Origin of the sequence: Virgibacillus sp. Bac332, from assembly GCF_003667785.1 — a bacterium.
Lineage (GTDB): Bacteria > Bacillota > Bacilli > Bacillales > Amphibacillaceae > Virgibacillus > Virgibacillus salarius.
On record NZ_CP033046.1, the window covers coordinates 3,632,229 to 4,093,601 of the forward strand.

528 protein-coding genes, 2 tRNA genes, 3 rRNA genes, 1 other RNA gene, 13 pseudogenes, 1 riboswitch and 7 other annotated features (1 of these 555 cut by a window edge) are annotated in these 461,373 nt (G+C 36.5%); of the genes and pseudogenes, 92 read left to right on the plus strand and 455 right to left on the minus strand.

What is annotated here, in order from left to right; all coding sequences use genetic code 11:
- The 6 genes from hemW to gpr all read right to left on the minus strand — a co-directional run.
- Positions 1-196, minus strand: partial view of a radical SAM family heme chaperone HemW gene (hemW, locus tag D9782_RS17455; RefSeq protein WP_026681197.1) — the beginning only. 959 nt of this gene lie to the left of the window's left edge; only the first 196 of its 1,155 coding nucleotides appear in the window; it begins with the start codon at positions 194-196; its stop codon lies off the left edge, out of view.
- Between the two features lie 588 nt (positions 197-784).
- Complete coding sequence (locus tag D9782_RS17465) at positions 785-1,051, minus strand: hypothetical protein (RefSeq protein ID WP_162986429.1); 267 nt, start codon at positions 1,049-1,051, stop codon at positions 785-787.
- Positions 1,052-1,734: 683 nt separating this feature from the next.
- The gene (lepA, locus tag D9782_RS17470; RefSeq protein ID WP_121605282.1) at positions 1,735-3,543 is read right to left on the minus strand and encodes a translation elongation factor 4; all 1,809 of its coding nucleotides are present in this window, start codon (positions 3,541-3,543) and stop codon (positions 1,735-1,737) included.
- Between the two features lie 378 nt (positions 3,544-3,921).
- Positions 3,922-4,239 (minus strand): hypothetical protein, encoded by a 318-nt coding sequence (locus tag D9782_RS17475; protein WP_026681200.1) that lies wholly within the window; start codon positions 4,237-4,239, stop codon positions 3,922-3,924.
- 11 nt (positions 4,240-4,250) lie between these two features.
- A complete protein-coding gene (gene spoIIP / locus D9782_RS17480; protein ID WP_121605283.1) occupies positions 4,251-5,414 on the minus strand; it encodes a stage II sporulation protein P in 1,164 nt (387 codons plus the stop codon).
- Positions 5,415-5,512: 98 nt separating this feature from the next.
- A complete protein-coding gene (gene gpr / locus D9782_RS17485) occupies positions 5,513-6,622 on the minus strand; it encodes a GPR endopeptidase (RefSeq protein WP_121605284.1) in 1,110 nt (369 codons plus the stop codon).
- Positions 6,623-6,836: 214 nt separating this feature from the next.
- Here gpr and rpsT point away from each other — a divergent pair, with 214 nt between their 5' ends.
- Positions 6,837-7,103, plus strand: coding sequence for a 30S ribosomal protein S20 (rpsT, locus tag D9782_RS17490; RefSeq protein ID WP_026681203.1), 267 nt, complete (start codon positions 6,837-6,839; stop codon positions 7,101-7,103).
- A gap of 205 nt (positions 7,104-7,308) precedes the next feature.
- On the opposite strand, the gene holA is transcribed toward rpsT, so the two are convergent.
- Positions 7,309-8,346, minus strand: a complete 1,038-nt coding sequence (gene holA, locus D9782_RS17495; protein WP_026681204.1) for a DNA polymerase III subunit delta — start codon at positions 8,344-8,346, stop codon at positions 7,309-7,311.
- A 313-nt stretch (positions 8,347-8,659) separates the two neighbouring features.
- Between holA and D9782_RS17500 the strand changes: the two genes are divergently transcribed.
- Complete coding sequence (locus D9782_RS17500; protein ID WP_026681205.1) at positions 8,660-8,794, plus strand: YqzM family protein; 135 nt, start codon at positions 8,660-8,662, stop codon at positions 8,792-8,794.
- A 93-nt stretch (positions 8,795-8,887) separates the two neighbouring features.
- Here D9782_RS17500 and D9782_RS17505 read toward each other — a convergent pair whose 3' ends face one another.
- The 11 genes from D9782_RS17505 to D9782_RS17555 form a co-directional block, all read right to left on the minus strand.
- A complete protein-coding gene (locus tag D9782_RS17505) occupies positions 8,888-11,161 on the minus strand; it encodes a DNA internalization-related competence protein ComEC/Rec2 (RefSeq protein WP_121605285.1) in 2,274 nt (757 codons plus the stop codon).
- 11 nt (positions 11,162-11,172) lie between these two features.
- On the minus strand, positions 11,173-11,739 hold the full coding sequence (locus tag D9782_RS17510; RefSeq protein ID WP_026681207.1) for a ComE operon protein 2: 567 nt from the start codon (positions 11,737-11,739) through the stop codon (positions 11,173-11,175).
- A gap of 43 nt (positions 11,740-11,782) precedes the next feature.
- Positions 11,783-12,388, minus strand: coding sequence for a helix-hairpin-helix domain-containing protein (locus D9782_RS17515; RefSeq protein WP_026681208.1), 606 nt, complete (start codon positions 12,386-12,388; stop codon positions 11,783-11,785).
- A gap of 110 nt (positions 12,389-12,498) precedes the next feature.
- Entirely contained in the window at positions 12,499-13,254 is a 756-nt protein-coding gene (locus tag D9782_RS17520; protein WP_034678976.1) for a class I SAM-dependent DNA methyltransferase, read from the minus strand.
- Positions 13,255-13,256: 2 nt separating this feature from the next.
- A complete protein-coding gene (gene rsfS / locus D9782_RS17525; protein WP_026681210.1) occupies positions 13,257-13,613 on the minus strand; it encodes a ribosome silencing factor in 357 nt (118 codons plus the stop codon).
- On the minus strand, positions 13,613-14,188 hold the full coding sequence (gene yqeK / locus D9782_RS17530) for a bis(5'-nucleosyl)-tetraphosphatase (symmetrical) YqeK (RefSeq protein WP_121605286.1): 576 nt from the start codon (positions 14,186-14,188) through the stop codon (positions 13,613-13,615). Before yqeK ends, rsfS begins: the two co-directional genes overlap by 1 nt.
- Entirely contained in the window at positions 14,178-14,744 is a 567-nt protein-coding gene (locus D9782_RS17535) for a nicotinate-nucleotide adenylyltransferase (protein ID WP_026681212.1), read from the minus strand. The genes yqeK and D9782_RS17535 overlap by 11 nt, the downstream gene beginning before the upstream one ends.
- A gap of 13 nt (positions 14,745-14,757) precedes the next feature.
- The gene (gene yhbY / locus D9782_RS17540) at positions 14,758-15,048 is read right to left on the minus strand and encodes a ribosome assembly RNA-binding protein YhbY (RefSeq protein ID WP_026681213.1); all 291 of its coding nucleotides are present in this window, start codon (positions 15,046-15,048) and stop codon (positions 14,758-14,760) included.
- A gap of 1 nt (position 15,049) precedes the next feature.
- Positions 15,050-15,889 carry a shikimate dehydrogenase gene (gene aroE, locus D9782_RS17545; protein ID WP_026681214.1) on the minus strand — a complete coding sequence of 280 codons (840 nt, stop codon included), beginning with the start codon at positions 15,887-15,889 and terminating at the stop codon, positions 15,050-15,052.
- Positions 15,890-15,905: 16 nt separating this feature from the next.
- On the minus strand, positions 15,906-17,006 hold the full coding sequence (gene yqeH / locus D9782_RS17550) for a ribosome biogenesis GTPase YqeH (RefSeq protein ID WP_121605287.1): 1,101 nt from the start codon (positions 17,004-17,006) through the stop codon (positions 15,906-15,908).
- Positions 17,007-17,008: 2 nt separating this feature from the next.
- The gene (locus D9782_RS17555; protein ID WP_026681216.1) at positions 17,009-17,524 is read right to left on the minus strand and encodes a YqeG family HAD IIIA-type phosphatase; all 516 of its coding nucleotides are present in this window, start codon (positions 17,522-17,524) and stop codon (positions 17,009-17,011) included.
- Between the two features lie 560 nt (positions 17,525-18,084).
- On the opposite strand from D9782_RS17555, the gene D9782_RS17560 reads away from it, so the two are divergent.
- The 9 genes and pseudogenes from D9782_RS17560 to D9782_RS17600 all read left to right on the plus strand — a co-directional run.
- Positions 18,085-18,231, plus strand: a complete 147-nt coding sequence (locus tag D9782_RS17560; protein WP_026681217.1) for a sporulation histidine kinase inhibitor Sda — start codon at positions 18,085-18,087, stop codon at positions 18,229-18,231.
- A gap of 331 nt (positions 18,232-18,562) precedes the next feature.
- Positions 18,563-20,884 (plus strand): Na+/H+ antiporter subunit A, encoded by a 2,322-nt coding sequence (locus D9782_RS17565; protein ID WP_121605288.1) that lies wholly within the window; start codon positions 18,563-18,565, stop codon positions 20,882-20,884.
- Positions 20,885-20,886: 2 nt separating this feature from the next.
- The gene (locus D9782_RS17570; protein WP_026681219.1) at positions 20,887-21,225 is read left to right on the plus strand and encodes a Na(+)/H(+) antiporter subunit C; all 339 of its coding nucleotides are present in this window, start codon (positions 20,887-20,889) and stop codon (positions 21,223-21,225) included.
- Positions 21,218-22,699 carry a Na+/H+ antiporter subunit D gene (locus tag D9782_RS17575; RefSeq protein ID WP_026681220.1) on the plus strand — a complete coding sequence of 494 codons (1,482 nt, stop codon included), beginning with the start codon at positions 21,218-21,220 and terminating at the stop codon, positions 22,697-22,699. The genes D9782_RS17570 and D9782_RS17575 overlap by 8 nt, the downstream gene beginning before the upstream one ends.
- A gap of 6 nt (positions 22,700-22,705) precedes the next feature.
- A complete protein-coding gene (locus tag D9782_RS17580; protein ID WP_026681221.1) occupies positions 22,706-23,182 on the plus strand; it encodes a Na+/H+ antiporter subunit E in 477 nt (158 codons plus the stop codon).
- On the plus strand, positions 23,179-23,490 hold the full coding sequence (locus D9782_RS17585) for a Na(+)/H(+) antiporter subunit F1 (protein ID WP_026681222.1): 312 nt from the start codon (positions 23,179-23,181) through the stop codon (positions 23,488-23,490). The genes D9782_RS17580 and D9782_RS17585 overlap by 4 nt, the downstream gene beginning before the upstream one ends.
- Positions 23,471-23,851, plus strand: coding sequence for a monovalent cation/H(+) antiporter subunit G (gene mnhG, locus D9782_RS17590; RefSeq protein WP_034678979.1), 381 nt, complete (start codon positions 23,471-23,473; stop codon positions 23,849-23,851). Before D9782_RS17585 ends, mnhG begins: the two co-directional genes overlap by 20 nt.
- 104 nt (positions 23,852-23,955) lie before the next feature.
- The gene (locus D9782_RS17595) at positions 23,956-25,431 is read left to right on the plus strand and encodes a UDP-N-acetylmuramoyl-L-alanyl-D-glutamate--2,6-diaminopimelate ligase (protein ID WP_121605289.1); all 1,476 of its coding nucleotides are present in this window, start codon (positions 23,956-23,958) and stop codon (positions 25,429-25,431) included.
- A 134-nt stretch (positions 25,432-25,565) separates the two neighbouring features.
- Positions 25,566-25,913, plus strand: a pseudogene (locus tag D9782_RS17600) (sigma-70 family RNA polymerase sigma factor); the annotation flags it as partial.
- A gap of 8 nt (positions 25,914-25,921) precedes the next feature.
- On the opposite strand, the gene D9782_RS17605 reads toward D9782_RS17600, so the two are convergent.
- The 3 genes from D9782_RS17605 to D9782_RS17615 form a co-directional block, all read right to left on the minus strand.
- Entirely contained in the window at positions 25,922-27,421 is a 1,500-nt protein-coding gene (locus D9782_RS17605) for a recombinase family protein (RefSeq protein ID WP_121605291.1), read from the minus strand.
- A 144-nt stretch (positions 27,422-27,565) separates the two neighbouring features.
- The gene (locus D9782_RS17610; RefSeq protein ID WP_162986430.1) at positions 27,566-28,009 is read right to left on the minus strand and encodes a hypothetical protein; all 444 of its coding nucleotides are present in this window, start codon (positions 28,007-28,009) and stop codon (positions 27,566-27,568) included.
- A 28-nt stretch (positions 28,010-28,037) separates the two neighbouring features.
- Positions 28,038-28,835 carry a helicase HerA domain-containing protein gene (locus tag D9782_RS17615; RefSeq protein WP_121605293.1) on the minus strand — a complete coding sequence of 266 codons (798 nt, stop codon included), beginning with the start codon at positions 28,833-28,835 and terminating at the stop codon, positions 28,038-28,040.
- A 270-nt stretch (positions 28,836-29,105) separates the two neighbouring features.
- Here D9782_RS17615 and D9782_RS17620 point away from each other — a divergent pair, with 270 nt between their 5' ends.
- Together D9782_RS17620 and D9782_RS23055 are read left to right on the plus strand one after the other, a co-directional pair.
- Positions 29,106-29,303 carry a helix-turn-helix transcriptional regulator gene (locus tag D9782_RS17620; protein WP_121605294.1) on the plus strand — a complete coding sequence of 66 codons (198 nt, stop codon included), beginning with the start codon at positions 29,106-29,108 and terminating at the stop codon, positions 29,301-29,303.
- Positions 29,304-29,332: 29 nt separating this feature from the next.
- Positions 29,333-29,485 (plus strand): hypothetical protein, encoded by a 153-nt coding sequence (locus D9782_RS23055; RefSeq protein WP_162986432.1) that lies wholly within the window; start codon positions 29,333-29,335, stop codon positions 29,483-29,485.
- 40 nt (positions 29,486-29,525) lie between these two features.
- Here D9782_RS23055 and D9782_RS17625 read toward each other — a convergent pair whose 3' ends face one another.
- From D9782_RS17625 to D9782_RS17860, 55 genes are all read right to left on the minus strand, one after another.
- Positions 29,526-30,473, minus strand: a complete 948-nt coding sequence (locus D9782_RS17625) for an N-acetylmuramoyl-L-alanine amidase (RefSeq protein WP_240455867.1) — start codon at positions 30,471-30,473, stop codon at positions 29,526-29,528.
- Positions 30,470-30,736 carry a phage holin gene (locus D9782_RS17630; RefSeq protein ID WP_121605295.1) on the minus strand — a complete coding sequence of 89 codons (267 nt, stop codon included), beginning with the start codon at positions 30,734-30,736 and terminating at the stop codon, positions 30,470-30,472. The genes D9782_RS17625 and D9782_RS17630 overlap by 4 nt, the downstream gene beginning before the upstream one ends.
- Positions 30,737-30,738: 2 nt before the next feature.
- Positions 30,739-30,951 carry a hemolysin XhlA family protein gene (locus tag D9782_RS17635; protein ID WP_121605296.1) on the minus strand — a complete coding sequence of 71 codons (213 nt, stop codon included), beginning with the start codon at positions 30,949-30,951 and terminating at the stop codon, positions 30,739-30,741.
- 56 nt (positions 30,952-31,007) lie between these two features.
- Entirely contained in the window at positions 31,008-31,154 is a 147-nt protein-coding gene (locus tag D9782_RS23060) for a hypothetical protein (protein WP_162986434.1), read from the minus strand.
- Between the two features lie 52 nt (positions 31,155-31,206).
- On the minus strand, positions 31,207-31,386 hold the full coding sequence (locus D9782_RS17640) for a hypothetical protein (RefSeq protein ID WP_121605297.1): 180 nt from the start codon (positions 31,384-31,386) through the stop codon (positions 31,207-31,209).
- Complete coding sequence (locus D9782_RS17645) at positions 31,386-33,296, minus strand: phage tail spike protein (RefSeq protein WP_121605298.1); 1,911 nt, start codon at positions 33,294-33,296, stop codon at positions 31,386-31,388. The genes D9782_RS17640 and D9782_RS17645 overlap by 1 nt, the downstream gene beginning before the upstream one ends.
- 89 nt (positions 33,297-33,385) lie before the next feature.
- Complete coding sequence (locus tag D9782_RS17650; protein WP_121605299.1) at positions 33,386-34,297, minus strand: DUF6270 domain-containing protein; 912 nt, start codon at positions 34,295-34,297, stop codon at positions 33,386-33,388.
- A 56-nt stretch (positions 34,298-34,353) separates the two neighbouring features.
- Complete coding sequence (locus D9782_RS17655) at positions 34,354-36,285, minus strand: hypothetical protein (protein WP_121605300.1); 1,932 nt, start codon at positions 36,283-36,285, stop codon at positions 34,354-34,356.
- Positions 36,286-36,304: 19 nt separating this feature from the next.
- Positions 36,305-37,111, minus strand: a complete 807-nt coding sequence (locus D9782_RS17660; protein ID WP_121605301.1) for a distal tail protein Dit — start codon at positions 37,109-37,111, stop codon at positions 36,305-36,307.
- Entirely contained in the window at positions 37,111-39,546 is a 2,436-nt protein-coding gene (locus tag D9782_RS17665) for a hypothetical protein (protein ID WP_121605302.1), read from the minus strand. The genes D9782_RS17660 and D9782_RS17665 overlap by 1 nt, the downstream gene beginning before the upstream one ends.
- Positions 39,547-39,879, minus strand: a complete 333-nt coding sequence (locus D9782_RS17670; protein ID WP_121605303.1) for a hypothetical protein — start codon at positions 39,877-39,879, stop codon at positions 39,547-39,549.
- Between the two features lie 11 nt (positions 39,880-39,890).
- On the minus strand, positions 39,891-40,340 hold the full coding sequence (locus D9782_RS17675) for a tail assembly chaperone (RefSeq protein ID WP_121605304.1): 450 nt from the start codon (positions 40,338-40,340) through the stop codon (positions 39,891-39,893).
- A gap of 45 nt (positions 40,341-40,385) precedes the next feature.
- Positions 40,386-40,874, minus strand: coding sequence for a phage major tail protein, TP901-1 family (locus D9782_RS17680; RefSeq protein ID WP_121605305.1), 489 nt, complete (start codon positions 40,872-40,874; stop codon positions 40,386-40,388).
- 11 nt (positions 40,875-40,885) lie between these two features.
- Positions 40,886-41,209, minus strand: coding sequence for a hypothetical protein (locus D9782_RS17685; RefSeq protein WP_121605306.1), 324 nt, complete (start codon positions 41,207-41,209; stop codon positions 40,886-40,888).
- 10 nt (positions 41,210-41,219) lie between these two features.
- Entirely contained in the window at positions 41,220-41,624 is a 405-nt protein-coding gene (locus D9782_RS17690; RefSeq protein ID WP_121605307.1) for a DUF3168 domain-containing protein, read from the minus strand.
- A gap of 5 nt (positions 41,625-41,629) precedes the next feature.
- Positions 41,630-42,061: an HK97-gp10 family putative phage morphogenesis protein gene (locus tag D9782_RS17695; RefSeq protein WP_121605308.1), complete on the minus strand. Its 432-nt coding sequence runs from the start codon at positions 42,059-42,061 to the stop codon at positions 41,630-41,632.
- Positions 42,058-42,369: a phage head closure protein gene (locus tag D9782_RS17700; RefSeq protein ID WP_121605309.1), complete on the minus strand. Its 312-nt coding sequence runs from the start codon at positions 42,367-42,369 to the stop codon at positions 42,058-42,060. The genes D9782_RS17695 and D9782_RS17700 overlap by 4 nt, the downstream gene beginning before the upstream one ends.
- Positions 42,369-42,665: a phage head-tail connector protein gene (locus D9782_RS17705; RefSeq protein ID WP_121605310.1), complete on the minus strand. Its 297-nt coding sequence runs from the start codon at positions 42,663-42,665 to the stop codon at positions 42,369-42,371. The genes D9782_RS17700 and D9782_RS17705 overlap by 1 nt, the downstream gene beginning before the upstream one ends.
- Complete coding sequence (locus D9782_RS17710; protein WP_121605311.1) at positions 42,666-42,971, minus strand: hypothetical protein; 306 nt, start codon at positions 42,969-42,971, stop codon at positions 42,666-42,668.
- Positions 42,971-43,150, minus strand: coding sequence for a hypothetical protein (locus D9782_RS17715; RefSeq protein WP_121605312.1), 180 nt, complete (start codon positions 43,148-43,150; stop codon positions 42,971-42,973). Before D9782_RS17715 ends, D9782_RS17710 begins: the two co-directional genes overlap by 1 nt.
- 44 nt (positions 43,151-43,194) lie before the next feature.
- On the minus strand, positions 43,195-44,145 hold the full coding sequence (locus D9782_RS17720) for an SU10 major capsid protein (protein WP_121605313.1): 951 nt from the start codon (positions 44,143-44,145) through the stop codon (positions 43,195-43,197).
- A 6-nt stretch (positions 44,146-44,151) separates the two neighbouring features.
- Entirely contained in the window at positions 44,152-44,775 is a 624-nt protein-coding gene (locus tag D9782_RS17725; RefSeq protein WP_121605314.1) for a DUF4355 domain-containing protein, read from the minus strand.
- Positions 44,776-44,872: 97 nt separating this feature from the next.
- Positions 44,873-45,256 (minus strand): hypothetical protein, encoded by a 384-nt coding sequence (locus D9782_RS17730; protein WP_121605315.1) that lies wholly within the window; start codon positions 45,254-45,256, stop codon positions 44,873-44,875.
- A 40-nt stretch (positions 45,257-45,296) separates the two neighbouring features.
- Positions 45,297-45,473 (minus strand): hypothetical protein, encoded by a 177-nt coding sequence (locus D9782_RS23065; RefSeq protein ID WP_162986435.1) that lies wholly within the window; start codon positions 45,471-45,473, stop codon positions 45,297-45,299.
- A 13-nt stretch (positions 45,474-45,486) separates the two neighbouring features.
- On the minus strand, positions 45,487-46,398 hold the full coding sequence (locus tag D9782_RS17735) for a phage minor head protein (RefSeq protein ID WP_121605316.1): 912 nt from the start codon (positions 46,396-46,398) through the stop codon (positions 45,487-45,489).
- Positions 46,379-47,821, minus strand: a complete 1,443-nt coding sequence (locus D9782_RS17740) for a phage portal protein (RefSeq protein ID WP_121605317.1) — start codon at positions 47,819-47,821, stop codon at positions 46,379-46,381. The genes D9782_RS17735 and D9782_RS17740 overlap by 20 nt, the downstream gene beginning before the upstream one ends.
- A gap of 13 nt (positions 47,822-47,834) precedes the next feature.
- Positions 47,835-49,079 (minus strand): PBSX family phage terminase large subunit, encoded by a 1,245-nt coding sequence (locus D9782_RS17745; RefSeq protein WP_121605318.1) that lies wholly within the window; start codon positions 49,077-49,079, stop codon positions 47,835-47,837.
- Positions 49,072-49,524, minus strand: coding sequence for a hypothetical protein (locus D9782_RS17750; RefSeq protein ID WP_121605319.1), 453 nt, complete (start codon positions 49,522-49,524; stop codon positions 49,072-49,074). The genes D9782_RS17745 and D9782_RS17750 overlap by 8 nt, the downstream gene beginning before the upstream one ends.
- Positions 49,525-49,590: 66 nt before the next feature.
- Positions 49,591-49,764 (minus strand): hypothetical protein, encoded by a 174-nt coding sequence (locus D9782_RS23070; RefSeq protein WP_162986436.1) that lies wholly within the window; start codon positions 49,762-49,764, stop codon positions 49,591-49,593.
- Positions 49,748-49,888: a hypothetical protein gene (locus D9782_RS23075; protein WP_162986437.1), complete on the minus strand. Its 141-nt coding sequence runs from the start codon at positions 49,886-49,888 to the stop codon at positions 49,748-49,750. The genes D9782_RS23070 and D9782_RS23075 overlap by 17 nt, the downstream gene beginning before the upstream one ends.
- A 69-nt stretch (positions 49,889-49,957) precedes the next feature.
- Entirely contained in the window at positions 49,958-50,221 is a 264-nt protein-coding gene (locus D9782_RS17755) for a hypothetical protein (protein WP_121605320.1), read from the minus strand.
- 11 nt (positions 50,222-50,232) lie between these two features.
- Entirely contained in the window at positions 50,233-50,541 is a 309-nt protein-coding gene (locus D9782_RS17760; RefSeq protein ID WP_121605321.1) for a hypothetical protein, read from the minus strand.
- Positions 50,534-51,772, minus strand: a complete 1,239-nt coding sequence (locus tag D9782_RS17765) for a hypothetical protein (RefSeq protein ID WP_121605322.1) — start codon at positions 51,770-51,772, stop codon at positions 50,534-50,536. Before D9782_RS17765 ends, D9782_RS17760 begins: the two co-directional genes overlap by 8 nt.
- A 545-nt stretch (positions 51,773-52,317) precedes the next feature.
- Complete coding sequence (locus D9782_RS17770) at positions 52,318-52,818, minus strand: sigma-70 family RNA polymerase sigma factor (RefSeq protein ID WP_121605323.1); 501 nt, start codon at positions 52,816-52,818, stop codon at positions 52,318-52,320.
- An 11-nt stretch (positions 52,819-52,829) separates the two neighbouring features.
- Entirely contained in the window at positions 52,830-53,069 is a 240-nt protein-coding gene (locus D9782_RS17775) for a hypothetical protein (RefSeq protein ID WP_121605324.1), read from the minus strand.
- Positions 53,062-53,211, minus strand: coding sequence for a hypothetical protein (locus D9782_RS23080; protein WP_158295229.1), 150 nt, complete (start codon positions 53,209-53,211; stop codon positions 53,062-53,064). Before D9782_RS23080 ends, D9782_RS17775 begins: the two co-directional genes overlap by 8 nt.
- Positions 53,212-53,221: 10 nt before the next feature.
- Entirely contained in the window at positions 53,222-53,611 is a 390-nt protein-coding gene (locus D9782_RS17780) for a hypothetical protein (protein ID WP_121605325.1), read from the minus strand.
- A 15-nt stretch (positions 53,612-53,626) separates the two neighbouring features.
- Positions 53,627-53,854: a hypothetical protein gene (locus D9782_RS17785; RefSeq protein ID WP_121605326.1), complete on the minus strand. Its 228-nt coding sequence runs from the start codon at positions 53,852-53,854 to the stop codon at positions 53,627-53,629.
- Positions 53,855-54,316 (minus strand): crossover junction endodeoxyribonuclease RuvC, encoded by a 462-nt coding sequence (locus D9782_RS17790; protein WP_121605327.1) that lies wholly within the window; start codon positions 54,314-54,316, stop codon positions 53,855-53,857.
- Positions 54,313-54,492: a hypothetical protein gene (locus D9782_RS17795; protein WP_121605328.1), complete on the minus strand. Its 180-nt coding sequence runs from the start codon at positions 54,490-54,492 to the stop codon at positions 54,313-54,315. The genes D9782_RS17790 and D9782_RS17795 overlap by 4 nt, the downstream gene beginning before the upstream one ends.
- Positions 54,465-54,611, minus strand: coding sequence for a hypothetical protein (locus tag D9782_RS23085; RefSeq protein ID WP_162986438.1), 147 nt, complete (start codon positions 54,609-54,611; stop codon positions 54,465-54,467). Before D9782_RS23085 ends, D9782_RS17795 begins: the two co-directional genes overlap by 28 nt.
- Positions 54,601-55,200: a dUTP diphosphatase gene (locus tag D9782_RS17800; RefSeq protein WP_121605329.1), complete on the minus strand. Its 600-nt coding sequence runs from the start codon at positions 55,198-55,200 to the stop codon at positions 54,601-54,603. Before D9782_RS17800 ends, D9782_RS23085 begins: the two co-directional genes overlap by 11 nt.
- The gene (locus D9782_RS17805; RefSeq protein WP_121605330.1) at positions 55,187-55,531 is read right to left on the minus strand and encodes a hypothetical protein; all 345 of its coding nucleotides are present in this window, start codon (positions 55,529-55,531) and stop codon (positions 55,187-55,189) included. The genes D9782_RS17800 and D9782_RS17805 overlap by 14 nt, the downstream gene beginning before the upstream one ends.
- A 12-nt stretch (positions 55,532-55,543) precedes the next feature.
- Complete coding sequence (locus D9782_RS17810) at positions 55,544-56,281, minus strand: hypothetical protein (protein WP_121605331.1); 738 nt, start codon at positions 56,279-56,281, stop codon at positions 55,544-55,546.
- 11 nt (positions 56,282-56,292) lie between these two features.
- Positions 56,293-56,670: a single-stranded DNA-binding protein gene (locus D9782_RS17815; protein WP_121605332.1), complete on the minus strand. Its 378-nt coding sequence runs from the start codon at positions 56,668-56,670 to the stop codon at positions 56,293-56,295.
- A gap of 128 nt (positions 56,671-56,798) precedes the next feature.
- Complete coding sequence (locus D9782_RS23090) at positions 56,799-56,960, minus strand: hypothetical protein (protein ID WP_162986439.1); 162 nt, start codon at positions 56,958-56,960, stop codon at positions 56,799-56,801.
- Entirely contained in the window at positions 56,953-57,300 is a 348-nt protein-coding gene (locus D9782_RS17820) for an HNH endonuclease (protein ID WP_121605333.1), read from the minus strand. Before D9782_RS17820 ends, D9782_RS23090 begins: the two co-directional genes overlap by 8 nt.
- Positions 57,293-57,700 carry a hypothetical protein gene (locus D9782_RS17825; protein WP_121605334.1) on the minus strand — a complete coding sequence of 136 codons (408 nt, stop codon included), beginning with the start codon at positions 57,698-57,700 and terminating at the stop codon, positions 57,293-57,295. The genes D9782_RS17820 and D9782_RS17825 overlap by 8 nt, the downstream gene beginning before the upstream one ends.
- Complete coding sequence (locus D9782_RS17830; protein WP_121605335.1) at positions 57,693-57,887, minus strand: hypothetical protein; 195 nt, start codon at positions 57,885-57,887, stop codon at positions 57,693-57,695. The genes D9782_RS17825 and D9782_RS17830 overlap by 8 nt, the downstream gene beginning before the upstream one ends.
- Positions 57,880-58,347: a hypothetical protein gene (locus tag D9782_RS17835; protein WP_121605336.1), complete on the minus strand. Its 468-nt coding sequence runs from the start codon at positions 58,345-58,347 to the stop codon at positions 57,880-57,882. The genes D9782_RS17830 and D9782_RS17835 overlap by 8 nt, the downstream gene beginning before the upstream one ends.
- Positions 58,344-58,739, minus strand: coding sequence for a hypothetical protein (locus D9782_RS17840; protein WP_121605337.1), 396 nt, complete (start codon positions 58,737-58,739; stop codon positions 58,344-58,346). Before D9782_RS17840 ends, D9782_RS17835 begins: the two co-directional genes overlap by 4 nt.
- On the minus strand, positions 58,740-59,189 hold the full coding sequence (locus D9782_RS23355; protein WP_205601739.1) for a hypothetical protein: 450 nt from the start codon (positions 59,187-59,189) through the stop codon (positions 58,740-58,742).
- A complete protein-coding gene (locus D9782_RS17850; RefSeq protein WP_121605338.1) occupies positions 59,186-60,430 on the minus strand; it encodes a replicative DNA helicase in 1,245 nt (414 codons plus the stop codon). The genes D9782_RS23355 and D9782_RS17850 overlap by 4 nt, the downstream gene beginning before the upstream one ends.
- Positions 60,430-61,221 (minus strand): conserved phage C-terminal domain-containing protein, encoded by a 792-nt coding sequence (locus tag D9782_RS17855; protein WP_121605339.1) that lies wholly within the window; start codon positions 61,219-61,221, stop codon positions 60,430-60,432. The genes D9782_RS17850 and D9782_RS17855 overlap by 1 nt, the downstream gene beginning before the upstream one ends.
- Before the next feature lie 40 nt (positions 61,222-61,261).
- The gene (locus D9782_RS17860; RefSeq protein ID WP_121605340.1) at positions 61,262-61,465 is read right to left on the minus strand and encodes a helix-turn-helix domain-containing protein; all 204 of its coding nucleotides are present in this window, start codon (positions 61,463-61,465) and stop codon (positions 61,262-61,264) included.
- A gap of 170 nt (positions 61,466-61,635) precedes the next feature.
- Here D9782_RS17860 and D9782_RS17865 point away from each other — a divergent pair, with 170 nt between their 5' ends.
- Positions 61,636-61,863: a helix-turn-helix domain-containing protein gene (locus tag D9782_RS17865; RefSeq protein ID WP_121605341.1), complete on the plus strand. Its 228-nt coding sequence runs from the start codon at positions 61,636-61,638 to the stop codon at positions 61,861-61,863.
- A gap of 46 nt (positions 61,864-61,909) precedes the next feature.
- Positions 61,910-62,107 carry a hypothetical protein gene (locus D9782_RS17870; protein ID WP_121605342.1) on the plus strand — a complete coding sequence of 66 codons (198 nt, stop codon included), beginning with the start codon at positions 61,910-61,912 and terminating at the stop codon, positions 62,105-62,107.
- A 96-nt stretch (positions 62,108-62,203) separates the two neighbouring features.
- Here the strand turns inward: D9782_RS17870 and D9782_RS17875 are convergent, their stop codons facing one another.
- The 20 genes from D9782_RS17875 to D9782_RS17960 all read right to left on the minus strand — a co-directional run bounded on the left by D9782_RS17875 (position 62,204) and on the right by D9782_RS17960 (position 69,947).
- A complete protein-coding gene (locus tag D9782_RS17875; protein ID WP_162986440.1) occupies positions 62,204-62,695 on the minus strand; it encodes a YopX family protein in 492 nt (163 codons plus the stop codon).
- A 39-nt stretch (positions 62,696-62,734) separates the two neighbouring features.
- Positions 62,735-63,517, minus strand: a complete 783-nt coding sequence (locus tag D9782_RS17880; RefSeq protein WP_121605344.1) for a hypothetical protein — start codon at positions 63,515-63,517, stop codon at positions 62,735-62,737.
- Positions 63,514-63,744 carry a hypothetical protein gene (locus tag D9782_RS17885; protein ID WP_121605345.1) on the minus strand — a complete coding sequence of 77 codons (231 nt, stop codon included), beginning with the start codon at positions 63,742-63,744 and terminating at the stop codon, positions 63,514-63,516. Before D9782_RS17885 ends, D9782_RS17880 begins: the two co-directional genes overlap by 4 nt.
- Complete coding sequence (locus D9782_RS23095; RefSeq protein WP_162986441.1) at positions 63,741-63,917, minus strand: hypothetical protein; 177 nt, start codon at positions 63,915-63,917, stop codon at positions 63,741-63,743. Before D9782_RS23095 ends, D9782_RS17885 begins: the two co-directional genes overlap by 4 nt.
- Positions 63,914-64,162 carry a hypothetical protein gene (locus D9782_RS17890; protein ID WP_240455750.1) on the minus strand — a complete coding sequence of 83 codons (249 nt, stop codon included), beginning with the start codon at positions 64,160-64,162 and terminating at the stop codon, positions 63,914-63,916. The genes D9782_RS23095 and D9782_RS17890 overlap by 4 nt, the downstream gene beginning before the upstream one ends.
- A complete protein-coding gene (locus D9782_RS17895) occupies positions 64,159-64,464 on the minus strand; it encodes a hypothetical protein (RefSeq protein WP_121605346.1) in 306 nt (101 codons plus the stop codon). Before D9782_RS17895 ends, D9782_RS17890 begins: the two co-directional genes overlap by 4 nt.
- Complete coding sequence (locus D9782_RS17900; protein ID WP_121605347.1) at positions 64,457-65,020, minus strand: hypothetical protein; 564 nt, start codon at positions 65,018-65,020, stop codon at positions 64,457-64,459. Before D9782_RS17900 ends, D9782_RS17895 begins: the two co-directional genes overlap by 8 nt.
- 11 nt (positions 65,021-65,031) lie before the next feature.
- Positions 65,032-65,217 (minus strand): hypothetical protein, encoded by a 186-nt coding sequence (locus D9782_RS17905; protein ID WP_121605348.1) that lies wholly within the window; start codon positions 65,215-65,217, stop codon positions 65,032-65,034.
- Positions 65,218-65,219: 2 nt separating this feature from the next.
- Positions 65,220-65,441, minus strand: a complete 222-nt coding sequence (locus tag D9782_RS17910) for a hypothetical protein (protein WP_121605349.1) — start codon at positions 65,439-65,441, stop codon at positions 65,220-65,222.
- Positions 65,442-65,443: 2 nt separating this feature from the next.
- Positions 65,444-65,662 (minus strand): hypothetical protein, encoded by a 219-nt coding sequence (locus D9782_RS17915; protein WP_121605350.1) that lies wholly within the window; start codon positions 65,660-65,662, stop codon positions 65,444-65,446.
- Between the two features lie 11 nt (positions 65,663-65,673).
- Positions 65,674-65,949 (minus strand): hypothetical protein, encoded by a 276-nt coding sequence (locus D9782_RS17920; RefSeq protein WP_121605351.1) that lies wholly within the window; start codon positions 65,947-65,949, stop codon positions 65,674-65,676.
- 3 nt (positions 65,950-65,952) lie between these two features.
- Complete coding sequence (locus tag D9782_RS17925) at positions 65,953-66,174, minus strand: hypothetical protein (protein ID WP_121605352.1); 222 nt, start codon at positions 66,172-66,174, stop codon at positions 65,953-65,955.
- 112 nt (positions 66,175-66,286) lie between these two features.
- Complete coding sequence (locus tag D9782_RS23100; protein ID WP_162986442.1) at positions 66,287-66,436, minus strand: hypothetical protein; 150 nt, start codon at positions 66,434-66,436, stop codon at positions 66,287-66,289.
- 182 nt (positions 66,437-66,618) lie between these two features.
- Complete coding sequence (locus D9782_RS17930) at positions 66,619-66,777, minus strand: hypothetical protein (RefSeq protein ID WP_162986443.1); 159 nt, start codon at positions 66,775-66,777, stop codon at positions 66,619-66,621.
- Between the two features lie 82 nt (positions 66,778-66,859).
- Positions 66,860-67,162, minus strand: a complete 303-nt coding sequence (locus D9782_RS17935) for a hypothetical protein (protein WP_121605354.1) — start codon at positions 67,160-67,162, stop codon at positions 66,860-66,862.
- A gap of 103 nt (positions 67,163-67,265) precedes the next feature.
- A complete protein-coding gene (locus D9782_RS17940) occupies positions 67,266-67,904 on the minus strand; it encodes an ERF family protein (protein WP_121605355.1) in 639 nt (212 codons plus the stop codon).
- A complete protein-coding gene (locus tag D9782_RS17945; RefSeq protein ID WP_121605356.1) occupies positions 67,901-68,380 on the minus strand; it encodes a siphovirus Gp157 family protein in 480 nt (159 codons plus the stop codon). Before D9782_RS17945 ends, D9782_RS17940 begins: the two co-directional genes overlap by 4 nt.
- A gap of 12 nt (positions 68,381-68,392) precedes the next feature.
- Positions 68,393-68,755: a hypothetical protein gene (locus D9782_RS17950; RefSeq protein WP_121605357.1), complete on the minus strand. Its 363-nt coding sequence runs from the start codon at positions 68,753-68,755 to the stop codon at positions 68,393-68,395.
- Complete coding sequence (locus D9782_RS17955) at positions 68,727-69,524, minus strand: phage antirepressor (protein ID WP_121605358.1); 798 nt, start codon at positions 69,522-69,524, stop codon at positions 68,727-68,729. The genes D9782_RS17950 and D9782_RS17955 overlap by 29 nt, the downstream gene beginning before the upstream one ends.
- Positions 69,525-69,761: 237 nt before the next feature.
- Positions 69,762-69,947 (minus strand): helix-turn-helix domain-containing protein, encoded by a 186-nt coding sequence (locus D9782_RS17960; protein WP_121605359.1) that lies wholly within the window; start codon positions 69,945-69,947, stop codon positions 69,762-69,764.
- Between the two features lie 177 nt (positions 69,948-70,124).
- On the opposite strand from D9782_RS17960, the gene D9782_RS17965 reads away from it, so the two are divergent.
- From D9782_RS17965 to D9782_RS17975, 3 genes and pseudogenes are all read left to right on the plus strand, one after another.
- A complete protein-coding gene (locus D9782_RS17965; protein ID WP_121605360.1) occupies positions 70,125-70,460 on the plus strand; it encodes a helix-turn-helix domain-containing protein in 336 nt (111 codons plus the stop codon).
- A 13-nt stretch (positions 70,461-70,473) separates the two neighbouring features.
- Positions 70,474-70,809, plus strand: a complete 336-nt coding sequence (locus D9782_RS17970; RefSeq protein ID WP_121605361.1) for a helix-turn-helix domain-containing protein — start codon at positions 70,474-70,476, stop codon at positions 70,807-70,809.
- A 259-nt stretch (positions 70,810-71,068) separates the two neighbouring features.
- Positions 71,069-71,461, plus strand: a pseudogene (locus D9782_RS17975) (sigma-70 family RNA polymerase sigma factor); the annotation flags it as partial.
- Between the two features lie 42 nt (positions 71,462-71,503).
- On the opposite strand, the gene D9782_RS17980 reads toward D9782_RS17975, so the two are convergent.
- From D9782_RS17980 to D9782_RS18045, 13 genes are all read right to left on the minus strand, one after another.
- Complete coding sequence (locus D9782_RS17980; protein WP_034678980.1) at positions 71,504-71,740, minus strand: YrhC family protein; 237 nt, start codon at positions 71,738-71,740, stop codon at positions 71,504-71,506.
- Positions 71,741-71,822: 82 nt separating this feature from the next.
- Positions 71,823-72,512 (minus strand): 5'-methylthioadenosine/S-adenosylhomocysteine nucleosidase, encoded by a 690-nt coding sequence (mtnN, locus tag D9782_RS17985; protein ID WP_026681225.1) that lies wholly within the window; start codon positions 72,510-72,512, stop codon positions 71,823-71,825.
- 27 nt (positions 72,513-72,539) lie between these two features.
- On the minus strand, positions 72,540-73,223 hold the full coding sequence (locus D9782_RS17990) for a YrrS family protein (RefSeq protein ID WP_026681226.1): 684 nt from the start codon (positions 73,221-73,223) through the stop codon (positions 72,540-72,542).
- Between the two features lie 281 nt (positions 73,224-73,504).
- Positions 73,505-73,981, minus strand: coding sequence for a transcription elongation factor GreA (greA, locus tag D9782_RS17995; protein WP_026681227.1), 477 nt, complete (start codon positions 73,979-73,981; stop codon positions 73,505-73,507).
- Between the two features lie 193 nt (positions 73,982-74,174).
- Complete coding sequence (gene udk / locus D9782_RS18000) at positions 74,175-74,816, minus strand: uridine kinase (RefSeq protein ID WP_026681228.1); 642 nt, start codon at positions 74,814-74,816, stop codon at positions 74,175-74,177.
- Between the two features lie 17 nt (positions 74,817-74,833).
- Complete coding sequence (locus tag D9782_RS18005; protein ID WP_026681229.1) at positions 74,834-75,472, minus strand: O-methyltransferase; 639 nt, start codon at positions 75,470-75,472, stop codon at positions 74,834-74,836.
- A 125-nt stretch (positions 75,473-75,597) separates the two neighbouring features.
- Complete coding sequence (mltG, locus tag D9782_RS18010; RefSeq protein WP_026681230.1) at positions 75,598-76,716, minus strand: endolytic transglycosylase MltG; 1,119 nt, start codon at positions 76,714-76,716, stop codon at positions 75,598-75,600.
- Between the two features lie 123 nt (positions 76,717-76,839).
- Positions 76,840-77,127, minus strand: coding sequence for a DUF1292 domain-containing protein (locus D9782_RS18015; RefSeq protein WP_026681231.1), 288 nt, complete (start codon positions 77,125-77,127; stop codon positions 76,840-76,842).
- 12 nt (positions 77,128-77,139) lie between these two features.
- Positions 77,140-77,553, minus strand: coding sequence for a Holliday junction resolvase RuvX (gene ruvX / locus D9782_RS18020; protein WP_026681232.1), 414 nt, complete (start codon positions 77,551-77,553; stop codon positions 77,140-77,142).
- Positions 77,550-77,822 carry an IreB family regulatory phosphoprotein gene (locus D9782_RS18025; RefSeq protein ID WP_026681233.1) on the minus strand — a complete coding sequence of 91 codons (273 nt, stop codon included), beginning with the start codon at positions 77,820-77,822 and terminating at the stop codon, positions 77,550-77,552. Before D9782_RS18025 ends, ruvX begins: the two co-directional genes overlap by 4 nt.
- A 122-nt stretch (positions 77,823-77,944) precedes the next feature.
- A complete protein-coding gene (alaS, locus tag D9782_RS18030; protein ID WP_121605363.1) occupies positions 77,945-80,590 on the minus strand; it encodes an alanine--tRNA ligase in 2,646 nt (881 codons plus the stop codon).
- Between the two features lie 334 nt (positions 80,591-80,924).
- Positions 80,925-81,127, minus strand: a binding site (T-box leader).
- Between the two features lie 318 nt (positions 81,128-81,445).
- The gene (locus D9782_RS18040) at positions 81,446-82,096 is read right to left on the minus strand and encodes a hypothetical protein (RefSeq protein WP_162986444.1); all 651 of its coding nucleotides are present in this window, start codon (positions 82,094-82,096) and stop codon (positions 81,446-81,448) included.
- 314 nt (positions 82,097-82,410) lie between these two features.
- Positions 82,411-82,974: a Tad domain-containing protein gene (locus D9782_RS18045; protein WP_026681238.1), complete on the minus strand. Its 564-nt coding sequence runs from the start codon at positions 82,972-82,974 to the stop codon at positions 82,411-82,413.
- A 372-nt stretch (positions 82,975-83,346) separates the two neighbouring features.
- On the opposite strand from D9782_RS18045, the gene D9782_RS18050 reads away from it, so the two are divergent.
- Positions 83,347-83,535 carry a hypothetical protein gene (locus D9782_RS18050; protein ID WP_026681239.1) on the plus strand — a complete coding sequence of 63 codons (189 nt, stop codon included), beginning with the start codon at positions 83,347-83,349 and terminating at the stop codon, positions 83,533-83,535.
- A gap of 664 nt (positions 83,536-84,199) precedes the next feature.
- Here D9782_RS18050 and D9782_RS18055 read toward each other — a convergent pair.
- The 7 genes from D9782_RS18055 to cymR all read right to left on the minus strand — a co-directional run bounded on the left by D9782_RS18055 (position 84,200) and on the right by cymR (position 91,311).
- A complete protein-coding gene (locus D9782_RS18055; protein WP_026681240.1) occupies positions 84,200-85,285 on the minus strand; it encodes an AI-2E family transporter in 1,086 nt (361 codons plus the stop codon).
- A 38-nt stretch (positions 85,286-85,323) separates the two neighbouring features.
- On the minus strand, positions 85,324-85,518 hold the full coding sequence (locus tag D9782_RS18060; RefSeq protein WP_034678985.1) for a hypothetical protein: 195 nt from the start codon (positions 85,516-85,518) through the stop codon (positions 85,324-85,326).
- 72 nt (positions 85,519-85,590) lie between these two features.
- Positions 85,591-87,900: an SF1B family DNA helicase RecD2 gene (locus tag D9782_RS18065; RefSeq protein WP_026681242.1), complete on the minus strand. Its 2,310-nt coding sequence runs from the start codon at positions 87,898-87,900 to the stop codon at positions 85,591-85,593.
- A gap of 21 nt (positions 87,901-87,921) precedes the next feature.
- Positions 87,922-88,581: a tetratricopeptide repeat protein gene (locus D9782_RS18070; protein ID WP_026681243.1), complete on the minus strand. Its 660-nt coding sequence runs from the start codon at positions 88,579-88,581 to the stop codon at positions 87,922-87,924.
- Between the two features lie 14 nt (positions 88,582-88,595).
- On the minus strand, positions 88,596-89,708 hold the full coding sequence (gene mnmA, locus D9782_RS18075; RefSeq protein WP_026681244.1) for a tRNA 2-thiouridine(34) synthase MnmA: 1,113 nt from the start codon (positions 89,706-89,708) through the stop codon (positions 88,596-88,598).
- Positions 89,709-89,724: 16 nt separating this feature from the next.
- A complete protein-coding gene (locus tag D9782_RS18080; RefSeq protein WP_026681245.1) occupies positions 89,725-90,867 on the minus strand; it encodes a cysteine desulfurase family protein in 1,143 nt (380 codons plus the stop codon).
- A 24-nt stretch (positions 90,868-90,891) separates the two neighbouring features.
- Complete coding sequence (cymR, locus tag D9782_RS18085) at positions 90,892-91,311, minus strand: cysteine metabolism transcriptional regulator CymR (RefSeq protein ID WP_026681246.1); 420 nt, start codon at positions 91,309-91,311, stop codon at positions 90,892-90,894.
- A 219-nt stretch (positions 91,312-91,530) separates the two neighbouring features.
- On the opposite strand from cymR, the gene D9782_RS18090 reads away from it, so the two are divergent.
- The gene (locus tag D9782_RS18090; protein WP_121605365.1) at positions 91,531-92,808 is read left to right on the plus strand and encodes a replication-associated recombination protein A; all 1,278 of its coding nucleotides are present in this window, start codon (positions 91,531-91,533) and stop codon (positions 92,806-92,808) included.
- 89 nt (positions 92,809-92,897) lie between these two features.
- Positions 92,898-93,563: an RsfA family transcriptional regulator gene (locus D9782_RS18095; RefSeq protein WP_026681248.1), complete on the plus strand. Its 666-nt coding sequence runs from the start codon at positions 92,898-92,900 to the stop codon at positions 93,561-93,563.
- Between the two features lie 78 nt (positions 93,564-93,641).
- Here D9782_RS18095 and ssrS read toward each other — a convergent pair.
- The 4 genes from ssrS to D9782_RS23105 all read right to left on the minus strand — a co-directional run bounded on the left by ssrS (position 93,642) and on the right by D9782_RS23105 (position 97,525).
- Positions 93,642-93,825, minus strand: a non-coding RNA gene (ssrS, locus tag D9782_RS18100) — 6S RNA.
- A gap of 92 nt (positions 93,826-93,917) precedes the next feature.
- Positions 93,918-95,693, minus strand: a complete 1,776-nt coding sequence (gene aspS, locus D9782_RS18105; protein ID WP_121605366.1) for an aspartate--tRNA ligase — start codon at positions 95,691-95,693, stop codon at positions 93,918-93,920.
- Positions 95,694-95,706: 13 nt separating this feature from the next.
- Positions 95,707-96,975: a histidine--tRNA ligase gene (hisS, locus tag D9782_RS18110; RefSeq protein ID WP_121605367.1), complete on the minus strand. Its 1,269-nt coding sequence runs from the start codon at positions 96,973-96,975 to the stop codon at positions 95,707-95,709.
- Between the two features lie 93 nt (positions 96,976-97,068).
- Positions 97,069-97,287 (minus strand) — a binding site (T-box leader).
- A 61-nt stretch (positions 97,288-97,348) separates the two neighbouring features.
- The gene (locus D9782_RS23105; protein WP_162986289.1) at positions 97,349-97,525 is read right to left on the minus strand and encodes a hypothetical protein; all 177 of its coding nucleotides are present in this window, start codon (positions 97,523-97,525) and stop codon (positions 97,349-97,351) included.
- 86 nt (positions 97,526-97,611) lie between these two features.
- Here D9782_RS23105 and D9782_RS18115 point away from each other — a divergent pair, with 86 nt between their 5' ends.
- On the plus strand, positions 97,612-98,655 hold the full coding sequence (locus D9782_RS18115) for an N-acetylmuramoyl-L-alanine amidase family protein (RefSeq protein ID WP_026681251.1): 1,044 nt from the start codon (positions 97,612-97,614) through the stop codon (positions 98,653-98,655).
- Positions 98,656-99,311: 656 nt separating this feature from the next.
- On the opposite strand, the gene dtd is transcribed toward D9782_RS18115, so the two are convergent.
- From dtd to D9782_RS18150, 7 genes are all read right to left on the minus strand, one after another.
- The gene (gene dtd / locus D9782_RS18120) at positions 99,312-99,758 is read right to left on the minus strand and encodes a D-aminoacyl-tRNA deacylase (protein ID WP_026681252.1); all 447 of its coding nucleotides are present in this window, start codon (positions 99,756-99,758) and stop codon (positions 99,312-99,314) included.
- Between the two features lie 44 nt (positions 99,759-99,802).
- Positions 99,803-102,004 carry a RelA/SpoT family protein gene (locus D9782_RS18125; RefSeq protein WP_121605368.1) on the minus strand — a complete coding sequence of 734 codons (2,202 nt, stop codon included), beginning with the start codon at positions 102,002-102,004 and terminating at the stop codon, positions 99,803-99,805.
- A gap of 207 nt (positions 102,005-102,211) precedes the next feature.
- Complete coding sequence (locus D9782_RS18130; RefSeq protein ID WP_026681254.1) at positions 102,212-102,724, minus strand: adenine phosphoribosyltransferase; 513 nt, start codon at positions 102,722-102,724, stop codon at positions 102,212-102,214.
- Complete coding sequence (gene recJ, locus D9782_RS18135) at positions 102,714-105,044, minus strand: single-stranded-DNA-specific exonuclease RecJ (protein ID WP_121605369.1); 2,331 nt, start codon at positions 105,042-105,044, stop codon at positions 102,714-102,716. The genes D9782_RS18130 and recJ overlap by 11 nt, the downstream gene beginning before the upstream one ends.
- 70 nt (positions 105,045-105,114) lie before the next feature.
- The gene (locus D9782_RS18140) at positions 105,115-105,447 is read right to left on the minus strand and encodes a LapA family protein (protein WP_026681256.1); all 333 of its coding nucleotides are present in this window, start codon (positions 105,445-105,447) and stop codon (positions 105,115-105,117) included.
- 282 nt (positions 105,448-105,729) lie between these two features.
- The gene (secDF, locus tag D9782_RS18145) at positions 105,730-108,000 is read right to left on the minus strand and encodes a protein translocase subunit SecDF (RefSeq protein WP_121605370.1); all 2,271 of its coding nucleotides are present in this window, start codon (positions 107,998-108,000) and stop codon (positions 105,730-105,732) included.
- 251 nt (positions 108,001-108,251) lie between these two features.
- Positions 108,252-108,545 (minus strand): post-transcriptional regulator, encoded by a 294-nt coding sequence (locus D9782_RS18150; RefSeq protein ID WP_034678989.1) that lies wholly within the window; start codon positions 108,543-108,545, stop codon positions 108,252-108,254.
- Between the two features lie 118 nt (positions 108,546-108,663).
- On the opposite strand from D9782_RS18150, the gene spoVB reads away from it, so the two are divergent.
- Positions 108,664-110,214 (plus strand): stage V sporulation protein B, encoded by a 1,551-nt coding sequence (gene spoVB / locus D9782_RS18155; protein ID WP_026681258.1) that lies wholly within the window; start codon positions 108,664-108,666, stop codon positions 110,212-110,214.
- Positions 110,215-110,335: 121 nt separating this feature from the next.
- Here the strand turns inward: spoVB and D9782_RS18160 are convergent, their stop codons facing one another.
- From D9782_RS18160 to D9782_RS18170, 3 genes are all read right to left on the minus strand, one after another.
- Positions 110,336-110,551 (minus strand): hypothetical protein, encoded by a 216-nt coding sequence (locus tag D9782_RS18160; RefSeq protein ID WP_121604743.1) that lies wholly within the window; start codon positions 110,549-110,551, stop codon positions 110,336-110,338.
- 572 nt (positions 110,552-111,123) lie between these two features.
- Positions 111,124-111,450, minus strand: a complete 327-nt coding sequence (locus tag D9782_RS18165) for a hypothetical protein (RefSeq protein WP_121605371.1) — start codon at positions 111,448-111,450, stop codon at positions 111,124-111,126.
- 107 nt (positions 111,451-111,557) lie between these two features.
- On the minus strand, positions 111,558-112,856 hold the full coding sequence (locus D9782_RS18170) for an ArsB/NhaD family transporter (protein WP_121605372.1): 1,299 nt from the start codon (positions 112,854-112,856) through the stop codon (positions 111,558-111,560).
- 140 nt (positions 112,857-112,996) lie between these two features.
- Here D9782_RS18170 and D9782_RS18175 point away from each other — a divergent pair, with 140 nt between their 5' ends.
- A complete protein-coding gene (locus D9782_RS18175) occupies positions 112,997-113,383 on the plus strand; it encodes a TIGR04086 family membrane protein (protein WP_026681261.1) in 387 nt (128 codons plus the stop codon).
- Between the two features lie 302 nt (positions 113,384-113,685).
- Here D9782_RS18175 and yajC read toward each other — a convergent pair whose 3' ends face one another.
- The 21 genes from yajC to D9782_RS18280 all read right to left on the minus strand — a co-directional run bounded on the left by yajC (position 113,686) and on the right by D9782_RS18280 (position 129,822).
- The gene (yajC, locus tag D9782_RS18180) at positions 113,686-113,943 is read right to left on the minus strand and encodes a preprotein translocase subunit YajC (RefSeq protein WP_026681262.1); all 258 of its coding nucleotides are present in this window, start codon (positions 113,941-113,943) and stop codon (positions 113,686-113,688) included.
- 24 nt (positions 113,944-113,967) lie between these two features.
- Positions 113,968-115,107: a tRNA guanosine(34) transglycosylase Tgt gene (gene tgt / locus D9782_RS18185; protein WP_026681263.1), complete on the minus strand. Its 1,140-nt coding sequence runs from the start codon at positions 115,105-115,107 to the stop codon at positions 113,968-113,970.
- Between the two features lie 20 nt (positions 115,108-115,127).
- Positions 115,128-116,162, minus strand: a complete 1,035-nt coding sequence (gene queA, locus D9782_RS18190; protein WP_026681264.1) for a tRNA preQ1(34) S-adenosylmethionine ribosyltransferase-isomerase QueA — start codon at positions 116,160-116,162, stop codon at positions 115,128-115,130.
- Positions 116,163-116,183: 21 nt separating this feature from the next.
- On the minus strand, positions 116,184-116,381 hold the full coding sequence (locus tag D9782_RS18195; protein ID WP_026681265.1) for a DUF2905 domain-containing protein: 198 nt from the start codon (positions 116,379-116,381) through the stop codon (positions 116,184-116,186).
- The gene (gene ruvB / locus D9782_RS18200) at positions 116,368-117,381 is read right to left on the minus strand and encodes a Holliday junction branch migration DNA helicase RuvB (RefSeq protein WP_026681266.1); all 1,014 of its coding nucleotides are present in this window, start codon (positions 117,379-117,381) and stop codon (positions 116,368-116,370) included. The genes D9782_RS18195 and ruvB overlap by 14 nt, the downstream gene beginning before the upstream one ends.
- A gap of 18 nt (positions 117,382-117,399) precedes the next feature.
- Complete coding sequence (gene ruvA, locus D9782_RS18205; protein WP_026681267.1) at positions 117,400-117,999, minus strand: Holliday junction branch migration protein RuvA; 600 nt, start codon at positions 117,997-117,999, stop codon at positions 117,400-117,402.
- A 92-nt stretch (positions 118,000-118,091) separates the two neighbouring features.
- Positions 118,092-118,823, minus strand: a complete 732-nt coding sequence (locus tag D9782_RS18210) for a YebC/PmpR family DNA-binding transcriptional regulator (protein ID WP_026681268.1) — start codon at positions 118,821-118,823, stop codon at positions 118,092-118,094.
- A gap of 591 nt (positions 118,824-119,414) precedes the next feature.
- Positions 119,415-119,987, minus strand: coding sequence for a YhcN/YlaJ family sporulation lipoprotein (locus tag D9782_RS18215; RefSeq protein WP_051388313.1), 573 nt, complete (start codon positions 119,985-119,987; stop codon positions 119,415-119,417).
- 70 nt (positions 119,988-120,057) lie between these two features.
- Entirely contained in the window at positions 120,058-120,798 is a 741-nt protein-coding gene (nadE, locus tag D9782_RS18220) for an NAD(+) synthase (protein WP_026681269.1), read from the minus strand.
- Between the two features lie 34 nt (positions 120,799-120,832).
- Positions 120,833-121,807, minus strand: a complete 975-nt coding sequence (locus D9782_RS18225) for a phosphotransferase (RefSeq protein ID WP_121605373.1) — start codon at positions 121,805-121,807, stop codon at positions 120,833-120,835.
- Complete coding sequence (gene safA, locus D9782_RS18230) at positions 121,785-122,639, minus strand: SafA/ExsA family spore coat assembly protein (protein WP_051388314.1); 855 nt, start codon at positions 122,637-122,639, stop codon at positions 121,785-121,787. The genes D9782_RS18225 and safA overlap by 23 nt, the downstream gene beginning before the upstream one ends.
- Positions 122,640-122,895: 256 nt before the next feature.
- The gene (gene pheA, locus D9782_RS18235; protein WP_026681271.1) at positions 122,896-123,750 is read right to left on the minus strand and encodes a prephenate dehydratase; all 855 of its coding nucleotides are present in this window, start codon (positions 123,748-123,750) and stop codon (positions 122,896-122,898) included.
- A 74-nt stretch (positions 123,751-123,824) separates the two neighbouring features.
- Positions 123,825-125,111, minus strand: coding sequence for a GTPase ObgE (gene obgE, locus D9782_RS18240; RefSeq protein ID WP_026681272.1), 1,287 nt, complete (start codon positions 125,109-125,111; stop codon positions 123,825-123,827).
- 13 nt (positions 125,112-125,124) lie between these two features.
- Positions 125,125-125,658: a Spo0B domain-containing protein gene (locus D9782_RS18245; protein ID WP_026681273.1), complete on the minus strand. Its 534-nt coding sequence runs from the start codon at positions 125,656-125,658 to the stop codon at positions 125,125-125,127.
- A gap of 129 nt (positions 125,659-125,787) precedes the next feature.
- Positions 125,788-126,078 (minus strand): 50S ribosomal protein L27, encoded by a 291-nt coding sequence (gene rpmA, locus D9782_RS18250; RefSeq protein ID WP_026681274.1) that lies wholly within the window; start codon positions 126,076-126,078, stop codon positions 125,788-125,790.
- A 14-nt stretch (positions 126,079-126,092) separates the two neighbouring features.
- The gene (locus D9782_RS18255; protein ID WP_026681275.1) at positions 126,093-126,422 is read right to left on the minus strand and encodes a ribosomal-processing cysteine protease Prp; all 330 of its coding nucleotides are present in this window, start codon (positions 126,420-126,422) and stop codon (positions 126,093-126,095) included.
- Positions 126,423-126,433: 11 nt separating this feature from the next.
- Positions 126,434-126,742 carry a 50S ribosomal protein L21 gene (rplU, locus tag D9782_RS18260; protein ID WP_026681276.1) on the minus strand — a complete coding sequence of 103 codons (309 nt, stop codon included), beginning with the start codon at positions 126,740-126,742 and terminating at the stop codon, positions 126,434-126,436.
- Between the two features lie 16 nt (positions 126,743-126,758).
- Positions 126,759-126,831: a sequence feature (ribosomal protein L21 leader region), on the minus strand.
- A 106-nt stretch (positions 126,832-126,937) separates the two neighbouring features.
- On the minus strand, positions 126,938-127,183 hold the full coding sequence (locus D9782_RS18265) for a hypothetical protein (protein ID WP_152525421.1): 246 nt from the start codon (positions 127,181-127,183) through the stop codon (positions 126,938-126,940).
- Positions 127,184-127,221: 38 nt separating this feature from the next.
- Positions 127,222-127,584, minus strand: a complete 363-nt coding sequence (locus D9782_RS18270) for a cupin domain-containing protein (RefSeq protein WP_026681278.1) — start codon at positions 127,582-127,584, stop codon at positions 127,222-127,224.
- A 361-nt stretch (positions 127,585-127,945) separates the two neighbouring features.
- On the minus strand, positions 127,946-128,854 hold the full coding sequence (locus D9782_RS18275) for a Gfo/Idh/MocA family protein (protein ID WP_121605374.1): 909 nt from the start codon (positions 128,852-128,854) through the stop codon (positions 127,946-127,948).
- A 200-nt stretch (positions 128,855-129,054) separates the two neighbouring features.
- Positions 129,055-129,822 carry a reverse transcriptase-like protein gene (locus D9782_RS18280; protein WP_371413967.1) on the minus strand — a complete coding sequence of 256 codons (768 nt, stop codon included), beginning with the start codon at positions 129,820-129,822 and terminating at the stop codon, positions 129,055-129,057.
- Positions 129,823-130,008: 186 nt separating this feature from the next.
- Here D9782_RS18280 and D9782_RS18285 point away from each other — a divergent pair, with 186 nt between their 5' ends.
- Entirely contained in the window at positions 130,009-130,437 is a 429-nt protein-coding gene (locus D9782_RS18285; protein WP_026681281.1) for a S1 domain-containing RNA-binding protein, read from the plus strand.
- Positions 130,438-130,938: 501 nt separating this feature from the next.
- Here D9782_RS18285 and D9782_RS18290 read toward each other — a convergent pair.
- From D9782_RS18290 to D9782_RS18605, 69 genes and pseudogenes are all read right to left on the minus strand, one after another.
- A complete protein-coding gene (locus tag D9782_RS18290) occupies positions 130,939-131,802 on the minus strand; it encodes a site-2 protease family protein (protein ID WP_034678992.1) in 864 nt (287 codons plus the stop codon).
- Complete coding sequence (locus D9782_RS18295; protein WP_121605375.1) at positions 131,792-132,553, minus strand: M23 family metallopeptidase; 762 nt, start codon at positions 132,551-132,553, stop codon at positions 131,792-131,794. The genes D9782_RS18290 and D9782_RS18295 overlap by 11 nt, the downstream gene beginning before the upstream one ends.
- Positions 132,554-133,058: 505 nt before the next feature.
- Positions 133,059-133,859, minus strand: a complete 801-nt coding sequence (gene minD / locus D9782_RS18300) for a septum site-determining protein MinD (RefSeq protein WP_026681284.1) — start codon at positions 133,857-133,859, stop codon at positions 133,059-133,061.
- Entirely contained in the window at positions 133,852-134,511 is a 660-nt protein-coding gene (gene minC / locus D9782_RS18305) for a septum site-determining protein MinC (protein WP_034679021.1), read from the minus strand. The genes minD and minC overlap by 8 nt, the downstream gene beginning before the upstream one ends.
- Before the next feature lie 76 nt (positions 134,512-134,587).
- Positions 134,588-135,127 carry a rod shape-determining protein MreD gene (mreD, locus tag D9782_RS18310; protein WP_026681286.1) on the minus strand — a complete coding sequence of 180 codons (540 nt, stop codon included), beginning with the start codon at positions 135,125-135,127 and terminating at the stop codon, positions 134,588-134,590.
- The gene (mreC, locus tag D9782_RS18315; RefSeq protein ID WP_121605376.1) at positions 135,127-136,029 is read right to left on the minus strand and encodes a rod shape-determining protein MreC; all 903 of its coding nucleotides are present in this window, start codon (positions 136,027-136,029) and stop codon (positions 135,127-135,129) included. The genes mreD and mreC overlap by 1 nt, the downstream gene beginning before the upstream one ends.
- 12 nt (positions 136,030-136,041) lie before the next feature.
- Positions 136,042-137,082, minus strand: a complete 1,041-nt coding sequence (locus D9782_RS18320) for a rod shape-determining protein (RefSeq protein WP_026681288.1) — start codon at positions 137,080-137,082, stop codon at positions 136,042-136,044.
- Between the two features lie 685 nt (positions 137,083-137,767).
- Entirely contained in the window at positions 137,768-138,295 is a 528-nt protein-coding gene (locus tag D9782_RS18325; protein WP_026681289.1) for a hypothetical protein, read from the minus strand.
- Between the two features lie 288 nt (positions 138,296-138,583).
- Positions 138,584-138,817 (minus strand): annotated as a pseudogene (locus D9782_RS18330) (JAB domain-containing protein); the annotation flags it as partial.
- Between the two features lie 181 nt (positions 138,818-138,998).
- Entirely contained in the window at positions 138,999-139,712 is a 714-nt protein-coding gene (locus tag D9782_RS18335; protein ID WP_121605377.1) for a hypothetical protein, read from the minus strand.
- 91 nt (positions 139,713-139,803) lie between these two features.
- On the minus strand, positions 139,804-140,079 hold the full coding sequence (locus tag D9782_RS18340; RefSeq protein ID WP_121605378.1) for a YolD-like family protein: 276 nt from the start codon (positions 140,077-140,079) through the stop codon (positions 139,804-139,806).
- A gap of 197 nt (positions 140,080-140,276) precedes the next feature.
- Positions 140,277-140,489, minus strand: coding sequence for a hypothetical protein (locus D9782_RS18345; RefSeq protein WP_121605379.1), 213 nt, complete (start codon positions 140,487-140,489; stop codon positions 140,277-140,279).
- Between the two features lie 100 nt (positions 140,490-140,589).
- Entirely contained in the window at positions 140,590-141,099 is a 510-nt protein-coding gene (locus D9782_RS18350) for a hypothetical protein (protein WP_026681325.1), read from the minus strand.
- Complete coding sequence (locus D9782_RS23360) at positions 141,099-141,356, minus strand: hypothetical protein (protein ID WP_205601740.1); 258 nt, start codon at positions 141,354-141,356, stop codon at positions 141,099-141,101. Before D9782_RS23360 ends, D9782_RS18350 begins: the two co-directional genes overlap by 1 nt.
- 352 nt (positions 141,357-141,708) lie before the next feature.
- Positions 141,709-142,053: a hypothetical protein gene (locus D9782_RS18360; protein ID WP_121605381.1), complete on the minus strand. Its 345-nt coding sequence runs from the start codon at positions 142,051-142,053 to the stop codon at positions 141,709-141,711.
- Positions 142,054-142,248: 195 nt separating this feature from the next.
- Entirely contained in the window at positions 142,249-143,166 is a 918-nt protein-coding gene (locus D9782_RS23885; RefSeq protein ID WP_121605382.1) for an N-acetylmuramoyl-L-alanine amidase, read from the minus strand.
- Complete coding sequence (locus tag D9782_RS18370) at positions 143,166-143,393, minus strand: phage holin (RefSeq protein ID WP_121605383.1); 228 nt, start codon at positions 143,391-143,393, stop codon at positions 143,166-143,168. Before D9782_RS18370 ends, D9782_RS23885 begins: the two co-directional genes overlap by 1 nt.
- 45 nt (positions 143,394-143,438) lie before the next feature.
- The gene (locus D9782_RS18375; RefSeq protein WP_121605384.1) at positions 143,439-143,741 is read right to left on the minus strand and encodes a hypothetical protein; all 303 of its coding nucleotides are present in this window, start codon (positions 143,739-143,741) and stop codon (positions 143,439-143,441) included.
- Between the two features lie 39 nt (positions 143,742-143,780).
- Positions 143,781-143,912, minus strand: coding sequence for a hypothetical protein (locus D9782_RS23835; protein ID WP_255637429.1), 132 nt, complete (start codon positions 143,910-143,912; stop codon positions 143,781-143,783).
- Positions 143,913-144,209, minus strand: coding sequence for a hypothetical protein (locus D9782_RS18380; RefSeq protein WP_121605385.1), 297 nt, complete (start codon positions 144,207-144,209; stop codon positions 143,913-143,915).
- On the minus strand, positions 144,203-146,809 hold the full coding sequence (locus D9782_RS18385) for a phage tail spike protein (protein WP_121605386.1): 2,607 nt from the start codon (positions 146,807-146,809) through the stop codon (positions 144,203-144,205). Before D9782_RS18385 ends, D9782_RS18380 begins: the two co-directional genes overlap by 7 nt.
- Positions 146,810-146,820: 11 nt before the next feature.
- Positions 146,821-148,266 (minus strand): phage tail domain-containing protein, encoded by a 1,446-nt coding sequence (locus tag D9782_RS18390; RefSeq protein WP_121605387.1) that lies wholly within the window; start codon positions 148,264-148,266, stop codon positions 146,821-146,823.
- Position 148,267: 1 nt separating this feature from the next.
- Positions 148,268-151,711, minus strand: a complete 3,444-nt coding sequence (locus tag D9782_RS18395; RefSeq protein ID WP_121605388.1) for a phage tail tape measure protein — start codon at positions 151,709-151,711, stop codon at positions 148,268-148,270.
- Between the two features lie 201 nt (positions 151,712-151,912).
- Positions 151,913-152,365, minus strand: coding sequence for a hypothetical protein (locus tag D9782_RS18400; protein ID WP_121605389.1), 453 nt, complete (start codon positions 152,363-152,365; stop codon positions 151,913-151,915).
- A gap of 50 nt (positions 152,366-152,415) precedes the next feature.
- Complete coding sequence (locus D9782_RS18405; RefSeq protein ID WP_121605390.1) at positions 152,416-152,919, minus strand: head fiber protein; 504 nt, start codon at positions 152,917-152,919, stop codon at positions 152,416-152,418.
- Positions 152,919-153,524, minus strand: coding sequence for a phage tail protein (locus tag D9782_RS18410; protein WP_121605391.1), 606 nt, complete (start codon positions 153,522-153,524; stop codon positions 152,919-152,921). Before D9782_RS18410 ends, D9782_RS18405 begins: the two co-directional genes overlap by 1 nt.
- Positions 153,524-153,925 (minus strand): hypothetical protein, encoded by a 402-nt coding sequence (locus tag D9782_RS18415; RefSeq protein ID WP_121605392.1) that lies wholly within the window; start codon positions 153,923-153,925, stop codon positions 153,524-153,526. The genes D9782_RS18410 and D9782_RS18415 overlap by 1 nt, the downstream gene beginning before the upstream one ends.
- Positions 153,909-154,301, minus strand: a complete 393-nt coding sequence (locus D9782_RS18420; RefSeq protein ID WP_121605393.1) for a hypothetical protein — start codon at positions 154,299-154,301, stop codon at positions 153,909-153,911. The genes D9782_RS18415 and D9782_RS18420 overlap by 17 nt, the downstream gene beginning before the upstream one ends.
- On the minus strand, positions 154,294-154,659 hold the full coding sequence (locus tag D9782_RS18425) for a phage head closure protein (RefSeq protein WP_121605394.1): 366 nt from the start codon (positions 154,657-154,659) through the stop codon (positions 154,294-154,296). Before D9782_RS18425 ends, D9782_RS18420 begins: the two co-directional genes overlap by 8 nt.
- Complete coding sequence (locus D9782_RS18430; RefSeq protein WP_121605395.1) at positions 154,628-154,930, minus strand: hypothetical protein; 303 nt, start codon at positions 154,928-154,930, stop codon at positions 154,628-154,630. The genes D9782_RS18425 and D9782_RS18430 overlap by 32 nt, the downstream gene beginning before the upstream one ends.
- A gap of 14 nt (positions 154,931-154,944) precedes the next feature.
- Complete coding sequence (locus D9782_RS18435; RefSeq protein WP_371413968.1) at positions 154,945-156,117, minus strand: phage major capsid protein; 1,173 nt, start codon at positions 156,115-156,117, stop codon at positions 154,945-154,947.
- Positions 156,118-156,157: 40 nt separating this feature from the next.
- Positions 156,158-156,931, minus strand: a complete 774-nt coding sequence (locus D9782_RS18440) for a head maturation protease, ClpP-related (protein ID WP_121605396.1) — start codon at positions 156,929-156,931, stop codon at positions 156,158-156,160.
- Positions 156,928-158,073: a phage portal protein gene (locus D9782_RS18445; RefSeq protein WP_121605397.1), complete on the minus strand. Its 1,146-nt coding sequence runs from the start codon at positions 158,071-158,073 to the stop codon at positions 156,928-156,930. The genes D9782_RS18440 and D9782_RS18445 overlap by 4 nt, the downstream gene beginning before the upstream one ends.
- Before the next feature lie 12 nt (positions 158,074-158,085).
- Positions 158,086-159,753 carry a terminase TerL endonuclease subunit gene (locus D9782_RS18450; protein WP_371413969.1) on the minus strand — a complete coding sequence of 556 codons (1,668 nt, stop codon included), beginning with the start codon at positions 159,751-159,753 and terminating at the stop codon, positions 158,086-158,088.
- Positions 159,719-160,072: a hypothetical protein gene (locus D9782_RS18455; protein ID WP_121605398.1), complete on the minus strand. Its 354-nt coding sequence runs from the start codon at positions 160,070-160,072 to the stop codon at positions 159,719-159,721. The genes D9782_RS18450 and D9782_RS18455 overlap by 35 nt, the downstream gene beginning before the upstream one ends.
- A 420-nt stretch (positions 160,073-160,492) precedes the next feature.
- The gene (locus tag D9782_RS18460) at positions 160,493-160,810 is read right to left on the minus strand and encodes an HNH endonuclease (RefSeq protein ID WP_121605399.1); all 318 of its coding nucleotides are present in this window, start codon (positions 160,808-160,810) and stop codon (positions 160,493-160,495) included.
- A 52-nt stretch (positions 160,811-160,862) separates the two neighbouring features.
- Complete coding sequence (locus D9782_RS23110; RefSeq protein ID WP_162986445.1) at positions 160,863-161,213, minus strand: hypothetical protein; 351 nt, start codon at positions 161,211-161,213, stop codon at positions 160,863-160,865.
- 141 nt (positions 161,214-161,354) lie between these two features.
- Positions 161,355-161,813, minus strand: coding sequence for an RNA polymerase sigma factor (locus D9782_RS18470; RefSeq protein ID WP_121605401.1), 459 nt, complete (start codon positions 161,811-161,813; stop codon positions 161,355-161,357).
- Between the two features lie 111 nt (positions 161,814-161,924).
- Positions 161,925-162,080 carry a hypothetical protein gene (locus D9782_RS23115; RefSeq protein WP_162986446.1) on the minus strand — a complete coding sequence of 52 codons (156 nt, stop codon included), beginning with the start codon at positions 162,078-162,080 and terminating at the stop codon, positions 161,925-161,927.
- Positions 162,081-162,203: 123 nt separating this feature from the next.
- Entirely contained in the window at positions 162,204-162,428 is a 225-nt protein-coding gene (locus D9782_RS18475) for a hypothetical protein (RefSeq protein WP_121605402.1), read from the minus strand.
- A gap of 13 nt (positions 162,429-162,441) precedes the next feature.
- On the minus strand, positions 162,442-162,606 hold the full coding sequence (locus tag D9782_RS18480) for a DUF3954 domain-containing protein (protein WP_121605403.1): 165 nt from the start codon (positions 162,604-162,606) through the stop codon (positions 162,442-162,444).
- A gap of 107 nt (positions 162,607-162,713) precedes the next feature.
- The gene (locus tag D9782_RS18485; RefSeq protein WP_121605404.1) at positions 162,714-163,067 is read right to left on the minus strand and encodes a RusA family crossover junction endodeoxyribonuclease; all 354 of its coding nucleotides are present in this window, start codon (positions 163,065-163,067) and stop codon (positions 162,714-162,716) included.
- Complete coding sequence (locus D9782_RS18490; protein ID WP_121605405.1) at positions 163,060-163,431, minus strand: hypothetical protein; 372 nt, start codon at positions 163,429-163,431, stop codon at positions 163,060-163,062. Before D9782_RS18490 ends, D9782_RS18485 begins: the two co-directional genes overlap by 8 nt.
- A 12-nt stretch (positions 163,432-163,443) precedes the next feature.
- Entirely contained in the window at positions 163,444-163,752 is a 309-nt protein-coding gene (locus tag D9782_RS18495) for a MazG nucleotide pyrophosphohydrolase domain-containing protein (protein WP_121605406.1), read from the minus strand.
- On the minus strand, positions 163,749-164,666 hold the full coding sequence (locus tag D9782_RS18500; protein ID WP_121605407.1) for a DNA cytosine methyltransferase: 918 nt from the start codon (positions 164,664-164,666) through the stop codon (positions 163,749-163,751). The genes D9782_RS18495 and D9782_RS18500 overlap by 4 nt, the downstream gene beginning before the upstream one ends.
- A gap of 2 nt (positions 164,667-164,668) precedes the next feature.
- Entirely contained in the window at positions 164,669-164,842 is a 174-nt protein-coding gene (locus D9782_RS23120) for a hypothetical protein (RefSeq protein WP_162986447.1), read from the minus strand.
- Positions 164,839-165,255, minus strand: coding sequence for a hypothetical protein (locus tag D9782_RS18505; RefSeq protein ID WP_121605408.1), 417 nt, complete (start codon positions 165,253-165,255; stop codon positions 164,839-164,841). Before D9782_RS18505 ends, D9782_RS23120 begins: the two co-directional genes overlap by 4 nt.
- 40 nt (positions 165,256-165,295) lie before the next feature.
- Positions 165,296-166,102: a DNA adenine methylase gene (locus D9782_RS18510; protein WP_121605409.1), complete on the minus strand. Its 807-nt coding sequence runs from the start codon at positions 166,100-166,102 to the stop codon at positions 165,296-165,298.
- Positions 166,099-166,383 (minus strand): hypothetical protein, encoded by a 285-nt coding sequence (locus D9782_RS18515; protein WP_026681354.1) that lies wholly within the window; start codon positions 166,381-166,383, stop codon positions 166,099-166,101. Before D9782_RS18515 ends, D9782_RS18510 begins: the two co-directional genes overlap by 4 nt.
- Positions 166,376-166,774, minus strand: coding sequence for a hypothetical protein (locus D9782_RS18520; RefSeq protein WP_121605410.1), 399 nt, complete (start codon positions 166,772-166,774; stop codon positions 166,376-166,378). Before D9782_RS18520 ends, D9782_RS18515 begins: the two co-directional genes overlap by 8 nt.
- Positions 166,775-166,776: 2 nt before the next feature.
- Entirely contained in the window at positions 166,777-166,998 is a 222-nt protein-coding gene (locus D9782_RS18525) for a hypothetical protein (protein WP_121605411.1), read from the minus strand.
- An 11-nt stretch (positions 166,999-167,009) separates the two neighbouring features.
- Positions 167,010-167,285 carry a hypothetical protein gene (locus D9782_RS18530; protein WP_121605412.1) on the minus strand — a complete coding sequence of 92 codons (276 nt, stop codon included), beginning with the start codon at positions 167,283-167,285 and terminating at the stop codon, positions 167,010-167,012.
- Between the two features lie 3 nt (positions 167,286-167,288).
- Entirely contained in the window at positions 167,289-167,510 is a 222-nt protein-coding gene (locus D9782_RS18535; protein ID WP_121605413.1) for a hypothetical protein, read from the minus strand.
- Positions 167,510-167,773, minus strand: a complete 264-nt coding sequence (locus tag D9782_RS18540) for a hypothetical protein (protein ID WP_162986448.1) — start codon at positions 167,771-167,773, stop codon at positions 167,510-167,512. Before D9782_RS18540 ends, D9782_RS18535 begins: the two co-directional genes overlap by 1 nt.
- On the minus strand, positions 167,751-168,023 hold the full coding sequence (locus D9782_RS18545; RefSeq protein ID WP_162986449.1) for a hypothetical protein: 273 nt from the start codon (positions 168,021-168,023) through the stop codon (positions 167,751-167,753). The genes D9782_RS18540 and D9782_RS18545 overlap by 23 nt, the downstream gene beginning before the upstream one ends.
- Before the next feature lie 198 nt (positions 168,024-168,221).
- Complete coding sequence (locus tag D9782_RS23125) at positions 168,222-168,392, minus strand: DUF6011 domain-containing protein (protein ID WP_162986450.1); 171 nt, start codon at positions 168,390-168,392, stop codon at positions 168,222-168,224.
- A 1-nt stretch (position 168,393) separates the two neighbouring features.
- Positions 168,394-169,266 carry an ATP-binding protein gene (locus D9782_RS18550; protein WP_240455752.1) on the minus strand — a complete coding sequence of 291 codons (873 nt, stop codon included), beginning with the start codon at positions 169,264-169,266 and terminating at the stop codon, positions 168,394-168,396.
- Positions 169,208-170,002, minus strand: a complete 795-nt coding sequence (locus D9782_RS18555) for a DnaD domain-containing protein (RefSeq protein WP_162986451.1) — start codon at positions 170,000-170,002, stop codon at positions 169,208-169,210. The genes D9782_RS18550 and D9782_RS18555 overlap by 59 nt, the downstream gene beginning before the upstream one ends.
- A gap of 207 nt (positions 170,003-170,209) precedes the next feature.
- Positions 170,210-171,022 (minus strand): PD-(D/E)XK nuclease-like domain-containing protein, encoded by an 813-nt coding sequence (locus tag D9782_RS18560; RefSeq protein ID WP_240455753.1) that lies wholly within the window; start codon positions 171,020-171,022, stop codon positions 170,210-170,212.
- On the minus strand, positions 170,982-171,893 hold the full coding sequence (locus D9782_RS18565) for a hypothetical protein (protein WP_121605418.1): 912 nt from the start codon (positions 171,891-171,893) through the stop codon (positions 170,982-170,984). Before D9782_RS18565 ends, D9782_RS18560 begins: the two co-directional genes overlap by 41 nt.
- Positions 171,859-172,089 (minus strand): hypothetical protein, encoded by a 231-nt coding sequence (locus tag D9782_RS18570; RefSeq protein ID WP_121605419.1) that lies wholly within the window; start codon positions 172,087-172,089, stop codon positions 171,859-171,861. Before D9782_RS18570 ends, D9782_RS18565 begins: the two co-directional genes overlap by 35 nt.
- Positions 172,090-172,195: 106 nt before the next feature.
- Positions 172,196-172,411 (minus strand): hypothetical protein, encoded by a 216-nt coding sequence (locus D9782_RS18575; RefSeq protein ID WP_121605420.1) that lies wholly within the window; start codon positions 172,409-172,411, stop codon positions 172,196-172,198.
- A complete protein-coding gene (locus tag D9782_RS18580) occupies positions 172,408-172,608 on the minus strand; it encodes a hypothetical protein (protein WP_121605421.1) in 201 nt (66 codons plus the stop codon). Before D9782_RS18580 ends, D9782_RS18575 begins: the two co-directional genes overlap by 4 nt.
- Positions 172,609-172,779 (minus strand): hypothetical protein, encoded by a 171-nt coding sequence (locus D9782_RS23130; RefSeq protein WP_162986452.1) that lies wholly within the window; start codon positions 172,777-172,779, stop codon positions 172,609-172,611.
- Positions 172,780-172,792: 13 nt separating this feature from the next.
- The gene (locus D9782_RS18585) at positions 172,793-173,380 is read right to left on the minus strand and encodes a hypothetical protein (RefSeq protein ID WP_121605422.1); all 588 of its coding nucleotides are present in this window, start codon (positions 173,378-173,380) and stop codon (positions 172,793-172,795) included.
- 91 nt (positions 173,381-173,471) lie between these two features.
- On the minus strand, positions 173,472-173,684 hold the full coding sequence (locus D9782_RS18590) for a hypothetical protein (RefSeq protein WP_121605423.1): 213 nt from the start codon (positions 173,682-173,684) through the stop codon (positions 173,472-173,474).
- Positions 173,685-173,723: 39 nt separating this feature from the next.
- The gene (locus D9782_RS18595) at positions 173,724-173,903 is read right to left on the minus strand and encodes a hypothetical protein (protein WP_121605424.1); all 180 of its coding nucleotides are present in this window, start codon (positions 173,901-173,903) and stop codon (positions 173,724-173,726) included.
- The gene (locus D9782_RS18600; RefSeq protein ID WP_121605425.1) at positions 173,900-174,685 is read right to left on the minus strand and encodes an ORF6N domain-containing protein; all 786 of its coding nucleotides are present in this window, start codon (positions 174,683-174,685) and stop codon (positions 173,900-173,902) included. Before D9782_RS18600 ends, D9782_RS18595 begins: the two co-directional genes overlap by 4 nt.
- On the minus strand, positions 174,678-174,953 hold the full coding sequence (locus D9782_RS18605; RefSeq protein WP_121605426.1) for a hypothetical protein: 276 nt from the start codon (positions 174,951-174,953) through the stop codon (positions 174,678-174,680). The genes D9782_RS18600 and D9782_RS18605 overlap by 8 nt, the downstream gene beginning before the upstream one ends.
- A gap of 58 nt (positions 174,954-175,011) precedes the next feature.
- On the opposite strand from D9782_RS18605, the gene D9782_RS18610 reads away from it, so the two are divergent.
- The gene (locus tag D9782_RS18610) at positions 175,012-175,323 is read left to right on the plus strand and encodes a hypothetical protein (RefSeq protein WP_121605427.1); all 312 of its coding nucleotides are present in this window, start codon (positions 175,012-175,014) and stop codon (positions 175,321-175,323) included.
- Here D9782_RS18610 and D9782_RS18615 read toward each other — a convergent pair.
- Positions 175,306-175,611, minus strand: a complete 306-nt coding sequence (locus D9782_RS18615) for a hypothetical protein (RefSeq protein ID WP_121605428.1) — start codon at positions 175,609-175,611, stop codon at positions 175,306-175,308. The two genes, D9782_RS18610 and D9782_RS18615, sit on opposite strands and share 18 nt — an antisense overlap.
- A 38-nt stretch (positions 175,612-175,649) precedes the next feature.
- Positions 175,650-175,862 (minus strand): helix-turn-helix domain-containing protein, encoded by a 213-nt coding sequence (locus D9782_RS18620; RefSeq protein ID WP_121605429.1) that lies wholly within the window; start codon positions 175,860-175,862, stop codon positions 175,650-175,652.
- A gap of 177 nt (positions 175,863-176,039) precedes the next feature.
- Between D9782_RS18620 and D9782_RS18625 the strand changes: the two genes are divergently transcribed.
- Together D9782_RS18625 and D9782_RS18630 are read left to right on the plus strand one after the other, a co-directional pair.
- Complete coding sequence (locus D9782_RS18625; protein WP_121605430.1) at positions 176,040-176,681, plus strand: LexA family protein; 642 nt, start codon at positions 176,040-176,042, stop codon at positions 176,679-176,681.
- Positions 176,682-176,724: 43 nt separating this feature from the next.
- A complete protein-coding gene (locus D9782_RS18630) occupies positions 176,725-177,867 on the plus strand; it encodes a tyrosine-type recombinase/integrase (RefSeq protein ID WP_121605431.1) in 1,143 nt (380 codons plus the stop codon).
- A 75-nt stretch (positions 177,868-177,942) separates the two neighbouring features.
- On the opposite strand, the pseudogene radC reads toward D9782_RS18630, so the two are convergent.
- The 3 genes and pseudogenes from radC to D9782_RS18645 all read right to left on the minus strand — a co-directional run.
- Positions 177,943-178,398: pseudogene (gene radC, locus D9782_RS18635) on the minus strand (DNA repair protein RadC); the annotation flags it as partial.
- A gap of 185 nt (positions 178,399-178,583) precedes the next feature.
- Positions 178,584-179,489 carry a hypothetical protein gene (locus D9782_RS18640; RefSeq protein WP_121605432.1) on the minus strand — a complete coding sequence of 302 codons (906 nt, stop codon included), beginning with the start codon at positions 179,487-179,489 and terminating at the stop codon, positions 178,584-178,586.
- A gap of 127 nt (positions 179,490-179,616) precedes the next feature.
- Positions 179,617-180,891: a bifunctional folylpolyglutamate synthase/dihydrofolate synthase gene (locus tag D9782_RS18645; protein WP_121605433.1), complete on the minus strand. Its 1,275-nt coding sequence runs from the start codon at positions 180,889-180,891 to the stop codon at positions 179,617-179,619.
- Between the two features lie 62 nt (positions 180,892-180,953).
- On the opposite strand from D9782_RS18645, the gene D9782_RS18650 reads away from it, so the two are divergent.
- Positions 180,954-181,859, plus strand: a complete 906-nt coding sequence (locus D9782_RS18650; RefSeq protein WP_121605434.1) for an ATP-grasp domain-containing protein — start codon at positions 180,954-180,956, stop codon at positions 181,857-181,859.
- Positions 181,860-182,726: an ATP-grasp domain-containing protein gene (locus tag D9782_RS18655; RefSeq protein WP_121605435.1), complete on the plus strand. Its 867-nt coding sequence runs from the start codon at positions 181,860-181,862 to the stop codon at positions 182,724-182,726.
- 478 nt (positions 182,727-183,204) lie between these two features.
- Here D9782_RS18655 and D9782_RS18660 read toward each other — a convergent pair whose 3' ends face one another.
- Complete coding sequence (locus tag D9782_RS18660) at positions 183,205-185,853, minus strand: valine--tRNA ligase (protein WP_121605436.1); 2,649 nt, start codon at positions 185,851-185,853, stop codon at positions 183,205-183,207.
- Positions 185,854-185,905: 52 nt separating this feature from the next.
- Positions 185,906-186,161, minus strand: a binding site (T-box leader).
- Between the two features lie 150 nt (positions 186,162-186,311).
- Here D9782_RS18660 and D9782_RS18665 point away from each other — a divergent pair.
- Entirely contained in the window at positions 186,312-186,500 is a 189-nt protein-coding gene (locus tag D9782_RS18665) for a hypothetical protein (RefSeq protein WP_026681296.1), read from the plus strand.
- Here the strand turns inward: D9782_RS18665 and D9782_RS18670 are convergent.
- From D9782_RS18670 to hemA, 9 genes are all read right to left on the minus strand, one after another.
- Complete coding sequence (locus D9782_RS18670; RefSeq protein ID WP_026681297.1) at positions 186,497-187,507, minus strand: protein kinase family protein; 1,011 nt, start codon at positions 187,505-187,507, stop codon at positions 186,497-186,499. The two genes, D9782_RS18665 and D9782_RS18670, sit on opposite strands and share 4 nt — an antisense overlap.
- Before the next feature lie 58 nt (positions 187,508-187,565).
- Complete coding sequence (spoVID, locus tag D9782_RS18675; RefSeq protein ID WP_162986453.1) at positions 187,566-188,720, minus strand: stage VI sporulation protein D; 1,155 nt, start codon at positions 188,718-188,720, stop codon at positions 187,566-187,568.
- Between the two features lie 241 nt (positions 188,721-188,961).
- A complete protein-coding gene (locus D9782_RS18680) occupies positions 188,962-189,159 on the minus strand; it encodes a hypothetical protein (RefSeq protein ID WP_121605439.1) in 198 nt (65 codons plus the stop codon).
- Between the two features lie 531 nt (positions 189,160-189,690).
- Positions 189,691-190,926: a glutamate-1-semialdehyde 2,1-aminomutase gene (gene hemL, locus D9782_RS18685; RefSeq protein ID WP_246484774.1), complete on the minus strand. Its 1,236-nt coding sequence runs from the start codon at positions 190,924-190,926 to the stop codon at positions 189,691-189,693.
- A gap of 85 nt (positions 190,927-191,011) precedes the next feature.
- Positions 191,012-191,992: a porphobilinogen synthase gene (gene hemB / locus D9782_RS18690; RefSeq protein WP_121605440.1), complete on the minus strand. Its 981-nt coding sequence runs from the start codon at positions 191,990-191,992 to the stop codon at positions 191,012-191,014.
- A 6-nt stretch (positions 191,993-191,998) separates the two neighbouring features.
- Entirely contained in the window at positions 191,999-192,760 is a 762-nt protein-coding gene (locus D9782_RS18695) for a uroporphyrinogen-III synthase (RefSeq protein ID WP_121605441.1), read from the minus strand.
- Positions 192,760-193,689, minus strand: coding sequence for a hydroxymethylbilane synthase (gene hemC / locus D9782_RS18700; protein ID WP_121605442.1), 930 nt, complete (start codon positions 193,687-193,689; stop codon positions 192,760-192,762). Before hemC ends, D9782_RS18695 begins: the two co-directional genes overlap by 1 nt.
- Before the next feature lie 20 nt (positions 193,690-193,709).
- On the minus strand, positions 193,710-194,528 hold the full coding sequence (locus D9782_RS18705; RefSeq protein ID WP_026681303.1) for a cytochrome c biogenesis protein: 819 nt from the start codon (positions 194,526-194,528) through the stop codon (positions 193,710-193,712).
- A 16-nt stretch (positions 194,529-194,544) separates the two neighbouring features.
- Positions 194,545-195,915, minus strand: coding sequence for a glutamyl-tRNA reductase (gene hemA, locus D9782_RS18710; RefSeq protein WP_026681304.1), 1,371 nt, complete (start codon positions 195,913-195,915; stop codon positions 194,545-194,547).
- 251 nt (positions 195,916-196,166) lie between these two features.
- On the opposite strand from hemA, the gene D9782_RS18715 reads away from it, so the two are divergent.
- Positions 196,167-196,649: a LiaI-LiaF-like domain-containing protein gene (locus tag D9782_RS18715; RefSeq protein ID WP_026681305.1), complete on the plus strand. Its 483-nt coding sequence runs from the start codon at positions 196,167-196,169 to the stop codon at positions 196,647-196,649.
- Between the two features lie 63 nt (positions 196,650-196,712).
- Here the strand turns inward: D9782_RS18715 and D9782_RS18720 are convergent, their stop codons facing one another.
- From D9782_RS18720 to D9782_RS18755, 8 genes are all read right to left on the minus strand, one after another.
- The gene (locus tag D9782_RS18720) at positions 196,713-197,435 is read right to left on the minus strand and encodes an amino acid ABC transporter ATP-binding protein (protein ID WP_162986496.1); all 723 of its coding nucleotides are present in this window, start codon (positions 197,433-197,435) and stop codon (positions 196,713-196,715) included.
- 40 nt (positions 197,436-197,475) lie between these two features.
- Positions 197,476-198,138, minus strand: coding sequence for an amino acid ABC transporter permease (locus tag D9782_RS18725; RefSeq protein ID WP_026681307.1), 663 nt, complete (start codon positions 198,136-198,138; stop codon positions 197,476-197,478).
- Positions 198,139-198,231: 93 nt separating this feature from the next.
- Positions 198,232-199,044 carry a transporter substrate-binding domain-containing protein gene (locus D9782_RS18730; RefSeq protein WP_205388682.1) on the minus strand — a complete coding sequence of 271 codons (813 nt, stop codon included), beginning with the start codon at positions 199,042-199,044 and terminating at the stop codon, positions 198,232-198,234.
- Positions 199,045-199,540: 496 nt separating this feature from the next.
- Entirely contained in the window at positions 199,541-200,128 is a 588-nt protein-coding gene (gene yihA, locus D9782_RS18735) for a ribosome biogenesis GTP-binding protein YihA/YsxC (RefSeq protein ID WP_026681309.1), read from the minus strand.
- Positions 200,109-202,445, minus strand: a complete 2,337-nt coding sequence (gene lon / locus D9782_RS18740) for an endopeptidase La (RefSeq protein ID WP_026681310.1) — start codon at positions 202,443-202,445, stop codon at positions 200,109-200,111. Before lon ends, yihA begins: the two co-directional genes overlap by 20 nt.
- A gap of 246 nt (positions 202,446-202,691) precedes the next feature.
- Entirely contained in the window at positions 202,692-203,972 is a 1,281-nt protein-coding gene (gene clpX / locus D9782_RS18745) for an ATP-dependent protease ATP-binding subunit ClpX (RefSeq protein WP_026681311.1), read from the minus strand.
- Between the two features lie 402 nt (positions 203,973-204,374).
- Complete coding sequence (tig, locus tag D9782_RS18750) at positions 204,375-205,661, minus strand: trigger factor (RefSeq protein ID WP_121605443.1); 1,287 nt, start codon at positions 205,659-205,661, stop codon at positions 204,375-204,377.
- Positions 205,662-205,785: 124 nt separating this feature from the next.
- Positions 205,786-206,766, minus strand: a complete 981-nt coding sequence (locus tag D9782_RS18755) for a tetratricopeptide repeat protein (protein ID WP_026681313.1) — start codon at positions 206,764-206,766, stop codon at positions 205,786-205,788.
- Positions 206,767-207,347: 581 nt separating this feature from the next.
- On the opposite strand from D9782_RS18755, the gene D9782_RS18760 reads away from it, so the two are divergent.
- Positions 207,348-207,692 carry a hypothetical protein gene (locus tag D9782_RS18760; protein WP_121605444.1) on the plus strand — a complete coding sequence of 115 codons (345 nt, stop codon included), beginning with the start codon at positions 207,348-207,350 and terminating at the stop codon, positions 207,690-207,692.
- A gap of 154 nt (positions 207,693-207,846) precedes the next feature.
- On the opposite strand, the gene D9782_RS18765 is transcribed toward D9782_RS18760, so the two are convergent.
- Positions 207,847-208,323 (minus strand): DinB family protein, encoded by a 477-nt coding sequence (locus D9782_RS18765; RefSeq protein WP_121605445.1) that lies wholly within the window; start codon positions 208,321-208,323, stop codon positions 207,847-207,849.
- Between the two features lie 110 nt (positions 208,324-208,433).
- On the minus strand, positions 208,434-208,709 hold the full coding sequence (locus D9782_RS18770; protein ID WP_121605446.1) for a hypothetical protein: 276 nt from the start codon (positions 208,707-208,709) through the stop codon (positions 208,434-208,436).
- Positions 208,710-209,439: 730 nt separating this feature from the next.
- Here D9782_RS18770 and D9782_RS23655 point away from each other — a divergent pair.
- Positions 209,440-209,864 (plus strand): annotated as a pseudogene (locus D9782_RS23655) (IS3 family transposase); the annotation flags it as partial.
- An 86-nt stretch (positions 209,865-209,950) separates the two neighbouring features.
- On the opposite strand, the gene D9782_RS18785 reads toward D9782_RS23655, so the two are convergent.
- The 11 genes from D9782_RS18785 to D9782_RS18835 all read right to left on the minus strand — a co-directional run bounded on the left by D9782_RS18785 (position 209,951) and on the right by D9782_RS18835 (position 220,095).
- Positions 209,951-210,325, minus strand: coding sequence for a helix-turn-helix domain-containing protein (locus D9782_RS18785; RefSeq protein ID WP_240455754.1), 375 nt, complete (start codon positions 210,323-210,325; stop codon positions 209,951-209,953).
- Positions 210,326-212,082: 1,757 nt separating this feature from the next.
- Positions 212,083-212,898 carry a helix-turn-helix domain-containing protein gene (locus tag D9782_RS18790; RefSeq protein WP_121605448.1) on the minus strand — a complete coding sequence of 272 codons (816 nt, stop codon included), beginning with the start codon at positions 212,896-212,898 and terminating at the stop codon, positions 212,083-212,085.
- 206 nt (positions 212,899-213,104) lie between these two features.
- Positions 213,105-213,178, minus strand: a tRNA-Arg gene (locus D9782_RS18795).
- A gap of 13 nt (positions 213,179-213,191) precedes the next feature.
- Positions 213,192-213,265: transfer RNA gene (locus D9782_RS18800), tRNA-Gly, on the minus strand.
- A 164-nt stretch (positions 213,266-213,429) separates the two neighbouring features.
- A complete protein-coding gene (locus tag D9782_RS18805; protein ID WP_026681372.1) occupies positions 213,430-213,939 on the minus strand; it encodes a metallophosphoesterase in 510 nt (169 codons plus the stop codon).
- 10 nt (positions 213,940-213,949) lie between these two features.
- Positions 213,950-214,558, minus strand: a complete 609-nt coding sequence (locus D9782_RS18810; protein WP_026681373.1) for an XTP/dITP diphosphatase — start codon at positions 214,556-214,558, stop codon at positions 213,950-213,952.
- Positions 214,555-215,322, minus strand: a complete 768-nt coding sequence (rph, locus tag D9782_RS18815; protein ID WP_121605449.1) for a ribonuclease PH — start codon at positions 215,320-215,322, stop codon at positions 214,555-214,557. The genes D9782_RS18810 and rph overlap by 4 nt, the downstream gene beginning before the upstream one ends.
- 480 nt (positions 215,323-215,802) lie before the next feature.
- A complete protein-coding gene (locus D9782_RS18820) occupies positions 215,803-217,470 on the minus strand; it encodes an IS1182 family transposase (protein ID WP_121605450.1) in 1,668 nt (555 codons plus the stop codon).
- 154 nt (positions 217,471-217,624) lie between these two features.
- On the minus strand, positions 217,625-218,701 hold the full coding sequence (locus tag D9782_RS18825; RefSeq protein ID WP_121605451.1) for a GerMN domain-containing protein: 1,077 nt from the start codon (positions 218,699-218,701) through the stop codon (positions 217,625-217,627).
- 92 nt (positions 218,702-218,793) lie between these two features.
- Positions 218,794-219,618 carry a glutamate racemase gene (gene racE / locus D9782_RS18830; RefSeq protein ID WP_026681376.1) on the minus strand — a complete coding sequence of 275 codons (825 nt, stop codon included), beginning with the start codon at positions 219,616-219,618 and terminating at the stop codon, positions 218,794-218,796.
- Positions 219,619-219,642: 24 nt separating this feature from the next.
- Positions 219,643-220,095: a MarR family winged helix-turn-helix transcriptional regulator gene (locus D9782_RS18835; protein WP_026681377.1), complete on the minus strand. Its 453-nt coding sequence runs from the start codon at positions 220,093-220,095 to the stop codon at positions 219,643-219,645.
- Between the two features lie 306 nt (positions 220,096-220,401).
- On the opposite strand from D9782_RS18835, the gene D9782_RS18840 reads away from it, so the two are divergent.
- A complete protein-coding gene (locus D9782_RS18840; protein WP_010651078.1) occupies positions 220,402-220,626 on the plus strand; it encodes a helix-turn-helix domain-containing protein in 225 nt (74 codons plus the stop codon).
- Between the two features lie 45 nt (positions 220,627-220,671).
- Here D9782_RS18840 and D9782_RS18845 read toward each other — a convergent pair whose 3' ends face one another.
- The 4 genes from D9782_RS18845 to D9782_RS18860 form a co-directional block, all read right to left on the minus strand.
- On the minus strand, positions 220,672-221,106 hold the full coding sequence (locus D9782_RS18845; protein WP_026681378.1) for an acyl-CoA thioesterase: 435 nt from the start codon (positions 221,104-221,106) through the stop codon (positions 220,672-220,674).
- 84 nt (positions 221,107-221,190) lie between these two features.
- On the minus strand, positions 221,191-221,955 hold the full coding sequence (sdhB, locus tag D9782_RS18850; RefSeq protein ID WP_026681379.1) for a succinate dehydrogenase iron-sulfur subunit: 765 nt from the start codon (positions 221,953-221,955) through the stop codon (positions 221,191-221,193).
- A 2-nt stretch (positions 221,956-221,957) separates the two neighbouring features.
- On the minus strand, positions 221,958-223,721 hold the full coding sequence (gene sdhA / locus D9782_RS18855) for a succinate dehydrogenase flavoprotein subunit (protein ID WP_121605452.1): 1,764 nt from the start codon (positions 223,719-223,721) through the stop codon (positions 221,958-221,960).
- Between the two features lie 28 nt (positions 223,722-223,749).
- A complete protein-coding gene (locus D9782_RS18860) occupies positions 223,750-224,364 on the minus strand; it encodes a succinate dehydrogenase cytochrome b558 subunit (RefSeq protein WP_026681381.1) in 615 nt (204 codons plus the stop codon).
- A 399-nt stretch (positions 224,365-224,763) separates the two neighbouring features.
- Here D9782_RS18860 and D9782_RS18865 point away from each other — a divergent pair, with 399 nt between their 5' ends.
- The gene (locus D9782_RS18865; RefSeq protein WP_026681382.1) at positions 224,764-225,204 is read left to right on the plus strand and encodes a YslB family protein; all 441 of its coding nucleotides are present in this window, start codon (positions 224,764-224,766) and stop codon (positions 225,202-225,204) included.
- Between the two features lie 186 nt (positions 225,205-225,390).
- Here the strand turns inward: D9782_RS18865 and uvrC are convergent, their stop codons facing one another.
- From uvrC to zapA, 12 genes are all read right to left on the minus strand, one after another.
- Complete coding sequence (uvrC, locus tag D9782_RS18870; RefSeq protein WP_026681383.1) at positions 225,391-227,205, minus strand: excinuclease ABC subunit UvrC; 1,815 nt, start codon at positions 227,203-227,205, stop codon at positions 225,391-225,393.
- 91 nt (positions 227,206-227,296) lie between these two features.
- A complete protein-coding gene (gene trxA, locus D9782_RS18875; RefSeq protein WP_026681384.1) occupies positions 227,297-227,611 on the minus strand; it encodes a thioredoxin in 315 nt (104 codons plus the stop codon).
- Between the two features lie 484 nt (positions 227,612-228,095).
- Positions 228,096-229,085: an electron transfer flavoprotein subunit alpha/FixB family protein gene (locus D9782_RS18880; protein WP_026681385.1), complete on the minus strand. Its 990-nt coding sequence runs from the start codon at positions 229,083-229,085 to the stop codon at positions 228,096-228,098.
- A 28-nt stretch (positions 229,086-229,113) separates the two neighbouring features.
- Positions 229,114-229,887: an electron transfer flavoprotein subunit beta/FixA family protein gene (locus D9782_RS18885; RefSeq protein WP_026681386.1), complete on the minus strand. Its 774-nt coding sequence runs from the start codon at positions 229,885-229,887 to the stop codon at positions 229,114-229,116.
- Between the two features lie 19 nt (positions 229,888-229,906).
- Positions 229,907-230,680: an enoyl-CoA hydratase gene (locus D9782_RS18890; protein ID WP_121605453.1), complete on the minus strand. Its 774-nt coding sequence runs from the start codon at positions 230,678-230,680 to the stop codon at positions 229,907-229,909.
- Between the two features lie 44 nt (positions 230,681-230,724).
- Complete coding sequence (locus tag D9782_RS18895; protein ID WP_026681388.1) at positions 230,725-231,309, minus strand: fatty acid metabolism transcriptional regulator FadR; 585 nt, start codon at positions 231,307-231,309, stop codon at positions 230,725-230,727.
- A gap of 118 nt (positions 231,310-231,427) precedes the next feature.
- Positions 231,428-233,125 (minus strand): long-chain-fatty-acid--CoA ligase, encoded by a 1,698-nt coding sequence (locus D9782_RS18900; protein ID WP_026681389.1) that lies wholly within the window; start codon positions 233,123-233,125, stop codon positions 231,428-231,430.
- 268 nt (positions 233,126-233,393) lie between these two features.
- A complete protein-coding gene (locus tag D9782_RS18905) occupies positions 233,394-233,801 on the minus strand; it encodes a DUF350 domain-containing protein (protein WP_026681390.1) in 408 nt (135 codons plus the stop codon).
- 30 nt (positions 233,802-233,831) lie between these two features.
- Positions 233,832-236,171, minus strand: coding sequence for an endonuclease MutS2 (locus D9782_RS18910; protein ID WP_121605454.1), 2,340 nt, complete (start codon positions 236,169-236,171; stop codon positions 233,832-233,834).
- Positions 236,172-236,213: 42 nt separating this feature from the next.
- The gene (polX, locus tag D9782_RS18915; protein ID WP_121605455.1) at positions 236,214-237,932 is read right to left on the minus strand and encodes a DNA polymerase/3'-5' exonuclease PolX; all 1,719 of its coding nucleotides are present in this window, start codon (positions 237,930-237,932) and stop codon (positions 236,214-236,216) included.
- Positions 237,933-238,044: 112 nt separating this feature from the next.
- Positions 238,045-238,599 carry a CvpA family protein gene (locus D9782_RS18920; RefSeq protein ID WP_026681393.1) on the minus strand — a complete coding sequence of 185 codons (555 nt, stop codon included), beginning with the start codon at positions 238,597-238,599 and terminating at the stop codon, positions 238,045-238,047.
- Positions 238,600-238,602: 3 nt separating this feature from the next.
- The gene (gene zapA, locus D9782_RS18925; protein WP_121605456.1) at positions 238,603-238,866 is read right to left on the minus strand and encodes a cell division protein ZapA; all 264 of its coding nucleotides are present in this window, start codon (positions 238,864-238,866) and stop codon (positions 238,603-238,605) included.
- Positions 238,867-239,091: 225 nt separating this feature from the next.
- Here zapA and rnhC point away from each other — a divergent pair, with 225 nt between their 5' ends.
- Positions 239,092-239,982 (plus strand): ribonuclease HIII, encoded by an 891-nt coding sequence (gene rnhC / locus D9782_RS18930; protein ID WP_371413970.1) that lies wholly within the window; start codon positions 239,092-239,094, stop codon positions 239,980-239,982.
- Positions 239,983-240,180: 198 nt separating this feature from the next.
- Here the strand turns inward: rnhC and pheT are convergent, their stop codons facing one another.
- From pheT to D9782_RS18945, 3 genes are all read right to left on the minus strand, one after another.
- Entirely contained in the window at positions 240,181-242,607 is a 2,427-nt protein-coding gene (gene pheT / locus D9782_RS18935; protein ID WP_121605457.1) for a phenylalanine--tRNA ligase subunit beta, read from the minus strand.
- Between the two features lie 15 nt (positions 242,608-242,622).
- Positions 242,623-243,657 (minus strand): phenylalanine--tRNA ligase subunit alpha, encoded by a 1,035-nt coding sequence (gene pheS / locus D9782_RS18940; protein ID WP_026681397.1) that lies wholly within the window; start codon positions 243,655-243,657, stop codon positions 242,623-242,625.
- Positions 243,658-244,030: 373 nt separating this feature from the next.
- On the minus strand, positions 244,031-244,777 hold the full coding sequence (locus D9782_RS18945; RefSeq protein ID WP_371413971.1) for a TrmH family RNA methyltransferase: 747 nt from the start codon (positions 244,775-244,777) through the stop codon (positions 244,031-244,033).
- A gap of 119 nt (positions 244,778-244,896) precedes the next feature.
- Between D9782_RS18945 and sspI the strand changes: the two genes are divergently transcribed.
- The 6 genes from sspI (at position 244,897) to D9782_RS18975 (ending at position 250,910) form a co-directional block, all read left to right on the plus strand.
- Positions 244,897-245,118 carry a small acid-soluble spore protein SspI gene (gene sspI / locus D9782_RS18950; protein WP_026681399.1) on the plus strand — a complete coding sequence of 74 codons (222 nt, stop codon included), beginning with the start codon at positions 244,897-244,899 and terminating at the stop codon, positions 245,116-245,118.
- 489 nt (positions 245,119-245,607) lie between these two features.
- Complete coding sequence (locus D9782_RS18955; protein ID WP_026681400.1) at positions 245,608-247,173, plus strand: DUF6583 family protein; 1,566 nt, start codon at positions 245,608-245,610, stop codon at positions 247,171-247,173.
- 37 nt (positions 247,174-247,210) lie between these two features.
- The gene (locus tag D9782_RS18960; protein ID WP_026681401.1) at positions 247,211-248,434 is read left to right on the plus strand and encodes an ABC transporter permease; all 1,224 of its coding nucleotides are present in this window, start codon (positions 247,211-247,213) and stop codon (positions 248,432-248,434) included.
- Entirely contained in the window at positions 248,431-249,573 is a 1,143-nt protein-coding gene (locus D9782_RS18965) for an ABC transporter permease (protein ID WP_026681402.1), read from the plus strand. Before D9782_RS18960 ends, D9782_RS18965 begins: the two co-directional genes overlap by 4 nt.
- Entirely contained in the window at positions 249,557-250,228 is a 672-nt protein-coding gene (locus D9782_RS18970; protein ID WP_121605458.1) for an ABC transporter ATP-binding protein, read from the plus strand. The genes D9782_RS18965 and D9782_RS18970 overlap by 17 nt, the downstream gene beginning before the upstream one ends.
- Before the next feature lie 64 nt (positions 250,229-250,292).
- The gene (locus tag D9782_RS18975; protein WP_121605459.1) at positions 250,293-250,910 is read left to right on the plus strand and encodes a lytic transglycosylase domain-containing protein; all 618 of its coding nucleotides are present in this window, start codon (positions 250,293-250,295) and stop codon (positions 250,908-250,910) included.
- A gap of 235 nt (positions 250,911-251,145) precedes the next feature.
- Here D9782_RS18975 and D9782_RS18980 read toward each other — a convergent pair whose 3' ends face one another.
- The 5 genes and pseudogenes from D9782_RS18980 to D9782_RS19000 form a co-directional block, all read right to left on the minus strand.
- Positions 251,146-252,492: an IS4 family transposase gene (locus D9782_RS18980; RefSeq protein ID WP_121605460.1), complete on the minus strand. Its 1,347-nt coding sequence runs from the start codon at positions 252,490-252,492 to the stop codon at positions 251,146-251,148.
- Between the two features lie 260 nt (positions 252,493-252,752).
- A pseudogene (locus D9782_RS18985) lies at positions 252,753-253,625 on the minus strand (IS3 family transposase); the annotation flags it as partial.
- 140 nt (positions 253,626-253,765) lie between these two features.
- Positions 253,766-254,146, minus strand: coding sequence for a helix-turn-helix domain-containing protein (locus tag D9782_RS18990; protein ID WP_121605461.1), 381 nt, complete (start codon positions 254,144-254,146; stop codon positions 253,766-253,768).
- Between the two features lie 219 nt (positions 254,147-254,365).
- Entirely contained in the window at positions 254,366-255,451 is a 1,086-nt protein-coding gene (locus D9782_RS18995) for a M42 family metallopeptidase (protein WP_026683076.1), read from the minus strand.
- 81 nt (positions 255,452-255,532) lie between these two features.
- Positions 255,533-256,018: a dUTP diphosphatase gene (locus tag D9782_RS19000; protein ID WP_121605462.1), complete on the minus strand. Its 486-nt coding sequence runs from the start codon at positions 256,016-256,018 to the stop codon at positions 255,533-255,535.
- Positions 256,019-256,131: 113 nt separating this feature from the next.
- Between D9782_RS19000 and D9782_RS19005 the strand changes: the two genes are divergently transcribed.
- The gene (locus D9782_RS19005; RefSeq protein ID WP_026683078.1) at positions 256,132-256,518 is read left to right on the plus strand and encodes a hypothetical protein; all 387 of its coding nucleotides are present in this window, start codon (positions 256,132-256,134) and stop codon (positions 256,516-256,518) included.
- Between the two features lie 44 nt (positions 256,519-256,562).
- On the opposite strand, the gene D9782_RS19010 is transcribed toward D9782_RS19005, so the two are convergent.
- The 35 genes from D9782_RS19010 to citZ form a co-directional block, all read right to left on the minus strand.
- On the minus strand, positions 256,563-257,147 hold the full coding sequence (locus D9782_RS19010; protein ID WP_026683079.1) for a TVP38/TMEM64 family protein: 585 nt from the start codon (positions 257,145-257,147) through the stop codon (positions 256,563-256,565).
- 88 nt (positions 257,148-257,235) lie between these two features.
- Positions 257,236-257,526: a DUF1294 domain-containing protein gene (locus tag D9782_RS19015; protein ID WP_200862598.1), complete on the minus strand. Its 291-nt coding sequence runs from the start codon at positions 257,524-257,526 to the stop codon at positions 257,236-257,238.
- Between the two features lie 94 nt (positions 257,527-257,620).
- A complete protein-coding gene (rplT, locus tag D9782_RS19020) occupies positions 257,621-257,977 on the minus strand; it encodes a 50S ribosomal protein L20 (RefSeq protein WP_026683081.1) in 357 nt (118 codons plus the stop codon).
- A gap of 63 nt (positions 257,978-258,040) precedes the next feature.
- Positions 258,041-258,238: a 50S ribosomal protein L35 gene (gene rpmI, locus D9782_RS19025; protein ID WP_026683082.1), complete on the minus strand. Its 198-nt coding sequence runs from the start codon at positions 258,236-258,238 to the stop codon at positions 258,041-258,043.
- Between the two features lie 61 nt (positions 258,239-258,299).
- Positions 258,300-258,803, minus strand: a complete 504-nt coding sequence (gene infC, locus D9782_RS19030) for a translation initiation factor IF-3 (protein ID WP_026683083.1) — start codon at positions 258,801-258,803, stop codon at positions 258,300-258,302.
- 68 nt (positions 258,804-258,871) lie between these two features.
- Positions 258,872-258,994, minus strand: a sequence feature (ribosomal protein L20 leader region).
- 87 nt (positions 258,995-259,081) lie between these two features.
- The gene (locus D9782_RS19035) at positions 259,082-259,372 is read right to left on the minus strand and encodes an MGMT family protein (RefSeq protein WP_026683084.1); all 291 of its coding nucleotides are present in this window, start codon (positions 259,370-259,372) and stop codon (positions 259,082-259,084) included.
- 163 nt (positions 259,373-259,535) lie between these two features.
- On the minus strand, positions 259,536-260,282 hold the full coding sequence (locus D9782_RS19040; protein ID WP_121605463.1) for a phosphotransferase family protein: 747 nt from the start codon (positions 260,280-260,282) through the stop codon (positions 259,536-259,538).
- A gap of 420 nt (positions 260,283-260,702) precedes the next feature.
- Complete coding sequence (thrS, locus tag D9782_RS19045; RefSeq protein WP_121605464.1) at positions 260,703-262,643, minus strand: threonine--tRNA ligase; 1,941 nt, start codon at positions 262,641-262,643, stop codon at positions 260,703-260,705.
- 342 nt (positions 262,644-262,985) lie between these two features.
- Positions 262,986-263,840, minus strand: a complete 855-nt coding sequence (gene ytxC / locus D9782_RS19050; RefSeq protein ID WP_226983661.1) for a sporulation protein YtxC — start codon at positions 263,838-263,840, stop codon at positions 262,986-262,988.
- Positions 263,841-263,966: 126 nt separating this feature from the next.
- Complete coding sequence (locus D9782_RS19055; RefSeq protein ID WP_034679931.1) at positions 263,967-264,998, minus strand: bifunctional 3-deoxy-7-phosphoheptulonate synthase/chorismate mutase; 1,032 nt, start codon at positions 264,996-264,998, stop codon at positions 263,967-263,969.
- A 32-nt stretch (positions 264,999-265,030) separates the two neighbouring features.
- A complete protein-coding gene (locus D9782_RS19060) occupies positions 265,031-265,723 on the minus strand; it encodes a 4'-phosphopantetheinyl transferase family protein (protein WP_051388471.1) in 693 nt (230 codons plus the stop codon).
- 241 nt (positions 265,724-265,964) lie between these two features.
- Positions 265,965-266,150, minus strand: a complete 186-nt coding sequence (locus tag D9782_RS19065) for an MbtH family protein (RefSeq protein ID WP_026683088.1) — start codon at positions 266,148-266,150, stop codon at positions 265,965-265,967.
- Between the two features lie 17 nt (positions 266,151-266,167).
- On the minus strand, positions 266,168-273,316 hold the full coding sequence (locus tag D9782_RS19070; protein ID WP_121605466.1) for an amino acid adenylation domain-containing protein: 7,149 nt from the start codon (positions 273,314-273,316) through the stop codon (positions 266,168-266,170).
- 33 nt (positions 273,317-273,349) lie between these two features.
- The gene (locus tag D9782_RS19075) at positions 273,350-274,243 is read right to left on the minus strand and encodes an isochorismatase (protein ID WP_121605467.1); all 894 of its coding nucleotides are present in this window, start codon (positions 274,241-274,243) and stop codon (positions 273,350-273,352) included.
- Between the two features lie 26 nt (positions 274,244-274,269).
- Positions 274,270-275,883 (minus strand): (2,3-dihydroxybenzoyl)adenylate synthase, encoded by a 1,614-nt coding sequence (locus D9782_RS19080; RefSeq protein ID WP_121605468.1) that lies wholly within the window; start codon positions 275,881-275,883, stop codon positions 274,270-274,272.
- 28 nt (positions 275,884-275,911) lie between these two features.
- A complete protein-coding gene (gene dhbC, locus D9782_RS19085) occupies positions 275,912-277,093 on the minus strand; it encodes an isochorismate synthase DhbC (RefSeq protein ID WP_026683092.1) in 1,182 nt (393 codons plus the stop codon).
- 24 nt (positions 277,094-277,117) lie between these two features.
- On the minus strand, positions 277,118-277,903 hold the full coding sequence (locus D9782_RS19090; protein WP_121605469.1) for a 2,3-dihydro-2,3-dihydroxybenzoate dehydrogenase: 786 nt from the start codon (positions 277,901-277,903) through the stop codon (positions 277,118-277,120).
- Positions 277,904-278,462: 559 nt separating this feature from the next.
- Positions 278,463-278,639, minus strand: coding sequence for a hypothetical protein (locus tag D9782_RS23365; protein ID WP_205388397.1), 177 nt, complete (start codon positions 278,637-278,639; stop codon positions 278,463-278,465).
- The gene (locus tag D9782_RS19095; RefSeq protein WP_121605470.1) at positions 278,629-279,930 is read right to left on the minus strand and encodes an IS91 family transposase; all 1,302 of its coding nucleotides are present in this window, start codon (positions 279,928-279,930) and stop codon (positions 278,629-278,631) included. Before D9782_RS19095 ends, D9782_RS23365 begins: the two co-directional genes overlap by 11 nt.
- A gap of 136 nt (positions 279,931-280,066) precedes the next feature.
- Positions 280,067-280,282 (minus strand): hypothetical protein, encoded by a 216-nt coding sequence (locus D9782_RS19100; protein ID WP_121604416.1) that lies wholly within the window; start codon positions 280,280-280,282, stop codon positions 280,067-280,069.
- A 322-nt stretch (positions 280,283-280,604) separates the two neighbouring features.
- On the minus strand, positions 280,605-281,531 hold the full coding sequence (gene dnaI, locus D9782_RS19105; protein ID WP_121605471.1) for a primosomal protein DnaI: 927 nt from the start codon (positions 281,529-281,531) through the stop codon (positions 280,605-280,607).
- Between the two features lie 21 nt (positions 281,532-281,552).
- Entirely contained in the window at positions 281,553-282,896 is a 1,344-nt protein-coding gene (locus D9782_RS19110; RefSeq protein WP_240455755.1) for a replication initiation and membrane attachment family protein, read from the minus strand.
- Positions 282,897-282,928: 32 nt separating this feature from the next.
- Positions 282,929-283,390: a transcriptional regulator NrdR gene (gene nrdR, locus D9782_RS19115; RefSeq protein WP_026681407.1), complete on the minus strand. Its 462-nt coding sequence runs from the start codon at positions 283,388-283,390 to the stop codon at positions 282,929-282,931.
- 24 nt (positions 283,391-283,414) lie between these two features.
- The gene (locus D9782_RS19120) at positions 283,415-283,813 is read right to left on the minus strand and encodes a hypothetical protein (RefSeq protein WP_026681408.1); all 399 of its coding nucleotides are present in this window, start codon (positions 283,811-283,813) and stop codon (positions 283,415-283,417) included.
- 376 nt (positions 283,814-284,189) lie between these two features.
- Complete coding sequence (gene speD, locus D9782_RS19125; RefSeq protein WP_026681409.1) at positions 284,190-284,570, minus strand: adenosylmethionine decarboxylase; 381 nt, start codon at positions 284,568-284,570, stop codon at positions 284,190-284,192.
- Positions 284,571-284,773: 203 nt separating this feature from the next.
- On the minus strand, positions 284,774-285,805 hold the full coding sequence (locus D9782_RS19130) for a glyceraldehyde-3-phosphate dehydrogenase (protein ID WP_121605472.1): 1,032 nt from the start codon (positions 285,803-285,805) through the stop codon (positions 284,774-284,776).
- Between the two features lie 593 nt (positions 285,806-286,398).
- Positions 286,399-286,998 (minus strand): dephospho-CoA kinase, encoded by a 600-nt coding sequence (gene coaE, locus D9782_RS19135; RefSeq protein WP_026681411.1) that lies wholly within the window; start codon positions 286,996-286,998, stop codon positions 286,399-286,401.
- Positions 286,999-287,002: 4 nt separating this feature from the next.
- A complete protein-coding gene (gene mutM / locus D9782_RS19140) occupies positions 287,003-287,836 on the minus strand; it encodes a DNA-formamidopyrimidine glycosylase (RefSeq protein ID WP_121605473.1) in 834 nt (277 codons plus the stop codon).
- A 12-nt stretch (positions 287,837-287,848) separates the two neighbouring features.
- Positions 287,849-290,488, minus strand: a complete 2,640-nt coding sequence (polA, locus tag D9782_RS19145; RefSeq protein ID WP_121605919.1) for a DNA polymerase I — start codon at positions 290,486-290,488, stop codon at positions 287,849-287,851.
- Positions 290,489-291,204: 716 nt separating this feature from the next.
- On the minus strand, positions 291,205-292,584 hold the full coding sequence (pnpS, locus tag D9782_RS19150; protein ID WP_121605474.1) for a two-component system histidine kinase PnpS: 1,380 nt from the start codon (positions 292,582-292,584) through the stop codon (positions 291,205-291,207).
- Positions 292,584-293,276 carry a response regulator transcription factor gene (locus D9782_RS19155; RefSeq protein ID WP_026681415.1) on the minus strand — a complete coding sequence of 231 codons (693 nt, stop codon included), beginning with the start codon at positions 293,274-293,276 and terminating at the stop codon, positions 292,584-292,586. Before D9782_RS19155 ends, pnpS begins: the two co-directional genes overlap by 1 nt.
- 165 nt (positions 293,277-293,441) lie before the next feature.
- Positions 293,442-293,918, minus strand: a complete 477-nt coding sequence (locus tag D9782_RS19160) for a MaoC/PaaZ C-terminal domain-containing protein (RefSeq protein ID WP_121605475.1) — start codon at positions 293,916-293,918, stop codon at positions 293,442-293,444.
- Between the two features lie 439 nt (positions 293,919-294,357).
- On the minus strand, positions 294,358-295,296 hold the full coding sequence (gene mdh, locus D9782_RS19165) for a malate dehydrogenase (RefSeq protein WP_121605476.1): 939 nt from the start codon (positions 295,294-295,296) through the stop codon (positions 294,358-294,360).
- A gap of 21 nt (positions 295,297-295,317) precedes the next feature.
- The gene (gene icd, locus D9782_RS19170) at positions 295,318-296,589 is read right to left on the minus strand and encodes an NADP-dependent isocitrate dehydrogenase (protein WP_121605477.1); all 1,272 of its coding nucleotides are present in this window, start codon (positions 296,587-296,589) and stop codon (positions 295,318-295,320) included.
- A gap of 147 nt (positions 296,590-296,736) precedes the next feature.
- Entirely contained in the window at positions 296,737-297,855 is a 1,119-nt protein-coding gene (citZ, locus tag D9782_RS19175; RefSeq protein WP_026681419.1) for a citrate synthase, read from the minus strand.
- A 502-nt stretch (positions 297,856-298,357) separates the two neighbouring features.
- Here citZ and ytvI point away from each other — a divergent pair.
- A complete protein-coding gene (gene ytvI, locus D9782_RS19180; protein ID WP_026681420.1) occupies positions 298,358-299,464 on the plus strand; it encodes a sporulation integral membrane protein YtvI in 1,107 nt (368 codons plus the stop codon).
- A 2-nt stretch (positions 299,465-299,466) separates the two neighbouring features.
- On the opposite strand, the gene D9782_RS19185 is transcribed toward ytvI, so the two are convergent.
- From D9782_RS19185 to dnaE, 8 genes are all read right to left on the minus strand, one after another.
- A complete protein-coding gene (locus D9782_RS19185; protein WP_371413972.1) occupies positions 299,467-299,841 on the minus strand; it encodes an FxsA family protein in 375 nt (124 codons plus the stop codon).
- Between the two features lie 116 nt (positions 299,842-299,957).
- The gene (pyk, locus tag D9782_RS19190; RefSeq protein ID WP_121605478.1) at positions 299,958-301,718 is read right to left on the minus strand and encodes a pyruvate kinase; all 1,761 of its coding nucleotides are present in this window, start codon (positions 301,716-301,718) and stop codon (positions 299,958-299,960) included.
- A gap of 167 nt (positions 301,719-301,885) precedes the next feature.
- The gene (gene pfkA / locus D9782_RS19195) at positions 301,886-302,845 is read right to left on the minus strand and encodes a 6-phosphofructokinase (RefSeq protein WP_026681423.1); all 960 of its coding nucleotides are present in this window, start codon (positions 302,843-302,845) and stop codon (positions 301,886-301,888) included.
- A gap of 240 nt (positions 302,846-303,085) precedes the next feature.
- A complete protein-coding gene (gene accA / locus D9782_RS19200; RefSeq protein ID WP_026681424.1) occupies positions 303,086-304,042 on the minus strand; it encodes an acetyl-CoA carboxylase carboxyl transferase subunit alpha in 957 nt (318 codons plus the stop codon).
- A complete protein-coding gene (accD, locus tag D9782_RS19205) occupies positions 304,039-304,899 on the minus strand; it encodes an acetyl-CoA carboxylase, carboxyltransferase subunit beta (protein WP_026681425.1) in 861 nt (286 codons plus the stop codon). The genes accA and accD overlap by 4 nt, the downstream gene beginning before the upstream one ends.
- A gap of 144 nt (positions 304,900-305,043) precedes the next feature.
- Positions 305,044-305,667, minus strand: a complete 624-nt coding sequence (locus D9782_RS19210; protein ID WP_240455756.1) for a FadR/GntR family transcriptional regulator — start codon at positions 305,665-305,667, stop codon at positions 305,044-305,046.
- Positions 305,668-305,687: 20 nt separating this feature from the next.
- Entirely contained in the window at positions 305,688-306,926 is a 1,239-nt protein-coding gene (locus D9782_RS19215) for an NADP-dependent malic enzyme (RefSeq protein ID WP_121605479.1), read from the minus strand.
- Positions 306,927-307,042: 116 nt separating this feature from the next.
- Positions 307,043-310,408, minus strand: a complete 3,366-nt coding sequence (gene dnaE / locus D9782_RS19220) for a DNA polymerase III subunit alpha (RefSeq protein WP_121605480.1) — start codon at positions 310,406-310,408, stop codon at positions 307,043-307,045.
- 141 nt (positions 310,409-310,549) lie between these two features.
- On the opposite strand from dnaE, the gene D9782_RS19225 reads away from it, so the two are divergent.
- The 3 genes from D9782_RS19225 (at position 310,550) to D9782_RS19235 (ending at position 311,711) form a co-directional block, all read left to right on the plus strand.
- Positions 310,550-310,882, plus strand: a complete 333-nt coding sequence (locus D9782_RS19225; RefSeq protein ID WP_026681429.1) for a sporulation membrane protein YtrH — start codon at positions 310,550-310,552, stop codon at positions 310,880-310,882.
- A complete protein-coding gene (gene ytrI, locus D9782_RS19230; RefSeq protein WP_026681430.1) occupies positions 310,882-311,385 on the plus strand; it encodes a sporulation membrane protein YtrI in 504 nt (167 codons plus the stop codon). The genes D9782_RS19225 and ytrI overlap by 1 nt, the downstream gene beginning before the upstream one ends.
- A 128-nt stretch (positions 311,386-311,513) precedes the next feature.
- Positions 311,514-311,711 (plus strand): YtzJ family protein, encoded by a 198-nt coding sequence (locus D9782_RS19235; RefSeq protein ID WP_026681431.1) that lies wholly within the window; start codon positions 311,514-311,516, stop codon positions 311,709-311,711.
- A gap of 43 nt (positions 311,712-311,754) precedes the next feature.
- On the opposite strand, the gene D9782_RS19240 is transcribed toward D9782_RS19235, so the two are convergent.
- Entirely contained in the window at positions 311,755-312,702 is a 948-nt protein-coding gene (locus D9782_RS19240) for a DHH family phosphoesterase (protein ID WP_026681432.1), read from the minus strand.
- 105 nt (positions 312,703-312,807) lie between these two features.
- Between D9782_RS19240 and D9782_RS19245 the strand changes: the two genes are divergently transcribed.
- Positions 312,808-313,101: a YtpI family protein gene (locus D9782_RS19245; protein ID WP_026681433.1), complete on the plus strand. Its 294-nt coding sequence runs from the start codon at positions 312,808-312,810 to the stop codon at positions 313,099-313,101.
- Positions 313,102-313,417: 316 nt separating this feature from the next.
- Here D9782_RS19245 and D9782_RS19250 read toward each other — a convergent pair whose 3' ends face one another.
- The 4 genes from D9782_RS19250 to D9782_RS19265 form a co-directional block, all read right to left on the minus strand.
- Positions 313,418-314,725 (minus strand): DRTGG domain-containing protein, encoded by a 1,308-nt coding sequence (locus D9782_RS19250; RefSeq protein ID WP_026681434.1) that lies wholly within the window; start codon positions 314,723-314,725, stop codon positions 313,418-313,420.
- 73 nt (positions 314,726-314,798) lie between these two features.
- Positions 314,799-315,029, minus strand: a complete 231-nt coding sequence (locus D9782_RS19255) for a hypothetical protein (RefSeq protein ID WP_226983527.1) — start codon at positions 315,027-315,029, stop codon at positions 314,799-314,801.
- Between the two features lie 223 nt (positions 315,030-315,252).
- The gene (locus D9782_RS19260; RefSeq protein ID WP_121605481.1) at positions 315,253-316,005 is read right to left on the minus strand and encodes a prepilin peptidase; all 753 of its coding nucleotides are present in this window, start codon (positions 316,003-316,005) and stop codon (positions 315,253-315,255) included.
- Between the two features lie 518 nt (positions 316,006-316,523).
- Positions 316,524-317,204 carry a metal-dependent hydrolase gene (locus D9782_RS19265; RefSeq protein WP_121605482.1) on the minus strand — a complete coding sequence of 227 codons (681 nt, stop codon included), beginning with the start codon at positions 317,202-317,204 and terminating at the stop codon, positions 316,524-316,526.
- Positions 317,205-317,662: 458 nt separating this feature from the next.
- On the opposite strand from D9782_RS19265, the gene D9782_RS19270 reads away from it, so the two are divergent.
- Positions 317,663-318,760 (plus strand): M24 family metallopeptidase, encoded by a 1,098-nt coding sequence (locus tag D9782_RS19270; RefSeq protein WP_121605483.1) that lies wholly within the window; start codon positions 317,663-317,665, stop codon positions 318,758-318,760.
- A gap of 136 nt (positions 318,761-318,896) precedes the next feature.
- Here D9782_RS19270 and ald read toward each other — a convergent pair whose 3' ends face one another.
- Together ald and D9782_RS23140 are read right to left on the minus strand one after the other, a co-directional pair.
- Positions 318,897-320,015: an alanine dehydrogenase gene (gene ald / locus D9782_RS19275; RefSeq protein ID WP_121605484.1), complete on the minus strand. Its 1,119-nt coding sequence runs from the start codon at positions 320,013-320,015 to the stop codon at positions 318,897-318,899.
- A gap of 410 nt (positions 320,016-320,425) precedes the next feature.
- Positions 320,426-320,587: a hypothetical protein gene (locus D9782_RS23140; protein ID WP_162986290.1), complete on the minus strand. Its 162-nt coding sequence runs from the start codon at positions 320,585-320,587 to the stop codon at positions 320,426-320,428.
- A 131-nt stretch (positions 320,588-320,718) separates the two neighbouring features.
- Between D9782_RS23140 and D9782_RS19280 the strand changes: the two genes are divergently transcribed.
- Positions 320,719-321,147 (plus strand): universal stress protein, encoded by a 429-nt coding sequence (locus tag D9782_RS19280; RefSeq protein ID WP_026681440.1) that lies wholly within the window; start codon positions 320,719-320,721, stop codon positions 321,145-321,147.
- Positions 321,148-321,239: 92 nt separating this feature from the next.
- Here the strand turns inward: D9782_RS19280 and D9782_RS19285 are convergent, their stop codons facing one another.
- From D9782_RS19285 to D9782_RS19310, 6 genes are all read right to left on the minus strand, one after another.
- On the minus strand, positions 321,240-321,755 hold the full coding sequence (locus D9782_RS19285; RefSeq protein WP_026681441.1) for a MogA/MoaB family molybdenum cofactor biosynthesis protein: 516 nt from the start codon (positions 321,753-321,755) through the stop codon (positions 321,240-321,242).
- A 74-nt stretch (positions 321,756-321,829) separates the two neighbouring features.
- Complete coding sequence (locus D9782_RS19290; protein ID WP_121605485.1) at positions 321,830-323,020, minus strand: acetate kinase; 1,191 nt, start codon at positions 323,018-323,020, stop codon at positions 321,830-321,832.
- Positions 323,013-324,014 (minus strand): class I SAM-dependent methyltransferase, encoded by a 1,002-nt coding sequence (locus D9782_RS19295; protein WP_026681443.1) that lies wholly within the window; start codon positions 324,012-324,014, stop codon positions 323,013-323,015. The genes D9782_RS19290 and D9782_RS19295 overlap by 8 nt, the downstream gene beginning before the upstream one ends.
- Positions 324,015-324,151: 137 nt before the next feature.
- Complete coding sequence (tpx, locus tag D9782_RS19300; RefSeq protein WP_026681444.1) at positions 324,152-324,652, minus strand: thiol peroxidase; 501 nt, start codon at positions 324,650-324,652, stop codon at positions 324,152-324,154.
- 159 nt (positions 324,653-324,811) lie between these two features.
- Positions 324,812-325,285, minus strand: a complete 474-nt coding sequence (gene ytfJ / locus D9782_RS19305) for a GerW family sporulation protein (RefSeq protein WP_034679108.1) — start codon at positions 325,283-325,285, stop codon at positions 324,812-324,814.
- A 5-nt stretch (positions 325,286-325,290) separates the two neighbouring features.
- Complete coding sequence (locus tag D9782_RS19310; protein ID WP_161629273.1) at positions 325,291-325,869, minus strand: DUF2953 domain-containing protein; 579 nt, start codon at positions 325,867-325,869, stop codon at positions 325,291-325,293.
- Positions 325,870-326,082: 213 nt separating this feature from the next.
- On the opposite strand from D9782_RS19310, the gene D9782_RS19315 reads away from it, so the two are divergent.
- A complete protein-coding gene (locus D9782_RS19315) occupies positions 326,083-326,883 on the plus strand; it encodes an NAD kinase (protein WP_026681447.1) in 801 nt (266 codons plus the stop codon).
- Between the two features lie 51 nt (positions 326,884-326,934).
- Here the strand turns inward: D9782_RS19315 and D9782_RS19320 are convergent.
- The 6 genes and pseudogenes from D9782_RS19320 to refZ all read right to left on the minus strand — a co-directional run bounded on the left by D9782_RS19320 (position 326,935) and on the right by refZ (position 334,286).
- Positions 326,935-328,544 (minus strand): annotated as a pseudogene (locus D9782_RS19320) (amidohydrolase).
- A 353-nt stretch (positions 328,545-328,897) separates the two neighbouring features.
- Positions 328,898-329,098, minus strand: coding sequence for an alpha/beta-type small acid-soluble spore protein (locus tag D9782_RS19325; RefSeq protein WP_026681449.1), 201 nt, complete (start codon positions 329,096-329,098; stop codon positions 328,898-328,900).
- 128 nt (positions 329,099-329,226) lie between these two features.
- The gene (gene thiI / locus D9782_RS19330) at positions 329,227-330,426 is read right to left on the minus strand and encodes a tRNA uracil 4-sulfurtransferase ThiI (RefSeq protein WP_026681450.1); all 1,200 of its coding nucleotides are present in this window, start codon (positions 330,424-330,426) and stop codon (positions 329,227-329,229) included.
- Positions 330,427-330,431: 5 nt separating this feature from the next.
- A complete protein-coding gene (locus tag D9782_RS19335; RefSeq protein WP_121605486.1) occupies positions 330,432-331,571 on the minus strand; it encodes a cysteine desulfurase family protein in 1,140 nt (379 codons plus the stop codon).
- Between the two features lie 115 nt (positions 331,572-331,686).
- Positions 331,687-333,378, minus strand: a complete 1,692-nt coding sequence (gene ezrA / locus D9782_RS19340) for a septation ring formation regulator EzrA (protein ID WP_121605487.1) — start codon at positions 333,376-333,378, stop codon at positions 331,687-331,689.
- A 266-nt stretch (positions 333,379-333,644) separates the two neighbouring features.
- On the minus strand, positions 333,645-334,286 hold the full coding sequence (gene refZ / locus D9782_RS19345) for a forespore capture DNA-binding protein RefZ (protein WP_121605488.1): 642 nt from the start codon (positions 334,284-334,286) through the stop codon (positions 333,645-333,647).
- Between the two features lie 112 nt (positions 334,287-334,398).
- Between refZ and D9782_RS19350 the strand changes: the two genes are divergently transcribed.
- Complete coding sequence (locus D9782_RS19350) at positions 334,399-334,881, plus strand: GAF domain-containing protein (RefSeq protein ID WP_026681454.1); 483 nt, start codon at positions 334,399-334,401, stop codon at positions 334,879-334,881.
- Positions 334,882-334,960: 79 nt separating this feature from the next.
- Here the strand turns inward: D9782_RS19350 and D9782_RS19355 are convergent, their stop codons facing one another.
- Entirely contained in the window at positions 334,961-336,772 is a 1,812-nt protein-coding gene (locus tag D9782_RS19355; protein WP_121605489.1) for a diguanylate cyclase, read from the minus strand.
- A 337-nt stretch (positions 336,773-337,109) separates the two neighbouring features.
- On the opposite strand from D9782_RS19355, the gene rpsD reads away from it, so the two are divergent.
- The 6 genes and pseudogenes from rpsD (at position 337,110) to D9782_RS19385 (ending at position 344,350) form a co-directional block, all read left to right on the plus strand.
- The gene (gene rpsD, locus D9782_RS19360; RefSeq protein WP_026681455.1) at positions 337,110-337,712 is read left to right on the plus strand and encodes a 30S ribosomal protein S4; all 603 of its coding nucleotides are present in this window, start codon (positions 337,110-337,112) and stop codon (positions 337,710-337,712) included.
- 973 nt (positions 337,713-338,685) lie between these two features.
- The gene (locus D9782_RS19365) at positions 338,686-340,218 is read left to right on the plus strand and encodes an NADH dehydrogenase subunit 5 (RefSeq protein ID WP_121605490.1); all 1,533 of its coding nucleotides are present in this window, start codon (positions 338,686-338,688) and stop codon (positions 340,216-340,218) included.
- Positions 340,218-342,842, plus strand: a complete 2,625-nt coding sequence (locus D9782_RS19370; protein WP_121605491.1) for a DUF2309 domain-containing protein — start codon at positions 340,218-340,220, stop codon at positions 342,840-342,842. The genes D9782_RS19365 and D9782_RS19370 overlap by 1 nt, the downstream gene beginning before the upstream one ends.
- 61 nt (positions 342,843-342,903) lie before the next feature.
- Positions 342,904-343,444 (plus strand): annotated as a pseudogene (locus tag D9782_RS19375) (carbonic anhydrase).
- 71 nt (positions 343,445-343,515) lie between these two features.
- A pseudogene (locus D9782_RS23660) lies at positions 343,516-343,806 on the plus strand (DUF6407 family protein).
- 169 nt (positions 343,807-343,975) lie between these two features.
- Complete coding sequence (locus D9782_RS19385; RefSeq protein ID WP_026681458.1) at positions 343,976-344,350, plus strand: Na-translocating system protein MpsC family protein; 375 nt, start codon at positions 343,976-343,978, stop codon at positions 344,348-344,350.
- A gap of 514 nt (positions 344,351-344,864) precedes the next feature.
- Here D9782_RS19385 and D9782_RS23665 read toward each other — a convergent pair.
- Together D9782_RS23665 and D9782_RS19395 are read right to left on the minus strand one after the other, a co-directional pair.
- Positions 344,865-345,045: pseudogene (locus D9782_RS23665) on the minus strand (IS5/IS1182 family transposase); the annotation flags it as partial.
- Between the two features lie 301 nt (positions 345,046-345,346).
- Positions 345,347-345,745: a hypothetical protein gene (locus tag D9782_RS19395; protein WP_026681459.1), complete on the minus strand. Its 399-nt coding sequence runs from the start codon at positions 345,743-345,745 to the stop codon at positions 345,347-345,349.
- Positions 345,746-346,044: 299 nt separating this feature from the next.
- Here D9782_RS19395 and D9782_RS19400 point away from each other — a divergent pair, with 299 nt between their 5' ends.
- Positions 346,045-347,346 carry a hypothetical protein gene (locus D9782_RS19400; RefSeq protein ID WP_162986454.1) on the plus strand — a complete coding sequence of 434 codons (1,302 nt, stop codon included), beginning with the start codon at positions 346,045-346,047 and terminating at the stop codon, positions 347,344-347,346.
- 113 nt (positions 347,347-347,459) lie between these two features.
- Here the strand turns inward: D9782_RS19400 and D9782_RS19405 are convergent, their stop codons facing one another.
- Both D9782_RS19405 and tyrS read right to left on the minus strand, forming a co-directional pair.
- Positions 347,460-347,630: a hypothetical protein gene (locus tag D9782_RS19405; RefSeq protein WP_240455757.1), complete on the minus strand. Its 171-nt coding sequence runs from the start codon at positions 347,628-347,630 to the stop codon at positions 347,460-347,462.
- Positions 347,631-347,897: 267 nt separating this feature from the next.
- Positions 347,898-349,166 (minus strand): tyrosine--tRNA ligase, encoded by a 1,269-nt coding sequence (gene tyrS / locus D9782_RS19410; protein ID WP_121605494.1) that lies wholly within the window; start codon positions 349,164-349,166, stop codon positions 347,898-347,900.
- A 91-nt stretch (positions 349,167-349,257) separates the two neighbouring features.
- Positions 349,258-349,469, minus strand: a binding site (T-box leader).
- Positions 349,470-349,588: 119 nt separating this feature from the next.
- On the opposite strand from tyrS, the gene D9782_RS19415 reads away from it, so the two are divergent.
- Positions 349,589-352,582 carry a transglycosylase domain-containing protein gene (locus D9782_RS19415; protein WP_121605495.1) on the plus strand — a complete coding sequence of 998 codons (2,994 nt, stop codon included), beginning with the start codon at positions 349,589-349,591 and terminating at the stop codon, positions 352,580-352,582.
- A gap of 502 nt (positions 352,583-353,084) precedes the next feature.
- Here D9782_RS19415 and D9782_RS19420 read toward each other — a convergent pair.
- A complete protein-coding gene (locus D9782_RS19420) occupies positions 353,085-353,300 on the minus strand; it encodes a hypothetical protein (protein WP_121603973.1) in 216 nt (71 codons plus the stop codon).
- Positions 353,301-353,828: 528 nt separating this feature from the next.
- Here D9782_RS19420 and D9782_RS19425 point away from each other — a divergent pair.
- From D9782_RS19425 to D9782_RS19440, 4 genes are all read left to right on the plus strand, one after another.
- Positions 353,829-354,482, plus strand: a complete 654-nt coding sequence (locus tag D9782_RS19425; protein WP_026681463.1) for a GNAT family N-acetyltransferase — start codon at positions 353,829-353,831, stop codon at positions 354,480-354,482.
- Between the two features lies 1 nt (position 354,483).
- Complete coding sequence (locus D9782_RS19430) at positions 354,484-355,137, plus strand: acetoin utilization AcuB family protein (RefSeq protein ID WP_026681464.1); 654 nt, start codon at positions 354,484-354,486, stop codon at positions 355,135-355,137.
- Positions 355,134-356,294 (plus strand): acetoin utilization protein AcuC, encoded by a 1,161-nt coding sequence (locus tag D9782_RS19435; protein ID WP_026681465.1) that lies wholly within the window; start codon positions 355,134-355,136, stop codon positions 356,292-356,294. Before D9782_RS19430 ends, D9782_RS19435 begins: the two co-directional genes overlap by 4 nt.
- Positions 356,295-356,660: 366 nt before the next feature.
- Entirely contained in the window at positions 356,661-358,334 is a 1,674-nt protein-coding gene (locus D9782_RS19440; RefSeq protein ID WP_121605496.1) for an IS1182 family transposase, read from the plus strand.
- Here the strand turns inward: D9782_RS19440 and motS are convergent.
- The 4 genes from motS to D9782_RS19460 all read right to left on the minus strand — a co-directional run bounded on the left by motS (position 358,304) and on the right by D9782_RS19460 (position 362,291).
- Positions 358,304-359,104, minus strand: a complete 801-nt coding sequence (gene motS, locus D9782_RS19445) for a flagellar motor protein MotS (protein WP_121605497.1) — start codon at positions 359,102-359,104, stop codon at positions 358,304-358,306. The genes D9782_RS19440 and motS overlap by 31 nt on opposite strands.
- The gene (gene motP, locus D9782_RS19450) at positions 359,094-359,918 is read right to left on the minus strand and encodes a flagellar motor protein MotP (protein ID WP_026681467.1); all 825 of its coding nucleotides are present in this window, start codon (positions 359,916-359,918) and stop codon (positions 359,094-359,096) included. Before motP ends, motS begins: the two co-directional genes overlap by 11 nt.
- A gap of 159 nt (positions 359,919-360,077) precedes the next feature.
- Positions 360,078-361,073, minus strand: coding sequence for a catabolite control protein A (ccpA, locus tag D9782_RS19455; protein ID WP_026681468.1), 996 nt, complete (start codon positions 361,071-361,073; stop codon positions 360,078-360,080).
- A 147-nt stretch (positions 361,074-361,220) separates the two neighbouring features.
- Positions 361,221-362,291 (minus strand): bifunctional 3-deoxy-7-phosphoheptulonate synthase/chorismate mutase, encoded by a 1,071-nt coding sequence (locus D9782_RS19460; RefSeq protein ID WP_026681469.1) that lies wholly within the window; start codon positions 362,289-362,291, stop codon positions 361,221-361,223.
- Positions 362,292-362,413: 122 nt separating this feature from the next.
- On the opposite strand from D9782_RS19460, the gene pilM reads away from it, so the two are divergent.
- Positions 362,414-364,543: a pilus assembly protein PilM gene (gene pilM, locus D9782_RS19465; RefSeq protein WP_026681470.1), complete on the plus strand. Its 2,130-nt coding sequence runs from the start codon at positions 362,414-362,416 to the stop codon at positions 364,541-364,543.
- A gap of 305 nt (positions 364,544-364,848) precedes the next feature.
- Here pilM and D9782_RS19470 read toward each other — a convergent pair whose 3' ends face one another.
- The 11 genes from D9782_RS19470 to D9782_RS19520 all read right to left on the minus strand — a co-directional run bounded on the left by D9782_RS19470 (position 364,849) and on the right by D9782_RS19520 (position 374,791).
- Positions 364,849-365,064 carry a hypothetical protein gene (locus D9782_RS19470; RefSeq protein ID WP_034679115.1) on the minus strand — a complete coding sequence of 72 codons (216 nt, stop codon included), beginning with the start codon at positions 365,062-365,064 and terminating at the stop codon, positions 364,849-364,851.
- A 125-nt stretch (positions 365,065-365,189) separates the two neighbouring features.
- A complete protein-coding gene (locus tag D9782_RS19475; RefSeq protein WP_026681471.1) occupies positions 365,190-365,609 on the minus strand; it encodes a YtxH domain-containing protein in 420 nt (139 codons plus the stop codon).
- Between the two features lie 18 nt (positions 365,610-365,627).
- Positions 365,628-366,032 carry a DUF948 domain-containing protein gene (locus tag D9782_RS19480; RefSeq protein ID WP_026681472.1) on the minus strand — a complete coding sequence of 135 codons (405 nt, stop codon included), beginning with the start codon at positions 366,030-366,032 and terminating at the stop codon, positions 365,628-365,630.
- A gap of 439 nt (positions 366,033-366,471) precedes the next feature.
- On the minus strand, positions 366,472-366,669 hold the full coding sequence (locus D9782_RS19485) for a hypothetical protein (RefSeq protein WP_121605499.1): 198 nt from the start codon (positions 366,667-366,669) through the stop codon (positions 366,472-366,474).
- Positions 366,670-367,000: 331 nt separating this feature from the next.
- Complete coding sequence (gene murC / locus D9782_RS19490) at positions 367,001-368,302, minus strand: UDP-N-acetylmuramate--L-alanine ligase (RefSeq protein ID WP_121605500.1); 1,302 nt, start codon at positions 368,300-368,302, stop codon at positions 367,001-367,003.
- 134 nt (positions 368,303-368,436) lie between these two features.
- The gene (locus D9782_RS19495) at positions 368,437-369,558 is read right to left on the minus strand and encodes a nicotinate phosphoribosyltransferase (protein ID WP_026681473.1); all 1,122 of its coding nucleotides are present in this window, start codon (positions 369,556-369,558) and stop codon (positions 368,437-368,439) included.
- Positions 369,559-369,647: 89 nt separating this feature from the next.
- Positions 369,648-372,017: a DNA translocase FtsK gene (locus tag D9782_RS19500; RefSeq protein ID WP_026681474.1), complete on the minus strand. Its 2,370-nt coding sequence runs from the start codon at positions 372,015-372,017 to the stop codon at positions 369,648-369,650.
- A gap of 167 nt (positions 372,018-372,184) precedes the next feature.
- Entirely contained in the window at positions 372,185-372,787 is a 603-nt protein-coding gene (ytpR, locus tag D9782_RS19505) for a YtpR family tRNA-binding protein (RefSeq protein WP_205601741.1), read from the minus strand.
- Between the two features lie 21 nt (positions 372,788-372,808).
- A complete protein-coding gene (locus D9782_RS19510; protein ID WP_026681476.1) occupies positions 372,809-373,615 on the minus strand; it encodes a DUF1444 domain-containing protein in 807 nt (268 codons plus the stop codon).
- A gap of 132 nt (positions 373,616-373,747) precedes the next feature.
- Positions 373,748-374,068: a thioredoxin family protein gene (locus tag D9782_RS19515; protein ID WP_026681477.1), complete on the minus strand. Its 321-nt coding sequence runs from the start codon at positions 374,066-374,068 to the stop codon at positions 373,748-373,750.
- A gap of 210 nt (positions 374,069-374,278) precedes the next feature.
- A complete protein-coding gene (locus tag D9782_RS19520; protein ID WP_026681478.1) occupies positions 374,279-374,791 on the minus strand; it encodes a hypothetical protein in 513 nt (170 codons plus the stop codon).
- 156 nt (positions 374,792-374,947) lie between these two features.
- On the opposite strand from D9782_RS19520, the gene D9782_RS19525 reads away from it, so the two are divergent.
- The gene (locus D9782_RS19525) at positions 374,948-375,388 is read left to right on the plus strand and encodes a YtoQ family protein (RefSeq protein WP_026681479.1); all 441 of its coding nucleotides are present in this window, start codon (positions 374,948-374,950) and stop codon (positions 375,386-375,388) included.
- A 287-nt stretch (positions 375,389-375,675) separates the two neighbouring features.
- On the opposite strand, the gene D9782_RS19530 is transcribed toward D9782_RS19525, so the two are convergent.
- Positions 375,676-376,176 (minus strand): DUF84 family protein, encoded by a 501-nt coding sequence (locus D9782_RS19530; RefSeq protein WP_026681480.1) that lies wholly within the window; start codon positions 376,174-376,176, stop codon positions 375,676-375,678.
- A 27-nt stretch (positions 376,177-376,203) separates the two neighbouring features.
- A complete protein-coding gene (locus D9782_RS19535; RefSeq protein WP_026681481.1) occupies positions 376,204-377,271 on the minus strand; it encodes a M42 family metallopeptidase in 1,068 nt (355 codons plus the stop codon).
- A gap of 177 nt (positions 377,272-377,448) precedes the next feature.
- Here D9782_RS19535 and D9782_RS19540 point away from each other — a divergent pair, with 177 nt between their 5' ends.
- Positions 377,449-377,763, plus strand: a complete 315-nt coding sequence (locus tag D9782_RS19540) for a PepSY domain-containing protein (RefSeq protein WP_026681482.1) — start codon at positions 377,449-377,451, stop codon at positions 377,761-377,763.
- A 91-nt stretch (positions 377,764-377,854) separates the two neighbouring features.
- On the opposite strand, the gene D9782_RS19545 is transcribed toward D9782_RS19540, so the two are convergent.
- Together D9782_RS19545 and trmB are read right to left on the minus strand one after the other, a co-directional pair.
- Complete coding sequence (locus D9782_RS19545) at positions 377,855-378,697, minus strand: YtnP family quorum-quenching lactonase (protein ID WP_026681483.1); 843 nt, start codon at positions 378,695-378,697, stop codon at positions 377,855-377,857.
- Positions 378,698-379,562: 865 nt separating this feature from the next.
- Positions 379,563-380,216 (minus strand): tRNA (guanosine(46)-N7)-methyltransferase TrmB, encoded by a 654-nt coding sequence (gene trmB / locus D9782_RS19550; RefSeq protein WP_026681484.1) that lies wholly within the window; start codon positions 380,214-380,216, stop codon positions 379,563-379,565.
- Positions 380,217-380,291: 75 nt separating this feature from the next.
- On the opposite strand from trmB, the gene D9782_RS19555 reads away from it, so the two are divergent.
- Positions 380,292-380,579: a YtzH-like family protein gene (locus D9782_RS19555; protein WP_026681485.1), complete on the plus strand. Its 288-nt coding sequence runs from the start codon at positions 380,292-380,294 to the stop codon at positions 380,577-380,579.
- Here the strand turns inward: D9782_RS19555 and D9782_RS19560 are convergent.
- From D9782_RS19560 to D9782_RS19580, 5 genes are all read right to left on the minus strand, one after another.
- Entirely contained in the window at positions 380,566-381,384 is an 819-nt protein-coding gene (locus tag D9782_RS19560) for a phosphotransferase family protein (RefSeq protein ID WP_026681486.1), read from the minus strand. The two genes, D9782_RS19555 and D9782_RS19560, sit on opposite strands and share 14 nt — an antisense overlap.
- A 110-nt stretch (positions 381,385-381,494) precedes the next feature.
- Positions 381,495-382,436, minus strand: coding sequence for a hypothetical protein (locus tag D9782_RS19565; protein ID WP_080668686.1), 942 nt, complete (start codon positions 382,434-382,436; stop codon positions 381,495-381,497).
- Positions 382,399-382,986 carry an RNA 2',3'-cyclic phosphodiesterase gene (gene thpR, locus D9782_RS19570; RefSeq protein ID WP_026681488.1) on the minus strand — a complete coding sequence of 196 codons (588 nt, stop codon included), beginning with the start codon at positions 382,984-382,986 and terminating at the stop codon, positions 382,399-382,401. The genes D9782_RS19565 and thpR overlap by 38 nt, the downstream gene beginning before the upstream one ends.
- A gap of 15 nt (positions 382,987-383,001) precedes the next feature.
- The gene (locus tag D9782_RS19575) at positions 383,002-383,718 is read right to left on the minus strand and encodes a pseudouridine synthase (RefSeq protein ID WP_026681489.1); all 717 of its coding nucleotides are present in this window, start codon (positions 383,716-383,718) and stop codon (positions 383,002-383,004) included.
- 11 nt (positions 383,719-383,729) lie between these two features.
- Positions 383,730-385,346: a putative polysaccharide biosynthesis protein gene (locus D9782_RS19580; RefSeq protein ID WP_026681490.1), complete on the minus strand. Its 1,617-nt coding sequence runs from the start codon at positions 385,344-385,346 to the stop codon at positions 383,730-383,732.
- Between the two features lie 294 nt (positions 385,347-385,640).
- Here D9782_RS19580 and D9782_RS19585 point away from each other — a divergent pair.
- A pseudogene (locus D9782_RS19585) lies at positions 385,641-386,156 on the plus strand (aminoacetone oxidase family FAD-binding enzyme); the annotation flags it as partial.
- A gap of 81 nt (positions 386,157-386,237) precedes the next feature.
- A complete protein-coding gene (locus D9782_RS23145; protein ID WP_162986455.1) occupies positions 386,238-386,381 on the plus strand; it encodes a hypothetical protein in 144 nt (47 codons plus the stop codon).
- Positions 386,382-386,408: 27 nt separating this feature from the next.
- Here D9782_RS23145 and D9782_RS19590 read toward each other — a convergent pair whose 3' ends face one another.
- On the minus strand, positions 386,409-386,621 hold the full coding sequence (locus D9782_RS19590) for a hypothetical protein (protein ID WP_121605503.1): 213 nt from the start codon (positions 386,619-386,621) through the stop codon (positions 386,409-386,411).
- 157 nt (positions 386,622-386,778) lie between these two features.
- On the opposite strand from D9782_RS19590, the gene D9782_RS23150 reads away from it, so the two are divergent.
- Positions 386,779-386,916, plus strand: a complete 138-nt coding sequence (locus tag D9782_RS23150) for a hypothetical protein (RefSeq protein WP_162986456.1) — start codon at positions 386,779-386,781, stop codon at positions 386,914-386,916.
- 148 nt (positions 386,917-387,064) lie between these two features.
- A complete protein-coding gene (locus D9782_RS23155) occupies positions 387,065-387,238 on the plus strand; it encodes a hypothetical protein (protein WP_162986457.1) in 174 nt (57 codons plus the stop codon).
- A gap of 66 nt (positions 387,239-387,304) precedes the next feature.
- Here the strand turns inward: D9782_RS23155 and D9782_RS23890 are convergent, their stop codons facing one another.
- The 64 genes from D9782_RS23890 to D9782_RS19870 all read right to left on the minus strand — a co-directional run bounded on the left by D9782_RS23890 (position 387,305) and on the right by D9782_RS19870 (position 421,351).
- A complete protein-coding gene (locus D9782_RS23890; protein WP_121605504.1) occupies positions 387,305-388,336 on the minus strand; it encodes a M15 family metallopeptidase in 1,032 nt (343 codons plus the stop codon).
- Position 388,337: 1 nt separating this feature from the next.
- Positions 388,338-388,565: a phage holin gene (locus D9782_RS19600; RefSeq protein WP_121605505.1), complete on the minus strand. Its 228-nt coding sequence runs from the start codon at positions 388,563-388,565 to the stop codon at positions 388,338-388,340.
- A 1-nt stretch (position 388,566) separates the two neighbouring features.
- Positions 388,567-388,758 (minus strand): hemolysin XhlA family protein, encoded by a 192-nt coding sequence (locus D9782_RS19605; protein WP_121605506.1) that lies wholly within the window; start codon positions 388,756-388,758, stop codon positions 388,567-388,569.
- A 47-nt stretch (positions 388,759-388,805) separates the two neighbouring features.
- On the minus strand, positions 388,806-388,955 hold the full coding sequence (locus D9782_RS23160) for a hypothetical protein (RefSeq protein WP_162986458.1): 150 nt from the start codon (positions 388,953-388,955) through the stop codon (positions 388,806-388,808).
- Positions 388,956-389,247: 292 nt separating this feature from the next.
- Positions 389,248-391,392 carry a phage tail protein gene (locus D9782_RS19615; protein ID WP_121605508.1) on the minus strand — a complete coding sequence of 715 codons (2,145 nt, stop codon included), beginning with the start codon at positions 391,390-391,392 and terminating at the stop codon, positions 389,248-389,250.
- Positions 391,393-391,414: 22 nt separating this feature from the next.
- Positions 391,415-391,555, minus strand: a complete 141-nt coding sequence (locus D9782_RS19620; RefSeq protein WP_121605509.1) for an XkdX family protein — start codon at positions 391,553-391,555, stop codon at positions 391,415-391,417.
- The gene (locus D9782_RS19625) at positions 391,548-392,003 is read right to left on the minus strand and encodes a hypothetical protein (RefSeq protein ID WP_121605510.1); all 456 of its coding nucleotides are present in this window, start codon (positions 392,001-392,003) and stop codon (positions 391,548-391,550) included. The genes D9782_RS19620 and D9782_RS19625 overlap by 8 nt, the downstream gene beginning before the upstream one ends.
- 21 nt (positions 392,004-392,024) lie before the next feature.
- Positions 392,025-393,293, minus strand: a complete 1,269-nt coding sequence (locus tag D9782_RS19630; RefSeq protein ID WP_121605511.1) for a hypothetical protein — start codon at positions 393,291-393,293, stop codon at positions 392,025-392,027.
- Between the two features lie 12 nt (positions 393,294-393,305).
- Positions 393,306-394,115 carry a distal tail protein Dit gene (locus D9782_RS19635; RefSeq protein ID WP_121605512.1) on the minus strand — a complete coding sequence of 270 codons (810 nt, stop codon included), beginning with the start codon at positions 394,113-394,115 and terminating at the stop codon, positions 393,306-393,308.
- Positions 394,115-396,340: a phage tail tape measure protein gene (locus D9782_RS19640; protein ID WP_162986459.1), complete on the minus strand. Its 2,226-nt coding sequence runs from the start codon at positions 396,338-396,340 to the stop codon at positions 394,115-394,117. Before D9782_RS19640 ends, D9782_RS19635 begins: the two co-directional genes overlap by 1 nt.
- Positions 396,340-396,996 (minus strand): Gp15 family bacteriophage protein, encoded by a 657-nt coding sequence (locus D9782_RS19645; protein ID WP_121605514.1) that lies wholly within the window; start codon positions 396,994-396,996, stop codon positions 396,340-396,342. Before D9782_RS19645 ends, D9782_RS19640 begins: the two co-directional genes overlap by 1 nt.
- Positions 396,997-397,002: 6 nt before the next feature.
- Complete coding sequence (locus D9782_RS19650) at positions 397,003-397,395, minus strand: hypothetical protein (protein WP_121605515.1); 393 nt, start codon at positions 397,393-397,395, stop codon at positions 397,003-397,005.
- Between the two features lie 118 nt (positions 397,396-397,513).
- On the minus strand, positions 397,514-397,948 hold the full coding sequence (locus D9782_RS19655; protein ID WP_121605516.1) for a phage tail tube protein: 435 nt from the start codon (positions 397,946-397,948) through the stop codon (positions 397,514-397,516).
- Between the two features lie 13 nt (positions 397,949-397,961).
- Positions 397,962-398,309 (minus strand): phage tail terminator protein, encoded by a 348-nt coding sequence (locus tag D9782_RS19660; RefSeq protein ID WP_162986460.1) that lies wholly within the window; start codon positions 398,307-398,309, stop codon positions 397,962-397,964.
- 51 nt (positions 398,310-398,360) lie between these two features.
- Complete coding sequence (locus tag D9782_RS19665; protein WP_121605518.1) at positions 398,361-398,711, minus strand: minor capsid protein; 351 nt, start codon at positions 398,709-398,711, stop codon at positions 398,361-398,363.
- On the minus strand, positions 398,712-399,053 hold the full coding sequence (locus D9782_RS19670) for a putative minor capsid protein (protein WP_121605519.1): 342 nt from the start codon (positions 399,051-399,053) through the stop codon (positions 398,712-398,714).
- Positions 399,054-399,055: 2 nt separating this feature from the next.
- A complete protein-coding gene (locus D9782_RS19675) occupies positions 399,056-399,463 on the minus strand; it encodes a head-tail connector protein (protein ID WP_121605520.1) in 408 nt (135 codons plus the stop codon).
- A 12-nt stretch (positions 399,464-399,475) separates the two neighbouring features.
- Complete coding sequence (locus D9782_RS19680) at positions 399,476-399,733, minus strand: DUF5320 domain-containing protein (RefSeq protein WP_121605521.1); 258 nt, start codon at positions 399,731-399,733, stop codon at positions 399,476-399,478.
- A 17-nt stretch (positions 399,734-399,750) separates the two neighbouring features.
- Positions 399,751-400,650 (minus strand): hypothetical protein, encoded by a 900-nt coding sequence (locus D9782_RS19685; RefSeq protein ID WP_121605522.1) that lies wholly within the window; start codon positions 400,648-400,650, stop codon positions 399,751-399,753.
- Between the two features lie 11 nt (positions 400,651-400,661).
- Positions 400,662-401,300 (minus strand): hypothetical protein, encoded by a 639-nt coding sequence (locus tag D9782_RS19690; protein ID WP_121605523.1) that lies wholly within the window; start codon positions 401,298-401,300, stop codon positions 400,662-400,664.
- A 101-nt stretch (positions 401,301-401,401) separates the two neighbouring features.
- Positions 401,402-401,665, minus strand: coding sequence for a hypothetical protein (locus tag D9782_RS19695; protein WP_121605524.1), 264 nt, complete (start codon positions 401,663-401,665; stop codon positions 401,402-401,404).
- 29 nt (positions 401,666-401,694) lie between these two features.
- Positions 401,695-401,826, minus strand: coding sequence for a hypothetical protein (locus tag D9782_RS23840; RefSeq protein WP_256365757.1), 132 nt, complete (start codon positions 401,824-401,826; stop codon positions 401,695-401,697).
- Entirely contained in the window at positions 401,813-402,037 is a 225-nt protein-coding gene (locus D9782_RS19700; RefSeq protein WP_121605525.1) for a hypothetical protein, read from the minus strand. Before D9782_RS19700 ends, D9782_RS23840 begins: the two co-directional genes overlap by 14 nt.
- 13 nt (positions 402,038-402,050) lie before the next feature.
- Entirely contained in the window at positions 402,051-403,148 is a 1,098-nt protein-coding gene (locus D9782_RS19705) for a phage minor capsid protein (protein WP_121605526.1), read from the minus strand.
- A complete protein-coding gene (locus tag D9782_RS19710) occupies positions 403,148-404,644 on the minus strand; it encodes a phage portal protein (RefSeq protein ID WP_121605527.1) in 1,497 nt (498 codons plus the stop codon). Before D9782_RS19710 ends, D9782_RS19705 begins: the two co-directional genes overlap by 1 nt.
- Positions 404,645-404,655: 11 nt before the next feature.
- Positions 404,656-405,930: a PBSX family phage terminase large subunit gene (locus D9782_RS19715; protein ID WP_371413973.1), complete on the minus strand. Its 1,275-nt coding sequence runs from the start codon at positions 405,928-405,930 to the stop codon at positions 404,656-404,658.
- Complete coding sequence (locus tag D9782_RS19720) at positions 405,923-406,456, minus strand: terminase small subunit (RefSeq protein ID WP_121605529.1); 534 nt, start codon at positions 406,454-406,456, stop codon at positions 405,923-405,925. Before D9782_RS19720 ends, D9782_RS19715 begins: the two co-directional genes overlap by 8 nt.
- Before the next feature lie 57 nt (positions 406,457-406,513).
- Positions 406,514-406,789: a hypothetical protein gene (locus D9782_RS19725; protein ID WP_121605530.1), complete on the minus strand. Its 276-nt coding sequence runs from the start codon at positions 406,787-406,789 to the stop codon at positions 406,514-406,516.
- 318 nt (positions 406,790-407,107) lie between these two features.
- A complete protein-coding gene (locus D9782_RS19730) occupies positions 407,108-407,590 on the minus strand; it encodes a sigma factor-like helix-turn-helix DNA-binding protein (protein WP_162986461.1) in 483 nt (160 codons plus the stop codon).
- Positions 407,587-407,733 (minus strand): hypothetical protein, encoded by a 147-nt coding sequence (locus D9782_RS23165; protein WP_162986462.1) that lies wholly within the window; start codon positions 407,731-407,733, stop codon positions 407,587-407,589. The genes D9782_RS19730 and D9782_RS23165 overlap by 4 nt, the downstream gene beginning before the upstream one ends.
- A gap of 136 nt (positions 407,734-407,869) precedes the next feature.
- Positions 407,870-408,031, minus strand: a complete 162-nt coding sequence (locus D9782_RS23170; protein WP_162986463.1) for a hypothetical protein — start codon at positions 408,029-408,031, stop codon at positions 407,870-407,872.
- Positions 408,032-408,050: 19 nt separating this feature from the next.
- Positions 408,051-408,242: a DUF3954 domain-containing protein gene (locus D9782_RS19735; protein WP_121605532.1), complete on the minus strand. Its 192-nt coding sequence runs from the start codon at positions 408,240-408,242 to the stop codon at positions 408,051-408,053.
- 107 nt (positions 408,243-408,349) lie between these two features.
- Positions 408,350-408,721, minus strand: coding sequence for a RusA family crossover junction endodeoxyribonuclease (locus tag D9782_RS19740; RefSeq protein WP_121605533.1), 372 nt, complete (start codon positions 408,719-408,721; stop codon positions 408,350-408,352).
- Positions 408,714-409,193 (minus strand): hypothetical protein, encoded by a 480-nt coding sequence (locus D9782_RS19745; RefSeq protein WP_121605534.1) that lies wholly within the window; start codon positions 409,191-409,193, stop codon positions 408,714-408,716. The genes D9782_RS19740 and D9782_RS19745 overlap by 8 nt, the downstream gene beginning before the upstream one ends.
- A gap of 10 nt (positions 409,194-409,203) precedes the next feature.
- Positions 409,204-409,353 carry a hypothetical protein gene (locus tag D9782_RS23175; RefSeq protein ID WP_162986464.1) on the minus strand — a complete coding sequence of 50 codons (150 nt, stop codon included), beginning with the start codon at positions 409,351-409,353 and terminating at the stop codon, positions 409,204-409,206.
- Entirely contained in the window at positions 409,343-409,897 is a 555-nt protein-coding gene (locus D9782_RS19750) for a dUTP diphosphatase (RefSeq protein WP_121605535.1), read from the minus strand. Before D9782_RS19750 ends, D9782_RS23175 begins: the two co-directional genes overlap by 11 nt.
- Positions 409,884-410,228: a hypothetical protein gene (locus tag D9782_RS19755; RefSeq protein ID WP_121605536.1), complete on the minus strand. Its 345-nt coding sequence runs from the start codon at positions 410,226-410,228 to the stop codon at positions 409,884-409,886. The genes D9782_RS19750 and D9782_RS19755 overlap by 14 nt, the downstream gene beginning before the upstream one ends.
- Before the next feature lie 12 nt (positions 410,229-410,240).
- The gene (locus tag D9782_RS19760; RefSeq protein ID WP_121605537.1) at positions 410,241-411,077 is read right to left on the minus strand and encodes a phosphoadenosine phosphosulfate reductase domain-containing protein; all 837 of its coding nucleotides are present in this window, start codon (positions 411,075-411,077) and stop codon (positions 410,241-410,243) included.
- A gap of 11 nt (positions 411,078-411,088) precedes the next feature.
- The gene (locus D9782_RS23180; protein ID WP_162986465.1) at positions 411,089-411,262 is read right to left on the minus strand and encodes a hypothetical protein; all 174 of its coding nucleotides are present in this window, start codon (positions 411,260-411,262) and stop codon (positions 411,089-411,091) included.
- Positions 411,259-411,699: a YopX family protein gene (locus tag D9782_RS19765; protein ID WP_162986466.1), complete on the minus strand. Its 441-nt coding sequence runs from the start codon at positions 411,697-411,699 to the stop codon at positions 411,259-411,261. Before D9782_RS19765 ends, D9782_RS23180 begins: the two co-directional genes overlap by 4 nt.
- 42 nt (positions 411,700-411,741) lie before the next feature.
- A complete protein-coding gene (locus D9782_RS19770) occupies positions 411,742-412,026 on the minus strand; it encodes a hypothetical protein (RefSeq protein WP_121605539.1) in 285 nt (94 codons plus the stop codon).
- Between the two features lie 30 nt (positions 412,027-412,056).
- Positions 412,057-412,299 (minus strand): hypothetical protein, encoded by a 243-nt coding sequence (locus tag D9782_RS19775; RefSeq protein WP_121605540.1) that lies wholly within the window; start codon positions 412,297-412,299, stop codon positions 412,057-412,059.
- Positions 412,296-412,583 (minus strand): hypothetical protein, encoded by a 288-nt coding sequence (locus D9782_RS19780; protein ID WP_205601742.1) that lies wholly within the window; start codon positions 412,581-412,583, stop codon positions 412,296-412,298. The genes D9782_RS19775 and D9782_RS19780 overlap by 4 nt, the downstream gene beginning before the upstream one ends.
- Complete coding sequence (locus tag D9782_RS19785) at positions 412,580-412,885, minus strand: hypothetical protein (protein ID WP_121605541.1); 306 nt, start codon at positions 412,883-412,885, stop codon at positions 412,580-412,582. Before D9782_RS19785 ends, D9782_RS19780 begins: the two co-directional genes overlap by 4 nt.
- On the minus strand, positions 412,878-413,186 hold the full coding sequence (locus D9782_RS19790) for a HalX domain-containing protein (RefSeq protein ID WP_121605542.1): 309 nt from the start codon (positions 413,184-413,186) through the stop codon (positions 412,878-412,880). The genes D9782_RS19785 and D9782_RS19790 overlap by 8 nt, the downstream gene beginning before the upstream one ends.
- Entirely contained in the window at positions 413,179-413,568 is a 390-nt protein-coding gene (locus tag D9782_RS19795; protein WP_121605543.1) for a hypothetical protein, read from the minus strand. The genes D9782_RS19790 and D9782_RS19795 overlap by 8 nt, the downstream gene beginning before the upstream one ends.
- An 11-nt stretch (positions 413,569-413,579) precedes the next feature.
- Positions 413,580-413,915, minus strand: coding sequence for a hypothetical protein (locus tag D9782_RS19800; RefSeq protein WP_121605544.1), 336 nt, complete (start codon positions 413,913-413,915; stop codon positions 413,580-413,582).
- A 2-nt stretch (positions 413,916-413,917) separates the two neighbouring features.
- A complete protein-coding gene (locus D9782_RS19805) occupies positions 413,918-414,139 on the minus strand; it encodes a hypothetical protein (RefSeq protein ID WP_121605545.1) in 222 nt (73 codons plus the stop codon).
- The gene (locus tag D9782_RS19810) at positions 414,129-414,398 is read right to left on the minus strand and encodes a hypothetical protein (RefSeq protein WP_121605546.1); all 270 of its coding nucleotides are present in this window, start codon (positions 414,396-414,398) and stop codon (positions 414,129-414,131) included. Before D9782_RS19810 ends, D9782_RS19805 begins: the two co-directional genes overlap by 11 nt.
- 153 nt (positions 414,399-414,551) lie before the next feature.
- Positions 414,552-414,725 (minus strand): DUF6011 domain-containing protein, encoded by a 174-nt coding sequence (locus tag D9782_RS23185; RefSeq protein WP_162986467.1) that lies wholly within the window; start codon positions 414,723-414,725, stop codon positions 414,552-414,554.
- A 1-nt stretch (position 414,726) separates the two neighbouring features.
- Positions 414,727-415,599 (minus strand): ATP-binding protein, encoded by an 873-nt coding sequence (locus D9782_RS19815; RefSeq protein ID WP_240455752.1) that lies wholly within the window; start codon positions 415,597-415,599, stop codon positions 414,727-414,729.
- The gene (locus D9782_RS23680; RefSeq protein ID WP_240455758.1) at positions 415,541-416,386 is read right to left on the minus strand and encodes a DnaD domain-containing protein; all 846 of its coding nucleotides are present in this window, start codon (positions 416,384-416,386) and stop codon (positions 415,541-415,543) included. Before D9782_RS23680 ends, D9782_RS19815 begins: the two co-directional genes overlap by 59 nt.
- A gap of 173 nt (positions 416,387-416,559) precedes the next feature.
- Complete coding sequence (locus D9782_RS19825; RefSeq protein ID WP_240455759.1) at positions 416,560-417,372, minus strand: PD-(D/E)XK nuclease-like domain-containing protein; 813 nt, start codon at positions 417,370-417,372, stop codon at positions 416,560-416,562.
- Positions 417,332-418,243 carry a hypothetical protein gene (locus tag D9782_RS19830; protein WP_121605547.1) on the minus strand — a complete coding sequence of 304 codons (912 nt, stop codon included), beginning with the start codon at positions 418,241-418,243 and terminating at the stop codon, positions 417,332-417,334. Before D9782_RS19830 ends, D9782_RS19825 begins: the two co-directional genes overlap by 41 nt.
- Positions 418,209-418,439 (minus strand): hypothetical protein, encoded by a 231-nt coding sequence (locus D9782_RS19835; RefSeq protein WP_121605548.1) that lies wholly within the window; start codon positions 418,437-418,439, stop codon positions 418,209-418,211. The genes D9782_RS19830 and D9782_RS19835 overlap by 35 nt, the downstream gene beginning before the upstream one ends.
- A 107-nt stretch (positions 418,440-418,546) precedes the next feature.
- Positions 418,547-418,762 carry a hypothetical protein gene (locus tag D9782_RS19840; protein WP_121605420.1) on the minus strand — a complete coding sequence of 72 codons (216 nt, stop codon included), beginning with the start codon at positions 418,760-418,762 and terminating at the stop codon, positions 418,547-418,549.
- On the minus strand, positions 418,759-418,959 hold the full coding sequence (locus D9782_RS19845) for a hypothetical protein (RefSeq protein WP_121605421.1): 201 nt from the start codon (positions 418,957-418,959) through the stop codon (positions 418,759-418,761). The genes D9782_RS19840 and D9782_RS19845 overlap by 4 nt, the downstream gene beginning before the upstream one ends.
- The gene (locus D9782_RS23190; RefSeq protein WP_162986468.1) at positions 418,960-419,130 is read right to left on the minus strand and encodes a hypothetical protein; all 171 of its coding nucleotides are present in this window, start codon (positions 419,128-419,130) and stop codon (positions 418,960-418,962) included.
- An 86-nt stretch (positions 419,131-419,216) separates the two neighbouring features.
- Complete coding sequence (locus D9782_RS19850) at positions 419,217-419,495, minus strand: hypothetical protein (protein ID WP_121605549.1); 279 nt, start codon at positions 419,493-419,495, stop codon at positions 419,217-419,219.
- An 84-nt stretch (positions 419,496-419,579) separates the two neighbouring features.
- Positions 419,580-419,858: a helix-turn-helix domain-containing protein gene (locus tag D9782_RS19855; RefSeq protein ID WP_162986469.1), complete on the minus strand. Its 279-nt coding sequence runs from the start codon at positions 419,856-419,858 to the stop codon at positions 419,580-419,582.
- Positions 419,859-419,941: 83 nt separating this feature from the next.
- Positions 419,942-420,088 (minus strand): hypothetical protein, encoded by a 147-nt coding sequence (locus D9782_RS23195; protein WP_162986470.1) that lies wholly within the window; start codon positions 420,086-420,088, stop codon positions 419,942-419,944.
- A 49-nt stretch (positions 420,089-420,137) separates the two neighbouring features.
- On the minus strand, positions 420,138-420,392 hold the full coding sequence (locus D9782_RS19860; RefSeq protein WP_121605551.1) for a hypothetical protein: 255 nt from the start codon (positions 420,390-420,392) through the stop codon (positions 420,138-420,140).
- Complete coding sequence (locus D9782_RS19865) at positions 420,393-421,115, minus strand: ORF6C domain-containing protein (RefSeq protein WP_121605552.1); 723 nt, start codon at positions 421,113-421,115, stop codon at positions 420,393-420,395.
- A gap of 11 nt (positions 421,116-421,126) precedes the next feature.
- The gene (locus D9782_RS19870) at positions 421,127-421,351 is read right to left on the minus strand and encodes a helix-turn-helix transcriptional regulator (protein WP_121605553.1); all 225 of its coding nucleotides are present in this window, start codon (positions 421,349-421,351) and stop codon (positions 421,127-421,129) included.
- 124 nt (positions 421,352-421,475) lie between these two features.
- Between D9782_RS19870 and D9782_RS19875 the strand changes: the two genes are divergently transcribed.
- The 8 genes and pseudogenes from D9782_RS19875 to D9782_RS19905 all read left to right on the plus strand — a co-directional run bounded on the left by D9782_RS19875 (position 421,476) and on the right by D9782_RS19905 (position 426,149).
- Positions 421,476-421,841, plus strand: a complete 366-nt coding sequence (locus tag D9782_RS19875) for a helix-turn-helix domain-containing protein (RefSeq protein ID WP_121605554.1) — start codon at positions 421,476-421,478, stop codon at positions 421,839-421,841.
- A gap of 11 nt (positions 421,842-421,852) precedes the next feature.
- Complete coding sequence (locus tag D9782_RS19880; RefSeq protein WP_121605555.1) at positions 421,853-422,359, plus strand: tetratricopeptide repeat protein; 507 nt, start codon at positions 421,853-421,855, stop codon at positions 422,357-422,359.
- A gap of 14 nt (positions 422,360-422,373) precedes the next feature.
- The gene (locus tag D9782_RS19885) at positions 422,374-422,961 is read left to right on the plus strand and encodes a hypothetical protein (protein WP_121605556.1); all 588 of its coding nucleotides are present in this window, start codon (positions 422,374-422,376) and stop codon (positions 422,959-422,961) included.
- An 80-nt stretch (positions 422,962-423,041) separates the two neighbouring features.
- Positions 423,042-423,539 carry an ImmA/IrrE family metallo-endopeptidase gene (locus D9782_RS19890; protein ID WP_121605557.1) on the plus strand — a complete coding sequence of 166 codons (498 nt, stop codon included), beginning with the start codon at positions 423,042-423,044 and terminating at the stop codon, positions 423,537-423,539.
- The gene (locus D9782_RS23200; RefSeq protein WP_162986471.1) at positions 423,508-423,672 is read left to right on the plus strand and encodes a hypothetical protein; all 165 of its coding nucleotides are present in this window, start codon (positions 423,508-423,510) and stop codon (positions 423,670-423,672) included. Before D9782_RS19890 ends, D9782_RS23200 begins: the two co-directional genes overlap by 32 nt.
- Positions 423,673-423,675: 3 nt before the next feature.
- Positions 423,676-425,088, plus strand: coding sequence for a recombinase family protein (locus D9782_RS19895; protein ID WP_121605558.1), 1,413 nt, complete (start codon positions 423,676-423,678; stop codon positions 425,086-425,088).
- 18 nt (positions 425,089-425,106) lie between these two features.
- A pseudogene (locus D9782_RS19900) lies at positions 425,107-425,868 on the plus strand (aminoacetone oxidase family FAD-binding enzyme); the annotation flags it as partial.
- Positions 425,869-425,951: 83 nt separating this feature from the next.
- Complete coding sequence (locus D9782_RS19905) at positions 425,952-426,149, plus strand: hypothetical protein (RefSeq protein WP_026681492.1); 198 nt, start codon at positions 425,952-425,954, stop codon at positions 426,147-426,149.
- Here the strand turns inward: D9782_RS19905 and D9782_RS19910 are convergent.
- Complete coding sequence (locus D9782_RS19910) at positions 426,146-427,816, minus strand: IS1182 family transposase (protein WP_121605559.1); 1,671 nt, start codon at positions 427,814-427,816, stop codon at positions 426,146-426,148. The genes D9782_RS19905 and D9782_RS19910 overlap by 4 nt on opposite strands.
- Before the next feature lie 227 nt (positions 427,817-428,043).
- Between D9782_RS19910 and D9782_RS19915 the strand changes: the two genes are divergently transcribed.
- On the plus strand, positions 428,044-429,219 hold the full coding sequence (locus D9782_RS19915; protein ID WP_121605560.1) for a dicarboxylate/amino acid:cation symporter: 1,176 nt from the start codon (positions 428,044-428,046) through the stop codon (positions 429,217-429,219).
- Positions 429,220-429,312: 93 nt separating this feature from the next.
- Here the strand turns inward: D9782_RS19915 and D9782_RS23205 are convergent, their stop codons facing one another.
- The 5 genes from D9782_RS23205 to D9782_RS19935 form a co-directional block, all read right to left on the minus strand.
- Complete coding sequence (locus D9782_RS23205; protein WP_162986472.1) at positions 429,313-429,450, minus strand: hypothetical protein; 138 nt, start codon at positions 429,448-429,450, stop codon at positions 429,313-429,315.
- A 325-nt stretch (positions 429,451-429,775) separates the two neighbouring features.
- A 5S ribosomal RNA gene (gene rrf / locus D9782_RS19920) occupies positions 429,776-429,891 on the minus strand.
- A gap of 148 nt (positions 429,892-430,039) precedes the next feature.
- A 23S ribosomal RNA gene (locus D9782_RS19925) occupies positions 430,040-432,958 on the minus strand.
- 410 nt (positions 432,959-433,368) lie between these two features.
- Positions 433,369-434,934, minus strand: a 16S ribosomal RNA gene (locus tag D9782_RS19930).
- Together the 16S, 23S and 5S rRNA genes form the textbook arrangement of a ribosomal RNA operon.
- Positions 434,935-435,361: 427 nt before the next feature.
- Positions 435,362-435,670 carry a rhodanese-like domain-containing protein gene (locus D9782_RS19935; protein WP_026681494.1) on the minus strand — a complete coding sequence of 103 codons (309 nt, stop codon included), beginning with the start codon at positions 435,668-435,670 and terminating at the stop codon, positions 435,362-435,364.
- A 107-nt stretch (positions 435,671-435,777) separates the two neighbouring features.
- On the opposite strand from D9782_RS19935, the gene D9782_RS19940 reads away from it, so the two are divergent.
- Entirely contained in the window at positions 435,778-436,524 is a 747-nt protein-coding gene (locus tag D9782_RS19940; RefSeq protein WP_026681495.1) for a hypothetical protein, read from the plus strand.
- 244 nt (positions 436,525-436,768) lie between these two features.
- Here the strand turns inward: D9782_RS19940 and leuS are convergent.
- Positions 436,769-439,179, minus strand: a pseudogene (gene leuS / locus D9782_RS19945) (leucine--tRNA ligase).
- Positions 439,180-439,239: 60 nt separating this feature from the next.
- Positions 439,240-439,452: a binding site (T-box leader), on the minus strand.
- A 106-nt stretch (positions 439,453-439,558) separates the two neighbouring features.
- On the opposite strand from leuS, the gene D9782_RS19950 reads away from it, so the two are divergent.
- Positions 439,559-440,122, plus strand: coding sequence for a tRNA 5-(aminomethyl)-2-thiouridylate-methyltransferase MnmM (locus tag D9782_RS19950; protein WP_121605561.1), 564 nt, complete (start codon positions 439,559-439,561; stop codon positions 440,120-440,122).
- Between the two features lie 193 nt (positions 440,123-440,315).
- On the opposite strand, the gene D9782_RS19955 is transcribed toward D9782_RS19950, so the two are convergent.
- Positions 440,316-441,398, minus strand: a complete 1,083-nt coding sequence (locus D9782_RS19955) for a tetraprenyl-beta-curcumene synthase family protein (RefSeq protein WP_026681498.1) — start codon at positions 441,396-441,398, stop codon at positions 440,316-440,318.
- A gap of 80 nt (positions 441,399-441,478) precedes the next feature.
- Here D9782_RS19955 and D9782_RS19960 point away from each other — a divergent pair, with 80 nt between their 5' ends.
- Complete coding sequence (locus D9782_RS19960; protein ID WP_026681499.1) at positions 441,479-442,000, plus strand: gamma carbonic anhydrase; 522 nt, start codon at positions 441,479-441,481, stop codon at positions 441,998-442,000.
- Positions 442,001-442,270: 270 nt separating this feature from the next.
- Here D9782_RS19960 and metK read toward each other — a convergent pair whose 3' ends face one another.
- Positions 442,271-443,467, minus strand: a complete 1,197-nt coding sequence (metK, locus tag D9782_RS19965; RefSeq protein WP_026681500.1) for a methionine adenosyltransferase — start codon at positions 443,465-443,467, stop codon at positions 442,271-442,273.
- 297 nt (positions 443,468-443,764) lie between these two features.
- Positions 443,765-443,875, minus strand: a riboswitch (SAM riboswitch).
- Between the two features lie 268 nt (positions 443,876-444,143).
- On the opposite strand from metK, the gene pckA reads away from it, so the two are divergent.
- The 5 genes from pckA to D9782_RS19990 all read left to right on the plus strand — a co-directional run bounded on the left by pckA (position 444,144) and on the right by D9782_RS19990 (position 450,548).
- Entirely contained in the window at positions 444,144-445,730 is a 1,587-nt protein-coding gene (pckA, locus tag D9782_RS19970; RefSeq protein WP_026681501.1) for a phosphoenolpyruvate carboxykinase (ATP), read from the plus strand.
- A gap of 239 nt (positions 445,731-445,969) precedes the next feature.
- Positions 445,970-447,661 carry an IS1182 family transposase gene (locus D9782_RS19975; RefSeq protein WP_121605562.1) on the plus strand — a complete coding sequence of 564 codons (1,692 nt, stop codon included), beginning with the start codon at positions 445,970-445,972 and terminating at the stop codon, positions 447,659-447,661.
- Positions 447,662-447,936: 275 nt separating this feature from the next.
- Complete coding sequence (locus D9782_RS19980; RefSeq protein WP_026681502.1) at positions 447,937-448,926, plus strand: ABC transporter substrate-binding protein; 990 nt, start codon at positions 447,937-447,939, stop codon at positions 448,924-448,926.
- A gap of 13 nt (positions 448,927-448,939) precedes the next feature.
- Complete coding sequence (locus D9782_RS19985) at positions 448,940-449,749, plus strand: ABC transporter ATP-binding protein (RefSeq protein ID WP_026681503.1); 810 nt, start codon at positions 448,940-448,942, stop codon at positions 449,747-449,749.
- Positions 449,736-450,548 carry an ABC transporter permease gene (locus D9782_RS19990; RefSeq protein ID WP_026681504.1) on the plus strand — a complete coding sequence of 271 codons (813 nt, stop codon included), beginning with the start codon at positions 449,736-449,738 and terminating at the stop codon, positions 450,546-450,548. The genes D9782_RS19985 and D9782_RS19990 overlap by 14 nt, the downstream gene beginning before the upstream one ends.
- A 35-nt stretch (positions 450,549-450,583) precedes the next feature.
- Here D9782_RS19990 and ytkD read toward each other — a convergent pair whose 3' ends face one another.
- The 9 genes from ytkD to D9782_RS20035 all read right to left on the minus strand — a co-directional run bounded on the left by ytkD (position 450,584) and on the right by D9782_RS20035 (position 459,696).
- A complete protein-coding gene (ytkD, locus tag D9782_RS19995) occupies positions 450,584-451,051 on the minus strand; it encodes an RNA deprotection pyrophosphohydrolase (RefSeq protein WP_026681505.1) in 468 nt (155 codons plus the stop codon).
- Between the two features lie 32 nt (positions 451,052-451,083).
- On the minus strand, positions 451,084-451,623 hold the full coding sequence (locus D9782_RS20000; RefSeq protein ID WP_152525427.1) for a hypothetical protein: 540 nt from the start codon (positions 451,621-451,623) through the stop codon (positions 451,084-451,086).
- Positions 451,624-451,784: 161 nt separating this feature from the next.
- Positions 451,785-452,105: a hypothetical protein gene (locus tag D9782_RS20005; RefSeq protein WP_026681507.1), complete on the minus strand. Its 321-nt coding sequence runs from the start codon at positions 452,103-452,105 to the stop codon at positions 451,785-451,787.
- 104 nt (positions 452,106-452,209) lie between these two features.
- A complete protein-coding gene (locus tag D9782_RS20010) occupies positions 452,210-453,028 on the minus strand; it encodes an ABC transporter ATP-binding protein (protein WP_026681508.1) in 819 nt (272 codons plus the stop codon).
- Between the two features lie 270 nt (positions 453,029-453,298).
- Entirely contained in the window at positions 453,299-454,774 is a 1,476-nt protein-coding gene (locus D9782_RS20015; protein ID WP_121605563.1) for an o-succinylbenzoate--CoA ligase, read from the minus strand.
- A 119-nt stretch (positions 454,775-454,893) separates the two neighbouring features.
- The gene (menB, locus tag D9782_RS20020; protein ID WP_026681510.1) at positions 454,894-455,712 is read right to left on the minus strand and encodes a 1,4-dihydroxy-2-naphthoyl-CoA synthase; all 819 of its coding nucleotides are present in this window, start codon (positions 455,710-455,712) and stop codon (positions 454,894-454,896) included.
- Positions 455,713-455,752: 40 nt separating this feature from the next.
- Positions 455,753-456,571, minus strand: coding sequence for a 2-succinyl-6-hydroxy-2,4-cyclohexadiene-1-carboxylate synthase (gene menH, locus D9782_RS20025; protein ID WP_240455760.1), 819 nt, complete (start codon positions 456,569-456,571; stop codon positions 455,753-455,755).
- Between the two features lie 3 nt (positions 456,572-456,574).
- Positions 456,575-458,311, minus strand: a complete 1,737-nt coding sequence (gene menD, locus D9782_RS20030; protein ID WP_026681512.1) for a 2-succinyl-5-enolpyruvyl-6-hydroxy-3-cyclohexene-1-carboxylic-acid synthase — start codon at positions 458,309-458,311, stop codon at positions 456,575-456,577.
- Positions 458,308-459,696 carry an isochorismate synthase gene (locus D9782_RS20035; RefSeq protein WP_026681513.1) on the minus strand — a complete coding sequence of 463 codons (1,389 nt, stop codon included), beginning with the start codon at positions 459,694-459,696 and terminating at the stop codon, positions 458,308-458,310. Before D9782_RS20035 ends, menD begins: the two co-directional genes overlap by 4 nt.
- Before the next feature lie 159 nt (positions 459,697-459,855).
- On the opposite strand from D9782_RS20035, the gene D9782_RS20040 reads away from it, so the two are divergent.
- Both D9782_RS20040 and D9782_RS20045 read left to right on the plus strand, forming a co-directional pair.
- The gene (locus tag D9782_RS20040; protein WP_121605564.1) at positions 459,856-460,791 is read left to right on the plus strand and encodes a 1,4-dihydroxy-2-naphthoate polyprenyltransferase; all 936 of its coding nucleotides are present in this window, start codon (positions 459,856-459,858) and stop codon (positions 460,789-460,791) included.
- A 17-nt stretch (positions 460,792-460,808) separates the two neighbouring features.
- On the plus strand, positions 460,809-461,198 hold the full coding sequence (locus D9782_RS20045) for a hotdog fold thioesterase (protein ID WP_026681515.1): 390 nt from the start codon (positions 460,809-460,811) through the stop codon (positions 461,196-461,198).
- Positions 461,199-461,373: the final 175 nt, after the last annotated feature.

Below are 461,373 nucleotides of genomic sequence, written 5' to 3' on the forward strand. Positions count from 1 at the left end.
TCGGAGTTCCTCCACCTATAAAAACCGTCTTTACTTTATTACCTGTATCGTCTACATATGTAGAAATCTCATTCTTTAATGCAACAAGATAATCATTAGCTCTCTTTTCATTATAAAAGAACTTTGTAAAGTCACAGTAGTAACAAATTTGCTGACAAAACGGGATATGGATATATACAGATTGAATTGCATTCATATTAGTGCTCCTTACGAAAAGGAAAAAGGAAAAACTGTTTTCCAATTTAACAGCTCTCCCTTTCCGTTTCAGATATTGATGATCCTTTATTCTAAAATTACCATAAAGACTTCTAATTGCTAATTGTATCTTTGTGTATTTTATTATATCTAACATTATTTATCAAGCCAAATAGCTCCTTGGAAGGATAAGCAAACTCCTAATACTGTAATCATTATGGGTATCATTAAACCTCATTTTTCCCTTAATTTAATTGCGCCTACCAGCATTCCACCTTGATAAGAACTTTGAAGAAAACTTAAATCTAGAGAATTTCCTCGTAGAACTTGGTCCACGATGCAAGGTATACCCATGAGTAAAGGATCGAAGAAGAAAAAGAGTTTATTATAATGAGAATGATGAACATGTTATTTTAAGCTATGTAGTTTGTTTCATTTTGATTTCTCGCAAAATTTATGTGAATTTGAATGATCTCCCAAGGGGATGGATATATAGAACAAGTTAATACGAAGGGGAAGAGAAAAACGAAAAACCCCTCACTACATTTAATGAGGGTTTTTCATGATTATTAGCATCTAGAGCCTTCTTTTACTGAATATTATTTGCTGTTTGTTGCTGTGAATTACCAGTTTCACCTTGTATAGCACTGGATAATTGTTGCACATTCTGATTGGTAGTCATATTTTGTAAAGGTTGAGTCAATTGTTGAGCTCCAGAATTATTTAATGCATTAGAAATGGTTTGAGGCAAATTTTTAAATGTTCCATTTTGAACTCCTCTTGTAATACCATAAATAGCTGCTCCTGCCGCTCCAATAGCAAGTATTGACGTCATCATACCTTGTCGGTTATTCATATATTTATCACCCTTTGTGTGTTGTTCTTGTGCTTCCGTTTTAGTTTTACAAAACACACCAAAAGTATACGAATGATTATACCTCATTTTATTCCATTGATTATACTATTTAACAAATTAGTCTTCGTTCTATACAGTATTGAACGAAGGAATTGATGAATTGTAACAAAGTGGTAAACATTATAAATAATCACTGATTAAAAAATAACTACAGAGTGCTTATGAAAAGACTTTCTATATGAATGTTTTCCCCACTGTCACTGGGTCAACTAAAAGGATTTTCCCAGCTGATTTCATCAACGCTATATAAAAGATGCTATTTTTAGGCGTATTCAATACCAAAAAGTAGGGTTTAGAGAAAAGAACTGTATCAGCGAAAGTGATGGATATACATTTAGACTCTCGCAGGAAACCGCCTTTTGCTTCCGAGGAAGTTGAGGTGTTGCCAGGAGAAAGCGAAGTGTATATCCTCCTGGCGTTACAAACGGCTATCCATATATTCAAAAAATAAACTTGCAGTGAGTTTTTTTATCACGCTTTAAGCTCTTTAGAGCCCCCGCATAGCCAGAGGAGAGGTATTCTAAACCATTAATAAATAGTACTGCCACCAACATATTCAATGTGGTGGCAGTAGAGTAGCAAAGCGTCTATTTTTCAATTTGATATATCCTTAAAACGTTGATTTAATCATCCTTCATTTCCAAAACTGCCATAAAGGCTTCTTGCGGTACCTCTACAGAACCTACCATCTTCATACGCTTTTTACCTTCTTTTTGTTTCTCCAATAACTTACGTTTACGAGAAATATCTCCACCATAGCATTTAGAGAGAACGTTTTTCCGCATTGCCTTAATTGTAGATCTAGCCACTATTTTATTTCCAATAGCAGCTTGAACGGGAACTTCAAATTGCTGTCTTGGAATTAGCTCTTTTAATTTATCAACAATGTGCTTGCCACGTTCGTAAGCAAAGTCTCGATGGACAATAAATGAAAGTGCATCAATAGTATCACCATTTAATAAAATGTCCATTTTCACTAAATTGGAAGAGCGATATCCAATTAAATCATAATCAAAGGAAGCATACCCTTTTGTTTGGGATTTAAGTTGATCAAAGAAATCATAAACAATTTCAGATAATGGTATATGATAAATAACATTAACTCGAATGTCATCCAAGTATTCCATATCAATGAATTGACCACGTTTTTTTTGTGCGATTTCCATCACTGCTCCAACATATTCATTTGGAACCATGATTGTAGCTTTTACATACGGTTCTCGAACATCTTTGATCTGCTGAGGATCTGGCATAACGGAAGGATTATCGATAGCAATAACCTCTTCGTTTGTCTGGTCCACTTCGTAAATAACACTAGGTGCTGTAGTAATTAGATCTATTTTAAATTCTCGTTCAATACGTTCTTGAATGATTTCCATATGCAAAAGCCCTAAAAATCCACAACGGAAGCCAAATCCTAATGCTTGAGATGTTTCTGCTTCATATTGTAATGATGAATCATTTAATTCTAAACGCTCTAGCGCTTCTCTCAAATCATTATAATTATTGGCGTCAACTGGATACAGCCCGCAAAATACCATTGGGTTTAATCGCTTATATCCTGGTAACGGTTCAGCAGCAGGTCGGTTAGCTAATGTAATCGTATCCCCAACTCGCGAATCACCCACGTTCTTAATAGAAGCTGTTAAATAACCGACATCTCCTACGGTCAGTTCATCTTTAGTAATTGGCTTGGGACTAAATACCCCTAATTCATTGACTTCAAATTCTTTATCCGTTGCCATCATTTTAATTTTATCGCCTACTTTTATAGAACCTTCCTTAATACAAACGTAGGCGATAACTCCTCGATAGGGATCGTATAAAGAGTCGAAGATTAACGCTTTAAGCGGCTCTTCGGTATCACCCGCAGGCGCAGGGATTGCTTCCGTAATTCTTTCAAGAATTTCATCAATCCCAATATTTGCTTTTGCTGATGCTAAAATGACATCATCGCCATCAATACCAATCACATCTTCTAATTCTTTTTTCACTCTATCTGGATCTGCACTCGGCAAATCGATTTTATTAATAACAGGTATTATTTCTAAATCGTTATCAAGAGCTAAATAAACATTCGCTAACGTTTGGGCTTCAATGCCTTGCGCAGCATCAACAACAAGAATTGCTCCTTCACATGCAGCAAGGCTTCTAGAAACTTCATATGTAAAATCGACATGACCCGGTGTATCAATGAGATGAAAAATATAGTCTTCTCCTGCGTTACTTTGATAATTTAATTGTACAGCATTTAATTTAATGGTGATGCCACGCTCACGCTCGAGATCCATTGCATCGAGTAATTGATCTTTCATTTCTCTTTGTGTTATTGCTTTTGTGCGTTCTAATATTCGATCTGCCAAGGTTGACTTGCCATGATCAATATGTGCGATAATTGAAAAATTACGCACATTTCTTTGAATTTTTGCCATTAGTGATGTTCACTCCTACTTTCTTTTATCTCTACAGATAAAAGGCCTTAAATTATCAGCGACAATGACTAGCATTGATTATAGCAATAGTAACAGTTATGTTCAAGAACAAAAGCGCAAGCGCCCGATTAGAACGTAGCGACTAGAGCAAGTCAACCGAGATAAAGAAATCACGGTGAGCTTGCGAGCCGATGATGACTTAGATTAGGGCGATTCGTGAAGTCACCTCGTTTCTGGGCGCTGAAGCTGGACATGGCTCAACACGTCCATATTGACCCACATGGGCTAATTTTTTAATTTCCTAGACTAGAACAAAAGCGCAGAGCACTATAACTTTAGGATCTGCGCTTCTACAACATAATTGCACCTATATAAAAATTAAAAAAATAATTGGGAAACCTGGTAAAGTATCTCTACCACCACTTCATAAAATCCAGATACACCAGCTTCTAATATCGATGCCGTCTTCTCTGTAACAGGTGAAGGTCCATTCGTGTTAATCTTCTCTTCCGTAATAACTTCAGTGGTATCTGATGTTGTTTTAGTTTGCAATACTTCATCTTTAGCCTCTTTAACATCAACCTTCATTTCTGTTTGCTGAGGTGTTGACTCTTCTGCTTGTTTATCATTCCCGTAGACCACTCCAGTTAAAAAACAAACTGCTAATAATAATAATACAATTAATGAACGAGTCATCTTAACACCTCCTATGAAGCAGTATCTACTTTTTCTGCATCCCAATACATCTCACTAAATACGTCTGCTAGAGCATCAGCCGAACGATATAGCTCGTCCAGTTTGTTTTCTACTCCCCCGAATTCAAACAGCAATGCGTTATTAGATAAATCTTGATTAAATACTCCATTTGTTCCTTTACCTTTTCTCGGAAATACCCCTCTGCTTAAACCAGGATATTTTTCTTCTAACAGATAATGCAGCTTAGCTGCTAAGTCAAGGTTCTTCTTATAAGAGTTATGCTCAGCGCCAACAACTATCATAATGCGGGCATAGGATTTTCCGTTTATTTGCTTCGTCGTTTTTTCCTTTTTGATAGCATCACGATGTAAATCAAAAGCATATTGAATATCCTTATTAGTGGATAGTGTGTCAGCAACTACCTCCCTAGATGCATCATACGACCTGCCAAACCCCCAGCCCTTTTCATGCAATTTTTTGGTTATATCTGTATCATCAACTACAGTTCCGATTCCATTTGCCTGCAATGATTTAGCTAGTCGATTACTCACCTTTGAAATATTCACTTCCTTATGATAAGCCTTATCAGGGTCCTTTACGTCAGGTAAATAAGGAAGAAAGGACTCTCGATTATGTGAATTATAAATATAAACAACCTCTTTATTCCCTGTCGTTGGCGTATTTTTTTCTTTGTTCGTTTCTAATTGTTCTGTTGTGCTTTCCTCATCTTCAATTATTGCTTCTCTCTCTTTTAGAACTTCTTGTAGTGGTGGAGAAGATTCAATTGGTAGGTTTGTATAATTTGTACCTTCACCAGCAATTAATATGTGGTTATCAAAAACCTTAAATCCAGGTAATTCATTGCCTAACAAGCTTCTAATATCATTTGGTTTTAGACTTGTTGCAATGCGAAACAGAGTTGTAGACAAATCAAGGAATTTGTGATCTTCAGGTACAGCTTGCTGAAATGCCCGATTTTCAATTCCTAGCAAGTATAAAAAAGTAGAGCTATTAATATCAGTTGTCCATTCCGTAATTACTTCAGAAGAAAGGCGATAAGCGGGCTTTATCGTTGTTAGAATACCGATGCAAGTAAAAAGTATTAGAGCACCGATAATGTATAAGCTACTTCGCTTATATAAAAGACGAAGCCCGCTATGTTTATGCAGATCCATGGTTCCACCCTTTCTGAATTCACGCTATAGTTAACTCTATGACACAAATCCAGAAGCTAGAACCTAATCTTTTATTTTTTGGAATATTGATAGAAAGGTTAACGAGAATAAGATGCGAAATTATCTACATTGACAGTTTCATGCATAGCAGCATTAACGCCGTTTGCTATTAGGCTAGCCATATCAATCATAAAACCATCTACTTCTTTAGGTGTTACCATTAAATTATGACCAATCGGCGTTAATACTTCTGTTATTAGTTTTCGCTTTTCATCGTCAGATAGATTCCCTACTATACCAAGGAATGTTTGACGTTTTTCTTCATCTGGTAAATCTTCATCCGTTAAACGTTTCTCACCAAATGACATACCAGCAGGTGTTAATGACTTGGAGGGATCATCCTTTTCTTCCCACTCTCTACCAAAATGCTTCAATAAAAAGTCGATGGTATCACTTGTGATGGTAACAGCATCAACAACTGTCGGAACTCCAATAGCCATCACAGGAATGCCTAACGTTTCTTTACTTATTTCTTTTCGTTTATTTCCTACACCAGATCCAGGATGTATACCAGAGTCGGATAACTGAATGGTTTCATTAACTCGTTCAATGGACCTTGAGGCAAGTGCATCAATACAAATAACAAAATCTGGTTGATATTTCTCCACAATTCCGAAAATGATGTCACTTGTTTCAATACCAGTAACCCCCATTACGCCAGGTGTCACAGCAGCTACTGGCCGGTAACCTTTTGAAACCGTTTCATGTTCCATTTGGAATAAATGACTAGTTACTAGCACTTTCTCTACGGTCATCGGACCAAGTGCATCGGGTGTAACATTCCAGTTTCCTAATCCTACAATTAAACCTTTACTATCGACTGGAATATTGTTTTTAGCAATTAATTGTTCCAGTTCTTTAGCTAACACCTTTGCAGCTTGCTCCTGTCTTTTTGTATCTTGTCGTTTTACACCATCAGCATAAATGGTAATATAGGATCCCGGTTTTTTACCTAGAAGCTCAGCACCAGTATCATCGATCTCTACATAAGAAATATTAATTCCTTCATCATTTCTTTCTTTTATAGTGACTCCTTTTATTTTTTTCTGATCAGTTGCCTCTTGATTTTCAACATACATATCCTTTGCTTCAATGGCTAGATCTGTCCTAACTTGATATGGTACAATATCATTCTTTTTGTTTTCCATAGCTCGCTCATCCTTTCTTCATCTGTTAGTAATAGATTTAACAAAATAGCGAAACTCATACATTTGATAACAAAGCTATTGAAAACAAACCGTTCCTCTGGTAAAATGACTTTTGTCCATAGACAAAAAAAGCAAATACAAATCACTTTACATTTGTTGGGATGAAAACAAATACATTCATAATTGTGATGATATTTCAGGAGGTGAAAAACTTATGGCAAATATTAAATCTGCAATTAAACGTGTAGAAACAAATAATAAAAAACGCACAAACAATGTTATGCAAAAATCTGAAATGCGTTCACAAATTAAGCGTGTAGAAAAATTAGTTGAAGCTAACGATAAAGAAAACGCAATCGTTGCTTTAAAAGATGCGAATAAATCAATTGATAAAGCTGTTCAAAAAGGGATTATTCATGCTAACAACGGTAATCGCCAAAAATCACGTCTAGCTAAGAAATTAAATCAATTAGGCGCATAATAAAAAACGATCCCTTAGGATCGTTTTTTTGTTTGTTAGCTCAAGTGGATAAATATGGGCGTGTTGAGCTACGTCCAACTCCAGTTCCCAGAAACGAGGCAACTTCACGAATCACCCCTAATCTAAGTCATTATCGGCTCGCAAGCTCACCGTGCTTCCTTTATTTCCGTTAACTCGCTCCAGTCGCTACGTTTTAATCGGACGCTTACGCTTTTGTTCTAGCAATTTTTCCTTTCGTTAAATGATATAGAAGTATTTCAAATGCTAATTCTTTCTCCATAGATCCTTGCTTCATTGCTGCATCAGCATCTGCTAGTTGATCCATAATATATTCTAAAGTATCTATAGAAAATTGCTTTTCTCGTTGCATAGCTATTTTAATAACATAGGGATGCACCCCAAGTTGTTTTTGCATATGAGATTGACTGTAGCCTTTTTGCTTTAATAACTTCACTCGAAAAATCGTACGAAATTGGAAGGCAAGTAAACCAATCAATGCAATGGGTTCTTCCTTCATTTTTTCTAAATCCTTATATATAGCAATTGCCTTATGTAAATCACGATTCATGACAGCATCCACTAATTTCAATGAAGAATTTGTAGTAGTATGCGATAAGAGCGCTTCAGCAATTTCCCTTGTAATTTCACCATTCTCCCCAACATACATTGCTAATTTTTTCAATTCGCTTTCCAATAAGTGCAAATTCGTGGATAATTCCGATTCTAATAAATCATAAACATCATCACCAATTGTAACATGAAGCTGATCAGCCAATTGCGAAATCCACTTCTTTAGCTCATATTCCTTTATAGCGTTACATGCCACTACAGATGCTTGCTTTTTTAATTGTTTCGTTACTTTTTTCCGTTCGTCAATTTTTTCATATGGCGCAATCAAAACAAGTACGGAAAAATCAACTGGTGCAGACAGATAACGTTGTAGCGACTCAAGATCATGCTCAAACGAAAGTTTATCCGGTTTTGCTTTTAAGAAAACAGCGTTAGTAGCTATGATCAATTTACGCTCACCAAATAAAGGGAATGTTTCCGTATCTGCAATAACATCCTGTATAGATGTTTCTTCTAAATCATAGCTCGATAAATTATCTTTATCATCATCAAGAATGGCTTCCATTAAACGTGTTTTAAGTGATTGTATAAAATAGGGCTCGTTTCCATATAGTAAAAATACTGAGGATATTTGATTTTTTTTTATTTGTTTTACCGCTTCCAAATAGGACATGCAATTCACTCCAACCTTTTTTGCTGTACCTTTATATGGTAAAACGTTAATAGAAGAATGGCAAGGAATAATGAGAGGGAAAAGACTGGCATCTTCTTCCCTCTCCAATCTATATTAACGCTTGCATAACTGCTCTAGAAACAGTCATGTCAAACGATATTTGATCTTATCTATAGATTTTCCCGTCTAAGTAAAAGTATAGATGTTAAGTCTTTCTAAATTTGGGATCCATTCAATTCGATATAAATTTATTGCAAAAGTGGATTTTTTAAAAAATATAATTTATACTAATGGTGATATAGGAGGGGTAATTGTGAACGAATTTGAAAAAGATATTCAATCTAAAAATAATGACGTTGTTGACTCCATCAAAGGTTTTGCATTTTCTTTTATTTTCTTTCTTGTGCTATTTGCAATCGGAGTTATAATTAGTGTAGCAGGAGCCTAAATCCTCATTCGTTTACATAGGTTAGACATGTGAACGTAAGTAAAGAGACTGTGTCACAGTCTCTTTTTTGTTTGGATGAATCATGATATATTACTATGGTAAAAAACGATAAAACGTTCCCCGGTCTTTTATAAATTTAAACTGTATCGCACCATCTCTATCTGTACGCAAAACAATTGCACCACTTTCTCGTAAATTACGGATAACTTCATCTGACGGATGACCATATGAATTGTCCTCACCAACAGAAATTAATGCGTAATGAGGTGCTAATTGTGTTAAAACCTCTTTATCTGTAGATGTTTTACTGCCATGATGTGCTACTTTAAGGACATCAACGTTTATATTTGGGTATGATTTCACTATTTCTTTTTCCTCTTTTTTACTTATATCGCCTGTAAAAAGCCAATTCATTCCCCCAATATTAGTAAATAGAACAAGTGAATTGTCATTTGCTGATTTTCTATCTTCAAATGGTGCCAACACTTTAAAAAGTGTATTTCCTACTACAATTGTATCATTTCTTTTTACAGTAACTACCTCAGAATAGTTCCATACAATCTCCTTGCTATCAAAAAAATCACTTATAAATATATTATTTACTTCTATATCCTCCAGTATATAATCCACACTTCCAATATGATCCAAATCCTCATGCGACAAAAAGATAGCATCTATTTTGTGAATACCTTTTGCAAATAAATACGGCTGAATAACCTGATTATATACACTAGCCGATGGCTGCTGGTTTGTGTTTGTAACCTTTGAACCAGCATCTATAAGTATCACACCTTTACGATAAGGTAATTCAATAATAAAAGCATCACCTTGTCCGATATCGAGCATTGTTACTGTCCCTATGGGAGAAAAAAATGGTCGGCTTATATCGACTAAAATTATCATTACGATGATAACTCCGCAATAAAATGACTTTACTTGCTTTCCCCTCTCCAAGTAACCCATAAAGAAGAAGAGAAAGAGGTAATATAATATAACAGCAACAAATGACATAGAGCCTGCAACCAAAGGATAATGTAGATAGTTATCTATTTTTCCAATACCAAGCAACACCTGTTCATGAACGACAATAAACAACTGATCGATAATTGAGGATATGGTGGATATAGGAGACGTAAATAAAAGCATTAATAAAGTGGGAATAACAAAGAATGTAAAGTATGGAACAATGAAAAGGTTGAGTAAAATGGATAATGGTTGGAGTATGTGGAAGTAATGAAATAGTAGCGGAATTATCATCATTTGCGCAATGAAACTAATAAGTAGCATCTGTTTGATTGAAGATTTTGTTCGGGATAAGCATTTCCTCGAAAGCAATAATCCAAAGGTTACCATAAATGAGAGTTGAAATCCCACATGATATATAATCAGCTTATCAAATAGAATTAGCACAATAAATGTAATACTAAGTACATCTGTAACACTGATTTTCCATTTGGTTTTATGGAGGATGATAAAAAATATAGCCATGATACTGGCTCGCCATACAGAGGGTTCCCCTCCAGCCATCAGCGCATAGACAGGCAGAAATAGCAGCATTCCCCATTGCGCGTACTCTTTTGTGAAAAGGTTTGTCCTAACTAAAAGAAAATAAGTAATGGTTATCATTAATCCAACATGCAGGCCTGAGATTGCCAATAGATGACTTAATCCCCATTGTCGAAACAATTCAATCGTATCTTTAGCTAAAAAAGATTTATCTCCAAATAATAATGCAAGTATCCAGGCAGCAGTTCCATCACTTATATTTCCGTTAACGTAATCAAGCATGGATGCTCTTATTTGATATATATGATGTAAAAATCCCGTACCTTCTAGACAATCTAACTCGTCTAAACTTGTGATAATGGATTGATAAGAAATCCCTTGCTTATTCGCATATCCTTGATAATCAAATTGACCGGGATTCGTCGCTGGCTTAGGGATATCCAGTAACGTAGAAATCCGACAGGTGGATCCATATGCTATGTGCGGATAGTTGCTGGCCACATGCACTGGATTGTCTGGGAAATACAACATAGAAACTTTGCTATCTGTATTTGCAATTTGAAAGATAAATGATATTTTTTCGGGTTCTACTTGAATAGGAGTAATGATTGTACCTGTTAATTCTTTATCTTGAGGAGGCTGTTTATGGTTAATTTCAGTGGTTTCTATTCGAGGGATAAAAAAGGAAAAGAATATAAGGGAGATGAGGGATAGTACAAACGGCATTGCACATATCCTTCTCCTATAAAATAAATAAAATAACCAAACAAGAAATACTGCAGCAATAATCGGGTGATTCATCCATTTCATCAAGCTACTTACAACGACAGCCAATGCAGGAAAATGCCAGAATCCTTTCACATGATTCTCCTTTATCGTAAATTAAATAAATCAAATGCTTTATTTTTCCATTTCTGCAATTCATTACGATCAATTTCTTCATTTTCTAGCTTCTGTATTAAATTTTGAATGTAATGCTGTTTTTCCAGATAATTTGTATCAACTGTCAAATAATCAAGCTCTACCTTCTTGGTAATAACTCCAGCCTCAGCAAACAACTCGATAGCATAATCATTATTATGATAATCCTCTGCATAATAAACAGTATTGATTCCTGCTTGAATTAATTGCTTACAGCATTGCAGGCATGGGAAGTGCGTTACATAGATATCTGCATTCTCGGTAGGAACACCAAATTTAGCGCATTGCAATAATGCATTTGCCTCAGCATGAATCGTACGTACACAATGCCCGTCGACAACATAACAACCTTCATCAATACAATGAACACTTCCCGAGACACTTCCGTTATAGCCTCCAGCAATAATTCGTTTATCTCTTACAATTGTTGCCCCTACCATTAGTCTAGTACATGTACTGCGTAATGAGAGTAAATGACTTTGCGCCATAAAATATTGATTCCATGAAATTCGTTCCATCATTATTCCCCTTTATGTATTTTTTGAAATCATTCATTTTCAGTTATGGAATTTGAATCTCTTCCTGAAATACTTCAATTGTTTTCTCGCCAATTCCAGAAACGTTTAGTAGATCGTCTATTGTGGTAAATGGCCCGTTTTCTTCTCTGTATCTTACAATTGCCTCTGCCTTTGCTGGTCCAATCCCACTCAAACTCTCAATTTCTTCTACCGAGGCTTGGTTTATACGCAATTTCTCGTTCGTCTCCGTACCTGACAATGACGATGAATAATCACTTTCACTATCTGCAACTGAAATAACCATTTCGTCCTGTACTTTTTGCGCAAGGTTTACTTGGGACTCATCTGCATTTTTAGTAAACCCCCCAGCTACTTCTATTGCATCGATCACACGATCTTCCACTTCCAACTCATAGACACCTGGTTTATTTACTTCACCTTTTACATCCACAACGACAGTACTTGTGTCCTCTACCTGATTCGTACGATTACTGTTCACCGTATCTGTCGGATCAATCGGCTCGCTAGTATCAATGATTTTTGCATCTTCATCACCTGTATCTTTATCTCCGATCATAAGAAGTAAAATGATTATGACGACTGGAATACCAATAAAGAAAAGTACTTTTTTTAATATATTAGAGTACAAATGTTCACCTCCTTTTTGAGGAATAGAAGGAATTTATTTCATTTCTCCTACTTAAAATTCGACATGCTTAACTTGTTTTCCTTTTTAAGAAAAAAAACCGGAAATACAGATTATTCCGGTTTCTTCTCAGCTGAAAAGAAAATTCTTGCTGTATTATTATTTAAACTATCTGCTTTTAATGAAAAATCACCATATACTTTAATATTTTCAAAACCTGACTCATTCAATATTTTTTTATAAATTTCTACAGGAAATGTTCGTTGATGATGTTCCTCTTCAAATCGATGGTATAAATTGTCCTTATCCCTTACAAAAAAAGTTAACTGATGGAACATTTCACCAGGCTGTGTTCCTTCTGCACAAAACCAAATATAAGAAGCATCTTCCGTAACATCAGCGAATGTTTCCCCAAAATAATTATCAGTAATATAGCTAAGCGCGTGAACATCAAATAAAAATAGCCCACCTGGATCGAGTGCTTCGTTTATATTTATAAATGTATCTCTTAAGGAAGCTTCTGACGTAATATAATTAATGACATCACAGTAACTGACTATAGCATCAAGCCCCTGAAGGCCTACAAGACTTCGCAAATCTTGACAAATCCACTGGATGGACATATTTTCTGTAGCAGACTTATGTGCTGCATATGTTAACATATCTGCCGCATAATCTACTCCTGTGACCTGATATCCCTTTTTTGCCAATCGGATTGCTATTTCTCCCGTACCACATCCTAAATCAGCGATCGTCCCAACTTCTCGTTGTCTTGATTTAAACTGAGCTTCCGTAAATGCTACCCATTGATCATAAGGGGCATCTTCCATTAACAGGTCATAAACATTCGCCATTTTTTCGTAAGCCATTACTATTTGTTGTCCTCCAATTGCAATGAGACTGGAGCTGCATCTCCCCAAAGACGCTCTAAATTATAGTAGCTTCTTTCATCCTTATGAAATATATGACAAACGACATCACCTATATCCACTAAAATCCATCTAGCCTGTTCAAATCCCTCTAAACGTTTCAAGGAAATATCGTTCTCTTCCATCTTATCCTTAATCCCCCTTGCTATTGCTTGCACTTGTCGTTCATTACTTCCATGGCATATTAAAAAATAGTCCGCCACTAATGATACTTCGTTCATATCAAGTGCAATAATGTCCTCAGCACGTTTATCATCACACGCTTCGGCTGCAAGTTGTATAATTGTCTTATTTTCCATTAATGGTTACCTCCGTTAACTCTTCTTATTAAATCATTGTACGTATGAAAGGTGTCAGGATAAATGGCAGTATTCTTGTTCATTAAGAATCGAATCGTATTTGCTGATGCCATTAAGCACGCATGTACCAAGTCGACCTTTGCCATCTCCCGCACCTTATCTATACCTGGAAATTTTCTACCGGGTTCTATATAATCAGCTAAAAATATTATCATTTCTAGGTTACTCATATGAGCTCTTCCTGTTGTATGGTAATGAATAGCATTTTGGATATCTATATCCTTTACACCGAATTCTTTCTCAATAAGCAATGCTGCTACTGGACCATGCCATAATTCATGATGATAATCTAATAAGTCTTTAGGTAAATAGGACGTTACTATCCATCGCGCAAGCTCATCCCTCGATCGATATTTCGCGTAATCATGGAAGACGGCTGCAAGTTCTGCTTTTTCAACTTTTTCACCATATAACAAAGCAAGCTCTTTTGCTGTTTCCGCCACGCGTAACGAATGCTCATAGCGAGCTGTTGTTAAGTGTTGCTTCACGATGTCCTTTGCTATCTCAATTTTCATATAAGTGATTCTCCTTAATATAGTTATAAACGGAGTCAGGTAGTAAATAGTGAATGGTTTCACTACGTTCTAACCGTTCCCTTAATAACGTAGAGGAAATCTCTATTAATGGGATGTCTACTTCCACTATTGGATAATGTGTTTGTAAAGAATGAGTAGACCGTTTAACACCAACAAATTGGATTAGTTGCATTAACTCATCAATTCGTTCCCATTTTGGTAAATATTCAACCATATCCGCGCCAATAATGAAATAAAATGTTTTATGAGGATGATTTTTCTTTAATTCCTTTATCGTATCAATTGTATAAGACTTTCCAACACGGTTGATTTCGACTGGATTCACCTTAAAATACCTATTATTCTCTATAGCTAAATGTACCATTTCCAGTCGATTGTTCGGGCTTGTTTTAACATCTTCTTTGTGCGGAGGTGTATAAGATGGGATAAACCACACCTCATCCAATTCAAGCGAAATCCGAACCTCTTCAGCAATGATCAAATGACCAATATGCGGTGGGTCAAACGTTCCTCCTAAGATACCAATACGCTTCATCAATAAACACCTTTTACGGAAGACGAATCTGTTTGTTTTCTGTAGATTCTTTATACAATACGATATTATTCCCAATTATTTGCACGATCTCTGCGTCCGTTCCAGTTGCTAATTGCTCAGCAACGGTGTCTTTATCATCCATACAATTTTGTAAGATACTCACTTTTAACAGTTCTCTTTTTTCTAGTGCATCCTCAATTTGATCAATCATATTTTGATTCACACCTATTTTACCAACTTGGAAAATAGGCTTCAGTTGATTTGCTTGTGCTCGTAAAAAACGTTTTTGCTTACCTGTTAACATATTATCTTCCTTCCAGTATAAGTTGTAATTCTTGATCCATGCGTTCCATTGGTGGCTTTATGCCTGTCCATATTTCATAAGCATATTGTGCCTGATATAGCAACATCGTATGTCCAAAATGCAGAGAAAAACCATAACACTTTGCCTGTGTCAGCAAATTTGTTTCGATCGGTTGATAGATAATATCACTAACAATCGTGTCGTTTGGCTTTGTGTTTTTAATTTCAATGATTGATTTATCAGCATACGGTTTCATGCCTACAGAGGTGGTTTGAATAACTACATCATATTGATCAATTTGTTTTTCAACGCTTTCCAATGGCATTACCTGTGACTGCACCTGATATAATCTTATTATATCAAGCGCTTTTTCCTTTGTACGGTTTGCTATGTCTATCGTTGTAAAGCCAGCATCCTGCAATGCAGCATAAATTCCTCTTGCAGCACCACCTGCCCCTAAAATAAGCGCACGTCTATCTGCTTTAGAAAAAAGGCGTGGATATTTACTTTTAAGAGATCGTACATATCCAATACCATCCGTATTATATCCAATCCATTTCCCATTCTTATTACGTACCGTATTTACAGCACCAATTGCCTTTGCCGTATGATCCACTTCGTCAAGAAATGGGATGATTTTTTGTTTGTAAGGAACAGTAATGTTAAATCCATGTAGTTCTTTTTGTCTAAACGCATTTATTTTTTCGCTAAATGACCCTTCAGGATTAATTTCGTAAATCTCATATTCTCCATCTATATGGGTTCGTTTCATAAATTCTTTATGAATCCACGGTGATAATGAATGGGCAATTGGATAACCAATCAATCCAAACCGATACACATTATTTCTCCCCTTCCTAGTTAAACGAATTTCTAATTGATACAGATACACCCTTCGGACTATGGGCTGTTACAGAGGCACCATTTCCTTGAATAGACACCCACCCAAGCCCCGGAAACACAATATCCTTCTTATCTGCTGAAATCCGAAAATCGCTTGGTGTTAAATTAGGAAGTTTTTCTAATGTTTTTTCATTTGGTGGCGATAACAGCTCGCCTAAATGATTTTCATATAAATGCTCGGCATTTTCAAGCTTTGTACGATGAATGGGCAATTGATTGGAAAAGTAGCAAACGAATGACTGCCGCGCTCCTTTGATAAAGTCCAATCTAGCGAGTCCACCAAAAAACAATGTTTGACCGGCATTTAATTGATAAACCCTTGGTTTGATTTCTTTATTAGGAGAAATTGCTTTTAAATCAGGCGGAGATATATAGTGCGCCATCTGTTGTTTATTAACAATTCCCGGAGTATCTATTAATGTAGAATGATCATCTAATGGTATCTTAATGAATCCTAACGTTGTACCTGGAAAATAAGAGGTAGTAATAACCTCACTGTAGCCAGTAGATTGCTTTATTAAGCGATTAATAAATGTTGATTTTCCAACATTTGTTGTTCCAACAATATACACATTCTTATTTTGTCGATAGGCTTCTATTTGATTTGTCAGCTCTTCCATACCATGGCCTTTTGTAGAAGAAATCAAGAATACATCTTTTATGCGAATCCCATTCTCTTTTGCTTGTGAACGTAACCACTGCATTAATTTTCGCTTATTTACCGATTTTGGAAGTAGGTCCATTTTATTTCCAACTAAAATTATAGGGTTATCGCCAACAATACGAGGCAGGCTATTAATCAAGCTGCCATCCACATCAAATATATCAATAACATGTACGATCAGCCCATCTGTTTCTCTTATAGTACTAACCATTGATAGGAAATCATTATCTGTCATCGCGACATCCTGTATTTCATTATAGTGCTTTAAACGGAAGCATCGTTGACATAAAATATCTTCCTTTTCCAAAGAGGATTGTGGTGTATATCCAGGTTGATTCTTATCTGTTGTCTGTATCTCTGCACCACAGCCCTGACAGTATAGTGTTTCCAATCTTATTCCTCCCAGCTAATTTTTCCCTTTTTACGCATATATGAAAGAATCCGTCGTTCAATTCTACGATTAAATCTTGTTATCTTACCGTCTGTTTGCACAATAGGGACAACAAGAATTGTGTAAAACCCAGCAAAATTCCCTCCAAGTACATCAGTCAATATTTGGTCTCCTACCACTACAATCTCTTCTTTCTTTAAACCCATCTTTTTAGCAGTGGTTCTAAATGCTTTACTCAACGGTTTTCTTGCACTAAATACAAATGGTGTATCTAATGGCTCTGAAAACACCTTTACTCGTTCTTGATTATTGTTCGATATAATTGTTACTTTAATCCCATGCTCTTTCATTAGTTTAAACCACTGAACTACTTCAGATGTTGCTTCTTTAACATCCCAAGCTACCAGGGTATTATCTAAATCCGTGATGATCCCCTTAATCCCTTTTTCTTTTAATACGTCGGGATGGATATCAAAAATACTTTTTACATGTTCATTAGGCAGAAATTTTCTTAACACACTTACACCTCTTTATAGTCTATCTACTAGCAGTATTCATACGAATCTCCATTATAACCTTATCCTATAACAACTTTCTACAATAATAAAGCGAAACTTCATTCTAATGTTAAGAACAAAGGCAAAAACGTCACCTCCTGTGACAACGCCTTTGTGACCCACATCCTATAGAGCCGAGCTTATCGGACATTCACTAGCAGTTATCTCCATACCATGTGTGATTTATTATCAAGACGAAACTTTGTCGATGATAAACCCTTATCATGTAGACAAGTACAACTAGAAATCCTTGATCTATGTCATTTCATCAAGAAGTATGTATGTTCACCCGAAAATATGAATAAATCGTTCGACAAATACCTTCATTTTTTGCATTGTGGATAACTTTATTAACAATTTTCGAGTTGATGTAATAATGTTTGTAAGGATTTTTTTGAGTTTGTACACAGGTTATCTACAGTCAAATGTAGATAACTTCTGCCTTGTCCTGCTTGTTAGAACATGGTAAATTTATATTAACTTAAATCCAGAAGATTCCCACTCTTAGGAGGGCTGTATTTATGGAACATTTGTCAGACGAATTATTACTTGAATCATACTTTACAGCAAATGAATTAAATTTAAGCCCCGATTTCCTCTCCCTGATTGAAGAAGAGATTCATAGAAGACGATTATCACATAAAATAAAAAATATAAAATCAGGTTAAAAAAAATAATGTATTATAAATATGAAGAAACACGAAAACCCTTGAAGAATTTGCGAATCCTAAGGGTTTTTTATTTTTATTGATAATTTAATGTGTTAAACTATTTCTTGGATAAATGATTACATATGGTAGTATCAAAGCCATACTTATCAACCAATTTACCTACTTTTTTTAAAAAGTAGATTTAGAAAAACTAGACCCTAGCAAGATGTCATTTCCCCGATGGATATGTACCACTTTCAGTCATTCTCTAATTTCTGTAATGGAATAAGCAATAACGTACAAATTAATAACAACAGCATTGATATTTTTGAAGGAGGAATCCCGTTCGATGATCTTAGCAGTACTAGTTCCGCTTCTTATTGCATGCTTTATTCCTGCATTAAGTAAATTAAAAGCAAAAATACATACAGGAATTTTTGTATACTTTGTTCCGTTCATTATTTTTCTTTATTTTGTTCAATTTGTAGGAAATGATTTCTCACCACAAATAGAGCAGTATAGTTGGATACCATCCTTAGGTATAAATTTAGATTTTTACTTAGATGGCCTAAGTTTATTGTTCGTACTATTAATTAGTGGTATTGGTTCATTGGTCGTACTCTATTCCATCTATTATTTACATAAGTCGGAGCGATTAGGACATTTTTATGTTTACCTTCTTATGTTCATGAGTGCAATGCTTGGTGTCGTTTTATCTGATAATATCTTTGTGCTTTATACATTTTGGGAGCTAACATCTATATCTTCCTTCTTGTTGATTGGTTATTGGCATTTCAAGGAGCGGTCACGGTATGGAGCATTAAAATCCATGCTTATCACTGTATTTGGTGGATTAAGTATGTTGGGCGGTTTCATTTTATTATATGTAGTAACTGGTACAACCAGCATCCAAGAAATGATCAGCCAGGTTGATGTCATTTTAGATAGCAATTACTTACCATTGATTTTAGGATTTATTTTATTAGGAGCATTTACAAAATCGGCTCAATTTCCATTCCATATTTGGCTACCAGATGCAATGGAAGCACCTACACCAGTAAGTGCCTATCTCCACTCGGCGACGATGGTAAAGGCTGGGATATTTTTAATAGCCAGATTTTCTCCCATATTCTCTAGCTATGAATGGTTCTTTTTGATTGTAAGTATAGTCGGGATTATCACTCTTTGTTGGGGATCGTATATGTCTGTCAGACAAACGGATTTAAAAGCTATTCTTGCTTTTTCAACAATTAGTCAGCTCGGAATGATTATGGCAATGCTTGGATTTGGTACAACAATTGCCGTTTTCGCAGCTGTGTTCCATATTTTAAATCATGCTACATTTAAAGGCAGTCTATTTATGATTGCTGGAATTGTGGATCACGAGACAGGTACAAGGGATATCCGCAAGCTCGGTGGTTTAGCTACATTTATGCCAATTACAGCAACACTAGCTATATTTGCAACATTTTCAATGGCTGGAGTTCCTTTACCTTTTCTTAATGGTTTCTACAGTAAAGAACTCTTCTTTGATGCTGGTATTCAGTTAGATAATTCAGGATTCTGGTCACAAGCCATTCCCTATTTAGCAGTTCTTGGTAGTATTTTTACATGTGTATATTCGATGTACTTATTTTTTGGAACCTTTACGGGGAAAAAGCATCTTGAACAACTGCCTAAAAAACCACATGAAGCGCCTTTTGGTATGCTTGTTTCACCTATCATCTTAGTGCTTGGCGTTATTCTGATTGGACTATTGCCTAATATGGCAAACGCTCCATTCTTGCAGCACGCTGCAGAAGCTATTAATGGCGACACAGAGTTTTATAAAGTTAAGTTTTGGCATGGTTGGGATTCTCCTGCGTTTAGAATGTCACTCGTTGTTGTTACATTAGGTATTATTCTGTTTGTAACACGAAAAAGATGGCAAGCTGTTTATCAAGTATTACCTGGAAAGGCAAGCTTTAATAAGGTGTACGATGCAATTGTAGCCAACATGGATAGCGTATCTCGATCTGTAACTAATTTCTACATGACAGGCTCATTAAAAACATATATGTCTCTAATTCTTGGAACAACACTCGTTGTCTCCTTCTTCGTTATGTTCGTAAGTAACGGCTTTACTGTTAGTACAGATCAATTAGCTGATATATCATTTATTGAAATTGCAGTTGTTCTTATTATGATTATTGCTGCTATTGGAACAATATATATGAATCATAATGTAGCGGCGGTACTTGTGCTAGGTGTTGTTGGCTTTGGAGTGGCGATTTTATTTGTCATTTATCGAGCCCCAGACATCGCTTTAACACAATTAGTCATTGAAACAGTGTCTGTAGCATTGTTCTTATTATGCTTCTACCACCTTCCAAAACTAAGGAAATCAACGGATTCAGCTAAAACAAAGACAATGAATGCGATTATTTCCATTGGGTTTGGTGCGTTGATTACGATGGTAGCTATTTCTGCTCATAGCAGCAGGTGGTTTGAATCTATATCTGATTATTTTGTGGAGAATTCCTATAAACTTGGTGGTGGAGATAATATTGTTAATGTAATTCTTGTAGACATGCGTGGGTTGGATACATTATTTGAGATCGCTGTGCTTGGAATTGCAGCACTTGCGATATTTGGCCTCATTAAAAATAAAAAGAATAAGGAGGCAGAATAAATATGGAAATTATCACTTCTATTTTAGCGGGAGTGTTATTTGCAACGGCTATCTATAATATTTTACAGAAGCAATTACTTCGGATAGTAATTGGTACGGCTTTGCTGTCTCACGGAGCACATATACTCATACTTACTATGGGTAGATTAAAAACAGGGCAGCCTCCTATTCTTACTGAAGGAATTTCCGACTATACAGATCCATTGCCACAGGCATTAATCCTAACGTCTATCGTTATTAGCTTTGGTGTCACAAGTCTGCTATTAGTATTGGCCTATCGTACGACGAAAGAAAATAATACAGACAATATGGAACAATTAAGGGGTAACGAAAATGAGTAATTTAGCAGTATTACCAATCATCATTCCATTGATATCAGCAGTGATTCTAATATTCTTTAATCAAAAAGTAAAGGTATCAAGAGCACTTTCAAAACTGTTTTCTTTAATAAGTCTAGGAACTTCTAGTTATATCACTTGGTATGTATTCACTAATGGTACGATTATCTTGGAAACAGGGGATTGGCTAGCTCCATATGGTATTATCCTTGTTATGGACGGATTAGCAGCTATATTAGTGTTAACAACTAACATTATTGCTGTTGCATGTGCATTCTATGCACCTAACGCTGGATTAGAAAAAAGGGAAACGTTTTATTTCTATCCCTTTTTCTTCTTCCTTATAACTGGAGTATCTGGAGCGTTTATTACCGGCGACCTATTTAACCTCTTTGTATTTTTCGAGGTTTTACTTATGGCTTCCTACGGCCTGATCGTTCTTGGTGGTGGAAAAGTACAGCTAAGAGAATCACTTAAATATTTATTGATTAACTTGTTTTCCTCCATGCTTTTCGTTACTGCAGTAGCGTTTCTTTATGCTGTTGTAGGTACTGTAAATATGGCTCAGATTGCTCAAAGAGTTCAAGAGGTTGAACAACAAGGGATCTTAACTACGATTGGAATATTGCTGTTCTTTGTATTTGCTACGAAAGCGGCATTATTCCCACTCTATTACTGGCTTCCTAAATCCTACATCGTACCAAATCCTGTCATTTCAGCTCTATTTGGAGCATTATTGACGAAGGTAGGAATATATTCTATTTTACGTGTATTTACTTTGATCTTTGTTCATAAAACGGATATGACACATGAGATGTTTATTTGGATCGCTGGTCTATCTATGATTTTTGGTGTAATTGGCGCACTTTCAACTTCTAATATTAAATTAATTATTGCTTATAACATCATTCCTGCTATAGGTTTTATTATCTTAGGGATTGGATTATTAAATCAGGATGGAATTAGTGGTTCTATCTATTACCTGATTAACGATATGATCATTAAATCCGTCTTATTTTTACTTGTCGGAGTAATTGCATATGTTGCAGGGACTTCTGACTTGCGAAAAATGGGTGGACTCATTCACTATTATCCATTCTTAGGATGGCTCTTGTTCGTTTCGGCGTTAGTATTAGCAGGTTTACCTCCGTTCAGTGGTTTTATTGGTAAGCTACTATTACTAAAAGGCGCATTCGAGCAAGGAGAAATCGCCATTGTTATTATCGGTCTAATTACTAGCCTGTTGATCCTCTACTCTGTTGTTAAAATATTTATTAACGGGTTTTGGGGAGATAAAGAAACGATGGCGGAACTACCTAAAAAATCTACCAAAGGGCTTCTCGCACCAGTTGTTAGCCTGCTAGCTCTTTCTGTGATATTAGGTGTTGGAGCAGAATTTTTCTATCCGCATATCGAGTCAATTGCCACTTATTTACTTGATCCGGAAATCTACATTGATTCTGTATTAAAGGAGTAATTCATTATGGCCTTTCAGATTGTAATTAACTTAATTATTGCATGCATGTGGATGTTCTTAAGTGAATCTTATTCTGTTCCTAGTTTTATAGCTGGTTATATATTAGGTATACTTCTCCTACTGCTTCTAAGACGTTTCGTACCGGATACATTCTATTTACGACGCGTTATGAAAATCCTACGATTGATTATGCTGTTTATAAAAGAGCTTTTTTCATCCAATATGGATATCGTAAAATTAGTGTATACACCTAAACCAGATATAGAGCCAGGAATCTTTGAGCTACCGACCGAGCTTAAAAGCAATTGGGAGATTACCTTACTTGCAAATTTAATCTCGCTTACACCTGGCACACTTTCCGTTGCAGTTTCACGAGATAATACAAAGCTATTTATTCATGCAATGGATATTGATGATAGTGATGAATCCATTCAGTCCATTAAGAATACCTTTGAAAAAGCAATTATGGAGGTGACAAGATGACAGATCTTTTAACTACGACTGAGCAGATACTTCATGTTGTTGTCATTATATGCTTTATCGGAATTGCAATTTCATTGGCCCTTTTATTATATCGTGTGATTGCAGGTCCCACACAACCAGATCGCGCTGTTGCACTAGACACAATTGGAATAAATCTGATGGGCCTTGCAGGATTAATGGCTATATTTATTGTCACAACAAAATTAAACGATGTTATCTTGCTAATCGGGATCTTAGCATTTCTGGGGACACTTGCCATCGCAAAATATCTAGAAAAGGGTGTTATTATTGATAGAGACTTGGATTAGCATTATCTTGAATATACTTGTTATCTTATTTGTTTTAGTTGGTACGTTCTTTATCTTATCTGCTTCGATTGGAATTGTACGATTTCCCGATGTCTACACAAGACTTCATGCAGCTACAAAAGCTTCCACATTAGGAATTGCTTGTATACTTATTGGTGCTTTTCTTTATCTATACCTAGAGCATTCAATTGTAAGTGGTAAATTACTTCTAGCTATCGTATTCATTCTTTTAACAGCGCCAGTATCTGCACATATGATTGGCAGAGCAGCACACTCATATGGAGTGAAGCCGCATCTTAAAAACCGAAGAGATGCTTATCAAGATGCTATTGATAGTTACTCTAAACAACAAAATAATTAAAATAAGAAGTGACGTCCTTGCAAAGGCAGTCACTTCTTTTTGTTTAATAAATTAGTTTTTCGTTGGGCAATATAAAAGCATTAGCAAATGAGGGAGGCATCATGTTGAAAACAACTGAGTTACTTGAGTGCCTTAAAATCAAACAGGTAATTGGACACCTTCCAAACCAAATTAAGAGTATACACCATGATTCCCGAAACGTACAAAACAAATCACTATTTGTTTGTATTTCTGGATTTACTGTTGATGGGCATGATTATTATCGTGATGCATTAAAAAAAGGAGCTCGGGTTATTGTCGCTAACCGTAGCCTTACAATTGACCTAGAAAAAAACGCGCTTATCATTGTTCCTGATACAATTAAAGCCTTGGCTAAATTAGCTAATACGTTTTATCACTTTCCCTCCAATAAGTTAAATATATTTGGAGTTACTGGCACAAATGGCAAAACAACGGTAACTAGTTTAATACATGATATGCTCCGTAAATTAAATCAAAAAACTGCTGTGGCTGGTACAAATGGTATGCTTATTAATAAGCACTATTTTCAGACAGCAAATACGACTTGTGATGTTTTAACCAACCAACAATTACTTCATCGTGCATATCAGGAAGGTGTAGATCATGTTATTATGGAGGTATCATCCCAAGGCCTATCCCAAGGGAGATTATCAGGAATTAATTTTGATGTGGCTGTCTTCACAAACCTTTCTCAGGACCATCTTGATTATCACCACACCATGGAAAACTATGGTTATGCTAAGGGAATATTGTTTGCACAGTTAGGTAACGATATGACTTCACCAAAATATGCTGTACTAAATTGTGATGATCCTTGGTGGAAGACATACAATTATTTCACATCTGCAGAAGTCATTACTTACAGCATATATACCGATGCTATTTTCAGAGCAACGAATATAAATTATCATACAGATACTACCGAATTTACCCTGCAATCACCAGAAGGAAAGCATTTGATTCAGAGCAATCTGTTAGGAGAGTTTAATGTTTATAATACATTGGCAGCCTTGGCATCCCTTTATGTAAAGGGTTATTCGATAACAACATTAGTTCCTCTATTGCGTGGTATGTCCACCATAAAAGGTAGGATGGAAAGGATAAATGTGGAAGCCCCTGTAACCATCTACATTGATTATGCTCATACGCCTGATGCAATTGAAAAATGCGTTCATGCCGTCAGGTCTTCAAAGAATAGTGAACAACAATTAATTATGGTGGTTGGTACAGGAGGAGAACGTGATAAGGAAAAACGACCACTTATGGGCGAAAAAGCCTCCCAAGCTGACACCGTAATTCTAACCATTAACGATCCACGTAATGAGGATAGCAATAAGATACTTACAGATATGGAAAAAGGGATGTTACACAACAATTATTCGTTAATTCCTGATCGCAAACAGGCTATAAAGCAAGCGATTCAACTTAGTAAACCTGGAGATATCATCGTCATCGCTGGAAAAGGTCGAGAAAACTATCAAATTATTGGAGATAAGAAATATCCACACAGTGATGCTTCATTAGCTATAGAACAAGTTAAAATAACATATCCTGATTAAACATCGAGCAGGATAAAAGTACTATATTTAATTAGAATAAAGAAATTAATGCGGACAGACACTTTCCTTCTCCATGATTCATAAAAATAAGGTATAGGCATTAGCCCAGCCTTGTATGGAGGAGGTTGATATAGTTGTCCGGGATATTAAGTGCCCTTGCGCTTCTTATTAAAGAAGCTATGTTTTTTGTGTCCTACGTTAAAAATCATGCTTTTCCTCAGCCTTTACCACCAGAAGAAGAAATGAAATATATTAAGCAGATGCAGGAGGGGGATGAAACTTCAAGGAACAAACTAATTGAACATAACCTTCGATTGGTGGCACATATTGTTAAGAAATTCGAGAATACAGGTGAAGATGCAGAGGATCTAATTTCCATTGGGACAATTGGTCTTATTAAAGGAGTTGAAAGCTACTCCACTGACAAAGGAACAAAGCTTGCAACGTATGCCGCCCGTTGTATAGAAAATGAAATACTTATTACAATACCCTAGCGTAAATATCTTACTGTTATGTTTTCTTTATCTTCAACTATAACTTGTTCTACAAACATTCTTATGAGAGTTCTTTTAAAATCAAACGTTATATCTTTTTCTATATCAACGTCAGTTAACATCGTATTTATTCGCTCTTTTACTTTCTCTATGTCTACACCAGTTTTATTTTTGTTTATCTGATCTTCTAATTCTTTTAATTGTTCCTCAGCTTTTGTTTGCCTTTCTTGCATTTCCATTATCTGCTTTTTAATTTCTTCTTCATCTAAGTCATCGCTCATCGCAAATAAAGAATATAGTTTTTTTCTTCCTTTTTTCGCTTTTTCTATTTCAGATTTCAATTCTTCTGATTGCTTAATTTCAAAACTCATATCTTTTATGTCATTATATTTAATCAATAATTCGGGATTATGAATGACTTCTTTAACCTCTTTCCATACAGCATTATCTAAATCCTCCATTTTTACATCTAAAACACAACCGGGGTGTTTTGCGCCTGCATGATTTTTTCTGTCAGTATATATAAAAAGAGGCTTTCCCCACCATTTTGTTTTAGTTCCTACCATAGTATTACCGCATTTTTGACAACGGACTAACCCACTTAATAAGTATTGGTTTACAGATGCTTTAGCGTATCTTCTTCTTGATTGCTTTAATAACTCCGCAGCTTCCTCATATTGTTCCCTTTCTATGATCTTAGGTATATTAATTGGGATCCATTCTGATTTATCACGTTTTTTCATGCGTACTTTATTGTCTGGATTATCAGTATATTTATTTTTTATCATGCCTTCTGTGTTCCATTTGTTTTGATAATATTCACCTGTATAACTTTCGTTCATGAGAATTTGACGTACTACTTGTCTATGCCAAACATCTTTACCTGTTTTGGTTTTAATGCCTTTAGAAGTCAACTCTTTTGCTATGCTGTTCATTCCTATTTGTTCTACTGTGAATCTGTGAAAAATAGTTTGTACTACTGAAGCCTCGTGTTCATTGATCGTGTACATAGCTTTTTCTTTGTCATAATTATATCCATACATTTGATGATTCTTAACTATTTTACCTTCTTGCGCTTTTCGTTTACGTCCACTACTCATGCGCTCTGTAATCTTAGCTTTTTCAAATTCGGATATAGCACCACGTAACGAATAGAATAACTTACCTTCTGGGCTATCTGCGTATTCTCCATTTATGTAAACAATGTCTACGCCTTTACTACGAAACTCGTCATCTATTATTAAAGCATTCATCAGTTTACGACTTAGCCTATCTGGATCATAGCAATACACTTTACTTATGCGATTTTCTTTCACATCTTCTCTAAGCTTAGTCAATGCTGGACGTTCTAAAAACTCTCCACTATATCCATCGTCGACATATTCAACAATCTCACTCGTTTTCGCCTTTATTCGACATTCTTCTATCTGGTTTCTCAGACTGTAACCTTTTTTGCTCTGTTCTTCTGTCGATACTCTCGCGTAGGCTGCTATCATTATCTATCACCTCTCGTAAATAATCATAGCATTTGAGTATTCGCTTGTCAGTAGGAATATTTTCACGTTTGACATGCACCTAGCATCACCCCTCATTAAAGGCTATGCTTCAAGGTTTGTCCATTATTAAACTAAAAAAGTGACTCATATTTCATGAATCACACAACCCTTCCACATATTTACCCTTTCTGGTGTACAGACTACTTCCAATCGTAAGCCTAACTCTTTATATCGTTGTATTTTATCTTGATTAGCTTTTCTTTTCTGCTTGCGATCCACTTCATAATACGCCCATTCTTTGGCTGTTTTGGGGTTGGTCACTAAAGGGATGATAAAATCTGGTCGGAATTCCTTGCCATTAATTGTTACTTGCGGCTCGATCTTCGCTTTGTCAAATAATCCTTTCTTAATTAAAAATTTATTTATCATCATTCTGTGTTCCCAATGCCCGAACCCTCTACCAGATACACAGAATATTTTTAGTTCCCTTCGAAAAGAATCAACTAGTCCTTTTTCCTCCATCTCATTTAAGACACGTAAGGCATTCCTACGACCACCTTCACCCAATCCCCCTACATTTAGTCTCATGAGCTCCCAAACGCCCGATACGCCTAACTTATTTAATCTTAAAAGTATCTGCGCTTCCCTTTCTTTGCGGATTTCTGACTTTAGCATCCCATCCATCCCTTTCAACAAATTCAAAGGCTTTCATATTAATTTTGTAGTCTTTTTTGTAAATGCCCAAACCAAAGTCACCAGTAGGCAGTTCCTCTGCTCCCGATTCATCTAAAGCAACCCTTGATGCTATTTCTGTAGGCAATCGAAAACACACACGAGTTTCTGCGTTTTGCTTGATCTGTCCGTTAAGAATATCCTTAGTTGGGTATTGTGTAGCATAGATTAGATGCACATGGAATCCCCTGCCTAGTCTGGCTATCTCACTAATACATGATTGGCAAGCTAAGTAATCGGCGCTTTCTTTTTTGGTTAGATGTGCTGGTGCTAATAGTTCTCCTGCTTCATCTACAATCACATAGATATGTCCTTGCCTTCGCTGCCTCATTTTAGATACAACCTTTTCTAATTCTATTCGTGATTGTTCGATATCCAACGCTGTGACCTTTTTATAATCGAAGCCACCCTTTAGGTCTATGAGAACTATTTCACCGTCTAACTGGCTTATGAGGCACTTAATAAAATTTGTCTTTCCGTAACCGGTTGTTCCAGCCACAATCATATGTGCGAATTTGCGAAAGTTGTGATACACATATCCTTTTTCGTATTTTCCTATAACTACGGATGTATTTGTTCGAGGGAGCAACGGAAGGTTTTCCGCTTTACTCCAATCGGCACTAAATATCTTCATCCCTAATCCATAAAACACTAAGAAAGTAATCCCATAGATAATATACATATTATCCCCCTTTGCTAAAGTTAGTGAGACAAGTTTATGAAACAGAGTATAGAAAGAATCGGAATAGAGAAACGAATAGTCATGCGGTGAATATTGATTGGAATAGTGAAGTGAATATACAACAGAATATGCAAGTGAAGCTTGTTTGTTTCATTTTAATTTTAATTTTTACATTTTAACTTGAAACATTAAAAATTATTTGATATAGTATATTTAAGGTTATAAAATGAAAGTGAGGTGAATATAATTATAGTTTTGGAGGATGCAGTAATGCTAAAGCCAAGAATTAGAATACGATTAGCAGAATTGGACAAGAAACAGTCAGACATATATAAAGACTTAGGGGTTAGCCCACAGCAATTTAGCAACTGGGTTAAAGGAGATTCGTCTCCATACTTAGAAACAGCTTTTAAATTAGCTAGAATGCTTGATTGTAAAGTTGATGACTTATGGGAATATAAAGAATAAAATGATTAGGATAAAAAAGGAGAATGAAAATGGATAAATATTATGTGATTTACGATTCTGGTGTTGTTATCTGGTGTTGGCAGGAAGAAGCTTTCGAAAAAATGACGATGGGATGGACGCTTTACGGTATAGCTAACAGCGAAAAAGAAGCCGATATACTATGTGAAGAAGCTTGCTACTAAATACAGAAAAGGATAAAGCCCCCATTAAGGAGGCTTTTTCTTATTTCATAGCTTTTTCTAATGCTTTCTTGGTTTTAGGACCATACACACCATCTTGTTTTAATCCATGCATGGACTGAAATCTTTTTACAGCATCTGCTGTGTTAGGACCATATATGCCATCTACTCCGTTGTTCTTTGCGCCTTTATTTGGGTAGTAATATACGCTGGATAAAGCCTGCTGTACAGCTTTTACGCCGCTACCTTTAGGGTAAGGTCTTTTTGCTCTGTAAACAGCGTCAGGTAGCTTAAACATAGGTTTATTAGGAACACCGTTTTTTAGCTTGTTCAACAGTTCTATATTTTGGTTTGCTGTACCTTTGTAATTCTTAATACCGTATTTCTTTGCTAGCTTTTTCCGATTCCCAAAAGATGAATCCATACCTTTTTTATTCATATAATCAACAACAGAACCACCGTTATATTTGGTTGCTGTTTCTGATTCTACTTTTTGCTTTGGTGCTTCAACCGTCTTACCCTCAATACCATCTATAAAGGTACTCCACATGTTCAGTAGCAAGTGCGGGCAGTTCTTGCCAGACCAATGCTTATGCGGTACAACACGTTCAATAGGTATGTTGTGTTCTTTCATTAGTTGTTTGATTAATTGCTGTGCATTCTTGACAGCCTTTTGGAAGTCTCCGTCACTATTCTCGCATATCTCAATACCAATTGATTTTCGGTTTCCAGAACCAGAGCCATCGCCAGCATGATAAGCACTTTCGTTTGTGGGAATATGTTGATATACTTCTTTGTCATCTACAGTAAAATGCCAGCCTACAGTTCGACCACCAGCGCCATTGTGCAAGTAACGACTGTGTAGTTCTGCATTTGCTCCCTTGCTTGAATTAGCTGTGTTATGGACAGTGATAAATTGCGGAATCATGAAAAAACCAGGTCTTTGTTTGACCTGGTTACTCGGGATAAAATTTTGTATGATTTTCATTATGCCACATCCTTTTTAGGCTTGTTATATCCTTGAGCTCTGATTGAATCCTTAACCCCACTAGTAGTAGGATCATTTACAATCCCTAAAATAACTAGCAATGCAAAAACTGCATTAATAAATTTTGCTGCTTCTTCGTTAATTAGTTGTGCTGCTAAATTATAATCAAACCATCCTGCAACAATCTGCGCTATTAACATAACCGCTGGTACTAAAGCTAACCAAAATGATTTATTTTTTAGACGTACTTTCCAATTTATTTTCATTTTTATATTCCTCCTTTGAGTATTAAGCCTAATAAAGCCATAACAAAAGCGCCTATGATTAGGCGCAATATCCATGTGGTGTTACTATCGATTTTATCTAGCTTCTTTTCTAGGTGATCTGTTCTTGTTTCGTTTCGTGTCAGTCTGCTTTCTACTCTATCGACCTTGTTGTCTAACTGGTTAAATTCATCTCTTGTGACATATTGACCGTCCATTGTTACCCCCCATTTCTGCAATAAAAAAAGAACCCCTTAGGATTCTTTGGATATTATTATTCACCTTGACTTGTTGGTGGAGGTGGAGGTCCTATGAAATCAGGATCACCCGGTTGTGGTATATCTTGTTCTAAACTACCTGCGAAAGCTGGAGTTAGAGCGTAAAGTAGAATAAATGAAGCAAGTATTTTCTTTTTCACCATCACCGACCCCCTTTATAAGTCAAATTATTTTTTATAATACCATATAATGAAATTATTGGTCAACAATTTTCATAATATTTTTTAAATCTATTCTTGAGTATACGTTACTGCCTATAGCGATTGCTTGAACTTCATTATCATTCATCTTTTGTTCGATCGCCAAAGGATCATAACCTTCTACTTGTATAAGTGTATCTTCTCCGCTATGCGTAGTTACTCTTAATGTTTCCATTACATCGTTACCCCTTTCAAACTTGAAATAAATAAACCCCAAACCATAGTAGCATTTATACGTGCTAATTCGTCAGTTGGTCTTACTTCTATAACTGCATGCCTGCCTCTTTGTATTTTTCCATTTTCGTCTTTTGCCAAGTATGGGTCTAACACAATGTTTTCACCACTTAATCCAGATTGCGGTATTACATTTCCGTCCACTTTTATTTCTAATGAGGAAGGTAATTTATTGTGTTCATAAATACCAAATTGTATTTCGTGAGTGTGGTTTGGCAACTCGATTTCATGCGTATGTTCTGGTATTGTTACATCATGACTATGTGACGGTATGCTAACACTGTGAGTATGATTAGGTACTGTGAACGAATGGCTGTGTGACGGTATGCTAACACTGTGCGAATGTGGTCCGCTACTACCTGCTGTTCGTATAACATCACTAGAAGCATACAATTGAATTAAAGTTCCATCAGCTGCTTCATACATATTCAGATCGGGTGGTCCTTGTAATGATGTTTTTGTTGCAAATACATGCCTGTGATCACCTTTAGAGTCAGATGTTTGAGTACTCCCTCCGCCACTATTTGTACTTTTACTTGTACCGCCGCCACTACTAGATGTAGCTGTTGTAGCACCTCCGCTTGTGGTTGATCTTGTAGTTCCTCCACCGCCTTTAGTGGACTTCACTATCGCTCCCCCGCCTTTTATAGCTTGGTTATACCCTCGGAAGTAGTCTGTTTCATATGTTAATTCCATGAAGTTAACATGCACAACTTCGGGCGGTATCCAAATACGAAACTTAACAGGATGGGTTGGGTCTGCGTTGTCTGTTTCACTTGTGCTTAGGTAGTTAGCACTTCCGTTTGTGTAACCCTTTTCCACCTCGATATCTCTATCCATGTCGGCTTGTGCATCTATAATGTCAGTAATGCGGTTTCCAATCTCGTAGCTTACTTCATGTTCGTTGTCTAAGTTAGTGTCGTCACCTATAATCCTAGCCATATATTCTTGATCTTCAACTATGATTCTAGTTACACCGTTTAACATTTTTTGTTCGTGACTGTACTCTGGCAAGACGGACAAGTCAGTAGATTCACATTCAAATGATATTTTAGGGTATTTCCATTCATTAAGTAATCGTTCGCCGTACGCCTTTAACGATGCAGGAGATTTGAAACGCCTATCCACTTTAATATAAGATCGTTTTCCCCATTTATTTATGGATTCTTGGTCTTTTAGGTGGCGTACACCGTTATTTGCATCAGCAATACTTAATTGATTAACTCCCTCTCCCCAACCTTTCATAACAAGATAATTTGTTATCTGCGTAGGGTCGGAAACCTTGTCAAAACTTATCATATCCTTACCCCAGCGTATTTCCGCTTTAGGTTCGTTAGATGGTTTGATAAGATGCAATACCCAAGGGAATGAAGTCGTATCCAGTTGAAATTCATATGGTTCACCGAATCTTGCAGGAACATCAAATATAGCATTTAATATGCCATTTTCGTTTTCATATGCGTAATCAAAACGCCTACTAAAATCACATTGCCCTAATACGATTCGTTCTGTTTCTTGGAATGATAACAACCCTTCTAATACTGTTCGTGTGGTTTGCCCTTCAAATTGTACATAACCGTTTGTTTCTGGTGGGTCCATAATATCATCCATCAATACTGATAATACATGTTCGCAATTATATGTGATTACGTCCCCGTCCTCGTCTTTCACTGTCTCTGTAGGCATTATCCTATACAATCCGTAATAACGACCTGTATCGCCTGTTATGTCTATATAATTGAAGTGGTTACATAGTTCATTTTTTGGATCGTCTGCCGGCAATGAAAAAGAGGCTTGCCAAACTTCGTTGACTCGCCTCTTAACACTTTTATCAAATGCATTTTCTAACATTCCGATAGGTTCAAGTGATTTATTTTTTACTGTAATTATTTAGATCACTTCCTTTGAAGGGGAAATAAAAACGCCCATCAAAATGAGCGCTAAGTCCGTCCTTTAATATAATTATTTAATTGATTAATTTTCTTTACTTTTAATAAGTTCCTTTTTATGAGATGGGTCACGCTTTCATTTTCATAAAACTTAACTTTCTTTTTAAGCCTTTTATTGCTTTTCTCTAATTCAATAATCTTTTTTGAGTAATCATCTACAGCAATTTTTTGAAGCTTATTAAAAAAGTCACGATAAAAATTCGTAGTATAATGAACATAAAACTTGCCCCAAGGATGATTATCGCTAAGTAAATAATCGTTATCAGTCATGTCTAAGAATCGGAACTTATATTGATTTATTAAAAAAGAATTATACTTTTCCCATAATTCATTAAGTTTCTTAACATTTATTATAGGTATCCCGTTTTCTAGTCTTATTTTTGATAAATTATGACCACTTGATAATTTATCTCCAAATTTATTTTTAACTATAACTATCTTGGTTTTTGGTGTTACAGACATCACGTATTTATAAAAATCATTGAATTTCTTTTTGAATATATCGAAATACTCACCATCTGTTACTCTAATAATTTTACCATTTGATTCATCATATACCGGTATTCCCTTGAACATTGTATTATTAGTTAAATAATTACCATTCCCTAATTCAATTGCACCGCAGTAAATATCACCATATAAATCAATTAAAAGATACTCTGGTTTTTCTATTGACAATTCTTCTAAAAATTCTTTAGTAAGTTCTGACCTGAAGTGTTTTAATCGAAACCCCGTATACTTGTCCAAGTTTTGACCGTGAGTAGGTATGGCATCAGACATTAAGCTTAATATATTAGCCTGATGTTGATGCGCTACACACTCGAAAAACATTTTATAATTAGCGTTAAACTTACTGTTAAAATTATCTCTTGTTAGACAAGAACCTACAATCGCTATCTTCATTACCCCTATTCCCCCGTTTTTATACAATTCTCCCGATTATCAATAGTATACAATAATTAGGTTTGAAAAGTAATACCATTTAGGGAACAATAACTAACTGATGAACTAGTATAAACTAAATTTATTTCGCCAGTGTACTTTATTTCTATTACTCCATAACCGCCAGCAGTTGAAGCCGATAAGGCGATCGGGAAAGTTGAACTAATTGGCGGTCTATAGCTAGCAGGTAATGTAGCTATTTTTATAGGTCTTGTTGAAGGTATGTCATTCAGAGTACCCGACAGTATCACATTTCCTGTTGGTGTCTTTTTGGCATTCGCTTCATAACTAGTATAAAAGTTCGTTATTCCGTTTAGCAGGTTTAAAACAACCTTGCCACTATCATAAAATATTTCACTTTGACTTCTTGAACCACTCTGACCATAAATATGAAAATGCTTAACTGCCGATCCAGAAGAATATTTAACAATGAATACATTGTTATTTGCGTTATAAATTTGAACTAAGTTAGAGTTCGGTATCTGCGTACCATTTATGTCTAAAACTGGTGTACTTGAACTATAAAATGAAAATGACCTCGTGTCAGTTCCCTTCATGAAATCAAGTATCTTGTCCAAAGAATCAAAGATTTGTCCGTTTAATGGATTGTACATGTTTCCGTCTCCGCTTCTAGGATAGACACCTGTCTCTATAACAGACGGATTAAAACCTTTTTTCACCGCACCGCTATTTGATAAATCCATCGCATTTAAATCAGTACTTAATTCTTTTAAAATTACAATTCCTCGACCTGTCGCATCAGCAGAATGGATATCAGTATGAACATTCAAACTGTATACTTCCCCATTAGGTGAATAGTGGACACCTTCGTTTTCGATAATATCGCAGATAACTCCACGAGTTTCCAAGGATTCCATTAGCTTATTGGGATCAACCAAACCATCTAAGATAGCCTCTCCCCGTCCGTTGAGGATTGTTAAACCTTGCGAATGATATGAATTTACTGGATTTCCTTTTTTATAATGCCCACCAGCATAATGATATATCAGACCTTCATCGCCTAATGCTATCCCTTGACGTTTTGGTAAGTAATTTATATAGTCGCCTACCCAAGTCCCACCAATAGATGTCGATATATCAAAAGTATTAACCTTATTGAAATTGTCATCATACACAAAAAAGTTTGTTCTTCTTATGTCGTTACCTAATGCTGCTCCTTGTTGTTCGATGATCCAATTACCTTTGTTATATGCAAACTCGTAAAATAACCCCACATCATACTCTGCTATAGGGTCAATGGTTTCGGTGTTTGTAGGTAAAACATCTAACAAAAATTTACCTAGATTACCACCAGTTGTCTTTACATACAAATAACGACTTCCATCGGTTTCAGTTTTCACAACAATGCCTTCGCCACCGCTATCACTCGCCCCAAAACAACTTTTATATGTTGATGTTTCTAAATCATAAACAATGATCCATCTTTTCGTTACTGAACCGCCAGTAGGACTATATAAAATAAATATTTCATTGCTAGTCCAGTCTATAGTGAAAGATTGAGGGAAAAGGTAACTTGCACCAGTTGTATTTTTTATTGTTTCATAGTCTGGGAATTGTAATGGCAATTGCTTAAATATACTCTTTTTATACAATTTGTTTTTAAGTTCTCTTTCCGATACTTCTTGTTGCGTCGTGTTTAGTGTCGTAGTCACTTCTGTATAATCGCTATCCGCTCTTTCTTTAAGTGTTGTATGTTCAACACCATTCGCATCGGTTCTCGCTTGCAATGTTTCAGCATCCGATGTTCCGCTTTCTATAATTATAGTGTCTAATTGGGTTTGAGTTGCCTCGGAATTACTTAACGCTGTATCAGACTTACTGAGAGCTTCATCAGACTTAGCTTCTGCTCTATTACTAGCATCTATTGACTCGTTTATTTTAATTCTACCATCATTTAAGTCGTCCAGTTCTTCAATGTGTTTTAGCATATCACTTCCTCCCCCTTTGTTACATGTGCTTAAAACGGTATTTAATAGTTAATTCAATATCTATATTGTTCCCATCAATCGAAATCATGTTATCTTCAGGTGTTATTTCCAAAAACTCTCCAATCATATCGCTAAATGCGTTCAAATTACCGTTTTTAACAGTACATTTTTCTCCATCTATCTCATATGTTTTATCGGCGAATGTTTTTAATGTAAACGCCTTACCGTTTGTAGATACCTTTAAATCATTAGCGCTCCCTTTTATAATGAAAGTGGGTCTAACTGTATAACCATAGTTATAAATTTCAATAACCTTGGAGCGAGTGATTTTTTCACCTGTCGAAGTTCCTTTATCACCTAACAAATAATTATCTTGGAAAGTCACCACTTTACTACCCCAAGTAATATCATTTGCGAAGACATTAGAATAAGCATATGGATCATAAGCTTTAAAAGGAATTGGAAATATGCCAGCCTTAGCAATACGATTTATAGAAATAAAACCACTAAACTTGGCTTTATAAAATTTATCTGGTTCATAATCGAATACAAGCTTAACTTCTTTAGGTTTCCCATATTGATCTAACAACAAGGTTGATACCTTACGTACAATCTTCTGTACATCGTTTAATGTCGCTTGTGTAGGAATTAATATATATTCAAAGAACTGTCTAGGTTCTAAATAAGAATCAAAGGAGTAAGCACCATGCCTACCCGGTATTGTCACAGTATTATCACGCACTTGGGGGAGTGCGGTCTCGTCAGAATCTTGTAATAGGTGTAATCCTAGATCATTTTCAATATGAACACCATCTATACTAAGCATTACCTTATCCCCCTTGCGCGTTTACGTTCGTTTAATCGTTGTCCTAATGCTTGTGCTATCTTGTCTATGTCTGCATCTTCTCGTATTGTTATTTTAGCCCCTTCAAAAACACCCTCCATGTTAACCGTGGTGCTTTCTCTTGATTCGTATTTAGTTGGTGCGCCTACATTCATGTCAAAGCCTTCCGCTGCTATAGTAGGTGAGTTTAGCAATCCATCCATAGAGTTTTGTATATTTCGTTTGCTGTCATTTATGGACTTTGTAACTGCCCATGCAAAATCAATTTTGTGTAAGTCACGCAATGGACCTTTTTTTGCTGGCGAAAATGGCCAGTAAGAGCGAATGATGCCAGCGACGTTTTCAACCGCACCGCTTACTTTATCTTTCATATGATTAATACCTTCTATAGCACTACCAATAATTTTCTTACCGCTTTCGTAAAGACTTGTATTCTCGAATTTGTCTTTGATGTCACCAAGTGCTGTTTCAACCCATCCTTTACCTTCGTCCAATCCAACTTTCATTGCTTTAGCTAAGTTTTGGAAGTTTTTATCTGCTTTCTCTTTTGCGTCCTCCGTTTTAATACCCACATTTTCTAGGATGTTTTGGAATCCCTTAGCAACATTGCCTTTTATGGTATTAACGGATTCACCTACATTGGTTTTAGCGTTGTTCCATCCGTTTCTGACATTGGTTTTGATGTTAGTCATAGCGTTTGAAACATTTGTTTTCATGTTGTCCCAACCATCTTTTACATTCTTTTTAATTGTCGGGATAGCTTCTGATGTGTTTTTCTTCATGTTCTCCCAGCCATCTTTAACATTTGTTGAAATGAGATCCCATTTTTCCTCAGTCCATGCTGCGATTTTATCCCAGTTGTCATATATGATGAACCCTAGTTCTATAACACCTGCTGCGACTAATCCCATTGGACCACCAAGACCAAGTAACTTAGAACCAAATCTACCTAATTTAGGAATTACCTTTTTGCCAATTGTTTTCCCCATATCTTTCAGCTTAGGTAATAATTTCGTGCCAATTGATCGACCAAGATCATCTATTTTGGTTGATATTTTTTTACCTAGCTTTTTACCTAACTTCCCTAAACCTCCTGCCGCTCCACCTAATCCTTTTGCTAGTGGTGCTAACAACGGTAATAAAGCGAATAATGGACCTAGTAAGGCTTTTACAATACCTGCGAATACAATCATGTACCCAACGAATTTAGCTAATTTAGGGTTGTTATCAAGGAATTCCGTAAGTTTAGGAATCGTTTTATTAAGAAAATCCAACATATCAGATCCTGCTGGTGCTATTGCTTCAGCTAATTCTACAAATAAATCAACAAGATTACCGAATAGCTCCATAACCTTTGGACCGTTCTCACGGATATAATCAATGAATTTTTGGAAAGATTTATTTTCATCTAATGTGCTTGACCACTCTCTAAACCTTTCCATTAATCCTTGTAATCCTGTCATCATATCGCTTGCTAATGGTCCAAATGCAGCAAATAAGTTTGTTAATCCTGCAATCGCATTACCCACGATACTTTTGATCTTAGGCATGTTTTCCTCTACATACTTTACAAACTTCTGAAACTGCTTATTTTTATCTAGAGTAGCACCCCATGTGGCGAAATCCCTTGACATATTTAAGAATCCTTGGGCTGTCTTTTCCGCTAACGGGCCAAACGCAACCATCATAGACATAAAACCTTGCATGAAGTTCCCTATTGCCTTACCGGTTGTTTCAAACAACGGTCCTGCTTCTTTATTCATGTAGTCAAAGAATTTTTGGATAGGGGGCGAATCAATTGATTTACTAAGCGAATCTAACAGGTTATTAACAGCCTTCGCTGATGCATGGAATAACGGTTCAGCTTTTTCGACTACCTTGTTAGCTATTTGCATGGATTTTGTGAAAGCTTCAAGTATAGGTGTTTCTAACTCTTTCATAATTGACTTCCATGTGCTTTTTAAGGTTTCGAATGATTGCTTGGCTTTCCTCTGTTCTTTGTTTAGCTTTTGCTGTTCGTCAAATAGTTTGGTGATTGTTGGAATAGCCATTGCCCCAAAAGCGACAGCAGCAGTACCGGCAAATCCAAATGCAGTCGCAAGTGCGAACGTAGAACCAGCAACAGTACCTAGCATTGGTCCCAACATTGCAACAGAAGCAACTAAACTAGCTAATATAGGCATGATTGCCGGACTTACTGCGAACATTAAACCACCAGCAAGATTTCTACTCAAATAGTCTATATCTTGCATGAAATTAGCTACTTTCATTAGCCTTTTTCTAGCGTCATCGGTTTCGGCTTTCACACGTATCCAAATATTTTTCGGCGTCCTTCTCGCTATAGCGTTAACCTCAGCCATTTTACGCCTAAACTCACTTATTCTAGCGCCAACTATAGCTGTCATTCTTTCTCTCATTTACCTGCCTCCCTTCTTATCCGGGATGAATTGCGGTTTAAATCCTTTTAACGCTCTGTTCATTCGTGCTGAACGTTTCATTTCTTCTGGGTCGTAAGATTTACCAGTTTCAAGTTTCATTCGTGCTTTTTTAGCATTAAAAATACGCTTCTCTGACGGTTTTTTCGCCCTAGAAGCATATCCGTGTGCCATGGCTTGTTTTGCCATATATTCATATTGATCTATTTGTTTATGTTGAGCGCCTTTGAGTAATATTTTGTATTCGTGAGGCTCCCATGAGTGTATTAATTCAATGTCAGTAACGTTTAAATATCTTGCGGAATCCTCAATCACTTGATCATAGTTTATGCCGTTAGCTCGTTGCGGCGTTGCTTCATTCGATCCAGCATTTCTTTGTTCTGCTTCTGTTCTTCCTTGTTGCCCACTTTCCCCATGGCTTCGAAGTCTTTCCAAAAGGACTTGACTTTTTTCTTGAAAAAACCCGATGTATCCAACTTACTGAACGCCTCTTTGAACAATTTTTCTGTATCCCCGTCTTGTTCAATGCGTTCCATTAGTGCTTCTTCTATCTTGTCTAGCGCTGGTTTATCTTTCTTTAAATGAGATAAAGCGCAATCCCAAAAGGCCAGTAAATAGCCTGTATCGTACTCTAATAAATTCATGTATATGTTCATCAACCCACCCAATGTATTTCCTTTTGCATCGGGTTCGTTGTATTTTTCGTTTGCCACTCGATCAAATTTGAAATCTGTTCTTGCTTCTAATTGTTTACCGTCAATCTCTAAATATGGCATATAATATCCTCCTAAGTATAAGTTAGAGGGGAGTTATCCCCTCGTTTATGCTGATTGTCCAGTTTCGCCCGGTTCTTCAAATGGGTAAGGTGGTTCAGTTAATTGTGCTGGAATGGTAGTCAATACCCCTTTTTGTGATTTACCACGTACTTGCAATGTCGCTGTCACCTCTTGGAATGAATCTGCGTTACTTTTTTCAGCGCTTTCGACCAAACAATAAGCGAATCTAGCATCATATGTGCCTTGTTCGTTAGCTATCGTATCAACTTCCCATACTTTTATTTCTTTCTTTTCTTCGATTGCATCTAAAATAGCTGTTTGCCCCGGATCGTTTCGCTCACCGTAAGCCGACATCTCGAATGATTCACTATTTTGTCCGTATGCTAAAATACGCCCCATTTTTGTAAACTCGTCAATCAATTCATTTTCAATCGACCAACTGTTTTCAGTTAAGTTAGCAATAATCATACCGGGGTCGCCGATTGTGTTATCAACTGGTTGAACCATTAATACTGTTTCTCTACCGTTAATCATGTAATTACCTCCTAATATTTAATAACTGCAACAGATAGGGAAGTGACATCGTCATAAGATATATTTACTTTCATAGCATCATCATTAAATCGTTGTCGGTTGAACTTCCCTATAATGCGCGTTTCTCCTGCTGGCACTGATATAACAAGGTTATGCACCTCACCAAAGTTACAAGGGTTAGATGCGATAGTTACTTGTTTGTCTGCTGCGTCTTGATTGTCTACGTGTAATAGTGAATTACCGTAGTTTGTGAATGTATCGCCTGATGCATCCGCATTCGCAAATGTGGGAGCAATCCCATTAATGTTAGCGCTTTGTACCGTTAATTCAGCCATGCTCTACCCCCTACTTGTTATTAATGTAAAATCTTAATTCCATTACTCCATGTACAACTTCATCCTCAATCGGATCGTATAATGCCCTCATACTTGTTAATTCACGTCTAAGCATTAAAAAAGAACCTTCGATATTTAAGGGCTCTTTAAGTGCTTTTAATATTAAGTTGAAAATCTCATAGGTTTCTTTTTTACCGCCATAACTTGACCATGTATGCAATGGTAATACGATGTTTTCTCCTATTGATGTTTTTGTTCTCAATGGTTCGGATGTCGGCTCACCTATCGTTATATATGGTTTAACCGCCGATGCGGAGACTTTATCGTGAACACCTGTTATGACATTCATAATTTGATTATGTCCTGTCAGCCTTGCATATATAACTTTCTGTAGTTCCCAAAGTGATGTTTGCATTTACATCACCCCAATCTATTCATTTCTCGTTCAAAATGATGCATTGCTTTTTCATATGATGGTCTGAAAAATGGTTGTGCATGCATCCCTCTTGTGAATACCCATCTATTTAGTTTGTTATCGTAATATATCCAAGGTGTTTTTCTTCCGTTGCCATCTTCTGCATAAATGCCAGTCCCGAATTCTACATAAATAGCATATTCAGCACCTACTGTAATAACAGCAGTTAATCCCTTTTTGTGATACTTAACATCAACAGATCGCTTTAAGTTACCGCCATCTATAGCGCTTACAGGTGCTAATGCTTTCATTTGTGCTGCCATCATTTCCGCTGTTTCGGCTACAATACGTTTAACTTCACGTATCACATGTTTTTCGAATCGATTAACAGCCCGTGTGAAATCGGGATATCCTCGTTTGGTTATGCCTACTTTCATTTTAACTCAGCCTTAACCATCATTATTTCACCCATACCACCTTGATCTAGTGGATTTGAACGAAGTTCTAGGGTTTCATTCCTGTTTACCCACACAGCCCTCATATCGCCTCGTATTCCTCCTTTAAAAGGATAGAATATATTGTGATCTATTGGATTAGTTAATTGTTGTGCGATAACTATTTCCTTTGAGTTAACAGGCTGTACATGCGCTTCTGTGGTAAATAAGTCCACCCATTCCTTCGTCTTACCTCCACCACCGTCATCTATTTCAACATATTCTTGAAATGTAACTGCATGTGGGAACATTAATTAAATCCTACCCTTCTATATGGCTTTAAGTAGTCTTTTAAAGTTTTCGGGAAGTCTGTTTCATAGCTATATGATACTTCGCCCATCCTAAAGGATTTCAAGCCTACTTTTTGCATGTTATACTCACATGCTTTAGCCACAAATACTTTAACGCCTCCAGGTAGTTCGTTCGCCTCGTACGACTGATTACAATAGTTATTAGCATAATCAATGAATAACGGTATAGCAGTAGATAAATAGCCTTCATCTATATTTTGGTTGTTTAAAATGTTCTTAACTTCGGTGACTTCCATTTACTCACCTTCTTCTTGTGTTTCCTCATTTCCTTCTGTAGCTTCTTGCAACAATGCAAATAGTGTTTCTTTGTTGTCATTGGATTTATAATCCACTTCTAATTCGTCTAGTTCCTGTTTAATTTGTTCTTTAGTGTATGAATCGATTCCTTCTTCTTCATAATCAATTTCATCGTATTTATACCCTAGTTTGACTAGTTCTTGTTTTACACGTAATTCATTGGTTTCTAACTCTCCGTTAGTAAATCGGCACAATACTGCGTTCTTTTCTTTATCCCACACAAGACCATTACCATAAAATTTCATTAAGCGCCACCACCTTCAAGTGCTGTTAAACGACTTTCAATATCATCTATTTTAGTTTGTAGTCCGTCTACATCTGAAATAGTAATTGTTCCACTATCAATAGCTGCAAGTAATTCAACGAGTAACTCTCTAACTGCTGGTTGTACGCCTTCTTTACTCGTAATCGTTTCTTTATTCATTTTAAGCCTCCTAAAATAAGAATAAGGGGGATATACCCCCTACATTATGAAGTTGCTAGTCCAGTAATTGAACCATGAAGGAAAGCAGGGCCATGAGCCAAACCAATTTGGCCAAATAGCTGTCCTTCTTCTGCTGCGCCTTTCTTAGCTAGTTCCTCATAGAAGAAATTACCTTTTCCTGGTACTGGTTGAAATACTGGATTAATCTCAGACATTTCAAAAACTCCAACTGTGTCAGCAGGCATCATGCGATCTAATGAAATCCCGATGTTTCCAAAGTCAGTTTCAATTTGCTTAATGTTTACCCCACCTACATTGCGATCCTGCGGAGCATAACCATATATTTGAGAAATCTTTTGTTTTTGATATCCATTAGTAAACATAACAACATTTTCAAATTTAGCACCATTGGTGTACATTTCTAGTAACAAAGCATCCACTTTAGCTTTATCTAAAGCTGCTCCTGCTGCTGCAATAGTGTTAATTGATGCAGCCAATTCTAAAATACCACGAGTTTTATTAGCTACATTAGAAGCCGTAGACAATTGGTAAGTTCCATTGATGAATGTATAGTTAACATCACGAGCGATCTTCTCTAACTTACGAGCGATCTGGAAGTCTTTTTCAGATGGTGCGTTGTTTTGTTGTCCTGCTGTATTTAACCCAGACAAGCGAGCGCCATTAGATTGTTTAGCATAAGACAATGAAATAGATTCATGGAAAATTTGTGTGACGTTGGTTGCTTGACCTCGTACAATTTCCTCTGCTTCTGGTGCTGTCAATGACTGTGTTTCTGTAATCGCTGGTTGTTCTGCTGCTGGTAAATCATAATCAGAATACGTTGGAAACTCAAAGTTTTGTGTTTGTAATCCACCACCAGACAAACCACCTATCATAGTTAGAAACGGTGTATTAATCTGTGATGCTGTAAATAATTCTCCTGAATAGTTTGGTAAATTCCATACTGTACCTGTTCCGGTTACGTTTGTTGGCATTTATAATCACTCTCCACTTTCGTTAAATAGTTTATTTTTCAATGAAACAGCTAACGGCATATTACCGCTTTTCATTGCTTCATCGTATTGTTTTTGTATATCTGCTTGATTATTAGTATTTCTGTTTGGATCACTAGGATGCGGACTGCGCCCGCCTAATTTGTTTTGACCTTTCACCCATTCCGAAAGAGTGTTTTCTAAGTTGGTTAAATTCTCTGTTGTGGCCTCTTCATCATCACCGATAAAATGGTCTACTAATGATTTAGGCAATCCTTTTTCGCTAGCTAGATCAGTAGCTTTTTTCAATAAATCCTTGCGCTTATTATCCTTTTCAGCATTATTAAGCTTTTCTTCTAACAAACGAATACGCTTTTGTTCTTCTGTTTCCTCTGGATTCTTTTCTTTGTATTTTTCTTCTACAAGATCATCCAGATTCTTTTCTTTCCATGTCTCCAACCCTTTTGAAAAGTATTTATCCAATTTAGGTTGTAACAGTTGCTTGCCTTCTTTCGTTTCTAAAAAGCCCTCTACGTCATCCTTAGATACCGTTTTGAGTTCATTTAGATACGACTGTACTTCTTCATTATCTTTGTTTTCATTAATAAATTGCTTTACTTCTTCTAAATTCATTTCATTTCCTCCTATGTCCTTATAGTCCGTAGCCTACAAGTACGCATAATAAAAAAGCCTGTTTAATGACTGGTGCTTAAAGTCAAGTGGTTCTGTGCTATTCTTTTAACTTTATCTGACCCGTATCACAATCATTGCAAACAGAAACATGAGGATTTATAAATTTGACTTCATCTATAAAACCATGTTCAATAAACAAACCCTTTCCGCATACATCGCATTCTTTTAATCCTTTTCCGTTTGCGTTATCTTTCTCCTTCAACCTTTTGAATACATCGTATGTTTCTTCTAAAAACCCATGTCCTTCGGGTATCGGTTCTCCATTGCCATTATCTATCAACCTGCTAATAATAAGCTTTGTTTCATCTTCAGCAGAACTAAAAAGATTGATATATCTAATAAGGGAGATTTCCTCGCCATCCACAAAAACCTTACCATCTGTCGGTGATTCTGTATTAAATTCAATTCTTACTCTGGACATTTAACCACTCCTAACTAGATTAAAGTTAAATAAAACATCTTTATATATTGTTAAGTTTGTTTTTCAATTCTTTCATGCCTTTAATAGCATTTTCTGTTTCTAAATCAAGCGAGTTTTCTCCATACATTTTCTTATACTTTGAATAACTTGCCAACGTTAACATTAAAGAAGTCTCCATTAGTGAAATTTCATCATCTGTTAACTGGATATTATTCATTGAAATCCACCGCCTAACTAGCTTTATTTAATCCTTCATACCATTGTTCGAACGGCTGATAAGGAATAACATTCGAACCATCTTTCGTACGCTCTCTCCGTAGTTCTGGTCGTTTACCATTAACAAGATACAACACATCGCATCTGCAATTGATATCCAACCTAGCAACACCGAATAAATGAGGCCCTTTTGCTTTATGTCCTCCGAAATGGAAATAACCATCTTCGTCTGCCTCTTGGTCGTCTAATATTCTGTGTGATGTTCTCACTTCATTATCAAGGGTAGCGCTCCACACTTTCTTTAGACTAGCGTATTTTTGAGCGTGTTTGGCACTCTCCATACGCCCTAACACTTGTGATCTTCCTGCTTCTGTTCTAGCTACTCTACGTGCTTTGTATGAAGCAAAGTTACACGCATCTTCTATACGTTTCGCCATGGCGCTATAATCTTCCCCACCCATTAATGCTTGCGATATCTCGATGTTAATACGTCTTATGATGTAGTTCCTATGCTGTGTCATTAATGGTGATAGAGTTAATTTATCTATTGGATTCTTTATTGCCAGTTTAATAGCTGCTGTTGAAGGTATTTCATAAAACATAGGCTTTTGTGCTTCGTATTCGTATAACTGACCACTACGCAAGTAATTGTTAACATATGAAGCGATCATAAGCTTTTCGATCTCTTTGAATAGATTGGTATAATCTCTGTGTAATTCCTGCTTGATTAGTTCCATTTCCTTTTCAAAGCGATTGTATTTATTCATATCTGGCCAAGTGAGCTCTCCGTTGTTCGAATACTTGCGATATAATTCGGAAATACGCTCATGTAACGCCTTTAAACGAACAGCAAACAACTTATCTATCTCAGCCTCTGCTTTATCGACCATTTTATCTATGAGTTTGTCAATCTTCTCTTGGTTCATTTCCCTCGCCTACTTTCGGCAGGTTCTTGCTATATTCATCCATTTGTTTCTCCATGCGTTCGGTTTCTAACTGTGCATCATCAACTAACGGATGTACTTCACGTAATCGTTCATCAGATACAATACCCTTAGAACTATTTACGTTTGCTATCTGTTCTGTCTCGTTAGTAACCATTGTCTTATTGAATACAAATGAATAGTTTTTATAATCTGGCTTCGGTTTCCCAACCATATCTAGGTATTCACAAATAAACCATATGAACTGCTTTAATGCTTTCTGGAATTTACGCTCTAATACTTGGCATTTCATGTCTAATGCTGTGTATAAGAACTGTAGAGCGACACCGCTAGGACTTTGACCAAACTTATCAGTATTGAAGTTGACGCCTTGTCCTGCTTGGTATATTTGTTCTATAAGCCTCTCTGATTGACTGTTCGTTGCATCGGTAGGGATGTCAGCTTGTAATGCCTCTGCTCCTGCCCCTTGCTCGTCAGACAAAAGAATAGTCTTATACCTTTTAAGATCAGTTATGAATTGTTCTAAATCTGTACCTTCATATCCTCTTAATACTAAGATTAGTGATTGCACATCAAGAATGGTATTCATTGTGTCACTAGCAAGTAATTCCCACGCATCTATAAGTTGTTTGTAGAATGTAAGATCATTTACTGCTTCCTCATTGTTTTTAAACTCAATAAAGGGTACTCTTTCCCATCCGTACTGTTTAAATCCTTTGCCTTCATTGCCGTATTGGAAATGCCCTTGTGGGTTTATATCGTAGTCAGCATCATTAACGACTTCCCCGTCTATTTCCTCATAAAATGTCACTTGTTCGCTATCCCATAATTCTATTTTTGTTACATCATCTTTTAACTCGTAATAACGGATGAAAGCCTCTAGTTCTTTCTTTTTGCTTTGCTCGTATATCGGTATACCTTCCTGCGCTGGTACAATAATATAATCGAATTCACCATCTTCATTAATGTAAGGATGAAGCCATTCTTTCCCTTTGTTCGATGCATGCTTGATCAATTCCGGTAACGTATCTTCGAATTCATCTCCGAGTTGTTCTTCTATATCTTCTTGGTGTGGATCATCTTCTATTTTGCTAGTCAAGGTGGCTGGTTTCCCTGCCAAATAAGACACTTTCTGATCAACAAGTCGCTTATGCCACGATGCAGGTAACTTGTTATTTGTCGCATCTTCATCCGCTACTTTCTGATCATTTACATACGTATATATCTTACGGTTAGTAATATCAGATTCATTGAAGTAATACCTAACGCCTTCACTCATTTTCTGTACTTCTTTAGATTTCTTATGTTCGTCAATTAATTCTTTGATTATCGTTGTTTTTTCTTGCTTGTTTTCCTTTATGATTTCCAGTAGTTCTTCTGTGTGCGTTGGTGTGCTTGGGTACATTTTGTCACCTGCCTTATTTTAGTATCTTCATACCGCCTTTATACACTATCGTATTTACAAAATATCTATCTGCGTCTAAACAGTGATCATTTTGTTTTAACGGCTTATCTTCTCCACGTTCGGTTGCCTTCTCATCCCAGACATAAGAAGAAAACTCCCTAAATGTTTCTATACAACAATCGTTATAAAGTATTTTTTGTTCTTTCAAAGCCGTTGCCATATTCCTTATACCTTTCAATACATCATTTTTAGCTTTCTTCACTGTGAACTTTCCCTTTTTACGTATTGTTGTGATAAAAGATGCTGCCGATGGATCAATAATGACTTTTGCTATCTGGTAACCTTGTGCAAAGTCAACTAAATCATTGTAGTATTCTTCATCAGTCTTTTGTTTGCCTTCTTTCCTGCCATCGTAGTAATATTCTTTAACCTTGTACCATACGCCATTAAAAAGCCCCCACAACCCAAATGTTGTAGGGTTCTGCGTGCCATAGTCGATAGATATATAAAACTTCGTGTATGCTCTGCCTTTCGTTTTAACCTTGTGTATGCTTTCGGAAAACATATCAAATATGATCCCTTCAGCCATTACCCACAAGCCTAGAATGTATCGTTTATAAAAAACGCCACTAAACATGCGCTTAAATCTGTCTTTAACACGTTCAGATAACGAAAGATTATCATCCATTGTAAAATGCAATAAGTAAGCTTTCTTTTCTTCTGCTTTATCTATAAACTCTGTTTTAAACCAATGGTATGGTCCTGCTGGGTTACAGTTGAAGAAATATCGTGATCCTTCCACAGAACAACGACCTATTGCTTGATCAACAAACGACTTAGGCATGAGAGCCACTTCATCAAGATATGCTCCTGCTGCTGTCAACCCTTGTAATACATCTTGTGATGATTCGTTGTTTGCGCCAAAGCAATAATAAGTATTCGTTCCTATTTGAATATAGTGATCTGAACGATGATACTTATAAGGTACGCCTTTAGCTTGTAATATCTCAAACATAGGCTTTAATACGTTACGCTTCAATGCGCCTATAGACTTACCAGCTATAATAAAGGATTCACCTTCATGTGTTGTGCTCGACCACATTAAAAAAGAATCGATCATAGCAATTGTTTTCCCTGCTCTGATTGACCCCTCAGCTATAACCATTTCATGATCCTTATATGGAGAACCATCCATCCACCACATAAGCAATTGTTTTTGTTTCTTAGAAAATGGCTTGAATTGAAATCCTTTATTCATCCTCAAATACTTCTTTCATTTCACCTTTAAGCGCATCTATATAAACTTGTATATTTGGCTTTTCTGGTGCTTTGTCTTTCTTCTCTAATTCCTGTCGTTTTAAATTTAATTCCTCACGCTTTAACTCTAATTCTGTGTTCTTAATCATTTTATCGTGTAATGTACCGATCAATATTGCAGAATCTCTAGCGCCTGTCTTTTGGATAACCTTATCAGTTTGAACATGCTCGATGTACATATTAATTGTTTTCCATGCTTCATTAATCCATTGTTCCTTTTTATGTGCGTGAAGTTCCGCAAAGTCGTCTGATTCATCTCGTATTTTCCTTACAGTTCCTTCCGCTACTTTAAATTTTCTGGCTGTTTGTCTTACGTTACCACATTCTAATAAGTGTGCTTTTATCTGCGAGCGCTTCTTATCACTTATCTTTTTCCCTTGAGCCATTTTACATAGTCACTCCCTCCCCAAATAAAAAAGACACCCTATTGGATGTCTCCTCTTTATATGTTATTAATCCTTTATAGTAAATTTAATGTATATCTCATCGCCGTAAACATAACCCGGACCGCTATCACTCTTAATCATCTGGCGCTCTAGTCCATATCCTAATATCTTATTTTTCTTTTGATATCCAACGAGATCATCAATAAGCTTTTGTATATAATCCTTATCCATAACCGTCATCCTCCAACTCGTCTTTACGCTTTGTTATCCATTTCTCTTTATACTCACCGTTCACATACCAAGATAACCTGTAAAGTATATGTTCATCATCTTCAATTATCTTTTCAAAGTCTCCACCAAACACGATGCACCTCCCTAAGCTATAGTATATGAATAGGGGGTATGTCTAAGTCAAGTTTAATTATACGAATCGTTATACTACTTTTTCATATGTTTGATGGAATATATCTGGCTTACATGGATAAAATTCACCATTCACGCCTTTGATAATGTAGTCACCTTCATTTGCTGTCATCGTTCCTTCTAATGTTTCAATTTTAAGAATAGGCTTCTTCGTTTCGTATCCTATTACTATCTCTGGTTGATCATTCATGAATTCAGTTAAAGCTACCAAAGTTTCGGTTTTATCATCAAATTTAATCGCCTCTATAACAACTGGCTTCTTTCTGTATTTCATTTAATCACTCCTTAATTATACGATTCATTTATATATTCAATTGGTTGCTTAACTTCTCTTTTAATAGACATCCTTTCACGAAGATTCTTAATGCTATTACTTAAACCTTTCCCGAATGCATTCATCGCTTCACTAAATTCTTTTGTTGAAAGTTTCTTGTTTTGTGGTTCACGATCTATAAAATAAGTAATGCGCTTATCTGTGTTTTGCATATTCAATATACCTTGTAACTCTCTAGCTATTTCTATAGACAAACCAGTATGCAATGTTTTGTAATGTACATTACCTTTTGTTCTGGTTGCTTTGATTAGTTTACACATAATAAATACACCTCTTATTCGTTTCGGTATACTCAAATATTTCAAACTCTTTATGTGCCATATTGAAACCATTGTCCTCATGGTATTGATCTGTTTCGTTCCCTGTGCCTAGTTCACGTACAATAACACCTTTTTCATCAATTGTTATTTCTACTGGTTGTTTGGTAGTTCTCTTACGATGTAAATGACCCATGTGTATTTCTCTTGTTTTTGCTATCGCCCACAGTTCTGGAAACTCTACCGAGAAGTTAGACGCTGCATTCTTTCTGTTCTTGTCTCCGTGTGTTGTTCCTATGAAGTTTGAGCCTAGCATATGCGCCTTACGTTCTTTAAATTTAGTATCAAATGTAATTCTAGTATTCTTTCTATATATGCTTTTCAAATTCTTAACGAACGCCCAAGCCATTGATTCATCATGATTTCCTTTTGAATAAATAACAGTTACCTTAAGCGATTTATCTAACGCCTTATCAATTAGTGTTCTGTAGAAAATTTCAGCTTCTTCCCAAGCTTTCTCCATATCGACTTTATCTATCTGTGTCCCGTTTGCGGTTTGTCCTCTGAATGAATCGTTGTGTAGAAGATCTTGTCCTATTATGAACAATACCTCAAGATGTGATTCATCTAGTAATGCGGTTGTCTTTTGTAGTGTTTTCTTGTAATGCTCTAATGTGCTGATTCCAAAATGTAAATCGAATAAAGGGATTTCTAAATATGTATTTTCTTCTGGAAGTTTCCCTTTGAATTCAATTGGTTCTAATGGCTCTTTGTTTTCTATCGCAGTAATAAATCTATTCCAGTCGACACCTTTTTGTTTAGGTGCTACTTTTATCTTACTTGCGTATAACGTTTTAGGCTCTGTTAACTCTTTGTTGTAATGATTCCACATACTAAATTGATGGTTAATGATGTCCCACTTTGAAGGATCATATCCATGTGCTTCTAGTATATAGTCGTCATCTTTATCGTCTATGTTAGATACTTCAATTAACCGCTCTACTTCTTCCTCGCCTGTCTTTTTATCTTTTACCTTTTTGACTCCAAATTTATCTCTTGGATCAATCTCTGGTTTCTTATATTTCAATTCAGTACGCCACCTTCCGCGCACTTGCTCGTTTTTGAATACTTCATTGAATTGCTCTGTCATCTTTTCAGCAATTAGTTTCCACTTTGTTCCGTGGTTGTTTATTAAGCTAGTTAAATATTTATCTTTCTCTTTATCCCATATCATTGTTGTTCTCTGCCCCCTCCTGCAAGAGACTCTCTTTGTCCCTCAAACGCTCCACAGTAAATAATATTTATGACGTAGGTAAGGATTTGCACCTTACATGGTTCACGGGTTTCTACCACCCCAATACGCACACCGTGACTACCTTAGCCTGTTATGGGTGGCTTTGCCTGCCTTTCAGCGAGGTTCAATGGAATCTAGCGTCTACCTATTCCGCCACTACGTCGATTAGACTCACCCTGTTCCGCATTGTTAAGAGGCATTGTGAGTTTATTAGTAATAATAAAAAGCACCCAGACCACATATAGCGTTCCAAGTGCTTTATAAAAATAACGGATTGCTAAACCCTAAACGCAATCCCCGAAAGAGACATGCTCTGACTTGTTTTTAGTAACTTAGATACCTTTGCCGGCAAGGTGTTACTGGGCCATTTAATAATGTCAGTACGTCGCTGCCATCTTTGTTGTTGACCTATGATATAAAACTATGATATATTAAAAAGGTCTATCTATAAATAATACGGATAATGGCTACAAAATGGCTACAAATCAAGAAATTTTAATTATGCCTTTTTTCCCCCCTTTTATATATTTCTCGATTTTGTCCTCTGCCCTTTTGAGATTCGTCCTTACAGCCATTCTGCTAATACCGAGTTCCTCCGCTATTTCTTCTTGAGTCCTTCTATTAGCTTTACTTAGTATGAAACACTCTCTTTCTCTTATGGATAATCTAGCTAATACATCCAATATTATCTTTTTTTGATCATCAGTTAATGGTTTTTCTTCTGGTTCGATTTCCAAGCAAGGGAATAAATCCATATTAACTAATGCGCTCTTTTGATATGCACTCCTTTTGTCTACACCTCTATATAAATCTGGCATTCTACCAACTTCCAACCATTCAATAATAAAACTCATGTCTTTTATCATGCTGTTTAACAATGTTTTATCTTCTTGATCTTTTTCTGTATCCCCTAACCCTTTTAACTGCTTTCTTAGATCCCTACGCCCTTCTTTATACTCTAATAGCATCTTATCCACCCAATGCATGTTATTCCCCCTTACGGTAAATAGGTTACAAACCAGTTGTATGTGTCCTCTATACTAACAATTAAGTAAGAGATTAATAAAACGCCTATTATCGAAGCTGGTGTCATCACAAAGCCGATGAGTATTAATTTCTTTTTTGAAATTTTATATTCAGAACCGTATTTATCGACATCGTATTTGTTTGCTTCGTTGGCAATTAAACAAGATAAACACGATGATAATAAGTAAATTAATATCCAAAAACTAATCATTTGTTTTCCCCCACTTAAAACCAATTCCTAATTTAAAACCATGTTTATTTAATTCTCTTCCGATTGCTTTAAATACAACCAATCCACCTAAACAGTAACCAGCACCCATTGCTATAGCTAACACCATAATTGTTAAAAACATGTTATTCCTCCTACCCTTGACTATTGCCGTCAGCAATATCAATTTTGACTTTATATTTCAATGCTTGGATTTCTTCTCTCGTACTCTCAAAAGCATTTGTCCACCGTTTATAGTTTCCGTATGCCTCAGCTTCTTCTTCTCTTAAGTCGGATACAGCTAGTTCAGCATGTGCCTTTCGTGGCGGTGGTGAGTTTATTTCAGCTTCCGCATACACTCGCTTACGTGTAGCATAAATCCTCTTGTATTGCTCCGAAAATGCACTTGCAAGCCTGCCTATGAATACCAGTTGCTTGGATAGCAATTCAATTCTTATGATGTACATGTCATCGCCTAGTTGGTTTAGCTGCGTTTGATAAAAAAGTATTTCCTTTAGGTGTTCATCTATTTGGGATTTTTTCATTTAATCACCACTTTTCTAATTGAATAATTGCGTGATTAACCACTTAGCATCTTTAACGCTGGATATTTCACCGGGTAGCATTATTACTTGATCGTGCATTTTTGCATCAATTCTTCTACCGATAAATTTATTCATAAGCATAAACGGCTTTTTATAAAATTCAGCAGAGAATCTAACATATGTTATCTTTTCATCCAGCGTCTCAGTAGTAAGAATAGAGGTTACTTTTATTTTCACGTCCATTCATTCCATCCCCTTTTCTAATCCGTATCTAGCCAATGCATAAGCATCACATATGTTATTCGAGTTGTTTTCAAATCCCCATTTTTTGAACACATCACGCATCATGATATCTTTAGAAGCATTCCCTTTACCTGTAACAAACTTCTTTAATGCACTCGGTGCTACATCCGTATATTTGTATATATAATCCATTCCTTGTAATTCGACTAGTTTCATCCGGATTGCCCACCCAATGCCATATTGGGTAGACACTCCCTGTCCTCTTGAACCGTAGGAAAATCCTTCAATCGTTACGCTGTCACCTTGTCCGATATAAGAGATCACTTTATCTGCTAAGTCCATAAATCGCTGTGGTTCTTCCTTGACTTTCGTTTTGACCTCATCAACCGTGATTACTTCTCCGTTTTCGTTCAGTACACATATGCCTGTTAATGTGCTAGGATCAATGCCGACATAATTCATAGAATCACCAACGTAAAGATTAGTAGTATAATAAATGAAGCTAAGTTTACCGTTAAAAAGCTTGCCAGCGTTTTTATAGATTCATCCTTTGTATCTAGCGTTTCTTGTAATTCTCTTATCGTATTATCTCGTTTTACAATTTCATAGTTTAATTTTCCTCTGGTTTGTTTATCCATAATCGTTCCTCCAGTTCCTGCATTAGTTTTTTATCTGACATCTTTTCAAATACCGATCTGTTATATCCTGTTATTAGTGCTAATTGTTCTATGATGGATAGGCGTTCTTTAGTATCCATTTGCTTGCCTTTCGTGGTTCACTTTGTTTTTATCAAGGTAGGCTTGTTCTATTTGTTCTGCGGTGAATCCTAGCATGTCTCCCAAACCAAGAAACCCAGCAAATAATTCCTCATAAGCATTGAATTGCTCATCTGCTGTCCAATCTTCATCAGATGATTTAAACAGGTCCGATGTATAACCGAACAAGTCATTAAATTGTTCAACTACTGTAGCCCTTCTCCACTTAACGTGGTCTTCCATGGTTAATTTTATTTCCAACCCAATGCTTAAAATAAAGTGTAGGCAATCTACATATTCTTCTAGGAGTGGATCAACTCTGCAATACTCACACTTTCTATATGGCCCTAATAAAGGAGATAACTTAGAAATACCACCAATGCATTCATCGCAACCTTTGTTGTATGCGAGTTGTGGCTTTTGTTTATTACTCCAAAACTTAAACCCACGCCATTCATTTGCTAACTCGCCTAATTCAACTTGTAGAGCAAGAATCTTTTTATCTAGCAAGTTCTGTCCTTCCAGACCTTTTTCTCTTTCTATCCTTGTATCTAATTCCTTTTGAATGGGGAATAATTTATCTAAGTTCATTGTTTGACCTCCGATTGAATTTTTTATTGAAACACGTATCACACATTACCTTTCCGTTATTGATTACAATTGGTTGATTTATTAAATTATCGATATCTACATGTGTAGAACAACTATCACACTCAAACCACCATCCGTTTTCTAACATACTCTGTTTTAATTGTTTGGGGTTTCCTTCTAAACCATCAGCGTACTTTGCCCTTTTAACTCTTACGTTTATATAATCAGTCCACCCGTAAGCTTCACTTTGATATATCGCTTTTGCTCTAGTTTCTGCGAACACAATTTCTTGCATTTCTCCGTTAATATCTTGAGTGTGCCAAGCTTTCATTGTTTAACCTCCTTAGAACCAACTTGCATGAGGTGACTTTACAACCACATTCTTAGCACGTTCCGCTTGTAATTTTCTTCTTGCTTCCTCGTAGCTTAATCCGTCTATATCGTTACATCCTAGTTGTCTTAATTGTTCTACCATGTGTGCATTTACTCGTTCCTTTTCTAGTTCAGATGCTTTCATTTCGCTATCTCCTTTATCCCAATATATATAATCTTCTCTGTAATCACCTTCTGCTCCAACAAAAACAAGATGCATGCCGTCATCACTTACTCTCTTTTCATGTTGTTTTGTTGTCCAATACTTAGCTGCGTTATACGTAACTCCTAATCTCTTAGCACCGTTTTTAATAGTGTCAAAGAATAAAAATTTATCTCCTTGGTAAAATGCGTACTCATTTTTTTGTCTTCTGCTGTAATTTGTGTCTATTCCTAAATATTCCGCCCATCCCTTGAAACTTTTGGTTAATGAGATTTCCTTTGCTAAGGATTGTCCACCTTTCAGTTCTTTGAGTTCCGTTCGGGTTGGCATTCTAGTTATCTCTAATTTGTCCATCGCTTCCCAAATGCCTTGTTCAATTCGATCATCACCCCAGTTCATTGTATATTCCTCCATATCTTCTAAACTTGAAGGAGTATACAGCCTGCGCTGCAACTCCTTACAAGCTTTGTATTTTATGTCCGTTCCGCATGGCTCATTAAGTGCTATTTGAATTAATTGTTGTTTGGTTGCTTTGTCGTATCTCATTGGTTACACCCCTAAAATGGCAATGAACTATCGTCTGGCATATCAATTTCCGTTCCTTCGCTCGCCGGAATGCCACCAGATTCCTTCTTGTCATCAAGGAATACAATCTGATTAGCAATTACAACATGCTTACTACGCTTCTGTCCGTCTTTTTCCCAGCGCTCTTGCTGTAATTTACCGTTCACTAATACTTTGCTACCCTTTGACGTAAATTTGTTCGTATTGAGCCCTAAATGCTTAAATGCGGTTACGTCTATGAAATCTGTGTGATCTTTTCTAAATGAATCACTTACAGCTAAAGTTCCGTTCATGATTTCTGTTCCGTTGTTTGCAACTCTGATTTCTGTATCAGCCACCCAGCGGCCAACTAAGGTAATATTGTTATACATGTGAATTCCTCCCGAATATATGTTCCCGTTGCCATATCAACCATTTGACGGTAATATGATAATGGGTATCTGTGTGAAAATAATGTAATCATAATATAAAGGCTTGCTGTGATACGTGATAATTTTTGTTAGCGTATCACTGTATGAATTTGTTGCTCTGGGTAAATTAAAACTACTTCGTGAAAAAAATCCGTTTCTTCATTGAGATACTGCGCATTTCGATAAGCTTCCTCTGGTGTATCGTATTTCGTAGCTATCATTCCATTTGTTCGAATGCCATATTTAATCAAGTGTTCCACCGCCTAAATAATAGTTTTCTAGCTTGTCTTTCATTTCCATTCGCCATTCTCTACCAGCTTTTGTATGATCTGCGAAATGGTGGCATGTTCCTGTCTGTACACTCGGTCCGCATAAAAGGACTATGTTTGAAGGCAAATCCCCTCGTCCACCTTGTGAAGCTTGTACCAAGTGGCTCATTTCCATGCCCCAAGATGAATGCTTTCCGCATCGTTCGCAGCATCCGCCAGACCGTTCTAACACTTCTTTTCTGACATTCTGCGTTATCTTTGTAAGCTGTCCTCGTTTTGGTTTGATTCGCTTTGATTTTAATTGTTGTTCTTTGCTATACATTTTCTATCGTCCATTTGCCTTCGAACATATGAAGTAATCCGTTGTCTTGTATTGATAAACTTGCTACCGCAAATTGTCTTAGTTCCATAGGTTCTATAACGTGTTTGTCGTATTGAGTGTGATATGCAATTGTCTTGCCTTCTTTTCCAGCCTTCATAGCTTCTTCAAAAGATACATAGTTTGGTAGGATGCGCCATTTCATGTTTTTAATATAATCGCTAGTTATAAAAACTCTACCTTCCTTACCGTTATCAAGATCTATTACTTCATGCTCATTAACATAAATAAGTCCACATTCTTTAGTGTATTTAACTCTTAAACCAGCTTGTTCATTAGTTTCCGCAACTTCCCCAACCTTCAACTGATCTATCATTTCACCTGTAGTAAGCCATTTACTCATTTGTTTCACTCCTTTTATCTGGATATCTAGAAATAACTTCAAATCCCTCGCAATGATTTTCTTCCATGTATTCCTTCAGTTCATCAATAGTAGAAATTACGCAATCATCTTCCATTGCCTTTTCTTCAATCCGTTCAACGAATACGATCAAATCTTGATAATCAATTTTCACTCTATGTTCACTCATTTTCATTACCTCCACTGCTTAAAATGCCATATCCTGCTATATCTTGATATGCGTTTTCTTCGCCTTGATTACCGTTCGCTATCCTCATTTGCTTATCAAATATCCTTACAAGTACCAATACGTCCTTATATTGTTCTGGTTTTATTCCGTCTGGGTAGAGTATTTTTAAGAAGTCACCAGATTTACTAAATGCATCACCGTATTGTTTGTTTTTTTCATCAACTAATTTCCCTATTTGTTTTCCTCTGGATTCGAATGTTTTCTGGGATGAATTTAGTTTTTGAATCATTAACCAATCACCTGTACCTAATTTTTCAGAAACCTCTACATCAGTATAAAACCCCCTGAATTTCCCCCTTCTTTTATCATATACAGCAAAACCTTCATCACATTGCATTGCGAAGTATCTTTCTTCTCCGTGCATTTTTTGCGTTAAAAAATCGAAGTATTTAGGAATCATTTCGCTACCTCCAAAAATTTATTTTGTAAATCCTTTCTTACTCTGCATTTATAAGATCGCTGTTTGTGTCTTCTTTTCTCTTTTTTAATAGCTCCTATTGCCTCATTTAGTTCCTTAACATGCGGTTGCATCCTTTTCATAATTCCGTTTAATTGGACAAGCAGATCATTTTCATCTTTCAAATTCCTTCTTGCTGTCCTTACTTCTTTTAACTCTTTCGAAATCGTGTACCCCTCAAAAGCATTGAAGTTCGTTAGTTCTGCTGTATGAAGCAAATCTTGTGTTTCTCTTTCTGCTTTTTTAATCATCGTTTCATTACGTTCGTATCTTTTTGGTATATCTTTTATGGCATTCATTAGAAATACTGCTGTTTGTTCGATATCCTCATACATTCAATAACCTCCTAGAAATGATGGGATTTCACTTGCTCTATCTCTTAACTGCTTTATCGTTAAATTTATCGGTTCATTTTTTTTATTGTATTTGGTCATAAGTTGTTCTGGATCGCATATACTCATATCAATAGGCTTGTACATCTGACTGAAACAATAAGAAGTCGCTTGCTTTTCATTGACAGCCAAAATGTATACAGTCTGATAAGCCTTACTTTGCACTTGCACTTCGAATACACATGGTTTATAATTAATATTAAGTTTATTTTTGTATTCGGTGATAAGTTCATTCATTCGAGGTTTGAACTTATCTTGAAGGTAGAACATGATCTTGTCTTTTGCGTCATCAAAGGACAAGACTTTTTTTTCGTACACAAGGAACATGATTAATACATACAAGTCTGTCATTTCGTTCCTTACAGCAAATTCATAGTAATCTTTTATCGTCAAGCTACAATCACCCCCGTAGATCGGTTGTAGTTTACTTTCACCTCTCCTGTTGCACCTTCTCGATGTTTGGATAAATTTATTTCTAATTCATTTGGGACTTCACTTTCTTTGTTGTAATAACTATCCCTGTAAAGTAATAGAATTAAGTCCGCATCCTGTTCGATACTTCCAGATTCCCTTAAATCACTATTCATAGGTCGTTTGTCTTGCCTCTGTTCAACTCCCCTTGATAATTGGGCTAGTGTAATAACTGGTATGTCATAATCTTTAGCTATAGCCTTTAACTTCTTGCTAGTGTCTGTTACCTTTGCGTGATCAGAAGTAAAGTTACCTGTATTTTCAATGAGGGTTAAGTAATCAATGAAAACCACTATCCGCTTTCCTTTGTATTTCTTTTGAGCCTTTCTTACTTTAGATCGTATATACTGGATTGTCTGAAACGAGTTGTCGTATATTTCAAAGTCCAAGTTACTTAATTCTCCAACAGCATTCATCCATTGTTTTTGCATTGATGGTTGCATATTCTGTGGATTCCTAGCCTCGAATCCGTTTATTTTCCCAATAGCTGTAGTCAATCGTCTTAGTAAGCTTTTAGCTGACATTTCAAGTGAAAATACGATTGGAACATCGCCATTTTGCGCTGCTGATAACATGAACTTTAGCATTAAAGCTGTCTTACCCATCGAAGGTCTTGCCCCAACAATGATGCTCGTCTGTGGTTGCCATCCGCTCGTAAGCATATCCAAACTTTCTAATCCGCTCGGTATACCTGTTATCAAACTTGATTTAGGTTTATTCACTTCGTCATGCATATCTGCTAATATTCCTGTGATATCAACCTCTTTTGTTTCACCTTCATCATTTATTTTTTCAATGTCATCAAGCAACTGTCTGCTATCACGTTTTTCTTTAGAAAGCCAATCTTTAACAATCTGATCCGTTGTGTTTTCCTTGTATTGCTTTATTAAGTCTCGCTCATATGTGTCGTAGTTATCTGGATTGCCTTTTGTTTCTATGTCTAAGATGTATTCGGGACCACCAAGACCAACAATTAATTTTGGTTGTTCAGTCATTAAGGAAACGTGATCGATTGCTTTTTGTTGTTCAGACAGTTTTATCATAGTTTTGAATAACTGTTTATGATGCGATTCTTCAAAATGATTGATTGATAGATTTGTTTCTTGTAGCAAAGAATTATCTTTTAGGAAACATCCTAGGATTTCTTTTTCTAAATAATTCATTAGGTGTTTAACCTCTCTTTCGCTTCCCTGTATAACCTTTCTTGTTCTAACTGCTCTGGCGACTTTTTGCGTTCTGCTGTTTTTGGTTTTTGTTTGCTTGTCCAGTTCAGACGTTCATCGAATTTACCATTAAATAAAGTGGAAGGCTGTAAATAATCATCACCGTTCTGTCCATTACTGAATCTTTGACCACTCCATTTTTCAACACAAACATTTATCACCTGTTTAAAATCATCTAACCTATGCCCTTCTCCCCACCTAGCATGAATGACCTCTTTTGTTTTCTTAGCTGACGGTTTGAATTTCTTTCCCGCTTTTTCATTCAAGTAATTCACGATTTCAGCATAAGGTATTTCTTCTTTTACATTCTTATCATTCTTTACATTCTTGTTTGTGTCTGCTCGTGGTCTGTTATCGGTCTTATCATGGTCTGCTTGCGGTCTGTTATTAGTTTCGTATTCGTGATAAACACTGTAATTGCATATGGTTATGGTGGTTTTTTTGCGGTCTGATTTTTTGATAATCATTTCATCTTTTTCCAGCATTTTTAGGAAACTTCTTAATTTCGCTTTCCCCCATCCCCAACGTTCCATTAGCTTTAATTCGCTTGTCACAAACTGGCCTTTTTCAATTTCAAGTAATTCATTACCTAAAACAAATTTGTTGTCTTTGTGGTTAGCTAACATTAGCATATCGATCCAAGCTTCGAATTTTGAAAACTTCCTTTTTTCTTCATAAATCCAATGATCTTGTATTTGCCTGTATAACTTAATGAAGCCTTCTTTCGCCAATCTTTAATCACCCCCTTTATTCCTTCACTCCGTTTTGTTGTTAATCATCTAAGTAGATAAGATCTTCTATGTTGCAATTGAAGTATTCACAAAGTTTTACAATTAAATCCGGTTTGAACTGCTTGTACTCTTCATTGTAAAACTTCATTACTGCTGCGTAATTGATGTCGATTTCCTTACTAAGTTGTAATGCTGAAATCTTATTACTTTGAAGGAACAATCCTAGGCGGTTACGTACTCTCATTTATTCACCTCCTAACATCTTGATACTATTTTATAACATGTTAGTAAATTTAGCAAGCGATACAAGAAAAAAGTTGCAAAAATTTATAAATATGTTAGTATATTTTTAGATACATTGCATAAAATATAATAACAAGAAAATAAAAATTATTAATATGGAGTGAAGGAACAATGCAAGTTAAAAATCGTTTAGCAATTATTATGGCTGAAAAAGGAATTAAAAGTATTTCTGAATTAGTACGTATATTTGAACAACATGATAAGAAAATCGCTCGCCGTACTTTAGATCGTTTTTATCATAATGAGAATAACCAAATTCACTACGATACTATTGCTGATCTTTGTGAAGTTCTTGACTGTGAAATATCTGAACTATTTGTTTTAACTAAAGAAAACTAATGTATTGCCGTAATACGTTAATATAAAAAATAAAGGAGAATACAATATGGCACACTATAGAAAAGATTCATCTAGACCATCTACTACAATTTCATTAGAAAAAGAATTATTTGAAGCTGTTGACGATTACAAATTCGGTAAAAGAATAGACCATCGCAGCACTGCTATTGAACAATTAATTGTATATGGTCTTAAATACGCTGCGCTTGTTGAAAAGAAGAAAGCTAAACTTGCTAAGGCTTAATCACCCCCTTTACATGTACACGTTTATATTCCTCTAATAAAGCTATGGTTACTGGTTGACCTATGGCTTTTTCGATTTGGCGTAATTGTTCTTTTGTCATGACGTTACGCCTTCTAGTAGTTCTGGATTGTCGTGTGTGTTGCCTAGATAAGTCCAACTACATTCATGTAGTCCGTAGAACATACACACTGGAATTTTTTCTCGTTTAAATCCAACTTCGTCATTCTCGTATCCCATGTATTTTTGAAGATAATCATTATTTATTTTGGTTAAACAAACAGCAGCGACTTCCTCGTCGTAGTCAAGAACACCAATAATTTCGTTCTCCACTTCATTTCCATCAAACAAGAACTGGTGCATACTAACTATGTCACCTGTATATAATTCTTTGGGTTCGTCGAATTGTTCAATGTCTTTTAATCCTGTGTACTCACTAATGGATTCATAATGCACTTGATGATTTTGTATATACGCCAACTTGTCAGCATGATTCATATAAATATCATGGTATTCATCATCACCCGTAATCCACTTACCTCCATGCGCTAATGGTTCAATTACTAAACCTCTTACTTTAATTTCTCTCATTCCATTGCCTCCTTTACCTCCCATTAAGGGAGGGTTGGTTTAACTTACGAAGCATCCGCAACCTCCTATATCAAACAGATCAATTTGTTGCGATCCACTTTCGTATTCTTCTCTTAATTGTTTAAGTGTTAAAGGCTCTTTTTTTCCGTTCCTTTGTCTGGTGAGGATAGATATATCATCACGGTTTAAATAACTTCTCATTTCTTGCTCTTTTTTCTCGTGGTATTTATATCTTTCTGGCATTTGCTTCAACAAATTAACAAAATGTCCTTGTCCGCCTCTTACACAGAAACCTCCACAGTTGTTATGAGAAAAATTCATATTATATAGTCTAGGGATATTAATGCCTCTACCTTCCAACTCTTTGATAATGTCAATCTTATTGATATAAGGTTTTTCACATAATGGGAATTCAACTTGATATGGCGACCAGTTCTCAATTGGCGACTTTTTCCTATGTTGTTCTGTCCAATCAATACCGAGGTAAAGAACACATTCATTTGATGCATAATTTCCTTCTAGCCATTCCGCCGCTTTATCTTGTTTTAATTTGTGAGAACATTGAGCCACTCTTGAATTGCCTATGAATCTGACATCTCGGAATACCTCCCAGACATCCCTTCCATCTGCTATTCTAGTTATATCGACGCCAAAGTCTTTTTCTGTTTCATCAAGGAATCTATATAAATCTTCATCTTCCATGAGCGTATCAGTGAACAGTAATACCACGTTTTCTTTTCCATATTTCTGAATTACTTTATTTGCTGTCATCCAGCTCCCTAAACCACCACTGTAGAAGATGATGTGTTTTACCTTACTCATTCCTCCGCTCCTTCCAACGCTATTTCTAATTGTCTTTTAGCTCTACGAAAGATATAGTCCAGATTCTCGCCATTCTTTATAGTTCCGTCCGATTCCAGATGTTTATTAGGAATCCATACATTTTGATTGGTGTCATTGATTACAAAGCGTTTAGCTTTCATTTTATTGTAGTTACGCTTAATCAACCGTAGAGGAATGTCTTTATAATATTGCTTGTTGTAGTTCATTCCTCTACTCCTTTCTCATACCAAGTGAAGTCATCCATGACTCGCTCCCATGCCCAATCTGCAAATTCTTTGTTTATCTCTTCTTCTGGAGTATCATCTTCAAACTCGAATTCTTGTTCATCAATATCATGTTCACCTACTCCTGTTCTGTGACGGAATACGATTGTTTTCATTCCGATTCTCCTTTCATCCCCCAGTGACCATGTTTCTTCATGATATCAATGACCTCATCTGCATAGAGTTCGTCTGTATTGATCACTAAATACGTGGGATTGTCCCTTCCTTCAATCTCCCTACTCATTTGAATTTGACCTACACAATTAGTGAATAACTGTTTATCGCTTTTATTCAAATACTTCTCGATATCCTCATTTTTCACTACTATATATTTCATCTGTATACCGTTCAGATTACTCATCCCTCTACTCCTTTCAATGCTTTACGTGCTTTTTCTCCCTTATCTTGTACTACTTCTGATTCAATAACTGGTGGAATCACTCGTCTAAAATAGTTATCCTCATCCGCATAAAACTCCAAAATCTGTTTATATTGTTCAATCTCTTCAAGCATTGACTTCATGGCTGGTAAATTATTGTAATGATTCAAGTCGCTCAATCGCTTATTATCTTTCTCTAACTCTTTCACACGTTCTTCTAACTCTCCCACATAATTACACTCGCTACACCTTAAACGCCCATGTGTTTCGCATATTTTATCCATTGGCTTCCCCTTTCAAAGTTTCGATTATTCGGTCAACCAAAAACGAATCTGTAATTTCGCCTACAAAGCCGTTTCGGTAATCGTCACACAGCTTTCTTAAATCTTTTGTTATCTGTTCGTAGCGTTGGTTTTCACTTCTCGAAACAATCTCGTCAACTTTAGCTTTAACTAGGTTTCTTCGGAAAAATTCTTTACATTTCTCCAATTCTTGTACACGTTCTTCAAGGCATTGCTTTTCTTTCTCGGCTTGATTATAATCATGATTCTTTTCGAGGAATTGAATTTGTATTTGATATGTGCTCTCTTCGGATTCATATAATTGTTCTTCCAACTTCTGAAAATAGTCATATAATTCTTTTACCATATCGTGTACACCTTCCGGACAAGCTGCTGCGTATTCAAGAACGCCGGGGCTATAGTCTTCGTCACATATCATTTCTCTGATTTTCACCAGCCATTTTTCGGATTCTTCTAATTCCGGTACTCGTTCTATTTGTTTGATAAGATGTCTATATTCTTCTGATGTCAACACTATCTCTGTACGTTCATCTTCCATACATACACCTCCTAATTTGCTAGATAGTGACGATAAAATTTAAGGAAATGTACTACTCCATGAAGGTCTTCAATATTGAAGCTAAGCAGCGCTTCCCTTGCCCCTACCTCTACCATTCCATTTCTCCTCAGTTCTTCATATAAATACTTTTCCTGTTCTGTATAATTCCCAGTGTCTAACTCTTCAATATAATCCATTTCTAGACCTCCCTAACTTCTGGTAATTTGAATAAGTGGTTTTCTATACTTTTGAATTTATCTTTTGTTAATTCATCTATAAATACCTCGTTATCTGGACTGTGTACTCTTACAGAAAACCCTTTTAATTGGTCTTTTTCTGTTATCAAATTTAGAATTTCCATAAAGTAATCGTTAGGTGCTATTAAGAACTTATCTCCTTTTTTTATGTCACTAAATTCCATCCCTAGACCTCCTTAATTTTCATTCTCCAGCAATCTGCAATAAAACGAGCATCCTCTAATTGCGATTCATCGAATATATAAGCATTTTCTCTGTCATTTGTAAGGGTGTAGAAAAACCCTATTGCTGAATCGACAGCAATGTATTCATAGAATATATCTGGCCATTCTCCCTTTACCTTAGAAGGTTTCATATGAGTTGAGTAGACAATATATTCACTCATTCCTAGACCTCCTATAATTCACTATGAGCAAAAAAATCCGGCTTATCGCAATATTTCTTAATGAGATTATCAAATGTGTCTTTATCGGGCGTTTCTTCATCAGGGTAAAATGTAAATGCTTTATCCATAGGTTCTTCTGTTACAGCTTCATCTCCCCAAAATTCCAACAAATCTTTGTAGCAATCTCCACCACACATTGACACGTAAAAACTAATTGCCTTTTCTTTGCTTTCATGACACACCCAATCGCAACGATCATTTCCAAATCTAAATATTTTTAATTTCATTTCCTAGACCTCCTTGTCCACAAACATACTCGCTTCAAATAATTTCTTTTTAGCGGTAATGATCTCTGTTTCAAAATCTAATGAATGACTACTTTGTTTTGTACCTTCAAATTTTCTTGTGATATTTTTGGCTTCTTCACGATTAACACGATGCTTACTTACTGAAACTTTCAACCCCATATCTAGTAATTCACCTACAGTAAAATTCCTGTAATGCTTTTGCATCATAAAGCCTCCTTAATCTCTGCTAATGTTTTAGGGGTATTTAACTTTGAAGGTGAAAATAGTGGGAAAATCCACTAAAAATCACCTCGTTCTAAAATCTCTGAAAGTGTGGTTAATCTGCTTTCCAATTAACGAACCAACCATATGAACATATTTCGCATTTCAAAGTTGGTCTAAAAACACGACCTCTTTCATCCCAATCAGATGTATAATTTATTTCTAGTTCTATATCACAGTTTGGACATTTCTTAATTTCGTTCATTAGAATTCTCCTTCTTCCAAAATCGAACCTAATTTGATTAAATCCACCCCAAGAGATACAGTTCTAATGTCTCATTTGTTGCCAAACCAATGCTACAACTATTGGTTTTAGAATCATAAACCACTTGAACTCTTCCGTTCGTTACGTTTAAAATTTCCGTCCCTTTCATACTTAACATTAAGTTAAACTTCCTTTCTTTTTTTGATATTTAATAGTGTCAATTCCGTGCAAGTGGATTCTGCCCCACTCTCGAAAACTGCATCTAAACTCTTTTCAATTTCATCAATAGCACAATCATCCATACCATCAAACCAAAAATCTATTTCGATTGCGAGTTTCAATTTAATACTTCCCTCTCCTTGCCCTTGTATTTTCAATTCCTGATTTCACTCTGAAAGTTAAAGAAACTACTTGTCTATTAACTTATAAATTTATCTGTCTACCACTCTGAAAGTTCATTACCCTTTTAGTCGTGCGCTTCACTTCTTTTAAATGCGTTTCTAAACTGCTGACAGCTTTTTTGTCCATTAGTAACTCTTTGTTATGGATTAACTGTAAAGCTTTGAGAATGGAAGCTGTGTAACCTTTAAAGCGCCATCCAGATACTTCTTTCTTTGCTTTTGGATTGTAATATGTTTCGTAGCGTTCTACTGCTAGGTTCATGTCGTCATGTTCTATTACTCTTACATTCTCGATTTTTAGTAGGGTTTTCTTAACCTTGTCCATTTATATCCTCCTAGTAGGGGCGACTAAGCACCCCTCAGTATTTTTCTTACTTCTTCTTTGGTATAGCCTAAATCACGGGCTAGTTTGATTAGTTCGTGCCAAGTCATGCACTTTTTTTGGTTGTTAATATCTTGATTGCTTTTGAAGCATCTTCAAATGCCCATTGCTCCATATCTTTTTCTGTTCCCATGCGCTTTTTAATTCCTTGATATAATTCATCTCTGGATTTATCGCTGTTTTTCTCCATGTCAGTCAACAGTTTATTGACATAGTTTAGTTGGTTGTCGGTTGCTGGTTTCTCCTGCATTTGGTACTCATTGCCACTAGCGCCGTTTGCATCATCGTCTTTTTCTGTCGCAAGTCCTAGCATCGCAGACAAGGAATATCGTTTCATGTAAGTAATCTGCCCTCCCATATCCTGCATACTAGTGCTACATGGCATTTGTAAAGGTTCTGACTTAACCCATTCCCCAGAAGAATGAAGTAACATTGTTTCAACTGAAATCATCAAATTACCGTTTAATTCTTTTGTGCTTGCATTTTGTAATATTGATATGCCGTTTTCCTTGTAAACCTTATTCGCCACTTCAAATATTCCAGCAAGGTCTGTATAATCGAACGTATATGAACCACCGTTCTTTGTTTGTACTTTAACTCTCGAATTATGTTTAGGTGTTTCAAGTTCTCCCCAAGCTTTCGCTAACGCTTGTGCTATTTCGTTATTGCTTTCTGAAAATATCATCGTATATTAACGCTCCTTTCGCTAATTAGTGATACACCTTCTATTTCTTCACCGTTTTTCAATGCCTCTTTTATATCTTTTTTACTTAATTCTTGTTTCGTGATAAAATATTGTTTAGGTATTAGTGATTCATCTAATACATTTACTTTTGGCGGATTATTGCGTAACGATATATTAAAGTTTGCCGACTTAACTCTATCAATACCAAGTCCGTCAAGTTCTTTGGTTAGATACCACTTAAGTTGATCTTGCTTGTTTTGCAAGGTCTTTTTTCTGTTTTGTAGGCGTTTGATTTCATTGCCGATCTTGTCAATGTCGGCTTTCATTTCCTGTAGCACAAACGCTATGTTTTCTGCTTTTTCGTTTATTTCTTCGTCCAAGTATTCCAATGCGTCTAAAAACGCTGCCTCGTCTGCTTCCTCTGCTAATTGCAGTAATTGACTGTACTTCTGACTTAATTCGTATAAAGTAGCCATGGTTATTCCTCCTTAAATAAAATCTTGCATCTTATGACCGGAGTCTTTCATCATCACTTCCTGCTCCGTCAATCCGCTAGTCACGAATTCCTCGTCTGTTGTTTCGAATAGATGCGCATAATCATGTTCGTAGTCGACTTCCCTTAAAATGGTGAAGAACTTTACATTTTCGATATGGAAATGAACTTCGCGTGGGAACATGTTGTTATTACGTGGACACTCTGTCATAACACGATTGTTTGCTAGGTCTAAGAAAGTGTCGCCACTTACCTGTACATGAAATTCCCTGTCTTCAATGTTGTAGTTCATTCCCATAATCCCGTCATTACCGATGTATTCCTCTACTTCACCCAACAATTTTGCTAACTTTTCCATTTTTAGCACCCTCCATTGATAAGAATTTGTTTACAAAGTAAATCTGTCCTTTGCCAGTTACTTTGGCTGTTCTAGTTGTTCTTACTGAACCATCTGGATTCGTAATTACTCGCTTCTTGATTTCAAATAATCCTCTATCCATGCTTGCTTGTGTTGGTAAGTTGTAACTTTCTCCTTTTTTCTTAATAAGAAATCCGTTGTTACGTAACCATTTGAATAATCTGTTTTGACCGATATTGATTCCGTTTTGTTTTAATATCTTCGCCAGTTCTCCTACTAATACAGATGTATCAGATGTTTCCACAGCTTCCGCAAATTGTACTTTTGGTTTTTGTTCTTCAATAGTTTGCTCTGCCTTGGCTCTCTTTTGTTGTTCCTCTTTTAGGTTGGTAGCTAGCTTAATGATTGTATCTGGATTTAATAAAGTTTCTTCTATTTTTTCTGGTGTCATATATGCGCCATGTTTTCTAATTGATGGAATCACTTCTGATGTAATCCATTTTCTGAAACGTTTAGCTTCCTGCTTGCGACTATCAAGAATCACATCATATAAACCATCCTCATTAATGAATGTTGCTTTTTGACTTCTTCCCAATCGATCTTGGATGACCTCATTACTAATGACCCCATCTTCTAGCCTTGTTTTTACTTGGCTGGGATTGCCGATTTCTAAAATATCGCAAACATCTTTCAAGAAAAACTTGGGTTCGCCTTCACTTTCTATAATTGTTAAATTTCTACCGTCAAATATTCTTGTTAATTGGTTCATCATATTCTCCCCTTAACTTATTTTTAATGTGTAATACACAAATGCTATTGTGATTGCAAAGCTTACAACGTAGAACCAATCTGTTTTTGTTTTGGGCATGTTATAACTTCCCTTCACGTATTGCTTTTGCCAATAATTCAATAGCTTTTTGCTGTTTGCTAGTTAAGTCACCTTGGAATACTGATTTAACCTTCATTGCGTACCCTCCTTTATGATTAATATAAGTAATCATTTTGATTAAAAAAAATACTTAATTGAACAGTTAAGCTCTTTTGCTAATCTTTCTAATAAACCTATAGAAGGTTTTCTGCGATTATTCTCTATAGCATCTATATATGCCCGACTACACCCTGTAGCTTCCGCTAATGTTTTTTGGGTGTGCTTTCTTTTAATCCTCAAACTTTGCATTTTCTTTCCATCCAATCAAAGTCACCCCCTTAGTGATTACTTTTTGTAATCATTTTCTTTAACATTGTTGCTAACTATAATTTATCAAAGTGATACATATATGTCAATGATATTTTAAAATTTATTTTTTTATTCTTGGATAATATATTTTAAAAGCTGTATAATATCCCGTGAGAGGTGGTGTTCAAGGCAATGGAACTCGATGAAAAAATAGGAAAGAAATTGAAAGATATTAGGGTGAACAAGATGAATATTTCAGCCAGAGAAGCCGGACGTAGAATTGGAGTAAGCAATTCTTACGTTTCACGAATAGAAAACGGAAGGATACCAAGTCTTTCTATTTTGCAAAAACTATGTGATCTTTATGGCGTTTCCTTACAATCGTTATTTATGGAAACTCCACAAGAATTGAAAGAAGAAAATGTGGAATGGATAGCTTTTGGAAAAGAAATGGAAGACGATGACTTAACACCGGAAGATGTAAAGAGCATACTAAAATTCTTAAAGAAAAGAAGGGATGACAATTAATGGGTGAGATCACATGAACTTAGATGAACAAATAGGAAGAAAACTTAAAAAGATAAGGAAAGAAAAGGAAATGACTACAAGAGAGGTTGGAGAGAAGTCTGGTGTAAGTTATTCTCAAATATCTCGAATCGAAAACGGTCATCCGGCTAGTTTGCAGGCTTTGAAGAAGTTAAGTGATTCATATGATATAACGTTAGCTTCTTTGTTTTGTGAAGATGCAGAAGTTCTTGAAAAATTAAAGGATGGAGGAGTAGGCTGGATTGCTCTTGGAAAAGAAATGGAGAAAAGGGGTATAACCCCAGAATACATTGAACATTTGATAAACGTTATCAGAAACTTACCAAGATAATAATTGGTAATAATTACCGTCCAACATTTGCCAATTTTCGACAAAGTTATCTGTAAATTTGCCCCTTGTTATAGTATAATGGAGACAAAATGAGAACGGATGTTCTTATTTTAATCGAACAAAGGGGGCTAAATTATGGAAGGTGTGGTCAATTATAGCAAAGTAGGTAACAATGTGGTTTATACGGATGAAATAAGAAAGGGTCTCTGGTTTAATGTGAATGGGGTAATGTATATAGGAACAGGGGAATGATATCCCCTGCATAGGTAATGACATTAGGATTGAAATACTTATGCATTTACGTGCCTTGAAAAAAGTGAAAAAGGACGTCTCCCTGCATGATCCGATCGGGCAAGATAAAGAAGGTAATGAAATCAGCTTAATCGATATTTTAGAAGCTGAAAATCAAAACATTATTGAATTTATCCAGTTAAATATGGAAATCGAGAAAATGGAAGATTATTTTTCAATACTTGATAATCGTGAGCGAGAGGTAATTGTTTACCGTTATGGGTTAAATGATCAAAAAGAAATGACACAGCGTGAGATTGCTAAAAAACTAAATATATCAAGAAGTTATGTTTCTCGAATTGAAAAGCGTGCACTAATGAAGGTATTTCATGAATATTATCGAAAAGAAAGAAGAAGGTAGTTTGACACCATCATTCAAAAAGGAGCGAACCCATAGCAGGGTTTAGCGCTCCTTTTCTAGTTCTATTTTAATTTTTCGTTGTTTAGTTGCTAGCAAAATTCCAGATAACACAGTTACAAAAGCAAGCAGCATTAATATCTTCCCATCAGTAGATGGTCTCATGAACGTATTAATAATGGCACCAAGATATAAATAGCTACTTAGTATAAGCAAAGTCCCTATAAAGCGCTGAAAGTCTTTTAATTTAGATTCCAATTCCTTTACCTTTTCATTTACCACCTATATCCCCCCATTTAGTACATATAATAACATAGAATAGATGCACGTTAGAAAGGTAAATATTGGTTGTTTCATAGATTCTTTACAGTTCTTTAACTAAGCTCATAACCATTTCAGCCGCATTGGTTGCAGCTTTTTCTAAGAATTTATCAAAGGATATGGAAGATTCCTTTCCAGCAATATCCGATAACGCACGAATTATGACAAACGGGATATTATACTGATAACAAACCTGCGCAACTGCAGCTGCTTCCATCTCGGCAGCAATCATAGTTGGGAATTTATGACGTACAAAGGCAACTCGGTCTGGATCAGACATGAAGGAATCACCTGTAGCAATTATTCCTTCCTCATAACCTATATCCATTGTATGCATTACTTTTGATGCCTTTGCCACTAAGTTAGTGTCAGCATCATACATCGCCGGCATTCCTGGAACCTGTCCATATGTGTAGTCAAACGCAGTTGCATCTACATCGTGATGAACAACCTGTGTGGAGATGATAACATCGCCCACTTCTAGATTCTTGGAAAACCCACCAGCAGAACCAGTATTTATTACGAACTTTGGTGTAAATCGTTCGTGCATAATAGTCGTAGCCATTGCAGCATTAACTTTACCTATACCAGATTTCAATAGAACAACTTCTCTATCAAATAATTTACCACGGGTAAATATACAATTCGCAACTTTCAATTGTTCTTTGTCAGTCATCTTAGACTGTAATAGAGCAACTTCTTCATCCATTGCTCCAATAATTCCAATTGTCATACCTTTTCCTCCATCATCTTGATTATATTAAATATCGACCTCTTGCAACACTTCAACCTTTGTCGGCTGCCAACCTTTATTATCAACCCAAGATAAATATACACGGTAAATCTCTGTATTGTCAGGGTTTGATACAGTTGCCTCTACCTTTTGATCTCCTCCATTACCAACCCAATGTGTCGTCATATTATTCTCAGCTAATCCCGTAGCCATTGCTACTGCTCTACTAATTTCAATTCTATCTTGTGAGCCATCATCATAATTTGTTGTATGTGGACCTTGTTGCTCTGTTCCAATTGGCTCCCAATTGGCTGTATAAGCCTCTACAACATTGTCACCAGAAGGCTCTAGCTGCTCTATTTGTACATCTTCATTTGCATTTTCCGAGTCTTCCTCGTTTGATGCTTCATTCTCATCATTTTCAGAAGCATTGTTTTGATCCGTATCATTTGTGGAGTCTTCTTCTTCAACTTTAGTGAAGTGATCGCCACTCTCATCATTGCCATCTTTTTCAGTGTCATTTTGCTCTGTCTCGTTACCAGACTTACTCTCTTCTTCTTTAGCAGCCTCATCGTCACCACCGAACATCCAAAAACCAATTAATACAATAAGTAAAACTGCACCAAGCACAAGCAAAAGTGAGATAGACTTTGTATTTTTTCTGCGCTTTTCAAATTTATCTACTCTTGATACTCTATCAAATTCACTCATGTTTTCAGCCCTCCCATATTTACTCTACTATGATATCATATTTATGTTATAGAATTATATGATAGAGACATTACAAAATATTAGTAGTCATAATTTCCTACCAACAGAACGACCGATTACTGATCCCCAGTCGATCATCCATTAACCTCTTATTGAAGGAATTTAAAATGAAAAAACCCCCCCTTTTCAAGTAAGTGTAACACCAACTATTTTACACTACTACATAAGGGGGGAATATTACACCATGATCTTTTTATACAACAACCATATAGATATAAAAATTAATCTACATTTACAATTTTAACTTGAATCTCTCCACCAGGTGTAGCTACAGTTACTTCAGAACCAATTTCTTGTCCAAGTAAACTTTGAGCCATTGGGGAATCATTTGAAATTTTCCCTTCAAACGGATCAGCTTCAGCGCTCCCTACTATCGTGTATGTTTCTTCTTCACCATCTGGAAGCTCTTGAAACGTTACCGATTTCCCTAGTGATACAATATTCGGATTATCATTATCGTTTTCAATGATTACTGCATTACGAATCATTTTTTCCACTTGTGCAATACGTGATTCGACAAATGCCTGATCATCCTTCGCAGCATCATACTCCGAATTCTCGGAAAGATCTCCAAAATCACGAGCAACTTTTATACGTTCAACAACTTCTTGTCGTCTATCCGTTTTTAAATAATGTAGTTCTTCTTCTAACTTTTCTTTCCCCTCTTGTGTCATATAGTAACTTTTCTCTGTAGCCATTCTAAACACTCCTTTTTATTCCTTCAGCATCTAAAGAGAATTTTCACTTTTGGAGTCTCATAATAACCCCCAGTTAATAAAAAACATTGAGCTGAGCTTATATCAATAACGGAGCCAATGTAAACGCTCCATTATACCAAAATTGTACTAATCATTACTATGGCAGACTTTGTACAAATTTTCAATACTTTTCCTAAATTTGTTTATGTTGATTTTTATAAAGTATCGTTTCTATTTTCGTAGCCATAATGTCGATTGCTACGTGATTTTGTCCGCCTTCTGGGATAATAATATCGGCATATCGCTTGGTTGGTTCAATAAATTGTAAGTGCGATGGCCTTACATTGTTAATATATTGATCGATGACAGAGTCTAGAGATCTTCCGCGTTCATTTATATCCCGCATCAATCTGCGAATAATACGTAAATCTGCATCTGTATCAACATATACTTTTATATCCATTAAGTCAACAAGACGAGGATCCTCTAATATCAGGATGCCTTCTAAAATAATAACATCTTTCGGCTTTACCTTTATTACTTCTTTCGATCGTGTATGAACCTTGTAATCATACACTGGCTTTTCGATTTCTTTTCCATTTAATAGATCGTATATATGACTAATTAATAAATCATTATCAAATGCTAAAGGATGATCGTAGTTCGTATTTAATCGCTCCTCAAATGGCAAATGACTTTGATCTTTATAATAATAATCCTGTTCAATAACAAGAATGGTTTGATCTGAAAAACGTTGACATATGGAACGAGTAACAGAAGTTTTACCACTACCACTCCCCCCAGCAACGCCAATAACCACTGGTTTATCTTGCATAGATACGGTACCCCCTTCTAGTGTTTCTTTAAACTAATAGCAACACCGTCTCCGATAGGTACAATAGTGGTTGTAAAATCAGGATGATGCATAAGCCATTCGTTGTAATGATGAATTTTTTTGACCATATTTTTAAATCTTGCTGGAGCTAATTCTGGTTGTGCAACATACCCTCTAAACAAGACATTATCCGTAATAATTAGTCCATCCCTTGCAAGTAAAGGAACCGATTGCTCAAAAAACTTTTGATACTGCCCTTTAGCTGCATCGATAAATATTACATCAAAAAATGAATCATTTTGCAACTCATTTAGTTTATCGATGGCATCTCCTAGGATAACATCTATTGTACTAGACTTCCCTTGCTTTTCTATGTTCATAACAGCTTCCTGGTAACGCTGTTCATTTTTTTCAATTGTTATTATTTCACAATCTGGTGCTACTTCTGCCATTCTTAAAGCAGAATATCCAATTGCTGCTCCAATCTCCAATATTCTCTTCGGTTTCTTTAATTGAAGTATGTGCAGCATAAAATCCATACTTAGAGGCTCCATAATAGGTACATGATTTTGCTTTGCTTCCTTTTCTAATTGCTGAACAAATGAAGTTGTAGCAGGTAAAATGTTCAATAAGTAGTGTATTACTTGTTCGTTCATAAAATGACCTCTTTTTCAGAATGAAATCTCGATACCAAGATTACATATTTTATCATAAATTAAATGAAGGGTAAATATATCGGAAGCATCCCCCTTCTCAGCTTATGAGATAGGGGGATGAGACTTTAATCGATATACTTCTGTTTATTTTCATTATGTTCATCTAATGTTTTTGCATAATAAATATTTCCTTCTCCATCATGGAGGAAATATAAGAAATCTGATTGCTCTGGATTAAGCACTGCCTTTAAGGAGCTTTCGGCATAGCTTCCAATTGGCCCAATCGGTAAGCCCTCCGCATAGTAAGTGTTATAAGGAGACTCTACTTCTAAATCCTCATATAATACACGATCCTTATGTTTTCCTAAAGCGTACAATACGGTTGGATCTGTTTGTAGCTTCATTCCTTCCTCTATACGATTATAAAACACACCGGCAATTTTTTTCCGCTGTTTTGCAGTGCTCGCTTCTTTTTCAACAACCGAGGCAAAGGTAACAGCTTCATGAACCGAATAATCAGTTTCACTAATTTCGTTTAAATAATCGGATAACACAGCATCTGTTTTCTTCAACATTTCATTGATAACTGCTTCTACGCTTGGCTTCTCTTCATAGAAATCATATGTTGATGCAAATAAATACCCTTCTAATGGATGACGAATCTCAGTATTTAGAATTTCCTCTGACAATATAGATGGATATCTTTTGATTAACTGACTAATATAATCTTTGTCGTCTACTTTCTTCAAAAAATCTTCTTTCGAAAAACTCATTTTCTTTGCAAAGATTCCTGCCATTTGCTCAATGGTTTTTCCTTCTGGAATGGTAATTGTATGAACTGCTTCAGCCATAATCTTTCCATTTTTCAGTGATTCAATTATTTCATCTAATTCCATATCTGGCGTGAATGTGTATTTTCCAGCTTGAAAATCTGATTCATTATTAAATTTTATGTAAAAACGAAATATAAGGGCATTTTTAATAACCCCCTTTTCTTCTAATAAAGAAGCAATCTCTGAAGATGATGAACCAATTGGAATTGTTACTTTTATCTCTTCCTTGCTATCTGGATCAACTGGTTTTAGGGCTGACTTGACGTACAAAAAACCAGATAAGCCACCAATAATCAAAATTAAAAGTAATGCGATAATAATAATTGACACAATCTTACGCACTGTCTTGGCTTCTTCGCTTCGAGCAATGAGGTTGTCCCTAAAATTACCATTCTTTTTCTCTTTGGACATAGTTATCCCCCTCTCATCCGGTATATTATACTAAAATTCGATGTTATATTCCATTAATTTTATGCAAAAAACAAAAAGCTGATGCCGTATTTCGACATCAGCTTTTCATTTTTTGAGATAACCCTATGCCTCATTTTCTTGATCTGCTAGTGTATGAAGCATTTCTTCAACCATTTCCCATTCTTTATCAGATTCAATTGGAAACAGCGATAAATCGTCATCATCTTTTTCCTTTTCTTCGTAACGGAATGCATAAACTTCGACTTCCTCATCCTCTGATTGCTCTACAGGAATAACTGCGATATAGGATTGACTTGTCTCATCCACATCAAAGGTAAACAGAACTTCAAATAAATGTTCTTCTCCATTTTCATCAGGTATTATAATTCGTTCCTTTTCCTCAAGTGCCATTCTTTCACTCCTTTATTTCTGGTCTAAATAATTTTGTAGAATCATTACAGCTGCCATCTTATCAATGACTTTCTTACGTTTCTTTCTACTCATATCCGCTTCTAGTAGAACTCTTTCAGCAGCCATCGTAGTTAAACGCTCATCCCATAGCACTGTTTCAATTCCGTGGACTTTTTCTAGATGCTCTGCGTAGAGCTTAGATGCTTCTCCACGCTCTCCGATCGTACCATTCATATTCTTCGGAAGTCCAACAATAGCTTTCCCAACTTGATGTTCTACTATAATGGATTTTAATGCTTCATCGGCAGAGGTAATCTCTTCTTCGTTCCATTTGATTGTTTTTATTCCTTGTGCAGTCCAACCAAAGGCATCACTAACAGCAACACCTATTGTTTTGGATCCTACATCTAATCCCATTACTTTCATTTATTTTCCTTTTGCTGTTGTTCTAAATAGAACTTGACAAGCTCTTCAATTACTTCGTCACGTTCGATTTTACGAATTAAGTTACGTGCGTCATTGTACCTTGGAATATAAGCAGGATCACCAGAAAGCAAGTAACCTACAATCTGATTTATCGGATTATACCCTTTTTCCTTTAAAGCTGCATGCACTGTGAAAAGTATTTCCTTAATATCCTGGTCAAAAGGCTCTTCCGAAAAATTAAATTTCATCGTTTTATCAATTGAACTCATCGTGACACCTCGATCTTAGAATCATTTGGTAAAGCCATCTGCTAAACCGAATGTAAGCTTCTTCTATTATCTTAACATGATTATAGAATTAATTATATCTTTTTCACTAGATGATATTCAAATTAGTTGCTATTCATATGCTCTAAAATATATTCTTTAGCTGCATTTAAGGCTTGATCAATTTTGGATGGATCCTTACCTCCTGCTTGGGCCATGTCTGGACGACCTCCTCCGCCACCGCCACAAGCATGCGCAGCCTGTTTAATTAATTTCCCTGCATGGAATCCTTGTTCCATTAAGTCTTTTGAAACTCCTGCTGCTAATTGAACCTTTCCGTTATTCTCTATTGCTAATAGAATAATTCCAGATTCTAGTTTTTGTTTTAAGTCATCCAGCATATTTCGCAACTGATTCATATCATTTACATCGACTTTTTCACTTAATAAAGAGATACCTTCAATGTTTTGTACATTATCTAAAATTGAAGAAGCTTCTACATTTGCAAGTTTTGCACGAAGTGATTCTTTTTCCTTCTGCAACTCTTTAATATCCTGAAATAAGCCCTCTATTCTTTCTGGAAGTGCTTCCTCTTTCGATTTAACTAATTGAGCAGATTGCTGTAATAGACCTACCTTATTTGCTAAATATTGATAGGCTTCTTTACTAGTAACAGCCTCAATTCTTCTTGTTCCAGCTCCGATTCCACTTTCCGAAACGATCTTGAATAGACCAATTTCAGATGTATTCACAACGTGACAGCCACCACAAAGCTCTAAACTATAATCACCAATTCTAACTACTCGAACTACATCGCCATACTTCTCGCCGAATAAGGCCATTGCTCCCATTTTTTTAGCATCCTCAATATTTTCATTGGTAATGACTAGGGACATTGCCTCCCATATCTTTGTATTAACAATTTCTTCAATTTGTTGTAGCTCAGCTTTGGTTACAGCATTAAAATGAGAGAAATCAAATCGGAGGCGTTCATGCGTAACAAGTGATCCAGCTTGATTAACATGACTACCAAGCACATCCTTTAATGCCTGATGTAATAAATGAGTTGCTGTATGGTTTTTGACAATAAAAGAGCGAGCCGACTTTTCAACTATGGCATGAACCGCTTCTCCTATACGTAAAGAACCTTGTTGAATGCTTACACGATGAATATGCTGCCCAATTGGCGATTTTTGTACGTCTTTTACATATGCAGTAGCTTGCTCGGTAGAAATGAAACCTTTGTCAGCAATTTGCCCGCCACTTTCGGCATAGAATGGTGTTTGCTCTAGGAATACATATATGTCGTCACCTGCTTCTGCTACTTCCACCTGTTCATTACCAGCAATCATTGCCACAATGGAAGTATCTACTTCCATTTGGGTATACCCTACAAACGCACTATCGATATTAATCTCACTGAAAACAGCATCTTGTACTTGCATAGAATCAACTTTTTGTCGAGCGTTACGTGCACGCTCACGTTGTTTTTCCATTTCTCGTTGGAAACCTTCTTCATCAATCGTAAAACCTTGTGCTTCCACATATTCCTCTGTTAATTCTTTAGGGAACCCATAGGTATCATATAAGCGAAATACTTCCACTCCTGGGAATAAGGTGCTTCCTTTCTCCTTTTCGCTGTTCAAGATTGCTGTTAATATTTCTAAGCCATCGTGCAGTGTCTCATGAAACCGCTCTTCTTCCACTTTCACCATATTTTTAATAAATTCTTTTTTCTTCACTACTTCATGGTAGAAATCCTTCATAATGTCTGCTACCGTATCTACTAATTCATACATGAACGGCTTTTCAATACCAATTTCTTTGGCAAATCGAACAGCTCTTCTAATTAATCTTCTTAATACATAACCTCTTCCTTCATTCGAAGGAACAGCACCATCTCCTACCGCAAAGCTAACCGTACGAATATGATCAGCAATCACTTTAAAAGCTGTATCTCCTTCTTGACTAGCTCCATACTTTGTAGAGGCTAACTCTTCTGTCTTTTTAATAATTGGCATAAATAGGTCTGTTTCAAAGTTTGTTGGTGCGTCTTGAATGACACATACCATCCGTTCTAAGCCCATACCAGTATCTATATTCTTTTTAGGTAAAGGCGTGTACGTGTCATCTGGATTATGATTAAACTGGGAGAAGACAAGGTTCCATATTTCCAAGTATCTTTCGTTTTCTCCCCCAGGATAAAGTTCAGGATCACTTGGATCGTTTCCATAGTGTTCGCCACGATCATAAAAGATTTCTGTATTCGGTCCACTTGGGCCTTCACCAATATCCCAAAAATTCTCTTCTAAACGAATAATTCTTTCCTTTGGAATACCTATATTCTTTAACCATATATCATAGGCCTCATCATCCTCTGGATGCACTGTAACGGATAAACGTTCTTGATCAAACCCAATCCATTGATCACTCGTTAGAAATTCCCAAGCCCAATCGATAGCTTCTTTTTTAAAGTAGTCACCTATTGAAAAGTTACCGAGCATTTCAAAGAACGTATGATGTCTTGCGGTAAAACCGACATTTTCTATATCATTCGTACGAATTGATTTTTGGGCATTTACGATTCGAGGATTATCAGGGATTACCCGACCATCAAAATATTTTTTTAATGTTGCAACACCACTGTTGATCCATAGTAGCGTCGGATCATCCTTCGGAACTAGAGAAGCACTTGGCTCAACACGATGGCCTTTTTCTTTAAAGAAATCTAAAAACATTTGCCTAACTTCTGCTGATGATAATTGTTTCATCTTAAACTTCCTCCCAATCTAAAAATAGTTGAATAGAACATCAAGTCATTAATCATTGACATCACTTTTTCGTCAGGAAAGACTAACTGAGCGCAGTAAATGGATTATTTATTTCCTGAAAAGAATAAAAGCGCAAGCGCCCGATTAGAAACGTAGCGAACTGAAGCGAGTCAACGGAGATAAAGGAATCACGGTGTACATGCAAGCCGATGATAACTTAGATTAGGGCAATTCGTGAAGTCGCCTCCGCTGGAACAGCTCAACACGCCCATTTTTATCCACAGGTTCAAATTTTACAATTACCTAGACAATAAAAAAATCCCTTCTCTGCATTTGCAGGGACGAGATTTGATCGCGGTACCACCCTAATTATGAACTATTGTTCATCACTTTATCATTATAACGGTATGACACCGACGGGAATTAACCGTACTCCAGCTTAGCTTTCCATGATTCTACCTTAGGATTTCTTTCAGCCAACGGAAATCCTTCTCTTAAAAGCGATTGTCATGTACTCAAAACTTTCAACGTATTCTACATGTATAGTTGTTAGCGTAATTATAAAAAACATCGAGCGGAATGTCAACGCCGATGCATACCTATGAGACAGAATCTTTCTTTGAAATTTCCTTTAATCCCTCTAGGTGATTTTTCGGATAAAGGCAGCGCTATACCTACTATAATTGCAGTAAAAGGAAAACCTCCTGATTCTGAGAGCCATTCAATAATTGATATAGGTGCATAAATGATATAGATAAATAACATTAAATACAGATAGAACCTTCTCCAGCTTTTTTCTGACATAAAAACTTCTTACACCTTCTCTTGATGTAATACACAGATATATTGCTTATTCTATTTCCCTATAGCGAAATGATGTTGAAAATAATACATCCTATCATCAGTTTGAAAAGAATATTGATTCCATATACTTGATTGTTGATTGGTTTCCTCCGTTTTTACCATTTGTAACTCATTCGCACCGACCTCCATGATCTTCGAGTCAATAACTTTTAATTCTTGTTGATCCTTGTCTAGTGCGCGTATCTTGATTTGTATTTCTTTTGGCTCATCCATATTGTTCTTCACATAAATCACATTGTGAAACTGTTCATTCGAACAATTTCTTTTTGTAAGACAATTACTTTCTGATTTAACTAGTGAAAGTGTAATTTCTTCTGAACCATTAGCATTTTCTGTTGCATTCATTGCTTGCTCTAAAGCCATCACATATGATAGCTTTTGTCCAAAGGGCATAAACCAAATAAACAGGAATCCTAAAAACAGTGCCATCCCACCAATTAATTTCCATATCACTCTCGGATTATGAAATTGCTTAGAAACATTTTTATTCCGTAATGATAATGTTACAAATACATTAATAAGGGCAATGATTCCTAAAAACACAGCTGCTACGATTAGCCAGATCATACTTTCCATCGAGGTTTGCAAGAAAGGAATCGTATAAGTGGAAGATAGATAGACATTTCCAATTATCGATAACAAGATTAATAACAGAAAAAGGAGGATAGGATACTTCCATTTCACCTTTTCCCTTTTATTATTTTTTACGTTTATAAATGACCAAAGCACCCAAATAAACGGGACACTATATAAAATTATAACTAACAATATAAAAATCAATTTGTCACCTCTTTACTTCATTAAAACAGATCCCTACTGGATAATATTTCGTTATAATACGTAACTATACCATTTAGAATGGTTGGTCTAATGATACCTCCGTGCTCCAATCCCACACAACGTTAATAAAATCAATTTTTGGACCAGCTGATTCTTGGTACACATTCTCTTTTAAATTATCCATCATAGGACACTGCCTCTATTTCATTTGCTGCCCTTACAAATAGACGGTCTTCACTGATCTTTAATTTCGCATTTTCTAATACGCCACCGTTATCAATAATAATCTCTTTAACCTTTGCAACCACTTGACTTTCAATATCTACATCTTGGAGTAACTCTATCAGTTTTGGTCTTATCATTTCATGTTGTAAAGCTTCATTCACTACTTGGTCCAACGCTTCTAGATGTATTTCATTTGCTGACCAATCACGATAATAATTTCTACTTGCTAATTGCTCAGTTCGTTCTTGAAGATTTTCATCAAAATCTTCAAAGAAGCTAAGCAGCTCTCCTTCTAACGTCTCATACTCATACGTTTCAATGATTTTCTGTACTTCCTCATAGATTATACTAGATCCTGCCATGCTTGCTTGTTGAACCGTCGTACTAGATTTTTCTTTCGTGGCTAAAACGCCTCCCATATTTACTACTAGCAAAAACAGGATCATAATAATACTTAACATACCTAAAACGAATAAAGCTATGTTCCCTTCTTCTTGTTGGATAAACTGCTTCATTCTATCACCCTACCATGTGCACTTGCTGTATATGGAATGGAAGGTACATGATATCCGAATATTTCCTTAGGTAAAAATACCATCCGGATATTGACTTTAACCTTTGCAGTAAATTCTTTATTTCCAGAACTACTTATCGAATTTTTTTGTAAGTAACTCCCTGTCGTAGCTAATATATCATTCGCGGCATCTCTGGCACTCCCAGCGTTTTTGGTAATAGAATATACTTTTACATATTCGTTTGCAGCCGATTGTGTAATAAGAACCCCATTAATTCGGTTGAAAGCTTTAAGTGATGCTAATTAAAAAGAAGTTACAAATAGCTTCGATATCCACAAAGTTACAAATGAAAGGGATAGAAAAATCACTCGATTGTTTAACAACTTATCCAAAGTCGCTATTGATTTAAAAAATGAAGAAATCATAAATAGTAATCAATTAGACTCATTTAACAAGAAACGAAATGAAATAGATGAAGAGTTAAAGAATATTAGTGTAAAACAAGTTGAAGAATTGAAAAAATCTATTAACGAAAAATACAATAAACAAACGCAGGATTAACTGAGATAAAGTTGTTATTTGTATTAACTTTTGATAACCCAGACTTGCCAGATTCGAAATTTCATTTTAAAGACCAGATACTACTGCTAATACTAGTGCGATAAGAAATAAAATAATTGCTTTACGCTTTGACTCCAGCATTCTTAGACCTATTCTTTATCTGGGACTTTATTCCATCTTTTCATACTTTGTTTGATCATGTCAATTTTGTGTCTATATACAAAACGGTTCTAAAGTTAGCATTTTTGTTACTTATTTCATGAAATCATTAAACATCTTGAATTCTAAATATTTTTCTCGTACTTTTAACCTATTAAATGAAGCAAATAAGTTATCTCATTTTTATACTAGGTATTTATAATCGTTTTTTCCATTTAGCAGTACGAGTTGCATTTCGATAATGTTTTCGATATAATTTCTCTTTTTTACCCACAACAAAACGTACCATTTCTAGCTTGCTAAACTAAAAATGATACGTTTTTTAGGAATCCCTGCTTATAAAGTGAAAATTCAATAAGTAGGGATTTGGTTTTTCTCCCACTGATTGTTAGTCAAACCAATCGGACATTTACTGGCAGTCGATCCCCACTTACCCATATTGGTTTCACTTTGTTTCTTGAAGTGGGGGACTTCAGTTATATGCAGGTTAAAATACTACTCCAAATTACCCCTCTTGCTCCTTGCTACGAAATTGTCTCCAGTGAATGACATGCTTAATAATTACTTTGGCAATCGTCATCGTTGGTACAGCTATAATCATGCCAACAATTCCAAAAAGCTGTCCACCCAGTAATAAAGCAAAGATGATTGCTATTGGGTGTATATTAATACTTTTTCCAACAATGTATGGGGACAATAGGTTACTCTCAATTAATTGAATAATAAATACAGCTACTATTACAAATATAACTAATTTCCCTGAGACTGTAAGGGCAATCGCTACAGCAGGTGCTGCTCCAATAATTGGGCCAAAATATGGGATTAGATTTGTAATCCCCATAAGAATAGCAAGTAGCAAAGCAAAATCCATTCCAAGTAGCTTAAAAATAATAAGTGAGGTTAGGCTTACAAATAGGCAGACGAGTAATTGACCACGAATGTAATCACCTAACGTTTCATCAATAGCATGGACCATTTTACTTGATTGACTACGATATTTCTTTGGTATAAACCGCTTAAAATAAGCCTTAATTTTGTCATAATCCTTTAAAAAGTAAAACACTAATACAGGAATAACCGTAATAAAAATAATAAAATCGAATACTTTTGTAAATCCGTTTACAAGTCTTGCGAGTAATCGATCCAAGCCATTTTCTACCCTCGCGATTAAGTGATCAAATTTATCATGAACGGTTTCTGGTAAAAATGATGTATATTCGTACATTTGGTATATCAGTTTTTCATACATATTAATGAATTGAGGCAGTTGTTCATTAAGCTCTCTAACTTGCGTGACGATCATCGGGTAGACACGATAGATTAAATATGCGGTACCTCCAAAAAATAACAAATAGATGAGTAAAACAGCTATTCCCCTTGGAATATTATAGCTATGGAGTTTATTTACCACTGGATATAATAAATACGCTATAAGACAGGAAATAAGAAATGGAGCTAAGAGATGCCATAGAAATAAAAAAACTGTTTTGTAAAATGGAAACAGTTTTATCAGTAAGAAAATGAAAAGGAATAGAAAAATGCCAATCAATAACCAGTAAAGGAAGTTCAAACGCTTATTGTTTTTAAACATGATGACACTTCATCCTACTGAAGTAATTATCAGCATAGTTAAGGATTTTCATAGATCGTTCTTTCGTCTTCACTGAATAGATCGTTAAGTGAACTTAACGATCCATCTGCCTCAACCTGATGGACAGTTAATTTATCATTGATTACTGACATTTCAATAAAGCAATTCCAGCAATAAAACTGTTGTGTGCCTATCTTTCCAATATCCTTACCACGGCAATTTGGGCATCGCATTATCTATAGAGCTCCTTCTGTCTCAAATCTTACTCTCATGCTAACCCAAATTAACCAAAAATATACGTTTTGTCACATGAAATCGTATGGTGAAAGCTGGTCCTCATCCTCCACTTCAGGTTCAATCACTTTGCTGTCTAATTTAGCGATAAGACTCTCCTTTAGGCTGGTATAGCGCTGATTTGTATCAACTGTTGTTACTCCTTTTACAAACGCCTGCTGTTCTCCACAAATAATTAATGATTGTTTGCTTCTCGTAATTGCAGTATAAAGAAGGTTCTTTTTTAGCATCCGATGATAGGTTCTGACTACAGGTAATATGACAATTGGAAATTCACTACCTTGTGATTTATGTATAGAAATACAGTAAGCATGCATGATATTTCGGTAATCCTTCGGCTCATAGACGACTTCTTTATCATCATAAGCAATAACAAGCTGCTCCACATTTTCAGTATTTTCTTCTTCTCGAAAAATCGCAACTACTTCACCTATATCTCCATTATAAACACCGTCTTCAGGTTGATTTACCAGCTGAATAACCTTATCACCCTTACGATACACAGCATCCTGTGTTTTCACTTCTCTTTTTTGCTCTGTCTTCGGATTGATGATTTGCTGTAAAGCTTGATTTATTTTCGTGATACCAGCTTCCGATCGATACATAGGAGCTAACACTTGTACATCTCGAACATCAAACCCCTTATCCATAGCTTTTGTAAATATTTTCGTAATCACATCCACCATTTGCAGCTCATTACAAGGAATAAAGCTAAAGTCTTGATCATTTTGTAATTGAACTGGAGCGTCATTTTTAATCTCATGAGCAATTTGAATAATTCTCGAACCTTCTTTTTGACGATAAACTTCTGTAAGACGTACAAACGGTATGCAATCACTTCCAAGTAAATCTGATAACACCTGACCAGGTCCTACAGATGGTAACTGATCCTCATCTCCAACAATTAATACTTGCATATCATCAGGAATAGCCTTAAATAGATGATTAGCTAACCAACTATCGACCATTGAAAATTCATCAATAATTAAAAATCTACCAGCTAATGGTTCATGTTCATTTTTATCAAAACCACTATTACCATCCCAACCTAGTAATCGATGAATGGTTTGTGCAGGAAGGCCGGCAGATTCTGTTAATCGTTTCGCTGCTCTTCCAGTAGGAGCAGTTAAAATAAACGGGAATTCATGCTCATTATCATAATCTTTCGGGTTTAGGGATAATTGATGAATCGTAGCGTACGCATTTAATATTCCTTTCACTACAGTAGTCTTTCCCGTACCAGGACCACCTGTTAAGATCATGAGTTTTGAATGAATCGACTGATTAATCGCAGTGAATTGCTCTTTTCCGTACGATAGAACTTCGGACTCCTCGATGTCACCGATTATCTTCATTAATTCAGCCATCGGGGTTTGATGTTCAATTGGCTTTGTTAGAATTCTTTTAATATGTGTACTAAATCCATCTTCTGCATAATACAAAGAAGGTAGATAGACATGACCATCCTGAATAATAATCGTTTTATCACGATTCAATTCTGTTAAGCGTTCTGTAATAATAACTTCAGAAAGGTCTATTGTTGCTAGCAGCTCCATTACCAAATTTATACACTTATCCATAGGCAAAAACACATGGCCATCTTGAACAGATCGTTGTAACACATAAATACACCCTGCTCCAATTCGATTCGGATGCGACGTAGAAAGTCCCATTTGGTTTGCTATTTCATCCGCTGTCCGAAACCCAAATCCCTCAATATCAAATACAAACTGATAAGGATCCTCCTCAATCAAATGGATAGCTTCATCCTTATAATTCTGATATATTTTTTGTGCCATTTTCAGACCAATATGATAATTAGCTAAATAGACAGCAACATGTTCAAATCCTTGATTCTCTTGAAGTGCAGTCCGCAAAGATTCTGCTGTTGCTTGCTTTAATCCTGCTACATTAGCTAGAGCCTTAGGATCGTTTATAATCTTTGTAATTGCGTTTTCACCAAGTTGATCAACGATCTTCTCCGCCGTTTTCTTGCCTACACCGTAAAAGAGATCACTCGAAAGATAAGCAACAAGCCCATCCTTCGAATTAGGAATAAACGTCTGATAAGAAGTTACGTTATATTGAGTGCCGAAACGAGGATGCTTTTCAAACGTTCCATAAAAATAGTAGCTAGTTTCCTCTTGCAGATTTGAAAAATATCCTTTTATGACAATATCTTTCTCTTTAAATGCTTCATTCGTTTCCAGTACTTTAATTTTTGCAATCGAAAACTGCTCAGCTTGATTGTGAAAAATAGTATAAACAAGTTCCCCTTTGATATACCCTTGATCCTCCACTGCATATTTGTCTCGTTCCATCTCAAACACTCCACTATTTTCTTACTTCTTCAACAATCCCTCTGTTTTTTCCTTGCCATTTGCAGCTAAGACATGCTCAGGTTGAATGCGTAACGCTTCTTCAAAGAACGCTAATGCCTGCTCTAACCGATCTTCAAATAGGGCAATAACACCTAGGTTGTAATTAGCATCACTGTGATTAGTCTCTATTGTTAATACTTTTCGAAAGATTTCTTCTGCATCTTTTAAATGATCGCTCTGTGCCAACGTTAATCCATATTGAAACAAGCTATCAGCATCTTCTGGGTCTAGCTCTGTAGCTCGTAATAAATACGGAAGAGCTAATTTATAATGCTCCTGGTGTTGAAAAGTCATTCCTAGTAAAAAATAAACGTCTGCTTCCTCTAAGCCCAGCTCTACAGCTTTCTGAAAGTTTTCTTGTGCTTTAGGGTAGAGTGCTTGCTCATAAAATAGATTACCTAATCCATAGTAAGCTGTTGCTGCGTGCTCATCCAACTCGATCGCTTTCTCAAAAAAGCGCTGTGCTCTAGGAAGATCATTGACATGAAATAGCAAGTTCCCAAAGTTGATGTAACCAACTGGGTCGTTTGGATTTTCTTCGATTACTTCTGTAAACAATGCAGCAGCCTCTTCGAATTTATTCTCCTGCATGTGCGCTATTGCTTGTTTGTTCTTATCCATAGTAAAACTCCTTATTAACCAACATAATCTAATCTATGGTCCGCTTTTCTAATCTCATCAATTGTTCCTCCACCAAGGCAAACATCTCCATTGTAAAATACGACAGCTTGACCTGGGGTAATAGCCCGTTGGCTTTCCATAAAGTCAACCCTGACATGGTCATCATCCAAAATGGTTACCTTTACTTCACTATCTTGTTGACGGTAGCGGAATTTAGCTGTACAAGTAAAACTCTCCTCCACTTTATCCGCATGAATCCAATTCACATCTGATGCAATAAGAGCATCTGAATATAGCTTGTCATTTGCATAGCCTTGCTCCACATAAAGGACGTTATCTTCTAGATTTTTACCTACGACAAACCACGGGTCTCCAGCTCCACCGATTCCCAGTCCTTGCCGTTGACCGATTGTGTAATACATAAGACCATCATGTTTTCCTTTCACTTCCCCTTCTAACGTTTGCATTTGTCCTGGCTGTGCAGGTAAATATTCACTTAGAAACGTTTTGAAGTTTCGTTCTCCAATAAAGCAAATTCCTGTGCTATCTTTCTTTTCAGCAGTTGCTAATCCATGCTCTTTAGCTATTTTTCTAACTTCTGATTTTGGTAGATGCCCAAGTGGAAACATCACTTTCCCCAAAATATCTTCGGTTAATTGATTTAAAAAATAGGTTTGATCCTTATTGTCATCCACTCCACGAAGCATTTCGTATCTATCATTTTGAGATCGGACTTGTGCATAATGCCCTGTTGCTAAATAATCTGCACCTAGAGACATGGCATGCTCTAAGAATGCTTTAAATTTAATCTCTTTATTACACATTACGTCTGGATTTGGTGTTCTTCCTGCTTTATATTCATCTAGAAAATACGTAAATACCTTATCCCAATATTGCTTTTCGAAATTAACCGCATAATAAGGAATTTCCAATTGATTACAGACACGTACAACATCATCAAAATCTTCTGTCGCCGTACAAACACCAAATTCATCTGTATCATCCCAGTTTTTCATAAAGATTCCGACTACATCATATCCTTGTTGTTTTAATAATAGAGCAGCAACGGAAGAATCAACGCCTCCACTCATTCCAACTACAACTCTTGTGTCCTTATTACTTTTCATGATTTATCCATCCTTTTTAACGAGCTAATCGCTTCACAATTTTTGCAACACGTAATGCAGCTTGCTCTACATTTTCCTCTGTATTGAAAATTCCAAAGCTAAACCGAATTGAGTTTGTTGTACATTCATGTTCTTTACCAAACATCGCTGTTAATACATGAGAAGGCTCTACAGATCCCGCTGTACAAGCACTACCACTTGAAGCAGCTATGCCTTCTAAATCAAAATTCGTCAAAAGCGCTTCTACTTTTGTACCTGGAAAGCTAATATTAACAATCGATGCAATCGTGGACTTAACATCCCCATTTACTTGAAACTCAACACCATTTTCTTCTAACAGGCGAAGAAACAGATTTTTATAGGAGCTATACAATTCATTACGTTCAACTTTATTTTCCATAGCAAGCTCAACGGCTTTTTGAAATCCAACTATGCCAGCAATATTTTCTGTCCCAGCCCGACGTTTTCTTTCTTGCTCACCGCCAAATTGTAAAGACTGAAGCTGTACATTCTCTTGAACATATAAAAAACCTATCCCTTTAGGTCCATTTATTTTATGTGAAGATACTGTCAGCAGATCAATGCCTAGCAAATTTACGTCAATATCGATTAGTCCATAAGCCTGGACAGCATCCGTATGAAAATAAGCCTGGTGTTCGTGTAGCAATTGTCCAATCTCTTGGATCGGCTGAATAACCCCAGTTTCATTATTTACAAACATTATCGAAACTAAAATAGTTTCATCCGTTAGTGCACGTCGTACATCTTCTGTAGAAACCAAACCATCTTGATCAACAGGTAAATAGGTCACGCTAAAACCCTCTGCTTCTAATTTCTCAATGGTATGCAGGACAGCATGATGCTCTTGTACTGTCGTAATAATATGGTTACCTTTATCTCGATTACCTAAAGCAGCACCTATTAATGCAAGATTATCAGCTTCCGTTCCCCCACTTGTAAAAACAATTTCTCTTTCCTTAGCTTGTATACTTCTAGCCATTACGAGTCTTGCTTCATCAAGCAGGTGCCTTGCTTTCCTACCAAATGAATGAACACTTGATGGATTACCAAACACTTCTTTTTCTACGTTATACATGGTATCCAAGACATCTTGATGAATCGGCGTTGTTGCTGCATGATCTAAATAAATTTGTTCCATGTTTATCTTTCCTTCCTGCTTGCATTAAATATAGAACATATATGCTTCTTGCGGCTGTTCATTATTATGTTCGGATAAATCCTTTAAAGTCGTGGTATCTAAGACATCCTTAACAGCATCACGAATTCGTAGCCAAAGCGCCTGCTTGGCAGGTTCTTCATCCTCTATTCCCTCTACAGGTGTAATAGGGCCTTCTAATACCCGAATAATGTCACCAGCTTTTATATCAATTGGTTCTTTCGCTAATATATAACCACCATAAGCACCACGAATACTTTTTATTAACCCTGCATTACGTAGTGGGCTAGCAAGCTGCTCTAAATAATGTTCCGATAAGTTATTCTCTTTAGCTATTTGTTTTAAAGAAGTCGGTCCTTTTCCATGCTGCTTAGCTAAATGAATCATAATTGTTAATCCATATCTTCCCTTTGTAGAAATCTTCATTTATTACACCTCAATTTAAATTACGTTCCATTAATACTAATACATGATATTATAGCATGGAACGCATTCTTCATGCATGTTATCGAATTGAATTGTATGGTAGTGTATGTAATCATTATATCGTAGCATTACTTCTATTTTAATCATGCTACCTCGCATATCTCTTTATGAACAATCTTCTTGAAACAATGTTTTATTATATTATAAAGGAAGGTATAAATGAAATTAAAACCACTTGCATTTCGTATGAGACCCGGACATATTGACGAGATTATTGGACAAGAGCACTTAGTTGGGGAAGGTAAAATCATTCGACGTATGGTAACTGCTGAGCGATTAGCATCGATGATTTTATTCGGGCCACCGGGAACTGGTAAGACGTCCATGGCATTTGCTCTAGCAAAAAGTTTAGGAAAGACGGTTAAATCACTGAATGCAGTGACAGATAAAAAGAAAGATATGGAGATCGTTGTCGAAGAAGCTAAAATGTTAGGTCAGGTTGTGCTCATACTCGATGAAGTTCATCGTTTAGATAAAGGAAAACAAGATTTTCTGCTGCCTCATTTAGAGAGCAATCTTATCATTCTGATTGGTTGTACCACTAGTAATCCTTATCATTCCATTAATCCCGCTATTCGTAGCCGGTGTCATTTATTCGAATTGCAGCCCTTAACAACAGAGCATGTGAAACAAGCGATCAATCGAGCAATAGCAGATCAAGAAAACGGGCTGGGTAAGCAGCAAGTAAAGCTTTCTGATGATGCACTCGAGCATTTCGCTAGAAGTGCAAACGGTGATATGCGCGCTGCACTGAATGGACTGGAACTAGCAGTTTCATCAACCCCTGAAAACGAACAGCATGAGATTGCTATTGCTTTAGATACCGCTGAAGAGTGTATGCAAAAAAAGAGCTTTTCACATGATAAGGATGGAGACGCTCATTACGATGTACTTTCTGCTTTTCAAAAGTCAATTCGTGGTAGTGACGTTGATGCTGCCCTTCACTATTTAGGTAGATTAATTGAGGCTGGTGATCTAGATAGTATTGCTCGACGAATGATCGTAACAGCGTATGAAGATATTGGGCTTGCAAACCCACAAGCTGGTCCTCGAGCAATTTATGCCGTACAGGCCGCAGAGCGATTAGGCTTTCCTGAGGCAAGAATACCACTTGCAGTAGCTATTGTAGAATTGTGTTTGTCCCCTAAATCCAATACCGCATATAAAGCACTTGATGCAGCTTTGGCAGATATTCGCCAGGGTAAGAGCGGTGATATTCCGTTACATCTAAAAGATTCACATTATCAAGGTGCGAAGTCATTAGGCAGGGGCAATGAATACAAATACCCCCATAATTATGATAATGGGTGGATTGATCAGCAGTACTTACCTAATTCTATAAAAAATAAACAGTATTATCATCCAAAAGCGACAGGTAAATTTGAACAGGCTATGAAACAAGTTTATGAAAAAATACAACAAGATAAAAAGATTTGACGTATAAGATAAACCTCCTGCGGTAACAATGAATGTAAAGCTAAATCTATTATTTATTGAAGCTGTTATTACTAAAGGAGTTGAACATAATGGTAAAGGTAAGACAAGACGCATGGTCACATGAAGATGATTTATTATTGGCTGAAACCGTATTACGCCATATCAGAGAGGGGAGCACCCAATTAAATGCTTTTGAAGAAGTCGGTGATAAATTGAACCGTACATCAGCAGCATGCGGCTTTCGCTGGAATGCTGAGATTCGGATGAAATATGTGAATGCTATTGATCTGGCAAAGCGTCAACGTAAAGAGAAGAAGCGTGCCATGGCTAAAAGCGGCCAAACAATCAGAAAGCCTGTAGTTTCTTTACCTCAGAATCACGTACAAGAGGAAGATACACAGCAAAACGACGTCCCAGCTGTACAAGCTGATTCATCGATGACAATGGATATGGTAATACGCTATTTAAAGGACGTTAAAAAACAAACAATTTCTTCCAACCAATCAAAAGCAAATCTTGAGCAAGTGGAAAACGAGAATAAAAAATTAAGAGAACAAGTAGATACATTGAATAAAGAATTAGAACAAACTAAAACACAGTTGTCTACTATTCAAGAGGACTATCAAGCATTTATTCAAATTATGGAAAGAGCACGTAAAATGACCGTTTTGGATGATCAAGGTTCCATGCCTGCACCGGCATTTCGCATGGATAAAAACGGAAACTTGCAGCAATTAGCACAAGGGTCAAATTAACAGATTCCGTCTATCTTGCTAGCAAAAAACCCTAAATTGCCAAAGGAGGTAATCCTTTTTGCAATTTAGGGTTTTTTACACAATCCCGATCGTGCCGTCCAGTATGAAGCTTTGATCCCGCTCACGGCAGGTGGGTGCTCTGTCCTATATTTATTGTACTTCCTAATTCAAGGCACGTACGCAACATAGGAACTACTTCGAACTCCCAAGTATACAGTTGTTCGGTCAAAACACTTTTCATGGACGCACACATCAGGATTGCGTTAAATACTATTATTCATCGAACCTTGCATAAGCTTTGATATTATTTTAACACGTGTATTCTTCAAAAAGCAATAATGAGATAGCTTTCAATTACTTATCTTTACGGTTTAACTGGATGGATAATTCATCTAACTGTACTTTTTCTACTTCACTTGGTGCATTTGTTAACAAATCGGAAGCAGATGCAGTCTTTGGAAACAAAATCGTATCTCTAAGATTCGTTCTTCCTGCTAATAGCATAACAATTCGGTCTAGCCCTAATGCAACACCGCCATGGGGAGGAGTTCCATATTCAAGTGCTTCAAATAAAAATCCAAATTGTTCTTTTGCTTCTTCTTCAGAAAAACCTAATACATCAAACATTTCCTTCTGTAGGTCTGTTTTATGAATCCTAATCGAACCTCCACCTAATTCAAAGCCGTTGAGAACAAGATCATATGCATTTGCTCGAACACTAGCTGGGTCAGATTTTAATTTATCTATATCAGCCTCTGCTGGAGAAGTAAACGGATGATGTGCTGCAAAATATCTTTCTAACTCCTCATCATATTCTAATAGCGGCCAATCTGTTACCCAAAGAAAATGAAATGCTGATTCATCAATTAATTTTAGTTCCTTCCCTAACTTCAATCGAAGTGCACCTAAGCTGTCATGAACTACATTGCTTTTATCAGCTACAAACAACAGTAAATCGCCGTCTTCTGCACTTGCATTTGCTAATAACTCCGCTTTTTCATCTTCCGAAATAAATTTAGCAATCGGACCTTTGACATCCGCGCCTTCCACTTTTAGCCATGCAAGTCCTTTAGCTCCATACACCTTAACAAAATCTGTTAGTTTATCAATATCTTTTCTTGAATAATTTGCGGCCTGCTCTTTTACATTTAATAAAGCAACGCTACCTCCAGATTCAATGGCACTTTGGAAAACCTTAAAGGTTGAATCTTTAAGCACCTCTGATACATGAATTAATTCCATACCAAATCTTGTGTCTGGCTTATCTGAACCATATCGAGACATTGCTTCATCATACGCCATTCTTGGTAGCGGTAAGGAGATATCTATACCTTTTACTTCCTTCATCACATATTTCATCATTTCCTCAGTCATCTGCATAATTTCATCGCTTGATAGAAACGATGTTTCAATATCAATCTGAGTAAATTCAGGCTGTCGATCAGCTCGTAAATCCTCATCTCGGAAGCAACGAGCAATTTGGTAATACCTCTCAAATCCGCCCATCATAATGAGCTGTTTAAATAACTGAGGTGATTGAGGTAATGCATAAAATTCCCCATCATGAACACGACTTGGTACTAAATAATCCCTAGCACCTTCTGGTGTACTTTTTGTCAGAATAGGTGTTTCCATTTCCAAAAAATCACGTTGGTTAAGGAAGTTACGTACCGCTTGTGTTGTTTGATGACGAAGTTTAAATGTTTCCTGCAGAGGTTTGCGTCTTAAATCAATGTAACGGTATTTTAAGCGCAGATCCTCTGCAACATCAGTCTCATCCTGGATCGTAAAAGGCGGTGTTTTTGCCTTATTTAAAATGGCAATTTCTGCAACAATTATTTCAATGGTACCAGTAGTCATTAATGGATTAATCGTTGAAACGTCCCGTTTTACTACTTTCCCTTTTACCTCTACCACATATTCACTTCGAATTGTTTCGGCAATTTCCATAGCTGTCGCCGAATGATCAGGGTTAAATACAATTTGTACAATACCTGATTTATCACGAAGATCAACAAAGATTAAACCGCCTAAGTCACGACGCTTTTGCACCCATCCCTTTAATAATACCGTTTCACCGACATTTGCTTCTCCAAGCGTTCCTGCCATTATACGTTGATGTTCACTCATTACTATTTCCTCCTCAAAGCTTTTCCTTTATAACTTCTTCCAACTCTGCCAGTGGAACATTCTCTTGATTACCTGTACGCATTTCGCGAACAGCGATATGCTGTTGTTGCAGCTCATCCTCTCCCAAAATTAATACGTACTTTGCTTGATAACGATCTGCAGCTTTAAATTGCCCTTTCATTTTCTTCCCTTGATAATCCTTATCTACTTGAATACCTTGCTTACGAAGATTGTGCATAATACGTACAGCTTCTTTTTCAGGTCTTTCTCCAACTGCAACTAGATAGCAATCCAATGTATCATCTACAGGTATTTCTTTTTCTTCTACCTCAAGAGCCATTAATAGGCGCTCAAGTCCCATTGCAAAACCAATACCAGGTGTCGCAGGTCCACCTAGTTCTTCAACCAGACCATGATATCTGCCGCCACCAGCCAACGTAGTAATAGCGCCAAATCCCTCCGCTTCACTCATAATTTCAAATGTCGTGTGATTATAATAATCAAGACCACGGACCATATTTTTATCCACTTCAAATTCAATACCCATTAGCGTTAAATATTCTTTCACTTGATTAAAATAATCTGTTGATTCATCATTCAAATATTCTAAGATTGATGGAGCTGTTTTCATAGATGGGTGCTCGCGATCTTTCTTACAATCCAATACACGTAATGGATTCTTTTCTAATCGTAATTGACAATCGCCACATAGCTCCTCTTTATGTGGAGTAAAGTGATCAATTAATGCTTGACGATGAGCAGTTCGACTTTCTTTATCACCTAAAGAGTTGATTACTAACTTTAATGATTTCAATCCCATTTCTCTATAACAACTCATAGCCAAATCGATAACTTCTGCATCAATTGCAGGATCAGCACTTCCAAGTACTTCCACTCCGAATTGATGTAATTGGCGCATGCGGCCTTTTTGTGGTCGTTCATAACGAAACATTTGCGCAAAATAATACAATTTTACTGGTTGGTTAGCTGAACCAAACAGCTTATTTTCAACAAATGAACGAACAACAGAGGCAGTTCCTTCAGGACGAAGTGTTATACTTCTACCACCACGGTCTTCGAATGTATACATTTCTTTTTGCACAATATCTGTTGAATCACCAACACCACGTTGAAATACTTCTGTATGTTCAAACAAGGGTGTCCGTATTTCATGAAAGTGGTATCTATTACATACCTCTTTTATTTTTCGTTCGATAAACTGCCATTTACTTGCATCCTGTGGTAGAACATCAGCTGTTCCCCTAGGTGCTTTATAACTCATACCAAAACCCCCTGCTTTTAATTTTTGCTTTGTGATGACTATGTATATACAAGTCCTCTTTAAAATATAAAAACTCCCGACCCTTATAATAAAATAAGGGACGAGAGTTTACCCGCGTTGCCACCCTAGTTGATGTATTACATACATCCGCTTTACACAGTTAACGCCTGCAAAACGTTTATATCTACTATTATTTCGATATAAAACCTCAGGAATGTCTTTCATTGGACCAACTGTAAAAATGCTTTCAGCCTAAGGCATTTTCTCTCTATCCAATTGGGTTTCAATTACTTTTTCCCTCATCGGCATATTTTTTAACTATCGAATTCGTAATCATGAATGTATATTATATTAATCTTTCCAACTACTTCTGTCAAGCACGAGTTATTTTTTTCTTTAACATTTTTACTTCTCCTAAAGAAATGCCTAATTCCTGAGCAATTTCCATGTGATTTGCATGCCCTTCCATCTCCATAAACTTATGGAGATTCACACCGAACACTTCATTTTGGTGATGTGAATGCCATTGTTTATCTGCCGATCGCATCATCTACACTCCTCCTATCCATTACCATTAGCTTTGCCTAGAAAGAGTGTTTTTATTATACTAAAGTAAAACATAACAAGGAGGTTGTTATGTATTTACGTAAAGTTCGTATAACGGTTTGTTCCATCATGATTTGGTTATTTTTAACTCCAATGGTTAGCTATGCTGACACAGCTATCATCAAAGGCGATAATGTTAACATTCGAAATGGTCCGGGAACCAATTATCAAACGATTGGACAAGCCGGAACCAATGATACTTTTTCCATTATACAGCGACAAGGAGAATGGATTCAAGTTCAATTAGAGAATGACACAGGCTGGATTATCGAGACATATTTAAGCATTATAGAGAATAATGAGCAGTCTACAGTTGATACACCCCCAGAATCCATAACGATCCCCAATGACCATACACAAATTCGTAACGGACCTTCAACAGAGTATAAGATTGCATATTTTGCTGAAAAAGGTAGCTCCTTTCAAGTTATTTCTGTAGAAGGACAATGGTATGAAATACAGAACAAGAACATTCATGGATATGTATATAAACCACTTATTGACAAAGTAGAAGTACCCTCTTCAAGTACGTTCAAGAATAAAACGATTGTGATTGATGCTGGACACGGAGGTAGAGATGTTGGGGCTATTGGTTCATCAAATATCTTTGAGAAAGATATTGCTTTTTTAACAGCACAAGAATTAGCACAAGAGCTAACCATACTTGGTTCTGATGTAAGAATAACAAGACCACGTGATGAGTTCGTATCATTAGGTAGTAGAGTCAGCTTTAGCAATATGGTGAAGACAGATGTATTTATAAGCATTCACTATAACAGTGTGCCTGAATTGCCCGAGGTTACCGGAATTGAGTCATATTACTACCAGGAAGCAAATAATCAATTAGCAGCTTCTATCCAATCAGAGTTGATAAAAGCTACAGACTCGAAAGACCGAGGAACAACCCATGGTGACTTCTTAGTGCTTCGGCAGAATTTACAAGCATCTGTTCTAGTAGAGCTTGGGTTTATTTCCAACCCTGAACAAGAATCCTCACTCCGAACAACTATATATCAAAAAGAGTTGGTATCAGGAATAGTTAATGGTCTCGCAAAATATTTTGCAAGTAAATAGCTATCGCAATCAGCTAACAAAGTGAAACTTCAATCCGAGTTTGTTTATCCTTCATGGATTGTTAGTACCACAAGGGTATGACCTAGAGTCCCTTAAGCCAACTAGACTGGCAGTCGATTTCCTACTTACTAAGATTGATTTCACTTTATTGCTTGAAGTGGGGAACTTACTGCCAGTTATATACACGATAAAAACTACAAGTTTTTCCTTGACTGAACCTCTTGTAAGGATAACACAATAGCATGCCATAACGCTCTTTCGCATAGCTTAGACAGGCAAGTATAGGAGATAACCTTCTTTTCGTCCGGACAAGCTACTGACATGGCTGCTTGTTTTCCTGCTCCTTCTTTTATGGATATGATGTATAAACTTTGTAAAACTGTTTTAGGACGCTTTTACATTCTTTGAAGCTTGAACAAAGCTAATATCCCATAGAACAAAAGCGCAAGCGAGTCAACGGAGATAAAGGTGAGCTTGCGAGCCGATAATGATTCATCGTAGGGCAATTCGTGAAGTCGCCTAGTTTCTGGACACTAGACGTGGCTCAACACGCCCGTATTTATCCATATGGGCTAAATCTTTTAATGTCCTAGACTATAAAAATAACTGCCGAGAAAAAGTTTCTCGACAGCCTGAAATAATACAACCATTTCCGATTACTTATCTTTACTGTCTATAATTAATGTAACTGGGCCAGAATTCGTGAATTGCACATCCATCATTTCTCCAAATTTGCCTGTCTCCACTTGAATACCTTCTTGTTGAATTAATTCATTGAATTGATGGTAGAGTTTCGATGCCTCACTCGGTTTTGCTGCATTCATAAAATTTGGTCGTCTACCCTTTCGAGTATCGCCATATAAGGTGAACTGAGAGATCGATAGTATACTTCCACCGACATCTTTTAAAGATACATTCATTTTTTGATGATCATCTTCAAAAATGCGCAAATTTATAATTTTGTTTACTAAGTAAGCCGCATCATCTATCGTATCTCCATGCGTTATACCTAGTAATACGACAAAACCAAAGTCTATTTCTCCAATAATTTCATCGTTTACAGCTACACTTGCTTGCTTTGCGCGTTGGATGACTGCTTTCACTTTTGATACCCCTTTTGCGATTTTATTTCGTGAATGTTCAGCGTCTACTGTAACGTTCGTGTTACTGTATAAACATCAGTAATTTGCTTTATACGTTCAACTATTTTTCGGAGATGCCCCGTATTATGAATAAGGATTGTGATTTGAACAACAGCCATTTTATTGCGATCCGATCTGCCGTTTACATAGGTTATATTTGTTTTTGTTTCGTTTACCGCTTGTAATACTTCATTTACTAGTCCACGTCTATCATAGCCAGAGATTTCAAGATCTACATGGTATTGCTTTTGATCTGTACGATCATTTTCCCATTCAACATGAAGAAACCGCTGCTTCGCTTCCTCTGTTTGCACATTTGGACAATCCGTGCGATGCACAGAAACGCCTCTACCTTTGGTAATATAGCCAATAATATTGTCTCCTGGTACAGGATTACAGCATTTGGATAATCGAACCAAAAGGTTATCTATTCCTTCTACCTTAACACCAGAATCTCTTTTATGAGCTTTAGATTGTTTTACCTCTGATTTTACTTCTTCAATAGTTTGAGCTAGGTCTTGCTCTTTTTCTTTGGATTGCCTTATTTTATCGGTTAATCTTGTAGCAATTAATGCAGCCGTTATCCCTTGATAACCAACAGCCGCATACATATCGTCTTCACTAGAAAAATTAAACTTTTCATAAATACGCTGCAGGTTATCCTGTGTCAAAACATCCTTTGGCTCGATCGATAGGTTACGGATTTCTTTGTCAACCGCTTCTTTTCCTTTTATAATATTTTCTTCTCTACGTTGCTTTTTGAAGAACTGCTTTATTTTATTTTTAGCTTGCGATGTCTGTGTGATCTTTAACCAATCCTGCGACGGACCATAAGAATGCTTCGAAGTCATCACTTCAATAATGTCACCGTTTTTCAGTTTATAATCAAGCGGCTCCATCTTCCCATTTACTTTTGCACCAATAGTTTTATTACCTATTTCTGTGTGAATTTTATAGGCAAAATCTAATGGAATGGATCCTGACGGTAGTTCAATGACATCCCCTTTTGGTGTAAAGACATATACCATATCCGAAAATAAATCAACCTTCAAAGATTCCATAAATTCTTCTGCATCATGTGTATCATTTTGCCAATCTAAAATTTCTCTAAACCACGTTAGCTTCTCTTCAAATGATTTTTTGTCGTTATTAACTCGTTTTCCTTCCTTATAAGCCCAATGTGCAGCTATTCCATATTCAGCAATTTCATGCATTTCTTTCGTACGGATTTGCACTTCAAGAGGGTCGCCTTTCGGACCAATAACGGTTGTATGAAGGGATTGATATAGGTTGGGCTTTGGCATTGCGATATAATCCTTAAATCTTCCAGGCATTGGCTTCCAGCATGTATGAATAATCCCTAACACTGCATAGCAATCTTTAATGCTATTAACAAGAATACGTACTGCAAGTAGGTCATATATTTCATTAAATTGCTTATTCTGCTTTACCATTTTGCGATAAATACTATATAGATGCTTTGGTCTTCCTGACAATTCTGCATCAATATTCATATCCTTAAGTTGATTGGAAACTTCATCCATCACTTCTTCAATATAGGATTCTCGCTGATCCCTTTTTTGCTTCATCAGCTGTACAATTCGATAATATTGCTGTGGATTTAGATAACGTAAGGCAGTATCCTCAAGCTCCCATTTAATAGTTGAAATCCCAAGTCGATGTGCCAATGGTGCAAAGATTTCTAACGTTTCATTGGATATCCTTCGTTGTTTTTCTGGAGGTAAGTGCTTTAATGTTCGCATATTATGCAATCGATCTGCTAATTTTATTAATATGACTCGAATATCTTTCGCCATTGCTACAAACATTTTTCGATGATTCTCTGCTTGTAGAGCTTCCTTTGATTTATATTTAATTTTACCTAATTTAGTTACCCCGTCTACTAGCATAGCGACCTCATGATTAAATGCTTCTTCAATTGCTTCAAGAGTGACATCCGTATCCTCTACTACATCATGAAGAAAGCCTCCGGCAATTGTTTCTGGATCCATTTCAAGTTCCGTTAATATCCCTGCCACTTGAACTGGATGGATAATATAAGGCTCACCAGATTTCCGAAACTGATCGGCATGCGCCTGTTCAGCAAATTCATATGCCCGGCGAATAAAATCAGTATCTCCTGATGTTAAATACTGACCAGCCATTTCCAAAATGTCATCAATTGTCATAATATCGCTTTTTGCCATTCAAATCACCTTTATTCGCTGTCTCAAGTTTCAAATTATACCTTAAATTGATATTATTATTAAATATATCAATTATATGCTTTTCCTTTGTATGTGTCCATCGTTAAAATTTGTAAAGTTTTATATATGTAATTCCGTCTAAAATAAGTATGTATTAATACATAAATAGGCCTAACGATCTATATCATCGTCAGACCTATCTCCTGCTTAATAACTCATAAGTGTCAGGACGTCATAACCTTGCAATTTCTCTAATCCATCTAAATAGCTTAATTCAATGATGAAAGCACAACCTACTACAATTCCACCTAGTTCTTCAACTAGCTTAATGGTCGCTTCAATTGTGCCACCTGTAGCAAGTAAATCATCTGTAATCAACACACGCTGTCCAGGTTTTATAGCATCCTTGTGGATGGTTAAAATATTAGATCCATATTCTAAACCGTAGTTCACCTTCACAACTTCGCGAGGAAGCTTACCTTCCTTTCTAACTGGTGCAAATCCTACCCCGAGTGCATAAGAAACAGGGCAGCCAATAATAAATCCTCTTGCTTCTGGACCAACTACTATATCTATTTCTTTTTCTTTTGCATATTCAACGATCTCATCAACTGCTGAACGAAAAGCATCACCATCTGCCATCAAAGGCGTTATATCTTTGAATTTTATTCCTTCCTTTGGCCAATCTTCTACAATTTTTACATGCTTTTTATAATCCATAACTAAGTTCCTCCTTGGGACGTCCCAAATAATCCATACATTCTTCCGTAAACCACTTTCTCAATTCCTCATAACTAGAATAATAAAGTATCTTCTCAATCTCAGCCTGCTGTAATCGATCTTGATAAATCATTGAAGATTGTAAGTCTTGTTTTAATGGCTTTGCTTGTAGCCTCAGCATACCATTATCAATTAAGGCAAATTCCAATTCATGGAACACATTTAGCATAAACAAAACTTTATCTTTATTCCAACCTCTAGATTGCATGATACCTGAAATTGCTTGTTTTAAATCGATTTCCCTCTGTTTCATGAGAAGTGCATAGAGCCATTTAAATTCTTCTCTTGTTGGAAATGCTCGCAAATACGTACTATCCTCCACATAATAACACACATGAATATTAGTAGGCTTTGTCATTTGAATTAACTGTTTTAACGCAGTAAGTTCATTTGGTAAATCATAAATAAACAACGTCTCTACTTCTTGCAGTTGCTCTAAATTACATTGATAGGTTATTTGTGGAATAGCATCATCGAATGATTGCTGATTACCATTACGTACGATAAGAAAATCATCTTCAAATTCCATAAAATTTAACTTATTGACATTTCTTTTACCTCGATGATCAAACAATTGCCATTCCGCTATGCTTAAATCTTGAATCATCATTTGAGGTTTGCGAATTCCATTCCACTCATTTATACCTAACTCTCCTACTACATTTATTTCAGTATGAGGTGTTAAATAATCATAAAGTTCTCCCATGCCAAAGCCAATACCGTCTAATACTGTATTCTCTTCCTTAAATTGTAGCTTTAGATGATTTTTCATACTACCAATTTGCCTTGCTTGAGTAGGAAGATTTTTAATATGAAAAACAGGTTTTGGATTATCCATACCAAAAGGAGCTAATTGATTAATTTCATGAATCAGCTCTTCTGAAATTTCTGGAATCGTAATGGTCTGACTTACATGAATGACTTGCTTAAAATCTTCTTCCGTTAACTTACTCTGTATTAGTTCATCTAATGCAGATTGTACTGCAGAAAGCTGGTCAAGCTGAATGGTCATTCCGGCAGCCTGTGAATGACCACCAAAACTGGAAAACAACTGCTTTATCGTCATACAATTTTGAAACAAATCAAACGCAGGTATACTTCTTGCAGACCCCTTAGCTACACCACTGTCTGGTTTTATAGCCAGAACAATAGCTGGCCTATCAAATTTCCGAACTAATTTGGATGCAACAATACCTAATACACCCTCATTCCAGCCTTCTTTAGCAACAATGATAACTCCTTGATTATCAGTGTTATCTACCATTTGCTCTGCTTCTTTTACAATACGACTGACAATTTGTTGTCTTTCTTGGTTAATAGCATTTATTTCCTCAGCCATTTCCTGTGCTAGTTGTTTATTTTCTGTCATTAGCAAATGTACAGCCATATCCGCGTCCTGAAGTCGCCCAACAGCATTAATTCTAGGACCTATTAAAAAACCTACATCTTCCTCAGTTACTTCGCCTTCTATTTTGCATACAGCTTTTAATGCTTTCAACCCATAGTTATCCGTAGCTGTTAATGCTTTTAACCCGTAATAAGCAAGAATTCGATTTTCATTCACCAATGGAACTAGATCTGCAATGGTACCAATTGCCGCAAAAGCTAATAAATGGTTTGGAAAATAGCCTAGTAAGCTTTCTGCAAACTTAAACGCGACCCCTACTCCCGCTAACTCTTGAAATTTATAATCAGGTGAACACTTTGGATGTATAATCGCATAGCAATCTGGCAGTTCTTCTTGAATCTCATGATGGTCTGTAATGATCAAGTCGATGCCAAGTTCTTTTGCTATTTTTGCTTCATGAATCGCAGCAATGCCAGTATCAACTGTTATAATTAATCGGTAGCCTTCTTCAAAAGCCTGACGAAATGCTTGTTCATTCGGTCCATAACCCTCTGTGAAACGATTGGGAATATAAAAGTCACATGTAGCTCCTAATTCCTGCAACGCTTTTAATAGGACTGTCGTTGAACTGACACCATCAGCATCATAGTCACCAAAAACTAGAATCTTATCTTGTTGTTCAATTGCTTGATGAACACGACGTGTTGCCTTATCCATAGATAAGAGTCCATCTGGATTATGTAAATCGGATAAATCAGGTGCAAGAAATTTAGAGGCAGCATCTTCGGTTGTTATTCCTCTTTGTAGTAAAAGCTCTTGAATAACAGGGGATAAGTGATGTAAATTGTCCATCCAATGTATGGCATCATCCTCTATATTTGTAAAATTCCATTTTGCTTTACTTTTTAACATTTTTTCACCCCTGACTAATCTATTATACATAAATAAAGTCAGGGGTAGCAACTAGAAATACAATATTTCATTATCCTTTACTATCTTCTTGCTCACCGCTTGATTGCATCGCTTTTGAATCAATATTAGTAGAGACACCAGCGTCTTCAAGTTTGTTTACTAATTCTTTATTTTTGGCTTTGATTTGTTTCATTTCACGTTGCAACCGAAAAATTTTTAATGTACCAGCAGCTGCTGTAATAATAACTCCCATTAAAACAGAAAACAAAATAATTAAAATAAGCGGCGATTCTCCAGTCCAAAATAAATAATTAACTTCAACAGATTCCACATTTGTGACTGCAAAAACCGCAACAATAATAGTAAATAAAATAGCAAAAATCACATATGTTTGACCCTTCATTTAATCCCTCCTATCATTTCCCTTTATACAACCGTTTCCCATTTATTTCAAGGATGAAACAATTCTATGATGGATTATCTACATGGAATGCGTTTAGATTTCCCTTATATAACACCCTTTATGCTAGTTTACATTACGAACAGAAGCTCCCAATTAGAAACATAAAGGAGATTTTTCTGTTACAACTCTACAAGTTGAATTCTCACACAGGCAGAGCCTGTGGTTTAAAAACATCAATTAAAAAACCTCTGTTACGCTGTTCGTAACAGAGGTTATCAATAGTTATACCTGAGGTCCTTCAACACGTTTTTTCTTCGTAAAGTCTACAGGCTTTTTCTTAATCATTTTCCCGCGCCACACTAACCATAATTGGGCAGCTAAGAATAGTGAAGAATACGTTCCAGCTATTAACCCTACTGCAAGCGCAATGGCAAATCCACCAATGGATTGAGCACCAAGGAATAAAAATGCTAATACCGCAATTAATGTCGTTATAGAAGTATTAATACTTCGGACAAATGTTTGCACCAAGCTTCTGTTCACAATCACAGCAAGCTCTTTGAACGACTTGACTTTTTTCTTCTTACGGAGATTTTCCCTAATTCTATCAAAAGTAACAATCGTATCGTTAATGGAATAACCAACAATTGTTAAAATAGCAGCCACTATGGTTACATCAAATTCTATTTGCGTAATACTAAAAATCGCCACGGTAAAGAAGGCATCGTGTAGCAAGGCAATGATTGCTGTGATAGCAAAAAAGAATTCAAAGCGAATCGTGACATAGATGATCATAATTACAGAAGCAATCGCTACTGCATATGCAGCGTTTTTGACTAGCTCCTGACCTACAATCGGTGATACTACACTTACACTTGGTTCAATATTATATTGATCGATATAATAATCCTTTATTTCGGCAATTTTATCCTCTGAAAGAACTTTATCAAATCTCGCTACTGCTATCTCTCCATTTTCACCAGAAGATACGATCGATTTTGCTTCTATTCCTAATTCTTCAAAGCCTGTTTGAACATCTTCTTTAGCAATTGTTTCTTCCGCTAATAATTCGATTCTAGATCCACTTGTAAAATCAATTCCTGGATTTAGTTTAAATAAGAACAATGAAGCAATTCCGATAACCACCATAAAAATGGATATTATAAAGAATTTCTTACGATGCTGCACAACATTAATTTGACGGTTAAACATCTTCGGTTCTTCTGTATTTTTAACAGCAATATCTTTAATATCTTCTCTTTTAACCGCAAACCAACCTGGGCGATTTTTGAAAAGTTTCGTTTTTACCCAAAGACTAAGTAACAATCGTGTCCCAAAGACTGCTGTTAGAAAGCTAACAAGAATGCTAACAATTAACATAGTAGCAAACCCTTTTACAGAGCTTGTCCCAAAGATAAATAATACAGAAGCTGCTAATAACGTCGTAATATTGGCATCCAAAATCGTCGATAATGAATTCTTTGTTCCGGCTTTAAACGAGGCCATAATGGACTTACCAGCACGTAATTCTTCCTTAATCCGCTCGAAAGTAATGACGTTGGCATCTACAGCCATACCCACACCGAGTATGAGCGCAGCTATACCTGGTAAGGTCAATACACCATGCATTAATTCAAAAACTACTAAAATTAAATAAATGTAAATACTTAGGTTAATTACTGCAATGAAACCTGGAAAACGATAAACAGCAATCATAAACAGAAATATTATTCCTACACCAACAAAGCCTGCAAATACAGTTTTATCTAATGCTTGTTCACCAAACTGCGCACCGACTGATGTGGAATATATTTCTGACATATGTACTGGTAGTGAACCAGAATTTATAATATCTGCTAGCTGTTTAGCAGATTCAACGGTAAAATTACCACTTATCATAACATTGGTCGTATTTAATATTTTGCTTACTCGTGGTGCGGAAACAAACTTAGGATCCTCTTTAGAATACTCTGCTGCATATGAATCGCCTTCCTTATAATCCATCCAAATTACAAGAAGGTTATCATCATATGGCGTATCCGGATTTTCCATATCCTTTATTTGACTTGTAACATCACCAAATTTTTTCGCATCCTTAAGCTGTAATGAAACAATCGGTTGATTACTATTAGGATCAAAATCCTGTTTTGCTGATCCTTCTTTAACATCTGTTCCATCTAATAATTCCTTATCGTTTACATCGCGAAACGATAATTGTGCTGTTGTTGATAAAAGATCCCGTGCTTCTGACTGGTCCTCTACGCCAGCTAATTGAACACGTATTCTATCCTCGCCCTCAATATCAATACTAGCCTCACTAATACCTAATCGATTCACACGGTCGTTCAACATCTCTACGGTCGATTCCAATAACCTTCTATCAACCTGTTGATCTTTATCTACCGGTTCAACCTCATATAGAACCTCAAATCCACCTTGTAAATCTAATCCCAATTTAATATCCTTTGTAATTCCTGTAACCGTTGATCCAATCAAACCTGCAAATACAAGCACGATTAGAAAAAAGGCAACAATTCTGCCTCTACTTTTCATTAATAATTGTCCTCCCTTTTATCCCGCATCTTATAAACAGAACTGCTTCCCTTACTTCATTTTCCTCTTGGTAGGAATCATTTATTTCAGTCATCGGCTGAAAACAAATTACGTCTGTTTTTCTATACTGCAACATGCAGGTTACCAAGACGTTCTTCTTAACATAGAATGTCCGCCTTTATCTGATATCGAATCATTAAACTGCGTGTAAAGTGTATTCTTTATTGAGTTACAATTTATGTATTTTCTCATTATTCGCTAGGGTCATTTGTGACGGCTGCTATCGATGCCATTAAATCGTCACTCTGGTAGGCAGAAATTGTCAGATAACTTATATACGTAGCAGTTGTTAAATGAAAAATATCCTGCACTACTTCATATATACGCTTTTCTGGATCTCCCTTCCATACTTTTTGTACAAGACAAGCCCAAACATCCTCTGTCGATGCTCGTTCATATCCCATTAAGTGAAATTCCTTTGCCTTACTCTCTAATGCTGGTATAACCATTGCTTTCCATTCTGATACAGTTTGTACAATTTCCAAAACAATCCCTCCTTATTCGGAGTAGTAAAAATTGAGCAACTTGTCATGCTTGGCCCATTTAGTAGCATATATATCATTGTATATGAAATTTTATTTTTTGAGAAGGCAGGTCGACAGAATGACCAAACAAACATTTTTACAAGGTACGCTCATTTTGATACTAGCTGGCATGATTACTCGTTTTCTAGGCTTTATTAATCGAATTGTTGTAGCACGACTTATGGGAGAAGAAGGCGTTGGTCTCTATATGATGGCTCTCCCAACCTTTTTTCTTGTCATTACACTTACACAGCTTGGATTGCCTGTTGCAATATCAAAAAGAATTGCAGAAGCAGAAGCTCGTGGTGATCACGCCAAAATTAAAAAAATTCTAATTGTATCTCTCGTTGTAACAGGGATTTCAAGCATTATTTTTACCACGGCAATGATTGTAGCAACGCCTTTTATAGCATCCACTTTGTTAACAGATGAACGTACACTTTATCCATTATTAGCGATTAGTCCTATTATACCGATCATTGCCATTTCCTCAGTTCTCAGAGGATATTTCCAAGGAAAACAGAACATGAAGCCACAAAGCTATGCCCAAGTGATTGAACAAATTGTTCGAATTGCTTGTGTTGCCTTATTTGTAAAATTACTTCTCCCTTACGGATTAGAATACGCAGCAGCAGGTGCCATGTTTAGTATTATTCTTGGAGAATTTGTTTCCTTGCTTTATATGGTCAAAATGTTTAATTTAAAAAAGCGTATAAAAATCCGTACTCGATTTTTCACGTATTTAACTTCTAGTAAAAATACATTAAAAGAGTTATTTTCTATTGCACTACCTAGTACTGGTAGTCGACTCATTGCTTCTTTCTCGAATTTTCTTGAACCAATATTAGTAGCGCAAAGCTTAGCGATCGCTGGTATATCAAGTACATTAGCTACTAGACAGTATGGAGAATTAACTGGTTATGTACTTCCATTATTGTTTCTCCCTACCTTCATAACGCATTCCCTGTCAGTTGCGTTAGTACCATCGATTTCCGAGGCAGAGGCAACAAATAATCATACGCTAATCCATTATCGTATCCATCAATCCATCCGTTTATCATTTGCTTCAGGCGCAATTGCAACCATTGTACTATCACTTTTTTCTGTTCCTATTTTAACATATATGTACGGAAGTGGGGATGCAAGCAGATTCGTTCTACTAATGGCGCCATTTTTTATTTTACTTTATATACAAGCTCCTTTACAAGCAGCACTACAAGCTTTAGATTTAGCAAGACCAGCCATGTGGAACAGTTTTATCGGAAATGCTTGTAAATTCATTGCTTTATTCTTTCTGGCTTCCAATCCCAGCTTCGGTATTATGGGTGTAGCTATTGCAATCGCACTAAGTGTCGTGCTTATCACACTTTTACATCTCGGTTCATTATATAAAGCAATAGGTTTTGGCATACCATGGAAGGATATTGTAAAAATGATTGCTCTCTTAGCAATGACGTGGGGAGTAGGGCAAATTATAAAAAGTATTTATGAAAATATAAATCCAGGCATTATCATATTTATTTCATTATTGTTGTTACTAACAGGTATATACGTATTATTTCTGTTTCTATTAAGATTTATAACAAAAGAGGAGCTAAAGCAGATTCCATTCATACAAAAATGGATATAATCTTGAGGATAGGACATCAATTTCTCGTCTGAAAAGAAGATAAATAACAGTAAAAAAACTGAGCAAAATTCGCTCAGTCCTTATCACTAAATGCTCAGATCTACGCTTCCTATAGTAGCTATTATGGAATAATAGCTACTGCTTGCTTGACCACCACTCCGGCTGCCCACTTCCCTTTCCGTGGGGTTTGTCCTTCAGCTAACTTTTTTAGCAAAACCCGCTCAAAAAAGTGGATCTTCAGGTCAAACATTTCCCACAGGAGTTGAAGTAGCCGGCCTTCGCTATTATCAGGCTCTACAACGCTAGCATGAAGTAACACAGCTGCTTTTATACTCACGGATAACGATTTTCACTTTACCCATTGTAAAAAAAGTCAACCTATTACTTATGACAAGAATTGTTGCACCTTCTCATAGCGGAGACGAATTACGTAGACTCCTGCGGGATTAGCGCGAGCCGAAAATCCACTTTGCAACGTGTTCTTCTTTGCAAAGTTAGTTGAGGCCGTGCCCGCGGAAAGCGAAGTAATTAGTCGGAGCATTGCCAATATACATCTAACATTTCAAAATAACTACTTGGCTTAACGCAGTCATTGCACTGATTTTATACTTTCTTAACTTACAAGGAAAAGCTCAAAAGCATCGTTGTATGTAAATATTTGGTGACGTGAGTGCTTGTGCAGCGTTAAGGAAAACGATTCAGAAAGAGTTGGTTCGCCTCTGAGTTTGCCTAGTACTTTTTCTCCTTAGTGGAAGCTCTGTATATTCCCTTCGCTGCATGAAGCTTACCATAACCACAACAAATAGCTTAGAACCCATAAAAGCCAAACTGATTGAAGTTCGGCTTTTACTTTATTGCTCTAAGACAGATTGACTATGGTTGATAAATGAAAAAAATCAGTAAAGTTAGTTAACTTGAGATAAAATAATCCTTATAATAATAGATTGTCACGATAACTGAAATCACCAAATAACCAACTGCGGTATAAAAAACGATAGAGGGGGTAAATTGCTTTTTCTCCTCTTCCATTTTCATTCCTGTCTGCGATTGAACACTCATCCGCACCAGATTTGTAGTATACCCCCCTGATGAAGTAAAGAACCAAATAATCACAACAAATACTAATCCAATCAAAAAGGAAAATTCAATCCATTCAGCATCAAACATAGAAGCAATTCCCCAATTCGCACCGAAGATCACACATAATGTTATAATAATCAAGCCTATATTTTTCACCGTTATCCTCCCATATCATAGCTTTATTTGTTTATACGAATAATTATCTAAAAAGTTTCATAATTAATGTAATTAGTTGTTAGGATCAATTTAATGAATAAATATGCTTATACTTGATCCATATAAGGGATTAGATAACGTAAATAAATATATATGGTTGCAATAATAAGCGAGATAATGACTAACGGGAACCCATATAATAAAAAGCGAATAAATGGTATTTTTTGTTTAGCACCTTCAGCTAATCCTGCAACAACTACATTGGCGGAAGCACCTACAAGTGTTGCATTACCTCCCAGACATGCTCCTAATGCTAGTGACCACCATATTGGATCTAGATAAACCATTCCATAACTCTCAAATTCTTGAACAACCGGTATCATAGCCGCTACAAACGGAATATTGTCAACCACACCAGAAAATAATCCTGATATCCATAGGATTAGTAATGTAGTTTTTACATAATCACCATCCGTTGAAACGACAATTGCTCTTGCTAATTCATCTATAACCCCTACCTCTTCCAGACCACCAACAAGTGTAAACAAACCAATAAAGAAGAAGAGTGTTACCCATTCCACTTTTTCAAAAATTTGCTCTGTAGCTAGCTCCTTCTCTGTAAGAAGCAATAATAATATCGCTCCAGATAAAGCAATTGCTGTTAATTCAACATGAAGAAATGCATGAAATAAAAACCCGGAAATCGTTAGTATAAGAACTGTGATCGATTGATAAAGCATTGGTGTTTTATTCAAATACGATGCCGCATTAATCTTTACTAATTCTTCAATTTCTATTGACTTTCGTTTTAATGTATTTCGAAACAAAAAAGAAACCAATACTAACATAATGACAAACAGTATGATTGCAACTGGAGCGACATGAATGAGAAAAGAAGAGAAGGTTAAGTGCTCAACTGCTTGTCCAATCATAATGTTTGGTGGATCACCTATCAATGTTGCTGCACCACCTATGTTAGAGCTAAATATAATTGTAACAAGATATGGAAACGCAGGAAGTTTCAATAGTTTAGTGATTTTAAGGATAATAGGCACAAAAATTAATACAGTCGTTACATTATCTAACATAGCTGAACCTATTCCAGTTAGTATGCTAGCTCCAATTAGCAATGGAATTGGCGCTCCTTTTACGCGCTGAGCAAATCGAATCGCAATATAAGAGAATAGACCGGTCTTCTCTGTAATTGCAATCAATACCATCATTGAAAATAAAAGAGCAATCGTATTCCAGTCAATATAATCGACAAGCATTTTTTCCGTTGTATATATACCTGTAAGTAATAATAATGTTCCACCAGTCATTGTTACAACAGCACGATTCACCTTTTCAGTCATGATAAATATATAACAAATAATAAATATGATTGTAGCAAGAATAATTTCCATCTTACACCTGCTTTCCTTTCTTCCACTTTTACACGCCTTAATACACTATATGTTAGAAAATAACAAAATATTTTTCGTCTATTATTTTTTGTTTATGAATACGATTAATTAAGTGGACAATCTTGAAAGGAGAGATCAGGGTGCACAAACAACATGTTACAGCATTATTATACGGATGGATTACCGTATTAGGCTTAATACTGGTAGCTAGCTTTATTTTGGCTTTATTACTTCGATTTACCTCATTTAATGAACCTACGTTATCGTGGGTTACTCTCATTATTGGTTTGCTCTCGCTCTTTATTGGTGGGATGGCTGCCGGAATGAAAGGAAAGGAAAAAGGATGGATGATCGGATCTGTCACCGGTGTTGGTTTCACGCTATTCATTTTTCTAGTTCAATACTTAGGCTATCAACAAGGATTTACATTAGAACAGTCGCTACATCATATGGGGTATATTGCAGCAGCTTTGCTCGGTGGGTCGGTTGGTGTTAATATCGTTGGACCACAGCCAACTGAAAACTAATTTCGTTGAGACAAGTACATCCGTTTTGATAATAAGTCCAAGCGGATTTACTTTTGCCATTATCCTGTCGCATGAATGCTGTTGTCTTTAATAACAGGCATTATAAACAATCCATTTTTCAAGAAACGGCTTATATCTAAGCTTAAAAAGAATACTTCCCGATAAGTAAAGGACAGCACACCAAACATTTATCACGGTGTGCTGTCCTTTATATTATGTATCCATTTTACTTTCTACATTTCTCATGGTATAAGCAACAGACACTTTGTCTATTGCTTACCCGACGAGTTTATAGGCTAGTCTTATTGTTTTACTTCACGAATCGCAGAACGGTCATACGTAAGCTTTGAACCGTCACCGCCTTGAATAACTACTGTGTTTTCATCCATAGCGTGAATCTCACCATGAAAGCCACCAATTGTAATTACCGTGTCTCCCTTTTGTAAGTCTGACTGCATTTGTCTCACTTGCTTTTGACGTTTTTGCTGAGGACGTATTAGCAAGAAGTAGAAAATAACAAACATCAGGATAATAGGTAATAAAGAAACAAGCATTTCCATTATTGAATTCCTCCTTTCAAATTATTAGAAATTCCTTGCGTCGGGTTTATTGAAACCGTATTGTTCAAAGAATTCTTCTTTAAATGAGCCAAGTCGATCTTCGCTTATAGCTGTTCGTACTTGCTTCATTAATTTTAACAGAAAATAGAGATTATGATAAGTAGTAAGCCTAAATCCGAATGTTTCATTACACTTAATTAAATGTCGGATATAAGCGCGCGTATAATTTTTACACACATGGCAATCACAATTTTCATCAATTGGATTAAAATCACGTGCATACTTCGCATTTCTTACTACTAATCGTCCATTTGACGTCATGCAGGTCCCATTTCTAGCAATTCTCGTAGGGAGCACACAATCAAACATGTCAATTCCTCGTAACGCACCATCAATTAAAGAGTCTGGAGATCCAACCCCCATTAAATACCTAGGTTTATTAGTTGGCATTAATGGTGTAGTAAACTCAAGCACCCGATTCATTACGTCCTTCGGTTCCCCAACAGATAACCCACCTATAGCATAGCCTGGGAAATCAAGTGAAACAAGATCTTCCGCACTTTGTCTACGCAGACCTTCATACTCTCCACCCTGAATAATACCAAATAATCCTTGATCCTTTTTTCGTTGATGTGCAGCTAGACATCTCTCTGCCCATCGGGAGGTTCGCTCCACAGAATCCTTCATATAACTGTGCTCCGCAGGATATGGTGGACATTCATCAAACGCCATCATTATATCAGAACCAAGGTCATTTTGTATATTTATAGCCTTCTCAGGTGATAAAAAGAGTTTCTCACCACTTAAATGATTGCGAAAATGAACACCCTCTTCTGTGATTTTACGCATATCACTCAAGCTAAAAACTTGAAATCCACCAGAATCGGTTAGGATTGCTCCATCCCAATTCATAAAGCGATGTAGTCCCCCTGCTTCCTTTACAATATCATGACCAGGACGAAGCCATAGATGATACGTATTTGATAAAATGATATTTGCATTCATATCTTTTAATTCTTCTGGGCTCATTGTCTTAACAGTTGCTAATGTTCCAACAGGCATAAAGGCTGGTGTATCAAATGATCCATGTGGTGTATGGACTCGTCCAAGTCTAGCACCTGTTTGTTTACAAGTTTTAATTAATTCATATGTGATAGGTGTCATATAATATTCTTCCTTTTAGTTTATATAATTAACATGGCATCACCAAAGCTAAAAAATCGATATCTTTGATCTACCGCTTCTTGGTATGCTTTTAAGACTTTATTTTTATCGGCAAATGCGCTAATCAGCATAATTAGCGTAGATTTTGGCAAATGAAAGTTTGTAATTAAACCATTTATGGCTTTAAATTCATAAGGTGGATATATAAATATATCTGTCCACCCACTTGTTTCCGTGAATACACCACTGTTATCTCTAGCAATTGTTTCTAATGTTCTTGTAGAGGTAGTACCAACGGAAATAATTCTTCCGTTACTTTCTTTTACATGATTAAGAATATCTGCTGTTTCTTTAGTCATATGATAAAACTCAGCATGCATTTTATGTTCTTCAACATTATCTACGCTAACTGGTCGGAAAGTACCTAACCCTACGTGTAAGGTAATAAAAGTTATAATAACTCCCATTTCTTGCAACTCATCTAACAATTCTTTTGTAAAATGTAATCCTGCCGTTGGTGCAGCAGCTGATCCTTCCTCCTTTGCGTACACAGTCTGATACCTTTCCTTCTCCTGATCTGGCAATTGTTCTTTAATATATGGCGGCAAGGGCATTTCTCCTAAGCCCTCCAGTACTTCATAGAAGATCCCCTCATAGGTAAATTCAACAATTCGGCCACCATGATCCTTTAATCCCGTACACGTAGCTTTCAGTTGTCCGTCACCAAAAATGATCTCCGTTCCTATTTTTACTTTTTTAGCTGGCTTTGCCAGTACTTCCCAAGCATCGTTATCTGTTTGATGTAATAGCAAAATTTCTACACTTGCTCCAGTCTCTTCTTTCATACCATGTAAACGTGCAGGCAGTACTCGTGTATCATTTAATACCAAGCAATCTCCTTTTTTAAAATAGTTTTTGATATCTATAAACTGTTGATGCTCTATATCTCCACTTTGCCTATCTAATACCAGTAGCCTTGAAGCTGATCGATCTTTCAATGGTGTCTGTGCTATCAGTTCTTCTGGTAAATCAAAATCAAACTCATCAATATTCATCCTTAATCTCCTTACCTATGTTTAGCGAAACTTGCCAAAGATGTAAAATAAAAGTGTTAGTATAATACTGACTGCTATAGAAGTTACGATTGGGAAATGAAAAACAAAATTCCCCTTTTTAATCGTAATATCACCTGGTAATTTACCAATAATGGTCCAAATAATTCCAATGACAAGGAAGAGTAAACCAAGCAGAATAAATAGTTTACCGATGTTCATTTTCATCCGCTACCTTCAGACCAAAGTGTTCGTAAGCCTTTGGTGTTGCGACTCTTCCCCGAGGAGTTCGCTGAATGAAACCAATTTGTAATAAGTATGGCTCATATACATCTTCAATCGTTTGTGATTCTTCTCCAATTGTTGCAGCAATTGTATCTAAGCCTACTGGTCCTCCTTGAAAGCTATGAATGATTCCCTTTAAAAGCTTATGATCAATATGATCTAATCCTTCTTTGTCTACTTGTAGCATTTCTAAAGCTTCACCTGTCGTATCAATGCTAATTTCCTCTTCCCCTTTAACTTGGGAAATATCACGGATTCGCTTTAGTAAGCGATTAGCAATCCTCGGCGTTCCTCTAGAACGTCGAGCAACTTCAACAGCTGCGGCTTGCGATATGGATGTGTTAAATATTTCAGCTGTTCGTTCAATAATTGCACACAGATCCTTTGCCTCGTAAAATTCAAGTCTACTTAATACACCAAAACGGTCGCGTAACGGTGCGGATAATAGCCCAGCTCTAGTCGTAGCTCCGACTAACGTAAAAGGAGGTAAATCAATTCTTACAGAACGAGCACTTGGTCCAGTTCCAATAACAATATCGAGAAAAAAATCTTCCATGGCAGGATATAATACTTCCTCGACAGAGCGAGGAAGTCGGTGAATTTCATCGATAAACAATACGTCCCCAGGTTCTAATGATGATAATATAGCAGCAAGATCTCCTGCCCGTTCAATTGCTGGTCCAGATGTGGATCGAAATTGAACACCCATCTCATTTGCGATGATAGCAGCAAGCGTTGTCTTTCCCAACCCTGGTGGTCCATATAGTAGTACATGATCGAGAGGCTCTTCTCGCATCTTTGCAGCTTGAATAAATATACTTAAATTTTCCTTTACTTTCTGCTGACCAATATACTGTGATAACGTAGTTGGACGAAGATTCAGCTCGACAGAGGAATCTTCCTCTTGAAACTCTCCAGTGACTACACGTTCTTCCATTATTATCTCCCTCCTCTACTATTTCATTAGTAATCCCAAAGCTTTTCGGATTAATTCGTCTGTATTCAACGTATTTTCTTTTTGTAATGTTGGTATAACCGTTTTTATTTCTTTTTCTGTATACCCCAGTGCTTTCAAAGCTTCCTGTGCTTCTTGTACAAGCATTTCATTCTTATTTTGCTTGAAGGCCGACTCGGTTGCAGAGCTATAATCGACAGCAACCGTTAACTTTCCTTTTAAGTCCAAAATAATTTGACGCGCCGTTTTCTTACCGATTCCTGGAAAGCTGGTTAAAAATGCATCGTCTTCTCTTTCGATTGCAGCTGCAAATCCAGCCACATCAACCGAAGCTAAAATCGCTAATGCACCTTTTGGTCCAATTCCTGACACCGAGATTAGCTTAGTAAATAGATATTTCTCTTCTTCGTTCTTAAACCCATATAATAATTGTGTATCTTCTCGAACATGATGATATGTATAAACAAATACTTCATTATGTTCAAAAGACTGAAATACAAAAGGATTCGCACATATGATCTCGTAACCAACCCCTTGAACATCAACAATTATTGAATCATCTTGTATATATGTAAGTATTCCTTTAATATAAGCTATCATTTATCCTACTCCTTCTCTTCATTCATTTTATCATAAGTAGCTATAAATGAATAAACTTCTATTCCTTCGTAAAGAAATAGAAGTTTTAATTCTTAGTCTGTAACTTCCAGATTATGATGAATGTCTTGAACATCTTCATTTTCTTCTAACGTTTCAATTAGATTTAACATATTTGATTCATCATTCTCTGCTAAAGAGCTGTATGTCTGCGGAATTAATGTTACTTCGGAATCAGCAATTTGAAAGCCCGATTCCTGCAAATGAGCAACAACAGCTTGGAATTCTTCTGGAGATGTAAATATTTCGTAAGCATCTTCTTCGCTACTTATATCTTCAGCTCCTCCTTCTAATGCTTCCAGTGTTAATTCATCCTCATCAATCGATCCGTCTTCATTCGAGATAACAATATACCCTTTACGATCAAACATAAATGACACACTACCATTTTCTCCTAGGTTACCATTATGCTTTTTAAAAGCATGACGTATATCTGCTGCTGTTCTGTTTTTATTATCTGTTAATACATTGACAATGACCGCTACTCCACCAGGGCCATAGCCTTCATATGTGATCTCTTCAAAACTAGCACCATCTAAAGTACCTGTAGCTTTTTTAATTGCTCGATCTATATTATCATTCGGCATATTATCTGCTTTTGCTTTATCTACTGCTAACCGAAGACTAGCATTCGTTGACAGATCACCGCCACCCTGTTTAGCAGCCGTATAAATATCTTTTGCATGACGCATAAAGATTTTTCCTTTTTTTGCGTCTTGTGCATTTTTACGTCTTTGAATATTTTTCCATTTAGAATGACCAGCCATGAGGACATTCTCCTCTCTAGAATTTTCCTTTATTACTATAACAAAAAAATAGGCTTTCTTAAAGGTTTTGACAAAAGAAAAAGGTGGAGACAAAACACAACTTCATTACTCAAAATATGAATAATCATGTTATTAACAGGAATATCATCGATGTACCATGAAAATATACTTGCTTTCCGCGAGCACGGACTCAGCTAACTTGGTAAAGAAAAACACGTTACCAAGTGAGTCTTCTGACTCGTGCTGTTCCCGCTAGATAAGGAAGGCTTCGTTAGCGATACATCACACACTGAAAAAGCGTTCTTCTTTTCAAGGATATTTCAGTTGCTATATTAATTATTCTAAGAACTAAAGCGCAAGCGCCAATTTAGAAACGTAGGGCGATTCGTGAAGTCACCTCGTTTCTGGCCGCTGGATCTGGACGTGGCTCAACACGCCCATCTATATACTCGGTGACAACCTTCCCTTTAAATTCTTCACTATATTTAGCCACAAAAACACGCCCTGAAATTAGATTTTTTACTCTAACTTCAGGGGGTCGGTACCTTATTGTTCTTTTTTTATTGCTTCTTAATTACGTTTGTCTCAGCCTCAATTATTATTGTTAATAAATTCATTGATATATTGTTCAATTTTATCTCCATTATTTTTGGCCTTCAGCCTTGCATCGAGGTTTTTCATACGATCCCAATGGATATCATCTGTATATACAATAATCTGTTTATCCGTATTTGGCACTAGCTTTTTTACTTCTTTTTTAATTTGCTGGACAGAATCTTTTTGTTTGGCATGCGCTTGTAAAATCACACCAACAATAATGCGATCGTCCGTTGACGCCACCTGCGCTTGTACAATTTCACGTTTATTTTGCAGCGTTTCTGCAATCATTTGCGCTTCTTCATTCGTAAATACATCAGTGTACCCATTTTTATTGTTTGCATCATTTGCTTTATCTTGGTGAGTCTGCGGATATCCACCTTTTTCTCCAATAGTCTGGTCACGGACATGTAAACGTTCTTTTTTCTCTTGATTCGTCTCATAGTGAATAGGCTGTGTATTTTTTCTATCTATTTCTCGCTGCGCATCTTCGTTTGCACCATTGTCATTCGCACAAGCAACCATCGTGAAAAAAGCAGCTATTATAAATGCTTTCTTTGTCCACATAGGAATACCTCCCTTATTAATAGTTTGGATAAGGAAGGTATTTTTACACAGTTAATTTAAGGAAAAATTACTAATTTCTTTTGAATTGTGGTAACGGATCCCTTTTATGAGCTGTTCGTTTATGCATAGCTAAAATAGTTGATTTATCTTGTTCAGGAATAGACTCACCTTTGATAAAAGCATCAATCTTGGCATAGGAAGTACCCATCTCTTTCTCATCTGTTTGACCTTCCCATAAATCTGCACTCGGTTGCTTATCAAGCACTGATTGAGGAATACCTAGATATGCTGCTAATTCCTTCACTTCCCCCTTCGTAAATTCAACGATTGGTAAAATATCGACACCACCATCACCATATTTTGTAAAATAGCCTGTATACCATTCTGCTGCGTTATCCGTTCCAACGACAAGATAATTATGATGTGTTGCGACAGTGTACAATGTACTCATACGTAACCTAGCACTTAAATTGGCTTGAGCAAGCCGGGTATTGTCTTCTTGATATGTCTTATTTTCCTTCAATTCTTTTTTGATATTACAATACATTGCTTCACGAGCTTCCGTTAAATCTACTGTGATAGAGTTTAAATTACAGCTTTCCGTAACTGCTCTAGCATCCTGCATATTCACTTCACTTGTATTAATTGGCATAAGTACTCCTAAGGAATTATTAGGACAAGCACGTTTAATTAAATGCGCAACAACAGCTGAATCAATCCCACCACTAATTCCTACTAATAATCCGTCTACACCTGCAGATTTTACTTGGTCACGTAGCCATTCAACTATTTGATTCACTTCTTTTTCCATTCGTATCGCTCCTTGCTAAATTGATCCTCCATATTTATTTTAGCATTATTTTCATATCATTGAAAAAATATTGTCGCTTCTCCCAAGAATCTTGCATGCGAACAAGTTCGGATATCGGATTATCATTTTTATTTCTCTTTAGAAAATGAAGCCATTCACGCATCATATCTACTGGTATACAAATCGCATTCAACCATGCTTTCTGATCCTGCTGAGCTATCATTTCGTATGCCAACAATTTATTTATATCCCAATTTAGATAGGGTAAAAACCGCTGACCAAGCTGAATATAATCATACAACGGTGCTGTATTTTGTAGTAAATCAAAGTCAATTAATGTTGTATGCTGATTATTATTATTGATAAAATTATGTCCTGCGACGTCACCATGAATCCAGAGACCTTTATGCTTAGCATCCTCTTCGTAAATCTGCCAAGGAAATTGGGTAATGCGCTTTAAGTGAAGCGTTGTTGTCTTCACGATATCCGTATAAAGTTCCCTATAATTGTATGCTTCAAATATGGGCTTCGTTTCTTTAAATAAATGGAACCGGTGGTACCACCGATGTAAATAAGGTGTAGTATTTAAATATCTTGAATTCACATGAATATTACGTGCTGTTTTATGAAATTGTTTCAAACAATAAACCGCTTTTATTCGATCCTGCTCATTTTTGTAATGTAACTTTTCGCCAATAATGTATGCTGCTATGGTCCAAACTCCTTCATCTTCTTCAAGGTATAGCTTGCCATTTGGGAAATGAGAAAACGAATTAATGAACGGACTATTAACTTTTTCAAAAAACCCCCATTGCTTTAAAACATTCCCTTTGTTAGAATGCTTTTTTAAAATTAGCTTCTGATTACTAGTTTTAACAAGGTATACTGTAGATTTTTTTATTTTCTGAATAGCTTTAACTTCTATACCACCTACTTGGGACAAAAAAGAAGAGAGACGATAATAACTTTCGTCTCTTCTAATTTTTCTATTCACCTTGAGAATTTCCATTAGCGGACTGGTTATTTAGATTTGCATAAGGCATATAACCAGGTGGCATTGGATGAGGAGACTGGTACATTTCTTGCCCTAAAGGTGGATAAAGGTTAGGTGATTGACTAGTTGGTTGCTGTGATTGTGGCGGGACTTGATACTCTGGATTCCTATACATTTCGTGAGAACCTGAACCACCACATCCACAATCTTTGTCTTGGCCGTACATTGCACCCTGTACTTGTGGCATTGGGTAACCGTGGTGTGGCGCGCCGTAATATCCCTGTGGAGCTGGCCCCATCATTTGAAATGGTACTGGTGGATAACAAGGATCCATCACATAACAGCATAATGGCACCATAGGTACCTGCGGTTGAGGCATTGGTTTTACATGAGGTTTTTCTTTTTTAGGCTCCTCTTTCTTAGCAGGCTTTGGCTCAGGTTGCTTTGGCATATGCATTTGTGGAAAATTAATAGTCGTGTAATTTTGGAATTCTTGCTCCATAACCGGCATCTGCATCATTGGTTGAGCCGGCATAGGTGGCATTTGATGTACAGGCATTTCTGGCTTCATCATTTTTTGTTTCTCCTTATCATCTTCTTTTATAACAGGTAACGGCTTTGGAGAAACATCTTTATACGGTGTTTTCACTTGTTCTTTTGGCTTATGCTGCATTTGTGTCTGCTTCACAGCTTTGGTGGATCCTGGAATTTTTATCTTCATCCCAGGCATAATCATATCAGGACTAGAAATTTGGCTGTTAAGCTGTTTTAGCTCTTCAAAATCTACTCCATATTGCTGGGAAATTTCCCAAAGTGTATCCCCTTTTTGTACGATGTGTATCTTCAAAATTAATCAAACTCCTTTCATTTCATATCTGGGCTAATTACTCTATACCAACATATGCAACAAAAGTTTAAATGTTGATTAATTTAACTAGCTATTATAACAGTCGTTCACCGAAGAGCTCATATAACTGCAATGAACATAAAAATAGCCACCCAACTATAAAAGCAGGTAGCTATTTTTATAAAAAGCAGATGGTCATAAGAAAACATAGGTCCGATCGTTACAACGTCAAATGATGCGTAACTTTACAGCTACCTTATACATCCATTTGATAAACCGGATAAGTTCCAAGCATAGTTACCTTGCAACCCAATGCTTCTAATTCACCTCGAACGCCTGGAAAAAGAACATCATCATACGGTTGGTTCACGTCAATAATGAAAAAATAATTTCCAAGACCTGTTTTCATTGGTCTAGATTCAATCTTGGAAAGATTCATCTTTCGCCATGAAAATGCAGACAATACCTGATGAAGCGCACCAGCATAATCACTAGGCAGTGTAATTAATAGCGTCGTTTTTTCTGACTGTACGGAATGATTAATATGAACAGACGCTTTATTTTTACTTAATACGGCAAACCTTGTGTGATTGTTTGGAAAATCATGAATATCTTCCTGAATCATACGAAGTCCATACGTTTTTGCAGCTAGTTTATTACCTATAGCCGCGATTGGTTTATTAGTTTCACTAACCATTTGTGCAGCTTTACCAGTTGAAGACGTATAGCACAGCCTGGCTTGACTTAAATGCTTATGAAGATATTGATGACATTGAGCAATTGCATGACTGTGTGAATGTACCTCTTCTACGTCTGTTAAAGCACCTGAAAAATCAGGAGAGACAAGGAGATGCTGTTGAATTGGCACAACGATTTCCGACATAATCGGGATTCTTACTTGGTGTACCAAGTAATCAACAGTCAACTGTACTGTACCTTCAATAGCATTTTCTAAAGGCACAACTCCGACATCAATTTCATCTGCTTCTACTGCATCAATACATTCTGGTATCGTATCAAAACTATGCTTCGTTTCCCCATTAAAAGCTGTATCAACCGCTAATTTTGTAAACGTCCCTTTTGGTCCTAAATAACCTATCTTTGCTGTCAAACCGTTATCCCCCTTAATGCTCCCATTTCACCAGATATTCACTACTTGCCTTTAATTATTTTTATATTTTTGTTTTACTCAATAAATTCGAATTCAAAATCCAATAATCGAATGGTATCTCCATCCTCTGCACCACGTTTTCGTAAAGCATCATCTACACCCATTCCACGCAATTGTCTAGAAAAGCGTTGAACTGCTTCGTCACGTGTAAAGTCTGTCATCTTAAATAACTTCTCAATCTTTGCTCCAGACAATACGTAAGCACCATCATCATCTCTCGTAATCTTAAAAGGCGCATCTTCCTGATGATAACGATATACGACTTTCTCCTCTTCTCGGCTTTCATCCTCTTCCTCAACAATTTTTGGAGTGGTCTCCAATATATCTGCTATTGCAAATAAAATATCTCTTAGCCCTGCTTTCGTAAGCGCAGATATTTCATAAATCGGATATGTTCCATTTAAAGCTTGTTTAAATTTTTCTAAGTTGTCTACTGCACCAGGCATGTCCATTTTATTTGCAGCAATAATTTGCGGGCGCTGCATGAGTTTTTGATCATATTCTTGCAGTTCTTCATTTATCTTTACAAAGTCCTGATATGGGTCTCTCCCCTCAGTTGCTGCCATATCAATCACATGAACAATTACTCGTGTTCGTTCCACATGCCTTAAAAATTGATGCCCTAATCCAATCCCTTCATGAGCACCTTCAATTAATCCTGGTAGGTCAGCCATGACGAAACTTCGCTGATCACTCGTTTCAACGACACCAAGATTTGGTGCAAGTGTCGTAAAATGATAATCAGCTATTTTTGGCTTTGCAGCACTTACAACGGATAGAAAGGTGGATTTACCTACACTTGGGAAACCAACTAACCCTACATCTGCTATCAGCTTTAACTCCACTCGAATTGTACGCTCTTGTCCAGGCTCACCATTTTCAGCCATATCTGGAGCTGGGTTACGAGGGGTTGCAAACCTTGAATTCCCCCTTCCACCTCTACCTCCTTTAACGATTACAGCCTGCTGATTATGAACGGTTAGATCAGCTATCACTTCATCTGTTTCTTCATCCGTTACCGTTGTACCCGGTGGGACAGGAACTATCAACGGTTCTGCATTCCGACCATGCTGATTTTTACTCATACCGTTCTCCCCACGTTTTCCTTTAAAATGACGATTGTAGCGAAAGTCCATCAAGGTATTTAATCCTTCATCAACTTTAAAAATGATATCTGCTCCATTTCCGCCATCTCCTCCAGCTGGTCCACCTTTTGGAACATACTTTTCTCTTCGGTACGCAACTAAACCATTGCCTCCATCCCCAGCCTTAACATAAACACTAACCTGATCGACAAACATCTTTTCACCTCATTCAATGACATGGTACAGAGAAGCTACACTGCAACCACTCATCTTTGTATAAAGTCGTCATAGCATACTTAGCCTCCATGCGCCTTATCTCTTCAATTAACAGTTCTCTTTTTTCCTCTAGATCGCTGATCATGAACCTAATTTCTAATTTATCATTTTGTATTGCTTGTATGTGTAGCTCAATAGTTATTAATTCAAGTCCTTCATTCATAGATTGTATCAACTTAACGATTTTTTTACATTGGCTCGTTAACTGCTTATCTGATTCATGAATATCCTTATTTTCTGTATGTATATGGTACACTAATCGCACGTCTTCATACATATGCTGGAATTGAATTATCCATAAAAAGAATTCATTTCCTTGAAGATGCATTAACTTCCGCTCTTGTTGATAAAGAGAGATTGTATCATTCGTTTTCTTCTTTACTTTTTCTATTTTCCCCATCGAAGCATAGCCATGAATTACTTGTAAATGGTTCATTAAGTCATGTCTATAATGCTGCAGAAGTTCCATAACATCCCTATCTTTCATGTTTCACCCTCCCATTTGTTGAAAAGTATAGCAGAAAAAGATAGAAAGGTCATTATGCTTTTAAATACAAGAAAATTTTAAATTCAAAAAAACTCCAGCCAACGAACTGGCTGGAGTTTTTCTTCTACCTTATGCTTCTTGAGCAACAGGGTATACACTTACTTTTTTACGGTTACGACCATAACGTTCAAATTTTACAACGCCATCAATTTTAGAGAAAAGTGTATCATCCCCACCACGACCAACGTTTTCACCTGGATAAATCTTCGTTCCACGTTGACGGTAAAGAATTGATCCACCAGTTACAAATTGACCATCGGCACGCTTTGAACCTAGGCGTTTTGATTCTGAATCACGACCGTTTTTTGTACTACCTGCACCTTTTTTCTGTGAGAAAAATTGCAAATCCAGACGTAACATAGCTATGCACCTCCTTATTTACTTTCAATCTGTATAAAATCACTATATTCTTGTTCAATCGAAGTTAACGAGATAATCATACCTTCAAATAATAACTGAATCTGTTCCATTTTTTCTTCCGAAATGGAAGCAGGTATGGTTACATGAAGATAACCACCATCTTGACCTTGTTCAATGATAAGGTCTACTTCGCATAAAGCCATAACCGCATTAATCGTTCCAATTGATACAGCTGATACTCCTGCACAAACAAGATCATAGCCATAAGGACCACTATCAGCATGTCCAGAAAGTTCAAACGCTGTAATGCGCTCATTTGTACGAAATACAGTTACTCGAATCATCAGCAAATTCCTTATGCGTTAATTTTGTCAATTACCAATTTCGTATACGGCTGACGATGGCCTTGTTTACGATGGTAATTCTTTTTTGGTTTATATTTGAATACAGTTACTTTCTTTTGACGACCGTGCTTTGCAACTTTTGCAGTGACTGTCGCACCTTCAACATATGGTGCTCCAACTTTCACGTCATCTCCACCTACGAAAAGAACTTTTTCAAACGTAACAGCTTCATCCTGTTCAGCAGCAACTTTTTCAATGTAGATTTCTTGACCTTCTTCTACTTTGATTTGTTTACCACCTGTTTCAATAATAGCGTACATACTTCTTGCACCTCCTTGATTAACTCAGACTCGCCATACAGGTACTCAACGAAGAGTTTACAACCTGTTCTGCGCGGTTGTAGCACTGGTGCTACGATGAATAACGTATTAATGGTATCATGATAGCTTGTTATTTGTCAAGGAGGCAGAGACAATTTTTGTGTCAATGTAATAGAATATAAGCGATTAAATCGATTATTTCCAAAACAAAGCGATTACTACAATAGAAAATATAATACCAATTAATATAATTAGCGCATTACCTATAATACCTATCTTTTTATAAATGCTTCTTTCACCAAAAAAGGCGACAATAAGACCTAGAGTGGACGCTATTATACCAATAAGCAAGAAATTAGCAATCCCAAATAAAAAAGAAAAATAGGCTGCTAATCCAACTACAAACAAGTAAGTTGAAACCCTACTTAAAACCATTTTCATATCTGTTCTCCTTACAACTTTGTTAATGTCTACTTCGGTTATATCCATACATCATTCTCAGCAGTATATGGTGAAACTGTTTCTCCAGTATTTATAACACCCTTGGGCTCAACAATCATTACATGACATTCCTCTGAAGCAAATGGTTTATGTTCGACACCTCTTGGTATAACGTACATTTCTCCCTTACTAAGATGGACTTCTCCATCACGGAAAGCTATTTTCATCTCACCATCTATGACAATAAACACTTCATCTGTTTCTTTGTGATCATGCCATATAAAATCACCTATGATTTTTACTAGCTTAAACTGATAGTCATTCATCTCAGAAATCACTTTTGGGGACCAATAATCGTTAAACTTTGTCAATTTTTCTTTTATGTTTATTGCTTGATCCATATCACACCTCCTTAGGAGCACAATCTTTATAGAAAAGTAGGTCGTTTTAATGTTTAAACTACGATAACAATTGAACTTCTAAAGCAAACTGTTGAATTCTCTTTTGTCACCACTTAACATTCCATTCTACTTAATGATCGATGATTTTTTAAATATAAAGTGAAACTTCCATCCGTAAGGAGGTTTGTTTATCCCCACGATGGTTAGCACCACAAGGGTTTGACCTAAAGGCCTCTGAACCAATCGGACATTAACTAGCAGTTGATCCCTACTTATCAATAATGGTTTCGTTTTATTGCTTGTAGTGGAGTCTTACTGCCAGTTATATGTGGGATAGATCACTTACAGAGCAAGAAAACGCTCATTTTAATAATTGATCAAGTAGGGCCTGTGATTTTAATCCTTCCTCCCCATCAACTACCGGTTGTTCATCTTGGCGGACGCAATCTATAAAATGACTTACTGCATCCTCAAACCCTCTTTGTTTTACGATGGATTCCCAAGATGATGCACTAGTAGTAGTCACGGCATTTTCTTTTTCAACTTCTGTCACATTCATATTCTTAACACGTATAATTGCTCCATCTACTATAAGCTCAATTTTCTCTAAATTTGCACCTGCACTCCTATGCATTGCTGTCGTCATTGGTTGATTACCAGATTTAAATAGGTGTTGCGTATAGAGAAGCTGGTTTTCCCTATTCACCTGAATATCTCCGTATAATACCTCTAATCGATCAGAGCCAAGCCATCGTACTGTGTCGACTACGTGAAGATAATCATCGAGCATAGTAAATTCAACATTTCCAGGACCAATACTGTTCAATCTGTGCTTTTCGACTCGGATCGAAGCTGCATCCGTTGCGAGCTCTTTTATGGCTACATACATTGGTGCAAAACGACGATTAAATCCAACCATTAGCTTTCTATTATACTTCTTACTTAATTCAACTAATTTCTCAGCTTCCGTCATTGATGCTGCTAATGGTTTATCAACATAAACATCTACACCATTAGATAATAACGCAGATACAACCTCATAATGCGAATCTGTAGAGCTATGCACTAACACAGCATCGCATTGATTTGCCAGTTCTGCCATACGATGAAAATCACCAATACGATACTGACCACAGATTTGCTTTCGTTTTTGTTTATTGGGAGAAAATGCACCAACAAATGACCAATCCGTTTCTTTTGCAAGAATTGGTAAATATGCTTTCTGGGCTATAGATCCTAAACCTACCATTCCAATTCGTGGATTATTCAAAAAAACACCTTCATTACAATTTATTTAATACTGCATTAGTTTAACATAATCTCAGCCTTTAGTTTTTCTAAAATGAAGATTTTTCTTATTTAAAGCATAATGAATTTACACGTGAACAGTTGATCAAATCAAAATTGTATTGTACTGGTAATACTCCTTCAAAGAAATTCTCTAATCACTATTATTTTCTGTCTAAATGGCTATACTTCTTTCTTGCTAGAAATTTCAATATTTTCTAATGCTTGTGTAGCCAGTTGATCTGCCTCATTATTATTCTTTCGTGGAATAAGTTCATATTGTGGTTCAATAGATTGATACGTTAATTTTGTTTCAATACGACCAGCCCAGCCAGATAGTGTCTTTTCGTAGCATGACCATTCACCCTTTAACTGATTAATTACAACTTGTGAATCTCCTCTAATGGTTATCTGTAAATGTTGAGCGTCGAGTGACTCCAATTCCTTTAATGCAAAATGAAGTGCGGCATACTCGGTTTCATTGTTTGAATCGAGTTCTCCAACAGTTGCATTTTTTCGAATTCGAAAGGATTTCCCATTCTGTTGATAATAAATCACACATCCCAGACCAGATTTCTTTCTTTGCTGATCAAACCCTCCATCAAAGTAAATGTAAACATCGTGTGGCTCTTCTTCTATCTCTTCAAAATAACGTTTCAATTCCTTTTGTGACCAAGCAATATCTTGGGTATCTATAAATGTTAATTGTTTCACTCGTCCAGTTTTTTCCATGTCGTCTACAAGTAATAAAGCGTCTAATGCTTTCATTTCTTCTGACTGAAAGCTAGTATTAGCTCCCATAGGTGTTTGATAGGTAAATTGTATTCTGACTTTCATAATAATTAATCCCTCTCGTATAGTATATTTGGGCATTAAATGTAATACGTTCACTGAAGAAGTAGCATCTTCCGTACTTAGTAAAGCGATGATGGATCTCTTCTCTTTTAACATACTACCGCAGGTATTATTTTTTTATAACGAGTTCAATCCTAGTATAACCTATTTCATATTTCTTACTGATAGCTTTTGTTTGTGAAAAAACCATGATTTCCATACAATAGACCTATAGCTACATTGTAATTGAATTCGAAATTTGTTATAATTAATTGCTTTTAAAAGGAATAAGGGGGAACTTTTTTGTCGATTGAAATAGGCAGTAAAGTAAAAGGTAAAGTAACGGGTATCACTAATTTCGGAGCATTCGTAGAACTACCAGATGGTAAGACAGGACTTGTTCACATTAGCGAAGTTGCAGATAGCTATGTGAAAGACGTAAATGACCATTTGAAAGTTGACGACGAGGTAGAAGTTAAAATACTTAGTGAAAACGATGGTAAAGTAGCATTATCTATCAAAAAGGCAATTGAACGCCCTGTCAAGCAACGTTCATCACGTCCTAGTAGCGGACGAAATTCTAATGGATTCCGTTCAGGGAATAAATATAGACCTAAAGAAAGTTTTGAAGATAAAATGGCTAAATTCTTAAAGACAAGTGAAGAAAATTTAGCTACCCTGAGACGTAACACGGATACAAAGCGTGGAGGTAGAGGCGGAAGACGAGGATAGATATTTGCTTATCACATAGATAAAGTGAAACTACATTCAGTGGGGGTTATTTATCTCCTACTGATTGTCAATTGAACCAATCGGACACTCACTGGCAGTCGATCCCAATTACCAATATTGGTTTCACTTTATTGCTTGAAGTAGGGGTATTACTGACAGTTATATGTGTGAAAAAGGCTGAGACAAAAGAATGAAGAAACAATAAAAAACGAACGATAATTATTTGAAATTAATTATCATTCGTTTTTTTTGATTAGAATCAATCATTTAGCACCTGAAATAAGCGAGACTCCGGCGGGAACAGCACGAGCCCGAAGATCCACGTGGTAACGTGTTTTTCTTTACCAAGTTAGCTGCCCGCGGAAAAGCGCGTATAGTTTCACGGTGTGGCGAAGATACCCCTATTGATAATATGATTATTCGTATTTTGAGTAAAGAACTTGTGTTTTGTCCCAGCCTCTTTGTTATGGAAATTTAGTAACTCATGCAAATTCGACTTGCTTATATTAAATTTCTAGCAATTTCTCCAACTGTTTTGTCGTAATGCTTTTCATTAAAATAACTGTGCAAACAAGCGACTTCGTCAATAGATTGACGATAGTTATTTGGGTAAATGATATAAATCGGATGCAGCTTCTCACGATGAAATCGTGAAAACACTTCCAATAATGATTGATCTGAGCTTACACGAATTGGCAAAACCTTTCGAGCAAAACGATTTTTCCCTTCGTAACGCTTTAGCAAGAATCGGAAAAATGCATAATACCTTTGTTTCCATTCCGTTTTATTTTCCATAAATAAAAAGATAAATATAAAAAATGAACTTAATGTAAACGGTAGCGTAATGAGTTGGATGAGCAATAATAAGATGCTGGCAATCATTGAGAATATAATCACTGCATAGTACGCCTTTTTATATGGTACTAACGACGATAAGCATAAAAACAATAATTTCCCACCATCTAATGGCCATAGCGGGAGCAAGTTAAATAAAAGGATAATCGAATTATAATATAAAAACAAATCCATCACTGCTTGAGGTAACATTCCTAAATCTCCAAGGAGGAATAAAACTATAAATAAAATGATGTGCTGAAACGGACCAGCACAGGTGACCAATAGCTCTTCTCGAATTGGTTTACTTCCGTGTTCATCCGTATCCATCACTCCACCAAAGACCCAGAGCATTACCTTGCGAATCCGCCATTTAAAGAAAGTAGCCATCATAAAATGACCCATCTCATGAAAGAAAACAATAAATAATAAGATAGCTAATTCCATAAATGTTCCGGTAAAAAAAGATATGATAATAAATACTAATAGTATTGGATGAAAATGAATATGAGGTAGATAGTTATTGGACATCGTCAACTTTTATCACCTGTACTGGGTCAATGTAATTATTGTCCTTTTCTATTGAAAAAAACACCGTGTCACTTTCTTCATTAGGTGTAAATTGTCCAATCTTCTGATTACCTGAAACATGCTGATATAAATGAACATCAATGTTACTTAAATGTCCGTAGGTTGTCTTACTACTATCTGGATGCTGAACAACAATGGTTTTATTAGTTTCACGATCATTTCCAGCGAAGATAACAATTCCTTCCTGTAGTGCCGTAACTTCTGTTTGTCCTTCAGGTGCAATACGTATGCCCGTTCCATTTGTTTGGAAAGATTCTGCTACACTTCCATTTACAGGCATAGCTGCAACTTCTGCCTGTTGTTTACTCTCTTCAGGTACAAATGCTAGAGGACTGCCAAAAGTATCTTGATACCATACATTCACTTTCGCAAAAGGAAACTCTTCTGTTAATACATTGCTTGTCCACTCTTTAGATGATTGTAATCTTGGTGAATCCATCTGCCAAAGTAATGCAACACCCAAAAATAACAATACAGAAAGAATACCTTTCAACATAAACCCCGATACCATTCTATTCTGCCTCTCCCTTGTCATTCCTGAATCAGAAATAACTGGAGCATAGCCATGTTTTTCCTCTTCCTGCAAGATAGGAGGAGTAAACTGTTTTTTCGAACTCCCTGAATAGGGAACTCCTCGAGCCTTCTTACGTTGCTCAATTGATTGGCGCACTTTTTTTATTCCTTTACTCATATTCCTCACAATCCTTCTCATGCATTTGTACAAGTGTATGAGTCAATGAGTCAAGATATGTTAGAAAGTATATAGATGCTAGTAATAAAGTGCAACTCCAATCAGTTGGGGATTTTGTTTATCTCTCACTTACCATTTTTGATTTCACTTTATTGCTTGAAGTGGGTGTTCTACTGCCAGTTATATGTGGGATAAAAAAACTCTGAACTATAATCCAAATATACAAAGTTATATCCAGATAGTAGTTCAGAATCGTTCTTTTTTTGATATGTGATAATTCCTACCGAAAGGAAGTCATACAATGATCCGTTACACCTAGTAGAGGAAATACGCTGGCCTCTTGCAAGTCCAAAAATTAAGCAATTCAGCATAAAGTTAATGTGCAGTGTTAACTAAGGCCGTACACGAGGAAAGCATCCCATATTATAGATATCGATGAAAGAATAACATTACTATTTGTGAATGGAAATTCTCGGTTTAATGATATTCTAACACCAATCAATTATTAAGCGCGCATACCAAAGAACTTCTTCACTTTTTGCATCATACCTTTTTCAGTATCTAGAGACTGTAACGGGACAGTTTCTCCCAATATTCTTCGAGCAATATTTCGATAAGCTATAGAAGCCTTTGTAGTTGGTTGAAAGGCTACTGGTTCTCCTTTATTGGAAGCCTTGATAACTTCATCATCATCAATAACAATTCCAACTAAATCAATAGATAATACCTGCACGACCTCATCTATTTCCAACATATCCCCACTTTTCATCATGTGATTACGAATTCGATTAATTACTAATCGTGGAGGCTCAGCCATCTCCTCTTTCTCTAATAATCCTATTATCCTATCTGCATCTCGTACACTAGATTTCTCAGGTGTTGTGACAACGATCGCTTTATCCGCACCAACAATCGCATTTTGAAAGCCTTGTTCAATTCCAGCAGGACAATCAATTATTATATAATCATACTCTTGTTTTAACTCTGCGATTATTTTCTTCATGCCTTCTGTCGTAACAGCAGACTTATCACTTGTTTGTGCAGCTGGAAGTACAGATAAATAATCAAACCGTTTATCTTTTATTAATGCTTGTTTTAACTTACATCTCTCTTCAATAACATCTACAATATCGTAAATGATTCTATTTTCGAGCCCCATCACTACATCGAGATTTCTTAGACCGATATCTGTATCTATTAAACAAACCTTCTTATCCATAAGTGCTAATGCAGTACCTATATTGGCTGTAGTTGTTGTTTTACCAACTCCACCTTTACCAGATGTAATAACGATCGCTTCACCCATTTTGTATTCTCCTTTCGAATCTGTTTATTTCTTTTCGTCTATGTGAAAGTACTTGTAGTCGATCAATTATAATTTTATCTTTCTCTTCATCTACAAGACCACATTCCATATACACACCATCAGATTCATAGTCTGGAGCACGACTGATATAATCAGCAATTCGCAGCTGACTTGGATTCATAAAAGATGCTGCTATGAATGCTTCTCTATCACCATCAATTCCTGCATGAGCAATTCCTCGTAAATTCCCCATTATGTAAATATTACCTGTCGCGATTACTTTTCCACCGGGGTTCACATCACCCAAAAGCAAGAGATCACCGGTAACATGTAGCACTTGACCTGACCGTACAATACGGTTAATTGCTTTCACCTCACTATTCGTCTGCCACATACGCGCCTCTTCACGTCGGACAACGTCAGATTCAATAGAATGAATAGTGAATCTATTTTTAGCACCAATAACTTGTTTCAACTGTTCTATTTGCTCATCATGTAGATAGCGGGTACCTAATTTAACTCTCACTGCAACAATCGGTTCATCCTGCTTTGGACGGCTTTCCTTCATTTTATGATCGAGTTCGAAAATAGCTTTTTCAAACGAACATGTGTCATCAATAAACAGTGTAAGTCCATCTTTCGTGCCTTTCATTGTAATCAATTGTTTTTTTTCCTGTACCACACGTTCACCTCATTCACATAACAAGAGAATCTAGAGCAACCATTTTTTATATTGTATTACTCTTTGTTAATTGCTCTCTTCCCCAAGTAGTAAGTTTTTTTACAACTATTGGATACAGCATTAGTAAAAATACTAAATTAGATCCAATTGTTGGTAGCATTCGATGCATTAAATAAGCTTTCCAAACCATATCCGTTTTCCCTATAACCGTGTATATCAGATGAATGCTAACGTCTGCCAGGGCAATCCCGCATACACCAAGCAACATAGCAACATAAATATTTCCATGTAACAACTTTTTAAAACCATGTACCGCATATATAATCAATGCATAAGAAAACATATAGACACCTAATACATCTGTATATACGATATCGATTAAGAGACCAAATAGTAAAGCATACAACACGGAAAAATACGTTTGATCTTTATCATAAAAAATAGCAATAAACACTAAAAAAATAAGTACCCAATGTGGAACAATAAGCAAGTCACTTGTAAGCAAATTACCAGGCAATAATTCGAGCGCCACACCTTCTAATACTAAGAGCAGGAATAGGATTAAAGGCAAGTATAAACGTTTCATTACTCGCCCTCCTCTTCCGTCGTCTCTTCATCTGTCTTCAAATCTTCTTGAACAGAACGATCTACCACAATCACTTGATTCATATCATACATATTTGCAGCAGGCTCCACCAGTGCTGTTTTGGTTAAACCATATTGATCCGGTACAACCTCTTTCACTGTACCAATTACTAATCCAGACGGGAATACACCGCCCATCCCAGAGGAGATAACGAGCTCTCCTTCTTTTAAATCTTTTTCAGATTCTTCAATAATACGAAAGACGAGACTTTTACTTTCTTTGTCAAATCCTTCAATCATGCCAAAAATATCTTTATCTTTACCTTTTCCGCCTCTAGATACTTTTCCCGAAATACGATTAAATTGATCAAAACCAGTAAGCAATTGCACTGTTGAGGTATTAGGAGATGCCTTAAGGACTTTTCCGATCATACCTTCAGGAGTTCTTACTGCCATATTTGCTTCTACACCATCATTGGATCCTTTATTAATTGTTACTTGTTCAATCCATCTTTCCGGTGACCTTGACATAACCGTAGCTTGGATTGGGGTATAATCTCGAATGTTGTCATCATCCTTCAGATCCAGCGTATTTCTTAAATCCTCGTTCTCTTCTTTTAATTCTTGAACTTCATAAATAAGTCCTTTGTATTCCGCTAACTTCTCTTTGAGTATGCGATTTTCATTGTACGTATCTTTGAAGTCATCAATATTTCCAATGATATCTGTTATAAAATTTATTGGAGCATGAATAATACCTTGTGCCCACCCAACGGTATCATTTACAAACTCTTCAACATTCGTCAGATTTTCTCTATCACGTAGAGAAAATCCAATTAATGCTACGAAAAAAATAAACCCGATTAATAAAATAAATAAACGTTTTTTACGTAAAAAAGACATATAAACACCAACTTATTCTACACTAGGACGAGATGATACATTCGGATGGGAACGGAAATGCTGAATGTATTCTAATGATTTACCTGTACCAATCGCTACACTTTCTAAAGGGTCTTCTGTAATGAATACAGGCATCTTTGTCTCATCACTAATGACTTTATCTATGTTTTTCAGTAGTGAACCTCCACCTGATAGGACGATTCCACGGTCCATGATATCCGCCGCAAGCTCTGGAGGTGTTTTCTCTAACGTACTCTTTACTGCTTCAACGATAGCATCTACTGTATCCTTTAACGAATCAGCAATTTCTTCCGCAGTAATCGTGATCGTTTTTGGTAATCCCGTTAAAAGATCTCTCCCGCGAATATCCATTTCACCTTTAGGAGAATCACTTCCCGCAGATGCTATTTCAAACTTTATCGATTCCGCTGATCTTTCCCCAATCATCAAGCTGTATTGCTTTCGAATATAGCTAGTGATTGCTTCATCCATATCATCTCCAGCAGTGCGAATGGACTGACTGGTAACGACTCCCCCTAAAGAAATAACTGCTACTTCGGTAGTCCCACCTCCGATGTCAACAATCATACTGCCTGTTGGTTGCCATACTGGTAGCCCTGCACCGATCGCTGCTGCAAAAGGTTCGGAAATCGGATAGGCTTCTTTTGCACCAGCTTGCTTTGTTGCATCGATTACAGCACGTTCTTCTACCATTGTAATACCTGAAGGTACACATACCATTACGTTTGGCTTTTTAGCAAAATAAGAGCGATTTTTCATCGCCTTTTTAATATAATATTTCATCATTGTCGCTGTTGTATCATAGTCAGCAATTACGCCATCTTTCATTGGACGGATGACAGAAATATTCCCAGGCGTTCTCCCAATCATATTTCTAGCAGATCCTCCAACCGCTTCAATATCGCCTGTTGCCGTATTTTTTGCTACAACAGAAGGCTCACTTACGACAACACCTTTTCCTTTCACAAAAACTAATGTATTAGCTGTACCCAAGTCTATCCCTAAGTCCTGAGAAAAATTAAATAATCCCAATAAGATCTTCCTTTCCAAATCACAATCATGTGGTTATATGTAACGAATTACAACAATTCATTATTCGCAAAATAAAATTTATCGATTCCAATTATCTCTTTTCACTATGAAAAAGTAAAATATTTTCATCGAAAAGATCAGCGATACATATCACAACACCATTATTTATAGATTATGTACCGGTTTAAACACAAGGTTGCTTGTACCATGTTTTTCCTACTCATGCTAAGCTCAACAAGCGCCACTTTCCATATCTAAATTGAAAAATGGCGCTGAACAATCATTCGTCTATATAATTATACGAAAAAAATTATAAAATAGATAGTGTTATAAATATCATATGTGAGCTTTTTTTGATTTCATGCATCTTCCCTTCAGAAATAGGCAAACAATAAGTGAACTACTCCCATCACTTACCAACCTTATGGGTTGCTTGAAGTGGGGGGGTCTTGGATAATCGCCACTTGTGGTAGCTGTCAAAATGGACCAAGCTAACCCTCTTGTTCCAAGAGTTTATATTTTCATTAGGCACTTGCTGAATTTCGATCATTCACTGTTGGGTTGTGCTTTGAACAAAAAGGAAAAAAAGCCTTTGGGCTGTCGCCCAACCGAAATTCATCTCCCCCCTTACCGTTGGGCTAAGCCCTTCACACGCTTGAAGATGGAGACTTCTTACGGAAGTACGTTAAATTATTAATTTTGAAATACTCTTTTTAATTGTTCCTATTTGTACAAGCTCATTCGTATACATTTTATGGTTTAACTGCTTTACCAATAAATCAAAGAAGCGCTGTGAATGATAAACGAGAGCTTGTAGTAAAACGTCCTCGCTGACAATTAAAGAATTATTATCTATCGTTAATCTTGTTTTACTACCTCCATATTTTTCTAGTTTTACACCAATTGGTTGACTAGGATAATAAAAAGCAGCAATTCCTTCTTCCAAGTATTCTTCCATCGCATTTAAGTAATAACCATATAAAGAAGGGAGATCATCAAAAATGGGCAACTGGCCAATTTCCTTGTAACTTGAAGTAAATGCGATTCCCCCTTCTATCAATAAAATTCCGCTTTCTATATATTTTTTTCTGTTGGCTTTCATGAATGTTACGAGAGATTCGGTATTAAATCCACCAATATAAGCATTAGGATTTTTAATTAGATCGTCTAAATCATATACTTGCTCTTTAAAATAAAAATCTTTTATGTCCACGATCACTCCACCTCTTTTTGCTTCACATCACATTTTGTTTTGCACACGTTACTAATTCCTAACATCGCTATCCATCTATATTTTGTTTAGCCTAAGCTAGGGCGACTATTCTTACGTTGAAAAAATCCAATGAACATACCCATGCAAAAGAAAAAACTTCAAAAAAGTATAATCATATGGAAACATCAGTAGTCTTATTTAATTTTTGTGTATTTATGGGAAATGGTGAATTCGCATATAACGATTTTTTAACTTTACAATAAGGATACTCATCGTGTAGACATACAATTATATATACCCTTTTTCTTTTAAAGAGACATATTTTCGATCACCAATCACTAAATGATCGATTAATTCAATCCCTATCATTTTACCACATTCAACCAATCTTCTCGTTACATGGATATCTTCTTGGGAAGGAGTGGGGTCCCCTGAAGGGTGGTTATGAACAACAATGATGGAGGCTGCAGAGCGTTTGACAGCTTCACGAAATACTTCCCTAGGATGGACGATAGAGGCATTTTTGTATCTTTGATTTGTCATAAATTAGCTTAGTTCTAAAACGTTGATATAACAGTGTTTTGCGCACAGACTGATATATCTTGATTTTTCTTCCTTCATTAAAAGTGACATAAATATTAGCTGTTCGTCACTTTTTTAGTCACGATAAATATATAAAGAAGGGTTTTAACGCCCTTCTTTTTTATTTCCAAGTATCTTTCCGAATATTAAACTCGTCAATTGTTTCATTCCTTAAATAGCCATCATCTACTTCGAGTTGTATGTCTTTAAACAAATCTACTATATCCCACAATTCTTCATCTATGCGATAATATTTCCCGTCATGCTCAAAGTCAACGCCCTTGTATTTATTAATATAGTTTTCAAGTGGTATGTACTCATTTTCTGTAAAAACTGGGTCTTCGCTATTAATCTCCGAATCAAGAGTATCAAACAACTCATTTGTATCCTTAATAAACTTATCTGGATAACCAGTTATTAACTCATATGTAGGGTGCTTCCCTTTTAAATCTTCTGGTATTTCATCAAGTTTTAAATATTCGTCAATCGCTTTTTTGGTTTCTTCATATGTATCTTCACTCGATAGTTCTTCTTTAAATTCACTGGTTATAGCTTCCCCCCACAAAATTTGTACTTTGTAAATTAAATCCTTTTCTAAGTCATTCATTTTGTATATATCTCCATTTTCTTCTTCGAACTGCCCCATAATATACTTGTCAGAAAAATCGTTATACAGATTTTGTTGCTTTTCGCTTGAACCTTCTTCCGATTCATACACTTCGTCAGCTACTTCTTGGATTTGCTTATAATCATTCCTAATATCTTCATGTACTAGATCATTGCCACAAGCACTTAATATAAACACTATTATCAATATAAGAAATATTTTTTTCATATTAGTTAAAACCAATCCTCCCCTTTTTTCTACATATTACCATAAAATAAGTAAAAAATAACCCCATCCAACCAAGGATGGGGTTAACCATTCATTCTATATCCACAATAATATTTGCGCTGATCTTATGATGTTCAAAATTACCAACATTAAACGTAATCATTTTCGTTTCGGGGTTTGCACTTTCAATAATACCTGTAAATTTTTCGTACTTTCCTTTTCTATATGTAGTAATTGTAACCTCATTCTTAAATTCTAATGCGTCAGCTAATCGTTCAGAAATCTCCAAGAGTTTATCTTCTGTCATTTTCGGGCTGTTACTAGCCGACTTCTTCTTACCTTTAGGTGGTTTCGGCACAGCAGTCATATTATTACCTCCAATAAGAACATTTGTTTCTATTATTATATAAGAACATCCATTCTGTTTTCAAGAGAAAAAATCGCCCAACAAATAACAGGGAATAAAAAGTGTTATGTTGGACATAATTTTAATGTAAGTAGTTCCCATACCTAGAGTTCCCTTTCTGTTTATCCTTCCTCCCCTCTTATGAGGGGCTTTATTTTTTACATAGCTCTCTTCCGAACTGATCCAGCTGAAAGGATATTTTCTAACTTAAATGTTCTCACTTTTTTACGGTAGTAACAATAAGCCAGTATACTCTTTTCATTTACTTCAAGCACACGGATATAACGCTCCGTAACATTGTTATTGATATCTATATAAAAGATAATGATTTTTTGCTTATTCTCCACAGAACGATTAAGTAATCCTTTCATAATAAGACCACCTTCAGAACGTTTGTTCTTATTATATGCGAACTTTTGTTCTGATTCAAGGTAAAAAAAAGAAACCCCCTCTTTAAACAAGAGAAGGTTATTAAGAATGTTTGGCTTTATGTTTCGATATGAATACTTGATTGGTAGCATGACTTACTAACGCATCTCGCATTAATGCAATAATTTTTTTTAATACACCGATAATGCCGATTCTTTCTAAAAGAGTCTTGGTGTTTTTACTTGAATATTTTTTATCATATATTTTAGCCATTTGCACTAAAACTATTAGATTATCTTTTAAAGTGAAAATGTCTTTAAGTCCAATCCAAATAGAACCTATTAAGAATTGAAAACTATTAAGAGTTTCCCCAAACCTTATCAGTTCTTCTTGACTCATGTTCCGTTTTCTACCTAAATTTTGTATAAGTAAATAACGATTCTTATATAAATGAATATGGGCGATAATAATTAGGAAAGGCATAATATAAATTCCAAATGAGTATATGACTGATCTTAAATTAGAGATGTTCTTTTGTTTTAATACTGAAAATATTCCCATTTGTACACCGATCACAGATGCGACTAATATTATTAATATAAAAGTAATCATCAACTTACGCCCCTTTCTCTTTTTGAATGCTTATCATGTTCATAATCATGATCTTTCACACCAACAGACCACTCTAAGCCAGATAGTAAAGCTAATTTTGTTGCAAGTATAATGAAAAATGTATGAACATTTAAAATAGGTTTGTTACCTAGCCTCATGTCTTCAGAAATACTTATATAATATTGATTGTCAATCTCACTAATAGTTATAATGTCTATCCAGCCTATAAAGCAAATAAAACCCACTATTATAACCAATCCCCGAGTAAACTTGAGAAATCCTTCTTTAAGTTTTTCTGAATAATCATTATAACTTAATAAATACATTGCATACAGTACAAGCAAATTACTAAATAAATTTGACGGATCTCCGGTGACCATTGTGGTTTTATATATTATCGCTAAACTAGATAGAGTCAATATTAGTTTCACTGAAACACACCGCCTAAAAATATAACTAGTTCAATAGTATCAAAATCGGTAATTATTTCCAAGCGGTATTTTAATCCCTTACTTATTATATTCTGTATCTACTATAATATTTCCTTCTTTTGATAAAAAATAAACCCACCCCACCAAAAGGCAGGGCATGATGTTTACTTAAACCAAATTAGATGCCATAGTTTACATTTTTTACTTTATACTTGATATTAAGTGTCTCTTCAAAGTATTCCATATCAGCCAACGTTTCAGTTGATCCCCTATGTTCAACTTTATAAGTAGCTTTAACTTTGTGCGTACATTTCCAAGTTCTCTTACCAGTCCAATCAACATGAGTTTTTGTTTCTCTACCTAAATCTTCAAATGTGATATCAGTTACTCTATAGTCTATTCCATGTTCAGCATGAATTTGCTGTAAACATGCATCACATGCATGTTTAAAGGACCAAGTGTGAGATTCAGATGAGGGCTTCTCACAAGACCAGGCGTGTTCATAAGTGTGTTCATTAGACATTTCTATAAGTACCTCCTGCATAATATTAACTCTTAAAATATTTTTATCAACTAACAATATACTTATACATAAATAAATATCTAAAAACACTTAATACAGATTCTTACCTTACGATAAATGTTATACTTACCTTTTTAGTTGAGATAGGTCTTACTTTCATTCACTCAACATATTTACTGCTAACTGTCACTTGGCTTACTTAATCACAGCACTAGTACCAGAACCAACATAAATATTACGCTTACCTCTGCCTGTTTTAATAGTTACTACATCTGGATATGGTTTATCTAATATTTTATATGTTAATCCACCATACCTAGCAGGAGTAAGGCTCCAATCACTATTTTTCTTTACAGGTTTAACATTAAGTTTGTACGTTCTCCAGGTCTTTGCAGATGCAGGCAACTGAACGGTACCTTTGGCTTGACTAGGTTTAGATGGTTTACCCTTACGCATTTTGTTAAGCAATGTAGTGTTTTGTTTAGCTGTACCTTTATAACCTTTAATGCCGTATTCAGCAGCATATTTCTTACGTGCACCAAAGCTAGAGTTTTTGCCAATGCTATTAAGATAATCTACAATAGATCCATTAGTTACTGTTTCGGATCCAACTTGTTGGTTAGGTGCTTCGACGGTTTTACCCTCAATGCCATCTATAAATGTACTCCACATATTCAGCAACAAGCGAGGGCAGTTTTTGCCAGACCAATGCTTATGAGGTACAACACGTTCAATAGGTATGTTGTGTTCTTTCATTAATTTTTTAATAAGCCATTGGGCATTTTTAACCGCTTTGTTAAAGTCTCCATCGCTGTTTTCACATATTTCAATTCCAATTGATTGTCGATTTCCTGTTCCGTTACCATCGCCAGCATGCCAGCCATTTTCATTCGTTGGAATGTGTTGGTATATTTCTTTGTCATCGACAGTGTAGTGCCAAACAACCACTCGGCCACCTGCACCATTATGCAAATACCGACTGTGCATTTCTGCATCTGCACCCTTCTTTTCGTTAGCAGTACCGTGGACTGTTAAATATCTTGGTTTCATAGAATGACCAGGGCGTTGATTCGTTTGAGATTTAGGTATAAAATCTTTTATTATTTTTGGCATTATTTCATCCCCCTTTGCTTCAAAAACTTTTCATTATGCTTACCTTGTTTAGTAACAGGATTATCTTTAAACCACGCCCATACAGCTACGCCAATTGTAGCTGCTGTTGACACACCTTGATAAATTTGATCTTCAGTAAATGGTAGTGGATCCCATCCATAGACAACTAATGTCTGATTTGCTAGTAAAATTGCTAATACGACAAGTCTTACAATTGCTTGTTTCATTTTTATATTCCTCCTCGTAAAATAAAAATAGCCCTATTACTAGGACTAACTTTCCATTGTGTCTATTCGCTTGTGTGCTTGTTTGGTTGATTCTTCAACTCTGGTTACACGTTCATTTAAATGAGCGATGTTCTTCTCATTTGCCTTTAAATCAATTCGTATGTCATCTACCCCCTTTCTGATATAACCTAACTCTGCCCTTACTTCTGCGCTTTGTTCGGCATCATTTTTTGTATTACTCTTAGCTGTGTTACTTTTTTTAAATTGGTAAGTTTGATAACCAATTAATGCTGCAAAGCCTGCAATAATTACTGATACAATTGATATTAATACTCCTAATTCGACCATACTCAACCCCCTGTTTTAAGACATAAAAAATAACGCCTACTAAGCGTTTATTAAATCCTCTCTACCTTCTGCGATTAACAAAACTCTTACATCTTCTTTCCAAAGACTTGGCACTCGTGCATATGTCCAGTTACCTTCAATAATTTGAGTAGTAAACAATATAGCCAACATTTAATTCCCCCCTTTCATTTCTGCTACAGTCTCAGCTAATTCTAGTGTAGCTATTGCATTAACTTTATCAGGAGAAGGTTTATTATCTATTTCCTGTTGTTGTTTAAGTAATTGTTGTTGGTACTCCACATCTTTTACTAGCTCTCCATTTTCATATTTAAATACTTCTGCATTAGTCAATACTTCGTGGTCTTCTGCCACATGTAAGACAATCTCATTTTGATTTCTGGTTGATGTGGACGACCATCCATCCCTTATTCGATTATTCTCATCAATATTAAAATGTATCTTTACCATTCGTACACCGCCCTTAATGCAGCTCGTTCTGAACTACCTGCGTCATTATCAGCATGTCCTTTAATTCGGTTATTGTAAATATACAGATACTTGTGTATGGTTGTTGCTGCTGATTGCGGAACCAAAATAGAATAAGATTCACCAGCATGTAATAAACCCATCTGTTTAGGGATATATGTGTGATGAAATTGTATATCCCTTAAGCCTTCCCCTGGATAGTACCTTGACCACTCTAATACCCAACCATTTACACATTGATCCAATGTTTTTTGAGGATAGATAGTTTGATTATCTAATGGATAAACGTAACCATTCCACAGATAATCCATTTTTTGCACTGGCCGATAATTACCTTTAGCAATTTCCCAAATACTGTCCTCTGGTTGATAAACTGATGAAATAGATCCTTCCACCATTTGAACACCATCGCATTGAACCCATTTGTCATTACCGCCACTAATAATCACCTCTAATGAATCACCAGACACAAAAGATGATGGTACAGAGAATGTAGTCGCATGACGAGAAATAGAATAATCATTATTTACTGAATCAAAAGTTGAATTAACTATCTTAGATACTCGGTTTCCTGCTGCATTGACATGCCAAATTTCTATTCTTGGAATTCCTCCACCAACAACTTGCCATTGGCGTTTAAAAAATGCGCTAACTGTATAAATAGACCCCGCGCCAACTCCCTCGTATACGTACTGCCTAACATAGTTAGCATTACGAACGATTATCGCTTTTTCTCCAAACATCGCTAGTGCTTCTTTGGAATCCGGCGCAAATTGAATAGCTACTTTTGGCGATCCCCTTCTTTCCCAATGTGAATCTTCTAAAGGAAATTTGTTTGGTAATATTTCTAACCAGTTATATTTTAGGCTGTCAGAATTTAATGAATCAGGGTCTTGTCTGATTAATTCAAATGAATGATCTTTAATGAGGTTTCGCTTTGGTGTAGCACTGTATGGCGTACTTGTTACATCATCTTCTAGTGTGAAATCTCCATTTTTGACCGTTACATTTCCGAACGTTCCACTTGCACCACTAACATCACCACTAAAATGACCTGTTTGTGCCTGTATTTCCCCCTCAAAATAGCCATTTTTAAAATAGGAGGTTCCATCCAAACTCATCCTACCAACAACATTTCCTTCCATGTCATACTGGATTAATCCATTTACACCATCCCACGCTATTCTTGCACCAGTCACAGATGTCCGTAATGGTACAGAGTCAACATCAATGATTCCCTCTGTTAGCCTTGAGGCATCTTTAGATATATCATCTACTTCACTTTTGTTATATGCTCCCACTTCATATGATTCTGTAGGTGTCATCTTTTGCCATTCGCCGAAATTGTGTACTTTGGGTACATATGGTTCTAGAGATGTGTCTACCCAAATGACGTTTTCGTTTTGTTCAGGTGGTGTATCTGACATTACTTTCTTTGGTTCTGCGTATTTCATCATCGTTTCTAAACCAATTTTTCGGTTAATTTCATCTTGTAAGGAACGCCATATATCGAGTACCTCTTCTTCGGTATATTCAATAAAATCGCCTAATTTAACTTTCTTTTTTCCACGTCTTTTTATACTTCCAGATACTTCAAAAACTCTCGCTTCGACATAGAGAGGAGGATTAAATTTTGTATCTTTAATCTTTAAGGTATCTCCAAAACGTATTTTTTCGTTTTCCATACCTGGTACGTGCTCTAAGTCAGCCAATCCTACTTCATATTCAATAACCTCTTTAACACGCTTTTCCAACTCATTTTCCGTCAATTCGTGTAATCTACTTTGATTCATATTTTGATCTGTCGACTGCGGTTCATATGTGCCAATTATATGTTGTAAATTTCCTGTTACTGGGTCAGGTCTTCCCCATCGTTGTAAGGCTTCCTTATCTTCAACAAAAACTTCTAATCGAGTACCATCTTCTTTTTCAGGTCCAAGCCCAACTAGAGCAGTGTAAATGTTGTCCGTAGCTTCCCTTCGCCTTATACTTAGTAAGTCCTTTCCGAACTCAATCTCTCTTCCTCTCCACTGTCCAATTTGTTCAACTAAATCAACATATCTACCTGTTATTTTATTTCCACTTATTTCTATGCGAAAATTCAATTCAAGACTATATTCAGTTGCAATCCGTTTCAATAGCGCATAAGGATTTGTATGCTTTTCTATATGAATTGTTCTTGTAGCTTCGCTTTCTACAACGCCGACACGCCACTCTGTATTGTTTAATGCAATTCCTGCAGCCGCACTTGCTTTTTGGCTTTCTAATGTTTTTGGCTTGATTACCTGCGCTGTATTAAGCGTATTATAACTGGCCTTTGTGAACACAAGCATTTCTTTACTTTCTGCATGTAGTTTCTCAGCCTGCCAAATGATCATCTCACGAAATCCACTATCTTCATCCGTAATAATTATTTTATTTCTTCCAGTCAAGTATTCCGAGTACGGTTTGTTGGCAAATGTCGTATATTCAAATGTTTCTACCATTGTTTCTAATGATCGTGTATAATCGTCATCCCAAAACTCATCCGTTGGGATGATTGCAACTATCTCATCTAATTGCGAATCAATAACATGTATCACTTCATCACCTCTTATCTATATCTGTTACGATATTTAATACGTGTATTAAAACTTTCAGACGGGTGCACAACCAATTGATTAGGCCCTTTGTCTAAATCAAAAAAAGAACCTCCAAAATCTTTGAGCTCCTTTACATCTTCACCGTTTATAAGCAATTCCTTGTTATGATGATCAAAGGTTATAGTATCACCCGGATAGGCGATATAGGGTGTTTGATCAACCTTTATTTTTGATATTTTTCTTACTTTCAAATGTTCGATTCTAACCTCATTTGGAGTTCTTGTATCACCGTAATTTGCCATATCAAAGCGTATATACTTCAACCTACCTGCATATTCCTTGTTTACATCCATATACACTTGTTTAACAGATGACACATGTCTACCGCCTTGCGTAACTCTAGCTGCATAAAAAGTGAGTTTATTTCCTTCTTTACGTAATCTTACAATACCGCCCCACACTCGTTGTCCTTGTATATTATAGTTTCGATGAGATATTAAATAATTGATATCATCTCCAACATAAGGTCCAACTCTTGCTTCAACAACTTTTCTAACTTGATTCGTTGTTTTATCCCACAACCTTAGCATACCTAGTTGATTCATATTTTCATCGTAATAGTTGGTGCTGACTCTAAAAGTTTGATCCTCTCTCTCTGTTCTTGTATATACATATAATTCAATCTCGTAGTCATCTAACGGATCTATTTCTTTCATTAAAGCTGGACCATGCCATTCTTCACCAGCCCCCCAATTATCTACAACAATAGCCGTTCCAGTTGAAGCGAAATTCCCTGACCAATTCCCTGATGGCGTGTACCACTCATTGAGAGTTTGACCATATTCATAAATTATTTGAGTTGTTTTATCTACAACTTCAGTATCAACTTCTACAGGAATGCCTATCATTTGATAATCCTCATTATCATTTTGAACCATTGCAAAAGTTACAGGAGCCAAAACGTCTAATTCAAATATTGGTTGAGCTTCGATGGTTCCTTCGTTTTCTATAGTAAATACATCAGAAGTGAATTCGCGTGATTGTTCTTCGCCATATAAATAAGGATCTAACATAATTAATGTGATATTAAATTCGCCATCAGAACAGGTAATACTATCAATATCATAATCGCCTTCTTGCATCACATACATTTCTTTATCTGGTGTTAAATCTCGAATAATGGTTAATTTGTCTTTAGAATAGAAAAGGTCAAAAATTTGATGTTTTAATTGATCAAATCCAATCATGCTGTCCGATTCTATTAACATTTCAATAGATACTCTTCTCTCGCCTTCTTGAGTGGAAGATAGATGCGCTCCTGCCATACTAGGTACTACCAATTTTGAACGATTTATATTAGGTGAGAGAATATGAAAAGATTGTACCCATATACCTAACTCATGCATATCAAAGACTTGATCATCTTTTTTAACAATAAAATTAAGCTCACTTTTCACATTATCCCCCCTTAAAATCTTTTATAATTTGGCTATTTCTGTTCATATTTTCTTGTACAGGTCGCCATACTATATTCCCAACAGTACGACCATCCATAATGACATCACCAACACCTACATCGATTGTGACATCGTTATTAATGGATTGATTGTTATTTGCTAGAGCTGATCCCATATCATTTAAACGTCTTGCCATACTATCACTAACGCCTACACCACCAGCATATTGTGGGAATTGATTAAGTCCACTCCATATTTTTTTAGATTGTTCATGAGTGAAAACTTTAGCTCCACGTTCAAGATCATAAAGACCAAAACTAGCCATAGACCACTTTCGACCACGCTTAACAAGTTCAGGTCCTTCTTCGCCAAGCCAAGAAAGTCCCCCTGGGTGAAAGTTGGTACCATCGGCATTGTTATAGGCATCATATAAACCTAGAACACTAACCCCCGGTGAGCTATTTTTATAATTAGTAAATACATCTACTGTTTTGTCCACTTTTCTACCTAAATCGCTATCTATTTCATAAGCACTCGGACTCAAATCTACACCTAATATTTTTTCTACTTTTTTTCTTAATTCTTTGTTATAATCCATTGCCTTTTTCTGTTCCGAAGTTAAATTACTAGATACATATTTGTCTACATCTCTCCCGAGCTCATCTGTATAATTACGGGCATCTTTGCCAAGACCAATTAAATTTCCTTTTGCTGTTTGCATTTCATCTATCTGACCATCAATGGCGGCAATTTGGTTCTTATATTCATCGGTGTTACGCTCATTTGCTGGAGTTGTATTTTTTATCTCTTCTTTTGATTTTTCTAATCTGTCAATCTGCTGATCAAGAGTTTGAAGAGTATTACCCTCTTGAACAGCGCGTCTTGCCACCTCTTCGTTAATACCTGCATTTTTTAGATATTGCAATTGTAACTTTTGATAAATTTGTTCTGTTTTAGCTATTTCTTGATCCTTTTTAAGTAAAGATTTCTCTTCTTCTACGGCTTTTGTTTGAATTACCCCTAATTGCTCTAATAATTCTTTTTTGCTACCACCTAAAGCTTGTCGGATATCAGCGTTTAATTGTTCTTCTTGCTCTAGTTTTTCAAGTTCCTTTCCTCTTATTTGTCCACTCAACTTCAAATTTAATAAACTTTCAGCTTGTGCTTCTAATTCTTTGCGTGCGGACTCAATGGATTCATCGTTATAGTTATCAATAACGCCACTAATTAAGCTTTCATTATCTTTTAATTGATTTAATTTGGTTTGTTTATTAGCCCGTTCCTCTAATAATTTGTTGTGGTTTTGTGCAGCATTTAAGAATTGTTTCTCTAGCTCCAACGTCGCTGCCTCTAAAGCCTGTTGATTATACTTCCTCATTTCATCAGTAGTTCCTGCTATACCTTCACCTTGAGCTGTGATCTCATCAGTAGCACCAGGTATATTTTCTACAAGGTCACCGTTTAACCGAACCATTTTGTCTAATTCCTTATTTGATAACCCTGACTTTCCTTGCAACTTCGCCATTTCATCTTTTATTGCTTTAATAGATTCAGAACTATTCGCTGTATTTAGTTCTGCTTGTAAATCGACATAACGAGCAAATTCATCACTTGTAAGCTCGGATTTTCCTCTTAATTTTTCCATTTGGTCGATCATAGAGCCTGTAGACTCATGTTGTTTCATTAATGCATCATAATTTTCCAATGACACTTCATTCAATTTGTCTTCCTTTTGTGTCAGATTAGCTATTACCACACCTAATCCAGTTAGCGCACCTATACCAAGACCTATTGGACCTGCACGACTAACTAAAGCGAGTAAAGTACCACCAAATCCTTTTACCCCTGCTGCGCTTTTTGCGCCTTTGAATTTTCCTCCTAACCCACCAACTACACTAGATAAACTGCCAAATATCTTTAACGCAGGACCAATAAACGCTGCTGAACCTGCCATAGTAAGTAAAAATTTCTGCGTGTCATCATCAAGATTAACAAACCAATCGGATAACTCTTGTATTTTAGGGGTTATTTCTTGAGCAATTTCTAATAGTTCTCTCCCCAACGGCTCTAGTGCTTCTGTTACTCCACGGATAGTTTGTTTAAACTCTCGACTAAAAGCCTGTTCTTGTGAGTTAGCAAAATCATCCATAGAACCTTCTACATCTTTCATAGAGTCATTTACATCATCTAATGCATAAACGGTATCGCTACCCATGTCCTCGAATTTTGTACCAAACAGCTCTACACCGATTTGATTTGCCTTCACCTGGTCTTCCATATCTTCTAATTCTGGAATAACAGCCTTAAACAAATCTTCCGTGGTAGCTTCTCCATTCTCAAATTCTTTGAATAGTTTTTGAGTTTCTTTGGACATTTCACCGAATGCATCCGCTGTTTTATCGGATCCATCTTGTGCACGAATATTAAATTCTTTCATCAGATCATTAATATAATCTAAGTTATAAGCACCATTTTTTGTTCCGTTAGCTAGAATAGTGAAATAGTCATCTGCTGCAAAGCCCATTTGTTTAAACAAAGGTGCATATTCCGCTATATTATCGAACATCTCGTTGGAATAATTAATGCCTTCCTCTTGTCCTTTTTTAAACAAATCCATCGCTTCATCAGCAGTTAAACCAAAGTTGTGCATTAACTGATTAACACCACGTGTGGCTTCTCCTAAATCTGACTCAGTTGCCTCAGCCAAAAGCAAAATGTTTTTTGTTGCTTTTTGAAGTTCTTCTCCTTCATCAATGCCTTGGATATTTTGTTTAACCATCATTATCGCTCGTGCAATTTCTTCTGGATTGTCACCGAAACCATCAGACCAAACTGTACGCATGTCTTGCTCTAGTTGTTTAGCTTCTTCTCCAGTAGCGCCCAATGCTCCGTTCATCAATCGAATGGCATCACTTACATCCATTGCACTTTTACCAGCTACAGCACCCATTCCAGCTATAGGAAGAGTAACGCCAGTATTTAATTTATCTCCGAGGTCGCCAGCTTCATTACTAATATTTTGAAGTGACTTTTTATATTTATCCGCATCACCGCTAGCCTCTTGCATTTCTTGTGCTTGTTTAGCAATTTCATTTTTTGATTGATTAATGGAGTTCTCTAATTTTTGTTCAGAAATGCGTAAATCTAAGAGTTTGTTAGATAGCTTGTTAGCTTCATTGGAGTTCTCCCCGTATGTTTGCTTAGCTTTATCTAATTGTTGCTCTGTGGCTTGTATCTTACGTCTAACAATGTCTTGTTCTTTACCTAAATAAGAAATACGTGCTTCAAGTTTTTCGGCAGCTGTCCCCGTTTGTTTCATTTGCTCAGACTGCAATTTAAATTCTTTTCGAAGACTGGTACTTTCCTTATTCATTTCATTAATGCCATCGTTAAACTCTTTATTAAAGATACTAAACTTAACCTTTGTTTCAGGGTTCTTAGCCATATCATTTCACCTGCCCTTACTTTGGATTACTAACCCACCCATCATAAGCCTGCTTTCCTTGATAAATACGCTCTACTTCAGGTATAGGAGAGTACCAAAAAATATCGCTATCGATGCCATTAGCAATGCAATACCATACATAGCGATCTTCCACGCATTCAAAATTGAGCTTTGGTGGTTTAATGACCTTTTGGTCTTTTTCTACTTTTTTTTTGTACTTTTCTTCAACCCAGCAGCAAACTTATTTTTTTGAGAAGGAAAGGTGTTCATGACAAGCTTTGCATATATTCTCATTGTTGTTATGCTGTCCTCGTGAAATTTCTGTAAAAATTCTTCATAAGACAATTCAAGTTTAGGATTAAGGCCAATAAGAGCAATATAAATACCTTTTAAGTATTTCGTTGTACTTGTATCGTCTGCATCTAAAGCTTGTTCCGTTACCTCTCCATCATTTATAAGTTTTTCAAGTGATGCTATTTTGAGTAAATCAGTTAAATTAGAGCCTTCTAATAAGCCTAATTTTTCCCCAATACCTAATCCGTAATTTGTAATTGCCGCAGGATAGCGTTTCTCATTGAAAAAATGCTGTTCATATTCTCCATCTATTTCTTTAAGCTCCATATCTTTTAACGTAATCATTTCAACTTTAGCCATCTTCATCCTCCTTTTTGGTATGTAAAAAAGAGAAGGCAACACGCCTCCTCTTATGCTCCTCCACCAGCACTCTCTAGAGCATCGACTCTTGCTACTAAATCATTCCATTGTGTTTCTGTTGGGAAACCATCGGCACCAGGATCACCCTTTGCACCCTTGTCCCCTTTAGGTCCCTGTGGTCCTTCAGGTCCTGGATCGCCTTTTGGTCCTTTTCCTCCACTAGCAGCTAATACTAAATTAGCTAATTCACCGGCTGCTGCTGCATTCGTAACATAGCCAATACCTTCACCTGTTGCATTTATAATCGTTCCACCTGTGCCAATATCAACAAGCGCACCTTCCTGCAAGTCTTCACCTGCTTCGATATTCCAAGATGATTTCCCTGTAATACTTACTCTGATAGCTTCGTCTGCTGCTAGGCTCCTTGTTGAATAGAAGTCTGGTATTTGGCCAGCTGTAGCGATGGACAATGTAGCTCCTTCGGCACCATTTGATAAACTCAACAATCGATTCGTTTCTACTGCTTCTGTCACTGTCGCTGTAAAATATGCCATTAGTTCGTAGCACCTCCTGTAGCTCCACTAGCTGAAACTAATGCATAATCAAAACTTGTATGCCATTGATCTGCAATAGTTTGATCTTCTAATTCGCTAGTGAGAGCTTCATAATAAAAATTCCCGTCTTTATCAGGATAAGCTGTTATTTGTACTTCCATCTCTGCAACTTCATCTGCGCCATTTTCAATAGAAAATTGAAACCCTGTTGCACTTGTACATTTTGGAAATGCAATTAATTTCGTTACATCTTCAAACTCATCAATTACATCTGCGGTGTACACAAATTCTTTTCCTTTTGCGTTATTTGAATACTTATATACACCAGGTTTTAATCCTTTTGGAGAGATACCGAAAATATCTCGCATTACTTGAACTTTGATATGTGCTGATATCGTCAGATCCATTTTTTCAGGCTTTGCGCGTTTACGAACCTCTTGTCCTTCACACCGTTTTATTAACTCTTTCATAGTGGTCTCACTTGAAAGAGACCCAACACAACCAAATCTCGTTCCTTCTTGTTTCGTTCCGTTTGATTCAAATATCTGAACACTTGAATTCTTAATAGATACTGGATCAAACGATTCTACAACAACTGTTGTCATCAAAATTCCTCCTCTAAATAGTGATCTATATGCTCATTAAGTCCTTCCATAATGTCATTTATGGATTTATTTAAACCTCGCTGCATAAATTCTTTTGGCTTATTTCCTACAGAAGTTCCTAATGCCTGATCAGGAAACACCAAGTAATTAAATTTTCGTTTTGGTAATATCTCAAAACCTAAATTGATTTTCTTAACTTTTAATGGCTTGCTTTGCCCTGCATGAATTCCATTTTTCTTTTTTGAAAGAGGAATTAACGATACAATTTGATTTGTAGCTAATTTGGAAGCATTCGTATGCAGATAACTGTTAATGATATTCTCAATGTTTTCAGGAATACGTTTGAACTTTTGTTCTAGCTTCTCAACTTCTTCATAGTCAATTTCAAATTTGACACTCATAAGTTAACTTCCTTCTAAAAATTAGTGTTACTTGATCTACAAAGTCATCTGTTTCATTCTTTTGTACACGCTCTTTAATCGTTCTATTGAACTCTATTCCACGAATGTTAGATACAACAGTTAATATGTCTAAGGTAGTTGGTTCAACATCTCCATTATCTTCTGACACATATACTACAAATACCTCTTGATAAACACTCTTTACCGATGAAGTTGCTCGCATGTCTCCGTAGACAACTAAAAAGTAATTAGCTGTTGATGGTAGTTCATCTTCTGCGATTTCGTCTTCAAACACAGGCAAATGGAAAATAGTCTCTAAGTCCTTCACAAGTTTATTTCGTTGTTTATTCATGTACAATTTTTGTTTCTCATTCACTCGTAACACCAACTTCCTGCAAATAAAAATAGAGATAACGTTTGTCATTATCTCTATCTACATCGATTACATCATATTCGATTCCCTCAATTACGGCTTTAAGATTAGATTTACGCACATTTTTAAAAGATGGTGGATATCTCGTTTTTAATTTAAGATCCAAGCTAGCACCCATAACTCCTGCAAAGCGATAATCCTCTTCACGAGCATTAAGTAGACGAAATGCCAACTTCCCTTCTTCCACAAACTCCTCACCAATTCGCTTTCTAGTTTCATCGCGTTTGGTTTTCCTTCGGCCATACCTTAAAAAGCCATCGTTAAATACCTCATGAATTGGTTTCTGCAGTCTTCGCTGCATGCGCCTTCACCCCTTCACGAATCGACAGCTTAAGTAATTCTCTTTTGAAATTAACCTCAAAGAATTCAAGCGAATGATTATAAACATATCTACCATAATCCATTAATAACTGCCTTGATTTACGATCTTTTTCAAAATCAATAGAGGTACCTGCAAGATCATTCAGATATTCCTTTCCGCTTTCTATATGACCGGATAAGTCTGAATCTTCATCATCCCAAGTAATATGCAGATACCTTTTTAATTCTTTTACTAGAGCTGTGTTATCCATACAGCTTCACCGCCTTATCCAGTTGCCCCAGCTTCACTTCCGATATTGCTGATGTCATAGACTTTAAATGAATCATTGTCTTTCGGGCGACCATTTGCAAGCATACGAGTAAGATATACTGTTTCATCCTCTAAGAAACGATATTCCGTAGATGCCTTGATTTTACGTTCCGAACCAACACCCATGAAGTAATCTTTCGCAAGACCAGCAATTAGCTTTCCCTCTGGTACGGATACAGATTCAATAATGGTTGCATCGATTGGAAGGTTTGTCATATATTGACCTGCGGCATTGCGATACACGACATACTGTGCAAGCTTATAGTTATAGTCATTTGGGTTTACAGCAAGAATAATGTTTCTCACTTTTCGCTTACCGTTTTTGGACAGATCCCCTCTAATAGCATATAAGGATTTAACACTAAACTCTTCTAGTGGTTTAGCTGTTTTATCAGGATATACGCCATCCGTTACAGCACCTTTAAGATCTTTAATCATACCAATAGGTTGATCTTTACCAGTACCAGAAATAATAGCTTCTTCAAGTGCAATTGCCATTGCTTCAGCTAATACTGTACGTACATAACGATCTAACCATTGTGGTCCGAGTTCTAACATCGCGTTACATACAGGAATAAATGCGGATAGCTTGTAAAGGTTCATATCAACTGTTTCGAATCCATCATCTAACAGCTCTTTAATTTCCTCGCAAAGTTTCCCCCACCAAGCTGGATTAACATCACCTTTCTTCAATACCCATTGTGTAACACCTGTCGTATTCACAAAGTTAATACGAGCTAAGATTGGGTGTTCTTGAATTAATTCTTCAAACACTCGATCAATAACTGTTTTAGGAACTAATTTTTCTACACCAACAAATCCTTTTCCTTCAATGACTTCATTGTAGTACGTGGTTTCCTCTTTCGTTAAAGAGTGAACACCACGTTCAGCTAGGATACGGCTATCCGTTACATTGTCATTAACAATGGTTTTTGCTTCCTGTAGGATCTCATTTTGAATTCCTTCTGCCATTGCTGTTAACGCCTTCGCAGTAGCTTCAGAATCTCCACTTTCAATTGCATTTGCAATGTTCTGCTTTAGCTCATTTTGTTGATTTTCCACACTATCTGGATTTGTGATGCCACCAAATGTTTGTAAGTTCATTTTAAGTTGCTTTCTTTTGTTCATCTGTCCATTTCCTCCTTATTTTTGTATAATAAAAACGCCTTTACTTTTTAAAAGCGTTTAAGAAGTCTTCAAATATTTTCACATTGTCCTTTATATCCTTCTGGGGTGTTTCTTCTTCGATTTCATTTGATTGCTCATTTGTTGGGTTTGCCTGTGCCGCATACTTTGCAATTAAGGAATCCTTAAAGTTATCAGGTTCTTTTTCCTCATCTTCTATGTCATCTGGGTCCTTAATTTCAATTTCCTCTCCCACTTCATCTGCCAAACCAAATGCTAAAGCTTCATCTGCAGTTAGAAAGGTTTCATCTTCCAATAACTTCACTAATTCTTCTCGTTCTCCAACGAATCGATTTTCATACGTTGCAGTTACAGCAGAATCGATCTTCTTTAAATCATTAGCTACTTTTTCAAAATCTCCTGCATTTCCAATCGCTATGGTTGATGCACGGTGAATCATCATCACAGTATTGCTTGGCATGATTATTTTATCTCCTGCCATCGCGATAATTGAAGCCGCACTTGCAGCCCATCCATCTACATGCACAATAATTTCTGCTTTATGGTTTTTCAAGAAGTTGCTAATAGCTATTCCATCAAATGCTGAACCACCACCAGAATTAATGTGTACATGGATTTTATTTGCTTCGACACCGCTTAATTTTCTCCGAATGCTTTGAGCGCTATTATCGCCAAAGAACCCACCAATAGAGCCATAAATATAAAGAGAATATTCGTTTTCGGCTTTAGATTCTAGCTTAATATCTCCTTTCATGTTTAACACACGATTCAATTGTTGCTTTAATTCTTCACTCATTCACCCTCACCCCCTTTCAGGTATTCTTTAATACCTTCATAGTTTTTCGTGACATAGTGTTCATCTGCCCACTCCTCATCTAATGGCTCTTTGCCAATCATATTGCGGTTTTCATTAACCGAATGCGTTCCACTAGAAAGCATTTTGTCTAACGCAGTAGCTAGTTTAATAGGGTCCACATATTTGATAAATGATGTATCTACTTTGAAATAGGTACGATCTAAAAATTCTTGTTTGGTGTAGAACTTTCGATTAATCTCATCTTCAATCAGTTCTGCAATAGGGGCTACACAAAACATAATAAAGTTATCAGTTTGTCCTTCCACATCAGCTAAATCACCTTTCAACAAACCTTTCGGTACATGAAAAGCCATGCTGATAAAGTCAAATATGTCGTCAACTATGGCTCTTGTATCTCTACTTGTAGAACCTTTGCTGTTTTGAAACATTTCCCCAATGTTTAATCCATCTTGTTCAGGAAGTGCAGCGGCATCCTCAGCCTTTAAAAATCTAGCTAACTGGGCGTTGAACATATCCTCTAATGCTTGCTGTTCTTCATCAGATTGGGAAACCAAGGCATCAATTTGGTACTTTACTCTTAAAGCATTAGAGCGTTTATAATAATTCATAGAGGCAGTCAGCAATTTCCCATAACTAGCATACAAACTATCAACTGCATTTTTTATTTTCTTGTTGTTTAACTTGAAATAGAAAACATCACTCTCTATAAAGGTTTTATTGAGTTGAAAATCATTAACAACAATGTCTTTATAGATATTTTCTTTAAAAGCGAAATTTTCTACAGTAAATTCATCCGCAACATATAACTGTTGATCTTGCATAATTACTAAACATTCATTATCAAGTACTAGCTTTGAAACAAACTCATGAAAAAACTCACTACTATTTTGATTTTGGTTAGGTTGAACATTAAACAAGTAATAGTTATTTCTCTTTACTTCCTTTCCTTTCTCAAAGGTTCGGAATTGCGATCTAACCAATGTATTAGCAATCAAATTCACACAAGACTCAATAGCGAGATTTTTATAATAATATTCAACACCTAAATCAAAGCAAAGTTCTTTTAATGTTGCGCTATTACTCTTACCGAATAACCCACTAAACAATTCCTTTAGACCCAATAAATCACCCCCTTAAAATACGGATACTTTGAACGGTCTAACTGGTTTAGGTTCCTTTAGTTCTCCATCCAATACTAAGGCATGTAAAAAAGCGAAAAACCCATCTGTTTTCCGCTTCTCCTTATCAATCTTGCAGTATTCCATATTTCCATTTCCTTTTTCATCTTTATATACATTACCAACGTACCAACGCATCATTGGGTCATCGCCAAAGACAATTGTTTGATTAATAAACATTTCATCAACTAATGGTGATAATATAGCATGTGTAGAAGGTCCACGCCTTACAATTTCAACGTCAAACCCTGCTTCCTCTAATTTTGGCTTTAATATTGCAGCCCTATATTTATCCATTGAGATTTTTTTAATATTAAATTGCTTCAACTTATCTAAAAACCAATTTACTACTCGCTCAGGACCAATAGACTTGTCGTTATAAATAATGGTGCATAATCCTTTTTCTTTTGCTAAATCAATAATTTCTGGATTTATATCCTGTAGCTTTAAAGCAAGGTGATGGATAAATGTATGATGAATCCAATACCGTTTCCCATCTTTTTTAAATAACAATCCAACAGAGCAAAAGTCCCTGACATCGGCAAAATCCACACCACCAATTGCTTGTATTCCTTTTATTTTTTCTGGAATTGCCTGATCAGTAGCTAAACGATCTTCATACGTAGCCACTTCTTTTCTAACATCTTCTTGCGGACAGTTCATACGCTTTGTCATAAACTCAATTCGCAATGAAGCGTTGAATTGCATATCGTGATATTCCTGTCTCATTTCATGTTGTAAGTTTTCATTGTACCGATAAGAAGGGTTGGCTTTCTCCCACATCTTTTCATTATCAACTTCGGATTCATCATCCAATTTGCAAATGAACGGAAACATGGTGGACTTTGGAAGCTCCTTATTTAAAACCATTTGAGCTTCTTTTTTTAGATCATCTAATACACCGCCTCTGACATATCCATCAGTTGTTATATAAAACGTTCTAGGATCTTTTTTCTTACCAAGTCCAGAAGTGAATACTTTTACATTGCTGTAATCCTCATACTCATGAATTTCATCAAATATAATTGCTCCACTTCGTTTACCATCTTTAGTTCTAGCATTAGAGGTATTGTATTCTAATTTTGATTTTGTTTTTCTGTGCTGAATTAACATTTTGGATTTATAAAATATTCTTTTCATTTTTTCAGCATGTTTAGGGTCATCTAAAACATTAAATACATCATCAAACGATGTTTTAGCTTGTTTTTCAGACGTAGCTACAATATCAATGTCATAGTTATTAATTCCGTGATGACCTGTTTGCATATAAAAAGAATCCCATGAGATAAAGCCATTCTTTCCAGCGCCTCGACCTATTTCTATTAGGTATCTATTGAACATGAGTCTACCATCTTCATATCTCACGCCAAAAATAAACGCATTACAGAATCTTTGCCATGCGAATAATTCAAAAGGAAAATACGGCTTTGGTTTCTCGACTGATTTTTCGATAGCTTCCGCATCAATAATGACGCCTGGTTGATCAAGTTTCCAACGCACGAACTCCATTAATTGCTTTTGTTCTTTACAAGATTTTATTTCTTCCTGCTCTACCATTTTCATATACTCATCAATATACGGATGATAATCATATGTCCTCATCTTGTTCGCCATCTTCATCATCTTCTTCTAAAAAGGTCAGTAAATTGACCAACTTATCATAAGCAGCAGTATATCGATTCATTGTTGTGTTGTATGATTTTTGAGCAGGATTTTCAATAAGCATTTTTTGAGATCCATTCTGATACATATAAGTTGGACCTTTAGTTTTGATCGTTTCCTCTAATATTTCAAGCTGAATTGTCATAAATGCTATTCGTTCTATTAGTTCTTTTGCGACTTCTCTTTTCGATTCAGGCAAATCTATAAAAACTGAATTCAATCTGTCTATCTCTTTTTGTATTAAAATTCCTTGATCTTTAGCACTAGGTTTTTTTGCCACTTTACCCCCTCCCCCCCTCTCATGCGCGAAGAAGCCAAAAATATTTTCTCCGATTTGCCCTCCCCCGTTTCAAGCCCTCCCAAAAACTTGCGAAAACTTTTGACCGGGGGGTGTTATTTGTTTCTTATAAAGTTCCTGTAATTATTTTTCCTTTGTTCGAATGATTCATTAGTTGGTAATGGATGTTGTCTGTTTAATTCTTCTTCCATTTTCTTTTCAAATGCTTTAACAAAATAAGGAGCCATTAAACATTGTAGACAATCACATTTCAATTTCCTACACCAACTTCCTTCGGATAATAGTTTATGGTTGGACCATTACATTTAGGACATTCCAAAGCATCCCGTATCTTATGCGACGTCTCTTCCCAACCACAATCTTTACTTATACAGCAGTGTATAGTTCGTTTCCACTTCATACTTACCACCTTTCTTCATTAACAAATTTAGGTTTCTTCTTTCGAATATATTTCTCTAAGCGTTTATGTTCATGGTTGTGACAAGGAATGCAGATGCTCTCAAGATTATCAAGTACCAGAGCTAATTCAGGAAACTGTTTTACTTCTTTGATGTGATGTACATTCTGAGCCAGACTAACTCTACCTTGGCGTTTGCACTCCTGACACTCGTAATTGTCTCTTTTCAATGCTTTGAGTCGTAACGTTCTCCACTCTTTTGATTGATAGAACTTCACCAGCCTGTTTTCTTTGATTAATCGTTTGATAGTTATAAGATCCAATTAATCAACTCCATATAAAAAAGCACCGCTATGGGTGCTTTAGATCCTTATACTAAATAAATAATTGTGATAAATAATTTAATAAAGTTTCTTTGTCTTTTTCATCTCGAAGTGCGAACTCATGTCTGTCAAATCCATCTTTATTAACTTTATGTGATACTGTTACCACTAGTACAACATCGTCTTGTACAGTGTCATCTTTATATAGTTCGATTTTATAATCACCAGTATCTAATAATGATTTAATCTTTTCTATCATCTTCTCACCCCCTTTGCCTCCATAATACGACAAAAGGGAATAATTTCCTACACTTCCAACGAAAAAATTAGCACCCAAGCCCTCGCAAAACTTGGATGCACCATTTACATATCCTAGTACAATATATCGTAACCGATCACTCACTGACCCCAGGAAATCAATGAGCGTATAATCCGACAGGATTATTATTTCATGTCGTGCAATGACAAACGACCGATACCTGAACGGACTATATATAGTGTTAGAACGTGAGATGGTTGCCTCACCGACCTCCCTTCCAGTTTATCACGCTGAATTTTTATCCAACAAATCGAGCAAGAAGTGGCATTTTTGGCATATTTGGCACAGCATATCTTCTTTCATTGCTCTGATCTTATTTCTGTTTATTCCTAAATGATCTGCAATAGAACGGTAGCTCATACCTTCCATCATGCAATCGAGAATAATTTGATGTTGTTCATCCTCTAGGTAATCTACCATTATTTCTATAGTCAAAACCTTTTCTTTATATTCCTTCCATCGGTTATACAACCTAGTTTCTCTAGCATCCATTTCATCAATTTCTTTAGGACTTTTAATATTTACATTTGGTTTAGGCATAGCAGCTTCAATTCCATATTGAGCTACTCCCACCGATTTTATGCTTATTCCCTTTACTCCCCACAAAATATCATGTAATCTGTCCATTTCCTTCTTTCTCCAATGGTATTGATAAATTAGATTTTCTACTTGTTTTTTGTTCATTAAACCCAGCCCCCACTTTGAATAATGATTGTACATAATCGCTCCGTTTTACAGGAGATAGTGCGCCCACTCGTTTATCTTTTCTGTATTCACTGACTTTCCATTGATACATTACAGCCACACCAAACTTGCGAAAAATAAAGCCATAGAGATTGCACATACGAAAGCCATATTCTCTTGTAATTTTTTATCTTCTTTCTCTCCGACTAGTCCTAAGAAGCTAACAACAATAATAATCAATCCAATAATTTGAAATGCTAATATCATATTGATTCCTCCCACTCGGTTGCAAAAATCGATTAAATTTGTAAAATAGTTGCAACGATATAAAAAGGACACCAAACGCAGCTTAATGCTGTCATTCAGTGCCCTGGTTGTTCCAGTAGCTTGTTATTTAATTTTATGTCTTTCTGCTTTAAACAATAATTCCATTTGATTTCTATCAGCTTTAATCCATTCGCCATAAGAAAATCCGCAATCAAGACACTGATAATCCATATACCAATAACCCTCTTTGCTATTTATTCCTTGGCTACAACAACTTCTTACGACTTTCCCATTGTGACTACAAAACAATTGTTTGATTCTAGCTTTAAAACTTACATGCAATTTCATTTTATTAAGCCCCTCACTTAGTATACTTAACCTCATACCGACCAAGCTCGCCATCCTGCCATCTCTGAATGACCTCACCAAACCCCGTTGGAGGCTTATCCATTTTTTCTAGTTTCCCTTGAACAACTCGATAGAGTGCATCCTCATTCAAATCTACAGTTGCTTTTGATTCTTTCATGACCTAACCCCCACATTTTAAAATAGAGCCAATCTGAGCGTTTCTATTAATTAAATGAGTAAAACTATTAATCTGTTATAAAAACGCCCAGAATCGACACGTACGTTCTAAATTTGATGTAATTCAACCTTTATTCTTGGATTATCTTTATCAACTTCAAAATGATGATTGATATTCCCGATCTGTTTCCAACCGTCATTCTTAATGATTTTTGCTTTAACAATCCCATCTAATATAAATTTTGTTCCAGCAGCTATATTGTCTTTATCCTTTCGCATATCTTTGCAATACCAGGTAATATCAACATCAGTACGCTCCAACTTAGGAAGCTTCCTAGCATGCAACATGACTAATGCTGTATAATCCTTTTTCATATTTGCATAAGCGATTGGATGTGATTTACTAGCTTTTATGATTTCATTCAATGTTGGCAATGTGCCAGGTATCGTAAATTCAAGCATTCTGAATCAACCAATTTCCGTTAAACAATTCTTCCCAGCTGAACCGACCAAAATATGACAATGGGTCTGTTCCGATTAGCTCCAGCTGAGATCCATCTGCTGGATCAATAAAATATACCTGTTTACCATCATTTCTTCTTGCATTCATAGCTTCATCAAATGTTACATAATTGGGTTCAATCCTCCACAATGCATTAAGAATTTTCGGCTCCATTGCTACTATGCCTTGCGGATAATCTACATATTCTAGATTTCCATTTAAGGATTTAGTTATTTTTATATTTGAATCTTGACTAATGGCGATCTCTCTAACTTTTAAGCTATTCATCATTTCACCAGCAGTAAGCCATGTTTCTTCACTCATGTTTATTACCCCCTAATTAAGATCACTCTCTTTAACAAACACACCGTTAATCATCTTGCCTTTGCGCCCAATTATTTCTGAATAAGCTGTATCTAAACATTCTTCTAGAGTTAAACCGTTCTGTTGAGCTAAGATAATCAATGTTACAACCTCATCGCCTATACCATCTTTAAGAGCAACCTTATCCCCTCTTGCTAATGCCGCAGCAACTTCCCCAGCTTCCTCAGCTACCTTTAAATACTGTTTACTACTTTCTGCTTGGTCTAATCCTTTATCAATACTCCATTGTTCTACGTTTTTAACTAATTCATTTAAGTTCATTGTTTGACCTCCTGTAATTTTTCAATTTCTACAATCGCTTTAAATATTGGATATATTTGCTGTGGTACTACTGCATTGCCTAATGCTATTAATCTACTTTCGTCCAATTTTGAGGAAAGCCCATCATCCATTCCACAAACTGGGGATTTATTTTTTTCCCAATATGATCTGGATGATTCTCCCCAATTGAACCTGGCAATGCTTTTCCGTGTGTTCCATCTCTCTCCGATCTGGTTAAATGTCTGATTGGTTTGTAGTTTTGGCTTGCTGTCGGAGTTGCATAAAAGAACTTTATCAATCTCCCTAATCCGACTGACCCATCTTTCCCGTTTTGATTCACTTTCCTTGGCATTCCATTTTTTGTTATTTTGAATCTGTCTTTCTTCCCTATTACTGACCCCATTGTTGCATCTGCGGTTGTTGGAGTAGGCAACAATGAATGTTCGTTTTCGTTCGTGTTTGGCGTCGACGGCACAAGCTGGTATAACAAATGACTGTGTTTCGTAGCCGATACTTTCCAAGTCAGAAAGCGTTCTGTCGAGTTCCATATTGACGAAGTTAGCAACATTTTCACCAACAACCCAACTTGGTTTGATTTCTTCGATGATCCTAAACATTTCTGGCCAGAGGTCGCGGTCATCTTCCGTGCCTTTTCGCTTCCCGGCAATACTGTAAGGTTGGCAAGGGAATCCTCCTGAAATAATGTCAATTGTTCCAACGCCAATCCCCCTCTCTTCTAATAATTGCTTGTTTAATGTCTTTACATCATCAAATATCGGTACATCCGGCCAATGCTTACTTAATACCTTTTGACAGAACGGCTCTCTTTCACAAAATGCCATGGTTTCTATTCCAGCCCATTCAGCAGCAAGACTAATTCCTCCTATGCCTGCGAATAATTCTATTGATTTCATGATTAGAACCACCCAGCATGAGGTGATTTATCTTCAATATTCATTGCTTTTAAAGTAGCTAATTTATGCCTTAATTCTTCGTAAGACTTGCCTTTTACATCGTAATAATCAAACTTAGCTAATTGGTCTATGACATGTGCTGTTTTACTTTGTTCCTCGGTTTGGTATGCTTTCACGCCATTTCCTCCTCTGACGTTACGCCTTCTAGTAGGTGTGAGAGCACCTCGTGAAATCTATTGACATCGTCTTCTGTAATACATCCTGTTTTGAGTTGCATTTGCCAAACACCTTGATAACCGTTGTCAACATAGTGATATGGATATGGGCTATACCCTAAATTTCTAGCTAAATCCACACTTTCTTCTTTCAATAGCGTGTGCGGCGGTTGTACTTGTTCTCTCCATTTGTTTCTAACGCCATTGTCAATTGTTACAACTTGCCCAGATTTGCCGTGACCGCAGCAACACCCTAAAGTGATAATTCCTTGCTTATTGAGATATTCTATTTCATTAGCTATACAAGCATCTATAGGGACAGCTTTCTTTTTGTCGTTAACTGTTACATATTTTTCAGTTCCGTGTTTACACATTGTCCATTTCCTCCTTTCCCTCCCATTAAGGGAGGGTGGTTTAAAATAAACTCAATTGCTTTGTTTCATAATTCATAATTAGTAATTCTTCAGCTTGTCCACCTACATTTTGACCGCCTACAGCTTGTTTGAATGCTCCATGTGATTCAATATTCCAATTGCTATATAATTCACTAACCAACGGATCCGGATAATACGATACGATTACTTTACCTTTGACATTTTTAAGCATCTCGGCCAGCTCGTAATGATCTTTCAATGTAAATCCACCAGCATAGAATTTTTCGCGGCCTATATACGGAGGATCGATGTAAAACAATGCTTCTGGTGAATCGTATTTCTCGATAATAGTCCGAAAATCTAACCGTTCGATCATGACCCCTTTCATTCGTTCTACAAATGCTCGAATATGTTCGCAAGCATTCACATAACCTTTTGCAGGGTTTTGGCTTGATGTGGTACTATGTCTCCATCCTGTTTTTGGTACTTCTTCCGCATTCCCTTTACTTATGGCCGAACGGTTTAGATAGAAAAAACGCACTGCTTTTTCTAATGGATCATCTGGCAAATCCTCATTTCTCCATCTCTCATATAACTCGCGACTATATGGTAGCTGGCTACACTCTTGAATTAATAGTTCAGTATTTTTAATGGACTGAATAATGAAGTTCACTACTATTCCGTCAATATCGTTGTAAACTTCGTGACTTGTACGTGCTTTTTGAGAAATAACGTGGGCAGCACCACCAAATGGTTCAACATAAACTCTATGATCTGGCATTTTGCTGATTATGTGTTGTGCTTGTTTTGATTTACCACCAAACCATATCAATGGCGACTTACTCATCCCTCTACTCCTTTCAATGCTTGAATTATTGCGTTATAAACGTTATCTGATGTTTCAACCAAAGAAGCTTGGAAATGAATTTCATTTATATCTTGTTTGTGGCGTTCTATTTGAGCTAATGCTTTATTATGTTGCTCTGATAATGTTTCGAAACGTTCTTCTAACGAAAAATGCTCTCTTACGTACTCCTTCGAATCTATTGATCCGTCCTTTAAATCATCCACAACAGAATCTATTAACATTCCAGTTGTAAAATCATAACTTTCCAACCGTTTATCCATTGGCTTCTCCTTTCAAAAATCCGACCTCTTTAGCAACTGCCCTTATAGCTTTCATGTCTTCCTCTGGATAACCCCAATGAGGACAATACAAGCCACCGTAGCCATTGTTTCCGTTCGTATGATTGCCAGTTACTATAAATTCTCTAAAATCATTGATCAATCCCCACATAGTTCCTCCATGAGAGAAACCTCTATGATCATTTAATCCTGTGTTATAAGCGTAGACTCTTTCTCCTGTGTAATCATCAATGAAAAACACTTTATGCTTTTCAATTACCATTTGGGCGTATCTATTTCTACGTTGGTCATAAAAGAATCTACGTCCTCGATTAGCAATTTCATGAATGATCTTGTTTACTGCAATCAACCGATCTATCTTTCTGTTATCCATCCCTAGACCTCCCTAACTTCTGGTAATTTGAATAAGTTGTTTTCTATACTTTTGAATTTATCTTGTGTTAATTCATCTATAAATACCTCGTTATCTGGACTGTGTACTCTTACAGAAAACCCGTTTAATTGGTCTTTTTCTGTTATCAAATTTAGAATTTCCATAAAGTAATCGTTAGGTGCTATTAAGAACTTATCTCCTTTTTTTATGTCACTAAATTCCATCCCTAGACCTCCTATAATTCACTATGAGCAAAAAAATCCGGCTTATCGCAATATTTCTTAATGAGATTCTCAAATGTGTCTTTATCGGGCGTTTCTTCATCAGGGTAAAATGTAAATGCTTTATCCATAGGTTCTTCTGTTACAGCTTCATCTCCCCAAAATTCCAACAAATCTTTGTAGCAATCTCCACCACACATTGACACGTAAAAACTAATTGCCTTTTCTTTGCTTTCATGACACACCCAATCGCAACGATCATTTCCAAATCTAAACATTTTTAATTTCATTTCCTAGACCTCCTTGTCCACAAACATACTCGCTTCAAATAGTTTCTTTTTAGCGGTAATGATCTCTGTTTCGAAATCTAATGAATGACTACTTTGTTTTGTACCTTCAAATTTTCTTGTGATATTTTTGGCTTCTTCACGATTAACACGATGCTTACTTACTGAAACTTTCAACCCCATATCTAGTAATTCACCTACAGTAAAATTTCTGTAATTCTTTTGCATCATAAAGCCTCCTTAATCTCTGCTAATGCCATAAATAACTTTTGATTCGATCTTTCCACTTCGTTTAGATGGCTTTTTAAATCGCTGACAGCTTTTTCATTGATTAGTAGACATTTAGCATTCATAGCTTTAAAACAAGCTGTTAAGGTAGAATAAAACCCTTTAAATTTATAGTCTGTTATTTCTTGTTTTTCTTTTGGATTCCAGTACGTTTCCAATCGTTCAATAAAATAGTTGCTATCATCCCATTTTCGTATGCGCACATTGTCTATTTCCATGATTACTGGTTTGTTTGACATCCCTAGACCTCCCAATCCGATAAGCAAACGGACGTTTTATATTTTCTTTTCGTGCTTGATCATACAGAGCTAAGAATATTTCATGTGGATTCCTGGAGTTGATTTCTGCAATATCTTCAATGCTTCTGCCGTATTCCCATTGGCTCACGATGTTTTTTAATTGTTTTTCACTGAAAGCAAGTTCCAAATCTTCCAAGATAAATCTATATTTCACACCCTTAGGAAGTAGAGGAATATTTGATTCGCTTGCAGTATTCACGCCGACTTACTCCTATCCAAGCTATCCAGCCATGCCTGCAACCGTTCAATATCGCTATCATCCCGAGAAAAGTCACAGTGACTATCTGGGCATGGTTTAAATTCAATGCCCCAGCTTGTCCGATATGCAATTCCTCCTGTGTTGTTGCAGGTTTTACACATGGGATTCACCTTCTATCACGTCATAGATAGTCATTTGATTCCTTTCAAATTCTTCTTCGATAGCTTGCAAATGCTTTTCATAACAGACAGGGCCATAGCCACGTTCAATGCTCTTTTTATCCTTTAGCTTTCTGCCACAGGTGGCGCATTCTGTGTGTTGCATGTTACCCCCTCTTTCCTGCTTCGTAATCTTCAACACTAATACCTAACGCTCTAGCCATTGCCTTCGATTTACGATAGTTAGTAGCCCTATTGAAAACGCAATTCATATTTCCGATAATCCGCCACCAAGTGCGTCCTTTGTCATCCAACTTGTAAGCAATACTCTCGCTTTCAAATTCCTCTGGAGTGATGTTTGACGTTGCCCATATCGGCTTATTCGCACGTTCTCGACCATTTATAATTTGGAATATCCAATCTTTCTCCTCATTCGTTAATCGCTGGCTACTCATGAAGTCATCCCAAATTAATAAATCTGCATCCAAGCAAGCTCCCATAATTTCTTGAAATGTTTCTTCGTTTTTAAAATTCTTAGTAGCTTGCAATCTACTAAACAAGTCTTTTTCAGTAATATAAATAACTGCGTAGCCTTTAGAAATTAATTCATTACCACCAGCTGCGGTTAAATGGCTTTTACCGTTACCTGTTTCCCCAAAGATAAATACACCTGTTTTGCCACGATCAGCAAAGTGATCAATCGCTTTACGAATTTCCTTATGGGCATCTTCTGCGCCTTTTCGCACTTTATAGTTATCAAATGTCATTGTTCGTATGTCATCCATTGCACTGCTTAATTTCAATACTTTGTTTATCCGAATACGCTTTGCTTTTACTTCCTGTTCACGTTTGAATTGTTCAAGGCGTTCAATCTCACAAGGACAAGCACAAATCACCCAACGCATTTCTTTTTTGAAAGGATGCTCTATTTGCGTTTGAGGTTTATCATTTCCGCAAAAATCACATTTCACAGGATCTGGTTTATTTGTAGAGCTTGACATACCCGCTTGGCTTAGAATCTCGTTCATGGTTTCTCGCATTAGAATCACCACTTTCGTAATTTGGTATCTTTACAACATTACTTTGATAGTTTGGTTTATTTGAGTTGAATTCCAGTTGATACTTGCGTGCATCTTCTATTGTTTTAACTCCTGCCTCTTTCCATTTCTTTAGCACACCTTCAACGAAAGATACTCCCTTTGCTTCTTTTTTAGCAGCAACTTTCATAGCAGCTAGAAGTAAATCTTTACCCCATTCATCAAACCATTGACTAATTAACTCAGTGTTATATGGTGATTCGCTAACACCCTTTTGTAAGTTCGATTGATAGAATTGAAATACTCCCGCAAAATCATGGTCACTACTACTACTAAATAATTCTTTATCATTCTTTACATTCTTTACATTCTTGTTTGTGTTCATTTGATGTTCATTTGATGTTCTTTTGTTGTTCAGTTGTTGTTCATTGTCTTGGTAGTCAACCCATTTAGATATAGTGACAATGCTGTATTTGTTCGTTTTTTTGATGTTCAACATTTGCCACTTTTCTAGGTTGTTCAGATACCGCCACCATGAAATCTCACTTTGCTTATGTTTCGGTTTCATTCCTTTGTTTAATTCCTCAGTAAGCGATTTTCTGCCAGTAACAAATTGCCCAGGTTCAAGGGTGATGATTTGATTACCGACAAGAACTTCTCTTTCTTTATGCGTTGCTCTCATTAAGCAAAACATCCATAGTTTAAGGTAATTAGGATCATCCCAAACAGGACTATCCATTAGCTTTCTGTACAGTTTTATATATCCTTGCAAAACACCACCCCCGACCTGTATTACCTATTAATCTGACAAATAGCGAATCTGCCTTTAACTTTTAAAACGGTATAACCCGGATACCTTCGCATATAATTTAAAACAAGACTTTTGATTTCCTCTTTGTCCTGCGCCTGTTCGAATATCCATTCGGGCAGGCGCACATTTGACTGATTATGCATAGATCAATTCTCCAACTTCAATTACTCCATTTAACTTCTTCTTACTCTTGCAATAATCACATTTTCCACAGCTAACTGGATCCACTTCACCGTTTTTAACTTCCATAATTCGTTGCATTTTTGCTTCTGTATATTCATACTCAAAATCAAACCGAGTTTCATCAAAATACACGACAGCTTTATTTGGTTGTTTTTCTTTACTTACAGCAACAACGTAAGGTGTATACAGATAACCTGTATTTTGTTCGATAATCTTGCGGTAAATAGCCATCTGCAACACATAATCCCATCGCTCGATAAACGACACCCAACCATCGTATTTCTCGCTCCAATAGCGTTTATGAATGTCCTGTGTAGTCTTTAAATCCGAAAGAAAATGATGTTGATGGTTAATGTTGTCAATCTTGCATTTCCAGTCGACTCCGAATAAGTTTGCTGTATATATTTGTTCTTTTTCACCAGTCATAGCAAACATGGCAAAGGGATCATTCTTTAAAGATTCGATCATCAAATCAGCTTGTTCATAGTCTTGGTATTTGCCACCACGTTTTTTAAAGATAGATCCGTTATTTTCTTCTATAAACTGATTAAATGCTTCTTCGCTTTCAAATGCTGCATGTGTATAGGAACCGACCAGCATTGCGCTGGAAGTCGGCTCCTTGTATTCACCTTTCAAATAAGCCATAGTCTTAGCTTCGCATTCTATAAAACGTTTAAATTGCGATACAGACATATATTTCCTGTCCATTTCAAGAGAATAGTAATTATTCGAAGTCAATTTCTTGCTGTGTTCCTTCGTCGTCATCAGCCTTCACTTCCTCTGTTTTAGGCTTGTCTGTCTCGTTTTCTTGCTTATTCGTAGTTTTGATTTCATCAGCCTTAAAAGCTTCTGACAGCTTCGATTCTTGCTTTTTTTTGACCTCTTTTTTAAACCAGTCATCAGGCGTGCTCATTCCATCTCTTAAAGATGTAAATATCTTAATAAGGTCAACATAATCACGTTCAGTAAATGCTGATATGTTGTAGCCCATGTGTTCTTCTATCTGTTCTTTTGTGACACGGTACTTGTCTTTAAAGGTTGATAGAGCATTCGCTAAACGCTCTTTTAAAGGTTCCTTGTTGTTTCCTTGCAAAGTCCTGTTACATTCCTCTGTAGCTTTTTCTGTAATGTCACCAGGAATAATGGATAGGACACATGAGCGTACTCGTCGAGCCCCTTGGTTTGCTACCATTTCATAAATATCACGAGGATCCGTAAGTTTTTGAACAGAGCCATTAGCTTTTCGTGAATGCTTAACAGTAAATACTTTTTCCTGTCGCACGTTCGTTTCTAAATCCCACGCATAAGCCATAGCCACAGATTCACCAGGACGTTGTTCTAATTCCTTCACACCGAATGCTAGGTTCCCCCAATTTTGTGCTAATACTTCCGCTAATCTTATAGACGGTCCTTCAACTTTTGACCCACCTCTTGGATATCTATAAACCGCCACTTCTGCTAAGGCTGGTCTTTTACAGGCATCCAAAATGCGTTGTTCAGACTGAAAAACATCCCTCGGGAACTGGCGAGCCATAAATATTTGACCCTTTACCTCTTCCATTTCTCGACTTGAAGAAGATTGTGCTGTAACTCCTGTATTGTTAGACTGCTGATACTGCATTTGTAATTCGCTCATAATTCATATCCTCCAATTGATTAATAGAATTTTGACTGTCATTAATAAGATCATCTATATATAAATCATGTACTGCCTTTAAATCCGCATGTGTACCACTTAACGCTATTCGTGCAGCTACAAGACCAAATGCTTTGGTGTCACCACAACCGTTTTGGCGATACAGCTTGTATTCATCAACAAATGATATGGCCATTATTTATTCCTCCTTGTCCTAATCGGATCGGTGAAGTATAATAAAGTCATAATTTAATGATTTTCACCGATCATTTTTTATTGAGCCCATTGCAGTGGGTTCTTTTTTATTGCGCTTCTTCATAAGTTGCACCTAGTAATTCAAGTATTTCTTTTGATTGTTCAGTCAGTGCTTCAACTAAGAAAAATGAATCTTCATAGACCAGAATGTCATCGCCAGTACATACCGTTTTACCAAGCATGTCCACGCAATATTCATTTGTGCGGTAGTTCATTGCTGGATAGCCTGTACGCAATGTTCTTTCGACAGCTGGGTGATTCATGATATTTCTACCGCTTTAGAAGTTGGTAAATAACTTCTAGTTGATTTATTCCATATTAGGACTTCCATATTTTCCGTTACCAAAATAGAATCAGTTTCATTATTCATTTCATTCGTTGCCACAAAACCAACTTTCCCCTTTGAAGAAAACACTTTCTTAACATTTCTAAATCCGTGGTTTTTGATTGTTTTTTCCATTTAACATTCCTCCCATGAGACCATGTTTTCAAGATCGTAATTATGGTTAAAAATTGTTTGAAGATCGCCATTTTCATCATCGAAGCTTAAATTCGCAATGCTTCCATCTTCATTCCACCAGATATTTAACACTGGATATTGCTTACCTTTGAATTTTATTATTGCTCGCATGTTTTAACCTCCTTTAATTACAATCTCCATTTACTAAACAAGGGTTAACACTTAGCTTTTGTACTGCTGGTAATTGGTTTTCAGATCCCTTAAAATCTTTCATATCTACCCCTAAAGCTATTAGGCTTTTGTATGCCTGTTTTCCAGTAGTTGAAGTTTTAATCGTATTATCAAGCTCTGTTTTAAGAGTTTTTAAATCTTCAATTTTACTTAATGTTGGCTTTAGATCTTTGCTTGCTTTACCTACTACAAATTCCATATGATACTTACCGTAATGAGCATTTTTTCTGATAGCACTCTTAATGTTAGATAGTTCATTGGTGTGAATTCTATCCCTAATCGAGGCGATACTACGTAAGTCTCTAACGCTATACTTTGGAGACCAAGAACCATAATCATTTTCATTCTCTAAGAAGGTTTCAAGCTCATCAGCAAGTTTTGTTAATGCTTTGTTAAAGTGATTAATACTCTTGGTATTCTCAAGCAATTTAGGCTTAACGTTTGTGTCAATATAAGAGTCAAACTCTTCTATAGCGGTATTTAGTTGTACCTTTATTTTCTCTTCAATAAAATCGTATAAAGATTGTTTTGTTATTTTCATTTCCTTATCCTCCTAACTGGTAATTAGTGCATATTCTAAAAATATAATCATTCCTACAAAGCCAACCCATATCTTAATTAGATGGAATCGTTCATCCATAGGCTTTTTCCTTGTTGTATTTTTCGCTACTCATATCTGCTAAATTTCTAATAGAGATTAATAGATGAGTGGATAAATTCTTCGCTTTGTCTAAATCCCCACTATAGACACTTTCAGCTGTATGAGTTAGTAAGTTTAATATGCGCCAATGTTCTTCACTTGCTTTGGAGATATCTTCTTTTAAAAAGTGTGTTTCGAAGTTCATGCTGTTTCCTCCTTATGTTCATTAATTGATAGATTCATTTCAATTAATCCCTAACCATTCATCAATGGCATCTAAGTTAAAAATTAAAATCCTCGGCGACGGTCGTTGATGTGGAATTTTGTCTTGTCTAAGCAAAGAGAAAATTGTTGATTCACTTATTGGCGTTCCTTTTGATTCAAGATATTCTGATAGCGCTTTAGCTCCTCTTACATTTCTCATGCGATGTCACCCTTTATCTCAATGTCATATTTAATCGCTAATTCCTTTACGATGGCTAAATAGATTTCAGTTAGCCTCGCATCACTAGCGATTATATCCATTTTGGAAAGCTTGTCCCTTTTAGACTTCGGCACACCATTACCAGCCATTTCATTTCTTCGATTAGATAGACGTATGCTTAGACGACAGCGCCCTCTTTCTTCTAATAATTGATAACTTTCGTTACGAATATCTCGATAAGCTTCAAATCCTCCGCGAGATTGAGCGATTTTATTTATGATGACATTTACTTTTTTACGCCATTCTGTTGGATTAAGGCTTAGTAATTCTGTAATGTTGTTTTGCTTATGTTCAACAACTTCAATTCGCCTGTCTTGCTGTATTTGTTTTTGTTCGATGTTAATTAATGCACGCAATTCTGGACTTAACATGGATACATCTAATTCGTTCTCTTTTACTTGGTAGTAATCATCCACTAGCATTTCGTAAGCATCCCATGCTTCGTCAGTATTTAATGATTTAGCATGTAACCATGCGCCTTTTTCTGTCCAGAGGTAGAATACAGAAGCTTTTAACCAACTCGTATCAATTTGGTACGAGTTAATAAATGCACGTTTTTCTTCTCCAGTAAGAGCGATAAAATGTTTACCTTTCTTAAAGCGATTTTTGTTACGATTGAAATTAACCCTAATCCTTTCGTTATCAGTTCCATAACTTTCTGCTAACTGACTTGTCGTTAAGACTCGTTGACCGTTGTGTGAAATTACTTGTAAATTATTCATACTCAATAACACCATCCCATTCTTCAAACATTTTTTTGAAATCATCGAATTTGTTTCCGAAGAACTCTCGATCCTCCGAAATTGCCCATCTCACAATGTCGCACATTAAATCGGTTGGATTCTTTACTTTAAAATGTTGTTGAAACTCATGAACGCTAGATCCTAAATGAATCGATAAAGTAACCATAGGCTTACCTTTTGTCCCTTTGCATGTTGTATCAACATCTAAGCAATATTTCCTTCCATTGATAGAAATGTTTTTGTTCATATCTTTTCCTCCTTATTTCTCCCTTTCTGATAGAATAGTGTCGAAAGGGGGTGTGATTATGAATGAAATGGAAATAACTATAAAAGCTATTAGAGATATTACTTATGATGCAAAACTCATAAAGTCAGATGATGATTATAAACGAGTATTAAATAAATATGATTTAATCATCTCCGGAGAAAAAATTAACACTATTGATTCCACAGAATTGAGACATTGTTTGAAAAACGTTTATAACTGTGAAATCTCGCACGATGAATTTTTAAAATTAATCTCTATTGTTTGCACCAAGTTAAACTTGAAAAAAGAAGGTTTGTATTTACTTGAAAATACAAATGTTTTAAACGGTTATCTAATCCATCTGTTTTAAGAGTGAATCAAACGCAGGATCATCAACTTTATCAAGTCCTTGTTCTACTCTCATTTCATTCAACGTCTTTTTTCCATCGAATACTTTGTCTTTAATTCTAGGTTTATTAATTGTATTTCTGTAAAGTCCTTTATCAGCCAGATAGAGGGCTTTATTCATGTCCTTATAACTTAATCCACTTTTTAAACAAGCTTTTATAACATCTTCGGTTAATGCTCTCTCTTCCTTACTTTGTTCCTTAAACATAATGTCGATTGATAAATCATTCATTGAATTGTTTTTTATCATTTTTTCTTCCTCCTTATATATGATTTTAAATCATGTTACTATGAAATTTTTTTACCAGGACTTTCTATACCTAGTAAATCATCGGCGCTTACTCTAAAATACAAACAAACTTTTTTCAAGTGCTTAGAAGAAATAACGCTTATATCCTTCTCCCACGCACAAACAGTTGTTTGTGATGTGCCGATTTCCATCGCTAATTCTTTTTGCGACATCTTACCATTTCTTGCTCTCAATTCTGCGATAGTTATCAATTTGACACCGCCTTTCTTATGAATCTATTAACAGATTACATGATTTAAAATCATATTGCAAGTATTATTTATGATTTAATATCACTTTTTAATATAAAATAAAGAATATATATTATTTATATCTTGATTTATTATCATATATTAAATATACTTAATAGCAGAAAGGATGAATATTAAATGAAAACCACTGGAGAAATAATAAAAGAATTAAGAGAATCAAGAGGATTAACACAAGGACAATTAGCTAAAATAATCGGAGCAAGCAATTATACAACAATCACTAAATGGGAAAAAGGAGAAAACTTCCCCAGAGGTCGAGATATAAAAGTGCTGTGCGAATATTTTAAGGTTAGTTCTGATTATATTTTAGGTTTAGATACAGAATATCGTTTTAATCAATCTTCCGAATACGACTACCTACCAATTTCAGTTGCAGCAGGACTACCAGAACATGTAAGAGGTCTGTCAGAAGATGATATTGATACGATAACTATACCAGATGCTGTGATGGGGAAATGGGCAGGGTGTAGCGATATTTATATGATGAGGGTCAACGGAGAGTCGATGAATAAAATTATTCCAGATCAATCACTAATTGCTGTGAAAGAAGTTAACTTATCAGAACTAAAAGACGGAGATATTGTAGTTTACAGCAATGGACATGATTACTCAGTTAAACATTTTTATAGAGATGAAAATGAGGTGAGATTCAGACCTGATTCAACAGACACACGTTTCAGGGAATACACATTTCCCGATGATAGCAACGACTTAAAAATACATGGAAAAGTAGTTGTATATATAGTTGAAATGGATTGAGGCGGGATGATAATCCGTCTATTTTTTTAAGGAGGGAGTCAATATGGCGAGCTATGAAGATTTAGGATTTGGTAAGTTTAAAATCTATGTAGAACTCGGATATGACGAACGAGGAAAACGAAAAAGAAGAACAAAAACAATAACTGCAACTAGCGAACGCGATCTTAATAAAAAGATACGTGATTTTGAAATCACATGTTTTAACGAAAAAGATGAACCCATCGACAAAATCACTTTTTCTAGTTTCGTCAAAAAATGGATAAAAAACCACGTTGATGCCAACTTAGCATTAACTAGTAAGGAAAGCTATATTTACTTGCTTGAAGATTGCGGCGTCTTAGATCATTTCGGGAAGATGAAACTAAAAGACATAAAGAAATATCATATTGTAGAATATTTAGCAGAAGAACAAGCAGATAACAAACCTCTCATACCCAACAAGTATTTGTTATTAAAAAGCATTTTTGCCAGAGCACATGAATGGGATGTAATAAATCAAAATCCCACATCGGGAATTAAAGAGCCAAAACGCGAGAGGAAAAAAGTTGATTTTTACAATGAGGATGAACTAAATCATCTATTCAAAGTATTAGATAACTGTTACCCTAAACACCGAATTATGATTAAGTTAGCTGCTATTGGTGGATTGAGACGAGGTGAAATATTAGGTATAAGAGAAGAATCAATAGATTATGAAAACAACTCAATCTATATCGACAAGCAATTGCGATACGATAAAAGCAAGAAGCAATTTTACCTTGCTCCTGTCAAAAATAAAAAACCTCGCACTGTATATTTTCCCGAAGAATTTATGGAAGAATTAAATAAATACCACATACAGTTTAAAGCAAGGCGTATGCAAATGGGTAATTTATGGCGAGGGATATATGACGAAAATAAAAAAATGATTAATTTATTTCTAGTCAAAGAGGACGGATATCCTACGCATTTGAACACCATGAGAAATGAATGGCATAAGATTAAAAAAAGATACGGCTTAAAAGACATCACATTTCACCAATTGAGGCATTCCTGCGCTTCTTTAATGGTTAAGAAAGGTATTAATTTTAAGGTTATACAAGAACGCCTAGGACACGCTAATATCGGAATTACGCTTGATCTATATTCACATTTAGAAGAAGACCAGCATAAAGAAAGTGTCAATGTGTTTGATGAAATTTTATAGCGTTGGTCACTTTCTCGTCACTTTCTTCCTAACAGTCTATAAAAACATTGATATACCAGCACCTATAAAGCATAGGTGCACAATAGAGGCATTGAGGCTACCTATAAAAATAGTTTGTTTGTGAATAATTTGATTTTTCGTATTCAAAAATAATGTTACAAAATGTTCTTGATTCAACCCTCTCATTTCTTCCATTACATATTCTGCTCCATCCTCAGGAGAGCGAATAACATGCCTTTCATCAGATCTATATATATGCATTCGCTTGCCTAGCTCTACAGCAGCTAAAATCAACACCGCTTTTGCCGTACCAATTCCTCTAATAGCAATAAGTTCTTCAATAGTAGCATCACTTAATAACTTTAATCCTTCAAAATGCATCAATAATCGATTCGATAAAGCCAATACGGATTCTTGTCTAGTACCGCTTCCTAAAATAATAGCTAGTATTTCCGCATTAGATAAATGACTGGAGCCTGATTTTATAAGTCGTTCTCTTGGTCGATCATCCTTTGGCACATTTTTTATCATAATAGGCGAAATAGTTGTCAATATAGATCATCCTCTTCTCTAAGATAACTCTATCTTACAAAAGAGATGTATCGACGTACAAATCAGCATTATTCCAATTTTGCTATACGATGAACTCCTATAATGGGATTTTCCATTAGAGTAAATTCTGTTTCTATTATTAACCGAATTGATAATTAATTAAATCAATTATTAAGTGTAGTTCCAAATGTCTTCCATAGCTCCATCAGTAACGCCTTCTTTTGCAGTGCTTCAGCTTGTCCTGCTTTTTCTAATACTTGTTGAGTGGACTGATACAATTCTTTTAGCTGCTCACTATCCTTTGGATAAGCTTTCAGAAGTGAATCCCATGTGTTCTTTTCAAATTCACCAGATTCTAGTGTATCCTTCCATGTCTTAATAAATGATTGTGCCCAACTGTTTTCATCCCTTGTTAAGTCTGTAGTAATATTTCCTGTAGACCACTCTTTAACATAAATATCGTCCATGTCTGTATCAACTAATCCCTGTTGTAATTGTTCTGCCTGCGTTTCAGTGGTAGCAGCTGCTATAAACAGGAAATACTGATCCCCTCTCTCCCATATAGTGACAGGAACCCCTCTGTCTCGGTATGAACCAGCACGCACATCAGCATTTGCCTTTTCTGAAAAAACACCACCTTGAAGTACATATGCCCTTATTTCATCTAGACGAACAGAAGATGCAGAACGATCAGCTTGTTTATCATTATCTTGATCGTCGTCGTTAGTTACAGCTGCTGAAGAATTCTGATTACCGCTCATATGATTATCATCCTCAATCATGATAAACATATTTAGCATCATTATTCCTAAGAAGGATCCAATGACTAATGCTGACAATACAGAAAGTATAGCAGGCTTAAACTCCTTCCACTTTCTTTTATGCATCGCAAATTTAGAAGGTTTTGTATCTGATACCCTTGTATAAGGCGGAATTTTTTCATCTTCTGAATCGGATAATGCAGCAGCCTGTTCATTCCTTCCTGAAGGAATTTCTCTATTCTTATTGACATAAAGCTTAACTTGTTTACCATTTTCCCATACTGTGATCTTTCTTTTATTTTCGTCCATTGTCTTTACCTCCCTGCTGCTAGATTTACCTTCAACTCTAGCATATAGACCGTAAAAAGTAAGACGAATTCTGTCACCTTATTAAAGAATCGTTCAACATAAATTTTATAAGAACAGCATATGAATGTTATTGTTTTTTAAGAAAAGACCGAACTAATGAAATGAAATACAAGGAGCCAGATATAAAATATACAGTATGTGATTGTTCCATTTGGCGTATTGCCTCTTGCCAATTTAGCTCGATATGAAAGTCACTCTCATAGTTTCTTAATTCAGATACCTGCATTGCACGTGGATGATCAAACGTCGTTAAGCTAATTGTTGTAAAATGATTTTCTATTTGTTTTAGCATTTTATCAATTTCTTTATCTTTAAACGCAGAAAATAATAGATGTCGTTTGCAGTTACTAAAATTTTCTTCTACTGTGTTTATAAATGCTTCCATTCCCGCCGAGTTATGGGCGCCATCCACAATAGTTAAGGGCTGTTTTCTAACTATCTCAAATCTTCCCATTACCATGACATAAGTAAACGCCTCTTCTACTTTATTCATATCTATATTAAAGCCAGCTTCCATTCTATTTAACAGTTGAAGAGCCATTGCAGCTATTGATGCATTCGCTTTTTGGTGTTCCCCCATCATGTTAATCCAAAATTGGAATGTATCTCCCCCCTTTTCCCACCAATTTATGCGATGGTTATATGCAGTAGATTCTGAACGATAGAAAAAATGATGACCTAGTCGATATATAGGAGCTTGCTTCAACATAGCTTCTTTATTGACAACTTTTGTCGCATCTTCTATTAGTTCACCTGTAATGACTGGTATTGTTGATTTTATTATACCTGCTTTATGATAAGCAATTTCACGTATTGTGTCCCCTAGAAATGCAGTATGATCTTTCGCTATATTTGTTATAATGGACATCAGAGGCTGTACACAATTTGTGGTATCTTCTCTACCACCCATCCCAGTTTCTATTAAAGCAAGGTCCGTATGCTGTTCAAAATAAACAAAAGCAATAGCTGTCAGAATTTCAAATTCTGTCGGATGCATGTTCATATTATCTAATTTTACTACTGCTGGATATACCTTTTGCCATATAGTGAGAAAATCATGTTCTGAGATTGTTCTATCTCCTAATAAGATATATCCTCGTAGGCCAGTTAAACTAGGAGATGTAAAGATTCCCACTTGATAATTGTTAGCTTGTAAACCTTGTTTTATAAATTCTAATGTCGAACCTTTTCCGTTCGTACCAGCAATATGAATCGCATTAAAATTATGCTGAGGTTGATTCAGTAATGTAAGTAGTTTTTCCATTCGTTCGAGTCCGGGCTTTATCCCTAAATTAATTCTATTTGCTAAAAAGTCTTCAACTTGTTGAATTTCTTGAAACATAAGCACACCACTCTCATGAAATAAATTTACCTATAACAGTATAGCAGAAAGGACAAATAAACATGCAGTTACGCGGCTGGATAATTTACAATGGAAGTTTACCTGGAAAGAAGTTTCTTGACTTTGCCGAATGGATTCAACGAGCAGCCATTCGAAAAGGTGGTACAGCAACTATATATAAGAATAGCGAATTATTGTCATATCTTAATACCGAGAATCTTAGTTTATTAAAAGACGAGCGTGTACCATTACCGAATTATGTTTTATTTGCGGATAAAGATGTTTATTTAGCAAGGCAGCTCGAATTACTCGGCTTACGAGTCTTTAATCGAGCAGAAGCAATAGCTGTGAGTGATGATAAAATTGCAACATATCAACAGTTAGCAATAAAGAAGCTACCTATTCCTAGAACCATTATTGCACCAAAGACATTTTTTTCTGAGGAACCAACTGAGTCGGTGATGCAGACAGCAGTTGATACATTTGGTTTTCCTATGATTGTGAAGGAAGCCTTCGGGTCATTCGGTCAACAAGTGTATCTGATCGAAACCAAAGAGCAATTATTACATAGACTTCAGCAAATAGATGGAAAGCCATATATGTTTCAAGAATTTATCTCTACAAGTTACGGAAAGGATTTGCGACTACACGTAGTAGGTAATCACGTGGTGGCGGCGATGAGAAGGCAGGCAGTAAATGATTTTCGTGCTAATGTATCAGCAGGAGGATCAATGGAAGCCTATGAGCCGTCTGAATATGAAACGAAGATAGCAGTTGCTGCCACAAAAGCGATTGGAGCAGATTTTGCTGGTGTCGATTTGTTATTTGGCCCTGATCAATCTCCCATTATTTGTGAGATTAATTCAAATGCACATATCCGTAATATGTATGATTGTACGAACATTAATGTAGCAGATTATATTATCGATTATATTTACAAGTCATGTGGTGACAATGGAGGCAAGTAAATGAGTAAAGGTTGGTTAATCTACAGTAAAAAGGACATTGACGTAAACCAATCCTATATAAATTGGTTTATCAAAGAAGCATCGTATCAATCTATTCAATTAGAACTCATAATAAGAGAAGATATAACAGCAGGAATTATTAATAATACACGCACCGTGCGAGTAAATGGATTTCCCATTACAAAGCCTGAATTTGCTATTGTTCGAACTATTGACCCATTGCTTAGCCTTCATTTAGAGGCATGTGATATTACTGTTTTTAATTCATCTTCTATTTCAAGAATTTGTAATGATAAGGCGTTAACGCATCATCATATGCACAATTTACGTATCCCAATGGTAGATACCCTTTACTCGAAGAAGCAGTATTTAACAGATACCCCTCCATTAGCCTATCCTTTTATCATCAAGGAAACAGCAGGAAGAGGCGGAAAACAAGTTTTTTTAATTGAAAACGATCAACAATATACCTCCATTAGCCAAGTGTTAGCTAATACGGAGCTTATTGTTCAACCTAGTACGGTAGAGCATGGAAAAGACATTCGTGTCTTTATAGTAGGAAAGGAAATTATTGCAGCTGTAAAACGGGAAAACGACAAAGACTTTCGTGCCAATTTTAAACTCGGAGGCTCTGCTAGCTTATATGACTTGAGTGATAAGGAACGTTCTATGATTCAATCAATTGTTAATCACTTTGATTTTGGTATGGTAGGTATTGATTTTTTGATCAGTTATAATGGAGAACTCCTATTTAATGAAATTGAGGATATCGTCGGCTCACGGACATTAAGTAAAGTTAGTGATATCAATATTTTGCGAACGTATATGACTTATATTAGACGAAAGATATCGAATAATATAGATTAGATCTAATCGACATACTTAGAACGAAAGCGCAATCGTCTGATTAGAAACGTAGCGAATGTAGGGATTCAACGGTGATAAAGGAATCAAGGTGAGCTTGTGAGCCGATGATAATCTATCATAGGTTAATTCGTGAAGTCGCCTAGTTTCTGGGCGCTGGAGCTTGACGAGGCTCAACACGCCCATGTTTATCCACATGGGTTTCCTAGACAAAAAGAAAACTAGCCTGCTTTGTTAAACCTAAGCAAAGCCGAACTATGATTCGAAATGTTTTTTGGTTAGCATTCGAATTAGTTCGGCTTTAGCTGATTCTAAACTGCGGATATTAACTGTGACTGAAGCTGTCTATATATTTTTCATTCGCTGTATGAAGCTTCTCTCCAACATTTGCTATAAAGCCAGTCTTTTATAGCTTTATTCCTGCCATTTCTTCGGATTTGAAAATGGTATTTAAGTTACATTTTATCCACAAAGAAATAGTTTAACCTTTTAGTTCTTCGAGCCTTGCTCTAACTTTTGCTTGTTTATCAAGATAATCCTTCTCTTTTTGTCTCTCTTCTTCTACAACGGCCTGTGGTGCTTTATTTACAAATCCTTGATTACCAAGCTTTTTCTGCACACGTTCAACTTCTTTTGTCCACTTCGTTAATTCTTTTTCTAAGCGATCAATCTCTTTATTAAAATCAATTAATCCCTCAAGTGGGAAATAAAGTTCTGCACCAGTAACTACAGCAGACATTGCTTTTTCAGGAACTGAAATATTTGTTTCAATAATAAGCTTATTTGGATTACAGAAGCGTTCCAAATAATCACGATGTTTCTCTAATTCATCAACGATCTTCTGATTCTCTGCTTGAATCAATATGTTAATTTGTTTTGACATCGGTGTATCTACTTCCGCTCGAATGTTACGAACTGATTTAATAATTGATACAAGTCGTTTCATTTCTTGAGATGCTTTTTCGTCATGAAATGCTTGGTTTACTTCTGGCCATGTAGCAATGGTAATAGAGTCTCCTTGATGAGGAAGCTGTTGCCAAATTTCCTCTGTGATGAATGGCATATATGGATGCAACATTCGCATGGTTTGATCTAATACATGAGCAAGTACTGACTGCGTCATCTTCTTCTTCACATCATCTTCGCCATACAATGGTAGCTTAGCCATCTCGATATACCAGTCACACAATTCATCCCAAATAAAGTTATAGAGATGACGTCCAGCTTCTCCAAACTCGTATTTATCGGTATTCTTGGTAACCTGCTCAATCGTTTCATTTAACCGTGTAAGAATCCACTTATCGGCAAGGGATTTCTCACCAGATAAATCTATATCTTCATAGGTGAATCCATCTAAGTTCATTAAAGAGAATCGCGAAGCATTCCAAACCTTATTTGCGAAATTCCAAGTAGCTTCTACCTTTTCCCAATGGAAGCGTAAATCCTGCCCTGGGGTTGAACCAGTAAGTAAGAAGTAACGCAACGAATCAGCGCCATATTTCTCAATTATATCCATCGGATCAACACCATTACCTAGTGACTTACTCATCTTTCTCCCTTCAGCATCCCGAATTAAACCATGAATTAACACATCTTCAAATGGTTTTTGATTTGTGAATTGCTTTGATTGAAAGATCATCCTTGCTACCCAGAAGAATATAATATCATACCCAGTAACAAGAACTCCTGTAGGGAAATAACGTTTAAAGTCCTCTGCATTCGTATCCGGCCATCCCATTGTCGAAAAAGGCCATAAGGCAGATGAAAACCAAGTATCTAAAACGTCCTCATCCTGCTCCCAATTTTCTAAGTCCTCAGGTGCTTCCTTCCCAACATAGATTTCATTTGTTTCCTTATGATACCAAGCAGGAATCCGATGCCCCCACCAAAGCTGGCGAGAAATACACCAATCACGTATATTTTCCATCCAATTAAGATACGTCCGTTCAAATCGCTTTGGAACGAAATTCACTTTATCCTCTTGTTGCTGTAAATCAATAGCAGCATCTGCTAATGGCTGCATATTAACAAACCATTGAGTGGATAAATACGGCTCTACCACTGCACCGCTTCGTTCAGAATGCCCAACTTGATGCGTATGATCTTCAATTTCAAAAAGAATACCCTGGTCTTGAAGGTCTTTAACAATCTGCCTTCTGCACTCAAATCGATCTAAACCTTCATAACTTCCCGCATTTTCATTCATAGTGCCATCTTCATTCATAACTAATACACGCTCTAGGTTATGTCGATTACCAATTTCAAAATCGTTTGGATCATGTGCAGGAGTTATTTTGACGGCACCGGAACCAAACTCCATATCTACATATTCATCTGCAACAATCTCTATTTCTCTGCCAACAATTGGTAGGATCACTTTTTTTCCAATTAAATGAACGTAGCGCTCATCGTTTGGATGAACAGCAACAGCCGTGTCTCCTAACATCGTCTCCGGACGTGTAGTGGCAATCTCAATGGTTTCTTCACTGTCTTTTATTGGATAACGCATATGGTAAAACTTACCATTAATTTCTTCATAAATAACTTCAATATCGGAAAGAGCAGTTTTGGTTTGTGGATCCCAATTAATAATATACTCTCCACGGTAAATAAGTCCTTTTTCGTATAGCTTTACAAATACCTCTTTTACAGCATCAGATAATCCATCATCAAGCGTAAACCGCTCGCGCGAATAGTCTAAGCCCAGTCCTAATTTCTCCCATTGGGAACGAATGAAATCGGCATATTCTCCTTTCCATTCCCAAGCTTTTGCTAAAAATTTTTCTCTACCTAGTTCATAGCGATTTGTTCCTTGTTCTTTCAATTTGGCTTCTACTTTAGCCTGTGTTGCAATACCTGCATGATCCATACCGGGTAGCCACAGGACATCATACCCTTGCATTCGTTTCATACGTGAAATCGTATCCTGCATAGTTGTATCCCATGCATGGCCTAGATGCAATCTTCCGGTTACATTTGGTGGTGGAATAACAATTGAATATGGCTCTTTTTCCGGATCATTGGTTGCTTCAAAATACTTTCCTTCCAACCAAAATTGATACCTACCCTGTTCTACTTCCTTGGGATTATATTTTGCCGAGAGGGAAGTTTTTGTTTCCTTTTCACTCATCATAACGCCTCCTATAACTGTTTGCTACGACAAAAAGCCCTTTTCATCCTACTTAAAGGACGAAAAGGGCATACTTTCCGTGGTACCACCTTTGTTTACACGCTCCATTGGAGCTGTGCACACTTCATTCATTGATAACGGTAACTAAACGGTTACCGGCTTCTTCTACTTATGCTTTTTAGCATGTGTTCAAAGAAGCTGCATCACGGGCGACCTTCCAACATAATCTTACCAAGGAAATTTTCAGCCACTGATTTCCCTCTCTTCTTTGGCAATTATCTTGTACTCTTCCCATTCAGCGCATTTTCAAGATCATTTTCAAGTAATAGCTTTATTTTATATAGTATAAGTCATTTCGTCAACTATTTTTACCAGTTTTGCACAAATACATGATATCTATACATAGTATATAGAACAATCACAAAAAAACTTAGCGTTTCGAAAGCGAGGTGAAAACGGTGGCACGATATTACCGTTATCGACTCCCTCCATGGGCTAGAACCTGTATTATTGTTATCGAAAGAGTTACCTTGCCAATATTAATTTTCCAATTAATACGTACATTGTTCTTCCCTACAACCTTTGATGTATTTTTATTAGGCTTAATCGTAGGTATATTTATCGCCTTTTATTTGGAATGGATTTAGCTTTCTAAATCGTCCAAATCAAGGGTATCGTATTCTTTTTCCACATATGCTGACAAGCGTAGACCAAATAGTATTCTTCTAAATATGTGTTGTAATGGTATAATTTGATCAATCATTGTTTTTGATGATTGATCATGCTCTTCTACTAACTGTATATATGGAGCAGGGTCGAGAACCTGTATAATTAACATATATAGTTCTTTATTCGTTAGTTTATTTTCATTCATATAGCTATCAAATTCATCTAAGAAAAGGTCAACAGGAGCATCATAATGCACCGTTTCAGATTTATAGAATTGGGATAAATCGAATGGGGCATATTCGTATCGCGCCTTATCCCAATTTATAAGATACATCTGCTCCGGTGATACGATAACATGTGAGGAATTCAAATTACCATGACACAAGCTATAATTCCACTGTTCTTGCTGCTCCTGCTCATTTATCAACTGGTCAATTCTTCGATTGGATTCTTGTAAACTAAAATCGATGTCACGAAAATGTGTACAAACGAGAAGTTCAAAGGGAGACATATAGTGTTTAGCTTCAAATTGTTCCACAAAAAACAACAATTTCTTTTGAAGTGCTTCACATTGCTTCTGATACCCCCGAAAGTTCTGTACGAATGAATCTGTGTCTACAGTTCGAGTTCTCTTTGTCTTCACATGTATATGACCAAGATGACGATAAAAGTTTCCTATCGTATATTTATCAAAAGATGAAAGGGCATTCCCTCTCCAAGGAGATAAATAATAAACCGTTCCTTCATAGATTTCATAAATATTCCCTTCTCTTGTTAAAAAAACAGGAAGAATCGTATGAAGGTTTTGCGTATATGCCTCCTGATATACGTTCTCCCACATAGCCATATCATCAGGTGAAAGCTGACTTTGCTTTAACGCAAACTGTTGCTGGCCATCTTGTACCTTATATAATTTTTCAGTTTCATTTTCTATGTAAAAAGGTTGCACCGAATAGGCATGTAGCACAGCCTTTAAGTCATCCACTTTTTCGTTCACCACCTAATACTGGAAAACCCCTTGACTTAATCGCAAGGGGCAGCATTTATTTTTTCTTATATGGAATATATAATAACTGACCTTCTGTCACATCATAGTCATCATCTAACTGGTTTTGTTTTATTAATTGTAACGCCGAAATTTGATAACGTTCTGCAATAGAATCTATCGTATCCTTCTCTTGAACAATACAGAGTCTCATACGAGCAAATTGATCCACATCAGATTCCCTAAACATATCAGATAAGTAGCCAACATCTTGTACTTGATCTGTTGTATCACGATTATCAGAGCTTTCATGAATTTCGGGAGTGTGCGATGATTCCAGCCAATCATCTGATGTATCATCCACTTCCACCTCTTCATCATGGGAGGAGGATTCTTCAGGTGAGTCAGTTCCAAAGAATTCTGCTAATGATTTTGATTCTTTATATTTCCACCTGTCATCCTCTTCCTGCCCTGCTTTTTCCGTATCATTTGTCTTCTGTTCTATCGAAGCTTCTATTTCTACTTCTTGTGACTCTTCTTCTCTATCTTCTACTACCTGTTTTGACTCTTCTTCTCTATCTTCCACCACTTGTTCTGATTCCTCTCGTTCAGCAGAAAGTATCGGTAAATCGGGTGGTGCCAAATGATCATTGATGGATTCATTTTCTTCAGGGTCTTTGATTTCGAATTGAAAACTATCTGCCTCTTCATTATTCTCCGCATCATTTCCCCAGTCAGAAGTGTATGCATCCCTTTCTGTAACTGTCTCCTCAACTTGTTCACTTTCATTGACACCGTGTATTTCAATTGTTGAATACAAGCGGAACAATGACGGGTTAGGAAGTTCATAATCAAAAGTTTGAATAAAGACACTTACGTCGTTTAAATCTGCAACTCTGTTTGCCGGCACAGAAATTTCCACAGGAAAACGGTGTGAAAAAGCTGCTATATCTTCATCTAAATCTTCAACCACCTCTACATATCGTTTCGATTGCAAGTTTTCTGTTTCAATCGATTCTTCTGCCTCCTGAATGGTTTTTTGATAATCTCCTTTAAGCTCAATTACACCTCTTATGGAAATATACTCATTAAATGAATGTATGGAAATATCCGGCTCTAGCGAAACTCCTCTCATTTCATTAACTTCCTGTCCTTTTTCAAAATAGAGCGTTTCATTCAGCTCAAAACTGAAAACCGGTCGATCCTTAGACAATTCTCTTCCTCCTTTCAGCATATCCACGGCATATGATTATATGTCTTAATTATCTATATGAACAGTTTTATTCGGATATGCTTCCTATATAAATTTAGATAAATCCATATAATAATGTTTATGAACAGACTTTTGTTATTACACTGCCCTTTTAATAAGAAAAACGGAGCAAAATTCGCTCAGTCCTTATCACTACATGCTCAGATTTACGCTTCCTCTAGTAGCTATTATGGAATAATAGCTACTGCTGGACCACCACTCCGGCTGCCCACTTCCCTTTCCGTGGGGTTTGTCCTTCAGCTAACTTTTTTAGCAAAACCCGCTCAAAAAAGTGGATCTTCAGGTCAAACATTTCCCACAGGAGTTGAAGTGGCCGGCCTTCGCTATTATCAGGCTCTACAACGCTAGCATGAAGTAACACAGCTGCTTTTATACTCACGGATAGCGATTTTCACTTTACCCATTGTAAAAAAAGTCAACCTATTACTTATGACAAGAATTGGTGCACCTTCTCATAGCGGAGACTAATTACGTAGACTCCTGTGGGATTAGCGCGAGCCGAAAATCCACTTTGCAACGTGTTCTTCTTTGCAAAGTTAGTTGAGGCCGTGCCCGCGGAAAGCGAAGTAATTAGTCGGAGCATTACCAATATACATCAAACATTTCAAAATAACTACTTGGCTTAACGCAGTCATTGCACTGATTTTATACTTTCTTAACTTAGAACAAAAGCAAAAGCACTCGATTAGAAATATAGCAACTGGAGCGAGTTAACTAAGATAAAGGAATCACGGTAAACTTACGAACCGACGATGACTTATCGTAAGGTGATTCATGAAGTCGCCTAGTTTCTGGGCGCTGGAGCTGGACGCGGCTCACGCCCATATTTATCCACATGGGTTAACTTTTAATTTCCTAGACAATTAAAAAAGCTAATCTCCGTCGTGCAGAGAATAGCTTTTTATGATTGTTATTTAATTTTGGAAAATACCGTATGAATCGCGTTAATTGTTTTCTCAATATCTTCATCCGTATGAGCGGTTGATAGGAATAGGCCTTCAAACTGTGATGGAGGCAAAAATATTCCTTCTTCAATCATCCCTTTATAATATTGAGAGAAATAATCTAGATTGGAAGTCTGTGCTGTTGCGAAATTAGTCACATCTTCATTGGTAAAGAATACCCCAACCATAGAACCAGCACGATTAATATGCAATGGAATATTATATTTAGTTGCAGCTTGGGTGAAGCCTTCCACTAATTGGTCAACCTTCTTATTAATCTCCACGTAGGTTTCATTGGTTAGTGCTTTTAGTGTTTCAATACCTGCAGTCATCGCTAATGGATTCCCTGATAACGTTCCAGCTTGATAGATAGTTCCTGTCGGAGCAACTTTTTCCATTATTTCTCTTTTCCCACCATATGCACCTACAGGAAGACCCCCACCAATTACTTTTCCAAGGCATGTCATATCAGGAGTAACTGCAAAATGTCCTTGTGCACAATGATAGTCAACGCGGAATCCTGTCATAACTTCATCAAATATTAGAACCGTACCATTATTTTCTGTAATCGTCCGTAGCTCTTGTAAAAAGTTATTACGTGGAGGTACAACACCCATATTTCCTGAAACCGGCTCAACAATTACAGCAGCAATATCGTCACCAAATTGTTCGAAGGCATAACGAGTACTTTCCAAATCATTATAAGGAACTGTTATGGTGTTTTGTGCAATTGACTTTGGAACTCCAGGACTATCCGGTAGTCCTAGTGTTGCTACACCTGAACCAGCCTTTATTAATAAAGAATCGCCATGTCCATGGTAATTCCCTTCAAACTTTAATATTTTATCTCTTCCCGTGTAGCCTCTCGCTACACGTAAAGCACTCATCGTGGCTTCTGTTCCTGAGTTTACCATTCTTACCATTTCAATAGATGGAACACGATCAATAACGAGTTGGGCTAGTTCATTTTCTACTAAGGTAGGAGCACCAAAGCTTGTTCCCTTTTCTGCCACCTGCTTTAATTTCTCTACGACACGATCATCTGCATGCCCCAAGATAAGTGGTCCCCAGCTTAATACATAATCAATATACTCGTTTCCATCAATATCTTTCATTTTAGAACCTTTGCCAGATTGCATAAAAATTGGTGACATCCCTACAGACTTAAATGCGCGGACAGGCGAATTTACACCTCCAGGCATTAAATCAACTGCTTCTTTGTATGCATCGCTAGACTTGGTAAAGCTTTTCACAAATAATCACCTCTGTTTTTTAACTGATAAAATGCTATTTATTTAACCATTTTGCAACATCTTTTGCAAAATAAGTAATAATCAAGTCGGCACCTGCTCGTTTCATAGAAAGTAACTTTTCCATCACAAGCTCTTCCTCATTAATCCATCCATTCATTGCTGCAGCTTTTACCATCGAATATTCTCCACTAACATTATAGGCAACAACTGGCACATCAAAGTTATTTTTAACATCTCTTACAATATCTAAATAGGATAGTGCTGGCTTCACAATCAAAAAGTCTGCGCCTTCCTCTACATCGGATTGCGCCTCACGCATTGCTTCCAATCGATTTGCAGGATCCATTTGATACGTTTTTCTGTCGCCAAATTGCGGTGTGCTATCAGCTGCATCACGAAATGGGCCATAGAAGGCTGAAGAATATTTTACAGCATAGGACATAATCGGAATATTTTTATATCCGGCTTCATCCAACGCGCTACGAATGAATGTTACAAATCCATCCATCATGTTAGAAGGGGCGATTATGTCCGCACCCGCTTCTGCCTGTGATACAGCCGTTTTAGCTAACAATTCTAGTGATGCATCATTATCTACATCATGGTTATGAATCACACCACAATGACCATGGGATGTATATTCGCATAAGCAAGTATCAGCTAGCACTAACATCGAAGGAAGTGCCTTTTTAATTAAACGCGTAGCTTCTTGGACAATCCCTTGATCTGTAAATGCACCAGTGCCTTGCTCATCCTTATCCTTAGGTACACCAAACAACATTAATGCTTTTATCCCAAGTTGATCAATTTCTTTTACTTCTCCTAATAATAAATCCAACGATACTTGATAAACACCAGGCATAGATGGTACTTCATTTTTTATATTCTCACCTTCGATAACAAACAATGGATAAATGAGTTCATTAGTGTGCAAATGTGTTTCTCTTACCAATGCCCGCATGGAATCCGAACTTCTTAGCCTGCGATGACGTGCAAACCCTTCTGTAGCTTTCATATTTATCTATCCTCTCTTTTGAATATCGTTTATCATACAAGTTATCATACCATCAATAGTAAATTCATTAGGTACTAATATAGATTGAAATCCCACTTGTTTTGCCCGTAGTTCAGTAGTTGTACCGATGCAGACACAGGGTATATGTGGTATGTGAGAAGTCATCTCTACAAATGCTTCAATAGTTGATGGACTTGTAAATGTAAGATAATCAAAGCTATGTTCTTCTAGAATGCTTGATAATTTATCTTTCATCACTTCATTGGAATAGGTTTCGTATACTACGAATGGTGTAAATAATAGATTTTCTGCTTCCAATCGTTTCGGCAAAATATCTCTGGAGCGATTACCTTGTATCAATAAAATTGGGCCAGGATCACTATATTTTTCCAAGAACTCGGTTGCCATCGTATCTGCATTATAGGCTGAAGGTATAAATTGGGCAGCATATCCAAATTGCTTAAGCTTTTCTTCCGTTTTCCGGCCAACCACTGCTATCTTTACTTGTTGCAAATGTATATCGACTTGATAACGATTGACAAGCTTAAAAAAGCAATCAACCCCATTTGAACTTGTAAAGAAGATCCAGGCAAATTTAGAGATAGACTGAAAAAATTCAAAATGATTCTCCCTATCTCTACAAGCAATGCGTAATAATGGAGCTGAAACAGGTTTACCACCTAAAGCCTTTATTTTCTCAGCAAATGATAGCGCCTTAGTTTGTTCTCGAGTGACGAGAATCTTCCTTCCTGATAATGGCAAGGACATTATTTGTCTAGCTCCTCTTTTACTTTTTCAATAATTTCCTTTGCACCTTGATTCATCAGTCTCTCAGCAGCTTCTTTCCCAACTAATTCTGGATCTGTTCCACGAACAACTTCCTTCAAAATCGTTTTCCCATCAGGTGTACCTACAAGCGCGGTCAAGATTATATCATCGCCTTCTAAATATGCGTAGCCACCAATAGGAACTTGACAGCCTCCTTCAAGAAGATGTAAGAAAGTTCTTTCTGCTGTCACTGTACGCGTTGTAGATGCATCATTAATTTTAGAAAGTAATGCACGAAGTTCTTGATCATCTTCACGACATTCGATAGCTAAAGCGCCCTGTCCAACTGCAGGAACGCAGACATCTGGCTCTAAATATTCTGTAATTAGTTCTTCACTCAAACCGACACGTTTGAGCCCGGAAACAGCTAAAACAATCGCATCATAATCTTCTTCCTTTAATTTTCGAATCCGCGTCTCTATATTTCCTCTGATCCACTTAATACTAACATCTGGACGTGCAGCTAATATTTGTGCCGCTCTACGTAGACTACTAGTACCAACAATCGCCCCTTTCCTTAAATCATGAAGCATAACATTCCCTTCCGAAATAAAGGCATCACGATGATCCTCACGCTCTGGAATGGTTGTAATCACAAGACCATCTGGCATTGTAGCTGGCATATCTTTCATACTATGTACAGCTAAATCGATTTCTTTATTATACATAGCTTGTTCAATTTCCTTAACAAAGAGTCCTTTTCCCCCTACCTTTGATAAGGTAACGTCTAAGATGCGATCACCTTTTGTTACAATTTTTTTTACTTCAAACTCATTTTCAACTCCAGCTTGTTTTAATCTGTTAATCACCCAATTCGTTTGCGTTAATGCTAGATTACTTTTTCTTGACCCAACAACAATTTTACGCACTGTAACTTCCTCCTTAACGACTAAAAGTGAAAATTTGATAAGGTGCTAAATAAAAAGAAATTAATTAATAAAATAAGAAACGCTGCGGTATTATACATTGCTGTCACCTTACCTTTATACCCTTTTAGTAATCTTAAAATCAAGTAAATGATATATATAGCGAGTACAAAGAAAGATCCGATCGTTTTCAAATCAAACCAGTAGAATTCTGCGTTTGACACATATGCCCATACTACACCTAAAATAATAGCAATTAGTAATAATGGAACACCAATTGTTACTGCTTTAAATGAATAATCATCAAGTCTATTTAAATCCCCAAATCTCCACATCCATTTAAAGCCTTTTTTCCGCTTCAGAAGCTGATATTGAATGATATACATTAACGATAATAGAAATGAAAATGTAAAGAAACCATAGGAAATGATGGCAACCGTGATATGAGCAACTAATATCTCATGAACAAGCTGGATACCATGTGTTTCTAAATTTGCCTGTGCATCCAATAGTAAATATAATAATAAGATAAAAAAACTGAAGACATTTGTAAAAAAGACGATAAAATGAATAGGAAATAATTTGTTCGCAATTAACGAAATAGTAACTAAGACCCATGCATAAAAAAACAAACTATCATTTAACGTAATGATTGGAAAGTTATGTTCGATTAGTACTTCGTACAATAAAAAAACGGTTTGTATAACCCAAACCACACTAAGCAACCAGAAGGCAGCTCGATTGACCTTCCGGTTGTCCTGAATAAAATCGATAAAATATCCAATCAAGCTCAAACCATAGATAATCAGTATGAATTCATAAAGCCATTTTAGTTCAATCATACGTGAAATCCTTTCATTATAAAGTTGTTATCTTATCCAACAACGGAAAGGATACCTCTTTCTTCTTGATTGCTGTAACCGAATCATTTTTTTTTGCCTGCTTTGCATATTCAGCTTGTACCTCATCTTCAATTCCAAAAATATCAATGAATAACTGCAGTGTGTCATCAGCATTATGACCAGCAGCTAATTCCTTTACTTGCGTAACAGGTTCTTTCAGAAGTTGATTAACAATGCTTTTAGTATGCTTGTTAATAACTTTCTTTTCTCTTTCTGTCAAATCAGGAATTTTACGTTCAATGCTTTTTACCGTTTCCGCTTGGATGGAAAGTGCTTTTTGCCTTAAAGCCGATATTACTGGAACTACACCAAGTGTTTTAAGCCATTCTTTAAATGATACAATCTCAGCTTCAAACATTAACTCAATTTGTTCGGCAGCATTTTTTCTAGCTTCTAAGTTTTCATCCACGATATGCTGCAAATCATCAATATCATATAGGAAAATATTATCCATCTGACTAATAGCAGGATCTACGTCTCTTGGTACAGCAATATCAACTAAAAACAGTGGGCTACCCTTACGTTCTTTTTGTACAGGTTCAACCATGTCTTTCGTCAGAATTACGGAATCTGAACCTGTTGAAGTAATTACAATATCCGCACTTTTTAATACATGTGGTAAGTAATCCATTGATTCAGATTGTGCAGAAAATTTTGTTGCAAGTACTTCTGCCTTTTCCTTTGTTCGATTAACAACTGTAATTTGCGTTGCGCCAGAGCCTTGGAGGTTTTTGGCAGCAAGTTCCCCCATTTTCCCTGCTCCTAAAATGACTACATGTTTATGTTGTAAGCTGCCGAAGATTTTTTTTGCTAACTCTACTGCAGCATAACTAACAGAAACTGCGTGTTCGCCTATAGACGTTTCCTTTTGTACTCGCTTACCAAATGTAATAGCCTGCTTGAACAATTCATTAAAAATGGTACCTGTTGTTTCCATTTTTTGAGCAGTTAAAAACGCTTGTTTTACTTGTCCCAAAATTTGTGTCTCACCTAAGACCATGGAATCTAGCCCTGTGATTACACGAAATAAATGCTCCATCGCACCATCATCTTCTGTTATTCGTAAAAAGGGTGCGAACTCGTTCTTATCTACTTGAAACCAGTCCGCTAAAAATTGCTTAATATAATAGCGGCCTGTGTGAAGTTGATCAACTACAGCATAAATCTCGGTACGATTGCATGTGGAAACAATCACATTTTCCAGAATGCTCTTTTGTTTCTTCAACGTAACCATAGCATCATGAAGATCTTCTTCTGAAAATGCAAGCTTCTCCCTTATTTCTACAGGGGCTGTTCTGTAATTAAACCCAACTTTTAAAATATGCACACTATCTACCCCCAAAAATCCTAGCTAATCCATACGTACTTTAAATAGAAAGTTTTACTTAATAATTAGTATAAACTAAAACCTTTGCTAATTTCCATTATAACATGATTATTTATTTACAATTTCTTTAAATGTGAACATAATCTGAAACAATATGGTAGAGTAATTATAGGATTATTAACACGAATGTACTTTATCATAATGGCATAAAAGAAGCAAGAATCTGAAATGCAGCTACATGAGGTGAAAGCTTGAAAAAACAACAAACTTTAACTGCTTATTTACTAATTGGTATCGGTGTGTTTTTTCTATTACAACAATTAAACATCCCCATACTATCTAATTTTTATTCATGGCAAACAATAATCATTCTAATTGGGCTTGTATTACTTATCCATAGCTATGTTACAAAAAGTTATCAAAATTTATTTACTGGTACAGTAATCTTAGGATTAGGTATACATTTTTATGGGATTGCTTATTATTCCTTTTGGATAGATCATTGGGCCATGTATCTCCTTATCGTGGGTATAGCATTTATCATCCGCTATTTACATACGAAAGAGGGAATCATTCCTGGTTTATTACTTATTGTTTTTGCTATTATTATGCTTTTTTCTATTCAACTGCCGGTTTGGTTTAATTGGATCTATATCGTTGTAGAATATTTAGAACGATTTTGGCCAGTTATTCTTATTGTCTTAGGCTTGTATCTATTGAAAAGGAAAAAGTAAGTCTAGCCTAAAAAAAAGACATCTGCATTAGTTTAAGCAAATGTCTTTTTTTCATACGTTGTTTTATAATACAGAGCTCAGAAAGGCCTGTGTCCTTTTTTCTTTTGGATTATCAAATAATTCATTTGGGCTGCCAACCTCAATAATTTTACCTTCATGCATATAGACAGCCCAATCAGCAACCTCACGGGCAAATCCCATTTCATGTGTTACAACAACCATAGTCATCCCCTCTTCTGCCAATTCCTTCATTGTTGCTAAAACTTCTCCCACCAATTCAGGATCTAGTGCGGAAGTTGGTTCATCAAACAGCATGACATCCGGTTTCATTGCTAATGCTCTAGCAATTGCCACACGTTGTTTTTGACCACCAGATAAAGTGGAAGGATACACATCATACTTGTCTCCTAAACCAACTTTCTCTAATAAATATTTCCCTTCTTCTATTGCCTCCTGTTTCGTTTGTTTTTTAACCTGGATGGGAGCCTCGATAACATTCTGCAACACCGTCATATGTGGAAATAAATTAAAGTGTTGAAACACCATACCTACTTTTTGTCGTATTTTGTTTAGATCATGGGTATTCTTTTCAATTTGTTCTCCCTCAATGATTATTTGTCCACTGTTTTTTATTTCTAAAAAGTTCAAGCAACGAAGTAGCGTGCTTTTACCAGAACCACTAGCACCAACTAGAACGACAACATCACTTTCCTTTACCGTTAAATTTATATTCTTTAAAACATGTAAGTTGCCAAATGATTTATTTAACTTATTAACTTTAATCATTTCTTGGTTGTTCAATGTATCCATTTCTTTCCTCCTCTAATTAATCACTACGTGCGAGCTTTTTCTCAGTTAGATTCACCACATAGGTTAGAATGAGTACAATCAAGAGATAGTAGATTGCTACAGTTAAATAATATGGTAGATAATCAAAGCTATTCGATCCCATCGTACTTGCTACTCCAAATAAATCCTGCATTCCAATAAAAGAGACTAAGGAAGAATCCTTAATACCTATGATAAATTGATTTCCCAAAGAGGGAACTGCTCTGCGAAAAGCTTGCGGGAGAATAATTCTTCGCATCGTTAATCCTCTGCTCATCCCCAGTGAGCGACCAGCTTCACGTTGTCCTTTATCAATTGACTGGATAGCACCTCGGATAATTTCAGCAATATAAGCACCACTATGAAAGGCTAAACCGGCTGCTCCTGCCCAAAACATTGGTATAAGTAATATATCAGTAAGACCATAAAAAAGAATAAAAATTTGCACAATAAGTGGAGTACCTCTTACTATCCAAATATAAGCATCCGCTATCCATTGCAGTATTTTTATATTTGAAATCTTCAATATTGCAAAAAACAAACCAATGATAAAGGCTATTAATAAAGAAACAACAGATAGCTTAATCGTTATCCATAGTCCATCTAAAAATACATCTATGCTCCCTGTAAAAATCTCAAAAAAGTGTGTGATTGCTGACAAATCATATTTCCCTCCCTTAAAGATGGAAGTGTGCGCAACTTTTTGCGCACACTTGTAACCTTCTGTATCCTATTCTATTATTCAACAAACAGCTTAATCCACAGTTTCTGGTTTTTGTGTAATGTCACCACCAACCCATTTTTCAGAAAGCTCTTGAAGCTCTCCATTTTCCTTCATTTCCTGTAATGCCTCATTAACCGCCTTTAATAACGCATTATTGTCTTTTCCAATAGCAATCGCTTGTTCGCTTACTCCAAGCTGACCTCTATTTTCTATTTTTAACCCATTATCAATCGCAGTTATTCCCGTGACATCGTCCGTTATGACAGCATCATGATGCCCTTTTGCCAAAGATTGTAAGGCTACTACATCACTATCAACCTGTGGAATGTTATCTGTATATTCCGTTGCCATTTCGATATATGTCGTTCCTCGCGCAACAGAAACCTCTTTGCCTTCAAGATCCTCAGGTGCTTGAATTTCACTGTCTGGCCTAGTATAAATTACTGGACCTGAATAATAATAAGGTTGGGAGAAATTAACCTGCTTTAAACGTTCCTCTGTTATCGTATGACTGGCAACCGCTATGTCGTACCTTCCTTCTGTAACTCCTGTAACGATCCCAGAGAATTTTGCACGCTGTGGATTGGGTTCTAATCCTAATTTATTAGCAATTGCCTTACCAACAGCAATATCATAGCCTACCATCTTCGTCCCCTCCATGTAACTGAAAGGTTTAAATTCTCCAGAAGCAGCAAATGTAAGCTTTCCATCCTCTACAAGCCAGAAGGCATTTTTTTCACTTTCTGAATCACCCTCTGATGAAGTTGAACCTTCATCTGACCCACAAGCAGCAAGAAACAACATTAATAAAAAGACAAATATTGTAATATTCAGTTTTTTCAACAGGTAAACACCCTTTCTAATTCTTAGTGAATTGCTCAGAAGAGATCGCATTTTTCTTAATTGCGCACCAATAAGTAAAATTATAACAATGTTAATGATTAATCACCAATTGGCTATAGGCGAGTCTCATATCTTTAAAGAACAAATGAATATTCTATCAGGTTATAACTCTATTTCTCTTACACATACCCATAAATACTAAGTTATACTCCTGAATTCTAAAAATTTAATATTATTTCATTTATTGTTTATAATAAAGATATTTTAAACTTCCTTTCCTGTAGGAAGTTTAGTAGGACATCCCTTTTGCAAAAATGAAAGTGAAGAAGCTCGTTTTATTATTCGGAATCGAGGTCCTATAGACCTTGTTCGAGCTTTCGTTTCCCTCTTACTATAACTTCTAAATAGAAATAGTGGGCAAAATCATCCGTTCGATGACTTTACCCACTTATCTTCGTATGTTTATCTGAATTTCTTTTGTCTTACCTGCATTTATCTATTGACCGATATGATTCCTAATAATTGACCATGCCTGATCCTTTCCCTCTCCAGTTTCGGCTGAGAAAGGTAATAAAACATCATCTGATTCCATTTGTAGTACAGACTTTGTCCGTTTGATATGTTTGGCACGTTTACTTTTAGGTACTTTATCCAATTTGGTTGCAATTACAATGACTGGTAACTCATAATGTTTAAGATAATCATACATTTGAATATCATCTTTTGTAGGTTCATGACGGACATCCGTAATAAGAAGGACTGCTTTTAATGATGAGCGCTTTTCGAAATACTCCTCCATCATTTTACCCCATTTTTCTCGTTCTTTTTTTGATACTTTTGCATAACCATAACCAGGAACATCTACAAAATAGAAACCATTATTTATCTTATAGAAATTAAGTGTTTGTGTTTTACCTGGTTTAGAAGAAGTTCGAGCTAAATTTTTTCTGTTAATTAATTTATTAATGAAGGACGATTTTCCAACATTAGATCGCCCCGCCAAGGCAATTTCTGGGAGGTGATCATTTGGGTATTGTTTTTCACTTACAGCACTAATTACTATTTCAGCGTTTATTACTTTCATTCTTCTCCCCCACTAACGCGTGTTCTAATACTTGATCTAAATGACGAACAGGTATAAACCTTAAATCATTCCGAACACTTTCAGGAATGGATTCAATATCTTTCTCATTTTCCTCTGGAATGATTATCGTTGTTATACCTGCACGATGAGCACTTAAAGACTTTTCTTTAAGCCCACCAATCGGTAATACTCGTCCTCTTAATGTAATTTCTCCAGTCATTCCAACTTCCTTCTTTACCGCTCGTCCAGTTAACGCAGAAACTAACGCAGTTGCCATCGTTATACCTGCGGATGGACCATCCTTAGGGGTTGCGCCTTCAGGAACATGTATATGAATATCACTATTTTCATGAAAGGAAGGATCTATATTTAATTCCTTGGATCGAGACCGTATATAACTAAATGCTGCTTGAGCGGATTCTTGCATAACATCACCGAGTTTTCCAGTAAGTGTCAATTTCCCTTTACCAGGATAATGAGATACCTCAATTGATAACGTGTCTCCCCCAGCTGCAGTATATGCAAGACCTGTTGCAGTCCCAATCTGATTCTCTTGCTCGATTAACCCGTAACGGTACAATGGTTTTCCTAATAGTGTTTCAATACTATTATTAGTAACAATTACACGTTTCTTCTCTTCGGAAATAATAATTTTAGCTGCCTTTCTACAAAGGGTAGCCAATTGTCTTTCTAAATTACGTACTCCTGCCTCTCTAGTGTATGTACGTATTAATTTTAAAAGTGCATCATCGCGGATTTGTAAATTACTTTTCTTCAACCCATTTTCTTTTAACTGCTTCGGCAATAGATGCTGCTTCGCTATATATTGCTTTTCGACTTCTGTATATCCGGCAATAGAAATTAATTCCATTCGATCTAATAATGGCTCAGGAATATTATTTACATAATTTGCTGTTGCTACAAATAGTACATTGGAAAGGTCATAAGTCTCTTCAATAAAATGATCACTGAAATTGCTATTTTGCTCTGGATCAAGCACTTCTAACATTGCAGATGAAGGATCACCACGGAAATCATTTGACATTTTGTCTATTTCATCTAATAAAAAAACAGGATTTACCGTTTTTGCCTTCTTCATTCCTTGAATAATCCTACCGGGCATGGCACCAATATAAGTGCGTCTATGTCCTCTTATTTCAGCCTCATCCCTAACTCCTCCAAGGGAAATTCGAACGAAATTACGGTTTATTGATCTAGCAATGGATTTTGCTAATGAGGTTTTCCCAACCCCAGGTGGTCCAACTAAACACAATATAGGTCCTTTTATTGAATTGGTTAATTTTTGTACAGCTAAATATTCTAGTATTCGTTCCTTTACCTTATCAAGACCATAATGGTCTCTATCTAATATTTCCTCTGCATATTCAATTTCGATCGTATCCTGTGTTTTTTCTGTCCAAGGTAATGATAATAACCATTCTAGATAGTTGCGGATTACAGAACTTTCAGCAGAACTTTGTGGTACTTTTTCATACCGGTCTAATTCTTTCCATGCAACATCCCTAATATTATCTGGCATATCTGATTGATCAATTTTTTCTTTTAACTGACTTACCTCACCTGACTTACCATCTTTTTCACCTAATTCTTTTTGAATAGCTTTTAGCTGCTCACGTAAATAAAATTCTTTCTGTGTTTTTTCCATAGATGTTTTTACACGTTGTCCGATTTTCTTTTCTAAATCAAGGACCTTCTTTTCATTTGAAATTATTCGAACTAACTGCTTTAATCTATCCTTTACATTTGTTGTTTCTAATAGCTCTTGCTTTTCTTTTATTTTCAAGGATAAATGCGAGGTAATCATATCCGCTAATCTCCCAGGTTCTTCAATATCGGAAACGATGTCGAAGGTTTCATGAGTGAGTTTTCTAGATACTTTAATGTATTGCTCAAATTGGTTTAACAGTGAGCGCATGAGGGCCTCTTCCTCATGATAGTCAGTTTGAATATCTTCTAACTTTTTGATTTCGACCACGAACTCTTCGTTTTGTTCCACATAACGGACTATTTCTCCACGATAAAGTCCTTCGACTAATACACGTATTGTTCCATTTGGAAGCTTTATCATCTGTTTAACCGTAGCTAGCGTACCTGTAGAATAAATATCTTTTGGCTCTGGCTCTTCCAGCCTGTCTTTTTTCTGTGCAGCGAGAAAGATTTCCTGATCATCCATCATTGCTTTCTCTAATGCTGCAATTGATTTAGCACGACCCACATCAAGATGTATTACCATAGATGGAAATACTAAAAGTCCGCGTAAAGGAAGGAGGGGAAGCTGCATGTTTTCTTTTGTCATGATATGTACCTCCAAAACTATGTAATCAATATTTCACATTTTTTCATATGTGCTTAAAGTTTATATAAAAGTCTTAAATTTGTAAATCAATATATCGAATTTGTTTTAGTTGCTATTCTTATGATTCGCTTGCTCAAGATAAATATACAATTCAGTCATGAAAAGAGACTGACTTGGTTACATGAAAACGTGTAATAAAGTCAGTCTCCTTAACATCAGTATTCAACTTAGATTTAATGGTAGGTGTTATGCACTTTCTCGAGGATGCTTCTTATTACCTTCTGTAACCGTACCATCCCTATACACTAATTTAGGGCTTCCATTTTCATCTTGAACAGTTTGTTCAGTTATAATACATTTTTCTATATCTTCTCTTGATGGAAGATCAAACATCACATCGAGCATGATACCTTCAATGATAGAACGCAAGCCTCTGGCTCCTGTCTTTCTTTCGATTGCCTTTGCCGCAATTTCTTTTAATGCGTTTTCTTCAAATTCCAATTCAACATCGTCCATTTGGAATAGCTTCTCATATTGCTTTACGAGAGCATTTTTCGGCTTTGTCAATATTTCCACAAGCGCTTCTTCATCAAGCGGTGTTAAGCTGCCGATCACAGGAATTCTTCCAATGAATTCAGGAATTAATCCATATCGAAGTAAATCTTCTGGAAGAACTTTAGCAAGTAACTGTCCCATTTCAAGCTCCTGTTGTCTTTCGTTGGCACCAAAACCAATAACCTTTTCTCCTAATCGACGTTTCACTACTTGGTCGATACCATCAAACGCTCCACCTACAATAAATAATATATTGGTTGTGTCAATTTGGATAAATTCTTGGTGGGGGTGCTTTCTCCCTCCTTGTGGAGGTACACTCGCTACTGTCCCTTCCAGAATTTTTAATAGTGCTTGTTGAACACCTTCTCCAGAAACATCACGTGTAATTGATGGGTTTTCTGATTTTCGAGCAACTTTATCAATCTCATCAATATAAATGATACCTTTTTCGGCTTTCTCCACATCATAATCTGCTGCCTGAATTAGTTTAAGTAAAATGTTTTCCACATCTTCACCTACATAACCAGCTTCCGTTAAGGATGTAGCATCGGCCATTGCAAAAGGGACATTAATGATACGAGCTAATGTTTGTGCTAAAAGTGTTTTACCGCTTCCTGTTGGCCCAATCATCGCAATGTTACTTTTTGACAGTTCCACATCGTCTACTGTGCTTTTCGGTGTATTAATTCGCTTGTAGTGATTATAAACAGCCACAGATAAATTTTTCTTGGCTTTATCTTGACCAATTACATAATCATCTAATATTTCACAAATTTCTCTTGGCTTCGGGATTTCTTTAAGTTCTGTTTCTTCTTCCGTGCCCAATTCCTCTTCAACAATTTCAGTACAAAGCTCTATGCACTCATCACATATATAAACGCCCGGTCCAGCAACTAATTTACGAACTTGATCCTGGCTTTTACCGCAGAATGAACATTTCAATTGTCCTTTTTCTTCATTAAATTTAAACATCATTTTCACCCCTAAAAGTTTAAATCTACTCCTAAGCTTTTCTTCGTTAGGTTTCAACTTTATAGTCATCATATCAGATCAAAATTAAAATACAAAACAATAAACCTTTTTAAAAGGTTTTTGCTACCCATGTCATCCATTTTCTTCAATGATCTGACATAACCATCAATCATTTAATCATAAAGCTACATATTACCAAGCATCCCATATTTACTTGGAATTTTCAATTTAAAAGTCAGTACATACTATTTATACTATATGTTAGTTCTCTAAATAAAGTCGCTTAATTTATAATTCACCCAAATTCTTTGAGAGTAAATAATGGAAAACAAGGTGCGAACACATCGCACCTTGTTTTAGTATTTGCCTTATCCTACAGTATATAAACCTATCCAATCAAGATTAAACTGTTTTGCTTTGTTCTACAAGGAAATCAATCGCTTTTCTCATTTTCAAGTCACCCTCGATTGCATCCGTATTACCGCCAAGCATTTGCTTAAGTTGTTCTACTTCAGCACCATACATGGATGCCATTTTTTCAAGTTCTTCATTTACATCTTCTTCTGAAACTTCAAGATTTTCCTCATTCACAATAGCTTCTAGGGTAAGATTTGTTTTCACACGTTTCTCTGCGTCTTCTCTCATTTGTTCCTTCAGTGCAGCTTCATCTTGACCAGAGAATTGAGAATACATTTCTAGAGTCATACCCTGCATTTGCAGACGTTGTTCAAACTCTTTAACCATTTGGTCAAGCTCCGTATCAACCATTGCTTCTGGAATATCCATTGCTGCATTCTCACTAGCTTTTTCAATTAATGTTTCGCGTTTTTTGTTTTCTGCATCTTGTTTCTTTTGTTCTAAAAGCTGCTCTTTTTTCTTACTCTTCAACTCTTCTATTGTTTCAACTTCATCATCTAAATCTTTAGCAAACTCATCATCAAGTTCAGGTAATTCTTTATATTTTACTTCATGAATTTTCACGTTAAAGGTTGCTTCTTTACCAGCAAGCTCTTCGGCATGATAATCTTCTGGGAACGTTACGGTAACCTCTGTTTCGTCACCTGTTTCCTTTCCAATTAATTGCTCCTCAAATCCAGGAATAAATTGACCAGAGCCGATCTCTAAGGAATGACTTTCACCTTTTCCACCTTCAAAAGCTTCTCCATCAACAAAGCCTTCGAAATCAATAACAGCTGTATCGCCATCTTCAATTTTTCCTTCTTCTTTTATTACTAATTCTGCATGGTGTTGACGCTGATGCTCTAAATCATGATCAACATCTTCATCTGTAACCTCTACAGATTCTTCTTCCACTTCTAACCCTTTATAATCGCCAAGTTTCACTTCAGGCTTAACTGTTACTTTAGCAGTAAATACAAGTGGTTGACCTTTTTCAATAGTTTCAATGTCTACATCTGGTTGAGCTACTGGCTCAATGCCTGTTTCTTCAACTGCTTTCATATAAGCATCAGGAAGTACAATATCAACAGCATCTTGATATAATGATTCTACACCAAATCTTTTTTCAAAGAGTCCACGTGGAATTTTACCCTTACGGAATCCAGGAATTTGCACATCTTTGGACACTTTCTTAAAAGCTTTATCCAATGCTTTGTCAAATTCTTCAACACTTACTTCTATCGTAAGTACTCCTTCATTTCCTTCTTGTTTTTCCCATTTCGCTGACATAAAAATTCCCTCCAAAATCTATTGTGTCCTTCATTTTACACGTTCATTACTAGATAATGATCTAAAAATACAACCATCTTATTATAACATAATTGCATGTCCTTTCAAGCATTTAAAGTGATTCTTATTCCTCAATAATACTTGCATAAAGTGTTTCACACAGCTCAATTTCTTCTATATAATATTTTACTTTCTCATTGTCATCCTTAGAAGTCATTGTATGTATATTTAAATAGTCAGAACCTACCTGCTTTAATGCTTTTGCAATATATTCAGCATCTTCTTCTGGAGGAACTGACGGATATCTAACGTACATATAATGGTGTATTAATTTATAAAGCAATTCAAACATAGAAGGATTCGTTTGTTCAAGCTCACTTATAATAAGTAGAATTTGCTTCGTTACAGGAAGGCTATGTATTTTTCCAATATCACTTGGTTTAACCGTCATTTGTTTATCCCATTTATGTATCTCAACAGCATCCATATCATTTACTTCCTGTAACCACATAAAAATAGCTGACTTGATTACAGGATGGATATCCTTATTTAATAATAAACTGCGGATTCTTTTTGTCGGTTGTGTTTTCAGCTTACGTAAATCCTCAATGAGCTGCCACTGCCTTTTATAATCATCTGAGGAAATGGCTTGCGTTAGATCATCCAAATAAGCTGACGCGTGTTCTACATTTATATCCGCCTTCATTTTACTACTCATATCATATAGCTGTTGAAATTGTTCCTGCATGATAGGTGGAACTGCATTTGTAGCGAATTCAAAATCCACTTGTTCCATAAGTAGATCATACTGATTTGTTTGGAATAGAATGGTTAAGTAAATATGTAAATAATGATAATAATGTGCATCTTTTCGTTTTAACAATTCTTCACATATATCTTGTGCCTCTTGATGGCGACCAAGCTCCATCAAGCAAATAAGTTTACCACTTATGATTTCATAGCTATCTACTTGATAGCTTAATAATTTATCTAATTTCGATAGTGCTTCTGCATATTTCTTCTCTTTGAGAGCCGTTAAGCTTTCCTCTTCCAAAATTGTTCTCCATTTTGGAAAAAGAATGACGTTCTCAGGTAGCTGCTGCATCATCTTCCTCCTTTCTGCAGTTTTAGTATTTATATATAAGATACTAGATATACATTCCCTAAGCAAAGTAATTTAAAACCAAATTTATAAGCAAAGTAATTTCTTTATCAAAATTTATATATATTAAAATAAATCTATAAATATAAATTTATTAAGACGAAAAATTCCAATTTCATTGATCTCTTATTCTTTACCTTCGATTTAAATGAGAGGTACTGTTCGGTACTTACGAAAAAACTACTATGTCATCTCAATCTTAATTCCCTCTACGATGTGTTCCATTCATATTAACAACAGACTTTCAAGTTTACAATATAATTTTTTAAATTTTATATTGTATTTTATTGTTACTTATTTTATTGTTGTCATGTATTGTATGATAATTATATCGGATAATTACCTCTCAGTTTAAACGATACAATTTAGGCAGCTATTCTTTTCATACTGATTTTTTGCGATTCTAATTCTAGTATTTGCTTCAATGAGGCTCAATACATAACTCATTTAAAATAGATAATTTAACTTAAAATCTTGGCATCGATTTACTATTTAAAATCACAGGAACAGAAGGAGTATATAGGTTGAAAAAATTTGTAATCATAACGGCATTCTTTCTCTTCTTCTTATTACTTGTACATAATTACTATTCTAAACCCGGATATTTTGGTTTAATACATCTAGATAAGAAGGAAGATAAACAAGGACAATATATGGTCACATTTCATAAAGTTGGAGATACGGAAAAGGTAACATTAGACTTAAGTGACTCTAAGATATTAATTAGAAATGAAGAGGTTATACCAATCGCTGAAAGCTGGAAGGATATTAAGGAAGGCAATACGTATCATGTAAGCATGGAACAAAATAGGTTTCCATATAATAAAATTTTCGATACTCATACAATTGAAGTTTTCTATATGGATTGAGTAATGTAAGGTAGTTCTGTCCTCATCAAACTTAGAAATAAGTATAAGAACACTAAACCGTTATATACTATAAAAAAAGTAAAGCACCAAGCCTTAAGACTGGATGCTCTATCCATATCATTAATCCTTATACGCATATATTTAAAGAGTATTTTTATATGTAATAGTCTTTTTTCATTTTTCTCAAGTAAGCTATTTGCCCTATATGGTAAGCATTATGTGTAGCAGCGTTACTAATTAATCCCCACCACTCAGCTTCGACGGGAAAGCCTGTTACACCCATATGTAAACTATCTTCTGTAATTATGTCCTGCCAACGTAAAAGTACTTCCAATAACCGACCTTTAAGCAGCTTAAAACTATCATCCCTTTTTACAGAAAAACTTTTTGAATTATTGTCCAAGGACGTTACGGCATTAAAATTACGCTGTTCATATCTCTGTTGCCATACTTCATTCCAATAAATAAGGTGTTGCACAATCTCTGCTATACTATGACTTTGATCATCTGGCTTCCAAAATGCATCCTCTTCAGATAGATTCTCAACGGACTCCTCAAAAGTAACATACCAGCTTCGATCATTTGCATTTGCTAACAACTGATCTAAGAGAACTGTACTTGCTTGAACCATGTAAACACCATCCCTAACTATAAATATGAAAACCTAACCATTTAAGCTCTTTAATCATATTTACTTTCATTATAAATAGCATACACTCACTACAATAAGTATAATAGTCATTATTCCACTTGCTTCTTAAAAGTACCTACCAGAAGGAGAATGAGCCCTAATAGGAAAAATAACGGAAATAAGTACCATATAATCAATGCCGCCCAACCATTTTCAACAATCCTTGCATATGTCAATCCGATCGCAAAGGATAAAAATGGAGCCAGCACTGTCATAACCATGATTCCGAAGTAGATATATTTTCTTTTTATTGACTTACCTTTGCTAAGTAAATAAGTGGTAACCAAACTTAAAAGTGAAAGTAAATAGCCGAAGCCGATTGCCATAATGAAGCAAACTCTCTTGACTAAATTCAATCGATTGAAAAACTCATTCGGTCGATTAAATCATGTGAATTTTCCGAATATAAAATAAGCAGTATTATAAAATATTATCACGTTTTTACTACTTACGTTACATTATACTGTATTTTCACTCAACATCAAATACTTTTTACATAGAACACCAATAACATATAATGATTCAGCTATTTCAAAACTTAATCCTCCTATCGTCTTTTTTCTAGATATTACCATAAATAAGTGGACTTTGGACTCAATTTATAGAATAATTGAATTATATAAATTTGTTTTAAAGGGCGGTATTCAACATGGATTTTTTATTTACAGTGGGAGGCATTTTAGGTATAGGTTTTCTTATTTTATTACTAGCTTACATGAATGTTTTAAAGAGTGAAAACAAGAAAAAATAAGCCCCGACTATTTAGAATGTACCATACAGAGTAGACACTTTAAAAATACTACTCTATAGGGTACTTTTATGTTTAATGGGAAAACTAAAATGAGTAACAAATTATTTACAGAAAAAGAAATTAAGATACGTTCACGTTATCCATATGTTAAATCAGTTAGTGAGGAATTACTTATACAGATGAATTTAAGCGCATTTTCATTACAGAAAACAAATAAGAAAAGTTTCCGAGAGATATTTGTAGAGTATGGTTTTGATATAAGTATACTTGGAATAGATCGTATTAAATCTGCTGATAATAGATGGTCTTATTTATTTGATGGCAGTGGGAAGAAAGCATATTTATCCACCATTAAGGATGGATCAACAAATGAATTGCTGGTATATAACGTTTCTAGTAGCCTTGCATTAGAATGGCAGCAGATATAATCCGGAAATCAAAGGAAATTCCAAGAGTAAAATTAGCAAAAGACGCATTTATATCAAGGAAGGTATTACTAATGAAATATAAATTAGGACAATCTATGTCACGACGAGGAAACTGTTAGGATAACGCCCCTCAAGAATCGTTCTTTGGTGATTTTAATGATGAAGCTTATATAACACAGTGTGAAAATTCAGAAGAAGAAATAAAACAATACATGATTTATTACAATAACTATAGATATCAATGGGATCTTAAAAAGATGACTCCAGTGCTATACAGAAGTCATCTTTTGGATGTAGCATAGTCTTTTTTTTACATGTCCTTGACAAAGGGTACATGTCAAATTTTAGTAAGGACTTTTTATTTTTGAAAAAACAAGGATATGTATGGTTATTTAAATCGAATAGCCGATTTAATTGACTTTAATAAATCATCAAAAAACACCATGCATAAAATTCCAAGTATCATTAAATAGTCGGGTGAATTCTCAATAAATATGCTAATAAAGAGTATAATTATTCCTATATAAAAACCTGGATCAGATAATTTTTCAAAGTACTCTTCTTCATCAATTGTAATTTTGTCTTGTAGATCTTTATCCTCTCTAATTAATTCATCAAGCGTTACTTCAAATATATCACTGATTCGAATTAGATTAACAATGTCTGGATATCCTTTATTTGTTTCCCATTTATATACAGCTTGGCGAGATACATTTAATTGTTTTGCAAGGTTCTCTTGAGATAGACCGTTTTTTTCTCTCAAACTTTTTATTTTGTGTCCAAATGAAATGTCCACACTAATCCCTCCTTGAGAATAGATTACAATAAATTTATTTTTTGTGAAATAAACGTAAGGTTGCAAATGCCAACTAATAGTTTACATAGAGATATGTAGTAGTAACAACCCTTAATTTTAATGAGGGCTTTTCATTAATCAATTCCTAGAAAGAAGTTGATTAAATTTACTGAGTTAAAACAGCTAATACAGGATATTATTGTAATACCAATCAATGGCTATATAAGTTTATGAACAAGATAAAAAGCTTATTGCTTACAAATTGAAACAAAAAAGAAACTTCATACGAAGTATTATACGATATAAAAAGAGTTGGTAAAATAGTCTATAAGTGGCTCAGCCGTAGTCAATTTGGATTAATGGAATTCACACCGCAGGAGCTAAGGGAATCTACTAAGGACATCATGGAAATGTACGTAATTTCTGTATGTAAACTTTTTTCTGTAGCTAAAATCATCTCTTGTTCTATAAATACCCTTCTTTTATGTGGCTAATTAACTGCAATAACTTAGGAACTATTTTTTTGATATGATCTATTTCCAAATTTTCTACACCTCTTGGTATTAGCAAGACGATTTATATAGTCAGAAAGAACAGGTAAGCTATCAGATAAAAAATCAAATAATTCTTGCTTTCTATTTATTTCCACCAATGGAATTATGAAATTAGTTGATAAGTTAACGGATTAACTTTTAGGTGTTAATTTAACCCATAAGAAGTGGGTTCTTTTTTAATCATTAAACAGAACTAAAGTACGTATATAATAATAACAAATGTTCTTAAGGGTGGTCTTGTTATGAAAGGGTTACTTAATCGTTCTGAGGAAAATAAGCAAAAAATCAATATCTTTTAAATAGATAGCAATAACAACGTTACGGAGCGTTATATACGTGTTCTAGAAATACGCGAAAAAGAGTATATTGGCTTATTGTTTCTACCATAAAAAAATAAGACATTTAAGTAAAAAAATATCCTTTCAGCTGGACCAGTACAGAAGAAAGTGGCGCGTGACGGTTAATTATTTCATAATTAAACCTAATTTGTAAATTCTGATTAAACCAATTATAATATTGATACAGGAGAATAAAAGGAGTGTTATCTTGCATTTTTATTTATTTATGCTCATTTCGGTCGTTGGTTTAATTGCTATTCTCTCGTTATCAATAGCAGGGGTATTAAGATACTTTAGAAGATAATATTTATTAAGATACCTAAATTATTTAAAGCTCTTTTTTGCTGAAGGAGCTTTTTACTTTTCAAATACAATTAACTCAACCGTATATTCATAGCAACAATATACATATTTGTAATTTCATTCTAAAAAAATACAAAGAGGAATGTAGTAGATTACATCCCCTTTGCAAGTAACACAAGTGTGTTCTATTATTTATTTTTTACTATGAGTACTAATAGTACAGCTACTAAGTAAAATAAACTTAAGTGAACACTGATTACGTAAATAATATATTTTATATAATAATTTGTAGTCAGGGGAAAACTATCTTTTCCATACTCCATAATGTTTTCGACAACACTAGGTACAAATATTGATATTACTGCAATAAGTAATATCAAATATAAATATGCTTTGTTCTTTCTGATAACAAGTCATCCCCTCTCATAGTAGAAAGTTAATTTAAATATACACGAATTTTTTAATATAGGAAACACCGACAGGTTTATATGCAGTAACGGTACCAGCAAATACAAAAGGAGCAAATAAGTCATTTCCTGTTGGTATATATAGATTTGATGTCAGGAGGGGTGGAATCCATAAATTGATCTTGAAATCGTCCAAATTGATATAAAAGATTTTTAGGACAGTTTTTTCCACTCCAATGATTATGTGGAACCACATTTTCTATAGGGATAACAAATTCATTCATAAGAGATCTAATTAATGTAGCAGGGCTCATATCCATAACCACCACTTCTACTCTTTGCCCATGTTCTTTCAAATAAGTCTCTACCGTTTCCTTTTTCCTATCCGGCAATATCTCCAGGGGTTTCCGATCCACCGGATCGGCAATAATGGTTTGGTATTTTTCTCCGTCTGAATCTCCCTTATATTCATCAATGGCGATTACAGAAGGCAACTCTTTTGTTTCCTTCAAAAAACTAGATCCCACTTCATCAAACCTACGCATTACAGTAGTTGAGGAAATGTTAAATCGAGAGGCAACAGATTTAAAGTTTTTTCCATGAATTAGCTCCAATGCAATAGCTTGCTTTAGTTCTTTAGACTGCCGTTGATAGCGTTCTACTAATGAGTTATTCTCATAAAAACGTTTTTCACAATTCGGTTGTTCACATTTATAGCGACGCTTACGGTAAAAAATAAGTGTTTCTCTTACAAACAGTTTTGAATGCTGGATCTTTTGCGTACGGTAATCATGCACCTTTTTTGTAAGCACATTACATACTGGACAACGATGGGGCTTAGCATCCAGTTCCACATGGAGCTGAAAAACTCCACCATTTTCAACTGTTTTTTTAATACGAAAGGCTTCTAAACCTGGTAAAGACATGTTAAAATTCACTTACACGCAACTCCTTTTGTTTTTGTTTTGTGGGTAAAACAAGTCTAACAAAATTCGGAGTTTGCGTGTTTTTATTTAGCTGAATTTTCTCAGTACCCCAACATATATTTTAGAGCCCAAAAAAATAAGCCACCTAATCGTTAGTTGAGCGATTCAACCAACGGATTAGAAGGCTTATCTGACGGAGTTTCACCTCCGCTATTAGACGTCCCAGGAGAGATTCGAACTCCCGACCCACAGCTTAGAAGGCTGTTGCTCTATCCAGCTGAGCTACTGGGACATAAAAATATGTATGGAGCGGGTGAAGGGAATCGAACCCTCGTCATCAGCTTGGAAGGCTGAGGTTTTACCATTAAACTACACCCGCATATCATTACTATGTATGAAAAAACAATTGATTAATAGTTACTCCGTTTTTAACGGACAAGAATCATTATATAAACTTATACAGCTTTTGTCAATAGTTTCTAATAAATAATTTTAATTTCATCCATCCTTGGAGCAATGTCCAGGATGGATGCGTATTTTGTTTTATAATGTAAACTCATACTGCAGATTATGAACTAATTCACCTTCAGTTGTATAGTAACGTAATAAGATATTTTCTTTCTTTTCCCATTCCATTATAGCGTATGTTTTCTCTTTGCGAACCCGGGGCAATCGTATACTACCTGGGTTAATTAATAATTGATCTCCACGTTGTTCTGCCCCTGCGATATGTGTGTGGCCAAAGCATATAATTTGTGCTCCTAATTCCTCTGCACGGTATGATATATGCATGAGATTCGTTTTAACTTGATGTAAATGACCATGAACTATTAAAAAGGTTAAACCGCCTATAGTAAGTGTCTGTTCTTCTGGATAACGTATGTCATGATCGCAGTTTCCAATAACTGTATAAAATCCATCCATTTCGTTCTCATCCAAATCCAATTCAGAATCTCCACAATGAAATCGATAATCCACATTGTGACGTTGTTTAATCTTATCTAATTCTTCCGTTAATCCATGACTATCGCTTAATATAAGTACTTTTGTCATCGAATCCACCTTATTCCTTAATTAGTAATCCGTGTTGTGTCACTGTATCTTCTAGCTGAACAATTGCATTTCTACGATGACTAATTTGATTTTTTTTATCCGATGATAACTGTGCCATTGTTTGCTGATAACCTTTAGGTATAAAAATTGGATCATAACCAAAACCATTTTCACCATATTGGTTATCGGCAATTCTCCCCTCACAATACCCTGTATAAAAACGTGTTTTAGATCCTGGAGATGCAATAGCAAGAACGCAAACGAATCTAGCAGTACGTTTAGCTTCAGGAATACCACGTAATTCCGATAGCACTTTTTCCATATTTAATTGATCATCTTTATGTTCCCCGGCATACCTTGCAGAATAAACACCGGGTCTACCATCTAATGCATCAATCACTAAACCAGAATCATCTGCAAGTACAGGTAATGATAATATGGAAGCTATTTCTTCTGCTTTTAAGGCAGCATTTTCTTTAAATGTTTCACCTGTTTCTTCTACATCTGGAAGGTCTTCTAAGTCATTTAAAGAAAGTGCCTTTAAGTTATAGGGCTTAAAAAACTCCTTAAACTCATTAGCCTTCCCTTTATTTTTCGTAGCAATGATGATTTGCTTCATTTGCTTTCTCCTTTTGCTGTAACAATTTCTCCAATTCTATTGGTGATATCTCCAAGTACTTCACGCTGCTTCATAATAATTGTCTGTATTCCCTGTTCAGCTAATTGCAGCAGTTCATTTAACTGTTTCATACTAAATGTCGCTTCTTCTCCTGTCCCTTGAATTTCTACAAATTCACCGGTACCTGTCATAACTATATTCATATCGACATGAGCTTTGGAATCTTCCTCATAGTTTAAATCTAATATCTCCATGCCATCTGGCAATACCCCCACAGATATTGCGGCAAGAAAATCAGTAATTGGCATTTTGGATAAGACTTTCCGACGAAGTAAACTTTCGAAGGCTAACACTACAGCCACAAATGCACCAGTAATGGAAGCAGTTCTTGTTCCACCATCCGCCTGAATGACATCACAGTCCACCCATACAGTCCGTTCTCCAATGCTGTCTAAATCAACAACAGAGCGTAAAGCTCTACCAATTAAGCGTTGTATTTCCATTGTTCTACCACTAACTTTTCCTTTTGAAGATTCTCTTATATTCCTCTGTTCGGTTGCTCTTGGTAACATTGCATATTCAGCAGTTATCCATCCCTTACCTTGACCGCGCATAAACGGAGGAACTCTGTCTTCTATACTTGCATTACATATTACTTTAGTATTCCCTACTTGAATTAACACGGAACCCTCTGGATGCTGTAGAAAATTCGGTGTGATTGTAACAGGACGTAAGCTGTTACGATTACGTTGATCAGTTCTCATCATAACTCCTCCTTAGTTCAACCATTAGCTTAACATATTTTTTGTTAAAAGCACTATTGAAATACACATAAATTACAGAAGGAAACAAGTGTCACTTGGGATTCTCATATCCAATCTAATAGCAGTAAGATGTGTATATTAGAAATACGGACAATAAGCTACTTACAATCTCACCTGGTATATGATAAACTATTGTCACTCGACATAAGTAGATCTCCTCTCGTTATTCGAAATTGGTTTGGTGGCCAGTTTCTTTATAACGTTTGGAGATTTTTTATTACATTCCTTGTTTTCACATAGCCTGTGGTTTTACATGCACTAAAAAGAAACGTAGCGACTGGAGCGAGTCAATAGAGATAAAGGAATCACGGTCCGACGATGACTTATCGCAGGGCGATTCGTGAGGTCGCCTAGTTTCTGGGCAAACTGGAGCTGGACGCGGCTCAACACGCGCCTATTTATCCACATGGATTTCCTAGACTATAAAAAAGAGGCTGGGACATAACTAGCCCTTATGAAGTTAAAAAAGATTCCAGTTATCAAAAAATGATAGCTGGAATCTTTTTTGTTATAATTTAGGCTTGTATTTTGCCTGAAGGCGGTGTACTTTCTTAAATTCACCGCCATAAAGGCGAATCCTAATTCATTTTCCACTTTCGATTTGCCTCTCACTGACATACGAGTGAAACGCAAATTAGCCTTCAAAAATCCGAAGACAGGTTCTACATCTATTTTACGTTTTCCATAGATTTCTCCCGTTTCTTCTTTTGAAAGCTGCTCTCTTATATATGCTTTTTGCTGTTCCCAATGGGCATTATAGAAAATCTTACGATTTCCTTTTGCTTTGGTACAATGAACGCGTAATGGACATCCCGAACAATCTTCACATTCATAGACACGAAAGGTTCGTTTAAATCCGGCTTTATCTGTTCGATTCGATAGATATTGAAAAGGTACCTTCTTTCCGTTTGGGCAAGTAAAGAAGTCGCTGTCTGAATCATAGTCCCAGTTTGACACATAAAAAGGATTTTCTTTATATTTCTTTTTCTTTTCCATCCGATAGGAATTATACGTAATGAGTGGAGTTCTATTTCGATGTAATACCTCACTATAATTTTGTTCACTACCATAACCGGCGTCAGCGACAATATACTTGGGTAACTTGAAGTACCTTTCTTCAATATTCTTGAGGAAAGGAATAAACGTGCGAGTATCCGTAGGATTTGGAAATACATCATAAGCTAATGTGTACTGGCCTTCGGTCGCAATTTGTACATTATAACCCGCCTTAAGTTGGCCATTTTTCATATAGTCATCTTTCATTCTCATAAAAGTGGCATCATGATCCGTCTTAGAATAACTATTGCGGTTGCCAAAGATCTCCATATCATTTTGATATTTCTGTTTACGAATTACATAGTCTTGGAATTGTTTACGGTATTGCTTGGGTTCTTTTCGCATAGAACGGAGTTGTTTGCGATCTTTTGCTTTTTCACTTTCCTCGATTTCTTGATCGTATTTCTTCACTTTTTCATCTAGTTTTTTTACTACTTCATTGAGTTCTTCCGTTGAAATTTCATCAGAACTTTCTCTTTCTATTTCGGGGATAATTTCTTTTTCCAGTAGCTCCTCATACATTTGATTCGACTTCTCTACTAAATCGGAGCTGTATTTTTCAATGGATTTTTTCCATACAAAAGTGAACTTATTGGCATTCGCTTCTAATTTCGTGCCGTCAATAAAAATGGCCTCTTCTTCAATTGCCTTCTCTTCAACAAGTTGACAGCGAAATAGGACAAAACATTGGCGTAGTAACTCTTTTACTTCGGGATGAACACGGAATCGATTGATGGTACGATAGCTCGGCTCATAACCCTGTGCTAGCCACATCATCCGTACACTATCTTTAAGTAAGCCTTCTATTTTTCTGCCAGAAAAAACAGTTTGGGTATAGGCACATAAGATAATCTTCATCATCATTCGAGGATGGTATGCAGGACAACCTGTTTCGCGCAAAAATCCCACAAATGATTCTTCTGGGATATGTTCTACAATATGGTTAACCGCATAGGCGATATCATTTTCTTGTAATTTCATTTCAAAATCTAAAGGCAAAACGACTTGATTCATGGTATAATGTTTAAACATAAGGGATACCTCCGGTTCTGTTTGGGTGTGATTACTTTAACTTTACCAGAAGGTATCCCTTTTGCGTACATAAATCTCAAAAAAAGTGGTACTTACCAAATTATTGGCGAGTACCACTTTTTATTTTACTGGGTTTTGTCCCAGCCCCTTTTAGCTATAACTTCTCTGTCGGTATAAACTGCTGTTTCGTTACTGGTTCCGTATAAGCCTCACCATTTTCATTGACTAGTTCCTCTACACTTTCCACGTTAACCTGAACAGCTTCCACCCCCTGTACATTTGTCAACGTTCGAACTAGCGTTTCCATTACCTCATCAGCGATTACGGATTTATCCTGTTCTTTAAGTATAGATTCATTAAAATGTAGTTGTAAAACTCCATCTTTTAATGAAGGTTTACTCGTCAATGCAGCTGAATCATTAAAGACTTGCTTTACATTTGATTGAATTCCTGGACCCTTCAGTAAGTTCTTAACGATAGCACTGAACTCATCTACTTCCTCAGATGGTTCTACATACTGTGTCACAGGAATGTAGTATCGATTTTCATCATGCTCCGTTGGATAGTACATTGTGACCGTTTTACTTTGCATGAAGTCAGAAACCCCAGTATCACTTACATTAATTCCATTTTCCCTGGAATACCCTTCACCAATTGGTGTTCCATTAACTGGCATCTCTTTTAATGCCATTCCATCCATTTGTAATTGAACTTCCTCTACATTCTCAAATTGCGTTAAGGTATATGTTACGGCTTCTAGAACTTTTGTTTCATCCTTCGCTTCATAGTTTGCAAATTCTTTCGAAAAGTTAACTACCATTGTGCCATCTTCCTGCAAATTAATGCCTAGAACTTCAGTTCCTTCTGGTAGAACTGCTTGAAATCCGTTAGGAAGTAACTGGGAAATCGGTCCACCCTTTACTAAATATTCTAAAACCTGTGTAGCTACTTTATTCGATTCAGGAGTTGGTAATTCCAATGTTTGAGACGCTACCATTCCATTTGCATCAATTAAATACAGATCACGTGCTATTGTCTCTGAGACGTTGTCTTCATCCTCACTCTGTTCATTAGCTTTTGCATCTGAATCTTCCAGATTATCAACGGGCTCTGCATTTTGTGGAGGATCGATCATTTCCTCCTCCAAGGACTGCTCACCTTGAAAACACCCGGATAATATAATGGACATTGTTACTGTACCCGCAATCAAAAAAATTCCGCGCTTCTGCATATCTTTCCCTCCTACGATGGTTTGTACTATTATATATACGAGCCCACTGCGAAAATAGACCAAGCAAAAATAAAAAAACAGGATTCTTAGCTTTAAGAATCCTGTAATTGATGGAGATATGCTTTTTCAATCGTTACCATTTGCAAGTAAGGCTCTTTAAAGATACTTTTGGATATTTCAATAAAAATTTCTAAGTCACCAGTGGTATAAAATTGGTGAACCGGATAAATATCATCTTTATTAAACAGTTGATGTACATCCAATATCGTACTCGTTTCCCTTGCCGTCTCCTCACTTGATGAGATAATTGTTATATGTTGTCCAATAACAGATTGGATAGTATCTTTAATTAACGGATAGTGCGTACATCCTAAGATCAACGTATCCATATTACTGTATTGTAATAATGGAGCTAACGTATCTTCAACAACTTCTATTGCCTGACTTCCTTCAAGTATCCCTTGTTCAACCATAGGTACGAACATGGGGCATGCTAGCGCATTAACCTCTAACTCGCTTTTAATATTTCTAAGTGCATTCGTATAAGCATGACTTCTAACAGTACCTTCTGTTCCAATAACACCAATATGATTATTTCTTGTAAATTTAATTGCTGCTCTTGCTCCAGGTTGAATAACACCAATTACCGGGATATCTAGTTCCTCTTTTAATGATTTTAATGTAAATGCAGTGGCCGTGTTACATGCGACAACAAGCATTTTTATATTTTTTTCCAGTAGAAAATCGACCATTTCCCACGTGAATTGCTTTACTTCTTCTTTTGATCTTGGTCCATAGGGACATCTAGCAGTATCACCTAAATAAATCAGCTTTTCTTTCGGTAGCTGCCTCATTAGTTCATGTGCTACGGTTAATCCCCCTACCCCAGAGTCAATGACCCCAATTGCCTGCTTCAACCATATCGCCTCTTCTTTGAAGTTTTATTTATCATCTATACTTATCATTTGCTCATGCAAGTATGAAAGTAATTCATGTAAGTCTTCCACTTGTTCTTCTGAAAAATTTTCAAGTACGTTGCCAAGATACTGCTGTCTCTTTTCAATCACCTCATGGATAATTGTTTTTCCTTTTTCAAGAACGTGAATACGTACTACTCTTCTGTCTTTAGCATCTCGTACTCTTTCAACAAGGTTATTATTTTCCATTCTATCTACTAAATCAGTTGTCGTGCTAAAAGCTAGACTAATCCGATTGGATAGTTCTCCGATCGTTAAATCCCCTTCCTCCAATAGCCATTGCAATGCAATGAACTGCGGAGAAGTAATTGGATAATTATTTAATATTTGTCGTCCCTTTTGTTTTATGATTCCTGAAATGTAGCGCATTCTTTTTTCAATCTTATTTATTGTATCTGTTGTTGCGTTTGATTTCAACATGTAACCTCCTAGAATTACTTCCCGTATATGACTATTTTACATAACGTACTGCAGTCCCGTAAAGTGATATTCATTTACAACCAAATAGGAAATAGTGCTACATTCATCCTATTCAAATCACGTGTATATTGATCGTTATTTTATTATAAGACATTCTGATTCCTATATTAAAATTTCTTTTAAATAAATCAATTACTACCACGACAAATGTACGCACCGTTTCCTTGATCCAACATAAGCTATAGTGACTAAATAATTTCCCTTCAATCTGCAGCTCTATTGACAGCAAGGAGGGGTTAACATTTGAAGGACAACGAGTATAAACCGAAGCAATTATTAACAAAACGTGAAAAAGAGGTTTTCGAGCTGTTAGTACAAGATAAAACAACAAAAGAAATTGCCCAGGAATTATTCATATCAGAAAAAACTGTCCGCAACCACATTTCAAATGCTATGCAAAAGCTAGGAGTTAAGGGGCGTTCACAGGCTGTAGTAGAGCTCCTTCGCATGGGGGAATTGAAGCTCTAATCAAATCGGCTTTCCTTATTGGAAAGCCGATTTAGGTTTGAGCATTTAATTTTTCACAAGCAATTCCTTCATTTCCTCTGGTAAAGAAACAGTTTCCCCCGTTTTTGGATTAATATATACTAATCTTCCCCGTCCTGTTAAGGCTATTTCTCCTTTCTCATTAAGAACCATATAATGCAGATCTAATGAGGTATTCCCGACATGGTTTGCTTTAACATAGACGTCAAAGGATTCATCAAAATACATTTGTTGTAAATAATCGCATTGTAAATCAGAAACAACAGGAATGGCTTCTGATTCTTTAATAAACATTCCCTTTGATTTTAAGAATTCAATTCTTGCTTCTTCAAAATAGATAAATGGTGATGTATTATTCACATGCCCAAATAAATCCGTCTCCGAAAAACGAACCTTAATCGGTATTGAGAAAGAAAACGTAGAACGCCAATGATCCATGTCTTCTATGTAAGCAATTCGCATCTCCCTTACCCCTTTCCATTTGTTAAACTTGTAAAAATGACCCCAGCCAATCTTGGCAGGGGCCATTTTATTTAACATTCATCATTAATGTGCATTGTCACTTCCAAAGAAGTTTTTAAATGCTTGAATATTTGTCGCACGGTTCATTGCTGCAATTGATGTTGTAAGCGGAATACCCTTCGGACATACTTGCACACAGTTTTGTGAGTTCCCGCAACCGTCAATTCCGCCATCTTCCATTAAACCGTTTAATCGTTCACTTGCATTCATTTCTCCAGTTGGATGAGCATTAAACAAGCGAGCTTGAGACAATGCTGCTGGACCAATGAAGTTAGATTTATCGTTTACATTCGGACAGGCTTCTAAACAAACACCACAACTCATACATTTAGATAATTCATAAGCCCATTGCCGCTTCTTCTCAGGCATCCTTGGTCCTGGTCCCAAATCATGTGTTCCGTCAATTGGAATCCAAGCTTTTACTTGTTTTAATGCATCAAACATACGTTCACGGTCAACGATTAGATCACGAACTACCGGAAACGTAGACATCGGTTCCAAACGGATAGGCTGCTCCAATTGATCTACTAGTGCGGCACATGACTGTCTAGCTGTTCCATTAATCACCATAGAACAAGCACCACATACTTCTTCTAAACAGTTCATATCCCATTGTACTGGTGATGTTTTCTTCCCATCAGCAGTAACTGGATTTTGACGAATTTCCATTAATCCAGAAATAACGTTCATATTTTTTTTGTAAGGAATGTTAAATGTTTCCTTATAAGGAGCAGAATCAGGGCCGGCTTGTCGAGTTATGATAAAAGTAACTGTCTTTTGTTCAGCCATTCTTACTTACTCCCTTCGCTTTTCTTTGTGTAATCACGTTTACGTGGTTTAATTAATGACACATCGACTTCTTCATACGTAATCTGAGGTGACTCAGTTTCTTTATCAAATTGAGCAATTGTCGTTTTTAACCATTCCTCATCATTTCGATCAGGGAATTCTGGTTTATAGTGGGCTCCACGACTTTCGTTACGGTTATATGCTCCTTGTGTAATAACTCGTGCTAAATGAAGCATATTTTTCAACTGACGAGTAAACATAACGCCTTGGTTGCTCCAACGCGATGTATCATTAATATTTATATTTTCCCACCGCTTAAGCAGTTCTTGAATTTTCTCATCTGTTTTTAATAACTTCTCATTGTCACGAACAACGGTAACATTATCTGTCATCCATTCACCAAGCTCTTTGTGAATTTGATAGGCATTTTCTTCCCCATCCATCTTCATTAGCTTTTCAAAGTCTTCTGTTGCCGCTTTGACATTAGACTCAAATAGTTCAGGCGATAAATCATCAACATGTTTATCTAACCCTTCAACGTATTTAATTGCATTCGGACCAGCAACTGAACCACCAAAAATGGCAGATAGTAAGGAGTTAGCCCCTAAACGGTTACCGCCGTGTTGTGAATAATCACATTCTCCAGCTGCAAATATTCCTGGAATGTTTGTCATCTGGTCATAATCTACCCATAGACCACCCATTGAATAATGAACTGCTGGGAATATCTTCATTGGAACTTTACGAGGGTCTTCACCGACAAATTTCTCATATATCTCAATAATACCGCCAAGCTTAATATCAAGTTCTTTCGGATCCTTATGGGATAAATCCAAATAAACCATATTTTCCCCGTTAATTCCTAGTTTTTGATTTACACAAACATCAAAAATTTCTCGGGTCGCAATATCACGTGGTACGAGGTTTCCGTAAGCTGGATATTTCTCCTCAAGAAAATACCAAGGCTCACCGTCTTTATACGTCCAAACTCGTCCACCCTCACCACGAGCAGATTCACTCATTAAACGTAATTTGTCATCTCCAGGAATGGCTGTTGGGTGAATTTGAATAAATTCACCATTTGCATATTTTGCTCCTTGTTGATACAAAATACTAGCAGCTGAACCTGTGTTAATAACGGAGTTCGTGGACTTACCAAAGATAATTCCAGGACCTCCAGTTGCGAATATCGTCGCATCAGATGGGAAGGCCTTAATTTCATGTGACTTAATGTCTTGCGCTACAATCCCTCTTCCAACACCTTCTTCATCAATGACGGCATGAACGAACTCCCAATTTTCATATTTCGTTACAAGTCCTTCTACTTCATAGCGACGAACCTGCTCATCTAGCGCATACAATAATTGCTGTCCTGTAGTTGCCCCTGCATATGCTGTACGATGGTGCTGTGTTCCACCAAAACGTCGGAAATCTAGCAATCCTTCTGGCGTCCGGTTAAACATAACACCCATTCTATCTAGCATATGGATAATGCTTGGCGCTGCATCACACATCGCTTTAACAGGTGGTTGGTTCGCAAGAAAGTCACCACCATATACAGTATCATCAAAATGGATATAAGGAGAATCCCCTTCTCCCTTCGTATTTACTGCACCATTAATACCGCCTTGGGCACATACAGAGTGAGAGCGCTTTACAGGTACAATGGAGAATAAATCAACATTGACTCCTGCTTCGGCCGCTTTTGTAGTTGCCATTAATCCAGCCAACCCTCCACCGACGATGGCTATTTTTCGATTACTCATAATAGATGCTCACTCCCTTGTTCTTTAGTTAAACTCCGTATGCAAATGTAATTAACGTTCTTACACCAACATAGCTCAATGCTAAAAACACTACGACCGTTGCATATGTAGCAATTTTTTGCGACTTCGGTGATTGCGTAATACCCCATGTCACGAAGAAGCTCCAAAGTCCGTTTGCGAAATGGAAAACAGTTGCTATTAATCCAATAATGTAGAACCAGAACATGAATGGGCTAGAAAGTATTCCTTCCATTAAGCTATAATCTGCTCCCTGAGAACCAATCTGAATTCTTGTTTCCCAAACGTGCCATACAATGTAGACAAAGGTAATAATTCCTGTTACACGTTGTAAGACGAACATCCAATTTCGGAAAAAACCATAGTTTTTCGTATTGCTTCGTGCTACAAATACAATATAAACCCCTAGAATAGCATGAAACAAGATAGGCAGGTAAATGACTACGAATTCCAATAAGAGTCGAAATGGTAAACCGTGCATAAAGTCTGCTGCCTTGTTAAAGTTTTCTTCACCATACACAGCAAAATGATTCACCACTAAGTGCTGAACCAAAAATATTCCAATTGGAATTACGCCTAGTAACGAGTGTAATCTTCTAGTTAGAAATTCACGATGCTCTGCCAATGTGTTACCCCCCTTTAGTTTAATCAATGTTAGTTTCATTTTTATCACATCACATCAACCTAATTAGAAAAGCTTGGCGCATTGCCAAGACTGATGGTGAAAAGTCTATGTTTAGATATACTTTTCTTTACTGTTTCACAGCGTGTAAAATAATAAAAATTGATGAGGTTGATAATGTACAATTTGTGACATGTTTATTGTACTTCTATCTCCATAAAGCGTCAAGAAAACGGTACCTAAAAATGAAGAATTATGTATATCCATAATATGAACTAAAAACTGAATCAATTTCCTTTGTATACTTGCGAAATCGGTACAATATATAGATAATAATAGTAGTAGCTATGAAGTACATAATTCGTTAGTCTTTTAAGCTATGATTTAGAGAGGATGACATTCATGACAAACAAAACTGACACAACGATTACCGTTTCCCAGATGGAAGAATTACATACGGCAGGTGCCGGTTATGATATTCTACGCTACGTAGGTTTACCAGAATTATTAGGAAGAGAATCTCATACTCTCTTATATTTCATGGGAAGAAAACTAGCACGGAAGTTTGAATTAAGTACAATGGGAGATATTTTCATTATTTTTGAAAATTTAGGTTGGGGACAATTGGAACTAGTTAAAAACAAAAAGAAAGAAATGGTGTTTCAGTTAATGTCGGATTCAATTGTTCAACGATTAAAGGCACCATTTGAAGCTGACTTTCGATTAGAGGCTGGCTTTTTAGCCGAAGCATTGCAAATGACAGAAAACTGTGATTGTGAATGTGTCGAATCCGTTCATTCACGCATTCACCAGGTAGAATTTACAGCTGTGCTAAGCAGATAGTAAAAGAGGTTGTCTCAAGAGTCTATTTTTTGAGAGGTCTTTCTATGTTTGTAAATAACGAATGTTTATACTTCGGAATATAGCGTTTGTCAACATGGCAAATAGTAGCAGCAAAGGGCCGAACAGATTTAAAATTCTAGTTCGGCTTTTGCTTTAGCTAAGATATATGCTTGCTCCAGACGCAAATTATGTTTTAGGACGATTTTGGGACAATTCTTCTTCATTTTCTGGGCTATTTAAATAAGTAATGATTTCATTTGCTGTATTCTTTGGTATGCCTAGCTTAGTAAATTCCTTTATCTCTGCCTTTTTAATTTCAGTAATCGATTTAAAATGCGTTAAGAGCAGCTTTCTCCTTTTTTCACCAATACCTGGGATTTTATCTAATTCTGACTGAAACACATTTTTCCCACGTAACTGTCTATGAAAAGAGATAGCAAAACGATGTACTTCTTCCTGTACTCTCTGAACAAGATAAAATTCCTGTGATTTCCTATCCAATGGTACGACAACTGGTGGTACACCGTATAATAATTCACTGGTTTTATGCTTATCATCCTTTGCTAAACCGCATAAAGGAATATCAAGTCCAAGTTCATTTTCGAGAACGTCTAGTGCCGCGCTCATTTGACCTTTCCCTCCATCAACGATGATCAGGTCTGGTAATGGTAGGTTTTCTTTCAAGACCCTCGTATATCTTCGACGGATAACCTCTCGCATCGTTTCATAGTCATCTGGCCCCTCAACATCTCGAATCTTATATTTTCTATATTCTTTCTTATTTGGTTTTCCATCAATGAAAACAACCATGGCAGATACTGGATCTGTACCTTGTATATTGGAATTATCGAATGCTTCTATTCGATGGGGTGTTTCAATATTTAGTCGTTCGCCTAAATGCTCTACTGCAACAATTGTCCGTTCTTCATCCCTTTCGATGATCGAAAATTTTTCCTTCAACGAAATTTTTGCATTCTCAGTAGCGAGTTCAACTAACTCTTTTTTTCGCCCCCGATAGGGTGTATGAACATCAATATCCAAAAGATCCTTCAGTAAGTCTACATTTGTGCCCAATGGTACAAGAACTTGTTTTGGCTTCGGATGATTCTGATGTAGATAGAACCTACCAATATAGCTAATAAATGTTTCCTCTGCCTCGTCAAAGAAAGGAAATACGGCAACATCACGTTCTATTAATTTCCCCTGCCTAATAAAGAATACTTGAATACACATCCACCCTTTATCAAAGCTATAACCAAATATATCCCGATCAGTCTGGTCATTCATGGTCATCTTCTGTTGCTCCATGACAGATTCAATATGTTGTATTTGGTCCCTCAATTCCTTAGCTCTCTCAAAATTTAACTGTTCACTTGCCTCATACATTTTCTGTGATAAATCACGTTTAATGGATGTATAACCGCCGTGTAAAAAGGAGGATACATTCTGAACAATCTCATCATATGCCTCTTTCGTCGGTGGTGTTTCACTACATGCAAAACATTGATCCATATGATAATAAAGACATGGGCGCCCCGGTGGATTATTACACTTTCTAAGCGGATAAAGTCGATCAAGTAATTTTTTGGTTTCTCTAGCAGCGATGACATTTGGGTAAGGTCCAAAATATTTCCCTTTATCTTTTTTAACTTTTCTTGTTATGAGCAAGCGTGGATGCCGTTCAGAAGTTATCTTTAGATATGGGTACGATTTATCATCCTTTAGCATGACATTGTATTTCGGATCGTATTTTTTTATTAAATTCATTTCTAAAATGAGTGCTTCGATTTCCGATGATGTTACAATATATTCAAAGCTTTCAATCTCTTGAACCAACCGCTGCGTCTTACGATCATTTGCTCCAGTAAAGTAGGAGCGAACCCTATTTTTTAAAAGCTTCGATTTGCCGACATATATCACCGTTTCATGCTTATCCTTCATAATGTAGCACCCTGGTTTAGCTGGGAGCACTGCAAGCTTTTCTTTAATTAACTGATTCATAAGTTCATCCAATCCCTTTAGAAAATCCCTTGTTACATCTGCAACAAGGGATTTATCAATTTCATACATTCTATTTATTAGTATACAATGTTTAGGCGTGTTTGTTAATTAAATCTACTAGAGCTTCTTTTGGTTGAAAACCGATAACTTGGTCAACAACATTTCCATCTTTAAATAGTAATAAAGTTGGTATGCTCATTACACCATATTTACCAGCAGTTTCTTGGTTTTCATCTACATCTAATTTAACAATTTGTACTTTGTCTTCCATTTCTCCATCAATTTCTTCAAGTACTGGTGCAATCATTTTACAAGGGCCACACCAAGGCGCCCAAAAATCTACTAGTACTAAACCCTCAGCAGTTTCTTTAGAAAAGTTTTGATCAGTTACATTTATAATCGCCATTATATTACTCCTCCTAATATGAAGCTTAATTCTTACGTTGAGTATATCATCGTTAGTATAACCTTACTAATAATTTGCTTATGCGTATATGAGTTATAAAAATTTCTTTTATTGCTGTTATTTAAAGCATTCACCTCACTGCCTTAAACTGCTGATATTAGTTGAGAAGCTACATGACCTAACTTCGTTTTTTCTTGCCCGCGGGAAGCGTCCTAACCATACTCATAACTTATAGCTAGTTTGATTACTCGGACAAGCAGCGAATGATATGTACATCTTCTTGCAACCTGAAATAGCAAAACATAACGAAGCCAATGATCCGTATGGTTTTTTCATTATTATTCTCACAACTCATCAAGCAATAAAAACACGAGCAGTGTCTAAATAAGATCGGTTAACCTGTCTTTTCGCATTATAAAAATAACTGCCGAGAATGACTACTCGACAGCTTAAAATATAACTATTACCATAGGTTTCATTAAAATTAGCTATTCGTTATTCCTTCTTGTAGCTTTTTCACTTCTTCAATTAATAATGGTATTACTTCAAATAAATCTCCAACAATGCCGTAGTCAGCTACATTGAAGATATTTGCTTCAGGGTCCTTATTAATAGCAACGATTACTTTAGAATTCGACATCCCCGCTAGATGTTGAATAGCCCCTGATATACCTACAGCAATGTATAGATCTGGTGTTACAACTTTACCAGTCTGCCCTATTTGCAATGAATAATCACAATACTCTGCATCACAAGCCCCGCGTGAAGCTCCTACCGCTCCACCTAATACTTCTGCCAATTCATAAAGTGGTTTAAATCCATCCTCACTCTTAACACCACGTCCACCTGCAACGATTACATTAGCTTCTGATAAATCAACACCTTCTGATGCTTTTCTTACCACATCTTTAATAACCGTGCGAATATCTGTAATGTCTAAATTCTTTGGCGTGATTTCTCCCGAACGTGCTTCATCCCGATTTAATGCAGGTATATTGTTTGGACGAATCGTAAAGAACGTGATACCATCCGTAATTATTTTCTTCTCAAATGCCTTACCTGAATATATTGGTCGAACGAACTGAATTTTATCCCCTTCAACCTCAATATCTACCGCATCAGAAATTAATCCTGTTTCTAATTTACTGGCAATTTTCGGGGTTAAATCCTTACCGATGGATGTGTGTCCCATTACAATACTTTTTGGCGACTCTTCATGAATAACAGCTAAAACCGCTTGCCCAAATCCTTCAGATGTATAGGCTGTTAAGCTATCATGAGAGATCGTTACGACACGATCAGCACCATAATAAATCATCTCTTTTCCTAGTTCCTCTAACTCACCAGACCCACAAATAACGCCGACTAATTCTGCTTCAGCATCTACCTTTTTTGCAGCTGCAATAGCTTCATAAGATACATTCCGTAATGAACCGTCTTTTGTTTCCCCAATTACTACTATTTTTTCACTCACGTAACTTTCTCCTCTCTGTCATAAGAAATTACAGTACTTTTGATTCATTCTTTAATAATGAAACCAATTCTACTACTTGCTCGTTAAGCTCACCTTCAAGCACTCGGCCAGCCTCTTTTTCAGGTGGTAAAAAGATATCAATAGTTTTTGTTTTCGGCTCTACATCATCTTCGTCTAAATCTAAATCATCAATTTCCAGTTCTTCTAATGGCTTCTTCTTGGCTTTCATAATACCTGGTAGTGACGGGTAACGTGGTTCATTTAGTCCTTGCTGACACGTTACTAAAACAGGAAGTGACGTCTCAATAATTTCCACATCACCCTCTACATCTTTTTCAATGTTTACGACCTCGCCATCAATTTTTAGACTAGTGATTGTTGTTACATAAGGAATACCCAACGCTTCCGCAAGGCGGGGACCAACTTGCCCGCTTGCTTCATCAATAGCCACATTTCCTGCTAAGATGAGATCTGCTTCTTTATCTTCAAAAAACGCTTCCAAAATTTTAGCAGTTGTATACTGATCCCCGCTCTCCAAATCATCCTCCGTATTAATTAATACCGCCTTATCTGCCCCCATTGCTAAAGCAGTCCGTAGTTGCTTTTCGGAATCCTCATCCCCAATAGTTACTACTGTAACTTCACCACCGTGTTCATCTCGTTGATTAATTGCTTCTTCTACCGCATATTCATCATAGGGATTAATGATAAATTCTGCTCCATCATCTTCGATTTGACCGTGAGAAACATTAATTTTTTCTTCCGTATCAAACGTCTTTTTTAATAATACGTAAATATTCATTTTATTTTCCTCCTTCAATCTACTTATCCTGGAAGTTTGGTTTGCGTTTTTCAACAAACGCCTGTACGCCTTCTTTTGCATCATCTGTTCCAAATATCTGTCCAAAAGCCTTTGCTTCTGCATCAACACCTGAAGCAAAGTTTCCAGTCTTGGCAAAAGGAATTAATTGCATAACATGATTAATCGTTGGTTTACTCTTAATAATTACCTTTTCTGCTAATTGTCTTACTTCCTGTTCTAACATATCCTCATCTACCACTTTATTTGCCAATCCTAAGGAATATGCTTCCTTACCACTAATTGGTTCACCACTTAAAATCATTTCATACGCCTTTGCTGTTCCAACATATTGTGGGAGTCGTTGTGTACCAGCAAATCCAGGAATAATTCCCAATGTTAACTCAGGTAGACCTAATTTTGCATTTTCAGTTACAATTCGCATGTGACAGGCCATGGATAATTCAAGTCCTCCCCCCAAAGCGGCTCCATGTATTGCCGCAATGACCGGTACAGAGAAATGCTCAATACGATCAAATAATTCCTGCCCTTTTTTTGCTAACAATTCATAATCAGAGGCTGCTTGTAATGAAGTGAATTCTTTAATATCAGCACCTGCTGAAAAGAATTTACCGTCTCCTCTAAGTATGATTGCTTTTACGCTAATATCCTCTTCGATCTGATCTAATCTAGTAGAAAGATCACTCAATAGAGTACTAGATAAAGCGTTTGCAGGAGGGCTTTTAATAGTTAAGTAAGCAATATGGTTAACTACCTCAAAATCTAATGTATTCATTAGTCCATCTCCCTTATCTTAAATTGTACACATCACTCTTTTGCTTACGAATTAGCAAGGCCTTCAGTCAATAGAGCATGAACTTCATATGCTTGTTTTACTAAGTCATACTTGCGTTCTTTCATCACCCAATTTGTAACCGTTTCATCTAGTGTACCAAAAATCATCTGACGAACAAGAGGTATATTCAAACTATTTCGGAAAACACCTTCCTTCATACCCTCTTCAATAATGGAATCAATTACTGTTAAATATGGCTTTAACACCTTATTAATTTCTAATCGTAATTCAGGATTTGATTGACGAAGTTCTAGCTGTGTTACAACTGCTAACTGAGGATTCTCTGCAAGTTGTGTAAAATGCATTTGAATTAATTCCAATAACTTTTTATTTGCATCTTGTTTGTCTTGAATGGATACAGTTATCTGATTAATAAATTGACCCATTTTTTCTTCAAATACTGAAATAAGTATGTCTTCCTTATTTTTAAAATATAAATAGATCGTCCCATCAGCTACACCAGCTTTTTTGGCAATCTTCGAAACCTGTGATGCATGATAACCGTTTTCTGCAATAACCTCAACGGCTGCTTCTATAATTTGTTTATACTTTGGTCTATTTTTATTCATGTTTCTCTCCTTACAACTGCACATAAAATGAATGATTATTCATTCATTATCTTAACTTCTTTTTAAAACGATGTCAATAGATAGCTTGTACAGTTTTTAGGAAAAAAAGAGCTAACGCTCAAATTGTTTTTATATCTTCTTTTTCAGCGACCTCTTCTTCCTCTACCAATTGTCTTCTTAATATTTTACCAACTGCTGTTTTCGGTAGTTCATCGCGGAATTCATATCTCTTTGGTACTTTATATGCTGCCAAATGCTTCCGACAATATGTGTTTAATTCAGCTTCTGTCAGTTTATAACCATCCTTTAAGACTACATAAGCCTTTACGGTTTCACCACGATATAGATCTGGAATACCGGCTACAACAGCTTCTTGTATCCCCTCATGCTCATATAAAACCTCTTCTACTTCTCGAGGATAAATATTATATCCACCAGCAATAATCATATCCTTTTTGCGATCAACAATGTAAAAATAACCATCTTCTGTTTGATATCCTAAGTCACCAGTAAATAACCATCCATCTTTCAGTACTTGATCCGTCTCCTCTTGATTATTCCAGTATCCCTTCATAATTTGTGGACCTTTAACGGCTATTTCACCGACTTCACCTATTTCAGCTTCATCCATCGTTTCCATGTTCAAAATTTTAGCATCTGTATCTGGCCATGGAACTCCGATACTTCCATTTCTACGCTCATGCCAAACAAAATTTGCATGAGTAACCGGTGAGGATTCTGTTAGACCATAGCCTTCCACAAGTTTCCCTCCAGTTACTTTTTCAAATTGCTCCTGAATCTCAGTGGGCAATGGCGCCGAACCGCTAATACACGCTTCTATAGAAGAAAGATCGTAATCTAATAAATTAGGGTGATTTAATAAACCTACATATATCGTTGGTGCACCGGGAAATAAAGTTGGTTTCTGTTTATGAATCGTTTTTAATACTTCACCAGCATCAAACTTTGGAAGGAGTATCATTTTTGCACCAATTAAAATGGAGTTATTCATTACTGCCGTCATTCCATATACATGGAAAAAAGGTAAGACGCCTAATACAATTTCTTCTCCTGGCTTTGTTTTGTAGATCCAAGCATCACACATTTCCACATTAGAGACTAAATTATAGTGAGTTAGCATAACCCCTTTAGGGTGGCCAGTTGTACCACCAGTGTATTGCAATAAAGCGAGATCTTCTATAGGATTAATTTCTACAGCTTCAAAAGAGCTCAGAGCTACATCCATAATATGTTCCCAAACATGCGTTTCTTCACTTTGCTCGACCTTAACCACCATATTATATTGTCTTTTTTGGATATACGGATAAATGAGGTTTTTAGGGAAAGGTAAATAATCTTTGATGCAAGCTACAATGGTATGTCTGATATCCGTGTTACCTTTTACATTGGTGACTCGAGGTAATAAAATATCTAAGCAAACGATGAAGGTAGCTCCAGAATCGATAAGCTGATACTGTAACTCTCTTTCTTTATAAAGTGGATTGGTTTGCACTACTATTCCGCCTGCCATTAGCGCACCGTAATAGCTTATAACGGATTGCGGACAGTTTGGAAGCATAATGGCAATCCTATCACCCTTTCTCATACCAAGGGACTGCAAGTAATTTGCCATTTGAGTTGCCTGCGTGTGTAGTTCCTTATAAGTCATCTCTTTTCCCATAAAATGAAGCGCTTTCTTTTTAGGGAATTGTTTAGCGCTTTTTTCTAAAAAAGCATATAATGGCTTTTCATCGTAAGCAATTCTAGTCTTTATTTCTGGTGGGTAATGCTGATGCCAGCTTTTTTCATATACCAAGCTCTTCTCCTCCTTTTACCTTATTTTATACCTATTATACCGATTAATTTCTAATTTTTAAATTTTTATATAAATTTTTTTCAAAAAAACTTGGCATCTCTGCCAAGTAAAGTAAATCTTTAGCAATACGGATTCGGCTAGCATCCATCAGCTGTAAACTTAATAGCTATATTAATTATATTAACCATATAATACCTACAATAATAAAACCAATTGCGACTGCAATTAAAATCTTAGCCAGTCTATCCAAAATCATGCAATTCTCCCCTTATCCTATGCTGGCACCAATTACATATGCCAATCCAATTGAAATCATCATCGATATAAACCCAACTGCCTTATTTCCGTTACCGATCTCTTCATCAACCTTAAGCATTGGTGTTAAAAATTCAAATATAAAATAACCAACTAAAAGAAGAAAGAATCCTAGCATTCCCCAGCCAATACTTATTAACAAGGTATCATTATGTTGAATAGAGTAACGGAAGATCGTTGCTATTCCAAAGATCTTCCCTCCAGTTGCCATCGCTACTGCAAAATTACCTTTTTTTATTTCTTCCCAATTCTTATATGACGTTACTATTTCAAAGATAGCCAAAAATACCAACGTACAAAGTATAACAACACTATATCGAGCCGCTGTCTCTACCACTATATTTTCCCAGAAACCTGACACCTTGAACATCCCTTCTCCTTATTTACAGGATTACTTAAGATTAATAATCGTAACACCGCTACCGCCTTCCCCAGCTTCGCCAGGTCTAGCATCCGATATTCTTGGATGTTTTTTAACAAATTCCAATACACCTTTTCGTAGCGCTCCAGTACCTTTTCCATGAATAATCGAGACCTTTGGATATCCAGCGAGTAGTGCGTCATCAATATATTTCTCAAGCCTTAACAATGCATCCTCAAACCTTTCTCCTCGCAGGTCTAATTCCGTTTTCACATGGTAATTCGAACCCTTTATGGTAGTTAGCGGTTTTTCAATGGTTTGATTCTGCTTTCCAATAAATTGCAAATCATTACGATCAACCTTCACTTTCATTATACCAACTTGAACTAGATACTCCTTATCATTTACTTTTTCAAGTACCGTCCCTTTTTGGTTGATCGTTAACAATTTTATTTCATCACCGGAACGAAGTTCTTTTTTCCCTTTTTTCTCTTTTGGTTGTTGCTTTTCTTTTGTAGTCAGGTTGGGCTTGGCAGAATCTAACATTTTTCTTGCTTCAATCCATTCATGTTCTTTCCATTCTGCTTCAGTCCGCATATTTCTGATCTCACTTACAATCATTTCAGCTTCTTCCCGCGCCTGCTTAATAGCTTTATCAGCTTTTTCCTCTGCTCTCTCGTATAGACCTTCTCGCTTCTCTTCAAATTCCGCCCATGCTCTTTGTAAATCATGATGCAAATCTGTCGCTTCTTGTAATAGTTCATGCGCTTTTGCATAATCTTTCTCCGTATTTATTTGGGATTTTTCCAATGAAGCGATCATATTTTCTACACTTTTGGAATCTACACCAACATGCCCTTGGGCCTGCTCGATAACATGATTACTAAGTCCAATTCTTCTAGATATTTCAAATGCATTACTCCTACCAGGAACGCCTAATAATAGACGATAGGTCGGCTGTAGTGTTTGAACATCAAACTCCACAGAAGCGTTAACGACGTGTTCTCGGTTATAACCATAGGCCTTTAATTCGGGATAATGTGTCGTAGCAATGACACGAGCATTCCTCGCTATAACCTCATCTAGAATAGCCATAGCAAGCGCTGCTCCTTCTTGAGGGTCAGTACCAGCACCTAGCTCATCAAATAATACGAGTGTCTGATCATCAACGTGCTGTAAAATATCGACTATATTTGTCATGTGTGAAGAAAATGTACTTAAATTCTGTTCGATAGATTGTTCATCACCAATATCTGCAAATACATGCTTAAAAACCGCAAGTTCACACCCATCTAAAGCCGGAATCTGTAATCCTGATTGAGCCATTAGCGTGCATAGACCAATCATTTTTAGTGTGACTGTCTTCCCACCAGTATTCGGTCCAGTAATAACTATAGAAGTATAAGATTCGCCAATTTCTATATCATTTGCAACAACTTCGTTGATATCAATTAATGGATGTCGTGCTTGTTGCATCTTAATAATGCCGTTATTATTCATGTTTGGCTTCGCAGCTTTCATGGATTGACCTAGTTTCGCTCGAGCAAACATAAAATCAATTTTCCCAAGCACACGAACATTTTCTTGTAAAAATGCCTCTTCATTAGCAATATGCGCACTTAATTCTCTTAAAATACGATCGATTTCTTGTTTTTCGTTCATTATTGCTTCCTGCAACTGATTGTTTAAGTCAACTACTGCTTTAGGTTCCATAAACAACGTTTGCCCTGAAGCAGATTGATCATGAACAATTCCACCAATTGCACCTCGATATTCTTGTTTTACAGGAAGTACATAGCGATCGTTACGAATGGTAATAATTGCATCTGATAACATACTACTCTTCGTTTTTGTATAGCTATCTAATTTCTCTCTAACTCTACTTTCATTCGTACGAATAGATGAGCGAATCCCTCGAAGTTTTTGGGAGGCACTATCCATTACGTGTCCATGGTCGTCGATGCAGCTTTTAATATGTCGTTCCAGATCTCTTAATGGACTGATATGTTCCACAAGCTCCTTTAGGATAGGGAATGCTTCCTCTAGCTTACTTATAAAATCTTTGACACGTCTACCACCGTAAATTGTACTAGCTACATCCATACATTCGTTGGTAGAGAGGACGCCTCCTATTACGCTTCGTTTTAAACTAGCGCGTATGTCAAAGATCCCTCCTAAAGGAATCGTTTTATCTAGGCGTTGTATATGCATCGCCTCATCGGTTTCATTCTGTAATTGCAGCACTTCGTCCATATTGGTTGATGGTTCAAGTTTTTGGGACAAATCTTTCCCCACTGTTGTTTCCGCTTTACTTGTTAAACGTTCAATAATCTTTTGAAATTCAAGTGTACGGAAAATGCGTTCATTCATCTCTATTTCTCCTTTAAAATACTCTACTCCATAGGTTAAATTCTATTTATTGCGATTAAAAAACGCTATAAGATCTTCCTTGGACCATGTATTCATTACTGTTTCTTTTTGGATCCAGCCTTTTCTAGCAACCCCGACACCATACTTCATATGCTCTAGCATTTGATAGTTATGTGCATCGGTATTGATCGCCAACGTTACGCCTTCCTCCTGCGCTTTGCGTGCCCATTCATCCGAAAGATCTAGACGGTTAGGATTTGCATTAATCTCTAATGCTGTATTCGTTTCTTTTGCTTTACGAATCAGTCTTTCTACATTCACATTGTATCCCTTACGTTTGCCGATGAGTCTTCCTGTCGGATGAGCAATTAGTGATACATATGGATTTTCGAGAGCTTTTTCAAGTCGGTACATTATTTTTTCTTCCGTTTGATTGAAGCTCGAATGAATAGCGCCTATGACATAATCCATTTCATGTAAAAAATCATTTGTAAAATCAAGATGACCATCAGGTAAGATATCCATTTCTACTCCAGAAAAGATATGTATATCATCATATTTTTCATTCAGCTTAGCTATTTCCCCTCGCTGTTCTCTTAAGCGATGCTCGTCTAAACCATTTGCAACCTTCAGATATTTGGAATGATCCGTTATAGCTATAAAGGAATATCCTTTTTTCCTTGCTTGATTAACCATTTCATCCAATGATTGCGCTCCATCACTCCAAGTTGTATGCATATGAAGATCACCATTGATATCATCTAATGTAACCAATGGATATTCGCTTGTAAATGCTTCTGTTTCACCAGTATTTTCTCTGATTTCTGGTGGGATATAGGTTAAACCAAAGTGATTAAAAAATTCCTCTTCTGTATTAAAAGTTAACGTCTTACCGGTATCTTCTATTTCAATACCATATTCATTAATCTTTTCTCCACGGGATTTCGCAAGCTGACGCATCGCTACATTATGATCTTTAGAGCCAGTAAAATGATGTAAGGTAGATGCAAATTCTTCCTTTTTTACGATGCGAAAGTCAACATTGACATCATACACATCTTCTAAAACGACAGATACTTTTGTATCTCCTTTAGCGATAGTATCTTTAATGGCATCCATTTCCAATAAAGCATCTCTCACCTTTTCCGGCGCATCGGTTGCCACAATAAAATCTAGATCTTTAACCGTCGTTCTCATTCTTCGTAGGCTCCCGGCTCTAGAATATCTATCTATGTCAGCTATTCGAGCTAGATAAGCTTCGATCTTTTCCGCAATTGGTAACATAAATGCAATAGGTAAGCGTTCTGGGCGTTTTCCAGACTCCTCAAGAGCAATTAGTATTTTTTCCGCAGATTTCTTACCAAATCCCGCTAACTGTTCAACTTGACCACTTTCAACTGTCTGCTTTAAAGAATTAGCATCTGTAACAGCTAATTCCTGATACAGCTTAGCTAGCTTTTTACCACCAAGCCCTGGTAATTGCAGTAAAGGAATTAATCCTGCCGGTATCTCTTCTTCGAGATCCTGTAATGTAGCCGAATGGCTACTTTTTATATATTCCTCTATAACAGAACCTGTACCTTTACCAATTCCTTTAATTTTTGTGAAATCATCGATAGCTGCTAACGAACGATCATCTCTTTCCAAAGCTTGCGCAGCCTTACGATATGCACTTATTTTAAATGGGTTTTCGCCTTTCAGCTCCATATAAGTAGCGATTTTTTCCATTAATTTAATTACATCTTTTTTATTTATTTTCATGCTATATCACCTATTTCATTTCTTATCTTAAAAAGACTGATCCTCTACAACATTATTGTAAATTACATACAATATATACCTGTTGAAATGAACCAGTCTTTTCTACTATCGATCATTTTTGAAGCATTTCAGCCATTTGCGTAAACCATAATTCTTTTACCTTCTCTGAAAAATACGGTGTATGTTCAATCATAAATAATGCTATAGATGAGTCATTAATCCAAGTCTGAACTTGGACAACAGGCACTAAAGCCGCGATATAAATTAAAATAAAAAGTAATAAATAGATTTCAACAAACCCAAGAATTCCACCCAAAAGTTTATTTACGGAATGTAAGATTGGCAATGAAGCAACAAAATCTAACATTGATGCAATAATTTGCAGGATAATCTTAACAGCAATAAAGATAATTACAAATGCTATTGCATTATAAAATCCTTTTTCTAATGGAAGAGCTTGAAGAAAGGCTGCCCATTCTCCTCCTTCTCCAAGGTCAGGATAAGGAATCCAAAGTGATAACTTTGGCCCCAATTCATCATAATAGAATGCGGCTATAACAAATGCCGCTATAAAACTAATTAAATGAAAAAGTTGTAATATAAATCCCCTTTTCAGCCCGATTAGAAGGCCGAAAATTAATAATAGTAATAGTAATAAATCAATCATTAGTTATTTATCCTCTTTCTTTTTTATTGAACCTATAAGGGAAGCATAATCTGCTTTTAATTTTAAATAATCATTCATCGTATTTACTGCTGTTAGCACAGCTAACCTTACCGTATCGAGTTGTCTATTTGATTCTTGGATTTCCTTCATTTTCTGATCGACTAAGCTCGCTACTAATTGGACGTGATTCTTTGGTTCATTACCAATGATAGTATATGTTTTATTATGTATCTCCACTGTTGTACGTGTTTTTTCATCTTGGGCCACGTTTTTACCCTCCCCCGACTAAGAAAAATTGTTCATCTTATCTTAACATGAAGTATGCAGTTTAGGAAACTATCGACTACGAATGAGGCGTAGTATGAAGGAATATATGTAAAGCTAGCTATTTCTTCACAGACATTTATTTGCTATAGTCTATATAGATAAAAGATTGGAGAGATTTATATGCCTCAGACGGTTTACAAGCTATCACAGGACACTATTAACCAGATGAAAAAACATTACGCCAAGTTCTTAACCACTCCACCGCAGGGAGCAGTGTTTAGAGCAAAGACTCCTGAGGCAGTTATTACAGCCTATAAATCCGGAAAAGTTATGTTCCAAGGAGCTGCTCCAGATAAAGCATCGCAAAAATGGGTTACAGAAGCAGTAACATCCTATAAAAGCGTAAATCATAAAAGACAACCATCAGCACATGGCTTTGCACCTGATCCAACCCTATTTGCCAAGAATCATATCGGAACTGACGAAGCAGGTACTGGCGATTATTTTGGTCCAATAACAGTTGCCGGTGTTTATTTAAATAAACAGCAAATTCAACAATTACAAGATATTGGCGTTACAGACTCCAAGACTTTAACCGATGCCAAAATTCGCCAATTAGCATCCACAATTATGAAATTACAAATTCCATACTCGTTATTAATACTACATAATGAAAAATATAATCAATTACAAAAAAAGGGCTGGTCACAAGGAAAAATGAAAGCCATGCTTCATCAACATGTTATCGGTAATTTAGTAAAAAAAATTGGGAATGTATCACTAGAGGGAATTGTCATTGATCAATTTTGTGAACCGGCGATATATCAAAGGCATATCCGTTCAGAAAATTTATCGTTAATTTCGAACACGTACTTTTTAACGAAAGCTGAAAGTTATTCAACACCTGTAGCAGCTGGCTCCATCATTGCTAGAGCAAGCTTCTTAAAGGAGATGGATTCACTCTCTGAACAGGTTGGCATTGAATTGCCAAAAGGAGCTTCTAAAAAAGTTGATCAAACAATAGCTAAAATAATAAATGCTAACGGTGAATCTATCCTACATAAATTAGCGAAAACACATTTCGCTAATACAAAGAAGGCTAGAAACTATCTATAAGTATAAAAACGGGGTTTGATTAAACGTATGTTGTTAAAGCGAAAGCCAAACGGTCATTCCAATCCGTTCGGCTTTCGTTAGTTTTAAACGATTGTTACGGTGCTGTAGCTACGTATTCCTCCTCCGATACTATTTCTTTCCTGTTATTTCTCATCTGTAAAGATAGGCGTTTACGTTATATGCCATCCTATTTTTTTATTATGAGCGAATATACGCATTAAAGCTTTGCTTCACTGCTTCAATAATTTTATCATAAGAAACTTGAATTTCCTCATCTGTCAATGTTTTTTCAGAATGTTGATATAGCAAGCTGAATGCAACTGATTTCTTCCCTTCTTCCATATGCTCACCTTGATACACATCAAAAACATCTACACGCTTCACAAGAGGCGCTCCAATTTCTTCAATTGTCTGCTTGACATCCCCCGCTAAAACATGCTCGTCTAATACAAACGCAATATCTCTAGCTATTGAAGGATATTTAGGAATCGGATCATAGGAATGAACATGGTTATAAGAAGCAAATACTTCCTCCATATTAATATCGAATACATAAGTATCCTTTATATCCCATTCTCTTTGCAAGCTTGGATGCACTTGACCAATGAAGCCAATTATCTTATCTTTTGTTTTTAATACAGCAGTTCTTCCAGGGTGCATTTCTGGTAGCTTTATTTGCTCATATGAAACAGTAATTCGTAAATAATCAAATAACCGTTCTAAAATTCCTTTCACAACATAAAAGTCAACTTCTTTACCTTCTTGTTGCCATGGATGGTCTACCCATTTTCCAGTTAGCGCACCCGATAAACGTAAACGCTCATCTGGCTGTTCTGTTAATTCTTTTTCTTTTGTTAGAAACGTACTGCCCATCTCATAATAGGCTAAATCCATCTGATTTCTTGCCTGATTATAGGAAATAACTCGTAGTAGCTCTGGCAGCAAGCTTAAACGCAAATATTTATGATCTTCACTCATTGGTAATTTTAATTCAATCGGGATATATTGTTTTTCTCTCACTTCAGGACTTATCCATTTATCCACTGCTGCTTCACTAGTTAATGTGTATGTGCGGCTTTCCATTAAACCAATTCCCTCAAGTAAATGCTTCACATTTCGAATTAACAGCTGTCTATTCGATAAGGCACCTGCTTGCGATGCACCTGCTGGTAATGTATATGGTAAATTATCATAGCCATAAATACGAGCGACTTCTTCTAACATATCCTCAAATATGGAGATGTCACCTCTTCTAGTAGGTGCATAAACCTTAAATTGACTATCCTGCTGTTCAAAATCAAACTGTAGACGTTGTAGAATCTGAACAATTTCTGTTGCCTGTAGGTTCGTTCCTAATCGTTTATTTATTTCAAACGTATCCATGTCTACCTGCTTTTCATTACGATCCAACTCGTCAAATTCAACGACACCTGTTAAAATAGTCGCATCTGCATATTTCTCTAATAATTCACAAGCTCTTAAACCAGCTTCCCTGACTCGATTAGGATCAATTCCCTTTTCGAAACGTGTACTAGATTCACTTCGAAGCCCTGTAGCTTTTACAGCATTTCGGACTACAGAACTATCAAAATACGCAACTTCAAGTAATACATTTTCCGTTGCATCGGTAACTTCTGTATCCAACCCACCCATGACTCCTGCCAGTGCGATTGGTTCTTTTCCATTTGTAATGACTACATGCTCCTCAGATAAGGTTCTTTCTTCTCCGTCTAATGTAACGATAGTTTCATTATCTTTTGCACGACGAACTACAATATTACCCGACTGTAGCTTATCATTGTCATACGCATGTAATGGCTGACCGTACTCCAATAGTACATAATTTGTTATATCAACAACATTGTTGATCGGGCGTATTCCAGCAGCCATGAGATAATTACTCATCCATAGCGGAGAAGGCTTGACCTTTACATCTTTAACAACGAATACACCATAATATGGATTCCACTGTTTAGCCTCCACATTTACAGTAATATAATCTTTGGCTTTTTCCGTTGCAGTTTGTAGTTGTGGAGCGGGCAGCTCTACTGATTGATTTAGGATCGCCGCAACCTCATAAGCCACACCTAGCATTGATAAGCAATCCGCACGATTAGGTGTCAAATCAAACTCCAATATCGCATCGTTTAAATTTAGTAACGGTTCAACTGATTCACCAACCGTAACTGCTTCAGGGAATACATAAATTCCGTCTGCACTATCTTTTGGAATATACTTTTCAGCAATACCAAGCTCTTGCAAGGAACAAATCATACCGTTAGATTCAATTCCTCGTAATTTCACTTTTTTAATTTTAAAATTACCAGGCAACACAGCACCAGGTTTGGCAACAGCGACCTTTTGTCCTTGTTCTACATTTGGAGCTCCGCAAATAATTTGTAATATTTCATCTCCAACATCCACCTGACATAGGTTCAATTTATCAGCATTTGGATGCTTCTCACATGATTGCACGTATCCAACGACTACATTTTCAGTTTTATCTGCTACATACTCTATGCCATCAACTTCGATGCCTGATTTTGTAATTTTTTCTGCCAATGCCTCCGGACTGATGGTTCCGATGTCTACATAATTTTTTAGCCAATTTAATGAAACTAGCATGATTTCACTTCCTCCCTATGCTTTATGATACTGTTTTAAAAATCGAATGTCGTTTGTATAGAACTGTCGTATATCATTAACACCATATTTAAGCATGGCTATTCTTTCCGGCCCCATGCCAAATGCAAATCCACTATAAACATCAGGATCGTACCCCGCCATGGAAAGGACGTTAGGATGAACCATACCAGCACCTAAAATTTCAATCCAGCCTGACCCTTTACAAACTGAACAGCCTTTCCCGTCACAAACCTTACAAGAGATATCCATTTCTACAGACGGCTCTGTAAACGGGAAAAAGCTTGGTCGTAATCGAATTTCACGATCCTTTCCGTATATTTTTTTTGCAAATGTATCTAACGTACCTTTTAGGTCACTCATTCGTACGTTCTTATCAATATATAATCCTTCAATTTGTGTGAATTGATGGGAATGCGTGGCATCATCTGTATCACGTCGGTATACCTTCCCTGGTGATATCATCTTCACAGGCTTATCGCCTCCATACGCTCGCATTGTACGTGCTTGAACAGGTGACGTTTGCGTACGCATTAGCAGTTCTTTTGAAATGAAAAAGGTATCTTGCATATCTCTAGCAGGATGATTCTTCGGTAAATTTAAGGATTCAAAATTATAAAAATCAGTTTCGACTTCAGGTCCCTCACGTACCTCAAATCCCATTCCAATGAATAAATCTTCGATCTCCTCAATTATTTTCGTGAGTAAATGTGGTCCTCCAACTTTGATTGGGCGGCCAGGGAGTGTAACATCAATCGTTTCCTTTTCTAATTGCTTCTCCAATGCCATTTGCTCTAGACTTTCTGTTTTTTCATCTAAGGAAGTTGTGATGTTTTCCCGTACACGGTTGGCAAATTCGCCAATAACCGGACGTTCTTCCTTTGATAACTTTCCCATCCCACGAAGTACACTGGTTAAGGAACCTTTTTTACCCAAATAGGCGACTTTAATCTCTTGTAGCTCTTTCATACTTTCTGCGTCTGCAATCTTATTAAGTGCTTCTCTTTCAATTGATGCCAATTGATCTTTCATTTTCTATTCCTGCCTCCTTTATAATTAAACCTTGATTAGCAACCGTATTTACCACCATGGAATGACCATATAAAAAACCCCATCCCAACAAGGGACGAGGCTTTATTTCGCGGTACCACCCTAGTTAACACAAGCATTTTCAGAATGTGCTCAACTCAATCATGATAACGGATATTCCCGGAATACCTTTACTTGCTTTACAAGGTCCAAGTATCTGCTCCAGAGTGAATAGATAACTATTTATACGATAAAATGCTTTCAGTCTATTGGCATTTCTCCCTTATATCGTATATTGCAATAGAAATCTGGCTCCTTCAACGCTTTTCATATTATTGTATTTATATTATAGAGAAATTACATAAAGTGTGCAAGACTATACCTTTATGTAGTACATTAAAATTCCTGTAGCTATGCTTACATTTAACGACTCAGCCTTACCATAGATAGGAATTGTTACAATTTTGTCCGCATTTTCTCTAAGTTCTTGCTTAACCCCGTTTCCCTCATTCCCTACGATCAATGCAAGTTTTTCTTTAGGCTTTACCTTCGAATAAACTTCAGCATCCTGTAAGGCAGTTGCCCATACCTCGGCACCATCCTGCTGTAACTGCTCCACTTGCTCTAACAAATTAGCTTGTATAATTGGTATATGAAATAATGACCCTTGTGTAGCACGAATTACTTTATCGTTAAACACATCCACCGTATCATCACCAAGAATAATTCCTGAAAAACCCGCTGCATCAGCAGTACGGATAATCGTTCCTAAGTTGCCTGGGTCTTGAAGTGAGTCAATTAAAAGTACAGGATAATCAAAAACATCTGTTACGTTTTTGATTTTGACTACGGCCGCAATTCCTTGAGGTGAATTTGTTTGTGAAATATAGGAAAATACAGTTTCACTTACTTCAGTTACTAAAACTGCTTCACACCAATCTGGCGTAGCAATACCTTCTTGAATGATAACTTCAATAACTTCCCATTCACTATTCCAGGCCTCTTCTACTAAGTGAAAACCTTCTATTAAGAATACACCTTCATTTTTTCGTTCTTTTCGTCTATGTAGCTTTTTCCATGCTTTTACCTTACCATTCTTAACAGAAGTTAACATGTTCATCATTCCTCACTTTTAATTGTTCTATCATATCATACATATTTCTATGGATATAGGTCAAACTAGGCACTACAACAAGTTTATTAACTCAGCATTTTAATATACAACAATAAAGAGGTGAAACAATGGATTTAAATTTAAGAAAAGCAATATTGTCAAATATTTCCTCCAATGATCAGGAGCAATTAGAAGCAACTATCGTAGATGCGATTCAAAATGGAGAAGAAAAAATGCTCCCTGGTTTAGGGGTACTTTTTGAACTAATTTGGAAACACTCCGATGAACAGGATAAGCAGGAAATGATTGAAGCGCTAGAACAAGGTGTTAAAGAAGTAGCAAATAATTAATGAGAAACAGTAAAGAGGAGAAGAGCCTAAATTCTTCCCCTCTTTTTCCGTCCATAATTCCGTCTTCTTAATGATTACTGCTTTTGATACCCCCGCCAAAATCAGTTGTTATATGCTCAGATATAAGCATATTTTATTCTCACTATTGTTTAAATAAAATCACAATAATTCATACATAAAGATCGTTTTAAAAAAATAAAAAATAGTTATTATTACCTACATAAAAATTAACAAGTGAATTTAAGAGCAAGATTCGCGTTGTTTTTTAATAAGGAAGCGCATTCAATTAGGTCTTTTTACCTAAAATTTATTTTGGTTTCAAGATAAATTCATACTTGATTTACGTAGGCTTTAAAATGTAGGGATGGAACAATTTGACTACATTTTTATTAAGTGATATAAACAATGCAGATACTTCCATAGTTATCCTTTTGATTGTTTAATAATACATATAATTATGGAGTATGATACAGAGAGGGGAAATATTTTATGGGTGAAGCACAACAAAAAAGTAAAATGCCAAAAATAATAGCAATTGTTGTTGCAGTATTGCTAGTTGTTGGAGGAAGTATTGCAGCCTTCGTAGTAACAAATCTATCAGGGAAGGAGCAATATTTCTTAGCAGAGAAGAACTCAATTGAAAAATTGAGTGAAAAAATCGAAGAACGTTATGAGCCAGAGCTAAAATGGGTCGAACAATCAAAGGAAAATCCAACAGAATCTACTGTTGATTTATCAGCTGAGTACAACCTTCCAAGTGGAAGTGTTGGTTATGGTCAAATGGATCCCGCCCAGCTAATTAATAATTCAACAATATCTATAACAAGTGCTACAGATATGAAAAATAAAGAAATGTCAGCAAAAGTAAATGCAGATATTGGTGGCATGAAGATTGATGGCGTAGATTTCTACATGACAGCGGATAAACTCATGCTAGGTCTTCCGTTCATTGAAGAACTTATTTCATTAAACGGTGATGATTTTGGTACCCTACTTCATGAATTGGATCCAGCAACATTTACCGGTGAAGAATCAATCGATTTAGAATCTATGTTTGAAGGTACGTTGACAGAAGAAGATTTAGAATACTTTAAAAAAGAATACGCAGAGATGATTTATGATGAAATTCCTGATGATGCATTTGAAAGTAAAAAAGAATCTATTAAAGTACACAATGAATCATTAGATACGGAAAAAGTCACGATGCATATTACAGAAGAAAAGGTAAAGAATATTTTAAACAAAGTTCTTGACAAGCTCGAAAAAGATGAAAAGGTAAAAGAATTACTTCGTGAACAAATGGCGTTTCAACAACTCGGTGGAACTGCTGTCGATAGCGAATTTGAACAGATGATTTCTGATTTTGAATCAGGTATTTCTGAAGCCAAAAACGGGCTTAAGGATTTCCAAATTCCTGATGGTTTAAATTCAACCATTTGGATTCATGATGATGTTATCGCTCAACGAGATGTAAGTATCAAAATGGGGCCGAACAAGGATGAACTTGTAACATTTACAGTAAAAGGTACACAACTGCTAAAGGACGAAAAACAAAGCTTTAATTATGATTTAGCATATAAAGATTCTCTAGGAGAAGGAAAACTGAATATCGCTGGAGATTTAGCTTGGAAGGATAACAAAGCATCAGATTCTATTACTCTAACAATTGAAGATACGAAACTCAAATACGAAGGCACTGAAACATTAAAAGACAATAAACGAGATTTTGAACGAACATTTACACTTGAAGAACCTACTAGTGGCGGTGGAAGTTTAATTTGGAACGGTTCTTCCACATACAAGAAAGACACAATGAATTCAGAGCATAATTTTTCTGTAGAAAGCCCTGCGGTTAATCAAGACATGTTTACCTTAAACGCGAAAGTAAGTGGTAAAACAGTTGATAGCGTTGATATCCCAGAAGGTGATAACGTGAAAGATCTAGGCAAAATGAAAGCAGATGAGTTAAGACAATACTTCGAAATGGAAGTGACGCCTAAATTCCAGCAATGGTTATTCGGAATGTTATCCGAAGGCGGCGGTACAGGATTCTAGAAGTTTAGAAATTTAGAAAAGAAATGGAAGTGCCACCATGCATTTCATACGTATAGTTTTATTATTTTCAAAAAACAATGTTATACAACTCCAGAGGAAGTGGCTATCACTTCCTCTTCTTTTGCTTCTTCCTTTTATAATCGTTGGACTAATTCTTTGGATCATTATCACCTTTTTTACTCCTGATGAAGCAAACCCGATTAGGGTTGGTTTAGTTGATTTGGATCGATCAAAAGAAACCAAAATGATTGCTGACCTATTAGACGATACATCACAATTAAGTTCCTATATTCAACTAAATACCATGGAAGAGCAAGTAGCTAAGAAAAAAATTCAAAATAACCTATTAAGTACATATATTGTTTTCCCTAACGATTTTACTAATGATCTTTACCAAGGACATTCAGTGGAACTACCTATTATTGGCAATCCACATCAACCTGCACAAAGTCAAATGATAAAAGAATTCGTGGAGAGTGTAACTAGACATATTCGTGCTTCTCAGGCAAATGTCCTTACGATTAATCATTATGCAAAAGAATTAGGCATGGATGATGAAAAAAGAAATGATTTCATCTTTGAACAGTTTAAGGAGTTTGTTTTTTACACAATCGGCAGAACACGGATTATTGATAAAAACGAAATAACGAATCAAGCAACGGCTAATCCAGTATCTTATTATGCGATGGCTGGATGGTTTGTAATTATCACCTTATGGTTACTTATCATTTATAACTTTTTATACAAAAAAGACACGAATACTTTAAAGCAACGAATGAAGCTATATGGTGTTCATGAATTGCAGCAAATCATCGCAAAAATATTTATAACGCTCTTCCTTACCTTTATACTTGCTATGATGCTCTTTTTTATTATACAGTCCTTCATGAACTGGGAAATTGTACTATCAGATGCAATTAGAATTGGCAGTATTACTGGTTTATATTGCTTTGCTTTTCTGTTAGGGATAGCTATATTAGAGGTTATGGTGCCATCACAGCGACTCCAATTGCTTGTGTATTCTCTTTATACAGGTATTTTCCTTTTATTAAGCGGAGCTATCATACCTGTTATATATTTACCTTTTAGGTTACAGGAACTCTTAGCCTATATTTTTTCTTCGGAAACATTCTATTGGCTACAAGAAATTATCCTTAATGGTCGTTCTTACTCTGACTTTATTCCCTTAGGAGGAATGGTTCTTACTAGTTTATTTATATTACTAGGTATCTCAAATGTGAAGGAGCGGATATTCAAATGAGAGCTATATTACACAGCCGACTCCTCCATTGGAAACACCAAATCATACCGTTATTGTTTTGGTTACTACTCCCGATTATAGCTATTATAGGCTTCACTCAGTTAATGAATGGTCTACAGAAAGACAGTCAAATTCCAGTTGGGATAGTTTTAGAAGAAAAAACTGAGTTAGCATTAAATCTTGCTGATAAACTAGATCAATCTCCGCTTATACGTTTAGATATACTGGAAGAAGAGCAGGCATTACGTCAATTAGAAAAGCATGAACTAGATAGTGTTTTTATTATTAGAGAAGGCTATCAAGACCAAATAAAAAAAGGCAGTAGAAATGGATTAGTGAAAAGTTATCAATCTGATTTATCATTTGCCTATACACCTGTTTCAGAAATGGTTGCTTCCTATGTTCAAGAAGAAACTAGTAGAATGAAAACGGCGTTTACTGTACAGCAACTAAGTAAACAATATGAGCTAGAAAACACATGGACAATGGAGGAAATAAGTGAAAAGAGTAAGGATATTGAACGTGATCAAAATTTGCTCCGAACGACATTCACATTTGAAAATGACAATGAGGAGCAAACAAACAACTCCCTCCCATCCTGGAATAAGTGGGGGTTATGGGCTATTTTCGCTTTATTGTCAACGTTATTTCTATTTGATTGGGTCATTAAAGAAAAACGGCAATCCATGCAAACCCGTTTTCCATTTATCCGTTTTTCATTTACGTCCTATTGTTTGTGGAACACTCTGCTATACGGTGGTTTGTTTTTTATAAGTGATATCATTACTTTACTTGTATTTCACTTTTTACTAGATCAGCCAATTAGCCTAAGCAAACTTGGATCAATGATGTCCTTTCGGTTAATGCTTGTCACCGGTACTTTCTTATTAGCAGCTAATATGAGAAATCGTACTACTTATTATGGAATAGCCTTTATTATTACATTATTAACAGCCATTATAAGTGGCGCAATTATTCCTGCAGATGGAATCGTTAACCAATTCCCAATAATGAAATGGTTAAATCCGCTAGCACCATTTCTCAACAACGAACTAAATAACTTTTGGCTATATGCCTTTTTACTACTTATTATGATTTGGTATATCCGAAAGGAGAAATCCTATGCTTCATATCGATAATTTAACAAAATACTATAATAAAAAGCAGATATTTAAAGATCTTACCTTTTCAGTAGAGAAAGGTGAAATCATTGGTTTGGTTGGTGAAAATGGTGCTGGAAAATCCACACTATTGAGTATCCTCGCTACATTACAAACGCCAAGCGCAGGTACGTTAACATTAAACGACTTATCATATGATTCAGATTGGAAGAAAATACGTAAACAAATAGGCTATGTACCTCAGGAAATAGCGATCTGGGATGAATTTACTGTCAGAGAAAACATGTTATTTTTCGAAAAGCTGTCCTGGGTAAAAAAAACCGAAGAGGAACTACGGCAGCTTTGCTTAGAAATGAAATTAGATCAATGGAATGAACCTGCTCACACACTCTCAGGTGGAATGAAAAGAAAATTAAATATGGCTATTAGTCTCATTCATGACCCTACTATTATTCTTCTCGATGAACCAACAGTAGGAATTGATCTCAAATCAAAAAAGGAAATTGGGAGTTACATGGAAAAACAAGCTAAAACAGATGAGAAAACAATCATATATATATCCCATGATATGGATGAAATAAAAAGCTTATGTACACGTATAATCTGTATTGGGCAAGACTCTTTCTACAAAAATTTGTTACAGAATGCCGGGAAAAATGTCCTTGTTTTCTAGAAATTTTTATTGCTTATCTTGGTAAATATAGTAAACTAGTAGTAGAAAAGAAAGGGGTATGCCCATGGAGATTAGAGAGCTGCAACAGATGATGCAATATCAAGCGATGTCTATTCTAACATCAAATTCAAATGCAATTTCTAATCATTCTCCAATGATAGACCTTGCATTCAAGCAAATGCTGCAAAATCAATTAGATCAAGTTTCTCAATTACAAGCAGGTACAGACCTGCGACAAAAGTCCAATACTAATAAAAATACAGCCACCAGCGCTGTTACAACAAATACGTCTCTCATTCCTACCAACACATCCATCGACCATTTGATTGAAAAGGCAGCTGGTACATATAATCTAGATAAGAAACTAATATATTCAGTCATTAAAAACGAATCAAACTTTAATCCTAGCGCACGTAGTAGTGCAGGTGCACAAGGACTGATGCAGTTGATGCCTACTACAGCTAAGGGGTTAGGGGTAACGAATCCATTTGATGCCGAACAAAACATTAATGGTGGTGCAAAGTATTTAAGTCAAATGCTTGGTCGGTATAACGGTGATGTGGAATTAGCTCTGGCAGCATACAATGCTGGACCAGGAAATGTTGATAAATACCAAGGTATTCCACCTTTTACTGAAACACGTAACTATGTGAATAAAGTGATGGGTACGTATCTTGCTTAAATTTTGAAAAAAGAGGCTGGAACAAAACACAACTTCTTTACTCAAAATACGAATAATCATGTTATCAATTGGAGTATCATCGCCGCACCGTGAAAATATACGCGCTTTCCGCGGGCACGGCCCATAGCCGTCAAGCTAAGAAAAAAGTAGTATGGTGCAATAAAAATATAAACATATTTTTCCAGTCTAGTCCGTATTCTCTTATGGGTACTTGTTTTCTTTTTTACACTTTTACTTACGCGGCACGGAAATGTACTTTATACGCAATGTTTAAGACATCAAAAGGACTTTTATGCTGACAACGATGATCTTTCCTTCCATGCCGGTATATGTTCTGGTAAATATTATCGATGAGAGCTTTCAAAGAAGAAAGGTGATAGAGTGAATACCCCTTCGTCTCTACTATTGCGTTTCTCGCATGGTTGATACATTTGTACTCACTCCCTTCTAGTTGATACCTTTCGTAAAGGCAGTAACGGCACTGAAAAGCAATCATCGAAGAAAGAAGAATATGAATGAAAGTCCCATACAAATGACAGTAAAAGCGGTCGGTATTCATTGCCTGCACATCATCAATTTCAAATAACGATTTCCATGTTTTAAAGAGAATCTCCACTTGCCAACGCAAGGAATAGATAGGATACAAGGTTTGCTCATCCATTTCTTCTTGTGTTATATTGGTAGCAAGAATTTGGATATGATTCTTCTTGTTGGCGGATTGGGTATGCCCCCCTTTCCGTCTTCTTTCTTTTAAATAGGTATCTCTCTGTTTTTGTTGCTCTTCGGTTAATCGTTGTACGACTACACGTGCATGAAATGTATTTTTTCCCTTAACACCTAATTGAATGAACCCATAATCCTGTATCTCTCCTGGAGCTAGATGCATGGCATCTTCTTCAGGCTTTATTTGGATTCTTCGTTGCTTGTCATCCAATGTCCAATAGGTCATATTGGCAGGAACACGAGTAATATAATAGGCTCCTGCTCGATCTATTTTTTTAAAGTGATCTCCTGAGAAATAGCCGAGGTCACGCAAGATAAGGTCCTCTTCTCCTATTGTATCTGCCAATTCTTCAGCTGCATCGTGATCACTGTCTCTTGGTCCATAGAACAACGTATGCAAAAAATTCCCTTGATACAGCTCATATTCTAATTGTATTTTCACTCCATCCCAATAACTCGCGGTGTTCTTTTTTACTTGAAAGGATGTGCCATCCAAGATACGGATCCGAGAAAAAGGATAATCAGATGGAGATGGTAACGATAACATCTGTTGTTTTTCCGCTAACCGCATAAAAACTTGTTTTAAAAAAGCCACTCCTTTCTCGTCTAATCGTTGATGTAAGGCTTGTTTAGATATGGATATTTCTGATTCACGAGAAAGGGAGGCACAGAGCTGTCCTAGCCCCTCCGTACCAACTTTTTCATGTAAGAAGGCACATATACTTAAGAAATCTTCCGGCATTATCTTCTTCAATCGTTGTACAAAACCTGATTCTCGAGCAACATTGCGAAGTTCAGAAATAGATAAAATATCGTGCACACTCTTTACAAACGAGTCAAAATGATATTGCTTAGCCATACGTAATCCCTCCAAATTATTCCATTTATAATGTCAGAATAACGAATAACTTTTTGGTTTTTAAAATATCCTGCTTAACTTGACGGCTATGGGGCACGGCCTCAGCTAACTTGGTAAAGAAAAATACGTTACCCGTTACCAAGTGGATCTTCGGGCTCGTGCTGTTCACGCCGGAGTCTCGCTTATTTCAGGTGCTAAATGAATGATTCCAATCAAAAAACGAACGCTAAGGTGGTTACCCCCAAAAGTTAGAGTTTATACTATGCAGCTGATTGGCTGGATTGCGTTCGGTACTCAACTGGACTCAGCCCAGCCAATTTTTCCTTTATTCGTTCATGATTATACCAGTAGATATATTCTTCAATCCGACTTTTTAATTCTTCATAGCGTACTAATTTTTCACCATAATACATTTCTTGTTTTAAAATGCCAAAGAAATTCTCCATTGGTGCATTGTCTGCACAGGTGGCTTTGCGCGACATGCTTTGGAATATTTTATTTTCTTTTAGTGTCCGCACCCACTGATTGTGTTGGTAATGCCAGCCTTGATCGGAGTGGATCGTAGTGCGGTAGATTGCCCGACTCTTCAGTATCTCTATTAATTCTTTTAAAGGGGTCATGACAAGGTTTAATGTTGGGCGTTTTTTGATGTCATACGTAATAATTTCTCCGTTATAAAGGTCAAGAATCGGATTTAAATATAACTTCTCTTCGCCTAGACATTTGAATTCCGTTATGTCTGTTACTAACTTTTGAAGTGGAATAGATGTGTTAAAACGGCGAGACAATCGGTTTTTCGCCACTTTTCCAACGTTCCCCTTATAGGAATTGTATTTACGGGATTTCCGCATAAATTTCACACATTTTAATCCCAATTCTCGCATAATGCGATACACTTTTTTATGGTTGATAACATATCCTAATTTCTTTAGTTCTCCTGTAATACGTTTATAGCCATAACGTTCATGGAACTTTTTAAATAAATCTGTAATGATTTCTTTTAATACTGTGTCCGAATCTTCTCTTCTAAAATTTTTCACATGATAGTGATAGGTTGCTTCAGGAATACCCACAATAGGAAAAATATCTTTTAATCGGAATCCTTCTTCTTTGAGTTCGAATGCCACCTTTGCCTGTGCTTTTCGTAGAAGGCATTCGGATTCTCCCGAAAAGCTTTTAGCTTTTTTAAGTAGGCATTCTCTAGCCTTAGTAGCTCATTCTCACGTTCTAACACTTCTTCACGTGTTCTCTTTTTTGCTTTCTGCTTCTTCTGTTACATGGGTTTTTTAGACATAGAAGGACGCCCCTTTTGTTTTAATTCCAGGCCTTCCTTACCTTGTTTGCGAAATTTTTTCATCCAGAGTTTAACAATGGACGAAGTGCTCAACTTAAATTGAACAGCAGTTTCTGTATAAGAAGCACCTGTCTCTAACATAAATTGTATCGCATCTAATTTAAATTGAACAGAATACTCCTTCTTTGTATTTCTTCGTTTTAGTCCCGCCATACCGTGACGCTCATAGTTTTTCACCCATTCATATATTGGTGTAGAGCTACTCATATGATATTTTTTGGCTAAGGAACGATATGAAAGATTTCCATCTATATACTCGGTGACAACCTTCCCTTTAAATTCTTCACTATATTTAGCCACAAAAACACCCCCTGAAATTAGATTTTTTACTCTAACTTCAGGGGGTCGGTACCTAATTAATTTTTTATCGTTCGTTTTTTATTGTTATTTCATTCTTTTGTCTCAGCTTCTTTTTCATAGTTTAGGAAATTATAAAATTTGAGCCTGTGGAATGATCTGGGCGTGTTGTGCTGCTTTCCAGCTCTAGTACCCAGAAATCAAGCACATTCGCTTTTGTTCTTAATCAAAAATTAATTCATTAACCTTGTCTCTATCTAGCTTCTTAATTGTCTCTACAATTAATTTTACAGTGTTTTCAAAGTCATCACGATGCAAAATTCCAGCATGCGTATGAATATAACGAGTAGCTACTGTAATGGATAAAGAAGGTACACCATTGGCGGTTAAGTGGATAGAACCTGAATCTGTTCCTCCTCCTGCCATAGATGTAAATTGGTAAGGGATATTGTTTTCTTCAGCCGTTTCCACAACAAAGTCTCGCACACCCTTATGGGATACCATAGACGCATCATATAATACAATTTGTGGTCCCTTTCCTAATTTACTATCAGCATCATGATCAGGGACGCCAGGAGTGTCTCCAGCAATTCCTACATCAACTCCAAAGCCGATATCTGGTTCAATGGCATGAGCAGCTGTTTTTGCACCACGAAGCCCAACTTCCTCTTGAGTAGTACCAACTCCATAAACAATATTCGGGTGTTCTGAATCCTTCAGTTGCTTTAGCACTTCAATTGCAATCGCACAGCCGATACGGTTGTCCCATGCTTTAGCCAACAACAACTTCTCATTTTTTAAAGGTGTAAATTCGAAATATGGTACGATCGAATCTCCAGGCTTCACACCAAAATCTTCTGCTTCTTTTTTACTAGATGCACCAATATCTATAAACATGTCCTTAATTTCTACTGGCTTTTTACGAGCATCAGCTGAAAGAATATGTGGAGGCTTGGAACCTATAACTCCCGTAACATCACCTTTACTCCCCATAATTGTAACACGCTGTGCAAGCATAACTTGACTCCACCAGCCACCAGCTGTTTGGAAATAAATAAAACCATTATCGTCAATTCGAGTTACCATAAACCCTACTTCATCTAAATGACCGGCAACCATGATCTTAGGTCCATTCTCCTCACCTGTTTTCTGAGCAATTAGGCTTCCTAGGTTATCATAGAAAACTTCATCCGCATATGGAGAAATGTAATTTTTCATAATCTTTCTTGGTTCTTTTTCATTTCCTGGGATACCCTTTGCATCCGTAAGTTCCTTTAGCATCGTTAATGTTTCATCTTGTTTTGCCATATGTACATCACCTCATAACTTGATATATATTTATTATACCTTCATTGGCAGAAAGTACAAAATATTTGATCGTCATTAGTCCTAGTAGCCTTCATGCTGCCGGGTATAATTTACCTTATTTTTTTCTAAATATGCATACTTAACATCTTTTTCAGAAAAACCTAGTGCACTACCTAACTGTAAGTACGTTCTCCATAGTTGATCATATGTATATTCATTTTGATCTCGGTAGAATGCATCACAGACTGTAAACATACGTAAGAATAATTCTGTCTCCGTTTCATCTACACTGGGGAGAGCCTCTCCTTGATAGTAGTACCCTTTCGTTATACCTAAAGACAAGATAAAATGAATACCATCTACATATTCTTCCAAAATTACTGATTTTTCACTTCTAGGTTTATTACTCCAAAACTTAAAACATCTAGTTTCATTTGCTAACTCTCCTAGTTCAACTAGTAGTGCTAAAACCTTATCTTTAAATACCTCTTCTTTCTTAATGTTATTGTTTTTTTCGATATAACTATCTAATTCTGTTTGCATATTGTATAATTCTTTCCAATTCAATTTGTCCCCTCTTTTCTCTTTTTTACGATTGTATCATGAATCCATAAAAATAGTGAAACCTACGAACAGTATAGTACGTATAATAGGGTAATAATAATCAGGGAGACGGTTGTATGATCGTAATTTTATTTCGCATTCTTATCTTTATTGCACTTGCACTACTCATATATACGTGGGTACAATACTATAGAAATCCTCAACGACGACTTCTTATTGCAAAAGCTGAGCATAAGTTTTATTTTTTGGATGAACCAAATAACAGTAAAAAGAATGTTCAATTCGTATATAAAGGCTGCTTGTTTGAAGGAGAGAAGTACGTAGGAACAACAGAAGATGCATTTGAGGTTGTTAATATTCACGTAACAGTTAAAGACTCTTTAGAGTTACGAGGATTGACAAGAGATGATTTATATTTCTTAGAAAAAGAGATATTAATTCGTTACCCATATGCAGATATTGAGTGGAAACATCCAATCAATAAGTTATTTATAATGGATTAAACGGCACACATCATTTATTCATCGTGTGTGCCGCTAATCATGAATCATATACTTTCTTTTGTATGGACAGGGAAGAATTCTTGCCATTTAATTATAATTTCCTTTCTACGCAGTAAATAAAGAAATGGTAGCAATACAACTAGAAACACGAAGATATAAAGAGGAGTTAAATTCGAAATCCATTGGCCAATGGAAGTATATACGAATGCCAATGGAATGTTAGATAATAAGGATGATTTCGTGTAATCTTTAAATCCAGCTGATACCTCTAATAGACATAATGATAGTAAATGAAAGTGTATAAATGGAATTAGTCGTAGTAGTGCGATTTGTGAAGTTGTAAATGCGGATCGTTGGCCAACTATTTTTGATTTTAACTTCATAAATTTCTTTATTGATTTTGGCATTTTATTTACAATGAAATAAAATAAAATACTGGATAAGGTGATCCCAATTAAGGAATATAATGTACCTGCTACCGCTCCAAAAAGAATTCCGCCTGAGATGCAAATAAAAACTACTGGAAGAAAAAATAAGGGCCTTAATAAATGAAAACTAATAAACAATAAAGGAGCAAATAACCCCCCTGTCTCCATAACAGCCATTAAATAATTTCCGAAGCCCTCCATAACCCGCCTCCTCCTCATGCTGTGCTATTATAAACGCTAGGACGCGCATTAGTACATGTATATGACAAGAGACGAGCCTTTATGACATCTAGAGGAAGGAATAGCTAATTATTATTACTACTTGGGCTAGGAATAGAGCTGGTATGCCAATAACAAAAGATCGATGTTTTGTTTTGTGACGGAACGACTGCATCCCCAGCCAAGCGCCTATCGATCCACCTATAAGCGCAAGCAGCCAAAATGTACGTTCCGGAATCCGATATTTTTGCTGTTTTGCCTTTTGCTTATCCAATCCCATAAACAAAAAAGTAATTGCATTAACACCTATTAAATATGGTATAAAACTTGCCAATTCCCTCAACCAACTTTCAATTTTCATTTTAAAAAAAGACCAAAATTCTGCGATTATTGCAGTATTTGGTCTTTTCCTAATACTTATTACTAATCCATACCTTAGATGGATTCTTTTCGATTTATTTTAAAGCTTCTTTCGCCTTTGTTACAAGTTGAGAGAATGCTTTTTCATCATGTACAGCTAGGTCAGAAAGCATTTTACGATTAATATCGATTCCAGCAACTTTCAAACCATGCATTAGCTTGCTGTAAGACATATCATTTAGACGAGCTGCTGCATTAATACGAGAAATCCAAAGCTTACGGAATTCACGTTTTTTCTGTTTACGGTCACGATAAGCATATTGACCAGACTTCATTACTTGTTGTTTTGCTGTTTTAAATAACGTTCTCTTCGAACCATAATAACCTTTAGCTAGTTTAAGGACGCGTTTACGACGTTTACGCGTTACTGTTCCACCTTTTACACGTGGCATAATAATTCCCTCCTAATACAAATCAAAATAAAGTTTAAAAATCAATAGTTGACATAGTAATGCTTATTTATATGGAAGCATTGTTTTAATTCGTTTGAAATCACCAGCAGATACTGTAGCACTTTTACGTAGTTTACGTTTTTGTTTTTGAGACTTATGTGCGAACATATGGCTTGTGTAAGCATGTGCACGTTTTAGTTTTCCAGTACCTGTTTTCTTAAAGCGTTTTTGAGAACCTTTATGGGTTTTCATTTTTGGCATGTTGATTTCCTCCTTATAACATCAGCTTTGTTGATTTGACAGTTTCTTCTTAACTGTATATTTACTTTTCGTTCACTGGTGCAAGCATCATAAACATATTACGACCTTCCATCTTTGGCTTCGTCTCAATAGTCGCAATATCTTTTACTTCTTCAGCAAATCGATCTAAAACTTCCCTGCCGAGCTCTTTGTGTGTAATTGCACGTCCACGAAAACGAACAGCAGCCTTTACTTTATCGCCTTTTTCTAAAAATTTACGAGCATTTTTTAGCTTCGTTTCAAAATCATGGTCACCAATTCCAGGCGTAAAGCGAACTTCTTTGACATTAATTACTTTCTGCTTTTTACGTGCTTCTTTTTCTTTTTTCTGTTGCTCAAAGCGGTATTTCCCATAGTCCATAATACGACATACTGGCGGTTTTGCATTTGGAGCAACAAGCACTAGATCAAGATTTCTCGTTTGCGCTATCTCTAATGCCTCATGACGAGATTTCACGCCAAGCTGATCTCCATTTGAATCAATTAACCGTACTTCTCTTGCACGAATTTTTTCATTGACATTCATATCTTTGCTAATTATCATCCACCTCCAAAAAAGTTTAACGCTGTGATCATTATCGACAAGTCAATTTCATCATGAAAAAAGTGCGGGCATATATGCACCCACACGTCTCCAATCGTTTATATAAGAGTCGGAACCAGTCAACTACCAACAGGCGTCAATCAGGTGAGAAGCGGGTGCTTCTACTTGTCTCAGATCATTCAATTATTTTCAACTTAATTATAGTAACACAAATAAAAGAAACTGTCAAAAAAGATCAATAAGAAATTTATATCATCGTATTAGAAATTCCAATTACAGCTAGTTAATACTACTCGTCCTTTTTTATCAAAGGCAACTCCCTCTTGTTCAAGCAATGTCCTTTGATTGAGAAAATTAGGGGCTAATTCTCCAGATTTCTTTACAACTCTATGACATGGTAGTCCTTGAGGTGCCTTATTCATGGCCCATCCTACTACCCTTGCATTATGAGGTTGCTCTAAAATTCGAGCGATTTGCGAGTAAGTAGCTACTTGTCCTTTTGGAATTTTTTCTACTAACTGATAAACTTTTGTAAAGAAGCCGTTATCCATTTTCTTTTAACCTTCTCCTTTGTGTACTAACTCTATTAATTTTATCATAACATTCATTTGCTACAGTTGCCCAGCAACGCGCAAAAATAAGTGAATTTCATATTAGCGACCACTCCATTCAATTTCATTACACACTTCATTCCCTATTCTTGGTGTAATCGATTCATGGACAATACTGGTTCACGATTGCAATAAGTCGCTCATTATTTTCAGAAGAAACTTTCTCTGATAGTCTTGCACCAGCAATGATAGGAGCCCATTGAAAAATTTCGTCGATGGATAATCCACTCTTTTCACAATAACAAGATACATACGTATCTGCTAATTCCATTGAGAGTTGTGAATAAAGAAGATACGTACGATATACATCGGCACGGATATCCCCCGAACTAGCGTCAACCCAATCTAAAATAGTTACGTTACTAGCTGTGCTAACCAGATTAAATAAATGGTAATCTCCATGACAAAGCTTAGGTTCATAGGAGATTGATTTCATTTTTTGGATTAGCCTTAACTTTTGATTGTCCGTTAAATAATCAGTTGATTCAATTTGTCGCTGTAACTTTACAGACATTGTTTCCATTGAATCTGCAATGACAGCATGTATGTTTTGTTGAATATCAACCGAAATGGAAATGTAATCAACCAACAGACTATTATCCTTTTCCAGTAATTCCCCTAGCGTACTACCCTTTATATATTCCATTATTATCGCTTGTCTTCCATCAATGATTGTTACATCCAATACGGTTGGAACATGAAGCCCACATGATAAAGCAATACGTTGTTTCGTTGCTTCGTACTCAGATGTTTCTTTCGGTATGTTCTTATGAAATAGCTTGACAATTTTATTGTCCAATAAATAAACTTCAGCTGTATTGCCAACAGCAATTTGGTTAATTAATTTCACTCATGTCCTCTCCCCTATTCACTTATTCGGAGATTTATCGTCTCTATTTCTACACATATAAGCAGGTTGCTACAGATCAATTCTTCTCTTTATATAGTAGTTCTATTTCTTTTTGTTTTTTCCTCTTACTATTACATCCCACTATATCTCCAATTTCATATAAAACAGCCTATTCCTCTTTCAAAATCAATAGGAATAGGCTATTTGACTTAATAAATGGAGATAGGAAAAATACGAAGTTAAAACAAAAGCCCAATTAATGTTGAAAATGCCTTAGCTAACACGGAATCTATTGGAGCACGGTGCTTATGCAGCCATGTTCTCCCAGAAGTCTATACTATCGGACTATAATAACTATTGTCGAACCAACAAATAGAAGAGGACGTTTTCGTTATGTCTCAGGCCTGTATGTTTGTTCGTTTAGCGGTTCATTACTTTATTAGCTATCTCATGCTTTATTAAATTAGTAAATGTCTCAAAACTAAGCGTTTCCGATTCTTTTTGACCATAACGACGGACATTAACCGCATCTTCGTTCACTTCATTATCTCCTAAAACGAGAGCAAATGGTATTTTCTGTGTTTGTGCTTCACGAATCTTATAGCCAATTTTCTCATCTCGTTCATCGACAGTAACACGTACACCGTCAAGTCTTAATTTATCGGCTACTTGATTCGCATACGCTAGATGAGCCCGTGGTGAAACAGGAATCACTTTAACCTGTACTGGTGCAAGCCATGTTGGAAATGCCCCTTTATATTCTTCAATTAAAAATGCTACAAACCGTTCCATTGTCGATACAACACCTCGGTGAATAACAACAGGGCGGTGTTCTTTACCATCTTCCCCAATATACGTTAAGTCAAATCGTTCTGGAAGATGAAAATCCAACTGTACAGTTGACAGTGTTTCGTCTTTACCTAAAGCAGTTTTTACTTGCACGTCTAGCTTCGGACCATAAAAAGCAGCTTCTCCTTCTGCCTCAACATAATCAACTTCCATTTCTTCCATTGTCTCTTTTAGCATCGCCTGCGCTTTATTCCACATTGCATCATTATCTACATATTTTTCTTTGTCTTCCGGATCACGATAGGAAAGACGGAAATAATAATCCTTTATGCCGAAGTCCTCATACACTTTTTGGACAAGCTCTACAACACGAATAAACTCATCCTTCAACTGATCAGGTCGGGCAAAAATGTGGGCATCATTTAGTGTCATTGCTCGCACGCGTTGAAGTCCTGCTAAAGCTCCTGACATCTCATAGCGATGCATAGTCCCTAATTCCGCAATTCGTACAGGCAGATTCCGATAACTGTATAATTGGTTTTTATAAACCATCATATGATGCGGGCAATTCATTGGACGGAGCACTAATTCTTCATTATCCATTTTCATTTCTGGGAACATGTCATCTTGATAATGATCCCAGTGTCCACTCGTTTTGTATAAGTCTACACTTCCTAATACAGGTGTATATACATGGTCATAGCCGAGACGCTCTTCTAAGTCAACAATATAGCGTTCAATTACACGACGAATCGTTGCGCCTTTAGGAAGCCATAATGGTAGACCCTGTCCAACTTTCTGAGAAACTGTAAAGATATCCAATTCCTTACCTAGCTTCCTGTGGTCACGTTCTTTTCGCTCCTCTAAAATACGAAGATATTCATCGACTTGACTTTGTTTGGCAAAAGCAGTTCCATAAATTCGCTGTAGCTGTTGATTATTGCTATCACCACGCCAATAAGCTCCAGAGATACTAAGTAGCTTAAATGCCTTAATTTTATTTGTAGATGGAACATGAATTCCTCTGCACAAATCAAAAAATTCGCCTTGTTTGTAAATCGTTACTTGCTCATGCTCAGGTATTGCATCGATGAGTTCTTGCTTTAAGTGGTCATCCTTGAACATTTTCTTCGCTTCATCACGAGAAATTTCGATACGTTCAATCTCTAGAGCTTCATCGACAATCCGCTTCATTTCTTTCTCTATTTTAGGGAGGTCATCTGGTGTAATGGAATGCTCCATATCTATATCGTAATAAAATCCTTCTTCGATAACCGGTCCGACACCAAAATTGACATCAGTATACAGACGTTTTATTGCTTGCGCCATTAAATGTGCTGTCGAATGACGCATGATTTCAATCCCCTCATCATCCTTATTCGTAATAATTTCTATCTTTCCTCCATGGTCCAATTCACGTCTTAGGTCATATGGAATCCCGTCTAGTTTTACTGCCAATGCCTGCTTTTTCAATCCTGATGAAATAGAAGCAGCTATATCCTCACCTGTAGTTCCTGCTGGAAAGGATTTTTCTGCTCCATCAGGAAAAATAAATGCTAGTTCTTCAGTCATTGCTATCACTCCTTTTTCAAATTAAAAACGCTCGTCCCCTTTGCATCTAAGCAAAGGGACGAGCGTTGGTCACGTCGTGGTTCCACCCTATTTCCCGTATCAAAAATAAATATTACGGCTTCATACATCCATAACGCAGATGATACGCTGCTACTTACTTTTTTTCATTCAATAGCAGGGTTCAAAGGTGGTAAATCATTGTTAGTAAGTTGGAAGCTTTCAGCCACTGGCTTCCTTCTCTTTCCATACCATATCAATGAATTATGTCCTTATCATTACCTGTAGCTTAACATATAATTATATAATTTGTATTATAGCTTCAGTATAAATGAAAAGCAAGTCTTAATGTTGTTCGTTCTTAACATAGTAAGGAAATGGAAAATGATGAAATGGTTTAAACATTACTTTCTCTTGAAATACATTAATAACGGTAAGTGTCTTCGGTTCAGACGGATGATCCCCGTAGATGTATATATTTCTGGGAGCCATTGCCACAAGCGGAGACAAATTTAATTCACCCTCATCCAACCCAACAATATATAAAGGTTCTTTTTGCATGAGCATTCGAAGTTCCATTTTCGAGAAAGGTTTTCCATTTTGTTTAAAAAAAGAGAAGGATTTCCCTTGTAAAACATGAACAGTATCAACGATAGACTCTCGCTTTGCAATGTACTCTCGTAACATATTCACAAATTCTTGGTGATCCTCTTCCCGTTTAAACTCATCAATAGCCAACCCGACATAGTGTATGACATAATCGCGAAATACTTTCAATCGGAACTTTACAATAGAATCGTAATGTATGGTTGCTGTATCCTTTATATTTGCAATAAACAATGACTCCAATACTTGATATGGATCCTCCTTTTTCCTTACGAGTAAGCTATCTTTATCTTCACCCGACATAATCCAATTGGTTAATTCAAGAATTTCCTCCATCTCATCTTTACTCGTAAAATAATAAAACTCTTCAATTACGGTTGATATCATGTTGCTCAATCGATAAGAAATAAATACATCTGTTAAAGATTTTGCAATTGCCTCTGTTAGCATATGGTTTGGAATTTGATCCTCAAACTGCAGATGATTCCCCCAATCTTCATGAGTTTTCCAGTGCAGATTAATATTTTTATTGTATTGCCGCACCTTTTCACAAAATCGAATGACTTCCTTATCTGACTCAATAAATAGTTCCACCAATAAACATCACCCTCATCCAACCAAACTGTTACATTATATGGACAAAGAGTGAAAATAATGAGTAATCCAGAAAAACTACTATCTGCACCTTGAATACAAGATTTATAGAGTATGCTACTGCCATTACTTCAAACTAGTTGATACAAAAAAACGATTTAAAAAGTGATGAAGCTGGTCCATAAACTGAGCAAATTCTAATAAGTCCATTTGTTGCTTCGCATCCGATAATGCTACCGCTGGGTTCGGATGAACCTCTGCCATAATACCATCCGCACCAGCTGCAAATGCTGCTTTGGCTTGTGGAAGCAAAATATCTTTTCTACCAGCTGCATGTGAAATATCAGCGAATACCGGTAAATGTGTCTCTTGCTTTAAAATGGGAATTGCTGATATATCAAAGGTATTTCTTGTCGCTGTTTCATATGTGCGAATACCTCGTTCACATAATATGACATTTTTATTTCCTTCGTTTAGAATATATTCTGCGGCCATTTTAAACTCATGTATCGTCGCAGACAATCCCCGCTTAAGCAATACGGGTTTATCAAGCTTTCCTACCGTTTTTAACAAATCAAAGTTATGCATATTTCGTGACCCAATTTGTATAACATCCACGTAATCATAAGCTTCAGCAATACTTTCCGGGCTCATAATTTCTGTAACGACTGACATATTGTACGTTCTAGCCACTTCAGCTAGTATTTGCAGCCCTTCGATTCCCAAGCCTTGAAAATCATATGGTGACGTTCTCGGTTTAAATGCCCCACCACGTAAAAGAGAAACACCTCTTTTAGACATTTCTTCAGCGACTCGATAGACTTGCTCATGGCTCTCTACGGAGCAGGGACCAATAATAAATTGTGGTTGTTGCTTACCGATTAACTCATTACCTACATGAATTACCGAATTTTCTTCTTGAAATGCACGTGAATGTAAGTATACCTTGGTCATTTTCTCTGTATTTTTAAATTCTTCATCTGAAAGTGCTTGAAGAACCTGTTTTATTGTTTCCGTAGTATAAGGACCTTTATTTTTAGAATTTATATCAACATCTGAAATCTTCGAATTACGTAGTGATTCAGCTACAAGTTGCCCTTTTGCACATAATAAATCTAGTAATACTTCATCGATATTTTCAGCTTTACGCATGGACATCTTCTCCTTTGAAATGTGTTTAACTGAATAGGTTACAGATCATTTAATAAGTCATTGAAATGACAAAAACGTAATCCTCCAAACGCTTTTTCATCTACCTTGGTTGTACAGATGGCTAATGAATAACCGTTAATGTCTCTATATTGTTGACATGTATAACCTTCTATTATTGCTTTGGAGGAGGTATGGATAAATTGAATTCGACTGCCTAGTAAATTGTTGACAGCAAAAGAGTGAAGTGGTGTCAATACTCCCTTTCCCGTTGCCTTTACAAAGCTCTCTTTAGCAGTCCATATCTCATAAAATGCTTGTACCGGTCGTACATGTTTAAGCATTTCAGTATCCTTTTGAGAAAACAGATTCTTAACTACGCTACTTTCAACAGATTGTATTTTTTCTATATCTACACCTACAGGGTAATGGTGTGTTGCTAACGCCACCCAATCACCAGAATGGGAAATATTATACTGAAAGGAAGGAAATGCTGGTAAAAATGGTTTACCGTATTGTGTAATCTCTATTTTTTGTACTGGCAGCTTATACCCAGTACACCGGTTAAAGAGATGACGCAGTAATAGCTCTCCGATCAGCTTACGATACATATCCTCGATCAAACGATACCTGCTTATTTTATTTTGAACTCTAACAGATATATAAGGAAATAACCATTGAATTTCTTGATGACTTCTTTTATTAGGGAGTTTACATACATATAGATTGGTCACTACCGTTCCCTCCTACATTTCTATCAAAAGAAACTAGTCTTAATTGTTCACTGTAGCCAATGAAGAAGGTAATAAAGTGAGAGTGAAACTCCTTCCGTGGAGGTTTTGTTTATCCCCACGGATGGTTAGTACCACAAGGGTATGACCTAAAGGCCTCTGAACCAATCGGACATTTACTGGCAGTTGAACCACCTCTTACCAATATTGCTCTTCATTGCTTGAAGTGGGAGCTTACTGCCAGTTATATGCGGGATAAATCCTTCCAATTTGTTTCAATATAGTTCATGCAATTGTCTCTATTATCTTCGCCAAATATTACATTCCAACCACCCGGTATATCGAGAAAGGAAGGCCAAAGTGAATACTGGCCATCCTTATTCTTTAGTACAACATAGGTACCATTAGGATTTTCCATTGGATTAGTCATTTTCGTGTTTCTCCTTTCTATTCATTGGCTTGTAATTGTAAGAGATTCTGTAATAAAATATCACCAATTTCTGCTAATGGTTCCGGCTGGCACATATCTTTATGGCGACAATGAATATCATACACTTCCATATCTCCATTAATATATGGCCTCCACGTTTCTGGTGAAATTTCATCAAACCACTCTGGGATAATCGTAGAACGGAAAAACAGAACGTCTCCCGAATATGCTTTTGGTTTGTATTCACTTAAAATACGCACCGAATTTCCATATGTTTCTTTTAAGTTTAATATCGTTTGATCACCGAGACTCGCAAGTGCACTACCGTTATTTCGTAATATTTTAAGTGCATTCTCAAAATTCAAGGCTTCATCACCAAGAGTTTCGGGATCAAATCCTCCTAACGCTAGTAGAGCCACAAGCGACTCTTCATCATCCGGTGTATTCTTTATAGGAAGGAAGTGACTTGGATACGCATCTAGCATGGCAACTAACGATACAGTATCTCCTTGCTCCTGTAATTGCGTAGCCATCGCATGTATCACATTCCCTCCCAGAGACCAACCGAGAAGCTGGTATGGTCCATTTGGTTGAACTTGTTTTATCGCTTGAATATATTCACTAGCCATATCATCAATAGAAGGAGGAAGTTGACCAGAATCAGCAATCCCCCTGGCTTGTATACCATATATCGGAAAATCTTTTCCTAAACTATTTAATAATCCTGCATAACACCAACTTAATCCCCCTGCAGGATGCACACAGAAGAGCGGAGCCTGAATACCGCTTTCTCTTAATGGCAATAGTACATCCAAAGCATGATGATCTCCTTCTTCTGAAAGTTGATCTGCAAGCCCCGCTACAGAGGGAGCCGCAAACAATGTACCAATATTCAAGTCTACACCAAGCACCTGCTTTATTCGTGTCATTAATTGAACAGCTAATAAGGAGTGACCTCCCAGATCGAAGAAACCATCATCAATACCAACTTGCGGTAAATCAAGAATTTCTGCAAATAAGTCACATAGAATTTCTTCTTGTGGCGTTCTTGGGATTCGATAAGCGTTGCTCGTACCATATTCAGGGACAGGTAATGATTTTTTATCTAGTTTTCCATTTGGAGTTAACGGGAAAGTTTCTATCATTACATAAGCAGACGGGACCATATACTCAGGAAGTTGTTTCGCAGCAAACACCTTCCAATTTTCTTCCTCTGCCTTCATGTCACCCTTACAAGTAATATAAGCGACAAGTCGTTCGTCACCTGGCTGATCTTCCCGTACCATTACGACGACATCATCAATACCCGGATGCTTAGTCAAGACTGCTTCGATTTCCCCTAATTCGATGCGAAAACCTCTTAATTTTACTTGCTGATCGGCACGACCGATATAATCTAAGGAACCATCATGCTTCCAGCAGGCGAGATCGCCAGTTCGATACATGCGACTGCCGCTAGTTCCATACGGATTAGCTATAAATCGATCTGCGGTTAAATCCGGTCTACCTAAATAACCTAAAGCCATACCAGCACCAGATACATATAGTTCTCCTACTACACCAGGGGGAACAGGGTTTAAATAATCATCCAACACATATACTCCTAAATCTGGAATCCCCTGACCAATGACACTATTCGCATTTAACGCAATACTTGCTTTATCTAACTCCTTATAAGAAACATGAACAGTTGTTTCCGTAATGCCATACATATTAATTAACTGTGGATAATTTTCCTCATGTCTCTCATACCATTCTTCTAATCGATGAAGATCTAATGCTTCGCCGCCAAAAATGACATACCGCAAGTTTAGTTCTTGACTTACATCTTCCATCTGTCTATCTACCTGAATAAGCTGATAGAATGCAGAAGGCGTTTGATTAAGAACTGTAACCTTTTCATCTACCAAAAGTTTCAAGAACGCTTCCGGTGAGCGACTGATCTCATGCGGGACGATGACTAGCTTTCCACCATACAACAGGGCACCCCACATTTCCCAAACGGAAAAATCAAATGCATACGAATGGAATAAAGTCCAAACATCTTCCGCATGAAAATGGAACCAATGCTCCGTCGCTCCGAATAATCGAACAACATTCTGGTGTGGAATAACTACACCTTTTGGATTTCCCGTCGATCCCGATGTATAAATAATATAAGCTGGATGATAAGGAGACAGCGAACCATTACGATCACTATTTGTCGGATTTGACGTTTTCTGTTTGTTCAACTGATGTGTTGTACGCTTTTCATCTAAGACAATAATAAACGTTGGATCATCATGAATAAATTTCTCTTTATGTTGATGATTCGTAATGAGACATACAGGCTGCGCATTGTTATACATATAAGTGATTCGAGCTTTAGGATAGTTCGGATCTAGCGGGACGTATCCTGCACCAGCCTTTAAAATCCCAAGTAAACCAATGATCATATCAATGGATCTTGACATTGCTAGAGCGACAAATTGATTCGGCCCTACACCCTTTTCTATTAATAGATGAGCAAGCCTGTTTGCCTGTTGATTGATATCTTCATATGTTAATGATGTATTGTTACATACGATAGCTTCTGCATGCGGATAATTCGCCACCTGTTTTTCAAATAAATCTGGAAGTATATTTTCTGCTACTTCCATTTTCTTCCTGCTCCAATCAGACAAGATCATCTCTTTTTCACAGCTTCCCAAAATAGTTAGTTTACCAATAGGTTGATCAACATCGATTATTGCTGATTCTAGCAATTGCAAAAATCGTTGGAACATATGATCAATGGTTTGATGATTAAATAAATCTGTACTATACTCAACCATTCCTTTTACACCATCTGGATTTCCTTCCTGATTTCTATATTCTTGAAATTCAACAGTTAGGTCAAATTTTGCTGCCCCAACACTCTTCACCGTTATATCACTCTCTACTTCAGGTAAATCTAAACTGGGGTTCGGTGTATTTTGTAAAGCAAACATTATTTGAAATAATGGATGCTTTGAGCGAGATCGCACTGGATTTAATTCTTCAACTAATCGTTCAAACGGTACATCCTGATGTTCATAAGCATTTAAATTTGTATGACGGATTCTCTGTAGTAACTCACGAAAACTAGGATTTCCAGAAGTATCCGTCCGTAATACGATCGTATTAATAAATAAACCAACAATTTCTTCTACTGCATCATCATTTCTACCAGCAACTGGAGTACCTAAAGGAATATCTTGTCCCGCTCCAAGCCGGGTTAATAATGCCGTAAATCCAGCTTGCAATACCATAAAAAGACTCACACCGTTATGTTTACTAATTTTCAATAGATGGTGGTGAAGTTCAGGATTAATGGTAAAATAATAACTATCGCCTTGATAAGTTGACTCTACTGGACGTGAATAATCTGTTGGTAGATCTAACTGATCTGGCAGATTTGCAAGTTCCTGCTTCCAATAGTTTAATTGATTTGCCATCAAGCTTGTCCGATTATTTTCTGATCCCAATAAAGCTTCTTGCCATAATACAAAATCTATATAATCCAACGGCAACGCAGGCCAATTAGGTACTTCACCCTTGCTTCGCTGTTGATATGCGCTCTCTATGTCCTGTACAAGAGGACGAAGCGACCAACCATCACCAACAATATGATGAATTAAGAGAACAAGTACAAATCGATTCTTCTCGATTTGTAACAGCGTTACACGAAACGAAGGTTCTTCCGATAGATTAAAACAATAGGTTACTTCAGAATGAATGGCTTCATTCACCTCCGTTTTATCTATTTGTCTCCGGTGAATGACAGGGTTAACTTCCTTTATGCTTAAAATTAATTGAAGCGGATTTCCTTCGGTCTCTGGAAAAATGGTCCGTAATGACTGATGTCGATCTACTACATCATAGATGGATTGTTCTAGGGCATTAATGTTTAAATTGCCTGTTAATTCAACAACAACTGGAATATTATAAGTTGCACTGGCTCCTTCCAATTGATGAAGAAACCATAGCCTTTGCTGTGCAAATGATAAAGGGATGTTGGCTGGTTTTTCCATTTTCTTTATCGGTGGACGAGCTAGCTTACCATCATTAATCTCATCCACAAGACTCACAACGGTTGGTGCTGCAAATAGTTTACTAATACCAATATCCACGTTAAAAATCTGACGGATATGATTAATTAACTGCCCAGCAAGTAAAGAATGACCTCCTAGATCAAAGAAATTATCATCAATTCCAACACGATTTACACCTAACACTTTTGCAAATAAATCACATACGATTTCTTCTTGCGGCGACCGAGGCTCCCTATCTGATACCACTTGATCCATATCTGGAGCGGGGAGTGCTTTGCGATCAAGTTTTCCATTAGGGGTTAGTGGGAGACTTGGAATGATAAGATAAGCAGATGGTTCCATGTAATCTGGCAACTTATCTTGTACATGGTCACGAATTTTATTCTTATCCAACAATTCATCTGCAACAAGATAGGCTACTAGCCGATGATTATTTAATTGGTCCGCAAATACAACTACAGCAGCTTGTTCCACATCTGGATGTGTCATCAGTACATTCTCAATTTCACCTGGTTCAATTCGAAATCCTCGCAGCTTCACTTGATGGTCAGACCTACTAATATAATCGATTGTTCCATCGTTTCGCCACTTCGCAATATCCCCTGTATAATACATTCTCTCTCCAGAATGGCTGAAAGGATTAGCTATAAATCTTGCTGCAGTTAATCCAGGGCGATTTAAATAGCCATTGGCTAAGCCCTTTCCAGCGATATAGAGATCGCCAGGAACATTGGGAGGTAAGGGGTTTAAAGCTGCATCCAAAATATAAACCTTGGTATTTTCAATGGGTCTGCCAATGAAGGGTTTAGCTTCATTGCCTGTAATTGGCATAGCAGTAGACCAAATCGTCGTTTCCGTTGGTCCATATAAATTCGTTATGTTACAGTCTAACGCAAGTAAGTCCTCCATCAGTTTTGCAGCTAATGCTTCGCCACCAACCAACGCTTGTAACCCTTGGATTGCATTGGGGCGATACGTTACAAGCGTTTGCCAGAGAGTAGGTGTAGCCTGCATGATGGTAATATTTTTTTCTTCAATTGCTTGTGCTAATTTAGCAGCATCTTGAATTGTTTCTTTATCCACAATGACACTTGTCGCACCGTTTAAAATAGGCAGAAATAATTCTAGAGCAGAAATATCAAATGCAATTGTTGTTACTGCTAAGAGTCGGTCGTTAACTTGGATATTGAATTTCAATTGCATTGACTCGAGAAAATTAATTAAGCCTTCATTTGTTACAACGACTCCTTTCGGCCTGCCTGTAGAACCAGAAGTATAGATCATATAAACCGGTTCTCTCCCAGAAACAATAGGAGAGGGAAAGGTTTGGTTATTCGAGAAAGTTAATTCTTCCTGTATGTTGTTATCATCTAGGTTTACTACAATTACTTCCTCTTTCTCCAATGAAATTTGATCTTTGACTGACGTAATAACACAAGCAGGTCGTGCGTCTTCAAGCATATACGTAATTCGATCTTCCGGATAGATCGGATCAATTGGTAAATAGGCAGCACCGTTTTTTAATACTGCAAGAATAGCTATGAGCATTTCGTCTGATCGAGGTAGCATAATGGCTACAAAGTGCCCCCGCTTTACACCTCGCTTACGAAGCAAATGGGCGATTTGATTTGCACGGCCATTTAATTCAGCGTAAGAAAGTTTCTTCTCTCCAAACTCTACAGCAATACGTTCTGAATTCGTTTTTACTTGCTCTTCAAAACGAGTTAACAGTGGCTTATCAGCCATTTCACGACAGGCTGGATTCCAGTCTTCTAGCACCTGTTGTCTTTCTTCTTTTAGTAAAAGATGAAACCTACCAATTGCTTGTTTCATTGAGGAATTGGCTATATCTTCGACAAGTTTTTTTATTCTTCGTAGATGTAAATGCACCTCCTCTTCATGATAGGCGTTGGGATTAGCATCTAAATCAAATCGTAAACCAGAATCATTTTTCTGATCATATATATTCAACGATAGGTCCTCAACTGGCCCTGTTGATAGTTTGTATGTTGTTCCTTTCGCTTCTCCAAATCGCAGTGTATAATCGAAAGGCATTATATTTATCTGGGGTCCAATCAAACGTTGGTTACTACCTAATAATTTGAGATCACGTTGCAAATCCTCATGTCTATAATGCTGATGCTTACGTATCACACGTATTTCTTGCTGAATTTGCTGAATCAGATCATGTAAGGATAAATCCGCCTGCAATGATAACCGTAATGGCAGTATATTCATCACAGTTGCTGGAACATGTAAAGATGATGTTCCAAAACGGTTCATCATCGGTAAACTCAAAATAACATTTTCTTCACCAGTCATCCGATGTACATAAATAGCTAATGCTGCAATTATTATTTCATGCCAGCTACCTTTATGTTCCTTCGATTTATTATGAAGAGATGTAAGGATTGCATTATCTACGTAAGTTGTATCACTTATGTAATACGCCGGTAGCTTCGTTGAACGATCTGCTAAACTAACCACTTCTGGATGATCACTAAAATGATTCATCCAGAAGTCACGATCAACCTGAAATTTCTCCGATTCTCTATATTTTCGGTTTTCAGATATAACCTTTATAAATGAGCCAAATGCACTACCCTCATCCCCTTTTTTTCCTTGGAGAAATGATGTATACAACGACGCAACTCGTTGACTAATTAAAGAAAAACCGAATGCATCTGCAGCAATATGATGGATTTTTTGATACCAAAAATATCGGTTATCATCTAGTTGAAAGATAACCTGTTTAAATAATAAATCCTGAGCAAAGTCGATGGGCTGTGACAAATCATCTTTCATCCATTTTTTTGCAAAATGACTAGGACAGGATTGGTCACGAGCATCAATATAATCAATAGAAAAGCCTCTCTCTAATTGAATGAATTGCGATAGTCCTTCGAGATCTTCTTCAATATTGACATGTAAACTCTCTGCTTCCACAATGGTCTGCCTAATCGCTTGTTTAAAATAATTCATTTCCAAATTCCCTATAATATCCACATATTCTCCAGTATTGTAAATCGGGTTATTCGGATCTAGTTTTTGAGCAAACCAAATCCCTGTCTGTGCACCTGTTAAAGGAAATCGTTTGTGTTCCATTGTAGTCATAAACGTTGTTACCTCCTATCCATAGACACTACATTACGTATTTTGTGGTATCCCAGTAATCATTTCCCACCAATCATGAAGTGTAGGTCTTTCTACTAACTTCATAAAGTTAACTTCGATTCCTTGCTGTCTCCATTCTTCAACTAAACTCATCATCCGAATCGAATCAAGTCCTATATCTAGTAGATTATCCCTATTGGCAATATCGTCAGGATGAATATCGAGCAAATTCGCTATTTGTATTTTCATATCTGAAAACGAAAACGCGTCATCCTGATTTAAATCTTGATGTGAGATAAGATCACGTAAAACAGCTTCTGTAGTTAGACAGTATCCACATCGAGTCGCAGCATATTGTAGGGCCATTTGATGATCTGCCTCTGAAAAATCAGCTACTGCATCAGCTACAAAAAAGGATTGAATATCTTCCATAAATGCATCCGTAGCAGTAACTAAACAACCAATATGTGCATAGACACCTGTAATGATAATTTGATCCTTATCGCTTTCTTGTAAAATACGTAATAAATCTGACTTTTTAAAAGCACTATAGCGCCATTTAGTTAGCACCGTATCCGATTCAACTGGAGTAAGCTCTTTAATAATCTGTGTTTCCTGTATACTTTCGCTTAATCCAGATCCCCAAAAATCTTGTAATAGTGCCCGATCAGCTGGAGCTTGATTGCCTGGCTGAGCTGTGTAGAATACTGGGATATTTAATTGTGTACAGCGTTGTTTAAGATCCTTAATATTGTTCACTAGTTCAGGCAAAGGAGATTGCTTAGAATCATAAGCATTAATAAAATATTGCTGCATATCATGTATAAGCAGAACCGCTCGTTTAGGATCAACCTTCCAGTCCACCATATTATTTGGTAAATCCGAAGATTGCGGCATCGGATATGTCGTTATAGATGGAAGTCCCATCTTATCCACTTCCTTTCAAGTAATAATTATATTTTTAATTTTTGATCAATTTTTTGTCGTAGTGTTTTTTTATTGACCTTACCGAATGGAGTTTTGGGAAACGTTTCAACGATTTCTACACGATCAGGTATTTTATATGCTGCCAAACCCCTTTCCCTTAAAAATTGTTTGAACTCACCTGGGTGATCTGAAGCAGAATGGAGAATAATAAATGCACAAGATCGTTCACCAAGGAATTTATCCGGCATCGCAACAACGGCGACGTCAAATACATTTGAATGTGCCAGCAAATGATTCTCTACTTCCTCTGCTGCGATCTTTTCTCCTCCTCTATTAATTTGATCCTTATCACGGCCTTCTACGGTAATATAACCATGTTCATTTACACTAACTAAATCACCGGTTCGGTAAAAGCCATCACTGGTAAATGCTTTTCGATTATGTGCTGGCGCATTATAATAGCCACATATGGTATATGGACCACGGGTTAATAGTTCCCCTACTTCACCTGTGGCAACAAGGTTATCGTCTTCATCTACAATCTTTATTTCATCATATGGAGACATTGGTTTTCCCTGTGTGTGTATAATAATCTCATCCGGATCATCCAAACGAGTATAATTTACAAGACCTTCAGCCATTCCAAATACCTGTTGTAATTTACAGCCAAAAGAAGGTTGTATTCGCTGCGCTACTTCAGCACTAAATTTTGCTCCACCAACTTGAATAACCTGTAAGCTTGATAAATCATCCCTTCGATTTTTAATCGCTTCTAGCCATATCAATGCTATCGGTGGGACAAGCGCTGTAATCGTTACTTGCTCTTTCTGAATCAGCGGAAATGCTTCATCTGGACTTGATCCAGAAGCAAGAACTATCTTTCCTCCTGCATACAAAATTCCTAACACACCTGGAGAACTCATCGGGAAATTATGTGCGATTGGTAGCACAGCCAAATACACACTATTTTTAGTTATTCGACAAATTTGATTACTCACGCGCAATGAATACATATAGTCATCATGTGTACGCGGTATTAATTTGGACAGCCCTGTACTACCTCCTGACAACTGCAAAAACGCTATTTCACTTGCTTTAATTTCAGGTTCCTTAAAATCTGCTTGTAAATACAAATCAAAAAGCGACGTGTATTTATTTGCCTCACCATGAACGATGATATGTTCAAGTGAATTTACGCTTTTTTGTACCTCACTGGCTAACAATGTATAGTTAAATCCTCCATACGTGTCAGGAATAATATATGCTTTTGCTTCCGCAAATTCACAAAAATAGTGAATTTCGCTATATCGATGGGCTGGAAGCGCATATACAGGAATTGCGCCTAACCGAAACAACGCAAAAACGACATCAAAAAAGGCAATTTGATTAGGCAGTTGAACGACAACACGATCAACTTTTTGTATCCCTAATTTTTGGAAACCTACTGCTAGCTGATTCACTTTTTTATTAAACTCACTGTAAGACACTTCAACTTCTCCATCAGTCATGGCTATTCGATTCTCGTATTTTTTGGCATTTTCCGCCAATAGGTCTCCAAATGTTTTTCCTTCCCAGCATCCTTCCTCTCGATAATATGCAGCATATTCTTCTGGCCAAGTTGGACATCCATCTAGAACCATATTTAATCCCTCCTTCATTTTTCAGGACTTAAATGCCTAGTCCCTGCAGCATCGTGCCAAACTTAGCTGCCGTTTCTGCTAATTCATCTTCTGGCTTTGAACCAGTGACTATTCCAGCTCCAGCAAATAACTGAAGGTTTCGACCACAAATTTCAGCACAGCGAATGGTGACTATCCATTCTCCATCTCCTGCCTCATCACACCATCCTACCATTCCAGTAAAAAATCCACGATCAAATGGTTCAATTTCTTGAATCGTATTGCGAGCAGCTTCTGTGGGGAAACCGCAAATAGCTGGTGTTGGGTGTAGAGCCATTGCTAACTCAATGGAAGTCACGTGCGGATCTTTTAGAATACCGTTAATTTCCGTAGAAAGATGCCACATTGCTTCTGTCTTTATTATTGAAGGTGTTGTAGGTACATGTAATTCCAGACAATATTCCTGAAGCGATTTTTTTACTGCATCTACGACTACTGCATGTTCATGTAAATCTTTGGCGGATTCCAATAATTCTTTGGCTTGTTGCTCATCCTCCAACGGATCTTTACAGCGAGGTCGTGATCCCGCTAACGGATTCGCTACTATTTTTTGTCCTGTCTTAGATACAAGCAATTCTGGGCTTGCACCAATTAATGTTCGAGGCTCAGTATCTTTCTGCTCATTCAATGATACATCAACTGCAAATGTGTATCCCGTTTTATTTGAGTAAGCTAGATTTTTTAATAATTGATGTGTATCTATCCTTTCAGCAGAGGTAATATGTAATGATCTGGATAAAACAATTTTTTGTATGTGATCTGTGTCAATAGCCTTTAGCCCCTTACGTACACCTTCCATATATACCTCAGGATCAGGAACTGCCTTTATTTCAAAGGTAGAGCTTGAAGCTTTCCTCCACTCTACTTGCTTTTTCACTTCTAATGGAGCAGCAGTAGATATCTCTTTCGGAATCACCAGTTTCGGTGACTCGGAAAAATCAAATGGGATCGCTCCCATCACAATTGGTCTGGCATGACCAGTCAATTTTGCTTGATTCAACGACTGTTTCATTTGCTCTACTATTCCGTGGCTATTTAACATATGAACGTTTGCAAAAACTCCTTTACCCAAGATCATTTGCTTTGGCGATGCTAATAAAAAATCGCCCTTTTGATAATTTTGAAGTAAAGTTATCTGTTTACTTTGATTAGAAGCAGTAGTATTTATCAATTTATATCCTCCTTTGGATGAATTTTACAACCCTAATGTTGCTCCACCATCTACACATATATCTTCCATAGTAATATGACCAGCCATATCAGATATAAGAAATAAAATAGTGTTTGTTACATCAACGGGCTCTCCAATTTTTCTTAGCGGAATACCAAGTCGATATTCTTCTGCAGTACCATTTATCGATACTTGTTCTCCTGTGTCATTCTTCCACAGTTGTTTAAGCATCTCGGTGTTCGTTGATCCCGGCGAAACAATGTTGCAGCGGATATTATAATTGGCTAGTTCTAATCCTAAACATTTGACAAACATTGTAGTAGCTGCTTTTGAAGCTGCATATGCTGCCATCGACATTCTAGGCATTCGAGCAGCATTTGAACTAACTACGACAATTGCACCAGCTTGACGAGGGATCATTCGTCTTGTAATGGCTTGGACAATATGGAACACACCGCTAGTGTTGACTTCAAAGGTGGTATCCCAATTTGATTTAGGAAGCGAAACGACAGAATCTAAAAAAAGTACCCCAGCGGCATGAATGAGAATTTCAATTGGTCCTACTTCACGTTCAATCATGTCTATTGTTTCTGCGACCTTTTCATAATTACGAATATCCAGTGTAAAAGCTGTTATGTGATGGCCGTTTTGCTTTAGCTCACTTACAAATGCAAATAGTTTTTCTGTATTGTTATCCAGTGCAACTACATGAGCACCATTATCAGAAAGCCCTTCAACAATGGACTGACCCATGCCACCACAGGCACCTGTTACAACAGCAACCTTTCCAGTTATTCCTGTAAATTGCATGACTTCATTCCTTCCAATCTATTCTTGTACTAAATAGTTATCTAAATCATTCAATTGATAATGATTATCATTATCAATATTTAAGTTAAATGATAACTGTTCTCAATGATGAAATCAAGTAATAATTTGAACTTTTTACCAATTGGAAGTTTAGTACTGCTTCAAAAGAATTAGCGAATCCAAGTATCCTAACTAGCAGATAAGTCTTTTTCATTATGTACGCTAAAAATTATGCAGTAATATGAAAAACCGGAATATTATGATATATTAAATTTTCTTCCCTTATTTATACTTTTCTTTTCTGTAAAAGAACAAAAAGTGCAAACGCCCGAATAGAAACGTAGCGAATGGAGCGAGTCAACGGAAATAAAGGAAACAAAGTGAGCTTACGAGCCGATGATGACTTCTCCTAGGGCAATTCGTGAAGTTGCCTAGGTTTGGACGCGGCTCAACATGCGCCTATTTATCCACAGGCTCAAATTTTATAGTTTCCTTCATTTCCTAGACTATTAAGAAAAACCGGGCAAAAACCAGCCCGGTCCTTTCCTGTTTGCCATAGCTAGAGCACATCCGATAGTTTGTATTCGTGTCCTTGTACTCCTTTATAATACTCCGGATACATTTCTCCTCCACATTGTTCACAGCTGAATCTTGGTGGCGTAGTTGGGTCTCCGCCATCCATCAAATCAAACTCTTCTACTACGTTATACGGTATCTTTTCTTCTTCATGACACATGAAACAATGATAGTTGACGTAGGTCTTCTTTGGACGTAAGTGGTCGGTTCCTTTTTTCTTCTTCCCTTTTTTGCGTCGTTTGTTGGTCTGTGCGATAGTGAATCAACCTTTCTAAATCATTCCTTGCTTCTTTTGTTAATGCAATCTTTATTTCTAATTTCCCATTCTCTAGACACACTTCTCCCTTGTATTCATAGTAATTGTCGCAATGCGAGCACACAAGGGGATCTTTTTGACCACTAGAAATAATACGCTCTCTCCAGGTTTGGCGGCGTAATGTCTTCTTCACTTTTACTATCCATTTCCTTGTACCTTGTTGCCATGTAGCTAATAGCTTTTTGCTTAAGCTCTTACTCCTTCTAGAATACACCCCATAGTGACGAATTGTCTTGAACTGTTCATTAGGAATATGACGTATTAATCGAATAATAAATTCTTCTACCGTTACGGTCTCATGTTTTTCTTTACCGTCTACTTTATCCATATATTTGAATGTCACATGTTGACCATCATATTCCTCGATACGATTGTTTCCAATCGCTGGTCGACGAATATAGCGGCCAATATAACGCAGTTGGTCCTTCACCTTTCCTCTTTGTTTTGGGGCATACACATAGAAGCCTTCCCCATTATTAGAAAAAGCCTGTTGTAATCTTGGTTGAATTCTTTTCTTTTCCTTATTTGACAAGTGGTTACGAATGAATTTTAACACCACCGTCTGCCATTGCTTTCGAAGCATCGTAAACGGTATATAGTCGTACGCTTTCCATTCTCCTTTTTCCGTAACTCCTCCCATTGTCACTAACATATGAACATGGGGATTGAAATTCACTCTTGACCCAAATGTATGTAATCCGGCAATTATCCCCGGTTTCACTTTTGCCTTCTTTCGAAAATAACCCGTGATTAGCTTCGCAGCTTCATCCATAAGGGGTTTCAAAAGCTCTCGATGCCATAGAAATATAGCCCGTAATTTTTCATCTATCGTAAAGATTACATGCCGATGGTTCACTTGTACTATATCTTCTGTAAGGACGCGACTCCATTCTTCACTTTCTCCTACAGAACACGTTGTACAAAAACGTCCTTTACATCGAAAAGGGACATGTCGAACGTCATGGCATCCTTCACAAACATAGAGTTTGAATCCATTTTTGGGATCTCCACAGTCACGAAATTTTTCCACCTCTTTAATGACAATTGGACGAATTCGCTCTCCATGTTTCTTCTTAAATGCTTCCCAATGTTGATGTTTATCAAAAAAGATTCGTTTCAAGATGTTTTTTTCCATATACTTAAAATACCACAGTAAGAAACACTCTGGTATAGCCAAATTTTTATACTTTCTTATCTTTTAAAAAAAACTGAGCAAAATTCGCTCAGTCCTTATCACTAAATGCTCAGATCTACGCTTCCTCTAGTAGCTATTATGGAATAATAGCTACTGCTTGTTTGACCACCACTCCGGCTGCCCACTTCCCTTTCCGTGGGGTTTGTCCTTCAGCTAACTTTTTTAGCAAAACCCGCTCAAAAAAGTGGATCTTCAGGTCAAACATTTCCCACAGGAGTTGAAGTGGCCGGCCTTCGCTATTATCAGGCTCTACAACGCTAGCATGAAGTAACACAGCTACTTTTATACTCACGGATAGCGATTTTCACTTTACCCATTGTAAAAAAAGTCAACCTATTACTTATGACAAGAATTGTTGCACCTTCTCATAGCGGAGACGAATTACGTAGACTCCTGCGGGATTAGCGCGAGCCGAAAATCCACTTTGCAACGTGTTCTTCTTTGCAAAGTTAGTTGAAGCCGTGCCCGCCGAAAGCGAAGTAATTCGTCGGAGCATTGCCAATATACATCAACCATTTCAAAATAACTACTTGGCTTAACGCAGTCATTGCACTGATTTTATACTTTCTTAACTTATAAAAAAGAGCTTGAATTTTTTCAAGCTCTTTACTAGATTATTGTCTTCTATTTTCGGAATTTATATGGACTTCTTTACTAACTTGTTTCATTCTTTCAATAATACGACCAGCTTTGACTTGCTCTACACCACTTTTCGTTTGAGCAAGGTGATCTTCCAGCTGCCCCATACTATAATTGGAAGTGAAAAAAACTGGGAGTCCTTCCATCATTCGATATTGTAGCAACGAACCGAGAATCTCATCTCGAAACCAGGAAGATTGCATTTCCGCGCCAATATCATCAAGCATTAAAACATCTGCTTTTTTGAAGTAATCCAATTTTTTATTAACGGTATCGTCTTTCATCGAGGATTTTATCTCGCGTACAAACTCTGGCATATAAATGAGTGTAGAGGAAATATGAAGTTCTTTTAATTTATTAGCCAATGCTCCTAAAAAATATGTTTTTCCTACTCCAAACGGGCCATAAAAGTAAATACCTTTTTCAGGTATTCCAGATTTTGCTTCTTCAACAAATTGCAACAAGTCTCGGACTGCCTTACTACGTTTTGGATCTGTATCGATATCATCAATAGCTGCTTCTAAGATTTGCTTAGGCATGTATAAGCTTTGCACTAACTTTTGTTGCTCTTGTTGTCTCTCATGATCTATATGAAGATGGCATTTTTCATAAGATAAATGTATCTCTTTTCCCTCTACATATAGATTTGGAGAATATCCCTGAAGCATATTTTTACATTCAGCGAAGCAAGTACAATTATCACACTGTTTTGATTGTGACTTGTATTCATATAGTTTCATTAAGTTTTTATCAATTTCAGACTGTGGTAATTGAGGATGCTGAGATAGAAATACCGATATTTCAGGGTCACTTAAAATTTCATGCTTAATTTTTGTATAGTTTTCTTTAAAATTATTATTTCCCCTCATCCACTTTTTTAGTGAAGATTGTACTGGCTTCATTTCAATCATCCTTAATCATGCTTATTTATTGTTACTAGAATATTGCCTTAGCAATTCCTCTAATTCACGCTGTTCCTTCGCTTCGTCGATTTCCTCTTCTTTGGTAGCAGTCGCCTGTAGTTGTTTTTTCTTTTGCTCTTTAAACCAGTCTGGAATAACCTCTTTTTTGTTTCTTACACCATAACCACTATTGGTTTTTTTAACTTTTTGGTAGCTATCTTTTTCTTTCTTTGCAAATGCCATAGCCTCTTTTGCAGTTTGTAAATTCGCTCTTGACCAATGACTGGCAATTTTTTCTACATATGCTTTAGATAATTTCATATTGGATTGCAGCAAAACGTAATGAATTAACACATTCATAACTGGTGATGGCAGACCTTGTGACGTCATAATATCACGAATCAATCGCAAATCTTGCTCTGAAGCATGGTTCCCGCTAGATAAATCTTCTAGCAATTGTCTAGGAGAAATGGTTTCTAATTGCTCAATTAATTGCTCCTCTTTAGTGAGTGGCTGTTTGGATTTTGAAGTAGCGTTTTTCATTTGACTTGTTTTAGCTGAAAGTCTTATATTATTCCCTCTATACTTTTGCTTAAATACATCGTGACACGCCGCTTTAAACTCTTCTGTGTTTAAACAATTTTCCTCCGTTAAAGCCCATAATACCGATTTTTCAATATCATGGGACTCTAAATTATACAGAAACATCATTTGCGAAATGAGTTTTCGATTTTGAGTAGTAAGTACTTTTCTTATAGGTATCATACGCTGTTTTAAAGCATGCTCCATCCACGAAAAATCTACATCCAGCATATCCAATTCAGCTTCTTCCACATCCATATTTTCTTGCTGGTACGATGGTGTTACCGTTTCAAAGACATCCTGGAACGTAGCTGTAATGTTTACACCAAAGGACTCGTTTGGTGATGGAGCGAAATGCTGCTTTAAAAATTGAAATTTATCATTACCTATATGATGATACAGCAGCTGTGAAAGCATTGGATCTTTAAAAAAATGCGCTGGTGAAAATAACTGTTGTAATTCATACGTAAAAACATTATTCGACCCTTCCGATCTTTTAAATGTTTTTAACATTCCAATTGCTTCTAGTTTTAATCTGGCGCTATAGATCTCATCTAATGGTAAATTTAAATAATTCATCAATGTATGGTGTGTTTGGGGTTCTGATTTATTAAGCTGTAATTCGATTTCATGAAGAAGTGTTTGATATAATGTGACCGCTTGAATTCCAATTAACGGTTGGTACAAATGCGTTAGGGATTTAGCATAATCTACCGGTAGTGTTTCTTTAAGTACAACATAATATCCTTCAACAGGTAAAATCTTTCCTATCCTGTTCACCATTGCTCTAATCCTTTCATTTAAGCATATAATGTTTATTTATTCTCTGTATTAATTAAGTCTTTTAATTCATCAAGAAAAACGCTAATATCTTTAAATTGACGGTACACAGAAGCAAAACGAACATAAGCTACTTCATCCACTTTTGAAAGTCGATCCATAACCCTTTCGCCTACCTCTTTACTATCAATTTCTGATACTCCTTCATTACGCAGTTCTTTTTCTACCTCAACTGCAATTTCCTCTATTTTTTCTAGTGGAACCGGTCGTTTTTCACAAGCTCTGATTAAGCCTCGTATTAATTTCTCACGATTGAATTCTTGGCGCACTCCATCCTTCTTTACAACAATTAAGGGAACATCTTCAATTCGTTCAAATGTTGTAAATCGAAAGCCACACTGCTCACATTCCCTACGTCTACGGATGGATTGTCCTTCTTCAATTGGTCTCGAATCTAGTACCTTTGTGCTTTTGTTATGGCAATTTGAACACCTCATACCGTTCAACCCCACTCCTCATGTCTACCTATGCATGTCTTGTTTTGTAATGATTGGTAACTCTTTACTTATTTCGTTATAAAGTCGCTGTATTACCTTTGTACTATAGCCAAAATCAAATGGTAAAATCGATTCCGTAGTTACGGAAAAATCTATTGCAGTTTGATAGGGACGTACCATTATAATAGTTGCAATGATAAATGCCTTTTTTCCCTTTTTTATATTTACACTGATTTCACCATGTTCTTTCGATATTGAATGTAGTTGATACGTATCAGAACGTCTGAACATATCTTCTAGCGTACCCATTCCTTTATCTCTGGTTGTTTTATAATAATGTGTTTGGAGTGAGGTATCCCAATGGTTATCTCTAGTTTCAGCATGGTTGCTAAAAAATTTGGCCATCGTATTTCGTAACGACATTCTCAACACCCCAATTGCGTATATTTTTCATATGTATAGTATTACTATATTAACATGTTTTGCTTAAAACCTCTAACAGAAATAATTCGCTGTTAACTTCATAGTTTCAGAGAACAAAAGCCCAAGCGCTCGATTAGAAACGTAGTGACTGGAGCGAGGCAACGGAGATAAAGGTATTACGGTGAGCTTGCGAGCCGATGATAACTTAGATTAGGGTGATTCGTGGAGTCGCCTCGTTTCTGGAGCTGGACGTAGCTCAACACGCGCCTATTTATCCACACGACTAATTTTATAATTTCTTAGACAGTAAAAAAGGTCGATATTCTGCTGCAAGTTCCACAGACCATCGACCTTTTTGTACTTATTGAACTATTCATTAAGCCTTTTTACGACTTTCCTTTATATTAACAGAACCTAGCCCTCGTGGTATTTCAACTTTTTCAAAACGCTTTGCCTCAAGTGCATTTGCAATATACTGAGCCGCTATATTCGGATCGATAACCTCCCCGCATGTGTATACATCTATACTCGCATACCCATGTTCAGGAAAGCTATGAATCGTTAAATGCGATTCTGAAATAATGACTACACCGCTCACGCCATGTGGGGCAAATTTGTGAAAAGCAACCTCACGAATCTCAGCTCCTGCTTTTAAAGCAGCATCCACAAAAATTCGTTCGATTAAACGCATATCATTTAATTTATTAACATTGCACTGCCAAAGTTCCGCAATAACGTGCCTTCCCATTGTATCCATGTATTTATCCCCCTCATGGTATTGTTTCTTGAAGCCCTACTTTCTGCCACGGGGGAAAGTTAGTCCGATGAGGTCCTAACCCTTTAAGCAGAAAAACAAATTAATCAAGAATACAACGAAAAGTATAACCTGTTTCACAGACATTTGCAATATTTTTCACATTGCTTAGACAGTACATGTATATGCACTAATGAACATTCCAGTTAGCTAATTTGCGCTTGTTTTTGATAAAGGTAACTTCCAACATACTTTGTTAAATCGATCACTCGTTTGGAGTAACCCCACTCATTATCATACCAAGCAAGAACCTTTACTTTATGATTATCCATTACCATCGTAGATAAACCATCAACAACTGCTGAAAAATCAGTTGTAGTATAATCAATTGAAACCAATGGTTCTTCACTATAGCTAACTATACCTTTAAAATCTGTTTCTTGAGCTTGTTTAAAAATATGATTAACCTCTTCAACCGAAATGGAATTCTTTACATCGACAACCAAATCAACTAGGGATACATTAGGTGTTGGTACACGTAATGCCATTCCATGTAATCTTCCGTTTAAGTGTGGGATTACTTCTCCTAGTGCCTTCGCAGCACCAGTAGACGTAGGAATAATAGATTGTGTGCAACCCCGAGCTCGTCTAAGATCCTTGTGCGGGTTATCTATATTCTTTTGATCATTTGTAAATGCATGCACTGTGGTCATTAATCCATTTTCAATTGAAAAATGGTCGTCAATTATTTTGACAATCGGTGCTAAACAGTTTGTTGTACATGATGCATTTGATATTACATCATCCTTTTCTGGATTATATACTCCTTCGTTTACTCCCATAACAATAGTTTGATCAACTTCCTTACCAGGTGCAGTAATCACTACTTTTTTCGCTCCAGCACGAATGTGCCCTCCTGCACTTTCTTTCGTTTTAAATTTTCCTGTTGCTTCAATAACAATATCGATATTTAACTCATCCCACGGTAAATTTTCAGGAACACGAGAATTTACAAGTTTAATTTTCTTATCACTAATCATAATTCCTTCATTAACCGCTTTCACTTCTTTATCAAAAATACCGTGAACACTATCGTATTTAATAAGATGCGCCAGTGTCTCTGCAGGATAACTTGCATTTATAGTAACAACTTCAAGTTGTTCATCCAAAATCGCTTGACGAAATACCATTCGTCCGATTCGTCCAAATCCATTTATAGCAACACGAGTTTTATTCATACAAAGTCCTCCCACTATAAGTTATACTTTTTCTCTTTATTTATTAATTAGTATAACACATTAGGAGGTATATGTGTGTTTTATTTTAGATTTATCCAGATATTTTAGTTTTCAAACAATTAACCAAAGGTATTAATGTGTTTGAGATTAAAAAAGAGCAAGAACAAACGTATGTAATATTGTGAAATTTAAATCAGTTGGGGTAAGCAATACCTCAACTGATTGTTAGTGGAACCAATCGGACATTTACTGGCAGTCGATCCATATTGGGTTCACTTTATTGCTTAAAGTGGGGATCTTACTGCCAGTAAATACGAGATCCATTTATAAGCCAAACAACATAATACCGACCCTCGGAAGTTAGATTTTTCACTCTAACTTCACGGGGTCGGTATCAATCCGTTCGACTTTAGTTATGAAATGATGATTAGCTCCATTTAGTAATGGAAAATATCTAGACGACTCCTTGAGGGAAAAGGGCACGGTAAGATCTATACTGAATGAGAAGTATTTACGCTACATTACTCAAGCACTTCTCTCATACTACACAAATCGGTTATAATTTTTTTAGAAATGTAGGGTTTCTTTACAAGTTAACGAATTCCCCAAGTACGTAAGATTTCCTCCAGTTGTTCATAAGAAGCATGTTTTGTTCCATTGTTATCAATAACAGCATCTGCCATAGCAGCTTTTTCTTTAACAGGTATTTGTGAAGCGATCCGCTGCTTGGCTTCTTTCTCAGAATAACCATTTCGCTTCATCAGTCTTTCGATTTGCACATGCTCATCAACATAGACAACAATTGTTTTATCAACTAGATAGGCTAGTTTGCTTTCAAATAGTAGTGGAATATCTAGAACGACACACGCTGCTCCCGCTTTTACATATCCATCTTTTCGCATTAGCATTTTTTCTCTTACGGCCGGATGAACGATATCGTTTAATTGCTTTCGCTTCGCTTCATCTGCAAAAATAATTTCGCCTAATTTTTCACGATTGAGCGTTTTATCCTCTCGTAATACCTGTTTGCCAAAGGCTTCAATGATTTGATCGTAAGCTATCTCTCCCGGATTAACCACTTCTCTTGAGATTTTGTCGGCGTCGACAACTGGTATGTTATGATCGTCAAACATAAGGGATACGGTACTTTTACCACTAGCAATACTTCCGGTTAACCCAATAATTAGTGCCATGTCCTCACCTCTTTAGTAGTTGGCAGGTTGTACAGATATGAGTGCCTCGTCCACCTATCTTCATTTTAATAATTTGTTTACCACATTTTTTACATGCCTTATCCTCTTGTCCATAAACGAATAACTCTTGTTGAAACATCCCCATTTCTCCTTGACCATTTACATAAGAACGTATCGTTGTCCCACCCTGTTTTACTGCTTCCTGAATGGTTACAATTGCCTGTTTGCGAACTTCTGTAATTTCTTTATGCGTTAGCTTATTAGCTTGCCGCAATGGGTGAACTCCTGCACGAAATAATGTTTCATCGACATAAATATTTCCCAATCCAGCGACAATTCCCTGATCAAGTAAGGCCGATTTAATAACTCGTTCTGTTTTTTTTAATTTATTTATAAAGTAATCCGTTGTAAATGCAGGATCAAAAGGATCTGGCCCTAATAAGTTTAATGGTTTACTTTTCCTTTCTTCCCCTTTTTTGAAAAGGTGCATTGTTCCAAACTTACGAACATCATTATACCGAAGCTCTTCCCCATTCGTAAAAGAAAAAATAATATGGGTATGTTTCTTTAGTGGTTCAGACGACTTCGTAACACGATATTTACCTTCCATCCGTAAATGTGAAACTAATACGTAATCATCTAATTGGAATAATAGAAACTTTCCTTTCCGCAAAATATCATGTATTGTCTGTCCAACAAGTTCCATTTTAAATTGTTCCATGTCATCAGGCCGTTTTATTATTTTTCCCCAATGAACATCAACATGATCGATTGTTTTATTTAAAACGAACTGTTTTAACGTTTTTCTAATCGTTTCAACTTCTGGTAATTCAGGCATCTTATTATCTCCTTATTTTGCATCAAACCAGCTATCACCAAAGGCATAATCAACCTTTAATGGAACCATTAATTCTACAGTGTTTTCCATCATAGCTGGGACTATTTCTTTTAGTTTTTCTATTTCTGATTTTGGTGCTTCTAAAATGAGTTCATCATGAACTTGAAGCAGCATACGTGCCTGTAGTTTTTCATCTTTTAGCTTTCCATGCAGGTCGATCATCGCTTTTTTTATAATATCAGCAGCACTTCCTTGAATCGGCGTATTCATGGCAGTCCTTTCGGCAAAGCTCCGCAAATTAAAATTCCTACTTGTAATTTCTGGTAAATACCTTCTCCGATTCATCAATGTACTTACGAAGCCTTTGTGCTTCGCTTCTTGTACGATTTCATCCATATATGTTTTAACACCCGGATAGCTCTCGAAGTATCGCTCAATGAATTGCTTAGCTTCCTTCCTTGTAATTCCAAGGTTTTGAGAGAGTCCATAATCACTAATTCCATAAACAATACCAAAGTTTACAGCTTTTGCTTGACGGCGCATATTAGCAGTTACTTCGTCTTTATCAACATGGAATACATCCATCGCTGTTTGTGTGTGGATATCTGAGTCATTTTTAAAAGCAGCAATCAATTTTTCATCTTTAGCAATATGTGCTAATACCCGTAATTCTATCTGTGAGTAATCAGCTGCAAACATAACCCAATCCTCATTTGCAGGTATAAATGCATGACGTATTTTTCTACCTTCCTCTAAACGAATAGGTATGTTTTGCAGATTTGGATCAATGGAGCTTAACCTGCCAGTTTGCGTTAACGCCTGGTTAAATCGGGTATGGATTTTATTAGACTGTTTATTTACTACTTTTAATAAACCTTCAATATACGTAGATTGTAACTTTCCAAGCTGACGATATAACAACAGCTTTGGAATTATTTCGTGCTCACCTTGCAGCTGCTCTAAAACATCAGCAGCAGTAGAATAACCTGTCTTCGTTTTTTTTATAACAGGAAGCTTTAGCTTTTCAAATAGGATAGGGCCTAGCTGTTTGGGAGAATTTAAATTAAATGACTCGCCTGCCAATTCATGCACTTCTCGCTCAAGATCCGCTAATCGCTCTTTTAAATCAGTACGCATTTCTTCCAAACGATCCGCGTCCACTAAAACTCCGGTATGCTCCATTTCTCCTAAAATTAATGCTAATGGCATCTCAAGCTCTTTAAACAGCTCATATTGTTCGTTATCTTTTAGTTGTTGTTGCATCGTATCTCTTAAGCTAAACAATATGTTGGCTTTTCGAGCTACATGCTCCGCTAAAATATCCAATTCCGGTACCTTCTGTTTAGCACCCTTACCATACACTTCTTCATCAAATAGACAATCAGCCTGTCCCAGTCGGTTCGCTATCGCGGGAATATCGTGATTATTCTCAGATGGATTCAGTAAATACGATGCTAGTAGCATATCAAAGATTATGCCTTTTGTATGAATGTCATACCTCAGCAAAGAAACCAGTGTTTTTTTCGCATCAAATACGACCTTATGTTTACTCGCATCCTCCAACCAATTTTTAAATGCTTCAGAATTCAAGGCATTTTCAGTGGATATAAAGTAGGCATTGTCCTTATTGACTATACCAAACCCTTCAATTGCTGACTGATGGTAGTTTTCTCCTAGCATCTCTATAATCAATGCCTCTTCACCTGTAAACGTATCATTAGTAACGTTTGATAGGATAGTGTAATCTATTTCTTTCTTTGGAACATGATTACTTCCTACTTCTACTTCTCCTCCGTCAATTCGATTTAGTAGGGATTGAAAGCCTAGTTGCTTAAAAATATTACTTACATTGTTTTGCTGATAGCCTTTGTAAGGAATATCATCTGTAGAAATAGTTATAGGCGAATCTTGATTTATTGTTACTAGCTCTTTACTCATAAATGCGTCATCTTTATGCGTAATGAGCTTTTCTTTTAATTTCTTACCACCAATATCATCAATATTTTCGTAGACTTGTTCTAAGGTGTGAAATTGTTTTAAAAGTTTTACTGCAGTCTTTTCTCCAACACCAGGAACACCGGGTATATTATCCGATTTATCACCCATTAATGCCTTTAAATCGATAATCTGATCTTGGGTGATTTCCATTTTCTCTTTTAAAAATTGAGGTGTATATCGTTCAACATCACTAATTCCCTTTTTCGTCAAACTAACAGTAACCTTGTCGGAAACAAGCTGTAACAAATCCTTGTCACCAGAAATGACCGTTACATTCCATTCATCTGGTGTTACAAGCTTCGATAACGTTCCGATGATGTCATCCGCTTCATAATTCTCCAGTTGGTAATGGGCAATTTCAAATGCGTCCAATACTTCCTTAAGTAATGGAAATTGTTCCGATAACTCCGGTGGTGTTTTTTGGCGTCCCCCTTTATATTCTTTATATGTAGCATGTCTAAAGGTTGTTTTACCTGCATCAAATGCTACTAACATATGTGTTGGCTTTTCTTCTTCTAGTATTCTTAACAGCATTGTGGTAAACCCATATACAGCGTTCGTGTAAACACCTTTATCATTATTTAATAATGGCAACGCAAAGAATGCTCGATAGATAATACTGTTCCCGTCAATTAAAACCAGTTTATTGCCCATCTTCTCGCCTCCGTTAATTTCTTCATTAACCATATTTTATCATCCTAGCTTCATAAAGTGAAACGACATTCTCTATGTAAGCATATAACAGAAAAGATTACTGCCTTCCTTATCATTTTGTTCTTTCTTACTATGATGTGACTTCTTTCTAAACAGCTGCTAAAAAAGAAGAAGATGGGACAAAACAAAACTTCATTACTCAAATACGAATAATCATGTTATCAATGGGAGCATCACCGACGCATCATGAAAATATACTCGCTTTCCGCAGGAACGGCCTTAGCTAACTTGGTAAAGAAAAACACGTTACCAAGTGGAGCTTCGAACTCGTGCTGTTCCTGCTAGATAAGGAAGGCTTCGGCAGCGATACATCGGCGCAGAAAAACGTTCTTCTTTTGAAGGAGCATTGCATTTTCAGGTGCTTCATTAATTATTCTAAGAACAAAAGCGCAAGCACCCGATTAGAAACGTAGCGAATGATGCGAGTCAACGGAGATAAAAGAATCACGGTGTGCTTGCGAGCCGAATTAGATTAGGGCGATTCGTGAAGTCGCCTTGTTTCTGGGTGCTGGAGCTGGGCGCGGCTCAACACGCCCCTATTTATCCACATCGGCACATTTTATACTTTCCTAGACCACCAAAAAACGAACGATAATTAGTTTTAACTAATTATCGTTCGTTTTTTATTGTTTATTCATTACTTTTGTCGTATGCTGTTAGTCATCTATTCTCACCTTTGGTAAATACACAGTTACAGCTGTCCCTTGCCCAGGTTCGCTTTCTATTTGTATGTCTCCGTCATGAACCTCAACAATATGTTTAACGATGGCGAGGCCAAGCCCTGTACCACCTGTATTTCTACTCCGTGCTTTATCTACCCGGTAAAAACGCTCGAAGATACGAGGAAGTGCATCTTTTTCAATCCCAATTCCAGAATCTTTCACTTGAATACTAACGGTGTCATCACTTCGCTTTACTTCCAAGTTAACTCTACCTTTTTCGGGGGTATAATTAATAGCATTATCTAATAAGTTAATCATAATTTGTTTTATTTTTTCCATATCTGCAGTTAATTCTAACCCCTCTTCTACATCAACAGAAAATGATAGGTCCTTTTTTTTCATCTTATGTTCTACAATTAGCTTAACTTCTCGAACGAGCTCCTTCACATTAAATGTCGTTAAAACCAATTGAAAATTTTCTTTCTCCAGCCTCGAAAGTATTAGTAAATCCTCTATTAACAGCTGGAGGCGATGACTTTCTTTATAAATAATTTCTAGAAATTCCTTGTTATCTTCTGAATGTGGCATGGAGTTATCCAAAAGCGTTTCAGCGAATCCTTTAATAGAAGTGATCGGCGTTTTTAACTCATGGGATACGTTTGCTACAAAATCCTTACGCATTAATTCAAGCTTCTTCATTTCTGTAATATCGTATAAAACTAACACAGCTCCTTTTAGCATATTTCGATCATTAAAAATAGGAGCACCAACGATTTCAATATAAAACTTATCAATTCCTTTAAAATGCGTGAATTCCTCTTTTACATTTCGTTCGTATAAGAAGGTTTTTTGGACTGTTTCATGGATAATTTCATTGTCCAACACATCATAATATAAATAACCTTGATAATCCTTTGCGGTTAATCCGAATAACGAAATAAATTTACCGTTAACAAAATGGATGTAGCCTTTTGAATCAATTAAAACGAGCCCACTTTGTGTATTTTCTATAATCGTAGACAGCTGTTCAGACTGCATTTGTTCTTGAATAGATAATTCGCTTAAGTTCCGCGCTAACGAATTGATCTTATTACTTAACATACCAATACTGTCTCCACTTGGGTGATGAAATCTAGCACGGTAATTACCTTTAACAATCTCATCCACAGTCTTCGTTGCTTTTTTAATTGGTTTTATAAATCTTTCATGAAAATGAAGTAAAAACAGTAATAATATTATAAATTGAATGAATAACACTGCAGTTAGCGTAACATAGTTTCCTAGTAATACGCTTAATAAAATTCCTGTTATCGCAACAACCATAAAGATTCCGATAACATAACCAAAAATTGGCTTCCTAAATAAAAATTGCATTAACTAGGGTCCTCCATTTTATACCCCAGACCCCTTACCGTTTTAATATAAACAGGTTTTTTAGAATCTGGTTCTATTTTATCGCGAAGATGAGAAACATGAACATCCACAATTCGCGTATCACCAACAAAATCATAATCCCAAACACCGCTAAGCAGTTGATCTCTAGAGATGACTTTCCCTTTATTTTTCGCCAGATAGTAAAGGAGTTCAAACTCCTTTCGCGTAAATGTAATTACTTTATCATTCATTTCTGCCTCGTATCTCTCAGGATAGACTGTCAAATCTCCAATTTGTATATAAGAAAAATTTGATTTCTCTACTTTATTCGATCTTCTTAATATCGCTTTTATTCGTGCTATTACTTCCTTCGGACTAAAAGGCTTTGTTAAGTAATCATCAGCGCCAAGCTCAAGTCCGAGCACCTTATCAAACTCTTCATCCTTTGCAGTTAACATTAAGATTGGTGTATCTATTTTATTGTTACGCAAATACCTACAAACTTCCATTCCATCCATTTCAGGAAGCATAAGGTCTAGAACAATTAAATCATAATCATTTCCTTCAGCTTTCTTTACAGCCTCTGCTCCATCATAGGCAACATCGGTAATAAAGCCTGCTTTTCCAATATTAAAGTTTAGTAATGTAACAATCGACTTTTCATCATCGACAATTAAGATTTTCTCGTTCATGTACAGTCCCCGTTTCTGTTCGCAAGTAGAATATTTGGTACACCTTTCATCTTACAATGAATAGTAGTTAATGTGAACAAGTTAGGAGTTTGTAAATTATTTTTTACAAAATCAAAAAGAAATACTACCCCTCTTTAGAATAGTATTTCCTAACATTAGAAATTATTAAAAAAAGTTTTCTAATGATTTTGCAGTCAATGAATTAGGTTTACAAGCTGGACTTACATACAGCTTACCGCGAACGACAATCTCATTTTCATGATTCGTTCCAGTCACACTCATAGCAACTTGCTTGTTCTGGTAATCGATTGCAATTACTTCTAACGTAAAAGCTACTGTTGTACTATGGTAAACTGGAGCAGGAAAAGTCATTTCATGTTGTGTAATGTGGCTACCAGGTCCCGGAAGAGACATAGATACTAATGATGAGACCATGCCAAATAACATAACAGATGGTACAATCGGCTTTTCATAAGCAGTTAATGATGCATAATCATGTTGAAGATACAAAGGGTTTGCATCACCTGTTAAACCTAAATATAATAATAAGTCCCTATCATCCATTTTTTTCGTTTCTGAGTAAGTATCTCCCACTTGAATTTCATTTAATTCTTTTCCTAATGGTCGTTTCTTACCTAGCATAACTACACCCCCGTAATGTAAGCGCTTTCTATTATAACAAAAACTCAGCTATATTACCACTTTTTACAGATAAAACGAGCGAAGAGCCATTAAGAAACATAGCTAAACAGAGTAATATCTAAAGCCGAAATAATCCTTATTCAATCATCGCATCGCAAACGGAAGTATGGGGCAGCGGGGTCTAGCTACGTGACTAAGCAAAATTATTGTAGTTGCATAAACCTGCAAATTCGTGCTGTTTTCCGCAATTCGTAGGTCGGCTCGGCTTTGATTAACGGACCATTGTATCCATGCTTTGGCAGTAATCATCACTATGTCGAAAAAGGGGAATAATAAAACACCCTCCAAGTGTCAGATTGTATTTTTTAATCTGTCTACTTAGAGGGAGCATTCAGTATAACTTTGTATCCTAAGATTGTGCTCTTTATATATACAATAATTAATCTAATATGTTTAAAACATTTTTAACAGAGTCAGCTGATTTATCTAAAGCTGCTTTCTCTTCATCTGTTAAGTCTAACTCAATGATCTCTTCAATTCCTTTTCCGCCTAGCACAGTAGGAACCCCTAGGTAAATATCAGAATAGCCGTATTCACCTTCTAAATATGCAATTGCTGGAAGAACGCGACGCTGATCCTTCAGAATAGCCTCGGCCATAACTGTTAATGATGCAGCAGGAGCATAATAGGCACTTCCATTCCCTAATAGACTGACAATTTCTCCCCCGCCTTTACGTGTACGTTCCACAATTGCATCTAAGCGATCCTTCGAAATTAGCTTTTCTAATGGAATTCCACCTGCATAGGAATAACGAATTAATGGCACCATGTCATCACCGTGTCCACCTAACACAAATCCAGTAACATCTTTAACCGATAAATTAAGTTCTTGGGCAACAAATGTACGGAACCTTGCTGTATCAAGTACACCAGACTGACCAATAACACGTTCTTTTGGAAGACCAGATTCTTTAAAAATTGTATAAGTCATGGCATCAACAGGATTTGTTAACACTACAATATACGTTTCAGGCGAATAGTTAACAACTTCTTTTGCAACGGATTTCATGATTTTAGCATTTGTATTAACTAAATCATCACGGCTCATACCTGGTTTTCTAGCAATTCCAGCTGTAATGATTATCAGGTCAGAGTCTTTTGTATCTTCATAATTTGATGTTCCACTAATGGAAGCATCAAAGCCCTGTACAGGACTAGCTTCTAGCATATCAAGGGCTTTTCCTTTTGTTGGGTCTTCCATGTTTGGAATATCAACAAGGACTATATCTCCTAGTTCTTTTTGAGCTAGCATTAAAGCAGTAGTTGCCCCTGTAAAGCCTGAGCCAATTACAGATATCTTACTTCTCTTTATAGCCATTTAAAAAATCCCCTTTGTGTATTAGTCCATGTTTTTAATAAGTTCGTTACCAAATTCTGAACATTTAACCTCTGTTGCACCATCCATCAAGCGAGCAAAATCATAGGTTACCACTTTAGAAGCAATTGTTTTATCCATTGCATTTGTAATAAGATCAGCTGCTTCTCTCCATCCTAAATGCTCTAACATAAGAACAGCTGATAAAATAACAGATGACGGATTTACTTTATCTAACCCTGCATATTTAGGAGCTGTACCATGAGTAGCTTCAAAAATAGCATGACCTGTATCGTAATTAATATTAGCGCCTGGTGCTATACCAATTCCACCTACTTGTGCAGCAAGTGCATCTGAAATGTAGTCCCCATTTAAGTTCATTGTCGCTACAACATCAAACTCATTTGGACGAGTAAGAATTTGTTGTAGGAAAATATCAGCGATTGCATCTTTAACTAAAATTTTACCAGCTGCTAATGCATCATCTTGCGCTTTGTTAGCTGCATCTTTTCCTTCTTTTTCAACAATTCGATCATACTCTGCCCATGTAAATACTTTATCACCAAACTCTTCTTCTGCTACTTCATAGCCCCAAGCTTTAAATGCACCTTCTGTAAACTTCATGATGTTACCTTTATGTACTAAAGTAACACTTTTACGCCCTTCATTTAATGCGTATTGAATACTTGAGCGTACAAGTCGTTTTGTACCTTCTTCAGAAACTGGTTTTACTCCAATACCAGAAGTTTCCGGGAATCGGATATTAGAAACGTTCATTTCATTTTTTAGAAACTTAATCACTTTCTTAACTTCATCCGAGCCTTTTTGCCATTCAATTCCAGCGTAGATGTCCTCCGTATTTTCACGGAAAATTACCATGTCCACATCTTCTGGACGTTTAACTGGTGACGGAACACCTTCAAAATAACGAACTGGGCGTAAGCAAGTAAATAGATCTAATTCTTGACGAAGCGCTACATTAAGAGAACGAATTCCTCCACCAATCGGTGTTGTAAGCGGACCTTTAATCGCAATCTTATATTCATTAATTTTATCAAGTGTATCCTTTGGTAACCACTCACCTGTTTTGTCATAGGCTTTTTGACCAGCATAAACTTCTAACCATTCAATTTTTTTCGTTCCATTGTAAGCTTTCTCAACCGCAGCTTCAATTACTTTACTAGCAGCAGCCCAAATATCCGGACCAGTACCATCCCCTTCAATAAACGGTACAATCGGTGTATCTGGAACATTCATTTTTCCATTTTCTACAATAATTTTTTCCCCTTGTGTCATAGCAATCGTTACCTCCTATAATTCATTCTGCATCTATAGTTTAGCAAAGATTTACTTATGTGAAAATCTTTGCTTGCTACCAAACTAGTAGTGATGTTGTTTCTTTCCCCTCATAACGGCATAAAGATTACGCTAATAAACACGATATTAGCGTTTGTCTATAGCTACATATTCGGGCGATTTTGGACCAATGTAGTCAGCACGAGGGCGAATTAATCGGTTATTATCGTATTGTTCAAGAATATGAGCTAACCATCCCGAAACACGGCTTATGGCAAATATCGGTGTAAATAAGTCGTGGTCTATTCCCAAGCTGTGGTATACAGAAGCCGAATAGAAATCTACGTTTGCAGGAAGCCCTTTATGCTCTTTAATGTAATCTTCAATTTTAACGGACATATTATACCATTTCGGTTGACCAGTTAATTCTGTGAGCTGTCTTGACATTTCTTTTAAAAACTTGGCACGTGGATCACCATTACGATAAACGCGGTGTCCCATACCCATGATTTTCTCTTTGCTTTCTAGTTTTTTCTTAATATATGGTATAGCATTTTCCTCTTCGCCAATTTCTGTTAGCATTTTCATAACACCTTCATTGGCTCCCCCATGAAGTGGGCCTTTTAAAGCACCTATTGCAGCAGTAACGCCTGAGTAGATATCAGATAACGTTGCCACACATACACGAGCAGTAAATGTGGAAGCATTCAATTCATGATCTGCATGAAGTACGAATGCTTTATTAATTGCTTCTACTTCGACATCTTTTGGTTCTACACCGTTAAGCATATACAAGAAGTTCTCGGAGTAACTATATTCTTTTTTTGGCTTAATAGGGTCTTTACCCTGACGAATTCTTGCAAAAGCAGTAACAATTGTAGAGATTTTCGCTTGTATACGGATTGCTTTCTTCTTATTGACTTCCCTCTCCATGACATCTGCCTCTTCATCATAAAGCCCTAATAAAGAAATAGCAGTTCGCAGCGCTGCCATTGGGTGAACAGAAGAAAGATCATAGGATCGTAGATGATTAAGTACTGCATCAGGCAATTCCATATTTGCAGCAAGCTCTTTTTTCATAGCATCTAATTCAGCTTTTGTTGGAAGTTTTTGATTCCATAACAGGTAAATGATCTCTTCAAAGCTCGAATTCTCGGCTAAATCATCAATCTTATATCCAACATATGTCAGCTGGTCATCTATGATAGAACTAATTGACGATTGAGTTGCTACAACTCCTTCAAGGCCTTTCGTTGTTGCTGTCATAACAAACCCTCTCCTTTATTAATTATTCAGGATATTATCTTTTTTTCGACAATATTCTTACAAAATTATAATTATCCCCATGGATAATTATAAAGTATTATGAATCTAATGTGAATTGAAACCGATTAATTTTACCAATAAATTTTACAAGAACCACGTATTTCTTGCAAAAAATGGATTTACTTCAATAAATATTCCCCAAATTTAAATTCATATAAAGTGAAGCTTCAATCCTTAGGGTTTTGTTTACCCCCCAAGGTTTTACCACAAGAGGTATGACCTAAAGGCCTTTGAACCACTCGGACATTTACTGGCAGTCGATTCCCACTTACATATCGCTTGATTGCTTAAAGTCAAGGTCAGTTATATGTAGAAAAAAAGAAAACCAACGCTCGTTTGTACAATGAACATCGACTTTACTAATTTATACGTCTATTCCTCATTAAAATTTCATATGTAATTAAAAGAAGCTATTAGAATTCTATAAAAATGAGGTTACATTATGTACAAGCCAATTTTATTTCAAACATTACGTTTTTTTATTGTTGCTATCGTCTTCATTGTTTTGTGCATCGTTGTTACGAAAAGCTTTGCATATTTATACCCTTTAGTGATTGCAATACTTCTATCAGCTCTAATAAATCCAGTAGTATCAATCCTTGAAAGAAAGCTGAAATTCCCTAGAATGCTAGCAGTTACCTTTATCATGATTATAATCATTGCCACTCTAGGGGGTATTCTACTATTCATTTTTTCCGAGCTATTACAAGGCACACAATTTTTAGCAGATGAGATACCACAGCATTTCCAAACAATTAGTCTCTTCGTAACAGATTTTATTAATAACACCATCATACCATTATATCAGAAAATTATTTCTTATGTTCGCATGTTAGACACTTCTCAACAATTAGCGATCAGTGAAAATATAAAACAGTTTGTTACTAATCTTACTGCAAGCGGAACCACTTTTGTACAAGATCTACTCTTCAAGATACCAGCTTTCATTACTAGCTTACCTAGTTCTATCACTGTCATTCTCTTTATTCTTCTTGCGGTTTTTTTAATTACAAATGATTATGACAGCCTAAAGCATCTTTTAAAGAATTTGAGTCCAAGCTTCGCCAAGCAACCAATGGCTAATATCGCGAGGCATCTAAAAAGCACAATATCTGGATATATCAAAGCTCAATGTATTCTTGTATTGATAACTGCTTTACTCGTTTATGTTGGTTTATTACTATTAAACATCGAACATGCTTTTACAATTGCACTCTACTCGGCAATGATGGACATCCTCCCATATATTGGCTCGGGAATTATCTTTATTCCTTGGATGGTCTACGTATTCCTAATTGGTAATTATTCTATGACTATTAGTTTAGCTATTCTATATGGTTTAATTATTATTATTCGTCAGTTTATTGAGCCAAAAATCCTTGCTTCAAGTATGGGACTTCACCCTTTAGCAGCATTAATTACATTATTTGTAGGTATACAGCTTTGGGGCGTAGTTGGATTTATACTAGCGCCTGTCTTCTTGATCATCATAAATGCATTACATCAAGCAGGTACATTTCAAGAAATTTTGCAGTTTATTAAAGGCTAATATTACCATCTACGGTAGATTATCTTTCGATTTGTAATCAATCGTTTTATAAATTGCTCTATCTTTTTCCTAAACGGTCTCCGTGTTGTTGGGATTACTAACATAAACCCAATAAAATCTGATATAAAACCTGGCGTTACTAATAAAACAGCACCAATTAAAATACAGATGCCATCAATAATGTAGCCAGTAGGCGCTTCTCCTTTTTGCATAGAAAGTTGTGCGCGCTTCCATGTTTCAATACCCTGTTGCTTCGCTAATAAAAACCCTACTGCACCAGTTAGTAATATTAATAGAACAACCCACCATGCGCCTATCATACCACCAACCCATATAAATACACCTATCTCTAACGCGGATAATAAAAACGCTATCAACAAAAACCAACGCATAGATTTAGCTCCCTCTACAAAGTATTGTCATAATATGATACGAATTAAAGAAAAAAGTAAACAGTGAAAAAGGATTATCGTCCTTTTTCACTGTTTCTTCGTTAAAGGACTCTTGTATGTCCTTGATAAATATCACCTTTTGCGCCATCAATTGTAATATCTTCTGCATTTTTGATAACATCAAATACGTTTTTAACACCTACAACAACCGGAATACCAAGGCTTAAACCAACAACAGCCGCATGAGAAGTTAAGCCACCTTCTTCTGTTATGATGCCACTGGCTTTTTCAATTGCTGGCATCATTTCTCTGTCTGTACCATATGTTACTAAAATATCTCCTTCTTGTACTTGCTTCACTGCTTCTTCAGCAGATTTCACAACGACTGCTTTGCCATATGCACTTTTTCTCCCAATTCCTTGTCCCTTTGCGATAACGTCACCTATCACGTGTACCTTCATCAGATTTGTTGTACCACTTTCACCAACGGGAACTCCAGCTGTAATGATTACTCTATTCCCGTGTTCAACAATCCCTGATTGCAATCCACGCTCAACTGCGACATCGAGCATTTCGTCCGTTGAATTTGCTCGATCACCCATTACTGCATGAATTCCCCAGACCAATGCTAGTTGACGATTTACCCTTTCTGAGAAGGTTACTGCCAATATTGGTACCTGTGGACGATATTTGGAAATCATGCGTGCGGTATGCCCACTCTCTGTTGGTGTAATAATGGAACTAACAGACAAATTCATTGCCGTATGCGTAACCGACTGACTAATAGCATCTGTGATTGTCATATCAACGTGTTTGGATCGATCTCGTAAAATAGAATGATGATCTAAACCAGTTTCTGCTTTTATTGCAATATTGCTCATTGTTTGTACCGATTCAACTGGATAATCACCAGCAGCGGTTTCTCCTGATAACATAATTGCGTCCGTACCATCGAATATAGCATTTGCAACATCAGATGCCTCTGCTCTTGTGGGACGTGGATTTCGTTGCATAGAATCTAACATTTGCGTTGCTGTAATCACTGGTTTACCTGCTGTATTACATTGTTTAATTAATTTTTTCTGTACTAACGGCACATCTTCAGCAGGAATTTCTACTCCCAAATCTCCACGTGCAACCATTAGTCCATCGCTCACTTCAAGAATACTGTCGATATTATCAACACCTTCTTGATTTTCAATTTTAGGGATAATTTGTATATGTGTAGCATGATGTTTTTCTAAAAGCTCTTTAATTTCTAATATATCAGATGGACGTCTGACAAATGATGCGGCAATGAAATCGACATTTTGTTCAATACCGAACTCAATATCCTTAGCATCCTTTTCAGTAATGCCTGGAAGGTTTACGGATACATTTGGCACGTTTACCCCTTTTTTATTTTTTATTAGTCCAGAATTTAAGGCTGTCGTCTTTAATTCTTGGTTCGCTTTATCAACATCGGTAACCTCTAGTTCAATAAGACCGTCATCTAATAGTATCTTAGAACCTTCGTGTACATCATTTATTAATCCCGGATACGTAATAGAAAAACGCTCAGCAGTACCTTCAACTTCTTTCATGGAAACATATACATCATTACCTTGAACAAGCTCTGCCTTTCCATCTTTAAAGTTCCCTGTACGAATTTCTGGCCCTTTTGTATCTAATAGTATACCTACTGTTTTCCCTGTTTTTTCGGCAGCCTTACGAATATTACGTATACGAGCACCATGCTCTTCAAAATCACCATGCGAAAAGTTTAACCTAGCAACATTCATACCTGCTTCAATCAGTTTTTCTAATTTGTCGATTGATTCCGAAGCGGGTCCAATCGTACATACAATCTTTGTATTTCTCATTTCTTGCTTCCTCCTTAGCTAATACCAATAAAGTAACACTTATTTAAAAGAATTCATTCCCTTAGAGAAACGGTGCTAACGGCAGTTCTTTTATCGTCTATACGTCAATAAAAATATGTTGAGTGAAAATAAATTACAATTCGTTACCATCCGAAAAAACAACTAAACTATATAGATAATTCTTGTGACAGCTTGTACATCTCATCATTAATGGTATGTTCTTCGTTCAATGTCGTAATGATGTCATGATCTACTAAAGAATTATTTTTAATTCCTACCATTCTTCCAGCTTTTCCTTGCAGCAACAGATCTACCGCTTTTGCTCCTAGTCTGCTAGCTAAGACTCGATCTGAAGCAGTTGGTGATCCGCCACGCTGAATATGTCCCAATACGGTAACACGCGTATCAAGATCTGTTGCTTTTTCAATACGTTTACCATACTCAAAACCACTTCCAACACCTTCAGCGAGCACAATTATACTATGCTTCTTACCACGCTTATGCCCACGCCTTAGCTTTTCTATAACCATATTAAAATCTTCTTGTTTTTCAGGGATAAGAATACTCTCGGCACCATCTGCTAAGCCAGCCCAGAGTGCAAGATCTCCTGCATCTCTTCCCATCACTTCTATAATATATGTTCGTTCATGCGAAGTAGCTGTATCACGTATCTTATCAATAGCCTCGATGACAGTATTAAGTGCTGTATCGAAACCAATGGTAAAATCAGTTCCAGCAATGTCATTATCAATGGTTCCTGGCACACCTATACAAGGATAGCCTTTTTCGGTTAGTTTTTGAGCACCACGAAAACTACCGTCACCGCCTATAATGATTAATCCTTCAATTCCAAATTTCTCCAACTGCTTAATACCTTTTTGTTGCCCTTCCTCTGTTTTAAATTCTTGACTTCTTGCAGAATAAAGAATTGTACCACCACGATGAATAATATCACCTACTGAACCAATTTCCATTCGTTCAATATTACCTTCCATTAATCCTTGATAGCCATATTTAATACCGTAAACCTCTATATTATGATAAATGGCTTTTCGTACTACTGCTCGAATGGCTGCATTCATTCCTGGAGCATCTCCACCACTAGTCAATACACCAATTTTTTTCATAAATACAATTCACCTCTAGTCGAACTTTTTATCTATGTTTAATAATACCCTCTCTTAAAGATAATTGGAATTTAGTAAAATAGCAATTGAAAGCATGTAGAACATAGAGAATTTCATCAAAAACACGAAGATGAGGTTGACATAAAATGTCAACCTCTAAAAATAATGTACGCGCCTGATATGCTTAACACTTTACAAACTGCCTTGCAATCTTTAAAAGAAGAAAGAACAGCACTTGAGTTATAACAGATTATAATCACCGATCTGTTTATATTTTTGCCATCTATTCTCAAGCAATGTGTCTGCAGAGCATTTACTTAACGTATGCAACGATTGCTCTAATACCTCATCCAAATAAGCCGCTTGTTGGTCTAAATCTCGATGTGCTCCACCTTTAGGCTCAGGTACTATCTTATCAATCACTTGCAATTTCTTCAAATCATATGCGGTAATTTTCATTGATTCAGCTGCACGCTGAGCATATGCCGAATCTTTCCACAGGATGGATGCAGCTCCCTCCGGAGATATAACAGAGTACGTACTGTTTTCCAGCATATGTATCTCATCACCAACTCCTAAGGCAAGGGCACCACCGCTGCCTCCTTCGCCAATAACCACACATACGATGGGGACTCTTAAGCCTGCCATTTCCATTAGATTACGGGCTATCGCCTCACTTTGGCCTCTTTCTTCAGCAGCTTTTCCTGGATATGCACCCTTTGTATCTATAAAACAAATGATTGGTCGTCCGAACTTCTCTGCCTGCTTCATATGTCTTAATGCCTTACGGTAGCCTTCTGGATGTGGCATACCGAAATTTCTTCGTAAATTTTCTTTTGTATCTTTCCCACGTTGATGCCCTATAACAGTAACTGGATTATCTTTATAATATGCTATTCCAGCAATTATTGCCTCATCATCACCAAATAACCGATCTCCATGAAATTCAATAAAATCGGTGAACAGTTTATGAACATAGTCTAATGTAGTCGGACGCTCTGAATGTCTTGCAAGTTGGACTCGATCCCAGGGTTTTAAGTTTCCGTAAATATCATTTTCTAATACAGCTAGCCTTTTCTCTAATGTTGTAATTTCATCCGATAAATCAATCTCACTATCCTGTGTAAATCGCTTAAGTTCAGAGATTTTCTCTTTTAAATCAACGATGGGTTTCTCAAATTCTAAAACTTGTTTCACGCTTCTTCCCCACCTTTCTGATGAAACTTAAGCAACTTTGATAATAGTTCCTGCATTTCTTGACGGTGAACAACCTTATCGAGTTGTCCATGCTTTAATTGAAACTCAGCAGTCTGAAAATCTTCTGGTAATTTTTCCCTAATTGTTTGTTCAATAATTCGTCTACCTGCAAATCCGATTAACGCTCCAGGTTCTGCGATATTATAATCACCTATTGATGCAAAACTTGCAGATACTCCGCCAGTTGTAGGATGCGTCATGACAGAAACCATAAACCCACCTGCATCGCTAAAACGTTTCACGGCAATAGAAGTCTTTGTCATTTGCATTAAGCTTAATAAACCTTCCTGCATCCTCGCTCCACCAGATGCAGTAAATATAATAAAGGGCAGTCCTTCATTCTTTGCGTTTTCTAATGCTCTTGCAATTTTTTCACCGATTACAGATCCCATACTTCCCATTCGAAAAGTCGAATCCATGACAGCAAACGCTGTAGCTTGTCCTTCAATTGTACCTTTTCCTGTAACGACACCCTCATTTAAACCTGTTTTTTTACGATCTTTTACCACTTTTTCTTCATAACCAGGAAACTGAAGTGGGTTACTCGTAATAAGATCATTATCCCATTCTTCAAAGCTGTTTTCATCAAATAATGTATCGATACGATCCCAAGCTTGTAAGGGGTGATGATACCCACAATTTGGACAAACTTGTAAATTCTTATTCATTTCTTTTCGATAATATATTTTATGACATCCGTTACATTTTTGCATTAGCCCTTCTGGAACATCTGCTTTTGCTTGTTCGCTAGGAATGGATGCGTATTTTCTTCGCTTGCCAAAAAAATCCTTAAGCAAGGCAATTCCTCCTTTTTTCAACAAAACCATGGCATACGAGCAACAAAGCCTGGTGCCTTAAAGACAGCAAGAATGAAACCCTATAATATATAGTATAGCGAACTCAAATTAAAAAAATTGTCATAATCCGCCGTCTAAAAACCTTTATTTATCAGCTAAAGCGTCGAATAACGTTTCAATCGAATTAAAATCTCGTTTAACGTACAGCTGAATGAGTTCTTGATAAAATATGGAACTCGTATAAACATCCTCTACGGTGATAGCAAATTCATACATTAAACGCCATACCTTCGTAAATAACAAATTATCTGTTCTTTCAAAGATATAACTAAAAAAAGCAGCGTGCCTATCGTTTGGCTTTCGTTCATCACTAGTTATAATCGTTTTCAACGCTTTGATTTCTGTTTCATGTATCCTATCAAAAGCAAGTTTTGCTGCCTCTTTTTCTAATATTCGAATAGTAAGTAATAATTCAACCTTTATTTGATCTCCTTGTAATATAAAAGAAGAGAGCAATTCAACCGTCTGATAAGAACGATAAGCACTTAAATAAGTACCCTCACCATGCCGTGTCTCAATTAAACCTAGTAGTTCCATTGCGCGTAATGCCTCACGTATGGAAGACCTTCCGGCTTGGAGCTTTTCAGCAAGCTCTCTTTCCGAAGGAAGCTTGTCTCCTGGTTGTAAATTATTACTATTAATAAAGTGTCGAATCTCGGTTAATACACCGTGATATACTTTTTGTTTTGATGGCATGGACACAGCCATGACTCACTCCTTTTAACACATCATTTTTCATCAATCTGTGTTAATCTTCTCGTTTTCTCCGCTACGTCTTCTGGATCAACTTCTATTCTAGCCACACCTGATTCCATTGCGGCAAGTGCGACACTTTTGGCGACGATAGGCGCAACTCTAGCATCAAATGGAGCAGGAATTACATAGTCCTCATTTAACTCACTTTCTGAAATTAGCGAAGCAATAGCATTTGCTGCTGCAACCTTCATACGTTCGTTAATTCTAGTAGCTCGGACATCCAATGCACCACGAAAGATCCCAGGAAAGGCAAGTACATTATTAACTTGGTTCGGAAAGTCAGAACGGCCAGTCCCAATCACCTTTGCGCCAGCTTCCTTAGCCAACTCCGGCATGATTTCAGGATCAGGGTTTGCCATCGCAAATATAATCGAATCATCATTCATTTTCCCTACCATTTCCTTCGTTAGTGCACCACCTACGGATACACCAATAAATACGTCAGCACCATCAAGCATTTCTTCAAGACTACCTTCTTTTTTAGCCTGATTCGTATATTTTGCCACTTTTTCTTTCACGTCGTTCATACCATATGAACGTCCCTCAAATATGGCACCTCTAGAGTCACACATAACCATATCACGTACGCCAAAGCTATATAATAATTTAATAATTGCAATCCCAGCTGCTCCAGCTCCGTTTGCTACAACTTTAATATCCGAAAAAGACTTACCGACTAATTTAAGTGCATTGATTAATCCTGCAACAGTTACAATAGCAGTCCCATGCTGATCATCGTGGAATATAGGTATATTTGTTTCCTTTTTAAGACGCTCTTCAATGATAAAACAATTTGGTGCTGCTATATCCTCTAGATTCACTCCACCAAATGTAGGCTCCATCAGCTTTACAGCATTTACAATTTCTTCTACATTTTGGGTAGCCAAGCAAATAGGAAAGGAATCTACACCAGCAAAGCTTTTAAATAAGACAGACTTCCCTTCCATTACTGGAAGTGCTGCCTCTGGCCCAATATTTCCAAGTCCTAACACCGCTGAGCCATCACTGACAACCGCAACCATATTCCCCTTCATTGTATAATCATAAACCGTTTCCTTATGGTCATGAATTTCCTTACAAGGTTCAGCTACTCCAGGAGAATATGCTAGACTCAACTCCTTTGCATTGGTAACTGGTATCTTTGATTGTGTCGTTAGTTTACCTTTATTTACTTTATGCAAGTGCAACGCTTTATCTCTTAAGCTTGCCATCTTTACTAATCGCTCCCTTTCGCAGAAAAAATACTAATTACCTTCGATGCTTATAGTGGTCTGACCACCCTTAACCTCTCCATTATAACAGATGGTTCGTGTCTGTAAAGTAATGATTATTGTTTGTCTGAATCGAACACAACAGATTCTTTTCCAAAGTATGTTTCCAAGTTTTTGATGCTTTCTCTATTTGGATGAATGAAATATTCCTCAGAAAGCTGATATGTCCTTCTTGTATCTTCCTGAAAAATAATGATTGGCGTATTACCAGGGTTATGATTCGCTATTTGCTTGATCTTTTTTAATTCCGACTCACTACTATTCCCAGAAATTTTTATAAACAGCCTACCTGTTGTTAATTTGTATAGCACCTCCTCCGATAACAGCTCTACTGATGAGAGTAACCATTGTATTCGTTGATTTCGAGATTCTATTTTCCCTTCCATAATAACAAGCAACTCTTCCTTCAACCACCGATTAATTTGACGATATAAATCTGGGAAGACCACTGCCTCCATTTCATCTGTTTCATCTCCTAATGTAAGAAAAGCCATTGGGTCTCCACGCTTTGTCCGAATCGTTTTAATTTGTTGAATAACAGCCGCACTCTTTACGTTTCTTTTTCCAATTAACTTACGTGCATGTGCTAGCCTTATATAGCCACTTCGCTGTAACTGTTTTCTGTACGAAGTTAATGGATGATCAGAGACATAGATACCTAGTAATTCTTTTTCATCTGCTAGCTTTTTTATTTGCGTAAAGTCTTCAATTAGTACATACTCACCTTCTAATTCTATTTGATCATCGAATAAACGAGGCTGTCCTTGAAACTCTTTAAAGAGCTCACCTTGTTCTATTGCTTGATCAATAGTTGCCATCAAGCTAGCTCGGTTGCCATGGAATTCATCCATTGCGCCTGACATAACCAAAAGTTCAATTGTTTGTCTGTTCACTGTCTTTAATGAAATACGTAAACAAAAATCAAAAAGATTCTTAAATGGACGTTCTTTGCGGGCTTGGACAATCTCATGTACTACTTGCTTCCCAATACCTTTGATTTGAAGAAGGCCTATGCGAATACAATCCCCTTCTACCGAATAACGCCCGTAGCTTTTATTGATAGATGGTGGTAACAGCGTTAATTGTAACTCCTTCATTTCCCTTACATACGTTTGTAGTTTGTCATGTTGATTAACGGAAGAGCTTAAGAGTTCAGCAAAAAAAGCAGCAGGAAAATGTGTTTTTAAATAAGCTAATTGATAAGTTATTTTACTATATGCTACTGCATGACTGCGATTAAATCCATAATTAGAAAATTTAACAATCCAAGCGAATAGCTCTTCAGCAACAGATAGATCATAGCCATTTCCAATACAGCCATCAATGAATTTCCCTTTTTGTTCCTCCATTACCGATTCCTGTTTTTTACTTACTGCTCTACGTAATATATCAGCTTCCCCTAGAGAAAAACCAGCAATCTTACTAGCAATTTGCATAATTTGCTCTTGATAAACAAGGACTCCGTAAGTTTTAACCAAAATGGAAGCAAGATCAGGATGTGGATAAACAATAGCTTCTTGCTGATGTTTTCGTTTTATATATGTCGGAATATATTCCATCGGACCAGGCCGATATAGTGCGTTAACAGCTACGATATCCTCAAATGTTGATGGTTGTAATTCGCGAAGTACTTGTTTCATCCCTTGGGATTCAAGCTGAAATACACCATTGGTTTTCCCCTCTTTAAGCAAAGCAAATGTTTCCTGATCATCAGCAGGGATTTCGTTCAGATGAATTGTTTTATTTTTCGAGTAATTTATCGTTCTATTAACACGCTCCATTAATGTTAAATTTCGTAGCCCTAGTAAATCAATTTTTAATAATCCTATATCCTCTAAATCATTCATTGGAAATTGAGTTAGCCAGATATCTGACCCGCTTGTTGCTAAAGGAATATACTCTACAAGCGGATCCTGTGTTATGACAATTCCAGCAGCATGTGTCGAAATATGCCTAGGAATTCCCTCTAATGTTGTTGCAACGGTAAACAGCACTTTTAATTGTTCAGATCCCTTTACATACTCTTTTAATTCCTTTGATTCGTTAACAATGTGAACAATACTTTTCTTTGACTGAACTGGAATATGTCGCAAAATGAAGGATGCATCCTGTTGATTGATATCCATTGTCTTTATGAGCTCCCTCAGCAATGAACGAGCTGCATAGGTTCCAAATGTTATGATCTGAGCCACATGATCATGCCCGTATTTCTCACGAATGTACATCAACACTTCGTCGCGTCTAGTATCAGAAAAATCTATATCGATATCCGGCATGGTCATGCGCTCTGGATTTAGAAAACGTTCAAATAGAAGGTCATATTCTATCGGATCTATCTCCGTAATCCCCAGAATATAAGCGACTAATGAGCCTGCAGCAGATCCCCTACCTGGTCCAACAAAAATATTATTTTGTTTAGCGAAACGAATGAAATCTGCCACAATAAGAAAATAATCACTAAACTGCATAGATTCAATGACACGTAGTTCATAGGTTAACCGACTACGTAGTTCATCTGTTAGCAAGGTATATTTAGAGTTTACTGCCTTCCAGCATAACTTTTCTAAAAACTCATGTGCATCCTCATTCCCATTTGGAAGTGGAAAAGATGGAAGATGACGTTGATTAAATTGAAAGTTAACGTCACATTTGGCTTTTATGTTTTCCGTTTCTGTCAATACTTCTGGCCAGGAAATAAATATATGATCCATCTCTACTTTAGAACGAAGATGATGATGCTGAAGATGCGTACTTATTTGTTTTCCATTCCACTTTTCATTCATTTTCATCGCTTGTAAGCAATCAAAGGCAATGGCTTCTTTCTCCTCTAAATAGCGAACATCATTTAATGCAACTACAGGAATGGAGTATTGATCCTTGAACTCCATTCCTTTTTGAATCAGTACCGTGTCTATTTCAGTGCGACTAGCTTCGATGCCAAGATAGAAATCTCCTTGCTTAAACAAGTTCATAAATCCTGATAAAAGTGTATGAATATCCTCATATAGGTTTGATGATAGTATTTTTGCTATAGAGGAATGATTAATCGAAAGAATACCAACGCAGTCCGCCACATAAGGAGATAGCTCATTTATAGTAATACCTCCTTCTCCATTTTTCTGAATGTGTGTACTTAGCTTAGCTAAGTTCTGATAACCGTAATTATTTTTAGCTAATAATGTTACTTGTTCTTTATCATTATTTTTCTCGCCTCTCACTGTGATAATCATCCCTATGATAGGCTTGATCCCATACGCTTTGCATTGCCTATAAAAATCAATTGCTCCGTACAGCACCTGATAATCCGTAAGTGCTAAAGCATCATACTCTAACTCAATAGCTTTTTTCACTAATTTTTCGATTGTAATCGTACTGTCCAGCAAACTATAGCTGCTACGTACTTGTAAATGTGTAAACGACATCGTATCCCGTCCTTTAAAATCTCTACTTCTTATTATACCAATCTAGATAGAACATGCATACGGAAAAGCTGATTCAAAAGCATAACCTGTCCTTATTAATCATACAATGGAACTAACATGGCTCACGAGGAGTGCGTTCTTATGGAAGAACGATTTTTTGAGACGTTTATACATTGTTACTTTATTGCTTTTGGTGTCATAATTGGTGGATCAATTATTGGAAGTATCGGTGCATTTGTCACTGGAGATGCACCAATATATGATATTGGTCGAATTGCTAACCGTTTACGTATTTGGGCAATAGTAGCTGCGATTGGTGGAACCTTTGATGCAATTGCGAATTTTGAAAAGGGTATCTATGATGGATCAACCATGGATTTAGTAAAACAGGCATTATTTATTCTTTCCGCAATGGGTGGCGTGAAAACAGCGATACTTTTGTTAAATTGGCTTATTCAGGAGGAAATTAATTGATGCATATCCCTCCTTATCATAAAAAAGTAACTTGGCAGCGTTTTTTTGTTGGAGTAATGATCGGTGGTGTAATTGCCTACTGTACCCTTCTTTATATGTATGGATCGATGTATGAATCATTACTTGAGGAAAACAATCAATTTCGCAGTAAAATAAATGATTTACAAAATCAAAACGAATCCTTATTAGAAGATAACGATGAGTTAAGCGAAAAATCGCAGAAGGCGGTAACTATTGAGTCCGTATCGTTAACCATTGAAAATACAGATGAGTTGCCTTTGGATCGACTTATTATTGATAATTTAGAAGAGATGGTAAAAACCGAGTTAAAACATATTTACGGAAAGGATCTTTCTCTTATCGCAGAAAGTGAAAAATTACTTGTATCCACCATTGAAAACAAAGCCTATACTGTAGACGAGTTTACCTACAACTTTACAATAACAAAGCTAGTTATATCCAAACATATTAAAATAACCGTTAAAGCAGATCTTGCTAACTAATGTGAACGTTTTATGAAATATTTGAAAATTTATGGTAATATCGTTATTTTTTGTTTAAAATAAAAATAAGAAAAGAACATTTGCGATTAACTTTCATATACTGCTTAAGATGAAAGGAGTGGATTTTCATGTTGGTAATGAATCATAGACGGATGCGTGATGAAAAAATAGCTCGACTAAAAGAGGGCCATTCCGCTTATGCTGAATCACATGAGCTCATTCGCTTAATAAAACGTGATATTGAGAAGGAACACTTGGACGTCATTTATGACAACACAAATTCAGGTTGCTGGTTTATCCCGAACTCCAATAGAAAAAGTAGTTAATTACTTACGATGAATAAACGAGCCGGTACTTTCGGCTCGTTTTTTATGCGTTATTATATGTTACACATATTTCATCTAATTCACGTACTAGTCTATCCGCTTCCTCCCACGTACTTACAGAAGCGCCCGATGCCATGGGATGACCTCCACCATTAAATTTAGCGGCTAACTCATTAATAACAGGTCCCTTCGACCGCAAGCGAACTCGGATGATCTCATCCTCTTCAATAAATATTACCCATGCACAAATTCCTTCAACATCTCCTAAAGCTGTTACCAATTGACCTGTATCGGTTGGTTGTACTTGAAATTCTTCTAAAATTTGTTTTGTTAGCTTAACAGAAGACATACCTGATGGAGATAATGTAAAGTTTTGCAAAATATAGCCACGTAACTTCGCTATATTCGCTTTCACATTATATATTCCATCATATAATGCTGTGCGATCAAATGAATAGGTTACTAGTTCTGCAGCATATTGGAACGTTTTTTTCGATGTGCTCGGATATAAAAATCTACCCGTGTCTCCTACTATGCCTGCATAAAGAAGACGTGCTGCTTCATGATTACATGAAAAGCCATGATTCTTTGCTTGTATAAAAAATTCATAGATCATTTCACTTGTAGAGCTAGCCCCAATATTTATCCACTGTATATCACCGTATTCATCCGTATTGGGGTGATGATCAATTTTAATCCATTTACTACCTAATTGATAACGTTCATCAGATATTCGCTCCGTATTTGCTGTGTCACATACAATAACAAGTGCGCCTCGATATTGCTCATCAGAAATAGTATCCATTCTTGCTAAAAAAGTTAATGTATCCTCTTCTTCACCAACAGCATAGACATTTTTTTCTGGAAATGAATGCTTAATAAGTGCTTTTAATCCTACTTGTGATCCAATGGCGTCTGGATCTGGGCGAACGTGTCGATGAATAATGATTGTATTATACTGTTTTATTGCTTCAATTATTTCCTGCAAAATATCACCTTTTTCGTAGCTTTTATTCTCTCATTGTAGCTAAAATTTAAGAAAAACGTTACAATTAATTTTGTGGATAATGGTAATTTAGATTAGGGGCGATTACATATGTTTATATTTTCTATATTTATTGTAATATCTATTGTACTTTATGTATATTATAAAGTTGCTATTGTAAAAAGCAAGGATGGTCTAACACAGGCATACTTCAATGCTAAATCCAGAATATGTCTTGGTAGTTTTGTGCTTTTCTTCACGGCTAATCAATATATTCTTTACCAAACAAAGCTATCATTATTTATAGGTATAGTTCTCCTCATCGTCGGAGTTCCACAGATTTATCGAGGTATAAAAGAAGTAAAACACTATCGAAATGAATGGAAGAGATTAAATCCATCCTAAACAAATAAAAGCGCAAGCGCGAATAGAAACGTAGCGACTGGAGAGAGTCAACGGAGATAAAGGAATCACGGTTAGCTTTCGAGCCAATGATAACTTAGATTAGGGCGATTCATGAAGTCGCCTAGTTTCTGGGCACTGGAGCTGGACGTGGCTCAACACGCCCGTATTTATCCATAGGCTCAAATTTTATAATTGACTTATAAAGCTACCGGAGTGAGTGCTTCTTATCCATTAAGCACTCCCCCCAGTAGCTTTATTCCTTCAGTCCCTACTGATCAACACAAACCTCATTAACCGTTTATTACTGATAGATTAATTAACGGTTAATGAGCTGAGCCATCAGCAATCCTTTACCAACTAGTTTTCTCTCGTCAAATACTTCCACATCAATTTTTGCATACATCCTACCGATTTCAAGCAGCTTCGGTTTTATTTTCAATGTGCTGTCAATTTGTACTGGCTTAATAAAATACACGGACAGATTTTCCGCTACAAGATCACCTTTTTTATACTGAAGAAGCATTCTCCTACTCGCTTCTGTTATTAATGATGTAAATACTCCATTTGATAATGTTCCAAGTTGATTCGTCATCTGTGGTGCAACGGTTGTTAAATAGGTATCCTTCTGATTGTCCGCTTCTCGCAAATTACGAGAAACAATATCATCTATTGTCTCACCAACCTGAGGCTGCCTTTGTATTTGTTGTAATGCTTTTAATACATCCTGTCGAGAAATGACTCCTTGTAAATGATTGGATTCATCTGCTACTGGCATTACTTCTATACCTTCCCAAACCATCATGTGGGCCACAGAAGCTAAAGAAGTCTTTGTCTGAACAATCTTCGGATGCCTACTCATTACTTTTTCGATAGTTGTCTGATTCTCTTTCCCAATGATATCTTTTGAAGTAGCCATACCAATAACACGTTTTTTTTCATCAACTACCGGAAAACGAGTATGTGTCGATCTATGATTAAGTTCATACCAATCATGTATGGTGTCCTTTGCACGTAAATAAAACGATCGTTCAAATGGAGTAAAAATATCGCCCACTAATACGATTTCTTTTTTTATTAATTGATCATAAATCGCTCTATTTATCATCGCAGCCACTGTAAACGTATCATAACTAGTAGAAATAATTGGAAGCTGTCTTTCATCAGCTAACCGCTTAATATAGTCCTCCGTATCAAACCCACCAGTTATAAGTACTGCCGCACCCTCTTTCAAAGCTAATTCATGCGCTTTAATACGATTTCCTACGATCAGTAAAGATCCTGCCTCAGTATAACGCATCATCGCATCAAGTTGCATAGCTCCAATTACAAATTTCGATAATGTCTTATGAAGCCCTTCTCTACCACCTAGAACCTGTCCATCAACAATATTGATTACCTCTGCAAACGTAAGGCGCTCGAAGTTTTCTTTTTTCTTCCGTTCAATACGAATTGTACCTACACGTTCGATTGTGCTTACAAGTCCTTGATTTTCAGCTTCTTTAATCGCTCGATATGCTGTGCCATCACTTACATTTAAATCCTTAGCGATTTGTCTTACAGATATCTTATGACCAATTTCCAATGATATAATATGCTGAATTATTTGCTCATGTTTACTCGCCATTGGTACATACACCATCTTTCAACTGTACTAATGAATTATTTACCATTTATTATACAGTTGAAAAAGCTGAAACTCAATAATTATAGGTTTGACGCTGTCTTTCCTTTTGCTGTTCCATAATTGGTGGTTGAATCATTTGTAAAAGTGAAGCAATATTTGCTCCAACAATTAATAAGAAAAAAATTAACCATCCACCCCAAAAAGCAAGTTCAATCGGCGTAACAGCATATGGTATAGAGGGCCACGCCATGTATAAGAAGAAACCTGCAAGCAATAATCGTAGTACTGCATAATGTCTCACCATTATTGTCTACCTCCTTGGTAACAATGTATGAAAGAATCCATGCATTAAGAACTTACACGGTTCTTCTATTCATCATATTGTCCATAATAAAGTGAGCGTTCATTTAGTAGGGGGGTTATACCACCAATAGTGGTTTCACCTTATTACTTGAAGTGGGGGTTTTACTGCCAATTATATATGGGATAAAACAGATCTAAATAGCAATATTCATAACTACCAGTATCTAAAGGTATCTAAAATACCAATCGATAATAGCATCTCCATAAAAATAGGTAATTAAAGTCGCAATTACTATATATGGTCCAAATGCTACAGGCTGCTTACGTTGAATTTTTTTGATTACTAGTAACAACATTCCAAAGACAGCCCCAACTACACAAGATAGAAAAAAGCAAAGCAATAGTTTCTCATACCCCAATACAATACCTAGTACACCGAAAAGTTTCATATCCCCTGCTCCCATACCACCACGACTAATTAAAATGATGAACATAGTGATACATACACCCAATAGTCCTCCAAGTAATGGCGACCACCATGGCGTTAATGGATAGATAATTCGCAGTATAAAAAATAGCGGAAGAAAGAATAGCAATAACTTATTAGGTATGACCATATATGTTAAGTCGGAAACTGTAATGATCATCAGCATGGAAACTAATAGCAATGCTATAATTAGCTCGCTATTCCAACCTAACATCAAATAACTATATACAAATAATAATCCAGTAGAGATTTCAATCAATGGATAGAGATAGGATATACGGTTACTACATTTACTACATCTACCTTTTAAACACAAGAAGGATAAAATGGGTATTAGCTCATACCAGTGAAGCTGATGACTACAATGTATACAATTAGAACGGTTCATGATAAACGATAATTGTTTAGGTAATCGCAATCCTACTACATTATAAAAAGATCCAAACAGTAAACCAACTAGAAAAAATAACGAGAGCGTAAAAGTGTTCAATCGGATTTCACCTTATTTCTACTTGAATATCTTTTAATAAAATAAAATATAACTTTTTCAGAGAGACGGGATAAAGTGTTTTGAATGGATCGTTTTTAATAGTGTCCCAACCCCAATATACGTTTGCCACTTTATCTATTTCTGCTACGACATATGCTACTTTATGCCTAAATTATAGTATAAAAAGATGGAAATAACTAGTAGCAAAAAGGGAATATTTGCATGCTTCTACAGCAAGGGGCTGGCAAGAAAAAAGTTAACCCAAAAGCCGAACGATAAAACGATAAAATAAAATGAAACTTCAATCAGCGTGCGATGTAACGCTGCCGATTCCCTTATCCTATCGGTAAAAAGCGCGAGCTGAAGATCGTGCAAGAAAGTGGTCCTTAGGAGCCGCGTCACGGAAGGCGAAGTATTTTATAGAGGGTGATAGAACCTGTTTGACGTAAACAAATCATCCGAACTGAATCCGTTCGGATGATGATGTGAATAAGATACTTTTTTCTCAGTCTAAACGATTATAATTGCAACGCATCGCCAATCTCCATTACTTTTCCTTCTCCCGATTTAATTTGACTGATGAACTTGTGCGGGTCCTGTTCAATGACAGGAAAGGTATTATAATGTATAGGAACCGTTACATCTGCATGAATCCATTCCGAGGCAATTAGCGCATCTTCGGGCCCCATTGTAAAATTATCCCCGATTGGAACAAACGCAATATCAATATTATTCATATCACCTATTAATTTTAAATCTGAAAATAAACCAGTATCTCCAACATGGTAGATCGTTTTCTCATTCACCGTTAGAAGGATTCCTGCTGGCATACCAGTGTATACAATTGAACCATCATCCTCTGTAAACGCCGAGCCATGAAAGGCCTGGGTGAGCTTGACTGTACCAAAATCAAATTCATGCTTCCCACCTATATGCATCGGATGTACACGTAATCCTTTTGAACCCATATAGTCTGCTAATTCATTAGGAGCAACGATTAAAGCATTTGTCCGCTTTGCGATATCTATCGTATCACCGACATGGTCATTATGACCATGTGTCAACAGGATAACATCTGGATTTACTGAGTTTGCATCCAAATCACATTTTTCATTTCCAGTAATAAAGGGATCAATTAAAATCTGATGTGTATCCGTTTTAACCATTACTACTGAATGTCCATGATAAGAAATTTGCACGATTACCACTCCTCTGATAAAACATTATACTATCTATCTTAAACAAGCATTCTTATTTTTTCTACCCGAAATTAGTTATTTTCATGCTAGTTATTCGTATTTTTTTATCCCACCTATAACTGGCAATAATATCCCCGCTTCAATCATTAAAGTAAAACCAATATGGATAAGCGGGGGATCGAGTCGGTAAATGTCCGTTTGGTTCCAAGGTCTATAGGTCATACCCTTGTGGTGCTAACAATCCGCAGGGATAAACACCCCCCACGGATTGAAGTTTCACTTTATATTGCCTGTTCAATCTATGTATATATTATCAGCTTTCTTATCACAGTAATAGTTTTGGAAACAAATATTAAAAATACGTTGCCATCAACTTGTCGTTAATGTCATCCATTTTAATTCCATACACTATTTTTGCTATAATAAAAATATTACATATTAAAGAGGTGTACAAAGAAATGGCAGAAAGAATTCAAGCATTATTAAAAAGCATGAAAAAACAGAATATCGATAGTATGTTTATTACATCTAAGGCGAATGTATACTATATTACTAATTACTATACAGAACCACATGAAAGGCTAGTGGCTGTCTACATTAGTAATCATTTTGATCCATTATTAATTATTCCGGCAATGGAAGAAGAGGATGCAAAAGCAGCTGGATGGCGTTATCAAATAATCACCTATCATGATCATGAAAATCCTTGGGAGATGTTTTACCAGAAATTAAAAACGAATGAACATATTCCAAATACAATTAGCGTCGAGCATACAAATCTAACATTAGATCGATATCAACTGATGCAGCAACTCTTTTCAAATACACGTATTGTAAATGGTGAAGAACTATTAGCAAACCTACGTGTCATTAAAAGTGAGAAGGAATATAATTTATTAAAACATGCTGCTGAATTAGCTGACTTTGGAATAAAGACTGGGATAGCGGCAATTCAGGAAGGCGTAGGTGAACTCGAAGTAATTGCTAAAATTGAGTATGAGCTTAAAAAACAAGGAATTCAGGAAATGTCCTTCTCTACAATGACACTTTCTGGTACAAAGACCGCTTCACCGCATGGGACACCTTCCATGAAAAAGATAAAATCAGGTGATATCGTATTATTTGATCTTGGTGTAGTGTATGAGGGCTATTGTTCAGATATATCCAGAACAGTAGCATTTAAATCAATAACCGAGCAACAAAAAAAGATATACAATACCGTTTTAGAGGCGGAACAAAAAGCGATAGCTGCATCTAAGATTGGTGTAGCAACTGGTAAATTAGACCAAATAGCAAGAAATCATATTGCAGATGCAGGCTTTGGTGAATACTTCACACATCGCATTGGACATGGATTAGGAATTGAAACACATGAGTATCCTTCTATGCATAGCAACAATGATCTACCGTTACAAGCAGGAATGTGCTATACCATTGAGCCAGGTATTTATGTACCAGGGGTTGCCGGTGTTCGGATCGAAGACATGATTTATATGACAGAACAAGGGCCAGAAGTTTTAACTACATCTCCAAAAGAATTAATGATTTTGGAATAACTTAGCATGCGTATAAGTTTAGTAATTTTTAGATTAACCTAAACCGGCTCCATATTCATATTTATTGAAAAAGGGCTTTCTTCCAAATTCTACGTTAGATTTTGGAGACCGCCCTTATCTTCTTATATTACTATCTTTAGTTATCCAATAGCGTATGTGGATCCGCGTATTCCAAGCTATGAGATGTTGCTACTGCTTGATATGTTACATACCCATCGAGTGTATTAATTCCCTTTAATAACGCCTCGTTATCCTTGCATGCACCTACATAGCCTTTATTTGCTAATTGTAATGCGTAAGGAACAGTAACATTGGTTAAACCAATTGTCGAGGTTCTTGGAACTGCTCCAGGCATATTTGCAACGGAATAATGCAATACACCATGTTTGGTATATGTTGGATTATCATGCGTAGTAACATGGTCACTTGTTTCAAATATTCCGCCTTGATCAATTGCTACATCAACAATCACTGAACCGGCTGTCATAGCTTGAACCATTTCTTCAGTCACCAACTTCGGAGCTTTGGCACCTGGTATTAACACTGCACCAATAACAAGATCCGACTCTTCTAAAGCGAGACTAATATTCAGCGGGTTCGACATCATTGTATTAATAGATGATCCAAAAATATCATCCAACTGACGCAATCGCTCTGGATTTAAATCAATTATTGTAACGTCTGCACCTAAACCAACCGCAATTTTTGCTGCATTTGTACCAACAACACCACCGCCAATAACCGTAACCTTGCCACGTTTAACTCCTGGTATTCCACTTAAAAGGATTCCCTTTCCACCTTTTGTCTTCTCTAGAAACTGAGCACCAAGTTGCGAAGCCATCCTTCCTGCTACTTCACTCATAGGTGTTAGAAGCGGTAGTGAATTATTTGGTAACTGCACCGTTTCATAGGCGATCCCAGTTACCTTTTTATCAATCAGCGCCTTTGTTAAGCTAGGTTCCGCTGCTAAATGCAAATATGTAAACAAAATAAGCCCTTCATAGAAGTAATCATATTCTTCAGGTAGTGGTTCTTTTACCTTCATTACCATTTCCTGTTCCCAAGCTTCCTTGGCTGTAGCTACGATAATTGCACCGGCTTCCGCATATTGTTGGTCCGTGAATCCAGAACCTAAACCAGCCTCTGTCTCAATATAAATAGTATGACCGGCATTTTTCAAAGTTAGGACACCAGAAGGCGCCATAGCAACCCTATTCTCATTATTTTTTATTTCTTTTGGAACACCGATATTCATTTAACTACCTCCAATTCTCTAATATAACACTTTTTTGAAAGCACTTTCATACTTCATATACGTATATTGTAACAGTACCAAATTTTTTCTCAAAGTAAAAGGGAAATGAGGCTGACAAAACACAACTTCTTTACTCAAAATACGAATAATCATGTTATCAATAGGAGGATCATCGCCACACTGTGAAACTATACGCGCTTTCCACGGGCACGGCCTCAGCTAACTTGGTAAAGAAAAACACGTTACCACGTGAATCTTCGGACTCGTGCTGTTCCCGCCGGAGTCTCGCTTATTTCAGGTGCTAAATGAATGATTCTGATCAAAAAACGAGCGATGATTAATTTCATCAACTAATCATCGTTCGTTTTTTATTGTTTCTTCATTCTTTTGTCTCAGCCTCATTCTCCACTTTAATTTTTACGATTATTAAACGTGTAGATTCCCTTATTATTGTGCCTTTCTTCAATGACACCACTTTGGTAACTTTCATTTAACTGATTCTGTACAGCCGCAACACCTTTTTCATCCTCAAAAATGTTTTGTGGCTGATTATCACGCTTCTCTTTGGACAATCTAATCACCCCCATTTATAGTATGTCCACAATACTGCAACACTCTCTAAAATTTAATTAGTAAAAGTGGCAAATTTTGATTGTTGTCCTTAAAATACGGGTATATAATTTATATGAAAGGGGAGATCTATATGGAATATAAGAATATTGTAGTAGCAGTTGATGGATCAGAAGCATCTGAGAAAGCTTTTACTAAATCATTAGATATCGCAAAACGAAATGATGCACGCATTATTTTAGCTCATGTTGTTGATTCACGGACATTTGCCACTGCCGAAGCCTATGATCGTACATTAGCAGATCGTGCAGAGGAATATGCTAAGGAATTATTAGACAGCTATGTAGACAATGCAAAATCAGCAGGTATTGATAATTTAATTCGATGTGTAGAATATGGGTCTCCAAAAGTAAAAATTGCAAAAGATATTGCTAATGACTTTCATGCGGACCTTATTATCTGTGGGGCAACAGGGATGAATGCTGTTGAACGTTTTCTTATAGGAAGTGTTTCTGAGAGCATAACAAGATACGCTTCATGTGATGTATTAGTTGTCAGATAACTATATAACATTAAAACGATATACTCACTACATCACTAAGAATATTCCTCAATTACATTAGAAGCACTTCCACATTATTGTTGGAAGCGCTTCTAATGTGGTGATTCTTTTCTTAATTCGTGGATGATATGAGATAATTCTGGAATGATTAATTTTTCCATGGCTAACTTTACCGCTCCAGTAGAACCAGGGAGTGCAAAAATAACTGTTTGGTTTCGAGTACCTGCAACTGCTCTTGAAAGAATAGCGGCTGACCCAATATCTTCTTTGTAACTCAACATTCGAAATATCTCTCCAAAGCCAGGGATTTCTTTCGTAAAAAGTTCTTTTATTGCTTCAATGGTAACGTCTCTATCAGCAATACCAGTTCCACCATTACAAATGATTACTTCAACACCGGGATTGACACAAGCTCTCGTAACTATTTTTTGAATGTCATTTCGATCATCTTTAATAATATCTCTGACACTTATCCAATGTCCGTTCGCCTTCAATTGTTCTTCAATAAGCCCTCCACTCATATCAGTTTCCAATGTCCGTGTATCGCTAATAGTTAAAATCATGCAATTTACTACGTGGTTTTCACGCTTATGTTCCTTTACTGACAATTAATACCTCTCCCATCCATTATGATTTTATAAAAAAGGTTTTGCTATGGTTCAACCACACCAAAACCTTTTAACTAACTAATTTGTGAAAGTCTGATTGTATCTCTGGCAATCATAACCTCTTCATTTGTAGGGATTACGATTACTTTAACTGGAGAGTGTGGATAATTAATAAATTGTTCTTTTCCTCGAACTTTATTGAGTGCTTGATCCCAGTAAACCCCCATAAATTCAAGACCATGTAAAACCTTTTCTCGGATCACATCACTATTTTCTCCAACTCCAGCAGTAAAGATAATGGCATCTACGCCAGACATTTTCGCTGCATAGGAACCTAAATATTTATGAATACGACCTGCAAATACTTCTAAAGCTAATTCTGCTCGCTTATTCTCTTGAGCTGTCTGTTCAATATCTCTTAAATCACTTGAGAATCCAGATAAAGCTAGCATACCACTTTCCTTATTCAACACATGAATCACTTCATCCGCGGACTTTCCTGTTTTTTCCATAATATAAGGGATAAGCGCCGGATCTATATTACCTGAGCGTGTTCCCATAGTTACCCCAGCTAATGGAGTGAAGCCCATTGATGTGTCAATTGACTTACCACCTTGAATAGCTGCAATACTTGCACCATTACCAAGGTGACAAGATATAAGGCGCAGGTTCTCCAATGGCAGACCCATCAGATCCGCTGCTCGCTGCGAAACATACTTATGTGATGTACCATGAAATCCGTATTTACGTATGCCATAATCTTTATAGTACTCATATGGTAAGCTATAAAGATAAGATGACTCTGGCATCGTTTGATGGAATGCAGTATCAAACACAGCCACCATTGGTGCCTCCGGTAAAATTTCACGGAAAGCATGAATTCCCGTCAAATTTGCAGGGTTATGCAAAGGTGCCAATTCCGACACTTGTTCAATCGTTTCAATAACTTTGTCGTTAATGACAACTGAATCACTAAAACGTTCCCCACCATGAACTACGCGATGACCAACTGCATTTATTTCATCAAGTGAAGTAATGACCCCAGAAGACGTTAATGATGCTAGTAGTTTCTTTACTGCTTCTTCATGGTTTGGAATCTCTTCCACAAATTTATCTTTTTCACCTTGAACATCCATTGTAAATACTGACTCATTTAGACCAATTCGTTCCACTAGCCCTTTTGCTAGAACGCGCTCGTTTGGCATTTGTATTAATTGGAATTTCAAAGATGAACTACCGGCGTTTATTGCCAATACATTACTCATTGCTGTTCAACTCCTTTTTATACGTTTGGAACCAATTATTTATTTGACCTAAAATATCTCCCATTGCTCTCGTATTGTTGAAAGAAGGCATTTTAACCAATAGTGGTTGTTTAGGAGATGCTGTCTGCTGTCCTTTTTTTTGTAGTATTAAGATACTTTTTCGATGCTTATCAGATTTGAAGGCACTTTCTGGCAACCTTAGGATGCCAACCATATGAGCATAATCATGAATAAATTGTTGAAGCTTGTCTGATTGATCACTATCAAATAAAAATTCTGGAATAACTAGAATAAGGTATCCGCCTGGTTTTGTGTAATTAAGACTTTGCTCTATAAATAAGTGATGCGCATAAGAATGACCTTTATCGGCCTTAAGTTTAAAGTCACTCGCACGTAAGTCGTCTGGATAGTATCCAACAGGTAGATCAGCTACGATTAAATCTACAGGGTCCAATAAAAATGGACGAAGACTATCTTGATGGAAAAACTCAATATTCTTTTTCTGCAAGTTCGCATTCCAAACAGCTAGTTGAATTAACGTTGAATCAACTTCACTTGCAAATGCTTCTTTGATTTGTGGTAGTTGACTTAGAACCGCAGTTATTAAATTTCCAGTTCCACCAGCTGGATCAAACAAGCGAATGTTTTCGGCGTCATCGAATAATTTATTTGCCAAATACGCAATCATTAGCGATACTGTTTCTGGTGTCATTAAATGCTGCTGTTGAGTAGAGCCTTTCATTCCTTTTAGAATAGCAAGCTGATTAGCTTTTCTTACTTCCTCAGCTGAGAATGAATCTATTTTTAATTCGACTAAAGCTTGCTGTAATTTGATTGCTAGGCTTTCATCTATATTATCTGGCACTTCTTGCATAAATACGATTTCCATCGTATAACCTAAGCTTTCCAGATATGGTTCATTAACATACTGTTGAATCTTATTTGTCGTTTCATCTATCCATTCATACAATGTTTCGACATTTGATTTCTCCATATAGCATCCTCCATTCGTTCCTTCAGAGCGTTTCTATTGTACCAAAGGAAATGGGACTATGTACAAAATAATGCTAATTAAGTTCTGTAGCACACAGTAAAAATCCCCCTCATTTACTGAGAGAGATTCCGTTCGAGTTATTTAGCTTGTCTGGCAGCTTCCAGGGCAGCATCATAATCCGGATGATTACTCACTTCTTTAACATATTCTACATAAGTAACTATATTATTGGAGTCAACAACAAATATAGATCTTGCTAGCAGACGTAACTCCTCTATAAGAACACCATAGTTCTTTCCAAAATGAGCATCTCGGTGGTCTGACAATGTATCAAGCTTCTTAATATCATGTTGGTTAACCCAGCGTTTTTGTGCAAATGGTAAATCCATACTCACCGTTAAAACTTTAACATTTTCAATCTGATCAGCTTCTTCATTAAAACGTTTTGTTTGCTCTGCACATACACCTGTATCAATGGAAGGAACAACACTAATCAGCTTAACCTTCTCTTTATAATCAGTTAATGTAACTTCTTCTAAATCATTAGATAGTACTTTAAAAGAAGGTGCTTCATCACCAACTTTCACTTCATTACCTACAAGTGTGACAGGTTCTTGTTGGAATGTAACATTTGCCATATGAATCATTCCTCCTAAATAATTGTATTCCTTCTTCATTATGAATTGAATAGCGGTGCATGTCCAATAATTTATGGCTATGAAATCTAGAAATATTTGTGAACGGAATTAGCTACGCTTACATTATAGAATGGTGTATGAGTTGCATTTATACAACCATTAAATATCATATTGGGTAGGCATCTCTTTAGGTTTCTTATTTTCTTGTTTCTTTGAACCTTGCTGTTGACTTGACTCTTTCATTATCTGTTGCACCTTTTCTACAACCTGTGGCGCAAAATCAATCATTTTTTCATAGATATGTGTATGATGATCTAAATGAACCATCTTAATTCCTCTTTCACTGACAATCAAAAATGCTACCGGTGTAATTGATACTCCTCCACCGCTACCTCCTCCAAATGGAAGTGTTGCTTCACCACTTTCACTACTGCTATCGGATTGGGATTGACTACTTGTAGAATTAAACTCACTACCACCTGCAGCAAATCCAAAACCAACTTTGGACACAGGTATAATAACACTGCCATCCGGAGATTGAACAGGATCTCCAATAATTGTGTTTACCTCTACCATATCCTTCAAATTTTCCATTGCAGTAGTCATTAGCCCTTGAATAGGATGCTCTTCCATCACAATCAACTCCTTTTATACATTTGTGCTTGATGTATCAATAGCTTCTTATTATTAGCCATTATTCTCATGACTTGAAGAAATCCACTTATAGCTTGTGCTATTCGAATAGAAACAATACAATAAATTTCGGATTGTATATATTTCTGTTGAAAAAGTGGTACAACTTTAATATCTGGATGACAATTAAAAATCCCATGTTCTTGAAGCCATGCTATGATAACACCTTTTACTGTCCAGACACCTCCTGATACAATACCTGTAAGTGATGCATCACCAGTACCACCTACCGTATGCCACTTCATTTGTTTGAATTTCATCTTCTGTAGCATAACCGAAATTGCTTTATGACCTTGACGTAGGATATGAAGCGCCTCATTAAGTTTACTCGGTAATTCACGAAAATTAATAGCAGGCGTGTTACTTTCGAAATCATCTAACATCATCGTTCGTCTTATAATCGGAATTTTCCACCAATAAATCCGTATCGTTATAGAAGTATTTGCTTGGCAATATGCTCCTTGAACATGAATGATTAGCTTTGAGAATAAAAAGATAACAGCAATCGCGATCACGGTTATCATAAATATAGCCCACCCCCACATTTTCATCACCTCAGTTTCATAGCTGTTCCTATTTTTCCTCAAATTTCCTATTTTAATCATTCGTTTTACTCCACTAGGATAATAGCAACAAAACATGATAGAATATGGTTATACTGCTTTGCTTAATAGCTTAAAGTAGATAGTAGTATAAAGTGCATCTCGTCATCACATTTGGGAGGGTATCAAAAGAATATGACTGATCGAAAAAATATTTTCTTCTATTATTTAAGTGACCAAGGGCTTGAAGATAAATTAAATGCCCTATACCAATTAGCAGAGTCAAATGGTTTTACAATTGTAAACGATTTCGAACATGCTAATATTATTGTAAGTATTGGAGGTGACGGTGCTTTCTTACAAGCTGTACGTAAGACAGGCTTTCGTCAAGATTGCCTTTATACAGGAATAACTCGTTCGGGGGAATCAGGTCTATATTGCGATTTTAATATGGATAATGTTGATGAAATGTTGAAGACAATCCAATATGAAGAAATGGAAGTTCGTCGTTTTCCTGTGATTAATGCGGAATTAAATGGTGAGACGAGTTTTTATTGCCTTAATGAAATTAGTGTCCGCTCGACTATTATTAAATCCATCGTTATGGATGTGTTTATTGATGACATTCACTTCGAAACCTTCAGAGGGGACGGACTAATTGTTGCAACACCAACAGGAAGTACAGGTTATAATAAATCTACGAATGGAGCGGTCATTGACCCAAAAATTCCTTGTTTTCAAGTTACCGAGTTAGCATCCATAAATAATAATCGTTATCGCACCCTGGGTTCTTCTTTTGTTCTTAATAGTGATAGAAAGTTAACGTTATCAGTCCAGCAGGATGGTAATGATTATCCAATTATCGGTCTTGACAATGAAGCATACTCCATTCGAAATATAAGGGATATTTCTGTTACATTAAGTGACCATGTTATTAAAACCGTGAAATTAAAAAATAACTCCTATTGGGACAGAGTAAAACGTACGTTTTTATAACTAGAGCGTGAAGCAGCATATAACGTATAATACGGACAAGAACCGATCTAATTAAATAGAAGAAAGGTTCTTGTCATATACAATTTTCCCGTCAATTACTGTCATTGCAACGTCAATTTCGTGAATCTCATTTGGATTGACTTGGAAAATATCTTTCTCCAAAATAGTGAAATCAGCGTGATAACCTTCCGTAATCAAACCTCTACTATTCTCTTGATTAATTACATAAGCACTACCAGTCGTATATAATTGTACGGCTTCAAATATAGTCAGCGCTTCTTTAGGTAAGTATGTTTTTCCATCAAAAGAGGATTTACGAATAACCGCAGCTTGAATTCCAAGTAACGGATCCACTTTCTCAATTGGTGCATCAGACCCACCAGCACAATGTATTCCGTGCTGAAGCATAGATTTCCAAGCATACGCTAAGTCTAGCCGTTTTTGTCCCAGCCGATCAATTACCCAAGGGAAATCTGAAGCAACAAAGGTCGGTTGGATGTCTACGACAGCAGGAAGCTCCTTTAGTAATTCAAAGGCTTGTTTATTTAAAATTTGTCCATGGATAATTCGATCGCGAGCATTCGTTGCTAACGGATATTTACTCAATATGGATGCAATTTCTAAAACGGCTTGATCTCCAATGGCGTGAACTGCTACTGGCAACTGATAGACACGTGCCCTAGCCACGAGTTCCTCTAACTCAGGTATGCTGTGAATTGCAAAACCTCTGTTTCCAATGTCATCCGCATAATCTGTAGACAACCATGCTGTCCTCCCCCCAATGCTCCGTCCGAAAATATTTTGACTGCGCCAAGCTCTGCATAACGTGGCCCCTTCAAATACCCTAGCCCAGCATGAATCATGTCTTCCATAACTTCATGATGGACGAGTAAATGCGCTTTAAATATTTTCTCCTTCCCATCCAACACATGTTTAAAAGCACCAAAAGTCTTATCAAATCCACCAAAATAATTAAGGTCTTCACTGTGTCCTCCAACTAAGCCCTTTGAAAGAAGATCATCTATAGCGATTGAGATTACTTGTTCTAGATAAGCCTGTGAAACAGTTGGCATTGCTTGCTTTATTAATTCCTGAGCAGTATCCAAGAAATAACCCGTTGTCTCTTCATCATCATCTCGTTCAATAACGCCACCTTTTGGATTAGCTGTTTTATTTACAGTATCAATACCTGCCAGTTCTATTGCTTTGCTGTTAGCTAAAATAGCGTGACGGCATACTCGAGATAACATGACAGGATTATGAGGTACAATTTCGTCAAGTGCAGTTTTGTGAATAATGAGTGGTTCATCCCAATGGTTTTCATTCCAGCCCTCACCCACGAGCCACTCTCCCTCAGAAAGATTTGTAGCTCGGTTAAACAGTGCTTCTAATACTTCTTCGGCTGATTGCATTTGGGAAAGATCAAGCCGAAGTAATTTCTCACCATGCCAAATAATATGCAAATGACTATCAACAAATCCTGGTAACATTGTTTTTCCGTTCAAATTTATTGCTTCATCTATTTGATTAAAATAAGTATGATACAAATATTCATATGTTCCAATAGCAACTATTTGATGTTCCTCGGTAAATACAGCATCTACCACTACATCCTCACGTTCCATCGTGTAGATCGGTCCACCAAACCATAGTGTTCCCATAGCTTCTTCGATCTCCTTCATTAGAAAAATGTTATATACATACCTTACTTATTTTCTGAATAGGAATCAAGAGGGATTATAGTCATAATAGGTTTATCAATGAGAACAAAGCGCAAGCGACTGGAGCGAGTCAACGGGGATAAAGGAATCACGGTGAGCTTGCGAGCAGATGATGACTTATGTAGGGCGATTCATGAAGTCACCTCGTTTCTGGGCACTGGCGCTGGACGCAGTTCAACACACCCTTATTTATCCATATGGGCAAATATTATAATTTCCTTCATTTCCTAGACAATTAAAAAGGACTACCCAAACCGGATAGCCCTATAGCCATTTTAACTATTTAATTTAAGTTATTTTGTTCCACCAAATTGTTGTTCAGCCATTTGAACAAGACGTTTAGTGATTTCACCACCAACAGAACCGTTGGAACGAGATGTTGAATCTGGTCCTAATTGTACACCAAATTCCTGAGCAATCTCATATTTCATTTGATCTAGAGCTTGTTGAACACCAGGGACTACTAATTGATTTGAAGAATTATTTGCTGCCATGTTAACTCACCTCCTTGGTACTTATAGAATGTGTACAAAGGAGAGAAAGCATACATATTTTTAAATGGTAGTTCCTGACAAATTAAGGGATATGGTCAGACATTAATAATCCAGTCTTCTGCCTTTCCTTAGAACAAACCATCAAACTTGGTCTCTGTATCTCGTGCTGATACTTTTATCGTTTCTATTCCAGCAATTGCTTCATCCATTAATTTTGTAAAATCCTTCTTCGATTCAAACAAATTTGCTTTTTCTCTTTTTGGTTTCGTTTTTGGCGACTTAGGTACAAATATCGTACAACAATCCTCATAAGGTAAAATAGACGTGTCGTAGGTACCAATCTCTCTTGATATGTTAATGATCTCTGTTTTGTCCATTGTTATCAATGGTCGAATAATCGGATAGTTAGTTACTTCATTAATTGTATTCATACTTTGCATGGTTTGACTCGCTACTTGTCCAAGATTTTCACCAGTAGTCAACGATAAGATCTCTTGGTTCACACACACCCGTTCACTTATACGCATCATCATTCTCCGCATGATTGTCATTGCATAACCGTCAGGCATTTCTCGAAAAATTTCTTGCTGGAGTTTGGTAAACGGTACGATATGCACTTGAATCGATTTACCATACTTTGTTAATTGTTTAGCTAAGTCCAGAACTTTTTGCTTTGCACGTTCACTTGTAAATGGCGGTGAATGAAAATGAATAGCTTCAATCTGCACCCCTCGCTTCATTGCTAGGTAGCCAGCAACAGGACTATCAATACCACCTGAAAGTAATAATAGTGATTTACCAGATGTGCCTACCGGAAGACCTCCAAGTCCCTGAATAACACTTGACGTAATATAAGCTGCTTCTAGTCTTATTTCGACTTTAATTTCTAAATCAGGATGATGCACATCCACTTTAATTTCATTCGTATTGATTAATAAATGTCTACCTAATACTTGATTCATTTCCTGTGAAGCAATGGGGAAATCTTTATTAATCCGCTTCACAGATACCTTAAATGTGTTTACATTTGTAGCATTTTTTAAAGCATATAAAGCGGCTTCTTTTATTTTATCGGGATCATTCTCCACCTTAATTGCCAAACTCATACTTTGAATTCCGAAGATATTCTTACATTTTTCGATAATTGGCTCAGGATCATGACCGTTTAGTAAAATAAACATTCTCCCTTGTGTTCGTTTTACTTTTATGTTTGGAAATGCAGCTAATTTATGTTGAATATTTTCTTGTAGACGGATAATAAATTGTTTTATATTTTTACCCTTTAACGCCATTTCTCCGTAGCGTATTAAAATATGATCATATTGCATGTTATCTACTCCATTACTTCTTTAAATTGTTGAATTTTCTCTTTCAGTACGTGAATAAAATTAGTTAATTCTTCCTCTGTATTTTGATAAGAAAGACTTACTCGTAATGCAGATACTGCTCTATCATCAGAAAACCCACAAGCCGCGAGAATTTTGCTTTCATCTGACTTTTTAGAAGAGCAAGCTGATTTTGTTGATATATAAATTTCTTCTTCACTGAGCATGTGTATCATTACCTCTGGTTTAATCCCTGGTATCGAAAAATTAATAATATGCGGTGCCGCATGTATAGGCGTATTTACTTTAACAGCTTCTATTTTTTCCAGTTCCTCACGAAGAAAACGTTGTAATTCATATAACCTCTGCTTGTATAAGCGTTCCTTTTCCATGATTAAGCGTAAGGCTTTTACTATCGAAACTGCTCCAGCTAAATTCTCCGTTCCCGAACGTATCGCCTGCTCCTGTTCTCCGCCATGAAATAACGGAAAAAGAGTTGTTCCATTCTTTACAAACAATAAGCCAGTTCCTTTTAAACCATGAATTTTGTGACCAGACATCGTACAAAGATCTATTCCACTATTTCTTAAGGTTAATGGAACTTTCCCTAACCCTTGGACATAATCGACATGGAAAAATAATTTTGGATATTGTTTTGCAATTTTTCCGATTTCTGCTATAGGTTGGACCGAACCTAGCTCATTGTTCACGTGCATAATACTAATTAAAATGGTATCATTTCTTATCGCTTGCTTTAGATCAGATAAGGCAATCACCCCATTCCTATTCACTGGTAGATATGTTATTTCAAAGCCTAATTTTTCCAAGCTTTTACAGGCATTATCTACGGAAGGATGCTCAACCTGAGTGGTGATAATATGTTTACCCCTGTTTTGATGCTCTAAAGCAATACCTTTAATAGCAATATTATTACCTTCTGTACCTCCAGAAGTGAATATAATTTCATTTTCCGCTACATGTAGAATTTCAGCAGCCTGTTTCTTAGCTTGAATTAAAAGTTTTTCTGCCTCTCCTCCCAAGGGATGGATAGATGATGGATTGGCAAAAAAAGTAGTAGATACTTGTTCAAAACTTTTTAATACTGCTGGATCAGGCACTGTTGTAGCACTATTATCTAAATAAATCATTCAACTAACTCCTAACTTCCTAGATGAATTATACCAAGCAGCCTTCTTTAATTAATTTCTTTGCTTAGAAAAAAGGATATTATATAATATCCTTTTTCTATTAAGTCCTATTTACTTAATTCAATACCTCTTGATATTCCTCAATTCGTTTTAGCGCGCCAGGTTCAACTTCTTCGATTGCTTTAGCTGCATGCTCCAACGATAGTTCATACTCGTAATTTCGGAATAACCGTTCTGATTCGGCTAGCTTTGCAGCTAATAATGGATACTGACTACGATATCTATTCGCATATTGGATAACCTGCTCCGTTAAATAAGCTTGTTCCAACATAAGATCTGTTTGTTCCATGGAATACTCTACAGCATTCTTCGCATCATTTAAAGCTTGTTGCACCTCTGCCATATCTAGCGGTTGTTTTTCCAATGTTTTCATCACACGTTGATTTTTTTCTCCGGCTGTTTCTATTAAGTTCCATATATTACTTGGAATTCCAGGAACATTACTTTTCTTGAGCTTACGCTGAATACTATACAACTGATTTCGCATTTCCGTCAACTTATCCTTCGCCTCAAGCTCATCTTTACGAAGATTACGAATGCGCTTTTTAAACGCTTCATGTTTTTCTTTTAGCTCTTCAATTTGCACAAAGCCAGCTTCTAACTCATCACGTAGCTTTGTGTGTGGAGATTTCTCTTTCTCGATTTTATCTAGTAGTTCTTCAAATTGCGTGTTTAGTTTTCCGATTGCCTTTTCTAATGTTAAATACTTCTCCATATCACTATCTTCAAAATAATAAGCCTTCTTTAATAGCTCAACATCCGCTTTAGTACCAGCAAATGTGTCTGTAATTTCCTTTAACGTACTCTGATAGGTCGGAACTTTTGTTTCCACAAAATTCCTAGCTATTGCTTCTTTTTCGAGCAGCTGATACATTTCCTTTATCCGTCCATCTATCTCCTCTATGGCACCTTCTGCCTCAGAAAAGTCACCACTTTCCATAGCGCCAACTATATGTAAAAGTCTTTCCTGATATTTGCGTATTTCTTTTTCAAAAGCCAGATGATCCACACGATAACCTTCATTTTTCATTTCCTTTAAACCTGTATATAAATCATCTAACTGACTAGGTAATTCCTGCTTACATGATTTATATAATTGTGGAAAATCATCTAACTCTCCCTCTAGGCTATCCACAGATAGCTTTAATTGATCGACGAGCTGCTTCGCTTCTATATAATTTCCATTCTCGACAAGTTGATGATAATTAGTTAGCTGTGCTTCCAGTTCATCCATTTTTTTATCAAAATAGGCTTCCGCTTTTCCATATTGATATCTGTTTTGCGAAAGCTGTTTACGTAACGCCTTTACTGTAGGTTCAACATGCTCTATTTCTTTTCTACTGGACTCTTCGGATTCAAGCAGTTCTTCTACTTCCATTAAAATCTTCTCTATATCCTTTTCCACGGATTGCAATATCTGATCGACTTTAGCCAGGATTTTTTTAGCTTTCGAGAACCGATATCGATCCGCCGCTTCTTCTGCATCAAATAAATGTTCTTCAATATCAGTAAGCTCTTTTGTTACTATATATTCCCATTGATCCTTCCACGCTTCAAATTTATCTTGTGTTTCCCCTGATAAGTTTAATATTTTTATACGGGAGAGCTCTGAAGCGATGTTTCGACCCATAATGTCCATTTTCCAGGCTTCATAACGATCAACAACATCATATACCCTTTTTCGTAAGATAAGTCCTGTAATAATAAGTGCTATAACTATTAGTATAATGCCTATGATGTATGCCATAAAATGCCTCCCAACTAAATTCCTAAAGAGGATGGACGTTTACAAAAATAAAATAATCGTCGCTAATAATAATCTAATTATAATAATACCATGTTAAACACAATTTTTGCTAAAAAAATACAAATAAATTGGGGTTTCAGCCAATTTTTTATTCTACACGCTATAGGCAAGTCCGTACTCATTTATACATAATAAAAATTAGCAAGTGATTGTATAGTATTGTACGACAATCGTCAGCGTGCCTATTTCACTAGTAAATCGCGACATCATCTGCCATGTGCATCCTCAGCTATTTTTTCACCTGAAACCTCGACTAAAAAGTCCAACCATCGATGAATCGTCTTTACATAATTTGTAACGAATAAATCATGCGAACCATCACCAATAATATGATTTTTCCATTCATTATGCATAATATATGGCGTAATTAGCATGCCTTTTAACTGCATTAATAAATAATTTCGATCATTAATTGATGAATGCTGTTTATCAAGTACACTAAAAAATGCCCTGCTAATAAAATAATTTTCCTTCGCTAAATAGGTCACAGCCATCTCTCTAACGAATACAGAATCTAGCGACAATTCTCTATGTATAAAACAAGAGAATTGATGATTACTTTGTTTATACTGTATAATGATGAAAATTAATTCCTTTAACTGATCCAAAGCATGTAAGTCTTGATAATGCTCTAACGCTTCTTCCATGGTATCAAGATATTTTTCGTAATAGTCCGTAACCGCATATTCCAGCAGCCCTTGCTTTCCTTTAAAATAATAACTAATAAGCGAAACATTAACATTGGCCTTCTCCGCAATATCCCGAACAGAAGTGCCATGAAATCCTTTTTGAAAAAATAATGCGGAAGCTGCTTCTATTACTTTTTGTTTCGAGAGATTAGTCTTCATACGATTCAACTCCTTACATCTCCATTACGACATAGAGATGATTTATCCTGCAATTTTCGCTCGACAATATTTATCATACATGTCGAAATACTAAAGAGAGAGGAAAATCTAAATGTTCCAAACAAGTATATATTCTGGAAATAAACTAAAAGATTATGAGTTATTAATTCGTCAACTGCAAGCATTAAGTGAAGATGAAACGGATGCTATTGCCATACTTTCCAACGCATCAGCCTTATTAAATCAATTTCTTTCCGATACAAATTGGGTTGGTTTTTACTTATGGAAAGAAGATGAGCTTGTGTTAGGTCCGTTCCAAGGATTACCAGCATGTATCCGTATTGGTTATGGAAAAGGTGTTTGTGGAACTGCTGTTAAAGAGCAATCAACCCAACGGGTAGCTGACGTTCATAATTTTTCTGGTCATATCGCATGCGATAGTGCTACCAAATCTGAAATCGTTGTCCCTATCATTATAGATAATAAGGTTTACGGTGTTCTTGATATTGACAGTCCGATGATGGATCGCTTTGATGAAATTGATCAGGAATATTTAGAAAAGTTTGTTCATGCATTACAAACTTATTTACCCTAAGTATACCTAATAATAGATCATAACTGGAAATCGGCTGTGCGGAAAGCCCAGCCGATTTAATTCTTCCATTTATAAGAACTTATCTATCTTTTACACGCTTCACTACACTATTTTTCCCTCTATGCTTCGCTTCATATAGTGCTTTATCTGCACGAATAAAAAGCTCACTTACGGAATCATCGAAATCCTCTGACCAAGAAGAAACGCCACAAGATAGTGTTACAGTTGGATTAGTCCGTTCCTCTACTTGCTCACGAATGCCTGCAGCTATTTGGACCGCATCATCAATTGATAGGTTAGGAGTGTATATGGCTAATTCTTCCCCTCCCCATCTGGAAGGAATAGCATCTTGTTCAGAAAACCTCATTATTACATCAGCCACTTGTTTAAGTACTTCATCTCCAACATGATGACCGTATGTATCATTAATTCGTTTGAAATCGTCAATATCAAATAAAATTAATGAGCCCATTCTAGCTGTTTTCATTTGATTTATGACAACTTTTTCTAAATAATTCCTCGAATATAATTTTGTTAAGTAATCTGTGATAACCGCTTTTTCCAATTCCTCTTTTAAGATAGCATTAGCGAGTGCTAAAGAGCAATGTTGAATCAATGATTGCAATAATTTAAACACTTCAAACGAGAAGAAATAGGACGCTTCATGCATAATCACAACATGACCATATGTATGGATGTCTTGTCGCAACGGAATAATCATAAGCGAATGATAAGGAAATGTTGGAATATATTCAAACTTCCCATAAAATGTTGGATGAACGATATCCTTCAGTAATTTATCCACTAGACTCTGATTTTCTTCTTTTTTAAAGTAGGCAGTGCTCGCAGTTAGAACATCAGCATACGATCCATCAGACCGTTGAAAAATAAAACCTATTTCCGAAGCACGACATACCTCTTTGATTTTTTTTCGAACAAATTCTGTAATATCAGTCAAATTTAAATTGGAATTCAATTGATGTGTAACTTCATTAATTAGTTTTAAATCCGCGATCAGCAAATTTGCATTTTCGAGTAGACTTGCGTTTTCTATTGCTTTTCCAGCTGTTTGAGCAATATGTGTTATAAAATCTACATCGCTTTTCGCGAATACATCACAGCTTTTTGAAATCAATTGGATAACACCATACACACCTTGCCTTCCCGTTAGAGGAACATATAATTTTTCACCTGCACCTCCTTTTCTTTTCTCGATTTGAACCTCCTCAGTCATGAACGCTTTAGATCCAAAACCATTTGTACTATCATCCGTATACGCCATCGACTTTACTGAAAAATTATAATCAACTTCCGTATCATGTGCGAGTAATAAGTGTAGCGAATGGGTTGGATATATTTCACGAATTGCATCAATGACTTCATTTAAGATGGAAGATTTCCGTTTCATGGTAAATATACAAATGGAAAGATCATATAAAAACGGGTAGTTTATTTGATGTGGATAATATTGATCCAATTGCATTATCAACCTCTGAGATTCTGATTGAACAATCGCAAGTATAGTAGGATCGATTTGAAATGCTTTAAAACACACTAATACCTTGGAAAAATTTCTATCTTTTAGCTTTAAATAAAATACAGAAGATCGATCAATTATGCACTTTCCAAACTGATTATCATTTGATATAGCATTCAATGGTAATTGGTTTAATACGTTTATTTCATTTGAAGGGTCCATCAACTGAATGTGATACGAATTAGTTGAACGTAGATAGTGATATACACCTACCCATTTTAGATGCAATACCTGCTTGATCGCTTTTATCATATTATGTAGACTTTCTTCATAAGAGAGATGGGATAGATTAGAGGTAATTTGAAAGTATGCCTGCTGCAGGTTCCCTTGAATCAAATCTCTGTCTTTCATCATTTATCACCTCTTATTCATTATCATCAATGAGTCCAATGAACTATTTTATAGTTTTATTATATATGAAATAGTTCATTTTTCCTATATGAAGTTGATAATTTTTCCAAATTTTATTTATGGTTGACTATATTCATTAAAAATTATATACTAGTCTTTGTGTAAAATAATTAAGTAGCCTTAGTGAACCAACACTTGTATGCATGTTGTTCCTCTGTAATGAGGTGTATCGCGTAACTCTTAGCTGCTGGAGCGATGATACATGAAAACATCATGGTCAGGTGATTAGGAACACGGCTTTTTGTTTTATGCAAATAAAATAAAAAGGAGGAAATGTCTTATGGCTCGCTATACTGGATCAGTATGGAAAAAATCACGTCGTCTTGGCATTTCATTAACTGGAACTGGTAAGGAATTAGATAAACGCCCTTACGCTCCTGGTCAACATGGACCTAACCAACGCAAGAAAATCTCAGAATTTGGTTTACAACAACAAGAGAAGCAAAAGCTTCGCTTTATGTATGGATTGAACGAACGTCAATTCCGTACGTTGTTTAACAAAGCTGGTAAAATGAAAGGTATTCACGGCGAAAACTTCATGATTTTGCTTGACTCTCGTTTAGATAACCTTGTATATCGTTTAGGTCTTGCTCGTACACGCAGACAAGCACGTCAGCTTGTAAATCATGGTCATATTACTGTAGACGGTGGTCGCGTTGATATTCCATCATACATGGTAAAACCAGGTCAAGTTATCAGCCTACGTGAAAAATCTAAGAATCTTGATATTGTTAAAGAAGCAGTGGAAGTAAATAACTTCATCCCTGAATATTTAACATTTGATGCTGATAAATTAGAGGGTACGTTCACTCGCTATGCAGAGCGCGAAGAACTTCCAGCTGAAATTAACGAAGCGCTTATTGTTGAATTCTACTCTCGTTAATCCTTTTAGATTGCAAAGTAATGCACAAAAAGCCCTTGTAATGTTGTTGTATCAACGTTTAAAGGGTTTTTTATTTTTATCTACTTTGCAAAATGATGCAGGATAATGAACTAAATTAGAGCCTATTTTGGGATCAAATAAATTACTGGCATGGATGAAGGGATGGAAAGAAAAGATCAGTTCACTACATGTGTTGCGGGCTGACTGATGAAATATAGATGTAGTAGTCCATCTATTATTTGATTACACCCTCTAGTGATATGTACCTCCTTGCCATAGTTTTTGAAATCAAAAATGTTATTATAGTTGGTATATAAATTGGGTTGATTTCAAATAAGGTCAGTCTTCCACAAACAAGCCGTATTGTGGGAGTAACTCTTATATTGCGTAGTAGACACATACTGTGCAACAAACAACTTTTTTTGATGAGTTTGTAAAGGAATGTATTAACTAATACGTTAAATATGTTGTTTATAAGAGAAGAAATTGATACTTCATTCTCCGTGTTCCAACAACTAAGTTGAATTTCATTGAAATAGTTTATGGGACTTTCTTGTTGACAATATTTAAAATTTGGCATATCTTATACTTAACTTAATAATCGGCAGATGTTTATTTTTGCCTATTTAAATAATTAGGCCTTTAGCATTCTTTTAATATTTAATATTGACTGGATGAAAAAGTACCCTAATATAAAGGGAAAGAGTAACATAAAGTAATATGACGTATAAAAAGGTAGTTCTTCAAAAAACTTTGTTGAAGTTAGTTGAAGTAAAACCGACAATTTTCAAGACTCAATGATTTTAAATCATCATTGAAGTTTTGAAGTTGTCGGTTTTTTTATTGAGTAAGTATAAATTTATTCAATAATCGTAATGGAGTAAATAAAATGTATAACTTTTTAGAAAGATATATGGCCTTTTCTAAAAGTAATTTTTAATGTGTTAACGCCGTTTAGAAGGGAGAATGTTTTGTGTTAGGTTCTTTGAGTTCATCATCATTGTTATCATTATTTTTTATTATGCTTGTTATTTCTGGACTTAGTGGCCTTTTGTTTTTACACCCACGGATACCATTAAGTTTTGTTCGTATTCATATCGGTATCGTGGCTTTACCATCTTTAGTTTCCTTATTGGCTCTCACTAATAACAGTGGGAATAGAGGCGATGGTTTTTGGTACCTAGATTCCTTAGCTTGGTTAATGGTTTTCTTTGTTCTTACAATTGGATTGATCATTCAGCGTTTTTCTGTACGTTATTTAATGGGAGATCGTTCTTATCGAAAGTATTTTACGCTTTTTACTTTCACTACAGGTGCTGCTTCAATTACATGTTTAAGTGCTGATCTCCGTTTGATGGTCATATCTTGGGGAGCGACTCTCGTCGGTTTAACCTTACTTATAAGGTTAAACCATGCATGGAAAGTAGCAAGTGAAGCAGCCAAGGTTTCTGGTCGATTATTTATATTAAGTTGGTTTTCATTATTATTTGCGATAATTTGGCTTTTTCAAGTCACAGGTCAATGGCAGTTATCATTAATTCTAACAAATGAAAGTTTAGCTCAACTTGGAGCATGGGAGAGAACAGGGGTTAATTTATTGATTGTATTAGCAGTGATAATTCCTGCGGCCCAATGGCCTTTCCAAAGGTGGTTGATTGAGTCTGTTGTTGCTCCAACTCCTGTTTCAGCGATTATGCACGCAGGTTTAGTAAATGCAGGTGGGATTATGCTAGCTCGATTTTCTCCTCTTTTTAATGGTGATATAGCTTCGATTATTTTACTTATTCTTGCAAGTTTTTCTGTATTGATTGGATATGGAATTAGTTTAGTACAGGTTGACTATAAACGTCAGTTAGTAGGCTCTACGATCGGGCAAATGGGGTTTATGTTCATTCAATGTGCGTTAGGTGCGTATGTAGCAGCCATTATTCATCTTATCTTACATGGTTTGTTCAAAGCTACGCTGTTTTTACAGGCTGGTTCGGCAGTACGTCGTTTCGAAGTATCGACTCCCGTTAATGAAAGGTCATCCTATTTATGGATCATGGCAGGTCGGACATTAGCCTTAGTTATAGGGATTGCTTATTGGCTCATGGCTCCTTTAGAGGGGTATCAATTGATTAGTGCGTTAATCTTAGGGTGGTCATTGTCCGTTTCTTGGACACAGCTCGTAGCTTTTGGAAAGGGGAGAATTGGTCGAATTGTTGGCTTATCATTTTTAGGAGGAGCAGCCATTGTTTATTTTATCATTCATAATCTCTTCTATGAGTGGTTACGCACAACCGTTTTCCAAAGTGTTCAACCTCCAATGTCAGTTGTCATCATTGTCGTATGTCTCTTATTATTTGGTATTGCGATGGGTACATGGGTTGCTCGTAATCGTTCTTCTGTTTCCTTCGCAATACTTTATCTTTGGTTAGTACGATTAGGTGAAGCAAAACCAAAGTTAGTAGAAAGTCATCCAAACTACCTTAAACAATATTTATCTCAAGGAGGTAATCGGTGATGAACGGAACATCTGTATTAACGAAAGAAAATGTAAAAAAGCAAGATACAAATATTAATCATCAAGAAAGTAATATTAGCGTTTTAATAGAATCTGCTAGTCAAGTAATTGCACCACTTTGGCCAATTTCTGCATTTGCAGCACGTAATCCGTGGACGGGACTTGAAAAGCAATCTTTTGAACAGGTTGCAGGTTGGTTAAATAATACTCGTGATATTGATATCTACCCTAGTGCCTCTATGATCCTTTCGGCAAAGAGTAAAGGTGAGATTGATGAAGCTTTTGTGAAAATGGGTCTACAGCATTGGCTTGATTCCCATTCCTTTAATATCCCACGGAACGTGGCAGAGCGATTTTGTCATGCTGCACTAAAATTAGATCCATTACCTTCTAACCTTTTATCATCACTTAAACTGGAGAAATTGGCAGATGAATTTAGTGGACTGAATACGGATCGTATCGATAATTTTTTAATCCAACCAATAAGTTCGAATATAGCGAATGAAGATGGTGAAAGGTTAGTCAATATTCTCGATCATCATGTCATCAAGTGGTGTAAATTATACCTTGATGACTCACAGGCAGGTTGGACAATGCCAAATCGTGATGAAGGTTTCTATCGTGCGTGGCAGCGTCTTATTCAATATGATCCGGCACTTAATAAAATTCAACGTAAAAGTTTAAAAGGTTGGCCAAAAGAGGCACATATGGCTTTAAAAAAAGCGTTATTCGCGCTAGAAATCCCTAATTCAGAAATACAGACTTATCTTGAAGGTCATTTGCTCTCCTTACCTGGGTGGGCAGGAATGATGCTCTGGCGCTCCCGACAATCAAGCCATGAACATTCACTCCTAACAGAATATTTAGCAGTTCGAATTTCCATGGAGTGGGCTCTATTAAAGCCTTATCTACAGTTGACCAATCAACGACCTGAGAAAAAAGTTTCGATTGCTCCCCTTATAGCAGCGTGGATCCATTGGGGGGACCTTACAATCAAGGAATGGTCACAGATGTCTGCCGCTGAACAAAACGAATATTTATCATTTGCCTACAGCTTTGATGAGAAGCTTCGCAGGAAACTTTGGTTAGAAGCTTGGGAACAAACACACACAGATCGATTAAGTCAGCAGATTATCTCTAAACAACGGAAGATCATCGACAAAAAATCTGCACTAGCTCAATTTGCATTCTGCATTGATGTACGATCAGAACCTTTTCGTCGTCAACTTGAAAAAGAAGGTCCGTTTGAAACGATTGGAATTGCTGGTTTCTTTGGATTACCGATAGCAACTAGTGAACTTGGTAGCGATCATAGCCATTCTTCCTTGCCGGTTATACTAAAGCCTCAACATAAAATAAAAGAGACTGCTGATGAAAATGAACTCAAATTATATCAACAACGTAAGCAGGCAGTTACTTCCTTAAGCTATACATTTAAAACGATGAAACAGAATGTACTTGCTAGCTTACTTTTACCTGAGCTAAGTGGACCTTGGCTTAGTCTCCAAATGGTATCACGTAGCTTTGTACCAAGAAGAGCAGATCGTTTTATTCGTAACCTTCGTGAGACTTGGTTACGCAAACCTAATACAACGCTCTCGCTTAATCATGTTCATCATCCAGAAGCGGAGATACCTGTTGGTTTTTCTGACGAAGAAAAAGTGAATTATGCTCGTCAAGCTTTGAAAATGATGGGGTTAACAAAGAATTTCGCACCATTAATCGTAATATGCGGACATAGTAGTAAAAGTACCAACAATCCTTATGCTGCAGCTCTTGAATGTGGTGCGTGCGGTGGAGCGGCAGGTGGATTCAATGCTAGGGCCTTAGCCGCTTTATGCAACCTTCCAGAGGTAAGAAAGGAACTTTCTTCTGAAGGAATTGAAATTCCTGAGGACACCGTTTTCGTAGCCGCTGAGCATAAAACAACAGTGGATGAATTACATTGGATTTATGTTCCTGAACTTTCCGAAGCTGCACAGGAAGCATTTGACCGTATCGAAGCTATAATGCCGAAAGTGAGTCGTAATGCAAATGCAGAACGTCTAGCCCAATTACCGAATTTTAAAAAGGAACTTAAAAATCCTAAGGCTGAGGCACACCGATTTGCGGAAGATTGGAGTGAGATACGTCCGGAATGGGGATTAGCTCGTAATGCCGCTTTTATTATCGGCCAACGTGAACTAACTCAGGATTGTGACTTGGAAGGTAGAGCCTTCCTTCATAATTATGATTGGAATCAGGATGAAAGTGGTGATCTCCTAGCTAACATCATTGCAGGACCAGGAACGGTGAGCCAATGGATTAATCTTCAATATTACGCTTCAACGGTCGCACCTCACTATTATGGTAGTGGAAATAAAGCAACTCAAACCGTTACAGCAGGTCTTGGTGTTATGCAGGGGAATGCAAGTGACTTGTTAGCTGGACTACCTTGGCAATCAGTCATGCAATCAGATCACGAGGTTTATCATTCTCCTCTTCGTTTGCTGATTGTCATCCAAGCACCTAGCGAATATGTAAAACGGTTATTAAATAATGATTCAGTATTTCGAGAAAAAGTTCAAAATGGATGGGTTCGACTTGCTAGTGTCGATCCAGATGGACGCTGGGTAAATTGGTAACTACTAACAACTATTTGCTACTTAAATAACAATTTATAAACATAAAGAAGGAGTGTACTATATGAATTTAGATAAAAATAAAAAAGCACTATTTCTAACGGACATGGAAAACGGGTTGGAGCCTATTTTACGAGAAGTAACGAATATTCGAGCAGAAAACATGCTGACTATACAAAGCTATGGCTCCGTAATCTTACATCCTTATGGAGATATAATGAGGTCTATTATCATTGCGATTTATCAGGAAAATGTTGAGGAAATTTTTGTAGTAGGAACAAAAGATAAGAGGACTTCCACAGTTAATGTATCAACTCAACTTGAATCAACGAAAAACAAAATACAAACATTAGATTATCTTTTTCAAAATAGTAAGCCTGAATTTTCAGGTGGTACGGTCGATGAATGGCTAAATGGAAAAGAAAATGGTAGTGACAATATCGAAAAAAGTGTTGATATCATTCGTCATCATCCATTAGTTCCGTCACATTTTAAAGTTCGAGGTTTAATAATAAATAATTATGATGGAAAATTCTCAATTGTGGAGGTTCCTACTAATAAAACAGTGTCAAACCTAACCTGATCATCACTTGTCATTTCCTTAAGAATTAGAAGCTAGGAGCAATAAATCATTTAGCTCTATACTAGTTTTCATATTTACTGAAAGGAAAAATTAATGGACTCTAATTTAACTGATTTTGTAATTGCAACAAAAGAAGAAATAAAGTATGTTTGATTGTGCAAATATGGAATGTATTAAAAAGATAATTAGAAAAGCAATTGATTTTATAATTTAAAATCTTATGAGGAAGTTGAGGAAACCTATTTAGGTAGCATCAATTTTTTGCATATACACTCTATTATGGACGAAAACATATTATCTAAAATTATTGAAGTCTCAATAAACAGTGAAATTGAATTAAATATTGAAGGTGTATATGAAGGTTATGTTATGAGGGATTATTAATGGATGGCTAAAATAATCAATTTTGTCAATATAGCATGCATCTTAGACTTTCGAATTCAGGATTGACGACTGGCGCTTTGCTTTATTTTATAAGGATGAAAAGCGACATAAAGACTTAAAAGCATATGGAATAAACCAATTTTTTGGTTTGATAGGAGATGTAGTATATATGAAAATATCTAAGGGTTCTTATGAATCTGAGATAAGTAAGGCAATTACTCAATGGGAAAAGGATTTTCTTGGGCGGGGGTCTGTATCAGTTAAGACAGATATATTAAGAGATATGATTATTGTAATTCTAAAAGGTATTTTAACACCAGCTGAATATAGCGTTTGTGAAACAAAAGAGGGAATGTTAACTATAAAGAAAACTCGTTCGGAATTAGTTGAATCAGGTATAGAAGATCTTAAGGATATTATATTAACTATTACGGGAGAAGAAGTGAAAAGTTTCCATACTGATATAAGCTCTCGTACAGGTGAACGAGTGATGGTATTTAAATTATTTAATGATCTTGAGAAAAATTTTAATGTAAAGAAATAAAGGAATGTAACCTTGTAAATAATAATTTTTTAGTAAACAATACTATATTATAATGTCTTCGATAACCTATTCGAGCAGGCTGAGACATATTAGTTATTCTAATTTTATACTAAAATAATATATAAACGATTTTTTTGGACAGTATAGAGATTATTGTAACAATGCATAAATAACGATATAGAAATAAGCGGATGTGTTTATCAACTTTCGCTTATTTTTGTTTTATTGTTATTGCACAGTACAACGTGCAAAGATTAGGTAGTGCAATTGGGTGCTATCCACAATAAATAGTAATATTAATGAGTCTAAAATTTGCAAGCTCTAATTCACTTCTGCATATTTTGGCTCTCTTTTTTATTCAAAAAATATACTGCCATATATAGCATTCATTAAATGCCAAATACAGATAGTGGTGGTAACTTCAAGACTATGAGGGACAATACTTGCCCATTCTTATGGAGAGCAAAATACATAGCATGGTTTACAAAATTTATTATATCGTTATTAATATTAACACCGATTGCGTATAAGCACATAGAATAATTTTCATCATCATTTTGGGGTAATAAGCGGGGCAGCCTGTGTCATGCGAAAAACTAGTAAACGCATCATCTGGTATTGTTCAACCATATCATGCACGGTGAAGCAATATCATCCTTATCCAATTTTATTTCTAAATCTAAAGGCAAAACCATTTTAATTCTATCAAAGGGGATCCTTTTTGTTTATATTAAATTTTGAAATTAATCATAAAAAAATATTGGGACTCCACATTAAGATGTCGTCCCACGAATTTTTATTTTACTCGGGTTTTGTTCCAGCCCCTTTTAAACGTGATGTATTCACGTGAAATTATTAGAAAATAAATTGTACGGTGACCCTATTTAACAATCGGCATTGATAATGAATTAATTCATAACCATAGATTGAGAATAACTTACTCACTTATTTACCAATCCTTCTAAATGTCCCAAACCTTTATATAATTAACTTCACCTATTCCTTTTCGTTATACCTCTGAAGTGCTTCTATTTCTCTTTTTAAACGTTCTTCCATCAGCATATTTTCTTCTTTTAGAGAGTTAGACAAAGATGTTAACTGATCCTTAAGCCAATCCATAATTCTAATTTCTAAGCTTTCCATACTCTCATTTAACTTACTTTCACGTATATCATCCTCCAAAGATGTAACCTCTATTTCCTTCAACTTATTTTTCAGATCCATCCTCTGTTTTTTTAAATTCTGTTTAAGTTCATCTTTTTGTGCTTTCATCAGATTTATTAAATCTGCTTTATATTGTTGAATAGCTTCTCCATATAGTTGCTTTGACTGATTACTATACTGAAACTTACTTTCTTCTTTTGCCCCCATCGAATCTTGTTCCGTATGATCCATGAGCAATCCATCCTCCTAAAGTTTGATATATCATTACCATATGTAACTATATAGTGATGTGACACCTAAGCATTCTATATTTTCTGAACAAGTGTCTATACAGTGAATACTCCCCCTGAATACATTGTACATAACGATTAATGTCTATTAAGGGAGAGAAAATCATGAAAAACTCGCTCGATTTTTGTAATGAGTGCTGTAAACATTTTAAACATTGTGACTGCAAAAGAGAGTCTCCATGTAAAAGACAATTCTGTAAAAAATGTTTTCATAAGCTAGAATGTCAATGTCATAAAGATATGAAGCAACAGCAAGAGCAAGGATTTGGCGATCAAGACCAAGAACAAAGTCAAGGTGATGAGCAGCAACAGCAAGAGCAAGGATTTGGCGATCAGGACCAAGGACAAAGTCAAGGTGACGAGCAGCAACAGCAAGGACAGGGATTTGGCGATCAGGACCAAGGACAAAGTCAAGGTGATGAGCAGCAACAGCAAGAGCAAGGATTTGGCGATCAAGACCAAGAACAAAGTCAAGGTGACGAGCAGCAACAGCAAGAGCAAGGATTTGGCGATCAGGACCAAGGACAAAGTCAAGGTGATGAGCAGCAACAGCAAGAGCAAGGATTTGGCGATCAGGACCAAGGACAAAGTCAAGGTGACGAGCAGCAACAGCAAGGACAGGGGTTTGGTGATCAGGATCAAGAACAGAGCCAAGGCAATCAAGAACTACAGCAAGGACAAGGACATGGTGGTCAAATCCAAAATCAGGGTGATCAAGATCAAGGGCCGCAAATTCAAAATCAGGAGCATGGTGACCAAAGAAATGGAGATCAAATTAATGAAGGACATACAAATATATCTCCGTTGGAAAATGATCAAACCATATCAACTCCTGTTGATGTGGACGGAGTAACTGTAAATGTAAAATGTGGTGATTGTGTTCCCTTTCCATTTTTCCCACCACACGATGATCGTAAAGATAAGTGTAAATGCAAACGATGCAAAAACAGGAAATGTTCACCTGATTGTGACAATTGCACCATATGTTCATGTAATTTACTAGAAATGTTACAATCTTTTCAGATCACAACTACGGATACTGATGCTAAGCAAGTAGATCTATACATCTCATCCATAACATCACTAAGCAACCCTATTGAAAATCAGACTATCACCGATATTATTGACTGCTGTATCGTTAAACTTAAACCTGCCTCACAACCTGAAGTAATTCCCAGCACAACTGTGCAACTGTGCGATATTGCTGGAATAAGAGCGGAAAACTCTACAGAAAGCCCAAATGCTTTAGATTTTATAATAGATGTTGCTCGTGAAATGAACGAACATGGTGATGACCATCAGAAAGACTGTAATTGTCCTCGTTGCGCAAAAGCAATGGGTGATGAGCTTGCATGTGCTGCGCGATTTGGAATACTTGTCAACATATCAATAACTGGCTTAACTACTCCACTATCTTTATATGTACTAAACGTAAAAGACTGTTTTGTTTTTCTTGTCGATGATCTAATGAATCCCTCAGAGATTTTTGCTTTTTCCCTATGTTCTGTAGTTGGGTTTACTGTAGAGTCACAAACCATCTAAAGAAGGCAAATTGTACCTCCTAACTATATAGGCTGGAAAAAAGCATATAGATAAATCCATGTAGGATTTGAAATTCCACATGGATTTATCGTTTTTCATTACGTTATTTTTTTCTAAAATGGTCCCCAATCAATCCATACACCAATTGTCAACGTCAGAATGGCAATGACTAACCAAATTAAAAATAGTGGTAAAACCCTCCTTCCCCACTTCGTCCATGGCACATTTGCTACAGCGAGACTTGTCATTAATATGCCGGATGTTGGAAAAATAAGATTCGTCAACAAAATACCCTAAGCTGGTTGCTACAAAAATGAGCAGGTACTTATGTCTGCTTGTAAATACAGCATGATGCTGCCTCCCTCTACTATCCTTATCCACGCCAATGATACTATTTGATGTATCTTCTACACCCTTTTAGCATATCTCCATATATACCAAATGGTAGCAGCCAAGGGAAGCCGGACACACAAAATAGCTGCCGAAAAGAATTTCTCGACAGCTATTCAAACTAATCATTAATTTACAATACTTATTGCTTCTATTATTTTTTAAAACGTAATAAGAAAGTACTTTTTCTTTCCTCTGCGTATAACAGTAAATGTATCTTCAATACGATCATCCACTTGCAAGTCGTATTGCACGTCCTGCTGACGTTCCCCGTTGAGATAAATAGCACCATTCGCTATATCCTCACGTGCTTGTCGCTTTGATGGAGAGATTTTAGCAGCAACCAGTAGATCAACTAAATTCATATCTTTCGATTCTGCTTTATACGTTGGTACATCTTTAAATCCCTGTTTAATATCACTTGCTGTAAGTTGTTTTATATCTCCACTAAATAAAGATGCTGATATTTTTTGTGCTTGTTCTAATGCTTCTTTACTATGAACAATCAGCGTCATTTCCTCAGCTAACCGCTTATGAGCTACGCGCTTTTCTGGTTGCGTATTAATTTCGTCTTCCAGACTTGCAATTTCTTCTTCAGAAATAAATGTAAAATAGCGGAGAAACTTGATAACATCACGATCATCTGTATTTAACCAAAATTGATAAAATTCATATGGAGATGTTTTTTCTGGGTCAAGCCAGATTGCTCCTCCAGCTGTTTTACCAAATTTAGTACCATCCGCTTTCGTAATTAATGGAACAGTTAGTCCAAAAACATTTATTTCGTCATTTTCATTTTCTCTTGAACGACGAATTAGTTCCATTCCTGCGGTAATATTTCCCCATTGGTCACTTCCACCAATTTGTAACGTACATCCTTCTTCTTCATTTAATTTCATGTAATCCAGGGATTGCAGAATCATATAACTAAATTCTGTATACGAGATACCCTGTTCAATACGCGCAGATACCGATTCTTTTGCAAGCATGTAATTGATGCCAAAATGTTTACCAGCATCCCTTAAAAAGTCAATAACAGTCATACTTGCTAGCCAATCATGATTATTTCTTGCAACTACTGGATTTTCTCCTTTGTCAAAATCAAGAATACGAGCAATTTGCTGTTTAATTTTTTCACTGTACCCTTTCACTACGTCGCTTTCATTTAGGGAACGCTCTGTATTACGTCCACTTGGATCTCCGATCATTCCCGTACCACCACCGATGAGAGCAATTGGACGATGTCCCACCTTTTGGAATCTCTTTAGCATTGTAATTGGCACCAAGTGTCCAATATGCAAGCTATCACCAGTAGGATCGAACCCACAATATAATGTAACCTCATTTTCAGCTAGATGCTTTTGTAAACCATCTCTATCCGTTACTTGGTTAATAAGTCCTCTTGTTTCTAGATCCTGTAAAATATTCAATTCCTTCACACTCCATCATTTTTGTTTCTTTCTAGCTCAATATGCTTGTACTGCTTACTCCAATGAAAAAAATAAAAAAACTCCTCCCTCAAAAAGGGACGAGTTATATTCACACGCGGTACCACCCTTGTTGCAATTGCTTGCCACTTGGGATTGATAACGGTGTCGCCACCGTTTCTTTATTACACCATAAAGAAAATGCTCCAGAATGTAATTCATTTTACAAATATTCCTGACTTTCACCAACCGCCAGTTCTCTAAATAGGGATTTGTAAAACTACTTCGTTCTTTCTCAGCATCGTTTATCCTATTACTATATATTCATATCATATTCATTTCATAAAAGCAATAATAAATCAAAATTTAATATACCCTAAATAGTGAATATGCTATAATGAATAAGGAATTTAGGAGGTTTTGCCATGAATTTTAAAGAACGGCTTCATACATATTTTGAAAAAGCCAAATCTATTTGGAAAACGGGAAAAATCCAGACTACTTCACGTATTTCATATAGTGTCGTTTGGAATGTTATCCTATTTTTTCTTGTTATCGGCCTAATTGGTATGTTTTTTGCCGGTGGAGTGGGAGCAGGATATTTTGCTTCGCTAGTGAAGGATGAACCTGTCAGATCCTATGAAGTAATGAAACAGGATATATACAACTACGAAGAAACGTCCAAGCTGTACTTTGCAGGAGATAAATATTTTGGAGATGTCCGATCGGATCTTTATCGTGAAGAAACAACATTGGAGAACATCTCCCCTACTTTACTTGATGCTGTTATCGCTACAGAAGATGAATACTTTAAAGAGCATAAAGGAGTTGTCCCCAAAGCAATTTTACGTGCTGTATTACAAGAGGCACTTAATTCTAATGTAAAAACTGGTGGAAGTACGCTGACACAGCAGCTCATTAAAAATCAAATTTTAACTAATGAAGTATCGTTTGAACGTAAAGCAAAAGAAATCTTACTTGCACTCAGGCTAGAACGATTCTTTGAAAAGGATGAAATTTTAGAAGCATACTTAAATATTGTGCCATATGGTCGAGATGCATCCGGAAATAATATTGCAGGAGTTCAAACAGCTGCACAAGGTGTTTTTGGCGTAGACGCTAAGGATGTAAATCTAGCCCAAGCAGCTTATTTAGCAGGACTTCCACAAAGCCCCTCTGCCTATACTCCATTCACTAGCGATGGGAATTTAAAAGAGGGGAAAAGTTTAGAACGAGGCATCAATCGAATGAAGTCCGTACTTAACCGGATGTACGAATCAGAATATATTACAAAAAAAGCATATGAAGAGGCAATGGCTTATGATATAACTAAAGATTTCACAGGTAAATCAAAGTCACCAATTGAAAAATACCCGTACTTAACCTTTGAAGTTGAAAAAAGAGCCAAGGAAATTCTTACTACTCAACTTGCTAAACAAGATGGTTATACGGAAGAAGATCTTGCAAAAGATGATGATCTCGAAAAAGAATATCAATCGATCGCTTCAAGAAATCTACGCGTGAACGGCTATCATATCCATACAACAATTAATAAAGAGATTTATGAAGAGTGGCAGGATATCGTAAAAAATTATCAGTACTATGGACCTGATCGTACATTTACGAAAACCGTTGATGGAGAAACTGTAGAGGTTACGGAAAAAGTACAAACTGGTGGCATGTTAATCGAAAATAGTTCTGGTAAAATTATTAGTTTTGTTGGTGGTCGTGAATTTGGCCAAGATAGTCAATACAATTATGCAACGTTGGCTACCCGTTCACCAGGAAGTACGATAAAACCAATACTTGACTATGCACCAGCAATGGAAGAAGGTAAAATCCAGCCTGGTAGCGTATTAGCAGATATAAGAAAACCATTACCAGGTTGGCCAGCTGGCAAGCCAGGAAACTATGGAGGGGGCTTTCATGGAATTGTTTCAGCAAGAACTGCATTGGCTCAGTCCTACAACATTCCTGCGGCGGAAGTCTATTCCAAAATACTGCATTTAAATCCCGCAAAAAAATATTTAGAAAAAATGGGGATTACCACACTGAAAGAAATAGATTATACAGGTCCTGCCGCGTCAATAGGGACGATGGATGTATCGGTTGAAGAGAATGTTAATGCGTTCGCAACCTTAGGAAACAATGGCAAGTTCGCAGATGCTTACATGATAGAAAAAATCACGACAAATGATGGTGAGGTTGTCTATGAGCATAAGTCAAAACCAGTAGATGTATTTACACCACAGACCAATTATTTAACCCTCGATATGATGCGTGATGTCATATCGAGTGGAACCGCTCGCTTTCTTAATGGCCAACTAAACTATGGTGGCGTGGATTGGGCAGGAAAAACCGGGACCTCACAGGATTACAAAGACGCATGGTTTGTTGCAACAAATCCAAATGTAACCTTTGGAACATGGATCGGATATAAAACGCCGCATTCCATTTATAATTCGAGTATGTCTCTAAGCTACAGCCAACGAAATATGAAGTTATGGGCGCAATTAATGAATAAAGCAACAGCCATTGATCCAGAGCTACTAGCACCGACAAATAGCTTTAAACGTCCAGGTGGAATCGTCCAGCGAAGCTATTGCGCCATATCTGGAATGCTGCCATCGGAGCTATGTGAAAAAGCTGGTTTAGTAAGGTCGGATCTATTTAATGCCAAATTCGTTCCTACAAAGAAAGATGATAGCTTAATTACTGGAAGTATTGTTATGGTAGACGGTAAAGCAGTAGTTGCCGGCCCAAATACTCCAAGTGAGTTTACTAAAGGTGATGGTCTAGCATTTAATCCAGAATTCTTAAAACGGAATGGTTATGATAAATTAGCAGATATTAGCCAGCTATTTCCTAACATTGCTACAGAGAAATGGGAAAAAATTAGTGCTCCTAATAAAGACGCTGGTGACATGCTAAAGGATGATGGAAAGGCACCAAGCGCACCAACATCTCTTAAAAAATCAGGAAAGAAACTAACTTGGAAGAAGTCAGGAAGCAAGGATGTTGTTGGCTACCGAATTTATCGGGCAACTGGACCAGGTAACAAATTCACATTAGTAGGCAGCACAACCTCAACTAATTTTAACATAGGCACTGGTGATGCTAGGTACCATGTCAAAGCAGTAGATTATTTCGGTCTTGAATCAGGTGCATCGAAAGAATTACTCGTTGGCGATACAGGAGAAAAAGAACCAGAAACACCAGATAAAGGTAAAGAAAAAGATACTGTTAAAGATAAGGACAAGAATAAAGAAGAAGACGAGAAACCAGTTGATGATAAGGATACGGATAAAAAAGATCCTGATTCGAACAAAAAAGATAATGACGAGGATACCGTCCCTAGGGATGAAGATAAAGAAGAAACTCCAACTGACAATAGTATACCTGAAGCAACTATGAATTAGACGTCAGTATTTGTCAGGAACTTGGCTAAAGTCCCCCATTACTTTTCTTTAAAGCTTGCAAAGCGAAATGCTTTGCAAGCTTTTTTATTGGTTTAGACCTTCCCTTGCTTATAGGTGTTTATAAAAAAACCTCACTTCAAGGTAGGATAAAGTTGGAATCAGCTCAAGGAAGATTATATGGGATCAACTTACAATATTTACATTATCTGATTCATTTACAGGAAACCCAAAAGCGCAAGCGCCCGATTAGAAACGTAGCGACTGGAGTGAGCCAACGGAGTTAAAGGAATCACGGTGAGCTTGCGAGCCGATGATGACTTAGTTTAGGGGGCGATTCATGAAGTCACCTAGTTTCTGGGCGCTGGAGCTGGAAGCTGCTCAACAAGCGCCTATTTATCCACATGGGCTAATTTTATAACTCCTTATCTTTTAAAAAAAACGGAGCTAAATTCGCTCAGTCCTTATCACTAAATGCTCAGATTTACGCTTCCTCTAGTAGCTATTATGGAATAATAGCTACTGCTTGCTTGACCACCACTCCGGCTGCCCACTTCCCTTTCCGTGGGGTTTGTCCTTCAGCTAACTTTTTTAGCAAAACCCGCTCAAAAAAGTGGATCTTCAGGTCAAACATTTCCCACAGGAGTTGAAGTGGCCGGCCTTCGCTATTATCAGGCTCTACAACGCTAGCATGAAGTAACACAGCTGCTTTTATACTCACGGATAGCGATTTTCACTTTACCCATTGTAAAAAAAGTCAACCTATTACTTATGACAAGAATTGTTGCACCTTCTCATAGCGGAGACGAATTACGCAGACTCCTGCGGGATTAGCGCGAGCCGAAAATCCACTTTGCAACGTGTTCTTCTTTGCAAAGTTAGTTGAGGCCGTGCCCGCCGAAAGCGAAGTAATTAGTCGGAGCATTGCCAATATACATCAAACATTTCAAAATAACTACTTGGCTTAACGCAGTCATTGCACCGATTTTATACTTTCTTAACTTATAAAAAAATAAAAGATTCTTTTAGAATACAGGCAGAAAGTCCTTTCACCGGGGCTTTAATCTGATAACTGAGGCTTTCAGTCGTAAAGCAAGCTACGAGTTCACACGGATGGTTTTGATTGTTAGACCTAAGCTTCCAATTCTGAGATCGTATCTTTTATGAATCGTTCACAGATGTTACTAAAAATTCTGTGGATATTGCTGTATAATAAATGTAAGCGTAATACATGACAGGTGGTGACTGAATGAAGCATACGAAAAAACATTATCTACAAACACGAGAGACAAGTGATGAAACGATAATCATTGAAGGACCACTGACAGCTGCAGAACTGAAGGAGTATAAGTTCCATCATGATTTAACTGCATTTCGACCTGCGACGAAGCAATTCGAAGCAATCATGCAAATCGCTTCCTTTCCTGAGGGGAGAATTATTGTTGCAAGAACAAAAGATACAATCATTGGCTACGTAACCTATCTACATCCCGACCCTTTAGAAAGGTGGTCTAAATTTGCAATGGATGATTTAATCGAACTAGGAGCTATTGAAGTAATACCAGACTTTCGTGGTGCGAAAATTGCTTCAGGCTTGTTAGAAGTTTCAATGATGGATACGTATATGGAGAATTATATCATTATTTCCACAGAGTATTACTGGCACTGGGACTTAGATGGTACAAAATTAAGTATCTGGGATTATCGTAAGGTCATGGAGAAAATGATGGCTGCTGGTGGACTTCTACCTGCACCTACAGATGATCCAGAAATTATTTCGCACCCTGCTAACTGTTTAATGGTACGAATAGGAAAAAATGTCTCAGAGGAATCTATTAAAAAATTTGACACGTTACGTTTTCTACAGCGACATCACTATCGAAATATGCGGGAGGGTCTTTAACATGCTGGTGGAAGAAATCATGAAGACGGAAGTAATCGCATTACCACCAACTGCTACAATAAAAGAAGCCTTACACCTACTACACAAACATAAAATAAGGCATATACCAATTGTAGATTCAACTAAAGAAGTTATAGGTATTGTATCGGATCGTGATGTGCGAGATGCTAGTCCATCTATTTTTGAAAAAGAATCCGAAGCCTGTGAATTAGATCATGAAATTCAAACGATTATGAGTCAGCCAGTTATAACCATTCATCCATTGGACTTTGTAGAAGAAATAGCAAAGATTTTCTATGAACAAGAAATTGCTTGTCTTCCTGTTGTTCGCAAAAACAATAAGCTGGTTGGTATCATCACTGAAAAAGACATGCTATATACAATGATTCAATTAACGGGGACACATGTACAAAGTTCGCACATAGAAGTTAAAGTTCCACATCGTCCGGGAATTCTTCCCGAAGTCACTTCCATCTTTGGTAAACGAAAAACCAATATCATTTCAGTACTTGTCTACCCATTTAAAGATAATCCAAACTACAAGATATTAGTATTCCGTATTCAAACAATGAATCCACTTCCTGTTATACAAGATCTCCGTAATGCAGGCTATGAACTGTTATGGCCAAATAATATTGCGGGGGAAAATCGATGACATGTCATGCTAAATTCATCTTTTCTGATTCCTTTTTAAATTATCACTTTAATGAAGATCACCCATTTAATCAAAAACGGATCTTGTTAACCAAGGAGTTATTGGAGAGCAAAGAACTGCTTTCTAGTAAGGATTTATTATCACCAAGGCAAGCAACAGACGAAGAACTAATGCTATTTCATGACCATGCTTATGTTGAAGCTGTTAAGCAAGCTAGTACAGGGTTGTTAGCAGATGAAGATGCAGTAGAATTTGGATTAGATACTGAGGATACACCTATTTTTCAAAATATGCATGATGCATCTGCCAGTTTGGTCGGCGGTACCCTTTCAGCAGTGGATGCAGTATTAACTGGTCAAGCGTCTCATGCGCTTAATCTTGGTGGCGGGTTACACCATGGTTTTAAAAGGAAAGCTGCTGGATTTTGCATATACAATGATGGTGCAGTAGCGATCCGTTATATTCGGGAAAAATATAACTTACGTGTTTTATATGTTGACACAGATGCACATCATGGTGATGGCGTCCAATGGGGTTTTTATGATGATCCAAATGTATGCACCTTTTCTATTCATGAAACTGGTCGCTATCTATTCCCTGGTACTGGAAATGTAAATGAACGTGGAATTAAAAGCGGACATGGATATGCATTCAATTTACCTATTGATGCTTTTACGGAAGACGACTCGTTTTTACACGTTTATACTTCTGCATTAAGAGAAATTACGGCCTTTTTTAAACCAGATGTTATTGTAACTCAAAATGGAGCGGACGCCCATTGCTATGATCCTCTGACACATCTTTGCGCGACCATGTCGATATATGAAAAGATACCAGCGCTAGCTCATGAGTTAGCCCATCAATATTGTAATGGGAAATGGATTGCGCTTGGTGGTGGTGGCTATGATATTTGGCGAGTAGTTCCACGTGCGTGGGGACAAATATGGAATATCATGAAACATAATCAACTAGCAACAGGGGCACTCCCAGAGAAATGGAAAAACAAATGGCAGAAATATTCTAAAACACCTCTGCCAGATTACTGGTCAGATTCAGCCAATATCGTACCGCATATACCTAGAAAACAGGAAATATCAGAGAAAAATAATAATACATTACTGCAGTTATTAAAATATACGAAAAAAATCGAAATGTAGGAACAAAAGCGTAAGCTCCCGAATAGAAACGTAGCGACGATTCAACGGAGATAAAGGACTCACGGTGTGCTTGCGAGCCGATAATGACTTAGATTAGGGCGATTTGTGAACTCCCCTAGTTTCCGGGCGCTGGAGCTGGAAGCTGCCCAACAAGCGCCTATTGTTTATCCACATGGGCTAATTTTATAATTTCCTTAATTTCCTAGACTATTAATAAAGGGGCTGGGACAAAACCCAGTAAAATAAAAAGTGGTACTCGCCAATAATTTGGTAAGTACCACTTTTTTTGAGATTTATGTACGCAAAAGGGATACCTTCTGGTAAAGTTAAAGTAATCACACCCAAACAGAACCGGAGGTATCCCTTATGTTTAAACATTATACCATGAATCAAGTCGTTTTGCCTTTAGATTTTGAAATGAAATTACAAGAAAATGATATCGCCTATGCAGTGAACCATATTGTAGAACATATCCCAGAAGAATCATTTGTGGGATTTTTGCGCGAAACAGGTTGTCCTGCATACCATCCTCGAATGATGATGAAGATTATCTTATGTGCCTATACCCAATCTGTTTTTTCTGGCAGAAAAATAGAAGGCTTACTTAAAGATAGTGTACGGATGATGTGGTTAGCACAGGGGTATGAGCCGAGCTATCGTACCATCAATCGATTCCGTGTTCATCCCGAAGTAAAAGAGTTACTACGCCAATGTTTTGTCCTATTTCGCTGTCAACTTGTTGAAGAGAAGGCAATTGAAGAAGAGGCCATTTTTATTGACGGCACGAAATTAGAAGCGAATGCCAATAAGTTCACTTTTGTATGGAAAAAATCCATTGAAAAATACAGCTCCGATTTAGTAGAGAAGTCGAATCAAATGTATGAGGAGCTACTGGAAAAAGAAATTATCCCCGAAATAGAAAGAGAAAGTTCTGATGAAATTTCAACGGAAGAACTCAATGAAGTAGTAAAAAACCTAGATGAAAAAGTGAAGAAATACGATCAAGAAATCGAGGAAAGTGAAAAAGCAAAAGATCGCAAACAACTCCGTTCTATGCGAAAAGAACCCAAGCAATACCGTAAACAATTCCAAGACTATGTAATTCGTAAACAGAAATATCAAAATGATATGGAGATCTTTGGCAACCGCAATAGTTATTCTAAGACGGATCATGATGCCACTTTTATGAGAATGAAAGATGACTATATGAAAAATGGCCAACTTAAGGCGGGTTATAATGTACAAATTGCGACCGAAGGCCAGTACACATTAGCTTATGATGTATTTCCAAATCCTACGGATACTCGCACGTTTATTCCTTTCCTCAAGAATATTGAAGAAAGGTACTTCAAGTTACCCAAGTATATTGTCGCTGACGCCGGTTATGGTAGTGAACAAAATTATAGTGAGGTATTACATCGAAATAGAACTCCACTCATTACGTATAATTCCTATCGGATGGAAAAGAAAAAGAAATATAAAGAAAATCCTTTTTATGTGTCAAACTGGGACTATGATTCAGACAGCGACTTCTTTACTTGCCCAAACGGAAAGAAGGTACCTTTTCAATATCTATCGAATCGAACAGATAAAGCCGGATTTAAACGAACCTTTCGTGTCTATGAATGTGAAGATTGTTCGGGATGTCCATTACGCGTTCATTGTACCAAAGCAAAAAGAAATCGTAAGATTTTCTATAATGCCCATTGGGAACAGCAAAAAGCATATATAAGAGAGCAGCTTTCAAAAGAAGAAAAGGGAGAAATCTATGGAAAACGTAAAATAGATGTAGAACCTGTCTTCGGATTTTTGAAGGCTAATTTGCGTTTCACTCGTATGTCAGTGAGAGGCAAATCGAAAGTGGAAAATGAATTAGGATTCGCCTTTATGGCGGTGAATTTAAGAAAGTACATCGCCTTCAGGCAAAATACAAGCCTAAATTATAACAAAAAAGATTCCAGCTATCATTTGCTGATAACTGGAATCTTTTTTAACTTCATAAGGGCTAGTTATGTCCCAGCCCCTTCAACTGGGCTTTGATTTCTTTCCAAAATCACTATTTCTACACGCCTATTTTTACTCCAATTAACTGCTGAAGTATTAGGCGCTATAGGCTGTGTATCCGCATAACCTACTGATGAAAATCGAGATCTATCAAAGTCATTTTGCTGCAATAAATAACGAATGACACTGCTTGCTCTTGCTCCTGAAAGCTCCCAATTCGAAGGATAACGATAGTTAGAAATTGGTCGACTATCTGTATGTCCCTCAACATGTACATGATTCGGTAGATTTTTGAGTAACGAACCTATTTTGTTTAAAAATGGTTTCCCAGAATTTAGGATAACCGCCTCACCAGAGTCAAACAATATACTCTCCTGTAGTACAAGCTCAACCCCCTGCTTTGTTCTATTAGCAGAAATTACTTTATTCAAGTCATTTTTATCTAAGTAAGCTTCTACTTCCTTCATTAAATCATCTAATGATTGTTCATTTTTATCCGTTTGTTTATCTCGATCGTTTGTGTTCGGCATCTGCGTAGGTGTGTCAAATTCATTAGACTGTTCCCCACTCTCTTCATTACTTGTATTTTCCGTTGGATTGTCCATAGGAACAGGTGAAGGATAAAAATCGAAAATCATTCGATTACGAAATGAATCTGAAATTGCCTCAAATTTCACTAAATCAATTTGCGACATGGAAAACAAAAGAATAAAAAATACTAAAATAAGCGTAACCATATCCGAATAAGTAACCATCCACTTTGGCGCACCATTCTTATTTGATCGTCTTATTTGCCTACGCTTCATGAATACTCTCCTCCACGAATTTAGCAGAATCGTCACTTTCTTGTTTTGCTTTTGATTCGTTGGATAGGAAGGCACTTAATTTTTCTTCCAGTATTCTTGGGTTCTGTCCGGATTGAACACCGATTACACCTTCAATAATGATCTGTTTGAGAAATACTTCTTCTTCCGTTTTACTCTCGAGCTTACTTGCCATGGGTATGAAAACCAAATTTGAAAGAACTGTACCATACAGCGTTGTTAACAACGCCACTGCCATACTCGGCCCTAATGTTGAAGGATCTTGTAAATTATTGAGCATGAGCACCAGTCCAACAAGTGTTCCTATCATTCCCCAAGCTGGTGCGTATTCTCCTGCCTTTTCTATTAAGGATCTGCCTCTATAATGACGATCTTCTACGGCAGTAATCTCAGCGTCCATTATATCTTTAATTACTTCCGGCTCAATACCATCTACAGCTAAGAGAATACCCTTCTTAATAAAAGGATCTTCTACTTCCTCTAGTTCGTTTTCCAGTGCCAATATTCCTTCTCTTCTAGCTCTTTCTGATAAACGAACAAATAATCCAATCAATTCAGGTAAGCGTTGGTCATTCTTATGAAATGCTTCACTTAAGACCTTTCTTGTTAATTTAATTTGTTCCATTTTAAAATTAATCAACATGGAGGCAACTAGTCCTCCGATAACGATAAAAATGGAGGAAATATCCATAAAAATAGATGCCCCACTTGTACCGCTTTTGGAAACAATGGCCAGCATAATCATAATAAAACCTAATGTAATGCCGATAGGAGTTAATATATCACGTTTTCTCATATTCTCTCTCCTCAGATAGCTGTTGATTGAGGATGTTCAAAATTGGAAGTGGCATCGCGTTTTAACCCCTGTTAAAGCTTAGTCCACGTGTCTAATCCATCCAATTCCAACATTTGAACATGCATCTTTCATCTCTATTTAGTATATCGGCATCTTTTATTATTTTGTTGAGCTTCTTTTTTCAATCCGGTGCGGTAAAACGACTTTTTTATCTTGTACTTCTTCTTTATTCATATATTTTGTTAAGAGTCTCATTGCCACAGCACCAATATCATACATTGGCTGAACAATCGTTGATAACGTTGGTCTTACCATTGTCGCCAAACGAGTATTGTCAAATCCAAACACTTCTATATCTTCTGGAACACGATAGCCTTTATCTTGCGCGCCATGGATAACGCCCAAAGCCATTTCATCCGAAGCCACAAAAATAGCGGTTGGTTTTTGATCTTGCTCTAACAACTGGTGCACCGCTTCAATTCCTGAGCTATACGAATAATCTCCTTTAATAACCAGTGATTCATTTACGGAATGCGAAGCTTCATTTAATGCTCGGGCGTAGCCTTTATATTTCAACTGATTGATATGCGTATCTTCTAGTCCAGAAACAAACGCAGGTATATCGTTACCTTGCTCTATTAGGAACTTAGTTGCCTCATATGCAGCTTCTTCATAGTCTATATTTACAGAAGGAATTTCATGGTTATCATCATATGTAGCAGCTAACACTACTGGTACAGATGAACTCTTAAACTGTTGAACATGTTCCTCCGTAATATTTCCACCCATAAAAATAATCCCATCTACTTGCTTTTCTAGCATGGTATTTATTAATTGTAACTCTTTGTCTTTATTTTGATCCGAATTACTTAAAATCATATTGTATTTATACATTGTTGCAATGTCTTCAATACCTCGGGCTAATTCTGCGAAGAAAATACTGGATATATCAGGTATAATCGCACCGACAGTTGTTGTTTTCTTACTTGCTAGCCCTCTAGCCACTGCATTGGGACGATATCCTAATCTTTCAATTGTTGCTAATACCTTTTTACGAGTTGTTGGTTTTACATTTGGATTCCCGTTTACGACACGAGAAACTGTAGCCATGGATACATTTGCTTCTCTTGCTACATCATATATTGTAATGTTCATTTTCTTTTTACCTCCTAATATATAGATATCGTTCTCTATTTTCTATATCATACTCTACTATGAAACATTTTTCAAAGCAAAAAAGGCTGATGCATCACAATGGACCATCAACCTCTCTATTTCAGAACATTAAAATGAAACAAAACTTTATTTCATCCGATTAGACATATCCTTAACTTCTTCCATAAAACGATTAAATGTTGGAATATCCATCTGTTGTGCTGAATCTGAAAGGGCAACAGCAGGATCCGGATGAACTTCTGCCATAACACCATCAGCGCCAATTGCAATCGCTGCTTTCGCTGTAGGTAATAGCAGATCTCTTCTACCAGTGGAATGTGTGACATCAACCATAACCGGCAAATGCGTTTCCTGTTTTAATACTGGAACTGCAGAGATATCTAACGTGTTACGTGTCGCTTTTTCATACGTCCGAATTCCTCGTTCACATAAAATGATATTTCCGTTGCCTCGTGAAATGATGTATTCTGCTGCGTTGATAAATTCAGAAATGGTGGCTGAAAGACCACGTTTTAAAAGTACGGGCTTATCCACGTCACCGGCTGCCTTTAACAATTCAAAATTCTGCATGTTTCTAGCACCAATTTGAATTACATCAACATAATCCATTGCCTGCTCAATATGTGCGGGGTTTACAATTTCGCTAACAACAGCTAACCCATACTCATCTGCTGCTCTTTTGAGTAATTGTAAGCCTTCAACACCAAGACCTTGGAAATCATATGGAGACGTTCTTGGTTTAAATGCTCCCCCACGCAGTAGCCTTACTCCATTCTCTTTTACAGCTTTGGCTACACGAGCAACTTGTTCATATCCCTCAACGGCACATGGTCCCATTACAAAATGAATAGAACCGTCTCCAATTGAAGCACCATTGATATCTATGACCGTATTTTCCGGCTTCTTTTTTCTAGATACAAGTAATGCTTTACGGTGATCATCCTCTTGTAGTTCCAAGCTAGCTTTGAAAATTTCCTTAAAGATATGCTCAATGGTTGCGTTCTCGAACGGACCATCATTAATTGAAGTAATTTTATCTAACATATCTCTTTCTCGCACAGGGTCAAATCGCTTAATACTCTGTTTTGCTTTTATTTCCCCGATTTGTTGAACAAGTGTAGCACGTTCATTTATTAACTTTAAAATCTCCTGGTTCACATGATCCAGTTGATCTCTAACCTGATCTAACTCACTCATATTATGTTCCCCCTATGCCTCTTGTTTTTAATAATTAGTGACAATTATAGCTAAAAATTTTTTCTTTGTCGATAAAAAGTTTATAATTGATTCATATTATCTGTTTGAAAGGATTATTGCTTATGAAGGATCGGATTTTTGCACTGGATATTGGGACACGCTCTGTAACTGGAATCATACTAGAAAAGCGTGACCAAACCTATCATATGTTGGATTATTATATGATGGAACATAAAGAACGGTCGATGAGAGATGGACAAATACATAATGTTGTGGCTGTTTCTGAAACAATTATAGAAGTAAAAAATAAATTGGAGTCATCTCACGGCTCGCTTAGCAAGGTGTGTGTTGCTGCTGCTGGAAGAGCATTAATGACTACACAAGCAACTGCTTCTAAATCATTACAGGATACACCGATCACTAGCGAAGAAACAATTAAACACCTAGAATTAAGCGCTGTCCAAATGGCACAATTGAACTTGCAAAAACTACAGCAAGATGCTGATTTATCCTCTTATTATTGCGTTGGCTATTCCGTGTTGCATTATCGTATAGATCAGCAGCAAATTGGTTCACTAATTGATCAGCGAGGTACAGAAGCTTCTGTCGAAATTATCGCTACGTTTTTACCTAAAGTTGTTGTTGAATCATTATTAGCAGCCTTAGGAAGAGCTAACTTAGAAATGGAAGCTCTTACCTTAGAACCTATTGCAGCTATACATGTGCTTATTCCAGAGTCTATGAGAAGATTAAATGTTGTGCTAGTTGATATTGGAGCTGGTACTAGTGATATAGCTATAACGGATAAAGGGACAGTAGTTGCATATGGAATGGTTCCAATTGCGGGTGATGAAATTACGGAAGCAATAAGCGATCAATACTTATTAGATTTTCCATCTGCAGAAAAAGCAAAACGTATGATTGTCGATAATGGTGAAGCTATTGTAGAGGACATTCTAGGATTTGAAGCGACAATTACACCCAACATGATAGAAAACGATATTACGGATGCAATTGATAACTTGGCCACGCAAATATCGAATGAAATTATCAATTTAAATTCACACTCGCCAAAGGCCGTAATGCTTGTTGGTGGAGGAAGTCTAACACCAGGAATAACCAATTCAATAGCTAGTAAATTAAATCTACCGATAAATCGAGTAGCTGTACGGGGAATTGATGCAATTAACCAATTAGAAAAAACCAATAAATTACCTACAGGACCTGATTTTGTCACTCCAATTGGTATAGGAATTGCGGCCAAACAAAATCCTGTCCACTATGTCAGTGTTACAGTTAACGGTAATACGATAAGATTATTTGAAATGAAAGAATTAACAGTGGGAGATTGTCTTATTCAATCCAGTATAGATATTCAAAAATGGTATGGAAAGCCAGGTATAGCCTCGATTATAACTATAAATAACAAAGAAGTTACGTTACCTGGTGAAATTGGTGAACCACCGAGTATCCAATTAAACGATACCAATGCTTCTGTGAATAGTAAGATTCATAATGGTGATATCATAACAATTGAAAAAGGCCGTGATGGAAAGCATGCTCAAGTAACAATTCAGGAACTTCTTGGAGATATACCACCTTTAATGATTTATTATAACGGAGCAAAATATCACATATATCCTCAGTTTGAGGTGAATAACGTACCAGTAACGAAAGAATATAGTATACAAGATCGAGATAATCTTACATGGAGACAACCGAACAGCTTAGAAGCTGTTTTAAATCAAGTATCTTCTGATAAAGTAGGAAAAGATGAACCATTTATCGTCTATGTAAATGAAGAACCAATCCACATTACAAAGGGCGAACCACAAATAGCTCTTAACGGCAAGCCTGCTACAATGGATCATCGTCTTAAGCAAGGAGATCGATTACAGCTATTACTAGCTGAACAGCCAACTGTAAAAGATGTACTGAACCAGTTAAATAAACCATTAACACATAGGATTATGGTTTCGTTTAATAATGAGTCAGTAGAACTTGCTCAACCTCTATATGTAATTAAAAAAGGGGATAGCATACTTGATGAGGATACACCATTAAAAAAGCATGATCGATTAAAAGTTTACGAACAAGAGCAGCAGCCATTTATCTATCAGGACATTTTTCGTTATGTAGATTTAGACCTCACGAACGCCAACGGCAAATTCTCTATATATCAAAATAATGCACCATCTAGCTTTCATTCAACGATTAAGCATGGTGATCATTTACAAATCATTTGGGAATAATACACGGCTTAGTTAGAACAAAAGCGCAAGCCTCCGAATAGAAACGTAGCGACTTTAGCGAGTAAGGAATCACGATGAGTTTGCGAGCCGATGATGACTTAGATTAGAGCGATCGTGAAGTCGCATCGTTTCTGGGCGCTGGGGCTGGACAGACTCAACACGCCCATATTTATCGAGCTAATTTTTATAATTTCCTATACTAATAAAAAGGACTCCACGCAGAATAAAATGGTGTCCTTTTTATTTATGTTCTTTTCATTACTAAGCCTTATTTTGCTAATAGATATTCCTGATAAAAGAACAGACTAAGACATAGCTAAATAAGCGATGAAAATAATGAGAAAACCAAATCCAATAATATAGGCTAAGAAAGCCGGGTTAAGTAATACCGGATGTTTTCTTGTTGCTTTAAATTCAGTATCATACTCACTATTTCTTTCCTCAATATCTTTGCCGACTTTAATTGTAAAAAATAATGCAATAACTACAAGCACTGCACCTAATACGATTAATAGAAGCATGTAAATACCGCCTTTTTTCTTATGTTTTGAAGAAAGACGAGTCCTTATACATTGCATTTTTTTATAAATAAAAAGGGCTGCCCTTAAAGACAGCTCTGTTCTCATAAGACATACCTTTTTATTCGTTACTTCTGTTTTTCTAATTCTTCTGCAGCGTCTTCTATTGCCTCTGCAACTTCTTCTGCTGCTTCTAGTGCCTTATCTTCTTTACTTCTTTTTTCTTGTAATTTAGCCTGTACACTCTTGGTAATTTCCTTTGTTTTCTGTGATGCATTCTTCGTAATTTGAGCTGTTGAATCCATCGCTTTTTTCTTTAGCTCTGAACCAGTTGTATAGGCTTTATCTTTCCAATCTGAACTTTTTTCTTGCGCAACGTCTTTCCAAACATATGCGCGGTCCTTTACTTGATGAGCACCCTGATTAATATCACCTCGTAATTCTTTACCAGATTTTGGAGCCAATAGTAAAGCTGTAACTGCTCCAACAATTCCTCCGATAAAAGTACCCAATAAAAAGTCCTTACTATTCATATTGTTATCTGCCATGTAATTTTCCTCCTATATTTATTTATTTTTTTTCTTCCATAAATCCATAAGAACTGTTCCCCATTTAATGGCCTGAGAGGCTTTTTCAGGATTTTTACTAGCAGTTCGAGAAATACTGTTAGAAAGTTGTCTTAAAGACTGATTGAAATCTTTAACAGTTTCCCCAATACCTTTTGCACCATCAAATAATCCATTCATTTTTGCCGATTTTTGATTAAGGTCATCTGCGAGCTTGTTCGTTTTATTTAATAATTGGGTTGTTTCTTCGGTTATACCCTTCATTTGCTTATCTAAACCTTCTAATGTACCAGCCACATGACTTAACGTTTCCCTGGCTGCTTTTAACGTAATAATTACATAAACAACTAAGACAACAAAAGCTATTGCTGCTATAAACGCTGCTATATATCCGAGAACTTCCACTATGTCCACTCCTTCTACTATCACTATGTATTGTAATATTTTCAATATGTGTATATATCCAGAGAATAGATTTACTAATAAACCTATTTCTACTGATCTCTACTTGTAAAGTATAGCAAAAAATGGCTATAAATAAAAATACCCTTATATATTTCAACTAAAACCTATTGTTCTCTGTCTGATCTAGTCATTTAATGTCCTTATAATATTAATTCGACAACCTTGTATAATTTCCTTTATTTTTATTAGTAATTACAAAAAGTAAAAATTCACAGGTGGGGTTTTACTGCCAGTTATATGTCGGATAAAAAATAGCCTAATAAGATTAGAACTACAGCGATTAAAGAAGTTACTAAGAAAAACTGAGCAAAATTCGCTCAGTCCTTATCACTACATGCTCAGATTTACGCTTCCTCTAGTAGCTATTATGGAATAATAGCTACTGCTTGACCACCACTCCGGCTGCCCACTTCCCTTTCCGTGGGGTTTGTCCTTCTGCTAACTTTTTTAGCAAAACCCGCTCAAAAAAGTGGATCTTCAGGTCAAACATTTCCCACAGGAGTTGAATTGGCCGGCCTTCGCTATTATCAGGCTCTACAACGCTAGCATGAAGTAACACAGCTGCTTTTATACTCACGGATAGCGATTTTCACTTTACCCATTGTAAAAAAAGTCAACCTATTACTTATGACAAGAATTGTTGCACCTTCTCATAGCGGAGACGAATTACGTAGACTCCTGCGGGATTAGCGCGAGCCGAAAATCCACTTTGCAACGTGTTCTTCTTTGCAAAGTTAGTTGAGGCCGTGCCCACGGAAAGCGAAGTAATTAGTCGGAGCATTGCCAATATACATCTAACATTTCAAAATAACTACTTGGCTTAACGCAGTCATTGCACTGATTTTATACTTTCTTAACTTAGAACAAAAGCGCCTGTTGCCAATGGCTCAGACACTTTTCCTTCTCTATTATTTAATTGTAAGTGTTTCTTCATAGGCTTGTTGAAATTTTTGTATATCTCCAGCACCCATAAATATTAACACACTATCTTCGTATTTTTTTAAAGCTTCTGTATGAGAAAGCTCTAAAATAGCGCTGTGATCAATCAATTTTTGAAGATCTTCAATCGTTAACTGACCAGTTTCTTCTCTTGCCGAGCCAAAAATATCACATAAATAAACGCGATCTGCTTGACTAAGACTGTCAGCAAATTCTTGTAGAAATGTTTTCGTTCTTGTAAATGTATGTGGTTGAAAAATAGCTACAACAGATTTATTCGGATACTTTTTACGAGCTGATTCAATGGTAGCGGTAATTTCTTTTGGATGATGCGCATAATCATCAATAAGTACTTGATTTCCAATTTTCTTTTCAGTAAAACGTCGTTTTACCCCACCGAAAGTGGCTAGTTGTTTGATACTCTCAGCGTCAATGCCTTCATAATGACAAATTGCCGTAACGGCTAACGCATTTAAGATATTATGGTCTCCGTGCATTGGTATGGAAAAAGTATCATAATAGGTATTACGAACAAATACATCAAATTCGGTACCATGATCCGTTTCTACAATATTCTGCGCCTGAAAATCATTCGTATCTGCAAATCCATAATATACGACCGGAACTTTTGCTTGGATTTGTTGTAATTGTTCATCATCACCACATGCAATTATTCCTTTCTTTACTTGGTCTGCCATTGATTGGAATGCTGCAAATACGTCATCAATACTAGTAAAGTAATCCGGATGATCAAAATCAATATTTGTCATGATTGCGTAGTCCGGTTCATATCGTAAAAAATGACGACGATACTCACATGCCTCAAACACAAAATATTTACTATCAACATGTCCCTTCCCTGTGCCATCTCCAATTAAATAAGATATCGGGAATGAACTATTTAACACGTGAGCAAGTAGTCCCGTTGTCGACGTCTTTCCATGAGCTCCTGTGACAGCAATGCTTGTATACTGTTTTAACCACTCACCTAAAAACTCATGATATCTATAAAACGTAACACCTTGTTTCTTTGCTTCCTTTATTTCTAAATGATCATCAGGGAATGCGTTTCCTGCAATGACTGTATAATCTTCTTTGATGTTGCTTTCTGAAAAAGGTAGAATGGGAATGCCTTTACTCTCCAATGCTTCCTGTGTAAAAAATCGCTTTTCTACATCTGATCCCTGCACATTTTCACCCGAATCGTAAAGAATTTGTGCAAGAGCACTCATTCCTGTTCCCTTTATACCAATAAAATGGTAAGTTGTCATAAAAGAACCTCCATATTGAACGTAAAAGGATTCAAAATCATCTCTTTATTTATATATTTTTTACAGCTATTTTTTCATTATAGCAAATCCCTCAGAGGAATAAAATAATAACCAAGAATTTCAATACATTCTAATTATTCTTTGCCATTTTCACCTATAAATGGTACTTTTTCTAAACGTGGGTTAGGGCGATAACGTCGACCTTCTTTTGCTTCAGGCGTACCATTCAGTAATACGTTATCTCCGGTAAAGCCGATATTAAGCTTTAATAAGCTTCTTCCTACGCCATACATATCTACTGGTACACCAAGTTCTTCAAATTGAACGATACGATCTTCTGTAAATCCACCACTAACCATTATTTTTACATGGGAATATCCTTCTTCATCTAATGCATTACGCAAAGCAAAAATTAACTCAGGATTTACTCCTCTTGGATCAAATGTCCCCATTAAATGGTGATTTCTTAAGAAATACTTATCTACAAGTGTACGAGAAGTATCCAATCGAACTGATTTTAATTCCTTACCAAACTCACTTGCCACTTTCAATGAATCCGTTATTACATCATTATTATAATCAACAAGTGCGGCTAAATCATCTTCTGGGAAAAGTTCATGGTAGGCTTTGCAAGCAGCTACAATATCGCCTCGAAACATTTGAATAAGTGCATGAGGCATTGTCCCCATCCCTTCTTTTCCCCACCATTCATTCATTGCATGTGTTGCTTGGGCAGTTGATCCTCCAATAAACGCGGCATAACCATCCCCAGCTTGCTGCGTATAGTGATCGTCCCGATCCCCCATAAAAATAACAGGTTTTTGCTTACCAGAAGTACGTGCAGCTTTTACCACATTGTATACATTCGTAGCGACAGATGTTCTTCTGGAAAGTATCCCGTCAATGATTCCCTCTAAAAAGCCAAATTGATGGTAGCCTCCAGAAACGGTTAATACAGATTCGAAAGGATGAATTTTATCTCCATCCTTTAATGAATGTATGTCTAATGTTTCAGGTTGATCCGCAAAGGTATGTAATAGTGCTATTGCTTCATCTGTCCCACATAGTACGGCATCCGACTTTTGAAAAAATTGCATGGTTACTTGATTATCAGGTAATTTCTTCTCCGCAATTTCTTTTGTTTTAAGAAAATAGACGGCAGAGAACCAGCCTTCTTTAATTCGTTCATCAAATTTAAACGTTTTATTTGTTAATCGTTTTATTTTCCCGTTTAACTTCTGCTCAATTTCCTTCATGATTTCGTTTTCTCCTTAAAATATATGATCACTATATCTAATCATATAAAAATTTCGCATAGGAAACAAGACTTACAAGTTTTACATTCCTATAGCATGTCTTCTACCTGTGACAAAGTAACCAACACTTCTCTAGGCTTACTACCATTCTGACCAGAAATTATACCACGATGTTCAAGTGTATCAATGAGTCTGGCTGCTCGATTATACCCAATTTTAAAATGACGCTGCAGCATGGAGGTACTTGCACCATTTTGCTCTAGCACAAATAATATAACATCTTGAAGAAGGTCATCCTCCTCTTCATCCATCGTAACTTGTTCTAGTAACTGTTCTTGCTCAAACAAATAATTCGGTTCTGCGATTCCTCTAACGTGATTTGTAACACGCTCAATCTCTTCATCTGAAACAAAGGGACCTTGAAGACGAATGCTTTTTCCTGCTCCATTTTCTATAAATAACATATCGCCTTTTCCTAGTAATTTTTCTGCTCCACTAGTATCTAAAATCGTTCGTGAATCCACCTGCGAAGAAACACTAAATGCAATTCGAGTTGGAATATTAGCTTTAATTAAACCAGTAATGACATCGACAGATGGACGTTGAGTAGCGAGAAGTAGATGAATGCCACAAGCTCTAGCTTTTTGGGCAATTCTGCTAATTGCATCCTCCACATCTTGTGGAGAAACCATCATTAAATCTGCTAACTCATCAATAACAATAACAATGAATGGCATTTTGTCTTGCTTACGATCCTGCTTAATCATTTTTTGATTGTATCGCTCAATATCACGCACACCTTCATGCACAAACTTCTCATAACGGTCTTCCATTTCTGCTACTGCCCATTTCAGTGCAGCTGTAGCTGCTTTTACATCTGTAATTACGGGCGAGACTAAATGAGGAATACCATTATATGGAGCGAGTTCAACCATTTTAGGGTCAATTAATAAAAATTTAACGTCTTCATGACTCGCCTTATACAATAAGCTGATTATCATGGTGTTTATACATACACTTTTTCCTGAACCTGTTGCACCAGCTATTAATCCATGCGGCATCTTTTGAATATTTGTAATAAGTGGTTGTCCTTCAATACTTAACCCTAATGCAATGGTTAATGGCGATAAACTTCGACTAAATGCTTCTGTTTCAAATATTGCTTGTAAGCCAACCATTTGAGCTTTTGGATTTGGAATCTCAATACCTATCGTATTCTTCCCTGGAATAGGAGCTTCAATTCGAATATCCTTTGCGGCCATATTAAGCTTTAAATCATCACTTAAATTTTTAACCTTACTTACCTTAACACCTAACTCCGGTTGCACCTCAAATCGAGTAACAGAAGGCCCCTGTGTTGCATTCACTACCCTGGCCCGTACATTAAAGTGTGTTAAGGTTTGTTCAAGTAACTTCTGCTGTCCTTCCATCCACCTTCGGTCATCTGCACCGGCTTTTTCTATATCATTTAGAAGGTAGTATGGTATACGATGCTCCTTATTATTTTTCTCAGGAGCTGTTGTTTTTATGATCTTCTCCTCTTGCTTTTGTTTTTGCTTTGATTTTTCAAATAAATTCTTTTTATCTCGTGGTGTCATCATAACATTGAACGGAACCGTCTTCACACTATCGCGATTTTGTTTTCGCTTTTCGGATCGTTTTATCTGTTTCTCAGGTTCTGGACGGCTATCTAATTCCTCTTTGTCATATGAATGATCTTGATTCTCTTGTTGTATGGAGTCATCTTGCACGATAAAATTCGATTCATCAACTTCATCCTGTTCGCGCAATAAATTTCGCTGTTCACCCTCGGCATCAGGCAGTTCTTTTTCTTTTAAAGGTGCTTCTGCTACAATTGACTCACTTTCATCGAACAGCTTTTGCTCCTCTCGACTGTTGTTTTCTTCCTTTCTTTGGTAGGCTGGTATATTCTCAACTTTTTTTTCTTCATGTCTTGGCCGAAAACCGTAGATTGGCGAAGGGACTTCAGTTGGGCGAAACGGTATATCTGGATCTTTTTTATACACCTTGTTCGCATTATGATTATTTTGCTTCTCTGATTTTTCACGTCGTTCAACCGAAACATGTTGACTTGTCCTGCTTTGACGCTTTCGCTGATAAGCTGGTACTTCTTTTGGCTGTTGTTCATTTACAGACTGATTGAATCGGCTAGCTTTTGTTGCTTTTCTTTGCGAATTCCGATTTTCTTCTGTTTTTGTACCTGTGATTCTCCCCGTATTATATAGTGTTCCTGTTTCTCTTACTTGCTTTCTGCTTGTCCTTTCTTCTACTCTGTCAGGAATGACTGGGAAGCGAAAAGATTTATTCGCAGGATATTGATACATCATTTTTGCCTCAAGATTACTTTTCTCAGCTGTACGGCTCTCTTCATGCTGTTTTTCTTCCTCTTCACTATCTGCAAAAAGACTCTTAATTTTTTTCTTCCAATTATCCCACACTTCAATTCACTCATTTCTATATCTATAAATCTAGTATTCCTTTATTGTAGCAGTTTTATTACGTTCATGGCAGGTTTATGTAATAAGCTAAGGCTTGGACTGTCCTCTTTTGCTTATATCTATCGAAAAAAACAACCTAAGTACTAACACAGGTTGTTTTTCTCTATTTACATTACGAATTCATTACCAACTTGATAATTATCTTCTAAAACATATATCCCCTTCTCCTTAGGGGCATTTGGTAATCCAAGTTCCTTTTGCGAGCATATCATACCATTCGAAGAAACACCTCGTAATTCTGTCGGTTTGATCTTCATTCCACTTGGCATCATTGCACCTACTTTTGCAACTACAACCTTCTGTCCAGCTTCCACGTTTGGAGCACCGCAGACAATTTGTAATGTTTCATTACCAACGTCCACTTTACAAACACTGAGTTTGTCAGCATTCTCATGTTGCTCCTTACTTTCTACATAACCAATTACAAACTTGGGACTTAAGTCAAAATTCAAATCATCATCTAAGTTAAGCTGACGAAACAACTGTTTCATTTCTGCTAAATATTCTTCCGTTAACGTTATCTTTCCAGTTGAAAGAAAAGTAAAGTGCTGTGACGCATGAAAAATATTATAGCCAATTACTTTACCTGAATGATCTTTTATTCTTACAACATCACCATTCCTATCCGTTTTTATTTTCTCACGGTCTCCTTCTTCCATAGGGATGATTAGCACATCACCAATTCCATTTAAGTTGTAAAAAACATCCATGTTCATCATCCTTTTCCATTTCTAATTCTTTTCTGGTTTGTTTTTGGCTAAGATAAAGATTGGCTCCAATGTCTTATCTTCATATATCATTGGAAGTGAAGTGATTGGGATTCTCCCTTCCGCAAAGAACTTCATAGTCATCTGTGCCAGAATATCATAGCCTGTTTTATTTTGAACATCTGTAATAATTAGTACGTCCTGATGAGGTACTGCAATTGCTAGTTCACCTTTACTATTAGCTTTCATTTCTTCCAAAAATGCTTCATTTAAAATTCTGCTAGCATCATAGCCATCCTGTGTTGCAATAAAATAAAAATCATTGCCTGCAACTTGATCTTCTTTATAATCAACTGGTAGTGAACGCAAATTAAATGTAGCAATTTCATCGATATGCTCTTTGGTCCAGCCTTCTTTATCGAGTAAGTCTTCATCAATTAATCGATAGGACTTTCCTAAATCCAATGCATAAAACACACGTGTCTCAGCCGTATGATCTTTATATACTAAGTCAATTTCTGCTTTTGTAGTGATTGGGAAAGAAGTTGAGCGAATCACTGGATAAATCTGTTTTTCCATTCCAGATAAGTGATGTTCCTCATTCATAATTCGCAATGCTTCTTTAATATGTTCCTCAAGCTCAACAATAGCTACTTCTCCACGTTGATTGTATTTTGCAACAACATTTGGTAACGTTATGGTCATTCCTTTTTTCGATTCTTTCCATTCAATACGAAATGTGTCTTTATCTCGATTATAAGAAGTGCGATACGCTTCATTAGCTAATCGCTCTTCCAAAATTTTTTTTAACTTCAAACTTGTCATTTTCATATGAATCCTCCTGACGTATTACACCCTCTTCCTATAAGAATGCTCCAATTACGTCTGCGATCTTAGACAACCTTTTATCATCTAGATAGCTTATATAAAAGAGGTTAAAATTTTTGGTTACGTTAACTAACTTTATTTATCACTGACTTCTTTTAGAAACTCGATAATTTCTTGTTTCGTTTTACGATCTTTACTTACAAATCTTCCCGTTTCTTTTCCGTCATTAAAGGCAATAAAACTTGGTATCCCAAAGATCGCATAATCTTGGCATATATCAATAAATTTATCTCTATCTACTTTTACGAATGAAAAGCTTGGAAATTCTGCCTCAATTTCTGGTAGTACTGGTTCGATAACGGTGCAATCAGGACACCATCCCGCTGTAAAATATAGAATAACATTTTCTTGTTTTATCCATTTTTTAAATTCCTCTTGTGACGCTAAAGTTTCCATTATATCAACTCCCACAATTATGATAGACTAGTTTATCGTTTGTTTCCAACATAATGTAACATATATGCAAGTAAGTGTATTGTAAAAGAGACTATACCAATAACTATAAGAAATAGTTCGTACCTTTACCTAAAACAGTAAATATGCAAACATATGGTATACTCAACTTATATTAAAATAATCCCGTTTCTTTTTCAATTAACAGTTGTTTTATTGTAAAGCAATGGACTTCGCTATTTTCATCATTGTCTCTGCATCCTCATCAAGGCCATTTTTATCTACATATGTGGTCACCTTAACACCACCTACACCGACCTGCAATTCAAATTTATTATCTTCCTCAGGTAAAACCCGAAAATATCCAAATCCGTTAGAATCAGAAAAAGATGATACGTTTAACGCATCTTTTTTCGTTGCAGCTGCAAAATTTAATGTACTTTTCGCATTTTCATTTGTGTTATGAAATACAATAAAGGTTTGATTCTTATCCTCTAGAATTAGGTTGCTCTCATCTTCATCTACAACTTCCATCCCATTTGGTAAATAGAATGATTTATTTCCTATCCCATAGTTCAAGGGTACTTTTTCTTTATTCTCAAAGGTTTCCTTCGTAATTTTCTCAGCTTCCTTGATAGCTTCTTGATCAGACTTCATACTGCAGCCACCGGTAATAAGAACTAATATAGATAAAAACACCACTAAAAAAGGTAGCTTTATCCTCATATAATTCCTCCTATTTCCTCCTATTTTTACACCATCTATCATACTATGGATAGAAACGAAAGTGAAACACGCTACGTTACCTTCGGTTGTTAAATTCTTTTCAATTGTTTTATTTTTGTATACGATAGTACTAAATCATGCAATGGAGGAGATATAATGGAACTAACCGTCTATTTAGCGGGGCAAATTCATGACAACTGGAGAGATGAAGTAGAACAGCTAGCAACGAACAAAGGACTTCCTTTAACCTTTGTAGCACCTCAAACAAATCATGAACGTTCGGATAATATTGGAGACGACATTATAGGAAGACAGCCCAGTAAAGTACACAAAGATGAAGCCGCATCACGAATAAACAATTTCAGGACGCAAGTACTCATGGAAAAAGCAGATATAGTTATCGCTCTATTTGGTGAAAAATATAAGCAATGGAACACAGCTATGGATGCCAGCTATGCAATAACGTTAAATAAACCGACCATTATTATTCGACCAGAATCCCTAATACATCCATTAAAGGAGTTATCAGCGAAAGCAAATGTCACCGTTGAATCGATAGAACAGGCTTTAGAAGTCATTAATTATATATTTGAATAAAGTGAAACTTCAATCAGTGGAGGGTTGGTTTATCACCCACTGATTGTTAGGTGAACCAATCGGACATTTACTGCAGTTGAACCCTCACTTACCAATATTGGTAGTGGTTTTACTGTATTGCTTGAAGTGAAGGTTTTATATGCTGGATAAATCTTGCAAGCTTTCTTCATGCCTATCACTCGCTCATTACTGACGAAAGTCCAAGTCTATAGTTCGTGTCTGAATGGATGTCATCAAATGAAGATGGCTGTCGATAGTTTCGACAGCCTAAAGTTTGGATAGAGTTTTTATGCTTTATGGAATTCCCATTGCCCTCTTAATAAGGTTACTACATGAGAAAACATCGCTTGTCTAGTCATTAGGTAATTCGTGAAAACTCCAATTGCACCTTCCTTTTTACTTACGTCCTCCTTATTTGCATACGCGTCCATCAAATAGCCAAGCTCTTTACCTTCTGTCAATTCCGTTGCAAGTTCTTTAGGCAAAATAATTCTAGCACCACTAGCTGTATAGACAGTTTCTTCAGGAGTTACTAGTGCACCCCAATTACAAAGATAAAGCTGATCACCGATATACATTACGCCACCTTCAAGACCTATTCCAAAATTATTTGAGCCTTCTGCACAAGCAATGGCACGATTAATCGCTCCCTGTCTAGTCTCATCATCGGAAAATGGCTGTGCTGCCACATGAGATTGGACACGCTTCGATGTTACATAGCTTTCAGGAAAAACTTCTGTCACTGCTTTTAGCTTAGCAGGATTGCTTGATCCGACTGTAATATTCATGCTTTATCTCCTTTTTTATTATAACTATTATACAGATTGATGAATTTGATCTAATGTATTTTGGTCCGTTTGTTTAATTAGCTTTACTAATAATTCTTTAGCAGCTGCATAGTCATCAACGTGAATGATTGATGCTGACGTATGAATGTAGCGTGAGCAAATCCCAACAACGGCTGATGGCACACCATTATTTGCTAAATGTACACGCCCAGCATCCGTACCACCTTGAGAGATAAAGTATTGATATGGAATATTATTGCTTTCCGCTGTATCCAGCAAAAAGTTTTTCATTCCTTGATGGGTGATCATCGAACGATCAAAAATTCGTAACAATGCCCCTTCTCCCAGTTGACCAAATTCCTCTTTATTTCCAGAAGCATCGTTTGCTGGTGAAGCATCAAGTGCATAGAAAATATCTGGTTTAATCATATTTGCGGCTACTTGTGCACCTCTTAGCCCAACTTCTTCTTGAACAGTTGCCCCAGAAAATAAATGATTCGGTATCGTTTGACCTTGTAACTCTTGTAGTAATTCGATTGCTAAGCCACATCCATAACGATTATCCCAAGCCTTTGCCATAATTTTTTTGTCATTCGCCATTGGAGTAAAAGGAGTTAGCGGCACTATAGATTGCCCAGGCTTAATTCCAATTTTTTCAGCATCCTCTTTATCATCTGCTCCGATATCAATTAGCATATTCTTTATTTCCATTGGCTGCTTACGCTGTGCATCTGTTAGATTATGTGGTGGTATTGATCCAATGACACCTACAATTGGCCCATTATCTGTCATAATTTGAACTCGTTGAGCAAGTAATACTTGGCTCCACCATCCACCTAATGTTTGAAAGCGAATCATTCCATTTTTTGTAATTTGTGTCACCATAAAGCCTACTTCATCCATATGACCTGCTACCAATACTGTTGGACCTTCTCCTTTTCTCTCTCCAAAAATACCACCTAAGTTATCTTGAACAATATTATCTGCATATTTACTTAGTTCTTGTTTCATAAATTCTCGAACAAGCTTTTCATTGCCTGGTGCACCTTGCAATTCCGTTAAATTTTTAAAAAGTGTTAGCGTTTCCTGATTCATGTAAAATCCCACCCTCTGCTTTCTATGTACTATTAATAGTATAACGGAAGTTGTCTATCTGTTTCCACTATTGGCTCATGTCACTTTATTATTTTCTATTTTTTTTAGAATACGATATACTAGCATATGTAAAGATTAGTGATATAGATTCAAAATAATAGCAAGAGGTGAATAGAAATGGGTATGAAAAAAGCAGTTCTTGCAGCAGGGTTAGGTGTAGCAGTAGGGTACATTGCTAAACAACAAATTGATCAAATGCAAAAAATAACCCCGGAGAAAGCTTTAAAGCAAGCGAAAGAAACCTTTAAAAAACAAGGTCCTATAAGTGGTTCGTGGATCTATATGAAGCCACAAGAAATAGAGAAAAACGGTCTACTATACAGCGCCTATCGTGGTGGTGTAACACGTAACCTTGATGGGGAAAATAAACAGTATGAATTCTACGTAGATGTAGAAACAGGTGCTGTTATTGACTCTGTACAAACTGCCTAGAACAGGTGTCTACAAGTTACAACTCGATACTTACTTAATCAAAAAAAGCTGCTGAACATACGTGCAGCTTTTTTGATTGTGTCGTGTATTTTTAGCTATTTCGTTTTATTTTGTCAACGGCATTACCTGCTTCGTCATACTTAATGGCTCTGTAATATGCGTCATGGTAAAACGTATACCAAGCGCGCTTTCCATATCCAATATCCATCCACTTTTCTTTTTGATGAACGGAAGTAACCGGATAATCATCATAGGCTAGCGCCCATAATTTATTTTGATGCGCATGTGTTGGCATAATATCTGCCATATGAATAAAACAAGAATCGCCGTCTTCGAAGACAATAATACTATGTCCCTCGCTATGTCCACCAGTATGAATCATCTTTAACCCAGGAATGAGTTCTATTTCAGTTGCAAACGGTTGTACTTGATGAACTATTGACTCCCAGTTCTTTTTCCAATATGTATTCACAGATCGTATATTTGGATTTTTCATTTCATTCCATTCTAGCTTCGACGTATAGATAGTTGCATTGTTAAAAACTGGTTCATATGAATCTCCTTTTACCTTTGTTAGTCCACAAGCATGATCAAAATGAAGATGTGTCATTAGTACTGCATCTATATCATCGACTGATAATCCAATTTCTGCTAAGGACGCATCTATATTTGATTGCTCCATTACACCGAAATTACGCATCTGTTTATCCGTTAGTTTATGATAGCCCAAACCGCTATCAATTAAGAATTTTTTATTATCAATTTCTACTAGAATCGGATCTGTTCGTAATTCAATCTGGTTTTGGTTGTTATAGGGATATTTCTTACTCCATAATACTTTTGGTACTACACCAAACATAGCCCCACCGTCCAAATAATTTACTCCACCTTGAAGCCATGTTAATGTCGCTCTTCCTACCTTAAGCCTTTCCACCACTTATCTCCCCTTTTTTATAGTTTTAGTTTAGCAAAACGTTGAACAAAATCGCAAACGCTATCATTTTAAAAAATGACATCGTATGACAGATTGTAAGCTATTGCCTTGTCCCTAATCTCTTAAAGCGTCGTTAATGGCTTTCAAAATTTCAGCACAGCATGCTATATACAATAAAGCATTTAAGCAAAGGCAAAGTAGCCTATTTTGCTCGGAGTTTCGTTATCTTATTTTCTTTTTGTGACATTAGAACGATTCATTTATGACGAGCAATCAACTACGCTATTTCCAGAGTAGCTATGACTCATCCTTTCCAGTTATTCATTTTTTCTTCGATTAAACTCTTTTGTCCGTGCTTTCGCCATACAAGAACAAAAGAGCAAGTGCCCGATTAGAAGGGTAGTGACTGGAACGAGTCAACGGAGATAAAGGAAGCACGATGAACTTGTGAGCCGATGATGACTTAGATTAGGGTGATTCGTGAAGTCGCCCTCGTTTCTGGGCGCTGGAGCTGCTGCAACTCAACACGCCCATATGGATCCACATGGGCAAATTTTATATTTTCCTAAACAATAATTATGAGGATCGGACAAAACACAACTTCTTTACTCAAAATACGAATAATCATGTTATCAATAGGAGTATCATCACCGCACCGTGAAACTATACGCGCTTTCCCCGGGTACAGTCTCAGCTAACTTGGTAAAGAAAAACACGTTACCAAGTGGATCTTCGGACTCGTGCTGTTCCCGCTGGAGTCTCGCTTATTTCAGGTGCTAAATGAATGATTCTGACCAAAAAACGAACGATAATTAATTCCAACCTAATCATCGTTCGTTTATTATTGTTGCTTCATTATTTTGTCTCAGTTCCTATTTTTATTGCTAATTGAAGCACGGCAACGATAAATCGGTTGACCCTTTGCCGAGAATTTTTCTTCATATTCAGTCATTCTATTTGTTGGATCATCAATGGAATGCAGATCTAAATTTACTTCCGAAAGTACAAATCCATATTGTGAAAAACTCATTAATGAATATTCGAATAACCCCATATTATCTGTTTTTAACACAATCTCACCTAATGGATCTAGTATCTCCTGATACTTTTCTAAAAACGTATGGTACGTTAATCTTCGCTTTTCATGCCTGTTTTTCGGCCATGGATCAGAGAAGTTTAAATAAATCGTTGCAACTTCATTTGCTGAAAACAAGTCTATTATATTTGCAGCATCTTCGTTTACTAACAAAACGTTTGGCTGCTTTGATAGTATTACTTTTTGAGCCGCCGTTACAATAATGCTTTTAGCAAGCTCTATTCCAATAAAGTTTATCTCTGGAAACTGTTTAGCCATCTCTGAAATAAATTGGCCCTTTCCAGTGCCGATTTCAACGTGAATAGGATTACGATTACCAAAGAGTTCATGCCAATTATTTTTATGCGACGAGGAATTTGGTATCACAATATGTGAGTTTTCCTGCAAAAAATCATCAGCCCAAGGTTTATTTCGTTGACGCATTTTCTTCCTCTCTTTCTGTAGTTAAAAGTATAGAAAAAGAAATATGAACGATACTAAGATCTGAGGTGATCGAGGATGACATTAAACGTAAACAATCAACTAACATTACTGAAGGACCTTTTAGACGAACAAAAGCTCGACTGCTGTGGGAATGTTTCTGAATATCAGCAAATAACACGAATTGTACAATCTCTTATGAATAACTCAAATGTAACAGACAAACAACTGATGCAGTTACTTCCAGAAATTCATTATTATGGAAAAGAAGGAGAGAAGACACAGGATATTGAACAGCATATTACTGCCAATAATGATAACTTGAATAATTGGATAAATGCAATACACCAATCTAATTTAAATTAAATGCAACAATATGATCGTTTAATTCTTTTAAATCCTGTAATCTTTCATGTACTTTACTAATTTCTTTTCTTTCAACATGCCAACAAACATAATGTAGAGCATCAAGTAATAAATACCAGTACATCCGTTCAATTAGACGATTATCACTAGTAATTCCATAGTTCCGCAGCCATTCATCCCAATTCTCTTTTGGAATATACCATTTCAAAACCATACCATAATCCGTCACTGGGTCTGCAATCAATGCGTTATCCCAATCAATTAGATAGAGGTTGCCTTCATCAGTAAGTAAAACATTATTGTGGTTTAAGTCACCATGACAAACCACAAGTTTTTGTTCTCTTGTGATCGGTAATAATTTCTTTAAATATACCAGTGCTTTTTGTACGTATTCGTTTGTCTTTAATAAATCTGTATATTCTAATCTCTTTAATATATTTAAATAGCTTTCATCTGATGTAACTGGTTTTTTCCCCAGTCGCATAAGCATGTGTAATAACTCTGATGAATGGTGAATTTTCCGTAGCAATGCAGCAACATCTGTATGTTGCATTTCTGCAGGTTTTAATTCTCTACCCTCAAGCCATTCCTGCGCTGTTATCACATCACCATTTTCCATCCGTTTTGTCCAAATTAGCTTTGGAACAATGCCTTCTGCTGAGAGTACAGCTAAAAATGGTGAAGAATTTCTTTTCAAAAACAGTCGTTGATCGTTCTTCGTTGCTAGATAAGCGTCTCCAGTTAACCCCCCAGCTGGAGTCACTTGCCACTCGTTACCTAGAACTCGCTTCAGCCAGTCCACCATAAATTCCTCACATCTTTCAAAATTTAGCGTTCAATAATACATTTTATCGATATTTATACAAAAATACAAATATGTGAATAGTTTATCATGTAGTAATCAATCCTACCACATCAAAGCTCATCATCGGCAAATTCAAAGGTTGTTTGCTCTTCTTCCCATTCTGGACGTTTCACAGAGGTTGTTTGACAATGATTTAATAACGCCTCTGCTACTTTCAGCTGTCTGTTTTTTAATGGGGAAGAAAGGGTTCTTTTATCCTGAAACCACTGTTCGTACTGCTGTCTACCAATAATCTTTGTTTGAAACGGCTCCTCTGAAAAAATAATATTATTCGTTTTGGATAATACTGTCTTTTGTATGGGAAAATCTATCTTATTATAATTAAGAACGCTCTTGACAATTTGTTCCGTTCGCTTCAAAGGAATATGCGGGTTTAAAACCTTACGTTGTTCATCTTCATCTGTTACGGTCCAAGTTCGTTCATCACCAGCCATTATCGTAGTTCCTATCCCCTCATCCATTAAATAGATGATTTCAACACCAATTGGGCTTATCAGGATAATTTCGCCATCTACTGGTGCTTTTTTAATATTAAAGATAGGATAATACATAATTAAATAAGTATCCGGAAATCGCTGAAGAAAATATTTAATTTCTGGATCACTCGCATAAGACTTATCGATGAATGAAAGGTCAGTTACAGTAGAAGTTGCCCATTTCAGCTGAATTTGTAGGAGTCTATCAAGAAAAAATTGCTTTAACTCTATCTTAGAATTTGGTAATGAAGATGTTTCATCCTGCACATTTAGCTCCTCAACCTGCTCCTTTTTCTTCCAAATCTTCCATTTAGGAGAGCGAGAGATCTCTTCTGTTGTATGTATGTCTATTTCGGTCATTTCTTCTCTTTTTAACCAGAGTGCATTCAGCTTTTGCCAATTATCCTGCTTCAGTCGGATAAATTGACTAGGATAACGATATGCATTCCATTCGTAGCGTGAGATATAATCCTGAAGTTTAATTAATTGAGCCAGAATCCTCACCTCCAATTCCATTAAAGCTAGCAACGATTTTATATTTAGGCATTTCTTTAGGATAAATACGAAACAACCCTATTTTATCGATAAGAAAAGGCTGTTTTTCTGTGTATGTAGCTTTCACGGTAGCTAATGTTTTCGCCATTCCAGTCGAACCTGTCCATTTTTTTGCTAATGTTATATGCGGTACAAAATCACGCTTTTCCTTAGAAAAGCCAATCTGTTCAACAGCTTTTTCAACCTGCTCCTGCAATTTTTTGAGACGATCAGTTAGTTCTACATCCGCATAAAGGACTCTAGGTTGCGTTTTCGATCCAAATGCTCCAACGCCACCTACCTGTGTGTTAAACGCTTGAAAAGAATGAAGCTCTTCTAATACTTGTATTAAGGCCTGTAATTTTTTATCGGCTACTGGCCCTAAAAACTTTAATGTAACATGCAAATCCTGCCTGTGAGGCCATTGCTTATATGATAATTGCTCCATTAAATTTTCCTGCAACATAGAAAAATAATTTTGCAGATGGGTCGAAAGCGGAATGGCAATAAAATAATGTGGTTGTTCAGTCATCCTAAACTCCTCCAATTATTTTTTCAAGCTGAGGCAATATCCTAGTTCTTCCTTAGACAATTCACGATATGATCCTACTCTTAAAGCATCATCCAGCTTTAGCCTTCCCATTTGTTTTCGTTTTAAGTAAATAACTTCTTTATTAACAGCCTGAAACATCCGTTTCACTTGATGAAACTTTCCTTCTGTAATTGTAATTTCTACTTCAGAGATATCATCCGTTTGAAGTATGTTTAGGTTTGCTGGCATAGTCATATAGCCATCCTCTAATTGAATGCCATTACTAAATTTGATATGGTCTTGTTCCGTTACCCTTCCTTTAATCTTGGCGTAGTAGACCTTATCAACCTTTTTCTTTGGTGAAAGCAAATGGTGGGCTAAGTCTCCATCATTTGTAAGTAATAATAACCCCTCTGTATCCTTATCTAATCTACCAACAGGAAATGGCTTATAATGTTGAAACTCATCTGTCAATAAGTCGATCACTGTTTTTTGTCGTTTATCCTCAGTTGCAGAGATTACTCCAGGAGGTTTATGCATCATGATATAGATGTTTGGTTTGTAGTGAACCGTATTACCATCTACTTTTATTTGATCCATAGTGGGATTAATATGTTTGCCGCCATCTCTAATCACAGTATCATTTACTGTAATGCGCTTTTTCTTTAGCAACACTTTCACTTCTTTTCGACTACCAATCCCAGTATTGGCCAACAATTTATCAAGTCGCATTAGTCCTCCTCCTATCTACGAAATAATTTATCCAATACACGTACTCGTTTTCCTAAAACTCTTTCCAGTAATGTCGAATGATAAGCGAACCATAAGTAAACACTACCACCAACGATAACACAAATGGTAAGAATTATCGCAAGCCCCCATCTTCCATTAGGAATCACCATTCCTAACAACGCTTTGAGTATGAGGATGCAAACACTCATAATAATGGCAAAGATTCCAATTAAGATAGTTCGTTTAATTAGTTGCTTATAAGAAAAATCAATCGAACTACGTATCCGCCATAGATTCAAACTGACCGCTATACCGGCAGCTAAAGCTGTTCCAAAAATGGCCCCCTTAGCACCAAATACATAAATAAGTTGTATATTAAAAAGCACCTTAACAAGTAGTCCTGCTAACAAACTAACAACTGCAAAACGCTGTTGGTTTATCGCTTGTAGTACTGATGATGTTACACTAAATAATGCGAAGAACAGAGCCACTGGTGCATACCATGCTAACAGTGGACCTGAAATAGCTAATTTGTCTAATTCTCCAAATAATGTTCCATATGCCTCATCTGAAAGTAATGAAAGACCAACAACAGCTGGAATAACAAGTACCATAATAATTTGTAAGGCCTGGTTAATTTGTTTCGTTAATAACTCCGAATTATTTTGTGTATATGACTTGGTTAATTCAGGAAGAATGGCAAGTGACAAGCCAGTAGCAAGTGTTATCGGAATAATGACCAATTTATGACCATAGAAGTTGATTACAGAATATGTGAATTCCCATATTTCCTTATTACCACTTGCTACCATAGACCGTTCAAAAGTAAACTGGTCAACCAATTGATATAATGGTATAGCTAATCCTACTAATACAAATGGTCCTGCATATCTAAATAGTTCTAAGAACAGATCTTTCTTAGGTATATCATATGAATATGTTTGCTGCTCAATTTGTTTATATAGATGAGATTTTCTTTTATTCCAATAAATCCACAATACGAGACATGAAGCTACTGCACCAAGAAAAGCAGCAAAGGTTGAAAAGCCAACCGCCGCTAGTTCGGATCCATTTAGTATCTTTAAAATAATAAATGAGCCACCTAAAAGAAACACAATACGTACGATTTGCTCCATTACTTGTGATATTGCAGTAGGCCCCATGGAATTATGTCCTTGAAAAAAACCTCGGACAATACTCATAACTGGGATAATTATTAAAGCAAAACTTACCATACGTATGACAAAGGCAACATCAGAGACAGTAATATTAGCTGGGTCATCACTAGTAATCATTCCACTTGCTAACCACTCTGCGCTGAAAAACATTGCTAAAAACGCAAATATACCAGTGACCATCATCATAGTCATAGCGGTTCGAAACATTCTCATACCCGTTTCATAATCTCCAACCGCATTGTATTTTGATACAAATTTAGACACCGCTAACGGAACACCAACTGTCGATAGGCTAATAAATATACTATACGGTGTATATGCGTAAGCAAATAACGTACCACCACTTGGACCTACTAAAGCGTTGAAGGGAACAACATATATCATTCCTAAGAATTTAGATAAAAAAGAAGCTCCCGTTAATAACATCGTTCCTCGGACAATATTTGACATTATTTCACCTGCATTTATTTACATTTGATATAAATTTCGAAACACTCATTATTTGATTATAACGAAATTGCTTATTAGATAAAAAGAATCATATGGACTATTTTATCACATTTAAAGGTTTATACTTATGTATATATGACTATACAACCATCTTTTTACACTGATATAGGCACTGAGCAACTTACATTTGTACTAATTTCTTCACATATTGTATGGGAGATCTGCAATTAGAAAACGATAATTGTTTGTACTTGTTTATCGTGTTAATATACATACGGAAAGGAATGAAAAAAATTGTCCTATGATGTAATTGTTATTGGTGGTGGACCTTCAGGGTTAATGGCGGCAATTGCTGCAGCTGAATCAGGTGCACAAACACTTTTAATAGAAAAAGGAAAGAAATTAGGAAAAAAACTTGCTATTTCAGGTGGCGGCAGATGTAATGTAACGAATCGTCTACCTCAGGAAGAAGTCATTAAGCATATACCAGGAAATGGAAAATTTTTATTTAGTGCTTTCTCCGTTTTTAATAATTATGATATTATTGAATTTTTTGAAGGATTAGATGTTCCGTTGAAGGAGGAAGACCATGGAAGAATGTTCCCTGTCTCTAATCAGTCAAAAACTGTGGTGAACGCATTACTAAAACAATTGGATGACCTTAACGTGGTAGTTCGATTAGAAACGCCTGTTAAAGCTATTCATTATGAAGAAAATAACCACAGCGTCATTTTAAGAGACGGTACAAAAGTACAAACGAAAAGTGTAGTTATTGCCGTTGGTGGGAAGGCAGTACCCCATACTGGATCTCCTGTTCACATGATAGGCTGATTTGTGTCGAGTTTCTTCCTATTATATACTGTAAGAAATTCATGTAGAGGGAATGATATCATGAGCCTTAAATCAAGCATTTATAAATTCTTACGAATATGGAACGATGTTGATGCTGTAAGAAAAGGAAAAGTAGGAAAACGGGTAGGTAGACGTGTAACTGGTAAAGCGGCAGGGAAAACAATAAAGAAGATATTTAAATAACCCCATCCAACTAAGGACGGGGTTATTTTACATAGCTCTCTTCCGTACTGATCCAGCTGAAAGGATATTATCTAACTTAAATGTTCTCACTTTTTTACGGTAGTAACAATAAGCCAGAATACTCTTCTCATTCACTTCAAGCACACGAATATAACGCTCCGTAACATCGCTATTGCTATCTATATAAAAGATAATGATTTTTTGCTTATTCTCCACAGAACGATTAAGTAATCCTTTCATGATAAGACCACCTTTAGAACGTTTGTTCTTATTATATGCGAACTAACGTTCTTATTCAAGGATAAATTACTTAGAAAAAAATAGAAATAATGGTAAAAAAGGCTTGTATTATTATACTACGCATAGTATAATAAGAGTATAGAAAGGAGGTGAGGATGTGGAGGACTTAGGAAAAATAATAGCCTTAGCAATATCGATTCTAACTTTAAATAAACTTTGGCTGACCAACCAAAAATCGAAGTTAGAAATCGAAAAGCTAAGGCAAGAATTAAAGAGAATGAGAAGGGGGAAATAATCCCCTTCCCTCTCACCTAAGTATACCACAAATACAATGAAAATATTACTGGTAACTATTTGGATCATTATAGCATTGTTAGCAGTTCGCTATGCTTTTTTGAGACAGAAAAAGAAAAAGCTGCAAGCGGAAAAGGAGCGATTAAATAATGAGCAATCAAACAGAGGCAAATAAACGCTGGCAAGAAAAAAATAAGGAAAGAGCAAAGTATTTAAGTAATCGATCCAGGGCAAGGAGTTTTGTTCGTAATCAAGCTACGCTAGAGGATTTAGAGGAATTTAAAAAGCTAATAGAAGAAAGAAGAAAAAGTATAGAGGAATAGCCCTCATGGTGTTTGAGGGCTATATTTTTTTATTCCACTTTTACATATTTTTTGCTAGCATAAGGCTTACTTAATCACAGCACTAGTACCGGAACCAACATAAATATTACGCTTACCTCTTCCAGTCTTTATAGTGACTACATCTGGATATGGTTTATCTAATATTTTATAAGTCAATCCACCATACCTAGCAGGAGTAAGGCTCCAATCGCTATTTTTCTTTACAGGTTTAACATTAAGCTTGTACGTTCTCCAGGTCTTTGCAGATGCAGGTAAATGAACGGTACCTTTAGCTTGGCTAGGTTTAGACTTACTTTTTGGTTCATTCTCTTTTAAGGATCCATATACCTCTTTACCAGCCAATCCATCCCGTTTCAACCCATAGTAAGATTGATAACGTTCTACTGCATCTTCTGTGTCGTCTCCATAATATTCATCAATACCGTTGTTTTTAGCTCCTTTGTTTGGATAGAATGGAGGATCGTTTTTAGATAGCATCGTTTGTAATTGTTTAACAGGCTTCCCATATTGACCATTTCTAAGCGTCTGTCCTTTCCAATCACCAGTAACCTTGATCCAGTTTGTTACTGTTTCGGACTCTACTTTTTGATCTGGGGCTGTAATGGTATCGTCTACTTTACTTGTAAGTTTTGGGCGCTTACCAGCTTGTAGTTGTGATAAAGTAAGACCACCAGTCATTTGTAAATGAGGATAATCCTTAAAGCTAGACCAATCCCCACCCCATTCAAAACCTAACGACTTACCGATTGCTGCAACTCTTTTCCACTTCGCATTAACTGTCCATATAGCTTTTTGACCATCATCGCTAACAATGAAATAATCTACAGCTAGTCCATAATTATGCAATGATTGCCCAGGTTTTGCATTTGTTACGATATTACCACTAGTTGTGCGCCCTTGATTATATAGTTTTTGTTGTTCTGCGTGTGAACGGTAGCCATCAGATATTTGGACGTATATTCCTTCTTTATATGACCGTTTGATGACTTCTAGTGCTGTTTCCTTAACAACTTGGTTCATACCACTACCCATATTACGAATAGAACGTTCTAATAATGTATTTAAAGACACCGCCATCTTACTTCATCCCCCTATCACGTAAGAATTTATCATTATGCTTACCTTTTTTAGTAACAGGGTTATCTTTAAACCATGCCCATACAGCTACGCCAACAGTCGCTACTGTTGATACACCTTCATATATTTGATCTTCACTAAATGGTAAAGGGCTCCATCCCATAGTTACCAATGTTTGATTCGCTAATAAAACCCCTAATACGACAAGTCTTACAATTGCTTGTTTCATTTTATATTCCTCCTTTGATTATTAAACCTAATAAAGCCATAACAAAAGCGCCTATGATAAGGCGCAATATCCATGTAGTGTTATTTTTGATTGAACTAATATCCTCTTTCACATCTTTTATATTTGACTCTGCTACAGCCATCCTTGTCTTTAATTCTGTAACATCATGTTTTAGTTCAGCTATTTCATTCATTGTTAACCCCCTTATTCATGTATATCCAGAGTCTTCTTGTTGGTACGCTATTTAAAGTAATATCTGACGCTACCATCACTTAAAAATGCAAGACTTGCTATTTTATTGATTTCTCCAACAATCACCGCATCATACATAACTACTCCATTAATTATTTTTTTAGCTTCTTCTAATTTACCCTCTACCCATTCGTGCATTAGTCACCCCTCCTATTTTTAAGACATAAAAATAACGCCTTATTCGGCGTACGTTTTTTCTTTTTCCATTGTTCCATGAAATAATTTTAAGTTTTTCCCTAACGATTCTTTTGTGATAGATTCCTTTAAATTTTGTATTACTCTATTATCCGCCTCTTCTATTTGTTGATCGCACTTAAAGCATTTCCAATATCCCACTAATCCATTTTTGCAATCCGTATTCACAAAGCACAGTATTGAATTGCATTTATTGCACTGCATCTAATCATCTCTTTTCACAATAAAATAACGCCTATCCAGCGTTTTCTAATGCTTTTATTCTTTTTAATGCATTCATTAAACCTTCTCTAAGATCGTCGACTTCGTTTCTTAGTTGCTGATTCTCTTCGGCTAACTCTTGTATGGCTTTGGTATTTAATGTACGGTGTTTATAGCTGTTGATTCCCTCTTTTTCAGGAGACAAAAATTCTTCTGGTGTATTATAATCAGCGCCTATCACTAAACCATAATTTACGTAATCTATTCCATTTTCAATGTCAGATTTTAATTTGTATTCATATAAATCAGCGTTTAACAATATTGATAGAGCATTTACATTTAATTTGTTGATGTCTGTTTTATACTTTTTAAGTGATCTGTCAATAATACGTGACGCTGATACCCATTCATCGAAATAACCAGCACCTTTAATGTGGAATGAATTTTCACCATCAGCGTTTCCCATAGGATTTATTTTAAAGTACAAGAATAAATCGGCACTTGAAGACGAGTTTCGTTTTAATTTAATTAATTCTCTTTCTCCATCACTACCACTGGCATAAAGTGATGTTTCGTTGTTTATAGCTTTTAAAAAAATAGTATTACCATACCTATATAACGATGTTTTCCCATCATATTTATTAGCGTGTAATATTGAATTAGATGTTTCTTGTGCTGAAGCGAACCCTAAACTTATAAAATCTTGAGCCGAGTTAAGTGCTATACCTGTTTTACTTTTATCATTTGTAAGCCTTGAATCTCTTAAAGTACCAACTTCTCGTCCATCACCAGTCAGATATAAGGTTAAACCATCTTTACTGATTTTTGTAGTTCTTATACCTTGGTAAAATGCTTCTAGCATACCATTAGCTAACTCAATTCTGCCGCCTGCTCCATCATCTTGAATAATATTTACACCATACATTAACCCTGCCATTATAGCTTCTGCTACTATACCTTCACCCGTAATAGCATTTCCGAATGTTTTGCCACCATCTTTACTAACGCCTAAACCAGCAGAGTTATATACAACAACTTTATTAGGATCGTCCTTATCGACTGCCCAAATTCCGCCTTCATCGGGAAATTGCAATTCAGTACGTGCATTTAAAATAGATTGAGTGGCTATTCTAATAGCTTCTGATAGCACGTCATTTCTAATTATACCGTCATTATTAATGATTTTCCCTAGTTGCTTTTGTGTATTATCAAATACTACATCAGCAAAGCTTTTCTTATGATTAGCTAAGGTAACAGTAGTTTTTATAGGGTTTAAATCATCATCGAATGTTTCGTCGATCTCTAGTATTCTTGTCTCTAATATCAAATCATTCATAGGTTCGTATATAACAAAAACACGATCCCCTTCATTGGGAACCGTGTAAGGATATCCTGCTGCTCTTAAATCAGCAAAATCAATTTTGGTAGAGAATAGTGGCGTATCTTCAAGCCTTGCTTTCATTTCTTCTAGAAGTGATTCTTTAGATGTAAACCTTTCATCCATTACGGGCGGTGCATCAATCTCTCCAAATATATCTGCATTAGGACTTCTATAATATGCAGTAATACCGTCTGCTCCTTTGCCACGAATAACTGTAGCTAAATTAGTAGTGTCGCAAGATTCTTCAATGCTTTTAATGTTATGACCATAGCGGAATTGAAAGTCTGTATCATTACCTACCATCTTTTTAAAACGAACTTGTTTTCCGACTAGTTCCATTTCCGCCTTGAATCGCTTTAAGCCTTTTTCAAGCATGGATAAACGATTGTCATTCCCTAAATTATCAAATTCCCTAGCTGGAAAGCTATCAATAGTAGCAAATGTATAACCTGTATTCTCAAAAACTAGATTCATATATGCCTGAAATGTAATAGAGCCATTGTGTACCTTTTCTTGTTGTTTGTTAATCATATCTACATAAAACTTGTGTACACCGTCTATGCGCTTTATATATTTGTTTCCTAGCGATTTAGCCGAATACTTTTTTATGATATATTCGTCATCACCATGTGTAATGGTAGTTTCTTCCCCAATCAATGGAAAAGCATGTTTATTATTTTCGCTAGGAACGACAGTCATAGATATGGTTTTTTCTCCGTTTACCTTGCGCTTACGTGCATATTGTTGGAAATCTACTAAAGGTTCTGTATTACCTTGTAGATCGGTAATGGATAGCATATGTTCACCTCATCTATATAAATTATGCTTCATCAGTAGAGTATGGCTCACCTGTTATAAGAGCGTATTCAGCTTCCGTAATGGCTTCAAGTTCCACGAATCGCTTTAGTTGATCTTTCCGACACCAATTCTTTGCATATCGTTCTTTCAGTGATTCAAACATTATTAATCATCCCTTTCAGTTCTGTTATTTCAATCTCTAAATCTGTAATAAGTTGACCTTGTGACATTGATAAGATTTCCAAATCCGTTGCTTGTTGTCCTTGATTCATATTGCTTATTTCCAAGTCTGTCACTTTCTGTTTTTGGGTGATCAATTCGACCTCGCTATCAGTATTGGATTGACCTAATTCATCATCATTTAAAGACAATCCATTCAAACGATTTTCTATGCTTGTTTCTTCTTTATTGGCATTGTTATTTTGTTCATATAAAGCATTGATTTCTTCTGGGGATAGACCATCAACCCATCTACCATTTTCAAAAGTAGGTTTAAATAAACCTTCTGGCATATCTCTAGCAGTAGCGCCATCTGGAATTTGTTCATCATCATGAATATATTCTGTTTTAATATAGACATTAGATTCATCATAGAAATGTATTTTTTTCATATTAAACACCTCATTTCTTTGTTATTCTACCGAATAAACAACACTATCAATGCCCCATCCCATATCTTCTGGACCGAAATCAAAACTGATCGTAATTTCCCCATTGTTATATACAGTTAATCTGTTAATGGGCGCAGAAGATGATCCAGAGCCAACCGATAAAGATGATGCTATTATTGGCATCGGTGGCGTTGCCTCATCTGGCAATATTGCAAATGGTTCATTTTTAACACCACTCGATAGCGCACCACGTAAATATACAAAGTTTCCTATTTTGCTATATTGCGGTGGTCTACCGCCAAAAGTAGTCCATCCATTTATTAAAGTAAGATTCTTCCATTTTGGCTGATTATCTAGCCTTTGCCATCCTTTGAATTGATTGTTAGTATGGATTGTTCCATACCATACAAAACCATCAAAATTTCTGGTAACTAAAAATTGCCTATGTTCATTATTGCTATATTTGGTGATATCAACGTTATACCATGCAGACGAATTTTCAACAGGACCATTTACTGGATTAGCAAGATAATACCTACCAGGTGGAAGTGTTAATATATCCGTTCCTGTAGTTAATTCTATTCGTTGATAGTTATCCATTCTCATCCATTCGCCAAAGTCAGTAGCATTTATAGACATTCGTTCATAAATAGAACCTGTAGTTATACTAATCCAACGTTGATTAGCCGCTGTTTGGTCTATTGTTGGCATTACAATTAGATTACCTGTATCATTATCAAACTGTGGTAATTCTGCCTTGAGATCAGGATTATCGGTTGTTAATGTGCTATCAATTCTATAAGTACCTGCCTTTAAGTTAGTATCATTAATGCTTGTTAGTGAACTAGCATCTCTGACATTAAAAGTTTTATCTACTTCAGCAGTTAAATCTGTTTGGAAGTCATCCATTCTTTGATTCAATTCATCAAATTCCCTATTAAAATCAGATATGTCAATTTGCTGTATAGGCTGCCATTCTGTACCATCAAACCGCCATACTGTGCCTGCTTCCCTTTTGTCGTTTGGATCCGTGGGATAATCTGCTGAATCATGTCGTGCCATAGTGGTGTCGCCTTCTTCTGGATTAGGATACATCGTAGCGATATCCTCATACGTATCAACGAATGAAGGTAACCAATTTAATTTTGCGTTATTGACAACCTCTTGAAATGCTTCATCAGATATTTTGCCAATTATATTATTTAGGTAATCTTGTATCATTACCCAGTTTTCATTTATCTTTACTCTTTCCCTGCCAGTTATTGGCGAATCTGTTCTATTTAGTTTCACACCACCAACCTCCTATAAGTAATAAAATCTAAAATCAAATAAAATACGCTCTACCGTAGCCCCTTTAACTTCAATTTCATTAGAACCAGGTGCGAGCGTAATTAATTTTTTATTTGTATCTCGAAATACCGAAAAGCCGTTTTTAGTGCTTCGTATTCCATCTATTAGCAAAGTATCATTAAGATCAAGAGAACCGTTATATTTATAATTATCTCCTGTTGTGTGATTGATTAATTCTAAATAAGATGGAGCATTTGCTTGTATGGTTATCTTTAAATCTCTATAACGTGGATCTACAGCAATATCACCCGAATTCAATATAGTAAAATTGTTTTCTGTATGATCGTATTGGTGGTTATCCCAATCAAGCCCCATACCCCACTGCCACATATCAACATCCCATTCATAAGGTGTGGCTGTTGTAGCTATGGATTCTGCAAATCCCTTATTACAAATGAATGTAACACTAAAGTCACCATATACATAAGCTTGTTCTAGTTGGAAGGTATTACTTACTTTAACAAGCCATCGTTTCCCTGGTTCTCGTTTTTCAATTAGATAAAAAGCTTCATCGCTACGAAACATTCTAAATATCTCATCTCTCATTAGTGGAAAATCAGCAGTATCATAAGCAATCGCTTTATATTCGCAAGTAATTTCTCTTGGTCCGAAAGTAGACCCCATGTCAATTGCCCCTGGTCTACCTGCTACAGTTTCTGTTGCGTGTTCGTATGATGGGGAAGAAATAATGAAATCTTTTGTGCGAATACCTAATTTTTTCAAGTCATAGGTTTTCCCGTCTAATCGCTGGATAATAGACATTATCTATCCCCCCGCAAATACGCATTAAGTGTTAGCTTGTCTCCCATTGATGTATCTATATTAGGCTCTACAATTCTTGTTAATTCTTCTCCATCAACAACTAATGCAATGTTTAGATCCATTTTCTTTCCGCCACCATTACCGAGAGCGGGATTATATTTCTTAGGTACGACAGCCTCGCCTTTATGAATCATAGCTAGTCCATCTTTAGCAACAAAGTTTGTACCAACATCAAGGCTCGGGATTTTAGGTATGTCAGGAAAGCTAATAGAACCGCCACCTTTTCCGCCTAAACCGGGAACCCAGTCGGGAATCTTTGGCAATTTAATACTTAATCCATTCAAGGCGTTAATCATTCCGTTAATAGCACCTATTACACCGTTGATAGCACCTTTTATGGATCCAGTTATTCCATCCCAAACGTCATCAGTGCCACTTTTTACTCCATCCCAAGCATCACCAATAAAGTTTTTAATTTTACCGAATATTCTTTTGACTGTACCCCATATGGAATCTATAAAGCCTCCAACCGTGCTTTTAATTCCGTTCCAGACAGAAGATGTAACGCTTTTGATAGTATTCCACACACTAGTAACAATAGATTTAACTAGGTTAATACCACTTGAAACTACCGACTTAATTCCGTTCCAGACACTAGATATCACTTTTTTGATGCCATTCCACACTGCATTTGTTACTGTTTTAATTGTATTCCACACAGTTGTTATAACTGTTTTCACAACATTTATTGCGCCTTTAACAATTGATTTGATTATATTCCACACAGTTGAAATGACTACTTTTATCGCATTCCATACCGCTTGCGTGGTGGTCTTAATCATATTCCACACCGCTTGAATCGTTCCCCATATGCCTTGAGTTATCGTCTTAATAGTTATCCATATTCCATTGAAAACCATTTTTAAAAATTCCCATAGACTAGTGAACACAGCTGTTCCAATTGTTGAAATCATTTCCCAATTTTGCCATAGTGCTACTCCTGCTGCTATTAATAGACCTATTCCTGCTATAACAGCTAATACAGGCAAAGATATCCCCATTATCGCTAAAGCCAAAGAGCCAGCTAACATTATCAAAGGAGGAATTACTGCGACTATTGCACCGATAATAAATACCATCTTTTGTCCAGCTGGTGACAAGTTTTGGAACCATTCAGCAACTTCTTGCACTTTTTCAACCAATGGCGGTATATACTTTTCTGCTAAATCCATAATGATTTCTCCAACAGGTTCTAATCCGTCTATTGCATTATTTTTTAGAATTTGGAATCTTTCTCCAAGTGTTAAAGTATCATCTGAAGTTTCTTGAACAAGACCACTCGTTCCTTCCATTGCACCACCGAGCTCATCTAGCGCTGGAATAGCACCGTTACGTATAGCTGTCATCAGCCTTTGTGCCCCTTCTGCACCAAATACCTCGGTAGCTAAAGACAAGGCTTTTTGGCTATCCTCTGTTTCTCTTATTTGCTCAACTACTTTAGATAGTTCTGTGCGACTATTTTTCCCCTCGCCAGCCCATTTTCTAAAAGAAGCATTTAGTCCAGGCATTATACGACTTACTGCGATTCCCTCCGATTCTAAACTAGCCATAAGCTCTGCGGATTCTTGCATGCTGAAACCGGCATTGTTTAAAACAGCACCATATGTTGTTAAATGACTACTTATCTCTCCTAATCCAACGCCATAATCCATGGTTAACTTATAGAGACCGTCCAAGGATTTCGTTCCCTCTTCTGCTGGTATTTGCCATTGTTTCATAGCTCGACCAAATGCTTCGGAATTAGCTACCCCATCCTCTCCTAATGTTCTTGAAGCATTCAATACGTTTCTGGTCAAGTCTTCCAATGTTTTCCCTGTAGCCCCTGTAAATGTGTTTAATGATGCTAGAGCGTTTGAAACAGTTTCAGCATCATTTGGCACAGTTTTAAAAACTTCTTTAAATGACCTTTTTAGATCTTCTAAATCTTTACCAACAGCACCTGTTCCTACTTGTATATTGCGGTATGCTTTATCTAACTGATCAGCTGCTGCAAATCCAGCAGCTCCAACTGCCGCTAAAGGAGCAGTGATATATTTAGACATTTGACTTCCGACTTTTTGCATTTTCTTGGCAGTGGTCCCTAATGTCTTTTGAAGGTTATTAATACCTTTCTTTGCACCTAATTCATCTATTTTTGTACCAATTGTAATTTTACCGTCAGCCATCATTTACCACCAACTTTCGCATGACGATGCAAGAATGCCGCTGCTTTATCTAAGCCACTATCTAAATCAGGTTGTTCAAGTGCGTATTTTCGTTTCATGTCTTGAATTCGTTTCCGTTCTTTTTGATTATGCTTATCTGGCTTAGGAACATCCATTGTCCTGATATGAACAACTTTCATAAATGGCGTTTGCTCGCTAAGTCCTTGGAATAATGCTAAGAACTTTTTCCAATGCAATTGCCCTTGTTGTTCAATTAAATCAATATCATAATCCATTAAAAAAGAAGCATAAATAAGCTCTCCATCTACCATGAAGTCAAATTCCTTTTTCTTATTTCTGCTTCCCTTTGATTGGTCTAAATTTTCTTGGTCTGGTATGTCGAAATCTAATTTTTCTTTCAAGATAGCCATTAATAAATCATATTGCTCGAAATAGTCCAAGCTATTTACGATTTCTTTCGTGAATTCTTTCTTTTCGTCATCAATAGAATAATAGTCAATCAACAATTGCAGACCTATTACAACTTTGCCGAATTCATCTATTTCCTTGTCATCAAGCATTTCAAAAAGCCTGAGGATATTGGAAAAATCCATGTTAATGTAATAAGTGACACCTCGGAAAATTAGTTCATCGCTTAAACGTTCATTCAGAAACATGACTTATCACTTCTTGTTTAGGTATTTGGCTTCCTTTTCTGCCATTTTTTCCTCGTATTTTTCTTGTTGTCGTTCTCTAATGTAATTTAATACATCGATGACGACATCAAGTGTATGTTCTGTGGAATAATTGGTTTTAGGGTAAATTTCTTCAAAAGCCCCTTCACCAATAAGTTCTTTTGTTATTGACCGAGTTTCATCCTTCAACTCTGCCAAGGCATTTTTAAGAACTGTTTCATCCTTTATCTTTGAAGTTTTTTCCATTCCCTTGCCGACTTTTTGGAGACGAAATGTTAATTCTACATATTTTTCACGTTTGTCATCTGATAAATCAATCTTATACGCTGTACCATCAATGGAAACTTCCTCTATCGCTCTTTTAATACCTATTTCTTTCATGGGAACCCCTCCTATAAAAAAGAGCAGCCAATCGGCTACTCTTACTTTTAAATATTCGTATCTTTAATTAACTATTAGGTCTTTTCCTATTTCAGCATCCCCGATTGAACGGGGTCCATTAGGGAGTTGGCGGTGTGTAAGTCGGTTGTCCGTTAAAGTGGATCTCGAACGAAATATCAGACTTAGCTGCCGCATCTCCACCTGGTCCAGAAATAGCAGCGAGTGTACAATCACCTTCATACATAGCACCATCTGGAAGTGTCCATCTGAAATTTGTACGTCTGGCCGGACCGATTGCAATAGCTTTATCAAATATATAATTTTGGGCTTCGTCCTCATAATCTCTGTGCCCACTAAAACTAATTACTAATTGAGCGCTGATAACATCAGTTTCGTTAAAGCCTTCACCATCATAGTATGGCGTTTGATCAGTTTCTTCGTTATTATCTGGTTCGGCAGTTGTTATACCTACAGCTAAGCGTGAGTATACAGGAGTTTCTTCATCTCCGCCTGTCTGAATCTCAAATTTTTGTTTATAGTTTAAATCAAACATTTATTATTACCTCCTATACATATAATTCCGCCTCAAATAAGGCAGTCCAAAGAACACCGTAACTTGTCTTTTGTACAAAGTTAGGTGTTGTCGTACATTGAAAAGAAACCAAATTAAAAGAGCCATCACTTGAAGTGATAGCTCCACTTGATAAGTTTTCATATTCGCTCATTAGCTGCTCTATCATTTGATAGGCGACTAAGTTATCATCATGGTGTACTAATAATTGAAAACTGAATGGGTAAATCTTACTTTTTTCCATGTATCGTTCATTTATGTTTGCTGGAGATGGTCTGATTGCAATGCTGTTGCCATTTTCACTATACATGCCAATACCAACAACGGAAGGTGTAAATGACAATCCTTCTGTATACGATTTTAATGATTCTAGAAAGTCTATTATTTACACCCCCTATATTTTTGATCGAGTGGCTTTCTGCGCTTCATTTAACCATCGTTTTAAATCCTTTGCTTTTGCAGATTCAAACCAAAGACCTCTAGCATTAGGGTTTTTATCCTTGCTAAAGTTGTACTGTGGATTGTAATACAATTTCCTTGCATATGGTGTATCCCAAGCCACTTCCCCTTCACCTATTTTTGAATGTGAAATTCCGCTTTCCTCTAAATAACCGTAGTCTTTAGGAATGTAATAGTTACTATCCTTCAAGACGAGGTTATCCAAAACAAATTGCCCATATCCTAACGCGTCGTCTACTTTTTTGTTTACCTTCTTCGTATCAAAGTCTACTTTAACTTTAAACAACTAGATCACCTCTATTGCTAGGTGATGAGGTTCACTATCAAACGCACTCGGATACTTTACTAGAGTTGCTTCTCGTCCCATTCCTCTAAACGTTATTTTATCCCCTGCTTTAGCATCATCAGGGAAATAGGATGAATTAACACGATCTATAATAACCGTATGATTCGCCTGTTTCCCCTCACTATTCGAACTTCTATTCATAGAGGTTATAGGAACAACACGTACATGGTTAATGGTTATTTCCTCGCCGTATTCATTGTTCCAACCATCATTGCCAATCAAAGGCTGATATTTAACGGAATGTACTAGCAATTTTTTAGGAATTTGTTTAATAATTGCCATAGTTAGCGCACATCCAATCCAGTGTAAAGCAACCCTGTAATTTTGAGATATTCTAAGGCAGAAGGACTTACTCGCTTTGATTGCTTGCTAGCGTTTCCACTATTACTTGCCCCTCCATCTTGATATGAAAAGGAGTCGATGCTTACACTAGTAAGTTCGCTTTCTGTTCCTGCATCTATTGCTGAAACTCCACCCTTTTCGGCATAAAATTCAACCTGTGCAGCAGTAGATTTCTTGATCTGCTCTTGAATAAAAGGAATGTAACTATCAAACCCTTTCATCTGGATCTTGTAATTAGTTACTTGATCTATAACCTCGCTGGCGCGCTTGATATAACGGTCTAGTGTCTCTTCATCTTCTACAGATTCGCCTAAGAAATCGTCTATATAATAGGTTTTATCAATATACATAAAAGCACCCCCTTATTTAGAGGATGCCTTTTTATCTTCTTCCAATTCTTTCTTTAATGCTGCGTTTTCTTCTTTAAGTGTCTTGATTTCTTCTTTTAATGCCTTATTTTCATTTAATGTTTTCTTATGGGTAGCATCAGCAACAGTTTTTGATTCCTTTCCTTTAACTTTTCCATGTTCATCAGTCTCCTGATACCCCATTGCTTTAAGTTCTTTAATTTTTCCATTATCTTCCTCTTTTAGAACAACATTTTCTTTACGTAAAATCAATTTCTATTCCCCCTCTATTATGCGCCTGTATCAGGTGCTTTATTGGATACAACTACACCCTTAGCTTGATTTTTTAGTACGAACAGATCATGATACAAACGATTTTGGTATAGGTATCCATCGCCTTCTGTATGTTGACCTGGTTGAAATAAATAAACGGAATTTAGCTTTGCTTTTGCAATAACAGCTCCACGATAAACAATTATCCAATTCAATTGTTGTGCATCTACTGCTGGAACAAAACCATCTGTAAAATCAAATGCAGTATGAAAACGATCTACATCGAATACTTCTATAAGTTTTACACCATCTATAACTGTTACTCTTGTTTCAATGTTTGTATTTTCATTCTGTAATGAGAAGTTACCTTTCCCCTCTTTATAAGATTCCACAGCATCCATTACATCTGTAGATACATAGACCTTGAGGTTAGCGGTTCCGTATTTACGAACTTTTTTAATATCCGCCTTTAAACGATCAAATACGTCTTTTGGTGTGCCTTCAGTTACATTTTCAGCCGTATCCTGACCAACATCTTTCGCTTTAGCTGCTAATTTAGAAAAACGGTAAGCATCTATTTCAGGACCAGCATTTTCATTTAGAAAAACTCTAGTTACGTTAGCTGCACTCGCTGCTTGATTAGACTCGTCTACATCCATTTGATCAACAAAAAATTCTACATCACGATCAAATTGTAGTGTATATGGTTCATGAGTTACATTAACGGAACCTCGGTTAAATCCACCATTACGGCTATGCTGTTTGTACCCAGAAACAGCTAGAGAAGGAACATGGAAAGTTCTTGCCCCCATCCAATTCACACTTGGTGTTTCAAGGTCATTTGTTAGTGTAGCTTGCTTAATTACTTGGTCTAATTCAGTTTGATACTTTTGTGCATAGTTAATAGCATTTGGCATGTTATCATCTCCTATTTTCCTAATAATGTTTGTGCAAAGGCATCTAATTTACCTTGCTGTTGGTGTTTTGCAGTCGTAAAAGATGGCTTAGATTCTTCTTCATCTTGTTTTCCTGCAAAATGCGGATAATCTTCTACTACTTGCTTAATAGCTTCTTTGATATCCACATCATCATTAACCTTGGTCTTAGCTAATGTAATGACAGCTTCCAAATTCTTTTCATCTGTGATACCTGCTTTGATAGCTTCATTTTCTGCTTGCAAATCTGAAATGGTAGCATCCTTTTCATTGATTTGAGATTCGAATGTGGTTAACTTCTCATTCAACTTTTCTTGCTCTGTCTTTTGGCTTTCCTGCCATTCTTTAAATTGCTTCATACCTTCTTTAGCATCCTTGAACTCATTGACACCTAATTGTTTCAATAGCTTTTCCTGTTGCTTCTTTGTTTCTCTAGCAACAAGGTTGTTAACATCCTCTTGAGAGAAAGTTTTGTCCTCTGATTGTTGGGAATTAGTACCCGATTTATCTTGTGTTTGGTCCTGTTGTTGGTTATTTCCTCCAGCTTGGTTGTCAGCTTGCTGGTCGCCCTCATCTGTTCCCTCGCCTCCATCGGCAAAGAATTGTAAGTTTAACGGTAAAAATTTAAGCATTTATATTTCCCTCCATTACGGATAATTTTCCTTCTGTCTCTTTAATGCCTAACAGATAAAAGGCAAAACAAAAGCACCTAACGCTTGTCTGCTGGGTGCAATTAATCAACTAATTCATATGTCTGCTTGAAAATATCTGGCTTACATGGATAAAATTCACCATTAACGCCTTTTATGATGTAGTCACCTTCATTAGCGGTCATCGTTCCTTCTAATGTTTCAATTTCACACCATCTAGCTTCACCAGCATACTGTGAAATCATCGTTATTATGTTATTCCTGCAAGCTTCCTTGAACCACTCTGGCATATCATCAATTCCATATTTAAAAGCTTCTATAACAACTGGTTTTTTGCGATATTTCATGTCTTCACCCCTTTCAAATATACAACAATCTAGCCAAAGTATTTAGGTTCTTTATTCTTTTCTTCCATTTCTTTAACCTTGTTGGCTAATTGAAAGAATGCTTGTTCCAATTGGTCAAAGCGTCTCTTTAGTTCTTCATGTTCTTTTCTACTTACTGGCATTGTGTTCCCCCTCACTTTTTTCTTCTATTTTTTTAATAAGTTCCATTCCATAGTCGTTAACTTTAAGGTGTTCATCTTTTCTAAATTCATTTATTGGAAGTTCTATTGTTTTTTCATGTGTTGCCCCACCACTAATAATGTGATAATCAATGTAAACCATTGGTGTGGAACCTTCTATAAAAAACCTTAACTCCTTCAGACCGTATCTCATAGACCATTGCCTCCTAACGTATTTGTTCTCTATCGTAATGCCTCGTGCGTCCTGTATCATCAATAAAAAGTCTTATACTCGCTTGTCTATCCAGTACCTTACGCCTTGCTATCTCAGCGCCTTCTTTATCCCCTAATTCGTTAAGCATCATTTCCTCGCGCTTAGCATAACGAATACGTCTTTCCAGATAACGCTGCTTTTGACTACTTTCGTATTGTTTATCGTTAGTTTCTTGATCATAAGGATGATATGTTTTTTTCATTCCTTCAAAATAAGGATACTTAACATGTCCGCAATTAACGCCAAATAAACCAGCAGGATGCCCAATACTGGTTTCTGATAAAGGTGGATATTTCTTGCTGTTACCACTTCTACTAAAGATACGCCCTTGATATGGTTCGCATAATGGTCTGGCTCCTGCATGTGAGCTGATTTCCACCAGATCAACACCATATTCATTAAATCTAGTATCTTGCATTCCATTGGCTACATCGTTACTTGTTGAACGCATTACCATGCTTGTATAGGCTTCCGTAGACCATTGCCTCCCCTTTTTATCAATTAACGCTGGAACACCTTGTTCAGCCCATTTACTGGCTGTTTTTCTCAACGCTTGTTGAGCTGTGGTTACTCCTGCTAAAACCTCACCTGTAGTTTGATTAATAATGTCTAAATATATTATTCTTGATTGATCTAGCATAGTTGAATTAACTAAATTAAAACTATTCTTCGCTTGTCTCTCATAACCCTCTAAGACCTGTAGCAATGAACTACTTTCTTTAACAGGTGGCGCTTTATTAAGCTTACCTCTTTTAGCTCCATCTTCTAGCATCGGCTCAATGTCTAATAACGATCCATACCCAGCCTTTTCTATAGCTTTCATAATCTCTTCTCTTGTTTTACCAGAATGCTTTCTTAGTAGCTCAATATTTTGCTTGTTTAGTGACTCTATTTCATTCAATGCATTCAACTGCCATGATTCTATGTCATTATTCAACACAGAATCATACTTTTTAAGACGTTTCGCTATGTTCAAGAGTATTTGTTCCTCGATAACTAAATAAACGTCTGTGACTGGCTTAGATAGCTTCTGTAATTTACGCTTATTCATTACTTACTTCCACCAGTTCCGAAGAAGTCCATTTCTTCTGCTGTAGCTGTCTTATTTTCCTCGTTAATCTCTGCAAGTAATTCCTCGGCTTCTGTTTCACCTAATCCATGTATTTTCATGATTGCGCGCTTACGTGAATTCAACTTATTATTTATCATTTGGATTTGTTTAGCTATTTCAGCGTTTTTGTCCTCAGCAACAGAATCATCAAATGCCACTGTAACTTCAATATCTTCTGGTGCTGTATAAATTTTATATTGTTCTGCTATTTGAACGATTGATTCAATTAATTCATGTATTCCAGCCTCGATAATCGTTTCATGTGATTTTTTAGATTTGAATGTTTTTGATTGTTCACTTACAACCTCTGTTGCTGTTTTCATGCTCTGTCCATCAAAAGTAAATGTACCTGCGCTAAATCCTGTTTGCATCGCTAAGTAGTTTAGATTAGCGTTTATAGCTGATATATGTTCATCCACTCGTAATTCAACTTTAATATCTTTTACAGGACTTTCTTCCATATCACCGAATTTAAAAGCCTCGTATGTTTCGTCCTCTGGATCAAAGTAACGGTGAATTTCCTGTGTGTTTGGATCTATCGTTGTTTTTACCATCTGAGCTGGTACGATAATACGCTTTTTCCCAAGCCTAAATTCCCTATTAAAGCTATCGAATTGGGTATCTATTGTTTTTAAAGTATCTATAGCGTTAGCAAATAAAGAAATACCCAATGGGCTTTGAGTATCGATGTTATTAGCAATATTAGGTTTGAAATACACAAATGAGTTTGCTTTCTTCTCCTTTTTAATAGGAAATACTGCTTTTATTGCAACACCAGGGAAAAAATCTTCAAAGCGCCCTGTAATCTCAACACCTAATTCTCCTTTAGTATCACTAACATGTAAGGTGTTTTGAATTATTAGCGTGTCAGCTTCCCATGTATGCCATTCTAAATGTGTGTAATACTTGTTATTTTTAACAAACTGATTTATGAAAACACCCTCGTAAACCCCTTTGTTATCCCAAGATAAAGGAATGAAACAATCAGCAGTTACAAATGATAGTTTTATTTGATTGTCTTTTACATAAGGTTTTATAACCATGCCACCAAGAGCAAAGTTGTATTCAAGATAATCTTGAAAGTTCTTATCAAATTTGTTGTTCTTAAACACTTCTTTGATAAAATCAGAAAGAGACTCATCACTTATGCTGATCTCGCATTTTTCGTTATACACTAACGATGCCATTTCCTCAGAAATAACTTTTGGCATATTAAGCGAGTGCATCGTTCTTGTTTTCTTGCCATCAATAGTATGATAAAAAACTTTGTGTATCTCTTCGAAATAGCCTTTGTATAAACAATTCCATTTTTCAATAGCATTATACATTTCTTCATTCATGTACACGTCTTTCGTATCAGAAAGCTTTTTAATACCTTTAATCAAATTCATCTTATAGAGCACCTCCCTCACCTTTGCTATAAACCGCTTGAACATCGCCTCACCACCTACAACACGTAATTTTTATAAAAGTAATTGTTGGCATATCTTGCCTCATCCAGCGCATGGTTCCAGTCATCTATTGGATTACCGTTATCATCACGTACATACATGCCAATTTCTTTAATAAAGTTGTAATGATCATATTTATCCGTCTCTACTAAGAAGAATTGTTCATTAGTCATAGAGTTCTGGAATCGCTCTATACCAACCTCAATACCTCCACCCTGTTTTTTCGCATCTGAGGCGTTGTTATCTGCCCTTGCTGTATCAATTTGGATTTTATGAAGCTCTTCTCTTAATGATTTACAGGCAGGATCCACAAATACGTCTGTGAATCTCATTTCAAACTTTTCAACACACCAATGAATAAACTCTTTAATCTCTTTGGCATAGGTACTCATGGCTTTCACTTGTCCTGTTTCAGCACCAGAGTGATAATAGTTAGCTACCCGATTTAATCTAAATTTACCATCGTACAATGTAACAATATTACAGCTACATGAAGTAGCATCTGATTGCCCACCATCAGTCTCAAAGTACATTTCATATGGTTTCCCTAGCAAGGCAGGAATCTGATTAATGGCTGGATTAAACATTGAATAAATAACACCTTCTGGCATTACTCTTTTTCCAAACCAGTCACGATCAAGCAAATACGGATTCTTTTTAAGAGTTTCATAGATTTCTTGCTTTCGTTCTTCGCTAATTATTGGGTTATCCTGTATGGTCCAATGAGTCCATCGTGTATTTTGTACGTCGAATACTTCTTTAATAACAGGATGATTAGGAGCTGGTGGATTAAGGTCTGCAATATGATATCTATCCTGTGCTGCCATTGTTCGACGAAAGCACTCTTGTATAAATGACATATGAAGTAAATTAATTTCCCCAAATGCCACAGAACCTAATGACATACCAGTAATAGCACCAACACTATTTGCTTTGGCTCCACCTTTGTAATAAACCTTTTTAACGCCTTTAGGAGTATGAATCTCTAAGTGATCCCCATGTTCATCATGTTTGATTTTTGCTAGATCACCGAATATATGCATTAACCCAGTTCCATCACCATCAATAAATAGCCTGAAAGCTTGTTCCTGATTATAGGCACTAACTAAATGGTTTGTATCTCTTGAAATGGTATAAAGATACGCTAACCGAAAATGTACGCCTGTTGTTTTACCAGAACGTGGCGTTCCTTCCTCCACTTCTAAACCAACGTCAAACGGTTGTTTTACTAGCTGTTTTTGCTTAGGCGATAACTGTATTTTTTTATTCATCATCTGTCACCGCATCTATTAGAACATCTAGCAAGCTAGTATCTTTCTTCTCGCCTTTAATAAGCTTAGTGCGTTCCTCGATGAACTCCGTTTCTTTCTTCGTTTTATCATTCTTAATTTGAAGTGCTTCAAGCTGTAATTTTAACTTAGGATCAAACATACCAATATGCTTACCAATTAATTCAGTGGCTTTATTAGCTCCGTTACTATCAAACTGATATTCACCAGTTTCAACCATTTCACCTAAATTGGGATCCCATTGCATAACAGGTTCTTGCTGCATGGATCTATCCGAAATCTCTTTTAACCGTTTTAAGACCCAGTAAGCATCTAACTCCAGTTTTTCAGCTCTTTTATCTTTTAATTCTTTCACACGCGCGGAAATGTTAGCTTTTGTTAACAGTCTTGCAGCAGTCTGCCTAGCTGTTTTCTCACTATAGCCTGCCCTAATAGCTGCCTGAGTAGCATTTAAATCAATAATATATTCCTGACAGAATAACTCTTGTTTTGCAGTTAATTTAGCCATTTATGTCATCACCCTACCCCCTTGTAGTAGTAAATTTACGCATATAAAAAAGCACCACTATGGGTGCTTGTTTTCGAATTCTTTTACGTACTCATCTTTTTCAATTTTATCTATTGTTCTTACATATGCAATAAACCTTTCTATTGGATCATCACCATGCAATTCAACCCAGCCATATTGTTTATTTGTACTGGTTTCATACCCTATTGCAAAATACTTATCTAACTTTCCTTCATTTTTTTCTAAGCACACTATATCCAAAAGATACCTATGCCCACTTTTTGTTTCTACTATTTTTCTTTCTACATTGTCATATACTTTAAAATCACTCAATTATCACACCCCCTTTGCCTCTATAATACGACAAAAGGGAATAATTTCCTACAATTCCAACGAAAAAATAGCACCCAAGCCCTCGTTAAACTCGGATGCCCAAATCATTTACATATCCTAGTACAATATATCGTAACCGATCACTCACTGACCCCAGGTAATCAATGAGCGTAAATACATAACCGATTTCTTTTGCAACACCTCCTTATAAAGAGTGTGCTAATACCGTAAGGTATTTCTCGGGCTACTACCGCATATAGCAAGAGAACTATATAACAGCCCTATCAATTATCAGAACTTCGTACGTCAAATCGTACGTCATGAAGCAATTTTTTCAACTTTTCCCCTAGCTCGTTCGATATATTGTTGCACAGTTCTTTTCTTTATTCCTAATACGTCAGCAATCTTCTGCATGCTCAATTGCTCTGCTTCATACATGATGTAACACTGGCGTTCTCTATCAGACAAATTTCTAAACAATCGTATCAATGCTTGTCTTTGCTCTTGATCCATATACAAAGGCTCTCGCTCTAGTTGTTCTGCAATATCTGGAATAATTTCAATTTCATCATATTGCTTTTTCCTATAAGCATTCTTTTTATCAACGCCACGATATAATCCTGGTTGCCTCCCTGATTCCATCCACTCGATAGAATACGACATATCATTGAACATGCTGTTAATCTGTTTCCTATCTTGTTTATCCTCTAGTATCTCTGGATCCAATTTGTTTTTTTTCGTTGTTAAGCCCTCGCGTCCCACTTTGTACTCGCCTATTAATTTGTCCGCCCATGTTTTCATTCCAACCGACCCCCACTTTGAATAATGATTGTACATACGAAAGCCATATTCTCTTGTAATTTTTTATCTTCTTTCTCTCCGACTAGTCCTAAGAAGCTAACAACAATAATAATTAATCCAATAATTTGAAATGCTAATATCATATTGATTCCTCCCACTCGGTTGCAAAATAATCCGTTTTTAGGCAATTTGGTTGCAACGATGATTCTGTAGTAAAAAAGGACACCAAACGTCAGCATATAGCTGTCATTCAGTGCCCTGGTTGTTCCAGTAGCTTATTTATTTTTCCTTCTCATTTTCTTCTTTGATCTCAACACTCAGAGTCATTAATGCCTCTAACGCTCCAGCTGAATGTTCATTTTTTAAATCGAAAAGTCTATATACTTTTCGATAATAGGTGATTTTTTTCTCGATCAAATCAAGTATCTCTTGCTCGGTCACTTTTACAACCCCTTCTGTACTATTTCAAAGTGTAGCGTACTTCTTCATTTACAATTTTACCATCATTCCAATTGATAACATGCTTGCCGAAACCACTATCTGGCTTTGGATATTTTCTTAGTTCACCATTCTTTACTACTAAGACTGCATCTTCTGATAATTCTACGTCTGCATAGTGTTCATTCATTTTCTTGTTTGCTTCTTTATTCATGACCTAACCCCCACATTTTAAAATAGAGCCAATCTGAGCGTTTCTATTAATTAAATGAGTAAAACTATTAGCCTGTTATAAAAACGCCCAGAATCGACACGTACGTTCTAATTTGCTATATTCCCCAGCTGATCTAATTCATAGATTACTATTTTTGTCCGTTGTTCTTCCTTTTCACATGGAATGATTCGTGATTCCATCTGTTTAACTTGCCGATCATCCTTGTATACGATCTTATTGAGAGCATCAGTAACGCCTTTAAACAGATTATCTATATCAGCTCTATTTCCATGTATATAATGTGTTAATTTAACGCCTACATGCCCCTCAATAGGCTTATCCTTCATGTGCTGCTTAGCAATCCACCCAACCTGCTTTTTATATGCCAGATAACGCTGTGCATATTTGTTCTTGTACATACTCTTTTGTGTCATTCTCACAGCTGGTACTGGCTTACCTGGTATCGTAAATTCAAGCATTCTGAATCAACCAATTTCCGTTAAATAATTCTTCCCAGCTGAACCGACCAAAATATGACAATGGGTCTGTGCCTTTTAATTCCAGCTGAGATCCATCTGCTGGATCAATAAAATATACCTGTTTTCCATCATTTCTTCTTGCACTCATAGCTTCATCAAAGCTTACATAGTTGGGTTCAATCCTCCACAATGCATTAAGAATTTTCGGCTCCATTGCTACTACACCTTGCGGATAATCCACATATTCTAAATTTCCATTTAAAGCTTTAGTTATTTTTATATTTGATTCTTTACTAATGGCGATCTCTCTAACTTTTAAGCTATTCATCATTTCGCCAGCAGTAAGCCATTCACTCATGCAATCACTCCTCATACTCCTTAGTTTACTTATTTTCGAACGAATATTTTCAGCGTATATCTCTGCATTTCTAGATAATACTTTGGATAATGTTCTTACTGTTTCTTCATTCATCCCAATCCCCCTAACTAACTTTTATCCCATGTTTATTGACCATTGGTTCCTCGAATCTCCAGCCATTATTGATAAGTGCTTTTATTTCATATTTTGACAAGTGCCCAGCAACGACTAATGTTTGACCTTCTCGGTGTTTGTATAATGTTTCAATACCCATTTGCTTGCCTTTCATGGTTCACTTTGTTTTTATCAAGATAGGCTTGTTCGATCTGTTCCCAAGTAAAACCTAGCATTTCGCCTAATCCTAGGAATAACGCCACAATAGCAACGTAATTGCCGATTGTTTCATATGAATAAAAGTCTCCAACTTTGTCAAATAACACATTGAATTGGTGATTGATATTTGATTCTTGGTCAGTTACCGAATCTAAAATGACACGGTTCTCAAATTCTTTTTCCAACCCAATACTCAATATAAAATGCAGACAGTCTACGTATTCTTCTAGGAGAAGGTTTTTATATTCAATATCTGGTTCTTCTTGCCCCTCGAAGAGTCCATACACATTAAACGGAACGTTGTTTCTTGGCTCTTGATCCTTACTCCAAAACTTAAACCCACGCCATTCATTAGCTAACTCTCCTAATTCAACTTGTAGAGCTAGTATCTTTTTATCTAGCAAGTCCTGTCCTTCCAGACCTTTTTCTCTTTCTATCCTTGTATCTAATTCCTTTTGAATGGGGAATAATTTATTTAAATTCATTGTTTGACCTCCGATTGATTTTTTTATTGAAACACGTATCACACATTACCTTTCCGTTATTGGTTACAATTGGTTGATTTATTAAATTTTCGATATCTACATGTGTCAAACAACTATCACACTCAAACCACCATCCGTTTTCTAACATACTCTGTTTTAATTGTTTGGGGTTTCCTTCTAAACCATCAGCGTATCTCGCTCTTTTAATTCTCACGTTAATATAATCAGTCCACCCGTAAGCTTCACTTTGATATATCGCTTTTGCTCTAGTTTCTGCGAACACAATTTCTTGCATTTCTCCGTTAATATCTTGAGTGTGCCAAGCTTTCATTGTTTGACCTCCTTAAACTCCACACATTCCTTCGCATTCGTTAATAAAATCAAAGATTTCCATTTGATTCTCTTGAAAATCCACTTCATCTAGAGGCTTGCCAGACCTATGCAGGTAAGCTTGCCCTTTAAATCTTGGTAAATCCTTAATTTTTCTATCGATATAAACAGCATCTTTAAAACTTTTTGGATCATTCTTTTTCATATCCCGCCACAAACCGTCATCATGAAATGGACATCCTATACAGCTGCTTTTTGCTGGTGTGCCTAATCCTTGTCGTTCTACATAAGAAATACAAGCCGTTCTATCCATGTTTACCACTTCAATTAATGGATGCTCTGCAATTTGCCATTTTTCCCTCATAGGCTTAACACGTTGAACTTCATCAGTACTAATACCTTTCCAAACGTGAACAACTTCTTTTACTCTTTCGCCTTTTTTATAACCAAGTAATTCTCTTATTTTTCTTCTAATAGGAACAATCTTATATTCGTTTGTGCATTGCCTTCTAGCCATTCCTATTTTTCCTTCTGCATCTTTTGTAAAGAAAGGTAGACTAGCAAATCTTTTATTATTAGAGATAGATTCTAATATGTCAGTTCGAATATTTCCGTTACTGGCAAATATAATTTCTTGGTTATGCTGTATGCATATTTTATTTAGTTTATCTACCCAGTCATAAACATATTGCGGTTCCCAACCAGTATCAGAAAAGATAATATAGTCTGGTATTACTCCGTTTATTTCTCCTTTTAAAGCCATGAGCAGTAATGCACTTGATTGAGTTCCGCCACCGAAACTTAAAACGTGAATATGATCCTGTCCGTCATCATAATGTTTCTGTATCACTCTACCCCTCCTTAAAACCACCCAGCATGAGGTGATTTATCTTCAACATTCATTGCTCTTAAAACGGCTAATTTATGCCTTAATTCTTCGTAAGACTTGCCTTTCACATCGTAATAATCAAACTTGGCTAATTGGTCTATGACATGTGCTGTTTTACTTTGTTCCTCGGTTTGGTATGCTTTCACGTCATTTCCTCCTTTGACGTTACGCCTTCTAGTAGTTCTGGATTCTCGTATATGTTTCCGACAACACTTATCATATGCGTTCTTGTTCCTATGTTTAAATGACGGTAATTTGCTTCAGCTACCCAACCGCCAACATAATCATAAGAAAAGACAATCTTGGCAACGCCTATTGCTTCTTGGTTAATGTAAGGATCGGTAAGCGTAATTAAGTCACCCTCATAAATCTCCTTGCCGTTCTTATCTTTCAATCCTGTGTATTGCATAACTTCATATAGTGATCGATAATCAAATTCGTACTCTGGCGTAGATAGCCAACTATTAATTAAACCTATACGAGTCGATAGAATTCCGTCCATATATTCCTTTGTTCGATCCTCGTCGTCGTAACACATTATCTCTTGATCTTTATTCCAAGCTCTAAACTTAATTTCTCTCATTCCATTTCCTCCTTTTCCTCCCATTAAGGGAGGGTGGTTTATTTAATAAAAATCGATTGCTTCAAGTTCCCCTTCTGCATCTTCTTTTGAGTATTTTTTAACTATTCCATATGGATAGCCACATTCTAAAAGAGTTATATGCTCCCTCGTAAAATTATCCGGAACATCTGTAACGCTAATTTCATTAAATTCTGTATCTCGATATTCCCAATGATTATGATCCATGTTGTCCGCTTTTTCCGCAGCTTGCGCAATTACATTTTCATCTGAATCTACTACAACCTTTGCTTTATAAGATTTTATAATTTCTAATTCAACTACTTTCATTTTATTTCCACCTCTCATTATTTGTTTTATTTATAAACTGGACCGTTTTGTCAATAAATTTTTAATGATTCTGCCGTGATGATCTAACTCATAGTCAAACCACTGTTGACAGTCGTCATTATCACATTCCAAAAAATCCTTTTCTGTGTCATGCTCGATAACACTAAATGGTCGTTTATAGATTTTATTTTTTTGGGTTAATTTATAGTTATACACAGATTCTGTTTCTTTGTAGAGTATTAGTTCACCGACTTCGCATTTAGGACATTTCATCCCTCTACTCCTTTCATCCGAGTATTCCACGCTTTTATTGCTTCTTCTCGACTATCGTAAAGATAAACCCCCATAGACTCTTCTTCGTACTTTGCAATCGGACAGTCTTTATTTTTCTCGTGATCGTGCTTTATTTTAAATGACAGCCCAGACCATGGATCACTTTCATATTCTTCGCTCTTGTCGTTCCCTTCATCGTCGCTGACAGATATTGTTGCAGACCCTCCACAAAACGGGCACAGTTTTAATACGCCTGTTTTGGGAATGAATACAATTGTTTTCATTCCGATTCTCCTTTCAATGCTTTACGTGCTTTTTCTCCCTTATCTTGTACTACTTCTGATTCAATAACTGGTGGAATCACTCGTCTAAAATAGTTATCCTCATCCGCATAAAACTCCAAAATCTGTTTATATTGTTCAATCTCTTCAACCATTGACTTCATGGCTGGTAAATTATTGTAATGATTCAAGTCGCTCAATCGCTTATTATCTTTCTCTAACTCTTTCACACGTTCTTCTAGTTCAATCACATAAGCACACTCGCTACACCTTAAACGCCCATGTGATTCGCATATGTTATCCATTGTTTTCTCCTTTCAAAGTTTCGGTTATTCGGTCAACCAAAAACGAATCTGTAATTTCGCCTACATAGCCATTTCGGTAATCGTCACACAGCTTCCTTAAATCTTTTGTTATCTGTTTGTAGCGCTCATTTTCCGCTAATGCTTTATCATGCTGCTCTGATAATGTTTCGAAACGTTCTTCTAACGAAAAATGCTCTCTTACGTACTCCTTCGAATCTATTGATCCGTCCTTTAAATCATCCACAACAGAATCTATTAACATTCCAGTTGTAAAATCATAACTTTCCAAGCGTTTATCCATTGGCTTCCCCTTTCAAAAATCCGACCTCTTTAGCAACTGCCCTTATAGCTTTCATGTCTTCCTCTGGATAACCCCAATGAGGACAATACAAGCCACCGTAGCCATTGTTTCCGTTCGTATGATTGCCAGTTAAAATAAATTCTTTGAAATCCTTAATCAAAGCCCACAATGTACCGCCTTCTGAACACTTGTCATAAACTTGATAAGGATTTACTTTCCCAGCGTATTTATCCCAGAACCAAAGACGTTTTCTTTTGTCTCCAGCAAGATAAAAGTAAGAAGTACCTTTATTTTTTGTGTAGAAGAATTTCCGACCTCTAGTAGCAATTTCATTAATGATCTTGTTTACTGCAACTAACCTATCTATCTTTCTGTTATCCATCCCTAGACCTCCTAGCTCCATTCTTTTGAAGCTGTGTATTGTTCTTCCGTAAGTTCCACTAATACTGGTTCATAGTGTTCCAACCATTTTTCTACATCGAAACTTATTAGTGCATCATCGCCAAACTTATCTATCATGAATTTTTTGTATGCTTTAGACTCTTCTAAAAGGGCTTCCACATCTTCATCAGTAGGCATTGAATGATCTTCTCTAACAATCAAGAATGCATCCTCTAATGATTCATGTGCTACGTCTAAATCTTCGTCTGACCAATCACCTGCATCTGGTCCATTCGACAAGTAACGTTCTGTTTTATCTTTGTTCTTAAATGCTATTGCTGGTACCATCCCTAGCCCTCCTTAACTTCTGGTAATTTGAATAAGTGGTTTTCTATACTTTTGAATTTATCTTGTGTTAATTCATCTATAAATACCTCGTTATCTGGACTGTGTACTCTTACAGAAAACCCTTTTAATTGGTCTTTTTCTGTTATCAAATTTAGAATTTCCATAAAGTAATCGTTAGGTGCTATTAAGAACTTATCTCCTTTTTTTATGTCACTAAATTCCATCCCTAGACCTCCCAATCCGATAAGCAAACGGACGTTTTATATTTTCTTTTCGTGCTTGATCATATAGAGCTAAGAATATTTCATGTGGATTCCTGGAGTTGATTTCTGCAATATCTTCAATGCTTCTGCCGTATTCCCATTGGCTCACGATGTTTTTTAATTGTTTTTCACTGAAAGCAAGTTCCAAATCTTCCAAGATAAATCTATAATTGCCTTTCTTAGGAAGTAGAGGAATATTCTTATCGCTTGCGGTATTCACGCCGACTTACTCCTGTCCAAGCTATCCAGCCATGCCTGCAACCGTTCAATATCGCTATCATCCCGAGAAAAGTCACAGTGACTATCTGGGCATGGTTTAAATTCAATGCCCCAGCTTGTCCGATATGCAATTCCTCCTGTGTTGTTGCAGGTTTTACACATGGGATTCACCTTCTATCACGTCATAAATAGTCATTTGATTCTTTTCGAATTCTTCGTCTTTCAATGCTTGCAAATGCTTTTCATAACAGACAGGACCATAACCACGTTCAATGCTCTTTTTATCCTTTAGCCTTCTGCCACAAGTGGCGCATTCTGTGTGTTGCATGTTACCCCCTCTTTCCTGCTTCGTAATCTTCAACACTAATACCTAACGCTCTAGCCATTGCCTTCGATTTACGATAGTTAGTAGCCCTATTGAAAACGCAATTCATATTTCCGATAATCCGCCACCAAGTACGTCCTTTGTCATCCAACTTGTAAGCAATACTCTCACTTTCAAATTCCTCTGGAGTGATGTTTGACGTTGCCCAGATCGGCTTATTTGCACGTTCTCGACCATTTATAATCTGGAATATCCAATCTTTCTCCTCGTTCGTTAATCGCTGACTACTCATGAAGTCATCCCAAATTAATAAATCTGCATCCAAGCAAGCTCCCATAATTTCTTGAAATGTTTCTTCGTTTTTAAAATTCTTTGTAGCTTGCAATCTACTAAACAAGTCTTTTTCAGTGATATAAATAACTGCGTAGCCTTTAGAAATTAATTCGTTACCACCTGCTGCAGTTAAATGGCTTTTACCGTTACCTGTTTCCCCAAAGATAAATACGCCTGTTTTGCCACGATCAGCAAAGTGATCAATCGCTTTACGAATTTCCTTATGGGCATCTTCTGCGCCTTTTCGCACTTTATAGTTATCAAATGTCATTGTTCGTATGTCATCCATTGCACTGCTTAATTTCAATACTTTGTTTATCCGAATACGCTTTGCTTTTACTTCCTGTTCACGTTTGAATTGTTCAAGGCGTTCAATCTCACAAGGACAAGCACAAATCACCCAACGCATTTCTTTTTTGAAAGGATGCTCTATTTGCGTTTGAGGTTTATCATTTCCGCAAAAATCACATTTCACAGGATCTGGTTTATTTGTAGAGCTTGACATACCCGCTTGGCTTAGAATCTCGTTCATGGTTTCTCGCATTAGAATCACCACTTTCGTAATTTGGTATCTTTACAACATTACTTTGATAGTTTGGTTTATTTGAGTTGAATTCCAGTTGATACTTGCGTGCATCTTCTATTGTTTTAACTCCTGCCTCTTTCCATCTCTTTAGCACACCTTCAACGAAAGATACTCCCTTTGCTTCTTTTTTAGCAGCAACTTTCATAGCGGCTAGAAGTAAATCCTTACCCCATTCATCAAACCATTGACTAATTAACTCAGTGTTATATGGTGATTCGCTAACACCCTTTTGTAAGTTCGATTGATAGAATTGAAATACTTCCGCAAAATCATGGTCACTACTACTAAATAATTCTTTTTCATTCTTAATACATTCTTTATCATTCTTGTTTATATCCATCGACTGTGTACTTACTGTGTATTTACTGTTACCATCTTCGCTTTTATCTTGGTATGATTCCCAATTTATCAAGGTTATGAGTGTGTATTTCCTGTTACCATCTCCGTGATCTATTGAAATCATGTTTTGTTTCTCTAACCACGTTAAAATAGCCTTAATTGTCTTTGGGTTTGGTTCTTTCCAAGCACCCTGTTCATAATATCCAACTTGATTCGCAATCTTCCTCATAGAAGTTAGATGTTGTCCTTGTTTAATTGTCATAAAAGATCCATCACGCATAGGAACCTTATTTTCTCTATGGTTCACCTTGTATTTAAGGAATTGCCAAACCCGATGATAGAGGGGTGGCATCATCCATATATCACTTTGCAACTCTTTCCTATAATCCTTTATATAACCTTTCACGCACCACCCCTCCTGTTATTCACCTATTAATCTCACAAATAGCAAATTTGCCTTTAACTTTTAAAACGGTATAACCCGGATACCTTCGCATATAATTTAAAACAAGACTTTTGATTTCCTCTTTGTCCTGCGCCTGTTCGAATATCCATTCGGGCAGGCGCACATTTGATTGATTATGCATAGATCAATTCTCCAACTTCAATTACTCCATTTAACTTCTTCTTACTCTTGCAATAATCACATTTTCCACAGCTAACTGGATCCACTTCACCGTTTTTAACTTCCATAATTCGTTGCATTTTTGCTTCTGTATATTCATACTCAAAATCAAACCGAGTTTCATCAAAATACACGACAGCTTTATTTGGTTGTTTTTCTTTGCTTACAGCGACGATATAAGGTGTATACAGATAACCTGTATTTTGTTCGATAATCTTGCGATAAATAGCCATCTGCAACACATAATCCCATCGCTCGATAAACGACACCCAACCATCGTATTTCTCGCTCCAATAGCGTTTATGAATGTCCTGTGTAGTCTTTAAATCCGAAAGAAAATGATGTTGATGGTTAATGTTGTCAATCTTGCATTTCCAGTCGACTCCGAATAAGTTTGCTGTATATATTTGCTCTTTTTCACCAGTCATAGCAAACATGGCAAAGGGATCATTCTTTAAAGATTCGATCATCAAATCAGCTTGTTCATAGTCTTGGTATTTGCCACCACGTTTTTTAAAGATAGATCCGTTATTTTCTTCTATAAACTGATTAAATGCTTCTTCGCTTTCAAATGCTGCATGTGTATAGGAACCGACCAGCATTGCACTGGAAGTCGGCTCCTTGTATTCACCTTTCAAATAAGCCATAGTCTTAGCTTCGCATTCTATAAAACGTTTAAATTGCGATACAGACATATATTGCCTGTCCATTTCAAGAGAATAATAATTATTCGAAGTCAATTTCTTGTTGTGTTCCTTCGTTGTCATCAGCCTTCACTTCCTCTGTTTTAGGCTTGTCTGTCTCTTTTTCTTCCTTATCCATAGTTTTGATTTCATCAGCCTTAAAAGCTTCTGACAGCTTCGATTCTTGCTTTTTTTTGACCTCTTTTTTAAACCAGTCATCAGGCTTGCTCATTCCATCTCTTAAAGATGTAAATATCTTAATAAGGTCAACATAATCACGTTCAGTAAATGCTGATATGTTGTAGCCCATGTGTTCTTCTATCTGTTCTTTTGTGACACGGTACTTGTCTTTAAAGGTTGATAGAGCATTCGCTAAACGCTCTTTTAAAGGTTCCTTGTTGTTTCCTTGCAAAGTCCTGTTACATTCCTCTGTAGCTTTTTCTGTAATGTCACCAGGAATAATGGATAGGACACATGAGCGTACTCGTCGAGCCCCTTGGTTTGCTACCATTTCATAAATATCACGAGGATCCGTAAGTTTTTGAACAGAGCCATTAGCTTTTCGTGAATGCTTAACAGTAAATACTTTTTCCTGTCGCACGTTCGTCTCTAAATCCCATGCATATGCCATAGCCACAGATTCGCCAGGACGTTGTTCTAACTCCTTCACGCCGAATGCAAGGTTTCCCCAATTTTGCGCCAATACTTCCGCTAATCTTATAGATGGTCCTTCAACTTTTGACCCACCTCTTGGATATCTATAAACCGCCACTTCTGCTAAGGCTGGTCGTTTACAGGCATCCAAAATGCGTTGTTCAGACTGAAAAACATCCCTCGGGAACTGGCGAGCCATAAATATTTGACCCTTTACCTCTTCCATTTCTCGACTTGAAGAAGATTGTGCTGTAACTCCTGTATTGTTAGACTGCTGATACTGCATTTGTAATTCGCTCATAATTCATATCCTCCAATTGATTAATAGAATTTTGACTGTCATTAATAAGATCATCTATATATAAATCATGTACTGCCTTTAAATCCGCATGTGTACCACTTAACGCTATTCGTGCAGCTACAAGACCAAATGCTTTGGTGTCACCACAACCGTTATAACGATACAGCTTGTATTCATCGACAAATGATATGGCCATTATTTATTCCTCCCTTGTCCTAATCGGATCGGTGAAGTATAATAAAGTCATAATTTAATGATTTTCACCGATCATTTTTTATTGAGCCCACTGCCATGGGTTCTTTTTTATTGCGCTTCTTCATAAGTTGCACCTAGTAATTCAAGTATTTCTTTTGATTGTTCAGTCAGTGCTTCAACTAAGAAAAATGAATCTTCATAGACTAGAATGTCGTCGCCAGTACATACTGTTTTGCCAAGCATGTCCACGCAATATTCATTTGTGCGATAGTTCATTGCTGGATAGCCTGTACGCAATGTTCTTTCGACAGCTGGGTGATTCATGATATTTCTACCGCTTTAGAAGTTGGTAAATAACTTCTAGTTGATTTATTCCATATTAGGACTTCCATATTTTCCGTTACCAAAATAGAATCAGTTTCATTATTCATTTCATTCGTTGCCACAAAACCAACTTTCCCCTTTGAAGAAAACACTTTCTTAACATTTCTAAATCCGTGGTTTTTGATTGTTTTTTCCATTTAACATTCCTCCCATGAGACCATGTTTTCAAGATCGTAATTATGGTTAAAAATTGTTTGAAGATCGCCATTTTCATCATCGAAGCTTAAATTCGCAATGCTTCCATCTTCATTCCACCAGATATTTAACACTGGATATTGCTTACCTTTGAAATCTATTATTGCTCGCATGTTTTACCTCCTAACTATTGATTAGTGCGAAATACAAACCTACTACTACAGCGGCAAACATAATATTTATTGTCCAATCTATTTGCTTATCGCTCATGTAGACGCACCCTTACTACTTCAACGTCAACACCTCGTTGTGCTAATTCCTGCACCAGTGTATGGAGTTTGTCTTCTTTGTATTTCTTGCTACTCATTTGTTCCAATTCATGTAACGACTTAGTTAGATCAGTAGAAAGATGCTTGGCTCTAGCGATATTTCCTTCGTTAGTTAATTTCATAATCATGCTTAGCAAATCCATGACGCACCAGTATTCTTCACTTGCTCGTTTAATATCATCTGGCAGAAAATGTTTTTCTAGATTCATAGAACCCCTCCTAAAAGTAATGAATAATGATAAAGAACAATATGATTAAACCGTATACAGCTACATAGCAATCCTTTGCTTCCTTCATATAAGACCTCCTAACAGAATTGTTCCTGCTGCTTGGAACGTATCGGCTATCATTTGGGCGGCGCTCGCTATATCTATGTTGCAAACCAATGCAATAAGCATGTCTTGTGAGTTCGTTGCTTGCGCCCATTTGATTGCATCATCGAATGAAATCTTAAGCTTATTACTTTCTAGCCTTGATACATTGCTCCGTGACATGTGCATTACTCCCGACAAGTCCTCTTGTGACAAACCAGCTCGCTTTCTCATCTTCCGAAATCGTGCTCCATATTCCATCATTTTCACCTCCTTCAATGTGCAGGATTCGCACAATTGCAGGGGTTGCACAGTAATGTTTCAATAAATACGTTATGATGTAATTACCGACCCCCACTCGGTGTTTTTGATTCCTCCTGCTTGTTTTGGTGTTCCGCGATAATACGCGGAATGCTTGTTTTCTTAAAAAAGTTAAGCATTAGTTTCTTTGTGTGTTCCTCGCTTGTTTTGTACGTAACTTTTGTTGGCATCTTAGACCCTCCCTATTTATTAGCGCTTTAATGCGCTCCTCTTTTTGCCTCATTTATTTAAAAAACTTAGTGGACCTTCACTTCTTAAATGCCTTAAAGAATCTATTAATTCGTTAATTTCATCCGAACCAAGAAACAGTTCTATAACACTAGTAACCTCGCGTTGTGTTTCTTCGTCGTTTGTTTTGTCTGTATTGACCTCATATTCCGAAAGAGTGAATATATAGAAGTCATCACCTTGTTTCTCTACTTCCACAACTGCTTGGCAATCACCAAGTACTAAAGTTAATTTTTTAGTAATCATTTAAATAACACCTTCTAACGTTTGTTGGTTGTTGGTTTCATCAATTTCTATTTTTAAACTGGTCGATGGTTGCCACATGCCTATAAAGCGCAATCCTTCTTCAAACTGTTTCTTTGGTAAATCGCCATACCTAGGTATTTCAAAATGGTTTTTAAAATCTCTCCAAAAAGCCGAAAATACTTTGAATGCCATGCTCTTATATGCAGGTGACGATTTACCACCTAGTGCTTCCATAACAACTTTTTTACCTTTTTTATTAAGAGTGTGTTCTTGCGCTCCGTCTATACGCATAGTTTCTTCGAGGTTTGTAATGCGCTCATCATGCTGTTCGATCTTTTCATTGTGTTCAATAGATAATTTCATGGAAGCCATGAGTTGCTCTTTATCTGATAGAATTTTCGGTTGTTGCTTTTCCATTTCTTCAAATCTTGTTACATACTCAGCAGTGAATAGCACACCTTTTTGACCAGTCATTTTGTTGGCTACCATGTCACAGCCTTTTCTAGTTAGTAGATAGCACTTGTATCTTTTTCCTGTTCCAGCTGAATAGTTGCTTTCTATAAAGAAATCCTCAGAACGCAAATTTGCGTTTTGATCTAAAACGTTCTTGTAATTGTCAATGTCACGAATTAAATCCGAATGCCTTTTCTCTGTCATTTCTGCAACTTCTCTGCTGTCAGTTACTAACTTTCCATCGAATGAAATTACTTTTAATTGATTCATTTGATTACCTCCTATATGGCTTGTTTTTGTAAACCTTGCATAACATCATTTGTAAAAAAAATTTCCCTTGGGTCTTTATTTAGTGCTTTCGCTATAGATAACATGATAAGACCCGATGGTTCTTGTCCATGAAGTTCAATATTCGTTATTGTTTGTCGGGAAGTGTTGGCTCGTCTAGCTAATTCAGATACTGACATACCAATATCCATTCGGATTTCCCTTAACTTGTTATTCATGTATAACACCTCCTATGAACATAATGTAACACATGTATAACAAACATGTCAACAAAGATTAACAAACTATTTATTTATTTTTTTGATTACATATTGTAAAGTAGGTATTACAGGAGTGAGAAATATGTCTGATATTGGCAAATTACTTATAGAGTTAAGAGGGAAAGAATCTTTAAGAGAAGCTAGCAAACGTATTGGGATTAGTCACACATACTTAGATACTATAGAAAAAGGTTTTGACAAAAGATCTGGAAAAGTTGTAAAACCTTCTCCGGACACATTAAGATTAATTTCTAATGCGTATAACTATCCATATATCAAATTATTAAGACTAGCCGGATATATAGATGAAGCAAAAGATGAAGAAGAATTTGAGGCATTCCGCAATGACCCATCATTAGAAAGATGGTATAGAGAACTTCCAAAAAATAAAGAGGAAGATCTTAAACGATTAAAGAAAATATGGGAAGCTTTTAAAGAAGAAGAATAAAGGAGAGTTATATGGGTATCTTTAATTTTTTATCTAAGAAAAAGACTCCACGAAATACACCAAAAAAGATTAGCAAACTAAATAATAATCCAACTACTTGGATTGACGCACAATATGAAGACAATCCACGAAAAAAAGAAAATATTTTGTTAATAGCGGAATCAGATAATCAAAATGATTTTATAGAACTTCATTTCATTTATAATCATTTAATTGATTTATATTATAAACAGCGTAATGATTGGGATGATGCATTACCAAAGTGTATAGAATGCTGTTGGAAAGACATTGAAATCTTTCCCCTTTTTAAAGATTCTTATCTTAAGAGCGAATTACATAATCAAGATGGAACTATACCGCGCATCCCCTCATTCCAAAGACTTGCTATTATATATGAGAAAAAAGGTGACACCAAAAAAGCGATTAGCATTTGCGAAAAAGCAATTGATTATGGACTCACCGAAAAAACAAAAGGTGGATTCAATGGAAGATTAGATAGATTGAAAAAGAAACTATAAAGGGGGAGATTTTAATGGGAATAATACTCACGCTATTGGGGTTGGTTGGTACAATAATAGCTTTGGTAATGGCTGTTAAGGCACTAATCAAAAAAGAGAAAAAAGCAACTAAATCATTATTACTTATTTTAGTATCAGTTGTTTTGATTGTGATAGGGGGAACGATGTTGGATAGCGATTCTTCCGAAAAAGCAGAAGCTAACAAAGAAGAGAAATTACCTGATACTTTAGAGGAACGAATCGAATTTTATGCTAAAGACGTGTTTGGTGAAGATAATGTAGATACTTCTAATTTTCTTGAAGGAAATGCTTATGTATATATCATTGGTGACGAAAGTTGGGATGCCGAAAGCGCATTATATGGAATGCAATCTGATACACTAGATTTTCTAGAAAAACTTCAAAACGAAGAAAAAGTCACAAGTGCACAAATTGATATTACACAAACTTTCACAGATAGTTACGGAAATGAAGAAGAAAAAACGGTTTTTCGAACTGACTTTAGTAGAGATACAATAGATAAGATAAATTATGAAAATATGGATCCAAAGCGTGTTTCGGAGATAGCTGATGAATACTGGATACATAATGCATTAAAATAGTGACCATTGGTGTACATGATTTGTACACCCTCTCTTATAACCAACAATCGAACATACATTCTATAAACAAGGGGGATTTTATGTTTATCACTACTTCAAGAACAGAGGATTATATAAAAAAACTTTTAATTAGATGTAACATTACTGATCCGAAAGAATTAAATATAATGACGATAGCAGAAAGATTAAATATACCCGTTTATTATTGGGAATATAGCAGCGAAACTGTTTCTAAAGGCGGTAAAGATATTATTTTTATTGATGCTTGCGCCTCTAAACAAAGGCAATGGGAGGATTTTACCCATGAATTATGTCATCCTCTTTGGCATGTTGGTAGACAAGAATTTCTTCCGTTTCCATTTTTGGAATTGCAAGAGTGGCAAGCAAATAATTTCAGCTATCATTTAGCAATTCCTACTTTTATGTTAGACAAGCTATACAACTATACAGTATATGATGTTATGCAGATATTTAATGTCGAATATGACTTTGCTTATAAAAGATTAGAGATGTATAAAAGTAAACTATACTGCAAGGAGGGGTATCGTGGGCGTATTATCGTTGGAAGCTTTACGTAAACAGAAGAGAGCAGAGAAAATATTAAATATACCTGTGTACAAGGGCATATGGAAGGATGAAAATGGGGAATTAACTGGAAACATTATTGATTATGTTGACATGCCAAAACACTTAATTAAGAAAGGGGAATAAACTTTGAGAACAGCTTTATACATTCGTGTATCTACTCGTGAACAATTAGATGGCTTTTCTATATCAGCGCAAAAAAGACAGCTTACAGCATATTGTGAATCTCAAGGATGGGAGATTATGGGCTATTATGTTGAAGAAGGAGCGAGCGCCAAAAACACAAATCGCCCTGAATTAAAGCGCATGATCACCCACATCGAAAATGACTTAATTGATTGTGTTCTTGTTTATAAATTGGACAGATTAACAAGATCAGTATTAGATTTATACAATTTGCTACAAAAATTCGAGGAAAATAATTGTAAATTTAAATCAGCTACAGAAGTTTACGACACCACAAGCGCAATCGGACGTATGTTTATTACACTCGTTGCCTCTTTCGCTCAATTCGAACGCGAAAGATTAGGGGAGCGTGTTTCTATGGGAATGGAGCAAATGACAAGAGAAGGTAAATGGAAAGGCGGAACAGTTGGATACGGACATAATAAAATTGATGGAAATTTCGTCATTGTCGAACATGAAGCATCTGTTTTAAAAGATATGTATGATTGGTATCTATCTGGATTGAGCGATAGAAGTATTGCTATAAAGTTAAATGAAATGGGCATAGAAACACGTACAGGAGCCGAATGGGATGAACGAAAGGTAAAGTATGTATTAACAAATAAAAAGAATGTGGGAACGTTACAATACGGTGTGAGGGTTAACCAAGATAAAAGCTTTGAAGTAGATGACATTTACCCTCCTATAATTGATAAAAAAACTTTTGAACGTGCACTCACAACAAGGGACGCAAGACGCAAGTTTCATGGTAAACAAGCCACTAGCAGTTATTATTTTTCTGGTATATTAAGATGCTCTAGATGTGGGGCGAAAATGAAAGGAATTAAAGCACGACAATATAAACGTTATAGATGTACCAATAATCTATACCATAAATGCGATATGCCCAGCTTTAGTGAATTATTTATAGAGCAGAAATTCATCGATTATTTAAAGAATATTGCATTTAATGAAAATGAAGTTGAAATAAATCCATTGGATAATAAGGAAAATAAGCAAAAAATCAGGCGACTAGAAAAGGAAATAGATAAAATTAAACAGCGACAAAAGAAATGGCAATATGCTTGGGCGAATGAAATGTTAACGGATGAAGAATTTCAAGATCGCATGAAGGAAGAACACGAAAAACATGCAGAATATGAAAAGAAAATTGCTAAATTTAATATGAATAAGCCGAATCAAATAAATGCAGATATAATGGAAATGATGAAAAGCACCGCTAATAATTGGGAAGCACTTGAACAAAATGAAAAGAAACAGCTTATGCAGATAGTAATTGATAAAATCATTGTTGATATTGATGAGGATAAAAAAGGCATAGACAAGGTTGATATTAAAGAGATAACCTTCAATTAAAACATGCCTTGTAAGTGAACAGGTTCAACGGGAGACGGATATGCATGGGCAAAAAAAGCTGGTCATACAATAACAGAACTTTATCCAACAGAGGTTGCATTAACATCTAATGAACCTTTTATACAGAATAAAGCTCTTCAAGGTCTATCTTTACGTGATGTTAAGTTATCTGTACTTAATCAAAAGAATAAGCCGATTATTAGCCATCAAATGGATATGATCTTTACTCATTTTGGGATCTCAGGTCCTGCAGTACTAAGATGCTCTCAATTTGTTGTAAAAGAGTTAAAAAAGGGAAGAACTGTTGTTCCAATGATTATTGATGTATTACCACATGAATCGGAACAAATAATTGTAGATAGAATATTACGTAATGTGGAGATGAATCCTAAAAAATCCTTTAAAAATATCTTAAAAGGGATAGCTCCAGAACGATTTATTTTATATCTGCTAACTAAACATCAGATTAAAGAAGATCAAAGAGCAGGATCACTGTCTAAGCAAACCATTCGACAACTTATACATGATCTTAAACAGTTTACCTTTACAGTTCATGGTTCTTTACCTCTTGATAAAGCATTTGTGACAGGAGGCGGTGTCTCAATTAAAGAAATTGTTCCAAATACAATGCAGTCAAAAATAATGGAAAGACTTTATTTCTGTGGCGAAATTCTTGATATACACGGTTATACCGGCGGTTATAATATAACTTCAGCTCTAGTAACTGGAAGATTAGCTGGATTAAACGCGGCCATTGAGTCTGGACATGTTGGTAGTTGATTCCTTGCATTATTTAAGACAAGTAGATCAATCTAATATTGTCTGCGTTTTAACTATAAGGATCTTAGAAAGGGTTGGTTTAAATGCAAAAAAATGGAATGTGGTTACCGATTATTGCCTCTGTAGGTGTAGGAGCAGCAACGTATTATACGATGACTAAAAATAATCAAAATCTTGGACAGACCATGCAGAAAATGATTCCGTTTGTTTCGCAAATGACAAAATCAAATAATGGAAATTCTAGTAATTCCCAACAATTAGGTCCTTATGGGATGAGCTAAACAGACAAAGGGGCTGGGACATAACTAGCCTGGAGAAGTAAAAAAGAGATTCCAGTTATCAAAAATAGATAGCTGGAATCTTTTTCATTATCATAAATACATGAATTTTGTGTTATGGCGGTATACTTTCTTAAGTTCACCGCCATAAAGGCAAATCCTAATTCATTTTCCACTTTCGAATTGCCTCTCACCGACATTCGAGTGAAACGCAAATTGGCCTTCAAAAATCCGAAGACAGGTTCTACATCTATTTTTCGTTTACCATAGATTTTTCCTGTTTCTTCTTTTGAAAGCTGCTCTCTTATATATGCTTTTTGCTGTTCCCATTGAGCATTGTAATAAATCTTTCGATTCCCTTTTGCTTTGGTACATTGGTCGCGTAATGGGCATCTAGAACAATGTTCACATTCATAAACATGAAAGGTTCGTTTGAACCCGGCCTTATCCTTTCTGTTTGATAGGTAATGAAAGGATACTTTCTTTCCATTTGGACAAGTAAAAAAGTCTCCGTCTGAATCGTAGTCCCAGTTGGATACATGGAAAGGATTTGTTTTATATTTCTTTTTCTTTTCCATCCGATAGGAATTATAAGTAATCAGTGGTGTTCTTTTTCTATGAAGTACATTACTGTAATTTTGTTCACTACCGTAACCTGCGTCGGCGACAATATGCTCGGGCAATTGAAAGTACCTATCTTCAATAATATCGAGAAAAGGAATAAACGTGCGAGTATCCGTAGGATTTGGAAATACATCGTAGGCTAATGTGTATTGACCTTCGGTCGCAATTTGTACATTATAACCTGCTTTAAGTTGACCATTTTTCATATAGTCATCTTTCATTCGCATAAAAGTGGCATCATGATCTGTCTTAGAATAACTATTGCGATCGCCTAAGATTGCCATATCTTTTTGATATTTGTGTTTACGAGCTTCAAAATCTTGGAATTGTTTACGGTATTGCTTGGGTTCTTTTCGTTCGGAACGAAGTTGTTTGCGTTCTTTTGCTTCTTTGCTTTCTTCGATTGCATTATCATATTTTTCTACTTTTTCATCTAGCTTTTTAACCACTTCACTGAGTTCTTCCTTTGAAAGTTCATCGGAACTTTCCCTTTCTATTTCAGGAATAATTTCTTTTTCCAGTAATTCCTCATACATTTGATTCGACTTCTCTATTAAATCGGTGCTGTATTTTTCAATGGATTTTTTCCATACAAAGGTAAACTTATTGGCATTTGCCTCTATTTTCGTACCATCAATAAAAATAGCCTCTTCTTCAATCGCCTTCTCTTCAACAAGTTGACAACGAAATAAGACAAAACACTGACGTAATAATTCTTTTACTTCGGAATGAACACGAAAACGATTAATGGTACGATAACTTGGTTCATAGCCTTGTGCTAACCACATCATACGTACACTGTCTTTGATTAATCCCTCTATTTTTCTGCCAGAAAAAACAGACTGTGTATAGGCACATAAGATAATCTTCATCATCATGCGTGGATGGTATGCAGGACAACCTGTTTCACGCAAAAATCCCACAAATGATTCCTCTGGGATATGTTCTACAATATGGTTAACCGCATAGGCGATATCATTTTCTTGTAATTTCATTTCAAAATCTAAAGGCAAAACGACTTGATTCATGGTATAATGTTTAAACATAAAGGATACCTCTTTTCTAAGTTTTTGTGTAGTTACTTTAACTTTATCAGAAGGTATCCTTTTTGCGTATATAAATATTGAAAAAAGTAAAAAAAGTGATACGCCCTAAATTGGCGTACCACTTTTTTCAGTTACTGGGTTTTGTCCCAGCCCCTTTTTTAAATTTAGTTTTACTATCAATTATAAATTGTGTAAAATAGGGGGTATTACAAAAGGGAGGGGAATCAGTGAAAGGTTTTGGATTACTACTAAGAATACTAATAGCAATCCTACTAGGTATTGCCGTTGGGTCATTTGCTAATGACTGGTTTATTCGCTTGTTTGCTACTTTTAACGACCTATTTGGGAACTTTCTTGGTTTTATAATCCCATTAATTATTCTAGGCTTTATAGCGCCTGGAATTGGTTCAATGGGGCGTGGTGCAGGTAAATTACTTGGACTAACTGGTATTATTGCTTACTCATCTACAGTTATTGCTGGCATTTTAGCATTTCTTGCAGCAAAAATGTTATATCCTTTAATGCTGAACAATCAATCGTTACAATCCTTTACAGATCCATCAGAAGGTCTTAGTGAAGGGTTTTTCCAAGTAGCTATGCCACCACCAATGGAAGTAATGACAGCACTTCTTCTTTCATTTGTAATTGGCCTTGGAATTGCTGCGATAAAAGGAGATGCATTATATAATATTACAAAGGATTTTCGTAACATTATTCATATAGTTATTGAAAAAGTAATTATTCCATTACTTCCATTTCATATTTTTGGAATATTTGCCAATATGACTGCAGCTGGGCAAGTAAGTACGATTCTAGCAGTTTTTGCTAAAGTGTTTGTTATGATAGTTATACTTCACATATTGTATTTAACTATTCAATATACAATAGCGGGAACAATGAGTAAACAAAATCCATTTAGTATGTTGAGAAGAATGGTGCCAGCATATTTCACAGCATTGGGAACACAGTCTTCAGCAGCTACTATTCCTGTTACGCTAAAGCACACAAAAACTCTAAAAGTACGTGAAGGCATTGCAGATTTCACGGTTCCTTTACTAGCAAACATTCATTTGTCTGGAAGTACTATTACAATAGTTAGCTGTGCGTTAGCTGTTATGTTTTTGCAGGGGGATGCTGTTAGTTTCGCTACCATTGTTCCATTTATTTTAATGCTAGGGATAACAATGGTTGCTGCACCAGGCGTTCCAGGAGGAGCAGTTATGGCTGCAATTGGATTATTAGAAAGCATGCTTCATTTTGGTCCAACTATGGTTTCGTTAATGATCGCATTATACTTAGCTCAAGATAGCCTTGGAACAGCTTGTAACGTCACTGGAGACGGAGCAATAACCTCTATCACTAATTCATTAAGTAGAAAATCAAAACAAGCGAATATATCATAATAACAACTTAACGACCTGAGTCGATCGACTCAGGTCGTTTCATCTAAATAATTCCATAAGAAAAACGGAGCAAAATTCGCTCAGTCCTTATCACTACATGCTCCGATTTACGCTTCCTCTAGTAGCTATTATGGAATAATAGCTACTGCTTGACCACCACTCTGGCCGCCCTTCGCTATTATCAGGCTCTACAACGCTAGCATGAAGTAACACAGCTGCTTTTATACTCACGGATAGCGATTTTCACTTTACCCATTGTAAAAAAAGTCAACCTATTACTTATGACAAGAATTGGTGCACCTTCTCATAGCGGAGACGAATTACGTAGACTCCTGCGGGATTAGCGCGAGCCGAAAATCCACTTTGCAACGTGTTCTTCTTTGCAAAGTTAGTTGAGGCCGTGCCCGCGGAAAGCGAAGTAATTAGTCGGAGCATTGCCAATATACATCAAACATTTCAAAATAACTACTTGGCTTAACACAGTCATTGCACTGATTTTATACTTTCTTAACTTATAAAAAAAAGAGGTATAAAAATACCTCTTTTTTTTATCGTTGCCTGGCGGCGTCCTACTCTTGCAGGGGCAAAGCCCCAACTACCATCGGCGCTGGAGAGCTTAACTTCTGTGTTCGGCATGGGAACAGGTGTGACCTCTCCGCTATTGCTACCAGACCTAAAAGTGTAGATCGTTCTGTGTTGTTTCAGAACGTCCTTCTTCTTAAGGACAAGTTATATTATATGCAGTTTCCTGAGAAAATGCAAGGATTTTTTTGTACCCTAAAAACTAAATAAGAGATCATTCAACGACAACCAAAAGAAGTTAGTTAAGTCCTCGATCGATTAGTATCCGTCAGCTCCACGTGTCACCACGCTTCCACCTCGAACCTATCAACCTCATCATCTCTGAGGGATCTTACTCACTTGAAGTGATGGGAAGTCTCATCTTGAGGGGGGCTTCATGCTTAGATGCTTTCAGCACTTATCCCTGCCACACGTAGCTACCCAGCTATGCTCCTGGCGGAACAACTGGTACACCAGCGGTGTGTCCATCCCGGTCCTCTCGTACTAAGGACAGCTCCTCTCAAACTTCCAACGCCCACGACGGATAGGGACCGAACTGTCTCACGACGTTCTGAACCCAGCTCGCGTACCGCTTTAATGGGCGAACAGCCCAACCCTTGGGACCGACTACAGCCCCAGGATGCGATGAGCCGACATCGAGGTGCCAAACCTCCCCGTCGATGTGAACTCTTGGGGGAGATAAGCCTGTTATCCCCGGGGTAGCTTTTATCCGTTGAGCGATGGCCCTTCCATGCGGAACCACCGGATCACTAAGCCCGACTTTCGTCCCTGCTCGACTTGTAGGTCTCGCAGTCAAGCTCCCTTCTGCCTTTACACTCTGCGAATGATTTCCAACCATTCTGAGGGAACCTTTGGGCGCCTCCGTTACCTTTTGGGAGGCGACCGCCCCAGTCAAACTGCCCGCCTGACACTGTCTCCGAACCGGATCACGGTCCTGGGTTAGAAGGTTCGTACAGCCAGGGTGGTATCCCACGGATGCCTCCACGTAAGCTAGCGCTCACGCTTCGATGGCTCCCACCTATCCTGTACAAGCTGTACCAACATTCAATATCAGGCTACAGTAAAGCTCCACGGGGTCTTTCCGTCCTGTCGCGGGTAATGTGCATCTTCACACATAGTATAATTTCACCGGGTCTCTCGTTGAGACAGTGCCCAAGTCGTTGCACCTTTCGTGCGGGTCGGAACTTACCCGACAAGGAATTTCGCTACCTTAGGACCGTTATAGTTACGGCCGCCGTTTACTGGGGCTTCGGTTCTACGCTTCGCACAAAAGTGCTAACGCTTCCCCTTAACCTTCCAGCACCGGGCAGGTGTCAGCCCCTATACTTCGCCTTTCGGCTTCGCAGAGACCTGTGTTTTTGCTAAACAGTCGCTTGGGCCTATTCACTGCGGCTCCTCGGCAGAGGAGCACCCCTTCTCCCGAAGTTACGGGGTCATTTTGCCGAGTTCCTTAACGAGAGTTCTCCCGCTCACCTTAGGATTCTCTCCTCGCCTACCTGTGTCGGTTTGCGGTACGGGCACCTATGAACTCACTAGAGGCTTTTCTTGGCAGTGTGAAATCAGGAACTTCGGTACTCTATTTCCCTCCCCGTTACAGCTTGAAATGGTCGAACGGATTTGCCTATTCGACTTCCTCACTGCTTGGGCGCACACATCCATCGGTGCGCTTTCCTTATCCTTCTGCGTCCCCCCATCGTTCAAACGCTCATGAGGTGGTACAGGAATATCTACCTGTTGTCCATCGCCTACGCCTTTCGGCCTCGGCTTAGGTCCCGACTAACCCTGAGAGGACGAGCCTTCCTCAGGAAACCTTAGGCATTCGGTGAAAGAGATTCTCACTCTTTTTTCGCTACTCATACCGGCATTCTCACTTCTAAGCGCTCCACCAGTCCTCACGGTCTGACTTCACAGCACTTAGAACGCTCTCCTACCATTGTTCGTAAGAACAATCCGCAGCTTCGGTGATACGTTTAGCCCCGGTACATTTTCGGCGCAGAGTCACTCGACCAGTGAGCTATTACGCACTCTTTAAATGGTGGCTGCTTCTAAGCCAACATCCTGGTTGTCTAAGCAACTCCACATCCTTTTCCACTTAACGTATACTTTGGGACCTTAGCTGGCGGTCTGGGCTGTTTCCCTTTCGACTATGAACCTTATCACCCATAGTCTGACTCCCAAGGCAAAGTAGCTGGCATTCGGAGTTTGACTGAATTCGGTAACCCGGTGAGGGCCCCTAGTCCAATCAGTGCTCTACCTCCAGTACTCGTTCCTTGAGGCTAGCCCTAAAGCTATTTCGGAGAGAACCAGCTATCTCCGTGTTCGATTGGCATTTCACCCCTACCCACACCTCATCCCCGCATTTTTCAACATACGTGGGTTCGGGCCTCCAGTCAGTGTTACCTGACCTTCACCCTGGACATGGGTAGATCACACGGTTTCGGGTCTACGACCGCATACTATGTCGCCCTATTCAGACTCGCTTTCGCTGCGGCTCCGTGTCTTCCACTTAACCTTGCATACGATCGTAACTCGCCGGTCCATTCTACAAAAGGTACGCCGTCACCCATTAACGGGCTTCGACTACTTGTAGGCACACGGTTTCAGGTTCTCTTTCACTCCCCTCCCGGGGTGCTTTTCACCTTTCCCTCACGGTACTGGTTCACTATCGGTCACTAGGGAGTATTTAGCCTTGGGAGATGGTCCTCCCGGATTCCGACGGAATTCCACGTGTTCCGCCGTACTCAGGATCCACTCCGGAGGAAATTCTCTTTCGATTACAGGGCTCTTACCTCCTATGGCGGATCTTTCCAGATCGCTTCATCTAAAGAATTTCTTGGTAACTCCAATGGAGTGTCCTACAACCCCAGAAGGCAAGCCTTCTGGTTTGGGCTAATTCCGTTTCGCTCGCCGCTACTCAGGAAATCGCATTTGCTTTCTCTTCCTCCGGGTACTGAGATGTTTCAGTTCCCCGGGTATGCCTCCTCTACCCTATGTATTCAGATAGAAGTACTGCTCCATTACGAACAGTGGGTTCCCCCATTCGGAAATTCCCGGATCAACGTCTACTTACGACTCCCCGGGACATATCGGTGTTAGTCCCGTCCTTCATCGGCTCCTAGTGCCAAGGCATCCACCGTGCGCCCTTATTCACTTAACTAGCTTTCTATGAATAAGCGTACTTATTTATCGCCTTAACTTTTGGTTTTCTAGCTTCCGCTCATAGCGATTAGCATGACTTCCTTCCTCTTCGTACGATAAGTCAACATCGATTCACTTACGTTTATCGTGTTTCCTTTATCTCCTGCGAGTCAGTCCAGTCTGTACATCGCTAAACATTCGCTTCCGCTTTTAGTTTGATGTCGTTGTTACTCTTATTTAGTTTTCAAGGTACAAACTTCCACAGGATGTGGTGACTTCTGCGTTCGTCACAGGACGTGACGGATCTTAACAGAAGATCCTTTCACCCTTGAGAGACATCATTTACTCTCTCAAAACTGAACCAAACAACCAAGTATGTCCTTACAAACCATTCGTAAAGAATGGTTCGCGTTCCGTAATTATCCTTAGAAAGGAGGTGATCCAGCCGCACCTTCCGATACGGCTACCTTGTTACGACTTCACCCCAATCATTGGTCCCACCTTCGGCGGCTGGCTCCAAAAGGTTACCTCACCGACTTCGGGTGTTACCAACTCTCGTGGTGTGACGGGCGGTGTGTACAAGGCCCGGGAACGTATTCACCGCGGCATGCTGATCCGCGATTACTAGCGATTCCGGCTTCATGCAGGCGAGTTGCAGCCTGCAATCCGAACTGAGAATGGTTTTATGGGATTTGCTTGACCTCGCGGCTTCGCTGCCCTTTGTTCCATCCATTGTAGCACGTGTGTAGCCCAGGTCATAAGGGGCATGATGATTTGACGTCATCCCCACCTTCCTCCGGTTTGTCACCGGCAGTCACCTTAGAGTGCCCAACTAAATGCTGGCAACTAAGATCAAGGGTTGCGCTCGTTGCGGGACTTAACCCAACATCTCACGACACGAGCTGACGACAACCATGCACCACCTGTCACTCTGTCCCCGAAGGGAACATCCTATCTCTAGGATTGGCAGAGGATGTCAAGACCTGGTAAGGTTCTTCGCGTTGCTTCGAATTAAACCACATGCTCCACCGCTTGTGCGGGCCCCCGTCAATTCTTTTGAGTTTCAGCCTTGCGGCCGTACTCCCCAGGCGGAGTGCTTAATGCGTTAACTTCAGCACTAAGGGGCGGAAACCCCCTAACACCTAGCACTCATCGTTTACGGCGTGGACTACCAGGGTATCTAATCCTGTTCGCTCCCCACGCTTTCGCACCTCAGCGTCAGTTACAGACCAGAGAGTCGCCTTCGCCACTGGTGTTCCTCCACATCTCTACGCATTTCACCGCTACACGTGGAATTCCACTCTCCTCTTCTGTACTCAAGTCCTCCAGTTTCCAATGGCCCTCCACGGTTAAGCCGTGGGCTTTCACATCAGACTTAAAGGACCGCCTGCGCGCGCTTTACGCCCAATAATTCCGGACAACGCTTGCCCCCTACGTATTACCGCGGCTGCTGGCACGTAGTTAGCCGGGGCTTTCTGGTCAGGTACCGTCAAGGTGCCGCCCTATTTGAACGGCACTTGTTCTTCCCTGACAACAGAGTTTTACGATCCGAAAACCTTCATCACTCACGCGGCGTTGCTCCGTCAGACTTTCGTCCATTGCGGAAGATTCCCTACTGCTGCCTCCCGTAGGAGTCTGGGCCGTGTCTCAGTCCCAGTGTGGCCGATCACCCTCTCAGGTCGGCTACGCATCGTCGCCTTGGTAAGCCGTTACCTTACCAACTAGCTAATGCGCCGCGGGCCCATCTGTAAGTGACAGCTAAAAGCCGCCTTTCAACTTCTCGTTATGCAACAAAAAGTATTATCCGGTATTAGCCCCCGTTTCCCGGGGTTATCCCAATCTTACAGGCAGGTTGCCCACGTGTTACTCACCCGTCCGCCGCTCGTTCCACAGGCGTCACCTCCGAAGAGGATCTGCCTGCTTCCCGCGCTCGACTTGCATGTATTAGGCACGCCGCCAGCGTTCGTCCTGAGCCAAGATCAAACTCTCCAAAAAAGTTTGTTCATAATTAACACCGTTAATTATGATGTCTTAGCTTGCTCCAGAAGTTTCCTTCTGGTTATTTTTAAGAAAAAACAGTTGCATGTTTTTCTCTTGACATACTGGTTGTTTTGTTCAGTTTTCAAAGAGCAAATATTGGTTTGCTGCTGTCAAAAACACAGCGTTTAATATAATACCAAATCAAAGAGATTATGTCAACTAAAAGACGACTTTGATTTCACAACAATAAAAAACAATCGAATGAACAAATTCGACATTTTCTATATCGCGGATTGTTATTATAGCATCAATCCCATTTAACTGTCAATAAAAAATTACATGTTTTTTAAATGTATTACTTTTTTTGCGACAGCAATAACTATAATACAGTTCGAACAGAAAAAAGTCAACCCTTTTTTCTGTTCTCATCAAAATTCCCCTTCTACTTCGTAACAGCACCTTTCCATTCAAGCATGCCACCAGTCATATTAGACACATTATAACCATTTTCACTTAAAAACTCTGCTGCTCTCATACTTCTTCGACCTGAGCGACAGACCAATACATGGTGTTTTGATTTGTCCAATGAATTTATCGCATCTGGAATTTCTTGTAACGGTATATGTTTAGCATTTTTAATCATACCTTGAGCTACTTCTTCATCTTCTCTTACATCAACAACCTCAATGTCTATTCCTTCTTTTAATTGACTTTCTAATTCTTCTGGAGAGATTTCATTTATTTTTTCCATCTTATCACCCTTTATCGTTCATTCATGTTTATGATACGTTTTCTGAGGATAACTTGCAACTTCCTTACACACACTAGCATTAATAAAAAATATTGGAGAGATGGTATATGAAGTATTTGATTACTATTATATTTATTTTTCTTGTATCAATAGGATTATCTGTTGATAACTTGAAAGCAACAGAAACAAAGGCAACATTAATTCATACGTACGAAGCTGATGTAACTGGTGATGGTCAACATGAAAAAATTGAGCTAAAAGGTATTTTGTTTTCACCAGATACGACATTTTATCGAAAGGTTTGGGCTTCTATTACTAGCAATAATCAAAAGTGGAAAATAAATTACAATGGAGGTTATGATCCTTCACTACAGTTAATTGACTTAAACCATGACACTATTAAAGATATTTTTTATCAGAGCGCAACGGGCGGAAGTGGTGGTTTATATAATTATCAATTAGATACCATCACAAATGATAAAATAAGTAATATACCATTGCCTGAGCAAACATACCTTAGTGGTGAATTTGAAGATAATTTCAACGTTACCATTCAATTAACTCCAAGTGAAAAACCGATTCAAATAGATGTCAAAAATCGTGCTGATGATTATATAAGACTTGGTATATACAATAAAGAAGGAAAATTACTTGAAACAAATAAATCTGTAATGATTGATCCCATTGCCTTCTTCGAACCATTATTAATTAGTGAAAGTAAAGGATATGGTTTAAAAAGTTATCAACAAATAAGCGGGGCTTATCATGCGGACAGGCTAGGAACAGTTGAAACAATTTGGTATTTTGAAAATGGCAAATGGATTATCTTACAAACTAAATGGATCCCCTCTTAAAATAAAGAACCTATTTTAGCATAAAGCAAAGCCGAACGAATTGGTGGTTACCCCCAAAAGTTAGTTTTTTCACTCTAACTTCTGGGGTAATCACCTTCAAACCCGTTCGGCTTTTGTTAATTCTACTATACGTAAAATCCAAGGAGAGAAATGACCACAGTAAATCTCGCCTGTATAAAGCTTTTATCACTTCATTATAATTTTGCTCGTCTTTAATGATACGTATGTGCGAGTCTTCTTTCAATTAATTTGCTACGATATTGACTAGCTTACCGGGTACTACGATGACTTTACGAATAGTTTTCCCTTCAATTAGTGCTTGAATCTTTTCGTTTTCTAAAGCTGTTTTTTCCAGCTCTTCTTTAGATATGTCTTTAGAAACACTAATTTTCGCTCGTACCTTACCCATTATCTGTACAACGATTTCAACTTCAGCTTCAACCAATTTACGCTCATCGTATGTTGGCCATGGTTCATAGCTGATCGTTTCTGTATGGCCCAAAACACTCCATAGTTCTTCTGACACATGTGGTGCAACTGGAGATAACATCTTTACGAACCCTTCCATATAAGCTTTAGGAAGTTTATCCGCTTTATAACCTTCATTGATGAACACCATCATTTGTGAAATACCCGTATTAAAATGGAGATGATTAAAATCATCTGTTACTTTTTTCACTGTTTCATGGTACACCTTATCTAAGGCTGTATTCCCTTCATCTACTACTTTCTCTGATAATTCTCCATTTTCACCTACAATTAACCGCCATACTCGATCAAGGAAACGTCTAGCGCCATCTAAGCCATTTTCTGACCAAGCAACGGATGCATCAAGCGGTCCCATGAACATTTCATACAGTCGAAGTGTGTCCGCACCATGCGATTCGATAATATCATCAGGATTAACCACGTTTCCTTTCGACTTACTCATCTTTTCATTTCCTTCGCCAAGTATCATCCCTTGATTAAATAATTTCATAAACGGTTCTTTTGTAGGAACCACGCCGATATCATAAAGGAATTTATGCCAAAATCGTGCATATAACAAGTGAAGGACAGCATGTTCTGCTCCACCAATATAAATATCAATCGGTAACCATTCTTCAAGAGCTTTTGGATCCGCAATTTCATTAGGGTTATTCGGATCAATATACCGTAAGAAATACCAGCAGCTTCCTGCCCACTGAGGCATTGTGTTTGTTTCTCTTCTACCTTTCATACCCGTTTCTGGATCGATAACATTTACCCAATCGCTATTTGCTAATGGTGATTCACCATTTCCAGAAGGCTTAATATTATCCATTGCAGGGAGCTCAAGCGGTAATTCCTCTTCTGGTACAGTGGTCATTGATCCATCTTCCCAATGGATAATAGGAATAGGTTCACCCCAATAGCGTTGTCGTGCAAACAGCCAATCTCGTAAACGATACGTAACTTTCTTCGTACCTTTACCAGTTTCCTCTAACCAGTCAATCATTTTTGCTATGGCTTTCTCTTTATCCAATCCATTTAAGAAATCAGAATTTACGTGTTCACCGTCACCCATATAGGCTTCTTTCGTAATCTCTCCCCGGCTACCACTTCTACAATTGGCAATTCGAATTTAACTGCAAATTCATAGTCTCGGTCATCATGTGCGGGGACTGCCATAATAGCTCCTGAACCGTAGCTCATTAATACATAATCAGCGATCCATATTGGCATTTTTTCTTGATTAACTGGATTAATGGCATAGGCCCCAGTAAATACACCTGTTTTATCCTTAGCTAAATCCGTTCTCTCCAAATCGGATTTCGTTTGGATATCTTTAATATAAGTATCAACAGCAGCTTTCTGTTCATCTGTCACGATCTTTTCAACCATTGGATGTTCAGGAGCTAATACAGCATAAGTTGCACCGAAAAGTGTATCGGGTCTAGTCGTAAATACCGTAAACGTTTCATTTGAATGATCAACTGTAAACTGTACTTCAGCACCTTCTGATCGCCCAATCCAGTTACGCTGCATATCCTTCAAGCTTTCTGGCCAATCCAATTCATCTAAATCTTCGAGTAAGCGATCAGCATAAGCAGTTATTTTCAACATCCATTGCTTCATAGGTTTCCGAACAACAGGATGACCGCCTCGCTCACTTTTCCCATCTATTACTTCTTCATTCGCTAGAACCGTTCCTAAAGCAGGACACCAGTTCACAGCAACCTCATCCATATAAGCTAGACCTTTTTCATAAAGCTTCGTAAAAATCCATTGTGTCCATTTATAGTAATTCGGATCCATTGTACTAATTTCACGATCCCAATCATAGGAAAATCCAAGTGCTTGAATTTGTCTCTTAAAAACAGCAATATTTTGTTCTGTAAAATCCGCTGGACTATTTCCAGTATCAATCGCATATTGCTCAGCCGGTAAACCGAAAGCATCCCATCCCATTGGATGAAGTACTTCGTAACCCTGCATCCGTTTCATTCTTGAAATAATATCTGTTGCTGTATAGCCCTCTGGATGCCCTACATGTAATCCAGCACCAGATGGGTATGGAAACATGTCTAACGCATAAACTTTTTCTTTTTCAGAAAATGTATCCGTTTTGAATGTTTTGTTTTTCAACCAATACGTTTGCCACTTTTTTTCAATTTGTTGATGATGAAAACTCATTACATTTCCTCCTTTACTTCTACATATGTTTTTGTAAACGAAAAAAAGCCACTCATCCCTATAAGGGACGAGAAGCTTTTCCCGCGGTACCACCCAGATTAATGCAAATTCCTGCATTCACTTGAGATCCGTAACGTGGATCCACGGCAGAAACTACTTTATCACTTCTGCAACATTAAAGGTGAGTTCATAAATTTCCAGGGACAGTTTACACCAACCACTGCCTCTCTTTTCCTGTAGGGATTTATTACTAATCCTTTGCATAGTCATTATCGTATATGATGTATAAGAATTGTAATGAATTGCATACACTTTGTCAAGACAATACTACGTATAATCTGGTAAAATAAGTCTAACCATCATATTAAAGGAGTATACCATGTTACACGGAATATTACATTATGCCCATTATTTATTGGAAAATTCTATAGAAAAAAATGAGACGGTAATTGACGCGACTTGTGGTAATGGTAATGACACTTTATTTTTAAGTAAAGTTGTCGGTGAAAATGGACGAGTCATTGCTTTTGACATTCAACAGGAGGCGATTCGTTCTACGAAGCAAAAACTAGTAGAAAATAACCGTGAGAATGTCGACCTGATCCTTGACAGTCACGCAAATCTAAAAAAACACTTACCCTCCGAAGAAATTCTATTAGGTGGGGCTGTGTTTAATTTAGGTTATTTACCAAAAGGTAATAAATCAGTTATAACCAAAGGAACTTCAACAATTACTGCAATCGATACGATATTAAAGTATTTAAAGCGTGGTGGATTGATCGTAATTGTGATCTATCATGGACATGAAGGAGGAAAAGAAGAAAAGGAAGCTGTAATAAAACATGTCATGAGGTTAAATCAACGATGGTATCATGTTTTACAATATGGCTTTATTAACCAAAAAAATAATCCGCCTTTTATAATCGCTATTCAAAAAAGATAATAATGGTCTATCTCCATGCAAGGTACGCCTAGTTTCTGAGCGTGGCCCAACACGCGCCTATTTATCCACATGGGCAAATTTTGTAATTTCCTAGACTACCAGTAAAGTGGAGGACCTCCTCCACTTTTATGCTACTATACGTATTTTCATTTTCCCTTTTTATGAATATCATCCTTAAAATATCTCCCGCTACTCAATCCTGTCGACTACTAGTAACTAATCTTTTTAAGTAATAATAACTTCTCGTGTTCCAGTGAAAAAATTTCGAAGCTACTCCACTCGCTTTTAATAATTGTCGCTTCATTTGACGAGAGCCGTCAATTAACTTGACCTTTTCATCTCCTAAATACAACCCAACTAGACCCTGCAGTACCATTTGATGAAATGGAGCATCTGGTAGCATCGTTGAATTAACGTGAGCTTCTAATAAAAAGTGCCGAAATCGTTCCTGCATCGTTATTTGATCTGGGTAATAATTACAGAAGTTCAAATCTTCCTCTTCTTTATCCTCCACTTGGTCGATATAATAATCAAGTAAAATATGCAAGCACTGAATATATGGAAAATATCCAGATACTAATCGGCTTGCTCTGTCTGAACTAAGTCTCCCAGCAAACCCATAGCAGGCCAAACAATATATTCCAAGCGTAGATCCTGCTGCTGCTGAAAATTCATACCAGCTTAACGGATATGCATTCATATTCTCTGACCACTTTGTTAATCGTGGTATACGTTCTTCCATGATCACATGCTTGTGTACCTGTAAATCCATATACAATTTTGCCAATTTAAGCGCATGCTCTTGGAAAAGATCAATGTGATTTAGTGATGCTAGTGCTTCATTACAAGTTCTAACTAACTCTTTCAAATACCCTTTGTCATCTTTACTTTCAAAATACTTATAATAATCCGTTTTACTATCATTACAAGATAGTGCATCTATCATAGCATGATGTAACAATCGGAAATTTTCTGGATCCATAGAATTACTACGATCACAAAGATTATCTAAATAGTCACTTATCGTTTGATATGCAACAATAAATCGTACAGCTTTCTGCCAGTTTTGATGTGCTAATATGCTATAAACTGCTCCTCCTTGACAATGAAAACGTTTGGAAGAAATACTTGATAAAGCCTGAGTTCTCAATTCTTGATCGGGAATTTCCGCAGCACGTTTTTGCCAATAAACTAACTCTTTACTTACAGCTGGAAAAATTTTCAGATAAACGGTTGCCATTAAAATTATTGGGTTATTTGGTACATGATTGCTCAACTTGCTGCCTCCAATCTACATTGTCCCCGCTATAATTTTGTTATACTGTTTATATCACCATATTATCCAGGAGGATTCAAATGATACATTCATATAAAGAAAAACAACCACAAATTCATGAAACTGCATTTATTGCAGAGGATGCAACCATCATCGGTGACGTTACAATTGATGAATATTCTAGTATATGGTTTAAAACTGTAGTTCGTGGAGATGTTGCACCTGTGAAAATTGGTAAAAGAATTAGTATTCAAGATCTGTCCATGCTTCATCAAAGCCCTAATCTTCCCTTAATTATCGAGGATGATGTGACAGTCGGACATCAAGTGACCCTGCACTCCGCCATGATTAGAAACAAAGCTTTAATTGGTATGGGTTCCATTATTCTTGATGGTGCGGAAATAGGTGAAAATGCATTTATCGGAGCCGGAAGCCTTGTGCCACCTAGAAAAACGATTCCGCCACATACGTTAGCTCTTGGTAGACCAGCAAAAGTAATCCGAGACTTAACTCTAGAAGATTACGCGGAGATGGAACGTGTACGAAAATCATATGTAGATAAAGCAATCTACTACAAAAAATATACAAATTCCGGTAAGTAACTTCAAGAACAAAAGCGATTGGAGCTAGTCAACGGAGATAAAGGAATCACGGTGTGCTTGCAAGCCAATGATGACTTAGATTAGGGCGATTCGTGAAGTCACCTAGATTCTGTGCGCTGGAGCTGGACGCAGCTCAACACGCCTTCTTTATCCTTATGGAAAATATTGTAATTTAGACTATGAAAAAAGGCAGCCTAGAAGATTAAATCAGCTAGGTTACCTTTTTTCGTATCATAACCATTGTGAAGCTAAAGGATGATCAAGACTTTACTACTTAATAAGTGCTTTCAATTGCTCAACTTTGTCTGTCTTCTCCCATGGAAATAAAATGTCTGTTCTTCCAAAATGCCCGTAAGCAGCAGTATTTTTATAAATAGGTTTTTGCAAGTCTAACATACGAATAATACCTGCTGGTCGTAAATCAAATAATTCTCGAACAGCTTTTACTAGTTGCTCTTCATTTACAACACCTGTTCCAAAAGTGTTTATCGAAATAGAAACAGGTTCTGCTACACCAATGGCATAGGCTAGCTGTACTTCACAGCTTTTGGCAAGCCTGGCAGCCACTATGTTCTTTGCGACATAACGGGCAGCGTATGCAGCTGACCGATCAACTTTAGTAGAGTCTTTTCCACTAAACGCTCCGCCACCGTGTCTAGCATAGCCTCCATACGTATCAACAATAATCTTTCGACCTGTTAAACCTGCATCCCCCTGAGGTCCACCAATAACGAAACGGCCAGTTGGATTAATAAAATATTTAGTCGTCTCATCTAATAACTCATTTGGTACTATAGGGCGTATAACATGCTCTATCAAATCTTTTTCTATTTGCTCTGTAGCTATATCCTGATGATGCTGTGTAGAAATTACGATGGTATCAATTTTAACAGGTTGATCATTTTCATCATACTCAACGGTTACCTGTGTTTTACCGTCCGGTCGTAAGTATTCTAATGTCTTATCCTTCCGAACGTCAGCGAGACGCTTTGCCAACTTATGTGCCAATGAGATTGGAAGTGGCATCAATTCGTCTGTTTCATCACAAGCAAAACCAAACATTAAACCCTGATCACCAGCACCTATTGCAGCAATCTCTTGATCGCTCATTTTTCCTTGTCTTGCTTCCAATGCTGTGTCAACTCCACCAGCAATATCAGGTGATTGTTCATCAATGGCAGTTAATACTGCGCATGTCTCCGCGTCGAACCCAAATTTTGCGCGAGTATATCCGATTTCTTTTATAGTTTTACGAACAATAGCAGGTATATCTACATAAGTAGTAGTGGATATTTCACCCGCTACAAGAACAAGTCCAGTTGTAACAGTTGTTTCACATGCCACTCGGGCATTTGGATCTGTTTTTAATATCTCATCCAAAATAGCATCTGAAATTTGATCAGATATCTTATCTGGATGTCCTTCTGTTACTGATTCAGAAGTAAACAAACGACGATTAGCAGCCATGTTGCTAAATCCTCCTTCAAATATCGATTACGGAACTCTATTTATCAAATATGCTCATTCAGTAATAAGTACTAAGGTTAAACTGAAATAAGAAAGGCACCAGAAAGATTACCTACTACCGTATATTCTATTGTCACTCCTGGTTCACACGTACACGCAGGCGAATGACAATTTAGCTTAGAAATTGACTAATATGTTTATAATCGGGTTAAAGTTAGTCATCTACGTGTAGAATTTTTATAACTAATAAAAAAAGCCTTTCCCGCTTGTCATGAGGAAAGGATTGCTGGCCTTTCGCTCTTATTGTTCAAGGAAAAAAATCTCCTTGCATCAGGTTAGCACCTTTTCACTAAAGTGATGGTTGCTGGGCTTCATTGGGTCTGTCCCTCCACCAACTCTGAATAAGAGAGTATCCGTTCGAAACTTAGCTTATCGGAAGAAGCTTAATGTGTCAACTAGTTTAACTGTATTCTCAGAAGTTTTTTACTCATACTAAAGGAAAGAAAGATTCTGAACGACATTTTTTGCTGTAAACATTCAACATCTTATAAAAATTATTTTATATTTAGTATGGACTATTAACTTAAATGTGTTATACTAATAAACATATTCAGGATTATTTGGTCGTTCAACAAAAGAACGTGAATACAATTTCACATAAAGGCAGGTATTTAACATGAAAACGGTAGAAAAGTCTTTCGTAAAAGAATTATACACGCATAAACAGCTACAAACAAATTTATCCGTACCTCAGCTTGTTGAAAGAATTTTAGCAAGAGAAGAAGGCATGTTAACCGCAACAGGTGCAGTTCAAGCAACAACAGGATCTTATACCGGTCGCTCCCCAAAAGATAAATTTATTGTTACAGATGAAGTAAGTGAACAGCAGGTGGATTGGGGAACAGTAAATCAATCCATTGATGAATCTGTATTTGATCGATTGTATGAAAAGGTTATTTCCTATTTAAAAAATAAAGAAGAGCTATTCCAATTTAACGGATTTGCTGGTGCAGACCACGCGTATCGCTTACCAATACAAGTTATTAACGAATATGCCTGGCACAATCTATTTGCACGGCAGTTATTTATAACTCCAACTGCTGATGAGTTACTATCACATCAAGCTGAATTCACAGTAATATCAGCCCCTACTTTTAAAGCAGATCCTGAAGTAGATGGTACGAACTCAGAAGCGTTTATTCTTGTTTCTTTTAAAAAACGAATCATTCTAATAGGTGGTACCGAATATGCAGGTGAAATTAAAAAGTCTATCTTTTCAGTGATGAATTTCTTACTACCTCAACAAGATGTATTATCTATGCACTGTTCTGCTAATGTTGGCAAAGAGGGAGACGTGGCTTTATTCTTTGGTTTATCCGGCACGGGGAAAACCACCTTATCTGCTGATCCTTACAGAAGATTAATTGGTGATGATGAGCATGGTTGGGGTCCAAATGGAGTATTTAATATTGAAGGCGGATGTTACGCAAAGTGTATTCATTTATCTCAAGAAAAAGAGCCGCAAATTTATAATGCAATACGATTTGGTTCTGTCCTTGAAAACGTTATTCTTAATAAACAAACAAGGCTACCTGATTATGATGACACAACTTTAACAGAAAACACAAGAGCAGCCTATCCAATTGAAAACATTGATAATATCGCAGTGCCAAGTATTGCTGGGCATCCAAATACAATTATCTTCCTTACAGCAGATGCTTCGGGAACATTGCCGCCAATAAGTAAATTATCAAAAGAGCAAGCAATGTATCATTTCTTAAGTGGCTACACAAGCAAGCTTGCAGGTACGGAGCGAGGAGTGACAGAACCACAGGCTACGTTCTCTGCATGTTTTGGATCACCATTTTTACCTTTAGCTCCGGCAAAGTATGCGAAAATGCTTGGTGAAAAAATTGATTTTTATCAATCAAACGTGTTTCTTGTAAACACAGGATGGACTGGGGGATCTTACGGCATTGGTAAACGCATGAAGCTGTCTTATACACGTGCAATGATTCATGCTGCATTAGAAGGTGAACTCAATAGTGTAGAGACAATAAGAGATAATATTTTTGGATTGGAAATCCCTATCCAAGTTCCAGGTGTTCCCGATGACGTCTTAGTTCCCGAAAACACATGGGAAGACAAAAACGCTTATCAAACGGAAGCAAAATCACTTGCCATGAAGTTTCATCAGAATTTCCAAAAATTCACGGAAGCAAGCGCTGATATTATGCAGGCTGGGCCAATTTATAAAGGATAATTTATCGTTTCCTCATCCCAAAAGGATTTATTATAAATGAGTGAAAAAAGTTGTATAATTTACTGTTCAGCTATAACAGCTGGTTGGGGCTGGGACAAAACCCAGTAACTGAAAAAAGTGGTACGCCAATTTAGGGCGTATCACTTTTTTTACTTTTTTCAATATTTATATACGCAAAAAGGATACCTTCTGATAAAGTTAAAGTAACTACACAAAAACTTAGAAAAGAGGTATCCTTTATGTTTAAACATTATACCATGAATCAAGTCGTTTTGCCTTTAGATTTTGAAATGAAATTACAAGAAAATGATATCGCCTATGCGGTTAACCATATTGTAGAACATATCCCAGAGGAATCATTTGTGGGATTTTTGCGTGAAACAGGTTGTCCTGCATACCATCCACGCATGATGATGAAGATTATCTTATGTGCCTATACACAGTCTGTTTTTTCTGGCAGAAAAATAGAGGGATTAATCAAAGACAGTGTACGTATGATGTGGTTAGCACAAGGCTATGAACCAAGTTATCGTACCATTAATCGTTTTCGTGTTCATTCCGAAGTAAAAGAATTATTACGTCAGTGTTTTGTCTTATTTCGTTGTCAACTTGTTGAAGAGAAGGCGATTGAAGAAGAGGCTATTTTTATTGATGGTACGAAAATAGAGGCAAATGCCAATAAGTTTACCTTTGTATGGAAAAAATCCATTGAAAAATACAGCACCGATTTAATAGAGAAGTCGAATCAAATGTATGAGGAATTACTGGAAAAAGAAATTATTCCTGAAATAGAAAGGGAAAGTTCCGATGAACTTTCAAAGGAAGAACTCAGTGAAGTGGTTAAAAAGCTAGATGAAAAAGTAGAAAAATATGATAAAGCAATCGAAGAAAGCAAAGAAGCAAAAGAACGCAAACAACTTCGTTCCGAACGAAAAGAACCCAAGCAATACCGTAAACAATTCCAAGATTTTGAAGCTCGTAAACACAAATATCAAAAAGATATGGCAATCTTAGGCGATCGCAATAGTTATTCTAAGACAGATCATGATGCCACTTTTATGCGAATGAAAGATGACTATATGAAAAATGGTCAACTTAAAGCAGGTTATAATGTACAAATTGCGACCGAAGGTCAATACACATTAGCCTACGATGTATTTCCAAATCCTACGGATACTCGCACGTTTATTCCTTTTCTCGATAGTATTGAAGATAGGTACTTTCAATTGCCCGAGCATATTGTCGCCGACGCAGGTTACGGTAGTGAACAAAATTACAGTAATGTACTTCATAGAAAAAGAACGCCACTGATTACTTATAATTCCTATCGGATGGAAAAGAAAAAGAAATATAAAACAAATCCTTTCCATGTATCCAACTGGGACTACGATTCAGACGGAGACTTTTTTACTTGTCCAAATGGAAAGAAAGTACCTTTTCAATATCTATCGAATCGAACAGATAAAGCCGGATTTAAACGAACCTTTCGTGTCTATGAATGTGAAGATTGTTCGGGATGTCCATTACGCGTTCATTGTACCAAAGCAAAAGGGAATCGAAAGATTTATTACAATGCTCAATGGGAACAGCAAAAAGCATATATAAGAGAGCAGCTTTCAAAAGAAGAAACAGGAAAAATCTATGGTAAACGAAAAATAGATGTAGAACCTGTCTTCGGATTTTTGAAGGCCAATTTGCGTTTCACTCGAATGTCGGTGAGAGGCAATTCGAAAGTGGAAAATGAATTAGGATTTGCCTTTATGGCGGTGAACTTAAGAAAGTACACCGCCATAACACAAAATTCATGTATTTATGATAATGAAAAAGATTCCAGCTATCTATTTTTGATAACTGGAATCTCTTTTTTACTTCTCCAGGCTAGTTATGTCCCAGCCCCTTTTTTTAGTCTAGTAAATTATAAAGCGTATTGAGCTGCGTCCAGCTCTAGTGCCCAGAAACGAGGCGACTTCACGAATCGTCCTAATCTAAGTCATCATTGGCTTGCAAGCTACCGTGCTTCCTTTATCTCCATTGACTTGCTCCAAGTGCTACGTTTCTATTCGGGAGCTTGCGTTTCTGTTCCATAAATATTTTCGTACTATTCGATCATCTATTCATTTGACTTATTTTTTTCTAGGCATTCACACATTTTCTAAGCTGTTCATAAACTGTGTTGACATATAAATATTTGAAGGGGTCGAATAGAATGAAAAAAATAATGGTTTTTATCCTGATCTCTTGCGGGTTAATTATAACTCTTACTGCTTGTAATTCGAAGGAAAACACGTCGATCAAAATAGCAGAAGTAACTCGTTCTTTATTTTACGCCCCACAATACGTAGCTCTAGAGGAAGGTTTTTTTGAAGAAGTAGGCCTAGATGTAGAGCTGCAAACAACTTGGGGTGGGGATAAAACGATGACTGCCCTGTTATCTGAAGGAGCTGATATGGCTTTAGTAGGTGCAGAGACTTCCATCTACGTTTATGCTCAGAACTCCAAAGATTATGCGATTAATTTTGCCCAATTAACCCAAACAGATGGCACCTTTTTAGTAGCAAAAGAACCTAAACCAAATTTCACATGGGAAGACCTAAAGGATACAACATTCCTTGGACAGCGGAAAGGAGGAATGCCGCAAATGGTTGGAGAATTTGTGCTAAAGCAGCATGGTATTAATCCACAGACAGATCTCGATTTACAGCAAAATATAGAATTCGCTAACATTCCGGGGGCATTTGTATCTGGTGAAGCGGAATACGTTCAATTATTTGAACCAACTGCCAGTACGTTTGAAAAGGAAGGAAAAGGACATATAGTCGCTTCATTTGGTGAAGAGTCCGGTCACGTACCTTATACAGTATATATGACTAAACAAAGCTTTATTGACAAAAACAAAGCTGACGTAGAAAAATTCACTAGAGCTATTTATAAAGCACAGCAATGGGTTGAAACACATACCCCCGAAGAAATTGCTCAAGTAATCCAACCATACTTTGAAGATACAGAACTAGAAATGCTTACCGCATCCATTGAGCGCTACAAAAGCCAAGCATCCTTTGCAACCGATCCTGTCCTAGATAAGAAAGAATGGAATAATTTGAAGAAAATAATGAATGAAGCTGGTGAATTACCTGAGGATGTACCATACGAAGAGCTCGTGAATACAGAGATCGCAGAGGATGTAATACGTAACTAAGGAGTGAGTAAAGGTGTCATTTCTAACCTTAGATCATGTCTCACATTATTATTTCTCGAAAAATAATTATACAAAGGCATTAGATGATATTTCTTTTTCTATCCAGAAAGGAGAATTTATTGCCTTATTAGGTCCTAGTGGATGTGGAAAATCAACAATACTTTCAATCATTGCAGGTATTATTAAACAAACCGAAGGAAAGGTTAGCTTACAAAAAAAGGAAGTTGAAACGACAGCATCTGAAATCGGCTACATGCTTCAGCAAGATTATTTATTTCCTTGGAAAACCATTGTGGATAACGTTTTACTAGGACCAAAAATCACTCATACACATTCAAAAAACACAGAACAAAAAGCCCTCAAACTATTGAAGGAAGTAGGATTGGCAGAGGTCGCGAATGCATATCCTAGTTCTTTATCTGGGGGGATGCGGCAACGTGCTGCCCTTGTACGCACTCTAATTAATGATCCAAAAATTCTACTTCTTGATGAACCGTTCTCTGCTTTAGATTATCAAACAAAGCTTAAATTAGAAGAGCTAGTATCAAAATTATTAAAAGCTTACCATAAAACAACTATTCTCGTAACACATGATATTGGCGAAGCAATTGCTATGAGTGATCGCATATTCGTAATGGATGCGAATCCTGGAACCATTTCAAAGGTTTTTGAAGTGCCAATTGAATTAAGAAATGAACCACCTTTACTTGTGAGGCGACACCCTAAATATCAAATCCTCTTTGATAAGGTTTGGGAGGAGCTTGATCAAAGAGAAAATGTACAAACAAAAAAGGTGGTGAGTATAAATAATGAAGGCGACTAATACGGATGAACAACTGTTTAAGGCCTATTTAAGTAAAGTTAAAAAAGAAACTAAAATCGTATATACTTGGCAAGTAAGTATACTTATAACGTTTGTGCTACTGTGGGAAATAGCTAGCAGGCTTTATTGGATCGACCCATTATTATTTAGCTCGCCTACTACAATTTGTCAAGTAATCATTGAAAAATTTAGTAACGGCTCGTTATTTACCCACCTTGAAGTCACACTACTGGAGACCATTGCTGGATTTCTAATTGGTACACTATTCGGCATACTACTAGCTATATCTTTATGGACATCGAAGCGTTTCTCTAGAATAATGGATCCTTACCTGGTAATTTTGAATGCTATGCCAAAGGTAGCGTTAGGGCCTATCATTATTGTGGCACTAGGACCTGGGTATGTTTCAATTATAGCAATGGGAGCAATTATATCCGTTATCATCACTACACTTGTTGTTTATTCAGCTTTTAATGAAGTGGATCCCAATTTTGAGAAAGTATTAATTAGTTTCGGTGCTAGTAAATGGCAAATATTTAAACATGCCATTTTTCCAGCCACTTTACCTGCTATGATTTCCACCCTCAAAGTAAATGTAGGATTATCCTGGGTTGGGGTTATAGTCGGTGAATTTCTCGTATCTAAACAGGGCCTTGGATATCTAATTATTTATGGTTTCCAAGTGTTTGATTTTTCATTAGTCATGGCAAGCTTAGTATTAATTGCTATCTTCGCTGCCATCATGTACAAATTTGTAGAACGAATGGAAGCGTGGCTGATCAAGCATTCATCTTCCTAATAAATATATAAAATCGCCCAAATAAAGGGCGATTTTTAATAATGCTGGTGTATATATTGAATACAATGCTCAAGAACGTCATCTTTCATAATAAAGCTATAGCAATTTTGATATTTCACATTTAATGGAATAGTTTCTAAGAGTATCGGCCCATCTGTTTCATAGTATGTGTCCTGTTTTTCTAGTGCTTGGATCGAAGCATAATACACATTCTTTACTACATCTTCCTTTTTACCAGATACAAAATACTGTCCCATGTAGTTCATATTTTTCACTAACCCACCAGTCTCTTCTTTTACTTCTCTTATTGCGGCTTCCTCCGGTGTTTCCCCTTCTTCCACCTTACCTCCTGGAAATTCTAACCCTCTATCTTTGTGTTTGGTTAATAACCATTGACCCCGATATTTACAGACAATCCATACATGTTTAGGGTTTTTGGAAAAAGGAAGATAATCGAATGATAACTTAATTTCATTATTGTAATAGTCTCTGAATGTATACATTATTTCAACGCCTTTACCAATACCGTATTTATTTAGCTATGTTTGATATTAGATATTCTCCAAATATCTTCATAAGTGAACTCTATTTCGATCGTATACTTACCATGTAATGCACTTTTATTATGCTGGATAAGCTTAACCTTGTCATCATGTACTGGGATGGTACGATATGAATTGTTCTCATCTATCCATGGTGGGATTTCTGTTGGAATAATATACAACCCATTTGACCGTTCTTGATAATAATAATCAATATAAGGTTCTACAACGTTTTTTGTGGCAATTTTAGAGAATTCTTCTAAAAGCTCTTGTTTGGTATTAAATGTTATTACTTGATAATTTTCATCCGTATCCTGTTGCAGGAAATCCAAAAGTTGATTGGTTCGCTTTATAATTGTATCATGACTTAAATTATTCGTAACTTGTTCATTAGAAGTGTTATTAGCTATACCTTTATCTACTCCTGTGACCGATTGCTTCTCTACTTTTGCAGCAGCAAGAATTGGCTCTTTTTCCGTACTAATTAGAAAAACGGCTAAGAAAGTAACTCCCAAAAGAGAAACTATATTCATGAAAAGCTTCCTTTTCAATGTTAATTGCCTCCTTTACGAATATAAAAGCTCACAGATACAATACTATTCCTTGTAATTGGTAATAATAAACATTTTCATGAAATAAATCAACTAAGAGATAAAAAGGGATAACATGCACGTAATGCATTTATCCCTTACTTTTAAAGAGGTCTATCTCCTAATATTCCCATGTGCTTTATATGTTCTTTCGCACTTTCATCTCCTAATTCGTATATCATACGATACGCTTCGGTCATTTCATCGTCATAATCATCATTAGACTGATCATTATGATAGGGTGTAACTGGTACGTGAGCGCGAAAAAAAGTAGTTACTCCTGCAGCATTCATCTCATTAAATTTTTCTCTCAATAATACAATTTCATCATCAGTAGCATGTATAACAAAATTATCATTATTATCATATTTTATCTTGGAAATCTCGCCTGATCCCATATTAATATAATATTTCTTTTTTCCCATTCAACTACACCTCCTTTTAGTTAATGTTCCTAAAAGCAGGTAGAAGCATGTATGAAAAATAAAAAAGCCCGCTCTGATAAGCGGGTAATGAAAAATTATGTGCATTAATTAATCGCATTTGTAGCATTAGCAAATATACAACGTCCTTTTCCATGAGGGATGCACATTGGTGTCCCAAATCGTGGATCGAACGTAACATCACACATCATTTCAAAAACTTGATGAACCAGATTACATGTAATAATCTCCTCAGGTTTCCCTTGCGCAAAGATCTGTTTATCTTTAATAGCAACAATATGATGTGCATATCTACATGCTAAATTCAAATCATGAAGGACCATAACAACTGTACGTCCTTCCTTCTCATTTAATTCAAATAACAGATCAAGTACTTCTATCTGATGAGTCATGTCTAAGTAAGTTGTTGGCTCATCTAATAAAATTATATCTGTATCCTGCGCTAAAGTCATGGCAATCCATGCACGCTGACGCTGTCCACCAGACAATGAATCAACGGGGCGATCTTTTAAATCAAACATGTTAGTAGAATCTAAAGCGTGATTAACCGCTTTTTCATCTTCGTCAGACCATTGCTTTAATAAGCCACGATACGGATGTCTACCTTGTTTCACTAATTCATGTACGGTTAACCCTTCTGGACTAATGGGACTTTGTGGAAGTATCGCTAATTTCTTGGCAACGTCCTTTGTCCCCATTTTTGCAATAGCTGCACCATCTAATACTACATTCCCTTGTTTAGGCTTCAATAATCGTGCCAACGAACGAAGTAAAGTTGACTTTCCACAGCCATTTCCGCCAATGAATACAGTAATTTCACCTTTAGGTATCTCTAGACTTAAATCGTCAATAATTATATTATCCCCGTAACCTAGCGTTAAATCATTTGCTGTTAAGGTTTGCATTGGAATCTCTCCCTTTTCCCTCCAAAAATATCGTGCGTGTTATATGTATTTTTAGAGGATCAATACAAAGCGCTATCCTTAGTGTATTTGCTTTTTCGTGATTCGTCAATGACTTTGATAATCATTTTCAATTAATTTTAAAATTTTGTTCTTTACAATATTGCTTTCATCAATCAATCTCACTAGCATATTCCTAATTAGCAAGCTATCCATGGAATAAATCCAAAATCACCTACTGCAAAATACACACTCGTATCAATGAGAGGACAATTACCTAAGCTGCTTACACCCTTCTTTACCTCTAATCTGTTTCAAATGACTTCTTACAAGTTTATTGGATGCATTACGTGGTAAAGCATCTACTTCATAAACTTCTTTTGGCTGTTTATAACTTGCTACATGCTCATCTAAATAGCTCATAATTTCTTGTAGAGTAAGTCGATATTTCGTTACAATAAATGCGATAGGTACTTCACCCCATTTGGTATCAGAGATCCCCGTAACGCCTACTTCCTTAATTGCTGGATGACCGGCAAGAGCACTTTCAATTTCCGATGGATATATGTTTTCTCCTCCAGAAATAATTAAATCATGCCTGCGTTCCACAACATATAGAAAACCTTCGTCATCTAAATAGCCTAAATCACCTGTTGCCAGCCACCCACCTTGAATTGCCTTATTAGTTGCTTCGCGCTTTTTATAATACCCCGATGTCACCATTGGTCCTTTTACACATATTTCTCCAACACCAGAATGATCTGGATCTTTTATCATTAATTGCGCTGGAAATAGAGGCTTACCAGCTGAACCTACTTTTTGCAGCGCATCTCCTGCACTAAGTGTCACAATTTGTGATGCTGTCTCCGTCATGCCAAATGATTGGAAAACTGGCACATTCATTTCCTTCGCTTGCTCTAATAATGGACGAGGAGCAGGTCCACCTCCTAATAATACACAACGAAGGGAAGTTGGATAACGATCGGTTCCAAGCTCTTCCAATAATTGTTGAAGCATTACAGTAACTACAGATACGATGGTAACGCCTTCGTGCATAATTGCTTTCTGGACACTAGTTTTATCAAACTTCTCTAATAAATAGACAGACATACCATAAACTACACTGCGAATAAGGATGGATAAGCCACTAACATGAAATATTGGTAAAGCAGCTAACCATTTATCGTCAGAATGAATCCCTAAATTAAGTGCACTCCCTATTGCACTCCACCAATGGTTTCCGTACGTATGAATGACGCCCTTAGGAGAGCCAGTTGTGCCAGATGTATACATAATGGAAAACGGAGTATTTAATTGTATTTCCGTGGTAAGGACAATATCTGCATGCTCGTGATAATTATCTATTTCCTCAAACACAGCCTTATTTAAACAGGGTATTTGCACAGCTTTCACTTTTAATTCATCTGCATAGATTAAAAATGAAGCATCTGCATCTTTAATTTGATATGTTAATTCCTCATTCGTTAATCGAGTATTTAGTAAAACGACTACTGCCTTTAAGTAGCTAATTGCATGAATTGCAGTAATCATCGCTTGTTTATTCGTCGATAAAACAGCCACATGTGAGCCTTCCTTCACTCCCCATGTAGCTAATTTCTTCGCGTACATTTGGCTTTGTTCCTTCAATTCTTGAAATGTTATTTGATATCCATTTGCGTATTGGATAGCTGCACAATTGGGCGATATATCGGCCTGTTTAGATAACCAATGTGGTATCGTATCTTGCATGTTCCTACCTCCTTCGTTCTACAATCGTTTGCCGTCTAATCTATAATAGAGAGCTATGTAAGAAAAAAACCTTTGCTAAAAAAGCAAAGGTAAGAGATCACTATTTTTGACTGCATTGCTTAAGGGAACCGTGGGAATTTTTTAAAGTCTGGCTTTCTTTTTTCTTTAAATGCATCTCTTCCCTCTTTCGCTTCATCTGTTGTGTAGTAAAGCAAAGTAGCATCGCCGCCCATTTGCTGCAATCCTGCCAGTCCATCAGTATCTGCATTAAATGATGCTTTTAAGAAGCGTAAAGCTGTTGGAGATTTTTCTAAAATTTCCTCACACCATTGGATCGTTTCCTCTTCTAATTTATCAAGTGGTACAACTGTATTAACCATACCCATTTCATATGCTTCTTCTGCATTATATTGACGACATAAATACCAAATTTCACGAGCACGTTTATGTCCTACCATCCTTGCTAGGTAACCTGCTCCATAACCAGCATCAAAGCTACCAACCTTCGGTCCAGTTTGTCCGAAGATTGCATTATCTGCTGCGATTGTTAAATCACAAACAACGTGAAGAACATGTCCTCCACCAATAGCGTAACCAGACACCATTGCAATTACTGGCTTAGGAATCGTACGAATAAGACGTTGCAGGTCTAATACATTGAGTCTAGGTACTTGATCGTCGCCTACGTATCCTCCATGCCCGCGTACAGATTGGTCTCCCCCTGAACAGAAGGCTTTTTCTCCTTCACCTGCTAAAACAATGACCCCAATATCTGAATCATCACGTGCATCAGCAAACGCATCAATCATTTCATTAACAGTTAATGGTGTAAATGCATTACGCTTTTCAGGACGGTTGATTGTTACTTTGGCGATGCCATTATATTTTTCATAGATTATTTCTTCATATTCTCTTACTTTTTCCCATTGAATAGGCATGATAATTCCTCCTTAAAGTAGTATGTAATCAATTAGTAAATTAATTGCATATATCAGCCAGATAAATATCCATGATATACTCAGATACTATTTTACCAAAAATCTCTGGTTTCTCCACATGAATTGCATGTCCAGCTTCAGATACAATGGTTAGCAACGATTGCGGAAAGCGATTGTCCATTTCCTTCATCAGTTCACAATATTTTTTATCTAACTCACCCGCAAGTAACAATACAGGTTTAGTAAGTCGCGCTAGAGCATCCCACCAAGATGGTTGAAAACCTGTTCCCATATGTAAAAGCGAGTCAGCTAACCCCGTTTTTGACTGCATGTGACGTTCATAACGAACAGATTGCTTTATTTCTAAGGGTAACGACGTTTGACTTTGAAATAACGGTATATTTTCCCAATATGACACAAACCAATCAAGCCCTTGTTCAAGGATCCTATTGGCTAATATTCTATCGTTTTCTTGTCGTTGAACTCTCTCTTCAAGCGTATCAATGCCTGGAGATGTACTTTCAAGAAGCAAGGCTTTTATCTTTTCAGGATAATGTATGGCATAAGATATAGCTGTTCTTCCCCCCATTGAATATCCAAGCAAACAAAAAGATGAAAGCTTTAATGCATTAAATAAAGCATCTAAATCCTTACAACAAGCCTCCATCGACTTCTCCTTCGCCTTTGTCTTTCCGTGTCCTGGTAGATCAATGGTAATTAATGTCCACTTGTTTTTCCATTTATTAACGAAATAATTCCAAGTCCTACTACTCCCCGTAAAACCATGTAGCATAACAATTGGCTCACCATTACCATGAATTTCATACCAATAGTTAGATTGATTAATGGAGAAATACAATATTTATGCCCCACCCTTCAATAGTTCAGCTTCAATTGCCTGCCATTTCTCTCGGTGCCATGCTGCATTTTCTTCTCTATCTGTCTTTACTTCGATAATGGATAAACCCATATTTGCATAGCTCTGAAGCAGCGCCTCTTTGACCTCTTTTTCAGTCTGAGGGTTAAAGTAGCGCCCCCCATACATCGTAACTACATGTTCAAAATTAATATTTAATGGTGTACCAAACAAAGCCTCAAAGTGTTTTCTATCATTTGCTTGAGGTAAAAACGAAAATATACCTCCACCATTATTATTCATAAGTAAAATGGTAACATCCAATTTATAATGCATCGCTGCATGCAATCCATTCATATCATGAAAAAATGAAAGATCTCCTAAGACAAGTGTTAATCTACTCCCATTCGAGGCAGCGCCTAAACCACTAGATACTACGCCATCAATGCCGTTAGCACCGCGATTAGCAAGAACCTGAATTCGCTTTTCTGTTGTTAAAAAGAAGGTGTCTAAATCCCGTACTGCCATACTATTCCCAACAAATATACTACTGTTATCTGGAATAACATCCAGTAAACCACGCATTGCTTCACCTTCTGTAACCTGATTATTTGTTTTACGTAGTAGATGTTTTTTTGTTATCTGATTGGTTTGTTGCCATTCATACAGCCAATCTTTGTCCAACTTTAATTCTGTATTTGCGGTAAGGTGCTCACAAAATAATACAGAATCTGCAAAGACAAACTCAGTTCTATTACCAGCTGGCTCCCGAAACCCACGGTCATTCTCTACGACAAATTGTAAAATGTCTTTATGCTGTTTCACATAGAATAAGTATGCCTTTGAAACTGGCATCGCACCGATACGAATAATAAATTCAGGCTTGAGCAGTTCACGAATTGTTTCATTCCGTAAGAAGGCATCGTAACCATCAATGACGACATCCTTAGCATGTTCTCCTGACCGAACTTGTGATAATGGGTCAGCTAGAACCGGCACTTGCCATTTAGCAGCTAGCTTTGTAACGACTTCACCTAACTTAGGATCAGTCTGTGGTCCACATACAATAATACCTTTTTTCTTTTGCTTTAACTTTTCATGCATCTGATCTATTTGTGTAGGTGATAGCTGTTTTTTTCCGTCATAGGTTGGCAGGTATGGCGTATTACAAGTATCTCCCCACAAATTATCTAGTTGAAAATCTACGACCAATGGCTCACGAAAAGGGAAATTCAAGTGAACCGGTCCACAATTTCCTTCCTTTGCCATAAAAAAAGCCCTTGCAGCCTTATTCCTGGCATACAGCAGCATTTCTGGAGTTGATTCAGGAAGCGCCATTTCCTGAAACCACTTCACATATTCTCCATATAAATTCAACTGTGCTATAGCCTGAGGAGCGCCTACATCACGTAATTCATGAGGTCTGTCAGCAGTAAGAATAATTAATGGAACTCTGCTGTAAAAAGCTTCGACAATAGCTGGATAGTAATTTGCAGCAGCAGTACCGGATGTACACACTAATGCAACTGGACGCATGGTTTTCTTAGCAATACCCAGTGCATAAAAAGCAGCAGAACGTTCATCAATGATGATCCATTCTTTAATTTGTTTATGTTCGGCTAAAGTCAAAGCTAATGGTGTAGATCTTGAACCAGGTGAAATTACAGCATCCGTTAATCCATTATTTGCTAATTCATCAATGAAATTTGCTGTATAGCGTGTTAACGTCTCGGTGTGGTTCATGATTCTCCTCCTAAAACAGAAAGCATAGGTGTGAATTTAATCCGTGTCTCCTCAAATTCCGCTTCAGGAATAGAGTCCTTTACAACTCCACATCCAGCAAATAAAGACGCTTCATCATTTTGAATAAGAGCAGAACGTATAGCTACTGCGAACTCTCCATTATCATTACTATCTAGCCACCCTACAGGAGCGCCATACCAACCCCTATCTAATAATTCATAGTCTCTAATAAATGTTATCGCATCATTTCGAGGAACACCACCAAGAGCAGGTGTTGGATGTAATTGTTCAACAATGTCAAAAATACTGTATCCTGCTTTTAACTTTCCCGTTACAGGTGTATATAAGTGCTGTAGATTTTTCAATGGGTAAACAGTCGGCTCCTCTGGCACATGAACATTGACACAATATTTATTTAAGCCTTTTTTGATCATTTGCACGACAAAATCATGCTCTTCTCTATTTTTTTCATCGTGGAACAGTTGATTGCTAATTTGTCGATCCTCTGTTTCTGATTTCCCTCTAGGAGCAGTGCCTGCCAAACAGGTTGATAGCAATTGTTTATTTTCAATCTTTACTAATCGCTCCGGAGTAGCGCCGATAAAGCAATTGTTGTTACGTTCAAAAGCAAAAACAAAGCTGTTTGATTGGGTTGCTAACAACTGATCCAGTATCGTGGCAATATTAGCATTTTTATTTAATTTCACACGCATTTCTCTAGCCAATACGATTTTATCTATTGATGTATGGCGGATTTCTTCCGTTGCTTTCTTTACCGTTTTTTTCCATTCTTCAGGTGCAATGACTTTTGTAGTTAACATACGTAGTTTTTCCTTCTCTGCCTTTATTGGCGTGAGAAGGAAACGTTCAGTATCACGTAGTTGATTTGCCAATTGAATAGGATGATCCGTTTTTTTAGCCAAAACATTTATTGTAAAATAATAGTTTTCCTTATATTTCGTTAACATATATTCTGGAACAGTAAATTGAATAGCTGGAAAATCGCCCCAAAGCTCGGTTCGGTCCTTTTTAGGATCAAAATCCATTCCCCCCAATGAGACTAATCCAGTACCAGGAACATCAAACGAATTATGAATAATGGCTTGATCTATTACTTGTTTCCATTTTAATTCCATATGTTGAAAACGATTTTCATTAGCACTGATATCATACGCATTTCCAACGCCAGCTATAGAAAATGCATCATTTGTGCTCGTCCAAAAGACGCGATCCTTCTCTATCTGTCGTGCTGCTTCAAAAAAACAAACCGGATTTTTAGGTTGAATCTTTTTCGTTATGCTACAAAGCTGGACCTTATTAATAGAAAGGCTACTAATTGCGTCTTCCAAGATCTCTTCCAGTTGTTTATCTTGTACTTCAATCATCTGAATAAACCTCCGTTAAACTAACAATGACAAAACTTCCATCTTTATTCTATTCTCTTTTCAACTGTTTCTCAAGAAAATCAAACCCAAACGTTGACACTATATAGCAATTTCCATATCATTAATATGATATTGGTACAAAAACAGGAGGAGCATACCATGCAATCATTAAATAAAGTTAATATAAAGGATGCAATGAATGAAAAGGATGGTTTTCAAGTATGGTGGCGTTTATTACGTCCTCATACACTGACAGCATCTTTCGTTCCAGTATTTGTTGGGTCTATGCTTGCTTTTCGAGAAGGCCATGTTAACATATTATTATTTATCGCAATGTTAATTGCCTCCATGCTAATTCAGGCGGCAACGAATATGTTCAACGAATATTATGATTATGCTAAAGGACTAGATACCGAGGATTCTGTTGGTATCGGGGGCACCATTGTTCGTGATGGAATAAATCCAAAAACTGTCCTCCGCTTAGCACTTGCTTTTTTTGGAATTGCCATCTTAATTGGTATCTATATAAGTATTCAATCTAGTTGGTGGATAGCTGCTATCGGTTTAATATGTATGGTATTTGGTTATTTATATACAGGTGGTCCTCTACCCATAGCTTATACACCACTTGGTGAGTTATTCTCCGGTTTCCTAATGGGTACGGTCATTATTGGAATTAGTTACTTTATCCAAACAAACACGATCACTGGTGAGGTACTAATTGCTTCCATTCCAATAGCATTGTTTATTGGCGCAATCATGCTATCTAATAATATTCGTGATCTAGATAATGATAAAGAAAATGGTCGGAAAACACTAGCTATACTTTTGGGAAGAAAAAATGCAGTCCGCTTTCTAGCATTGATGTTCATTGTAGCCTTCATAACGACTGCGACGCTTATTATAGCAGACATTTTCCCACTATGGTCTTTCATTACATTTATTGGAATTATTAAAGCAGTTGATGTCATTAACAAATTTAAAGGCAAGACAGAGCCAATTGAAATGATGCCAGCAATGGCAGCAACTGGTAAAACAAACTCCATTTACGGAATTTTACTTGGGATATCTTTAGTTATTAGTATGTACATTTAATAAGGGGATATTATACTATGGACCATACGTTACTGAAAACATTAGGAATGGAAATTGAGACATTGACGAAGAATAAAGTAGTAGTCACGATGCCGGTTGATGAACGTACACATCAGCCAGCTGGATACTTACATGGTGGTGCTAGTGCTGCACTTGCTGAGACCGCTGCTAGCATTGGGGCTACATTACACGCAGATATGGAGCAAGAATCTATTTTCGGCATTGAAATTAATGCGAATCATATCAAAAGTAAGCGAACCGGTATAGTAACAGCTACTGCCATCCCTCTTCATGCAGGAAAATCAACAATGGTTTGGGATATTAAGATTACTGATGAGCAAGGCTCACTCATATGCATTTCTAGATGCACAATCGGTATTGTTTCAAAAAGACAAAAAAAGCAATAAAGAAAATTTTCCTTTGCGCAAGTATCGATAAGCAACTTTAAGCTATTGCTATTTCGCCTAGAATCGATGGTGTATTCTCCCTTTTGAAGTTGGTGTACGAAGCTAAAATTGTTAATCCAAAGCCCGAACGATAAAAATAAATGTGCATACGAGCACAGCCAAATTACGTAGACTC

Excerpts from the sequence above, each read along its gene's own strand:
- D9782_RS17620 (WP_121605294.1), top strand. The coding sequence starts at position 29,106 with ATGCTAAAGCCAAGAATTAGAATACGATTAGCAGAATTGGACAAGAAA.
- D9782_RS18255 (WP_026681275.1), bottom strand. The coding sequence starts at position 126,422 with ATGATTCGAGTAACTGTATTTCGTACAAATGAGCGCATTACAGCGTTT.
- D9782_RS19075 (WP_121605467.1), bottom strand. The coding sequence starts at position 274,243 with ATGGGACTTCCATCTATAACGACATATCCGATGCCGCAATCTTCGGAT.
- aspS (WP_121605366.1), bottom strand. The coding sequence starts at position 95,693 with ATGAGTGAACATCAACGTATAATGGCAGGAACGCTTGGAGAAGCAAAT.
- D9782_RS19695 (WP_121605524.1), bottom strand. The coding sequence starts at position 401,665 with ATGAAATATCGCAAAAAACCAGTTGTTATAGAAGCTTTTAAATATGGA.
- queA (WP_026681264.1), bottom strand. The coding sequence starts at position 116,162 with ATGAATATTGATGAGTTTGATTTTGATTTACCAGAAGAACTGATAGCA.
- D9782_RS17945 (WP_121605356.1), bottom strand. The coding sequence starts at position 68,380 with ATGGCTACTTTATACGAATTAAGTCAGAAGTACAGTCAATTACTGCAA.
- D9782_RS19590 (WP_121605503.1), bottom strand. The coding sequence starts at position 386,621 with ATGAAAGGATTACTTAATCGTTCTGTGGAGAATAAGCAAAAAATCATT.
- D9782_RS18415 (WP_121605392.1), bottom strand. The coding sequence starts at position 153,925 with ATGAGTGTCAAATTTGAAATTGACTATGAAGAAGTTGAGAAGCTAGAA.
- D9782_RS17640 (WP_121605297.1), bottom strand. The coding sequence starts at position 31,386 with ATGGAAACATTAAGAGTAACTACGCATAGCGGAGAAGATACACTTATA.
- D9782_RS18825 (WP_121605451.1), bottom strand. The coding sequence starts at position 218,701 with ATGCAGAAGCGCGGAATTTTTTTGATTGCGGGTACAGTAACAATGTCC.
- D9782_RS19540 (WP_026681482.1), top strand. The coding sequence starts at position 377,449 with ATGGGTATGAAAAAAGCAGTTCTTGCAGCAGGGTTAGGTGTAGCAGTA.
- D9782_RS18480 (WP_121605403.1), bottom strand. The coding sequence starts at position 162,606 with ATGAAAGAATCAAAAGCAACTGTAGATTTGAATGAGGATGCACTCTAT.
- D9782_RS18960 (WP_026681401.1), top strand. The coding sequence starts at position 247,211 with ATGCATTTCATACGTATAGTTTTATTATTTTCAAAAAACAATGTTATA.
- D9782_RS18055 (WP_026681240.1), bottom strand. The coding sequence starts at position 85,285 with ATGTTTAAAAACAATAAGCGTTTGAACTTCCTTTACTGGTTATTGATT.
- D9782_RS18630 (WP_121605431.1), top strand. The coding sequence starts at position 176,725 with ATGGCGAGCTATGAAGATTTAGGATTTGGTAAGTTTAAAATCTATGTA.
- D9782_RS23055 (WP_162986432.1), top strand. The coding sequence starts at position 29,333 with ATGGATAAATATTATGTGATTTACGATTCTGGTGTTGTTATCTGGTGT.
- D9782_RS18695 (WP_121605441.1), bottom strand. The coding sequence starts at position 192,760 with ATGTCCTTGCCATTATCAGGAAGGAAGATTCTCGTCACTCGAGAACAA.
- D9782_RS19825 (WP_240455759.1), bottom strand. The coding sequence starts at position 417,372 with ATGACAACGAAGGAACACAACAAGAAATTGACTTCGAATAATTATTAT.
- nrdR (WP_026681407.1), bottom strand. The coding sequence starts at position 283,390 with ATGAGGTGTTCAAATTGCCATAACAAAAGCACAAAGGTACTAGATTCG.
- pnpS (WP_121605474.1), bottom strand. The coding sequence starts at position 292,584 with ATGCAATTTTTATTTAGGAAGCCAATTTTTGGTTATGTTATCGGAATC.
- secDF (WP_121605370.1), bottom strand. The coding sequence starts at position 108,000 with ATGAAAAGTAGAGGCAGAATTGTTGCCTTTTTTCTAATCGTGCTTGTA.
- lepA (WP_121605282.1), bottom strand. The coding sequence starts at position 3,543 with ATGGCAAAAATTCAAAGAAATGTGCGTAATTTTTCAATTATCGCACAT.
- ytkD (WP_026681505.1), bottom strand. The coding sequence starts at position 451,051 with ATGTATACATTCAGAGACTATTACAATAATGAAATTAAGTTATCATTC.
- D9782_RS18095 (WP_026681248.1), top strand. The coding sequence starts at position 92,898 with ATGGTAAAGGTAAGACAAGACGCATGGTCACATGAAGATGATTTATTA.
- D9782_RS23085 (WP_162986438.1), bottom strand. The coding sequence starts at position 54,611 with ATGGATACTAAAGAACGCCTATCCATCATAGAACAATTAGCACTAATA.
- D9782_RS23060 (WP_162986434.1), bottom strand. The coding sequence starts at position 31,154 with ATGGTGAAAAAGAAAATACTTGCTTCATTTATTCTACTTTACGCTCTA.
- D9782_RS17755 (WP_121605320.1), bottom strand. The coding sequence starts at position 50,221 with ATGAAATACAGAAAGAAGCCAGTTGTTATAGAGGCGATTAAATTTGAT.
- D9782_RS19270 (WP_121605483.1), top strand. The coding sequence starts at position 317,663 with ATGGCAGAAAGAATTCAAGCATTATTAAAAAGCATGAAAAAACAGAAT.
- D9782_RS18660 (WP_121605436.1), bottom strand. The coding sequence starts at position 185,853 with ATGAGTGAAAAGGAAACAAAAACTTCCCTCTCGGCAAAATATAATCCC.
- D9782_RS17580 (WP_026681221.1), top strand. The coding sequence starts at position 22,706 with ATGGCCTTTCAGATTGTAATTAACTTAATTATTGCATGCATGTGGATG.
- D9782_RS23080 (WP_158295229.1), bottom strand. The coding sequence starts at position 53,211 with ATGTTTTTAACAATTATGGTGTTAGCTATAGCAATGGGTGCTGGTTAC.
- D9782_RS19785 (WP_121605541.1), bottom strand. The coding sequence starts at position 412,885 with ATGGATAACATATGCGAATCACATGGGCGTTTAAGGTGTAGCGAGTGT.
- D9782_RS19470 (WP_034679115.1), bottom strand. The coding sequence starts at position 365,064 with ATGCTTCTATTAATCGTATTAGGTGCAGTGCTTGTAGTTATTGCATTA.
- yqeK (WP_121605286.1), bottom strand. The coding sequence starts at position 14,188 with ATGAAAATTGAGATAGCAAAGGACATCGTGAAGCAACACTTAACAACA.
- D9782_RS19250 (WP_026681434.1), bottom strand. The coding sequence starts at position 314,725 with ATGGCGAGTAAACATGAGCAAATAATTCAGCATATTATATCATTGGAA.
- D9782_RS19710 (WP_121605527.1), bottom strand. The coding sequence starts at position 404,644 with ATGTTCAAGCGGTTTATAGCAAAGGTGAGGGAGGTGCTCTATAAGATG.
- rph (WP_121605449.1), bottom strand. The coding sequence starts at position 215,322 with ATGAGAACTGATCAACGTAATCGTAACAGCTTACGTCCTGTTACAATC.
- D9782_RS19535 (WP_026681481.1), bottom strand. The coding sequence starts at position 377,271 with ATGAATCAGGAAACGCTAACACTTTTTAAAAATTTAACGGAATTGCAA.
- D9782_RS17685 (WP_121605306.1), bottom strand. The coding sequence starts at position 41,209 with ATGGCTGAATTAACGGTACAAAGCGCTAACATTAATGGGATTGCTCCC.
- D9782_RS17765 (WP_121605322.1), bottom strand. The coding sequence starts at position 51,772 with ATGATATGGGATAAAGAGAAAGATAAATATTTAACTAGCTTAATAAAC.
- citZ (WP_026681419.1), bottom strand. The coding sequence starts at position 297,855 with ATGACAGCAACAACGAAAGGCCTTGAAGGAGTTGTAGCAACTCAATCG.
- D9782_RS17780 (WP_121605325.1), bottom strand. The coding sequence starts at position 53,611 with ATGAAAAAATCCCAAATAGATGAACACCTAAAGGAAATACTTTTTTAT.
- infC (WP_026683083.1), bottom strand. The coding sequence starts at position 258,803 with ATGAATGTCAATGAAAAAATTCGTGCAAGAGAAGTACGGTTAATTGAT.
- D9782_RS17815 (WP_121605332.1), bottom strand. The coding sequence starts at position 56,670 with ATGTATAACAATATTACCTTAGTTGGCCGCTGGGTGGCTGATACAGAA.
- D9782_RS19350 (WP_026681454.1), top strand. The coding sequence starts at position 334,399 with ATGTTCCAAACAAGTATATATTCTGGAAATAAACTAAAAGATTATGAG.
- D9782_RS17865 (WP_121605341.1), top strand. The coding sequence starts at position 61,636 with ATGCAAGTTAAAAATCGTTTAGCAATTATTATGGCTGAAAAAGGAATT.
- D9782_RS19430 (WP_026681464.1), top strand. The coding sequence starts at position 354,484 with ATGCTGGTGGAAGAAATCATGAAGACGGAAGTAATCGCATTACCACCA.
- D9782_RS20005 (WP_026681507.1), bottom strand. The coding sequence starts at position 452,105 with ATGGGAAAAAAGAAATATTATATTAATATGGGATCAGGCGAGATTTCC.
- D9782_RS18335 (WP_121605377.1), bottom strand. The coding sequence starts at position 139,712 with ATGAAAAAAATATTTCTTATATTGATAATAGTGTTTATATTAAGTGCT.
- speD (WP_026681409.1), bottom strand. The coding sequence starts at position 284,570 with ATGGATACAATGGGAAGGCACGTTATTGCGGAACTTTGGCAGTGCAAT.
- D9782_RS17675 (WP_121605304.1), bottom strand. The coding sequence starts at position 40,340 with ATGCCATATTTAGAGATTGACGGTAAACAATTAGAAGCAAGAACAGAT.
- mnmA (WP_026681244.1), bottom strand. The coding sequence starts at position 89,708 with ATGAAAAGTAATAAGGACACAAGAGTTGTAGTTGGAATGAGTGGAGGC.
- D9782_RS17830 (WP_121605335.1), bottom strand. The coding sequence starts at position 57,887 with ATGAGTGAACATAGAGTGAAAATTGATTATCAAGATTTGATCGTATTC.
- D9782_RS19295 (WP_026681443.1), bottom strand. The coding sequence starts at position 324,014 with ATGGAGAAATCAAATGTCGAAACATTGTATGAATGGATAGATGAAACG.
- D9782_RS18505 (WP_121605408.1), bottom strand. The coding sequence starts at position 165,255 with ATGTGTAAACACGGAACTGAAAAATATGTAACAGTTAACGACAAAAAG.
- murC (WP_121605500.1), bottom strand. The coding sequence starts at position 368,302 with ATGACAACTTACCATTTTATTGGTATAAAGGGAACAGGAATGAGTGCT.
- D9782_RS18655 (WP_121605435.1), top strand. The coding sequence starts at position 181,860 with ATGAGTAAAGGTTGGTTAATCTACAGTAAAAAGGACATTGACGTAAAC.
- D9782_RS19080 (WP_121605468.1), bottom strand. The coding sequence starts at position 275,883 with ATGGTTCTAGATGGATGTCCAACTTGGCCAGAAGAATATGCTGCATAT.
- D9782_RS18980 (WP_121605460.1), bottom strand. The coding sequence starts at position 252,492 with ATGGCTAAGCAATATCATTTTGACTCGTTTGTAAAGAGTGTGCACGAT.
- D9782_RS19960 (WP_026681499.1), top strand. The coding sequence starts at position 441,479 with ATGATACATTCATATAAAGAAAAACAACCACAAATTCATGAAACTGCA.
- D9782_RS18295 (WP_121605375.1), bottom strand. The coding sequence starts at position 132,553 with ATGAGTAAAGGAATAAAAAAAGTGCGCCAATCAATTGAGCAACGTAAG.
- D9782_RS19805 (WP_121605545.1), bottom strand. The coding sequence starts at position 414,139 with ATGGAATTTAGTGACATAAAAAAAGGAGATAAGTTCTTAATAGCACCT.
- D9782_RS19555 (WP_026681485.1), top strand. The coding sequence starts at position 380,292 with ATGACATTAAACGTAAACAATCAACTAACATTACTGAAGGACCTTTTA.
- D9782_RS17630 (WP_121605295.1), bottom strand. The coding sequence starts at position 30,736 with ATGAAAATAAATTGGAAAGTACGTCTAAAAAATAAATCATTTTGGTTA.
- D9782_RS19560 (WP_026681486.1), bottom strand. The coding sequence starts at position 381,384 with ATGGTGGACTGGCTGAAGCGAGTTCTAGGTAACGAGTGGCAAGTGACT.
- D9782_RS18945 (WP_371413971.1), bottom strand. The coding sequence starts at position 244,777 with ATGATGAACATGTTAACTTCTGTTAAGAATGGTAAGGTAAAAGCATGG.
- D9782_RS17695 (WP_121605308.1), bottom strand. The coding sequence starts at position 42,061 with ATGAAAGTAGGCATAACCAAACGAGGATATCCCGATTTCACACGGGCT.
- udk (WP_026681228.1), bottom strand. The coding sequence starts at position 74,816 with ATGCAAGATAAACCAGTGGTTATTGGCGTTGCTGGGGGGAGTGGTAGT.
- D9782_RS18490 (WP_121605405.1), bottom strand. The coding sequence starts at position 163,431 with ATGAGTGAAGAAACATGGCTTACTGCTGGTGAAATGATGAATAGCTTA.
- D9782_RS17915 (WP_121605350.1), bottom strand. The coding sequence starts at position 65,662 with ATGAGTGAATATATTGTCTACTCAACTCATATGAAACCTTCTAAGGTA.
- D9782_RS19225 (WP_026681429.1), top strand. The coding sequence starts at position 310,550 with ATGGAAGAACGATTTTTTGAGACGTTTATACATTGTTACTTTATTGCT.
- D9782_RS19095 (WP_121605470.1), bottom strand. The coding sequence starts at position 279,930 with ATGGAAAAAAACATCTTGAAACGAATCTTTTTTGATAAACATCAACAT.
- D9782_RS19155 (WP_026681415.1), bottom strand. The coding sequence starts at position 293,276 with ATGAACGAGAAAATCTTAATTGTCGATGATGAAAAGTCGATTGTTACA.
- D9782_RS18450 (WP_371413969.1), bottom strand. The coding sequence starts at position 159,753 with ATGATGAAGATGGCGAACAAGATGAGGACATATGATTATCATCCGTAT.
- D9782_RS19800 (WP_121605544.1), bottom strand. The coding sequence starts at position 413,915 with ATGGTACCAGCAATAGCATTTAAGAACAAAGATAAAACAGAACGTTAC.
- D9782_RS17940 (WP_121605355.1), bottom strand. The coding sequence starts at position 67,904 with ATGATATTTTCAGAAAGCAATAACGAAATAGCACAAGCGTTAGCGAAA.
- pheS (WP_026681397.1), bottom strand. The coding sequence starts at position 243,657 with ATGAAAGATCAATTGGCATCAATTGAAAGAGAAGCACTTAATAAGATT.
- D9782_RS19215 (WP_121605479.1), bottom strand. The coding sequence starts at position 306,926 with ATGGCAAGCTTAAGAGATAAAGCGTTGCACTTGCATAAAGTAAATAAA.
- D9782_RS19460 (WP_026681469.1), bottom strand. The coding sequence starts at position 362,291 with ATGAGTGAGTTAGATCAGGTTAGAGATCAACTGGATCATGTGAACCAG.
- mtnN (WP_026681225.1), bottom strand. The coding sequence starts at position 72,512 with ATGACAATTGGAATTATTGGAGCAATGGATGAAGAAGTTGCTCTATTA.
- D9782_RS17710 (WP_121605311.1), bottom strand. The coding sequence starts at position 42,971 with ATGAAATTTTATGGTAATGGTCTTGTGTGGGATAAAGAAAAGAACGCA.
- thrS (WP_121605464.1), bottom strand. The coding sequence starts at position 262,643 with ATGACTGAAGAACTAGCATTTATTTTTCCTGATGGAGCAGAAAAATCC.
- pckA (WP_026681501.1), top strand. The coding sequence starts at position 444,144 with ATGAAAACGGTAGAAAAGTCTTTCGTAAAAGAATTATACACGCATAAA.
- D9782_RS19385 (WP_026681458.1), top strand. The coding sequence starts at position 343,976 with ATGAAAATATCTAAGGGTTCTTATGAATCTGAGATAAGTAAGGCAATT.
- D9782_RS17725 (WP_121605314.1), bottom strand. The coding sequence starts at position 44,775 with ATGAATTTAGAAGAAGTAAAGCAATTTATTAATGAAAACAAAGATAAT.
- yhbY (WP_026681213.1), bottom strand. The coding sequence starts at position 15,048 with ATGTTAACAGGTAAGCAAAAACGTTTTTTACGAGCACAAGCAAATCAA.
- D9782_RS23130 (WP_162986452.1), bottom strand. The coding sequence starts at position 172,779 with ATGCGAGCAATAATAAAATTCAAAGGTAAGCAATATCCAGTGTTAAAT.
- D9782_RS18430 (WP_121605395.1), bottom strand. The coding sequence starts at position 154,930 with ATGGATAACACAGCTCTAGTAAAAGAATTAAAAAGGTATCTGCATATT.
- trmB (WP_026681484.1), bottom strand. The coding sequence starts at position 380,216 with ATGCGTCAACGAAATAAACCTTGGGCTGATGATTTTTTGCAGGAAAAC.
- D9782_RS18765 (WP_121605445.1), bottom strand. The coding sequence starts at position 208,323 with ATGGTTCAAGCAAGTACAGTTCTCTTAGATCAGTTGTTAGCAAATGCA.
- D9782_RS19335 (WP_121605486.1), bottom strand. The coding sequence starts at position 331,571 with ATGATTTATTTAGATAATAGTGCTACAACAGTGCCTGATCCAGCAGTA.
- D9782_RS18995 (WP_026683076.1), bottom strand. The coding sequence starts at position 255,451 with ATGGCAAAACAAGATGAAACATTAACGATGCTAAAGGAACTTACGGAT.
- D9782_RS19890 (WP_121605557.1), top strand. The coding sequence starts at position 423,042 with ATGTTTATCACTACTTCAAGAACAGAGGATTATATAAAAAAACTTTTA.
- D9782_RS18225 (WP_121605373.1), bottom strand. The coding sequence starts at position 121,807 with ATGGAAATTCTCAAGGTGAATAGAAAAATTAGAAGAGACGAAAGTTAT.
- pilM (WP_026681470.1), top strand. The coding sequence starts at position 362,414 with ATGAAGGATCGGATTTTTGCACTGGATATTGGGACACGCTCTGTAACT.
- D9782_RS18170 (WP_121605372.1), bottom strand. The coding sequence starts at position 112,856 with ATGGAAATTATTCTTGCTACAATCATATTTATTATTTGTTATATATTT.
- D9782_RS17750 (WP_121605319.1), bottom strand. The coding sequence starts at position 49,524 with ATGGCTCAAGGGAAAAAGATAAGTGATAAGAAGCGCTCGCAGATAAAA.
- D9782_RS19035 (WP_026683084.1), bottom strand. The coding sequence starts at position 259,372 with ATGGATAACGGCTTCTTTACAAAAGTTTATCAGTTAGTAGAAAAAATT.
- D9782_RS17840 (WP_121605337.1), bottom strand. The coding sequence starts at position 58,739 with ATGTATGAGGATATCGAACAAACAGCAGTATTTCTAATGAATGCCATA.
- polX (WP_121605455.1), bottom strand. The coding sequence starts at position 237,932 with ATGAAAATAAATAAAAAAGATGTAATTAAATTAATGGAAAAAATCGCT.
- D9782_RS23190 (WP_162986468.1), bottom strand. The coding sequence starts at position 419,130 with ATGCGAGCAATAATAGATTTCAAAGGTAAGCAATATCCAGTGTTAAAT.
- D9782_RS18210 (WP_026681268.1), bottom strand. The coding sequence starts at position 118,823 with ATGGCTGGTCATTCTAAATGGAAAAATATTCAAAGACGTAAAAATGCA.
- D9782_RS17665 (WP_121605302.1), bottom strand. The coding sequence starts at position 39,546 with ATGAGAGAAAGAATGACAGCTATAGTTGGCGCTAGAATAAGTGAGTTT.
- D9782_RS18575 (WP_121605420.1), bottom strand. The coding sequence starts at position 172,411 with ATGAATCACCCAGCTGTCGAAAGAACATTGCGTACAGGCTATCCAGCA.
- nadE (WP_026681269.1), bottom strand. The coding sequence starts at position 120,798 with ATGGAAAAAGAAGTGAATCAAATAGTTGAATGGCTACGTGACCAAGTA.
- D9782_RS19780 (WP_205601742.1), bottom strand. The coding sequence starts at position 412,583 with ATGAAAACAATTGTATTCATTCCCAAAACAGGCGTATTAAAACTGTGC.
- D9782_RS19090 (WP_121605469.1), bottom strand. The coding sequence starts at position 277,903 with ATGCAATTTACAGGAATAACTGGAAAGGTTGCTGTTGTAACAGGTGCC.
- holA (WP_026681204.1), bottom strand. The coding sequence starts at position 8,346 with ATGTCCTATTTGGAAGCGGTAAAACAAATAAAAAAAAATCAAATATCC.
- D9782_RS18475 (WP_121605402.1), bottom strand. The coding sequence starts at position 162,428 with ATGAAATTGCATGTAAGTTTTAAAGCTAGAATCAAACAATTGTTTTGT.
- D9782_RS23185 (WP_162986467.1), bottom strand. The coding sequence starts at position 414,725 with ATGCAACACACAGAATGCGCCACTTGTGGCAGAAGGCTAAAGGATAAA.
- spoVB (WP_026681258.1), top strand. The coding sequence starts at position 108,664 with ATGACCAAACAAACATTTTTACAAGGTACGCTCATTTTGATACTAGCT.
- D9782_RS18920 (WP_026681393.1), bottom strand. The coding sequence starts at position 238,599 with ATGATTGATTTATTACTATTACTATTATTAATTTTCGGCCTTCTAATC.
- D9782_RS19425 (WP_026681463.1), top strand. The coding sequence starts at position 353,829 with ATGAAGCATACGAAAAAACATTATCTACAAACACGAGAGACAAGTGAT.
- hemL (WP_246484774.1), bottom strand. The coding sequence starts at position 190,926 with ATGCCTGGAGGTGTAAATTCGCCTGTCCGCGCATTTAAGTCTGTAGGG.
- D9782_RS18910 (WP_121605454.1), bottom strand. The coding sequence starts at position 236,171 with ATGAATGAACGCATTTTCCGTACACTTGAATTTCAAAAGATTATTGAA.
- D9782_RS17770 (WP_121605323.1), bottom strand. The coding sequence starts at position 52,818 with ATGCATTGGGTGGATAAGATGCTATTAGAGTATAAAGAAGGGCGTAGG.
- D9782_RS18340 (WP_121605378.1), bottom strand. The coding sequence starts at position 140,079 with ATGACTGCTGTGCCGAAACCACCTAAAGGTAAGAAGAAGTCGGCTAGT.
- D9782_RS23195 (WP_162986470.1), bottom strand. The coding sequence starts at position 420,088 with ATGCCAACAAAAGTTACGTACAAAACAAGCGAGGAACACACAAAGAAA.
- D9782_RS17645 (WP_121605298.1), bottom strand. The coding sequence starts at position 33,296 with ATGTTAGAAAATGCATTTGATAAAAGTGTTAAGAGGCGAGTCAACGAA.
- D9782_RS18400 (WP_121605389.1), bottom strand. The coding sequence starts at position 152,365 with ATGGCTAAAGTTGAAATGATTACGTTAAAAGATATGGAGCTTAAAGAA.
- D9782_RS17965 (WP_121605360.1), top strand. The coding sequence starts at position 70,125 with ATGGAACTCGATGAAAAAATAGGAAAGAAATTGAAAGATATTAGGGTG.
- ccpA (WP_026681468.1), bottom strand. The coding sequence starts at position 361,073 with ATGAACATTACAATATATGATGTAGCAAGAGAAGCAAATGTATCCATG.
- D9782_RS18440 (WP_121605396.1), bottom strand. The coding sequence starts at position 156,931 with ATGAGTGAAGAATTAAAGCAACAATTGAATCGTGTGTTAAACATGAAA.
- D9782_RS19645 (WP_121605514.1), bottom strand. The coding sequence starts at position 396,996 with ATGTTTCTGAATGAACGTTTAAGCGATGAACTAATTTTCCGAGGTGTC.
- D9782_RS19905 (WP_026681492.1), top strand. The coding sequence starts at position 425,952 with ATGCAAAAAAATGGAATGTGGTTACCGATTATTGCCTCTGTAGGTGTA.
- D9782_RS18595 (WP_121605424.1), bottom strand. The coding sequence starts at position 173,903 with ATGAGAAATGTAAGAGGAGCTAAAGCGCTATCAGAATATCTTGAATCA.
- D9782_RS19880 (WP_121605555.1), top strand. The coding sequence starts at position 421,853 with ATGGGTATCTTTAATTTTTTATCTAAGAAAAAGACTCCACGAAATACA.
- D9782_RS19745 (WP_121605534.1), bottom strand. The coding sequence starts at position 409,193 with ATGAATGAAGAAACAGTAAGAACATTATCCAAAGTATTATCTAGAAAT.
- D9782_RS17875 (WP_162986440.1), bottom strand. The coding sequence starts at position 62,695 with ATGAGAGAAATTAAAGTAAGAGGTTTAGTAATTGAACCATTAGCGCAT.
- D9782_RS19580 (WP_026681490.1), bottom strand. The coding sequence starts at position 385,346 with ATGTCAAATATTGTCCGAGGAACGATGTTATTAACGGGAGCTTCTTTT.
- D9782_RS18530 (WP_121605412.1), bottom strand. The coding sequence starts at position 167,285 with ATGAAATTAAAAATGTTTAGATTTGGAAATGATCGTTGCGATTGGGTG.
- D9782_RS17910 (WP_121605349.1), bottom strand. The coding sequence starts at position 65,441 with ATGGAATTTAGTGACATAAAAAAAGGAGATAAGTTCTTAATAGCACCT.
- spoIIP (WP_121605283.1), bottom strand. The coding sequence starts at position 5,414 with ATGGATCTGCATAAACATAGCGGGCTTCGTCTTTTATATAAGCGAAGT.
- D9782_RS19525 (WP_026681479.1), top strand. The coding sequence starts at position 374,948 with ATGGAACTAACCGTCTATTTAGCGGGGCAAATTCATGACAACTGGAGA.
- menD (WP_026681512.1), bottom strand. The coding sequence starts at position 458,311 with ATGAACCACACCGAGACGTTAACACGCTATACAGCAAATTTCATTGAT.
- D9782_RS23890 (WP_121605504.1), bottom strand. The coding sequence starts at position 388,336 with ATGGCGGTGTCTTTAAATACATTATTAGAACGTTCTATTCGTAATATG.
- D9782_RS19765 (WP_162986466.1), bottom strand. The coding sequence starts at position 411,699 with ATGAGAGAAATTAAGTTTAGAGCTTGGAATAAAGATCAAGAGATAATG.
- D9782_RS20045 (WP_026681515.1), top strand. The coding sequence starts at position 460,809 with ATGGACCATACGTTACTGAAAACATTAGGAATGGAAATTGAGACATTG.
- D9782_RS18245 (WP_026681273.1), bottom strand. The coding sequence starts at position 125,658 with ATGAAAGATAGGGATGTTATGGAACTTCTGCAGCATTATAGACATGAC.
- D9782_RS17905 (WP_121605348.1), bottom strand. The coding sequence starts at position 65,217 with ATGGATTATATTGAAGAGTTAGACACTGGGAATTATACAGAACAGGAA.
- hemB (WP_121605440.1), bottom strand. The coding sequence starts at position 191,992 with ATGAAAGCTACAGAAGGGTTTGCACGTCATCGCAGGCTAAGAAGTTCG.
- D9782_RS17790 (WP_121605327.1), bottom strand. The coding sequence starts at position 54,316 with ATGAATTATGTCGGCATTGATCCTAGCACATTAACAGGCATATGTGTA.
- D9782_RS18395 (WP_121605388.1), bottom strand. The coding sequence starts at position 151,711 with ATGGCTAAGAACCCTGAAACAAAGGTTAAGTTTAGTATCTTTAATAAA.
- D9782_RS17970 (WP_121605361.1), top strand. The coding sequence starts at position 70,474 with ATGAACTTAGATGAACAAATAGGAAGAAAACTTAAAAAGATAAGGAAA.
- D9782_RS18615 (WP_121605428.1), bottom strand. The coding sequence starts at position 175,611 with ATGATAAAAAACAATTCAATGAATGATTTATCAATCGACATTATGTTT.
- D9782_RS19885 (WP_121605556.1), top strand. The coding sequence starts at position 422,374 with ATGGGAATAATACTCACGCTATTGGGGTTGGTTGGTACAATAATAGCT.
- D9782_RS18405 (WP_121605390.1), bottom strand. The coding sequence starts at position 152,919 with ATGGCATATTTTACAGCGACAGTGACAGAAGCAGTAGAAACGAATCGA.
- D9782_RS19815 (WP_240455752.1), bottom strand. The coding sequence starts at position 415,599 with ATGCGAGAAACCATGAACGAGATTCTAAGCCAAGCGGGTATGTCAAGC.
- D9782_RS19635 (WP_121605512.1), bottom strand. The coding sequence starts at position 394,115 with ATGTCTATTATCCAGCGATTAGACGGGAAAACCTATGACTTGAAAAAA.
- D9782_RS19935 (WP_026681494.1), bottom strand. The coding sequence starts at position 435,670 with ATGGAAAAAATAAATGAAATCTCTCCAGAAGAATTAGAAAGTCAATTA.
- D9782_RS18955 (WP_026681400.1), top strand. The coding sequence starts at position 245,608 with ATGGGTGAAGCACAACAAAAAAGTAAAATGCCAAAAATAATAGCAATT.
- D9782_RS17715 (WP_121605312.1), bottom strand. The coding sequence starts at position 43,150 with ATGAATAAAGAAACGATTACGAGTAAAGAAGGCGTACAACCAGCAGTT.
- rnhC (WP_371413970.1), top strand. The coding sequence starts at position 239,092 with ATGAAAAAACATTACGCCAAGTTCTTAACCACTCCACCGCAGGGAGCA.
- D9782_RS17920 (WP_121605351.1), bottom strand. The coding sequence starts at position 65,949 with ATGAAATTAAAAATATTTAGATTTGGAAATGATCGTTGCGATTGGGTG.
- D9782_RS18125 (WP_121605368.1), bottom strand. The coding sequence starts at position 102,004 with ATGGCAAAAAGCGATATTATGACAATTGATGACATTTTGGAAATGGCT.
- D9782_RS19910 (WP_121605559.1), bottom strand. The coding sequence starts at position 427,816 with ATGTTTAAACATTATACCATGAATCAAGTCGTTTTGCCTTTAGATTTT.
- gpr (WP_121605284.1), bottom strand. The coding sequence starts at position 6,622 with ATGGAAAACAAAAAGAATGATATTGTACCATATCAAGTTAGGACAGAT.
- mutM (WP_121605473.1), bottom strand. The coding sequence starts at position 287,836 with ATGCCTGAATTACCAGAAGTTGAAACGATTAGAAAAACGTTAAAACAG.
- D9782_RS18015 (WP_026681231.1), bottom strand. The coding sequence starts at position 77,127 with ATGGCACTTGAGGAAAAGGAACGAATTATAATACCTGATGAAAATGGA.
- dnaE (WP_121605480.1), bottom strand. The coding sequence starts at position 310,408 with ATGTCGTTTACACATTTACAAGTACGTAGCAGCTATAGTTTGCTGGAC.
- D9782_RS19940 (WP_026681495.1), top strand. The coding sequence starts at position 435,778 with ATGAAGTATTTGATTACTATTATATTTATTTTTCTTGTATCAATAGGA.
- D9782_RS18525 (WP_121605411.1), bottom strand. The coding sequence starts at position 166,998 with ATGGAATTTAGTGACATAAAAAAAGGAGATAAGTTCTTAATAGCACCT.
- D9782_RS19070 (WP_121605466.1), bottom strand. The coding sequence starts at position 273,316 with ATGACTACAATGGAACACAAACGATTTCCTTTAACAGGTGCACAGACA.
- D9782_RS17650 (WP_121605299.1), bottom strand. The coding sequence starts at position 34,297 with ATGAAGATAGCGATTGTAGGTTCTTGTCTAACAAGAGATAATTTTAAC.
- rpmA (WP_026681274.1), bottom strand. The coding sequence starts at position 126,078 with ATGTTACGTCTGGATTTGCAATTTTTCTCACAGAAAAAAGGTGCAGGT.
- D9782_RS18645 (WP_121605433.1), bottom strand. The coding sequence starts at position 180,891 with ATGTTTCAAGAAATTCAACAAGTTGAAGACTTTTTAGCAAATAGAATT.
- D9782_RS19160 (WP_121605475.1), bottom strand. The coding sequence starts at position 293,918 with ATGCTAGGTAAGAAACGACCATTAGGAAAAGAATTAAATGAAATTCAA.
- yajC (WP_026681262.1), bottom strand. The coding sequence starts at position 113,943 with ATGGAAATGCTTGTTTCTTTATTACCTATTATCCTGATGTTTGTTATT.
- tig (WP_121605443.1), bottom strand. The coding sequence starts at position 205,661 with ATGTCAGCGAAATGGGAAAAACAAGAAGGAAATGAAGGAGTACTTACG.
- D9782_RS18845 (WP_026681378.1), bottom strand. The coding sequence starts at position 221,106 with ATGCGAATTGCTTACATAGAAGACATGGATCATTGGCGTTCTACGTTT.
- D9782_RS19990 (WP_026681504.1), top strand. The coding sequence starts at position 449,736 with ATGAAGGCGACTAATACGGATGAACAACTGTTTAAGGCCTATTTAAGT.
- D9782_RS19730 (WP_162986461.1), bottom strand. The coding sequence starts at position 407,590 with ATGAAAACATGGGCGGACAAATTAATAGGCGAGTACAAAGTGGGACGC.
- D9782_RS18195 (WP_026681265.1), bottom strand. The coding sequence starts at position 116,381 with ATGAACATCGGTAAACTATTTATTCTGCTTGGTTTACTCTTCCTTGTC.
- D9782_RS18720 (WP_162986496.1), bottom strand. The coding sequence starts at position 197,435 with ATGATTAAAGTTAATAAGTTAAATAAATCATTTGGCAACTTACATGTT.
- D9782_RS18975 (WP_121605459.1), top strand. The coding sequence starts at position 250,293 with ATGGAGATTAGAGAGCTGCAACAGATGATGCAATATCAAGCGATGTCT.
- D9782_RS19755 (WP_121605536.1), bottom strand. The coding sequence starts at position 410,228 with ATGAAAGCTTGGCACACTCAAGATATTAACGGAGAAATGCAAGAAATT.
- ruvB (WP_026681266.1), bottom strand. The coding sequence starts at position 117,381 with ATGGAAGAACGTGTAGTCACTGGAGAGTTTCAAGAGGAAGATTCCTCT.
- uvrC (WP_026681383.1), bottom strand. The coding sequence starts at position 227,205 with ATGAATCAGTTAATTAAAGAAAAGCTTGCAGTGCTCCCAGCTAAACCA.
- D9782_RS18550 (WP_240455752.1), bottom strand. The coding sequence starts at position 169,266 with ATGCGAGAAACCATGAACGAGATTCTAAGCCAAGCGGGTATGTCAAGC.
- D9782_RS17835 (WP_121605336.1), bottom strand. The coding sequence starts at position 58,347 with ATGATTCCTAAATACTTCGATTTTTTAACGCAAAAAATGCACGGAGAA.
- D9782_RS19605 (WP_121605506.1), bottom strand. The coding sequence starts at position 388,758 with ATGAATGAAATAGCTGAACTAAAACATGATGTTACAGAATTAAAGACA.
- polA (WP_121605919.1), bottom strand. The coding sequence starts at position 290,488 with ATGGGCAATAAACTGGTTTTAATTGACGGGAACAGTATTATCTATCGA.
- D9782_RS17575 (WP_026681220.1), top strand. The coding sequence starts at position 21,218 with ATGAGTAATTTAGCAGTATTACCAATCATCATTCCATTGATATCAGCA.
- D9782_RS19875 (WP_121605554.1), top strand. The coding sequence starts at position 421,476 with ATGTCTGATATTGGCAAATTACTTATAGAGTTAAGAGGGAAAGAATCT.
- D9782_RS17800 (WP_121605329.1), bottom strand. The coding sequence starts at position 55,200 with ATGAACTTAGATAAATTATTCCCCATTCAAAAGGAATTAGATACAAGG.
- D9782_RS18865 (WP_026681382.1), top strand. The coding sequence starts at position 224,764 with ATGACAAACAAAACTGACACAACGATTACCGTTTCCCAGATGGAAGAA.
- D9782_RS17475 (WP_026681200.1), bottom strand. The coding sequence starts at position 4,239 with ATGACTCGTTCATTAATTGTATTATTATTATTAGCAGTTTGTTTTTTA.
- mltG (WP_026681230.1), bottom strand. The coding sequence starts at position 76,716 with ATGTCCAAAGAGAAAAAGAATGGTAATTTTAGGGACAACCTCATTGCT.
- D9782_RS19495 (WP_026681473.1), bottom strand. The coding sequence starts at position 369,558 with ATGAAGGAAATTGAGCAGAAGTTAAACGGGAAAATAAAACGATTAACA.
- D9782_RS19950 (WP_121605561.1), top strand. The coding sequence starts at position 439,559 with ATGTTACACGGAATATTACATTATGCCCATTATTTATTGGAAAATTCT.
- D9782_RS19395 (WP_026681459.1), bottom strand. The coding sequence starts at position 345,745 with ATGGATCATACGGAACAAGATTCGATGGGGGCAAAAGAAGAAAGTAAG.
- D9782_RS17925 (WP_121605352.1), bottom strand. The coding sequence starts at position 66,174 with ATGCAAAAGCATTACAGGAATTTTACTGTAGGTGAATTACTAGATATG.
- ytfJ (WP_034679108.1), bottom strand. The coding sequence starts at position 325,285 with ATGGAAGAGCATCCTATTCAAGGGCTAATGACTACTGCAATGGAAAAT.
- D9782_RS17680 (WP_121605305.1), bottom strand. The coding sequence starts at position 40,874 with ATGATTAACGGTAGAGAAACAGTATTAATGGTTCAACCAGTTGATAAC.
- D9782_RS18605 (WP_121605426.1), bottom strand. The coding sequence starts at position 174,953 with ATGAACAAAAACATTTCTATCAATGGAAGGAAATATTGCTTAGATGTT.
- mreD (WP_026681286.1), bottom strand. The coding sequence starts at position 135,127 with ATGAAACGTTTATACTTGCCTTTAATCCTATTCCTGCTCTTAGTATTA.
- D9782_RS19840 (WP_121605420.1), bottom strand. The coding sequence starts at position 418,762 with ATGAATCACCCAGCTGTCGAAAGAACATTGCGTACAGGCTATCCAGCA.
- D9782_RS23885 (WP_121605382.1), bottom strand. The coding sequence starts at position 143,166 with ATGCCAAAAATAATAAAAGATTTTATACCTAAATCTCAAACGAATCAA.
- D9782_RS19245 (WP_026681433.1), top strand. The coding sequence starts at position 312,808 with ATGTTTATATTTTCTATATTTATTGTAATATCTATTGTACTTTATGTA.
- D9782_RS18565 (WP_121605418.1), bottom strand. The coding sequence starts at position 171,893 with ATGAGCGAATTACAAATGCAGTATCAGCAGTCTAACAATACAGGAGTT.
- D9782_RS18560 (WP_240455753.1), bottom strand. The coding sequence starts at position 171,022 with ATGACGACGAAGGAACACAGCAAGAAATTGACTTCGAATAATTACTAT.
- D9782_RS19790 (WP_121605542.1), bottom strand. The coding sequence starts at position 413,186 with ATGGATAAACGCTTGGAAAGTTATGATTTTACAACTGGAATGTTAATA.
- sdhB (WP_026681379.1), bottom strand. The coding sequence starts at position 221,955 with ATGGCTGAACAAAAGACAGTTACTTTTATCATAACTCGACAAGCCGGC.
- D9782_RS17520 (WP_034678976.1), bottom strand. The coding sequence starts at position 13,254 with ATGGCTTACGAAAAAATGGCGAATGTTTATGACCTGTTAATGGAAGAT.
- D9782_RS19975 (WP_121605562.1), top strand. The coding sequence starts at position 445,970 with ATGTTTAAACATTATACCATGAATCAAGTCGTTTTGCCTTTAGATTTT.
- D9782_RS19435 (WP_026681465.1), top strand. The coding sequence starts at position 355,134 with ATGACATGTCATGCTAAATTCATCTTTTCTGATTCCTTTTTAAATTAT.
- D9782_RS19510 (WP_026681476.1), bottom strand. The coding sequence starts at position 373,615 with ATGAAAATGACAAGTTTGAAGTTAAAAAAAATTTTGGAAGAGCGATTA.
- tpx (WP_026681444.1), bottom strand. The coding sequence starts at position 324,652 with ATGGCAAATGTTACATTCCAACAAGAACCTGTCACACTTGTAGGTAAT.
- D9782_RS17570 (WP_026681219.1), top strand. The coding sequence starts at position 20,887 with ATGGAAATTATCACTTCTATTTTAGCGGGAGTGTTATTTGCAACGGCT.
- D9782_RS17860 (WP_121605340.1), bottom strand. The coding sequence starts at position 61,465 with ATGAGAGTACGTAACCGCCTAGGATTGTTCCTTCAAAGTAATAAGATT.
- D9782_RS18810 (WP_026681373.1), bottom strand. The coding sequence starts at position 214,558 with ATGAAGCAAATCATCATTGCTACGAAAAATAAAGGGAAGGCTAATGAG.
- minC (WP_034679021.1), bottom strand. The coding sequence starts at position 134,511 with ATGAAAGGCACGAAAGATGGACTTACACTGTTTATTGATGACACATGT.
- D9782_RS19640 (WP_162986459.1), bottom strand. The coding sequence starts at position 396,340 with ATGGCTGACGGTAAAATTACAATTGGTACAAAAATAGATGAATTAGGT.
- ald (WP_121605484.1), bottom strand. The coding sequence starts at position 320,015 with ATGAATATCGGTGTTCCAAAAGAAATAAAAAATAATGAGAATAGGGTT.
- D9782_RS19255 (WP_226983527.1), bottom strand. The coding sequence starts at position 315,029 with ATGGTGAGACATTATGCAGTACTACGATTATTGCTTGCAGGTTTCTTC.
- D9782_RS18495 (WP_121605406.1), bottom strand. The coding sequence starts at position 163,752 with ATGAACTTAAATGAATTAGTTAAAAACGTAGAACAATGGAGTATTGAT.
- rpmI (WP_026683082.1), bottom strand. The coding sequence starts at position 258,238 with ATGCCAAAAATGAAAACCCATAAAGGTTCTCAAAAACGCTTTAAGAAA.
- alaS (WP_121605363.1), bottom strand. The coding sequence starts at position 80,590 with ATGAAACAATTATCATCAGCAGAAGTTAGGCAAATGTTTTTAGATTTC.
- D9782_RS17655 (WP_121605300.1), bottom strand. The coding sequence starts at position 36,285 with ATGCTAAAACACATTGAAGAACTGGACGACTTAAATGATGGTAGAATT.
- D9782_RS19110 (WP_240455755.1), bottom strand. The coding sequence starts at position 282,896 with ATGGTGAACAGGATAGGAAAGATTTTACCTGTTGAAGGATATTATGTT.
- D9782_RS23100 (WP_162986442.1), bottom strand. The coding sequence starts at position 66,436 with ATGAACGAAATTAAGAAATGTCCAAACTGTGATATAGAACTAGAAATA.
- D9782_RS18380 (WP_121605385.1), bottom strand. The coding sequence starts at position 144,209 with ATGGTAAAGATACATTTTAATATTGATGAGAATAATCGAATAAGGGAT.
- mdh (WP_121605476.1), bottom strand. The coding sequence starts at position 295,296 with ATGGCTATAAAGAGAAGTAAGATATCTGTAATTGGCTCAGGCTTTACA.
- motP (WP_026681467.1), bottom strand. The coding sequence starts at position 359,918 with ATGAGAAAACGTGATATATTAACTCCTATCGGCATTACATTAGGTTTT.
- D9782_RS18590 (WP_121605423.1), bottom strand. The coding sequence starts at position 173,684 with ATGAACTTCGAAACACACTTTTTAAAAGAAGATATCTCCAAAGCAAGT.
- D9782_RS19130 (WP_121605472.1), bottom strand. The coding sequence starts at position 285,805 with ATGAATAAAACTCGTGTTGCTATAAATGGATTTGGACGAATCGGACGA.
- D9782_RS17720 (WP_121605313.1), bottom strand. The coding sequence starts at position 44,145 with ATGCCAACAAACGTAACCGGAACAGGTACAGTATGGAATTTACCAAAC.
- D9782_RS18770 (WP_121605446.1), bottom strand. The coding sequence starts at position 208,709 with ATGGCAATCGGCTTCGGCTATTTACTTTCACTTTTAAGTTTGGTTACC.
- dnaI (WP_121605471.1), bottom strand. The coding sequence starts at position 281,531 with ATGAAGCCAGTACAATCTTCACTAAAAAAGTGGATGAGGGGAAATAAT.
- D9782_RS18360 (WP_121605381.1), bottom strand. The coding sequence starts at position 142,053 with ATGTCTAATGAACACACTTATGAACACGCCTGGTCTTGTGAGAAGCCC.
- D9782_RS19310 (WP_161629273.1), bottom strand. The coding sequence starts at position 325,869 with ATGATAACCGTGATCGCGATTGCTGTTATCTTTTTATTCTCAAAGCTA.
- D9782_RS18805 (WP_026681372.1), bottom strand. The coding sequence starts at position 213,939 with ATGACAAAAGTACTTATATTAAGCGATAGTCATGGATTAACGGAAGAA.
- D9782_RS19740 (WP_121605533.1), bottom strand. The coding sequence starts at position 408,721 with ATGCTTGAATTTACGATACCAGGTAAGCCAGTACCAGCTGTGAGAATG.
- D9782_RS23145 (WP_162986455.1), top strand. The coding sequence starts at position 386,238 with ATGAGCCTTAAATCAAGCATTTATAAATTCTTACGAATATGGAACGAT.
- D9782_RS17935 (WP_121605354.1), bottom strand. The coding sequence starts at position 67,162 with ATGGACAAGGTTAAGAAAACCCTACTAAAAATCGAGAATGTAAGAGTA.
- D9782_RS18650 (WP_121605434.1), top strand. The coding sequence starts at position 180,954 with ATGCAGTTACGCGGCTGGATAATTTACAATGGAAGTTTACCTGGAAAG.
- D9782_RS18485 (WP_121605404.1), bottom strand. The coding sequence starts at position 163,067 with ATGCTTGAATTTACGATACCTGGCACATTGCCAACATTGAATGAAATC.
- D9782_RS19370 (WP_121605491.1), top strand. The coding sequence starts at position 340,218 with ATGAACGGAACATCTGTATTAACGAAAGAAAATGTAAAAAAGCAAGAT.
- tgt (WP_026681263.1), bottom strand. The coding sequence starts at position 115,107 with ATGACACCTATCACATATGAATTAATTAAAACTTGTAAACAAACAGGT.
- D9782_RS18215 (WP_051388313.1), bottom strand. The coding sequence starts at position 119,987 with ATGTGGACAAAGAAAGCATTTATAATAGCTGCTTTTTTCACGATGGTT.
- D9782_RS17885 (WP_121605345.1), bottom strand. The coding sequence starts at position 63,744 with ATGAACTACAACAAGCAATATTATAAAGACATTCCTCTACGGTTGATT.
- D9782_RS17565 (WP_121605288.1), top strand. The coding sequence starts at position 18,563 with ATGATCTTAGCAGTACTAGTTCCGCTTCTTATTGCATGCTTTATTCCT.
- D9782_RS23165 (WP_162986462.1), bottom strand. The coding sequence starts at position 407,733 with ATGATATTAGCATTTCAAATTATTGGATTAATTATTATTGTTGTTAGC.
- D9782_RS19625 (WP_121605510.1), bottom strand. The coding sequence starts at position 392,003 with ATGAAAAAAATACATTTCTATGATGAATCTAATGTCTATATTAAAACA.
- hisS (WP_121605367.1), bottom strand. The coding sequence starts at position 96,975 with ATGAGTTATAAAGCACCTAGGGGAACAGCTGATGTTCTACCACAGGAT.
- D9782_RS19655 (WP_121605516.1), bottom strand. The coding sequence starts at position 397,948 with ATGTTTGATTTAAACTATAAACAAAAATTTGAGATTCAGACAGGCGGA.
- greA (WP_026681227.1), bottom strand. The coding sequence starts at position 73,981 with ATGGCTACAGAGAAAAGTTACTATATGACACAAGAGGGGAAAGAAAAG.
- D9782_RS18820 (WP_121605450.1), bottom strand. The coding sequence starts at position 217,470 with ATGTTTAAACATTATACCATGAATCAAGTCGTTTTGCCTTTAGATTTT.
- D9782_RS17895 (WP_121605346.1), bottom strand. The coding sequence starts at position 64,464 with ATGGATAAAATATGCGAAACACATGGGCGTTTAAGGTGTAGCGAGTGT.
- D9782_RS19830 (WP_121605547.1), bottom strand. The coding sequence starts at position 418,243 with ATGAGCGAATTACAAATGCAGTATCAGCAGTCTAACAATACAGGAGTT.
- D9782_RS23125 (WP_162986450.1), bottom strand. The coding sequence starts at position 168,392 with ATGCAACACACAGAATGCGCCACCTGTGGCAGAAAGCTAAAGGATAAA.
- D9782_RS17700 (WP_121605309.1), bottom strand. The coding sequence starts at position 42,369 with ATGTTCCCACATGCAGTTACATTTCAAGAATATGTTGAAATAGATGAC.
- thiI (WP_026681450.1), bottom strand. The coding sequence starts at position 330,426 with ATGCAATATGATCATATTTTAATACGCTACGGAGAAATGGCGTTAAAG.
- D9782_RS19870 (WP_121605553.1), bottom strand. The coding sequence starts at position 421,351 with ATGAATAACAAGTTAAGGGAAATCCGAATGGATATTGGTATGTCAGTA.
- D9782_RS18060 (WP_034678985.1), bottom strand. The coding sequence starts at position 85,518 with ATGCGATGCCCAAATTGCCGTGGTAAGGATATTGGAAAGATAGGCACA.
- D9782_RS18065 (WP_026681242.1), bottom strand. The coding sequence starts at position 87,900 with ATGGAACGAGACAAATATGCAGTGGAGGATCAAGGGTATATCAAAGGG.
- D9782_RS19575 (WP_026681489.1), bottom strand. The coding sequence starts at position 383,718 with ATGCGACTTGATAAATTGTTGGCCAATACTGGGATTGGTAGTCGAAAA.
- D9782_RS19690 (WP_121605523.1), bottom strand. The coding sequence starts at position 401,300 with ATGCTTAAATTTTTACCGTTAAACTTACAATTCTTTGCCGATGGAGGC.
- D9782_RS19290 (WP_121605485.1), bottom strand. The coding sequence starts at position 323,020 with ATGAGTAATGTATTGGCAATAAACGCCGGTAGTTCATCTTTGAAATTC.
- mreC (WP_121605376.1), bottom strand. The coding sequence starts at position 136,029 with ATGTCTTTTTTACGTAAAAAACGTTTATTTATTTTATTAATCGGGTTT.
- rplT (WP_026683081.1), bottom strand. The coding sequence starts at position 257,977 with ATGCCACGTGTAAAAGGTGGAACAGTAACGCGTAAACGTCGTAAACGC.
- D9782_RS19005 (WP_026683078.1), top strand. The coding sequence starts at position 256,132 with ATGATCGTAATTTTATTTCGCATTCTTATCTTTATTGCACTTGCACTA.
- D9782_RS19355 (WP_121605489.1), bottom strand. The coding sequence starts at position 336,772 with ATGATGAAAGACAGAGATTTGATTCAAGGGAACCTGCAGCAGGCATAC.
- D9782_RS19565 (WP_080668686.1), bottom strand. The coding sequence starts at position 382,436 with ATGGAATTGGAGGTGAGGATTCTGGCTCAATTAATTAAACTTCAGGAT.
- D9782_RS19055 (WP_034679931.1), bottom strand. The coding sequence starts at position 264,998 with ATGTCCATGCGTAAAGCTGAAAATATCGATGAAGTATTACTAGATTTA.
- D9782_RS19475 (WP_026681471.1), bottom strand. The coding sequence starts at position 365,609 with ATGGCAGATAACAATATGAATAGTAAGGACTTTTTATTGGGTACTTTT.
- D9782_RS19415 (WP_121605495.1), top strand. The coding sequence starts at position 349,589 with ATGAATTTTAAAGAACGGCTTCATACATATTTTGAAAAAGCCAAATCT.
- D9782_RS18895 (WP_026681388.1), bottom strand. The coding sequence starts at position 231,309 with ATGAATAAAAATAGACCAAAGTATAAACAAATTATAGAAGCAGCCGTT.
- D9782_RS19705 (WP_121605526.1), bottom strand. The coding sequence starts at position 403,148 with ATGAATAAGCGTAAATTACAGAAGCTATCTAAGCCAGTCACAGACGTT.
- D9782_RS17705 (WP_121605310.1), bottom strand. The coding sequence starts at position 42,665 with ATGGAAGTCACCGAAGTTAAGAACATTTTAAACAACCAAAATATAGAT.
- D9782_RS19440 (WP_121605496.1), top strand. The coding sequence starts at position 356,661 with ATGTTTAAACATTATACCATGAATCAAGTCGTTTTGCCTTTAGATTTT.
- D9782_RS18410 (WP_121605391.1), bottom strand. The coding sequence starts at position 153,524 with ATGACAACAGTTGTTGTAGAATCGTTTGATCCAGTATCTATTAAGAAT.
- D9782_RS18080 (WP_026681245.1), bottom strand. The coding sequence starts at position 90,867 with ATGGAACAAATTTATTTAGATCATGCAGCAACAACGCCGATTCATCAA.
- D9782_RS17760 (WP_121605321.1), bottom strand. The coding sequence starts at position 50,541 with ATGTGTAAACTAATCAAAGCAACCAGAACAAAAGGTAATGTACATTAC.
- D9782_RS18090 (WP_121605365.1), top strand. The coding sequence starts at position 91,531 with ATGAAATTAAAACCACTTGCATTTCGTATGAGACCCGGACATATTGAC.
- D9782_RS23835 (WP_255637429.1), bottom strand. The coding sequence starts at position 143,912 with ATGTTGGCTATATTGTTTACTACTCAAATTATTGAAGGTAACTGGACA.
- trxA (WP_026681384.1), bottom strand. The coding sequence starts at position 227,611 with ATGGCGATTATAAATGTAACTGATCAAAACTTTTCTAAAGAAACTGCT.
- D9782_RS17535 (WP_026681212.1), bottom strand. The coding sequence starts at position 14,744 with ATGAAGCGTATTGGTATCTTAGGAGGAACGTTTGACCCACCGCATATT.
- D9782_RS18370 (WP_121605383.1), bottom strand. The coding sequence starts at position 143,393 with ATGAAACAAGCAATTGTAAGACTTGTCGTATTAGCAATTTTACTAGCA.
- D9782_RS18500 (WP_121605407.1), bottom strand. The coding sequence starts at position 164,666 with ATGAAATCAATAGAATTATTCGCAGGCATAGGAGGAATTAGTCTTGCT.
- D9782_RS19715 (WP_371413973.1), bottom strand. The coding sequence starts at position 405,930 with ATGAATAAAAAAATACAGTTATCGCCTAAGCAAAAACAGCTAGTAAAA.
- D9782_RS17795 (WP_121605328.1), bottom strand. The coding sequence starts at position 54,492 with ATGGATAAACAAACCAGAGGAAAATTAAACTATGAAATTGTAAAACGA.
- D9782_RS18535 (WP_121605413.1), bottom strand. The coding sequence starts at position 167,510 with ATGCAAAAGAATTACAGAAATTTTACTGTAGGTGAATTACTAGATATG.
- refZ (WP_121605488.1), bottom strand. The coding sequence starts at position 334,286 with ATGAAGACTAATCTCTCGAAACAAAAAGTAATAGAAGCAGCTTCCGCA.
- ruvA (WP_026681267.1), bottom strand. The coding sequence starts at position 117,999 with ATGATAGCTTATATTAAAGGAATACTTACATATATACAAGATGATTCA.
- D9782_RS23095 (WP_162986441.1), bottom strand. The coding sequence starts at position 63,917 with ATGAAAACAATCGTATTCCGTCACAGAACAGGAGTAGGTGAACATGAT.
- D9782_RS19120 (WP_026681408.1), bottom strand. The coding sequence starts at position 283,813 with ATGTCGTTACGAAATACGATGGCCAAATTTTTTAGCAACCATGCTGAA.
- D9782_RS18610 (WP_121605427.1), top strand. The coding sequence starts at position 175,012 with ATGAATGAAATGGAAATAACTATAAAAGCTATTAGAGATATTACTTAT.
- D9782_RS18435 (WP_371413968.1), bottom strand. The coding sequence starts at position 156,117 with ATGAACAAAAGAAAGCAACTTAAAATGAACTTACAAACATTTGGTGGC.
- D9782_RS18140 (WP_026681256.1), bottom strand. The coding sequence starts at position 105,447 with ATGAAGGGTCAAACATATGTGATTTTTGCTATTTTATTTACTATTATT.
- lon (WP_026681310.1), bottom strand. The coding sequence starts at position 202,445 with ATGACAAAAGAAAACATGCAGCTTCCCCTCCTTCCTTTACGCGGACTT.
- D9782_RS18510 (WP_121605409.1), bottom strand. The coding sequence starts at position 166,102 with ATGAGTAAGTCGCCATTGATATGGTTTGGTGGTAAATCAAAACAAGCA.
- D9782_RS19860 (WP_121605551.1), bottom strand. The coding sequence starts at position 420,392 with ATGATTACTAAAAAATTAACTTTAGTACTTGGTGATTGCCAAGCAGTT.
- D9782_RS18520 (WP_121605410.1), bottom strand. The coding sequence starts at position 166,774 with ATGGATAACAGAAAGATAGATCGGTTGATTGCAGTAAACAAGATCATT.
- icd (WP_121605477.1), bottom strand. The coding sequence starts at position 296,589 with ATGACACAAGGGGAAAAAATTATTGTAGAAAATGGAAAAATGAATGTT.
- D9782_RS17785 (WP_121605326.1), bottom strand. The coding sequence starts at position 53,854 with ATGGACGTGAAAATAAAAGTAACCTCTATTCTTACTACTGAGACGCTG.
- D9782_RS17740 (WP_121605317.1), bottom strand. The coding sequence starts at position 47,821 with ATGTACCCAAGCACACCAACGCACACAGAAGAACTACTGGAAATCATA.
- ytvI (WP_026681420.1), top strand. The coding sequence starts at position 298,358 with ATGTACAAGCCAATTTTATTTCAAACATTACGTTTTTTTATTGTTGCT.
- D9782_RS17805 (WP_121605330.1), bottom strand. The coding sequence starts at position 55,531 with ATGAAAGCTTGGCACACTCAAGATATTAACGGAGAAATGCAAGAAATT.
- D9782_RS19530 (WP_026681480.1), bottom strand. The coding sequence starts at position 376,176 with ATGAATATTACAGTCGGATCAAGCAATCCTGCTAAGCTAAAAGCAGTG.
- D9782_RS17610 (WP_162986430.1), bottom strand. The coding sequence starts at position 28,009 with ATGAGACTAAATGTAGGGGGATTGGGTGAAGGTGGTCGTAGGAATGCC.
- D9782_RS23840 (WP_256365757.1), bottom strand. The coding sequence starts at position 401,826 with ATGCCAGTAAGTAGAAAAGAACATGAAGAACTAAAGAGACGCTTTGAC.
- D9782_RS19700 (WP_121605525.1), bottom strand. The coding sequence starts at position 402,037 with ATGAGATACGGTCTGAAGGAGTTAAGGTTTTTTATAGAAGGTTCCACA.
- D9782_RS17510 (WP_026681207.1), bottom strand. The coding sequence starts at position 11,739 with ATGGAACGAATTTCATGGAATCAATATTTTATGGCGCAAAGTCATTTA.
- D9782_RS23105 (WP_162986289.1), bottom strand. The coding sequence starts at position 97,525 with ATGATGCGATCGGCAGATAAACAATGGCATTCACATCACCAAAATGAA.
- D9782_RS17990 (WP_026681226.1), bottom strand. The coding sequence starts at position 73,223 with ATGAGTGAATTTGATAGAGTATCAAGAGTAGATAAATTTGAAAAGCGC.
- D9782_RS18265 (WP_152525421.1), bottom strand. The coding sequence starts at position 127,183 with ATGAAAATGGTTTTAAGTAGGGTTTCAACTTACTTGTTTGTAGTTGGA.
- D9782_RS23065 (WP_162986435.1), bottom strand. The coding sequence starts at position 45,473 with ATGAATAATATCCAGTTAACAGATGATGAAATTTCACTAATGGAGACT.
- D9782_RS20040 (WP_121605564.1), top strand. The coding sequence starts at position 459,856 with ATGCAATCATTAAATAAAGTTAATATAAAGGATGCAATGAATGAAAAG.
- D9782_RS20035 (WP_026681513.1), bottom strand. The coding sequence starts at position 459,696 with ATGATTGAAGTACAAGATAAACAACTGGAAGAGATCTTGGAAGACGCA.
- D9782_RS19865 (WP_121605552.1), bottom strand. The coding sequence starts at position 421,115 with ATGAATCAATTAAAAGTAATTTCATTCGATGGAAAGTTAGTAACTGAC.
- ezrA (WP_121605487.1), bottom strand. The coding sequence starts at position 333,378 with ATGGCATACATCATAGGCATTATACTAATAGTTATAGCACTTATTATT.
- D9782_RS23175 (WP_162986464.1), bottom strand. The coding sequence starts at position 409,353 with ATGGGTATTGAAACATTATACAAACACCGAGAAGGTCAAACATTAGTC.
- clpX (WP_026681311.1), bottom strand. The coding sequence starts at position 203,972 with ATGTTTAAATTTAATGAAGAAAAAGGACAATTGAAATGTTCATTCTGC.
- D9782_RS19980 (WP_026681502.1), top strand. The coding sequence starts at position 447,937 with ATGAAAAAAATAATGGTTTTTATCCTGATCTCTTGCGGGTTAATTATA.
- D9782_RS17605 (WP_121605291.1), bottom strand. The coding sequence starts at position 27,421 with ATGATAGCAGCCTACGCGAGAGTATCGACAGAAGAACAGAGCAAAAAA.
- D9782_RS18375 (WP_121605384.1), bottom strand. The coding sequence starts at position 143,741 with ATGGTCGAATTAGGAGTATTAATATCAATTGTATCAGTAATTATTGCA.
- D9782_RS18755 (WP_026681313.1), bottom strand. The coding sequence starts at position 206,766 with ATGCAGCAGCTACCTGAGAACGTCATTCTTTTTCCAAAATGGAGAACA.
- D9782_RS17730 (WP_121605315.1), bottom strand. The coding sequence starts at position 45,256 with ATGTCCAGAGTAAGAATTGAATTTAATACAGAATCACCGACAGATGGT.
- D9782_RS17560 (WP_026681217.1), top strand. The coding sequence starts at position 18,085 with ATGGAACATTTGTCAGACGAATTATTACTTGAATCATACTTTACAGCA.
- D9782_RS17585 (WP_026681222.1), top strand. The coding sequence starts at position 23,179 with ATGACAGATCTTTTAACTACGACTGAGCAGATACTTCATGTTGTTGTC.
- recJ (WP_121605369.1), bottom strand. The coding sequence starts at position 105,044 with ATGTTAAAAAGTAAAGCAAAATGGAATTTTACAAATATAGAGGATGAT.
- D9782_RS23070 (WP_162986436.1), bottom strand. The coding sequence starts at position 49,764 with ATGACGGTTATGGATAAGGATTATATACAAAAGCTTATTGATGATCTC.
- D9782_RS20015 (WP_121605563.1), bottom strand. The coding sequence starts at position 454,774 with ATGCAAGATACGATACCACATTGGTTATCTAAACAGGCCGATATATCG.
- D9782_RS17890 (WP_240455750.1), bottom strand. The coding sequence starts at position 64,162 with ATGAGTAATCTGAACGGTATACAGATGAAATATATAGTAGTGAAAAAT.
- D9782_RS19065 (WP_026683088.1), bottom strand. The coding sequence starts at position 266,150 with ATGACTAATCCAATGGAAAATCCTAATGGTACCTATGTTGTACTAAAG.
- D9782_RS18280 (WP_371413967.1), bottom strand. The coding sequence starts at position 129,822 with ATGTTAAAAGAGAAGAGATCCATCATCGCTTTACTAAGTACGGAAGAT.
- D9782_RS17810 (WP_121605331.1), bottom strand. The coding sequence starts at position 56,281 with ATGAGATACGACAAAGCAACCAAACAACAATTAATTCAAATAGCACTT.
- rpsD (WP_026681455.1), top strand. The coding sequence starts at position 337,110 with ATGGCTCGCTATACTGGATCAGTATGGAAAAAATCACGTCGTCTTGGC.
- D9782_RS17900 (WP_121605347.1), bottom strand. The coding sequence starts at position 65,020 with ATGGAAGATGAACGTACAGAGATAGTGTTGACATCAGAAGAATATAGA.
- D9782_RS18025 (WP_026681233.1), bottom strand. The coding sequence starts at position 77,822 with ATGAGTTCAATTGATAAAACGATGAAATTTAATTTTTCGGAAGAGCCT.
- D9782_RS18890 (WP_121605453.1), bottom strand. The coding sequence starts at position 230,680 with ATGAATACATTAGATTTTGAGGTAGTTAACCATATTGCTTACTTAACT.
- D9782_RS19235 (WP_026681431.1), top strand. The coding sequence starts at position 311,514 with ATGTTGGTAATGAATCATAGACGGATGCGTGATGAAAAAATAGCTCGA.
- D9782_RS18570 (WP_121605419.1), bottom strand. The coding sequence starts at position 172,089 with ATGGCCATATCATTTGTTGATGAATACAAGCTGTATCGCCAAAACGGT.
- D9782_RS19685 (WP_121605522.1), bottom strand. The coding sequence starts at position 400,650 with ATGCCAAATGCTATTAACTATGCACAAAAGTATCAAACTGAATTAGAC.
- motS (WP_121605497.1), bottom strand. The coding sequence starts at position 359,104 with ATGAAGCGTAGGCAAATAAGACGATCAAATAAGAATGGTGCGCCAAAG.
- D9782_RS19280 (WP_026681440.1), top strand. The coding sequence starts at position 320,719 with ATGGAATATAAGAATATTGTAGTAGCAGTTGATGGATCAGAAGCATCT.
- D9782_RS19720 (WP_121605529.1), bottom strand. The coding sequence starts at position 406,456 with ATGGCTAAATTAACTGCAAAACAAGAGTTATTCTGTCAGGAATATATT.
- D9782_RS17635 (WP_121605296.1), bottom strand. The coding sequence starts at position 30,951 with ATGGACGGTCAATATGTCACAAGAGATGAATTTAACCAGTTAGACAAC.
- metK (WP_026681500.1), bottom strand. The coding sequence starts at position 443,467 with ATGGCTGCTAATCGTCGTTTGTTTACTTCTGAATCAGTAACAGAAGGA.
- D9782_RS17955 (WP_121605358.1), bottom strand. The coding sequence starts at position 69,524 with ATGAACCAATTAACAAGAATATTTGACGGTAGAAATTTAACAATTATA.
- pyk (WP_121605478.1), bottom strand. The coding sequence starts at position 301,718 with ATGAGAAATACAAAGATTGTATGTACGATTGGACCCGCTTCGGAATCA.
- D9782_RS19010 (WP_026683079.1), bottom strand. The coding sequence starts at position 257,147 with ATGGAGGGCTTCGGAAATTATTTAATGGCTGTTATGGAGACAGGGGGG.
- D9782_RS18705 (WP_026681303.1), bottom strand. The coding sequence starts at position 194,528 with ATGATTGAACTAAAATGGCTTTATGAATTCATACTGATTATCTATGGT.
- D9782_RS17660 (WP_121605301.1), bottom strand. The coding sequence starts at position 37,111 with ATGCTTAGTATAGATGGTGTTCATATTGAAAATGATCTAGGATTACAC.
- D9782_RS18885 (WP_026681386.1), bottom strand. The coding sequence starts at position 229,887 with ATGAATATTTACGTATTATTAAAAAAGACGTTTGATACGGAAGAAAAA.
- D9782_RS17870 (WP_121605342.1), top strand. The coding sequence starts at position 61,910 with ATGGCACACTATAGAAAAGATTCATCTAGACCATCTACTACAATTTCA.
- pheT (WP_121605457.1), bottom strand. The coding sequence starts at position 242,607 with ATGCTAGTTTCATTAAATTGGCTAAAAAATTATGTAGACATCGGAACC.
- D9782_RS18270 (WP_026681278.1), bottom strand. The coding sequence starts at position 127,584 with ATGGATCAAGCAATAAACATAAAAGAAAAATTGACAAAGTTTAACGAT.
- sdhA (WP_121605452.1), bottom strand. The coding sequence starts at position 223,721 with ATGAGTAATCGAAAAATAGCCATCGTCGGTGGAGGGTTGGCTGGATTA.
- D9782_RS19670 (WP_121605519.1), bottom strand. The coding sequence starts at position 399,053 with ATGGCAATTATTAAACAAATTCCTAAAAAATTGCTAGTACATTCCGTT.
- D9782_RS19515 (WP_026681477.1), bottom strand. The coding sequence starts at position 374,068 with ATGGAAACTTTAGCGTCACAAGAGGAATTTAAAAAATGGATAAAACAA.
- ruvX (WP_026681232.1), bottom strand. The coding sequence starts at position 77,553 with ATGAAAGTAATGGGATTAGATGTAGGATCCAAAACAATAGGTGTTGCT.
- coaE (WP_026681411.1), bottom strand. The coding sequence starts at position 286,998 with ATGGCACTAATTATTGGGTTAACCGGAAGTATTGCTAGTGGTAAAAGT.
- D9782_RS19325 (WP_026681449.1), bottom strand. The coding sequence starts at position 329,098 with ATGGCAGCAAATAATTCTTCAAATCAATTAGTAGTCCCTGGTGTTCAA.
- D9782_RS19015 (WP_200862598.1), bottom strand. The coding sequence starts at position 257,526 with ATGAAAATTGAAAGTTGGTTGAGGGAATTGGCAAGTTTTATACCATAT.
- D9782_RS17615 (WP_121605293.1), bottom strand. The coding sequence starts at position 28,835 with ATGTATATTATCTATGGGATTACTTTCTTAGTGTTTTATGGATTAGGG.
- D9782_RS17850 (WP_121605338.1), bottom strand. The coding sequence starts at position 60,430 with ATGAATTATTTAGAAAAAGAAATCCTAGGATGTTTCCTAAAAGATAAT.
- D9782_RS23155 (WP_162986457.1), top strand. The coding sequence starts at position 387,065 with ATGAGCAATCAAACAGAGGCAAATAAACGCTGGCAAGAAAAAAATAAG.
- thpR (WP_026681488.1), bottom strand. The coding sequence starts at position 382,986 with ATGACTGAACAACCACATTATTTTATTGCCATTCCGCTTTCGACCCAT.
- D9782_RS18130 (WP_026681254.1), bottom strand. The coding sequence starts at position 102,724 with ATGGATTATAAAAAGCATGTAAAAATTGTAGAAGATTGGCCAAAGGAA.
- D9782_RS18555 (WP_162986451.1), bottom strand. The coding sequence starts at position 170,002 with ATGGATAGTCCTGTTTGGGATGATCCTAATTACCTTAAACTATGGATG.
- D9782_RS19835 (WP_121605548.1), bottom strand. The coding sequence starts at position 418,439 with ATGGCCATATCATTTGTCGATGAATACAAGCTGTATCGTTATAACGGT.
- D9782_RS18070 (WP_026681243.1), bottom strand. The coding sequence starts at position 88,581 with ATGGATAAGAACAAACAAGCAATAGCGCACATGCAGGAGAATAAATTC.
- D9782_RS17690 (WP_121605307.1), bottom strand. The coding sequence starts at position 41,624 with ATGCAAACATCACTTTGGGAACTACAGAAAGTTATATATGCAAGGCTG.
- D9782_RS19850 (WP_121605549.1), bottom strand. The coding sequence starts at position 419,495 with ATGAATCTAGAAAAACATTTTCTGCCAGATGATATTAAACGAGCAAGT.
- D9782_RS18515 (WP_026681354.1), bottom strand. The coding sequence starts at position 166,383 with ATGGATAAACGGTTGGAAAGTTATGATTTTACAACTGGAATGTTAATA.
- minD (WP_026681284.1), bottom strand. The coding sequence starts at position 133,859 with ATGGGTGAAGCGATCGTTATTACATCTGGTAAAGGTGGAGTTGGTAAA.
- D9782_RS19845 (WP_121605421.1), bottom strand. The coding sequence starts at position 418,959 with ATGGAAAAAACAATCAAAAACCACGGATTTAGAAATGTTAAGAAAGTG.
- D9782_RS20010 (WP_026681508.1), bottom strand. The coding sequence starts at position 453,028 with ATGCAAACCTTAACAGCAAATGATTTAACGCTAGGTTACGGGGATAAT.
- D9782_RS19520 (WP_026681478.1), bottom strand. The coding sequence starts at position 374,791 with ATGAGGATAAAGCTACCTTTTTTAGTGGTGTTTTTATCTATATTAGTT.
- D9782_RS17775 (WP_121605324.1), bottom strand. The coding sequence starts at position 53,069 with ATGATTAGTTTTTGGATATTAATTTACTTATTATCATCGTGTTTATCT.
- pfkA (WP_026681423.1), bottom strand. The coding sequence starts at position 302,845 with ATGAAAAAAATTGGTGTATTGACTAGTGGTGGAGATGCTCCAGGAATG.
- D9782_RS19315 (WP_026681447.1), top strand. The coding sequence starts at position 326,083 with ATGACTGATCGAAAAAATATTTTCTTCTATTATTTAAGTGACCAAGGG.
- D9782_RS19600 (WP_121605505.1), bottom strand. The coding sequence starts at position 388,565 with ATGAAACAAGCAATTGTAAGACTTGTCGTATTAGGGGTTTTATTAGCG.
- cymR (WP_026681246.1), bottom strand. The coding sequence starts at position 91,311 with ATGAAGATTTCTACAAAGGGAAGATATGGATTAACAATTATGATTCAT.
- ytpR (WP_205601741.1), bottom strand. The coding sequence starts at position 372,787 with ATGGATGTTTTTTACAACTTAAATGGAATTGGTGATGTGCTAATCATC.
- D9782_RS18345 (WP_121605379.1), bottom strand. The coding sequence starts at position 140,489 with ATGAAAGGATTACTTAATCGTTCTGTGGAGAATAAGCAAAAAATCATT.
- D9782_RS19675 (WP_121605520.1), bottom strand. The coding sequence starts at position 399,463 with ATGTATATTGATAAAACCTATTATATAGACGATTTCTTAGGCGAATCT.
- rsfS (WP_026681210.1), bottom strand. The coding sequence starts at position 13,613 with ATGGAAAATAAGACAATTATACAACTTGCAGCCGAAGCGTGTGATGAT.
- D9782_RS18625 (WP_121605430.1), top strand. The coding sequence starts at position 176,040 with ATGAAAACCACTGGAGAAATAATAAAAGAATTAAGAGAATCAAGAGGA.
- D9782_RS19620 (WP_121605509.1), bottom strand. The coding sequence starts at position 391,555 with ATGTTTGAATCACTGAAAGAACGATATGCAAAGAATTGGTGTCGGAAA.
- D9782_RS18005 (WP_026681229.1), bottom strand. The coding sequence starts at position 75,472 with ATGAACGAACAAGTAATACACTACTTATTGAACATTTTACCTGCTACA.
- D9782_RS17735 (WP_121605316.1), bottom strand. The coding sequence starts at position 46,398 with ATGAACCAAGAGAAGATTGACAAACTCATAGATAAAATGGTCGATAAA.
- D9782_RS18045 (WP_026681238.1), bottom strand. The coding sequence starts at position 82,974 with ATGAAGCAGTTTATCCAACAAGAAGAAGGGAACATAGCTTTATTCGTT.
- D9782_RS19770 (WP_121605539.1), bottom strand. The coding sequence starts at position 412,026 with ATGAAAGTAGTTGAATTAGAAATTATAAAATCTTATAAAGCAAAGGTT.
- D9782_RS19615 (WP_121605508.1), bottom strand. The coding sequence starts at position 391,392 with ATGCTATCCATTACCGATCTACAAGGTAATACAGAACCTTTAGTAGAT.
- D9782_RS19210 (WP_240455756.1), bottom strand. The coding sequence starts at position 305,667 with ATGGCTGTGTCCATGCCATCAAAACAAAAAGTATATCACGGTGTATTA.
- D9782_RS18425 (WP_121605394.1), bottom strand. The coding sequence starts at position 154,659 with ATGCAGCGAAGACTGCAGAAACCAATTCATGAGGTATTTAACGATGGC.
- D9782_RS17950 (WP_121605357.1), bottom strand. The coding sequence starts at position 68,755 with ATGGAAAAGTTAGCAAAATTGTTGGGTGAAGTAGAGGAATACATCGGT.
- D9782_RS17880 (WP_121605344.1), bottom strand. The coding sequence starts at position 63,517 with ATGAGTAAGGTAAAACACATCATCTTCTACAGTGGTGGTTTAGGGAGC.
- sspI (WP_026681399.1), top strand. The coding sequence starts at position 244,897 with ATGGATTTAAATTTAAGAAAAGCAATATTGTCAAATATTTCCTCCAAT.
- D9782_RS18350 (WP_026681325.1), bottom strand. The coding sequence starts at position 141,099 with ATGATTACTTTTATATTAATAATATTAGTCGCATCTGTGATCGGTGTA.
- menB (WP_026681510.1), bottom strand. The coding sequence starts at position 455,712 with ATGCCTATTCAATGGGAAAAAGTAAGAGAATATGAAGAAATAATCTAT.
- D9782_RS17820 (WP_121605333.1), bottom strand. The coding sequence starts at position 57,300 with ATGTATAGCAAAGAACAACAATTAAAATCAAAGCGAATCAAACCAAAA.
- obgE (WP_026681272.1), bottom strand. The coding sequence starts at position 125,111 with ATGTTTGTCGATCAGGTTAGTGTTTATGTTAAGGCTGGGGATGGAGGC.
- D9782_RS17825 (WP_121605334.1), bottom strand. The coding sequence starts at position 57,700 with ATGAGTAAATGGCTTACTACAGGTGAAATGATAGATCAGTTGAAGGTT.
- D9782_RS19650 (WP_121605515.1), bottom strand. The coding sequence starts at position 397,395 with ATGAAAGAAATAGGTATTAAAAGAGCGATAGAGGAAGTTTCCATTGAT.
- D9782_RS23115 (WP_162986446.1), bottom strand. The coding sequence starts at position 162,080 with ATGATATTAGCATTTCAAATTATTGGATTGATTATTATTGTTGTTAGC.
- D9782_RS20000 (WP_152525427.1), bottom strand. The coding sequence starts at position 451,623 with ATGAATATAGTTTCTCTTTTGGGAGTTACTTTCTTAGCCGTTTTTCTA.
- D9782_RS18600 (WP_121605425.1), bottom strand. The coding sequence starts at position 174,685 with ATGAATAATTTACAAGTAATTTCACACAACGGTCAACGAGTCTTAACG.
- rplU (WP_026681276.1), bottom strand. The coding sequence starts at position 126,742 with ATGTACGCTATTATTGAAACAGGTGGTAAACAAATCAAAGTAGAAGAA.
- D9782_RS17745 (WP_121605318.1), bottom strand. The coding sequence starts at position 49,079 with ATGAATAAAGGATTTCAATTCAAGCCATTTTCTAAGAAACAAAAACAA.
- yihA (WP_026681309.1), bottom strand. The coding sequence starts at position 200,128 with ATGAAAGTAATAAACGCTGAAATAGTAATTAGTGCTGTAAGTGAAAAA.
- D9782_RS17465 (WP_162986429.1), bottom strand. The coding sequence starts at position 1,051 with ATGAATAACCGACAAGGTATGATGACGTCAATACTTGCTATTGGAGCG.
- D9782_RS18970 (WP_121605458.1), top strand. The coding sequence starts at position 249,557 with ATGCTTCATATCGATAATTTAACAAAATACTATAATAAAAAGCAGATA.
- rpsT (WP_026681203.1), top strand. The coding sequence starts at position 6,837 with ATGGCAAATATTAAATCTGCAATTAAACGTGTAGAAACAAATAATAAA.
- D9782_RS18580 (WP_121605421.1), bottom strand. The coding sequence starts at position 172,608 with ATGGAAAAAACAATCAAAAACCACGGATTTAGAAATGTTAAGAAAGTG.
- D9782_RS19855 (WP_162986469.1), bottom strand. The coding sequence starts at position 419,858 with ATGGAATATGGAGCACGATTTCGGAAGATGAGAAAGCGAGCTGGTTTG.
- D9782_RS18115 (WP_026681251.1), top strand. The coding sequence starts at position 97,612 with ATGTATTTACGTAAAGTTCGTATAACGGTTTGTTCCATCATGATTTGG.
- D9782_RS18585 (WP_121605422.1), bottom strand. The coding sequence starts at position 173,380 with ATGAAAATAACAAAACAATCTTTATACGATTTTATTGAAGAGAAAATA.
- D9782_RS18470 (WP_121605401.1), bottom strand. The coding sequence starts at position 161,813 with ATGAACAAAAAACAAGTAGAAAATCTAATTTATCAATACCATTGGAGA.
- D9782_RS18290 (WP_034678992.1), bottom strand. The coding sequence starts at position 131,802 with ATGTCCAATAACTATCTACCTCATATTCATTTTCATCCAATACTATTA.
- D9782_RS23365 (WP_205388397.1), bottom strand. The coding sequence starts at position 278,639 with ATGTGTCATGAAGAAGAAAAGATACCGTATAACGTAGTAGAAGAGTTT.
- D9782_RS18965 (WP_026681402.1), top strand. The coding sequence starts at position 248,431 with ATGAGAGCTATATTACACAGCCGACTCCTCCATTGGAAACACCAAATC.
- D9782_RS23160 (WP_162986458.1), bottom strand. The coding sequence starts at position 388,955 with ATGCACGAATGGGTAGAGGGTAAATTAGAAGAAGCTAAAAAAATAATT.
- D9782_RS19735 (WP_121605532.1), bottom strand. The coding sequence starts at position 408,242 with ATGAATAAAGAAGCAAACAAGAAAATGAATGAACACTATGCAGACGTA.
- D9782_RS19775 (WP_121605540.1), bottom strand. The coding sequence starts at position 412,299 with ATGAAATGTCCTAAATGCGAAGTCGGTGAACTAATACTCTACAAAGAA.
- D9782_RS19795 (WP_121605543.1), bottom strand. The coding sequence starts at position 413,568 with ATGGATAACAGAAAGATAGATAGGTTAGTTGCAGTAAACAAGATCATT.
- D9782_RS18640 (WP_121605432.1), bottom strand. The coding sequence starts at position 179,489 with ATGGACGAAAATAAAAGAAAGATCACAGTATGGGAAAATGGTAAACAA.
- D9782_RS19750 (WP_121605535.1), bottom strand. The coding sequence starts at position 409,897 with ATGAATTTAAATAAATTATTCCCCATTCAAAAGGAATTAGATACAAGG.
- ytrI (WP_026681430.1), top strand. The coding sequence starts at position 310,882 with ATGCATATCCCTCCTTATCATAAAAAAGTAACTTGGCAGCGTTTTTTT.
- D9782_RS19400 (WP_162986454.1), top strand. The coding sequence starts at position 346,045 with ATGAAGCAACAGCAAGAGCAAGGATTTGGCGATCAAGACCAAGAACAA.